We start from the raw sequence: 455792 nt of genomic DNA on the forward strand, positions 1-455792 counted from the left end.
TCCGCAACGTCTACCTGGGCGAGTACACCCGTCCGGACGGCAGCAAGGTGACCGGCCCAAGCCTGTCGTCGCTGGTAGCCAAGGTCGACCCGGCCGCCGACGCCACCCTCAAGGCCGACCTGGAAGCCACCGAAGCCAAGATCCAGGTGATCGTCGACCACGCCCTCAAAGGCGAGCACTACGACCAGCTGATCGCTGCCGACAACACCGCCGGCAATCAGATCGTGCGTGATGCCATCGCTTCGCTGGTCAAGCAGACCGGCGCGATCGAGCAGGCCGCAGGCAAGCTGGGCATTTCCAACCTGAACCCGGATACTGCGGATCACGAATTCTGATCGTGCGGTAGCGGTTCATGAAAGAGGCGGCCTTCGGGTCGCCTTTTTGGCTTCTGGCCAACTGACACCGATTTCATCCAGCAATTGCAAATTGCTCTTATTCAAACTTCCCCACCCTGCTAAGCTTGCACGCCGGTTTTTCGCTCACGCCCAGGATTTTCGATGTCCTTGTCGCTGTCCCGACTCCCCCTGCTGCTGCTGGCCCTCGCCCTCGCCGCCTGTGACGACGCCCCGCGTTTTACCCAGGCCGAGCCCGGCGAAGCGTTGTCAGGCGGCAAGGCGACCGTGCAGCGCAGCGACCGCAACGCCTATTCCCTGCCTTCGGCCAACCTCTCGCCCGAGCGGCGCCTGGATTTTGCCGTGGGCAACAGCTTTTTCCGCAACCCCTGGGTGATCGCCCCATCGACCACGACCGCGCGTGACGGCCTGGGTCCGCTGTTCAACACCAACGCCTGCCAGAACTGCCACGTGCGCGACGGCCGTGGCCACCCGCCCGAACTGGATGACAACAACGCCGTGGGCATGCTGGTACGCCTGTCGATCCCCGATCAGCCCTACCTGGCCAAGGTGATCGAGCGCCTTGGCGTGGTGCCGGAGCCAGTGTACGGCACCCAGCTGCAGGACATGGCCATTCCCGGGGTGGCGCCAGAAGGCAAGGTACGGGTGAGCTACAGCAGCCAGACTGTTTCGTTCAAGGATGGCCACCAGGTCGAGCTGCGCAAGCCGACCCTGCAGATCACCCAGCTTGGCTACGGCGTGATGCACCCCGACACGCGCTTTTCAGCGAGGGTGGCGCCGCCGATGATCGGCCTGGGCCTGCTCGAAGCCATCCCCGAAGCCGACCTGCTGGCCAACGAAGACCCGGACGACCGCAACCGCGACGGTATCCGCGGGCGGGCCAACCGGGTGTGGGATGATGCCCAGGGCAAGACCGTGATCGGCCGCTTCGGCTGGAAAGCCGGGCAGCCCAATGTCAACCAGCAGAACGTGCACGCCTTTGCCGGCGACATGGGCCTGACCACCACCCTGCAGCCTGGCGACGACTGCACCGCGGCGCAGGCCGACTGCCTGGCCGCGCCCAACGGCGACGGCGCCAACGGCGAAAAGGAAGTCAGCGACAACATCCTGCGCCTGGTCACTTTCTACACCCGCAACCTGGCCGTACCGGCGCGCCGCGACGTAGGGTCGACGCAGGTACTGGCCGGCAAGAACCTGTTCTACCAGGCCGGCTGCCAGGGTTGCCACACACCGCAATTCACCACCGCCGCCGATGCGGCCGAGCCCGAACTGGCCAACCAGGTCATCGGCCCCTACAGCGACCTGTTGCTGCATGACATGGGCCCGGGCCTGGCTGACGAGCGTACCGAATTCGCCGCCAACGGCCAGGACTGGCGTACCGCGCCACTATGGGGCGTCGGCCTGAGCGAAACCGTCAGTGGCCACAGCCAGTTCCTGCACGACGGCCGCGCCCGCAACCTGCTGGAAGCCGTGCTCTGGCATGGTGGCGAAGCCGAGGCGGCACGCAACTTCGTGCTCACATTCGATGCCGAGCAACGCGCCGCGTTGCTGGCGTTCCTGAACTCACTTTAAACGCGCTAAGGAGCCGGGCATGTTCCGACCCAAACTGTTGTTCACCAGCCTCGCCGCACTTGCTCTCGGTGCCTGCTCGCCGCAGGACCCGCAAGCAGTCACCTCGGCGGCCATCGCCAAGCAGGTGATCCTGCCAACCTACAGCCGCTGGGTCGAAGCCGACCGTGCGCTGGCTGCCAGCGCCCTGGCCTACTGCGAAGGCAAGGAAAGCCTGGACAAGGCCCGCGCCGACTTCCTCAATGCGCAAAAGGCCTGGGCTGAACTGCAACCGCTGCTGGTCGGCCCGCTGGCCGAAGGCAACCGCGCGTGGCAGGTACAGTTCTGGCCCGACAAGAAGAACCTGGTGGGCCGCCAGGTCGAGCAACTGGTCAACGGCGACAAGCCGGTAGACGCTGCCGCCCTGGGCAAGGCCAGCGTGGTGGTACGTGGCCTGTCGGCGTACGAGTACATCCTGTTCGACAGCAAGCCGGACATCGCCACAGCCGAGCAGAAAGCCCGCTACTGCCCGCTGCTGGTGGCCATTGGCGAACACCAGAAGGCGCTGGCCGAAGAGATCCTCAAGGGCTGGAACAGCACCGACGGCATGCTCTCGCAGATGACCAAGTTCCCCAACCAGCGCTACGCCGACTCGCACGAGGCAATCGCCGACCTGCTGCGCTCGCAGGTCACTGCACTGGACAGCCTGAAGAAAAAACTGGGCGCGCCGATGGGCCGTCAGAGCAAGGGCATTCCACAGCCGCTGCAGGCAGAAGCCTGGCGCAGCCATTCTTCCATGAAAAGCCTGGAAGCCACCCTCAAGGCGGCGCAGGCCGTGTGGGTCGGGGTCGACAACCAGGGCATGCGCGGCCTGCTGCCCAGCGATCAGAAAGCGCTGGCCGGCAAGATCGACGACGCCTACGCTACCTCGCTCAAGCTGCTGGCCGACAACCAGAAGACCCTGGGCGAGCTGCTGGCCGACGAGGCTGGCCAGCAAACCCTCAACCAGATCTACGACAGCCTCAACGTCGTCCACCGCCTGCACGAAGGCGAGCTGGCCAAGGCGTTGAACATCCAGCTGGGCTTCAATGCCAACGACGGTGACTGATCATGCTGCGACGCCAGGCCCTCAAACTCGGTAGCGTATTGCTCAGCGCCCTGACCCTGGGCGGCTGGAGCCTGTTCCGCAACAAAGGCAGCGAACCCCTGCTGCTCTCGGCGCGTGACGATGGCGACGGCAAGCACTATGCCGTCGGTTTCCGCCTGGACGGCACCCAGGTGTTCAGCACCCAGGTCGCCCAGCGTTGCCACGCTATCATCCACCACCCCGAACAGCCGATCGCCCTGTTCGTCGCCCGTCGCCCCGGTACCGAAAGCTACTTGGTCGACCTGCGCGACGGGCGCCTGTTGCAGACGATCACCTCGCAGCCGAACCGGCATTTCTACGGCCACGCCGTGGTGCACAAAGGCGGCGAATGGTTGTATGCCACCGAGAACGACACCACCGATCCCGGCCGTGGCCTGCTCGGTGTGTACCGCTTCGAGGGTGAGCGCCTGGTGCATACCGGTGAAATCCCGACCCACGGCATCGGCCCGCACGAAGTGGCCTGGCTGCCGGACGGCGAAACGCTGATCGTGGCCAACGGCGGCATCCGCACCGAAGCCGAAAGCCGGGTGGAGATGAACCTCGACGCCATGCAGCCCAGCCTGGTGCTGATGCAGCGCGACGGCACCCTGCTGAGCAAGGAAACCCTGGCCCAGCAGATGAACAGCGTGAGGCACCTGGCGGTGGGCAGCGATGGCACCATCGCCGCCTGCCAGCAGTTCATGGGCGATGCCGACGAAACAGCCGAACTGCTGGCGATCAAACGCCCGGGCGAGCCGTTCAAGGCCTTCCCGGTGCCAGAGCGGCAGTTGCAGGCGATGGCCCAGTACACCGCCAGCGTGGCCATCCACAGCGAGTTGCGCCTGGTGGCGTTGACCGCGCCACGGGCCAACCGCCTGTTTGTCTGGGACCTGGACAGCGGCGCAGTGCGGCTGGATGCGCCGATGCCCGATTGCGCCGGGGTGGGGGCCGTGAAGGACGGCTTTGTCGTCACCTCCGGGCAGGGGCGTTGCCGGTTCTATGACTGCCGCAAGGCCGAACTGGTCGGGCAGCCGATGAACCTGCCCTCCGGGTTCTGGGATAACCACCTGCATCTGGTCTGAATTTTCTGCTGTAGGTGCCGGCCCTTTCGCGGCTGAAGCCGCTCCCACAGGGACCGCGTAACCCTATGATTACGTGGTCCCTGTGGGAGCGGCTTCAGCCGCGAAAGGGCCCTTGCAGGCATTTCACACCCTTTCTACAAAAAACAGTCAATACTTCCCCCATCCACACGTGGGCAGGATCGCCCGTTGTCGTGTCCAAACGAATAACAACCGTATCCAAGGAACCGGACCTATGCTGCGCCGGCGCATGCTCATCATGTTGGCCGTGGTTCTGCTGATCGTGCTGGCCCTCGCTGGCTACAAGGCGTTTTCGATCTACCAGCAGATCCAGATGTTCACTGCCCCCAAGCCGCCCATCACCGTCGCGGCCGCCTTGGCCGAACAGCGCCAGTGGCAAGAGCGCCTGCCCGCCGTCGGCAGCCTCAAGGCGCTGCAGGGCGTGGAGCTGAGCCTGGAGGTAGAAGGCATCGTCAAAACCCTGTACTTCGACTCCGGGCAAAAAGTGAAGGCCGGGCAGCCGCTGCTGCGCCTCAACGACGACCAGGAAACGGCCCTGCTCGGCACTGCCGAGGCCGACCTGGGCCTGGCCAAAGTCGACTTTGGCCGCGGCAGGCAGCTGGTTGGTGATTCGGCGATCTCGCGCGGCGAGTTCGACCGCCTCAATGCGCAGTACCTGCGCAACCAGGCGGTAGTGGAGCAACTCAGGGCATCCAAGACCAAAAAAAGCATCAGTGCCCCCTTCAGCGGCACCATCGGCATCCGCCAGGTGGACGTCGGCGATTACCTTGCCGCCGGCACGGTGATCGCCACGTTGCAGGACACCTCCAGCCTGTACGTCGACTTCAACGTGCCGGAACAGACCCTGCCTCACCTGAGCCTGGGCCAGCAGGTGCTGGTGCAGGTGGCCGCCTACCCCGGCCAGACCTTCCCCGCCAGCCTCAGCGCCATCAACCCCAAGGTCGATGAAGCCACGCGTAACCTGCTGGTCCGCGCGACCATGGGCAACCCGGACGGCAAACTGCTGCCGGGCATGTTCGCCAGCCTGCTGATCCTGCTGCCCGACCCGCAGCCGCGCGTGGTGGTGCCGGAAAGCGCCATTACCTACACCTTGTATGGCAACTCGGTGTATGTCGCCGCGCCGAAGAAGGACAAGGATGGCAAGCCGGAAAACGACGACAAGGGTCAGCCCCAGCTGGTCGCAGAACAACGCACGGTGCACACCGGCGAACGCCGTGACGGGCTGGTGGTGGTAAGCAAGGGCCTGCAGGCTGGAGAGCAGGTGGTTACTGCCGGCCAGCTAAAGCTCACCCCCGGCGCCGCCATCCGTATCGGCCAGGACAACGCCCTCAAGCCCGACCCGGGCGCAGCGGGCATGGACTGACAGGAGGCTGGCCATGGCGTTCACCGACCCGTTCATCCGCCGCCCGGTGCTGGCCAGCGTGGTCAGCCTGCTGATCCTGCTGCTGGGCTTCCAGGCCTGGAACAAGCTGCAGATCCGCCAGTACCCGCAAATGGAAAACGCCCTGATCACGGTGACCACGGCCTACCCCGGGGCCAACGCCGAAACCATCCAGGGCTACATCACCCAACCGCTGCAGCAAAGCCTGGCCAGTGCCGAAGGCATCGACTACATGACCTCGGTGAGCCGGCAGAACTTCTCGATCATTTCCATCTACGCGCGCATCGGGGCCGACAGCGACCGGCTGTTCACCGAGCTGCTGGCCAAGGCCAACGAGGTGCGCAACAAGCTGCCCCAGGACTCCGAAGACCCGGTGCTGAGCAAGGAGGCCGCCGATGCTTCGGCGCTGATGTATGTCAGCTTCTACAGCAAGGAAATGAGCAACCCACAGATCACCGACTACCTGTCGCGGGTGATCCAGCCCAAGCTGGCCACCCTGCCAGGCATGGCCGAGGCGGAGATCCTCGGCAACCAGGTGTTCGCCATGCGCCTCTGGCTGGACCCGGTGAAGCTGGCCGGCTTCGGCCTGTCGGCCACCGACGTGACCAATGCCGTGCGCCGCTACAACTTCCTCTCCGCCGCTGGCGAGGTCAAGGGCGAATACGTGGTCACCAGCATCAATGCCAGCACCGAGCTGAAGTCGGCCGAGGCGTTCGCGGCGCTGCCACTGAAAACCAGCGGGGACAGCCGCGTGCTGCTGGGCGATGTCGCGCGGGTCGAGATGGGCGCCGAAAACTACGACACGGTCAGCTCGTTCGACGGCACGCCGTCGGTGTACATCGGCATCAAGGCTACTCCCGCCGCCAACCCGCTGGACGTCATCAAGGAAGTGCGGCGGATCATGCCCGAGCTGGAAAGCCAGCTGCCCTCGGCGCTGAAAGTGTCGATAGCCTACGACGCGACGCTGTTCATCCAGGCCTCCATCGCCGAGGTCATCAAGACCCTCGGCGAAGCAGTGCTGATTGTCATCGTGGTGGTGTTCCTGTTCCTCGGCGCGCTGCGTTCGGTGCTGATACCCGTAGTGACCATTCCGCTGTCGATGATTGGCGTGCTGTTCTTCATGCAGATGATGGGCTACTCGCTGAATCTGCTGACCTTGCTGGCCATGGTGCTGGCCATCGGCCTGGTGGTGGACGACGCGATCGTCGTGGTGGAAAACATTCACCGGCACATGGAGGAAGGCAAGTCGCCCTTCGACGCAGCACTGGAGGGCGCCCGTGAAATCGCCATGCCGGTGGTATCGATGACCATCACCCTGGCTGCGGTGTACGCGCCGATCGGCTTTCTTACCGGGCTGACGGGCGCCTTGTTCAAGGAGTTTGCCCTGACCCTGGCCGGTGCGGTGATCATCTCGGGCATCGTGGCCCTCACCCTGTCGCCTATGATGTGCGCCCTGCTGCTGCGCCATGAGCAGAACCCCAGCGGCCTGGCGCATCGCCTGGACCTGCTGTTCGAACGCCTGAAAGCGCGTTATCAGCGCCTGCTGCACGCCACGCTCGACAGCCGGCCGGTGGTGCTGGTGTTTGCCGTGATCATCCTGTGCCTGATCCCGGTATTGCTCAAGTTCACCCAGAACGAACTGGCGCCCAACGAGGACCAGGGGGTGATCTTCATGATGAGCAGCTCGCCGCAACCGGCCAACCTCGACTACCTCAACGCCTACACCGACCAGTTCACCCCACTGTTCAAGGGCTTTCCCGAGTACTACTCGTCGTTCCAGATCAACGGTTTCAACGGCGTGCAAACCGGTATTGGCGGCTTTTTGCTCAAGCCCTGGAACGAGCGCGAGCGTACCCAGATGGAGCTGCTGCCACTGGTGCAGGCCAAGCTCGAGGAAATCGCCGGGCTGCAGATCTTCGGCTTCAACCTGCCGTCGTTGCCGGGCACCGGCGAAGGCCTGCCGTTCCAGTTCGTGATCAACACCGCTGGCGACTATCCGGCATTGCTGGAGGTGGCCCAGCGCATCAAGGCGCGCGCCCAGGAATCGGGCAAGTTCGCCTTCCTCGACGTCGACCTGGCGTTCGACAAACCCGAGGTGGTGGTGGATATCGACCGCGCCAAGGCGGCGCAGATGGGGGTTTCGATGGACACCCTGGGCGGTACCCTGGCGACCCTGCTGGGCGAGGGGGAAATCAACCGGTTTACCCTCGAAGGCCGCAGCTACAAGGTGATTGCCCAGGTGGAGCGAGCGTACCGCGCCAACCCCGGCTGGCTTAACAGCTACTACGTGAAGAACGACCAAGGCCAGTTGCTGCCACTGTCGACCCTGATCACCCTCAGCGACCGCGCCCGCCCGCGCCAGCTCAACCAGTTCCAGCAGTTGAACGCTGCAATCATCCAGGGCGTGCCCATGGTCAGCCTGGGTGAAGCGCTGCAGACCGTACAGGACATCGCCCGTGAAGAGGCCCCCGAGGGCTTCGCCTTCGACTACGCCGGCGTGGCCCGCCAGTATGTGCAGGAAGGCAGCGCGCTGTGGGTCACCTTCGGTCTGGCCTTGGCGATCATCTTCCTGGTACTGGCAGCGCAGTTCGAAAGCTTCCGCGACCCGTTGGTGATTCTGGTGACGGTTCCGCTGTCGATCTGCGGCGCGTTGCTGCCGTTGTTTCTGGGTATATCGAGCATGAACATCTATACCCAGGTCGGGCTGGTGACCTTGATCGGGCTGATCAGCAAGCACGGCATCCTGATCGTCGAATTCGCCAACCAACTGCGTGAAGAGCGCGGCCTGAGCGTGCGCGAGGCGATTGAGGAGGCGGCGGCCATTCGCCTGCGGCCGGTGCTGATGACTACAGCGGCGATGGTGTTCGGCATGGTGCCGCTGATTCTGGCAAGCGGAGCGGGGGCAGTCAGCCGCTTCGACATCGGCACGGTGATTGCCACCGGGATGTCGATTGGCACGCTGTTTACCTTGTTTGTGCTGCCTTGTATCTACACTTTGCTGGCGCACAAATCGGTGGCCAAAGAAACTGCTGTGGCCTGATCGGGCCCTATCGCCGGCAAGCCAGCTCCCACAGGTATGGCGCCAGCTTCAGAAGCGGCGCCGTACCTGTGGGAGCGGGTTCGCCCGCGAAGAGGCCGGCAAAGCACATGCAAAAATGCCAGAGGCCCCGCAGTTGCGAGGCCTCTGGCACTGCTACCTGGCACAGGGTTCAACCGAACGGCCGCAACCCCTGGCGCATGCCGAACAGGAACAGCAACAAGTCCTGATCCGGCTCGGCCTTGGCCTGTTGCTGCACTTTGCCGTCCCGTGGCAACGGACACTGGTCGGCCATCTCGGCCTTGCTGAACACCGTCGGCCTCGGCTCTTCCCAGGCAGCCACAGCGACGGTGGTCACCGCGAGGCCAGCTATCAGGAACAAAGCTCGAGCGATTTCTAGTTTCATTACTCTAACCCTTTGACAGCGCTGCCAAACGCCATCTTGTAAAAGTAGAGCAGCGTCTGCCATTCCGCGTCGTTGAGCGACGAGTGGCGACGCAGCTGGCGCAGGTCGTTACCCGCCGCGCGCTGACAGCTGATGCGGCGCCGGCATTTCTCAAGATCCAGCAGCGCCACTTCGACCCGGGCCTGTTCGCCCTGGCCGATCACCTTGATGAATACGTGCTTGCCATACAGGCAGCCGTGCTGCCAATGCCCCAGGTGCATGCGCGCCAGGTTGTCCGCCAGGTCCTTGAGCATGCGCTCGTGCACCACCTGCGGATACCGCTCGCGGGCACCTTCGGCGTGCCAGGTGTCGAGCTCGACGAAGCCGTCCAGCGCCTCACTGACCAGCAGCGCGCGCCACTGATGCTCGGCATCGCGTTCGGCCCCACAGAAGACAATACGCGGCACCCGCACACCAAGCTGCTCGAAGCTGGTCAGTGCATCCAGTTCGCGTAATACGGTCGGCCGGCCAAAAGGGTGCAGCAGGCTGCGGTAGATGTGCCCGACCTGGCGTTTGGCATACAGCATCTTGCCACTGGCATCATTGAGCCGTTGCACGCCACTTTCGCCACCACGCCGCTGGTTGGGTTCCTCGACCCATTCGCCCTGCTGGCGCCAGTAAAAATCGAACCGCGACTCCCCTTTCTGGGCTACAGCCATCAAACACTACCCCTTGCGCAAAACATAGACTCGCCACATGGCATAGAGCGGCAGGAAGTCCAGACGTTCCTGGATCCTGAAGCCCGCAGCCTTGAATTCTTCTTCAACCGTGTCCGCCGGTAACACGAAACGGTTCTGATAATGGTCCTGTTCCGCCCTGGTGCTGCGGCGCCGCTCCAGTTGTTTACGGCGCCAGGCCTTGAAGTTGCCATCCACCCACAACGACAGGATCACACTATCACGGCTAACCCTTTGAAATTCCGAAAGAATTGTCTTTCTGTGGGCGGCTTCGCCGATGTGGTGGAACAAGCGCATGCAGAAGATGCTGTCCACCGAATTGTCCGGCAGATCGATCGCAAAAGCGGATGTCTGCAAGGGCCGTACCCGTGCCACCACCTCTGGCGGTTGTGCGGCACAGGCTGTCTCGATCATCGCCTCGGAATTGTCGGCGCCGATGATGACGCGGTTGGGCTTTTCGGCCAGCAGCGGCCAGAAGCGCCCGGCGCCGCACGGCAGGTCCAGTACCAGGCCGGGCTCGCCGGCCAACGCCAGGGCGCGCCGCGCCAGCTGCTCATCTCGCTTGTGGGAAAGGCGTCGCGCCAGGCCGTCCTGGTGCTTGAGAAAGTACTCACGCGCGTGGTCTTTGTCGTACTTCTCGGAAAATTCAAGCTTGATGGGGCTACGCATTGGGCATCTCCTGACTCCATTGCGCCCACATTAGGCAGGCAAGCGTTGGAATCAGGTCATGCCGATGTGAAAAATATGTCGAGCGCGTGGCAAGCTGTTACAACAGATTACCCGACCAGCACCTCACCGCCATCCTTGGCGACGGTATTGCTCAGGTCTACATGGAACCGGCAGCCGTGGGGCAAGACCGAGGTCAATGTCACCCGCCAGCCCTGGTCGTCACAAATACGCTGCACCAGCGATAGCCCCAACCCCAGGCCCTCGCCGCGCCGCTCATCGCCACGCACGAACGGCTTGAACATCGCTTCACGTTGCTCTACGGGAATGCCCACGCCACTGTCCTCGACGCTGAAGCCGGTTGCCTCGAGGCTCAGGCGGATGTAGCCGCTGTCGGTGTAATGCGCGGCATTGCGCAACAAGTTGCCCATCACCGATTGCAGGAAGGTGGCGTTGTACAGCACCGGGCTGGCGCTGACCCGGCCATCGAAGTACAGGGTCAGGCCCTTTTGCTCGATGGTGTCGCGCCACACGCCGATAAGCTCCTCGGCCACCTCGCGCAGCGTCGCGCGCGACGCCACGGCACCCTCATCGCGCTGTGCGCGGGCCAGCATCAGGAAAGTCTTGACCAGCTCACGCATTTCTTCCGTGGCCCGCGCCACGCGCTCCACCTGGCTGCGCGAGCGGGTGTCCAGCGTCGGGTTCTCCATCAGCAGCTCGCATGAGGTTGCCAGCACCATCAACGGCGTGCGCAATTCGTGGCTGACGTCGCTGGTGAACAACCGTTCGCGGGTCAGCGCATCGCGCAGGCGGCCCAGGGTATCGTCGAAAGCCACCGCCAGCTGGCCGACTTCGTCCGCGGCATAATCCGGCGCCAGTGGCGGGGCCAGGCCCAGCAACTGGTCGCGGTGGCGCACCTGGCGTGCCAAGCGGATCACCGGCGCCATTACCCGACGCGCGACCAACCAACCGAGGATCACCGCCAGCACCAGGCTAAGCACGAAGCCCACCACCACCACGGCGAACAGCACCCGCTCGCGTTCTTCGAAATCACTCTGATCCTGCAACAACACGTAACGACGGCCATCGACGACCTCGACCATGGCGTGGTACGACAGCTGGTCACGGAACACCTCGTGGAAGCCCCGGTCGAGGTGACGCAAGTCTTTGGGCAGCTCGAAGTCGTCGCGCCCGCCACTGAAGTAGAACAGCTGATCGGGCCGCGGCCGGTGGCTCCAGTCACTGACGCTGTCCATGCGCAGGAGGCGCTGCAGGTCACCACCCAGCACCGAGGAAATCAGCCGTTCTTCGACCAGGTGCACAGTGGCGACGATGCCGAAGGCAAAGGCCCCGGCCACCAGCGCGCTCATCAGCGCAAAAGCGATGATGATGCGCTGGGCAAGGCTTTGCTTAAACTCCATCGCGGCCCTCGGCGAGGCGATAGCCGACGCCATGGACGGTATGCAGCAACGGTTTTTCAAACGGTTTGTCGATTACCTGGCGCAGCTGGTGCACGTGGCTGCGCAGGCTGTCACTGTCAGGGCAGTCATCGCCCCACAGGGCTTCTTCCAGCACTTCGCGACGCAGTACGTGCGGGCTTTTCTGCATCAGTACCGCCAGCAGCTTGAGGCCTACCGGGTTGAGCTTGAGCAGGCGGCCCTGGCGCGTTACCTCAAGGGTGTCGAGGTCGTAGCTCAGGTCGGCCACCTGGAGGGTGCGGCGCCCGCCGCCCTGGGCACGGCGCAGCACCGCTTCGATACGCGCCGCCAGCTCCGACAGGGCAAACGGCTTGAGCAGGTAATCGTCGGCGCCAGAGCGGAAACCTTGCAGGCGGTCATCCAACTGGTCACGGGCGGTCAGCATGATCACCGGCGTGTCACGGCGGGCGTCCTCGCGCAGGCGCTTGCACAGGGTGTAACCATCGATGCCGGGCAGCATGATGTCGAGCACGATCAGGTCGTAGTGCTCGGTGGCCGCCAGGTGCAGGCCCGACAGGCCATCCTGGGCACAGTCGACGGTGTAGCCCTTCATGCCAAGGTAATCGGCCAGGTTGGCCAGGATATCGCGGTTGTCTTCAACCAAAAGAATGCGCATCGGTTTCTCCTGTGCGGCGCTTCTCGCTGTGGTGCGCGGCAGGCGCAGCTTAAGGCCTATGCCTGCACGGTGCCAGCCCCAGGGAAAATTCACCGTACTTGACGGTTTTTTCACTGATCCTTCACGGACAGAGGATAGCGGGCGACTGACAATGCCCGATCCTTTTCGCGCCCTGGAGCCGTCATGCAGCTACAAAACCGCCCTCGCCCGATCAATCTGTGGCTGTACCTGGGCATTCCCCTGGCGACTGCAGTGGCGTTGATCCTGCTGGAGCTCACTTCGGTCGACATGGACGTAGCCAAGCTGTTCTTCGACCCTGCTGCCGGGCAGTTCATTGGCCGCCACAGTTACTGGCTGGAAAACATCCTGCACGACCGGGTCAAGCAGGGGGTGATCTTGCTGGGGGTATTGTCGCTGCTGGCCTTTGCCGCGAGCTTTTTTTTCAAGCCTCTGTTTGGCTGGCGCCGCGAACTGGGCTGCCTGGTGCTGGCGTTGGGCGTGTCCACGGCATTTGTCACGCCGCTGAAGAAAGTCACCCAGGTGCAGTGCCCATGGAGCCTGACCCAGTTTGGCGGCACGGAAACCTACAGCAAGCTGCTGGAGCCACGGCCGGCAACCGACAAGCCCGGGCTGTGCTGGCCTGGCGGGCATGCCGCGACCGGTTTCTGTCTGTTCGGCCTGTTCTTCATGTTGCGTGATCGCAAACCGCGATTGGCGCGGGTGGCGTTTGTGGTGGCCCTGCTGGCTGGGTCGGTGTTGGGGGTGGGGCGGATGATGCAGGGGGCGCACTTTCTGTCGCACAACGTGTGGACGGGGGTGTTCTGCTGGTTGATCGGGCTGGGGTCGTATTACCTGGTGCTGTATCGCCGGAGTATGGCTGAGGCGCCAGCGGCCGAACGTAGCGCAGCCTGAGCCAGGGGCCGCTTTGCGGCCCCCTAGGCCCGCACAGGAAAACGAAAAAGCCCCGGTTCTCGCGAACCGGGGCTTTTTCATGGTGCTAGGGGTAAGGCTGGCTTACATCATGCCGCCCATGCCACCCATGCCGCCCATGTCTGGCATGCCGCCGCCAGCTGGAGCTTCGCTTGGAGCATCAGCAATCATGGCTTCGGTGGTGATCATCAGACCGCCGATCGAAGCAGCAGCTTGCAGCGCCGAACGGGTGACTTTGGCTGGGTCCAGGATGCCCATCTCGATCATGTCGCCGTATTCGCCGGTAGCAGCGTTGTAGCCGAAGTTGCCCGAACCTTGCTTGACCTTGTCAGCAACAACGCTTGGCTCGTCGCCGGCGTTGGCAGTGATCTGGCGCAGCGGCGATTCGACAGCGCGACGCAGCAGGGCGATACCGACGTTCTGGTCTTCGTTGTCGCCTTTCAGGTCAACGATGGCCGACAGGGCGCGCACCAGGGCAACACCACCGCCAGGTACCACGCCTTCTTCAACGGCTGCACGGGTAGCGTGCAGGGCGTCTTCAACGCGGGCTTTCTTCTCTTTCATTTCAACTTCGGTGCCGGCACCGACCTTGATCACGGCAACACCGCCAGCCAGCTTGGCCAGGCGCTCTTGCAGCTTCTCACGGTCGTAGTCCGAGGAAGTTTCTTCGATCTGGGCACGGATCTGCTTGACGCGAGCCTGGATGTCATCTTCAGCGCCAGCGCCGTCGATGATGATGGTGTTTTCCTTGGACAGGGTGACGCGCTTGGCGTTGCCCAGGTGCTCCAGGGTAGCGGTTTCCAGGGACAGGCCGATTTCTTCGGAGATGACCTGGCCGCCGGTCAGGACAGCGATGTCCTGCAGCATGGCCTTGCGGCGGTCGCCGAAGCCCGGTGCCTTGACCGCTGCAACCTTGACGATGCCGCGCATGTTGTTGACTACCAGGGTAGCCAGCGCTTCGCCTTCAACGTCTTCGGCAACGATCAGCAGTGGGCGGCCGGCCTTGGCAACGGCTTCCAGAACTGGCAGCAGCTCACGGATGTTGGAGATTTTCTTGTCGACCAGCAGCAGCAGCGGGCCTTCCAGCTCGGCAACCATGGTGTCCGGCTTGTTGACGAAGTATGGCGACAGGTAGCCACGGTCGAACTGCATGCCCTCTACGACGGACAGTTCATTTTCCAGGCCCGAGCCTTCTTCAACGGTGATCACGCCTTCTTTACCGACCTTTTCCATGGCTTCGGCGATGATTTCACCGATGGAGCTGTCGGAGTTGGCGGAGATGGTGCCTACCTGGGCGATGGCCTTGGAGTCGGCGCATGGCTTGGACAGGTTTTTCAGCTCGGCGACAACGGCAGCGGTGGCCTTGTCGATGCCGCGCTTCAGGTCCATCGGGTTCATGCCGGCAGCGACGGCTTTCAGGCCTTCGTTGACGATGGACTGAGCCAGGACGGTAGCGGTGGTGGTGCCGTCACCGGCAGCGTCGTTGGCCTTGGAAGCAACTTCCTTGACCAGCTGGGCGCCCATGTTTTCGAAGGCGTCTTTCAGCTCGATTTCTTTGGCGACGGAAACGCCGTCTTTGGTGATGGTTGGCGCGCCGAAGCTCTTCGCCAGTACCACGTTACGGCCTTTCGGGCCCAGGGTCGCTTTTACCGCGTCAGCCAGAACGTTGACACCAACGAGCATTTTCTTACGAGCGGAATCGCCGAATTTTACGTCTTTAGCAGCCATGATCGTTTAATCCTTGGAATTCTTTGGAGTAACAGGAAGTCGGGTAAATCAGCCTTCGACAACGGCGAGAATTTCGTTCTCAGCCATTACCAGCAGGTCTTCGCCATCGACTTTCACGGTGTTGCTGCCCGAGTAAGGGCCGAAAACCACTTTGTCACCCACTTTCACGGCCAGCGCGCGAACTTCGCCGTTGTCCAGGATGCGACCGGTGCCGACGGCAACAACTTCGCCGCGGTTTGGTTTTTCAGCGGCCGAACCTGGCAGGACGATACCGCCAGCGGTTTTCGATTCTTCTTCGCTGCGACGGATAACGACGCGGTCATGCAGAGGACGAAGCTTCATTGTCGATCTCTCCCAAATTATGGTTTTCATCGGCCGGTATCGACACCGGCGGGTTGATGCTGTCCGGCGGAGCCGGAAGGTGGCCCGCAAAGGGCGAACCACCTGTGTAATGTCTGGCGTTGCCACCAGAAACCTTGCGGTGACCACATACATGAGGCCGGCATATTCAATTACAAGGCTTGAGATACAAAATTTTTCATCGGGCTACAAAAGACCGGGGCCGCTTGCGCGGCCCCGGTGGTGTTACTTGTCGCGGCGCTCGTACTCGCCTTCGATCACGTTCGGGCGATGCCCGTCATCCCGCGGCTGCGCCTGGAACGGGGCGTCCTGGAACGCACGCTGGCGCATGGCCTGGGCCTCGGCACGCTCACGCATCTTGCGCGCGGCCAGACGGCGGGTGAACGGCAGCAGACACAGCAGGCCCAGCACATCGCTGATGAAGCCCGGCAGCAACAGCAGGCCACCACCGACGGCCAGCATCATGCCCTGGAACATGTCTTCGGCGGGCAGTACGCCACGCTGCAGGCTTTCACGGGCGCGCAGGGCGGTGGCCAGCCCGGCCACCCGCATTACCAGCACACCCAGGGCGGAGCCTGCGATGATCAGCAGCAGCGCCGGAAAGAAACCGATGGCCGCGCTGACCTTGACGAAGACGAACAGCTCCAGCACAGGAAAAATCAGAAACAGCAGTAGAAAAGCACGCATCAAAGATTCCTCAGCGGAAGAGACCTTCCAATAAGACCTCAGATGGATGCGCGCGCTCCGGATTTCAACCCTCGACTTCAGTCGCAACCGGCCACTGGTCGGCGCGCGCCAGCAAAACCAAGGCTTCGCGGACTTGTGTCGGCGTGTTGCAAGTACTTGGGAAAGGCAGCCAGTGCACCCCCTGGCCGATACGCAGGTGCATGCCCTCGCTGTCCACTCCGGCCATCTGCGCCGGCACATGGCGCGGCAGATCGGTCAGCGCCACGTAGTGGGCGATGGCGTCGGCGTGGTCGCTGTTCATGTGCTCGACCATGCTCGCCTCGGCCTTGCCCGCGAACGGGTTGGCCAACGTCACCTGGTCAAGCCAGTGGATCGCGCCGAAACCGCCAATGTAGCGATGGCGCACCGGCTGCAGCACCCAGAAATCGAAGTCATGGGCCTTGTGGTAGTTGGCAGCGTCCGGGAAGTAGCGGTAATAGCGCTGGGCAGCAGCTTCGACAGTGGCCTCGTCGACCAGCTTGTGCGCCTCGGCCATTACCGTCAGGCGCCCCACCGCCTGCACATCCTCGGCCTCGCGCTCACCCACCAGCAGCGAGCACTTGGGGTCTTTCTGCAGGTTGTGGGTGTGCTGGGCGATGCGGCTGATGAGGATCAGCGGGTTGCCGTGGGCGTCCAGGCAGTACGGCACGACCGAGCCGAAAGGATAGCCGGGCATCGACTTGGAATGGGTCGACAGCACGCCGCGGTATTCCCTGAGCAGCAGTTCCCGGGCGGGGCGGATGGCGTTGGTACTCACTTGGGGACGACTCCTGGCTGTGGACTGGACAACAGACAAGATAATCATTATCAGATCCAGTGCCAATGGGGCTGCTGGGCAGCCCGCAATCTACCAGGTGACGCCGAACCCAGCGGTATAGCGAGTCTTGTCCAGGTCACTCTCACGGGTGCCGGTGATGATGTCCTTCTCCGCCTTCAGGTTCAGCGAAGCCCACTCGGTGACCTTGTAGCGCAGGCCAACCTCGGCATCCAGGGAATAGTCGGCCACGCCGCCCAGCGGCTTGGCGAACTCGCCGTTGGTGAACAACTGCACATTCTTGCCGATCAGGTAGCGGGTGTAGTCCCACTTCACGGCTGCCGAATAGAAGTTGTCCTTGCCGCCGTCCTGGTACTCGAAGTCGGTGCGGTTGATCAGCGATCCCAACGAGAACGCGCCCAGTTCATCGTCCCAGAACTGGTAACCCGGGCCGGTACCCACCGTACGCTGGCGGGCCAGATCCTCGATGCGGTCGCGCTTGTACTCCGCACGCCCCTGCCAGAACCATTTCTCGGTGATGAAGCGGTCCAGGGCGTACTCGGCACTCCAGTTGTCGGTGGTAGTGACCTCGTCCTTGGTCTCGCGGTTGTATTCGCCCTCGGCGTTATGCCGCCAGCGGCCGTGGCGGGCCGTGGTCTTGAAGCCGACATCATAGTCGTCGGTGTCGTTCTCGGCGCGCTTGTAGTCCAGCGCGACGTCGACGTTGCCTTTCCACACGAAGTCTTCGACCAATGGCTTGGGCTTCATGATCTGCTCGATGCTGGCCAGCTCCACGGTCTTCGGCGCCTCGCCGTTGGCCAGGATCACCTTGCCAGCCTCCGCGGCCTTCAGTGACTTGGCTTTCTCACCGCTGTAGGCGTCCTGCTTGACCAGCAGCTCCTGGTCGCTTTCCAGGGTCTGGACCTGTTTCCAGTCCAGCGCGATGGAGCCGCCATAAGGGGTTTCCAGTAGCAGCTTGCCGCCGTCGAAGACTTTGATCTTGCCGCTTAGCCGGTCACCGTTCTTCATCCACACGGTGTCGGCGAACACCGGGGAGGCGCACAGGGAGGCAGCAAGGAGGCACAACAGGGATCTAGAATTCATAAACGGACTTTGGATTGCGGACGATGGGTTCGGTTTGACGAAAAAGCCGGGCATTATCCAGATACCGACAACCAGAGCAAGCACTGACCGGCAGCCTGCCGTTGAGTTCAAATCTCATTTACCGGACCACCGGTCCGGTTTCACCTGCAGCCCAGGGGGGGCGTGATGTCTGATGGTTACGAGCACGCTCTGGATTCGGCCGAGGGCCGACGAACGGCGCTGTATTCGGTACTGGGCCAAGTGCCAGTCGGCAAGGTTGTGAGCTATGGCCAGCTGGCCGAACTGGCCGGGCTGGGGCGCGCGGCACGCTGGGTCGGGCGTACCCTCGGGCAGTTGCCGGCGGATACCCGCTTGCCGTGGCACCGGGTGCTCGGCGCAGGTGGCCGGTTGAGCCTGGCACTGGGCACCCCGTCGGGTGATGAACAACGGGCGCGGTTGCGCGCGGAGGGGATCAATGTAGCCAATAATCGTGTGGATATGACGCGCCATGGCTGGCGCCCAATGGAGCACAGCGGTTAGAGTGCGCGCTTTGTTTTCTGAAACTTGAGGCAGATGTTGGCCCATGCCCCGTAAAACCTGGCGCGCTGCGCTCGCTGCCTATGCCAGCCCGTCAACCCTGGTACTTTTACTGCTCGGTTTCGCCGCCGGCCTGCCCTACATGCTGGTGTTCTCGACCCTGTCGGTGTGGTTGCGCGAAGCGGGCGTGGCCCGCGAGACCATCGGTTACGCCAGCCTGATCGGCCTGGCCTACGCCTTCAAATGGGTGTGGTCGCCGCTGCTCGACCAATGGCGCCTGCCGCTGCTCGGCGGCCTGGGGCGCCGCCGTTCATGGTTGCTGCTTTCGCAGTCGCTGGTGGTGGTCGGGCTGGTCGGCATGAGCCTGTGCGACCCGCAGCAGCACCTGTCCTGGCTGATTGCCATGGCCGTGCTGGTGGCATTTGCCTCGGCCACCCAGGACATCGCCGTCGACGCATACCGCCTGGAAATCGCCGACGACCAGCGTCAGGCCGCACTCGCCGCCAGCTACATGGCCGGCTACCGGGTCGCTGCCCTGCTCGCCACGGCTGGCGCCCTGTTCTTCGCCGAGTGGTTCGGCTCCACCGGCTACAGCTACCTGCACAAGGCGTGGGCCGGCACCTACGTGATGTTCGGGGTGATGATGCTGCCTGCCCTGTTCACTACCCTGGTCATGCGTGAGCCGCCGGTACCCATGCGCACCCAGCTTTCGGCTGCGCGCTACGGCCTGGTGCATCAGCTGGCTTCGGTGTTCGTGCTGATCATCCTGCTGGTGTCGGTGCCGGCCAGCTTCACCCAGATGTTCAATACCGGCTGGTCCAGCGTCATCGCCGGTGATGCCACCCCCCTCGACCTGCTGCTGGAGGACCGCGCCTTCCTGCGCCTGATCCTCTACGTACTGCTGAGCTGGGCGTGCCTGTCGAGCCTTGGCCGCCGCGGCTTGGCCCCGGTACTGACGCCGGTCAACGATTTCATCGCCCGCTACCGCTGGCAGGCCCTGCTGCTGCTCGGCCTCATCGCTACCTATCGCATGTCGGATACGGTGATGGGCGTGATGGCCAACGTGTTTTACATCGACATGGGCTTCACCAAGGACCAGATTGCCAGCGTCAGCAAGATCTTCGGCCTGATCATGACCCTGGTCGGCGCCGGTGTCGGCGGCCTGCTGATCGTGCGCTTCGGCATCATGCCGATCCTGTTCATCGGAGGGGTGGCTTCGGCGGGTACCAATATCCTGTTCCTGATGCTGGCCGACATGGGCCCCAACCTGGAAATGCTGGTGGTGACCATCTCGCTGGACAACTTCAGCTCGGGCATGGCCACCTCGGCCTTCGTCGCCTACCTGTCGAGCCTGACCAACCTGAAATTCTCGGCGACCCAGTACGCGTTGCTGAGCTCGATCATGCTGCTGTTGCCGCGACTGATCGGCGGCTATTCGGGAGTGATAGTGGAGAAGTTCGGCTATCACGACTTCTTCCTGATCACCGCGCTGCTAGGCGTACCGACGCTGATCCTGATTGCCCTGCAGTGGCGCCAGGAAGCTGGGCGGGGTACGCCGGTGGCGGAGGGCAGCTCAGCGGCCGAGCGGCCGTGAGAGGTTTGCATCGCCTGCACCGGCCTCTTCGCGGCGGTTCGACGCCTCGATGAGACCGGTACAGGCAATAAAAGCTTACTGAGTAACAGCCCCTTCCCCAGGCCGCCCACCCACTACGAACCACAGCGGCCACAGCGCCAGAGCCCCCGCCACCCCCGCCGCCAGGGCAAAGTGCAGCAAGCTGGCACCGGCACCGATCATCGCCAACAGCGCCCCGCCCAGCCCCAGCAAGGCGATGGTGATCATCCCCAGCATGGCCGACACCAGGCCCTTGCTCTGTTCGCTGGAAAACAGCGTCATGCGGTACAGCACCGCGTTGGCCACGCCCAGGCCCAGCGCGTACAGCGACATGCCTGCCACTACGCTGGTCACGCTCGGCCAGTACCAGGTGGCCAGCACCATCAGACAAAGGCCGGCGAGGTACGGCCACAACGCGCCGCGCACCAGGGCCGGCAGCGGATAGCGGTCGGCAATGCGGTTGATGATCAGGTTGCCGAGTATCAGCCCGGCAAACACGGGAAGCTGCCACAAGGCGTATTCCAGGGTGCTGAGCCCCTCGTCGTGAATCAGCAGCACCGGCGACAGGCCGATCCAGCCAATCAGCGGCAGACCGACCAGGCCCAGGGCCGCGCTGCCAGCGACAAAGCGGCGGTTGGCCAGCAACTGGCCATAGCCCGCCAGCAGCGGCAGCAGGTGAATCGGCGTGAACGCCAGGCGCGTGCCGTCCCGGCGTTCCACCCCCAGGGTTTCCGGCATCAGGCGGTACAGCAGTACCCAGACCAGTACCGCCCCCGTGGCGAAGGCCACGAACAGCCAGCGCCAGTCCAGCCACTGCAGCAGCAAGGTGCCCAGCAGTGGCCCGAGCAGGGGCGACAACAAGGCGATGTTGGCCAACAAGGCCATCATGCGCACTGCATCTGCCTCGCTGAAGGCTTCGTTCAGGGCCGGGTAGCTGACCGTGACCACAAAGCCCAGGCCAATGCCCTGCAGCAGGCGCAACAAGTTGAACAGGCCGATGTCATGCACCCAGAAGGTAGCCAGGCAGGCCACCCCGAAGAACGTGCAACCGATCAGCAGCAACGGGCGCCGGCCGTAGCGGTCGGCCAGCGGGCCGATCAGCCATTGCAGGACCACGCCACCCAGCAGATACAGGTTGAGGGCATGGGGGATGTATTCAGGGCTGGCGTCGAGGTCGCCAACCACCACCGGCATGGCCGGCATGACGGCGTCGCTGGCCAGGTAGGTCAGCAGCTCGAACAGTGCCAGGGTCAGGCCGAACAGCAAGGCGCGCAGCGGGGTGATGTACAGCAATGGCTTCATGATGGCGTATCGGGTGTGGCAGGAGGGGTCAGCCTATATGCCAGATATGCCGGGAAATTGCTGTGAACAAGTGTAAAAACGGGGCCGTTTGGGCCCCGGTTTCACTACGGTGTTACTGCGTTGCAGTCTCCTGCACCACGCGAATCACCCGTTGCGGAAACGGGATATCGATCCCTTCCGCCTTCAACCGGTCACGGGCATGCTCGTTGAGCATGAACATCACGTCCCAATAATCCGAAGTCTTGGTCCAGATGCGCAGCGACACGGTTATCGAGCTGTCACCCAGCGTCGAGATCACCGCCTGCGGTGCCGGGTCTGCCAGCACGCGTGGATCCTGCGCCAGCTCCAGCAACACGTTGCGGGCCTTCTGCAGGTCGGCCTCGTAGTCCACACCCACGTCGAACACCACCTTGCGCGTAGGCTGGCGGTTGGTGTTGGTGATGATACCGTTGGACAGGCTGCCGTTGGGCATGATCACCGTCTTGTTGTCACCGGTACGCAGCACGGTGTGGAAGATCTGGATGCTGTCGACGGTGCCGGCCACGCCCTGCGCCTCGATCCAGTCACCGATGCGGAACGGGCGGAACATCAGGATCAGCACGCCACCGGCGAAGTTCGCCAGGCTGCCTTGCAGCGCCAGGCCGATGGCCAGGCCTGCAGCACCGATGGCCGCGACAAAGGAGGTTGTCTCGATGCCGATCATGGAGGCGACGCTGACCATCAGCAGCACCTTCAGCACGATATTGGCCAAGGTGCTGATAAAGCCCTGCAATGCCAGGTCGGCATTGCGCAGGCCAACCAGCTTGCCCAGGCGCGCGCTGACCTTGTTGATGATCCACCAGCCGACCGCCAGGGTCAGCAGCGCAAGCAGCACACGGCTGCCGTATTCCATGATCAAGGGGACCCACGTCTGGGATTGGCGGACCAGCTGATCGACTTCAGCGTTCAAATCCATACTCATCTCCTGATGCCGAGCGGCAAGTACACGGTAAAACAGGCCGCGCCTGTTTGCGCAGCCCCGGCCCCCATGGACATCATCAGGCCATCAGGGTTCCGGGTAGCACCTGCATCAGTCGCGGAAGTTGTTGAACTGCAGCGGCATGTCGAATTCCTTGGCGCGCAGGGCTGCAATCGCCTCTTGCAGGTCGTCACGCTTCTTGCCGGTGACACGCACCTGCTCGCCCTGAATGGCGGCCTGCACCTTCAGCTTGGCGTCCTTGATGTGCGCGACGATCTTCTTCGCCAGCTCTTTGTCGATGCCCTCACGGAACTTGGCTTCCTGCTTCATTTCCTTGCCGGAGGCATAGGCGTCCTGGGTTTCCAGGCATTTTACGTCGATCTTGCGTTTGACCAGTGCTCCGCGCAGGATCTCGATCATGGCCTCGAGCTGGAACTCGGCCTCGGCGGTCAGCAGGACGGTCTGGTCCTTGTCCTTGAACTCGAAGCTGCCCTTGCCTTTGAGGTCATAGCGGCGATCCAGCTCCTTGATGGCATTGTCGACAGCGTTTTGCACTTCGTGCTTGTCCAGTTCCGATACCACGTCGAACGAAGGCATGGTGATTCTCCAAAAATGAAAGCGCGCTCAGTCTGAAGATGGAGCGCGTCAGGGTTAGGCGGTTAAAATGCGGACTCATTATAACGGGTTGCGAAACGCATATGAGCAGCACCTGGCATATTCTCGGCGCCGGTAGCCTGGGCAGCCTGTGGGCCTGCCGCCTGGCACGCGCGGGCAAAGCGGTACGGCTGATCGTGCGAGACCAGCAGCGCCTGCGCGGCTACCAACAAGCGGGCGGGCTGACGCTGATCGAAAACGAGCAGCCCCGGCATTACGCCATCCCCGCCGAAACCGCACCGGCACACGGGCCGATCCACCGCCTGCTGGTGGCCTGCAAGGCCTATGACGCAGCGCCGGCCATCGCCAGCGTGGCCCCACGGTTGGCTGAAGGTGCCGAAGTGCTGCTGTTGCAGAACGGCATGGGTAGCCAGGACGAAGCCGCCGAGCTGGTGCCGCACGCGCGTTGCGTGTTCGTGTCCAGTACCGAAGGGGCGTTCCGCGAAGGTGACTGGCAGGTGCGTTTTGCCGGCCACGGTTTCAACTGGCTGGGCGACCCACGCAACCCCACCATCCCGGCGTGGTTCGATGACCTGCACGAGGCCGGTATCCCTGCCGAATGGACGGTGGATATCCTCACCCGGCTATGGCGCAAGCTGGCGCTCAATTGCGCCATCAACCCGTTGACCGTGCTGTACGACTGCCAGAACGGCGGGCTGCTGGGCCACCTGGACGAGGTCGAGGCGCTGTGCGCCGAACTGGCCGGGTTGCTGCGCCGGTGCGGCCAGCCCGAAGCGGCGCACGGGCTGGATGAAGAGGTGCAACGGGTGATCCTTGCTACCGCAGCCAACTACTCTTCCATGTACCAGGACGTGCGTGCTGGCCGGCGTACCGAGGTGCATTATCTGCTCGGCCACGCCTGCCGCGCCGCTGCTCGTCATGGCCTGCAGCTGCCGCAGCTGGAACACTTGCTGCAGCGTCTGGTCGAAAACCTGCGCCTGCGTGGCTTGCCCTGCGACTGACGCGGCCCCAACAACCGGATACGGACATTGCCTAGCCCATGACCTTGCGCCAACGCCTGGAAAACCTCCCGGTCGGGCAGAAGCTGCTGGCCGCCCTGCTGGTGTTGCTGGTGACCATCCTGCTGGTGGCCAACCTCACGTTCATCAGCGCCGCCTACTGGATCACCCAGGAAAGCATGGCGCCGCAGGCGCTGCAGACCATCGGCCGGCTGGTGGCCAACCCACAATTGGCGGCCCGCGCGGGCGATACCCCGGAAACCGCCAGCGCCCTGCTCAAGGAACTGGACAGCTACACCCCGCTACGCGCTGCCGCCGTCTACGGCGGCGATGGCCGGATGCTGGCGCAACTGCAGCATGGTGACCCGCTGGCCCTGCCCAAGCGTTTTCGCAACATCGACGGCTGGCGCCTGATGGAGTTTCGCAGCACCCAGCTGATCCGCATCCCGCGCGAGGCCAACCCGCCGGCGCACCTGCTGCTGGTGGCCAGCAGCGAACTGCCCACCGCCTTCTACACCGGTACCCTCAGCGCCAGCCTGGGCATTCTGGTGTTCAGCATCCTGCTGTGGATCGTGATCGCCCGGCAGATCAAACGCCTGATCACCCAGCCGATCAACCAGCTGGAGGAGCTCAGCCGCCAGGTTACCCGCGAAGAGAGCTACGCACTGCGCGCCCAGCGTGGCAACGATGACGAAATCGGCAGCCTGGCAGAAGCCTTCAACACCATGCTCTCGCGCATCGAAGCCCGCGAACACCAGCTCAAGCGCACCCGCGATGAATTTCAGGACGCCTATGATCAGGCCCAGGGCCTGGCCGAGGAAACCCGCCATACCAACCGCAAGCTGGAGCTGGAAGTCCAGGTGCGCAGCAAGATCGAGAAAAAGCTCACCGGTTTCCAGAACTACCTCAACAGCATCATCGACTCCATGCCCTCGGCGCTGATCGCCCTCGATGAACAGCTCTACGTGACCCAGTGGAACCACGAAGCCACGGTACTTTCAGGCACACCACTGGACGAAGCGCTGAACCAACCGATCTTCATCGCCTTCGAGCCGTTGAAGCCGTTTTTGCCACAGCTGAAGGAAACCGTGGAAAAGCACCGGGTGGCGAAGATCGAGCGGGTGACCTGGCCCAAGGGCGATGACCTGCGCCACTACGCCCTGACCTTCTACCCGCTGACCGGCGGGGGCGGCCGTGGCGTGGTCATCCGCATCGATGACATCACCCAGCGCCTGTCGCTGGAAGAGATGATGGTGCAGTCCGAGAAAATGCTCTCGGTCGGCGGCCTGGCTGCCGGCATGGCCCATGAGATCAACAACCCGCTGGGTGCCATCCTGCATAACGTGCAGAACATCCGTCGGCGCCTGTCGCCCGACCTGCCGCGCAACCTGGAGCAGGCCCAAGAGCTTGGCATCGACCTGTCCACCGTCAACCGCTACCTGCAAAGCCGCGAAGTGCCGCAGCTGCTCGATGGTATCCAGCAGGCCGGTGCCCGCGCGGCCAAGATCGTCACCCACATGCTCAGCTTCAGCCGCCGCAGCAACCGCCAGCTGGCACCATGCGACCTGCCGGCACTGATCGACCAGGCGGTGGACATTGCCGGCAACGACTTCGACCTGGCGATCGGCTTCGACTTCAAGGGCCAGGCCATCGTGCGCCAGTTCGACCCGGCGCTGGGGCCGGTACCGTGCACCGCCAACGAACTTGAGCAGGTGCTGCTCAACCTGCTGAAAAACGCCGCCCAGGCCATTCACCTGAGGCCGCAGCCGAGCGAGCCCGGGCGTATTACCCTGCGCACCCGGCTGAACCCGCCGTGGGCGGAAATCCAGGTCGAGGACAATGGCGTGGGCATGCCCGAGGCGGTGCGCAAACGCACCTTCGAGCCGTTCTTCACCACCAAGGAAATCGGCCAGGGCACCGGGCTGGGCCTGTCGGTCTCGTACTTCATCATCACCAACAACCACAAGGGGCAGATGGAGGTGCAGTCCACGCCGGGCCAAGGCACCTGCTTCACCTTGCGCCTGCCCCTGGGCCAGCCGGCAACGACGGCGCCGGCCAACACGGAGAAATGACATGGGCTACCGCCTGTCGAAGATTTACACCCGCACCGGAGACAAGGGCGAAACCGGCCTGGGCGACGGACGCCGAGTGCCCAAGGACCACCCGCGGATCGAGGCGATTGGCGAGGTGGACAGCTTGAACAGCCAGTTGGGCGTACTGTTGGCGTGCTTGGCCGAGGCCGGTCTGGATGAGGTGAGTACAGTGCTGGCGCCCTGTCAGCACCGCTTGTTCGACCTGGGCGGGGAACTGGCGATGCCCAGCTACCAGGCGTTGAACCAGACAGAGGTGGAGCGCCTGGAGGCGGCCATCGATGTGTGGAACGAAGAGCTGGGGCCGTTGAAGAACTTCATCCTGCCCAGCGGCTCGATGCTGGTGGCGCAGGCACATGTGTGCCGCAGCCTGGCGCGCAGTGCCGAGCGGCGGTGTCAGCAGTTGAATACCGTTGAAACGCTGGAAGGGGTTGGGTTGGCGTATATCAACCGGCTTTCGGACCTGCTGTTTGTGGCCGCGCGGATCATAGGGCGGCGGCAGGGGGTGGCCGAGGTTTTGTGGCAGCCGGCGGTAAAGCCTGAAGGCTGATATTTTTTGGGGCTGCTGCGCAGCCCATCGCCGGCAAGCCAGCTCCCACAGAGACGGCACAGACTTCAAACCCTGTGCAGGCTCAGTGGGAGCTGGCACAGACTTCAAGCCCTGCGCGGGCTCTGTGGGAGCTGGCTGGCCGGCGATGGGCCGCATGGCGGCCCCAATTACTCAGGCGTCAGGCCAGAACGCCCGGATCCCGGCCACACCCTGTGCCCCGATATTCCAGGCCTGCTCACGCTCATCGGGCCCTACCCCACCCAGCAGATAAACCGGCTTGCTGAACCCGGCGATCAGGCGCTGCGCCTCGTCCCAGCCCAATGGCACGGCCTCGGGATGGGTCTGGGTGGCCTGCACCGGCGACAAGGTGACGAAATCCACGTCCATCTGCTCGGCCAGCGCCAGCTCCTCGGCACTGTGGCAGGACGCCGCCAGCCAGCGCTCCTTGGGGAACGGCCGGCCCTTGGCCGCGTATTTGCGCAACTGCGCTGCCGTCAGGTGCCAACCGGCAGCCGGGAAGTCACCCAGCCATTCCAACGGCCCTTTCAGCATCAGTTGCGCCTTGCCTGCACACAGCCCGACCGCATCCACCGCCACGTCGCGGTACTTGGGGTCGTACATGTCCGGGGCCCGCAACTGGATTAGGCGGATGCCACTGGCAACCGCCTTCTGGATGCCCTTGAGCATCCGCGGCACCTCCAGCCCCTCCGGGGTGATGAGGTACTGATCAGGCAGGTGCGCGGCAGCAACGATTGGTTTGTTGGCCTCGGGAAATTCGTACTGAGCCAGATCGCGCGGGGCAACCCACTCCAGCGGTTGCCCCTCGGCGCCGTGCGGCTCGCCCGTGAACGCCTCGACTTCGCGAACATCCAGCAGCACCTGCTTGTCCGGGTAGTCATGGCTGACCTTGATCAAGGCCCGCGAACGGCTCACCTCGATACCCAACTCCTCGCGCAGCTCACGGGCCAGCGCCGCCTCGACGCCCTCGCCGTCCTCTACCTTGCCGCCAGGAAACTCCCACAGGCCGCCCTGATGCTGAGTGTCGGCACGGCGTGCGATCAGAATGCGGCCATCGCTGCCGCGAATCACAGCGGCTACTACATGAATACGTTTCACCCTGCACGCTCCGCCAGGCCAGCCTGCTGCCAGGCCTTGAACGCTGGCCACTGATAAATGGTCTCGATGTAGGTTGCCGCCTCTGCGGGTACCTCCACCCGGTAGGTACGCAGCCGCACAGCCACCGGGGCGAAGAAGGCATCGGCCAGGCTCGGCTTGCCGAACAGGAACGGGCCGCTGTCCTTGGCCACCACCCGACATTCGGACCACAGCGCAACCATACGATCGATGTCGATCTGCACGTCCAGCGGCACGCTGTCCAGTGCCTGATCGCGCGACAGATCGAACGGCATGGCCCCGCGCAGGGCGAAGAAGCCGCTGTGCATCTGCGCGCACGCCGACCGCGCCTGGGCGCGGGCAGCCACGTCGGCAGGCCACAGTTGGGCCTCGGGGTGGCGTTCGTTGAGGTATTCGGCAATCGCCAGCGAGTCGGCGATCACTCCGTGCTCGGTCTTGAGCAACGGCACCTTGCCGGTAGCCGAGTACGCGAGCAGGCGCTGACGGGTGTCAGGCTGATTGAGTTTGATCAAGGATTCTTCGTATGGCACGCCGGCCAGCTCAAGGGCCAGGGCGCCACGCAGCGACCAGGAGGAGTACAGCTTGTCGCCGATGATCAGGTGATAGCTCATGGTTCGGCTCCATCATTTGGAAAAATCGGGGCCGCGTTGCGGCCCCGATCACATCAGGTACGGTACTCGGCGTTGATCTTCACGTATTCGTGCGACAGGTCGGTGGTCCAGATGGTTTCGCTGCACTGGCCACGGCCCAGCTCGATGCGGATGGTGATCTCTTCCTGGGCCATTACTGCCGAACCCTGCGCTTCGGTGTAGCTCGGGCTGCGGCCGCCCTGGCTGGCGATGCAGACGCTGTCCAGGTACACGTCGATCAGGCTGACATCCAGCTCTGGCACGCCGGCACGGCCGACTGCTGCCAGGATACGACCCCAGTTGGGGTCAGAGGCGAACAAGGCGGTCTTGATCAGCGGCGAGTGGGCCACGGCGTAGCCCACGTCCAGGCATTCCTGGTGGTTGCCACCACCGTTAACCTGCACGGTGACGAACTTGGTGGCACCTTCGCCGTCACGGACGATGGCCTGGGCGACTTCCATGCACACTTCGAACACCGCCTTTTTCAGCGCTTCAAACAACGCACCGCCGGCTTCGGTCACTTCCGGCAGGTTGGCCTTGCCGGTGGCGATCAGCATGCAGCAGTCGTTGGTCGAGGTGTCGCCATCGATGGTGATGCGGTTGAACGACTTGTTGGCGCCGTCGAGCATCAGGTCCTTGAGCACCGCTGGCGACACCTTGGCGTCGGTAGCGATGTAGCCGAGCATGGTGGCCATGTTCGGGCGGATCATGCCTGCACCTTTGCTGATGCCGGTGACGGTAACGGTCACGCCATCATGTTGAAACTGACGGCTGGCGCCCTTGGGCAAGGTGTCGGTGGTCATGATGCCGGTGGCGGCTTCCGCCCAGTGGTTTTCCGACAGGTTGTCGAGGGCGGCCTGCAGCGCACCTTCGATCTTCTCGACCGGCAGCGGCTCGCCGATCACGCCGGTGGAAAATGGCAGTACCGCTTCGGCGGGCACACCAGCCAGCTCGGCCAGCTTGGCGCAGGTACGCTCGGCAGCGGCCAGGCCTGGGGCGCCGGTACCGGCGTTGGCGTTACCGGTGTTGGTCAGCAGATAGCGCACGGTGCCCTGTACACGTTGCTTGGAGAGGATCACCGGCGCGGCACAAAAGGCGTTGAGGGTGAACACGCCGGCCACGCTGGAGCCTTCGGCGCAGCGCATGACCACTACATCCTTGCGCCCCGGGCGCTTGATGCCGGCAGAAGCGATGCCGAGTTCAAAACCCGGAACCGGGTGCAGGGTAGGCAAAGGACCAAGACCAACAGCCATTAGAGCGCTCCTAGAAATTACGGTTGATAGCGAAAAACGGGGCCGCTTCGCGCCCCATCGCGACACAAGGCCGCTCCTACAGGGTTGTCGCGATTCCTGTGGGAGCGGCCTTGTGTCGCGATGGGCCGCACAGCGGCCCCCGGATGGTTCAGGTTACAACAACCGGATCAGATCACTCGATCTGCCCGTGGCAATGCTTGAACTTCTTGCCCGAGCCACACCAGCACGGCTCGTTGCGGCCCAGCTTCTGGTCATTGCGCACTGGCGCGGCAGCGACCGCCACTTCAGCGCCCTCCTCGCTCAGTTGCTCGCTTTCCAGGCCAGGGGCCGGGGCATGCTGGAACTGCATGCGGCTGGCCAGCTCCTCGGCCTCGCGGCGCAGGCGGGCTTCCTCTTCGACCGGGTCTTCGCGGCGAACCTGGACGTGCGACAGCACACGGATGGTATCGCGCTTGATCGACTCGAGCAGTTCCTGGAACAGGCTGAACGACTCGCGCTTGTACTCCTGCTTCGGGTTCTTCTGCGCATAACCACGCAGGTGGATACCGTGACGCAGGTGGTCCATGGTCGACAGGTGGTCTTTCCACAGATCGTCCAGCACACGCAGCAGGATCTGCTTCTCGAAGGTGCGCAGGGCGTCGATACCGGCCTGGTCTTCCTTCTCGGTGTAGGCCGTGGTGATTTCGCTGAGCAGCCGCTCGCGCAGGGTCTCTTCGTAGAGGTGATCGTCCTCGTCGAGCCACTGCTGGATCGGCAGCTTCATGGCGAAATCGCTGGCCAGCGCAGCTTCCAGGCCGGCCACGTCCCACTGCTCGGGCAGCGACTGCGGCGGAATGTGCTGGCTGATGGTAGCGTCCAGCACTTCCTTGCGGAATTCGACGATGGTGTCGCCGATGTTCTCGGCGGCCAGCAGGCTGTTGCGCATGTGGTAGATCACCTTGCGCTGCTCGTTGGCCACGTCGTCGTATTCGAGCAATTGCTTACGGATGTCGAAGTTGCGGCCTTCGACCTTGCGCTGGGCCTTCTCGATGGCGTTGGTGACCATGCGGTGCTCGATGGCCTCGCCCGACTGCATCCCCAGCGCCTTCATGAAGTTCTTCACCCGGTCAGAGGCGAAGATGCGCATCAGGCTGTCTTCCAGCGACAGGTAGAAGCGGCTGGAACCCGGGTCACCCTGACGGCCGGAACGGCCACGCAGCTGGTTGTCGATACGGCGCGATTCATGGCGCTCGGAAGCGATCACATGCAGGCCACCCGACTCGATCACCTGCTGGTGACGCTTCTGCCAGTCGGCCTTGATCTGGGCAATCTGCTCGGCCGTAGGGCTTTCCAGCGCGGCCACTTCGGCTTCCCAGTTACCGCCCAGCAGGATGTCGGTACCACGACCAGCCATGTTGGTGGCGATGGTCAGGGCACCCGGCGCGCCTGCTTGTGCGATGATCTCGGCTTCTTTTTCGTGATACTTGGCGTTGAGCACCTTGTGCTCGATGCCTTCCTGCTGCAGCAGGTTGGACATGTGCTCGGAGGTTTCGATGGTCGCCGTACCTACCAGCACCGGGCGGCCAAGGGTCATGCTTTCCTTGATGTCGGCAATGATCGCAGCGTATTTCTCGTCGGCGGTCAGGTACACCAGGTCGTTGAAGTCCTTGCGCGCCAGCGGCTTGTTCGGCGGGATGACCATCACGTTGAGCCCGTAGATGGACTGGAACTCGAACGCTTCGGTGTCGGCGGTGCCGGTCATGCCGGACAGCTTGGTGTACAGGCGGAAGTAGTTCTGGAAGGTGGTCGAAGCCAGGGTCTGGCTTTCGGCCTGGATGTTCAGGTTTTCTTTCGCTTCGATGGCCTGGTGCAGGCCCTCGGACAGGCGACGACCGGGCATGGTACGGCCGGTGTGCTCGTCGATCAGCAGCACCTGGCCGTCCTGGACGATGTACTCGACATTGCGATGGAACAGCTTGTGCGCGCGCAGGCCGGCATAGACGTGGGTCAGCAGGCCCAGGTTGTGCGACGAATACAGGCTCTCGCCCTCGGCCAGCAGGCCGGCCTGGGTGAGCATGTCTTCAATGTACTGGTGACCCGCTTCGTTGAGCTCGACCTGCCGGCTCTTCTCGTCGATGGTGAAGTGGCCTTCCTGGGTAACCTGGCCTTCCACTTCCTCGATGTGCTGCTTCAGGCGCGGGATCAGGCGGTTGATCTCGATGTACAGCTTGGAGCTGTCTTCGGCCTGGCCAGAGATGATCAGCGGGGTACGCGCTTCATCGATGAGGATGGAGTCGACTTCGTCGATGACCGAGAAGTTGAGTTCACGCTGGAACTTCTCTTCCTGGCTGAACGCCATGTTGTCGCGCAGGTAGTCGAAACCGAATTCGTTGTTGGTGCCGTAGGTGATGTCGGACGCGTACGCGGCGCGCTTTTCTTCCGGCGGCTGGAATGCCGAGACGATGCCGACCGACAGGCCGAGGAACTCGTACAGCGGGCGCATCCAGTTGGCGTCGCGGCGGGCCAGGTAATCGTTGACGGTGACCACGTGCACGCCTTTGCCCGACAGTGCGTTGAGGTACACGGCCAGGGTACCGACCAAGGTCTTGCCTTCACCGGTGCGCATTTCTGCGATCATACCCTCGTGCAGGGTCATGCCGCCGATCAGCTGCACGTCGAAGTGACGCATGCCCATCACGCGCTTGCCGGCCTCGCGCGCGACAGCGAAGGCTTCGGGCAGCAATTGGTCCAGTGTCTCGCCTTTGGCCAGGCGCTCCTTGAACTCTGCGGTCTTGCCCCGCAGTTGTTCGTCGGAGAGGGCCACCATCTTCTCTTCGAAGGCATTGACGATAGCTACCGTCTTGAGCATGCGTTTCACTTCACGCTCGTTCTTGCTTCCAAAAAGTTTTTTTAACAAAGGCGCAAACATATTGGCAGGATCTTCCACACGTAGGGATGGAGGGCGGCCCCATGAGTCGCCCGTGCAGCCCTAAGGCCGCATGCGAACGAGCATTCTACCCGGAAACGATGGTGAAGAAAGTGGTGGATTTCCACGATACTTTTACCGCGTTTTGGCAGGGGCTTGTCTTAGATAGGGGCATTGTCCCTGAGTTCAAGGCCTGGCTACATGAAAGGTATCGAGAATTAGTCTTATCTCGTCTTGCCTGTGTCGCCTCTTCTTGGCGGTTCGACGCGAAGAGGCCGGCACGGGCAGCTGAGGTGGTAGACTGCCGTTCTTGTAACCACATGCGTACCCCATGGCCTACAAACCCTCCCCCGCCCAGCCACCGTCCGCCCTGCTGCGCCAGGTGCGCCCGCTGCGCCTGCTGTTGAACCAGGCCGAGCGTCTGGAACACTTGCAGCGCCTGCTGGAAAGCCAGCTGCAACCCGCTGCCCGCGAGCATTGCCACGTGGCGTCGTGGCGCGATGGCACGTTGTTGCTGGTGGTAACCGACGGCCATTGGGCGACACGCCTGCGCTATCAGCAGAAGCGGTTGCTGGCGGCGTTGCAGGGCATGGAGGCATTCGGCAATCTCAGGCGAATTCTGTTCAAGGTCCAGCCCCCGCTGGTGCCGGCCAAGCGCGGTGGGCACATTGCTGAGCTGTCGAGCAGTGCTGCCGAAAGCTTGCGCGATACGGCGGAAGGTATCACCGACCCTAAATTGCGCGCGGCACTGGAACGCCTGGCATCTCACGCCTCGTTAAAGCCCTGACGCTCGATATCCGCCCTCCCGCAACTGATAGTTTTGCCAGTTTACGCAGCCTGCCGATGCGCCCGACTATTTGAACCCCGACACATGAGGTTCAATGCCATGAGCTACTTCTTTGATCACACCACTTTTGAGTCTGATGCCTGGAACGACTGGAGCGTCAATCCGACCTACAAGCATCTGGTCATTATCATCAAGGAAGAACACACAGACAACCACTGCCTGAGCTTCGCCCAGCACCTGCTGGGCACTACCATTTCGAAAACTTTCAGCGGGCTCACAAGTGGCACTGAGTATGTAATATCCGCGCGCGTGAAGCGTCTGGAAGGAAGCGACTTTGATCCAGAGCTCCGATGGACATTTGACGGCCATGATTCGGACACCGCCGAACGATTGACCAGTCAAGATTGGCACACCTACCGGGCGCGCTTTACCGCCTCAGGGGGCGAGCAGCGAGTAGCGCTGACCGTACGCAGCCTCCCGCCAATCCCAGATTCAGCACCGTCACCAGCCCATTTTCTACTAGATGAAATCTGGATTCATCCAAGCCAATGCGAAGAACTTTTTGACGGTTCCCCGCAACAGCTCATTCGCGAAGGCGCGAAGATTGATCGAGAAGTCATGACGATCCACTTCGTGTCGGGCGAAGGACAAGCAGGCATCCACAGATACACTTATCAGACCCCCGGAAAGCTGGAGAAAGAAGCCTTGGCGATGGGCATGGATGACAAGAAGCAGGAACTCAAGCTGGATCTGAACGGAGCGTTTTCCCAGGTCGATTTTCAACTGACCTGGCTTCAGGCTGATGCAAAAATCCAGTTTTTCAGCCCCTCGCACAAACCCTTGCATACGCTGGACTTGAAAAAAGTGGATGGCCTTGATCATTCGATAAATTATCGCTGCGGCGATGCAGAAACTATCGCCAGCATCGTGATCGAGGCTCAGGATCACATCTACATGGACTTCTTCAAATTCACCACACCGCTATAACTCAGGCCCTGGAACAGAATCCCCAATAAAAAAGGCCACCTCGCGGTGGCCTCAATGAACTAGAGAGTGTTCGAACTTACACCGCCGCAACAGGGCGCATGTAGGAGATCGGTGCCGTGCTGGCATCTTCGAACGTAACCACTTCCCAGGCATCGGTTTCAGCAATGAGCTTGCGCAGCAGCTGGTTGTTCAGCGCGTGGCCGGACTTGAAGCCCTTGAACTCGCCGATCAGGCTGTTGCCCAGCAGGTACAGGTCGCCAATGGCGTCGAGGATCTTGTGCTTGACGAATTCGTCTTCGTAACGAAGGCCGTCTTCATTGAGCACACCGTCCTCATCGACCACGATGGCGTTCTCGACACTGCCACCCAGCGCAAGGTTGTGCTTGCGCAGGTACTCGATATCACGCATGAAGCCGAAGGTACGGGCGCGGCTGACTTCCTTCACGAACGAGGTGCTGGAGAAGTCGACGCTGGCGCTCTGGGTCCGGTTGCGAAGCACCGGGTGATCGAAGTCGATCTCGAAGCTCACCTTGAACCCTTCGAAAGGCAGGAACGTGGCGCGCTTGTCGCCCTCTTCCACAGTTACCTCACGCAGGATGCGGATGAACTTCTTGGCTGCGTCCTGTTCTTCCAGGCCGGCAGACTGAATCAGGAATACAAAGGGTCCGGCGCTGCCATCCATGATCGGCACTTCCGAGGCGGAGAGCTCGACGTAGGCGTTATCGATGCCCAGGCCCGCCATGGCAGAGAGCAGGTGCTCGACCGTGTCGACCTTGACGTCACCGTTGACCAGCGTCGTCGACATGGTTGTCTCGCCGACGTTGGCCGCACGCGCAGGGATCTCGACCACAGGGTCGAGGTCGGCGCGGCGGAAGACGATGCCGGTGTCCACAGGTGCAGGCTTGAGGGTCAGGTAGACCTTCTCACCGGAGTGCAGGCCGATACCTGTGGCACGGATGGTATTCTTCAGGGTGCGTTGTTTAATCATGGCATTGGCCGCTTCAGCGCAAATTGCGAACAGGTATCAACAAAGGCTGAGGATGATAACAGACCCAACCTTTGATGAATACCAATCACCTTTATACCCCTGATAAATTCCATTAATCAGCCTGGCGACGCAGGAAAGCCGGGATATCAAGGTAGTCCAGGTCATCCTGAGGGTTCAGTTTAGCGGCTGCGGCAGCACCTGCATGGGCCTGATTGCGCATCACGGTCGGGCGCTCCAGGTCTCGGTAGTTGACTGCAGGCTGCTCCTGGCGAACCGGTGCCGGGTTGGACGCTTCGTACGCCTGCTGCGCGGTCTGCAGGGTGTTGTCGACCACCTTCACAGGCTTCTCGATGCGCGCACCCAGGCCAGTGGCCACAACGGTCACGTGCAGCTCGTCGCGCATGTCCGGGTCGATCACGGTGCCGACCTTGACCATCGCGTGGTCGGAGGCGAAGGCTTCGATGATGCTACCCACATCGGAGTATTCACCCAGCGACAGGTCCGGGCCGGCGGTGATGTTCACCAGGATGCCGCGGGCGCCCTGCAGGTTGACGTCTTCCAGCAGCGGGTTGCGAATGGCCGCTTCGGTCGCTTCACGCGCACGGTTCGGGCCGCTGGCGCAGCCAGTACCCATCATGGCCATGCCCATCTCGCCCATCACGGTGCGCACGTCGGCAAAGTCGACGTTGATCATGCCCGGGCGCTTGATGATGTCGGAGATACCGCGCACGGCACCGGCCAGCACATCGTCAGCCTTGGCGAAGGCGGACAGCAGGCTGGCATCCTTGCCCAGGATGGTCAGCAGTTTCTCGTTGGGGATGGTGATCAACGAGTCGACGCTTTCAGCCAGCATGCGGATGCCTTCATCGGCGATCTGCATGCGCTTGCGGCCTTCGAACGGGAACGGACGGGTCACCACCGCAACGGTGAGGATGCCCATTTCCTTGGCCACTTCGGCAATGATCGGCGCTGCACCGGTACCGGTACCGCCGCCCATGCCGGTGGTGATGAACACCATGTTGGTGCCCTGCAGCACTTCGGCGATGCGCTCACGGTCTTCCAGTGCGGCCTGACGGCCGACTTCCGGATTGGCACCGGCACCCAGGCCCTTGGTCACGCCAGTGCCCAGTTGCAGGATGGTACGCGCGCCAATGCTTTTCAGCGCCTGGGCATCGGTGTTGGCGCAGATGAATTCCACACCTTCGATGCTGCTTTTGACCATGTGGTTGACGGCGTTGCCGCCACCACCACCAACGCCGATCACCTTGATGACCGGGCTTTGCGGGACGTTGTCTACGAGCTCGAACATTTTCCCTCTCCTTACAGTTCTCTAGTTGTTGCGCCTACCACTACTGCTTTGAAACTTAGAAGTTGCCCTGGACCCACTTCTTGAAGCGCTCAAGCACTGGGGCCTTCGGTTCATCGCCATAGCTGTTGTTGCTGCTGTTGGTGTTACCGGTCAGGATCAAGTCCTCGGACTGCTTCAGCAGGCCGTAGGTGAGCAAGCCCACGCCGGTGGAATAGATCGGGTTGCGAACCACGTCGCTCAGCCCCCGAACGCTGTGCGGTACGCCCAGGCGTACCGGCATGTGGAAGATTTCCTCGGCCAGTTCCACGGCGCCTTCCATTTTCGCGGTGCCGCCGGTGAGGACGATGCCAGCGGGCACCAGGTCCTCGTAGCCACTGCGGCGCAGCTCGGCCTGGATCAGGGTGAAGAGCTCGTCGTAACGCGGCTCCACCACCTCGGCCAGGGCCTGGCGCGACAGCTCACGCGGTGGGCGGTCACCCACGCTTGGCACCTTGATGGTCTCGCCGGCGCCGGCCAGTTTGGCCAGGGCGCAGGCGTAGCGGATCTTGATTTCTTCGGCGTACTGGGTGGGGGTACGCAGGGCCATGGCGATATCGTTGGTGACCTGGTCGCCGGCAATCGGGATCACCGCAGTGTGACGGATCGCGCCCTCGGTGAAGATCGCGATGTCGGTGGTGCCACCACCGATGTCTACCAGGCACACGCCCAGTTCTTTCTCGTCGTCGGTCAGCACCGAGTAGGCCGAGGCCAGCTGCTCGAGGATGATGTCGTCGATTTCCAGGCCGCAGCGGCGTACGCACTTCTCGATGTTCTGCGCCGCGTTGACCGCACAGGTGACCACGTGGACCTTGGCTTCCAGGCGCACGCCCGACATGCCCAGTGGCTCACGTACGCCTTCCTGGTTGTCGATCACGTAGTCCTGCGGCAGGGTGTGCAGCACGCGCTGGTCAGCCGGAATCGCCACGGCCTGGGCCGCGTCGAGCACGCGTTCGAGGTCGGCCAGGCTGACCTCGCGGTCGCGGATGGCGACGATGCCGTGCGAGTTCAGGCTGCGGATGTGGTTGCCGGCCACGCCGACGAACGCCGAGTGGATGCGGCAGCCAGCCATCAGCTGCGCTTCTTCCACGGCGCGCTGGATCGACTGCACGGTGGACTCGATATTCACCACCACACCTTTTTTCAGGCCGCGGGACGGATGGGTGCCGATCCCGACGATCTCCAGGGTGCCGTCTTCGCCCACTTCGCCCACCAGCGCCACCACCTTGGAGGTGCCAATGTCCAGCCCGACGATCATTTTGCCGCTATGCGCGTTTGCCATGGTCCTGCCTCTCTCTAATTCTTCGCAACGGCGGGTTGGGCCGTCGTCGGTGCAATCGGTTCCCGCCAACCAACGGCAAGTCCGTTGGAATAACGCAGATCAATGCGGGCGATAGTGGTGATCTGGTCTTTGAGTGTCTTGTCGTAAATGGCAATGAAACGGCGCATCTTCTCCACCAGATGGTCGCGCCCCAGCAGCAGCTCGACGCCCGGCCCGGCGCTGCTCGCGCCCGTAGTCAGGAACCAGCTGCCTCGCTCGCGCAGCTCCAGGCGAGCGATGGAAAAGCCCAGGGGGCGCAGCATCTGGCTCAATACCTGATACTGCTGCATGACTTGCTGTTGAGCACGCTGCGGCCCGGCCAGCTGCGGCAGGTGCTCGTAGTTGGCCAGTTCGCGCGGGGTAAAGGCCTGGCCCTGGTTGTTGAGCAAAGCCTCCTCACCCCAGCGCGCCACCGGCAGCTGTTCTTCCAGGCGGATCACCACCTCGTCCGGCCACACCCGACGCACTTCGGCGTGGGCAATCCATGGCATCTGCTCGAGCTCTGCGCGCATCGCCGGCAGGTCGACACTGAAGAAACTCGCCGCCACGTATGGCGCGATACGCTGCTGCACCGACTGCTGGCTGATGTAGCTGAGGTCGCCCTGCACATCGATCTTGGTGATCGGCCGGTCGGCATACGGCATCAGCCGGATGGCGCCCTCATAGGCAGCAAAACCGGCCGCCACCAGCAGCACCGGCCACAGCAGGCGCTTGAGGCCGCCCAGGCTGGGCCGCGGCAGGCGCGCCGATACGGGCTCGTCGGCCACCAGCCGGCTGGCACCACGCGGCACCGGCTTGCTACGGCCGGTAACGGGTTGCTGCTGACGTATCATTGCGCCTTGCATGTTGATTAACCTCGCGTCGTCACGCTTTCGGCCAGGATTGCCAGCACCAGTTGCTGGAAGTCCAGGCCGGCCGCGCGAGCCGCCATGGGCACCAGGCTATGATCAGTCATGCCAGGTGCGGTGTTGACTTCGAGCAGCCAGAACCGGCCCTGCTCGTCCTGCATTACGTCCAGCCGCCCCCACCCTTCGATGCCGATGGCATCGCAGGCGCGTGCGGTCAGGTCGATCAGTTCCTGTTCCTTGACGCTGTCCAGGCCGCACGGGATGCGGTACTGGGTGTCATTGGCGATGTACTTGGCGTCGTAGTCGTAGAACACGTGCGGAGTGCCCAGGGCGATCGGCGGCAGCACCTGACCACGCAGCACCGCGATGGTGAACTCCGGGCCGCGGATCCATTGCTCGACCAGAACCTGGGAATCGTATTTGGCGGCAGCCTGCCAGGCAGCGGTCAGTTCTTCGACGCTGTTCACCTTGGCCATGCCGATGCTAGAGCCTTCATGGGCAGGTTTGACGATAAGCGGGAAGCCCAGTTCCGTGCCGGCTGCAACACAATCATTTTCGCTGCTCAACACGGCATGGCGCGGGGTCGGAATACCCAGGCTCTGCCACACCTGCTTGGTGCGAAGTTTGTCCATGGCCAAGGCCGAGGAGAGGATGCCGCTGCCGGTGTAGGGAATGCCCAGGCACTCCAGCAGGCCTTGCATGCTGCCGTCCTCACCGCCACGGCCGTGGAGGATGATGAAGGCACGGTCGATCTTCTCGCTTTGCAGGCGGTCGAGCAGGTCGTCACCAACGTCGATGGCGACCACGTCGACACCGGCAGAGGTCAGCGCTTCGATCACCGCAGCACCGGACTTGAGCGACACTTCACGCTCGGCGCTCTTGCCACCGTAAAGCACCGCGACGCGGCCGAACGCCTTGACGTCCAGGGTCGAGTGCAGCTTGTCGTAGGCGCTGGTCATTTCGACTTCTCCTGCTTGGCGCCAGCGAACAGCGGGCTTTTCATCAGTTGCGGGGCCAGGCCGCCGACATCACCGGCACCTTGGCAGATCAGGATGTCGCCAGCACGCAGCAGTGGCTTGACCAGCGGCGCCAGTTCGGCACCACGTTCGATGTAGATCGGGTCCAGCTTGCCGCGCTGGCGGATGCTGTGGCACAGCTGGCGGCTGTCGGCACCGGGGATCGGCTCTTCGCCGGCCGGGTAGACCTCCATCAGCAACAACACGTTGGCATCGCCCAGCACCTGGACGAAATCGTCGTACAGGTCGCGGGTACGGCTGTAGCGGTGCGGCTGGTAGACGATCACCAGGCGGCGGCTTGGCCAGCCACCGCGCACGGCCTTGATCACTGCGGCCACTTCGGTCGGGTGGTGGCCGTAGTCGTCGACCAGCATCACACTGCCGCCGTCGACCGGCAGCTCGCCGTACACCTGGAAGCGTCGGCCGACACCCTGGAAGCCGGACAGGCCCTGAATGATGGCCTCGTCGGTGATGCCTTCGTCAGTGGCGATGGCGATGGTAGCCAGGGCATTGAGCACGTTGTGGTTGCCGGGCATGTTCACCGATACCTCCAGCGGCTCGCAGTCGCGGCGCAGCACGGTGAAGTGGGTCTGCATGCCCTGCTGGCGAACATTGATGGCGCGGATGTCGGCCTCTTCGCTGAAGCCATAGGTTACGGTCGGGCGTTTCACCTGCGGCAGGATCTCGCGTACCACCGGGTCGTCCAGGCACATCACTGCCAGGCCATAGAACGGCAGGTTGTGCAGGAACTCGACGAAGGTTTTCTTCAGTTTGTTGAAGTCACCCTCGTAGGTCGCCATGTGGTCGGCGTCGATGTTGGTAACCACGGCCACCATCGGCTGCAGGTGCAGGAAGCTGGCGTCGCTCTCGTCGGCTTCGGCGATCAGGTAGCGGCTGGTGCCCAGCTGGGCATTGGTGCCGGCAGCGGTCAGGCGGCCACCGATGACAAAGGTCGGGTCCAGGCCGCCGGCGGCGAACACCGAAGCCAGCAGGCTGGTGGTGGTGGTCTTGCCGTGGGTGCCGGCAACGGCCACGCCATGGCGGTAGCGCATCAGCTCGGCGAGCATTTCCGCGCGCGGCACCACCGGGATTCGCCGCTCGAGGGCGGTGGCGACTTCCGGGTTGGCCGGGTTGATCGCGCTGGACACCACCAGCACATCGGCAGTGGCGGCGTTCTCGGCGCGGTGGCCGACGAAGATTTCGGCGCCAAACGACTCCAGGCGCTCGGTGACCGGCGAAGCCTTGAGGTCGGAACCGGACACTTCATAGCCCAGGTTCAGCAGCACTTCGGCAATGCCGCACATGCCTACGCCGCCGATACCGACGAAGTGGATGCGACGAATACGGCCCATCTTCGGCTGGGGCATGGCTTTCTGGCTCTCAACCATGGGCCACCTCCAGGCAGATATCGACCACGGTGCTGGTTGCGGCAGGTTTGGCCAGGCGCCGTGCGGTGCCTGCCATGACGTTGAGTTTCTCGGGTTGCATCAGCACCTCGTTCAGGCGTTCAGCGAGCTGCGCTGCGCCAGTTGTCGCTTGTGGCATCAGGAAGGCAGCGCCTTCGCGGGCCAGATATTGGGCGTTGTGGGTCTGGTGGTCGTCGATGGCGTGGGGCAAGGGCACCAGCATCGAGGGCAGGCCCGCTGCCGCCAGTTCGCTGACGGTCAGGGCACCGGCCCGGCACACCACCATGTCGGCCCAACCATAGGCTTGAGCCATGTCCTTGATGAAAGGCTCTACCTGAGCCGCGACGCCCACCTCGTGATAACGCTCGGCGGTGATCGGCGCGTGTTGCTTGCCGGCCTGGTGGAACACCTCTGGCCGCACGGCGGCGGGCACTTCGGACAGGGCCTTAGGCAACAATTTGTTCAATGGTTCCGCACCCAGGCTGCCGCCCAGCACCAACAGGCGTGCACGGCGTTCGGCAAGGGGCGCGCGTTGAGCGTCCATGAACAGCTCCGGGCGCACCGGGTTGCCAGTGGTGCGACGTTTGTCGCTGGCCTCGAAGGTGTTCGGGAAAGCTTCGCAGACCCGCGCCGAGAGCGGCACCAGCAACCGATTGGCGGTTCCGGCCCGGGCGTTCTGTTCGTGAATCACCAGCGGTACGCCGCACAGCCGCGCGGCCACGCCGCCGGGGCCGGTCACGTAGCCGCCAAAGCCCAGTACGCATACCGGCTTGAGCTGGCGAATGATGCGTCGCGCCTGCAGCACGGCCTTGACCAGGGTGAAGGGCGCCTTGAGCAACGACAGCTTGCCCTTGCCGCGCAGGCCGCTGACCTGGATCAGGTGCAATGGCAGGCCAGCCTGGGGCACCAGCTCGTTCTCGATGCCACGCGGGGTGCCCAGCCAGTGCACGCTGTAGCCACGCGCCTGGAACTCACGGGCGCAGGCCAGGGCCGGGAACACGTGGCCCCCGGTGCCGCCCGCCATGATCAGTACGTTCTTGCCGTCAGCGGCCATGATTGGTCTCCTCGGCAAAATCGCTTTCGCTGAATTCGTGTTCCTCGCTGCCCAGGTGCGTGCGGCTTTCCCACTCGATGCGCAACAACAGCCCCACACAGGCGCAGCAGATCACCAGCGAGCTGCCCCCGTAGCTGAGGAACGGCAGGGTCAGGCCCTTGGTCGGCAGCAGGCCGACGTTCACGCCGATGTTGATCAGGAACTGGCCGATCCACAGGAAAGCCAGGCCGAATGCCATGTAGGCGGCAAAGAACTGCTTGGCCTTCTCGGCCCACAGGCCGATGTACAGCGCGCGCACGGTGACGAACACGAACAGCGCGATGGTCACCAGCGAGCCGACCACGCCAAGCTCCTCGGCCAGTACCGAGAACACGAAGTCGGTGTGCGCTTCGGGCAGGTAGAACTGCTTCTGCACGCTGTTGCCCAGGCCAACGCCCAGCCACTCGCCACGGCCGAACGCGATCAGTGCCTGGGTCAGCTGGTAGCCCGAACCGAACTGGTCGGACCAGGGGTCGGTAAAGGTGATAAGCCGCGCCATCCGGTAGGGCTGTGCCTGGACCAGCACGAATACCGCCACCACGGCCAGCACCACCATCAGGCTGAAGCGGAACAGCCCCACCCCGCCAAGGAACAGCATGGCCGCGGCCGCGCCCATCATCACTACGGTGGCGCCGAAGTCCGGCTCCATCAGCAGCAGGCCGGCCATGGGCAGCAGCACGATGAACGGCTTGAAGAAGCCCATCCAGCTTTCACGCACCTCGGTCTGCCGGCGTACCAGGTAACCCGCCAGGTAGATGACCACGAACACCTTGGCAATTTCCGAAGGCTGCACGTTGAAGAAGCTGAAGCCGATCCAGCGCATGGAGCCGTTCACTTCACGGCCGATACCCGGCACCAGCACCAGCACCAGCAGGCCGAAGGCGCCCAGCAGCATCATGAAGCCCATGCGCTGCCAGGTGGCGATCGGCACCAGCATGGTCGCGCCACAGGCGACCAGGCCGATGGCCACGTACACCAGGTGGCGGAACATGTGGTAAAGCGGGTTGCCCGACTGCACCGCAGCCACTTCCGATGACGCCGAGGTGATCATCACCAGGCCCAGGCCCAGCAACGCCAGGCAGCCGGCGAGCATGGCGAAGTCCAGGTCGATGCCACGGCCGCTGATCAGCGGCGACGGATAAGGCTTGAGGATGCCGAAGATCATGCAAGACCTCCCGCTGCCTGGGCGAACAGGCGCCCGCGTTCCTCGAAGTTCTTGAACATGTCGAGGCTGGCGCACGCTGGCGACAGCAGCACGGCATCGCCTGGCTGGGCCAGCGCGGCGCATTGCTGCACGGCATCGTCCAGGGTCTTGACGCGAACCAGTGGCACACCCTCGCCAAGCGCCTCGGCCAGGCGCTCGGCATCGCGGCCGAGCAACACCACGGCGCGGCAGAAGCGCTGCACCGGCCCGCGCAGGGCGGCAAAGTCGGCGCCCTTGCCATCACCGCCGGCGATCAGCACCAGCTTGCCTTCGATGTCGGCACCCAGGCCCTCGATGGCGGCCAAGGCAGCACCCACGTTGGTGGCCTTGGAATCGTCGTACCAATTGACGCTGTTGCGCTCGCGCACCCACTGGCAGCGGTGGGCCAGGCCACCGAACTCGCGCAGGGCTTCGAGCATGGGTTCGAACGGCAGGCCGGCCGCGTGACCCAAGGCCAGCGCCGCCAGGGCGTTGCTCTGGTTGTGGGCACCGCGAACCTTCAGCTCGCGCGCGGGCATCAGGGCCTGGAACTCGAACGCCAGGTATTTTTCGCCGTCCACTTCACGCAGGCCGAAGGCCTTGAAGTCCGGCTGATTGAGACCGAAGGTCCAGCAGGGGATGCCTTCTACCGGCAGTGGCCGGCTGAGGGCGTCCTGGCGGTTGACCACGACCTGGCGGGCGCCGCGGAAAATCCGGTGCTTGGCCAGGTGATAGGCTGGCAGGCCGCTGTAGCGGTCCATGTGGTCTTCGCTGATGTTCAGCACGGTGGCCACTTCGGCGTTGAGCTGGTCGGTGGTTTCCAGCTGGAAGCTGGACAGTTCCATCACGTACAACTCGACGTCATCGGCCAGCAGGTCCAGCGCCGGGGTGCCGAGGTTGCCCCCCACCGCCACACGCTTGCCAGCCTTGGCGGCCATTTCGCCGACCAGGGTGGTGACGGTGCTCTTGGCATTGGAACCGCTGATGGCAATGATCGGCGCCTTGGCGTGACGGGCGAACAGCTCGATATCGCCAGACAGCTTCACGCCACGCGCCGCCGCCTGCTGCAGGGCCGGGGTGGCCAGGGCCAGGCCGGGGCTCACGTACAGCTCGTTGGCGCGGCAAAGGAAGTCGACGTCCAGCTCGCCACAGCGCACTTCCACCTGCGGGTAGTCACGGCGCAGGGTGTCCAGTTCCGGCGGTTGCTCGCGGGTGTCGGCGACCGCAAAGGCAATGCCCCGGCTCGCCAGGAAGCGAACCAGGGACATGCCGCTCTTGCCGAGGCCGACAACGATGCGGAATTGGTCGGAAGCGATCAAAGACACGCTCATCTACCTCAGTTTCAGGGTTGCAAGGCCAACCAGCACCAGGATCACGGTGATGATCCAGAAGCGGACGATCACCCGTGGCTCTGGCCAGCCCTTGAGTTCAAAGTGGTGGTGGATCGGCGCCATGCGGAACACGCGCTTGCCGGTCAGCTTGAAGGAGGCGACCTGGATAACCACCGACAGGGTTTCCACCACGAAGATGCCGCCCATGATGAACAGCACGATTTCCTGGCGAACGATCACGGCAATGGTGCCCAGCGCTGCGCCCAGCGCCAGCGCGCCGACGTCACCCATGAACACTTGCGCCGGATAGGTGTTGAACCACAGAAAGCCCAGGCCGGCGCCGATCAGCGCACCACAGAACACGATCAGCTCGCCCGAGCCCGGTACGTAGGGAATCAGCAGGTATTCGGCGAACTTCACGTTACCCGACAGGTAGCAGAAGATGCCCAGGGCGCCGCCGACCATCACCGTTGGCATGATTGCCAGGCCGTCGAGGCCATCGGTGAGGTTGACCGCGTTGCTGGAGCCGACGATGACGAAGTACGTCAGCACCACGAAGCCCACGCCCAGCGGAATGGTCACGTCCTTGATGAACGGCAGGATCAGCGTGGTTTCGACGCTGGTCGGCGCGGTCTTGTACAGGAACACGGCCGCAGCCAGGCCAAATACCGACTGCCAGAAGTATTTCCAGCGACTCGGCAAGCCACGGGAGTTCTTCTCGATCACCTTGCGGTAGTCGTCGACCCAGCCGATGGCGCCGAACGCCAGGGTGACGATCAGCACCACCCACACATAGCGATTGGACAGGTCGGCCCACAGCAAGGTGCTGATGGCGATGGCGGACAGGATCAGCGCACCACCCATGGTCGGGGTGCCGGACTTGGACAAGTGCGATTGCGGGCCGTCGTTACGCACGGCCTGGCCGATCTGGCGAATTTGCAGGGTACGGATCATCCACGGCCCCAGCCACAGCGCCAGGGACAACGCGGTCAGTACACCAAGGATCCCGCGCAGGGACAGGTACTGGAAGACCGCGAAGCCTTTGTGGAACTGTTGCAGATACTCGGCCAACAGCAGCAGCATTAATGTTTCTCCCCGCTGGCACCGCACAATGCCGCCACGACGTTTTCCATCGCAGCGCTGCGCGAGCCCTTGATCAAGATAGTGGTATCGCTGGCATTTTCGGCGCTAACCGCGTCGATAAGCTCAGCTTGAGTAGCGAAATGGCGGCCATTGGCGCCAAACGCCTGGACCGCATGTGTCATGTTGGAACCCACTGCGTACAGGGCGTCTACCTTGCCACGCGCGTAGTCACCCACCTGACGGTGGCCTTCTTCCGCCCATTGCCCCAGTTCGCCGATATCCCCAAGCACCAGGACGGTGCGTCCGGAAAAGCCGGCGAGTATATCAATGGCTGCGCACATCGAGGTGGGATTTGCGTTGTAACTGTCGTCGATCACGCGCACGCCGTTTGCCGCAATCTGCGCCACGGTGCGGCCCTTGACCGGTTGCACGGCCGCCAGGCCGGCGGCGATGCCGCTCAGGCTCAGACCAACGGCGTGGGCAGCTGCAGCCGCCGCCAGGGCGTTGCTGACGTTGTGCTCACCCAGCACATTCAGTTGCACATCGACCGTTTCACCGGCGCCGTGCAGCGTGAACGATGGGCAACCACGGGCATCGCGACCGATGCGTGTGGCGTAGAAATCGGCCCGCTCGTTGCTGCGAGCAAAAGTGATGACCTGGTGCGACCCGGCACGGGCCTTCCAGGTGGCAAAAGCCTTGTCGTCCAGATTGAGCACGGCGATACCGCCCTCGCCCAGGCCTTCGAGGATCTCGCCCTTGGCCTCGACGATCTTCTCCGGGCCACCGAACTCGCCTACGTGGGCAGTACCGGCGTTGTTGATGATGACAACCTGAGGCTTGGTCAGGCCGACGGTGTAACGGATTTCGCCAATGCGCGAAGCGCCCAGCTCGATCACCGCGGCGCTGTGCTCCGGAGCGATTTCCAGCAGGGTAAGCGGCGCGCCAAGATCGTTGTTGAGGTTGCCGCGGGTGGCGTGCACAAGGCCCCGGGTACGCAGGATGCTGGCGAGCATCTCCTTGACCGTGGTCTTGCCACTGGAACCGGTAATGGCCACCACCGGCTTGTCGAAACCGGCGCGGTTCAGGGCGCCCAGCTGACCCAGTGCCAACCGGCAATCCTTGACCAGCAATTGCGGCAGGTCGACGTCGGCTACTTCACGCTCGACCAGGGCAGCTACTGCACCTTTGGCTTTGACATCAGCCAGGTAGTCATGGCCATCGAAACGCGGGCCGGCCAAGGCGACAAACAGTTGCCCGGTGCGGACGCTGCGGCTGTCGATGCTGACACCGGTGAATGTGGCATCGGCACCGATTTGCTGAGCATCCAGTGCTGCGGTCAGCTGGCTGAGCGACATCGGCTTAAGCATGTGGAGCCTCCCAGGCGGCAAGTGCCTTCTCGGCTTCGGTCAGGTCGGAAAAATCATGGCGCTCGCCATTGATCTCCTGGTAATCCTCGTGTCCCTTGCCGGCCAGCACGATCACATCATTGGCGCCAGCAGAAGCAATCAGGTGTGCAATGGCGTCGCCACGGCCGGCGACGAACTCGACGTCGTCAGGCTTGGTGAAACCGGGGCGTATGTCGTCGAAGATGCGCAGCGGGTCTTCGCTGCGCGGGTTGTCATCGGTGACCAGCACGCGGTCGGCCAGGCGCTCGGCCACCTCGGCCATCAGCGGGCGCTTGCCGCGGTCACGGTCGCCGCCGCAGCCGAACAGGCACAGCAGCTTGCCGTGGGCGTGCGGGCGCAGGGCTTCGAGCACTTTCTCGAGCGCGTCAGGGGTGTGCGCGTAGTCGACCACCACCAACGGCTTGTCACCGCCACCCAGGCGCTGCATGCGACCCACCGGCCCCTGCAGTTGCGGGATCACCTTGAGGATCTCGTCCAGCGCATAATCCAGCGCCAGCAGGGTCGCCACGGCAGCCAGTACGTTGCTGAGATTGAAGCGGCCCAGCAGCTGGCTGCGCAGGGTCCGCTCGCCCTGGCCGGTGACCAGTGTGGCGCACACGCCACCGTCACTGAACTTCGCCGTGTGGCAGTACAACGAGGCGTCCGGGTTTTCCAGGCTATAGCTGAGCAGCCGGGTCTCGATATGATCGGTACTCGGGCGACGGGCAAAAGCTTGTGCCAGGCGACGGCCAAAATCGTCATCCAGGTTCACCACCTGGCAACGCAGGCTGCGCCAGGCGAACAGCTTGGCCTTGGCAGCCTCGTAGGCCTGCATGCTGCCGTGGTAGTCCAGATGATCACGCGACAGGTTGGTCATCACCGCGATGTCGAATTCCAGCGCCGCCACCCGGCCCTGCTCCAGGGCATGCGACGACACCTCCATCGCCACGGCCTTGGCGCCGGCTTTTCTCAGGTCGTACAGGGTCGACTGCACCGCGATCGGGTCCGGCGTGGTCAGGCGACCGCTTTGCAGCTCGCCGTAAAAGCCGGTGCCCAGGGTGCCGATCAGGCCGCAACGCTGGCCCAGCAGGTCCAGCGCCTGGGCCACCAGCTGGGTGACGCTGGTCTTGCCGTTGGTGCCGGTGACGCCGATCAGGTTCAGCTGGCGGCTCGGTTCGCCATAGAAACGCCCGGCGATATCCGAAAGCTGGGCGATCAGGCCCTTGACCGGGATCAACGCCACATCGGTCAGCGGCAGCACGTTGGCGCCCTGCTCTTCGTAGGCCACGGCGGCAGCGCCACGGGCCAGGGCATCGGCAATGTGCTCGCGGCCATCGACCTTGGCACCCGGCACGGCCAGGAACAGGTCACCCGGGCGCACATTGCGGCTGTCCAGGGTGAGTTCACGGATCAGCGGGTCGCGGCTGGCGTGGGCGAAAAGTTTGCTTAATGGCATTGTCATCATCCACGCCCTCCCTTGGCGGCTGCTGCATTGACTTGCGGTTGTTCGGTTGGTGGCGGCAGGTTGTCTGGCGGCACGTTCATCAGGCGCAGGGTGCCGGACATGACCTTGCTGAACACCGGTGCCGAAACCAGGCCACCGAAGTAGCCGCCCTTGCCTGGCTCGTCGATCACCACGACGATGGCGTAGCGCGGGTCGCTCATCGGCCCGAACCCGGCGAACAGCGAGCGGTAGGCGTTTTCGGTGTAGCCCTTGGAGCCCACCGTGGCCTTGCGCGCAGTACCGGACTTGCCGGCCACGTGATAGAACGGCACCTGGGCGCGGAACACGCCGCGCGGCGCTTCGATCACCTGCTGCAGCATGCCCTGGACGGTTTCGGCGGTTTCCTTCGGGATCGCCTGCACGGCTTCCGGGGCCTTGTCGACCTTGAGGATCGACAGCGGCACCATCTTGCCGTCGTTGGCCAGTGCCGCGTAGGCATGCACCAGCTGCAGGGCGGTTACCGACAGACCGTAGCCATAGGACAGGGTGGCGGTCTCGGCCTTGCGCCACTCACGGTGGTTGGGCAGGTTGCCGACACGCTCACCCGGGAAGCCCAGGCCGGTGTACTGGCCCAGGCCAACCTGGGACATCACCCGGTAAATGGCCTCGCCGCCAATGTCAAAGGCGATCTTGCTCATGCCGACGTTACTGGAGTTGATCAGGATGCCGGTCAGGTCGAGGATCGGGCCCTCGCTGCGCGACACGTCCTTGATGGTGTAGCGGCCGATCTGCAGGCTGCCCGGGTAAACCTCGACCTTGTCGGTGGTTTTCCAGCGGCCACTCTGCAGCGCCGCGCTCATGGAGATCGGCTTGACCGTGGAGCCCGGCTCGAACACGTCGATGATCGCCCGGTTGCGCATCGCCGCCGGGAACATGCTGCGGCGGTTGTTGGGGTTGTAGGTGGGCTGGTTGACCATCGCCAGCACTTCACCGGTCTTGACGTCCATGATCACCAGGCTGCCGGCCTTGGCGTCCTGTTCGGCAATGGCGTTGCGCAGCTCGCGGGTGGCCAGGTACTGCAGGCGCAGGTCTATCGACAACGCCAAGGTCTTGCCGGCCTTGGCGTTCTTGGTGACCTGGATGTCCTTGATCAGCCGGCCGCGCCGGTCCTTGATCACCTGCCGCTTGCCGGGCACGCCGGCCAGCCATTCGTCATAGGCCAGTTCCACCCCTTCGCGACCGTGGTCGTCGAGGTCGGTGAAGCCGACCATGTGCGCGGTGACATCACCGGCCGGGTAGAAACGGCGGAATTCTTCCAGGCCATACACGCCCGGCACTTTCAGGTCGAGCACGTGCTGGCCCTGCTCCGGGGTCAGGCCACGCACCAGGTAGATGAACTCTTTACTGGCCTGCTGGGTCAGGCGCTCGGTCAGCTGCTGCGGGTTCTGCCCCAGCGCGGCGGCCAACTGCGGCCAGCGTTCGCGGGACGCCTGCATTTCCTTGGGGTTGGCCCACAAGGTGGTGACCGGGGTACTCACGGCCAGTGGCTCACCGTTGCGGTCGGTGATCAGGCCACGGTGTGCCGGGATGGGGATATGCCGCAAGCTGCGCGCATCGCCCTGGCCCTTGAGGAAGGCACGGTCGACCACTTGCAGGTCGATGATGCGCCAGCAGATGGCACCGACCATGATCGCCAGCAGGCCGATCACCACGCGGAAGCGCCACGGGTAGAGTGCGCCTTCGAGTTTCATCATGGCGCCACCATCCGTACTTCGTCAGCCGAAGGCACGCGCATCTTCAGTTGCTCGGAAGCCAGGCTCTCGATGCGGCTGGCGGCGGTCCAGGTGCTTTGCTCCAGGATCAACCGGCCCCATTCGGCCTGGGCCTTGTCACGCTCGCTCAATTCACCATACAGGGTATTGAGCAGCTGGCGGTTCCAGTGCGCGCTGTAGGACACCGCGATGGCCGAAACCAGCACGCCGACGAACAGCAGGAGCATCAGGAAGCTTCCGCCTGGCAACGGTTTGGCAAAGAGCCTGCTCACCGCAGCTTCTCCGCCACACGCATGACGGCGCTACGCGACCGCGGGTTGGCCTTGAGCTCGGCTTCGGAGGCGAACTGGGCTTTGCCGATGAGCTTTACTTTCGGTTCGAAGGCCTTGTGCTGAACCGGCAGGTTGCGCGGCAGGTTGTCGGCCTCGCCCTTCACCAGCTTGCGCATGAACAGTTTGACGATGCGGTCTTCCAGCGAGTGGAAGCTGATCACTGCCAGGCGGCCGCCAATCTCGAGCGCATCCAGGGCGGCCTCAAGACCGGCCTCGAGGTCGCCCAACTCGTTGTTGACGTGGATGCGCAGGCCCTGGAAGGCGCGGGTAGCCGGGTTCTTGCCTTTCTCCCAGGCAGGGTTGGCGACCTTGAGCACTTCCGCCAGGTCGGCGGTACGGGTGAACGGCTGCTTTTCGCGGCGCTCGACCACGGCACGCGCCATGCGGCCGGCAAAGCGCTCTTCACCGTACTCCTTGAACACGCGAGCGATTTCCTCGACCGGCGCAGTGGCAATGAACTCGGCGGCACTGATGCCCTGCCCCGGGTTCATGCGCATGTCCAGCGGGCCATCATTGAGGAAGCTGAAGCCGCGCTCGGGGTCATCCAGCTGCGGCGAAGACACGCCCAGGTCCAGCAATACGCCGCTGACCTTGCCGTGCAAGCCACGCTCGGCCACTTCCGCGCCCAGCTCGGCAAAGCTGCGCTGCACAATGACAAAGCGGCCGTCTTCGGCCGCCAGCGCTTGCCCTGTGGCAATCGCCTGTGGATCTTTGTCGAAGCCCAGCAGCCGCCCTTGCGGCCCGAGCTTGCTGAGGATCAGCCGGCTGTGTCCGCCACGGCCAAAGGTGCCGTCCAGATAGCAACCGTCGGCGCGCAGGGCCAATGCCTCGACAGCTTCGTCGAGCAGGACGGTGATGTGGTTGAAGCCGCTATCTATGGTCACAGGATCAGGTCACGCAATTCGTCGGGCATGGCGCCCGGTTGTTGGATAGCTGCAAGATCGGCTGCCGAAACCGCGTTCCAGGCATCTTCGTCCCACAGCTGGAATTTGTTCAGTTGCCCCACAAGCATCGCCTTCTTGTCGAGCTTGGCGTACTCCCGCAAACGGGGCGGTACCAGGAAACGCCCACTGCCATCGAGCTCCAGGTCAACCGCATTACCGATCAGCAAACGCTGCAGGCGGCGGTTTTCCTCACGCAACGATGGCAAGGCACGCAACTTGGCTTCTATCTGTTCCCACTCGTCGAGGGGATAAACACACAAGCAGGGATCCACAGCATCAATGGTCACGATCAGCTGGCCATTGCAACGCGAATCGAGCTCGTCACGGTACCGGCTCGGCATGGCGAGACGGCCCTTGGCATCGAGGCTGACGGCGTTGGCTCCGCGGAACACGGCTGCGATTCCCCACAATGGTAGCTTTTTTGTGTCAGAAAACCCACTTCATCCCACTTTCTGCCACTTGCGCACACTATAGGAATCCGCCCGCAGCACCGTCAAGGCACGTTCATGAGGAAAAGTCTTACAGGACCGAGATTTAGCGCGATAAAGGAATGTGGAAGGAATACCAATGGGAAAAAAACGCGATAAAAATCAAACCCACGCAAGCAGATGGAGTTCGAAGTTAAAGTGATTTATCAAGAGTAAGATTTTTTCGGTCTTACCAGAGGGCGCTGCTGACGATTACAGCAGGGAAGGAAAGGTGGAGAGTCGATCTGTAAGCCGGGTTTTGTCGAGGACAGTCATTCCTCTACGACGGCCATCACTGGACGCCTCTAGCAACCTACCCGGTTCCGACGCGGGCCACGCCTGATGGAACCCTATTTGGTCTTGCTCCGAGTGGGGTTTACCTAGCCACGAACTGTTGCCAGCCGTGCGGTGCGCTCTTACCGCACCTTTTCACCCTTACCGGCACCGAAGTGCTTAGGCGGTTATTTTCTGTGGCACTTTCCGTAGGCTCGCGCCTCCCAGGCGTTACCTGGCACTCTGCCCTATGGAGCCCGGACTTTCCTCCCCCGCCTTTTGCGGAACAAAAGACGGCAGCGACTGTCCGATCGACTCTCCGCCGACAAGGTTAACGGCACACGCGCCCAAGAACAAGTGATACCGGCATTTATATCAAACTGCCACTATTCGGCTTTCTGTTTTTCCAGGGCAAGTTGATACAACAGATTCTTCCTTACCCCGGTAATTTCAGCGGCAAGCGCCGCCGCGCGCTTGAGCGGCAACTCGGCCAGAAGCAAATCGAGCACCCGCTGCGCTTCGACGCTGATGGCCTGTTCGCCTTCAGGTGCACTCCAGCCACCCACCAGCACCACGCACTCACCGCGCTGCTGATTGCTGTCACCGGCAACGAAGGCACGCAGCTCAGCCAGGGGCAGACCCTTGAGGGTCTCGAATGTCTTGGTCAGTTCGCGCGCGAGCAAGGCCGGGCGATCACCGCCAAAGACGGCCTCCATGTCTTGAAGGCATTCCAGGATGCGGTGCGGCGCCTCATAGAAGATCAGCGTGCGCGGCTCTTCCTTTACCTGCTCCAGACGCGCCCGGCGCCCCGCAGTCTTGGCCGGCAGGAAGCCTTCGAAAATGAAGCGGTCCGACGGCAGGCCGGCGGCCGACAGCGCGGCGATCAAGGCGCAGGCACCCGGCACCGGCACCACGCTCACCCCTGCGGCCCGCGCCTGGCGTACCAGGTGGTAGCCGGGGTCGGAGATCAGCGGCGTGCCGGCATCGGAGACCAGCGCCACATTCTCGCCGGCCAGCAGTTTGGTAAGAAAACGCCCGCCCTCGTCACGCTCGTTGTGCTCATGGCACGCTGCCAGCGGCGTGTCGATACCGAAGTACTGCAGCAGGCGGACCGAATGACGGGTGTCTTCGGCGGCGATCAGCGCCACGTCCGCCAGCACCTTCAGCGCCCGGGCGCTCATGTCGTCAAGGTTGCCGATGGGGGTTGCCACCACATACAGCGTCCCCACCGCGGATTTCGAAGCCCCTGCCACATCAGTCACTGCGCACACCTGTCATTCGGATCAAAGGCGCCATTGTAGCCCGAGCGCCCGTAACAGGGCGCAAAGAACTTCGCCAGCGATCGGCGCCAGGCCACCTATAGTGAAGGATCGACACAGCAACATCGCGCCCCGGCCAGTGCTTGGGTACAATTGCCGGCCAACTTGATCGAGTAACAGGACCTTTACATGATCGCTTGCCTGCGGCTGCTTACAGCCCTCTGCCTCGCTGCCTTGCTGGCGGCCTGCGCCAGCTCGCCCTCATCCAGCCTGGGCGAACTGCCGCGCACCCCGGACGCCAGCATCGAGCAGTTGCTGGAAAAGGCTGCTTCCAGCAAGTCTGCAGAAGACGCTGCGCTGCTGCGCCTGAGCGCGGCCGACCTGGCCTACAAGCAGAAGGACTTCCCGCGCGCCGCGCGCATCCTCGAGCAGGTCCCGATGGACACGCTCAAGCCGGCCCAGCAAGTGTTCGCCAGCACCCTGGCGGCCGAGCTGGCCATGAGCCGCAACCAGCCCAAGGCAGCCTTGACTGCCCTGGCCCACCCCAGCCTGCAGCGCGTTGCCGAGCTGCCTGAAGCGCAGCAAGTGCGTACCTACAGCGTGCACGCCGCCGCCCTCGAAGCCGACGGCCAGGCGCTGCCTGCCGCGCAACAGCGCATGCTGCTGGGCCCGCTGCTCAGCGGCCAGGCCGCCAGCGCCAACAACGACGCCATCTGGGCCCTGGTCGCCTCGCTGCCGGCAGAGCAACTGCAGCAACCTGGCAACGACCAGACCCTGGCTGGCTGGACCAGCCTGGCCTTCGCCGTGAAAAGTGCCGGCACCCTGGAACAGCAGCAGGCGGCTATCGAGGACTGGGTGAAACAGCACCCGGACCACCCTGCCGCCAAGCAACTGCCGACAGCCCTGACCAAGCTCAAGGAACTGGCCAGCCAGCCGCTGACCAAAATCGCCCTGCTACTGCCTCAGGAAGGCCCGCTGGCCGGGGTTGCCCGCGCCTTGCGTGACGGCTTCATGGCCGCCCACTTCCAGGCCCAGCAAGCCGGCCAGGCAGCACCTGCGGTGCAGTTGTTCGACAGCTCGCGCATCGGCTCGCTCGACGACTTCTATCGCCAGGCCCAGGCCGCTGGCGTGCAACTGGTCATTGGCCCACTGGAAAAACCACTGGTGAAGCAACTGGCCGCCAAACCGCAACTGCCGATCACCACCCTGGCACTGAACTACGCTGACGCTGGGCAGAAAGCCCCGCCGCAGCTGTTCCAGTTCGGCCTGGCTGCCGAAGACGAGGCCCGCGAGGTATCCCGCCGCGCCCGCGCCGACGGCATGGTTCGCGCGGTAGCCCTGGTGCCGAGCGGCGAATGGGGTGACCGCGTGCTGGCCGCCTTCCGCCAGGACTGGGAAGGTAATGGCGGCACCCTGCTCGCCGCCCAGCGCATCGCCCAACCCGTTGCCCTGGCCCAGCAGATCGCCGATCTGTTCCAGCTGCGCCAGAGCGAAGGCCGAGCCAAAAGCCTGCAAAGCACGGTCGGCGGCAGCATTTCCGCACAACCATCGCGCCGCCAGGATATCGACTTCATCTTCCTCGCCTCGACCCCGCAACAGGCGCAGCAGATCAAGCCGACCTTGAACTTCCAGTACGCCGGTGACGTGCCGGTCTACGCCACCTCGAACCTGTACAGCGCCAGCGGTGACGTGAACCAGTACAACGACATGAACGGTATCCGCTTCTGCGAAACGCCGTGGCTGCTCGACACCAGCAACAGCCTGCGCCAGCAGGTCGTGCAGCAGTGGCCACAGGCCGCCGGCAGCCTGGGCCGCCTGTACGCCATGGGTGTCGATGCCTACAGCCTGGCGCCACGCCTGGGCCAGCTGAAAGCACTGCCGGACAACCGCATTTTGGGCCTGTCGGGCAGCTTGAGCATCAACCCCAACCAGCGCGTCGAGCGCCAGCTGCCCTGGGCCGAGTTCGCCGGCGGCCAGGTCAAGCGCCTGCCTGACACCCCGCGCTGATGGCAGCAGCATCGCCGACCAGCGCCGGGCAGGCAGCAGAGACCCAGGCCCTTGAGTACCTTCAGGGGCACGGCCTGCAGCTGCTGGCACGCAACTGGCGATGCAAAGGCGGTGAGCTTGATCTGGTCATGCTCGACGCCGATACAGTAGTATTTGTCGAAGTCCGCTACCGGTTGCACGCGGCCTTCGGTGGCGCCCTCGACAGTATCGACGGGCGCAAGCAGAAAAGGCTGGTGCTCGCCGCCAGCCTTTTCCTGCAGAAGGAGCCCCATTGGGGCAACCACCCCTGCCGCTTCGACGTAGTCGCCTTGCAGGGCAGCCACCATGCAGGCAGACCGCTTCAATGGCTGAAAAACGCCTTCGAATGCTGAACCCACTTCGTTTTTTTTGCTCTATGTATCGCGGGCTGGTCGTTGTTGCGCGCCGCACCGGCCACCGCCCCCTTTAAGGTCACCAGATGGACATGCAATCCCGAATCCGCCGGCTGTTCCAGGCCAGCATCGATACCAAGCAACAGGCAATGGACATCCTGGCACCGCACATCGAGCAGGCCAGCCTGGTCATGGTCAATGCGCTGCTCAACGAGGGCAAGATGCTCGCCTGCGGCAACGGCGGCTCGGCCGGCGATGCGCAGCACTTTTCGTCGGAGCTGCTCAACCGCTTCGAGCGCGAACGCCCGAGCCTGCCGGCCATCGCGCTGACCACAGACAGCTCGACCCTGACCTCGATCGCCAACGACTACAGCTACAACGAAGTCTTTTCCAAGCAGATTCGCGCGCTGGGCCAACCCGGCGACGTACTGCTGGCGATCTCCACCAGCGGCAACTCGGCCAACGTGATCCAGGCGATCCAGGCCGCACATGACCGCGAAATGATTGTCGTAGCATTGACGGGTCGCGACGGCGGCGGCATGGCTTCGCTACTGCTGCCCGAGGACGTGGAAATCCGCGTGCCTTCGACCGTTACCGCGCGCATCCAGGAAGTCCACCTGCTGGCGATCCACTGCCTGTGCGATCTGATCGACAGCCAACTGTTCGGGAGTGAAGAATGACCCCTATGCGCCTCGGCCTGATGGCCTTGACCCTTTGCCTGAGCGTCACCGGTTGCAGCTCGGTACTCACCTCTACCCGCAATTCGCCGATCGACGATGATCGCGGTACGCGCACCATCGGCAGCAAGATCGACGATTCGCTGATCGAGACCAAGGCTGCGGTCAACATCGCCAAGGCCAACCCCGACCTGGACAAGGGCTCGCACATCGTCGTCAGCAGCTACAACGGTATCGTGCTGCTGGCCGGGCAAACCCCTCGCGCCGAGCTCAAGAGCCTCGCCGAGCAGACCGCCGGCCAGGTACAACGGGTCAAGAAAGTGCACAACGAGCTGCAGGTGATGCAGCCCTCCTCCATCCTGGCACGCAACAACGACGCCTGGCTGACCACCAAGATCAAGACCCAGATGCTGACCGACAATGCCGTGCCCAGCTCGCGCATCAAGGTGATCACCGAGAACGGTATCGTCTACCTGCTCGGCCTGGTGACCCAGCAAGAGGCCAACTCGGCCACCGCCGTGGTGCAGGGTGTGTCGGGCGTGCAGAAGATCGTCAAGCTGTTCGAGTACATCGACTGATTGCTCAGCCTCTCTTTTCAGAAATCCAGGAAACACCGCATGAGAAAGCTTCTGCTGCCTGCCCTGCTGTCTGGCGCCTTCGCCACACTGGCCGGCTGCTCCACCCCAAGCCTGATCATTCTCAACGATGGGCGTGAAATCCAGGCTGTCGACGCCCCTAAGTACGAGCGTGCCACCGGCTTCTACGAGTTCCAGCAACTCGACGGCAAGCGCACCCGCATCAACAAGGACCAGGTACGCACCATCAGCGACCTGTAACCCTGAACGTGCAGCAAAGAAAAAGGCGATCCGGTTGGATCGCCTTTTTTTGTTACTTGACCACCTTCAGGCTTGGCCGGCCACTCGGGCGCGGCGGCTGACCGCCACCTTCTGGCGGGCCATCGTCATCTGGCTGAACAGCATCGTCTTCCAGGTCATCGTCACCTTCCATCAGCGACGGCTCGAGCTCGAAGACCATGCCTTGGCCATTCTCGCGGGCATAAATACCCAGAATCGCGGACACCGGCACGAACAGCGAGTGAGCCACGCCACCGAAGCGGCCCTCGAAGCTGACGGCGTCGTTGTCCATGTGCAGGCTGCGCACGGCGCTGGGCGAGATATTCAGGACGATCTGGCCATCACTGGCGAAACCGTCCGGCACCTGCACCTTGGGGTATTCGGCATTGACCAGCATATGGGGCGTGCAATCGTTGTCGACGATCCACTCGTACAGTGCTTTAACCAGATAGGGGCGACTGGAGTTCATCAACGGGCTCCTTAAAGCTTGCGCATTTCACGTTCTACGGAGGACAGGCTGGCCTCGAAAGGCTCGCGGGCAAACTGCCGCTCCATGTAATCCAGCAGCGGCTTGGCCGGCCGCGGCAATTCGATAGCCATTACCGGCAAACGCCAGAGGATGGGCAGTAGACAACAATCGACCAGGCTTTGCTCGTCGCTCATGAAGCAGGCGAACTCATTGAACAGCGGCGAGACCCCGGTAAGGCTCTCGCGCAAGGCCTTGCGTGCCTCGGCACGCGCGGGCTCGCTGCTGCGAGGGTCGAGCACGGTATCTGCCAAGGCACACCAGTCGCGCTGGATGCGGTGCATCAGCAAACGCGTATTGCCCCGCGCCACGGGGTAAACAGGCATCAGCGGCGGGTGCGGGTAACGCTCGTCGAGGTACTCCATCACCACGGTCGACTCATACAACGCCAGGTCGCGATCGACCAAGGTCGGAACGCTGCCATAAGGGTTCACTTCAGCCAGCTTGGGCGGCATGCGCGCAGGGTCGACATCGATGACCTGCACACTGACACCTTTCTCGGCCAGAACGAGGCGTACCCGATGAGAATAATGATCAGCGGGATCGGAATAGCAGGCTAACCGGTTGGTCGCGCCCATGTAACGCCTCCTCGCACGGGATGCTCGTGAAACTGTAAATGAAAACGCGCCCGCGGGGCCCTGGCAGTTTTGCCAGGGCCCCGCGGGCGCGTTCAACAACCAGAAACTACTGCGTGATCAGTGCACGTCCTTCCAGTATTCCCGCTTGAGCAAATAGGCGAATACGAAGAAGAAAGCCAGGTACAGCAACACGTAGGTACCAATGCGCTGGCTTTCCAGTTTTACCGGGTTGGCCGAATAGGCCAGGAAGGTCACCAGGTTCTTGACCTTCTCGTCGAACTGCTCGGTCGTCAGAGTACCGGAATTCGGCGTGATGGTCAGCTGGTCGCAGGCCTCATGGGTCAATGGGCTGCCGGTCAGTGGGTCGAATTGCTTCTTGCCATCGACCACGGTCTGCACCTGCTTGCAGCCAACCACCTGGTTACCCTGCAGGCCGACCAGCACGTTGGGCATGCCGACGTTAGGGAACACCTTGTTGTTCACCCCATAAGGCCGCGACGGGTCCGCGTAGAAGCTGCGCAGGTATGTGTACAGCCAGTCGGTACCGCGCACCCGTGCCACCAGGGTCAGGTCAGGTGGCGCAGCACCAAACCAGGTCTTGGCGTCGCTGGGCTTCATGCCGATCTGCATGTGATCACCAATCTTGGCACCGGTGAACACCAGTTTCTCGAGCATCAGCTCGTGAGGGATCCCCAGGTCATCGGCCACCCGCTCGTAGCGCTGGAACTTGGCACTGTGGCAACCCATGCAATAGTTGGCAAAGGTACGCGCACCGTCCTGCATGGCGGCCTTGTCGGTCAGGTCGATATCGGCCTTGTCCAGCTCCAGGCCATGTTCGGCAGCAAAGGAAAAGGCAGGCATCACTGCCAGCAAAAATACTGCAATCAACTTTTTCATCAGCCAGTCACCCTTTCCGGAACCGGTTTGGTCTTCTCGAGCCTTGTGTAGAACGGCATCAACAGGAAGTAGGCGAAGTACAACACCGTGCACACCTGCGACAGCAAGGTGCGCCCAGGTGTCGGCGCCAGTACGCCCAGCACGCCGAGGATGACGAAGGCCACACAGAACACCAGCAGGAAGGTCTTGCTGATCCAGCCCTTGTAACGCATGGAGCGCACCGGGCTGCGGTCGAGCCAGGGCAAAACGAACAGTACGGCGATGGCCGCACCCATGGCGATAACGCCCATCAACTTGTCAGGCACAGCACGCAGGATCGCGTAGAACGGCGTGAAGTACCACACAGGCGCGATGTGCTCCGGTGTCTTGAAGGCGTTGGCTTGCTCGAAGTTCGGTTTTTCCAGGAAATAGCCGCCCATTTCCGGGAAGAAGAACACCACGGCGCAGAACACGAACAGGAACACCACCACACCGACAATGTCCTTGACCGTGTAATACGGGTGGAACGGAATACCGTCCAGAGGGATGCCGTTTTCGTCCTTTTTCTTCTTGATGTCCACACCATCGGGGTTGTTCGAGCCCACTTCGTGCAGCGCGAGGATGTGCAGCACCACCAGACCGAGAATCACGATTGGCAGGGCAACCACATGCAGGGCGAAGAAGCGGTTAAGGGTGATGCCCGAGATCAGGTAGTCGCCGCGAATCCACTGGGTCAGGTCATCACCGATCACCGGAATGGCACCGAACAGCGAGATGATCACCTGGGCACCCCAGTAAGACATCTGCCCCCACGGCAGCAGATAGCCCATGAATGCCTCGGCCATCAGTGCCAGGTAGATCAGCATACCGAACAGCCAGACCAGCTCGCGTGGCTTCTGGTAGGAGCCGTACAGCAGGCCGCGGAACATGTGCAGGTAGACCACGATGAAGAACGCCGACGCCCCCGTGGAGTGCAGGTAGCGCAGGATCCAGCCGTACTCGACGTCCCGCATGATGTACTCGACCGAGGCGAACGCCTCCTCCGCCGAGGGCGTGAAACTCATGGTCAGCCACACCCCGGTGACGATCTGGTTGACCAGCACCAGCAGCGCCAGGGAGCCAAAGAAGTACAGGAAGTTGAAGTTCTTGGGCGCGTAATACTTGCTCAGATGGTCTTCCCACATCTTGGTGGCGGGGAAGCGAGCATCAATCCAGTCCATGAACTTGCTCATCATGCGTTCTCCTGATCGACGCCGATGACGATGACATCGTCCGACTCGTAAGAGTGCGGTGGCACTGGCAGGTTGAGAGGCGCTGGCTGCGACTTGTAGACACGCCCAGCCAGGTCATAGTGGGAACCGTGGCACGGGCAGAAGTAGCCCCCCACCCACTTCGGTCCAAGGTCGGCAGGCGCGACTTCCGGGCGGAAGGTGGGCGAGCAGCCCAAATGCGTGCACAGGCCGACGAGAATGAGGATTTCCGGCTTGATCGAGCGAACCTCCGGGTCGACATAGGTCGGCTGCACCGAAGCCTTGGACTCGGGATCAGAAAGTTCGCCGGTGATTTTCTTGAGGTTGCCGAGGATTTCCTCCGTTCGCCGTACGATGAACACGGGCTGGCCACGCCACTCGGCCACCATCTGCTGCCCGGCCTCGACCTTGGCAATATTGACCTTCACCGGTGCACCTGCGGCTTTCGCCTTGGCACTGGGAAACCATGACCCCACGAACGGTACCGCAGCCCCCACTGCTCCCGCTGCCCCGACCACGGATGTCGCGGCTACGAGGAAGCGGCGCCGGCCTGCGTTGACGCCGTCATTGCTCATTCAGTCCTCTCCCATCAGCTTGCTTGGCCTGTTGCACCAGACCTGTACTTAGGTTGTGTCAGTGGCGCTAAATTTTGGTCGTCATGGTAAGAAACAAAACCACACACTGACAAGGTGAATACCCCGGCGAGGGCCCCTACCAGCGCTTTGCTTGATCTGCGTCTATGCGACAAACGGTCACCGACATGCTGACAGGTTAGTTCAAGGCAAAAAAAAAGCCCGGTTCCAAGGAACCGGGCTTTTCTCGACTGCCGAAGCGATATTAACGCTTGGAGTACTGAGGACGCTTACGCGCTTTACGCAGACCCACTTTCTTACGCTCGACTTCACGAGCGTCGCGGGTGACGTAGCCAGCACGACGCAGAGCGCCACGCAGGGTTTCGTCGTATTCCATCAGAGCGCGGGTGATACCGTGACGGATCGCACCGGCTTGACCGCTGACACCACCACCGGAAACGGTGACGTAGATGTCGAACTTCTCAACGGTTTCGGTCAGCTCGAGCGGCTGACGAACAACCATGCGAGCGGTTTCGCGACCGAAGAACACGTCCAGAGAACGGTTGTTGATGGAAATGTTACCAGTACCCGGACGCAGGAATACGCGAGCGGTTGCGGTCTTGCGACGGCCAGTGCCGTAATTTTGAGTCGCCGACATAATGAACTTTCCCGTTAGATCTTCAGTTCTTGAGGCTGCTGAGCAGTGTGTGGGTGAGCTGCACCCGCGTACACTTTCAGCTTACGGTACATGTCGCGACCCAGCGGGTTCTTCGGCAGCATGCCTTTGACCGCGGTTTCGATAACACGCTCAGGGGCCTTGGCGATCAACTTCTCGAAGTTGATTTCCTTGATGCCACCTGGGAAACCGGAGTGGGAGTAGTACATTTTGTCGGAAGACTTGGCACCAGTCACACGAACCTGCTCGGCGTTGATGACGACGATGTAGTCGCCGGTGTCAACGTGAGGAGTGTATTCTGGTTTGTGTTTGCCACGCAGACGGCTAGCGATTTCGGTAGCCAGACGACCCAGGGTCTGGCCAGCGGCGTCGACTACGAACCACTCGCGCTTTACTGTTTCCGGTTTAGCAGTAAAAGTTTTCATTCTCTAAAGCCTCAGAGGCCGCCCAGCGAAAAATAGACGGCGAATCTTACTGGATAGTGCACAGCTTGCCAAGGGCAAGCGCGCAGCCGAACACAGACGCTTTTGGGGGCTCGGGTCGGGCACGCCAATGTTCGACGGGGTTCTTCCTGCGCGGTGGTGCATCACTTCCGCCACGCGGAGAGGGGGTGGATTATCCAGATTGCGCGAAAAATTTCAACCTGCTTTGATGAGCTTCCATTGCCAAGGAGTGTCCAACCGATGGAATACCGCCAGCTCGGCCGTACCGACCTCACCGTCAGCGCCCTGTGCCTGGGCACCATGACCTGGGGCGAGCAGAACGTCCAGGCCGATGCCTTCACGCAGATTGCCCGGGCCAAGGCCGCCGGGGTCAACTTCATCGACACCGCAGAGATGTACCCGGTGCCGCCCCGCCCGGAAACCTATGCAGCCACCGAACGCATCATCGGCAACTGGTTCCGCGAAAACCGTGACCGCGACGACTGGGTGCTGGCCAGCAAGGTCGCCGGCCCCGGCAACGGCATCAGCCACATCCGCGACGGCCAGCTCAAGCACAACCGCCAGCACATCGTCGCGGCGCTGGATGCCAGCCTGGAGCGCCTGCAGACCGACCGCATCGACCTGTACCAGCTGCACTGGCCGGAACGCAACACCAACTTCTTCGGCAAGCTGGGCTACCAGCACCTGCCACAGGACCATTTCACCCCACTGGAAGAAACCCTCGAAGTGCTCGACGAGCAGGTGCGCGCGGGCAAGATCCGCCACATCGGCCTGTCCAACGAAACGCCGTGGGGCACCATGAAGTTCCTGCAGCTGGCCGAGAGCCGTGGCTGGCCGCGGGCGGTGTCGATCCAGAACCCGTACAACCTGCTCAACCGCAGCTTCGAGGTGGGCCTGGCAGAAGTGGCCATCCGCGAGCAGTGCGGCCTGCTGGCCTATTCCCCGCTGGCCTTCGGCATGCTGTCGGGCAAGTACGAGAATGGCGCACGGCCTGAGCACGCACGCCTGACCCTGTTCAGCCGCTTTGCCCGCTATTCCAACCCGCAGACCGTGGCAGCCTGCAGCCGCTACGTGCAGCTGGCCCGCGAGCACGGCCTGGACCCTGCGCAGATGGCTTTGGCGTTCGTCACCCGGCAGCCGTTCGTGACCAGCAACATCATTGGAGCGACCAGCCTGGAGCAGCTGGAGAGCAACCTGGCCAGCGCTGAGCTGAACCTGAGCGACGAGCTGCTGGCGGCGATCGAGGCGATTCATCAGGAGCAGCCGAACCCTGCGCCTTGAGCGTAAAGGGGCCGCTTTGAGGCCCGATCGCCGGCAAGCCAGCTCCCGCAGGATGGCATCGAACCTGAGGCCTGCGCTGTACCTGTGGGAGCTGGCTTGCCGGCGATGGGCTGCACAGCAGCCCCTCTGTTGCTTGGGCTAGACACAATCGCCAAAAAATAAGACGATCCAGCCGGTGATTGACCACTCTACCCTATAAGAACAATGACAATGATGTTTACCCAACCCCCCGCGTCGCTGCGGCGCGTCAGCATCCTGGCCATTGACAAGGTGTTCGCTTCGACCTTGATGCAGGCCAAGGACTTCTTCCACCTCGCCAGCCTGCGCTACAGCAAACAGCTGGGCCTGGGCCTCGACCCCATGTTCGAGATCCGCCTGGTGAGCCCCGACGGCCAGCCCGTGGACAGTTTCAGCAATGTCCAGCTACCGGTTGACGGCGGCCTGGACGACGCCGATGTGATCATCCTCCCGGCCTACTGGGACGACTTCGACAACCTGCTGCAACGTTATCCACAGGTGCTGCCCTGGTTGCGCCAGCAGCATGCGCGTGGCGCGGTGCTGTGCGCCGAAGCCAGTGGCGTGTTCTGGCTGGCCGAATCGGGCCTGCTGGACGGCAAGGAGGCGACCACCTACTGGCGCTTTTTCACCACCTTTGCCGAACGGTTTCCGAAGATCCGGCTGAATCAGGACAAGCACCTGACCGACGCTGACAATATCTATTGTGCCGGTGGCGCCACCTCGGCCTGCGACCTGTACATCTACCTGATCGAACGGTTCTGTGGCGCCAACGTGGCCCGCGCGGTGTCCCGCGACATCCTCTACGAAGTGCAGCGCAACTACACCCCGGGGCGCATGGGCTTTGGTGGCCAGAAGTTGCACCAGGACCTGATCATCCTGCAGATCCAGCACTGGCTGGAAGAGCACTTCGCCGACAAGTTCCGCTTCGAGGACGTGGCCCGCAACCACGGCATGAGCATCCGCAACTTCATGCGTCGCTTCCAGGGGGCAACCGGTGACAAGCCGCTGCACTACCTGCAGCGGCTGCGGATCGAGACGGCCAAGGGGTTGTTGTCGAGCACGCGCAAGAGCATCAAGACCATCAGCTATGAGGTCGGCTATGACGATGCGAGTTTCTTTGCACGGCTGTTCCGCCAGCATACCGAGCTGTCACCGAACCAGTATCGGCAGCAGTTCATGCAAGAGGCTTGAGGACCTCGGGGCTGCTTCGCAGCCCATCGCCGGCAAGCGCGGCTCCCACAAGCGATGGGCCGCAGAGCGGCCCCGGCTTTCTTACGGTTTGTGAGCGCGCGACAGGAATTCGTGCGACTGCATCTCCAGCAACCGGCTCAGGGTCCGCTGGAATTCGAAGCTCAGGCGGCCACCGGTATACAGGTCCTTCAGCTCGACCTCGGCCGAGATGATCAGCTTGACGTTGCGGTCGTAGAACTCGTCCACCATGTTGATGAACCGGCGGGCGATGTCGTCGGTGGCCACGCCCATCTGCTCCACATTGCTCAGCAGCACGGCATGGAAGATCTTGCCCAGCTCGATGTAGTCGTTCTGGCTGCGCGGGCCGTCGCACAGGGCGCGGAAGTCGAACCAGGCGACATCGTCGCAGGTACGCAGGGCATTGATCGGGCGGTTCTCGATCATCAGCACATCGTTCTCGACCGCCTGGGTGCACTCAGGGGTCAGCGCCTTGAAGCTGGCGCGCATGCTCTGGTGCGCCGCGTCGTTGAGCGGGTAGTGGAACAGTTCGGCCTGCTCCAGGTGACGCAGGCGGTAGTCGACGCCGCTGTCCACGTTCACCACGTCGGTGTACTGCTTGATCATGGCAATGGCCGGCAGGAAGCGCGCACGCTGCAGGCCGTCCTTGTACAGACCGTCCGGCACGATGTTGGAGGTGGCCACCAGCGATACGCCGTTCTTGAACAGCTCTTCCATCAAGGTGCCGAGGATCATCGCGTCGGTAATGTCCGAGACGAAGAATTCGTCGAAGCAGATCACCCTGGCTTCATCGCTGAAGCGCTTGGCGATGATGGTCAGCGGGTTCTTCTCGCCCTTGAGGGTTTTCATTTCCTCGTGCACACGCTTCATGAAGCGGTGGAAGTGCGTGCGCATCTTCTGCTTGAACGGCAGCGCCTCGTAGAAGGTATCGACCAGGTAGGTCTTGCCTCGCCCTACCCCACCCCAGAAGTACAGGCCCTTGACCGGGGTCTGCTCCTTCTTGCCGAACAGCTTGCCGAACATGCCCGGCTTGTTGTTCTGCGCGTGTACCAGGTCGTCGTACAGGCGCTGCAGGTGACGCACCGCAGTTTCCTGCGCCGCGTCATGGAAGAAGTCGGGACGTTTCAGATCTGCTTGATAGCGTTCTAAGGGAGTCATAATTCGTTAGCGAGGCAACAAAAAACGGGCCGTCACTGTAGCGACAGGCCCGCCTAATGGCAATGCGACTTGCGGCGAAATGCCTCAGTCTTGTTGTGGCTGAAGCGCTACACGCAGGCTTTCGATAGCCGAATCGCGGGCTTCAGCGCTGTCGAACTGCGGCCCGTCGGCAACCTGCTCGCCATTCAGCCACAGGCCGAAGCCCAGGCCTTCGACGCGTACATCGGCCTCGCCACCCTGCTGCAGCTGCTTGCTGACAGCGCCGGCGCTCTTGCCGTCGGCGAAGCTGCGCGACAGCAGCAATTGCTCGCCATCAGCGGCCAGCAGGCGGAAGCGGAAGCTGCCGTCCTCGTCACGGAAGCTGACGAAACGCGCGCTCTTGGCGGCTTTTTTCTTCACTTCGGTGCTGGCCTGCACGCTGCTGCGGAACGAACGCAGGCCAACGGCCTCGCGCAGTTGCTCGAGGAACGGGGTGGCGATCTTCCGGGCCTTGGCCGCGCCAGCCAGCAGGATGTCTTCCAGGTCGGCCGGGCGGGCGATCAGCTGGTGGTAATACTCGCGCTTTTCAGCCAACTGGCCGTCCAGCAGCTGGAACAGGCGCTGCTTGGCATCGCCCCAGCCCAGGCCCTGCAGCAGCTCGTCGCGGAACTCGGCGCATTGCACCGGCGTCGAGAACGCCTGGAACAGGGTGAACAGGTGCGAGTTGTCCGGGTCTTTCGCCTCGCCTGGCGCCCGCGAGTCGGTGACGATGCGCGAGATGGCGTCTTTCATGTCCTTGGCGCTGGTGAACAGCGGGATGGTGTTGTCGTAGCTCTTGGACATCTTGCGACCGTCCAGGCCCGGCAGAGTCGCCACGCTTTCCTCGATGACCGCCTCCGGCAGGGCGAAGAAGTCGCTGCCCTGGCCGAACAGGTGGTTGAAGCGCTGACCGATGTCGCGGGCCATTTCCACGTGCTGGATCTGGTCACGGCCGACCGGCACCTGGTTGGCGTTGAACATCAGGATGTCTGCAGCCATCAGCACCGGGTAGCTGAACAGGCCCATGGTCACGCCGGCATCGGCGTCTTCGCCCGCTTCGACGTTCTTGTCCACCGAGGCCTTGTAGGCATGCGCACGGTTGAGCAGGCCTTTAGCCGCCACGCAGGTCAGCAGCCAGGTCAGCTCGGGGATTTCCGGGATGTCGGACTGACGGTAGAAGGTCACCTTGTCCGGGTCGAGGCCACCGGCCAGCCAGGTGGCGGCGATTTCCAGGCGCGAGCGCTGGATACGCAGCGGGTCGTCGCACTTGATCAGGGCGTGGTAGTCGGCCAGGAAGTAGAACGAATCGACACCGGGCTGCTGGCTGGCACGAATCGCCGGGCGGATGGCGCCGGCGTAGTTGCCCAGGTGCGGAGTGCCGGTGGTGGTGATACCGGTAAGAATGCGCGTGGTCATGGGTGTTCGCTTATTCAGGCTTGGCTCAGTTCGAAAGGCGCGGCAGCAGCAGATCCTTCAGATCGGTCAGCTTGCCATGGAAGAAGTGTCCGCATTCTGCCACTTTCAGCAGCTCATGGGGGCGCGACAGGCTGTCGGACCACTGGTAAACCAGCTGCGGATCGACGACTTCGTCGGCGTCCGGCTGCACCACGGTGATCGGGCAGCGCTGCGGCAGCGGGAATTGCGCGGTCAGGCGCATCACCGCCGGGGCGATCATGAACAGCCGCTGCAGCGTCACGCCGTCGGTTTCCAGGCGGCCGGCCAGGCTGGTGGCGACAAAACCGCCGAACGAGAAGCCCATCAGCACCAGTGGCAGGTGCGGATGCTGTTCACGCAGCCAGGCTGCCGCAGCCTCGGCATCGGCCACCTCACCCGCGCCCATGTCATGGCTGCCAGCGCTCTGGCCGACGCCACGGTAGTTGAAGCGCAAGGTGACATAGCCGGCATCGCGGGCGGTGCGTTGCAGGGTCGAGACCACCTTGTTGAGCATGGTGCCGCCCTGGACCGGGTTGGGATGGCAGATCAGCACCGCGCCGCGGGCTTCGGGCACGTCCAGGTACAAGGCTTCCAGCTGGCCGCAGGGGCCATCGATGAACAAGGGGGTTTCGCGGACAAGCAAGGCACTACTCCGTGACCTGGTGAAGGGTCGATTCGTCTAGGTGAGGAATTCTGTTCTGATTTGCGATCGCTCGCGGTATACAGCGCAGGTCTGAGCCGTTAACGTAAAGCAAAGCCGTTTATAGAGGAAGGACTCGTGGAACTCTCGCTCCTTGTTTGGTTGTTGCCGACCTTGGCCCTGGTCATTGGTGTGGTGGTTGGTTTCGTCGTGGCCCGCCTGCTGCCCAATGCCGCGCCAAGCAGCACTCAGCGTCAGCTGGATGAAATGCAGAAGCGCTTCGACAGCTACCAGAACGAAGTGGTTACCCACTTCAACAGCACCGCCATGCTGGTCAAGAAACTGACCCAGAGCTACCAGGATGTCCAGGATCACCTGGCCGAAGGCGCCAACAGCCTGGCCCTCGATGACGTCACTCGCCAGCGCCTGCTGGCCGCACTGCACTCCGAAGGCGCGCAAGGCCCGCGTGATCGCCTGACGCCGCCGAAGGACACTGCCGAAGTGCCGCGCGACTATGCACCAAAAGCGCCGAACTCGCCGGGCATGCTCGACGAGAGCTACGGGCTCAAACGCTAATCCGCCAAACATGAAAAGGCCTCGCGAGAGGCCTTTTTTGTAGGTTTACTGTGCCGGCCCAGGCAACCTATTTGCAGGCTTGCAACGCCTGCTCGACATCCGCCAGCAAGTCCTCGACATCCTCCAGCCCCACCGACAACCGCACCAGCCCTTCCGAAATGCCATGCTGCGCCCGCTCCTCGGCGGTGTAGCTGGAATGGGTCATGCTCGCCGGGTGCTGCGCCAGTGACTCCGCGTCCCCCAGGCTCACCGCCCGGGCAAACAGTTGCAGGGCATTCATGAAGCGTCGCCCCGCCTCTATACCCCCCTTGAGCTCGAAGGCAATCATCCCGCCGGGCAAGCGCATCTGCCGCTGGGCCAACAAGTACTGCGGGAACGACGTCAACCCTGGGTAATGGATCAGCTCAACCTGTGGCTGCCGGGCCAGGAACTGCGCGACCTGCATGGCATTTTCGCAATGCCGGTCCATGCGCAGGGCCAGGGTCTTCATCCCGCGCATCAGCAGCGCCGCGTCGTGCGGTGACAGCACCGCGCCGGTCATGTCCTTCAGTCCTTCCAGGCGAATCCGGTCAACCAGGTCCTTGCGCCCCACCACCAGGCCCGCAGTGATATCGCCGTGGCCGCTCAGATATTTCGTGGCCGAGTGCACCACCAGGTCAGCACCCAGTTCCAATGGCCGCTGCAGGTAAGGCGTGCAATAGGTGTTGTCGACGACCACAGACAAGTCATGCCCTCGCGCGGCGTCGGCAACCGCCGCGATATCCACCATCTGCATGTTGGGATTGGCGGGTGTTTCGAAGTAGATCATCCGCGTCTTGCCGTTGATGGCCGCTTTCAAGGCCTGCGCATCGTTAAGGTCGACATGGCGAATCTTCACCCCGAACTCACCGATGCCATGGTGCAGGAACGCGAAGGTGCAGCCATACAACGTCAGGCCGACAATCAACTCGTCGCCCGGCCGCAACAGCGTCCAGATCGTCGAAGTAATGGCCCCCATGCCCGACGCCAGCGCCAGGCCCGCTTCCCCGCCCTCCAGCGAGGCCATGCGCTGCTCCAGCAAGGCCAGGGTAGGGTTGGATATGCGGCTGTAGAAATGCCCCGCCTGCTCCCCGGCAAAGCAGGCGGCGCCGTATTCAACGCTGGGAAAGGCATAGGTAGCCGTCTGGTATACCGGCGGGACCAGGGCGCCACCGTGAGACAGGGGATCGTAACCGTGGTGAATGGCGCGTGTAGAAAAACCGGTTTTATTGTGGGAGTCGCGCATGGCAACAGCCTCTTGTGGTTTGCTATAAGCTTATGCCACTGGCCTGCCCGTTTTTTTCCAAATTGGCCCATGCGTTCGGGTAGATGCTGGAACAAAAACAACAAAAACCAAACCTGGAGGGCAAGACATGCCTTCGACTCTCGACCGCACCGACCGCGCGCTGCTTGCCGCGCTGCAGGACAACGCCCGCCTTACCGTCGCCGAGCTGGCCGACCAGGTGGCGCTGACCACCTCGCCCTGCTGGCGGCGGGTCAAGCTGCTGGAAGACAACGGCTACATCACTGGCTACCAGGCCATCCTCTCGCCCAAATCGCTGGGGTTTGGCGTGACCGCTTTCGTCAGCATCATGATGGATTCGCACACCAAGGACATGGCGTTGGCGTTCGAGCAACGGCTGATGGAAATTCCCGAGATCGTGGCCTGCCACAACATCTCGGGGCGCTATGATTTTCTGCTGGAAATTCTTGCGCGCGACCTGGAGTCGTTCGGGGAATTCACCCGCGAGGTGCTGCAACGCTTGCCGGGGGTGAAGGAGATTTATTCGAGTTTTTCCTACAAGGCGGTGAAGGAGCGGCGCGTAATTCCAGTGTCTGAAAAACATATCTGAACGGCACCCGCGGTCCCGTGGAAACGAGAATCGAGTAGGAGGCGGGCTCACACCCGCCGTCCTCTCACACCACCGTGCGTACGGTTCCGTACACGGCGGTTCAAGCTATGCGGCTAAGCCGGTTGATCGTATCCAGTATCGAGACCAGTCCGAGTCGATCCCATAGCTTCTTCGGCAGCGCCTGATTCATATGTGGCGCCCCCGAGTTCCACCACGGGCCTCGGCCGTTACAGACCGATTTACAGGCACGCTCTTCGCTCAAGCCCAGACGCATCAGGTTGCGCGCCCTCGTAGAGGGCTGCTTCCATTGGCGCCAGATGGCACAGCGGAGTTTGTGCCTGATCCAGCCATCCCGTTCCTCAAGTGGCCGTTTGCTCTGGCTAAGCTTGAAGTAACCCGCCCAGCCTCGCAGGACAGGGTTTATCCGCTCGATGGTATTCGTCATCTTGCGACCCCGTGCACCGCGTAGCAGCTCTGCGAGCCGGTCGCGCAGGCGACCCAGGCTCGTCGTTGCCACCCGCAGCCTTGGCTGCTGATGCCAGCTCATCCCATAGCCCAAGTAGTCACACTTCCAGGCTCTCGCGACTCGACTCTTCTTCTGATTCACCGTCAGTTTCAAACGTTGATTCAGGAAGCGTTCGACACTGGCCAGTACCCGTTCGCCAGCCCGAGGGCTGCGTACATAAAATGTTCGCGTCATCGGCATAGCGCACGAAGCGGTGACCCCGCCGTTCCAGTTCGCGGTCAAGTTCGTCGAGCAGGATATTCGACAGCAGCGGCGAGAGCGGGCCGCCTTGCGGCGTCCCCTCCTGCCGTGGGCTGACGACACCGCCTGACATGACTCCCGCTTCAAGGTAGCGGCGGATAAGCCTGAGTACGCACTTATCTTTGACCCGGCGCTCGATACAGGCCATCAGGATGTCGTGGTTGACTCGATCGAAGAACTTCTCCAGATCGATTTCCACGCACCAGCGGTGTCCCGCTGTCACATGAGCACGAGCCATCTCGATGGCTTGATGCGTACTTCTGCCCGGACGAAAACCATAGCTGTAGTCCGAGAACAGTGGGTCGAAGATAAGTGTGAGCTGCTGCTGCAGTGCTTGCTGGATCAGGCGATCCACGACGGTGGGGATTCCCAGTTGCCGTGTGCCGCCCTGCGGCTTGGGAATTTCAACCGCTCGCACTGCATGGGGATGGTATTCACCGGCCAGCAACCTGGCCTTGAGGGTTGGCCAATACTGTTTCACGTAGCCCGCCAAGTCAGCGACCGTCATGCCATCAGCACCCGGAGCCCCCTTGTTGCTAACCACGCGTTGATACGCACGCCTGAGGTTGGCCGGTGCAAGCACCCGCTCCATCAGCGTGTCCGGCTCTGCGTTCGTCCACGTCGCTGACGCCGCCGGCACCTTTGCACTGTCAGGCATCACCCTCGGCTTCTGGCCGGGATTCGGAGTGACAGATTCCGTTGTAGGAAATTTCTGCATTACGGCTACCAACGAGACAGTGACGCCTACTGGCGGCATAACCTGTTCGGCCCTTGGTGACGCGGTTAACCGCCACTTACTACGGCTTCGGCTGACTTCTGCACGCTCATCCCGTCGCCTCTCGACGCTCGGTAGCACTATGGCAAGCGTACAGATCTCCCAGGGTAATTCGCGCGACCTTCCTGCTTATGCCTGTCGGATTTACGTCACAGCGCTCCGTGCAAGTATTGGGCTTTGGCGATTGTTGCCGCCTGACCCCGCTGTGCCGCCTGATCCGCTTCCTGTTCGTCAGGCCAGCATTTTGCCTCGGGCTTCCTTCAGATTCGCAGTCGCCCGCGACACCCTTGCCTCCGGCTAACACTTCCCCTTGCCGGGTGTGTAGAGGACTTTCACCTCCAAGTCACCCGCTCGGCCACCACAGCCAAGCAGGTTGCGCTTACGCGCAACGCGCCATGCCTGGCGCACAACAAAAAAAACCCGCCGAAGCGGGTTTTTTAATTGCGGGCCAGCGCTTAGATCGCGCCACGCTGACGCAGCACGTCCAGCACCTGCTTCACGCCTTCGTCCACGCTGGTGGACTGGGTGTCGATCACCAGGTCCGCATCCAGCGGCACATCGAACGGGAAGCTTTCGCCCGGGATGTTGTCGCCAGCGGCAGCGTACAGGCCTTGCGGGTCACGCTCGCGGCAGGCCAGCGGCGAGGCCTGGACGTAAACGGTCACCAGGCGCTCCTTGCCGATCAGTGCCTTGGCCTGCTCGCGGCCTTCGGCATCCGGGGCCACGAATGCGGCCAGGGTCAGCAGGCCGGCTTCGTTGAACTGGCGCGCCACATGGGCGGCGCGGCGCCAGTTCTCGGTACGGCCGGCGCGGTCCTGTGGCAGGCCCTTGTTCAGGTCGTGCCGCAGGTTCTGACCATCGAGCACGTACACCGCACGGCCCATGTCGAACAGCTTGCGCTCCACGGCATAGGCCAGGGTGCTCTTGCCAGCGCCGGACAGGCCGCTGAACAGCACGGTGGCTGGCTGCTGGCCGAAGCGCAAGGCGCGCTCTTCGGTGGACACGTGGGCCTGCTTGCCATGCTGCCCGGTGCTGCCATGCGGCAGGACGGGCTGGGCGATGATCATGCCGGCGCCGACGGTGCCGTTGGTCAGGCGGTCGATGACGATGAACGCGCCGGTGGTGCGGTTGCTGTCGTAACCGTCCAGGGCGATGGCGCTATCCAGGGACACCTTGACGCGGCCGATCTCGTTCAGTTGCAGGGCGCTGGCAGCGTCCTTCTCCAGGGTGTTCACATCCACCTTGTGGGTGATGCTGGCAATCGAGCCCGGCACGTAGCTGGTAGCACGCTTGATGTCGTACTTCTTGCCAGGCAGCATCGGCTCTTCGGCCATCCACACCAGCATGGCGTCGAACTGGTCGGTCACCGGCGGTACGTTGTCGGCATGCACCAGCAGGTCGCCACGGGAGATGTCGATCTCGTCTTCCATGGTCAGTGTCACGGCCTGGCCGGGGCCGGCGTTCTCCAGCTCACCTTCGTAGGTGACGATGGATTTGACACGGCTGCTCTTGCCCGATGGCAGCACGACGATTTCGTCGCCCTTGTGCACCACGCCGCTGGCCAGGGTGCCGGCGAAGCCGCGGAAGTTCAGGTTCGGGCGGTTGACATACTGCACCGGGAAACGCAGGTCGGTGAAGTTGCGGTCGGCCGACACTTCGACGGTTTCGAGGATTTCCATCAGCGTCGGGCCGGTATACCACGGCGAACGCTCGCTGTGGTTGACCACGTTGTCGCCCTTGAGCGCCGACATCGGCACGAACTGCAGGCTGCTCGGGGTCAGGTTGATGGCTTCGGCGAACTGCAGGTAGTCGGCCTTGATCGACTCGAAGACTTCCTGGTCGAAGCCCTTGAGGTCCATCTTGTTGACCGCGACCACGATGTGCTTGATGCCCAGCAACGAGGCGATGTAGCTGTGGCGACGGGTCTGGGTCTGCACGCCGTAGCGGGCGTCGACCAGGATGATCGCCAGGTCGCAGGTGGAGGCACCGGTGGCCATGTTGCGGGTGTACTGCTCGTGGCCCGGGGTGTCGGCGATGATGAACTTGCGCTTGGCGGTGGAGAAGTAGCGGTAGGCGACATCGATGGTGATGCCCTGCTCACGCTCGGCCTGCAGGCCATCTACCAGCAGCGCCAGGTCGACTTCTTCGCCGGTGGTACCGGACTTTTTCGAATCACGGGTGATGGCCTCGAGGTGGTCCTCGTAGATCATCTTCGAGTCGTGCAGCAGCCGCCCGATCAGGGTGCTCTTGCCATCGTCGACGTTGCCGCAGGTCAGGAAGCGCAGCAGTTCCTTGCGCTCATGCTGGGCCAGGTAGGCGAGGATATCCTCGCTGATCAGATCAGATTGGTGCGACATGGAGTAACCCTGAAATTAGAAGTAGCCTTGGCGTTTCTTGTCTTCCATGGAACCGGCGCCATCGTGGTCGATGACACGGCCCTGGCGTTCGGACGTACGGGTCAGGAGCATTTCCTGAATGATGTCCGTCAGGGTCTCGGCTTCCGACTCGACCGCACCCGTCAACGGGTAGCAGCCCAGGGTACGGAAACGCACCTTCTTCTTGACGATGCGCGCTTTCTCTTCGTCGCTGAGATGCTCGAGGATGCGCTCGTCGTCGATCATGATCAGGGTGCCGTTCTTCTCGATGACTTCACGCTCGGCGGCGAAGTACAGCGGCACGATCGGGATGCCTTCGAGGTAGATGTACTGCCAGATATCCAGCTCGGTCCAGTTCGACAGCGGGAACACGCGGATCGACTCGCCCTTGTTGACCTTGCCGTTGTACACGTTCCACAGCTCGGGGCGCTGGTTTTTCGGGTCCCAGCGATGCTTGCTGTCACGGAACGAATACACGCGCTCCTTGGCCCGCGACTTCTCTTCGTCACGGCGCGCGCCACCGAAGGCGGCGTCGAACCCATGCTTGTCCAGCGCCTGCTTCAGGCCCTGGGTCTTCATGATGTCGGTGTGCTTGGAGCTGCCATGGGTGAACGGGTTGATGCCCTGCGCCACACCTTCCGGGTTGACGTGGGTAATCAGCTCCAGGCCCATTTCCTCGACCATCTTGTCGCGGAAGCTGTACATCTCCTGGAATTTCCACTGGGTGTCGACGTGCATCACCGGGAACGGCAGTTTGCCCGGGAAGAAGGCCTTGCGCGCCAGGTGCAGCATCACGGCGGAATCCTTGCCGATCGAGTACAGCATCACCGGGTTGTCGAACTCGGCGGCCACCTCGCGGATGATGTGGATGCTTTCCGCCTCCAGCTGTTTCAAGTGCGTCAGTTTGTCGACCATGGCTACTCACGAAAAACGATCTTATGGACGGCCTGCGGGCCGTGTTCGAGCGAGCCACTTTATCACAGCGGTAGCTTCTATTTAGGAGGCGGGCTAGATCGAAAAAGTCTAACGATATGACTGGGGGTTTGGGCTTGCAGGCCCGGCCTCTTCGCGGGCATGCCCGCTCCCACAGGTACGGTGGAGTCCTTGTGGGAGCGGGCGCGCCCGCGAAGAAGGCAACGCCGATCTCAGATCGGATTCGGGCAATCGATGAACAGGTGCTCCACGGCAAACCGCCGTGCCAGGTAATCACCCAGCGCCTGCACGCCGTAGCGTTCGGTGGCATGGTGCCCGGCAGCAATGAAGCTGACGCCGTTCTCGCGCGCACTGTGATAGGTCTGCTCGGACGCTTCGCCCGTCAGGTACAAATCCACCCCGGCCGCGATCGCGGTGTCGATGTAGCCCTGCCCGCCCCCGGTGCACCAGCCGACCCGGCGGATCATCTGATCACCCTCGACCAGCAACGGCTCACGCCCCAGCACTTCCTGCACCCGCCGGGCAAAATCACGCGCGGTGATCGGCTCGGCGAGCGAACCGACCAGCCCGACCACTTTGGGGTTCGCTGGGTCCAGCGGCCCTTCGACGGTAATGTCCAGTTGCCGCGCCAGCTGCACGTTGTTGCCGACCTCCGGGTGCACGTCCAGTGGCAGATGGAACGCCAGCAGGCTGATATCGTTGCTCAGCAAGGTCTTCAGGCGGCGCTGGCGGATGCCGGTGACGCACGGGTTTTCGCCTTTCCAGAAATACCCATGGTGTACCAGCACCAGGTCGGCCCCCGCCTCCACCGCGGCATCCAGCAACGCCTGGCTGGCGGTGACGCCGCTGACAATCCGGCTGACCTGCGGCCGGCCCTCGACCTGCAGGCCGTTGGGGCAATAGTCCTGGATCTTCGCGCTGCCCAGGTAACGCTCGGCTTCCTCGACCAGGGTGTTTAGAGCGACGGCCATGCAAATCTCCTCGAAAACTGCGCTTTTCTCGGGCACAACGCCTATGGAACGCCCGTATAATGCCGGCCATTATGGGCCGTCGCCGGCACTGGGGGAACCGGTGTATCATCGCGCGCGCTCATGCCCCACCGCGCGGCCACCGGCCTTCGCTCTTTCCAGGATTCGTTCATGTTCAAGGCTTTGCGTTACTTTGGCTGGCCCCTGCTTACCGGCATACTGATCGCCATGCTGATCATCCAGCGCTTCCCGCAATGGGTCGGCCTGCCCAGCCAGGACGTCAACCTGCAACAAGCCCCGCAGACTACGCGGATCATGCAGGGCCCGGTGTCCTACGCCGATGCCGTGACCCTGGCCGCCCCGGCGGTGGTCAACCTGTACACCACCAAGGTGGTGAACAAGAGCGCCCACCCGCTGTTCGAAGACCCGCAGTTCCGGCGTTTCTTCGGCGACAACCTGCCCAAGCAGCGGCGCTGGGAGTCGAGCCTGGGCTCGGCGGTGATCATGAGCCCCGAGGGTTACCTGCTGACCAACAACCACGTCACCAGCGGCGCCGACCAGATCGTCGTGGCCCTGAAAGACGGCCGCGAGACCCTGGCCCGGGTAATTGGCAGCGACCCGGAAACCGACCTGGCGGTGCTGAAGATCGACCTGAAGAAGCTGCCTGCCATCACCATCGGCCGCTCCGACACCATTCACATCGGCGACGTGTCGCTGGCCATCGGCAACCCGTTCGGGGTCGGCCAGACCGTGACCATGGGCATCATCAGCGCCACCGGCCGCAACCAGCTGGGCCTTAACAACTATGAAGACTTCATCCAGACCGACGCGGCGATCAACCCGGGCAACTCCGGCGGTGCGCTGGTGGATGCCAGCGGCAACCTGGTCGGCATCAATACGGCGATCTTCTCCAAGTCGGGTGGCTCACAGGGCATCGGCTTCGCCATTCCGGTAAAACTGGCGCTGGAGGTGATGAAGTCGATCATCGAGCACGGCCAGGTGATCCGTGGCTGGCTGGGTATCGAAGTGCAGCCGCTGAGCCAGGAGCTGGCTGAGTCGTTCGGCATGAAAGACCGCCCGGGCATCGTGGTGGCGGGCATCTTCCGCGAAGGGCCGGCGGCCAAGGCCGGGCTGCAGCTGGGTGATGTGATCATGAGCATCAACGGCGAGCCCGCCGGTGACGGGCGCAAGTCGATGAATCAGGTGGCGCGGATCAAGCCCAACGAGAAGATCACCATCGAGGTGATGCGCAATGGGCAACAGTTGAAGCTGATTGCCGAGGTGGGGCTACGGCCGCCACCGGCACCAGCAGTGACCACAGAAGAGAAGTAATAAACGGGGCCGCTTTGCGGCCCATCGCCGGCAAGCCAGCTCCCACAGGGATAGCACCGGCCTCAAGCCCTGTGCAGTACCTGTGGGAGCTGGCTTGCCGGCGATGGGCTGCAAAGCAGCCCCAACAGTATCAATGCAGAATCTGGCTCAGGAACAACCGCGTCCGGTCACTGCGCGGCCGGTCGAAGAAATCATCCGGCGCCGCCTGCTCCACGATCTCCCCCTTGTCCATGAAGATCACCCGGTTCGCCACGGTGCGGGCAAAGCCCATTTCATGGGTGACGCAGAGCATGGTCATGCCATCCTCGGCCAGGCCCACCATGGTATCGAGCACTTCCTTGACCATTTCCGGGTCCAGCGCCGACGTCGGTTCGTCGAACAGCATGATCTTCGGTTTCATGCACAGCGCACGGGCAATCGCCACACGCTGCTGCTGGCCACCGGACAACTGCCCCGGGTACTTGTGCGCCTGTTCCGGAATACGCACCCGTTCCAGGTAGTGCATGGCAATTTCCTCGGCCTTGCGCCGGGGCATCTTGCGCACCCACATCGGCGCCAGGGTGCAGTTCTCCAGAATGCTCAGGTGCGGGAACAGGTTGAAGTGCTGGAACACCATGCCCACTTCGCGGCGGATGGCCTCGATCTGCTTCAGGTCGTTGGTCAGCTCCACGCCATCGACCACGATGCGCCCTTGCTGGTGCTCTTCCAGGCGGTTGAGGCAACGGATGGTGGTGGACTTGCCCGAACCGGACGGCCCGCACAGCACGATACGCTCGCCCTGGCGCACGTTCAGGTTGATGTCCTTGAGCACATGGAACTGGCCGTACCACTTGTTCACACCCTGCATCTGGATGATGCCCTCGGGGCCGGCAGGCTGCTTGATCGCTTCACTCATGTCGAAACTCCTAACGCTTGTGGCCAGTGTCCAGCTTGCGCTCCAGGTGCATGGAGTAGCGGGACATACCGAAACAGAAAATCCAGAACACCAGGGCGGCGAACACGTAGCCCTCGGTGGCCATGCCCAGCCAGGCCGGGTCGGCGGCGGCTTGCTTGACGCTGTTGAGCAGGTCGAACAGGCCGATGATGATCACCAGGCTGGTGTCCTTGAACAGGGCTATGAAGGTGTTGACGATGCCGGGGATCACCAGCTTGAGCGCCTGCGGCAGGATCACCAGGCCCATCGCCCGCCAGTATCCCAGGCCCATCGCCGCAGCGGCTTCGTACTGGCCCTTGGGGATGGCCTGCAGGCCGCCGCGTACCACCTCGGCGATATAGGCTGACTGGAACAGGATCACCCCGATCATCGCCCGCAGCAGCTTGTCGAAGCTCATGCCCTCGGGCAGGAACAACGGCAGCATCACCGACGACATGAACAGCACGGTAATCAGCGGCACGCCGCGCCAGAACTCGATGAAGGTCACGCACACCACCTTCACCGCCGGCATCTTCGAACGCCGTCCCAGGGCCAGCAGAATACCCAGCGGCAAGGCGCCGACGATGCCCACGGTGGCGATCACCAGGGTCAGCATCAGCCCGCCCCACTGGCTGGTCGGGACGCTTTGCAGGCCCAGGTAGCCACCGTGCAGCAAGGTGTAGGCCAGCACCGGGTACAGCACCAGGAAGCCCAGGCCGTAGAAAGCCTTGCGTGGGAACTGCCTGATGAACAGCGGCGCGGCGCCGAGCACGGCAAGCCAAACGGTCAGGTCCACGCGCCAGCGCAGCTCCGTCGGGTAGTAGCCGTACATGAACTGGCCGAAGCGCTGCTGCACGAACACCCAGCAGGCGCCTTCCTTGGTGCAGTCGGCGCGGGTGGTGCCAACCCAGTTGGCATCGATCAGCGCCCACTGCAGCAACGGCGGCACGATCAGCCACACCAGGTAGATGGCGAACAGGGTCAGCAGCGTGTTGAGCCAGCTGGAGAACAGATTGGCACGCATCCATGCGAGCACGCCGACGGTTTTCACCGGGGGCGGCATATCAGGTTTGAAAACATGGGCATTCACGGGCGTATCCTCACCGCTCGATCAGCGCAATGCGCTTGTTGTACCAGTTCATCAGCAGCGAAATGCTGATGCTGATGGCGAGATAGACACTCATGGTGATGGCGATCACCTCGATGGCCTGGCCGGTCTGGTTGAGCACGGTACCGGCGAACAGCGAGACCATCTCCGGGTAGCCGATACCGGCCGCCAGCGACGAGTTCTTCGCCAGGTTCAGGTACTGGCTGGTCAGCGGCGGAATGATCACCCGCAGTGCCTGGGGGATGATCACCTTGCGCAGTGTCGGGCCCTCACGCAGGCCCAGCGAGCGCGCGGCTTCGGTCTGGCCATGGCTGACCGAGCGGATACCGGAACGCACGATTTCGGCGATGAACGCTGCGGTGTAGATGGTCAGTGCCAGGGTCAGCGCCAGCAACTCGGGGATCAGCACCCAGCCACCGACGAAGTTGAAGCCCTTCAACTGCGGCATTTCCCAGGTAACCGGGCTGCCGAACAGCAGCACGCAGGCCCCGGGGATGGCAACCAGCAACCCCAGCCCCACCCAGAACTTGTGGAACGGTACGCCGGTTTCGTTGAAGCGCTTGTTGGCGTAGCGCACCATCGCCACGGTCGCCAGCAGCGCCAGGGCCAAGGCAATGGCGAACGGCCAGAAACCATCGGTCATGGCAGCACCGGGCATGTTCAGGCCGCGGTTGCTGATGAAGAACATATCGTCGATGTTGATGCTGCCCCGCGGCCCCGGCAGGGTCAGGAACACGGCGAAGTACCAGAACAGGATCTGCAACAACGGCGGGATGTTGCGGAAGGTTTCCACATACACGGTCGCCAGCTTGTTGATCATCCAGTTCGGCGACAGCCGCGCCACGCCGATGATGAAGCCGAGAATGGTCGCCAGCACCACGCCAATGAGGGTCACCAGCAGGGTGTTGAGCAGGCCGATGACGAACACCCGCGCATAGCTGTCGGATTCCACATAGGGGATCAGGTGCTGGGCAATGCCGAAGCCGGCACTGCGCTCGAGGAAGTCGAAGCCCGAGGTGATGCCCCGGTGTTGCAGGTTGGTTTGCGTGTTGTGGAACAGGTACCAGCCCAGGCCGACCACGAACACGATCGTGAGGACCTGGAACAGCCACGCGCGCACACGTGGATCACTCAGGGACAAGCCCTTTTGTGCGCCGATTCGATTTTGCATGAGGTGCCCCGGAAAGTAGGGTTCCGAACAACCTGCGGCGGCGGGATGCCGCCGCAGGATGCAGCCATCAGCGCACAGGTGGCGCGTACTGGATGCCGCCGTTGTTCCACAGGGCGTTCATGCCACGGTCGATCTTCAGGTCGGTGCTCTGGCCCAGGTTCTTCTCGAACACTTCGCCGTAGTTGCCGACTTGCTTGACGATCTGCACTACCCAGTCTTTGGGCAGCTTGAGGTCCTTGCCATACTCGCCGTCAGCGCCAAGCAGCCGGGCGTTGTCGGGGTTCTTGGTAGACTTGGCTTCGGCCTCGACGGTTTTGGAGGTGATGCCTGCTTCTTCGGCATTCAGCATCGCGAACAAGGTCCACTTGACGATGCTGAACCACTCTTCGTCGCCCTTGCGCACCACCGGGCCCAGCGGCTCCTTGGAGATGGTTTCCGGCAGCACTACATAGTCGGTCGGCGCGGCCAGCTTGGAACGCTGGGCAAACAGCTGCGATTTGTCCGAAGTCAGCACGTCGCAACGGCCGGACTCCAGCGACTTGGCGCTCTCGTCGGAAGTGTCGAAGGTGATCGGGGTGTACTTCAGGCCATTGGCGCGGAAGTAGTCCGACACGTTCAGCTCGGTAGTGGTACCGGCCTGGATGCAGATGGTGGCGCCGTCGAGCTCCTTGGCGCTGGAAACACCGAGCTTCTTGTTGACCAGGAAGCCGACGCCGTCATAGTAGGTGACACCGGCGAACACCAGACCCATGCCGGCATCGCGCGAGCTGGTCCAGGTGGTGTTGCGCGACAGCACGTCGACTTCCCCCGACTGCAGGGCGGTGAAGCGTTCCTTGGCGTTGAGCTGGCTGAACTTGACCTTGCTGGCGTCGCCGAACACGGCGGCGGCCACGGCGCGGCAGACATCGGCGTCGATGCCGACGATCTTGCCCTGCGCATCAGGTACCGAGAAGCCTGGAAGACCGTCGCTCACGCCACACTGGACGAAGCCCTTTTTCTTCACCGCATCGAGGGTGGCGCCGGCCTGGGCAGTGCTCACGGCGCCCAGTGCGGCGGCAGCGGTCAGGACTGCCAGGGTGGTTTTCAACATCTTCATTCACAACCTCCAAATCGCTCTTGTTGTATCGAGCCGGAATTGCACCGCACCCTTTTGAGGCGTATCCGACCCGTGTTGGCTTGTTATTGGGTCAATTGGCGCAATGGACTGTTCTGTGACAGCCTTCGCTTACAAAGGGTGTTACCGTCTCGGCCTGCCCTTTGCATCGCAGGTTCAATTGCAAAGCGCGTACCAGAACTCCTGGCTGTAGCGTTTAAGCGCACGTCAAGTAGGGAAAGTTGTATCGTTGCGACATTCTTTTTCCGACAATCATTTCCCGCGCCTTCATTTCACGCACGCCATAACAAGATCCGCACACTTTCGGAGCAGTCATGACCAACCCACTGATCCTCGAACCGCAGAAAACCGCAGACGCTTGTGTGATCTGGTTGCACGGTTTGGGGGCCGACCGTTACGACTTCCTACCCGTCGCCGAATTCATGCAGGAACGCCTGCTCACCACGCGGTTCATCATGCCGCAGGCGCCGACCCGCCCGGTGACCATCAATGGCGGCTACGCCATGCCCAGCTGGTATGACATCAAGGCGATGACCCCGGCCCGCGCCATCGATGAAGCGCAGCTGGAGGAATCGGCCGAGCAGGTGATCGCCCTGATCAAGGCCGAGCAGGCCAAAGGCATCAACCTGGCGCGAATCTTCCTGGCCGGTTTCTCCCAGGGCGGCGCGGTGGTGCTGCACACTGCCTATATAAAGTGGCAAGAGGCACTGGGCGGGGTCATCGCCCTGTCCACCTACGCCCCTACCTTCAACGAACAGCACCAGCTGAGTGCGTGCCAGCAACGCACCCCGGCCCTGTGCCTGCATGGCGTGCACGACCCGGTGGTGATCCCGTCCATGGGCCGCACCGCCTTCGAGTACCTGAACACCTGGGGCGTCGCCGCCCGCTGGCAGGAATACCCGATGGAGCACGAAGTGGTGGTCGAGGAGTTGAACGACGTCCACGAGTGGCTGGCCATGCAACTGCAATAAGCAGAAGCCGCCTGTAGTTGTAGGGCTATTCCACTACGCCGAGCCTGATTCTTGCTTTACACTGCCCGGCGTACATTCCTTAATCAGTTGATGAGACGATCGTGCTCAAGGCACTCAAGAAAATATTCGGCAAGGGAGACGCCGCGCCACAGGCCGTCGCTCCTGCTGCCAGTGCAACGCCGCCTGCGCCCGCGCCCACCGAGGCGCGGCCTGCGCCTACCCCGGCCGCACCGCGCGCCAATCCCACCCCTGCGGCTGAACAGCCTGCCGCTGTGACACCTGCGGTCGAAAAGCCGGTCAATGCCAAACCGCGCCGCGAGCGCAAACCCAAGCCGCAGGCCAGCCTGTGGAAGCTGGAAGACTTCGTGGTCGAGCCGCAGGAAGGCAAGACCCGCTTCCACGACTTCAAGCTGTCCAACGAGGTGATGCACGCCATCCACGACCTGGGCTTCCCGTACTGCACGCCGATCCAGGCCCAGGTGCTGGGCTACACCCTGCGTGGCCAGGACGCCATCGGCCGGGCCCAGACCGGTACTGGCAAGACTGCGGCATTCCTGATTTCGATCATTTCCCAGCTGCAGCAGACGCCACCACCCAAAGAACGCTACATGGGCGAGCCGCGTGCGCTGATCATCGCCCCCACCCGCGAGCTGGTGGTGCAGATCGCCAAGGACGCCGCAGCGCTGACCAAGTACACCGGCCTGAACGTGATGAGCTTTGTCGGCGGCATGGAATTCGACAAACAGCTCAAGGCCCTGGAAGCGCGCCACTGCGACATCCTGGTCGCCACCCCTGGCCGCCTGCTGGACTTCAACCAGCGCGGCGAGGTGCACCTGGACATGGTCGAGGTGATGGTGCTGGACGAGGCCGACCGCATGCTCGACATGGGCTTCATCCCGCAGGTGCGCCAGATCATTCGCCAGACGCCGCCAAAAAGCGAGCGCCAGACCCTGCTGTTCTCGGCCACCTTCACCGAAGACGTGATGAACCTGGCCAAGCAATGGACCACCAACCCGGCCATCGTCGAGATCGAGCCGGAGAACGTGGCCAGCGAAACGGTCGAGCAGCACGTGTATGCGGTGGCCGGCAGCGACAAGTACAAGCTGCTGTACAACCTGGTGACCCAGAACAAGTGGGAACGGGTGATGGTGTTTGCCAACCGCAAGGACGAAGTGCGGCGCATCGAGGAAAAGCTGGTGCGCGACGGCATCAATGCCGCCCAGTTGTCGGGCGACGTGCCGCAGCACAAGCGTATTCGAACCCTGGAAAACTTCCGCGAAGGTCGGGTCACGGTGCTGGTGGCCACTGACGTGGCAGGGCGTGGCATTCATATCGATGGCATCAGCCACGTGATCAACTTCACCCTGCCCGAGGATCCGGACGACTACGTGCACCGTATCGGCCGTACCGGACGCGCGGGGGCTGATGGCGTGTCGATCAGCTTTGCCGGTGAGGATGATTCGTATCAGTTGCCGGGGATCGAGGAGCTGCTGGGGCGCAAGATCAAGTGCGAGATGCCGCCGGATGAGCTACTCAAGCCGGTGCCGCGCAAGCATCACTGATTGCCTGAATGCCAACGCCGCCCTTGTAGGAGCGGCCTTGTGTCGCGAAAGGGCCGCACAGCGGCCCCAGCAATTCATGCATTAATGCTGACATCCTGGGGCCGCTGCGCGGCCCTTTCGCGACACAAGGCCGCTCCTACATGGGATCGGCGCAGCCTTGACTACCAGCGCCCGGCAGCGTCCTGGTCACTCTGCCTGCCTTCCACCCACCTCGGCCCTTCCTGGGTAGTTTCCTTCTTCCAGAACGGCGCGCGGGTCTTCAGGTAGTCCATGATGAAATCGCAGGCCTCGAATGCGGCCTGCCGATGGGCACTGGCGACACCGACGAACACGATCGGCTCGCCCGGCTCCAGCGCCCCGATGCGATGCAGCACCTCCACCTTCAGCAGCGGCCAGCGCTGCTCGGCCTCGACCACGATCTTGGCCAGGGCCTTCTCGGTCATGCCCGGGTAGTGCTCGAGGAACATCCCCGCCACATCGCGCCCATCATTGAAGTCCCGCACATAGCCGACAAACCCGACCACCGCGCCCACACCCACGTTGGCCGCATGCATGGCATTCACCTCGGCCCCAGGGTCGAACGCGCCTTCCTGCACTCGCACTGCCATGTTCAGCCTCCGGTCACCGGTGGGAAGAACGCCACTTCATCGCCGTCTTCCAAGGGCTCATCGAGCTTGCACAGCTCTTCATTGCGCGCGCACATCAGGTTCTGCTCGGCCAGTACCGCGTAACGCTCGCCCTTGGCCACCAGCGCCTGGCGCACATCGTCGAGCACCTGGAACGCGCCCTCCACCTGTTCGGCATCCACGTCCAGCTGCTCACGGTAACGGGCGAAGTACATCACCTTGACCTTCATCACGCCTCCACCTTGTAGTGGCCGCTCTTGCCGCCGAGCTTTTCCAGCAGGCGCACCTGCTCGATGACCATGCCCTTGTCCACCGCCTTGCACATGTCATAGATCGTCAGCGCGGCGACACTGGCGGCGGTCAGCGCTTCCATCTCGACGCCGGTCTGCCCGGCCAGCTTGCAGCGGGCGACGATGCGCACGGCGTCCTCGCCCTCGGCGCTGAGCTCGACCTTGACGCTGGTCAGCATCAGCGGGTGGCACAGCGGGATCAGGTCGCTGGTCTTCTTCGCCGCCTGGATCCCGGCAATGCGCGCCACGGCGAACACGTCGCCCTTGGGGTGCTCACCGTCGACGATCATCTGCAAGGTCTGCGGCAGCATGCGCACCCGCGCTTCGGCAATGGCCTCACGCTCGGTCACCGCCTTTTCAGTGACGTCGACCATGTTGGCCCGGCCCTGGGAATCAAGATGTGTCAGCACTGCTCTGCTCCTGTGAGGGGAACTCGCAGTGTAAACCTGTGGGTCAGGTTTGAGCAGAGGTATGTGTCGGCAGGCCCGGCCTCTTCGCGGGCACGCCCGCTCCCACAGGGTCCTCACCGCCTTGAATCAAGTGGAGATCCTGTGGAAGCGGGCGTGCCCGCGAAAAGGCCGGGCAGTGATCTGCCCGGCTGCATGGTTTTACAGATGCGACTCGGCGTACTCGGCCAGCACCGAGCGTGGCACCCCTTGCAGGGTCAGGTGCACGCCGTGGGGGAAGTCCTTGAAGCGCTCGGTCAGGTAAGTCAGGCCCGAGCTGGTCGCGGACAGGTAAGGGGTATCGATCTGCGCCAGGTTGCCAAGGCAGACCACCTTGGACCCGGAGCCGGCACGGGTGATGATGGTCTTGATCTGGTGCGGCGTAAGGTTCTGGCACTCGTCGATCAGGATCAGGCTCTGCTGGAAGCTGCGACCGCGAATGTAGTTGAGCGACTTGAACTGCAACGGTACCCGCTCGAGGATGTACTCGACACTGCCATGCGTGCTTTCGTCATCCATGTGCAAGGCTTCGAGGTTGTCGGTGATCGCGCCCAGCCAAGGCTCCATCTTCTCCGCTTCGGTGCCCGGCAGGAAGCCGATTTCCTGGTCCAGCCCCTGCACGCTGCGGGTGGCAATGATGCGCCGGTAGCGCTTGCTGACCATGGTCTGCTCGATGGCTGCGGCCAGCGCCAGAATGGTCTTGCCCGAGCCGGCAGGGCCGGTCAGGTTGACCAGGTGAATATCCGGGTCAAGCAGGGCGAAGAGTGCCAGGCTCTGATGGATGTCGCGTGGCTTCAGGCCCCAGGCTTCCTGGTGCAACAGGGGCTCCTGATGCAGGTCGAGCAACAGCAGCTCATCGTTGCGGATGCCCTTGATCCAGCCGACGAAGCCTTGCTCATCGATGATGAATTCGTTGATGTGGACGGCCGGCAGGTTGTCGATCATCTGCACCCGATGCCAGGTACGCCCCCGCTCCTGACGGGTATCGACCTTGCTCACCCGGTCCCAGAACGAGCCAGTGACCGAGTGGTAGCCCTTGGACAGCAAGGACACGTCATCGACCAGCTGGTCGGTGCTGTAATCCTCGGCCGCAATCCCGCAAGCGCGCGCCTTCAGGCGCATGTTGATGTCTTTGGTGACCAGCACCACGTCCAGGTCGCTGCGCCGAGCCCGTACTTCAAGCAGCTGGTTGATGATGATGTTGTCGTTGAGGTTTTCCGGCAGCAGCCTGTTCGGCTCGTTGCGCGGCGTCATCAGGATGGACAGGAAGCCCTTGGGCCCGCTCTTGCCACGCTGAATCGGCACGCCCTGCTCGACATCGCTGGGCGAGGCGTCGCCCAGGGTCTGGTCGATCAGGCGGATGGCTTGGCGGCATTCAGCGGCGATGGTCTGTTTGCCCGTCTTGAGCTTGTCGAGTTCCTCCAGCACCGTCATCGGCAGGGCGACGTGGTGCTCCTCGAAGTTGAGCAATGCGTTGGGGTCGTGAATCAGGACGTTGGTATCGAGCACATAGAGGATTGGCTTGCTGGAGGAAGGGTTGCGTCCTTGGTCATCCATACTCGGTCACCTTATGTCGAAGCCACACGGCGTGGTCTGTTACGCCGCAAAGTGACTACCGTCTCCCCGTATCCGCGTTGTTACGGGCGGGAAGCGAACCTGCCTAGGTGGGCCTGGATGACGCCACCTGTGCTGCAGGAATCGGCTGTCTGGTTTCTTCATACCGCAAAAGCCATGACCGGAAAAAGCATTTTTACGAGATTTTGAAGTTTATTTTTCCGATTGACGATGAGGCCTTGGCGCGGACGCCAGAGGGGACTACATTCAAAAGTCATACCCTCTATTCGGCATATCCATATTCCCGGCAATCCTGCCAGCCGATACCGCTCTGCGCGGTGCTGCGCAGCAACCATTCCACTGCCGGCTGGGCCTTGGGCAGGCTGTCATGGAACTGGATCACGCCCTTGCGCCACAGCAACATCAAGGTCAACACCCGCTGCGCAGAGGCCTGGGCACTCAACGCGCCATCATCCTGGGCATCGATATCCCACAATGACACGCGCAACTGCTGGCTGGCCATGAACGACTCGCCGTCAGCCCGGCGCTGGCCATAGGGCGGCCGGAACAACGGCACATACTGCGCTGGCAGGTCGGCTTGCACCCGCGCCTGACTACGCCGCAGCGAATCCTGCCAGTCCGTCCACTGCGCGTGGGAGCGGTATTCCCAGCCCTGGATACCCACACACTGACCGTCGTAGAGCTGGCGCAAGGCATTGGCCGGCCCCGCGTCACGCCGTTGCTGCAGGCGGTTGCCGAGCACAAAGAAGGTACCTTGGAGTTTCTGTCTGCGCAGGTAGTCGGTGAGCAGGTCAGTGCTGCCACTGTCCGGCCCGGGGCCACCGACGAAAGTCAGCAGGAACATGCGGTCATTCAGTTCATCACCATTACGCTCACGGGGGGACAGCCGCTCCACCTCGCTGCTGGTCTGCGGCAGCAACGCCGCCTTGCGCAGTTGTTCATCCAGGTAACGAACATGGAACTGATGGCTAGGCTCGACCCATCCTGCATAGAACGTGCCTACATCTGCGGCGAAAGTAGCTGCTTGCGTGCGCAAATCAGCCATCGAAGCTACCGGGTAGCAGAACGACGCATCCTGCTCGCAACTGCGCTGCGCCTGCTGATAGCCCTGCCACAATCGCTGCCACAGCCGCGCCCGAACCAGGCGTACCTTTTGCAGGTTGATCTGCCGTAGCCCCAGCCGCGCCGCCAGTGCCGCGTCGTCGAGCAGCTCGCTTTCGTGCAGCACCTGGGCGAACGACAGGATCTCGGCGCGCGAAGCCACGTCAAACAGTGCCGGGCTGTCCAGCTGCTCGGGCCACAGGCTGCGGTCGAGGCTGACCTGGGTGGAAGGGGCGGCTTGCACAGTCAGGCTCAGCAGCGCGACCAGCAAGGCAGAGGCAATGCGCACGGTGGAAGGCTCCGCAGCGGCAAAACGCGAACTATAGCGCCTGCTTCGGCCATGGTCTGTGACTATCGTCGCCATAGTTTGGACTTGCACCGCCCAACCCGTAGAATCTGCGGTCAAAGATGCCAGGAGCCGACCCGATGCTGACGGTGATTTCCCCCGCCAAGACCCTCGACTACGACACCAAGCCTGTGACCGAGCGTTTCACCCTGCCCCAGTACCTGGACGATTCCCAGGAACTGATCCAGCAACTGCGCGACCTGTCGCCAGCGCAGATCAGCGAGCTGATGCACCTGTCCGACAAGCTTGCCGGTCTGAATGCCGCGCGCTTCGGCAGCTGGACGCCAGACTTCACCCCGGCCAATGCCAAGCAGGCGCTGCTGGCGTTCAAGGGTGACGTGTACACCGGCCTCGACGCCGAAAGCCTGGGCGAGGACGATTTCAGCTACGCGCAAGACCACCTGCGCATGCTCTCGGGCCTTTACGGCCTGCTGCGTCCGCTGGACCTCATGCAGCCCTACCGCCTGGAGATGGGCACCAAGCTGGCCAACGCCCGCGGCAAGGACCTGTACGCCTTCTGGGGCACGCGCATCAGCGAATGGCTGAACCAGGCGCTGGCCGAACAGGGCGATGACGTGCTGTTGAACCTGGCCAGCAACGAGTATTTCAGTGCAGTGAAACGTAGCGCGCTGAACGCTCGGGTGATCAATGTCGATTTCAAGGACTGGAAAAACGGCCAGTACAAGATCATCAGCTTCTACGCCAAGAAAGCCCGCGGCATGATGAGCCGCTTTGTGATCCAGCAGCGCATCAGCGATCCCGAACAGCTCAAGCGGTTCGATGTGCAGGGGTACTACTACAGCGCCGAGCAGTCCAAGGCGGATCATCTGGTGTTTTTGCGCGATCAGCCTGCTGAGTAAGCCCGCTATGCCCTCTTCGTGGGTCAATCGGATCGCCTTCAGGGGGGGGCATCCAGGCTGACAGGGGCTCGCCGCAAGAGATGCAGCGCCTGTCAGCCCTGATGCGGGCCCTGTGCGAGCGGCGGTGCGGCGACCGGTTAACCCGCAAAGAGGCCAGCCGCCCTGTAGCCGGCCATGGCGCAAACTGCCACTACGCCACAAATCCGGCGTCAATAATCCACCACCCCTCCCTTTATCGCCAACCGTCATAAGACCGTTCATACCTTTTCTGACGAATCTCGAAAAATATTTTCCGATACTGGCATAAAAACATCTCGTAACAGTCTCACCCTTGATACACGGGGGTAAAACACCTGCGTGCTATCAAATTGAAACTGCGCCCAACTGAATAAATATTTAGAAATCTTTCATCCCGGCAGAATCCACACAGGAACTTCTCCTGCAACCCATCGCTCATAGTGCCGTAACGATTTTCCTGCCTACGGGTTGTGAGAGATGACTTACAGATGACAATGGCAGGTATCCGCTACCTGCCGCGATAACTTAGACAGGCAGGCGGGTATCTCCCGCAGCCCCTGTCCATGCAGGAGACAAGCGTCCCTTACAACTCGTCCTAGTGGTTGATTTCAAAGGATTTATCCCACTTGAAAAAACAAGCACAGCAAAGCGCCAAGTAGCACTTTGCAATTAAGACGGCTGCATTTCAGGGCACGTTTTTAATTAATGGCTATTTAATGCCTATTTGAGTGCATAACTTTTTGCGCTCCGGATTTATTTTGCCTGCGCTCGGTGAAGTGTGCATTCGCCATGGACCCGTGCGCCTTGAAACTGTTGTTAATCCATCCAGCACGGCACTTTCCGCAGTGGCCGGCGTGATAAACACATGAGGTGATAGCGATGCGTATCAGCATCTTTGGTTTGGGTTATGTGGGTGCAGTCTGTGCAGGCTGCCTGACGGCGCGTGGCCATGAAGTGATCGGTGTGGACGTGTCCAGCACCAAGATCGACCTGATCAACCAGGGCAAGTCGCCCATCGTCGAACCTGGCCTGGAAGCACTGCTGCAACAGGGCATCGCCAATGGCCGCCTGCGCGGCACCACCGACTTCGCCGAAGCCATCCGTGCCAGCGACGTGTCGATGATCTGCGTGGGTACGCCCAGCAAGAAGAACGGCGACCTGGGCCTGGAATACATCGAGTCGGTGTGCCGCGAAATCGGTTACGTACTGCGTGACACCACCCGCCGTCACACCATCGTGGTGCGCAGCACCGTGCTGCCAGGCACCGTCAAGAACGTGGTCATCCCGATTCTCGAAGACTGCTCGGGCAAGAAGGCCGGGGTCGACTTCGGTGTCGCGGTCAACCCCGAGTTCCTGCGTGAGAGCACCGCGATCAAGGACTACGACCAGCCGCCAATGACCGTCATCGGCGAACTGGACAGTGCCAGCGGCGACATCCTCCAGGCACTGTACGAAGAGCTCGACGCCCCGGTCATCCGCAAGCCGATCGAAGTGGCCGAGATGATCAAGTACACCTGCAACGTCTGGCACGCCACCAAGGTCACCTTTGCCAACGAAATCGGCAACATCGCCAAGGCGGTAGGCGTCGATGGCCGCGAGGTGATGGAAGTGGTCTGCCAGGACAAGGTCCTGAACCTGTCCCAGTACTACATGCGCCCAGGCTTCGCCTTCGGCGGCTCGTGCCTGCCCAAGGACGTGCGCGCCCTCACCTACCGCGCCGCCAGCCTCGATGTCCGCGCACCGCTGCTCGACTCGCTGATGCGCAGCAACGAATCGCAGGTGCAGAACGCCTTCGAGCTGATCGAAAGCCACGACAAGCGCAAGGTCGCCCTGCTCGGCCTGAGCTTCAAGGCCGGCACCGACGACCTGCGCGAAAGCCCGCTGGTGGAACTGGCCGAGCGCCTGATCGGCAAGGGCTACCAGCTGGACATCTACGACGAGAACGTCGAGTACGCCCGTGTCCACGGCGCCAACAAGGACTACATCGAATCGAAGATCCCGCACGTGTCGTCGCTGCTCAACGCCGATTTCCAGAAGGTCATCGACAACGCCGACATCATCGTCCTCGGCAACCGTGACGAGCAGTTCCGTGCGCTGGCCCAGCAAGCGCCGGCCGGCAAGCAGGTGATCGACCTGGTCGGGTTCATGAACAACCCGACCAGCACCACCAGCCGCACCGAAGGCATCTGCTGGTAAGTGCCCGGCCAGGCGGCACAAGGGTTCTGTACAGAGCCGTTGTGCCGCCCACCCTTTCCCGAATTCTCCACGGATGCTGAACATGCAAAGGCTCCAGACAGTGCTGTTGCAGTGCGCCGGTTGGCTGCTCTACATGAGCCTGCTCATGCTGATCGCCCTGGCCCTGCCAGCCGATATCTTCGACTCGCAGTCGAAGCACTTCATCTTCCTGGTCGGCGCAGTCGGCATCTGGCGCTATTCCATGGGCGCCACCCATTTCATCCGCGGCATGATATTTCTCTACGGCGTGTACCCGTACCTGCGCCGCAAGGTACAGAAAATGGGCGACGCGACCAACCCGTCGCATGTGTACCTGATGGTGACCAGCTTCCGTATCGAAGCGCTGACCACCGCCCAGGTGTACAGCTCGGTGATCCGCGAAGCGATCAACTGCGGTTTCCCCACCACCGTGGTCTGCTCGCTGGTGGAGATGTCGGACGAACTGCTGGTGAAAAGCCTGTGGGCCAAGTACAACCCGCCGGCCCACGTAAAGCTGGACATCGTGCGCATCGCCGGTACCGGCAAGCGCGATGGCCTGGCCTACGGCTTCCGCGCCATCTCGCGCATGCTGCCGGACGAGAACGCGGTGGTGGCGGTGATCGACGGTGACACCGTGCTGGCCGATGGCGTGGTGCGCAAGACCGTGCCGTGGTTCAAGCTGTTCGCCAATGTCGGCGGCCTGACCACCAACGAATTCTGCGAAGTGCGTGGCGGCTACATCATGAGCGAATGGCACAAGCTGCGCTTCGCCCAGCGCCACATCAACATGTGCTCGATGGCCCTGTCCAAGCGCGTGCTGACCATGACCGGGCGCATGTCGATGTTCCGCGCCAGCGTGGTGACCAACCCCGAGTTCATCGCCGACGTCGAAAGCGACTCGCTGATGCACTGGCGCCTGGGCCGCTTCAAGTTCCTCACCGGTGACGACAAGTCCAGCTGGTTCAGCCTGATGCGCCTTGGCTACGACACCTTCTACGTGCCGGACGCCGCCATCAACACGGTCGAGCACCCGCCGGAGAAGAGCTTTTTCAAGGCCAGCCGCAAGCTGATGTACCGCTGGTACGGCAACAACCTGCGGCAGAACTCCCGTGCCCTTGGCCTGGGCATGCGCCGCCTGGGGCTGTTCACCAGCATCGTGCTGTTCGACCAGCGCGTGTCGATGTGGACCAGCCTGCTGGGCCTGACCGTGGCGGTCATCGCCAGCCTCAAGTTCGGCCTTGCCTTCCTGCTGGTGTACCTGCTGTGGATCGGCATCACCCGGCTGATCCTCACCGTGATGCTGCTGTGCTCCGGCCACAAGGTCGGCCCGGCCTACCCGCTGATTCTCTATTACAACCAGATCATCGGCGCGCTGATGAAGATCTACGTGTTCTTCCGCCTCGACAAGCAGTCGTGGACGCGTCAGCCCACTGCCCTCAAGCGTGACCTCGCCAGCTTTCAACAATGGTTCAACACCTGGTCCTCGCGGACCATGACCTTCTCGGCCGCCAGCATCTTCGTTGCTGTGCTGTTCATGGTCGTGTGAGCCCAACCCGGATCGGATCTAACAGGAACAAACCACCATGAATACCGCCGTGAACGTCAATGTCGTGCATGAGTCCGAAGCCCAGCGCCAACACGCCCGGGTGCGCATTCCTGCCAAGCTGCGCTTTCTGGATGCCCAGCGCCAGACCCACGAAGTGAAGGTCGATGACCTGTCCGCCGGTGGCCTGAGCTTCCACACCAAGCAGCCGCTGTCGGTGGGCGATGTGCTGCGCGGGCGCCTGCAGTTCGTGGTCGACAACCTGGGCCTGTCGATCGACATCGAGTTCCAGGTGCGCTCGTACAACCCGAGCAGCGGCCGTACCGGTGCGCAGTTCCAGAACCTCGAACCGCGCGACATCGCCACGCTGCGGCACATCATCACCAGCCACCTGTCCGGCGAGCTGATCAGCATCGGCGACGTGCTCAGCACCCTGCAGCGCGACAACTTCACCAAGGCCCGCAAGCAGAAGGACGGCGGCAGTGGCCTGAGCGCCTTCGGCCGCCTCAAAGCGGTTACCGTCACCCTCGGCGTGTTCGTGGTCGGCGTCGCCGCCTTCGGCTTCGTCGCCAAGTCACTGTACGGCATGTACTTCGTCAGCCATGCCGAAGCCGGCGTGGTCGCGGTGCCTACCACCAACATCACCATGCCGCGCGACGGTACCGTGAACAGCCTGGTGCAAAGCGGTGGGCAGGTCGCCAAGGGCGCGCCACTGGCCAGCTTCACCACCAGCATGCTGGACATGCTCAAGGGCAACCTGGACGACGCGCAGCTGGACCCGGCAAAAATCGAGGAACTGTTCGGCAAACAGCTGTCCGGCACCCTCACCAGCCCCTGCGATTGCGTGGTCGCCCGCCAGCTGGTGGACGACGGCCAGTACGCCGCCAAGGGCCAGCCGATCTTCCAGCTGATCCCGCGTACCACCACGCCGATGGTCGAGGCGCGCTTCAGCTACCGCCAGTTCGACGAGGTCAAGCCAGGTACCCGGGTCAACTTCCAGGTCGCTGGCGAAGACGACGTGCGCACTGGCCAGATCGTCAGCAGCAGCAGCCTGGACAGTGAAAACCTCGCCTCGGACATCCGTGTGCAGATCAAGCCCGATGACGGCATGCCAGCCGAACTGGCCGGCCGCCCGGCTTCGGTCAACAGCGACCGTGGCCCGTCGTTCAACTGGCTGATCGACAAAGCCATGGCCCGTGGGCTGTAAGAGGATCACCACATGATTCCCTACAAGAAAAGCGCCAGCCTGGGCCTGTGTGCCCTGGCTGCAGCCATCGCCTTGGCCGGTTGCGCCGGTCTGCCCGACCAGCGCCTGGCCAACGAAGCCATGAAGCGCGGCGACACAGCGCTGGCCGAGCGCAACTACAAGGCCCTGGCCGACCTGGGCTACAGCGAAGCGCAAGTGGGCCTGGCCGACATCAAGGTCGCCAGCCGCGACCCGTCGCAAATCAAGGAAGCCGAGGCCACCTACCGCGCCGCTGCCGCCACGTCGCCACGTGCTCAGGCACGCCTCGGGCGCCTGCTGGTGGCCAAGCCCGACAGCACCCAGGCCGAACGCGAAGAAGCCGAAACCCTGCTCAAGCAAGCGGCCCGCCAAGGCGAAAGCAACACCCTGATCCCGTTGGCGATGCTCTACCTCAGCTACCCACAGAGCTTCCCCGCGGTCAACGCGCAGCAGCAGATCGACCAGTGGCGCGCCGCCGGCAACCCGGAAGCGGGCCTGGCCCAGGTGCTGCTGTACCGCACCCAGGGCACCTACGACCAGCACCTGGGCGAGGTCGAGAACATCTGCAAGGCGGCGCTGAACAGCACCGACATCTGTTACGTAGAACTGGCCACCGTGTACCAGAAGCGTGCCCAGGCCGACCAGCAAGCCGCCCTGCTCGGCCAGCTGAAATCCGCCTACGCCCGCGGCGCCGTGCCGGCCACCCGGGTCGACAGCGTCGCCCGGGTGCTGGCCGACCGCAGCCTCGGCCAGACCGACGAGAACACCGCCAAGGCCCTGCTCGAGCAGGTGGCACCGGCCAACCCGGCATCCTGGGTCAGCCTGGCGCAGCTGGTATACGACTTCCCCGAACTGGGCGACACCGACCAGTTGCTGGCCTACATCGACAAGGGCCGCGAAGCCGAACAGCCACGTGCCGAACTGCTGCTGGGCCGCCTGTACTACGAAGGCAAGACCCTGCCGGCTGACGCCAGCAAAGCCGAACAGCACCTGCAGGCAGCTGCCGATGCCGGCGAGATCAGTGCCCATTACTACCTCGGCCAGCTGTACCGCCGCGGCTACCTGGGCAATGTCGAACCGCAAAAAGCCGTCGACAACCTGCTGACTGCTGCCCGTGGCGGGCAGAACAGCGCCGACTACGCCCTGGCCCAGCTATTCAGCGAAGGCCACGGCATTCGCCCGCAACCGGGTGACGCGTGGGTATTTGCGCAGCTGGCCCAGGCCAACCCGACGCCGCAGTCCGCCGAACTGCTGCAGCAGCTCGATCAGCAACTGACGCCTGAGCAGCGCAACCAGGCCCGGCAACTGCTGGCGCAAGAGCAGCAGGCACGCGGCAGCATGAGTCAGGGCGCCAACAGCACCCTGGCCATCGAAGCCCTGCAAGACGACGAAAAAGAAGTAGACGGTGAGGACTCGCTATGACGCTCAATCCCTTCGTGAAAGCCGGCATCGGCCTGAGCTTCGCCCTGCTGTGGTCCTGCCCGACCCTGGCGGAAATGACCGCTGAAAAAAACTTTGGCCTGGATGTGAAAATCACCGGCCAGTCAGAAGACGACCGTGACCTGGGCACCCGCTCGGGCGGCGACGTCAACGGCCTGGGCCTGGACCTGCGCCCCTGGGTCTACGGCGAACGCGGCAACTGGAGCGCCTACGCCATGGGCCAGGCCGTCGCAGCCACCGACACCATCGAAACCGACACCCTGCGCCAGAATGACGACGGCACCAGCACCGACACTGGCGACGACAGCCGCCAGCCTGACAAAAGCTACCTGGCCATGCGCGAGTTCTGGGTCGGCTACAGCGGCCTCACCGCCTACCCGGGCGAGCAGTTGCGCCTGGGCCGCCAACGCCTGCGCAGCGACGACGGCATGTGGCGAGACACCAACATCGAGGCGCTGAACTGGACCTTCGACACCACCCTGCTCAAGGCCGACCTGGGCGTGGCCCAGCGCTTCAGCGAATACCGCACCGACCTCACCGAGCTGGCCCCGGAAGACAAGGACCGCACGCACATCTACGGCAACGTCGCCACGCAGTGGACCCCAGGTCACTGGGTCGGCGTGCGCGCCCACCACAGCCATGACAGCGGCAGCCTTAACAGCCCCGGCGAAACCGTCGACGCACTGGACAAGACCCGCACCGGCGACCTCACCTGGCTGGGCCTGGAGGCCAACAGCGACGCCTACAACTGGCGCAATGACCACACCGTCAACTACTGGGGCAGCGTCACCTGGCTGACCGGTGACCGCGACACCCTCAGCAGCCAGGCTGTCGGCAACGACCAAGTGGCTACCGGCAAGCAGAGCGGCGACGTCAACGCCTGGGCCACCGACCTGGGCATCCGCCTGCGCCTGGACCCGCAGTGGCAGGTCGGTGCGGCGTACGCTCGCGGCAGCGGCGGCGGTGGCGACGACGGCTCGAACAATTTCGAGCAGACCGGCCTTGAGAGCAACCGCTCCAACTTCACCGGCACCCGTTCGCGCGTGCACCGCTTCGGTGAAGCCTTCCGCGGCGAGCTGGGCAACTTGCAGGCCGCCACCCTGTTCGCCTCCTGGCAGTTGCGCGACGACTACGACGCCAGCCTCATCTATCACAAGTTCTGGCGTGTCGATGGCAACCAGAACATCGGCTCCAGCGGCATCAACGCGGTGGTCAACGACAACGGCGTCAACCGCCCCCTGGTCGACGGCGAAAAAGACCTTGGCCAGGAAATGGACGTGGTCGTGACCAAGTACTTCAAGCAAGGCCTGCTGCCCGCTTCGATGAGCCAGGCCATCGACGAACCGTCCGCCCTGGTACGCCTGCGTGCCGGCGTGTTCAAGCCGGGCGACGCCTATGGCAAGGAAGCGGACTCGTACATGCACCGCGCCTTCGTCGACGTCATCTGGCGCTTCTGAGGCCGAGGACCAGCCATGAACCTTCACCCGCACTTACGCCACAGCCTGTTGGCCAGCGCCTTGCTGCTGGCCAGCGGCCTGGTCGCTGCCGCAGAGCCCCAGGTGATCGCCAAGGAACTGCAGCAGGCCAAGACCTACACGATCTCCAGCGCGCCGATCGAGCCGCTGCAGATGGACCCGCCAAAGCTGCCCGACCTCACCGGTTTCACGGCCGAAGCGGTACAGAAGAAAATCGACCGCAGCCACAAAGGCAAGGTCAGCCTGCGCCGCATGTTCCAGGAGGACAGCCTCAAGGAGTTTATCGGCGGCGACAACAAGGCGGCCGAATGGGTACAGCGCCAGCACGGCATCCCGCAGGCGATCTTCGTCGATGACGGCCATGTCGACCTGGTCGAACTGAGCAAGAAGGTGCCCAGGCAGTACTTCAGCGAAGTCGAGCCTGGCGTGTACCTGGCGCGCCTGCCGATCGTGGTCGGGCAGAAGGGCATTCTCGAGATCGACGGCAAGGTCAAGCAACTGCGCCTGTCGCAGGAAGGCGGTTCGTTCCTGGTCAACGACGGCAAGCTGTTTGTCAGCGACACCCAGGTGACCGGCTGGCGTGAAAAGGACAACGGCCCGGCCACCTTCCGCTCGCCCAAGGAATTCCGCCCGTTCCTGCTGTCGTGGGGCGGCACCGAGACCTACATCGTCAACAGCAAAATGGCCAGCTTCGGCTACGCCAAGTCCAAGTCGTATGGCGTGAGCATTTCGCAGTACACGCCGAACATGGCCAAGCGCATGGGCCGCCCGGAGCCCACCGGCTGGATCATCGGCTCGGAGTTCAGCGACATGTGGTACGGCTTCTACTGCTACGAGACCCAGGATTTCGTGGTCAAGGACAGCACCTACCGCGACAACATCGTCTATGGCATCGACCCGCACGACCGCTCGCACCGCCTGATCATCGCCGGCAACACCGTGTACGGCACCAAGAAGAAGCACGGCATCATCGTTTCGCGTGAGGTGAACGACAGCTGGATCATCAACAACAAGAGCTACGACAACAAGCTCTCGGGCGTGGTGATCGACCGTAACAGCGTCAACAATCTGATCGCCTACAACGAGATCTACCGCAACCACACCGACGGCATCACCTTGTACGAAAGCGGCGACAACCTGATCTGGGGCAACAAGCTGATCAACAACCGTCGCCACGGCATCCGCGTGCGTAACAGCGTGAACATCCGCCTGTACGAGAACGTGGCCATGGCCAACGGCCTGGTGGGCGTGTATGGCCACATCAAGGACCTGTCCGACACCGACCGCGACATCGCCCTCGACCCGTTCGACACCAAGGTCTCGCTGATCGTGGTGGGTGGCGAGCTGGTGGCCAACGGCTCCGGCCCGCTGTCGATCGACTCGCCGCTGTCGGTCGAGCTGTACAAGGTCGCCATGCTCGCCCCGCGCAAGGCCAGCGGCATCAGCCTCAACGGCGTGCTGGGCGAGCGCCAGGACGAAATCCTCGACCTGCTGGTTCGCCAGCAGAAGGCTGTGCTGATCGACCCGGTCGAACGCCAGACCGAAATGATCGATTAAGGAAGCCCAGACCATGACTCCACACCTGATGAAACTGCTGGGCCTGTCCGCCGCCCTCCTGGCGATCAGCCAGGGCGTGCGCGCCGAAGAGGTCAAGGCCCCTTCCTTCAGCGCCGAGCCTTGCTGCCAGCTGTGCCCTGAAGCGCATGATGCCAGCCGCTATACCACCCGCTACCAACAGAACTTCACCACGCTGGTGCAGGCCAAGGGCGACTGGCTGTTCCGTACCCGCGAAGACCTGCGCACCGAGTTCAACACCACCCCGGCCGGCTACAAGCGGCTGCAGCAAGTGCACGACGCCTTCAAGAAGCGCGGCGTGGAACTGGTGGTGGTGTACCAGCCAACCCGTGGCCTGGTGAACCGCAACATGCTCAACCCGGCCGAAAAAGCCGCGTTCGACTACCAGAAGGCCCTGGGCAACTACCAAGCCATGCTCAAACGCTTCGCCAGCATGGGCTACAACGTCCCCGATCTGTCGCCGCTGACCAACGAGCAGCTGGCTGCCGCCGACCAGGGCAAGGACTTCTACTTCCGTGGCGACCAGCACTGGACCCCTTACGGTGCCCAGCGTGCGGCCAGGATCGTGGCCGATACCGTGCACCACATGCCGGCCTTCGAAGGCGTGCCGCGCAAGGAATTCGAGACTACCAAGTCCGGGCGCATGGGCAAGACCGGCACCCTGCACAACGTTGCCGGCCAGCTGTGCAACACCAGCTACGCCGTCCAGTACATGGACCAGTTTGCCACCGAGCCGAAAGGCTCCACCGGCGGCGGCGACGACCTGTTCGGTGACAGCGGCAACGCGCAGATCACCCTGGTCGGCACCAGCCACAGCGGCAAGAACTACAACTTCTCGGGTTTCCTCGAACAATACATCGGCGCCGACGTGCTCAATGTCGCCTTCCCTGGCGGTGGCCTGGAAGGCTCGATGATCCAGTACCTGGGCAGCGAGGAGTTCCAGAAAAACCCGCCGAAGATCCTGATCTGGGAATTCTCCCCGTTGTACCGCCTGGACCAGGAAACCATCTGGCGGCAAATCCTTGGCCTGCTCGACGACGGCTGCGACGACCGCCCGGCGCTGATGAGCGCCAGCGCCACCCTCAAGCCGGGCAAGAACGAGCTGATGGTCAACGGCAAGGGCGGCGTGATCAAGGACCTGATCAACCGCAACCTGCAGATGGACGTCAAGTTCGACGATCCGTCGGTGAAGGTGCTGCAGGCCACCCTGTGGTACCTCAACGGCCGCCACGAAGACATCAAGCTGGAAAAACCCGAGACCTCCGATACCGACGGCCGTTTCGTCTTCCAGATGCGCGAAGACGAGGACTGGGCCAGCCAGAGCCTGCTGGCGTTCGAAGTACAAGGGCCGGAAAACGGTACCCAGAAGGTCGAGGCCAAGCTCTGCAAACGCAACAACTTCGCCGTGCCTGCGCAAACCGCGCAGGCCGGCCAGTGAGGCGAACATGACTGTATCCAAGCGAATCTTCCGCCCTGCCCTGCTGGCCCTGGCGCTGTGCGCAGGCGCCGCGCAGGCTGCGCTGGTGCCCCCGCAGGGGTATTACGAGGGCATTGAAAAGCTCAAGACCGGCGACGGCAACTTCCGCTGCGAAGCCGCACCAAAGCCGTACACCGGCGCGCTGCAGTTCCGGAGCAAGTACGAGGGTTCGGACAAGGCCCGGGCGACGCTGAATGTCGCCTCGGAGAAGGCCTTTCGCGATTCCACTGCCGACATCACCACGCTGGAGAAAGGCGTCAGCAAGATGGTCGGCCAGTACATGCGTGACGGCCGCCCGGCGCAGCTCGATTGCACCCTGGCCTGGCTGGGCAACTGGGCACGCGCCGGTGCGCTGCTGTCCACCGACTACAACCACACCGGCAAGTCCATGCGCAAATGGGCGCTGGGCAGCATGAGCGGTTCGTGGTTGCGCCTGAAGTTCTCCAACTCGCAGCCACTGGCCGCGCACCAGGCCGAGGCCGAGCTGATCGAGAAGTGGCTCGCCCGCCTGGCCGAACAGACCGTGCGCGACTGGAGCGACCTGCCGCTGCAGAAGATCAACAACCACAGCTACTGGGCCGCCTGGTCGGTGATGGCCACCGCCGTGGCCACCGACCGTCGCGACCTGTTCGACTGGGCCGTGAAGGAATTCAAGGTGGGTGCCAACCAGGTCGACGAGCAAGGTTTCCTGCCCAACGAAATCAAGCGCAAGCAGCGTGCCCTGGCCTACCACAACTATGCCCTGCCGCCGCTGGCGATGATCGCCAGCTTCGCCCAGGCCAATGGCGTGGACCTGCGCAGCGAAAACAACTTCGCCCTGCAGCGCCTGGGCGAAGGCGTGCTGGCGGGCGCCCGCGACCCAAGCCATTTCAAGGCGCGGGCCGGTGAGAAACAGGACATGAAAGACCTCAAGGTCGACAGCAAGTACGCCTGGCTCGAGCCGTGGTGCGCGCTGTACCACTGCGTGGGCGACACGCTGGAGCGCAAGCATGAGATGCAGCCGTTCAACAGTTTCAGGCTCGGCGGCGATTTGACCCGGGTCTACGACCCGAGCGCAGAAAGCAAGAAGTAGCACACCCCAATGCGGGGGTGAAATCTGTGGGCGCTGGCTTGCCGGCGAGGGGCCGCGAAACGGCCCCTGACTACCGATGGGCAAGGCTTCGCCTTGCATCGCCGGCAAGCCAGCTCCCACAGAGGTACTAAGTTGCCTTCCGGTCTTGCGCTGGGGGGTTTGGGGGGCGCTTTGCCCTGGATGCTGTGAACAAATTAGGAGAACCGGGATGGTCTTCTCGTCCAACGTGTTCCTGTTCCTGTTCTTGCCGATATTCCTCGGCCTGTACTACTTGAGCGGGCAACGCTATCGCAACCTGCTGCTGCTGATCGCCAGCTACGTCTTCTATGCCTGGTGGCGGGTGGACTTCCTGGCCCTGTTCGCCGGGGTCACCCTGTGGAACTACTGGATCGGCCTGAAAGTCGGTGCCGCTGGGGTGCGCACCAAGCCGGCGCAGCGCTGGCTACTGCTGGGCGTGGGTGTCGACCTGGCGATCCTCGGCTACTTCAAGTACGCCAACTTCGGCGTCGACAGCCTCAACGCGATCATCAGCTCGTTTGGCCTGGAGCCGTTCATCCTCACCCATGTGCTGCTGCCGATCGGTATCTCGTTCTACATCTTCGAGTCGATCAGCTACATCATCGATGTGTACCGCGGCGACACCCCGGCCACCCGCAACCTGATCGACTTCGCGGCGTTCGTGGCGATCTTCCCGCACCTGATCGCAGGCCCGGTGCTGCGCTTCAAGGACCTGGTGGACCAGTTCAACAACCGCACCCACACCCTGGACAAGTTCTCCGAAGGCTGCACCCGCTTCATGCAGGGCTTCATCAAGAAAGTGTTCATCGCCGACACCCTGGCGGTGGTCGCCGACCATTGCTTCGCCCTGCAAAACCCCACCACCGGCGATGCCTGGCTGGGCGCCCTGGCCTACACCGCGCAGCTGTACTTCGACTTCAGCGGCTACAGCGACATGGCCATCGGCCTTGGGCTGATGATGGGCTTCCGCTTCATGGAAAACTTCAAGCAGCCGTACATCAGCCAGTCGATCACCGAGTTCTGGCGGCGCTGGCACATCAGCCTGTCGACCTGGCTGCGCGACTACCTGTACATCACCCTGGGCGGTAACCGCAAAGGCACCTTCAACACCTACCGCAACCTGTTCCTGACCATGCTGCTGGGCGGCCTGTGGCACGGTGCCAACTTCACCTACATCATCTGGGGCGCCTGGCATGGCATGTGGCTGGCGATCGAGCGGGCGCTGGGCCTGGACACCAACCCGCAGCGCTTCAACCCGGTCAAGTGGGCCTTCACCTTCCTGCTGGTGGTGGTCGGCTGGGTGATCTTCCGCGCCGAGAACCTGCACGTGGCCGCCCGCATGTACGGCGCCATGTTCAGCTTCGGCGACTGGCAGCTGTCGGAACTCAACCGCGCGCAGCTCACCGGCCTGCAGGTGGCCACCCTGGTGATCGCCTACCTCACCCTGGCGTTCTTCGGCCTGCGCGACTTCTACCGCAACGCCCGGCCGACGCCAACGGCCACCCCGGTGCAAATCAACAGCGACGGCTCGCTCGGCCTGGACTGGACCCGGGTAATGACCCGCGCCCTCGTCTTGCTGCTGTTCGTGGCCTCGATCCTCAAGCTCTCGGCGCAGAGCTACTCGCCGTTCCTGTACTTCCAGTTCTGAGGTGGATGACATGACCCGGACATTACGCATCACCTATTCGCTGTCGTTCCTCGGCCTGCTGGTGGGCATGGGCGCCTGGTCCACCGGTGGCCTGCAGAGCTTCCAGCGCACCGAGCAGATGACCCTGCTCAACGGCAAGCTGGCCAAGGCAGCCGAGACCCACTACGACGAAGAATTCCCGATCAAGCGCCTGGGCACCAACCTGTGGGCGGCGATGGACTTCAAGCTGTTCAACGAAGGCCGCCCCGGTGTGGTGCTGGGCCGCGACCAGTGGCTGTTCAGCGACGAAGAGTTCAAGCCCACCGCCGGTGCCGAGCAACTGATGCAGGAAAACCTGGCACTGATCCGCGGCGTGCGCGACACCCTGCAGCAGCACGGCAGCCAGCTGGTGCTGGCGATCGTGCCGGCCAAGGCGCGGGTCTATTCCGAGTATGTCGGTAAAGAAGCACCTGCCAGCCTGCATGACGACCTGTACAACCAGTTCCACGCCCAGGCACGCCAGGCCAACGTGTTCGCCCCGGACCTGATGGCACCGCTGGAGCAGGCCAAGGCCCGCGGCCAGGTATTCCTGCGCACCGACACCCACTGGACGCCAATGGGCGCCGAAGTCGTGGCCCAGGCCCTGGCCGAAGCGGTGGCGCGGCAAAGCCTGCTCGACGGCGAACCGCAGACCTTCATCACCGAAGCCGGCAATACCGCACCGTACAAGGGCGACCTGACCAACTTCCTGCCGCTTGACCCGCTGTTCAGCAACCTGCTGCCGGCGCCGGACACCCTGCAGCAACGCACCACCCGGCCTGCCGAGGCCGAGGGCGAAGGCGGCGATGCGCTGTTTGCCGACACGCAGATTCCGGTGGCGCTGGTAGGCACCAGCTACAGCGCCAACCCGCACTGGAACTTCCTCGGTGCGCTGCAACAGGCCTTGCGCAGCGACGTGGCCAACTACGCCGAAGACGGCCACGGCCCGCTGCTGCCAATGCTCAAGTACCTGCAAAGCGACGCCTTCAAGAACGCCGCGCCACAAGTGGTGGTGTGGGAATTCCCCGAACGTTACCTGCCTATGAAGAACGACCTGAGCAGCTTCGATCCGCAGTGGATCGCGCAGCTCAAGAACGCCCGTAAATCCGAAGAAAACCTGGCCTTGTCGTCCGCCCGGACGAACCATTGATAGAGAGGAAATGCACATGACTACCAAGACTTCCATTGCCAAAGCCCTCACCCTTGCGGCCGGCCTTTCCCTTGCGTCCATGCACGCCTTCGCCGGCGCCGACGCTGCGCTGTATGGCCCGACTGCACCCAAAGGCTCCACCTTCGTGCGCCTGTTCAACGCCGCCAGCGCACCGGCTGCTGCCAGCGTCGGCAACACCCAGATCAAGCAGGTTGGCGCCCAGGCCAGCAGCGACTTCAGCTTCCTGCCGGGCGGTGACTACACCGCCCAGGTCGGCGGCAAGAGCGTGCCGGTGAAGCTGGCCGCGGACAAGTACTACACCCTGGTCAACAGCAGCGGCGGCAACCCGAAGTTGATCGAAGAGCCACCGTTCAAGAACAAGCAGAAAGCCCTGGTTCGCGTGCAGAACCTGAGCGACCAGCAACTGACCCTGAAAACTGCCGACGGCAAGACCGAAGTGGTCAAGCCGGTGGCCGCCAACGGCCGTGGCGAGCGCGAGATCAACCCGGTCAAGGTCAGCCTGGCGCTGTACCAGGGCGACAAGAAAGTCGGTGACGTGAAACCCGTCGCTCTGGAGCGCGGCGAAGCTGCCGTGCTGTACGTAACAGGTTCCGGCAACAGCTTGTCGCCGGTGTGGGTAACTCGCCCCGTGGCTAGCAACTGATCCCCTGCCTCTAAACGACTATTGGAGAAACATGATGATCCCGGTAATTCTTTCTGGTGGTAGCGGTTCGCGTCTGTGGCCTCTGTCGCGCAAGCAGTTCCCCAAGCAGTTCCTGGCCCTGACCGGTGAACACACCCTGTTCCAGCAAACCATCGAGCGCCTGGTGTTCGAAGGCATGGACGCGCCGATCGTGGTCTGCAACAAGGACCACAAGTTCATCGTCCAGGAGCAGCTGAGCGCACTGAAGCTGGAAACCCAGGGCATCCTGATGGAACCGTTCGGCCGCAACACCGCGCCGGCCGTGGCCATGACTGCCATGAAACTGGTCAATGAAGGCCGCGACGAGCTGATGCTGGTGCTGCCCGCCGACCATGTGATCGATGATCAGAAAGCCCTGCAACGTGCCCTGGCCCTGGCCACCGTGGCCGCCGAGCGTGGTGAGATGGTGCTGTTCGGCGTGCCGGCAACCCGGCCGGAAACCGGCTACGGCTACATCCGTTCCAGCCAGGACGCGTTGCTGCCCGAAGGCGTGGCACGCGTTGCGCAGTTCGTCGAGAAGCCCGACGAAAAACGCGCCGCCGAATTTGTCCAGGCCGGTGGCTACTTCTGGAACAGCGGCATGTTCCTGTTCCGTGCCAGCCGCTTCCTCGAAGAGCTGAAAAAGCACGACGGCGACATTTACGACACCTGCGTGCTGGCCCTGGAGCGCAGCGAAGAAGACGGCGATGTGCTGAGCATCGACGAGGCAACGTTTGCCTGCTGCCCGGACAATTCCATCGACTACGCGGTGATGGAAAAAACCCAGCGTGCCTGTGTAGTACCGATGTCGGCTGGCTGGAGCGACGTGGGCTGCTGGTCGTCGCTGTGGGAAGTGCACGAGAAAGACCACAATGGCAACGTTACCAAGGGCGATGTGGTGGTGCAGGACAGCCACAACTGCATGATCCACGGCAACGGCAAGCTGGTGTCGGTGATCGGCCTGGAGAACATCGTGGTGGTGGAGACCAAGGACGCCATGATGATTGCCCACAAGGACAAGGTCCAGGGCGTCAAGCAAATGGTCAAGACCCTGGACGAGCAGGGCCGCAGCGAAACCCAGAACCACCTGGAAGTGTATCGCCCGTGGGGCTCGTACGATTCGGTGGACATGGGCGGCCGCTTCCAGGTCAAGCACATCACCGTCAAACCGGGCGCCAGCCTGTCGCTGCAGATGCACCACCACCGTGCCGAGCACTGGATCGTGGTGTCCGGCACGGCCGAGGTCACCTGCGACGAGAACGTGTTCCTGCTGACCGAGAACCAGTCGACCTACATTCCGATCGCCTCGGTGCACCGCCTGCGCAACCCGGGCAAGATCCCGCTGGAGATCATCGAGGTGCAGTCCGGCAGCTACCTGGGCGAGGATGATATCGAGCGCTTCGAGGATGTGTATGGGCGAACCTCCACGCCGGTCGAGCGTGGGGTTTCGGTGAAGACCATCGCGCAGTAAAGCGCAGTCGATAAATGCACAAACCCGCTGCGGGCTTTACCGTAGCGGGTCTGTCCAAGGGCATCACGCCCGAAAGAAAAAATTAAAAGTTTACGCAGTAATGCCCTTGTGACATTTCATACGTTACCTCCCCGACTGCAAAGCTCAGACGATAGTTGAAGCTGAGTTGTTGGCCCGGTTGCCATTTCATGTTTTCCACAACCAGGTTTCTCGCGTTATACAAACCCGCACCCAAATTACCAAATGCCCGATAGATAATAAATTCTCCATCGCGATCTATGCCGGCGCGGAAGAAGACGCCCAGTTTCCCGTTGTTCAGATTTTCATACGCCCGCAAGATCATACCGCCCTCAGAAGCCTCCGAAATCTCAGGCGACTCGGTATAGTAACTGTTGTGACCGAGGTAAGCCGGAGAGAGCGCCGCAGTGCTCTTGCCTTTAAGCGCTTTCCACTGTGCGGTCATCATTTCCGGTTCAAATTCCACGCCCTGTTTTTCCTGAATGTTCATCATGTTCTGTTCACTCGCACGTTGTTGATAAATTCAAATGACATTAACTGGGCCTTAGTGCCCTGAAGACCCACGCCCGAAAATGTTTTATTTTCAGTGGCGAGAAAAAATTTATGAGAATTTGCGCTCTGCTGCTACTCACAGTGTTGGGAGTTACAGATAGCATCGCAATGTGATTGCGCTGACTTTCGAGCGCATGCGCTGCACGTGGCGTAGCGCATGCCAACTGCAAGGCAGCCTCCCGCTTTTGAGCACATGCCATTTCAGGCTACGATAGTCGAACCCCTCGCAACCAAGGTCTGCAAGCCCCATGATCATCGGTGCCTTGCTCATACTCACCTGGCTGGTGCTGCTGTTGCGCTACCCGGCCAAGGCCCTGCCGATTTCCCTGGCTGCCGTGTGCGGCCTGGGCCTGGTGGCCCTGTTCGTCATCTGGCAGGACAACCGCGAAGCCTCGCAACTGGCCCGCCTGGACCTGCGCCTGAGTTATGCCCCCGAGCAATGCCCGGCGGACCGTGCCCTGCAGGTACACATGAAGAACGGCAACAAGGCGCCGCTCACAGAGCTGCGCTGGCGCGTGGCGGCGTATGCCCCGGGCGACACCGTGAACCTGGCCGAGAACACCTACAATGCCCCGCGTTACCGTGGGCCAGGTGACCTGCAGCCGGGGGCCGAGTGGAAGGACTGCCTGCCATTGCCGCCATTGCGCTCCGGGTATCGTCCGCAAACCCTGGAGTTTCGTGCCGAGCACCTGCAGGGTACATTTGCCAATTGACTTATCACATGTGCAGACCTCTTCGCGGGTGAACCCGCTCCCACAGGGACAACGCAGGTCTTGAATACTGTGGGGTACCTGTGGAGCGGGTTCACCCGCGAAAGGGCCCATGCAGGAAAATCATCTCCCTGAGAACAGGCCTCCACCTATGCCCACCGTCCTCATCACCGGTTGTTCCAGCGGCATCGGCCGCGCCCTGGCCGACGCCTTTCGCGATGCCGGCCACCATGTCTGGGCCACCGCGCGCAAGCCAGAAGATGTCGAGCAACTGAGCGCCGCCGGCTTCAGCGCCCGGCAGCTGGACGTGAATGACAGCGACGCCCTGGCCCGCCTGGCCGACGAACTCGAAACCCTCGACATCCTGATCAACAACGCAGGCTACGGCGCCATGGGCCCGTTGCTCGACGGCGGCGTGGACGCCCTGCGCCAGCAATTCGAGACCAACGTGTTTGCCGTGGTCGGTGTCACCCGGGCACTGTTCCCGCTACTGCGCCGCTCACGCGGGGTGGTGGTGAACATCGGCAGCGTCTCAGGGGTGCTGGTCACTCCCTTCGCTGGCGCCTACTGCGCTTCCAAGGCAGCCGTGCATGCGCTCAGCGATGCCTTGCGCCTGGAGCTGGCGCCTTTCGGCGTGCAAGTGATGGAAGTGCAGCCGGGGGCGATCGCCTCGCAGTTCGCCAGCAACGCCCAACGCCAGGCGGAGCAGGTACTTGTGGCAGGGTCGCCGTGGTGGCCGTTGCGCGAGCATGTGCAGGCACGGGCGCGGGCTTCGCAGGACAAGCCGACTTCGGCGGCGGTGTTTGCCAGAGGGGTGTTGACGGCGGTAAGCAAGTCGCCGGTGCCGGCGCTGGTGCGGTTGGGTAACGGCAGTACAGCGTTGCCGGTGATGGCCCGATTGCTGCCACGGCGGTTGCTGGACTGGGCTTTGCGCAAGCGTTTTGGGCTGCTGCGACCGCTCTGAGGGCGTGGTTGCCTATGCCGCCCTCTTCGCGGGTAAACCCGCTCCCACAGAGCTGTGTCATCCCTGTGGGAGCGGGTTTACCCGCGAAGAGGGCGGCACAGACAACAAAGAATCAGGCGATGGAGCGTAACACTCCACCATCCACCCGCAAGGCAGCCCCGGTGGTAGCACTGGCCTGCATCGAAGCCAGGTACACCACCATATTGGCCACCTCTTCCACCGTCGCCAGGCGCTTGAGCAGCGAGGTCGGCCGGTGCTCGGCGAGGAAGTTCGCTTCCAGTTGCTCAGTCGACACACCCTGCTCCCCGGCCAGCTTGGCAAAGAAGTCGCCGACACCTTCCGAGCGGGTAGGCCCAGGCAATACCGCGTTCACCGTCACCCCGCTACCGGCCAAGGTCTCGGCCAGGCCACGCGACACCGCCAGCAGCGCGGTCTTGCTCATGCCGTAATGAATCATCTCGGTCGGGATCTGCAGCGCCGACTCACTGGACAGGAACACCACCCGACCCCACTTGCGCTCGGCCATGCCCTGGGCGTAGTGGCGAGACAGGCGCACCGCGCTGAGCACGTTGACATCGAAGAACCGCTGCCACTCCTCGTCCTCGATCTCGAAGAACGGCTTGGGCTCGAAGATGCCGAGGTTGTTGATCAGGATGTCGCTGTGCGGCACTTGGCCGAACAGTTTTCGCGCACCGTCGCGGGTACTCAGGTCGGCGGCGATACCGATGATGCGCGCCTGTGGCAGGCGTTCGCGGATGGCGTTGAGGGCTTCATCGACCCGGGCTTGAGTGCGGCCGTTGACCACCACTTCGGCCCCCGCCTCGGCCAGGCCGATGGCGATGGCCAGGCCAATGCCGGCGGTGGAGCCGCTGACAATGGCGCGCTTGCCGTTCAAGGAAATCTGCATCTGTGCCTCCTCAATTGTCTGGGGAATCGCCAGGGCTGCTTTGCGGCCCCGGCTTTTACGCTTTCTTCACCGGCTGCTCGTCGAATGCCTGCCAGCCACCACCCAACGCTTTGTACAGCCCCACCAACGCCTGCGACACCGCCGCCGAGCTGTCGATCCACTGCTCTTCGCTGGCCAGCAACGCCCCTTGCACCGTCAGCACATTGAGAAAGTCCACCGCGCCTTCCACATACTGGCGCTGGGCGGTTTCCAGGGCGATGCGGTTCTGTCGCACCGCCTCGGCCAAATGATCCCGACGCAACTGGCTGGCGTTGTAAAGGCGTAGCACATCGTCAATTTCATGCCAGGCGCCAAGCACTACCTTGCGGTAGTTCAGCGCCGCCTCCTGCTGCTGGGCTTCCCGCAATTCCAGCGTGCCCTTGAGCCGGCCACCCTCGAAGATCGGCAGCGAAAGCTGCGGCCCGAAGGCGAAACGGCGCGAGTCCCAGCCAGCAAAATCGGACAACTGCATGGCCTGGAAACCGACACTGCCCGACAGGCGGATACTGGGGTAGAAGTCGGCCTTGGCCACGCCAATGCTGGCGGTGGCGGCATGCAGGCGCGCCTCGGCCTGGCGGATATCCGGGCGCCGCTCGGCCAGCTCGGACGGCAAACCGATGGCGAACTTCTGCTGCGGCGCAGGCAGCTCGCCAGCCGGCAGCAACTCGGCCTGCAAACTGCGCGGCGGTTCGGCCGCGAGCAGGCTGAGGGCGTTGATCAAGTCATCGCGCCGCGCTTCCAGGCTTGGCAGGCGCGACTCGATCGAGGCCACCTGGGCACTGGCCTGGGCCACGTCGAGGCGAGTGGCGACACCTTCCGCCTGGCGATTTTCCGACAGCGTCAGGCTGTGCCGGGCGACCTTGAGGTTGTCGCGAGTCACATCAAGGGTGTGCTGCACGGCACGCAACTGGATGTAGTTGCCGGCGGTTTCCGACAGCAGCGCCAGCAACACCCCGCGCCGATCGTTCTCGGCCACTTCGACCGTGGCATCGGCGGCCTCGACCTGACGCCGCACGCGGCCCCACAGGTCCAGCTCCCAGCCGGCTACCAGGTCACCCTGCCAAAGGTTGAAGGCTTGCTTGCCTGCCTTGCCCGACGGGTCGCTCAGGCCCTCGGCGCTGTTGCGGGCGCGGCTGTAGCCGGCGTTCACGTCTACCGACGGCACTTCATCGGCGGCCACAGTGCTGCGTAAGGCACGGCTTTGCAGCAGGCGGGCACTGGCCATCTGCAGGTCGAGGTTGCGCTCGGATACGCGCTGGATCAGTGCACTCAGGCGAGCGTCGTGGAAGGTTTCCCACCAGCGCAGTTCCAGTGGCTCGGCCTGCGGCTGGCTGGCCGCTGCCTCGCCTTGCAACGGCGCCCACTGTTGCGGCGCCTGGCTGTCGGGGCGCAGGAAGTCCGGGCCCATGGTGCAGCCGGCCATCAGCACGGCCAGCAACAACGGGCTCAAGCGTAATGCCGGTTTCATCGTGCGCTTACCTCTTTGCCGTCCAGCTTGTCGCCACGGGTATCGATGGTCGCTTCCACCGACATGCCCACACGCAGGCGCGCGAGCAGCGGCTGGCCGTCATCGAAAACGATCTTCACCGGGATACGCTGCACCACCTTGGTGAAGTTGCCGGTGGCGTTGTCCGGCTTGACGGCGGCGAAGGTGACGCCGGTGGCCGGGGCGATGCTTTCTACATGCCCCTGCAGTTTTTCGCCGGAGAACGTGTCGACGCTGATGCTCACCGGCTGGCCCGGCTGCACGTGGGTCAACTGGGTTTCCTGGAAGTTGCCGACCACATAGGCCTGCTGCAAGGGCACCACCGACAGCAGGCGGGCACCTGGATTGACGTACGCACCGACACGCAGGGCGCGCTCGCCGACCATGCCGTCCACCGGCGCGCTGATGCGGGTATAGGACAGGTCGAGCCGGGCCTTTTCAACGCCCGCTTCAGCCCGCTTCAACTGGCCATCGGCGCTGGCCACCTGGGCGGTAAGGATGTCCACCTGCTTGCGTGCTGCCACCAATGCCGCCTGGGTATTGGCCAGCCGCGCGCGAGCCTGGTCGACGCCGCTGCGCGCCTGCTGGGCGTTCTGCACGGTACCGGCACCCTGCTCGGCCAGGCGGCTGTAGCGGTTGACTTCATGATCGGCGAACGCCGCTTCGGCCTGCGCCGCTTTCACCGCCGCCTCGGCCTGGGCGATCAGCGCCGCCTGGCGCTCGAGGGTGGCACGGGCATCGGCGCTTTGCGCCTTGGCCACCAGCAACTGCGCCTGCGCGGCATCCAGCGCGGCCTGGTAGTCACGGGCATCGATGGTCGCCAGCAACTGGCCAGCCCTGACTTGCTGGTTATCTTCTACCAGCACTTCCTTGATGAACCCGGCAACCTTCGGTGCGACCACGGTGTAGTCGGCGATCACATAGGCGTCATTGGTGCTCTGGCGGTGGTCGCTGCCAAACATCCAGGGGCCGATGATGCCGGCCAGGACAGCGACGGCAAGCACCGCGCCGATGAACAGGGTTTTGCGGTTGTTGGTCATTTCAGCGGTTCTCGAATTCATCCAGGGTTCAGGCCACCGCACGCGGCGGATAGACCCGGGTAGGCACGAAAGGAATCAGGCAGATCAGGGCCACTGCAATGCAGGCCATGACCAGGTAGAGGTCGGCGGAGGTCAGCACCAGCGCCTGGTCGTGGATACGCTTGGCCAGGCCTGCGCTGTTGTCATCGACCAGCGGGGCGTTGCCCAGGCTGTCCACCAGGTGGTTGGAATGGAAGTGCCGGCGCAGCGTACCAACGGCGTCCAGCAGGCCACCGGCGACCACTGCAGCCAGGCCTTTGACGGTGTTGAACCAGCTGGAGGCGAACGGGCCTTCCTGCGGGGTCATCCCGTTGGTGGACAGCATCAGCAGCGGCAGTACCGCCATCGGCTGGCCGAACACCTGCAGCAGGTAGAACGGATAGAAGTCGCCACGGATCCACTGCGACGTCAGCAGGCTGCTGCCGACACAGGACACCGCCAGCATCGCCAGGCCGATGCCCAGCACCCAGCGGCAGTCCACCGCGCGGATATTGCACAGGGCGGCGGTCAGCGGCAGGGCGATCAGCTGCGGCATGGCCACCAGCATCATCAACGGGCTGGTCTGCACCGGCCGGTAGCCCTGGATCTGCGCCAGGTAGGCCGACGGGATGCTACCTACACCAGACAACACGATCAGCACGCCGGCCAGGGTCACCAGGGCAAAACTGAGGTTGCGTCGCGAGAGCATGCGTAACTGGAAAAACGGCAGCGGCTCGGACCACTCGTTGTACATGAACAGCACCAGCAACAGCAGGCCGCCACCCAGCAGCCAGCAGATCAGTGGCGAATCGAACCAGCCCCAGCGGTCGCCTAGCGACAGGCCCAGCACGATGCAGCTGATGGCGGGCAGGCCGAGCAGCACGCCGCGCCAATCGAACTGCTTGAAACGTTCCAGGCGCAGCGGGTCCTGCGGCAAGCCCCAGCCCACGCAGAACATGGCCAGCGCCGACGGCACGATGATCTGCCAGAACGCCCACTGCCAACCGACGTACTCGGTCCAGAGGCCAGCCAGTGGCGTGCCGAGGTTAGGGCCGAAAGTGGCGGTAAGGGCATAGCAGGCCAGGCCGTACACCTTGATACCCGGCGGCAAGAAGCGCAGGGCCACGCTCATCAGCATCGGCGGCAAGGCGCCAGAGGCAAAACCTTGCAGCACGCGCAGCAGCATCAGGCTGTGCAGGTTGGGGGCGAACGGTTGCAGCAGACCCAGCACGGCGAACACGCCGATGGCGCTCATGGTGAAGCGCCGTAGCGAGAAGGTAGTGGCCAGCCACGGCGCGAAAGCCATGGCCGAGACCGAGGCGGCGCTGTACACCGCCAGCAGCCAGGCGCCTTCGTCGGCACCAATGCCCATGGCGCCGCGAATATCGGCCAGGGAAATCTTCGTCACCGACTCATTGAGGCCCGCGCACAGCACGGCCAGCAGTACACCGAACAGCCCAACCACGACCTGCAGGCCGAACGCCGTCTGCGCAGGCGCGGCCGGCGCGGGGGCGGCAGCGCCAATCGCGGCAGAGGGGGCGGACAGGGAACTCATGGACAGACATCTCCAGCAACAAAATCACGACTGGAGCAAGTCTAAGAACGTCGAATGCTGACGAAAACTGAATTCTCGGTAGGTTTATGTTGCGTCAAACGCAATCGGGACATCATAGCGGGCATGAAAGGCCCTGATCATGGGTCCATGCTACCGCACGCCTTCAGCGTCTGGCGCAGCCACCGATGCGCCGGATCGTTGTCGAATCGCGGGTGCCACGCCTGTTTCACATTCACCTTTTCCAGCGGCACGGGTATTTCGAAAGACCGCAATGGCAGCTTCAGACGGTTCACGCTGTTGAGGATATTGGCGGGTATCGGCAGGATCAGGTCGGAGTCCGGCAGCGAGAACATCGCCGAGTGGAAACTGGTGGTGATCAGCGCCACCCGCCGCTCCACCTTGTGGTTGGCCAGCGCCACGTCGATCGGCCCATTGGCCCGACCGCGCCGTGACACACTGATCTGCGGATACGCGGCAAAGCGCTGCGGTGTGATCGGCGCCTCGAAAATAGGGTGTCCCTCGCGCGCCAAGCCGACGAAATAGGTATTGAACAAACTCTGCACTTTCATCTCCGGGCCCAGTTCAATGGCCGAGCTGATGATCAGGTCGATGTGACCGTTGCGCAGTACCGCGTCATCGTCGCCACTGCCTTCCGGTACAAAGCGCAACACCGTGCGCGGCGCCTGGGCCAGCATCATGCGCAGCAACTGGGCGCCGTACAGGGCGATGAACAGGTCGTTGGTGCGAATGTTGAAGGCCCGGTCCAGGTTTGCCAGGTCGACCGCGTCGCGGCTGCGGAACACCTGCCCGGCTTGCTCCACCAGCCCATGCACCTGCTCGCGCAGGGCCAGCGCCCGTGGGGTCGGCACCAGGCCACGACCGGCACGTACCAGGATCGGGTCGCCCAGGGCATCGCGGATCCGTCCCAAGGTCCGGCTCATCGCCGCCGGGCTCAGGTTCATGCGCTGCGCCGCGCCGACCACACTGCCTTCGTCGAGCAGGGCATCGAGGGCGACGAGCAGGTTCATGTCCGGGAGTTGCATGGCGGTTATCCGTTACTGCGCTGGGAAGGGCGATGGTAGCAGGTTGCAGGATTGCACCAGACGCAATGCGCCCGTGCGCCGTGGGGCATTTATCCCGTAAGTCGATCTGGCCAAGAATGACCTTTGGCAGGTTCGGCCCTTTCGCGGGTAAACCCGCTCCCACAGGTACACCACAATATTTGAAAGCGGTGTGGTCTTGGGTTTACCCGCGAAAGGGCCCGAACAGGCAATCACTCCGCCAGCCTTTACAAGGATCCCCAATGCCCAACCCCGTCCTGATCGCCATCGACGCCTCCCCCGCCGCCACTGCCCTGCTCGCCCTGGCCCGTCGCTACTGCCGCCCAGGCGAGCACGAACTGCACGTGCTGCTGGCCATCGATTCCACCTTCGCCGTGCACGACAGACCCGCGCCCTACACCGCCGAGGAGCTGGAGGAATACCCCGCTGCCTGCGAGGAACAGCAACACGCCGACCACGCCGTGGCCGAGGCAGTACGCGAATTGCAACAGGCCGGTTTCGCCAGCCAGGGCTGCATGGTGGCCGGGCAGCCGGTCGACGCCATCATCGCCAAGGCACAGGAGCTGAACTGCGAGCTGGTCATCATGGGTCACCGGCACCTGTCGCGGCTGGGGCGGCTGCTCGATCCGTCGATCAGCGCAAAGGTGATCGACCGCATTGAAATGCCGGTTTTGGTAGGGCCCGCCTGACCGGCCATCACCCGGAAACGCAATTGCATTGACCAGGTAATGCAATCGCATTACCTTGGAGTACTGCTGCAACACAAAGGACAGTGCCCATGGCTACCACCTTCGAAGTCGAGTCCACGCTGACTGATCGCTACCAAACCACCGTTCCCGAAACCGTACGGCGCGCCCTGGGTTTGAAAAAGCGTGACAAGATCCATTACTCGATTCGCCCTGACGGTGGGGTGATACTCACCCGCGCAGAGGCAACCGAGGACGATCCGGTGCTGGGCCAGTTCCTGGATTTCCTGGCGCACGACATCGCTACCAATCCTCAACGGCTGCAGGTTGTCGATGCAGGCCTCATCGCTCGTCTCGACAAGCTTGTCGGCGACGCGGAGGTCGACCTTGATCAACCTCTGTCGGCGGATGATGAATGAGTGATGCGAACAGGAAGCCTTTTGTTATTCATGGATGGACTGTATTTGCCCACCCACTGTTCCTGGCCAAGCTGGACGCGCTGAGCGCCCAGGTTCAGGCTCAGATGCAGAAAGACCCAGCTGGTTACGCCAAGAAGAATGCTTATAAGCGGCTGGCGGCAATCAAACGCTTGGCATTCGATGTGATCCCCCAGGACCCGACCAAAGTTGAGTACAGGCAGGGCGCACCGTTGGGCGGTGACCACAAGCACTGGTTCAGAGCGAAGTTCTTCCAGCAATACCGCTTGTTCTTTCGCTATCACACCGCCAGTCGGATCATCGTGCTGGCTTGGGTCAATGATGAATCGAGCAAGCGGGCCTACGACAGCAGCGATGACGCTTACAAAGTCTTTCAGAAGATGCTGCTAACTGGCCATCCACCAGATGACTGGGATCAATTGCTGCGAGAGTGCGGGTCTGTGCATGTCAGGCCCGAATAGCAGAATTCACCCCTCGCTCGGTTTCACCACCACCGTACACGTCGTCCCCGCCGCCAGCAAAAAACCTTCCGGCACTTCATCGATGTGGATACGCACCGGCACCCGCTGCGCCAACCGCACCCAGTTGAACGTCGGGTTGACGTCGGCAATCAGCTCGCGGCTCTGGGGGTTGTCGCGGTCGTAGATGCCACGGGCGATGCTCTCCACATGCCCCTTGATGCGCTCGCCGCTCATCATCTGCAATTCGGCCGGGTCACCCACCTTCACGTGCGGCAGCTTGGTCTCCTCGAAGAAGCCGTACACCCAGAACGAGTTTTCATCGACCACCGCCATCACCGCTTCACCGGTGCGCGCGTAGTCGCCTCTGTGGATATTCAGGTTGGTCACGTAGCCGTCCACCGTGGCGACGATATGCGTGCGCTTGAGGTTCAGCTGGGCCGCCGCCAGCTCGGCCAGGGCTTGCTGGTAATCGGCTTGAGCCGAGTTGGCGATGTTGCTGGCGTCGTCGCGGTTTTCCCGGGAGATCACCAGGTTGTCCATGTCGGCTCGGCGCTTGGCGTTGACCTTGCGCATGTCCCAGGTGGCCTTGCGCGAGGCGACCAGCGCCTTGGCCTGGTCAACCGCCAACTGGTAGTGCTCGGGGTCGATCTGGATCAGCAGGTCGCCTTTTTTCACCCGCTGGTTGTCCTTGACCGGCACGTCCACCACATACCCGGGCACGTCGGCGGCAACGTTGATGATGTCGGCGCGCACGCGGCCGTCACGGGTCCACGGCGTGGTCATGTAGTGCAGCCACAACTGGCGACCGATCACCACGGCAGCGGTCAGCACCAGCAGGGTGGCGATCAGGCTGAAGAACTTTTTCATCGAAGGATTCTCACCAGTAGAGCGACAGCGCCAGGGCGCCGAACAGGCAGACGAACAGGCTCAGGCGCAGCAGCGCCGGGTGCCAGAAGAAGCGGTAGCCATCATGGCTGGCGATGAACCGGTCCAGGCCCCAGGCCAGGCCCAGGGCAAACAGGAACATCAAGGTCATGGTGGGCATGTACACGCCATGGAAGGCGATCTCACGGGGCATCTTGCAGTCCTTTCGCCGGTGCCAGTGGCGACTGTGGGTCGAGCAGGGAAGAACGGATGAAGTGCAGGTAGCTTTGCGCACGGCGCAGCACCGAAGTGTCGAAGTGCCGGGCAAAGGGCTCGTCGGTCGCCTGTACCCGGGCGATGGCGTGGTCCACCGCCACCAGGGCACGTTCGTGGTTGCTGGCGCTGGGCTGCAGGAACAGCCGGGCCAGGGCGCGGCCCATGACGCGAATGGCCTGGCGCCAGGGCTGCGACTCGGCGTAGGCCGGGTGCACCGGCGCGCGGGCCTGCTCTTTGCGCAGCTCGATGATGGCGTGGCCGATTTCCAGCACGGTGAACATCCAGCCCATCAACTGGCTTTGCACCTGCGGCTTGCCGGCCGCCAGGCCGTAGGCCTGGTGCAGCAGGTCGCGGGTGCGGCTTTCAAAGGCCGAGCCCAAGCCGCGCAGGCGGCCGCTGATGGCAAACAGCACTTGCTCGCGCAGTTCCTGCTCCAGGCGGCTCCACAGCCAACGGCTGTTGGGCGGCAGGATGATTGCCCCGGCGGCGGCGCAGACGAACATGCCGATGACCATGCCGATGTAGTCGTTGATGAAGGTGTACGGGTCATACACGGTGAGGTTGTTCGGCACCGAGCCGATGGCGAAGAACACCAGCAGGCCGATGCCGTAGCCGGCATAGGCCGGCCGCGAGGAAAGAAACGCGCCCAGCACGAACACCGGCGCCAGCACCATGCACAGCAGCGGGAAACCGTCGATCCAGGGGAACACGAAGAAGGTTTCGAAGAAGCCGACGAAGGCGCCGATGGCCGTGCCGCAGGCCATCTGGAACGACATGCGCTTGGGGTTCGGCGAAGCCGCCGACAGGCCCACGGTGACCGTGGCGATCAGGGTCATCATCGCGCCGCTGGGCCAGTCACTGAGCAGCCAGTAACTGCCCAGCAGCAACAGCACTGCCGAAGCGCGCACGCCTGCAGCAAGCGATACCAGCCAGCTGGTCTGGGCCACGTAGGGCTCGTCCCACTGCTCGCGCTGGTGTCTGTGCGCGGCCAGCGAGGCATGGGTTTCGGCGTAGCTGTACATCTCGTCGACGAAGCGGTACAGCAGCTCGAACGCGGTGTGGAAGTCGAGCAGGTCGGCATCGCTGGGCGCGGTCGCCAGGTACTCGGCGCGCAGGCCACGCACCTGGGCTTGCAGGCCTTCCTTGTAGGCGGCCAGCTCCAGGGTCAGGCGCAGCGCGTCGGCGTCGGTCAGCGCCCGGCCCACGTACGGCTGCAGCAGTTCTACCAGGGTGTTCAGGCCCGGCTCGATGGCGCTCACGATCTGCAGCGGGCCACGGTTGCGCAGGCGCTCCAGCAAGCGATGCAGGGCATTGAAACGCGTGGTGATGGCCATGAACTCGCTGTTCATGCGCACCAGGCGGCCACTGCGGCGGCGCATGTGCGGGTCTTCGAAGGCGGTGACGTTGCGCAGGCTTTCAAGGCCCACGGCCTCGGCGACGAAGCGCACGTTGCTGGTTTCGAAACGATCGCGCTGGCTGTCACCGCGCAAGGCCTCGACCACCACCCCGGCGAACACCCCAAAGCGCTGGTACAGGGCGTTGCGCATGGCGGCACTGGCCGACTGCGGCAGGATCGCGGCGCTGACGAAGGTCGATACGAGAATGCCCAGGGCAATTTCCAGCACCCGCCACACCGCAGCCATGAACGCCTGGTCGGGGTGCTGCAGAACCGGCAGGCCGATCATCGCCGCCGTGTAGCCCGCCAGCACAAACCCATAGGCACGGAATGTGCGGTAGCGCATGGCACCGGCCGAGCACAAGCCCACCCACAGTGCCAGGCTGGGCAGGAACAGCTCGGTGTTCTGCGGGAAGATGGCAATCAGTGCCACCATCATCGCCGAGCCGGCCAAGGTGCCGAGCACCCGGTAAAAGCTCTTGGCGAACACGTGGCCGCTTTGCGGCTGCATGACGATGAACACGGTGATCATCGCCGTGCGCGGTTGCGGCAGCTCCAGGCGCATGGCCAGCCACAGGGTGATGAACGCCGCCGCCAGGACCTTGAAGATGTAAACCCAGGTAACACCGTCGGTGCGCGCCCAGGCAAAGAAACCCCGGCGCCACTCCAGGCTGTGCAGCCAGCGCACGGGCAGGCTGGAAGTGCTCATTCGGCGTTGTCCGGCTGCTTGTCGAAAATGGCCAGGCTGGCCGGGGTTTTCGGCGCCGCCTGGCGGTCTTCATCAGGTACGTCCTGGCCGGCCTGCAGGCCACCGCCCAGCGCGGTCACCAGCTCGGCATGGGCGATCAGGCGGGCGGCCTGCACCTGCTGCTGTATCTGCTGCTGACGGAACAGCAAGGTCTGCGCGTTGAGCACATTGAGGTAATCGGTAAGGCCACGCTGGAAGGCAACCATGGCGATGTCGTAGGTTTTCTGCGCGGCGGCGACGGACTCGGCGGCGAAGTGCGACTGCTCTTGCATCGACTCGCGGCGGATCAGCTGGTCAGAGATGTTCTTCAGCGCACCGACCACGGTCTGGTTGTAGCGCGCCACGGCCACGTCGTAGCCAGCCGATGCCACGCCCAACTGCGAACGCAGACGGCCACCATCGAACACCGGCAGGCTGATGGCCGGGCCGACGTTGTAGTTGAACTTGCGCCCGGTCAGGAACTCCAGCGGGCCGCCGCCGGTGGCCATGAAGCCCAGGCTGCCGACCAGGTCGACATTAGGGAAGAAGCCGGCGTGGGCGACGTCGATGCCACGCGCCTGGGCAGCCACCTGCCAGCGGCTGGCGACCACGTCGGGGCGCTGACCAACCAGTTCGGCAGGCAGGTTCGAGGGCAGCTTCAGCGGCGCAGCCAGGGTCAGGCTCGGGCGCTGTAGCTGCGCGCCCTGCCCTGGGCCCTTGCCGGCCAGGGCGGCCAGCTGGTTACGGGTGAGCGCGATTTCTTCGTTGAGGCTGTCGAGCTGGCGGTGGGTTTCCGGCAGCGGCGCTTCGGCCTGGCTGACCTCGAAGTGGGTGCCGATGCCGGCATCCAGGCGGCGCTTGGCCAGGGCCAGGATCTGCTCCTGCTGCGCAAGCTCGGCCTTGACGATATCGCGCTGGGCAAAGTGCAGGCTCAGCTGGATATAGGCCCGTACCACGTTGTTCTGCAGTTCCAGCTGCGCCTGGCGGGCTTCGGCTACGCTCATGTGCGCCTGGTCCACGGCCTGCTCGCTGGCATTGCGCTCACGGCCCCAGAGGTCGAGGGCGTAGCTGAAGCCGATGGCGGCATTGTTGTCCCAGGTGTTGGCGCCCGACAACGCGCCAGGGCCGTAGAACTGGTCTTCCGGCCAGTTATGGCGCTTGAGCGTGGCCTGGCCGTTGGCCTGGAGCTGCTCCGCCGACTCGACCACGCCGGCCATGGCCTTGGCTTCGCGCACCCGCGCCGCAGCCATGGCCAGGCTTGGGCTGCCGGCTACGGCCAAGGCAATCCAGCGGTCCAGCTGTGGGTCGCCATAGGCGTGCCACCACTGCTGGTCGGGCCAGTGGGCGTCGGTTGCGGCTTCACGCATGGCCGCATCAGGGGTCAGGGTATTGGCTTGCAGCGTCTTGCTTTGCGGGGCAATGCCCCAGGTTCCGATACAGCCGCTCAAGGTGAGGGCAAGGGCACAGGCACTGAACGCGTTGAGCGTTCTGATGATGCGACGCGGCACAGCTGCGATTTCCCGAGGAAGTGAAGAGGGGCCGGGCAATTCTAGGGGGCGGCAGCACTGGCGATAAGCGCAGATTCCTGCGAATCTTTGTTACCAAAACAGCGATAATCCGCCTTTGGTCGAAGACAACTTTTCATAACTTCGACGTTACTTCGTGACACACTTTTGTCCTCTATATCGAGAGTGACCCATGGACACCCTGCAAAACATGCGTGCTTTCAGTTGCGTCGCCCAGCTCGGCAGCTTCACTGCCGCTGCCGCGCAACTGGACACGACCACCGCGAACGTGTCGCGGGCGGTCTCCAACCTGGAAGCCCATCTGCAAACCAGGCTGCTCAACCGTACCACCCGGCGCATTGCGCTGACCGAAGCCGGCAAGCGCTACCTGATGCGTTGCGAACAGATTCTTACCTACGTGGAAGAAGCCGAGGCCGAAGCCAGCGACGCCCATGCGCGCCCGGCCGGGCAGTTGAAGGTGCACTCGATGACCGGGGTCGGCCAGCACTTCGTGGTCGACGCCATCGCCCGCTACCGCGAATCGCACCCCGACGTGACCTTCGACCTGACCATGGCCAACCGCGTGCCGGACCTGCTCGACGAGGGTTATGACGTGTCCATCGTGCTGGCCACCGAACTGCCCGATTCGGGGTTCGTATCGCAGCGCCTGGGCATCACCTACAGCATCGTCTGCGCCTCGCCCGGCTACATCGCCCGCCACGGCGTGGCGCAAAAGCCTGTCGACCTGCTCAAGCACGCCTGCCTGCGCATGGTCAGCCCGGTGATCCCGCTGGAAAAATGGCTGTTCGACGGCCCGGAAGGCCAGGAAATGGTCAACATCACCAGCTCGCCGTTCATGGTCAACACCGCCGACGCCATGAAAACCGCGATCCGCAGTGGCATGGGCGTAGGTGTGCTGCCGATCTACTCAGCCATCGAAGGGTTGCGTGACGGCAGCCTGGTGCGGGTACTGCCCGAATACCGGCTGCAGGAACTGAACCTGTATGCCATCTACCCATCGCGCCAGTACCTGGACGCCAAGATCAAGACCTGGGTCGAGTACCTGCGCAATTCACTGCCAGAGATTCTGGCGGCGCATGAGGCAGACCTGAAAACTCACCAGGTGCAGATTGCCAACTAAGAAACATGCTGCATTGCGGTGGTGGACAATGGTAGGTTGCTAACCATCGCCGGCCTCTTCGCGGGTAAACCCGCTCCCACAGGGATCGACCATGCCTGAGGGCTGCACTGTACCTGTGGGAGCGGGTTCACCCGCGAAGAAGCCACCATTGCCCCCGCCTTGCAGAGAAGTTGCCCGATGAAAAAAACCGTCCTGGCCTTCAGCCGTATTACCCCGGCCATGGCCGAGCGCCTGCAGCAAGACTTCAACGTGATCCTGCCGAACCCCAAGCTCGGCGACATCAATGCCCAGTTCAACGAAGCCCTGCCCGAGGCTCACGGCCTGATCGGGGTTGGCCGCAAGCTCGGCCGCGCGCAACTCGAAGGTGCGGCCAGGCTCGAGGTGGTGTCCAGCGTTTCGGTCGGCTACGACAACTACGACCTGGACTACTTCAACGAACGCGGCATCGCCCTGACCAACACCCCCGACGTGCTGACCGAGAGCACGGCCGACCTGGGCTTCTCGCTGATCATGGGTTGCGCCCGCCGCACCGCCGAGCTGGATGCCTGGACCAAGGCCGGCAACTGGCAGGCCACGGTGGGCCCGGCCCACTTCGGCAGCGATGTGCATGGCAAGACCCTGGGTATCGTCGGCATGGGCAATATCGGCGCAGCGCTGGCGCGCCGTGGCCGCTTCGGTTTCAACATGCCGATCCTGTACAGCGGCAACAGCCGCAAGCCCGCGCTGGAGCAAGAGCTGGGCGCGCAGTTCCGCAGCCTTGAGCAGTTGCTGGCCGAAGCGGACTTCGTGTGCATCGTGGTGCCGCTGTCCGATGCCACCCGCAAGCTGATCAGCACCCGCGAGCTGAAGCTGATGAAGCCAAGCGCCTTCCTGATCAACATCGCCCGTGGGCCGGTGGTGGACGAGGCGGCACTGATCGAAGCGTTGCAGAACGGTACCCTTCGCGGTGCCGGCCTGGATGTGTACGAAAAAGAGCCGTTGAGCGATTCGCCATTGTTCAAGCTGCCCAATGCGCTGACCTTGCCGCATATCGGTTCGGCCACAGCCGAAACCCGTGAGGCCATGGCCAACCGGGCGATGGACAACCTGCGTGCGGCGCTGCTGGGTGAACGCCCGCGGGACCTGGTGAACCCGCAGGTGTGGAAGGACTGATAGTTCGCTACTGCCTGCACCGGCCGCTTCGCGGGCATGCCCGCGAAGAGGCCGGTGCAGGCAATGCACCACCTATTTAGCCATCACGACAGGCTCAGCCACCCTGGCCTTGGACTTGCGAAACACCAGCACATTCCCCGCCATCACCGCCACCAGCCCAAGCAACGCTGGCGGCGTCCACTGGTACCCCTCGACCACCGCCGACACATTCAACGCCACCAGCGGGAACAGCACCGTGCAATAAGCCGCCCGTTCCGGCCCCATGCGGCCAACCAGGGTCAGGTAGGCGGTGAAGCCGATCACCGACCCCGGTATCACCAGGTACATCAACGAGCCGATATAGCGCGTGTTCCATTCCATGGTGAAAGGCACGCCGCTGACAACGCAATACACGGCCAGCATCGTCGCGCCATAGACCATGCCCCAGGCATTGGTGGTCATCGGCTTGAGCCCGGCCTTCTGCTGCATACTCGAAAGCAGGTTGCCCGCTGAAAAGCACAGCGTGCCGAGCAACGCCAGGCCAAGGCCATACAAGGTCTCGCGGCTGGCCGCGTGGTGGGCCAGCTCCGGCCAGAACAGCAAGCCCAGGCCAAGCAGCCCCAGGGCGCCGCCGCCGAGTACATTGCTGGCGATCTTCTGGCCGAAGAACACCCGCGCGTTCAGCGCGTTCCACAGGGTGGCAGTGGAGAACACCACGGCGATCAGGCCGCTGGCGATCCATTGGCTGGCGGTGAGAAAGCACATGAAGTTGACACAGAACAGGCACAGGCCCTGGACCAGGCAGATGAGGTGGCCACGACGGTTCATCGGCTGCAGGCGGCGGGTGAGCAGCAGCAAGGCGAACAGGATCAGGCCGGCCAAGGCAAAGCGGTAGACGATCGAGACCGGGATGGCGACCACGCCCAGTTGCAGTTTCAGGGCGATCCAGGTGGTGCCCCAGATCAGTACGGTGAGCAGGTAGAGCGACAGGTTCATCGGTGGGGCTCCTAAAGCGAACGACCAGACATCCCGGGGCCGCTGTGCGGCCCATCGCCGGTGAGCCAGCTCCCACAGGAACAGCATCAAGCTCAAGCCGGGCGCTGTCCCTGTGGGAGCTGGCTTGCCGGCGATCGAGGGCGCAGCACTCGCGGCGGCATTCCAGTGTTCCCCCGGCGAGCCCCCAGCGCTTGCACAAACTTGCGCATTTGTCCCGCCGATGGCTGTAAGCCGGCCCAAGCCGCAGTACGATGGCTGGCAAGAGGAGCCCGCCCATGACCCCACTCACCCAACTGCAAGTGTTCACCGCCATGCAAGCCTCGCCCCACGCCTGCCTGGAGTTGAGCGCGCACCTGGGCGACGGGCTGGCGGCGGCGTTGTGGAGCAACCGCGACGATGCCCGCGACTATCAGGCGCCAAGCCATCACACCCTGTCGTGCTACATCGCCGACGGCACCGGCACCTTCCGCCGCCAGCGCCCGGCCGACAAGGGCGCACCGGGCAAGCTGTGCATCATGCCGGCCGGCCATGAGTCGAACTGGGTGGTGAACGGCGGCATTCGCCTGGCGCACCTGTACGTCAGCGAGGCGCAGTTCGCCCTGGGCTGCGTGCGCCTGCTCGACCGCGAGCCACGCGAACTGCAGTTGCAGGAAGCGACCTTTCTCGACGACCCGCAACAGGCCGTACGCTTTCGCCAGTTGATCGGACTGGCCTGGGACGAGCCTGGCGAGCGCTTGCTGGCCAGCAGCCTGGCGCACGCAATCGTCGACCATGCGCTGCTCAGCCAGGTCGGGCTGCGCCATGGCCTGCGGTTGAAAGGCGGCCTGGCGCCGAACCTGCGCCGGCAGTTGGTCGACTACATCGAAGCGCACCTGGACCAGCCCATCACGCTCGGCGAACTGGCTTTGCGCTGCAACCTGTCCGAATACCACTTTGCGCGCATGTTCCGCAGCAGTTTCGGGCTGCCGCCGCACCAGTACCTGCTCGCGCGGCGGTTGCACCAGGCGTGCCAGTTGCTGCGCCTGGGGGTGATGCCATTGGGCGAGATCGCCCTGATGTGCGGGTTTGCCAGCGCCAGCCATTTCAGCAACCGGTTCCGCCAGGCTTTCGCTGCAACACCGGGTGAATATCGTGCGGCCATTCGCGGCTAAAGCCACCTGCCTGGCTGGTTTCACTCCGTGAGCATACGCATGACCTGTAGGAGCAGCCTTGTGCTGCGAAGAGGCCACTTTTGCCTTACCGGCCGCTTCGCAGCGCAAGGCTGCTCCTACAACCGCGAACAGGGCGGCTCAGAACTCGAAGGTGCTGGACAAACTGACCTGTCGCGCATCGCCGATAGCCACAAAGTACTGGTTCACCGCCGAGCTGTAGTAAACCTTGTCGAACAGGTTCTTCACGTTCAGCTGCAACAACACCTTGTGCTCGTCGAACCGGGTCTCGTAGCTGGCAAAGGCATCGGCCACGGTATAGGACGGCAAGTCGAAGGTGTTGGTCGAGTTGCCGCTACGTTCACCTACATAGCGCGCCCCTGCCCCTACCCGCAGCCGGTCGCCGCCAAACAGTTGGCCCCAGTCGTACACCGCCGACAGCGAACCGCTGTGCCTGGCCACGTTCTGCAGGCGGTTGCCTTGCAGGGCCGGGTCCTTGGTCACCTTGGCGTCAGTGAAGGCATAGCTGCCGATCAGGCTCCAGCGGTCGCTGAGCTGGCCACTGAGGTCAAGCTCGACCCCCCGTGAGCTGACTTCACCCGCGTTGCTGTAGACCGTTTCACCGGTGCCCGTATCGAAATTGGCCACCAGCACGTTGCGCTTGGTGATATCAAACAGTGCCAATGTCCCGGTGAGGCTGCCGGGGATATCCAGCTTGGCCCCGATTTCCCACGCCTTGCCCTCCTCCGGCGCGACGGAGGAATCCAGCACCACGCCCCCGGTCAACGGCGCAATGCTGGAGTTGGGCTTGAACGATTCGCTGTAGCTGCCATAAAACGACAACTGCTCGTCGACCTTGTACACCACCCCCGCATGCGGCACCCAGGCCTGACCACTGTTGTCGGTGTTGGCCGTGAACGGGCGCCCCCGGCCGGCATACTGGTCAAACTGCTGGAAGCGGGCACCGGCGACCAGGATCCAGTGCTCGTCGAGGTGCAGTGAATCCTGCAGGAACAGCGCATCGGTACGCAGCTTGTCGGTCTGGTCGCTGTCACTGGCACGCACGCTGGTGCCCTCCACTTCCTGGCCGTATACCGGGTTGGTGTAGCTGAAGGTGGACTGCGCAGTCTGGCGGATCAGATCGCCACGGAAGACCTTGCGGTCTTCATGATCGATGCCGAACGACAGGTCATTCTGCAGGCCTGCCAGTTCGACGTTGCCGTTGAGGCTCAAGGTAGCGAACTGGTCGCGACTCATGGCGTTATGGGTGCCGTCGATGCTGCGGGTCAAGGTGCCCTTGGCTTCATTCACTCCGGTGACCCGCACCTGGCTTGCGTCGTAAGTCTCGCGGTTGAAGCTGTAGCCAAAATGCAGCTTCCAGTCATCCGCCAGCTGGCGGTCGACTTCCAGCCGGTACAGATCGGAGCGCCCTTCCATGTCGTTGAACGGCTCGTCCAGGCGCCGCGTAGCCGGGATGTCGAGCGGGTGGCCGTTGCTGCCGAACGCCGTGCCGCGGTCGAACGGGTAAAGGAATTCGCGGTGCTCGTAGGCCAGCACCACTTGCGTGTCTTCGCCCAGCCAGGCCAGCGAGGGTGCCAGCAGCGACTCGCGGTGCACGCCGTAGTTGCGCCAGTAATCCTCGTCTTCGTGGTCGACGATCAGGCGGTAGGCAAAGTTGCTGTCGCCCAGCGCGCCGGTGCTGTCGAGCCCACCGCCGCTGCCGTTCTTGCCACTGCCGTAAGTCGAGCCGCGCACGGTCAGGGCGTTGTACTGTTCAAGCTGCGGGCGCTTGCTGACCACGTTGATCACCCCACCCGGGTCCTGGATGCCGTACAGCAGCGAGGCCGGGCCCTTGAGCACTTCGACCCGCTCGGTGCTGGCGTTCAGGCTACGACCCTGCACGATGGGCATGCCATCGCGCATGATCGAACCGTCACGGTTATCGCCAAAGCCGCGCTTCATCACCGTGTCCGAGGTGCCACCAAAATTGTTGCCCTGGGTGATACCGCTGACGTTGGCCAGGGCGTCATCGAGGTTGCGCGGGGCCTGGTCGCGAATGACCTGGGCCGGCACCACGTTGATTGCCTGGGGGATGTCCTGGTTCGGCCCCTGCCCGCGCATGATCGAGGCACTGGCCGGGGGCTGGTAGCTGAAGCTGTCCAGCTGCGAGGTTACGGTGGTGGCCTGCAGGTTGAGAGCGCCCGAGGTGTCCAGCGCTTCCAGGGTCAGGGTGCGCCCATCGATACGGCGCCAGGCCAGGCCGGAGCTGCCCAGCAGCAGTTGCAGCGCCTGCTCGGCAGGGTAACTGCCATGCAGGGCCGGCGCTTGCACGCCTGGCAATTCCAGGGTGTAGACAACGCTCTGGCCAGTCGTGCGGCTGAACGCGTTGAGTGCCTGGGACAAGGGCTGCGCCGGCTGGGCGAAGGCGAATACCTGCTGCTCGGCGGCGCAGGCCAGGGGCGCGACAGTCATGGCCGGGAACGCAGCAAGGCCGAGCCAGAGGGGAACGCAACACGGGGTGAACTTCATGGACGCTGACCTGTGAGAGGGATATTACTGCGAATGAATCGCACTTCCACTCATTACACGGATGCCACGTCCTGTTACCTCACCCGCTGCCTGAAAATATTTTTTGTTGGTGCAGGCGACTAGCGGATCAGGGTCAACCGCCCCAGCACTGTCTGCTGCGAAAACCCCATTACCTTGCCCAGCGAACCCAGCGCTTGCAGCGGCTCGGCTACCGGAAAACTGCCGCTGACCTTGCGCTGCCCCAGTTCTTCGTTGAGCAACAGGATGCGCCCTGGGTGATAGCGCCCCAGCTCTTCAATCACCTGCGCCAGCGGGGCCTGATAGTAATTAAGCCAGCCCTGGCGCCAGGCCAGGCGGTTGTCGCTGTCCACTGCCAGGGGGGCGCCCGCCCGACCTGCGGCGTAGGCCACTTGTTGGTTGGCCGTCAGCTCACGCGCTGCGGCGCCCTGTGCCGGGCTAACCGCCACGCGCCCGCTGCGCACGGTGACCTGGGCACCCTCGCCCTGCTCACGTACCTCGAATTGCGTACCGAGCACCCGGACTTCGCCACCGGCAGCCTCCACCAGAAAAGGCTCGCCAGTATGCGTGACCTGGAAGAATGCGGCACCGTGCAGCAAGCGCACACGGCGCTCCCCCTTCACGAAATCGACCGCAATCGCGCTGCCCGCATCCAGCGTCACCTGCGACTGGTCTGCCAAAGTCACCTGGCGGATTTGCCCGGTACTGCTGTAGTCGGCCTGCAGGTCCTGTAGCCAGTACCCCGGGTGCCAGCCACCGGCGACACCCACTGCCATCACCAGGCAGGCCGCCATTGCCAGCGCTGCGCCCCGCTGCCACCAGCGGCCCATGGCCGGCGGTGTTGCCATGGCGTCCAGGTAGCGTTGCAGGCTTTCATGCTCTTCCTCGGCCAGACGCGCTGCCGGGGCAGCGCTTTTCTGCCACAGCGCCTGGGCTTGGGCATAGGCGGCACGGTGGCCAGGGTCGGCCAGCAACCAGCGCTTGAACGCCGCCCCTTCGGCTTGCCCGGGCTGCTCGTTGATACGCCTCAGCCACTGCAGGGCAGCCTGGGATTGCGCCTCGGTGATCGGGGGTAAACGGCTCATCGACGGGCGCTCCCTGGCCGGCGTGGGGTGGACGCGGGCTCGGCAATACTCGCCTTGCACGCTTCGAGGGCGCGCATCATATGCTTTTCCACGGCGCTCCGGGACAGCTGCATGGCGTTGGCGATCTCGCCGTACTTGCAGCCATGGATGCGGTTCAGCAGGAATATCTGCCGGGTGCGTTCGGGCAAAGCGCGCAAGGCGGCCTCGATGCGCTGCAGGTCGTGATCGACTGCCACGGCCTGCTCCGGCGCCCGGGCCATGCTCGCTTCATCCATCGACCAGGCGGCTTCGGCCACGCGTTCGCGGCTGCCCTCGCTGCGCAGGTGGTCGATGGCCAGGTTGCCAGCGCAACGCAGCAGGTAGGTGTCCAGCGCCTCGACCTTGAGCTCCGGGCGGCGCCAGAAGCGCAGGAACAGCTCCTGGACCAGGTCCGATGCCGTGGCCCGACAACCCACCCGGCGGCTGACCATCGCCTCCATGCGTGCGCGCTGGGCCTGGAACACCTGGACGAAGCGGGCCCGCCCGCCGGCGCTGTCGGCGCCCGCCTCGTTGCTATCGCGCTGCTCGCTCATCGGGTCACACGGCAAACACGGCCAGCAGCGGGCCCAGCACCACGCTGGCCGCGGCCAGCCCCAGCAGCAGGCGCGGCTGGTAGGGCAGGCCAAACACCCACAGGGTCGCACCGGCCATGATCACCGCCGTCCACTCCACCAGGCCATGGCCCCAGCCGCGCAGCTGCACGCTGAGGATCAGCGACAGCATCAGCAGCAGCCAACCGGCAACGCGCAACAGGCGCAGCTGGCCGGGGCGTGGCTTGCGCCCGAGCAGGTCGTTGAAGTGCTTTTCCATGGCCAGGCACAGGGCGACGAACCCTGCGAAGGCGATCAATGCGTTACCCAGCATCAGCTCGCCTCCGCTGTTTCAGTGCCCGGCGTCTTGGCCGCACGCGGGGCCCGCTTGGCCGAAGATCTGGGGCTGCGCAGCATCTTGCCGGCCAGCCAGGCCAGGAACAGGCCAGTGCCCAGTGCCGTCAGGTCGAAGCCGGCCATGGCCCAGTCCCCCGCCTGCAGCGAGTGGTTCAGGCCGCGCTCGGTAGTCAGGCCGTTGAGCAGCGGCAGCAAGGCAAAGGCCAGCGCGCCCAGCGCCAATTGCTCAGCCCAGGCCCGGCGCCCGCTGCGCAGCACGGCATGCACCAGTGACAGGCCCCAGCCGATGAAGAAGGCATTTACCTCCCAGTCGGCGCGACCGTCGACGCCCATCGGGATCAGCCGGTTGGCCCAGAAGAACCCCGCCACGGCCAGCAGCAGGCCGCTCATGCTGGCGATATTGAGCACCTCGACCAGGCGCAGCTCGCCCGGCACGTGTGCGCCTTTGGCATGCTTGAGCTGCCGCTTGCCCAGCCACATCACCAGCCCGGTGCCGATCACCGCGGTGCCCGCCACGCCGAAGAAGAAGTACAGCCAGCGCAGCCAGGGCCCGGCGAAGTTGCCCATGTGCAGGCCGGCGAAACTGAAGGCGGTCATCATCGCCCCGCTCTCCGGCTTGCCCTGGCTCAACAAGGCGCCACTGGCGCCATCGAAGGTCCAGTTGGCGCTGCGCCGGTAGGCCACGTGGTCGGCAGCGGACTGGGTAAAGGTGACGCGGGCATTGCTGTCGCCCGGGTTCTGCACCTGGATATTGCCGATACGCGCGCCCGGCTGCAGTTCCTGCACCTTGGCGTACAGGCTGGGCAGCGCTACCAGGGGCGTGGCCAGCTGGGCGGCCTTGGGCGCGTCGTTGCGGCCGAACAGGTCGTTGAAATACTTGTCGGTGTTGTTGCCATAACTGGCCATGATGCCCGCCGGCATGACCATGTACATGAACAGCACCAGGCTGCTGTAGCTGATCATCAGGTGGAACGGCAGCACCAGCACGCCAATGGCGTTGTGCCCGTCCAGCCAGGAGCGCTGGCCCTTTCCGGGGCGGAAGGTGAAGAATTCCTTGAAGATCTTCTTGTGGGTGATGATGCCGGTGACCAGCCCCAACAGCATGATGAAGGCGCAGAAGGTCGACAGCCAACGGCCGAACGGGTACGGCATCTGCAGCTGGAAATGAAAGCGGTAGAAGAACTCGCCACCCCGGCTGTCGCGTGCCTCCACCGGCTGGCCGGTCTGGGTATCGAGGGTTTTGCGGGCGAAGCCGCGCGGCCCGCCGTTGGGGTCGCGGTACCCCACGCTCAAGGCCGCCTCGCGTGCGTTGGGCATGCGGATGAACCAGCTGGCCGAATGCCCGGCGTTGTCCTGCAGGTACCGCTGGGCCACCTCCAGGCTGCGTGTCGGGTCCAGTGCATGGCTGCGCACCTCGGGCTGTGCCCAGTGGGTGATTTCTTCCTTGAAATACGACAGCGTGCCGGTGAGGAAGATGGCGAACAACAGCCAGCCGAAGATCAGGCCGGTCCAGGTGTGCAGCCAGGCCATGGCCTGGCGGAAGCCTTCTTTCATGGGTTTTTCATCCAGTAGGCGACGCCGCTGATCATCCCCAGCAGCAGGCTTGGCGCCAGTACCCCCAGCCAGGCACGCCAGGCGCTGCGGCAGGCGAAGCACCAGATGAACGCCAGCACGTAGAAGACGAACGACAGCAGCAGCCCGGTGAGCGTGGCATCGACCGTTGGCAGCGGCGCCACCAGGGCAATGCAGGCGCTGGCCATGGACGCCAGCAGGTAGCCGCCCAGCAATGCGGCCAGGCTGCGGGAGGTCACGGCCAGGCGATAGCTGAGCGACAGGCCAGCGGTTTTGCGCGTCATGGCGAGAGTCCAGACGTTTTCGGGGGTGCAATAATAATGATTTCAATTCTCATAAGCAAAGCCCCATGACGGGCAGTAGGTGGCTGAGCCACGAACCTTGTATGTGCAGAACCCGCTGGCGTTCTGACCGAATGAATAGGGCCATGACCGATTGGATGGCGCGGCTGTACGGCCCATTTGCAACAAGAAATTTATTTTCACCAAGGGGTTGAAATCGTTGCACGGTTGCCTGACCTTAGAGTCAAGAGGCGCAGAAATTCCAAGGGTCTCAAGGGCCTGGACGCGCCTCCATGCGAGCAAGCTGAATAAGGATTGAATCATGCAAATCCAGGTCAACAGCAGCAACCATTTCGAAGGCAACGCCCGGCTCGACCAGTGGGTCCGCAGCACGCTGCAGAACTCGCTGGAACGTTACGAAGACGACCTCACCCGCATCGAGGTGCACCTGCGCGACGAGAACGGCGTCAAGCCCGGACCGCATGACAAACGCTGCCAGATGGAGGCTCGCCCCAAAGGCCACCAACCGATTTCCGTGACCCATACCGCCACCTCGCTGGACCAGGCGGTGGATGGTGCCGCGACCAAGCTGAATCACGCACTGGAACACTTCTACGGCAAGCTGCGCAGCAAGCGCGGCGTCCTCGAACTGAGCGACCCAGACGCCTGATCAACGTTGCAGAAAACGCCCGGCCATGTGCCGGGCGTTTTCATTGGTACCGATCAAAGGTGCTGAACCAATAGGCAATTTTCCCGGTCAACCCCTGCAGTCATTCACTGCAGAAGCAAGACCATGATCAATCCATTTGCCCGCATCAGTGCCGCCTTCGCCCCCGAATACCGGGTCAACCTGAGCATCGCAGACCTCGACGGCAGCATCATGCTGACGCTGTCCGACGACGCCGGGGTGGTCGCCAAGCGCCTCATCACCCAGGCCCAGCGCAACGACCCGGTGCGCCTGCAACGGGTCATCGACAGCATCCGCCTGGGCCTGGCCATCGAACTGGGCCAGAACCCCATGCAGGTGCTGGCCGCGCTGACCCGCGATGCGGGTCATGAGCCGCGCCATTTCATCGCCAACTGAGGGCTACTTGCCCTCCTCCACTTCCTTGCCGTGGGCATCCAGCACCTTGGTCGAGGGGTAGCGGTACGAGGCGTAGCGCACTACCAGGATCGCGAACGCCAGCAGCAGAATCCCGCCGCACACGTACAACAGGCCCACATCCGGCGCCTTGTGGTGCGAGACATCGCCGATCAGCAGGCGGGTCAGCGCGGTGATCGCCACATATAGCAGGAAGCGGATCGGCATGTGGTTGGTCTTGAAGTAGATACCGACCATTGCCCCCAGCTCCAGGTAGATGAACAGCAGCAGGATGTCATCGACGCTCACTCCTCCTTTGCCGAGCATGTCCAGAAAGGTCACCACCGCCGCATAGGCCGTGATCGCGCCAATGCCGAACAGCGCCAGGTAGTGGAAGGCCTCGACACACAGGTTGCCCAGCGAGTCTGCCGAACCGTGCAGGCCCTTGCGCAGCTTTTCTGCCCATTTGATGTCCACGATGTTCCATTCCCCGATACGTCTTGAAGGATGATGCGTCAGCGGTGTGACGCTTGTGCCATGCAGTTAAAGGGCCAGGCCCCTTCGTTGGAAGGCGACCGATTGCCGCAAGGCACCTGTGCAGCAGGCTTTTGCCGGAAGAATCAGGTTGCGCAGCGGTGGCAAATGCCATTACTGTATATGGATACAGTAAAAGCAACACAACCAGCAAAAAGGCATAGAGGTGATGAATGGCCGTCGAAGTGGTGTACCGCAGCAGCCGCGACCCGGAGCGCTTGTTCATGGATAAGGCCGAAGCAGACCGTCACGACAAGATGCTCGAACTGGCCGAGCGCCTGGCCGAGGTGCTGCACAAGGCAGTGCCCTCGCTGACCGAGCAGCAGGTCGAGGAAGCCGGTATCTACATGGCCAAGAACCGCGATGTGTTCGCCCGGGCTTTCAAGAGCCAGCCGGACGCGTTGGCCGAATTGCTCGAAGGTGGTGCAGCCGAGTGATATCGGCGGCGCAGATCTCAAAGCATGCACAGGATCTGTAGGAGCAGCCTTGTGCTGCGAAGGGGCCAGCAGGGCAACAGGTTTGTGTAGGCAGTAATGCCCTCTTCGCAGCACAAGGCTGCTCCTGCAGGTAATGCGTTAGAAGCGGGTTCACTCGCGAAGAGGCCAGCCAAGCCGGTATCAACCCTCAGCCGTACAACAACCGCTCTGCCAGCATCTGCGCCACCCGCGCCGGCGAGCGCTTCTCGGCCTGCGCATGGCCAAACACCTCGGTGAGCCGTGAAGGTATCCCCGCAAGGTGCGCGGTGATGGTGCCCAAGTCCTCGCCACGGTGGGTAAGCGCCACATAGATCAGCCCACCGGCATTGATCACATAGTCAGGTGCATACAGTATCCCGCGCGACTCCAGCTGGTCGGCCACCTGCAAGGTGGTCAACTGGTTGTTCGCCGCCCCCGCCACTGCCGCACAACGCAGCTGCATCACGCTCTGCCCGTTCAGTACCGGCCCTACACCGCACGGGGCGAAGATGTCGCATGGGGTACTGATCAACGCATCGTTGCTTACAGGCTTGGCATCGAACTGCTCCATAGCCAGCCGTACCCGCCCTGGATCCAGGTCGCTGACCAGCAGCTCCGCGCCAACCGCATGCAGTTGCTCGGCCAACGCATACCCCACATTGCCCAACCCTTGCACCGCCACCCGCAGGCCCCTCAGGTCATCACTGCCCAGCCGGAACGAAGTGGTTGCACGGATGCCGGCAAATACCCCCATCGCCGCGTGCGGCGAGGGGTCGCCCGAGGCGGTGGTGCTGGTCACATGGGGCGTGCTCTGGGCGATGCAGTCCATGTCCAGGGTCGAGGTTCCGCTGTCCACGGCGATGATGAAGCGTCCCTGCAAGGTATCGATGAAACGGCCAAAGGCCTCGAACAGCGCAGCGCGGTTTTCCACATGGGGGTTGCGCATGATTACCGCCTTGCCGCCGCCCAGTTGCAGGCCGGCCAGCGCCGCCTTGTAGCTCATGCCCTGGGCCAGGCGAATGGCATCGGTCATGGCGCTTTCGTCATCGGCGTAAGGCAGGTAGCGGCACCCCCCCATGGCTGGGCCCAGCTGCTCGCTGTGAATCACCACCACGGCCTTGAGGCCCGTGGGCGGGTCGGTGAACAAATGCAGCGACTGGGTACGGGTGCTTTGCATCAGTGCGAACATCGACAGGCTCCCCCACGAGGTGCTCCTACCAGTATAGGCATGCCGCCGGCGCCGGCACTGCCGCCGGACCACTGGACGAAACCGCGCGCCACGGCTAATACTCAAGCGTGTGTGGAGAAGCCCCATGAAGCCACGTCAAGCCTGCCTGGCCTGCCTGGAACGCGAGCCTGTCGCCCTGCTGGAAGCCGCATTGTGGATTGCCGCCGAGCACGACCGTAACGTCGAGCCTGCGGCCAGCCTTGTCATGCTGCATGCCCTGCAGCGCGAAGTCAGCGCCAACCTGCCGATGCTGCCCCTGTGCGAACTGGCCCAGCCGCTGCTGCGCCAGCTCAATGCGCTGGGTTTCCAGCAGGATGAGTATCACCCACTGCGCCCACATGCCGCGATGATGGACAAGGTGCTGCAGCGGCGTCGTGGCCAGCCGCTGACCCTGGCCATCCTCGCCCTCGAGCTGGCCCGGCGCCTGTCCATACCGCTGGAAGGCGTCGGCTTCCCCGGCCACTTTCTGCTGCGCGTGCCGGGTGCCGACCACCTGCTCGACCCCTGCGGCGGTCGGCGCCTGTACCCCAGCGATTGCCGCGAACTGCTGGCGCGGCAGTTCGGCCCGCACGTGGCGCTCACCGCCGAGCACCTGTGCAGTGCCAGCCCGCTGCAGATGCTGCAACGCCTGTCACGCAACCTGCGCCAGTTGCACATCAGCAACGACAACCACCTGGCGGCGTTGATCGATGCCGAGCGGGTCATGCAGCTGGGCCCGGTGCAAGTCAGCGACTACATGACCCGCGCTTCGCTCTACCAGCACCTGGATTGCCCACAGGCCGAGCGCTTCGACCTGGAGCATGCCTTGTTGCTCAGCGAAGACCCGGTCCAGCGCCTGAAGCTGTCCGAGCGTATCGGCAAGCTGCCGGCGGCGAACCGTTCACTTCACTGAGCCGGGCTGTCCGGCTGCTGGGCGGGGTGAGCCTTGGCGAACGCCGGGTGCCCGGCAGCCAACGCGGCAACCCGCAGGATGCGTGGGAAGCTGTCAAGGTCGATGTTGAAGCGTTCGGCCGCGTACAGCTGCGGGACCAGGTAGATATCCGCCAGCCCTGGCGTATCGCCAAAGCAGAAGCCCTCATCGCCAATCAGTTGTTCCACTGCTGTCAGCCCCTGGCTGATCCACTGGCCAATCCACTGGTTGACCTGGCCCTCGTCCTGGCCAGCGTGGCGCAAGCGGTTGAGCACACTGACATTGTGCAGCGGGTGAATGTCGCAACCGATGATTGCCGCCACCCCACGCACCTTGGCGCGCGCCTCGGCCGTGGCCGGCAACAATGCAGGCTGTGGATAAACCTCTTCCAGGTACTCGATGATCGCCGGCGACTGCACCAGCAGCTCACCGCCATCGGTGCGCAATGCCGGTACACGGCCTTGCGGGTTGATGGCCAGATAATCCTCGCCGCGCTGCTCACCCTGCAGCAGGTTGACCGGCAGGGACTGGCAGGCCAGCCCCTTCAGTGCCAGGGCAATGCGCACCCGGTAGGACGAGGTGGAACGGTAATAGGTGTACAGCTCCATGCCCCTGCCTCCTCAGTTGGCTGCGATGACCGTGCCGCGGCATTCGCCGAAGCCGATGCTGGCCACACCCTCGCGGGTGCAACGGGCACGCAGGATGATCTCGTCGCCATCCTCGAGGAACTTGCGCACCTCGCCGCTGGCCAGCTCCACCGGGAGCTTGCCGCCTTCGGTGATCTCCAGCAGGCTGCCGAACGAACCTGGCGTGGCCCCCGACAGCGTGCCCGAACCGAACAGGTCGCCTGGCTGCAGCTGGCAGCCGTTGACACTGTGGTGCGCAACCAGCTGCGCCACGGTCCAGTACATGCTGCGGGTGTTGCTGAGGGTCAGGCGGTGGGGGGCAACGCCCTGTTCACGCATGCGCTCGGTCAGCAGCAGTACCTCGAGTTCGATATCGAATGCACCGGCGGCCTGGTCGCGCTTGTCCAGCAGGTACGACAGTGGCTGCGGGTCGCCTTCAGGGCGTGCCGGCTGGGCACAGCGGAACGGTTCCAGCGCCTCGGCGGTGACCACCCAGGGGGAAACGGTAGTAATGAAGCTCTTGGACAGGAACGGGCCCAGTGGCTGGTATTCCCAGGCCTGGATATCGCGCGCCGACCAGTCGTTGAGCAGGCACAGGCCGGCCACGTGCTCAGCGGCATCGCCCACCGGGATTGCCTGGCCCATGTCATTGCCCTGGCCAATCCAGATACCCAGCTCCAGCTCATAGTCCAGGCGCGCACAAGGGCCGAAGCTCGGCTCGGTGTGCCCGGCAGGCAAGGTCTGGCCCTTGGGCCGGCGCACGTCGGTGCCGGACGGGCGAATGGTCGAGGCGCGGCCGTGATAACCGATCGGCACATGCTTGTAGTTGGGCAGCAGCGGGTTGTCGGGGCGGAACAGCTTGCCAACGTTCTTGGCGTGCTCGATGCCGACGTAGAAATCGGTGTAATCGCCGATCTGCGCAGGTACATGCAGCTGGCATTCGCTGGCCGGATACAGCGCAGCCTTCAGCTCCGCCTGGTGTTCGCTGTGCTCGCCAAGCAGCGCTTGCAGGCGCTCGCGCAGGGCGACGCGGGCACCGCGGCCAAGGGCGAAGAATGCGTTCAGCGCGCCGCCACAGGTGGCTTCGACAGCGGCTTTGGCCTCACCGTCGAAAAGGCCTGCGGCCAGCACCGCTTGCAGGTCGAGAACGGCATCGCCGATGGCCACGCCACAGCGTCTGGCCTCCCCAGGCCGGCTGAATATGCCCAGCGGCAGGTTCTGCAGCGGGAAGTCACTGTGCCCGTTGGCGTGCTCGACCCAGCTACGGGCATTGGCAGTGTGGTTCATGGGTTATCTCCGGTTCGGGGTGAAGGTGCTCGGCAAGGTGGCCCAGCAACTATCGTAGTCGGCCTGCAGTTGCGGGCATTCGAGGGCTTGCAGGCTCGGGCGCAGCACCTGGCTGGTCTCGAACATGAAGGCCATGGTGTTGTCGATCTTGTGCGGCGCCAGGTCGGCGGCAATGGCCTTTTCGCAGGTTTCGGCGTCGGGGCCGTGGGCGCTCATCACCCCGTGCAGCGAGGCACCGCCCGGCAGGAAGCCTTCGGCCTTGGCATCGTAGGCACCATTGATCAGGCCCATGAACTCGTTCATCAGGTTGCGGTGGAACCAAGGTGGACGGAAGGTGTTCTCGGCCACCATCCAGCGTGGCGGGAAGATCACGAAGTCCATGTTGGCCAGGCCATGCACGCTGGTCGGCGAGGTCAGCACGGTGAAGATGGACGGGTCCGGGTGGTCGAAACTGACCGTGCCAATGGTATTGAAGCGGCGCAGGTCGTACTTGTACGGCACGTTGCTGCCGTGCCAGGCAACCACGTCCAGCGGCGAGTGCTGCAGCTGGCAGGCCCAGTGTTCGCCGAGATACTTCTGCACCAGTTGTACCGGTCCCTCGGCCTCTTCGTAATGCGCCACCGGGGTGAGAAAATCACGCGGGTTGGCCAGGCCATTGCTGCCAATCGGGCCAAGGTCCGGGAGGCGCAGTGGGGCGCCGTGGTTTTCGGCGATATAGCCACGGGCCTGGCCGTCCAGCAGTTCGACGCGGAACTTCATGCCGCGCGGGATCACCGCGATCTCCAGCGGCTCGACCTGCATCACGCCCAGTTCGGTGGCGATACGCAGGCGGCCATGCTCCGGCACCACCAGCAGTTCACCGTCGGCGTTGAAGAACACACGCTCCATGGAGCGGTTGGCGCGGTAGATGTAAATGCTCACGCCGGTCGGCTTTTGCGCCGCTGCGTTGGCCACCATGGGCAGCCAGCCTTCGATGAAGTCGGTCGGCTCGGCAGGGATTGGCTGGGGGCTCCAGCGCAGGCGGTTGGGGTTGATGTCACCCAGCGGCCCGCTCAGCGGCTGGCACGCCAGGCGCTCGAAACGCGGGTGCAATGCAGACGGGCGAATGCGATACAGCCAGGTGCGGCGCAGCTCGCTGCGGGCCATGGTGAACGCCGTACCCGAGAGCAACTCGGTATACAGCCCATAGGGCGCCCTCTGCGGCGAGTTCTGCCCGACCGGCAAGGCCCCCGGCAGCGCTTCGCTGGCAAACTCGTTGCCGAAGCCGCTGAGGTAGTGAAGGTCGGGTGACATATCGCGATTCATCGATGCCTCCGGGCTCTGGCCGAGCCGTTGCTGGCAGCTGGCTGCTGGCCCGTGACGGGGTGGCAGCGCGTCTGCATTGTTTTTATCGTAATCAGATTACGAATAACGTAATTTGCTACGCGACTGGCGTCAAGCTATAAAGGCCCACTTGAAGAATCCGGAAGAAGATGTCCATGGCCAAAGCCAGCTCCCCCACCGACAACGGCAAGCAGAAAGTTCGCTCGGCGGAGGTCGGCACCGACATCCTCAAGGCCCTTGCCGAGCTGTCCCCCTCCACCTCGCTGTCACGCCTGGCCGAACATGTGCAGATGCCTGCAAGCAAGGTGCACCGCTACCTGCAGGCACTGATCGCCAGCGGCTTTGCCGAACAGGATGCAGCCACCAACCATTACGGCCTTGGACGCGAAGCGTTGCGCGTGGGGCTGGCGGCACTGGGCAGCATCGATGTACTGAAGGTTGCCGCGCTGCCGCTGTCGCAATTGCGCGACGAGTTGAACGAGAGCTGCTTCATTGCGGTGTGGGGCAACCAGGGCGCGACGGTGGTCACTATCGAGCCGGCAGTACGCGCGGTTACCGTGGTGACGCAGATGGGCTCGGTGCTGCCGCTGCTCACATCATCGACCGGGCTGGTGTTCGCCGCTTACCTGCCCGAGCGTGAAACCGTGGAGCTACGTGATCGCGAGCTGGCCGCCCTGCAGCATGGCGCCGATGACTACCAGCCGGTGCTGGCAGGCATTCGCGCGCGTGGCCTGCACCATGTGCATGGCCTGCTGATGCCAGGTGTCGATGCCCTCTCGGCCCCGGTATTCAATGCCATGGGGCAGATCGCTGCGGTGATGACGGTGGTCGGGCCGACGTCGATATTCCATGCCGACGAGCATGGCCCGGCGGCGCAACGGCTGCTGGCGGCAGCGCGTGAAACCAGCTGGCGCATGGGCTACTCACCCGCCGCCTGAGCGCCAGCGTCACTATTGCCCGATACGTAAAGGTGAATGTCATAAGCGGCTATTTTTCCCACAGGATCAACCGCTTATTCTTAACTCACTGGCCGGCATGAAGGGCTTCTCCCCCCCCGCCCTTCAGGCCTGCGAGGTTCACCGACGTAGATTTTGAAGCTCCTTGATCTGACGTCTCGATTGGCCGCTGCGGTTTGCAGCGGCCTTTTTTATTTGCCTTGAAATCAGGCAGTACAAATCTCAGCCCAACGGATACTTCTGCAGGTTATCCATCATCTGCTGCAGCGCCTGCAAACTGTCCTGCGGGTGCACCGCCCCTGCAAAATCACCGATCTGTGCCCACTGCTCCGCCACCTGCTCCGGGGTAAACCCTTCGCGCGGGTCAAAGCCCACGCCCAGGCTGCGCTCCCACCGGACCTTCCCCACCCACCCGCCACCGACCTCGAACAGTTCACCCGTACCCTGGCACTGCTCGCTACCCAGGTACACCACCAGCGGGCTTACCAGCTCCGGCTTGAGCCGCTCGAATATCTGCGGCGGGATCAGCCCTTCGGTCATGCGCGTGCCACCGGTGGGGGCGATGGCGTTTACCAGGATCCCGTGCTTGCGCCCTTCGATCGCCAGGGTGCGGGTGAGCCCGTACAGCCCCAGCTTGGCCATGCCGTAGTTGGCCTGGCCGAAGTTGCCGTATATGCCGGAGGTGGACGCAGTGAAGATCACTCGTCCCCAGTTCTGCTCGCGCAGGTGTGGCCAGGCAGCGCGGGTGACCTTGAAGGCGCCTTCGACATGCACCTGGTAGACCTGCTCCCAGTCACTGTCGTCCATCTTGTGGAACGTCCTGTCCCGCAGGATGCCGGCATTGTTCACCAGCACATCGACACGGCCGAAGCTGTCCAGGGCCTGCTCGACAATGCGTGCGCCGTGGCTGACCGAGTCATGGTTGGCGATGGCGCTGCCACCGGCGGCGCGGATCTGCTCCACCACCCGGTCAGCGGCAGAAGCGCTGGCACCTTCCCCGTGGGTGGAGCCACCGAGGTCGTTGACCACAACCCTGGCGCCGCGCGCGGCGAACAACAGCGCATGGGCACGGCCCAGGCCGCCACCGGCCCCGGTGACGATCACCACGCGATCTTGCAGATGGACAGGCTCGCTCATGCGCACGGCTCCAGGCTGGTTCAGGTCAGCCGAGTGTCCGCCGCCAGCGACAGGGGGGCAATCAAGCTCACCCAGGCTGAATGCCCGGCAATAACCCAGGGCGATGAGGCCGGGTCAGGACCAGGCCACCTTCTGCTGGAAGCAGCCAGGCGCCTGTTCCCGAAAGGCCAGGTAGTGGCGCAGCACCTGTACTGGCGCTTCGGTGTGCGGGTAATGGCCGATGCCCTGCAACTGCACGGTGTCCGGCTGCGGCACCAGTTGCTGGTAACGCTCGAGCATGTGCGCGCCGGACAGCGGGTCGACCACGCCATTGATCAAGCGCAGTGGCACGCTCGTGCGCTGCATCGCCCCGACCCAGCGTTCGCGGTACACACTGCGCTCGGACATGTACCCCACCAGCTTGTGCAGGATGCGCGTGCCCCGGTTGGCGACGATCAGGCTCCAGAAATCATCCAGCGCACTTTCACTGGGGTGAGTGCACGGGCCGTAGATCTGGGTCACGTTGCGCACCAGGTCGTCACGCCCGAACGAGCGCCCTACCAGCCAGCCAAACCGGCTGAGCAGCAGCTTCTGAATCAGCAGCGTGCGGCAACTTTCGGGGAACAACCCGCTATTGAGAAACACGCAACTGGCTACGTCGGCGCGCTGTTCATGGTGGCGCGCCAGCAGCTCCTGAGCCACGCTGCCGCCGTAGTCGTGGGCCAGCAGATGCACAGGCTGGTCGACCTGCAGGTGACCGAGCAGGGCCTGCTGCAAGTCTGCCTGCTCGATCAGGCTGTAGGTATGATCGACCGGTTTGGCCGAATCGCCAAAGCCGAGCATGTCACAGGCGATAACCCGGAAGCGTTGGGTCAAGGGCCCCCACAGGTAGTGCCAGTCCCAGCTGGCGGTGGGGAAGCCGTGTAGAAGCAGCAGGGGCTCTCCTTGCCCCGCGGTCCAGTAGCGGATGCTCTGGCCCCGGAAGATGAAACTCTGTCCCCGGGTACGCCAGACGCACAATGGAATCTCGGCCATGGGCATCAGAGCGGTCCCGGTGAAGTGGTGTTGACGGAATAGGGCAAGGCTGCGGTCATTGCATGTCACCTCGGCACTTACATGTGCTCTCTATGTCGAGGCTGAGTCTAGCCAGCAGCCCGCGGGCTGGAACTTGCGTTGCCAGCCAGCTTGATGACTTGGCGAGTCAGTGGCACGAACGGTCACCGCAGCATGCGCGTGAAGCTTCGAATCAGGCCTGCAACGCTTGAGCAAGCTCAGCCAGCCAAGGCTCGGCATCGGTCTCCGGGGTGACCGTCTCGCTGGCATCCAGGCGCAGCATGGGTTGCACTTCGTTCACGCCCAACTCGGCAAACAGCTCGCGCATCTGCTCACCGCCACCGCAATAGGTATCGCCATAGCTGGAATCGCCCAGCGCGATCACCGCGCCCGGCAAACCACGCCAGGCCGCAGGCAGGGTGTCACGAATGCTGCTGTACAACGGCATGAGGTTGTCCGGCAGTTCACCCATGCCGGTGGTCGAGGTCACGGCCAGCAAGGCTTGCGGGGCAAACCCCTCAAGGTCCTGCAGGGTGGCACGCGCAGCATGCCAGGCCTCCAGGCCCGCAGCCTTGAGCAGCGATTCGGCATGGCGGGCGACTTCTTCGGCGGTGCCATAGACCGATCCGGAAATAATGGCGACTTTCATCGGGTAGAGGATTCCGAAACTGAGTGAAAACGTAGGATACTAGCATCCAGCAATGGCAAAAGGCCGCCTCTACCAAAGTCGCCATCTCCGCCCTTCTTCGCACCCTCATTGCTCAGGGCCAGAACATGATCAACGCGCAGTTGCTGCAATCCATGGTCAATGCGTCCAATGACGGTATCGTGGTCGCCGAACAGGAAGGCGACGACACCATCCTCATCTACGTGAACGCCGCGTTTGAACGCCTGACCGGCTACAGCCGTGACGAGATCCTCTATCAGGATTGCCGTTTCCTGCAGGCCGACGACCGCGATCAGCTTGGCCGTGCGCGTATCCGCAAGGCCCTGGCCGAAGGCCGCCCCTGCCGCGAGGTGCTGCGCAATTATCGCAAGGACGGCAGCGCCTTCTGGAATGAGCTGTCGATCACCCCGGTGCGCAATGACGCCGACCAGCGAACCTACTTCATCGGCATTCAGAAAGACGTCAGCCGGCAGATCGAGCTGGAACGGGAACTGGCGGAGCTGCGCGCTCGTCTACAATCCGACGAGCGTGTCTGAACCAAACGCCCCATTCACGGTCAACCCAGTTGAAGAAATCGCCACCACCGAGTTCGATCATGCAAGCAGACCCGCTCCTGACCCAGGACGAGCTGGACTTCATTCAGAACATGCAGCATTCGCCGCAGTTGAACCTGGCCGACTCCATGTCGAGCCTGCTGGTCAATGGCGACCGCAAAATCCAGAGCTTGCTCACCCGCCTGGTGGCCAACGAGCAGGTGACCTTGCAGGCCCAGTTCAACAACCAGCAGATCAGTTTCCCACTGCAACTGGTGGAGGACGAGTTCCACGCGCTGCACCTGCAACTGGGCTCACCGGAAATCTACGAAGACGGCCCCATGATGCGCCCTTGGCGCCTGTCGATGGACCAGCCGAGCGCGCTGCTCGATGCCCATGACCAGGCAAGCGGCCTGTGGGTGCGTGATATTTCGTTCAAAGGTGTGCTGCTGGAAGTGCGTGACCTGTCAACGGCACCCGCCCGTTTCGAACTGCGCTTCGCCCCGGGCGACATCCCTCCTATCGAACTGCACGGCACTTTGGGCCGACGTATTGGCCCGGACCTGGCGGCCTACGACCTCAGCCAAGGCCCAGCCGAAGAAATCGAGCGCCTGCGCGACTATATTCTCCAGGCCCATCGCCGGGCACACCCCGAACTGCACAATCAGGTATCGAGCTGACCGGCCAGGAACTGCCGCAAACGCTGACGCATCACGCTACTTTGCGCACCCAGGCAGGCGACCGGGCTGCCCGCCAAGCTGTCCTGTGCCGCTTCCGCCGCTTCACCGGCCAGTAACAACGGGCACTCCAGCACCGCCGCCAGGCGCGTCAGGCGCCGGGTGATTTCGCTTGTGGGTGACTGATGGGAAAACAGCACCAAGGCGTCCGGTTTCAGGCGTTCGCATACCAGCGCCAGCTCCTGCAGCGGCTGCCCGCTCGCGAGCGGCGCCACACCAATTTCTTCGCAGCCCAGGGTCAGGCTGGTCACCAGCAATTCCAGTTCGTGGCATTGACCCGGCAAAGGTGCCAGCAGCACCGTGCGGCTGCGCGGCACATGGGCAAGCTGCAGGCGGGCAAACACCCGGCAACGCAGGAACTGGTCGAGGAACAGCCACTCGCTGGCCTGCCCGTAGCCGCGCTGGTCGACCACCAGGTCTTGCCATACCGGCATGAACACCTCGGCAAACACCTGATCCAGCGTACTCGCGGCGAACACCTCATCGAACAGGCGGTGCAGGCGCGCCTGATCGAAACGTTGCACCGCCTGGCGAGCCTGGTGCTGCCAGTGCAGCCAAGTGTCTGTCGCACGGCCTACCTGCCCGGCCAGGGCATGGCCGCGGGCGAGGATACTGCCCACTTTGCTCACCGCCACACCGCGCTCCAGCCAGCCAAGAATACGGCGGATGTCGTCGATATCGGCTTGGGAGTACAGACGGTGACCACTGTCGGTACGGGTTGGTTGAATCAGGCCATAGCGGCGCTCCCACGCGCGCAGGGTCACAGCGTTGACGCCTGTCAGGCGAGAAACTTCACGGATCGGAAACAGCTCCTGCTGCTCCATGGCCATCTCGATCAGCGGATCACGTCCCTGTTCGTTCATCTGCTCGGGCACCCTGGGTGGGTAAGTTGAACAACTAGTCTACTACGACAGCAACGGCCACAGGACACAGCCATCAGCCTGCTGAACCGAGCCGCCGAGGGCAGGCCACCCATGCGCCAAACAGTTCGGGTATGCTGGGCAGCAACCAACGGACAGACAAGTTGACCAGCCCGAACATGAACAGCCCCATTCTCGTAACCGGAGCCAGCCAGCGCGTCGGGCTGGCCCTGGCCCTTGAACTGGCACAGGCCGGCCATACGGTGGTCAGTGCCAGCCGCAGCACCCAGCCAGCAGCAGCGCATCCGAACATCGTGCAGTTCCAGGCCGACCTGTGCCAGGCGGCCGACCGCCTGGCGCTGATCGACCACCTGCACAACCATTACGACGGCCTGCGCGCCATCATCCACAACGCCTCGCTGTGGCTCGATGACGGCCTGGACAACCTCGAGACCATGTTCCGCCTGCACGTCGAAGCGCCCTACCACCTCAACCTGGCCCTGGGCGAGCTGCTGACCAAGGTGGACAAGGCCGATATCATCCATATCTGCGACGAGACTTCTTCGCGCGGCAGCAAAAGCCACATTGGCTACGCCGCGACCAAGGCCGCGCTGCAGAACATGGTGCTGTCGTTCGCCGAAAAATATGCGCCCAAGGTGCATGTGAACGGTATCCTCCCCGGGCTGCTGATCCTCAAGGAAGGGGGTGACGAAGCCTACCGCCAGCAGACCCTGAACAAGGCCCTGCTGCAGTTCGAACCCGGTGCCGGCCCGCTGATCGAGACGGTCAAGTACCTGCTCGCCAGCCAGTACAGCACCGGCAGCCAGGTGGTCATCAACGGTGGCCGCCACCTGAAGAACCGCATGACCTGAGAGAAACCCCATGACCCCACAACAACAGCTCGAACTCGAGGCCGCCGCGTTCCGGCGCCTGGTCGAACACCTGCAGAAACGCACCGACGTGCAGAACATCGACCTGATGAACCTGTCCGGTTTCTGCCGTAACTGCCTGTCCAAGTGGTACAAGGCCGCGGCTGACGAGCGTCAGCTCGACCTGAGCCTGGATGACGCCCGCGAAGCGGTGTACGGCATGCCTTACGCCGAGTGGAAAGCCCAACACCAGAAAGAAGCCAGCGCCGAGCAACACGCGGCGTTTGAAAAAGGAAAACCTCGTGACTGATCTGAACTCCCTGCGCGCCAGCCTGGCCGGCGGCCAACACCTGTTTGCCGACACCCTGGCATTCATTGCCGAGCACTACAGTTACCAGCCGCAGGCCTTCAACAATGGCGGCGTGGAGAACGCTGCAGGGCAAAACGAAGGGTCGTGCAAGACCCTGGGCCTGGCCGTGCTGGAAGGCCTGAGCGACCAGGAAGCGCTGTTGGCCTTTGGCGAGCATTACCGTGATGTGCTGGCCACGCCTGAGGGTAGCGACCATGGAAATATCCGTGCGCTGATCACGCATGGGCTGGCGGGCGTCAAGTTTGCAGCGCAGCCGCTGTCGCGCAAGGCTTGAGATTGCCGGGGCTGCTTTGCAGCCCATCGCCGGCAAGCCAGCTCCCACAGGAATCGCGCCAGCCAGTCTATGTTGGGCAACACAGAGCTCCAATGGGCATCTCACTGACCTCAGGCTGAGGCAAGCCCTGTGGAAGCTGGCTTGCCGGCGATGAGGCCAGAGCCAGCAGCATCAGCTCATGATCCTTCCTGGCACCCCACCTTCCAACCCTCCAGCCTGCAACCACTGCAACGCCACCGGCCACAAACTTTCGCGAAACCGGTCATGGAAAAACGCGAAATGGCCGATGTCCTTCACCGAGATATCCACAGGGGCGATGCGCAGGTGCCGGCGTTCGGCATGCTGCAGATAGCCCAGCAACCGCTCGGTCGCCGCCACCGTGCCGAACGGGTCATCAGTCAAGCTGATAGCCAGCGTCGCCGCCCGCACCTGGGCGAACGGTAGCGCAGCCAGGCCACGCCCGCTGGGGCGTTGCTCATAGCGCGGGGTACGGGTGGTCCAGTCCTGCACCACGCCGGATGGCGTATCCTCCAGCCAACCCAGGCGTTTGCCGGGAAAATAGCCGAACACCCGGGTCAGCAGCGGCATCACCACATGCCACTTGCCCAACAGCTGCCAGCGCTGGCCCGCTGCGTAATCGCGCCAGTAGGCGAACTGCGCCCCCACCATCACCACCCGCCGTATCTGCCCCGCCGACGGCGCCAGGCCCACCGCACAACCACCGAAACTGTGCCCAACCACGTCCACCGGCTGGCCGGGGAAATGGGCGGCTGCATGCGCCAGCATGGCTTCGAAATCCAGCTGGCCCCAGTCGCTCCAGGTCGCCTGAAAGCCACGCAACGAAGCTGGGCGGGATTCACCGATGCCACGGTAATCGTAGGTCAGCACATCGCAGCCCTGGGCGAACAGGTAGTCGGCAAAACGGGAGTAATAGCGGCAGCGTACCGAAGTGGCAGCGTTGATGATCACCAGCGGGCGCTGGGGGTCAGGTTTGGCGTGGCGCCAGCGGAACCCGCCGAGGTTATAGCCGTCGGCTGTGGCCTGGCGAAACGGGGTGGCGGGTTGGGTGTGGCTACTCATGGCGCATTCCCTGTTGTTGTGCGCCAAAACTAGCAAAAATCATACAGCCTGTACCGGCCATTTCGCGGCGGTTCGACGCCTCGATGAACCCGCTCCCACATGGGATTGTTGGCCGGTACAGGCTGAAAGGATTACAGCTCGATGCAGTCGAACTTCACATCGGTGGCCACGTCTTCGTCGTAGTTGACGTCAGCGCGCTCGAAGCCGAACAGGTTGAGGAACTGCTTCTTGTAGCCGGCATAGTCGGTCAGCTGGAACAGGTTCTCGGTTGTCACCTGCGGCCACAGGGCCTTGCAGTCGTTCTGTACGTCGTCGCGCAGCTCCCAGTCGTCCAGACGCAGGCGGCCCTTTTCGTCGACTTCGGCCGGCGCACCATCGGCGCGATACAGACGGTCGCGATACATGCGGTCCAGTTGGTCCTGGGTGCCTTCGTGAACACCTTTCTCCTGCATGATCTTGAACACCATCGACAGGTACAGCGGCATCACCGGAATGGCCGAGCTGGCCTGGGTGACCACAGACTTCAGTACGGCCACGTTGGCACCGCCTTTCACTTCGCCGGCCAGCTTCTGGTTCAGGCGCAGGGCGGTGTCGTCCAGGTCCTGCTTGGCCTGGCCCAGCGCACCGTGCCAGTAGATCGGCCAGGTGATGTCACTGCCGATGTAGCTGAAGGCCACGGTACGGGCACCTTCGGCCAGCACGTCGGCGCCGGCCAGGGCGTCGATCCACAGCTGCCAGTCCTGGCCGCCCATGACGGTAACGGTGTCGGCAATTTCCTGTTCGGTGGCCGGCTCGATGCTGGCCTCGATGATGGTGTCCTTGTTGGTGTCGATGGCGGTCGACTTGTACGGCTGGCCGATCGGCTTGAGCGCGGAGCGGATCACTTCACCGCTCTGCGGCAGCTTGCGCACTGGCGAGGCCAGCGAGTAGATGACCAGGTCGACCTTGCCGCCCATTTCGTTCTTGATCAGCTCGATGACCTTGGCACGGGCTTCGTCGGAGAACGCGTCACCGTTGATCGATTTGCTGTACAGGCCTTCGGCCTTGGCAAACTTGTCGAAGGCGGCGGAGTTGTACCAGCCAGCGGTGCCGGCCTTGGTCTCGGTGCCTGGCTTTTCGAAGAACACGCCCAGGGTGTCGGCCTTGAAGCCGAAGGCTGCGGTGATGCGGGCTGCCAGGCCGTAGCCGCTGGAAGCACCGATGACCAGGACCTTCTTCGGGCCATCCTCGCGCACGCCCAGCTTGCGGGTGGCTTCGATCTGGTCACGGACGTTGAGCTCGCAGCCCTTCGGGTGAGTCGTGGTGCAGATGAAACCGCGAACCTTAGGATGAATGATGGCCAATGTCTGTACCTCGTCAGGTTTATGCAGGGAAGCGCCACCTTGGGCGATTCCGATTGATCAGAGGGTGAGACTACCCCCGCAGGTTATCCGACACATATTACGGGGTGATCCGAGGGATGCAAAACAGTGGTTTACCTGCACCGGCCCCATCGCCGGCAAGCCAGCTCCCACAAAGACGGCGCAGACCTTCAGCACCGCTGGGTACTTGTGGGAGCTGGCTTGCCGGCGATGGGGCCCGTGCAGGCAAACTCACGCTTAGGCCAAAGCCCCCCTCAACCAATCCAGAAACTGCCTGGCCAACAGGTCATCCTGACTATCCCGGTGCACCAGGCAGGCCCACGCCGGCCCGCGCACCCGCTGCACCGACAACGCCTGCAACCGCCCCTCCTCCACCGCCCGCCGCGCCAGCAGCTGGCTGACCAGAGCCACCCCCAACCCTTCGCTGGCGGCATCCAGCAACAGCCCGGGGTCGGAGAAATTCAGCCCCTTGCCCTGCTGCCCCACATCCTCCCCGCCTTCCAGCTGCCAGTGGCTCCAGTCCATTTCCCGCTCGCCGTGCAAGGTGGTGCGCGCGCTTGCCGCCAGCAGCGAAGGGTGACAGGCCGGGTACAGCAGGTCCTGGTGCAACACGCTGAAGCTGCATTCGGCCTGGGCGCTGAGGTCGTCGCGGATGGCCAGGTCGATGGTCTCGGTGGCCATGTCCGGCACCTCGAAACTGGTGAACAGCCACAGGTCGACCTGCGGGCAACGCTGGTGAAAGTCGGCCAGGCGCGGCAGCAGCCAGTGCCTGGCAAACGCCGGGCTGGTATTGACGACCAGCTGGTTGGGCTTGCGGTACTGGTCCAGCCGGCGAATGCCCACGGCCAGGTGCTGCAACAACGACTGCGTGGTGCTGAGCAGGTCGTGCCCGGCATCGGTCAGGCTCACGCTACGCCCGCTGCGATGGAACAACGGCTGCTCAAGGTAGGTTTCCAGGCTGCGGATCTGCTGACTGATGGCCGACTGGGTCAGGTTCAGCGCCTCGGCAGCCTTGTGAAAACTGCCCAGCCGCGCTGCGGCCTCGAAACCGCGCAGGGCATTCAGGGGTGGCCAGTGTTTAAGCATTATTGATAAGCCCTGCTGATCAGATATGCGCTAAATCTATCGTTTGTCGCCAAGCAATCCTAGCCATAGCATGGACATCAACACCCGCGACGGCGGGCTTCGTTGATGAAAATCCTTAATAGATTGGAGTTCACTATGCACCTGTCCCCCGACAGCGGCTGGCGCATGCCCGCCGAATGGACCCGCCACGCTGCAACCTGGATGGTCTGGCCGCACAACCGAGGGCTGTGGGAAGCCGGTTGGCGGGTGACCCTGGCCGACGTCCAGCGTGACTATGCACGGGTCGCAGCCGCCATCGCCCGCTTCGAACCGGTAAAAATGGTGGTCGACCCATCGGCCCTGGAAAGCGCGCGTGCCCTGTGCAGCGCCAATATCGAACTGATCGAACTGGCCGTGGACGACAGCTGGTGCCGTGACAGCGGCCCAAGCTTCATCTGGCACCCGCAGCATGGCCTGGCCGGGCTGAGCTGGCGTTTCAATGCCTGGGGCGGCAAGTCGCAACATGGCCATGACCGCAGCCTGGGTCGGCGCATCCTTGACCAGCTGGGTCTGGACGGCTTCAGCACGCCGCTGTGCAACGAGGGCGGTGCAATTCATGTTGATGGCGAAGGCACGCTGATCACCACCGAGTCGGTGCTGCTCAACCCCAACCGCAACCCAGGCGTGAGCAAGGCTGAGTTCGAGGCCTGCTTCGCCCGGTACCTGGGTATCAGCAAGACCATCTGGCTGCCGGGTGACCCGCAATACGTCACCGGCGACATGACCGACGGCCATGTCGACGGCGTCTGCGCATTCGCCCGCCCAGGCGTGTTGCTGGTCGACGCTACCCATGACGCGCATTCGGTGTACGCCGAAGTGGTGCGCGAAAACCGCCGCGCCCTTGAGCTCGCCACCGATGCCCGGGGCCGCCATTTCGAACTGCTCGACCTGTACGAGGCCAGCGATGCTGTCGATCCGGGCGCCGAGGTGTTCTGTGCCTCCTACACCAACTTCTACATCGCCAATGGCGCGATCATCATGCCCGCCTACGGTATCGCCGCCGACCAGGAGGCCGCTGCGCAACTGGCCCACGCCTTCCCTGGCCGCGAGATCGTGCCCGTGCGTATCGACCACATCGCCCACGGCGGTGGTGGCATCCATTGCATCACCCAGCAACAGCCGCAGGTGCAGCCATGAGCCTGTTGCGCGTGGCCACCACGCAAATGCCATGCAGCTGGAACCTGCCCGACAACCTCGAGCGCGCCGAGCAACTGGTACGCCAGGCCGCCGCCAAAGGTGCCCAGGTGATCCTGCTGCAAGAGCTGTTCGCCACCCCGTACTTCTGCATCGAACAAAACCACCAGCACCAGGCCCTGGCGCAGCCTTACCCCGACAGCCCGATCCTGCAGCGCTTCGCGGCGCTGGCCGGCGAGCTGGGCGTGGTACTGCCGCTGAGCTGGTACGAGTGCGCCGGCAATGCCTTCTTCAACTCGCTGAGCGTGGCCGACGCTGACGGTCGCCTGCTCGGCGTTTACCGCAAGACCCACATCCCCAATGCCATCGGCTACCAGGAAAAGGAGTACTTCAGCCCCGGTGACACCGGCTTCAAAGTCTGGGACACCGCCTTCGGCCGCCTGGGCATTGGTATCTGCTGGGACCAGTGGTTTCCCGAGACGGCCCGCTGCCTGGCACTGATGGGCGCCGAAGTGCTGCTGTTCCCCACCGCCATCGGCTCCGAGCCCGGCTGCGCCGAACTGGACTCACGCGACCATTGGCAGGTGGCCATGCGCGGCCACGCCGCCGCCAACCTGCTACCGGTGGTCGCGGCCAACCGCGTTGGCGAGGAAGTCGCAGCCAGCGACACATCGCTGGCCATGCGCTTTTATGGCTCGTCGTTCATCTGCGACCACAAGGGCGCCATGCTTGCCGAGGCCGACCGCGACAGCAGTGGCATCTGGCTGCACGACCTGGACCTGCAGCGCATGCGCGAGGACCGCCTGAGCTGGGGCATCTACCGTGATCGCCGCCCAGAAATGTACGCCCCGCTGCTGACCCTGGATGGCACGCACCCACACACCCTGAGGGCCTGAGCATGAAACGCCACGTTCTAGCCGCATTGGCGCTGGTCGCCTGCACCAGCCAGGCCCAGGCCGAGCAGCCCGTGCTGCGCCTGTACAACTGGGCAGACTATTTTGCCGAGGACACCCTCAAGCAGTTCACAGCCGAAACCGGTATTCAGGTGATCTACGACGTCATGGACGGCAGCGAGGTGCTCGAAGCCAAGCTGATGTCGGGGCGCAGCGGCTACGACCTGGTGTTCCCCGGTGATACCGTGGCCGAGCGCCTGATGCGCGCCGGCAGCCTGCAGCCGCTGGACCACAGCCGCCTGGAAGCGCTGGACGACATCGAGCCCGGCCTGCGCAAACTGCATGCCCAGTACCCCAAGGCCAGCCAGGCCACCGTCCCTTACACCTGGGGCACCATCGGCCTGACGGTGAATGCCGACAAAGTACGCGAGCGCATGCCCGATGCGCCGCTGGACAACCTCGACCTGCTGTTCAAGCCCGAGCTGGCTGCCAAGTTCGCCGATTGCGGCATCTCGGTGATCGACTCGCCCGACGAGGTGCTGGCCGTGGTCCTCAACTACCTGGGCCGCGAGCCACGCAGTGCCAAGCGTGAGGACCTGGCTGCCGCCAGCGAACTGCTCAAGGCCATCCGCCCGTACGTGCGCAAGTTCCAGTCGCAACCGGTGACCGAACTGGTCAACGAGAACCTGTGCCTGTCGCTGGGCTACAGCGGCGATGTGATCCAGGCGCAGCGCACCGCCGAGGGCGCCGGCAAGCACCTCGACTTCCAGTACCGCGTGCCCCGCCAGGGCACCACGGTATGGATGGATACCATGGCGATCCCTGCCGATGCCAGGCACCCGGAATACGCCTATCGTTTCATCAACTTCGTCATGCGCCCGGCAAACATGGCTGCCATCAGCAATTTCACCGGCTACCCCACTGCCAGCGCCAAGGCGCGCCAGGCCGTGGACCCGCGGATGCGTGACAACCCCGACATCTACCTCGACCAAGCCACCTATGCCCGGCTGATCCCGGGCCGCGATATCCCACAGGCCGACATGCGTGCACGCATGCGCGTGTGGACGCGCTTCAAGACTGCACAGGACTGAGCCATGCCAACCCGTAGAACCGTACTGCAACTGTCGCTGGCTGCCGGCCTTGGCGCCGGCCTTGGCCTGCCGCTGGCCCTGGCCCGCGCTGAACAACCGGGGCGCTGGTTCATGCCGGACGAAGGCGAGCCACAGCAGCGAGCCTTCATCGCCTTTGGTGCCCAGGATGCCATCTGGGAGGACTTCACCGCCGACGTGCAAGCCACCCTCGGTCGGATTGCCCAAGCCATCGCCCGCTATCAGCCGGTGACGGTGTTCTGCCGGGCCAGCCAACGCAAGCTGGCCGAGCAGCACTGCGCCAGCCACCGCACAAGCTTTGTCGAGTGCGAGCTGGATGACATATGGATGCGCGATAGCGGCGCCAACTTCGTCGTCGATGATGACGGCGCCCTGGCGGCGGTGGATTTCAACTTCAACGGCTGGGGCAACAAGCAGCGCCACCGCAACGATGCCCGACTGGCCAAGCGCGTTGCCGCCCTGGCTGGCGCTCGCTACCAGCGCAGCGAACTGGTGGGTGAAGGTGGCGCCATTGAAGTGGATGGGCACGGGACCGGCATCATGACCGAGAGCAGCTGGGTCAGTGCCAACCGTAACCCAGGCTGGAGCAAGGCCGAGGTCGAGGCCGAGCTCAAGGCGCGCCTGGGCCTGGGCAAAGTCATCTGGTTGCCGGGCATCGCCGGGCAAGACATCACCGATGGACATGTGGATTTTTATGCCCGCTTCGTGCGGCCAGGGGTAGTGATTGCCAACGTGGACAACGATCCGGATTCATATGACTACGCCGTGACGCGCAAGCACCTGGCGATTCTGCAACGGGCTACCGATGCCGAAGGTCGCAAACTGCAGGTACACGTGGTGTCGCCGCCGCAGCGCGGTCGACGCAACAGGTTCAGCAAAGGCAATGATGACTTTGCGGCGGGGTACATCAATTATTTCGTGATCAACGGCGCTGTCATTGCGCCGCAGTTTGGCGATGCGCCGGCGGATGAGAAAGCACGGGCGCTGCTGGCGGCGTTGTATCCGGGGCGGGATATCGTACAGCTGGACATTGATGCCATTGCTGCCGGGGGTGGCGGGATTCACTGTGTTACCCATCAATGCCCGGCTGTCTAGCACAGTCAATCGCGGTGCCGTCGGCGCCCGGTGATCATCGACAACGGGAGGTTCTCGCGCAGACGCACGCTCTCGTAGATGGCCGCCGACACATGCACGCAGACCAGCGCCAGCACGGCGTTGGCCAGCCAGCTGTGTACATCGTTGGGCCAGTCGGCGCCCCACAGCGCATCCACCTCCTGCGATGCCCAGCCGGTCAGGCCAAGCCCGGCAATGCCGGCCAGCATCAGCAGCATCACCAGTGCGCCGATCGGCGAATGCCCCAGGCGGTGGCAAGGCTCCCCACGCAGCAGCGCCCGGGCATGCCATGCCAACCGCGCCGGGGTAGGCCAGAAATCGACCCAGCGCGCACTGCGCGGCCCGACGAAACCCCAGACCAGGCGCAGGAGCACACAGGCCAACGCGTAGTAGCCCAGCCACTGATGCCAGTCGTCGCCCTCTTCGTTGAAAAAGTAGTTGGCAAAGAACACGGCCGCGATCGACAGGTGGCACAGCCGCAGGAGCGGGTCCCACAGCTGCACCGTGCCAGCGCTGTTCAATCGTGGTACTCGGTCTTCACTGCCTTGCCGCTCACCGGATCATGGTAGATCTCGACCTTGCGGCCATCCTTGTCGAAACCATAGATCTCGTAGCAGTTGCCTTTGGTGACCTTGAACTTGTTGATCTTGTAACCCTGCTCCTTGAGCTGCTGCTGAAACTTGCCCTGGTCTTGCCAGGTGCTCTTTTCAGCGGTGGTGCACTGGGTGGCGGCGAATGCTGTGCTGCTGCCGATCAGGAGGGTCAGAGCGATCAGTATGCGCATGGGCATATGCTCCATTCAGTTGGGTTGAAACAGCACATCCATTAGCGTAGATGGGGTGGCCATATTGCGCCCATTCATTTGTTTTTCACATCAATCGCAAAGAAAAACAAACTTAACAAATAAGCCAAAGCCGCCGATGCTTGGAGCATTACGCCCATCGCACGGAGAACAACAACATGAACGACGTGGTCATCGTCGCCGCAACCCGTACCGCCATCGGCAGCTTCCAGGGCGCCCTGGCCACTGTGCCTGCGGTAGACCTCGGCGCCGCCGTGATCAGGCGCCTGCTGGAGCAGACCGGGCTGGACCCGGCACAGGTCGACGAAGTGATCCTCGGCCAGGTGCTCACCGCCGGCGCCGGGCAGAACCCTGCACGCCAGGCCGCGATCAAGGCCGGCCTGCCCTTCAGCGTGCCGGCCCTGACCCTTAACAAGGTCTGCGGCTCGGGCCTCAAGGCCCTGCACCTGGCGGCCCAGGCCATCCGTTGCGGTGACGCCGAGGTGGTGATTGCCGGTGGCCAGGAGAACATGAGCCTGGCCCCTTACGTGATGCCCTCGGCCCGTACCGGTCAGCGCATGGGCCATGGCCAGCTGATCGACAGCATGATCACCGATGGCCTGTGGGATGCGTTCAACGACTACCACATGGGCATCACCGCCGAAAACCTGGTGGCCAAGTACGGCCTCAGCCGTGAACAGCAGGATGCCTTCGCCGCCGAATCGCAGCTCAAAGCGGTGGCGGCTATCGAGGCTGGCCGTTTCGATGACGAAATCACCCCAATCGTGCTACCGCAGAAAAAGGGCGACCCAAAGGTGTTTGCCCGTGACGAACAACCACGCACGGACACCACCGCCGAATCCCTGGGCAAACTGCGCCCGGCGTTCAAGAAGGATGGCAGCGTCACCGCAGGCAATGCTTCCAGCCTGAATGACGGCGCCGCCGCCGTGCTGCTGATGAGTGCCAGCAAAGCCAAGGCGTTGGGCTTGCCGGTGCTGGCCAGGGTGGCAGCGTATGCAAGCGCCGGTGTAGACCCGGCGATCATGGGTATCGGCCCGGTTTCGGCCACCCAGCGCTGCCTGGACAAAGCCGGCTGGCAGTTGGCCGATCTGGACCTGATCGAAGCCAACGAAGCCTTTGCCGCGCAAGCGCTGGCCGTGGGCAAGGCACTGGAGTGGGATGCTTCGCGGGTCAACGTGAATGGCGGGGCGATTGCCCTCGGCCACCCGATTGGGGCGTCCGGGTGCCGGGTACTGGTGACCTTGCTGCACGAGATGATCAAGCGCGATGCCAGGAAAGGCCTGGCTACCCTGTGCATTGGCGGTGGCCAAGGGGTGGCTCTGGCGATCGAGCGTTGATCCCGGATTGATTTGAGCCGGCATTACAAGGGTTTTACGTAGCCTGCCCTGGCCACCCATGATCAAGCCGCGATGCGGTTCTGCTGCAGCTCCGCCGCCAGCGCCGCCACTTGCTGGCATTTCTGCACGGCCAACTCCACCGGGCTGCGCAGCAGCGAGCAGGAGGGCGCCAGCCACAGCCGCTCACCCAGGCGCTCGTGAGCATCACGCAGCAGGTTCAGGGTCGTTTGCCGGTCGCAAGGTGCGGCATCGGCGCCGTCGATCAGGCCCAGCGACAACACCTTGTAGGTCGGCAGGCGATCAAGGATGGTCGGGTACTGCTCAGGGGCCTGGACCAGGTCGATATGCAGGCCATCGACCGGCAGGTTGGCGGCCAGGCCGAGGTTGCCATCCAGGCCACCGGAGTAAGTGGCGATCAGCTTTTTCAGCGGAGCGCGCTGAAGAATGTTGTAGACGCGCTCGTAGGCGTTTTTCCAGTCCTGTGGCAGCGCCTGGGCGAGGATCGGCTCATCGATCTGCACCCATTCGACGCCCAGGGCAGCCAGGCGGTTGAGGGCCTGGTCATACACTGGCAGCAGGCGATCGAGCAGCTCCAGCTTGTCGCAGTCGCCGCCGTGGGTCTTGCCCAGCCACAGGTAGGTCAAAGGGCCGATCAGCACCGGCTTGACCGTATGACCAAGCGCCTTGGCTTGCTCCACTTCTTCGAAGAGATGCTCCCAGTTCACGGCAAACGGCTGATCCCCAGTGGCCAGCGCGTGATCGCCCCATGCCGTGTTGCCGAGTGACAGCAGCTCGATGCCGGCGTCTTTCTGCATCTGCCAGTGGCGCGCACGCAGCTCGAGGTCACCTTCGATATGTGGAAAGCCCAGGTTGTGTGCCAGTGCCATGTGTTGTCCCTTAGCCTGCATAAATGAATAAGAGAATTTTCCGGCGGATGGCCTTTTGAAACAAACTCATTAAATTTGAGATGAACTCAAGAATTTCTCATGATCATGTTTCAGGACCGGTACGGGCCTGTGTGTCTCATTCAGAGCACCACCCTGCGCATCCGGACATGACCTGACCCGTCTTCTGCCGCACAATGCCACCCTGACCAACCCAGGTGCCCGGCCCCATGAGCCTGCTGAAAACCGCGCTGCGCGAACAACACTTCGTCTGCGTCATGGAGTTCGTCCCCAAGCCTTCCGCAGAACGCTTCGCCGCCATGGAGGCGATCATGGCCCGTGCGCACCTGTGCGGCTGGCCGATGACCGTGGCCATTGGCGACCGTGTCGGCAGCCCGCTGGACATGTCGCCGCTCGACGCCCACGCCTCGTTCAGCAAGCCACTGCCGGTGCTGCCGCACTTTTCCGGCAAGGACCGCGAGCGCCAGCACCTGCTCGCGCAATTGCAACGCATGGACGCTGCCGGCCTTGACCAGCTATTGCTGCTCACGGGCGACCGCCTGCCCGGCCACCAGCCAGGCCAGCGGCCGGTACGCTATCTGGAGTCGGTCGCCGCACTGCAGATCGCCCGTCAGGCTTGCCCACACTGGTTGCTTGGCGCCGCGCTCAACCCGTTCAAGTACTGCGAAGAAGAAGGCGGCGCCCAGTATTTCAAGGCCGAGAAAAAACTGGCGGCGGGTGCCGACTTTCTCACCCTGCAACTGGGCTTCGATGCCGACAAGCATCAGGAAGCCATGCACTGGATGAACCGCCAGGCCTCGCCCAAGCCAATGCTCGCCTGCCTGATGAGCCTGACCCATGGGCGTGCGGCCATGCTCGACCACGTGGCGGGCGTGACCGTGTCGCCGTCCATGCGTGACATGCTCGAAGCCGAAGCGGCACAGTCCAAGGCGTTTACCCAGGCGCGCAGCGTCGACCGCCTGGCCTTGCAGATCATCGGTGTGAAGCTGATGGGCTACGCCGGGGTGCACTTGTCGGGAATTCATGAGCTCAAGCAATTGCTGGCCCTGGAGGCCCGCATCGAGCACTGGCAAACGCAGGTCCACACGCTGGAGCAGTGGGCACCCGCCTGGCACGAAAGCTGGCAGCTGCCCGGTCTGCCGGCAGTCAGTTTCCATCCGCCGCAGGCCGCATGGCGCGCGGGCGAGTCGCGGATCGATGCCTCATTCAAGGAGAAAGCGCGCTATCACCTCATGCATGGCATGCATTCACTGCTGTTCAGCCGCGGCAACGCCTTGAGCAAGGCTTTTGGTTGGGCGGTGAGCCAGCCACTATGGGCAACGCGCCTGGGCGCACAAGTGCTGCACAGTGTGGAGCGCAGCGTGAAGCGGCCGCTGCTGGGTTGTGACACCTGCGGCACCTGCCGCCTGGAAGATACCTTGTATATCTGTCCGGAATCCTGCCCCAAGGGCCTGGCCAACGGCCCCTGCGGGGGGACCGCGCTGAACCGCTGCGAGTTCGGCGACCGCGAGTGCATACACAGCATCAAGTACCGCACTGCCAAGGCGGTGCGGCAAACCGCCGTACTGACCGAGCGCCTGATCCCGTGCATCGAGGTCCAAACCCGCCACCGCAGCTCATGGCCGCAGTGGTTCGCAGCGCAGACGCCGCGCCGGATCAGCCCGCAGCCAACGCCTCGAACCCAGCCCGAATCATAGCTTCGGGCAGTTCGTCGGCAATGAATACCATGACGCTTTCGCGTGTTTCCCCTTCGGCCCATTCGGCGTCCCAGTCGAAGCCGTAGAGCTTGAGCACCCCCTGGAACACCAGCTTGCGGTCTTCGCCGGCAATATTCAGCACGCCTTTGTAGCGCAACAGCTGTTTGCCGTGGGTTTCCAGCAGCTCGTTCATGAACGCGCTGAGGCGGTCGATATCCAGCGCGGTTTCTGTGCGCAGCACCAGGGTAGAGATGCGGTCCGGGGTGGCAGGCTTGAGTACTGGGCGTAACGTGGGTTTCAGGTTCGCGCCCAGGTCGGGGTTGAGGTTGAAACCCCGCACATCCAGCAGCTCGGCCAGGTCGACGCGGCCGTGGTCGACGGTGCGAATAGCGGCCCTGCCATTGATACGCACCAGGCGCTCGCTCAGAGCTTCGACCGCAGCGGGCTCGACCAGGTCGGTCTTGCTAAGCAGCAAGCGATCGGCAAAGCCGACCTGGGCCTGGGCAATGGCCTGGGTCAGGTGCACCTCGGCATGAGCGGCATCGACCAGGGTGATGATACCGTCGAGGATATAGCGCTCACGCAGTTCCTCATCAATGAAAAAAGTCTGTGCCACCGGCGCCGGGTCGGCCAGGCCGGTGCATTCGATCACCAGGCGGTCGAAGGCGATTTCGCCGGCGTCCAGGCGTTCGAGCAGCAGGTACAAGGCGCGGGTCAGGTCGCCATGGATGCTGCAGCAGACGCAGCCGTTGGCCAGGGTCATCACCTGCACCGGCTCGTCGCCCAGCAGCTGGCTGTCGATGCCGGCCTCGCTGAATTCGTTTTCGATCACCGCGATCTTCAGGCCGTGCTCGGCCTTGAGCATGTGCTTGAGCAGGGTGGTCTTGCCGGCACCCAGGAAGCCGGTGAGTACGGTTACGGGAATAGGCGTCTGCACGCAGAACATCTCCTGTGCAGTGGGAATTTGGAAGGTGGCGCGATCCCTGTAGGAGCGGCCTTGTGTCGCGAAAGGGCCGCAAAGCGGCCCCGGCGATATTTGCTGCAAAGCTGGAAACCTGGGGCCGCTCCGCGGCCCTTTCGCGACACAAGGCCGCTCCTACAGGACCGCGCCAGCCCCCAGGTTCAGCAGCACTTGGGCCCGGACTTGCCACCGTATCGCGCTTCCTGACGTTCGCGGAAAAATTCCTCGTACGTCATGACCGGCTTGTCCGGGTGCGTCTTCTGCATGTGCTCGACGTAGTTGTCGTAGTCGGGCATGCCGACCATCAGGCGGGCTGCCTGCCCCAGGTATTTACCCAGTCGACCCAGGTCGTTGAACATAACTGCAGTCCTCTCGATTACGCGTCAGGCAACGCCTGGAACGGCGTTTCCTTGTCGGTACGCTCCTTGCGACCCCAGGCGGCGTAGCCAACCTTGAGGGCGAAGAACAGGATGCTGAAGACCACCAGCAAGAACAGGATGGTGAGGCCAGCGTTGGTGTAGGCGTTGAAAATCACGTGTTGCATCTGGCCGATGTCCTTGGCCGGGGCCAGCACCTGCCCGGCATCCAGCGCGGTGCTGTACTTGTTGGCCAGGGCCAGGAAACCAACTGCCGGGTTCGGGTCGAACAGCTTGATCAGGCCTGCGGCGGTGGTGCAGATCAGCAGCCAGACGGCCGGCAGCAGTGTGACCCAGATGTAGCGTTGACGCTTCATCTTGATCAGCACAACGGTGCCGAGCATCAAGGCGATACCCGCCAGCATCTGGTTGGAGATACCGAACAGCGGCCACAGGGTATTGATGCCGCCCAACGGGTCGATCACCCCTTGATACAACAGGTAGCCCCACATGGCCACGCAGCCAGCAGTGGCGAGCAGGTTTGCCCCCCACGATTCGGTGCGCTTGAGTGCAGGTACGAAGCTGCCCAGCAGGTCCTGCAGCATGAAGCGCCCGGCACGGGTCCCGGCGTCTACTGCGGTAAGGATGAACAGCGCCTCGAACAGGATCGCGAAGTGGTACCAGAAGGCCATGGTGTTTTCACCCGGCAGCACCTGGTGCAGGATTTGCGCGATACCCACCGCCAGGGTCGGCGCACCGCCGGCGCGAGCCAGCACGGTGTGCTCGCCGATATCGCGGGCAACCGCCTCCAGTTGCTCCGGCGTGATCAGGAAGCCCCAGCTGCTGACCGTCTGCGCCACCGACACGACATCGGCACCGACCACTGCAGCCGGGCTGTTCATGGCGAAGTACACACCCGGCTCGATCACCGAGGCGGCGACCATGGCCATGATGGCGACGAACGACTCCATCAACATGCCGCCGTAGCCGATGTAGCGGGCGTTGGTTTCGTTATCCAGCAGCTTGGGCGTGGTGCCCGAGGAGATCAGCGCGTGGAAACCGGACACCGCACCGCAAGCGATGGTGATGAACAGGAACGGGAACAAGGTGCCCTTCCACACCGGGCCGGTGCCGTCGGTGAACTGGGTCAGCGCCGGCATTTTCAGCTCGGGCGCGATGATCAGGATACCGATGGCCAGGCCGACGATGGTGCCGATTTTGAGGAAGGTCGACAGGTAGTCACGCGGTGCCAGCACCAGCCAGACCGGCAGCACAGCGGCGACGAAACCGTAACCCACCAGCATCCAGGTGATCTGCACCCCGGTGAAGGTGAACGCCGGGCCCCAGGTCGGATCCGCGGCAATCTGGCCCCCCAGCCAGATCGAGGTCAGCAGCAGGACAACACCGATAACCGAGATTTCGCCGATGCGGCCCGGGCGGATGTAGCGCATGTAGATGCCCATGAACATCGCGATCGGGATGGTCGCCATCACCGTGAACATGCCCCATGGGCTTTCGGCCAGGGCCTTGACCACGATCAGCGCCAGCACCGCGAGGATGATGATCATGATCAGGAAGCAGCCGAACAAGGCGATGGTGCCGGGAATGCGGCCCATCTCCTCGCGCACCATGTCGCCCAGCGAGCGGCCATTGCGGCGGGTAGACAGGAACAGGACCATGAAGTCCTGCACCGCACCGGCCAGTACCACGCCGGCAATCAGCCACAACGTGCCGGGCAGGTAGCCCATTTGCGCGGCAAGCACCGGGCCGACCAGCGGGCCGGCGCCAGCGATGGCGGCGAAGTGGTGACCGAAGAGGATGTGCTTGTTGGTCGGAACGTAGTCCAGGCCATCGTTGTTGAGCACCGCTGGGGTGGCTCGGCGAGGGTCGAGTTGCATCACCTTGGTGGCGATGAACAGGCTGTAGTAACGGTAGGCGACCAGGTAGATGGCCACCGAAGCGACCACGATCCACAAGGCATTGATCGCTTCACCACGACGCAGGGCGACAACACCCAGCGCGCAGGCTCCTATGACCGCCAGCGCCAGCCACGGGATGTGGCGTAGCAGGCTGTTATTGTTGTTCATGGCATGCTTCCAGCTAAGTGGTTGGAATAGACAGCTCCTTGAGTCTAGGGCCTGCTTGGCTGCTTTACCATATCGAATTGGCACTCACCCCCGGCCAGCGGCGCGCTCTAGAACGCTGCCGCCCGCATTCCCCGCGTTGTGCGGTTCCGACCATCTCCACCAACTACCTGACATTTCTGCCAGTTGTGAATGGCGGCGCGCACGCATTCAATGACCAGGGCTTCGGGTTGCCATCTGAGAAGTACCGCTTGCGAACAAGCACACAACCAATGTCCAGCAGTTTTCTGGGACTCGCTAAAGGGAAAGATCATGACGATTCGGAAACCGGCATCAGCCCCCATTACCCCCGCGCATGGATCAATAACCACGCCCAAGAGTCGAGCCACGTTCGCCGAGGAACGGGGCCAGATCGAAGGAAACCTTCACAATGGCATCGAAAGTGGCAAGTTTTTCCCCGAAACGAGCGGGGGAATAACCGACCCATACGCCAAAGACGATGTACCCAATATGGCGCCACCCGCCGATGGCAAAATTGCCAGCGGCGAAAGACCGGCTGCCGCATATCTGGACAAGACCGATATCGACTGGGACAAGCATGATGTGATCAGTGGCACGCCCCTTGAGTTTGTCTGGCAATTCAGTGCACGCCACAAATACCGTCGTTTCAACTATTTCATCACCAAAGACGGCTGGGATCACAGACAGCCGCTGGCCCGTGAACAGTTCGAATCCAAACCATTCAAGTCTTATCTCAATGAACGACAACCCTATTGGGGTTTCACGGACAATGAAATGTGGCCCGAGCAACCGACTGTTCACAAACTGCTCCTGCCTGAGCGCAAGGGTTATCACGTGCTGCTGGGTGTATGGGAAATTGCCGAAACCGACAAAGCCTTTTACCAAGTGGTGGATCTGAATTTCGTCGACAGGTGAAATCGAATGGGGCGGCTATTTTCATCAATGCTGCTTGCCGCTCATCATTCGTCAAACAAGGCCATGGCTGGTCTATAGTCAGTGCAACTGACGAGGGGCCCGCCATGACCACTTCCGCCGACGACCGCCGCCGTTTCCAGCGTATTGCCTTCGACGCCCCTACCGAGCTGCGCCAGGGCGATCGCCGCTGGCCGGTGAAACTGCTGGACCTTTCACTCAAAGGCTTGCTGGTCGAGCGACCCGCCCATTGGGACGCCGACCTGACTCAGGATTTCGACGCAGTCATCCACCTCGCCCTCGACACCCGCGTGCAGATGCAGGTGGAACTGCGCCATGAAGAAGCCACGCGTCTGGGCTTCATCTGCCTCTACATCGACATCGAATCGCTGACCCACCTGCACCGTCTTGTGGAATTGAACGTGGCTGACAGCACCGAAATGATGCGTGAGCTGCGCGAACTGATCGAATAATGAAATCTCTTAGCTAGCTAATAGCCTCCCCGCCTTGTGTTTCCTGTCTACCCAGACAGCTTTAAGCCTGGGTAGCAATGCTTTGTACACACCCCTCTAGTACAGCATTTGATGAGTTGGTACGCCTTCTGCATTGGGTTCTCGCACGTCTGGAGCGCCGCCTTGTGCGCGCTCCGATCAAAATATTGTATACAATTCTTGTGGCAATCATTTGTAGGAAGTGTCTACAGTAGCAACACAAAAATAAACAGAGAGCCTGCTCCATGACTACGTCCCCTAGCACGTCTCCCGCCCCGCGCCCCGAGGATGAAAACCTCGGCCTTGGAGCCAACCTGGCCTATGGTCTGCAGCATGTGCTGACCATGTATGGCGGGATCGTCGCGGTGCCCCTGATCCTGGGGCAGGCCGCAGGCCTGAATGGCGCCGAAATCGGCATGCTGATCGCCGCTTCGCTGTTTGCCGGTGGCCTGGCCACCCTGCTGCAAACCCTCGGCTTGCCGTTCTTCGGCTGTCAATTGCCGCTGGTGCAGGGCGTGTCCTTCGCCGGTGTGGCGACCATGGGCGCAATCCTCAGCAGCGAAGGCGGTGGTGGTCTGCCGGGCGTGCTCGGTGCGGTCATGGCAGCCTCGCTGATCGGCTTTCTGATCACCCCGGTGTTCTCACGCATCACCAAGTTCTTTCCGCCGCTGGTGACCGGTATCGTCATCACCATCATCGGCCTGACCCTGATGCCGGTTGCCGCGCGCTGGGTGATGGGTGGCAACAGCGCCTCGCCGGAGTTCGGCAGCATGGCCAACATCGGCCTGGCGGCGCTGACCTTCGCCATCGTGCTGCTGCTGAGCAAGCTGGGCAGCGCGACCATCTCGCGCCTGTCGATCCTGCTGGCCATGGTGGTCGGCACCTTGATCGCCTGGGCGCTGGGCATGACCGACTTCAGCAAGGTCGCCGAAGGGCCGATGTTCGCCTTCCCCACGCCGTTCCACTTCGGCATGCCGGAATTCCACATTGCCGCGATCCTGTCGATGTGCATCGTGATCATGGTGACCCTGGTGGAAACCTCGGCCGATATACTCGCCGTGGGTGAGATCATCGACACCAAGGTCGACTCCAAGCGCCTGGGCAACGGCCTGCGCGCCGACATGGCGTCGAGCATCCTGGCGCCGATCTTCGGTTCGTTCACCCAGAGCGCATTCGCCCAGAACGTTGGCCTGGTCGCCGTAACCGGGGTCAAGAGCCGCTACGTGGTAGCCACCGGTGGCGTGATCCTGGTGGTGCTCGGCCTGCTGCCAGTCATGGGCCGGGTCATCGCCGCCGTCCCTACCCCGGTACTGGGCGGCGCCGGCATCGTGCTGTTCGGCACCGTGGCGGCCAGTGGTATTCGCACCCTGTCCAAGGTCAGCTACAAGAACAACGTCAACCTGATCATCGTCGCGGCCTCGCTGGGCTTCGGCATGATCCCGATTGCCGCACCCAACTTCTATCACCACTTCCCGAACTGGTTCGAGACCATCTTCCACTCGGGCATCAGCTCGGCGGCGATCATGGCCATCCTGCTGAACCTGATCTTCAACCACTTCACCACCGGCAACTCGGAAAACCAGTCGGTGTTCGCTGCAGCCTACGAGCGCACCATCCAGTATTCGGACATTTCCGCGCTGCGTGACGGGGACTACTTCAAGGATGGCAAGCTGTTCGATGCCGAAGGCAATGAAGTGCCGATGCTGGAAATGGACGAGCATGGCAACGAGACAGTCAGGCGTGCGGCGGTTGCCGAACATTGACCGCTGACTGAGCGGTGAAGTGGAGGGGCCGACGCGCATCGTCGGCCCCTTTTTCGTTTGCCTGTCAGGCCCTATCGCCGACAAGCCAGCTCCCACAAGAACGCCACAGGTTCCGAATCCTGTGCAGTACCTGTGGGAGCTGGCTTGCCGGCGATAGGGCCCTGACAGGCCAAGGATCACTCGAACAATGCATCCAGCGCCTGTTCCAGCCGGGTCACGGCAATAACCTGCAACCCTGCCGGCGGATCTTTCGGCGCATTACCCTTGGGCACGATGGCCCGCTTGAAACCATGCTTGGCCGCCTCTTTAAGCCGCTCCTGGCCACTGGGCACCGGCCGCACCTCGCCCGACAGGCCGATCTCGCCAAACACCAGCAGGCCATGGGCCAATGGCCGATTGCGCAAGCTGGACATCACCGCCGCCAGCAGCGCCAGGTCCGAGGCCGTTTCCAGCACCTTCACCCCGCCCACCACGTTGAGGAACACGTCCTGGTCATGGGTGGGAATACCACCGTGACGGTGCAAAACCGCCAGCAACATGGCCAGGCGATTCTGGTCCAGGCCCAGGGTTACCCGACGCGGGTTGGCCAGGTGGCTGTCATCGACCAGCGCCTGCACCTCCACCAGCATCGGCCGGGTGCCCTCCCAGGTTGCCATCACCACACTGCCTGGCACTTCTTCCTGGGCCCGGTTGAGGAAGATCGCCGACGGGTTGGAGACCTCTTTCAGGCCCCGGTCGGTCATGCCGAACACGCCCAGCTCGTTGACTGCGCCAAAGCGGTTCTTCACCGCGCGCAACAGGCGCAGGCGGCCATCGGACTCACCTTCGAAATACAGCACGGTGTCGACCATGTGCTCAAGTACCCGCGGGCCGGCCAGCGAGCCTTCCTTGGTGACGTGACCGACCAGGAAAATCGCGGTACCGCTCTGCTTGGCGTAGCGCACCAGCAACGCCGTGCTCTCGCGCACCTGGGCCACACCGCCGGGGGCTGATTGCAACTGTTCGGTGAAAATGGTCTGGATCGAGTCGATCACCATCACCCGCGGCTTTTCCTGGCGGGCGGTGGCAATGATGGTTTCGATGCAGGTTTCGGTCATCACCTTGAGCTGGTCCTGGGGCAGGCCCAGGCGCCGCGAGCGCATGGCCACCTGCTGTTGCGACTCCTCACCGGTGACGTACAGCGCCGGCATGCCCACGGCGATGTTGCACAATGTCTGCAGCAGGATGGTCGACTTGCCGATACCGGGGTCGCCCCCAATCAGCACCACCGAGCCATCCACCAGGCCGCCACCCAGCACGCGATCCAGCTCGGTACTGCTGGTGGAGAAGCGCGGGATTTCCTCGACACTGACCTCGGCCAGGGTCTTGATCTGCGCCTGTTGCCCGGTCCAGCCGGCACGGCCGCTACTGGGCGCAGCGGCACCACCGCTTTCGATCATGGTCTCGACCAGGGTATTCCAGGCCCCGCATTCGCCGCACTGGCCGGCCCATTTGGGGAAGGTCGCGCCGCACTCGGTGCAGCCATACAAGCGCTTGGCCTTGGCCATGGGTGGGGTCTCCTGGAAAAAACCGCCATCATAGCCGAGCCGAGCGTGTCTCGAACGCCTCGGGATGCGACAAAACTATTCGTTGCAACCGCAGTCAGTAGCCCTGAACACCGCATGAAGCGTTTTAGTGGCTTACACTGCGTTAACCTTACCTTTTGTTACAAGGAACCCAACATGGGCATGATCAGTGAGTTCAAGGCCTTCGCGGTCAAAGGCAATGTCGTCGACATGGCGGTCGGTATCATCATCGGCGCGGCCTTCGGCAAGATCGTCTCGTCCTTCGTCGGTGATGTGGTCATGCCGCCACTGGGCCTGCTGATCGGTGGCGTGGACTTCAGCGACCTGGCCATTACCCTGAAGGCTGCCGAAGGCGACATCCCGGCGGTGGTGCTGGCTTATGGCAAGTTCATCCAGACCGTGATCGACTTCGTCATCGTGGCCTTTGCCATTTTCATGGGGGTCAAGGCAATCAACAGGCTCAAGCGTGAAGAGGCCGTGGCACCGAGTGCGCCGCCTGTGCCCTCCGCTGAAGAAACCTTGCTGACCGAAATTCGCGATTTGCTCAAGACGCAAAACCAGAACCGGTTGCCTTGAGACCGCTGGGGGGCGCTGAGCGCCCCCCATTATCACCAGTAGTTTTCCACCGCCACCTGGCCCGGCCGCTTGCTCAGGCTCAACTGCAGGTCACGCGCCTTCAACACCTTGCGCGTCTCGTCGATCATCTCCGGGTTGCCGCACAGCATCACCCGAGAATGCTCCGGCGAAAGCGCCAGCCCCGCCGCCTTCTCCAGCTCGCCATTCTCGATCAGTGTGGTAATACGCTGATTCAATGCCCCCGGGTGCTGTTCACGGGTCACCACCGGAATGAACTGCAACTTGCCGGCAAACTCGGCCAAGTAGTCGCGCTGCTCCAACCCGGCAATTTCAGCCACATAAGCCAGCTCTTTCGCTTCACGCACCGAGTACACCAGCTTGATGCTGTCAAAGCGCTCCCAGGCCTCGAAGTCCTGCAGGATCGACATAAATGGCGCAATGCCAGTACCGGTCGCCAGCAACCACAGGTCGCGGCCACCGACGAAGCGGTCGAGGGTAAGGAAGCCGAACGCCTGGCGATCGATCAACAAGGTGTCCCCTGCCCCCAGCCGGCTCAACTCACTGGTGAACTCCCCCCCTGGCACCACGATGGAGAAAAAGTCCAGGTGCTCGTCATGCGGCGCACTGACCATGGAATAGGCACGCCACACCACGCTGCCATCGGCCTTGGTCACGCCCAGCCGGGCAAACTGGCCGGAACGGAAGCGGAACCCGGCATCGCGCGTAACCCGCAGGCTGAAGAGGTTCGGCGTCAGGGGCTGAACATCGAGCAGGGTCTGCCGGGTGAATTTTTCGGCGCTGGCGGTCATAACGGGCTCCAAAGTTGACATGCGCACAGTGTCGCCCAAAGCGGCCTGGATAAAAACCATTGCTTTGTAGGGCCTCCGCCAGGGCGATCCTGCCGAAGTCGCAGAAAAACCTGATCGCTATAACAAAAAAAACCCAGCGATATGGTAGGTAGTTTCCTACAATCATGCGGGTACCCAAACGGATTGGGCCCAGCAACCTCCAGGAGTTTTACAGATGCTGCACTGGAAACCCGAGCATCTTCATGCGTTTGTAAGCGAACGCAGCCCCCGAAGGCTGTTCGATATCGCGGTGCATCTGGCGCAGGACCTTGGCATGGATTACCTGGGGCTGAACATTCGCATTCAGATCGCCACGCAAACCCCTCGGGTCTACCTTTACAGCAACTACCCGGACGAGTGGATACAGCGCTATCAGCGCGATGAGTTCTACAAGCAAGACGCGGCCGCCAACGTGAGCCACAGTTCTACCCTGCCGGTACTGTGGACCGACGAGCTCTATAGTGAGGCCCCGCATTATCGCGAGGCAGCCTGCAAGCATGGCCTGCGCCATGGCTGGACGCAGTCCTTGCACGATCTGCAGCACAACGAAAGCCAGATCAGCGTGGCCAGGCCCGCCGTCAATATCGACATCAATGAGCTCTATGACAAAGCCGGCAGTGTGCAGTGGCTTTGCCATACCCTGCATGCGGTGCTTGGCGAACACCACCTCAATGCCCTGTGCCCGCCACAACCTAAAATGAGCGAGCGCGAGCTGGAAGTACTGAGATGGTCGGCCGCCGGCAAGACCGCCGCCGACGTGGCCTGCATCCTGTCGCTGTCGCAGAGCACGGTCAACTTCCACATCCGCAGTGTTATCACCAAGACCAACGCCGCCAACAAGGCTGGCGCCATCGCCATCGCCGCCCTGCGCGGCTGGATCTGACCGGCAATCCTGCGACCTTGGGCAAAGCCCTGTAGAATCGCCCGGCAAAGCCCGGGGCGAACCGCAACGGGCAGTTTCGTACCCGAGCCAGACGCCATGCCCCTGTTGACCACCCCCTACGCCGCACTCGACCTGATCCGCCAGCCGGAGCAGGCCAACGACCCGCTACAGGCCTTCGATGCCGCCGACGAGTACCTGCTTGCGCAGTTGCACGCGCAGAAGCCTGCGGCTGACTGCCGGGTGCTGGTGCTCAATGACAGCTTTGGCGCCGTGGCTGCCAGCCTGGCGGGGCATATGCAGGTAGTTGGCAGCGGCGACTCGCACCTGGCGCACCTGGCGCTGGAAAAGAACCTGGTACGCAATGGCCTGGCGTTCGACAGCGTGCCGTTCGTGCCGGCCAGCGAGCAATGGCAAGGCCCGTTCGACCGGGTGCTGGTGCGCGTGCCCAAGACTCTGGCGCTGCTGGAAGAACAGCTGATCCGCCTGCAGGGCCACCTGGCCCCCGGCGCACAGGTAATTGCCGGAGCAATGATCAAGCACCTGCCACGCGCCGCTGGCGACCTGATGGAGAAGTACATCGGCCCGGTACAGGCTTCACTGGCCGAGAAAAAGGCCCGCTTGCTGACCGCGACAGTAGCCGAACGGCCCGTCGCACGCTCTCCCTACCCTAGCCGCTACCGCCTTGACGTGCCGGCGCTGGAGCTGGAGCTGGAGCTGCTCAATCACGCCAACGTGTTCTGCCGTGAAGGCCTTGATATCGGCACTCGGGCATTCCTGCCGCACCTGCCTCGCGACCTCGGCCGTGCGCGGGTGGCGGACCTGGGTTGTGGCAACGGCGTGCTGGCGATTGCCAGTGCCCTGGCCAACCCGGACGCCCAGTACACCCTGGTCGACGAGTCTTACATGGCAGTGCAATCGGCGCGCGAGAACTGGCAAGCCGCGCTGGGCGAGCGCCCGGCAAGCTTCGAGGCAGCCGATGGGTTGGCAGGGGTGGAAAAACAGTCGCTGGACGTGGTGCTGTGCAACCCGCCGTTCCACCAGCAGCAGGTGGTGGGCGATTTTCTCGCCTGGCGCATGTTCCAGCAGGCGCGCGAAGCGCTGGTGGTGGGTGGGGCGCTGTATATCGTCGGCAACCGGCACCTGGGCTATCACAGCAAGCTGGCGCGGTTGTTCCGAGGGGTGGAGCAGGTTGCCGCCACGCCCAAGTTCGTGATCCTCAAGGCCCGCAAGTAAACGTCAGGGGGCGCACAGCGCCCCCCCGCCTTTCAATGGGTGGTCAACCCCGCAGCCCCCATGAACAGGCGCATCACCCAGGCCGCCACACCTAGCGCCGCCACGCTCAACGCCCAGATCAGCACCAGCCAGCCCAGCCGCTGCCACAGCGGTTTTTTCTCTTCAAGACCATGCTTGCCCGTCATCATGAGGAACTCCTAGTGATAACCGTCTTCATGGGTGACCTTGCCGCGGAACACGTAGTAGCTCCAGAACGTGTAGCCCAGGATGAACGGCAGGATGAACAGCGTACCCACCAGCATGAAGCCCTGGCTTTGCGGTGGCGCCGCGGCCTCCCAGATCGAGATCGACGGCGGGATGATGTTCGGCCACAGGCTGATGCCCAGCCCGCTGTAGCCAAGGAAAATCAGCACCAGGGTGAGCAGGAACGGCGTGTAGTGCGCATTGCGCGCCACCGCCTTGAGCAAGCCGTAGAAGGTCACCAGCACCAGCAGCGGCACCGGCATGAACCAAAGCAGGTTAGGCATGCTGAACCAGCGGTCGGCGATCTGCGGATAAGCGATCGGCGTCCACAGGCTGACGATGCCGATCACCACCAGCAGCACCAGCGCCAGCGGCCGGGCAATGTCATGCATCTTGCGCTGCAATGGCCCTTCGGTCTTCATGATCAGCCAGGTGCACCCCAACAGGGTGTAGGCAACGATCAGCCCCAACCCGCTGAACAGGCTGAACGGCGTGAGCCAGTCGAGGGTACCACCGGCGAAATGCCGGTCGACCACCTTGAAGCCCTCCAGGAAGGCGCCCAGGGCCACACCCTGGAAAAAGGTGGCGACCAGCGAGCCGCCGATGAACGCCTTGTCCCATAGATGCCGCTTGTCAGCCTTGGCCTTGAAGCGGAACTCGAAGGCCACACCGCGGAAGATCAGGCCGATAAGCATCAGGATCAGCGGCAGATACAACGCTTCGAGCACCACCGAGTAGGCCATGGGGAAGGCACCGAACAGGCCGGCACCGCCTAGCACCAGCCAGGTTTCGTTGCCGTCCCACACGGGGGCGACGGTGTTCATCATCACATCGCGGTCATGCTCGTCCTTGACGAACGGGAAGAGCATGCCGATGCCCAGGTCGAAACCGTCCATCACCACGTACATCATGACGCCGAAGATGATGATCACGGCCCAGATCAGCGGAAGGTCGATACCCATGGCTCAGTTCCCCTTGCTCAGGCTGGCGGAGTTGGCCTCACGGCCATCATCGGCGGCGGACAGCGGCCGCGCCGGCGTGCGTTTCTGGCCAGGGCCACCGGGGTTCGGCTCATCGCCCTCGCCGGTCTGCGGCCCTTTGCGCACCAGCCGCATCATGTAGCCAAGGCCGGTACCGAACAGGGCGAAGTAGACCACCACGAAGGCCACCAGGGTGAAGCCAAGCTGGGCGTAGCTGTGGTTGGACACACCGTCTGCAGTGCGCATCAGGCCATAGACCACCCAGGGCTGGCGGCCGATTTCGGTGGTGAACCACCCGGCCAGCAACGCGATCAGCCCGGAAGGCCCCATCCACAGCGCCACATGCAGGAAAGGGCGCGAGGTGTAGAGCGTGCCGCGCTTGCGCAGCCACAGGCTCCACAGGCCAACGAAGATCATCAGGAAACCGAGCCCGACCATGATCCGGAACGACCAGAACACAATGGTCGAGTTGGGCCGGTCCTCGGGCGGGAATTCCTTCATGGCCGGGACCTGCTGGTCCAGGCTGTGGGTCAGGATCAGGCTGCCGAGCGCCGGGATCTCGACCTTGAAGCGCGTGGTTTCGGCCTTCATGTCGGGGATGCCGAACAGGATCAGCGGGGTCGGTTCACCGGGCACGTTCTCCCAGTGGCCTTCGATCGCGGCAATTTTTACCGGTTGGTGCTTGAGCGTGTTGAGGCCGTGGAAATCGCCGATCACCGCCTGGACAGGGGCGACCACCAACGCCATCCACATGGCCATCGACAGCATCTTGCGCACGGCCGGGTTATCACGCCCGCGCAGCAGGTGCCAGGCCGCCGAGGCACCGACGAAGAACGCGGTGGAGACGAATGCGGCAGTGGCCATGTGCATCAGACGGTAGGGGAACGAGGGGTTGAAGATCACCGCCAGCCAGTCCACCGGCACCACACGGCCATCGATGATCTCGTGGCCTTGCGGGGTCTGCATCCAGCTGTTGGAGGCCAGGATCCAGAAGGTCGAAACCAAGGTGCCAAGCGCCACCATCAGCGTGGAGAAGAAGTGCAGGCCACGGCCGACGCGGTTCCAGCCAAACAGCATGACACCGAGGAAACCAGCCTCCAGGAAGAAGGCAGTCAGGACTTCGTAGGTGAGCAGCGGGCCGGTGACAGCACCGGCGAAGTCGGAAAACCGGCTCCAGTTGGTACCGAACTGGTAGGCCATGACCAGCCCGGAGACCACGCCCATGCCGAAGTTGACGGCGAAGATCTTCGACCAGAAATGATAGAGGTCACGGTAGACCTGGTTGTGGGTCCGCAGCCATAGGCCTTCGAGGACCGCCAGGTAGCTCGCCAGGCCGATGGTGATGGCCGGGAACAGGATGTGGAACGACACGGTAAAGGCAAACTGCATTCGGGCGAGCTCTAAGGCCTCTATTCCGAACATGGTGCTTCCTCTTCAGATAATCCGGCGTTCGGGCTTGTGGCCCGGTCGCCCACTGCCCCCACGGTAGTCGAGTGTGGCGCGTTGGAATTGTTCTGTTCGATCGCAGGGATTCCGGCCCGAAGGCCAATTCGTCAACAGAACGTTGCAAAAGCAACGGTTGATGCAGATCAACGAATGCTAGGAAGCATAGTCCCGAATGGCCTGACGGGCGGTGTGGTTGTTTGCCGCGTGACCGGTTGTCCCACCCCCTTCCGAAGCGCGTCAAAAGGTGCCGACTCAGGCAAACAGTAACTGTTTGTTACAAACAGATGATACGCTGCGCACCCCCTCTACTGCGCCGAGGCCCATGGTTTCCGATGTCCGATCCCGCACCGCAGTTGTTGCGCCACCACCGTCCTTTCCTGGCCTTCTGGCTGGCCCGCGTGTTCACCGCCAGCGGCTTCCAGATGCTCACCGTGGCCATTGGCTGGCACCTCTACCAGCTGACCGGCAGCGTGCTGGACCTGGGCCTGGTCGGCCTGGTCGAGTTTGCGCCCCGAGTGCTGTTCATGCTGCACACCGGGCATGTCGCCGACCGCTATGACCGGCGCAAGATCGCTGCCCTGTGCCAGAGCCTGCAGGGGCTGATAGCCCTGGCGCTGGCCGTGGGCAGCGCCACCGACAACGTCAGCCGCGAGCTGATCTTTGCCCTGGCCTTCCTGCTGGGCGCCACGCGCTCGTTCGAAATGCCGGCTACCCAGGCGCTATTGCCCAACGTGGTGCCGCCCGGGCTGTTCCCGCGGGCCGTGGCGGCTTCGGCGTCGGCCACCCAGTCGGCAACCATCGTGGCGCCGGCGGTGGGCGGCTTTCTGTATGCCTTTGGCAGCATCTGGGTGTATGGCCCCACGGTGGCCCTGTACGCCATCGCCTGCGTGCTCACCCTGAGCCTGCAGGCCCGCGGCCAGGTCATGCAGCGCGGGCGGGCCAGCATCGAGTCACTGCTGGCCGGCATCCGCTTCATCCGCAGCCGGCCCGACATTCTCGGCGCCATTTCCCTGGACCTGTTCGCCGTACTGCTGGGTGGGGCCACTGCGCTGCTTCCGGTGTTTGCCAAGGACATCCTGCTGACCGGCCCGCTGGGCCTAGGCCTGTTGCGCTCGGCGCCAGCGGTAGGCGCGTTGCTGATGTCGGTGTGGCTGGCGCGCTTCCCGTTCGAACGGAATGTGGGGCGGACCATGTTCACTGCGGTCGGAATATTCGGCGTGGCGACTATTGCCTTTGGCCTGTCGACCTCGTTCTGGTTTTCGCTCGCGGTGCTGGTGGTGCTGGGCGCGGCAGACATGATCAGCATGGTCATCCGCAGTTCCTTCGTGCAGTTGGAAACACCGGATGAAATGCGCGGGCGGGTGAGCGCGGTCAATGGTTTGTTCATCGGTGCCTCGAACCAGCTCGGCGAGTTCGAATCGGGCGTTACCGCGCACTGGTTTGGCACAGTGCCGGCGGTGGTGATGGGGGGCGTGGGCACCCTGGTGGTGACCGGGGTGTGGATAAAGTTGTTCCCCACACTGGCGGGACGCGACCAATTGCACAGCAGGCCAGCGGGATAAGCGCCGGGGCGCTTGGCGCAGCCAGGGTGTGAGGCTACAGCATGAGGGTCAGCTGGCGCTCATACCCGGTCCTGGCACGGTAGCCGTTACCGCTGTCCAGCCAGCCTGTGGCGCGATACAGCGCGAGGGCGGCGAGGTTGTCCGGGTGCACCGACAACTGCAGGCGGTCGACATCCGGCCACAAGGCGCGAACGTGTCCGGGGAGTGCGCGCATGCATGCACTGCCCAGGCCAAGCCCCTGAAAACGCTGGTCCACCTGCAGCGCGTTGACAATTGCGGCACCTGGCTGGGCCCACGCGGGGAGAAACGCACCACGCTGAAGCAGTAGAAACACGCGAGGCATCTCGTCCAGCAATAGCACCAGCCCGCGGGTGTCGTCGCTGCGCGCATTCAGCAGGCTATACAACGCGGTTGCAATATCCCCTGCGTAATACTGCTGATCGAGGGGTAACTGCAAGGTGTCGAGGCAATCGCGCTGTCGCTCGCTCAACTGCTCATAGTCCACTAACTGCATGACCACTTCCTTCAAATGCTGCCCAGCTTGTCAGTGAATCGCTACCGCCATTAACGCCTGGCAATCATGCTGGTATGATGCGCGGCTTTTTCCGCCCCAGATTAAACCACGGCAACCGGTACGGTCTGTGCTTTGCTGATGGGGTCGATATATTCATGGCGCCCGGGGGCGCCTTGGGAGCGGGCATGCTGGAAAGGCTGTTTCAACTAAGAGCACACAACACCAATGTGCGCACCGAGATTCTCGCGGGCGTCACCACCTTCCTGGCCATGGCCTATATCTTGTTCGTCAACCCGAGCATTCTCGGCGAGACCGGCATGGACAAAGGCGCGATCTTCGTCGCCACCTGCCTGGCAGCGGCCATTGGCTCCACCACCATGGGCCTGATCGCCAACTACCCGATCGCCCTGGCGCCGGGCATGGGCCTGAACGCGTTCTTCACCTACACCGTGGTGCTGCACATGGGCCACACCTGGCAGGTAGCGCTGGGCGCGGTATTCCTGTCGGCGGTGATGTTCTTCCTGCTGTCGATCTTCCGCATCCGCGAATGGATCGTGAACAGCATCCCGCTACCGCTGCGCTCGGCGATCGCTGCCGGCATCGGCCTGTTCCTGGCGCTGATCGCGCTGCACAATGCCGGTATCGTCGTCGATAACCCGGCTACCCTGGTGGGCCTGGGCGACCTCAAGCAGCCAGCGCCTATCCTCGCCACCCTGGGCTTCTTCCTGATCGTCGGCCTGGAGTCGCTGAAAGTGCGTGGCGCGGTGCTGATCGGCATCCTGGCGGTGACCATCGCCTCGATCGTGATGGGCGTGACGCCGTTCGCCGGTGTTGTCTCCATGCCGCCATCGCTGGCCCCCACCTTCCTGCAACTGGATATTGCCGGCGCGCTGGACGTGGGCCTGGTCAGCGTGATCTTCGCCTTCCTGTTCGTCGACCTGTTCGACAACTCCGGTACCCTGATCGGCGTGGCCAAGCGCGCCGGCCTGATGGGCAAGGACGGCCACATGCCGAAGATGGGCCGCGCCCTGATTGCCGACAGCACCGCAGCCATGGCCGGCTCGTTGCTGGGCACCTCGACCACCACCAGCTACATTGAGTCTGCGGCAGGCGTGAGCGCCGGTGGCCGCACCGGCCTCACTGCCATCGTGGTGGCGGTATTGTTCCTGCTGGCACTGTTCTTCGCCCCGCTGGCCGGTAGCGTGCCGGCCTTCGCCACCGCCCCGGCGCTGCTGTTCGTCGCAGTGCTGATGGCTTCGGGCCTGGCGGAAATAAACTGGGACGACGTCACCGAAGCCGCGCCGGTGGTGGTAACCGCCCTGGCCATGCCGCTGACCTACTCGATCGCCAACGGCATCGCTTTCGGCTTCATTTCCTGGACCGCCGTCAAGCTGATCTCGGGCCGCCACCGCGACCTGAACCCGGCGCTGGTGATCCTTTCCATCCTGTTCGTCATCAAGCTGGGCTGGTTCAACGCATGAGTGCTGCTTTCGACCCCTCCTCCTACGCCACCCAGCTGGATGCCAAGGTAGCCCGGCTGCGCGAGCTGCTGGCGCCGTTCGGCGCACCGGAGCCGGCTGTTTTCGACTCGCCGCGCGAACATTACCGCCTGCGCGCCGAGTTCCGCCTGTGGCGCGAAGACGGCCAGCGCCATTACGCCATGTTCGCCCCGGGCGATAAACACAAGGCGATCCTGATCGACGACTTCCCCATCGCCAGCCAGCGCATCAACCAGTTGATGCCGCGCCTGAAGGCGGCCTGGCAGGCCAGCGAAGAACTGGGCAATCGCCTGTTCCAGGTGGAGTTCCTGACGACCCTGGCTGGCGATGCCATGGTCACCCTGTGCTACCACCGCCCGCTGGACGAAGCCTGGGAAGTGGCGGCACGGCAGTTGGCCGAGGCGCTGGGGGTGAGTGTCATCGGGCGCTCCAAGGGCAAACGCCTGGTGATCGGCCGCGACTACGCGGTGGAGAAACTCGACGTGGCCGGCCGTGTGTTCAGCTACCGCCAGCCGGAGGGCGCGTTCACCCAGCCCAACGGCGCAGTGAACCAGAAGATGCTGAGCTGGGCCTTCGAGGCCATTGGCGAGCGTGAGGACGACCTGCTGGAGCTGTACTGCGGCAACGGCAACTTCACCCTGCCGCTGGCGACCCGCGTGCGCCAGGTGCTGGCTACCGAGATCAGCAAGACCTCGGTCAATGCCGCGCTGAGCAACCTCGACGAGAACGCTGTGGATAACGTACGGCTGGTACGGTTGTCGGCAGAGGAACTGACCCAGGCGCTGAATGAGGTGCGGCCGTTCCGTCGCCTGGAAGGCATCGACCTGAAAAGCTATGAGTTCGGCACGGTGTTCGTCGACCCGCCTCGGGCCGGGATGGACCCGGACACTTGCGAGCTGACCCGCCGGTTCGAGCGCATTTTGTACATCTCGTGCAACCCGGAGACGCTGGCGGCGAACATTGCCCAGTTGCAGGACACGCACCGCATCGAGCGTTGTGCGGTGTTTGACCAGTTCCCCTATACCCATCATATGGAAAGCGGGGTCCTGCTGGTTCGGCGCTGACCGATGCATCGCCGGCAAGCCAGCTCCCACAGATACTGCACAGGCCTTGAGGGCGGCGCGGTCGGTGGAGGAGCTGGCTTGCCGGCGATGGGCCGCAAAGCGGCCCCAAACATTGACTCAGAAGTCGAAGAACACCGTCTCCCCTTCCCCCTGAATGCGGATATCGAAGCGATACGCCGTCTTCCCGTCCACCTCGCAACGCTTCGCGATCAACGTCTCACGCCGCTGCGGCTGCTCGATCAGGTTCAACACCGGGCATTTGGCATTGGCCGCCGCCTCGTCATCGAAATACAGGCGCGTGTGCAGGTGAATGTTGATGCCCCGGGCAAACAGGCTGATGTTGATGTGCGGCGCCATGGGTACGCCGGCAGCATTGTTCACCACACCCGGCTTGACCGTTTGCATGGTCCACTCGCCAGCATCGAAGGTGGTAGCCGTGCGGCCGAAGCTGTTGAAGGCGTTTTCCAGGTTGTACGCGTCCTGGTAGTCGCCGTTGGCGTCGGCCTGCCACACTTCCAGGAACGAGTCGCGTACCAGGTGGCCATTACCGTCGTACACATGCCCGATCAGCAGGATGTGCTCGCCTGGTGCCTCTGGTTTGGCCAGGCGGTTCCAGATTTCCTGATCACGGGTCGGGTTGCCGGCCGCTTCCAGGGCCAGGCCGATGTGCACGTAGGGGCCGGCGGTCTGCGAAGGGGTTTCCGGCAGCAGTTCGATTGGCATGACGGTTTCCTCAGCAGTTTTCGAAGTGGGTCTTGCGCTGGCCGCGCAGCACGATGTCGAAGCGGTAGGCCAGGCAGTCCATCGGGTTGGCATTGCTCATGTCGAGCTTGGCGATCAACTGCTGCACGGCTTGCGGGTTGGCGATCGACTTGACGATCGGGCACATCGGGATCAGCGGGTCACCCTCGAAGTACAGCTGGGTGATCAGCTTGGTGGCAATCGACGGGCCGCTGATGCCGAAGTGGATGTGCGCCGGGCGCCAGTCGTTCGGGCCGTTGCGCCATGGGTACGGGCCGGGCTTGATGGTGCGGAAGCTGTAGTAGCCGTCCTGGTCGGTCAGGCAACGGCCAACACCGCCGAAGTTCGGGTCCAGCGGTGCCAGGTAGCGGTCGTTCTTGTGGCGATAGCGGCCGCCGGCGTTGGCCTGCCACATTTCCACCAGGGTGTTCGGCACAGGCTTGCCGTACTGGTCGACGACGCGGCCGGCGACGATGATGCGCTCGCCGATCGGCAGGCCACCGTTGTCAAAGTTCAGCAGCAGGTCATGGTCGTGGGCGCCAAAGCGCAGATGGGAAAAGTCCGGGCCAGTGGTTTCACTGATCGACTGCGGAATACTGACCAGTGCCTGGCGCGGTGAACGGGCAATGGACGTCTTGTAATCAGGCGTCAGGGCTTTCGGGTGCCAGTTGCGATCACGGATCACGAAGCGGCTGTTGTCCTGGGCAGGCATGCCGGTTTCCTCTCTTGGAATTATGTAAACGCCTGGGCGTGGCAGGCGGACTTGCAGTTTCGGACAAGTCGCGCGCGATGAATATTGAAATCAGGCATTCAAAACATAACCAGATGGTTATGGATTAACACCTTTGCCTGACACCTGTCGCCGTAGTGAACTAATCTTTGTCTTCTTGTTTCACGCTCGGGAGAGCACTCATGGAATGGCGAAAAGGCCGACGCAGCGACAACGTGGTCGATGCCCGGGGCGAAGGCGGCGGTGGCGGCGGCATGCGTTTTGGCGGCGGCAAGGGCCTGGGGCTGGGGGCGATTCTGCTGATTGTCGGCATCGGCTGGCTTACCGGGCAGGACCCGTTGCAGATCCTCGGCCAGCTCACCGGCCAGATGGAACAGCAGCAACAGCAGACGGCACCCAGCGGTGCGGGCGGCAAGGCGCCACCGGCCAATGACCAGCAGGCCGAATTTGTCGCCTCTGTGCTGGGCGACACCGAAGACACCTGGAAGGCCTTGTTCGCCGAAGCCGGCAAACAGTACCGTGACCCCAAGCTGGTGCTGTTCAGCGGCCAGGTCAATTCGGCCTGTGGGTTTGCCTCGGCGGCGGTCGGGCCGTTCTACTGCCCGGCGGACCAGCGTGTATACCTGGACATGTCGTTCTTCCGCGAAATGGAAACCCGCTTCGCCGCTGCTGGCGACTTCGCCCAGGCCTATGTGATCGCCCACGAAATCGGCCACCACGTGCAGACCCTGCTGGGTGTTTCGGCCAAGGTGGACGCCGCACGCCGCAACGGCCAGCGTATGGAAGGCGACAATGGCCTGTTGGTACGCCAGGAGCTGCAGGCCGACTGCCTGGCCGGGGTGTGGGCCTATCAGGCGCAGAAGCGGCTGAACTGGCTGGAGCCGGGTGACGTCGAGGAAGCGCTGAACGCCGCCAATGCCATCGGCGATGACCGCCTGCAGCAGCAAGGCCGCGGGCGCGTGGTACCGGACTCCTTTACCCATGGCACCTCGGCGCAGCGCGTGCGCTGGTTCAAGGCCGGGTTCGCCCAGGGTGAGGTGAACAGCTGCGATACCTTCAGTGCGCGCAACCTTTGACCTGCATAGGGGCCGCTCTGCGGCCTCAATGCATCCAGTTACAAATCAGCTGAAAAAGCGTTTCAGCTTCCCCCTTCACTGCCGATAACCCCCGCACGAGTCAGCGGGCATCCAGAACAACAACGCCTGGCGATCGAAGATCAAGCGAGCGAAAACAACTTCTGGAGAGCGTGCATGAACAGCTGGTTCGCCAACATCAGCGTCAACCTCAAACTCGGCCTGGGCTTCGGCCTGGTACTGATCCTTACCGGCCTGCTGGCCCTGACCGGCTGGACCAGCCTGGGCAGCCTGATCGACCGCAGCAACTGGATGGGCGACATCGGCCAGCTCAACAAGGACCTCACCGACCTGCGCATTGCGCGCCTGCAGTACATGATCGCCAACGGCGACGACAGCGCAGCAGCCAATACCCAGGCCAAGCTGGACGCCTTTGGCAAGCAGCAGGCGTACCTGGCCAGCACCTTCAAAAGTGCCGAGAACATCAAGCTGCTGGGTGAACTGGGCGAGACCATCAGCGCCTACAAACTGTCGCTGAACAAGATGCGCCAGGGCTACGACGCCACCCGTGCTGCGCGCGTTGCCATGGACAGTTCGGCCACCCGCGCCGACCAGGCCATGGATACCCTCAGCCAGGAGGTCATGGCACGCCCCGAGGCCGACAGCGTACGCCTGGCCCAGTACCAGCTGATCAGCAAGGCCCGCCAGCAACTGCTGCAGGTGCGTATCGATGTGCGCGGCTATATTGCCGACAACAGCGCCGCCAACGAGCAGGCGGCCCTGCGCCAGCTGGACGCAGCGCTGGTGGACATCGACAACCTCAAGCGCCAGCTGCCTGCCGAAGACGCACGCCTGCAACAGTTCGAACGCTCGGTGATGACCTACCGTGACGCGGTTCGCCAGTTCCGCGACGCGGTCGCCACTATCACCACCGCTCGCGCCGAAATGACCGTGCAGGGTGCCGACATCGTCAAGCGCAGTGACGCGCTGTACCAGATCCAGCTGCAGCGCCGCGATATCGAAAGCACCCAGGCGCGCAGCCTGCAAGCCATCGCCACGTTGCTGGCACTGCTGGTCGGCGTACTGGCAGCGGTGCTGATTACCCGCCAGATCACCCGCCCGCTGCATGACACCCTGATCGCGGTGGAAAAGATCGCCAGCGGCGACCTCACCCAGCAGTTGCGCGTCACCCGTCGCGATGAACTGGGGGTACTGCAGCAGGGCATCGGCCGCATGGGCACGACCCTGCGCGAGCTGATCAGCGGCATCCGCGACGGCGTCACCCAGATCGCCAGCGCCGCCGAGGAGCTGTCGGCGGTTACCGAACAGACCAGCGCCGGCGCCAACAGCCAGAAAGTCGAGACCGACCAGGTGGCCACCGCCATGCATGAAATGGCGGCCACCGTTCAGGAAGTGGCACGTAATGCCGAACAGGCCTCGCATGCCGCCACCGGTGCCGACGATGAAGCCCGCGCCGGCGACCGCGTGGTGGGCGAGGCGATCGGCCAGATCGAGCGCCTGGCCGCAGACATGCACCGCTCCACCGAGGCCATGAACCTGCTGCAGGAGGAAAGCCAGAAGATCGGCAGCGTAATGGACGTGATCAAGTCGGTAGCCGAGCAGACCAACCTGCTGGCGCTGAACGCCGCGATCGAAGCGGCACGCGCCGGGGAAGCCGGGCGTGGCTTTGCCGTGGTGGCAGATGAAGTCCGCGGGCTGGCCCAGCGTACGCAAAAGTCCACCGAGGAGATCGAAGCGCTGATCGCCAGCCTGCAGCACGGCACCCAACAAGTGGCGAATGCCATGCAAGGCAGCCGCGCCCTGACCGACAACAGTGTCGAGCTGGCGCGCAAAGCCGGCGCCTCGCTGGAGAGCATCACTGGCACGGTGTCGAGCATCCAGTCGATGAACCAGCAGATTGCCGCGGCGGCAGAGCAGCAGAGTGCGGTGGCTGAAGAGATCAGCCGCAGCATCCTGAATGTGCGTGATGTGTCCGAGCAGACGGCGGCGGCCAGTGACGAAACGGCTGCGTCGAGTGTGGAACTGGCGCGCCTTGGCGGGCAGTTGCAGACCTTGGTCAGCCAGTTCCGCGTCTGACCTTCAAATCCTGGGGCCGCTTTGCGGCCCATCGCCGGCAAGCCAGGCTCCCACAGGATCTGCACAGGCCTTGAGGGCAGTGCCGTAACTGTGGGAGCTGGCGAGCCTCCCCCAAGGACCTGCACAGGCCTTGAGGGCAGTGCCGTAACTGTGGGAGCTGGCGAGCCTCCCCCGAGGACCTGCACAGGCCTTGAGGGCAGTGCCGTACCCGTGGGAGCTGGCTTGCCGGCGATGAGGCCGGCACTGGCGAGCGCTTATTTGACGATCATCCCCACTCCGCGCCCACGCGGATCGGTAGCGGTCTCAAGCTTGGCACCATCCACGCGGATCGCCTGGATATCGCCCATCTCCCAGCCCTGATCCTCCAGCACATAACCCATCTTCTTCAGGTCATCAGCCACATCCCCGGTCAGCGGTGCATAACTGTCGAAATAGATGGTGTCCTTGGGCAGCAACTGATGGTGCACGCGCTGTGCCGCCACTGCCTTGTCCAACGGCATGCCGTAGTCGTACAGGTTGTTCATCACCTGGAAGATAGAGGTGAAGATCCGCGAACCACCTGGCGTACCGATGACCAGCTCGACCTTGCCATCACGGGTCATCAGGCTTGGGCTCATGGAAGACAGCATGCGCTTGCCCGGCTCGATGGCATTGGCATCGCCGCCGACCACGCCAAAGGCATTCGCCGCCCCCGGCTTGGCGCTGAAATCGTCCATTTCGTCGTTCAGCAGGAAGCCCGCGCCTTTCACCACCACGCCACTGCCGTAGTCAAGGTTGAGGGTGTAGGTGTTGCTGACCGCATTACCCTGTTTGTCGACGATCGAGAAGTGCGTGGTCTGATGCGGCTCCAGGCCCGGCTTGACCTTGTCGGTGTCGGAAATCGCCTTCGGGTTGACCTGCGCGGCGCGCTTGGCCAGGTAATCCTTGGCCACCAGCTGGTCCACCGGCACCTTGGTGAAGGCCGGATCGCCAAGGTAGTCGGCGCGGTCGGCGAACACGCGCTTCTCGATCTCCGCCAGCAGGTGGATGTACTGCGCCGAGTTGTGCGCCACCCCCTTGAAGTCGGCCGCACGGTCTTCCTTGATGCCCAGCAGCTGGGCCAGGGCGACGCCGCCGGAGCTCGGCGGCGGCGCGGTGTACACCACGTTGCCACGCCAGCTAACGGCCATCGGCTCACGCCACACGGCTTTGTAATCCTTCAGGTCTTGCTTGGTGATCAGGCCATTGTCGGCTTGCATCTGCGCCACCAGCAGGTCGGCGGTCTTGCCCTGGTAGAACTCGCTGACGCCTTTGTCGGCGATGCGCTCCAGGGTTTGGGCCATTTCCGGCTGCTTGAACAACTCGCCGACCTTCATGTTGCCGAAGTAGTCGTTGAAGTTGGTCGCGGTCTTGAACATGCCCTGGGCATCGTTGCGGTACTGGTACTGCTTTTCCGCCACCTTGAAGCCGTTTTTCGCATAGCCGATGGCCGGCGTCAGCAGCTCGCTCCAGGGCAGCTTGCCGAACTTTTGGTGTGCTTCCCACAGGCCCATCACCGTACCGGGCACACCCGCGGCACGTACACCGACCAGGCTGAGGTTCTCGATGACCTCGCCCTTGTCATCCAGGTACATGTTGCGCGTGGCGGCCTTTGGCGCGACTTCACGGTAGTCGAGGAAGTAAGGCTTGCCGTCGACGAACAGGGTCATGAAGCCGCCACCGCCGATGTTACCGGCCTCCGGGTAGGTCACCGCCAGGGTGAAGGCGGTGGCGACTGCCGCGTCCACCGCATTGCCGCCCTTTTTCAGGATATCGGCGGCCACCTGTGCACCATATTGATCAGGCGCGGCTACCGCGCCGCCTTCCAGGTTGGCGGCATAAACCGAAGAACAGCTCAGGATCGCGGCTGCGAGAGCCAGGTACTGGAACGGGACAATGCGCATGACACTTCCTTGGTGTTGTTTTTGTTGAGCAGTCAGTAAGGCCGAAGCGTTTCAACTGCGCAATCATCCGTAGGAAGTTTCGCCGCCGATGGACAGGATGTGTCGCGTTCAGGCAAATCAGCAGGCGTACATCGCCAGCTTGCGCTGGATGAAATCGAGGAAGCACTGGATGCGCAGCGCCAGCTGGGTATTGCGGTAATACACCGCATGAATCGGTTGGCGATAACCGTTGTTGGCCTCGCCCAGCAGTACCTGCAAGCGCCCGGCGCGGATGTCTTCGTGGGTCATGAAGTGCGACAGGCTGACGATGCCCTCGCCAGCCAGGGCCAGCTGGCGCAGGGTCTCGCCGCTGGAGGCGATCAGCGCCGGGCGGATGCTCCAGCGGTCGCCCTGGGCGTGGCGCAATGGCCACTGGTTGAGCGACTCGGGCTGGCTGAAACCCAGCAGGCAATGGTTGCTCAGGTCCTCTACCCGCTGCGGGGTACCGTGCTGCTCCAGGTAAGCCGGGCTGGCCAGCACCTGCACCGGGCTGCAACCCAGGTTGCGCGCGTGCAGGCTGGAGTCGGCCAGTTCGCCGATGCGGATCGCCACATCAGTGCTCTGCTCCAGCAGGTCGATGATCAGATCGTCGGTGTTCAGCTCCAGTTCGATACCCGGGTACTGGCGCCGAAACTCGCCGATCCACGGCAGGATGGCGTGCAGCATGAACGGTGCGGCCGCATTGATGCGCAAGCGCCCGGTGGGGGTCTGGCGGTTCATCGACAGGCGCTCTTCCATCTCGTCCATCTGCTGCAGGATCAGCCGCGAGCGCTCGAGGAAGAACCGGCCCTCTTCGGTCAGGTCCATGCGCCGGGTGGTGCGGTTGACCAGCGTGGTACCCAGCTTGGCTTCCAGGCGCGACAAGGTGCGGCTGACGGCCGACGGGGTCTGGCCCATCTGCTCGGCGGCAGCGGAGATCGAACCGCAGTCGATGACAGCGACGAATACCTGGAGTTCTTCGGATCGGGTTTTCACGTCTGGGCCTGTAGTGGATCTTTGCAGAGATTAGATAGCCGCTTGTGCAGGCCAAGTCCAGCGGTGGGTGAACCCGCTCCCGCAGGAACCCCATTGACCTTGAAATCGGTGCAATACCTGTGGGAGCGGGTTCACCCGCGAAGAGGCCGGTGCACACAAACCTCAATCAGCCTTGCCAAACACCTGGTCCAGGTGCGCCTCATAGGCTGCCAAGGCTGCTGGCACATCCGGCCGTTTCATCACGTCAGTCGCCAGAAAGGTCGGCAGCCCGGTCATGCCGAGGAACTGGTTGGCCTTGTGGAACGGGAAGTACACCGCGTCCACGCCCTTGCCCTCGAAGAAATCGCTGGCGTCGTCAAAGGCCTGCTGCGGCGCGTTCCAGGTCAGCGACAACATGTACTGCTTGCCGTGGACCAGGCCACCGCTGCCGTACTTCTGCGAGTGGTCCGAGCGGGTACGGCCGTCGTTGGCATACAAGCTGCCGTGACCTGCAGTGAACACATCATCGACGTATTTCTTTACCGTCCACGGCGCCCCCATCCACCAGCCTGGCATCTGGTAGATCACTACATCGGCCCAGAGGAATTTCTGCACTTCTTCCTCGGCGTCGTAGCCGCCGTCGATAAAGGTCTCGCGTACATCGAAACCGGCCCGGTCCAGGTGAGCGATTGCAGCTTCGTGCAAGGTGGTGTTGAGGCGACCGTCAGAATGTGCGAACTGTTTACCGCCGTTGAGCAAAAGGATCTTTTTCATGCTGGCCTCCAGGGCCGGATTCAGAAATCAGGCCGGCAGGTTAGAGGCTCGCGAGCGTGGAATACAGCAACGACGGGGCAAAATACAATTGATCTGAAGTCACGAATGGCAAACACATTATTGCCGTAGAATCGGTTCATCATCCTCCATCGAGTGTCATCCCAATGAGTGAGCAACACGCCTTCATCCTCAAAGCCAAGACCCGCCCGGAAATGGCTGATGCGTTCGAAACCCTGTTCCGCGCCTACGTCGAACCCAGCCGCCAGGAACCGGGCTGCATCGAGTACCACATGCTGCGCGACCAGCAGGACCCAAGCCTGTTCGTGTTCTTCGAGGTGTGGGCCGACAAGGCCGCGCTCGACGTGCATTCGGCACTGCCGCACATGACTGCGTTCTTTGAAAAACGCATGGATTACCTGGAGCGTGAGTTCGATATCCAGATGATCGACATGCTCAGCGCGTCATCGGCTAGCCGTTGATCAGCAGATGGCCGCCGAGTACGGCCAGGCCGATGAAAAAGCAGCGCTTGAACAGCGCTGCACTGATGCGCTGACGCAGCCACTGCCCGGCGAGCATGCCCAGCAGGGCCGGCGCCAGCATCAGCAGTGACGCGCCCAACGCCTGGCCACCCAGGGCGTCCTGCCCGGCCAGGCCGCAGGCCAATGCCAGGGTCGAGACCGTGAATGCCAGGCCCAGGGCCTGGATCAGCTCATCGCGGCGCATGCCCAGGCTCTGCAGGTAAGGCACTGCCGGCATCACGAACACCCCTGTGGCGGCGGTGACCACGCCAGTCACAAAGCCGCAGACCGGCCCCAGCCACCCTTCCCAGACAGGCACCACGCGCAAGGCCGGCCCCACCAGCCCGTATAGTGCGTAGATCACCAGCGCCGCCCCCAATGCATGCACCGCCCACGGCCCGCTGTTGATGCCCAGCCATGCACTGCCGAGCAATGTCCCGACGAAAATCATCGCCAATAGCGGCCCAAGCCGGCGCAGCAATGCCGGCAGATGCCCGCCGACCGCCAGTTGCCAGAGGTTGGTCAGCGTCGAAGGCACGATCAGCAGGGCTGCAGCCTGCGCCGGTGACATAGCCAGCCCCAGCAGGCCCATGGCGATGGTCGGCAGACCGAGGCCAATCACCCCTTTAACCGCGCCGGCCAGCAGAAAGGTCAATACAACCAGCACTGACAGGGCTGGGCCAATGTTGTGGTAGAACGCGAGAAGGGTATTCATGGACCGATGATGGCCGACGCCTGGCGTGTTGAAAATCTGCCATATACTCAGCCAGGCTCTTGCCAGGACAGAGCCAGGACATCTTCAGGATAAAGATCCATGCGTTTCGACCTGACCGATCTCAAGCTGTTCCAGCACACGCTGGAATGCGGCAACATCACCGCTGGTGCCAGCCGCAGCCACCTGTCGCTGCCAGCCGCAAGTGCGCGCATCCGGGCCATGGAAGCGTCGCTGGGCGTGCCTTTGCTGGAACGCAACCGCCGCGGCGTGCAGCCGACCCCCGCCGGCCAGGCACTGCTGCAGCATGCCCGGTTGATAGCGCAGCAAGTCGAGCGCCTGCAGTTCGACCTGGGCCAGTTCGCGCAGGGGCAGCAGGGCCAGGTGCGCTTGCTGTGCAACACGGCGGCGCTCACCGAGTATCTGCCCGAATTGCTGGCCGGCTACCTGGCCAGAAACCCCGGCGTAAACGTGGATGTCCAGGAACTGCCGAGCCTGCGCATCGTGCAGTCGATTACCCAGGGCATGGCCGACCTGGGCATCATCTCGACCGCGGCGCCCAGCGAGCACCTGCAAACCGTGCCATTTCGCGACGATCCGCTGGTACTGGTGACGCCGCCGGACCACCCGCTGGCCAGCGCCGCCGCGCCCACCTTCATCGACAGCCTGGCCCACGGCCATATCGGCCTTGGGGCCAGCAGTGCACTGGCGTTGTACCTGGAGGAGCAGGCGCTGCGCGAAGGGCGGCGCATGCAAGTTCGGGTGCGGGCAGAGGGGTTCGACGGGGTGATCCGCATGGTCGCGGGCGGGGCTGGGGTCGGAGTGGTGCCACTGGCTGCCGTGAAGCGTTGGCAGGGGCTATTGCCGTTGCACTGGGCGGCGCTGCGGGAACCTTGGGCCAACCGCCGGTTACTAATTTGCGCGCGGGATTTTTCGACGCTGCCAGGCTATGCCGCAGGGCTGGTAACCACCTTGACCGGCTGAAACACGCCTGCAAAAAGCAGCGCCAGTCTGCAGATAATCATCAAACCTGTGAGCGCGGGTTTACCCGCGAACAAGGCTCACACACAATTAACGCCCTGAGGCACCACGAAAAAGGATTTTCCAGTGGCATCGATCTACCAGCTCAAACCGCGTTTCCAGGCCTTGCTGCGCCCCACCGTGCAGCGCCTTTACGACCGTGGCGTCACCGCCAACCAGGTCACCGTCGCCGCCGCCGTCGTGTCGATCCTGCTTGGCCTGCTGCTGGCCGGCCTGCCCCACGTCACCTCGCTGTTCATCCTGGTGCCGGTGTGGATGCTGCTGCGCATGGCGCTGAATGCCGTCGACGGCATGCTGGCCCGGGAATTCGGCCAGCAATCCACCCTCGGCGCCTACCTCAACGAACTCAGTGACGTGGTCGCCGACGCCGCCCTGTACCTGCCCTTCGCCCTGCTGGCCGGTGTCTCGCCGGCCTTGGTGGTATTGGTAGTGCTGAGCGCCACCTTCAGCGAATACGCAGGGGTCATGGGCCCGCTGGCCGGTGCCTCGCGGCGCTACGACGGGCCCATGGGCAAAAGCGACCGGGCCTTCGCCTTCGGCGTGGTAGGCACCGGCGTCGCCTTCGGCCTGCTCGATGGCATGTGGGTCAACGGCCTGATGCTGGTGATCCTCGCGCTCTCCCTCTATACCCTCTACAACCGGGTTCGCCATGGGCTGGCCGAAACCCGCTGAGCCGTCTGCCGTCGCAAAAGGACTTATCATCATGCGTCAAGCGCAAGCGCTGCACTTCTCCACCCATGACGGTGTCGAGTTGCATTACCGTCATTGGCCTGCCACCCGCAACGAACACCAGCCACGCCGAGCCGTGGTGATGTTCCACCGCGGCCACGAACACGGAGGGCGCATGGCCCATCTGGCCGATGAGCTGGACATGCCGGGGTACGACTTCTTCGCCTGGGATGCCCGCGGCCATGGCCGGTCGCCAGGCGCGCGGGGCGACAGCCCGGGGTTCGCCACCAGCGTGCGCGACGTGCAAACCTTCATCGAGCACATCCACACCCACCACGGCATCGCCGAGCAGGACCTGGTGGTGCTGGCACAGAGCGTCGGCGCGGTGTTGATCGCCACCTGGGCCCACGACTACGCGCCCAAGGTGCGCTGCCTGGTACTGGCCTCGCCGGCCTTCAAGGTCAAGCTGTACGTGCCGTTCGCCCGCCCCGGCCTGAAACTGCTGAAGGCCGTGCGCGGCAATTTCTTCGTCAACAGCTACGTCAAGCCACGCCTGCTTACACACGACCCTGAGCGGATTGCGTCTTATGTCGCCGACCCGCTGATCAGCCGGCCGATTTCGGTGACCATGCTGCTGGGCCTGTATGAAGCTGCTGACCGCGTGGTAGCGGACGCCCAGGCCATCCAGGTGTCCACGCAACTGCTGGTGTCCGGTGCCGACTTCGTGGTCGAGCGCCAACCGCAGGAGCGCTTCTTCGAACGCCTGGGCAGCGCGCGCAAGGAAATGCACATCCTGCCGGGGTTTTTCCATGACACCCTCGGCGAGCGCGACCGAGCCCATGCGTTGCGGCGCATCGAGCGGTTTGTCGAACACTGCTTCAGCAGCCCCGCCACCGTGCCGTCGCTGCTGGATGCCGACAAGACTGGCGCCAGCTGCGCCGAGGCCGAAAGCCTGGCGGCGCCGCTGCCGCGCAACTCGCCCCGGGACCTGTACTGGCGGGCAACCCGGGCCAGCATGCGCATGGGCAAGAGCTTGTCCGAGGGCGTCAAGCTGGGCTTCGACACCGGTTTTGATTCCGGCAGCACCCTGGACTACGTGTACCGCAATCAGCCCACGGGCAAAGGCAAGCTGGGTCGCCTGGTTGACCAGAACTACCTCGACGCCATCGGCTGGCGCGGCATTCGCCAGCGCAAGCTGCACGTGGAAGAACTGCTGCGCCAGGCCATCGCCCGCCTGCGCGAACAACAAAAGCCGGTGCACATAGTCGACATCGCCGCCGGCCATGGCCGCTACATCCTCGAAGCACTGCAAGAGCTCGAGCAACTGCCGGATTCGATCCTGCTGCGCGACTACAGCGAGCTCAACGTGCAGCAAGGCAGCGCGCTGATCGCCGAGAAGGGCCTGGCCGATATCGCCCGCTTTGTCCAGGGCGATGCCTTCGACCGCCAGAGCCTGGCCACACTGCAACAGCCCCCTACCCTGGCAGTGGTTTCCGGGCTGTACGAACTGTTCCCCAGCAACCAGCTGGTGGGCAACTCGCTGGCCGGCCTGGCGGACGCTGTGGAAGAAGGCGGCTATCTGGTCTACACCGGCCAGCCATGGCACCCGCAACTGGAGATGATCGCCCGCGCCCTGACCAGCCACCGCGGCGGCGAGGCCTGGGTGATGCGCCGCCGCAGCCAGGCGGAAATGGACCAGCTGGTCGAAGCTGCAGGTTTCCGCAAGCTGGCCCAGCGCATCGATGAATGGGGCATCTTCAGCGTCAGCCTGGCACAACGGGTACGCTGAATGAACCCTTCTCGTGAGCCCGGGCTGATCCGCCGGGGCGTGTGCTGGCTGCTGTTGCTGGGGCCATTGTTTTTCCTCAGCTACGGGCTGGCAAACAACCATACGGCCGGGCGCACGGATGTCGGCAGCCTGGTGTTCGGCTGGGAGCGCGGCATGCCGCTGTGGCCCTGGACGATCATCCCCTACTGGTCGATCGACCTGCTGTACGGGCTGTCTTTCCTGCTGCCACGCACGCGCCAGGAAATGGACCGCCATGCCCTGGCGCTGCTCAGTGCACAGGTGGTCAGCGTCGCCTGCTTCCTGCTCTGGCCGCTGCGCTTCACCTTCGAGCGGCCAGAACTGGGCGGGCTGTTCGGCTGGCTGTTCGACGTGCTGATGGGCTTCGACAAGCCTTTCAACCAGGCACCTTCGCTGCACATAGCCCTGCTGGTGGTGATCTGGACGATGTTTGCCCGACATGTGCGGCGCCAGCCCTGGCGTTGGTTGATGCATGGCTGGATGGGGCTGATCGGGGTGTCGGTGCTGACCACCTGGCAACACCACTTCGTCGACGTGCCTACCGGCGCATTGGCGGGATTTGCCTGTGTGTGGCTGTGGCCGCACAAGGGACGGCTGCCTTGGCAGCAGGCTCGCCTTGCGCAGGATGCCAAGCGCTGGCTGTTGGCGCTTTGCTATGCCGCGGGCGCGCTCATGTGTGCAATGTTTGCCCGGGTATTGGGCGGCGCCTGGCTTTGGTTGGCCTGGCCGGCGGTGTCGCTGGGGTTGGTGGCGCTGAACTATGCCGTGCTGGGTGCAGGCGGGTTTCAAAAGGGCAGCGATGGCCGATTGTCCAGCGCCGCCTGCTGGTTGCTGGCGCCGTACCTGTTGGCAGCGTGGGCCAATTCGAGGTTGTGGACCAGGCGTCACCCGCAGCCAGACGAAGTCTGTGATGGCGTTTACCTGGGGAGAATTCCGGGACGTCCCGCCGATGCCCGCTTTCCGGCAGTTGTCGACTTGTGCGCCGAACTATCCTGTGCCGCGCCAGCGGGTGCTTATCAGGGTTTTCCGACCCTGGACCTGATAGCACCGGACATCACCCTCCTGCAGCAGGCCGCCAACGCCATCGAACGCCTGCGTGCCAAAGGCCCGGTACTGGTCTGCTGTGCGCTGGGCCATTCGCGCAGCGCCAGCGCCGTGGCAGCCTGGTTGGTGCTCAGCGGCCGCTGCAGCAATGCGCAACAGGCCGAGGCAGTGATCCGTAAAGCCCGCCCTGGCATCGTCCTGCATCACGCGCACCGCCAGGTCCTGCATCAACTCGGAGCGCAACCATGAACCTGATCGTGGTGGCCGGCCTGCTGGGCCGCGGCAAGCAACTGGAGCGCCTTTCCGACGGCATCACCCTGCTGGCCCTGGCCTACGGCCTGGCGCCGTTGCTGGGTGCCCCGCTACAACCGCTGGCAAGCCTGCTGAGCATTACCCTGCTGGTGCTCGGCGTGCTGCACAAATACTGGGCCATCCGCGTGGCGCTGGACGCCGAGCTGTTTGCCCACCTGGCCGCCAGCCGCGACCTGACGGCAGATACCCAGACTCTGGACCAGGCCCTGTTCGAGCTGAAGCTCAAGCCACAGCCCCTGGATTCCCGCGCCTGGCCCGCTCGCAGCCAGGCCGCACTCAACCTGCTCCGTCGCCAGGCCCTGTGCCTGGGCCTGCAACTGTCACTGGCCTTGGCTATCTTGCTGACACTGCCTTTGAAAGGATAACCAACATTCCATGCTCGCCAACCTGACCGCCTACCTCATCACCTCCGCCGCCCGCCTGATCACCGGCGCCCGGGCCCTGTGGCTGGGCTGCACGCCGCTGCCGGTGCAGCGGCTGTACTTCGCCAACCACAGCAGCCACGGTGACTTCGTGTTGCTGTGGGCCTCACTGCCCCAGCCACTGCGCAAGCGCACCCGACCGGTAGCCGGCGCCGACTATTGGGCCAAACCCGGCATTCGCGATTTTCTCATCCGCAAGGTATTCAATGGCGTGCTGATCGACCGCCAGCGCAGCGAAGGCCAGGGCAGCCCATTGCAGCCGATCCTTGATGCGGTGGCCCAGGGCGACTCGCTGATCTTCTTCCCGGAAGGCACGCGAAACCTCGGCGACGAGGCATTGATGCCATTCAGAAGCGGGTTGTACCACCTGGCGGCTGCCAACCCTGAGGTTGAACTGGTACCGGTGTGGATCGCCAACCTCAACCGGGTGATGCCCAAGGGCCGTGCCCTGCCGCTGCCACTGCTGTGCACCCTGAGCTTTGGCGAACCGCTGCACCTGCAAGCTGATGAAAGCAAGCAGGCCTTTCTCGAGCGGGCCAGCCACGCCCTGCTGAACCTGGCCCCGAAGGATGCCTGACATGGACGATAACACCCTTTCCCTGTTCGCCGGCATCGGCGCCCTGCTACTGCTCGCCAGCGTGATCGGCCGCCTGCTCAAGTGGCGCGCCGGCCCGGCACCGCACGCCGTGATCGACAACCTCAACGCCCGTATCAACGCCTGGTGGGTGATGGTGCTGGTAATCGGCATCGCCTTCCTGTTCGGCAAGTACGGCGTCATCGTGCTGTTCTACGGCGTGTCGTTTTACGCCCTGCGCGAGTTCATGACCCTTACCCCAACCCGGCGCAGCGACTACCCGGCGCTGGTGGCGGCGTTCTATGTGGCGCTGCCTGTGCAGTACGTGCTGATCGCCATGGACTGGTACGGCCTGTTCAGCATTTTCATTCCGGTGTACCTGTTCCTGCTGCTGCCGATCCTGGCCAGTTTTGGCGGCGATACCACACGTTTTCTCGAGCGTGCCTCGAAAGTGCAGTGGGGCCTGATGATCGCGGTGTACTGCGTGTCGTCGGTGCCCGCGCTGATGACCCTGGACATCCCGGGCTATGAGGGGCGCAACCTGCTGCTGATCGCCTGGCTGATTCTGGTGGTGCAGATCAGCGACGTGCTGCAGTACGTGTGCGGCAAGCTGTTCGGCAAGCGCAAGGTGGCGCCCAACCTGTCGCCCTCCAAAACCCTCGAAGGGCTGGCCGGCGGCGTGGCGCTGGCGACCCTGATCGGCGCCCTGCTGTGCTGGATCACCCCGTTCACCTTCTGGCAGGCCGCGCTGATGGCGCTGGCGGTGAACGCCATGGGCTTCTTCGGCGGGCTGGTGATGTCGGCGATCAAACGCGACCGCGGGGTCAAAGACTGGGGGCACATGATCGAAGGCCACGGCGGCATGCTCGACCGCATGGACTCGGTATGCTTTGCGGCGCCAGTGTTCTTCCACTTCGTGCGGTACTGGTGGGCATAGGCGGAGCGCAAGCACCATTGATCAGTGGGTAAGCGCCAGCTCTCGCAGTGCAGCAGAAGCAAGAAAGCCGGAGCGCGATGCGTACCGATGATCACGCTTCACCTTTTCATCGATCCGCTGCAGCAGGTTTTCCGGCAGGGTCGCATTGAAGCGAACCGCCTTGCCCAAGTACGGCGTGACATCAAAATCCACCACGGCCCAGACCCCGCCTTCATAGTCGGGGTTCGCCACGTGGACATCAACTTCCCGAGGCTGCGGAAGTGCCTCCCTATCAGCGACCAACCCCTCGAAATGAAGCGCCAGCGCCTCATGGACATTGTCCAGTGCCTGAGCAACGGTAGCACCGGCGGAGAAGCAGCCCGGCACATCGGGAACGGTCACGCCGTAATCCGAACCGGCATCCTTGTGCAATACGACCGGAAATTTCATTGGTTGTCTCCTCTGACGCCCAGGTTGGGACCGCCACGAGCCGGGTTTACACCGGCCTGTTTCAAAATGCTGTGTACTGTGCCTTTGGGCAAGTCAATTTTGGGATGAGGAACTTTAACTCTCCCCTTCTTGCTGGGGTGCCTGAACTGGTGATGACTCCCTTTTATCTCCACCAGATAGATCCGATAGCCAAGTAGGAAAATACTTGTCGCAACATAGGAAATCCGCCAGAGCCATCGCGATAAGCGTGCAGGACCGACAAGCGCACATCACCGTCGAGGCCAACGACTGGCATAGCGCGTCCAGACAGCTGGACGTCGAGCCCAGGCAACTGCGCCTGCGCCAATGGCCCTATGGTGACGGGTCAATCAGCCAGTCACCAGGAGTTGTGCCATGTCCGATTTCATCACCGTCCTGCGCGAAACCTGCCCGACGCCGGTCGTGGACGCCACCAAGTGGAAACGCATCGGCGGCGATCCGCACACCGTCAACCTCAATGCCTACCTGTCGGCTGACGGCAGCAAGATCATGGGCACCTGGATCTGCACCCCGGGCAAGTTCGAGGTCAACTACGACAAATGGGAGTTCTGCCACTTCCTCGATGGCTACTGCATCATCACCCCGGAAGGCGAAGAGCCGAAGCACCTGAAGGCGGGTGATGTGTTCGTGATCGAACCGGGGATGAAAGGGACCTGGGAAGTGGTCGAGACCGTGCGCAAGTATTTCGTCTTCGCCTGATTTGTGATCATTACCGGCGACAGGGCCGGTACAGGCAAAAAAAATCGCGGAACAGGCGCCCTGCCCTCTGGTGCGCAGTTACAGAGGTAAGGCCGCCTGGCCCGCGATGAAGCCCACCTTTTGCGTCAATCCTTCTTGCGATAACCCTCGACGATGGCCGAGAAGTCCTTGCCGCCTTCGCCGCGCAGGCTCATGGCCTGATACAGCTGCTGGGCCAGCGCCCCCAGGATCACCGGCTGGTGCGCCTGGCGAGCGGCTTCGGTCGCCAGCCCGAGGTCCTTGAGCATCAGCTCGGCGCCAAAGCCACCGGTGTAACCACGTGATGCCGGCGCTGTTTCGATGATGCCCGGCCATGGGTTGTAGGTGTCCGAGCTCCAGCAACGCCCAGTCGAACTGTTGATGATGCCGGCCAGCACCTTGGTGTCGATGCCCAGCGCGTTGCCCAGGGCCATGGCTTCGGACACGCCGATCATCGAAATACCCAGCAACAGGTTGTTGCAGATCTTGGCGATCTGCCCGGTGCCGACCTCACCGCAGTGCACGATATTGCGGCCCATCTGCTCCAGCACCGGCTTGAGGGTGGCGAACAGCTCGGCGCTGGCGCCGACCATGAAGGTCAGGGTGCCCGCTGCCGCGCCGCCCGTGCCACCGGACACCGGCGCATCGCCCATGTCCACGCCCTTGGCCGCTGCTGCCTTGGACACCTCACGCGCGGTCTGCGGGTCGATGGTGCTGCAGTCCAGCGTTGGCGTACCGGGGCGAATGCCGGCCAGCACGCCATCTTCGTTCAGGTAGACGCTGCGCACATGGGCCGCAGCCGGCAGCATGGTGATCACCAGCTCGCTGCTGGCCGCCGCGTCCTTGGGTGATGGGCTGATCTGCCCGCCCAGTTCGGCAAGCTCGGCCAACACGGCCTTGTTCAGGTCGAACAGGTTCAGCTGGTGCCCGGCCTTGATCAGGTTGCGGGCCATGGGCGCGCCCATGTTGCCCAGGCCGATGAATGCGATACGCATGAGGTGCTCCTTAGCGCAGGCTGATGGTGGTGTTCACACCGTCGTTGACGCTGTCATCATCGAACCAGCGAGCGGTGACGGTCTTGGTCTGAGTGTAGAACTGCACCACTTGCTTGCCGTACGGGCCCAGGTCGCCGAGCTTGGAGCCACGAGAGCCGGTGAAGCTGAAGAACGGTACCGGCACCGGGATCGGGATGTTGATACCGACCTGGCCGATGTCGATTTCGCTCTGGAACTTGCGCGCGGCCGCGCCGCTCTGGGTGAACAGGCCGGTGCCGTTGCCGAACGGGTTGGCGTTGACCAGGGCGATGGCCTCGTCGAGGGTTTCGACCTCGAGGGTTACCAGCACCGGGCCGAAGATTTCCTGGGTGTACACCTGCATGTCGGTCTTCACCCCCGAGAACAGGGTCGGGCCGACAAAGTTGCCTTGTTCGTAGCCCGGCACGCTGACGTCACGGCCGTCGAGTTCCAGCTTGGCGCCTTCCTGGATGCCGCTTTCGATCAGGCCCAGCACACGCTCCTTGGCACGCCTGGAAACCACCGGCCCGACATCGGTGCCCGGCTCGCAGCCGGCATTGACCTTGAGCTTGCTGGCGGCGTCCTTGATATCCGGCAGCCATTCGCGGGCCTTGCCCACCAGCACCGCCACCGAGGTGGCCATGCAGCGCTGGCCCGCCGCGCCGAAGGCGGCACCGACCAGGGCGTTGACGGTTTGCGTGCGATTGGCATCAGGCAGCACCACGGCGTGGTTCTTTGCGCCCACCATCGACTGCACGCGCTTGCCGTGCTGGCTGCCCAGGTTATACACGTGGGTGCCCACTTCGGTGGAACCGACGAAGGAAATGGCCTTGATGTCCTGGTGGGTGCAAATGGCGTCCACCACCTGCTTGCCGCCGTGCACAACGTTGAGCACCCCGGCCGGTACGCCGGCTTCCAGCGCCAGCTCGACCAGCAGCATGGTCGAAAGCGGGTCCTGCTCGGACGGTTTGAGCACGAAGGTGTTGCCGCAGACGATAGCCATGGGGAACATCCACAGCGGGATCATCGCCGGGAAGTTGAACGGGGTGATGCCGGCACACACGCCGATCGGCTGGCGCAGGGTATAGGTATCGACACCGCCGGCAACGTTTTCGGCGAACTCGCCCATTTGCAGGGTGCCGATGGAGGCTGCGTGCTCGACCACTTCCAGGCCGCGGAAGATATCGCCTTCGGCGTCGGCCAGAGTCTTGCCCTGCTCGGCACTGAGCACCTGGGCAATACGCTTGGTGTGTTCGCGGATCAGCGCCTGCAGCTTGAGCATGATGCGCATGCGTGCGCCGATCGGGGTGTTGCGCCAGGTCTGGAAGGCGCGGTGGGCAGCCGCCACGGCAGCGTCGACTTCCTCGGCGGTGGCAAATGGCACGCGCGCCAGCACCTCCTGGGTGGCCGGGTTGACGATGTCGCGCCATTCGCTGGTAGTGGATTCGACCCATTGGCCATCGATCAGCAGCTTGACCTGCTCGACTTTGGTCTGGTCAGGGGATTGCGGTGCGTTCATCTGCGTTCTCCTTGGAATTATTGTCGGGACGAGATCGCCAGCGCCGGGCAAACGCGAGGTGGCGTCCTGAGGCATGTTTCGAGTATAGATGTGCAAACATCCAACAAGAACGCACAAAAAAACCGGATCATCATGCAAAAAGACCTCACATCCCTGAGCGCGCTCAACTGGGACGACCTGAAGTTCTTCCTCGAAGTCGCCCGCACCCGCAAGGCCAGCAGTGCCGCCAAACGCCTGAGCGTCGACTACACCACGGTGTCGCGGCGCATCACTTCGCTGGAGGGTGCGCTGGGCACCTTGCTGTTCGAAAAATCCCGGACCAACGGCTTTGTCCTTACCGCCGAGGGGCAACGCCTGCTGGGCTATGCCGAGTCGATCGAGAGCACCCTGCACATGGCGTGCGAGCAGGTTTCGGGGTCGGGCGTGGCGTTGTCGGGGCATGTGCGCATGGGCTGCACCGAAGGCTTCGGCAGCTTCTTCATCACCCCGCAACTAAGCCACTTCGTCGATGCCTACCCGGCTATTTCGGTGGATATCCTGCCGCTGCCGCACTTCATCAGCCTGTCCAAGCGCGAGGCGGATATCGTCATTGCCCTGGAGCGGCCGGAGCACGGGCCTTACGTGTGCTGCAAGCTGTGCGACTACCGCTTGCGGCTGTATGCGACCCAGGATTACCTGAACAGCCATACGCCGATCCGCCAGGTGTCGGACCTGGCCCGGCACCCGTTCATCAGCTATGTGGATGACCTGGCGTTCAGTTCCGAGCTGCTGTACCTGGCCAACCTGATCCCCAACGCCAATGCACACTTGCGCAGTACCAGCGTGATCGCCCAGTACACGGCGGCGTTGCAGGGCCGTGGGCTGGCGATCTTGCCGTGCTTTCTGGCGGCGCAGGATCCCCGGCTGGTCACGGTGCTGCCTGGTGAGATCGAGGTGACGCGGCAATTCTGGATGTACTGCCGGGAGGATTTGCGCAAGTTGAAGCGCATTACCTTGTTGTGGGATTACATCCGTGGGGTGACCGAGGCGAATGCGCCGTTGTTGATGGGTGAGACGCGGGAGATGCGCTTTGCTCAAGAATGAAGGGGCTGCTACGCAGCCCATCGCCGGCAAGCCGGCTCCCACAGGTACAGTGTGATCTCGAAGCCAACACAGTACCTGTGGGAGCGGGGTTACCCGCGAACACCGGCGCAGCCGGTGCCAGGCCTGTGGGTCAATGATCAGTAGGACGCCACCACGATGGACACTCGCCGGTTCTCGGTACGCCCGGCGCTGGTGCGGTTGTCCGCCACGGGCTGTGTGCTGCCCAGGCCACGGCTGTGGATGTTCTGCGCCTGCATGCCGACCCCGACCAGCGCCTTGGTCACGCTCTGCGCGCGGCGCGCAGACAGCTGCTGGTTATAGGCCGCCTTGCCCGAGGCATCGGCATGCCCATCCACCCGCACACCCTGGATACCAACGCCGAGCAGCGCCTTGCCGATGCGCTCGACAATCGCCTGGCTCTGCCCGTTGAGGCTGTCCAGATCGCTGCCGAACAGCACCTTGCCGGACAGGTCGTAAGCCCAGCCTTCGTCAGTCGGGGTAAAGCCCTCGCGCTTGAGCACGGCAATCTGTTCGGCGGTAAGGCCCTTTGGCGGGGTGTTCTGGCAGCCGGTTAGCGCCAGAACAGCGAGCAGCATGGCCAAAAAGGGGAATCGTAAAGCCTGCATCACGGGTTCAACTCCTGTTGTCGATTTCATTGGCGGACCGTTCCGTCTGCGCCACTTGCCATTGGCCAGGGCGTTTGCGCTTGGCCTGGTACATCGCCGCATCGGCGGCATTGAGAAGACTGGCGGGGTCAGCGCCGTCATCCGGGTAGAAGGCGATGCCGACGCTCAGTGAGGTGGCGATACTGCGGCCGCTGTCCAGCTGCACCGGCAGCTTCATGCTGGACACGATCTTTTCGGCGATGTGCTCGGCGTCCGGACGCGAATGCAAAGGCGTCAGCAGCACAGCGAACTCGTCGCCACCCAGCCGCGCCACCAGGTCGTGCTCGCGCAGCTGGGCACGTATACGGTCGGCTACGCTGATCAGCACTTCATCGCCCACGGCATGGCCGAGGGTGTCGTTGATCTGCTTGAAGTGGTCGCTGTCGAGGAACAGCAAGGCCAGGTGATCCTGCTGACGCGCCGCATTGCGCAGGCTGCGGGTCAGACGGCCCTCGAAAAACGCCCGGTTGGGCAGGCCGGTCAGGCTGTCGTGGCTGGCCTGGTGGGCCAGGGTCTGGTTTTCGCTCTGCAGGTGGCTGTGCCACACCTCAAGCTCATCCAGCAAGGCATTGAAGTCGTTGCCCAGCTCGTTGAGCTCGGCAATCGGCGCTTCCGGCACGCGGCGGTCGAAGCTGCGCTCGCGGCGGGCAGCGTGGGCGACACTGGCCAGGCCACGCAACGGGCGGACGATATCGCCGAGCAGGCGCCGTGACAAATATTGCGCAGCCAAGGCACTGAGTACCGTGCAAAACACGATACCGGCCAAGCCGCTGAGCAGGAACAGCAGCAAGCTACGGCCCTGGCCGACCAGCTCGATGTGCCCGACCTGCTGCTGCTGGTGCATGATCGGCAGGTTGACCGGCTCATCCAGCAGGGCGGTTGCAACCTGCACTTCCAGCTGCGCGAACATGCCGGTATCGCCGCGTTGCCAGTGCGCCAGCTGCACCCCCTCGTTGTTGAAGACCTTGGCCTCGGCCACTTCCTCGGTGCTGGCGATCAGCGCCAGCGATTCATTGGCAGCCGCGCTGTCGTCGAACACCACTGCCGCTTCCACGGTGTAGGTGATCGAACGGGCGATCAGGTGCAGGTTCTGGTTGGCGTAGACGCGCAGCGCAAGCACGCCCAGCAGGGTCAGGGAAATCCCGGCCAGGCCGACGGCGAGCAAGGCCACGCTGAGGTGGCCACGGCCCAGCACCGAGCGCAAGGTTGGCCGCAGGCCTGGCTTGCGTGTCGGCTTCATGGCTGCACCGCCCGACGCCGCGACAGTTGCAGCACACTGGGGTGAATACGCACCCCGGAACGTGCCACCGAGTCGAGGTTGACCTCAAAAGCCACCTGCTGGTCGCTGACCCGCAGGCAGAACAGGCTGCCGACCGTGCACGGGTCACCCGCTTCGCTGATACTCAATACCGGGTGGCCGTTGACACGCTGGAACAGGCGGTCTCGCTGGCCTTGGTCGAGTTTGCCGATGTAGACGGCGTCACACGCCTGGGCGACCTGGGTATCTTCTGCCAGCAGGCGCCGCACCTGCAGCGGGCGGCCCGACTCCTGCACATGGCCCTTGATCAGGTCATCGGCGTATTCGGTCGGGCCGACCAGGCAAAGTCGCAAGGGTGAGGGGTCGACGGGCCAGCGGGCGTAGCTGAAGATGCCCAGTACTACCTGGGTGACCGCTTTGGCGCGTTGCTGCGCCTGGGCGGCGGTCGTGGCTGTTTCTGCCTGGGCAAGGCCTGCGATAAGAAACAGGGCGGCCAGCAATAGCGAAAGCGCACAGCTTGTCACTCGCCTCCCGGCCACGTTCATGTGGGAAATCTCTTATGTCCCTTCCGATATCGGCGCAACGATAGCACATGGCCGCATCACTGTAGGAGGGATGGACGCAAGCCCGCTGCTGCAGGATCAGACCTGTTCAAGCATCAAGCCGGATATACGCCGCACCTTGCGCGCCACTGCTTCTTCGAAAATCCCCTGGCGTGGTTCGATCAGGCTGAAGCAGTGCTTGGCGCGGGTGATACCGGTGTACACAAGTTCCTTGGTCAGTACCGGGTTCAGTGCATCCGGCAGCACCAGCGCGGTATGGCTGAATTCCGAGCCCTGGGACTTGTGCACGGTCATGGCGAATACCGTTTCCACTTCGTTCAGCCGGCTGGGCAGGACAAAGCGTACGCCTCCACTGCCATCGTTACGCGGGAAGGCCACCCGCAGCAGCGGTTCGCCGCGCTCATCCGGCAGGCGCAGGGCGATGCCGATGTCGCCGTTCATCAGCCCCAGGCCGTAGTCGTTACGGGTTACCAATACAGGCCGACCTTCGTACCAGGGCTGCTGGCTGTCGATCAGCCCGGCTTGGTGCAGCACCCGCGCCACCCGCTCGTTGAGGCCTTCGACACCCCAGGCCCCCCGACGCACCGCGCACAGCAACTGGAAATCCTCGAAACCGTGCAGCACCTTGGCCGCCCACTGCTCCCACGCAGGGTCGTCAAACGCGCTATCGAGTGCCGGCCGATAGCGCCCCAGGGTGCGCAGGTAGCTGCTATAACCCTGCGGGCCTTCGCTACCCCGATTGAGGCCATCGAGCAGCAGGCGGTCGAAGGCGCGATCCTGCTCGTGCTTGAGCGCCACGCTGTGCACGTCGGGCGGGGGCATTGCCAGCAGGTTGCGCGCCGCGGAGGCGTCCTGGCGGTTGACCAGCCGGGCTAGCTGGCCAATGCCGCTGCCTTCGCCGAAACGTCGGGAAAAACGCAGCATCACCACCTGCTGTGCCAGCGGGTTGCGTTGTTCATCGCCAGACTTGAGGCCACTGCCTGCCAAGGACTCGCCGCCGATATGCTCCAGCCACGCTTCGGTCGCAGGCGAATAACAGCCCTCTTCGGCATCCCGGCACAAGTCACCCAGCACCGCGCCGGCCTCGACCGAGGCCAGCTGGTCCTTGTCGCCCAACAGCACCAGGCGCGCCCGGGGCGGCAGGGCATCGAGCAGGTTGGCCATCATTTCCAGGTCGATCATCGAGGCTTCGTCGACCACCAGCACGTCCAGCGGCAGCGGGTTGCCAGCATGGTGGCGGAAATGCCGCGAGCCTGGTCGGCTGCCGAGCAGGCGGTGCACGGTACTGACTTCGGTGGGGATGTGGCTGCGTACCTCACTGCTGACCTGCAGGCGCTCGACCTGCTGGCCAATGGATTCGGTCAGGCGCGCCGCCGCCTTGCCGGTCGGCGCCGCCAGACGAATGCGCAGCGGCCTGCCCTGCTCCACCGCTGGCGCTTGCAACAAAGCCAACAGGCGCACAACGGTAGTGGTCTTGCCGGTGCCGGGGCCGCCGGTGATGATGCTGAAGCCGGCGCGGGTGGCGAGCGCACAGGCGAGTTTCTGCCAGTCCACCTGGCCTGCTGGGGCACCACCTTCGAACAACTGTGCCAGGCGGCCCGGCAGGTCGGCGAGCGGCGCTTCGGCCTGGGTCAGACGCTGGCGCAGGGTATGGTCGATGCGCCGCTCGTAGCTCCAGTACCGGCGCAGGTACAGGCGCTCGCCGCTAAGCACCAAGGGCCGGGCCTGCTGGCCAGGGCTGTCGCCGGTGGCTACCAGCGGGCTGGTGCCGATGCGCTTGCGCCAGGCGTTCAGGTCCAGATTGGCCAGCAATTGCGATGGCAGCAGCAAAGGCCCGGTCAGAGCATCGCCTTCGGGCGGCAATGACAGGGCGAAGTCAGGCTCGGCCAGGGTTTGCTGCAGGTCCAGGCAGACATGGCCGTGCCCCAGTTGGTGGCTGGCCAGTGCCGCCGCCAGCAGCAGCAAGGGGTCACTGCCGGGGGCCCGCTCTTCCAGGAAGGATACGAACGCCCGGTCCAGGGCCCGCAGCCAGCCTCGCTCCACCCAGCGGTCGAGCAGTTGCAGGAGGTCACCGCTGTCATGCTGTGGTTTAAGCGCAAGCAGGTGCTCGGCGTTCAAGGGAGTGGGCAACAGGTCGACAAGGCTACGGCTCATGGCGTGACTCCGGCAAACAGGTCCTGCTGCGTGGGCGGGTGCTCGCCACGGAACAGCGCATCAAGGGTTTCGATCAGCTCGCGCGGTGGCTTGGCGTGATACACACCGTGACCACTGCTGCTGGCACCGCGCAGGAAGATGAACAGGGCGCCGCCGACATCGCGGTCGTAGTCGTAATCCGGCAGGCGCGCGCGCAACTGGCGGTGAAGCGCCAGCAGGTAGAGCACATACTGCAGGTCGTAACGATGCTCGAGGATGGCCTTTTCCATGGCCATGGCATCGTAGGCCTGGATGTCCGGGCCCAGCCAGTTGGACTTGTAGTCGGTCACGTAGTAGCGCCCGTTCAGCTCGAACGCCAGGTCGATGAACCCTTTGAACATGCCGTTCAGCACCGTCGGCAGCGCGGCAGGGCGCGCCAGGCCGGGGTGAGTGTGACGGGCGACCAGGCGGTCGAGTTGTTCGGCGTCGACCTGGTGGCTGGCGAACCAAAACTCCATTTCGATCTGGTAATGACGCAACTGCCCGAGGGTTACGCACGGGTTGTCGCCCGGCAACGGCAGCGCCTCGCCCAGCAAGCGTTGCATCCACTCGGTCAAGGTGGGAATCCAGCCGGCCCAGTCACGGCGGTTGCAGCGCTGGCCAACGGTTCGCTCGATCAACTGCGCATTGCCGCTGACCTCGCTGAACCCTTCGCGGCCGGCCCATTCCAGCAAGCCATGCAGGAAGGTGCCGGGGTTTGGTCCACGCGGGAAGCGGTGGATATCGCCGCTGTCGGCGGGGACCTCGCGCAGCACCTGGGCATCGACCACTTCGTCATCTAGCAACTGCTGTGCCTGCGAGCTATCGGCACCGAGGGCCTGATCGCCGACGCGCAGGGCACTGTACGAAGCGATCCACCAGTGCTCGGCTGCGGCGCGCCGCGGTTTGCGGGCCGGCAGCAGTTCACGCTCGGCGTGTGGCATGCGATACAGCTGTTCATCGGCCTGCGGCAGGCCTGGGCAAGTGATGTACGGGCAGGACGCCGCCAATGCTTGCAACCAGTCCTTGAGTTGTTGCGAGCCGGTCAGCGCAAGGCCCCCACCGAGCAGGTAGCCGAACGCCGAGCGGTGCAGTTGCGAGCTTTTCTGATTACCCCGCTTGAGGTCGGCAACGCCCAGCCAGCAGGCATGCTGGGCACGGGTCAGGGCGACGTAAAGAAGCCGCAGGTCTTCGGCCAGGCGCTCGTCATCCGCGCGCTCGATCTGTTGCTGATTCGGGGTGAGTGTCAGGTGGGCGTTGCCTTCGCTGTCGTGCCAGGCCAGCGGCAAGCGGCTGCCGTCCACCGGTTTACTGGTGCAGATGAACGGCAGGTAGACCAGGGGGTATTCCAGACCCTTGGATTTGTGGATGGTGACCACCTTCACCAACTGCTCGTCGCTTTCCAGGCGCAGGATCTGCTCTTCGCCAGCCTGTCCGGAACTGGCCAGGTGCTCGGCCAGGTGGCGGATGAGTGCCTGCTCCCCGTCCAGCTCACCAGCAGCCTGTTGCAGCAGCTCGGCCAGGTGCAGCAGGTTGGTCAGCACCCGCTCGCCATCACTGCGGCGGATCAGTGTGCGTGGCAGCTCGAAGTCATGCAGCAGGTGCCGCAGCATCGGCAACACACCTTGGCGCTGCCAGGTGTCACGGTAGTGGCGAAAACGCATGACCCAGCCTTCCCAGACACGCTCGTCCTGGTTCAGCCGGTCCAGCGCCGCCAGCGACAAGCCTAGCGTAAGGCTGGCCAGGGCGGCCTTGAGCAGGCGCTCCGAGTCGGGCTCGGCGCACGCCTTGAGCCACGCCAGCAGGTCGTGAGCTTCCTGGGCGGCGAACACCGAGTCCTTGTCGGACAGGTACACACTGCGCACGTCACGGGCCGCCAGCTCAGCACGGACCATCTGCGCTTCGTGGCCATCGCGCACCAGGATGGCGATGTCCGAGGGCAGGCACGGGCGCAGTTCACCCTCGCCATTCTGGAAGCCTGCCGTGCCTTGCTGGCCGCCGTTGAGCAGGGCGACGATATGGCTGGCACAACTGGCGGCCAGTTTCTGTCGGTAGACGGTGCTGGAGACCGGCTCTTCGCTTTCCAGCTGCCAGCATTGCAGCGCTGCACTGGCCACACCGTCGATCAGCAGATGCTCGCCACGGCCTTTGGCGCGCACCTCGATGAACGGCAGCGGGTTGTCATCCGTTTCGCGGAACAGGAACGCACCCCGCCCAGCTTCACGCGCCTCGGCCTGCAGGAACACCTGGTTGACTGCCGCGACCATGGCCTTGCTGGAACGGTAGTTGGTGTCCAGGCTGTGCAAACGGCCGCTGGTGGCGCGCCGCGCGGCGAGGTAGGTGTAGATGTCGGCACCGCGGAATGCGTAGATCGCCTGCTTGGGGTCGCCGATCATGAACAGGCCGGTTTGCGCACGGTTTTCACTGATCTGGTAGATGCGTTCGAAAATGCCGTACTGCACCGGGTCGGTGTCCTGGAATTCGTCGATCAGCGCGACCGGGAACTGCTCGCGAATCAGGCTGGCCAGGCGCTCGCCGGCGTCACTTGCCAGGGCGTGCTGCAGGCGCACGAGCATGTCGTCGAAACCCATTTCCGCACGCCGACGTTTCTCCACTTCAAAGCGTGCCGATACCCAGTTGGCAGCATGCTCCAGCAGGGGGGCATCCGGGCTGTCCAGGGCCTGCAATTGTTGCTGCAAGGTCTGCATGGCGTCGAGGGCCGGGTGCTCGGGTGGCGTGCCCTTCCAGGCTTCGGCCATGCCCGCAGGGGTCAGGCGGGTGAAGCCGGTGCCCAGGTCGAGTTCAGCGACTTGCTCATCGCCGGCCCAGGCGCAAAGTTTATCGAACCAGGGCTCGAAGTAACGGGCCTGCATCTTGCGGCCATCCACCTGCTTGGCGGCCAGCGCATCGCGGCAGATCTGCCGCAGCTCTTCTGCCCACAGCGCCCAGGGCGCCTTCAGCCGGGCCAGCTGCTCACCACGCTGCTGCAGCGATGCCTGAATCAGGGCGGCGGGCTCGGGCCCATCCTGCCCACTGCGTACCCGGCCGAACAGTGGGCGGATCCGCGGCAGCAAGGCATCGGGGCTACCCCAGTGGCCACGCACCCAGGCCAGTGCATCGCCTTGCATGCCGTAGCAGAAGCGCCGCCAGTAATCACGCATGACCTGGCCCAGCAGCTCGCTGTGATCGGTCTCCAAGGTCTGGGTGAACAGGCTGCCGCTGTCGAAGGCGTGTTCGCGCAGCATGCGCTGGCACCATCCGTGAATGGTCGATACCGCTGCTTCGTCCATCCACTGCACCGCGACCTCCAGGCGGCCAGCACAGCGCGGCCAGGATTCGTGCGGGTAATCGTCACGCAGCTGGTGCAGCAGCGGATCGGCGATTTCCAGCTCGCCCCGGAAGAAGCGCGCGGCCTCGGCCAGGCGGGCACGAATGCGCTCGCGCAGCTCTTTGGTGGCGGCGTCGGTGAAGGTCACGACAAGGATCTGCGGTGGCAGCAGCTCACGCTCGAAGCCTTGCTCGCCGCCGTGGCCGAGGATCAGACGCAGGTACAGTGCCGAAATGGTGAAGGTCTTGCCTGTGCCTGCGCTGGCCTCGATCAGCTGGCTGCCATGCAGGGGGAAACTGAGTGCCAGGGGACGGTCCTGGGTCATGCGCCTTTCTCCGGGTTGCCCAGGGTCTGCCAGGGGGCGTTGAACAACGGGCGGTACAGGGTTTCACACCAGCCTTCGAAGGTTTCGTCGGCGGTGAGCGCAGCGAAGTCGGGGTATTGGCGCGCCAGGGCGATGCTCTCGCTGCGCTCGCCGAAGCTGGTGCGCTCGTCCCCCTCGTAGGCGCGGGCTGCTGCGGCCAGGGCTTTGTCGGCATCGTCCTGGGCCAGCCAGGCAAAGGCAGTCTTGACGGCGACGGGCAACGGCGCGTTCATCGCCGCCTGACGCGCCACAAGCAAATCGCCCAGCAGTTGCGCCGCCTGCTCTTGCGCCACCGGCGCAAGCAGCAGGGTAAGGTCACTGGCCACCAGCGCGCTGTTGTAGCGGTAGCCAGCTGCGCAGGCCGCCAGGTGCGTGACCCAGGGCGCGATCAGGCGGTGCCACTTGAGGTTGTTGCGCCCCGCGCTGATGGTATTGGGTACTGTGGTAATGCTGAGCAGGCTCTGGTCATCGGCCTGGAACACCCGGCCCAGCCAGCCTTCGAGGCGGTGCTGAGCGTGCGCGAAATGCACCGGCAATGCGCCCTCCACCAGCTGTGGCCAGCGTTGCAGCAGCTGCTGATGACGTTGCAGCAGGTCGGGCAAGGGTTCGATCAGCTCGCGCTGCAGCAGTTCGCCGAAACCGGCCAGGGGCAGCAAACCACAGGCCTGCAGGCGCCTGGCCTGGGCCTGCAGGGCTTGCTCGGCCTGGTCAGGCTCGGCCAAGGCTGCCACCAGCAGGCTTTCGCTGGCGCCGTAGCGTTGCAGGGTGTCGAGTACGAAAGGTTCTTCGTCCGGGGTCGGTGCCGCCAATGCTTCGAAGTATACCTTCAGGCGCTGACTGAAGAAGTGCCGCACCGGGTGGCGCAAAAAGTCATTCAGCTGGGTCAGGCTCAAGGCTTCATCGTCGTGATAAGGCGGCAGGCCGGGTTCGCCCTGCTGCTCCTCGCCTTGCCGGTGCAATACCTGCCATTCGTGGGCAAAGCTGAATAGCGGGCTGCCCTTCTGGAAATACCGAGGGCTGAACGGCTGCAGCGGGTGTTCCTGAGTCAGGGCGTGCAACAGCTGCTCGCCCTGCTCTACTGGCTGCCCCTGTTCTGTACCCGCGAGGTACCAGCCAGCAGCGATGTGATCGCGCAACTGACCGATCAATACCGACGCCGGGCGTTCGCTGTTGTCGCGGATACTGCGCCCGACCCAGCTGACGTACAACTGGTCACGTGCGGACAGCAGCGCTTCAAGCAGCAGGTAGCGGTCATCCTCGCGGCGCGAGCGGTCACCTGGGCGGTAATCGCTGGCCATGAGGTCGAAGTCCAGCGGTTGTTGGGCACGGGGGTAGTCGCCATCGTTCATGCCCAACAGGCAGACCACCCGGAACGGAATGGCGCGCATCGGCATGAGGGTGCAGAAGTTGACCGAGCCTGCGAGGAAACGCTGGGACAACTTGCCTTGGTCAAGACCCGACAGCCAGGCTTCGCGCACGACGGTCAGTGGCAGTGGATCTTGCAGGCCGACGGTCTCGCACACTTCAAGCCAGCTGTCGCGCAGATCCTGCAACTGCATCAACAGAAACTCGTCGCGCTCGCCCTCGGCCAGGAAGAATACCTGCAGCAAGGCATGCAAGCGCTCACCCCACTGGCTTACGGTCGCGGGCTCGGACAACGCCTGGCAAGCCACTTCGAGGGCGTCGAGCAGCGCGACCAGTGGGCCGATCAGTGCCGCATCAAGGCCACCGATCTCATCATAGGGTTCGATGCCATCACAGGCTTCGCCGACACCTACGGCGTAACCCAGCAACATTCGCCGCAGGCCGAACCGCCAGCTGTTCTGCTCGAGCCCGCCAGGCAGGCCCAGGCTGGCCCGCTGCTCGGCGTTGAGCCCCCAGCGAATGCCCGCGCCCTCGATCCATCGATGCAGCGTGGGCAGGTCGCTTTCACGAATGCCGAAACGAGCGCGTACTGCGGGCACGTCCAGCAGGTCTAGCACTTCGCTGACCGCGAAGCGGCTGTCTGGCAGCTTGAGCAGGTGCTCCAGAGCAATCAACAAAGGCTCGCGGCCGCGCTGGCCCTGGTCGGTCAGGGTGAACGGGATGTAGCGCGGGTCGTTGCGCTGCAACTGCCCGAACACCGCGCGAATATGCGGTGCATAGGTGTCGATGGCCGGCAGCATGACGATTACGTCACGCGGGCGCAGCGTGGGGTCGGCACTGAAGCGGGCGAGCAACTGGTCGTGGAGGATTTCCACTTCGCGCTGCGGGCTGTGAGCGATGTGAAAGCGCACCGAGCGGTCTTGCTTGGTATCCACTGGCGGCCACAGCTCGCGGGTCTCGGCAAGCGGGCGCAGTTCGAGGATGTCGTCCTGCAACTGGTTGAGCAGAGTAGTGGGCGAACCGTCGCTGAACAGGTCGATACGGCCATCGCTGAACACGCCCTGGTAACTACCGGGGTCGTCGTAGCTGTCGAGCAGGTTGATGTAGTCGCGGCCTTGCTTGCCCCAGGCGGCCAGCAACGGGTGAGCATGCTGGTGCAGCGACTGGTCATCCAGCTGCAGCGGCATGCCCTGCTTGCGTTGCTGGCGTTTGTACTGGTGCCGCAGCAGGTCCTTGTCTGCAACGATATCGGCCCAGTGGTGGCGGCAGGGGTTATGCACGCACAGCAGTACCTGGCTGAACCGAGCCAGCCCCGCCAGTGCTTCCAGGGCCTGGGCTGGCAGCGAGGAAATGCCGAACACTATCACCCGCGATGGCAGCCCTGCAGGCGCCTGCTCCAGGCTGTTGATACGTTCGATGAAGCGCTGGTGCACCCCGGCGCGGCTCTGGGCCATGCCCTGCTCACCGACGTCGTCCAGCAAGGCCCGCCACAGTTCGGCCTGCCAGCGGTTCCCCGGTGGCAGCGGTTTGCGCTCGCCACGAGCGGTGTTGAGGAAGTGCTGGCCAGCGGCCCAGTCCTTTAGCCAATCGGCGCGGTAGACCTGATACTGGTCGAACAGGTCTGCCAGGCGCTCACTGAGCTGGTAACGCTTGCGCAGGTCGCTGTCGTCGGTGAGGAAACGCCGCAGCGGCTCGAAATGCGGGCGTTCGATCAAGGCCGGCAGCAGACGCATCAGGCGCCAGGTGAGGGGAGCTTTGTCGAGCAGGGATACCTCGGGGATTTCCTCCCGGCCCAGCACGCCACGATACAGCTGCCACATGAAGCTGCCCGGCAGTTGTACATCGATCGCAGCAGCAATCCCGCAGCCACCCAGGTCACCTTCCAGCGGGTCTTCGGCCAATGCCAGCTTGAGCCATTGGGCGATGCCGTTGCTCTGCACCAGGGCGATCTCATTTTCCAGCGGCGCCAGCGGGTAGCGACGCATCCAGCTCACCACCAGGCTGCGCAGGTCATCCAGGCGGTTGCCGTGGACGATCATGAAGCCGGGGTGGAGGTTGGTAGTGGCCATTGAGCATTCCCTGGAAGGCGGTGGATTCTGATGCGGAACCATATCACGGGGCATCGCTGGGGCCATGGCACGCATGTAGACAAAACTTTTCCAGCGGAAAAGACAAAACCCCTACCTGCATACGCAGATAGGGGTTTTGCGAAATGAATCTTGACGATGACCTACTCTCACATGGGGAGACCCCACACTACCATCGGCGATGCATCGTTTCACTACTGAGTTCGGGATGGGATCAGGTGGTTCCAATGCTCTATGGTCGTCAAGAAATTCTGTAGCCAGAATGTCCAGATGGACAGCCCAGCAAATTCGGATATGTGATGTTTGTGATGCTTTTGTGAACAGTGCGAACTTTCGGTTCGTGTCATCTTCACCACCGCAATCTGCATGAGCAAATTGCTTGGGTGTTATATGGTCAAGCCTCACGGGCAATTAGTATTGGTTAGCTCAACGCCTCACAGCGCTTACACACCCAACCTATCAACGTCGTAGTCTTCGACGGCCCTTCAGGGGATTCTAGATCCCAGTGAGATCTCATCTTGAGGCAAGTTTCCCGCTTAGATGCTTTCAGCGGTTATCTCTTCCGAACATAGCTACCCGGCAATGCCACTGGCGTGACAACCGGAACACCAGAGGTTCGTCCACTCCGGTCCTCTCGTACTAGGAGCAGCCCCTCTCAAATCTCAAACGTCCACGGCAGATAGGGACCGAACTGTCTCACGACGTTCTAAACCCAGCTCGCGTACCACTTTAAATGGCGAACAGCCATACCCTTGGGACCGGCTTCAGCCCCAGGATGTGATGAGCCGACATCGAGGTGCCAAACACCGCCGTCGATATGAACTCTTGGGCGGTATCAGCCTGTTATCCCCGGAGTACCTTTTATCCGTTGAGCGATGGCCCTTCCATACAGAACCACCGGATCACTAAGACCTACTTTCGTACCTGCTCGACGTGTGTGTCTCGCAGTCAAGCGCGCTTTTGCCTTTATACTCTACGACCGATTTCCGACCGGTCTGAGCGCACCTTCGTACTCCTCCGTTACTCTTTGGGAGGAGACCGCCCCAGTCAAACTACCCACCATACACTGTCCTCGATCCGGATAACGGACCTGAGTTAGAACCTCAAAGTTGCCAGGGTGGTATTTCAAGGATGGCTCCATGAGAACTGGCGTCCCCACTTCAAAGCCTCCCACCTATCCTACACAAGCAAATTCAAAGTCCAGTGCAAAGCTATAGTAAAGGTTCACGGGGTCTTTCCGTCTAGCCGCGGATACACTGCATCTTCACAGCGATTTCAATTTCACTGAGTCTCGGGTGGAGACAGCGCCGCCATCGTTACGCCATTCGTGCAGGTCGGAACTTACCCGACAAGGAATTTCGCTACCTTAGGACCGTTATAGTTACGGCCGCCGTTTACCGGGGCTTCGATCAAGAGCTTCGCTTGCGCTAACCCCATCAATTAACCTTCCGGCACCGGGCAGGCGTCACACCCTATACGTCCACTTTCGTGTTTGCAGAGTGCTGTGTTTTTAATAAACAGTCGCAGCGGCCTGGTATCTTCGACCGGCATGGGCTTACGGAGCAAGTCCTTGACCCTCGCCGGCGCACCTTCTCCCGAAGTTACGGTGCCATTTTGCCTAGTTCCTTCACCCGAGTTCTCTCAAGCGCCTTGGTATTCTCTACCTAACCACCTGTGTCGGTTTGGGGTACGGTTCCCAGTTATCTGAAGCTTAGGAGCTTTTCTTGGAAGCATGGTATCAACCACTTCGTCGCCTAAAGGCAACTCGTCATCAGCTCTCGGCCTTGAAATCCCGGATTTGCCTAAGATTTCAGCCTACCACCTTAAACCTGGACAACCAACGCCAGGCTGGCCTAACCTTCTCCGTCCCTCCATCGCAATAACTGGAAGTACAGGAATATTAACCTGTTTTCCATCGACTACGCTTTTCAGCCTCGCCTTAGGGACCGACTAACCCTGCGTCGATTAACGTTGCGCAGGAAACCTTGGTCTTTCGGCGTGCGAGTTTTTCACTCGCATTGTCGTTACTCATGTCAGCATTCGCACTTCTGATACCTCCAGCAAGCTTCTCAACTCACCTTCACAGGCTTACAGAACGCTCCTCTACCGCATCATCATAAGATGATACCCGTAGCTTCGGTGCATGGTTTGAGCCCCGTTACATCTTCCGCGCAGGCCGACTCGACTAGTGAGCTATTACGCTTTCTTTAAAGGGTGGCTGCTTCTAAGCCAACCTCCTAGCTGTCTAAGCCTTCCCACATCGTTTCCCACTTAACCATGACTTTGGGACCTTAGCTGACGGTCTGGGTTGTTTCCCTTTTCACGACGGACGTTAGCACCCGCCGTGTGTCTCCCATGCTCGGCACTTGTAGGTATTCGGAGTTTGCATCGGTTTGGTAAGTCGGGATGACCCCCTAGCCGAAACAGTGCTCTACCCCCTACAGTGATACATGAGGCGCTACCTAAATAGCTTTCGAGGAGAACCAGCTATCTCCGAGCTTGATTAGCCTTTCACTCCGATCCACAGGTCATCCGCTAACTTTTCAACGGTAGTCGGTTCGGTCCTCCAGTCAGTGTTACCTAACCTTCAACCTGCCCATGGATAGATCGCCCGGTTTCGGGTCTATACCCAGCGACTAAACGCCCTATTAAGACTCGCTTTCGCTACGCCTCCCCTATTCGGTTAAGCTCGCCACTGAATATAAGTCGCTGACCCATTATACAAAAGGTACGCAGTCACCTAACAAAGTAGGCTCCCACTGCTTGTACGCATACGGTTTCAGGATCTATTTCACTCCCCTCTCCGGGGTTCTTTTCGCCTTTCCCTCACGGTACTGGTTCACTATCGGTCAGTCAGTAGTATTTAGCCTTGGAGGATGGTCCCCCCATATTCAGACAAAGTTTCTCGTGCTCCGTCCTACTCGATTTCATTGATAAGAGATTTTCGTGTACGGGGCTATCACCCACTATGGCCGCACTTTCCAGAGCGTTCCACTAATCTCAAACCAACTTAAGGGCTGGTCCCCGTTCGCTCGCCACTACTAAGGGAATCTCGGTTGATTTCTATTCCTCAGGGTACTTAGATGTTTCAGTTCCCCTGGTTCGCCTCTTGCACCTATGTATTCAGTACAAGATACTCAGCTTGTGCTGAGTGGGTTCCCCCATTCAGAGATCTCTGGATCACAGTCTGTTTGCCGACTCCCCAAAGCTTATCGCAGGCTACCACGTCTTTCATCGCCTCTGACTGCCAAGGCATCCACCGTATGCGCTTCTTCACTTGACCATATAACCCCAAGCAATCTGGTTATACTGTGAAGACGACATTCGCCGAAAATTCGCACGTCGCTCTTTCGAGCAGAACTCACAAATTTTACCTTAGCCTGATCCACCAGCAGTGAAACTGGTGTTCAGTCTATTTCTATCACATATCCGAATTTTTAAAGAACGATCTGACAAAAGTCAGAAATCAGCATTCAGTCACGAATGTTCATTTCTGAGTTCTGATCAGGAACAACGAGAGACCGGCAAGGGCCTCGATCGCCTTCGACAATGAATCAAGCAATTCGTGTGGGTGCTCATCAGCAGGCTGATGTCGTCGATTAAGGAGGTGATCCAGCCGCAGGTTCCCCTACGGCTACCTTGTTACGACTTCACCCCAGTCATGAATCACACCGTGGTAACCGTCCTCCCGAAGGTTAGACTAGCTACTTCTGGTGCAACCCACTCCCATGGTGTGACGGGCGGTGTGTACAAGGCCCGGGAACGTATTCACCGCGACATTCTGATTCGCGATTACTAGCGATTCCGACTTCACGCAGTCGAGTTGCAGACTGCGATCCGGACTACGATCGGTTTTGTGAGATTAGCTCCACCTCGCGGCTTGGCAACCCTCTGTACCGACCATTGTAGCACGTGTGTAGCCCAGGCCGTAAGGGCCATGATGACTTGACGTCATCCCCACCTTCCTCCGGTTTGTCACCGGCAGTCTCCTTAGAGTGCCCACCATAACGTGCTGGTAACTAAGGACAAGGGTTGCGCTCGTTACGGGACTTAACCCAACATCTCACGACACGAGCTGACGACAGCCATGCAGCACCTGTGTCAGAGTTCCCGAAGGCACCAATCCATCTCTGGAAAGTTCTCTGCATGTCAAGGCCTGGTAAGGTTCTTCGCGTTGCTTCGAATTAAACCACATGCTCCACCGCTTGTGCGGGCCCCCGTCAATTCATTTGAGTTTTAACCTTGCGGCCGTACTCCCCAGGCGGTCAACTTAATGCGTTAGCTGCGCCACTAAAATCTCAAGGATTCCAACGGCTAGTTGACATCGTTTACGGCGTGGACTACCAGGGTATCTAATCCTGTTTGCTCCCCACGCTTTCGCACCTCAGTGTCAGTATCAGTCCAGGTGGTCGCCTTCGCCACTGGTGTTCCTTCCTATATCTACGCATTTCACCGCTACACAGGAAATTCCACCACCCTCTACCGTACTCTAGCTTGCCAGTTTTGGATGCAGTTCCCAGGTTGAGCCCGGGGCTTTCACATCCAACTTAACAAACCACCTACGCGCGCTTTACGCCCAGTAATTCCGATTAACGCTTGCACCCTCTGTATTACCGCGGCTGCTGGCACAGAGTTAGCCGGTGCTTATTCTGTCGGTAACGTCAAAACAGCAAGGTATTCGCTTACTGCCCTTCCTCCCAACTTAAAGTGCTTTACAATCCGAAGACCTTCTTCACACACGCGGCATGGCTGGATCAGGCTTTCGCCCATTGTCCAATATTCCCCACTGCTGCCTCCCGTAGGAGTCTGGACCGTGTCTCAGTTCCAGTGTGACTGATCATCCTCTCAGACCAGTTACGGATCGTCGCCTTGGTGAGCCATTACCCCACCAACTAGCTAATCCGACCTAGGCTCATCTGATAGCGCAAGGCCCGAAGGTCCCCTGCTTTCTCCCGTAGGACGTATGCGGTATTAGCGTTCCTTTCGAAACGTTGTCCCCCACTACCAGGCAGATTCCTAGGCATTACTCACCCGTCCGCCGCTGAATCCAGGAGCAAGCTCCCGTCATCCGCTCGACTTGCATGTGTTAGGCCTGCCGCCAGCGTTCAATCTGAGCCATGATCAAACTCTTCAGTTCAATACTGCTTGGGTTTTTAAGAAACCCTAAACTTGGCTCAGCAATCTCAAATGACTATGTGATTTCTCGCATGGTCACTTGTGATGCTGATAATCTTTTTGACTATCAGTCCGTACTCACAAGCACCCACACGAATTGCTTGATTCAATTTGTTAAAGAGCGTTAGGTTAAGAGCTTTTCGTCTCAACCGAGGCGCGCATTCTACGCTTTCCTCAGAGCCTGTCAAGCGTTTATTTTGAAGTTTTTTCCGAGAAACTCGTTTAGCTTCAAACACTTGGCTCGCTGCGATCTCTCGTAGCGGGAGGCGAATAATACAGCGTTTAAATCCGCTGTCAACTGCCTCTATCACCGCTGCCGATCTTTCGATCGAAGCCCTTACAGCATCGCCTGAACCACCTAACTCGTTGAATCTCAAGGAGTTTGTCGTTCCGTTGTCGCTGGAAGTGGGGCGCATTATAAGGGGATTCGAAAGGGCGTCAACCTTTAATTTCAAGAAAGTGAAATATAAGGGGAAAAGACCGCATCAGGGCTAACAGGTGCTCGCCACAACCCCTTCAGCGCTCGATCTGATAGGCGCCAAAGAAACAAAGGCGAGCACCTTTCAAACCCAACTCGATCCCAAGACAGGCACCCCGCAACCTACCCCATCATCAAACCGCCCTACCCTGCTTCCTGACCAACCTTGCCAACCCCCGCGAAACCGCTGGAATCCTCAACCCCATCAACACCACCCCAATAAACGCATAAATCGCCCACTCCCGCAGATCCGAACGAACAATCCACAAAAAATGCAGTAACCCCAACCCCAACACCGCATACACCAGCCTGTGCAGCTTCTTCCACCGCGCCCCCAAACGCCGCTGGCTATACCGGTTGGAGGTAACCGCCAACGCCAGCAACCCAAGGAACCCCAGCGCCCCCACTATTATGTAAGGCCGCTTGCGCAACTCCACCGCCAACTGCCCCCAGTCCAGCCCGAGAATAAAGAACAGGTAGGCCAGGATATGCAGCACGATATAGGCAAACACCCACAGCCCCAGCTGCCGACGCACCACGACCCAGCCCGACCATCCCGTCAGCTTCTGCAGCGGGGTCATGCTCAGGGTAATCAAAAGAAAGGTAAGCGCCCCAAGCCCAAGACGGTCCATGATGATCTTCCCAGGATCCGGCCCGAGCAGATTCATCGCAGCCTCATATAACCACCACGCCGGGAACAGGCACCCCACAACAAAGATGGCCAGGCGAAACCAGGGATAGCGCATCAGTAGTTCTTCCGCAGATCAAGCCCGGCATACAGCGACGCCACCTCATCGGCGTAGCCATTGAACATCTGTGTCTCACGCACATTCGGGCTGAACAACCCGCTGGGCAGCCGACGCTCACGCGCCTGGCTCCAGCGAGGGTGATCGACTGTCGGGTTCACGTTGGCATAAAAACCATATTCATCCGGCGCCAACCCTTCCCAGGTAGTACCAGGCTGTTCGGCAACCAGGCTGATGCGCACGATAGACTTGATGCTCTTGAAGCCATATTTCCACGGCACCACCAGCCGCAATGGGGCGCCATTCTGATTGGCCAGCTCCCGGCCATACATGCCCACTGCCAGGATGGCCAAGGGATGCATCGCCTCGTCCAGGCGCAACCCCTCTCTATAAGGCCAGTCGATCAGGGCGAACCCCGAACGCTGCCCAGGCATATGCTCTGGGTCCTTCAAGGTCTCGAACCGCACATAGCGCGCATTGGAGGTGGGCTCAACCTGCTTGAGCACCTGCGCCAAGGGAATACCCAGCCAGGGAATGACCATCGACCAGGCTTCGACACAGCGCAGTCGGTAGATGCGTTCTTCAAGCTGGTAGGGTTTGACGAAGTCCTCAAGCGCATAGCGCCCAGGCTTGCCGACTTCTCCATCCACCACCACCGACCAGGGCTCGGTCTTGAGGCTGCCGCCATTGGCCGCCGGATCGCCCTTGTCAGGCCCGAACTCATAGAAGTTGTTGTAGTGGGTAGCATCCTTGAACGGCGTGATCGCTTCGTCCTTCACTGTTACCGCTTGCCAGCGCGTGGCTGCAAGTTTGTCGGTGAACCAGCTTGGCGGAGTACCGGCCTGTACATCGGCATAGCGGGAGGCTTCGGCTGCACTCACCCTGCCTGGCAGTGAACCCAGGGCAAGGCCAGCCATGGCGCCACCCAGCAAGGTGCGACGGGAAAGGTAAATGCCTTCGGGGGTGATCTCCGACGCCTTGCACTCGGAAGACCTGGGAAGCTTGATGAGCATGGTCGGCTCCATAGCACTGGTAAAGGGTATACCAGTAAGACTATGGAGCCGGAGGGTTATTCCAGCATTAAATGTTTGTCACCCTTTACGCCGGCGGGCCTTGAGCAGGAACTGGACAGGGCCCGACGCTGCATAGGCGAGGAAGATCAGCAGCAGGATACGCGGCGGATCGCTGAACACCACCGCAAACACCAGCACCACGGCAAGGATCGCCACGAACGGCACACGGCCCTTCAGGTCAAGCTCCTTGAAGCTGTTGTACTTGATGTTGCTGACCATCAGCATGCCGGCAGCAGCCACCAGCAACGCCACCAGGAACGACAGCTTGGAGCCCTGGATGCCGTAGTCACTGAACGCCCATACGGTACCGGCCACCACACCCGCAGCAGCCGGGCTGGCCAGGCCGATGAAGTAGCGCTTGTCGGCGGTGCCGACCTGGGTATTGAACCGGGCCAGGCGCAGTGCCGCACCGGCTACATAGATGAAGGCGACCATCCAGCCGACCTTGCCCATGTCACCCAGTGCCCAGCCAAATGCCAGTAACGCCGGGGCCACGCCAAAGGCGACCATATCCGACAGCGAGTCGTACTCGGCGCCGAAGGCACTCTGGGTATTGGTCATCCGCGCAACGCGGCCATCCAGGCCGTCGAGCACCATGGCCACGAAGATGGCGATGGCGGCAAAGGCGAAGTACTTGCTCGCCTCGCGCGGGTCACCCGCACTCAGGGCGCTCTGCGCGCTCATGGAGTTGATGATGGAATAAAAGCCGGCAAACAGGTTGGCGGTGGTGAACAGGTTGGGCAGCAGGTAGATGCCGCGGTGGCGCACCTTGCGACCTTCCGCGTCATGCCCTTCTTCAACGTGCTCATCGACAGGTAGCAGGCTTTCGGCGTCGGAGGGCTTGTTCGGCTCTTCGGGACGTTCGCTCATGGAGGGTACCTTGCAACAGGATGGAAAATGTTCGACACGGGCCGGCGAAACAGGTTCTGACAGCAGGCCACTGGTCTGCTTTATACCAGAAGCTGACTGCCAGAACGAAAAAACGCGGCCGAAGCCGCGTTTTTCATGATGCGATAAAACTTAGTTCTTGGCTTTGTCGACGATTTTGTTCGCCGAGATCCAAGGCATCATCGAGCGCAGTTGCTCGCCGATGATCTCGATGCCGTGCGAAGCGTTGTTGCGGCGCTTGGCAGTCATCGATGGGTAGTTGGTAGCACCTTCGGAGATGAACATCTTCGCGTACTCGCCGTCCTGGATGCGCTTCAGAGCGTTGCGCATGGCCTTGCGGGATTCTTCGTTGATGACTTCCGGACCGGTAACGTACTCACCGTACTCGGCATTGTTGGAGATCGAGTAGTTCATGTTGGCGATGCCGCCTTCGTACATGAGGTCAACGATCAGCTTCAGCTCGTGCAGGCACTCGAAGTAGGCCATTTCCGGCGCGTAGCCAGCTTCAACCAGGGTTTCGAAACCGGCTTTGACCAGCTCGACGGTACCGCCACACAGAACAGCCTGCTCACCGAACAGGTCGGTTTCGGTCTCGTCCTTGAAGGTGGTTTCGATGATGCCGGTACGGCCGCCACCGACGCCAGCGGCGTAGGACAGGGCGACGTTCTTGGCGTTGCCCGAGGCGTCCTGGTAGATGGCGATCAGGTCAGGGATGCCGCCGCCTTTGACGAACTCGGAGCGAACAGTGTGGCCCGGGGCTTTCGGCGCGATCATGATCACGTCGAGGTCGGCACGCGGAACAACCTGGTTGTAGTGGATCGAGAAGCCGTGGGAGAAGGCCAGGGTAGCGCCCTTCTTGATGTTCGGTTCGATCTCGTTCTTGTACAGAGCGCCCTGGAACTCGTCCGGGGTCAGGATCATGACCAGGTCGGCGGCAGCGACGGCGGAGGCAACGTCGGCAACTTTCAGGCCGTGGGCTTCAGCCTTGGCAACAGTAGCCGAACCTTTACGCAGACCGACAGTAACGTCTACACCGGAGTCTTTCAGGTTGCACGCCTGAGCGTGGCCCTGGGAGCCGTAACCGATGATGGCGACTTTCTTACCCTGGATGATGGAAAGGTCGCAGTCTTTATCGTAGAAAACTTTCATGAAAATACCCCTGGTTATATCTCGGCCCCTGCGGAGCCATCGCTAATTTTTGAATTTAGATGCTGAGCACTTTGTCGCCACGGGCAATGCCGGTAACGCCGCTGCGCACGGTTTCGAGAATCGATGCAGTGCCGATCGCCTGGATGAAGCTGTCCAGTTTGTCGCTGGTACCACTCAGCTGCACGGTGTACACGCTGGCGGTAACGTCGACGATCTGGCCACGGAAGATGTCCGTGGTGCGCTTGATCTCGGCACGCTGGGCACCGGTGGCCTTGACCTTGACCAACATCAGTTCACGCTCGATGTGAGCGCTCTCCGACAGGTCGACAAGCTTGACCACTTCAACCAGCTTGTTCAGGTTCTTGGTGATCTGTTCGATCACCTCGTCATGGCCAACTGTGGTCAGCGTCAGACGCGACAGGGTCGGGTCTTCGGTCGGCGCCACGGTCAGGCTTTCAATGTTGTAGTTGCGCTGGGAGAACAGGCCGACCACACGGGACAACGCACCAGGTTCGTTTTCCAGCAGCAGGGAAATGATGTGCCGCATATCAGGTACGCTCCGTCTTGCTCAGCCACATGTCACGCATCGAGCCATCCTTGATCTGCATCGGATAGACATGCTCACTGCGGTCAACCGCGATGTCGATGAACACCAGGCGGTCCTTCATCGCAAATGCTTCTTCCAGCTTCGGCTTGAGGTCCTTCAGGCTGGTGATGCGGATACCCACATGGCCATAGGCCTCGGCCAGCTTGATGAAGTCAGGCAGCGACTCGACGTACGAGTGCGAGTGACGACCGTTGTAGGCCATGTCCTGCCACTGGCGGACCATACCCAACACACCGTTGTTCAGGTTGACGATTTTCACCGGCAGGCCGTACTGCATGCAGGTGGACAGTTCCTGGATGTTCATCTGGATACTGCCTTCGCCGGTCACGCAGGCCACGTCCTGGTCGGGGAAGCTGAGCTTTACGCCCATCGCCGCCGGGAAGCCGAAGCCCATGGTGCCCAGGCCACCGGAGTTGATCCAGCGGTTCGGCTTGTTGAAGCGGTAGTACTGCGCCGCGAACATCTGGTGCTGGCCCACGTCGGAGGTGACAAAAGCATCGCCATGAGTCACTTCGCACAGGGTTTCGATGACTTTCTGCGGCTTGATGACGTTGCCGTCGCCCTTGTCGTAAGGGAACATCTCGCCATCGCCACGCCATTCGTCGATCTGCTTCCACCAGGCATCCAGCGCCGCCTTTTCAGGCTGCTCGCCGATTTCCTTGAGGATGCCGAGCATTTCGCCGAGCACGCTGTCGACCGGACCTACGATTGGCACGTCGGCCTTGATCATCTTGGAGATCGACGCCGGGTCGATGTCGATGTGGATGATTTTGGCGTTCGGGCAGAACTTGGCCGGGCCATTGACTACGCGGTCGTCGAAACGCGCACCGACGGCGAGGATCACGTCGGCATTGTGCATGGCCATGTTGGCGGTGAAGCTGCCGTGCATGCCGAGCATGCCCAGGAACTGGCGATCGGTACCCGGGAAGCCACCCAGCCCCATCAGGGTGTTGGTGACTGGCAGGTTGAGCGACTTGGCGATTTCGGTGAGGGACTCGGAGCCACCGCCCAGGATCACACCACCACCGGAATATACGATCGGGCGCTTGGCAGCCAGCAGCATCTCGGCGGCCTTGCGGATCTGGCCGGAGTGGCCGCGGACCGCAGGGCTGTAGGAGCGCAGCTTGACCTTTTTCGGGTAGACGTATTCGAACTTCTCGGCCGGGTTGGTCATATCTTTTGGAATGTCGACCACGACCGGACCTGGGCGACCGGATTGCGCCAGGTAGAAAGCTTTTTTCAGAACTTCAGGGATCTCGGTCGGGTTCTTGATCATGAAGCTGTGCTTCACGATCGGCCGCGAGATACCGATCATGTCGGTTTCCTGGAAGGCATCGGTACCCACCATGGTGCTAGGCACCTGGCCGGACAGAATGACCATCGGAATCGAGTCCATATAGGCAGTGGCAATGCCGGTAATGGCATTGGTCGCACCCGGGCCGGAGGTTACCAGCACCACACCGGCCTTGCCGGTGGCGCGGGCGTAGCCGTCCGCCATATGGGTTGCCGCCTGCTCGTGACGAACCAGGATGTGTTCCACTTCCGGTTCTTTGAACAGTGCGTCGTAAACATGCAGGAGAGCACCACCAGGGTACCCATAGATATGCTTGACGCCTTCGTCACGCAAGAAGCGGACGATCATCTCACCGCCGGATAAAAGCTCCACGTTGTTCACCTCTAAAACGCCAGAATACCGTCCCTAGTGGACGGGTCTTAATAGGTTTACTGCCAAGCAGAGCACGAGCGAACGTCAGCACTGACTGAGCAAGTATTGGGAGCGCCCCAGAGTGTTGCGGGGTTTTCCCACCCAGCGCGAGGTAACGCGTTGCGGGGTGTTACAGGTCGGCGCGGGTGTGCGCCTCATGATCTGCTTAGCGGGTCTGCTTCTGGCAGTCCCTCTACAGCGGAAGTTGGATTCTTGTGATTTGCGGCGTACAAGTCAAGAAAAATTATTGCCAATTTTTCCTCAAGATGAACCACTGCCACCACTAAAAATCGCTTCAGCAGCAGAATAAATAAGATTTCCACAAAAAAGGGCCACAATCTGCGGCCCTTGAACGAAAAACGGAAGAAATCAGGCGGAAGCAGCTATCAATTGATCAAAAGCTGCCAACAGGCGGCGCAGCTCGCGACTTTGTTCTGGTCGGTCGGTAAACACGGTTTCTGCCATGACCAGAATGCCGGAGGCGTTGGGTAGCTGCTGGCCCAGCTCAATGATGATCTTCATGCGCGGCAGGAAGATCCATTGCAGCCACTGTTCGAAGCTCAGCGTATCAACGGCAAACGGCACCGTGCTGTCCAGCGCCTCGTCGCTTGGTGGTTCGTCATCCCACCAGCCCTGCACCTGAAGCTCACGCTCGATCAGCAGCAGGTTGTCGGCAATATCCAGAATGCGTTGCTCGATCATCACGAATTGACCTGGGCTTTTTGACGGGCCAATGCCGCACCTGCGCTGTCACCCTGCTTTTCACGGGCCTGGGCAATGGTGTTCCACAGCGCAGCCTGCAGGCTTGGGCGACCGTTGGCATACGTGAGGGCCCGACGCGCCAGCTGCTCGGCTTGCGCTGCATCACCCTGCGACAGCCGCACCTGGGCCAGGCGATACAGCACCTGCGGCTCGCGCGGGGCAATGCGCTGGGCGCGCTCGAGGCTCGACGCGGCACCGTTGAAATCACCGCTGCCCTGCTGGGTTTTCGCGGTGGTCAGCAGCGCCAGCACCGGGCCGTCCAGCTGTTCATCGGCCGACAGGCCACCGGCAGCGGTGTTGCTGCGCGGAATGCCGGTTGGCGCGCTGGTGCTCGCCGGAGCGCTATTCATCGAGGCGATATCGAACGGTTCATCGGCGATCGGGTTGGGGTTGGTGGTCATCGGCGCCGAACTGACCGGGCCTGGGGTAATTGGCCCCGGGGTGATCGGCGAGGTGCTGATGGGCGCCGCGCCATTGGCCGCCGGGAACGTCTGGATGCCTGAAGCGCCAGCACCCTGCGGGATCATCACGGTGACGCCAGAGTCTTCTGGCAGCGTCTGCGCTTGCGCAGTGCCCGCATTGTAGCCACCCGCCGAGCGGTTGGCCGTTACACGTTCGCTGTTGGACACGCGGGTGCTCGAGTCGACCACCGGAATATTGCCGCGCTGGACACTGGAGCAGCCCTGGAGCACAACCAGCGCCGTCACGGCAGGAAACAGCCACTTGTTCACGTAACACCTCATCAATGCAGCCTGCGCTTAATTCATCCAGCCTTTGACCCAGTCCATGACTGATTCTGCCGGATTCTGTTCGCCGCCACAGGTCGCGCCGGCGGGCGGTTCACTCCCGCGAATATACGGCATCTGCACGGCTCCCGGACAGCTGCCATCAGACCCATGGCCACTGTAGGGGTCGATCCAGGCCTGCACCACGTTGTCCGGCTGCGGCATGTCCAGCGGCAGGGGGTCGGCTTTCTTCATGAAGCTGGTCCACACCTGCAGGGCACCGGTGGCGCCGGTAAACGGTGTTTTACCGTTATCGTCACGGCCCATCCAGACCACCGCCAAAAGGTCCTGGCTGAAGCCGGAGAACCAGCTGTCGCGCGAATCGTTACTGGTACCGGTCTTGCCAGCCAGGGTCAGCGAACGCGGCAAGGTGTTGTACACCGAGCGCCCGGTGCCTTCGCGCATGACCCGCTGCATGGCGTTCTGCACCAGGTAGATGGCCCCCGGATCGAAGGTTTGCTGGATCTGGAACGGATAGCGCTTGAGCGGCTCGCCCTCGGCGGTAAGCACGCTGCGGATACCGCGCATCGGCGTATTGAAGCCGCCGTTGGCGATGGTCTGGTACATGGTCGCGACCTGCATCGGCGACATGCCACCGGCGCCCAGCAGCATTGCCGGGAACGCCGGCCAGTCGACATTCACGCCCAGCCGGCCAATGGTCTTGATCACGTTGGGCACGCCGACTTCCAGGCCAAGCTTGGCAGTCGACAGGTTGTAGGAGTTGGCCAGCCCCTGATACAGGTAGATGGTGCCATGTGGGCGACGATCATAGTTTTGCGGGCGCCAGACCTGGCCGTCGGCACCTTTGACCGAGAACGGTTCATCCTGTACCCAACTGGTCAGGGTGTACTTGCTCGGCTGTTCCAGCGCGGTCAGGTACACCGACGGCTTGACCAGCGAGCCGATAGGCCGGACGGCGTCGATGGCGCGGTTGAAACCAGCGTAGCCTGCCTGGCGGCTACCGATCAGCGCCTGCACTTCACCGGTTTCCGGATTGGTCACGACCATCGCCGACTCCACCTCGTCAGCGCCCTTGCGCCCCGCCAGGCGTTTGAAGGTCTCGCTCATCGAGGTTTCGGCCTTCATCTGCAAAATCGGGTCGAAGCTGGTGAAGATGCGCAGGCCTTCTTCGGTCAAGTCTTCGTCACGGTAGTCCTGGCGCAGCTGGCGCTTGACCAGGTCGAGGAAGGCCGGGAACGAGCTGTCGGCCAGGCTGCCTCGCTTGGTCACGCCCAACGGCATCTTCTTCGCCGCATCGACTTCGGCCTGGCTGGCCACGCCCTGCTCGGCCACCAGGTCAAGTACAAGGTTACGCCGGGCCAGGGCACGATCAGGGTAACGCCGCGGGTTGTAATAGGACGGCCCCTTGACCATGCCCACCAGCAAGGCGATCTGGTGCAGCTTCAGCTCGGACAGCGGCTGGCTGAAGAAGAACTGGCTGGCCAGGCCAAAGCCGTGCACGGCCCGCTGGCCATCCTGACCGACAAACACCTCGTTGAGGTAGGCCTCGAGGATTTCACGCTTGTCGTAGTGCAGCTCCAGCAGCATGGCCATCATCGCCTCGGTCAGCTTGCGGCTGAGGCTGCGCTCGCTGCTGAGGTAGAAGTTCTTCACCAGCTGCTGGGTCAAGGTACTACCGCCCTGGCGCATCGAGCCGGACGAGGTATTGACCCACATCGCCCGGGCAATGGACTTCGGTGATACACCGAAGTGGTTGTAGAAATCGCGGTCTTCGGTCGCTACCAGGGTCTCGAGCAGGTATTTGGGCACCTGGTCGATCTTGATCAGGATGCGGTCTTCGAGGTTTTTCGGGTAGATACCGCCGATCATCAGCGGCTCCAGGCGCACCACGTCAAGCGACTTGCCGTTGGCGCCGGAGAGGCCAGCCACATAATCGCCGGAGAAGCGCACGCGCACGAACTGCGCAGGTTCCATGCCCTCGTAGAACTGGAAGCCACGGGTGTTCAGGTCGACGGTATTGCCGTTGACTGCCGCTGCACCCGGGCCGTTGGCCGCGCTTTCACGCCGGTAGCCGAGCGCATCGAGCTCGGTGAGGAAGTCGGCCTTGCTGAGTTTCTGGCCGGTGAACATCTCCAGCGGCCGGGCATACACCTTGGCCGGGATGGTCCAGCGTTTGCCGGAAAACTTTTCCTGGACAACGGCATCGAGGTAAACCGCGAAGCCGGCGACGATCACCAGGCCTACCAGGCTGAGCTTCAAAGCCCAGCCCAGCCAGGCGCGGGAGCGGCCAGTCGGGCGTTTCTGAGGGGTGCGGGAATTTCGGGTTCGGGTCATGGCGGCGGATTATACGCACTTTATAAAGGCTGGGCAGACGGCCCGGCGGTAGGCAGGGACGGCACCATTGACCATAATGGCGCATTCGAATTCCCTGCCCCCGGAAGGTTTTCCTGTGAGCCAAGCCCTTATCACTGCGTTGCAGAACCCAGCCCTGTACCCTCACCCTGTGGATGGGTTCCAGCTCATCGAGACGCATATCTCCTGGGTGCTGCTCACCGGCGAGTACGCCTACAAGGTCAAGAAGCCGATGAACTTCGGCTTTCTCGACTTCACTGGCCTGGACCAGCGCCAGCATTTCTGTAACGAAGAATTGCGCCTGAACCAGCGCCTTACCGAAGGCCTGTACCTGGAAGTGTTGCCGATTACCGGCAGCGCCGAAGCACCGCAGATCGGTGGCGAAGGCGAGGCTATCGAATATGCGCTGAAGATGCGCCAGTTCCCCCAGGGCCAGATGCTCAGTACCCTGCAGGCCAATGGCGAACTGAATGCCGCGCACATCGACCAGATGGCCCGGCAGATTGCCGAATTCCACCTGCAGACCCCGAAGGTGCCTGCCGAGCAGCCCTACGGCTCGCCTGAAAGCGTGATGGCCCCGGTGGTGCAGAACTTCGAGCAGATCCGCCCATTCCTCAGCGATAAGGCCGATCTGCTGCAACTGGATAACCTGCAGGCCTGGGCGCGGAGCAGTTTCGAGCGGCTGCAAGGCCTGTTCGCCTCGCGCAAGGCCAACGGCTTCACCCGCGAGTGCCATGGCGACATCCACTTGGGCAACGCCACCCTGATCAACGACCAGGTAGTCATCTTCGACTGCATCGAGTTCAACGAACCCTTCCGCATGACCGATGTCTGGGCCGACACCGGCTTTCTCGCCATGGACCTGGAAGACCGCGGCCTCAAGTGCCTGGCACGACGCTTCATCAGTCAGTACCTGGAGCTGACCGGCGATTATGAAGGCTTGGAAGTGCTCAACTTCTACAAAGCCTATCGCGCAATGGTGCGGGCCAAGGTGGCGCTGTTCAGCATGCCGGCCAATGCTGATGGCGTGCAACGGGCCACCACCCTGCGCACCTACCGCAACTACGCCAACCTGGCGGAAAGCTACAGCGCCATCCCTTCTCGGCTGCTGGCCATCACCCATGGTGTCTCGGCTGTGGGCAAAAGCCACGTGGCAATGCGCCTGGTCGAGGCCTTGGGGGCCATTCGCGTGCGCTCCGATATCGAGCGCAAGCGGATGTTTGGCGAACAGCCACAAGACAATGCCGGCCAACTGACTGCCGGTATTTATGACAAGGATGCCAGTGCCGCCACTTACCAACGTCTGCACGACGTCGCAGCGACCGTTTTGCGCGCCGGCTTCCCGGTGGTACTGGATGCTACATACCTCAAGCATGAACAGCGCCAGGCTGCAGCGGACGTTGCAAGCCAGACCGGCGTACCGTTCCTGATCCTCGACTGCAACGCACCGGACGCGGTGATCGCCAGCTGGCTGGAACAGCGCCAGGCAGAAAACACCGACCCGTCGGATGCCACCCTGGAAGTGGTCAAGGCCCAGCAGGCCAGCCGTGAACCGCTGGATGCCCACGAGCTGGAACAAAGCACCCGGGTCGATACCCAGGATGCCAGCAGCATGAACCAGGTCATCGAACAGATTCGTCAGCGCCTGCCGGGCCTTTAACCTCATCACTCTCCTGCTCTGACCTCTTCGCGGGCAAGCCCGCGAAGAGGCCGGTACAGAACAGCTCATCGACCCCGATGGCAAAAAGCCGCGTATTCCCCAACCCCCGCTACACTCCTCTCTGACCTGCTCGCGATTTATCCCCCAAGACCCGTTCAGCCATCGCAAGGAGGCTAGATGAACGATGAATTGCAGCATCTGAAGAACCTTGGCAAGACCTCTGCGCAGTGGCTGCATGCAGCCGGCATCCACAGTGCATCGGATTTGCGCCGCCTGGGCGCGGTGGGTGCCTACCAGGCCGTGAAGACACGAGGGTTCCGCGCATCGAAGGTGCTGTTGTATGCCATTGAAGGCGCCCTGCTGGACATGCACTGGAACGACTTGCCGCTCGAACGCAAAGAAGCACTCAACCAGCAACTGGATGCGAAAGGCCCGGCACAAAAAAATCCAAAATAATCGTGAAAATGGATTGACGTGAAAATGAGAATCGTTATGATTATCGCAACTGGTCGCGAGACTGGTTGGATAAGCTAAGAGCCCCTGGTTCGGACTCTCAGATTATCTCCTCATCAGGCTAATCACGGTTATTGACCCGGCTTTTTGCCGGGTCTTTTTTTGCCTGAATTCCACCCGGTCCTATCGTCGCAGCTGAGCGCAGTAATCCTGCTGCGGCATCGCCGGCGTGTACCACACATAGTCAGCCTCGGCTGCCTCGACCTTTTCGCCAACCTCGGCCAGCAGCAGCACCTTGCTTTCCCCCTGTGCGCCCAGGTCGGCCAGGTGCAATGGCACACCCAGGTCCTTGCGCACGTGATAGGCCCCGGCGAACAGCATTGCCGGCTGCGGCGCGGCCAGCAGGCGCTCGGCCATGCGCCGGTCGCGCTGCTGTTGCACGGCCAGCATCGCCGGCAACTGGCTTTCCGGCAGCATCCCGCAATGCCCCGCGCGCACCTCTTCCAACAGGGCGGCTTTCACCGCTGGCGTATTGGACTGCTCGCCCGCCAACGCGGCCGGCTGGCGGTAGGCCTGGCGCATTTCGGCGGGAGAAAGGTTGGCCGCCAGCAACGGCACACCGCGTTTTTGCAAGGCTTCAGTAACGATCGGGCCGTAAAACTGCCAATCCCAGCCCTCCCGCCAGTCCAGGGCCTTAGGCAGGTCTGCCGGCAACGGCTGCCCGGCAGCCTTGTCCACCCGAGCCTGCTGCTCGGGCTGCAACATCTCCAGCAGCAGGCTGCCCTGCGTACGCCGAGCCTGCAGGGCCCGCAGCAACCAGAGTTGCAAGGCGTGATGGTCAGGGTTGTCATGTTTCTCGCCGACCAGAACCCGGGGGGCGACCGCCAGACGCTGCAGCAACTGCTCAGGGCTGATCAGCTGGCCACTGGCAAGATCGATTATCTGTCCCAGCTGCGGATCGCTGCGCCCCTCACTGCTTTGCCAGGCGGGCAATGGCGGCAGGCTGGCCTGGCAGCCACCCAGCACCAGCACCATGCACAGCCACAAGCCGGACAAAAGCGCAAAGCGCATCGGCAATGCCTCCTAACGCGTGATGATCAACGGATGCCCGCGCTCCGGGTGCGCCTGTACCAGCACATCGATCCCGTATACCGCTTTCAACGACCCGGGCGTCAGCACGGCTTCGGGCGAGGCGAACGCATGGCAGCGGCCCTGTTCCAGCAGCAGGATACGGTCACAATAGCGCGCCGCCAGGTTCAGGTCATGCAGAATCACCAGCACCGCGGCACCACGGTCGGCGAAGCGGCGCACGGCTTCCAGGGTGGTGTGCTGGTGCAGCGGATCGAGCATCGAGGTCGGCTCGTCGAGCAGCAGCGTGGTGCCCGCCTCCCCCGGCCACAGTTGCGCCAGTACCCTGGCCAGATGAACACGCTGCCGTTCGCCGCCGGACAGCGCCAGGTAACTACGGCCCACCAGGTGCCAGGCATCTGCCGCGCGCAACGCCGCCTCGATGATTTCTGCATCGCGGCGCTGCCCGGTGCCATGGGGCATGCGCCCCATGCTCACCACTTCCTCGACCCGAAACGAGAAGCCCAAACTGGAGATTTGCGGCAGCACCGCCAGGCGCCGGGCGCGTTCCTGGCCGGCCCAGTCGGCCAGCGGCCGGCCCAGTAGCGTGACATGCCCGCGGTCGGGCGCCAGCTCGCCGCACAGCACGCCCAACAGGCTACTCTTGCCCGCACCGTTGGGGCCAAGTACACCCACTACCTGCCCCGGGCTCAGCTGTACGCTGATGTCATGCAGCACCTCATTGCTGCCCCGACGCAGGTGCAGGCCCTCGACTTGCAACATCAGCTGCGCCCTCGTATCAGCAATAACAGGAAAAACGGCGCACCGATGAATGCCGTTACAATACCGATTGGCAGCTCGGCAGGCGCCAGCAACAGCCGCGCCGCCAGGTCGGCGAACAGCATCAGCACGCCCCCTGCCAGTAACGAGGCGGGCAGTACCACGCGGTGATCCGGCCCGGCCAGCAGGCGTACAAGGTGCGGAACCACCAGGCCGATAAAGCCGATCAGGCCGGCAGCGGCCACTGCAGCGCCCACGCCCAGCGCCGTGCAGAACACCAGCTCGCGCTTGAGCCGCTCCACATCAACCCCCAGGTGCCGCGCCTCGGACTCCCCCAACAGCAGGGCATTCAGCGCCTTGGCCCGACGCGGAAGCCACAGTGCAACACCCGCCGCCACCAGCAGCAGCGGCCACAGCCGCTGGTAACTGGCGCCATTGAGACTGCCCAGGTTCCAGAACGTCAGCGTGCGCAGGGTGGCGTCGTCGGCCAGGTAAGAGAACAGCCCCACGGCCGCGCCCCCCAGCGCGGTCATCGCCACACCGGCCAGCAGCATCGTGGCGACGTTGGTCTGGCCATCGCGCCGGCCTAGCCGGTAGACCAGCGCGGTTACCCCAAGCCCGCCAACAAAAGCGCAGAACGACAGCAGATAGGGCGCGAAGGCATCCGGCATGCCGCCAAACCAGGCGCCGCCAACGATGGCAACCGCTGCCCCCATCGCCGCGCCGGCAGACACCCCCACCAACCCGGGGTCGGCCAGCGGGTTGCGGAACAGCCCCTGCATGGCCACGCCAGACAACGCCAGCACTGCGCCCACCGCCAGCCCCAGCAAGGTACGCGGCAAGCGAATCTGCCCCAGGATCATCTCGGCCTGTTGCAAACCGTCAGCGCTAATGGGCAACCCTAGCAGGCGCAGGCCGGCGCGCAGGGTATCGAACAGCGGCAGGCTGACCGGCCCCAAGGCCAGCGACAACCACACCGCCAACAGGCACAGCAGGCTCAGGCAAACGAACAGCGTACGTGGCTGGACCCGCTGTTTCATTGTGCGAAGCTGGCCTGGGCTGCCGGGTAGAAGGTGCCAGCCAAAGACTGCAAGGTCGCCGGCAGGCGTGGCCCCAGCCCGCCGACCAGCAGGGTCGGGTCAAGCGACACCAGGCGCTTCTCGCGTACGGCGCGCGAGGCCGCCAACGCCGGGTTTTCTTTCAGCAGTGCTTGCAAGGCCTGATCATCAGCCAGCGCCCGGTCGGAGACCACCACGACATCGGCGTCCAGCGCGGCCAGTGCTTCATTGGAAACGTTCTTGTAACCCTGGTGCTCTGCCAGGTTACGCCCGCCAGCCTGGCGCAAAAGCCAGTCACCGGCGGTGCCCTGCCCGGCGATCAGCGGCTTGGCACCGGCATGCCCGACCAGCAACAACACCCCCGGCGCCTTCTGCCCGGCCTGGGCCTGCCTGACCTTGCCCTGCAAGGCGTCAAGTTGCTGGTGATAATCCGCCGACAACGCCGAAGCTTGCGCTTCTGCGCCAAGCAACTGCCCGAGGCGCTTGAGGTTTGCATCCACCGCAGCCAGTTCGGCCTTGCTGGAGAACTGCTCGACCTGCACGCCGGCTGTGCGAATTTGCGCCAGCACCGGCGGCGGCCCCATTTCGTCGGTGCCCACCAGCACATCCGGTCGCAGGCTCAGGATGCCTTCGGCCGACAGCTGCCGCTGATAACCCACACTGGGCAGTGACTTCAACGATGCCGGGTGCTGGCTGGTGGTGTCGACGCCGACCAGCCGCGCTTCACCACCCAGCGCGGTTATCCACTCGCTCAGTGCACCGCCGGCGCTGACCCAACGCTGCGGCAGTTGGGCCGCCAGGGCCTGGGTGGAGAGCACAAGGCTTGCGAACAAGCCGAGCACGGCGACAGGACGGCGCATCATCGGGTTTCCTTCTTAAGGCGGGCCGCGCGCCTTGTGGCGGGCGGCAGAACTGCGCACCATAGACAGCCGGACGCAGCGAATGCGGGCAATTTGATAATTATTCGCATTGAAGCGTCAAGCCATCATCTGTTTCACGAGTCGTCCCTGCCATGCACTTCCTTTGTACCTCCGACGGCCTGATCGAAGGCCAAGGCCGCGCCTTCAGCGTAGACGGCACCGAACTGTTCGGTGTGCGTCGCCAGGGCCTGGTGTACCTGTACCGCAACCGCTGCCCGCATCGGGGTATCCCGCTGAATTGGGCAGGGGATGCGTTTCTCGATGAAAGTGCCAGCCTGATCCACTGCGCCCATCATGGCGCGCTGTTCCTGATCGACAGCGGCGAATGTGTCGCCGGCCCCTGCGAAGGTGAGCAACTGCAGGCCCTGGGCTGCCATGAAGACAGCCTGGGCATCTGGCTCAAGGGGTAAGCAGCACTGGCAAACCGCGGTCGATGACGATTCCTTCAGGATCCAGGCGGGTGCCATAGGCCAGCACCTCCACGCCATCCGCCACGGCGGCGCGCAGGGCCTGGGCATAGGCCGCGTCGATTTCTTCGGCCGGGCGCACGGCGTCGATGCCGGTCAGGTTCACGCAATACAACTGCACCGCCCGTACCCCCTGCCTGGCCAGTTTAGCCAGCTCGCGCAGGTGTTTGGCACCACGCTGGGTGACCGCATCGGGGAAGGCCGCCACCGTGCTGTCGGGGAAGCCCAGGGTCACGCTCTTGACCTCGACGTAGGCCGGGGCGCCGTCGAACTCCAGGCGAAAGTCGATGCGGCTGCCTTCCTCGCCGTAGGCCACTTCACGCCTGAGGGCGGTAAAACCGGCCAGTTCGGCGATGCTGCCGGCGCGCAGGGCCTCTTCTACCAGCGCATTGGCCCGCCCGGTGTTCACGCAGGCCAGTCGCCCCTGCGGGGTTTCGCTGATTTCCCAGGTGCCGGGCAGCTTGCGCTTGGGGTCGTTGGAGCGGCTGAACCACACCTGCCCGCCTTCACGCATGCAATTGAGCATGGAGCCGGTGTTCGGGCAGTGGATGGTCATCTGCTCGCCGCCGGCCAGCTCGATGTCCGCGAGAAAACGCTTGTAGCGGCGCAGCAGGCGGCCCTGTTCGAGTGAAGGAGAAAACCGCATCAGCCTTGCCAGCTCCGCAGGCCACGGGCGATACGCTGCACCGCTTGCTCCAGGCGTGGCAGGCTCTGGGTGTAGGCAAAGCGCACATGGTGCCCGGCCAGGTGGCGGCCGAAGTCCAGCCCCGGGGTGAAGGCCAGGTGCTCGGTTTCCAGAAAGTGCCTGCAGAAGGCGAATGCATCACCGCCAAAGGCACTGATATCGGCATACAGGTAGAACGCCCCCTGCGGCTCGACGGCAATCCGGAAGCCCAGTTCGCGCAGGGCAGGCAACAGATAGTCGCGGCGGCGGGCGAATTCGGCGCGGCGTTCTTCGAGCATGGCCAGGGTTTCCGGCTGGAAGCAGGCCAGCGCGGCATGCTGGGCCATGCTTGGTGCACTGATGTACAGGTTCTGCGCCAGCTTCTCCAGATCGGCCACTGCGCCAGGGGGGGCGACCAGCCAGCCCAGGCGCCAGCCGGTCATGCCGAAATACTTGGAAAAACTATTCAGGACAAACGCCGAGTCATCGACTTCCAGCACGCTGGGTGCATCCATGCCATAGGTCAGGCCGTGGTAGATCTCGTCGACCACCAGGTGACCATGGCGCTGATGAACGGCCTTTGCCAGGCTGGACAGCTCGTCACGGCCCAGCACGGTGCCGGTCGGGTTGGCCGGCGAGGCAACCAGCGCGCCGACCGAATCCTTGTCCCAGTAACGGTCGACCAGATCGGCGGTGAGCTGGTAGTTCACCTCGGGCCCTACCGGCACCAGTTGCGCACCGCCTTCGACCAGGCGCAGGAAGTGGCGATTGCAGGGGTAACCGGGGTCGGCCAGCAGCCAGTGCTTGCCCGGGTCGACCAGCAAGCTGCTGGCCAGCAGCAGCGCGCCGGAGCCACCGGGGGTAATCAGGATGCGCTCGGGGTCGATACTCAGGCCATAACGCTGCTCGTAAAAGCCGGCAATGGCCTGGCGCAGCGCCGGCAACCCGCGTGCGGCGGTGTAACGCGTGTGCCCGTCGGCCAGTGCAGCCTGGCCAGCGGCAACGATCGGTGCAGCCGTGGTGAAGTCCGGTTCGCCGATTTCCAGGTGGATCACGTCGTGCCCGGCGGCTTGCAGCTCATTGGCCCGGGCCAGCAGCGCCATGACGTGGAAGGGTTCGATGGCGCGGCTGCGCGCACTGTAGGGGTGGGCCATGACCTTCTCTCAATAGGGTCTAAACTAGAGATTCTACCTCTGCACGCCACCGAACGTACGGCTCGCGCTGCGGTCAATTGCCAGGATCGGGCGGGGTAGCGCACCCCCGATCTATCTGGTAAGTTCGGCGGCTCGCAGTCGCAGGGCCGGCGGTCGCCGGAGATGGAGCATCCTGCGCATTGGATCAGATGAGTGAGAGGCGGTCTATTCATGTCCACCCTAGAAAAGCAAAAAGCCAACCAGAATCTTTATGGGGTCGCGCCTTATCAGGAGACCAAGGGTGAGGAGTACATGGGTGAGCCCATGCGCAAGCACTTCACCAAAATTCTCACTGGCTGGAAGCAAGAGTTGATGGTCGGCGTCGACAAGACCGTAGACCATATGAAGGAAGAAGCAGCCAACTTTGCAGACCCGGCAGACCGAGCGTCTCAAGAAGAGGAGTTTGCCCTCGAGCTGCGCAACCGCGACCGCGAGCGCAAGCTGATCAAGAAAATCGACAAGACCCTGCAAAAGATCCAGGACGAAGAATACGGCTGGTGCGAATCCTGCGGCATCGAGATCGGCCTGCGCCGGCTGGAAGCACGCCCGACTGCCGACCTGTGCTTCGATTGCAAGGAAATTGCGGAGAAAAAGGAAAAGACAGTCGGCAAAGGCTGATTTTTCTCCAATCCGGACGGGGCGCATCAGGCGCCCCGTTTCATTTTCAGAAACCCCAAAGCCATGAATGACTCCCGCTACATCGGGCGCTTCGCCCCCACCCCCAGCGGCTTCCTGCACTTCGGCTCGCTGGTCGCCGCCCTCGCCTCCTGGCTTGATGCCCGTGCCGTCAACGGCCGCTGGCTGCTGCGCATGGAGGACACTGACCCGCCCCGGGAAATGCCCGGCGCCCGCGATGCGATCCTGCAGACGCTGGAGCGCTACGGCCTGGAGTGGGATGGCGAGGTGGTGTTCCAGAGCCAGCGGCACGATGCCTATGCCGCAGTGGTCGACCGCCTGTTCAACCTGGGCCTGGCCTATGCCTGCACCTGCTCGCGCAAACAGCTGGAAGGTTACAACGGGATCTACCCGGGCTTTTGCCGCAACGCCGGGCATGCCCGTGAAGGCGCGGCGATCCGCTTGCGGGTACCGGAGCTGATCTACCGCTTTACCGACCGGGTGCAGGGCGAGTACCAGCAGCACCTGGGCCGTGAGGTGGGCGATTTCGTCATCCAGCGCCGCGACGGGCTGTATGCATACCAGTTGGCAGTCGTACTGGACGATGCCTGGCAAGGTGTTACCGACATCGTGCGTGGCGCCGACCTGCTCGACAACACTCCGCGCCAGCTGTACCTGCAGGAACTGCTGGGCTTTTCGCAGCCGCGCTACCTGCATATCCCGCTGATCGTGCAGCCGGACGGGCACAAGCTGGGCAAGTCATACCGTTCGCCGCCGTTGCAGGTTGAGCATGCGACACCGTTGCTGTTGCGGGCATTGCGGGCGCTGGGGCAGAAGGCCGACCCCGAGCTGCTGCTGGCGACGCCGGCTGAAGTGTTGGCGGTGGCGCGGAAGCAGTGGCAGCCTGAGCGGATTGCACAGCGCACCACGGTGCCAGAGGCTGATTTGCGCTAACGCAGGCTCGGCCCTTTCGCGGGTAAACCCGCTCCCACAGGGTTGCCCCGGGCAACCCGTATCTGAAAATCAAAAGCCCAACAAATTCAAAACCTTGGCGAAGACCATGGATTCCCGCTAGCATCCCCCCCGCCATTTGCGCCAATAATAAGTCCAAGCCCGCAGCGCCCAACCATCGAGGCCAGCATGTACATCTATCGTTTGGTCCTGCTTCTGGTCGTGGGGATCTACCTGTTCTCCCCGGCCATCATGGACTGGTGGATCGAGCCGACCGGAGCCTGGTACCGCCCTTACCTGCTCTGGCTCATCCTGATCGTCGTCACCTTCATCCTGCAGAGCCAACGAGATGCCGATGAGCTTTAGCCTGACCCAGATGATCCTGATCAGCGCCGGGTACCTCATGGTGCTGTTCGGCGTGGCCTGGATCAGCGAACGCGGGCTGATCCCGCGCTCGATCATTCGCCACCCGCTTACCTACACATTGTCGCTGGGCGTATACGCCAGTGCCTGGGCCTTCTATGGCTCGGTGGGCCTGGCCTACCAGTACGGCTACGGCTTTCTCGCCTGTTACCTGGGGGTATCCGGTGCATTCCTGCTGGCGCCGGTGCTGCTGTACCCGATCCTGAAGATCACCCGCACCTACCAGCTGTCATCGCTGGCCGACCTGTTGGCGTTTCGCTTTCGCAGCACCTGGGCCGGCGCCCTGACCACCATCATCATGCTGATCGGGGTATTGCCGTTGCTGGCCCTGCAGATCCAGGCGGTGGCCGACTCGATCAGCATCCTCACCGGCGAGCCAGTCAAGGCCCGGGTGGCTTTTGCGTTCTGCGCACTGATCATTCTGTTCACCATCTTTTTCGGTTCGCGCCACATTGCCACTCGTGAAAAGCATGAAGGGCTGGTGTTCGCCATCGCCTTCGAGTCGGTGATCAAGCTGCTGGCCCTGGGCGGGGTCGGCCTGTACGCCCTGTACGGGGTGTTCGGCGGGCCTCACGAACTGGAGGTCTGGCTGCTGCAGAACCAGACCGCCCTGGCGGCGCTGCATACTCCGCTGCAGGAAGGCCCATGGCGTACCCTGCTGCTGGTGTTCTTCGCCTCGGCCATCGTCATGCCGCACATGTACCACATGGCCTTCACCGAAAACCTCAACCCGCGCTCGCTGGTCAGCGCCAGCTGGGGCCTGCCGCTGTTCCTGCTGCTGATGAGCCTGGCCGTACCCCTGGTGCTGTGGGCCGGCCTGCGCCTGGGCGCCAGCACCAACCCCGAGTACTTCACCCTGGGCCTGGGGATTGCCGCCAACAACAAGGCACTGGCACTGTTGGCCTACGTCGGCGGCTTGGCATCTGCCAGTGGCTTGATCATCGTCACTACACTGGCGCTGTCAGGCATGGCCCTCAACCATTTGGTGCTGCCCCTGTACCAACCACCGGCAGAGGGCAATATCTATCGCTGGCTGAAGTGGACCCGCCGCGCGCTGATCGTCGCCATCATCACCGCCGGTTTCATGTTCTACCTGACCCAGAACAACCACCAGAGCCTGGCCAACCTGGGCATCGTCGCCTTCGTCGCCACCTTGCAGTTCCTGCCAGGGGTGCTGTCGGTGCTGTACTGGCCCACCGCCAACCGCCGCGGCTTCATCGCCGGGCTGCTGGCCGGCACCCTGGTGTGGATGGTGACCATGTTGCTGCCGCTGCTGGGCAACCTGCAGGGCTTCTATATCCCGCTGCTGGACATGATCTATGTGCTGGACGACACCAGCTGGCACATGGCGGCCATCGCTTCGCTGGCAGCCAACGTGCTGCTGTTCACCCTGATCTCGTTGTTCACCAACGCCAGCAACGAAGAGGTCAGCGCGGCAGAAGCCTGCGCCGTGGACAACGTGCGCCGCCCCCAGCGCCGCGAACTGCACGCCGCCTCGCCGCAGGAGTTCGCTACCCAGCTGGCCAAACCGCTCGGCGCCAAGGCGGCGCAAAAAGAAGTGGAGCAAGCCCTGCGTGACCTCTACCTGCCGTTCGACGAGCGACGCCCCTATGCCCTGCGCCGCCTGCGCGATCGCATCGAGGCCAACCTGTCCGGCCTGATGGGGCCGAGTGTGGCTCAGGACATGGTCGAGAGCTTCCTGCCGTACAAGTCCGGTAACGAGAACTACGTGACCGAGGACATCCACTTCATCGAAAGCCGCCTTGAGGACTACCACTCGCGCCTGACCGGCCTGGCCGCCGAACTCGATGCCCTGCGCCGTTACCACCGCCAGACCCTGCAGGAATTGCCCATGGGTGTCTGCTCGCTGGCCAAGGACCAGGAAATCCTCATGTGGAACAAGGCCATGGAAGAGCTGACCGGTATTGCCGCCAAGCACGTGGTCGGCTCACGCCTGGTCACCATCGACGAACCCTGGCGTGGCTTGCTGCAGGGCTTCATCAACGTGCCGGACGAGCATTTGCACAAGCAGCGCCTGGCGCTGGACGGCCAGCCGCGCTGGCTGAACCTGCACAAGGCGGCCATCGACGAACCGCTGGCACCGGGTAACAGTGGCCTGGTACTGCTGATGGAAGACCTCACCGAAACCCAGGCGCTGGAAGACAAGCTGGTGCACTCCGAACGCCTGGCCAGCATTGGCCGACTGGCGGCAGGCGTGGCCCACGAGATCGGCAACCCGATCACCGGCATCGCCTGCCTGGCCCAGAACCTGCGCGAGGAGCGCGAGGGCGACGGTGAAATCACCGAGCTGTCCAGCCAGATCCTCGAGCAGACCAAGCGGGTGTCGCGCATCGTCCAGTCGCTGATGAGCTTTGCCCATGCCGGCGGCAGCCACCAGAACAGCGAAGAGCCGGTGTGCCTGGCCGAAGTGGCGCAGGACGCCATCGGCCTGCTGGCATTGAACCGGCGCAATTTCGAAGTGCAGTTCTTCAACCTCTGCGACCCCGACCACTGGGCCGAAGGGGACCCGCAGCGCCTGGCCCAGGTGCTGATCAACCTGCTCTCCAACGCCCGCGACGCCTCGCCGGCAGGCAGTGCCGTGCGCGTGCGCAGCGAAATCAGCGAGCACACGGTAGACCTTATCGTCGAGGACGAGGGCAGCGGGATTCCGAAGAGCATCATGGACCGCCTGTTCGAGCCCTTTTTCACCACCAAGGACCCGGGCGAAGGCACCGGACTGGGGCTCGCTCTGGTCTATTCCATCGTGGAAGAGCATTATGGGCAAATCACCATCGACAGCCCTGCCGATATCGAACGGCAACGTGGCACCCGGATCCGCGTGACCCTGCCCCGGCATGTCGTAGCGACGTCCCCTGAAATTCGAGACCGTCGAGAGAATTGAATCAATGCCGCATATTCTGATCGTCGAAGACGAAACCATCATCCGCTCGGCCCTGCGTCGCCTGCTCGAGCGGAACCAGTACCAGGTCAGCGAGGCCGGCTCGGTGCAGGAAGCCCAGGAACGCTTCAGCATTGCCACCTTCGATCTGATCGTCAGCGACCTGCGTCTGCCAGGTGCGCCCGGTACCGAGCTGATCAAGCTCGGCCAGGGTACGCCGGTGCTGATCATGACCAGCTACGCCAGCCTGCGCTCGGCGGTGGACTCGATGAAAATGGGCGCGGTGGATTACATCGCCAAGCCCTTCGACCACGACGAGATGCTGCAGGCAGTGGCACGCATCCTCCGCGACCGGCAGAACGCCCCCGCGGCGGCACCGGCTGCCGAGCCACGCGCCAGCAATGGCAAGGCCGCAGCGGCCGACAAAGGCACCGCGGCAGCAGCCAATGGCGAAATCGGCATCATTGGCTCGTGCCCGCCCATGCAGGACATGTACAGCAAGATCCGCAAGGTCGCGCCCACCGACTCCAATGTGCTGATCCAGGGCGAATCGGGCACCGGTAAAGAGCTGGTGGCCCGCGCCCTGCACAACCTTTCGCGGCGGGCCAAGGCACCGATGATCTCGGTGAACTGTGCGGCCATCCCCGAGACACTGATTGAATCCGAACTGTTCGGCCACGAGAAAGGCGCGTTCACCGGCGCCAGCGCAGGCCGTGCCGGCCTGGTCGAAGCCGCTGACGGCGGTACCCTGTTCCTCGATGAAATCGGCGAACTGCCACTGGAAGCCCAGGCCCGCCTGCTGCGCGTGCTGCAGGAAGGGGAGATTCGCCGGGTGGGTTCGGTGCAGTCGCAAAAGGTCGACGTACGCCTTATCGCCGCGACCCACCGCGACCTGAAGAACCTGGCCAAGGCCGGCCAGTTCCGTGAGGACTTGTATTACCGCCTGCACGTGATTGCCCTGAAACTGCCGGCCCTGCGTGAACGCGGCAGCGACGTCAATGAAATCGCCAGCGCCTTCCTGGCTCGCCAGCGCGCGCGCATCGGCCGTGACGACCTGCACTTCTCGGCCGAAGCCGAGCAGGCCATTCGTCACTACAGCTGGCCTGGCAACGTACGAGAGCTGGAAAACGCTGTGGAGCGTGCGGTGATCCTCAGCGAAAGCGCAGAAATTTCCGCAGAGCTGCTGGGCATCGACATCGAGCTGAGCGACCTGGAAGAGGACGAGATCCTCAACAACGCCCTGGTCGCAGCCAGTGCCAGCAATGCCAGCCACGAGCCGACCGAGGACCTGTCGCTGGAGGACTACTTCCAGCATTTCGTCCTCGAGCACCAGGACCACATGACCGAGACCGAGCTGGCACGCAAGCTCGGGGTCAGCCGTAAGTGCCTGTGGGAACGGCGCCAGCGACTGGGGATTCCACGGCGCAAGAGTAACGCTACCAGCGAGTGATACGCCCGCAGCATTTGCGGCGCCTGGGAGATCGAGCGCCGCGCGGGCGGCGCTCGATCTCCCAGGCGCTGGACGGGGTGTGGCGAACACACCTGAGCTGGAAACACCCCAGGTAACACATCAGCCCACACAAAAATCTGTTACCCACCCTTTCCGCCGTAACAGTTCCCGAGGCATACGGTAACGAAATTTCGACATTTCCAGCCTCCGAGATTTTGTCAAAACTGTCCAAGCCCTTGATTTTACTGGGTTTTTAAAAGTTGGCACGGCACCTGCTATATGTTTGGTACAAGAACAATAACAAGCACTGCAACTCAGAATAAGAACAAGACGAAACGGCTCACGCACAATAAAAACAAGACGGCGGAGGCGCAGCTAACTGATTCTTTTGGAGAGGATGCGTGTTTGGGGCTTGCCCCACGACCAGGCAGAGAACAACAAAAACTGCACTAAAAAGCAGCGCCTGAACTGGTTGGATCGACAGATCAACGTGACATCAGCGGCCAAAGCAATCCGTTTGCTCTTTACCCCTGAATTGGGGGTCGTCCACAAGCTTCGAGATTTGTGGACAGGGCACTCAACAAAAACAAGAAGCCCAATAAAAAAACAATAAGAGCACGCAACGACTTCTTGGGGAGCTTAGGCTCCCCTTGTCGTTTCTACCCTTCCGGCAGACACTCTGCTACCCGCCTACACCATTCCCTGAGTAAATGCTAGAATCCCCGCCCATCATGCGGCCATTCTCCTATTCTTGGCCGAACATTCCTTCAAACAGTGCATCCCATGCTGAAGAAGCTGTTCCAGTCGTTCCGCCCGCCCGTACCGGGCCAGCACCACAGGCGCACTACGCCTGAGGTGATCAACAAGAGCCAGCACTCGCTGCAGCGCCACCAGTTCAGCCGCCATGCGGTAAACATCGTGGAGCGCCTGCAAAGCGCCGGCTATCAGGCTTACCTGGTCGGTGGCTGTGTCCGCGACCTGATGCTGGGCATCACGCCGAAAGATTTCGACGTGGCTACCAGCGCCACCCCCGAACAGGTCCGTGCCGAGTTCCGCAATGCGCGCATCATCGGTCGCCGCTTCAAGCTGGTTCACGTCCATTTCGGCCGTGACATCATCGAAGTCGCCACCTTCCGCGCCCACCATTCGGAGGACGACGAGGGCGACAGCCACCGTTCGTCGCACAATGCCAGTGGCCGCATCCTGCGTGACAACGTGTACGGCACCCTGGAAGAAGACGCGCAACGCCGCGACTTCACCATCAACGCCCTCTACTACGACCCGGTCAGCGAGCGCATTCTCGATTACGCCAACGGTGTGCACGACGTGCGCAATCGCCTGCTGCGCCTGATCGGTGACCCTACTCACCGCTACCAGGAAGACCCGGTGCGCATGCTGCGCGCAGTGCGTTTCGCGGCCAAGCTGGACTTCGGCATCGAGAAGCACACGTTCAAGCCTATCCGCGAACTGGCCCCGATGCTGCGCGAAATTCCGCCAGCGCGCCTGTTCGAAGAGTGCCTCAAGCTGTTCCTTTCCGGCCAGGGGGCCATGGCCTTCGAAATGCTGGTCGACCTGGACCTGTTCGAGCCGCTGTTCCCGGCCAGTGCACACGCCCTGGAAGAGCGCCCTACCTACACCCACACGCTGATCAGCCAGGCACTGCAGAATACCGACCTGCGTGTGAAGCAGGGCAAACCGGTAACGCCAGCGTTCCTGTTCGCCGCGCTGCTGTGGCCAGCCCTGCCGGCCCGTGTGCTGCACCTGCAGAACCAGGGTGTGCCGCCGATCCCGGCCATGAACGGTGCAGCCCACGACCTGATCGCCGAACAGTGCGCACGCATCGCCATCCCCAAGCGCTTCACCTTGCCGATCCGCGAAATCTGGGACATGCAGGAGCGCCTGCCACGTCGCAGCGGCAAACGCGCCGACATGCTGCTGGACAACCCTCGCTTCCGCGCCGGTTACGACTTCCTGCTACTGCGTGAAAGCGCCGGCGAGGAAACCGACGATCTCGGCCAGTGGTGGACCGACTACCAGGATGCCAACGACAGCGAACGCCGCGAGATGATTCGCGAGCTGGGCAGCCGTGACGAAGGCACCGGTGCCGGCCCGCGCAAACGCAAGCGCAGCGGCAGCAAACGCAAGCGCAGCGGCGACGAGGCGTTCGAGTGACTACCCGCGCCTATATCGGCCTGGGCAGCAACCTGGACGCACCTGCCGAGCAGCTGCGCAGCGCCTTGCAGGCGCTTGACCAGGTTGACGGCACGCGCCTGGTGGCGGCTTCGGCCCTGTATACCAGTGACTCGCTGTTGCCGGGCCAGCCGCGCTACACCAACGCTGTCGCCGCCCTGGATACCAGCCTGGCGCCATTGGCCCTGCTCGATGCGCTGCAGGCCATCGAAAACGCCCAGGGCCGGGTGCGCAAGGAGCGCTGGGGCCCGCGCACGCTGGACCTCGACGTGCTGCTGTTCGGCGACCAGGTGCTCGACGAGCCACGCCTGAAAGTGCCGCATTACCACATGCACGCCCGCCCTTTCGTGCTGTACCCGCTGGCCGAACTGGTGCCGGAGGATTTTTGCCTGGCCGATGGCCGTGCCCTTGCGCAATTGCTTGACGACTGCCCGTTGGTCGGCCTGGAACGCCTGTAAACCGGGCACTCCAGGCATCCGGTCTGGCACGGTAACGCCAGTAACACCCTGATCGTAACAATGCGGTAACAGGGTGATTGACTTCCCCCACCTCGCTCACGACTATAGGCGTCCCGTGTGGCACCAATGTGCCGCATACCCGTATTTAGGCCCGGACGGACCTGTACCCGAACATCACACGCGATGATGTGCCGCTCCGGAAGATGACTACACGCGTTGATTGCAGTCGTTTTTTACAGCGCCTGAACGAGGAATTTCCTACATGCCCGAAGTAACCCTGACCACCCTCAATGGCCTCAAGGCCAAGGGTGAAAAAATCACCATGCTGACCTGCTACGACGCGACCTTCGCCAAGGCCGCCAGCCAGGCCGGTGTCGAAGTGTTGCTGGTGGGCGACTCGCTGGGGATGGTCCTGCAGGGCCACGACAGCACCTTGCCAGTCACCACGGTGGACATGGCCTACCACACCGCCAGCGTCAAACGCGGCAACGACGGCGCGCTGATCCTCGCCGACCTGCCGTTCATGGCGCACGCCACTGCCGAACTGGCCTTTGCCAACAGCGCGACGCTGATGCAGGCTGGCGCCCATATGGTCAAGATCGAAGGCGCTGCGTGGCTGGCCGAAACCATTCGCCTGCTGGCCGAGCGTGGTGTGCCGGTGTGCGCGCACATGGGCCTCACCCCGCAAACCGTCAACGTGCTGGGCGGCTACAAGGTACAAGGTCGCCAGGAAGCCCAGGCGCGGCAAATGCGCGCCGACGCCATCGCCCTGGAACAAGCAGGCGCGGCGATGCTGCTGCTTGAATGCGTGCCCAGCGAACTGGCGGCAGAAATTACCAATGCCGTGGGCATCCCGGTGATCGGCATTGGCGCCGGTAGCGCCACAGATGGCCAGGTGCTGGTGCTGCACGACATGCTTGGCCTGTCGCTGAGCGGCCGGGTACCCAAGTTCGTGAAGAACTTCATGCAAGGCCAGCCGGATATCCACAGCGCCCTCGTCGCCTACGTCGAGGCGGTCAAGCAGGTCAGCTTCCCAGGTAGCGAACACGGGTTCAGCGCATGAATACAGTCAAGACCGTCCGCGAACTGCGCGCAGCGGTAGCCCGCGCCCGCGGTGAAGGCAAGCGCATCGGCTTCGTGCCGACAATGGGCAACCTGCACAGCGGCCACGCTGCGCTGGTGACCAAGGCCGCGCAGCGCGCCGATTTCGTGGTCGCCAGCATCTTCGTCAACCCTTTGCAATTTGGCGCCAACGAAGACCTCGACACCTACCCGCGCACCCTGGCCGCGGATCAGGAGCGCCTGCTGCAGGCAGGCTGCAACCTGCTGTTTGCGCCGACCGTGGAAGAGATGTACCCCGACGGCATGAGCGTGCAAACCCGGGTCAGTGTGCCCCACCTTTCCCAAGGCCTGTGCGGTGCCAGCCGGCCGGGGCATTTCGAAGGCGTGGCCACCGTGGTCAGCAAGCTGTTCAACATGGTCCAGCCAGACCTTGCGGTGTTCGGCGAAAAGGATTTCCAGCAGCTGGCGGTGATCCGCGCCATGGTCCGCGACTTGAACATGCCGATCCAGATCATCGGCGAGCCTACCGTGCGGGCAGAAGATGGCCTGGCGCTTTCGTCGCGCAATGGCTACCTCACACCGGAGCAGCGTATGGCAGCACCAGCACTGTATCGCACCCTGCAGCAGATCGCGGCAGGCATCGTTCGGGGCCAACGAGACTTTGCCGCGCTGGTTGCGCAAGGCCAGGCACAGCTGAGCGCTGCCGGGTTCCGTTCCGACTACCTGGAAGTACGCCATGCACTGACCTTGCGTCCGGCGGCTATAGATGACCGGGACCTGGTGGTAATTGCTGCGGCGTACCTGGGTAACACACGATTGATCGACAACCTGTACCTGCATCTGGAAGAAAAGACCGCTTGACGGCCTGGGGCTGCTTCGCAGCCCATTCGCAGCACAAGGCTGCTCCTACAGGAGATCGCGTTCGTAGGAGCAGCCCCTCCAAAATCCCCCAGCGCTACCCATTCCCAGCGCCAACCCTTTGCCTATAATGATGCCAGCCTGAACCCGGCAATGAGTGCCTTGTCCAAGGCATCACCACGCACCAAGGGAACCCCGCGCAATGGCGTATTACCGTACACCCCACGATGTGACGGCCCTGCCCGCCTGGCAGGCGCTTCAGCAACACCGCGACGCCATGCAAGGCTTCAGCATGCGCGAAGCCTTCGCCGCCGATGCCCAACGCTTCGACCAGTTCTCCCTGAGCTGCTGCGGCCTGTTCCTCGATTACTCGAAAAACCTCATCACCGAACAAAGCCGCGACCTGCTGGTAAACCTGGCCAACGAGGTGGGCCTGCAGGACGCCATCAAGGCGATGTTCAGCGGCGAAATCATCAACGCCTCCGAAGGCCGCCCGGTACTGCACACCGCCCTGCGCAGGCCCGTGGGTGACAAGCTCAGCGTCAACGGCGTGAACGTGATGCCGGAAGTGCACAAGGTGCTGAACCAGATCACCGAACTGGTCGGCCGCATTCACGACGGCCTGTGGCGTGGCTACAGCGAAAAACCCATCACCGACGTGGTCAACATCGGCATTGGCGGCTCGTTCCTTGGCCCCGAGCTGGTATCCGAGGCGCTGCTGCCCTACGCCCAGCGCGGCGTGCGCTGCCACTACCTGGCGAACATCGACGGCAGCGAGTTCCACGAACTGTCGGCCAACCTGCGCGCCGAAACCACCCTGTTCATCGTCTCGTCAAAGTCGTTCAACACCCTCGAGACCCTGAAAAACGCCATGGCCGCACGCACCTGGTACCTGGCCCAGGGCGGCTCGGAAGCCGAGCTGTACCGCCACTTCATCGCCGTTTCCAGCAACAAGGCCGCCGCCGTGGCCTTTGGTATCCGCGAGGAGAACATCTTCCCGATGTGGGACTGGGTGGGCGGGCGCTACTCGCTGTGGTCGGCCATCGGCTTGCCGATTGCCCTGGCCATCGGCACGGCCAACTTCAAAGAGCTGCTGTCGGGTGCGCACACCATGGACCAGCACTTCCAGACCGCGCCGTTCGACAAGAACATGCCGGTGCTGCTGGCCCTGCTGGGCGTGTGGTATGGCAACTTCTGGGGCGCGAACAGCCACGCGATCCTGCCGTACGACCACTACCTGCGCAACATCACCAAGCACTTGCAGCAGCTGGACATGGAGTCCAACGGCAAGAGCGTGCTGCAGGACGGGAGCCCGGTGAAGACTGACACCGGCCCGGTTATCTGGGGCGGCGTCGGCTGTAACGGCCAGCATGCCTACCACCAGTTGCTGCACCAGGGTACCCAGCTGATTCCGGCCGACTTCATTGTGCCGGTAGTGAGTTTCAACCCGGTGGCCGACCATCACCAGTGGCTGTACGCCAATTGCCTGTCGCAGAGCCAGGCGCTGATGCAGGGCAAGACCCGCGAAGAAGCCGAAGCCGAACTGCGCGGCAAAGGGCTGAACGAAGCGGACATCGAAAAGCTGGCCCCGCACAAGGTGATCCCGGGCAACCGCCCGAGCAACACCTTGGTGGTCGAGCGCATCAGCCCGCGCCGCCTGGGCGCGCTGGTGGCGATGTACGAGCACAAGGTGTTCGTGCAGAGCGTGATCTGGGGTATCAATGCCTTCGACCAGTGGGGCGTGGAGCTGGGCAAGGAGCTGGGCAAGGGCGTGTACCAGCGCTTGGTCGGCAGCCTTGAAGACAGCGCCGAAGATGGCTCCACCCAAGGCCTGATCAACTACTTCCGCAGCCGTCACCGCGGGTGATCCAAAGCCTGTACCGGCCTCTTTGCGGTTAACCCCGTGAAGAGGCCGGTATGGGTTGAACACCCCTCCCAGCTACACTGTCCTATCGAATAGCCGTTGCAGTCCCTCGCCCCTCACAAGAGCAGGACCACCCGCCATGTTCGATATCCGCAACTATCCCCAGGCGCTGGCCGTCAGCCAGTCCGCCATCCTCACCCTCGACGAATACCACCGCCTGTACCGCCAGTCGGTCGACGACCCCGACACCTTCTGGGCCGAGCAAGCCAAGCGCCTGGACTGGATCAAACCCTGGTCGAGCGTGCAGCAATGTGACCTGCACACTGGCCAGGCGCGCTGGTTCGACGGGGCCCAGCTCAACGTCAGCTACAACTGCATCGACCGCCACCTGGCCCAGCGCGGCGAACAGACCGCCCTGCTGTGGGAAGGCGACGACCCCAACGACTCCAAGGCCATTACTTACCGCGAGCTGCATCGCCAGGTCTGCCGCCTGGCCAACGCCCTGAAAGCACGCGGGGTTAAAAAAGGCGACCGGGTATGCATCTACATGCCCATGATCCCCGAAGCCGCCTTCGCCATGCTCGCTTGCACCCGCATCGGCGCCATCCACTCGGTGGTGTTCGGCGGTTTCTCCCCTGACGCCCTGCGTGACCGCATCCTCGATGCAGACTGCCGCACAGTGATCACCGCAGATGAAGGCGTGCGCGGCGGCAAGCGCGTCCCGCTGAAACAGAACGTCGACCAGGCCCTGGCCAGTTGCCCTGCTGTCAGCAGCGTATTCGTGGTGCGCCGCACCGGTGGTGAAGTTGCCTGGGCCGAAGGCCGCGACCTCTGGTATGACCAGGCGACGGCAAACGCCGGCGATGACTGCGAGCCAGAGCCGATGGAGGCTGAAGACCCACTGTTCATTCTTTATACCTCCGGCAGCACCGGCAAACCCAAAGGCGTCCTGCACACCACCGGCGGCTACCTGCTGCAGGCGACGATGACCTTCAAGGTGGTGTTCGATTACCGCGAAGGCGAAGTGTTCTGGTGCACGGCCGACGTCGGCTGGGTCACCGGCCACAGCTACATCGTCTATGGCCCGCTGGCCAATGGCGCAATCTCGCTGATGTTCGAAGGCGTACCCAACTACCCGGATACCTCGCGGTTCTGGCAGGTCGTGGACAAGCACCAGGTGAACATCTTCTATACCGCCCCGACTGCGCTGCGGGCGCTGATGCGCGAAGGTTCCGGGCCGCTGCAAAGTACCTCGCGCAAAAGCCTGCGCTTGCTGGGCAGTGTTGGCGAACCGATCAACCCCGAAGCCTGGGAGTGGTACTTCGAGGAAGTCGGGCAGCAGCGTTGCCCCATCGTCGATACCTGGTGGCAGACCGAAACCGGCGGCATCATGCTTACGCCATTGCCAGGTACGCAGACGCTGAAGCCCGGCTGCGCCACACAGCCGATGTTTGGCGTGCAGCCGGTTCTTCTGGACGAAAAAGGCCAGCTGATCGAAGGCCCCGGCGCAGGCCTGCTGGCAATCAAGGCCAGCTGGCCCGGGCAGATCCGTAGCGTCTATGGCGACCACCAGCGCATGGTCGATACCTACTTCAAGCCGATGCCCGGCTATTACTTCACCGGTGACGGGGCCCGCCGCGATGCCGATGGCGACTATTGGATCACTGGACGGGTCGACGATGTGATCAACGTTTCCGGTCACCGGATAGGCACTGCTGAAGTCGAAAGCGCGCTGGTGCTGCATGACAGCGTCGCCGAAGCAGCGGTGGTCGGTTACCCCCACGACCTCAAGGGCCAGGGCGTGTACGCCTTCGTCACACCGATGAACGGAGTAACCCCCGACGACGGGCTCAAGGCCGAACTGCTAGCCCTGGTCAGCAAGGAAATCGGCAGTTTCGCCAAGCCCGAGCTGATCCAGTGGGCGCCGGCGTTACCCAAGACACGCTCAGGCAAGATCATGCGGCGTATACTGCGCAAAATCGCCTGCAACGAGCTGGACAACCTGGGCGATACCTCGACCCTGGCCGACCCCAGCGTGGTGCAGGGCCTGATCGACAAACGCCTCAACCAGTAACCGGCGGCCGCAGTCCCTGGCCGCCCTGCACGACAGGTCGCCATGGAAGCCCTCCGCCGCCGCATCGAAACCCAGGTCATGAGCCTCACCGGGCTGGCCCTAGGCCAGCTCGACCTGGAATCGCCCAAGGGCGACCCAGGCCTGTTCGGCCCGCACAGCATCAGCTGGCGCGTGCACGGGGACTTCCCGAGCATGCTGGTCGGCGGCATCAGCGCGCTGATGCTGCAGTTGCTGCATCCGCTGGCCCTGGCTGGCGTGTGGGACCACTCCAATTTCCGTCAGGACTTGCTCGGCCGGCTGCGCCGTACCAGCCAGTTCATCTCCGGCACCACCTTCGGCGCCACTGGCGATGCCGAATGGCTGATCGACAAGGTGCGCACGATTCACCTCCAGGTCACCGGCACCGCGCCGGATGGCCGTCCCTATGCAGCCAGCGACCCAGATTTGCTCACCTGGGTGCATGTGGCGGAGGTCAGCAGCTTTCTCGCTGCCCACCTGCGTTACCGCAACCCGCACCTTTCGCGTGCCGAGCAGGATGCCTATTACAACGAAATTGCATTGATCGCCGAGCGCCTTGGCGCCCGTGACGTGCCGCGTTCGTGCCAGCAGGTCGAAGATTACCTGCAACGCATGCGCCCGCAGCTGCACTGCGATGCGCGCAGCCACGAGGTAATGCAGATTCTGCTTGATGCCCCTGCCCCCAGCCGCCTGGCGCAACCGGTGGGCAAGCTGATGCTGCACGCCGGCATCGACCTGCTGCCGGGCTGGGGCCAGGCGATGCTCGGCCTGCAGCACGGCCCCTTGCAGCGGCGCCTGATCCGCCTGGGCCTGCAACGCACCGCGCCAGTGCTGCGCTGGGCCATGCGCGACGGCTCGGCGCATCGGGCCAAGCGGCGCATGGGTATCGAATGACACCAGCTACCGTCCCAGCGGAACTGATTTAACCTGCCATACTCCAAGCACTCCTGCTTAGACAGACGAAGCGACACATGTACAAAGGATTGACTCGCGCCGCTGGCGCAATCGTGGCCCTCGTAGCCCTCTACAGCCTGCTCGGCTTTCTCATTCTTCCTGGTGTCGCGCTGCGTATTGCCAACCAGCAGTTGGCCCAGTACGCGACCGTGCCGGCGCATCTCGAACGCATCGAGTTCAACCCCTTCAGCCTCGAGCTGACGCTGTGGGGCCTGCAGCTCGGCGAGCCAGGCAAGGAACAGGTCGCCTTCGAGCGCCTGTACGCCAACCTCTCGCTCGACAGCCTGTGGACCCGCGCCCTGCACCTGGAAGCGGTCGAACTCGACAAACCCCGCACCGAAGTGCTGTTCGCCAAGGACGGGGCCCTGAACCTGACAGGGCTGTTCAAGCTGCCGGCCAACCAAGCCAAAGCTGACGAGCCGCCCAGCGACCCGTTTCCGCTGCGCATCGGCAGCATCAAGCTCAGTGAGGGTTACCTGCACTTCGCCGACCAGCGCCCGAGCGAGCCGATCGAGTTCCTGTACGACAACATGAACCTGGAGCTGAAAAACCTCAGCACCTTGCCCGACGACAATGCCGACATGACCCTCGTAGCCAACGGCCCTAACGGCGGTCGCATTGACTGGAACGGCACCTTGAGCCTGTCGCCGATCGCCTCCGAGGGCACCTTGAAGGTCACCGACGCCAAGATGAAGGCGTTCTGGCCCTACGTGCGCGATGCCGTGCCGCTGGTGCTGGAAGAAGGCATTGTCAGCCTCGATACGCATTACAAGCTCAACCTCGCCAAACAGACCGAGTTGCTGCTGGACAATGCCTCCGTGCGCATTGCGCCGTTCGCCATCAAGGCACCGGATGGCCGCCCGCTGGCCCGCCTGGCCAGCCTGGAGGTCAGCGAGACCTCCGTCGACCTGGTCAAGCAGCGGGTGACCGTGGGCAAGATCCGCAGCGAAAAACTCGAAACCTGGGCCGCGCTGGAAAAAGACGGCCAGCTCGACTGGCAGAAGCTGTTTGCCAGCCAGCCGGCCAAGGCCACGCCGAAGGAAAAGGCCGAGCCGGCTGCCGCCGAGCCCACGCCTGAACAGAAAGCTGCCAAAGAGCCCAGCAAACCTTGGCAGGTGCTGCTCAAGGACGTACAGCTGCGTAACTACATGGTGCACCTGGCCGACCGTTCGCAAAAAGAGCCGGTTGCCCTCGACGTCGGCCCGCTCAACGCGGACCTGCAAGGTTTCGACAGTCTCAACCAGTCGCCCTTCACCCTCAAGCTCGACAGCGGCGTAGGTAAACAGGGCAAGCTGCAGGCAGCCGGCCAGGTCAACCTGGCACCGGTATGGGCCAAGCTGGATGTCAGCACCCGCGACATCGACCTGCGGGTAGCCCAGCCCTACATCAGTCCGTTCATTCTGCTGGAACTGCGCAGCGGCATGCTCGCCAGCGACCTCAAGGTCGACCTGAAGAACACCGCCCCGCTTGCCTTCACTGTCACCGGCAAGGCACAGGTCAACCAGCTGCATACCCTCGACACCATCAAGAGCCGCGACTTCGTCAAATGGCAGCAGGTCAATGTCGACGGCCTGGCCTATGTACACGGCGATGCGCTGTCGATCGACAAGGTGACCCTGCTGCAGCCTTATGCGCGCTTCATCATCAATGAAGACCGCACCACCAACGTCAATGACCTGCTGATCCCGCAGCCGGCAGGCGCCCCGGCGAGCAGTCAGGCCAAGCCGGCTGCTGCTGGCAGCAGCAAGCCATTGGGCATCCACATTGGCCAGATAGACATCAACGACGGTTCGGCCAACTTCGCCGATCTGTCACTCACACCCAACTTCGCCACGGCCGTGCAGCAGCTCAACGGCCAGATCGGCACCATCGACAACCGCAAGGCAGTACCGGCCAAGGTCGACATCAAGGGCAAGGTCGACCGCTATGCACCCGTGACCATCAAGGGTGCCCTGAACCCGTTCAACCCGCTGGCCAGCCTGGACATCGCCACCAGCTTCAAGCGCGTCGAGCTGACCACGCTGACGCCCTACTCCGGCAAGTTCGCAGGCTTCCGCATCCGCAAGGGGCGGCTCAACCTCGACCTGCACTACCTGATCACCAACGGCCAGCTCAAGGCCGAGAACAAGGTGGTGGTAGAGCAGCTGCAACTGGGCGAGAAGGTCGACAGCCCGGACGCGGTCGACCTGCCGATCCGCCTGGCCGTGGCGCTGCTGAAGGATACCGAGGGCAAGATCTCGATCGAACTGCCGGTAACCGGTGACCTCAACAACCCGCAGTTCAGCGTGATGCCGATTGTCTGGCAAACTTTGCGCAACCTGGTGCTGCGCGCGGCGCAGGCGCCGTTCAAGTTCATTGGCGGGCTGATTACCGGCGGTGGCTCGGAAGACCTCGGCAGCGTGGCGTTCGCCCCGGGCTCCAGCGAGCTCGGCGGCGACGCCCAGGCGTCCCTCGACAAGCTGGCGGCGGCGCTGAAGGAGCGCCCGGCGCTGCGCCTGGAAATCGAAGGCACCAGCGCACAGGCCAGCGATGGCCCGCTGATCGCCGAGCAGCGGCTGGAGCGTGAATATCAGGCTACCTGGTACAAGATCCTGCAGCGCCGGGGCGACAAGGTGCCGGCCAATGCCTCGCTGCTGGTGGTCGACGACAGCGACAAGCCGGCAATGCTCGAAGGCATCTACCGCACCCGCCTGAAGCAGCAACCGCCGGCTGACTGGGAACAACTGGGCCGTGACGAGCGTACGGCCAAGCTGCGCGAAGCGGTGATCAAGTCCTGGGCCGAAAGTACCGCGCTGCTACGCACCCTTGGCCAGGAGCGGGCCAGCAGCATCAAGGATTACCTGGTGGACAAAGGCAAGCTGGAAGATGACCGGGTGTATTTCATCGATACCAGCCTGGGGCAGCCTGAAAGCGATGGGCGGGTGGTAACGCCGATGCATCTGGATGCCGAGTAATCAGCAAGCCTGTGGCAGCGGCTGAATCCAGGCTTCAGACCAGCCGCTGCCCGGACACCGCCGGATGATACAGCGGCTGTACCTTGTTCCCCGCCGGGTCCAGCAGGTGGAAGCTGCGCGCCCCGTCACCATGGTTGAACGGCCGATCCAGCAAGGTCACGCCCAGGGCCTTGAAGTACGCATACCAGGCCTCCAGCTCCTCCACGCTATCCACGATGAAACCATAGTGGTCCAGGGTCTGCAGCCCATTGGCTGCCCCTGCCCCACGCCCCAGCGACAGGTTGTCGTTACCGCAGGTGAGGTACACCAGGTCCTCGTTGGCGCGGTTGAGCACTTCCATTCCCAGCACATCGACGTAGAAACGCTCACACTCCTCAAGGTTGGGGACCAGCAGGGCAATATGGCGCAGGCCATTCAGGCGACCGGGGCGTGCAGGCAATTCGGACATCAGCGAAGCTCCATTTTTGTATACAATTCATTCCTGAATTTAAAACATAAGGAGCGACTTGTGTATAGCCTGTTTATCAAGACCCGTATAAAGCCAGGTTGCGTCGAGGATTTTCTGACCGCGATCAAGGTCAATGCCGCTGCCTCTGTCGCCACCGAGCCTGGATGCCTGGTGTTCGACGTGTCGCAGGATCGCGTCGACCCGCAGGTCATCTACCTGTACGAAATCTACCGCGATGATGCGGCCTATGAGGCGCATACCCAGACCGCGCATTACCGGGATAGCCGCCCGCTGGTGGAGCCGCTCATCGTCAGCCAGGAGTGCATCGAGAGCGACGTCGTAGCGCGCAACCCGGTGTACTGAAAACGAAGAAGGGGCCGCAATGCGGCCCCTTCCAGGGATGGTGGCCAAATCCATTTGGCCGTCGGGACAATCCTTATTCGGACTTCAGGCCATCAGCCGATACGGCTTGTACGCCTTTGATCTTCTTGGTGATGGCAACTGCCATCTCTTTCTGGGCCTCAGTCACTTTCATGTCGGACGACAGCGACACGACACCTTTATTCGTTTCCACTTTGATGTCGCTGCCAGGCACACCTTTCTCGGTCATCAGGTCGGCTTTGACCTTGGTGGTGATCCAAGTGTCAGAGGTCGCTTCCTTGGCTTGGGTCACCTCACCGGCGGCCAGCGTCATCGGGGCCTGGGTGGTTTGCTGGGCGAATGCCGCGTTAGCCATGGTCAGGGTCAGAGCGGTGGCAGTAGCAGCAGCAATGGCGAACTTCTTCATGTGTGTCACTCCTGTTTTTCGAAAGGTCTGCGCCGTATGTCCTGGCGGCAGGTATGAAGGTAGTTGCATGGGCTGTGCCAGCTTTTACTCTTTGATTATTTACTTATAAATCAATGAGTTAGCTGATCGCCGAGGTTCAAGGTGTCGTGCATTTTGCAACCTGCGCGGTAAACCTGCATGCAAGATGCAAGTCCGCAAAAGGTTCCCTGTCGCGCATAAAAAAAGGGCTCCGAAGAGCCCTTTTCCTGTTGCCTGGCAGTCGCTTAGACGCCCGATGCCTTGGCAGCGGCGACGTCCTTGATCGACAGCTTGATACGGCCGCGGTTGTCCACGTCCAGTACCAGTACTTCAACTTCCTGGCCTTCTTTCAGGATGTCGGTCACTTTCTCGACGCGAGCATCGCTCAGCATGGAGATGTGCACCAGGCCATCTTTACCCGGCAGGATGTTGACGAAGGCGCCGAAGTCGACAATGCGCTCGACCTTGCCGACGTAGATCTTGCCGATCTCGGCCTCGGCGGTGATACCCAGGATGCGCTGCTTGGCAGCCTCCGCCGCTTCCTTGGTTTCGCCGAAGATCTTGATCGAGCCGTCGTCTTCGATATCGATCGAAGCCTTGGTCTCTTCACAGATGGCGCGAATGGTGGCGCCGCCTTTGCCGATGACGTCACGGATCTTGTCGGTGTCGATCTTCATCGCGATCATGGTCGGGGCGTTGGCCGACAACTCGGTACGCGACTGGCCAATGATCTGGTTCATCTGGCCGAGGATGTTCAGGCGCGCTTCCAGGGCTTGGCCCAGGGCGATTTCCATGATCTCTTCGGTGATGCCGTTGATCTTGATGTCCATCTGCAGCGCAGTAACACCTTTGGCGGTACCGGCAACTTTGAAGTCCATGTCGCCCAGGTGGTCTTCGTCACCCAGGATGTCGGTGAGGACTGCGAACTTCTCGCCTTCCTTGACCAGGCCCATGGCGATACCGGCAACCGGTGCCTTCATCGGCACGCCCGCATCCATCAGCGCCAGGGAAGCACCACAGACCGAAGCCATGGAGCTGGAACCGTTGGATTCGGTGATTTCCGACACCACACGGATGGTGTACGGGAACACGTCGGCCGCAGGCAGCATGGCCTGTACCGAACGGCGAGCCAGGCGGCCGTGACCGATTTCGCGACGGCCAGCACCGCCCATGCGGCCACACTCACCTACCGAGAACGGCGGGAAGTTGTAGTGCAGCATGAAGGGGTCTTTCTTCTCGCCTTCGAGGGTGTCCAGCAGCTGGGCATCACGCGCAGTACCCAGGGTCGCGACGACCAGGGCCTGGGTTTCGCCACGGGTGAACAGCGCCGAACCGTGGGTTTTCGGCAGAACGCCGACTTCGATGTTCAGAGGGCGAACGGTCTTGGTGTCGCGGCCGTCGATACGTGGCTTGCCGTTGACGATGTTTTCGCGAACGGTGCGGTATTCGATTTCGCCGAAGATTTCTTTCACTTCGGAAGCCGAAGGCTGGCCTTCTTCACCCGAGAACTTGGCGATGGCCTGATCACGCAGCTCGCCCAGGCGCGCATAGCGGTCAGCCTTGACGGTGATGGTGTAGCCCTGCGAAACGCCTTCGCCGAACTCGGCGCGGATGGCGTTGAACAGTTCGGTGTTGGCGACGGCAGGCTTCCAGTCCCAGGTAGGCTTGGCAGCTTCTGCAGCCAGCTCCTTGACGGCCTGGATAACAGCCTGGAATTCGTCGTGGGCGAACAGTACGGCGCCCAGCATCTGGTCTTCGGTCAGCTCTTGAGCTTCCGACTCAACCATCAGCACAGCGTCGGAAGTACCGGCAACGACCATGTCCAGGCTCGAGGCAGCCAGTTGCTCGTAGGTCGGGTTCAGCAGGTAGCCGGTGCTCTCGTGGAAAGCAACACGGGCGGCGCCGATCGGGCCTTCGAACGGAATACCGGAGATGGCCAGCGCAGCCGAGGTACCGATCATCGCAGCGATGTCCGGGTCGGTCTTCTTGCTGGTGGAAACCACGGTGCAGACAACCTGCACTTCGTTCATGAAGCCTTCTGGGAACAGCGGACGGATCGGACGGTCGATCAGGCGCGAGGTCAGCGTCTCTTTCTCGGAAGGACGGCCTTCACGCTTGAAGAAGCCACCCGGGATCTTGCCGGCGGCGTAGGTCTTTTCCTGGTAGTGAACCGACAGCGGGAAGAAACCCTTGCCTGGATCAGCCTGTTTGGCGCCTACCACAGTCACCAGCACGGTGACGTCGTTGTCGACGGTAACCAGCACGGCGCCGGTTGCCTGACGGGCGATACGGCCCGTTTCGAGAGTAACGGTCGATTGACCGAACTGGAAAGTCTTGATTACCGGGTTCACGGTTTCCTACCTTTTTTCAGTGGCTCTGGGGGAACTGGTTTCTTGCGAATTCTTGGGCAGAACGGGGAATCGGCCCCATTGACCGTCCAGATACAACACGAGGCCGGGAGCCTGGCTGCCGAGCGGTAGAACCGCTCGACATCACCAGGCTGCCAGCCTCGCAGATACGCATGGCGTGCTCAAAGACAACGCTGCAAGGCAACGTTGCCAATGCATGAGACACGCCATGCACACCACTGACCAGGCCGCTATTAGCGACGCAGGCCCAGGCGACCGATCAGGGCGCTGTAACGAGTGGTGTCTTTGCCCTTCAGGTAGTCCAGCAGCTTACGACGCTGGTTAACCATGCGGATCAGGCCACGACGCGAGTGGTGGTCTTTACCGTTGGCCTTGAAGTGGCCTTGCAGTTTGTTGATGTTCGCGGTCAGCAGAGCAACCTGAACTTCCGGGCTACCAGTGTCGCCAGCAGCTTGCTGGTAGTCGGTAACGATTTGAGCTTTTTCTTCAACGCTGAGGGCCATGAGGCAACTCCAATTACACGGATCCCGCAAGCGGGGTCCAATAGGCCAGGGACGAACCCTGTATTAATAAATGAGGTGTGACCGTGCCTACTGACAGCCATCCTCGGTTCCGCCCGGACCGGCTCGAGCCGCCCCGGGTGGTATCGGTCATTCCGACCGAATCAGTCGACGCGGCGCAATGCGCCCGTCTTCGCTCACTTCACCGATACCGATGAAGCGTGCGTTGTGATCCTGTACCCGGACCATGCCGAATTGTGGCGCGTCCGGTGCGCGTACCGCCTGGCCATGCAGCCAGTAGAACGCACTGTGCTCGGACAGGCTGACCATTGGCCAATCCTGCAACCCGCTGTCCGATGGCATGAGGAAGCGATCAAGCGCTTCGTTGCCGCCGTCGGCATGGGCCTGCTCGAGTTCTTCGAGGGTGACGGTTTGCGCCAGCGCGAAGGGCCCGGCCTGGGTCCTGCGCAGCTCGGCTACATAGGCGCCGCAGCCAAGAGCCTCGCCAATATCCTCCACCAGGGTGCGGATATAGGTGCCTTTGCTGCATCCTACGGTCAACCGTGCACGGGTGCCTTCGCACTCGAGCAACTCCAGCCGGTTAATAGTAACAGAACGCGCCTCGCGCTCCACTACCTCTCCTGCACGTGCCAGCTTGTACAGCGGCTGGCCGTCGCGCTTGAGCGCCGAGTACATCGGCGGTATCTGGCTGATCGGGCCGCGAAAACGTGGCAGCAGCGCTTCGATGTCGGCGCGACCAACGGTCACGTCGCGGGTCTGCAGCACTTCACCTTCGGCATCGCCGGTGTTGGTAGTCTGGCCCATCTGCATGACGGTTTCGTAGCCCTTGTCGGAATCGAGCAAGTACTGCGAAAACTTGGTCGCTTCGCCGAAGCACAGCGGCAGCACACCGGTTGCCAGCGGGTCGAGGCTACCGGTGTGGCCGGCCTTTTCCGCGTTCAGCAGCCAGCGCACTTTTTGCAGCGCGGCGTTGGAGGTGAAGCCCAGCGGCTTGTCCAGCAGGATGATGCCGCTGACGTTGCGGCGGATACGTTTGACCTGGGCCACCGCTTACTCCTTGGTGTCCGGCTCGTCGGTACCTTGGTGCAGGCGGTCTTCGGCCACTGCACGCTCGATCAGCGCCGACAGGTGCACGCCACGGCTGACACTTTCATCGAAGTGGAAGTGCAGCTGCGGCACGCTGCGCAGTTGCATCGAGCGGCCCAGGTGCAGGCGCAGGAAGCTGGCAGCGCTGTTCAGTGCCTTCAGCGACTGCTGCACGGCGTCCGGGGTTTCCTCGCCCATGACGGTGATGAACACCTTGGCATGGCCCAGGTCACGGCTGACGTCCACGGCAGTGATGGTCACCAGGCCGACACGTGGGTCCTTGACTTCGCGACGGATCAGCTCGGCCAGCTCGCGCTGCATCTGATCGCCAATACGTTGGGTACGGCTATATTCTTTGGCCATTCTTGCTACCTGTAACTTAAAGCGGCAAACGCCCGGTCAAGCTGATGCCTGACCGGGCGCTACCTGTAAAGGTGCCGCCAACCGCCGTAGGGCGGGGTTTGGCGGCAAGCTCGCCCTTAAAGGGTACGAGCCACCTGGACTTTCTCGAAGACTTCGATCTTGTCGCCGACCTTGACGTCGTTGTAGCTCTTGACGCCAATACCGCACTCCATGCCATTACGCACTTCGGCAGCATCGTCCTTGAAGCGACGCAGCGATTCCAGCTCGCCTTCGAAGATCACAACGTCCTCGCGCAGTACGCGGATCGGACGGTTGCGGTACACGGTACCCTCGATGACCATACAGCCAGCGATGGCGCCGAACTTCGGCGAACGGAACACGTCACGCACTTCCGCGACACCCAGGATGTTCTCGCGAACATCGCTGCCCAGCATGCCGGTCAGGGCCTTCTTGACGTCTTCGATGATGTCGTAGATCACGTTGTAGTAACGCATATCCAGACCTTCCTGCTCGACGATCTTGCGCGCGCCGGCATCGGCACGCACGTTGAAGCCGAACAGTACTGCATTCGAAGCCAGCGCCAGGTTGGCGTCGCTCTCGGTGATACCACCAACGCCACCACCGATCACGCGCACCTGGACTTCATCGTTGCCCAGGCTGCCGAGCGAGCCGTTCAACGCTTCCAGGGAACCACGTACATCGGTCTTGAGGACGATGTTGAGGGTCTTCTTCTCTTCCTGACCCATGGTCTCGAAGATGTTTTCCAGCTTGCCGGCGTGAGCACGGGCCAGCTTGACCTCGCGGTATTTGCCTTGACGGAACAGGGCAACTTCACGGGCTTTCTTCTCGTCGGCAACCACGGACAGCTCGTCACCGGCTTCCGGGGTACCGTCCAGGCCGAGAATCTCGACCGGGATCGACGGGCCGGCTTCCTTCACAGGTTTGCCGTTCTCGTCGAGCATGGCACGTACGCGGCCATAGTTGGAGCCGCACAGGACCATGTCGCCCTGACGCAGGGTACCGTCCTGAACCAGGATGGTAGCCACCGGGCCACGGCCCTTGTCCAGGCGCGATTCGACGACGACACCACGACCAGGAGCGGTCGGAGTGGCGGTCAGCTCAAGCACTTCGGCCTGCAGCAGGACGGCTTCAAGCAGCTCGTCGACACCGGTACCCATCTTCGCCGAAACCTTGACGAACGGCGTGTCACCACCCCATTCCTCGGAGGTCACGCCTTCAACCGACAGTTCGTTACGGATGCGATCGAGGTCGGCACCCGGCTTGTCGATCTTGTTCACTGCTACAACCAGTGGGACGCCAGCTGCCTTGGCATGCTGTACGGCTTCACGGGTCTGCGGCATCACGCCGTCGTCCGCCGCCACCACCAGGATGACGATGTCGGTAGCCTTGGCACCACGGGCACGCATCTGGGTAAACGCAGCGTGACCTGGGGTATCGAGGAAGGTGACCATGCCGCGGTCGGTTTCCACGTGGTAGGCACCGATGTGCTGGGTGATACCACCGGCTTCGCCAGCGGCAACCTTGGCACGACGGATGTAGTCGAGCAGCGAGGTCTTGCCGTGGTCAACGTGACCCATGACGGTAACGACCGGGGCGCGCGACTCGGTCTGGCCTTCGAACTTCAGCGATTCGGCCAGGGAATCTTCCAGGGCGGTATCGCTGACCAGGGTGACCTTGTGACCCAGCTCTTCTGCGATCAGCTGAGCGGTTTCCTGGTCGAGCACCTGGTTGATGGTGACCGGAGTACCCATCTTGAACATGAACTTGACCACTTCGGCGCCCTTGACGGACATCTGGTTGGCCAGTTCGGAGACCGTGATGGTCTCGCCGATGGTCACGTCACGAATGACCGGACCAGTCGGGTTCTGGAAGCCGTGCTGGTTGCGCTTCTTCAGCTTGCCCTTGCCACCACGACCACGACGAGCGCCATCGCTCTCTTCGTCGGTGGTGCGCGGAGCGGCACGTGGAGTCGGCGCTTTTTCCTTCTCCTTGACCTTGACCTTGATCGACACACGCGGAGCCTCGCCGCGACGACGGTCGTCATCGCGAGTACGGCTTTCGTTGCGACGGGTCTCGTCCTTCTTGCGCTCGGCAGCACGGGCTGCAGCGTCTTCGGACGCCGGTGCGTCAGCGACTACCGGGGCCGGAGCCGCGGCTGCAGCTGGCTTGGCGGCGGCTGCCGGGGCAGCAGCAGGGGCTTCTGCTGCCTGACGGCGAGCCTGCTCTTCGTTGCGCTGGCGAACGTCGGCGTCAACCTTGTCGCGAGCGGCGTTTTCAGCCGCGCGGCGCTCGTCCTGCTCTCGCTTCTGCTCAGCCTGGATTTCTTCCGGGCTGCGCTGCACGAATACTTTCTTCTTGCGTACTTCTACGCTGATGCTCTTGCTACCGGCGACACGCAGGGTGCTGGTGGTTTTGCGCTGCAAGGTAATCTTGCGCGGCTCTTCCGCCTTGCTCTTGTGGCTGCTCTTCAAATGAGTCAGCAGGGTCTGCTTCTCATTGTCGGTCACTACCTGACCGGCGTCGGTGTGCGGCAGACCTGCCTCACGCATCTGCTGCAGCAGGCGCTCTACCGGTGCCTCGACCTCTTGGGCCAGTTCTTTCACCGTGACTTGCGTCATGCACTTCTCTCCTCAGGCCGCGCCTAATTACTCGAACCAATGGGCTCGGGCGGCCATGATCAACTTGCCGGCACGCTCTTCGTCGATGCCGTCGATGTCGAGCAGATCGTCGATCGACTGCTCGGCCAGGTCTTCGCGGTTAACCACGCCGCGCACCGCCAGTTCAGCCGCCAGGTCCTTGTCCATGCCCTCAAGGGAGAGCAGGTCTTCGGCCGGGTGGGCGTCTGCCAGTTTTTCTTCGGTAGCGATGGCCTTGGTCAACAAACGGTCCTTGGCTCGAGCGCGGAGCTCATTGACGATATCTTCGTCAAAGCCATCGATGTTGAGCATTTCTTCCAACGGTACGTAGGCAATTTCTTCGAGGCTGGTGAAGCCTTCGTCGACCAGCACTTGGGCCAGCTCCTCGTCGACTTCCAGTTCATCAATGAAATTGCGCAGGATGTCACCGGTTTCGGCCTGCTGCTTGGCCTGGATGTCCTTCTCGGTCATCACGTTCAGGGTCCAGCCAGTCAACTGACTGGCCAGGCGAACGTTCTGACCGCCACGGCCAATGGCCTGGGCCAGGTTGTCTTCGGCGACGGCGATGTCCATGGCATGGGCATCTTCATCAACGATGATCGCCGCGACTTCAGCCGGCGACATGGCGTTGATGACGAACTGCGCCGGGTTATCGTCCCACAGGACGATATCCACACGCTCACCACCCAGCTCCCCGGATACGGCCTGGACGCGCGAACCACGCATGCCGATACAGGCACCTTGCGGGTCGATGCGCTTGTCCTTGGAGCGGACGGCGATCTTGGCTCGCGATCCCGGATCACGGGAGGCGGCCATGACTTCAATGAGGCCCTCGGCAATTTCCGGCACTTCAATGCGGAAAAGCTCGATCAGCATCTGTGGCGCAGTGCGCGACAGGATCAGCTGTGGACCACGGTTTTCCGTGCGAATTTCCTTGAGCAGTGCACGCAGGCGCACGCCGACCCGGAAGGTTTCACGCGGAATGATATCTTCGCGAGCCAGCAAGGCCTCGGCGTTGTTGCCCAGGTCAACGATGACGTTGTCGCGGGTAACCTTTTTGACGGTACCGGAGATGATCTCGCCTACGCGCTCGCGGTAGGCGTCGACCACCTGGGCGCGCTCGGCCTCGCGGACCTTCTGCACGATGACCTGCTTGGCGGTCTGGGCGGCGATACGACCGAATTCGATGGACTCGATCTTCTCTTCGATCACGTCACCGATCTTGGCTTCCGGGTGAGTGTCCTTGATCTTGTCGAGCCAGGTCTCGATTGCCGGATCATCAAGATCGGCCTCGTCGACCACGGTCCAGCGACGGAAGGTCTCGTAGCTACCGGTGTGGCGGTTGATTTCCACACGCAGGTCGACTTCGTCTTCAAAACGTTTTTTGGTTGCAGTGGCCAGGGCCACTTCCAGCGCTTCGAAAATGACGCCGGGCGGTACACCTTTTTCGTTGGATACCGATTCAACAACCAGCAGTACTTCTTTGCTCATCGTACGCCTCGCCTTGCGCAAGCCATTGGGCCCGGATAGTCCACCGGGCCCGGCACGTCTCAGTCAAAACTGGGAATAATATTGGCCTTGTCGATCGAGTCGATCGGTAACAGGAACTCCTGGTCGTCCACCTGGACCACCACATCCTGATCCTCCACACCGCGGAGAAGGCCCTGGAAGTTACGACGACCCTCGAAGGGTGAGCGCAGCTTGATCTTCACTTGTTCGCCGGCATGCGAGGCAAACTGTTCAAGCGTGAACAGCGGGCGTTCCATGCCAGGAGAAGAAACCTCTAGGGTATATTCAGAGCTGATCGGATCTTCCACATCAAGAACGCTGCTGACCTGGCGACTGACTTCTGCGCAGTCGTCCACCAGAATCCCGCCTTCCTTGTCGATGTAGACACGTAGTACCGAATGCTTGCCCTGGGAGACGAATTCAATCCCCCAGCATTCGAAGCCCAACCCCGTGACCACCGGGGCCAACAAGGCCTGCAACTGTTCTAGCTTGCTCGACACCTGAACCCCCTCGTGCATGCTGTGCAAATAAAAAATGGGCGAAGCGCCCATCCCTGAAAGCGCCGTTGGACAACGACGCCGAAAACTGTTCGGTTAGCAAAAAGCCCCTGAAAAGGGGCTCCGCTGAAGCTGGTTGCGGGGGCTGGATTTGAACCAACGACCTTCGGGTTATGAGCCCGACGAGCTACCAAGCTGCTCCACCCCGCGACAAAGCTGGGGCGAAAGTATAAGACCGAACCCCGTTGAGGGTCAAATCCAAACGATCACCTACAAGAAAGCCCGCTAAAGCGGGCTCTCAAGCTTTAATTGGTACCGAGAAGGGGACTCGAACCCCTACACCCTATGGGCACAACCACCTCAAGGTTGCGTGTCTACCAATTCCACCACCTCGGCAATACTACTACTTGAAACCCGTTACTTCTGCTCTTCTGCCGGAGGAGGTACATCACCAGTATTAGGGGTGACTTCACTCTTCTGCTGTTGGAGCACCGGTACATCATCATTAACTGCCGGCTTTTGCTGCTCTTTCACTTCTAGCACTGCTGGATCTGGAAGACCTGCTTGGCTAAGCTGGTGAGCTTGTTGCTTCGCGAAGTATCCTAACCCAAGTGCTGTCAAAAAGAAAGTGGCAGCGAGTATAGCAGTGAATTTACTTAGGAACGTTGCAGAGCCCTGACTCCCGAACACGGTGTTTGAGGCACCCGCGCCGAAAGATGCACCTGCTTCAGCACCTTTACCCTGTTGCAACAGAACCAGCACTACAAGCGACAGCGCTGCCAACAGATGAAAAACGACGATGACTGTTTCCAGCATTTGTTCAGTTTCCTGCGGCGCGACAAATTGCACCGAATTCGTCTGCGTTCAGGGACGCTCCACCAATGAGCCCCCCATCGATATCCGGCATGCCGAACAGTTCGGCCGCATTGGCCGCCTTCACGCTGCCGCCGTAGAGCAGCTGCACCTTCGCAGCCACTTCAGCATCTTCTGCCGCCAGCTGGCCGCGGATGGCGGCGTGCACATCCTGGGCCTGCTGTGGCGAGGCCGTAAGGCCCGTACCGATGGCCCATACAGGCTCATAGGCAATTACTGCATTGGCAAAAGCCTTAACACCGAAAGCTTCGATGATACTGCTTAGTTGACGCCCGACAACTTCTAGCGTCTTGCCCGCCTCGCGCTCTTCAAGGGTCTCCCCTATGCAAAGCACTGGCTTCAAACCTTTGGCCTGGGCCGCTGCAAACTTGCGATTGAGCACATCGTCGGTTTCGCCAATGATCTGGCGACGCTCCGAGTGACCCACCAACACCAACTTGCAACCTGCTTCAGCCAGCTGCTCCGGAGCAACTTCCCCGGTCAGCGCACCCTGTTCGGGTTGTACAGCAGAATTCTGTGCGCCGACAGTAATTTCTTTGCCTGCCAGGCCATCGATCACTTGATTGATGAACAAGGCGGGTGGAAATACCGCGACTTCCACTTCGCTCGGCAAGGCAAGATTGCTCAAGCCTTCGGTCAGCTCAGCGACGCTAGCGCGGGTACCGTGCATCTTCCAGTTACCAGCTACCATAGGGCGACGCATGCTTTACCTCGTCGGTCAAAGTGGGCGCAGATCTTACCCAACCAGATCTGCGCTGGCAAGCGCCTTCAGACACAAACTTCGCCGACCAGTTTGGCCAACGCTTCGGCGTGCGTGCGCACCTGGCTTTCGTCTTCGCCCTCGACCATGACCCGCACCAACGGCTCGGTCCCGGACTTGCGCAGCAGCACACGGCCACGACCGGCCAACGCTTCGGTCACCTTGGCACTGGCTTCCTTGACCGCCGGGTGCTCCAGCGGGTCGACCTTGCTCGCCCCAAAGCGCACGTTGATCAGTACCTGCGGGCACTTGCGCAGGGCCTGGCGGGCCTGTGCGAGGCTTTCACCACGACGCTTGAGCGCCATCAGAACCTGCAGCGCGGCAATGATCGCGTCACCGGTGGTGGTGTGGTTGCAGCACACCACGTGGCCGGAGTTTTCACCACCGACCAGCCACTCACGTTCCAGCAGCTCGGCCATCACGTACCGGTCGCCGACCTTGGCCCGCACGAACGGGATATCCAGGTCCTTCAGTGCAAGCTCCAGGCCCAGGTTGCTCATGAGCGTACCGACCACTCCGCCCTGCAGCTTGCCACGGCTGTGCAAGTCGCGAGCGATGATGAACAGCAGCTCGTCACCGTCGATGATCGCGCCAGTGTGGTCGACCATCAGCACGCGGTCGCCGTCGCCGTCGAAGGCGATACCGAGGTCGGCATGCCCCACCAGCACGGCCGCCTGCAGCGACTCGATATGGGTCGAGCCGCAGCCTTCGTTGATGTTCAGGCCGTCCGGCTGGGCGTGCAGCACGGTCACGTCGGCACCCAGCTCGCGGAATACGCTTGGCGCGACCTTGTAGGTGGCGCCGTGGGCGCAATCGACCACCAGCTTGAGGCCTTCGAAACTGGTGCTGCTCGGCACGCTGCTCTTGCAGAATTCGATGTAGCGGCCGGCGGCGTCATTGATGCGCGAAACCTTGCCCAGCTTACCCGACTCGACAACGGTCATCGGCTGGTCGAGCAGCTCCTCGATCATCAGCTCGACTTCGTCCGGCAACTTGGTGCCCTGGCCCGAGAAGAACTTGATGCCGTTGTCATCATGCGGATTGTGCGAGGCACTGATGACGATACCGGCCTCTGCGTGGAAAGTGCGCGTCAGGTAGGCGATGGCCGGCGTCGGCATCGGTCCGAGCAGCAGCACATCGGCACCTGCTGCAGACAGGCCGGCCTCGAGCGCCGACTCGAACATGTAGCCGGAGATCCGCGTGTCCTTGCCCACCAGCACCCGGCAGTGGCCCGCCTTGCGGAAGGCCATGCCGGCCGCCCAGCCGAGCTTCAGCATGAAGTCCGGCGTGATCGGGTATACGCCGACGCGGCCACGAATGCCGTCGGTACCAAAATATTTTCTGCTCATAGGGACTCCAATGTTCTTATTCGGCGTTTTGCACCGCAGCAATCATGCGCACTACATCGACAGTTTCGGCCACGTCATGGACACGCAGGATGCTTGCCCCCTTGGTCACGGCCAACGCCGCCAGCGCCAGGCTGCCGTACAACCGCTCGCCGACCGGACGTTCCAGCGTCAGGCCGATCATGCTCTTGCGCGAAACGCCCACCAGCAGTGGGCGCCCAAGGCAATAGAGCGCTTCCATGTGCTTGAACAGGCTCAGGTTGTGCGCCAGTGTCTTGGCGAAACCAAAGCCCGGGTCAAGAATGATTCTGTTCGCGTCGATACCCGCTGCCGCGCAGGCGGCCATACGCTGTTCAAGATAGCGCGTAACGTCGGCGGTCACATCCTGGTAATGCGGGTCATCCTGCATGTTGCCCGGCTCGCCACGCATGTGCATGAGGCACACCGGCAGCCCGGTATCCGCAGCCGCGTCGAGGGCGCCATCGCGCTCCAGCGCACGCACGTCGTTGATCAACCCGGCACCGAGCCGCGCCGACTCACGCATGACCGCGGGCGTGGAAGTATCGACCGATATGACCACGTCGAGGCGGCTGTTGATCGCCTCGACCATCGGCGCCACCCGTTCCAGCTCCTCGGTCACCGACACCGCACGCGCACCAGGGCGCGTGGATTCGCCGCCAATATCGATCAGCGTGGCACCGGCGGCAACCATCGCTTCGGCATGGCGCAAGGCCTCGTCGCGCTGGTTGAAGCGCCCGCCATCGGAGAAGGAATCGGGGGTGATATTGAGAATACCCATGACATGGGTACGTGACAAATCAAGAACCCGGTTGCCGCAAGGCAACCGGGTCGGGTACTGCACTGAGCTCATAGATGCCCTTAGTGTTGAGCTGCCGGGCCGCCGATTGGCGATTCTGGACGATCATCCTGGGCCGCTGGCGTGCCCGAGTTCTTGTCATCGTCCCAGTCACGCGGTTCGCGTGGGGTGCGCCCGGCCATGATGTCGTCAATCTGATCGGCATCGATGGTTTCATACTTCATCAGCGCTTCGGTCATCGCCTCGAGCTTGTCGCGGTTTTCGATGAGCAACTGCTTGGCAGTGGCGTAGCACTGATCGATGATGCTGCGCACCTCGGAGTCGATCAGCTTGGCGGTCTCGCCGGAGACGCTGGCATGCTGGCTGCCGGCGCTACGACCGAGGAACACTTCGCCCTCTTCCTCGGCGTACATCAGCGGGCCGAGCTTCTCGGACAAGCCCCACTTGGTGACCATGTTGCGAGCGATCTGGCTGGCACGCATGATGTCGTTGGACGCACCGGTGGTGACGCCATCGAAGCCCAGGGTCATTTCTTCGGCGATACGGCCACCGTACAGCGAACAGATCTGGCTGATCAGCGCGCGCTTGGACAGGCTGTAGCGGTCCTCTTCCGGCAGGAACATGGTCACACCCAGGGCGCGACCGCGCGGGATGATCGAAACCTTGTAGACCGGGTCGTGCTCAGGCACCAGTCGACCGACAATGGCGTGGCCAGCCTCGTGGTAAGCGGTGTTGCGCTTTTCTTTTTCCGACATGACCATGGTCTTGCGCTCGGCGCCCATCATGATCTTGTCCTTGGCCAGCTCGAACTCTTTCATTTCGACCAGGCGCTTGTTGGAGCGTGCGGCAAACAGCGAAGCCTCGTTGACCAGGTTGGCCAGGTCGGCACCGGAGAAGCCTGGAGTACCACGGGCAATCACCGCCGGGTTGACGTTATCGCCGACCGGCACCTTGCGCATGTGCACCTTGAGGATCTGTTCGCGACCGCGGATGTCCGGCAGCCCAACCACTACCTGACGGTCGAAGCGACCAGGACGCAGCAGCGCCGGGTCGAGCACGTCCGGACGGTTGGTAGCCGCGATGACGATGATGCCGTCGTTCATCTCGAAGCCGTCCATCTCTACCAGCAACTGGTTGAGGGTTTGCTCGCGCTCGTCGTGACCGCCGCCCATGCCGGCACCACGGTGGCGACCAACGGCGTCGATTTCGTCGATGAAGATGATGCACGGGGCGTGCTTCTTGGCCTGCTCGAACATGTCGCGCACACGGCTGGCACCGACACCGACGAACATTTCCACGAAGTCCGAACCGGAAATGGTGAAGAACGGCACTTTCGCCTCGCCAGCGATGGCCTTGGCCAGCAGGGTCTTACCTGTACCGGGTGGGCCGACCATCAACACACCGCGCGGGATACGGCCACCCAGGCGCTGGAACTTGCCCGGATCACGCAGGAACTCGACCAGCTCGCCAACCTCTTCCTTGGCCTCGTCGCAGCCCGCAACGTCGGCCAGGGTAGTCTTGACCTGGTCTTCGGAAAGCAGGCGTGCCTTGCTCTTGCCGAAGCTCATCGGCCCGCCCTTGCCGCCTGCACCGCCCTGCATCTGGCGCATGAAGAACATGAACACGGCAATGATGACCAGGATCGGGAAGCTGGCAACCAGCAACTGGGTCCAGATGCTCTGCTGTTCAGGCTGCTTGCCTTCAACGACCACGTGGTTGTCGACCAGGTCGCCGATCAGGCCGTTGTCGGTAATGGCCGGGCGCACGGTCTTGAAGTTGTCGCCGTCGGCGCGCTTGCCGGTAATGATGTAGCCGTCGACAGTCACACGCTCGACCTTGCCATCCTTGACCTGCTGGATGAAGTCGGAATAGTTGAGGGTCTGCGGCTCGTTAGGGCTGGAGAAGTTGTTCATCACTGTCACCAGGACAGCTGCGATGATCAACCACAGGATCAGATTCTTTGCCATGTCGTTCAATTCGCTACCCTCTGAGGCCGGCGCACGACGCAGCCGTGCCTCGCATGATATTCATCGCCCTAACTTACTACATTACCTACGCAGCCGCAGGCACCGTCTGTAACCCTTTGTGAAAGCTAGACTACACGAAGTTCGGACGATCCAGACGGGAGGGCCGATTGGAAATAACTATCGGCCACCCGTAGCACGCCTTTTCAAACGCCTTTGAAACCCTTGCCCAGCAAGTACTGCTCGCGAGAACGGTCGCGCGAAGAAGACGGCTTGCGCATCTGCACCTTGTCGAACTTGGTGCGCACGTCCTTCAGGTACATGTCGAAGCCTTCGCCCTGGAAAATCTTGATCAGGAAATCACCGCCGGGCTTGAGCACGCGGGTTGCCAGATCCAGGGCCAGCTCGCAGAGGAACATGGCACGCGGCATGTCCACTTCGGGCGTACCACTCATATTGGGGGCCATGTCGGAAATCACAAGGTCTACATGCGTATCACCGACCGCCTCGAGAATCTGCTGCAGCACTGAATCATGGGTGAAGTCGCCCTGGATGAAGGTCACATCGGGGATCGAGTCCATTTCCAGGATGTCGGAGGCGATCAGACGGCCCTGGCCACCAATCAGACGACTGGTTACCTGCGACCAGCCACCCGGGGCGGCGCCGAGGTCGATCACGCTCATGCCGGGGCGGATCAGACGGTCCTTTTCCTGGATCTCCAGCAGTTTGTAGCTCGCACGCGAGCGGTAGCCATCCTTCTGTGCCTGTTTAACAAAAGGGTCGTTGAAATGCTCTCGCAGCCAGTTTGCGCTGCTTTTGGAACGTTGTACCACGGGGCACCTCGATGATATGCGTCGTGATTGACTGGGCGGAGCCGGTGGCCCTCGGGTAAAATGCCGGTCAATTTTACAGAATCAGACAGAAAGGGTCAGATTATGCCGCTCAATAACGAGCAGAAGAAGCAATACAAGTCCATTGGTCATGACCTGAAGCCGGTCCTGATCGTTGCTGGCAACGGTTTGAATGAAGGCGTCATCGCCGAACTGGAACGCGCCCTGGCCGACCATGAGCTGATCAAGGTCGAGATTCGCTCGGAAGATCGCGAAGAACGGGCCGAAACCATTGCCCAATTGTGCAAGGCCGGCCGTGCCGAGCTGGTGCAGACCATCGGCAAGAAAGCCCTGATCTACCGCAAGAACCCACAGCCGAACAAGCAGCTGTCCAACATCCACCGCTACAAGTAACGGTGGCTCCGCTCAGCGGCGCGTCAACCGCGCCCTGACCGGGACTGGCTGGGCTACCAGCACGATGCCGGAAAAGCCCAGCACCAGGAAGCAGAACATCTGCCAGCGCTCGCCTACGGAAATACCGTAGCGCAAGGTGTAGTACCCCACGCAGGCAGCGAAGCCGAGCAGCAGCATCTGGCCCCGGAACTGCCGCCACCAGGCCGCCAGGCCGTCAACCCTCGCCAGCACCGCCAGCTGGGTCAATAACCCCAACAACGCCACGCCGATCAACCAGCGGTCGATCTGCCCGGCGATGTCCTGCACCAGCAACGGCGCCAGGCCACTGACCTTGAGCGCGGGCACCAGCCCCACGTGAAACACCCACAGGCCACCGACCCAGAAAACCTGGGCCAGCTGCCAGAGGATCCCCTCGAGGGATGGCGCCCGCAGGCGCCGGTCAGATGTGCTGGACTTCGACAATCTCGTACTCGACCGTGCCGCTTGGCGTCTTGATGACGACGACGTCGCCTTCTTCCTTGCCGATGATGGCACGGGCGATAGGCGCGCTGCTCGACAGCTTGCCTTTCTTCACGTCAGCTTCATCTTCGCCGACGATCTGATACTTCACACGCTCGTCGGTTTCAGTGTTGGCCAGCTCCACGGTGGTACCGAAAATGACCTTGCCGGTATGGGCAATGGTGGTCACGTCGATCACTACCGAGTTTTGCAGGCGGCCTTCGATATCACGGATACGGGCCTCGACCATACCCTGCTCTTCGCGGGCAGCATGGTATTCGGCGTTTTCCTTGAGGTCACCCAGCTCGCGGGCTTCACCGATCGCCTGGCTCAGGCGCGGGCGCTCGGTCTTGCTCAGGAACAGGTGCTCCTCTTCCAGGGCGCGAGCGCCCTGAACGGTCATCGGGTATTTCGTAATGCTCATGCTTCGAGTCCTGCATGCAGATCTTGCAAGCGACGAACGGTCTTCTCGGGACCGAATTTCAGCGCTTCGCAGATGGCTTCACCGGCCGCAATGGTAGTGGTGCAGTAAATCTTGTGCTGCAGCGCATTGCGACGAATCGAGTACGAATCGGCGATCGACTGGCGGCCTTCGGTGGTGTTGATGATCAGCGACACTTCGTCGTTCTTGATCATGTCGACCACGTGCGGGCGACCTTCGGTCACCTTGTTCACACGGCGCACTTTCAGGCCAGCCGCCTCGATGACCTTGGCGGTGCCAGCAGTAGCAACCACTTCGAAGCCCAGGGCAATCAGGTCGCGGGCAACGCCAGCCACTTGTGGCTTGTCGTCATCGCGCACGCTGATGAACGCGGTACCGCCAGTCGGCAGCACTTCGCTGGCGCCCATCTGGGCCTTGGCAAAGGCTTCGCCGAAGCTGTCGCCGACGCCCATGACTTCACCGGTCGATTTCATCTCAGGGCCGAGGATCGGGTCAACCCCCGGGAACTTGGCGAACGGGAACACGGCTTCCTTGACGCTGTAGAAGTTCGGGATGATTTCCTGGGTGAAGCCAAGCTCTTTCAGGGTTTTGCCAGCCATGACGCGGGCCGCGATCATCGCCAGGGAGGTGCCGATGCATTTGGACACGAACGGCACGGTACGCGAAGCACGCGGGTTGACTTCGATCACGTAGATCTTGTCGCCCTGCAGGGCCAGCTGCACGTTCATCAGGCCGACCACGCCCAGCTCCAGGGCCATTTTCTTGACCTGTTCGCGGACTTCGTCCTGCACTTCCTTGCTCAGCGAGTAAGGTGGCAGCGAGCATGCCGAGTCACCGGAGTGAACGCCGGCCTGCTCGATGTGCTGCATGATGGCGCCGATCACCACGTCGGTGCCGTCGCACACCGCATCCACGTCCATCTCGATGGCGCAGTTGAGGAAGTGGTCGAGCAGTACCGGGCTGTCGTTGGAAACTTGTACCGCTTCGCGCAGGTAGCGCTTGAGCTCGTCCAGTTCGTAGACGATCTCCATCGCGCGGCCGCCGAGTACGTAGGACGGGCGCACCACCAGCGGGTAGCCGATGCTGCCCGCTGCGCGGATGGCTTCCTCTTCGCTGCGCACGGTGGCGTTTGGCGGCTGCAGCAGGTTCAGACGCTGCACCATTTGCTGGAAGCGCTCACGGTCTTCGGCACGGTCGATGGCATCCGGGCTGGTGCCGATGATCGGTACGCCGGCTTCTTCCAGGGCACGGGCCAGTTTCAGCGGGGTCTGGCCGCCGTAGTGGACGATGACGCCTTTCGGCTTCTCGACGCGGCACACTTCCAGCACGTCTTCCAGGGTCAACGGCTCGAAGTACAGGCGGTCGGAGGTGTCGTAGTCGGTGGAGACGGTTTCCGGGTTGCAGTTGACCATGATGGTCTCGTAACCGTCTTCGCGCAGCGCCAGGGCCGCGTGTACGCAGCAGTAGTCGAACTCGATCCCTTGGCCGATACGGTTAGGGCCGCCACCGAGGATCATGATCTTGTCGCGGGTCGACGGATTGGCCTCGCACTCTTCCTCGTAAGTGGAGTACAGGTAGGCGGTGTCGGTGGCGAATTCGGCGGCGCAGGTGTCGACGCGCTTGTAGACCGGGAACACTTCCAGCTTGTGGCGGTGACGGCGCAGGTTCTTGTCGGTGATACCGAGCAGAACAGCCAGTCGCTGGTCCGAGAAACCTTTGCGCTTGAGGCGCAGCATCATCGCCTTGTCGATGGCCGACAGGGCCAGGGTCTTGACCTTCTCTTCTTCCTTGATCAGATCTTCCATCTGCACCAGGAACCACATGTCGATGCCGGTCAGGGCGAAGATCTCTTCGCAGGTCATGCCCGAACGCATGGCGTCGGCGACGTACCAGATACGCTCGGCGCCCGGCACGGTCAGCTCGCGCTTGAGAATGCTGGCGGCTTCAGGGCTGGCCAGGTCGACTTTCGGGTCGAGGCCGCAGGCGCCGACTTCCAGACCGCGCAGGGCTTTCTGCAGGGATTCCTGGAAGGTCCGGCCGATGGCCATGACTTCACCCACGGATTTCATCTGGGTGGTCAGGCGGGCGTCGGCTTTCGGGAATTTTTCGAAGGCAAAGCGCGGCAACTTGGTGACAACGTAGTCGATCGACGGCTCGAACGAAGCCGGGGTGCGGCCGCCGGTGATGTCGTTCTGCAGTTCGTCGAGGGTGTAACCAATGGCCAGCTTGGCGGCAATCTTGGCGATCGGGAAGCCGGTGGCCTTGGACGCCAGGGCGGACGAACGCGATACGCGCGGGTTCATCTCGATGACGACCATCCGGCCGGTGTCTGGGCAGATACCGAACTGCACGTTGGAACCGCCGGTTTCGACACCGATTTCACGCAGCACCGCCAGCGAGGCGTTGCGCATGATCTGGTATTCCTTGTCGGTCAGGGTCTGTGCCGGGGCAACGGTGATCGAGTCACCGGTGTGCACACCCATCGGGTCGAAGTTCTCGATCGAGCAGACGATGATGCAGTTGTCCTTTTTGTCGCGGACCACTTCCATCTCGTATTCTTTCCAGCCGATCAGCGATTCGTCGATCAGCAGCTCTTTGGTCGGCGACAGGTCCAGACCACGGGTGCAGATTTCTTCGAACTCTTCACGGTTGTAGGCAATACCACCGCCGGTGCCACCCATGGTGAACGACGGGCGGATGATGCACGGGAAGCCGAGCTTTTCGAGGACCGCATTGGCCTCTTCCATGCTGTGGGCGATACCGGAGCGCGGGCACTCCAGGCCGATGGCCTTCATCGCCTTGTCGAAGCGCGAACGATCTTCAGCCTTGTCGATGGTGTCAGCGTTGGCGCCGATCATTTCTACGCCGAACTTTTCCAGAACGCCGTGGCGCTCCAGGTCCAGGGCGCAGTTAAGTGCGGTCTGGCCACCCATGGTCGGCAAAACGGCGTCCGGGCGCTCTTTCTCGATGATCTTGGCCACAGTCTGCCATTTGATCGGCTCGATGTAGGTGGCGTCGGCCATGGCCGGGTCGGTCATGATGGTGGCTGGGTTGGAGTTCACCAGGATGACGCGGAAACCTTCCTCGCGCAGGGCTTTACAGGCCTGGGCGCCGGAGTAGTCGAATTCGCAGGCCTGGCCGATCACGATCGGGCCGGCACCGAGAATCAGGATGCTTTTGATGTCTGTACGTTTTGGCATGGTGGTCACTCAAATCCGGGGTCAGTCGGCAAGCCGCTTTGAACAATCTGGGTCAGGCGCGTCCGGGCGCGGCAGGTGCCGGCCCGGGGCCTTGAAGCAGGATGCTCAGCGGCGCTTGGCCATGGCATCGGTGAAACGATCGAACAGTGGCGCGACGTCGGTCGGGCCTGGGCTCGCCTCAGGGTGACCCTGGAAGCTGAACGCGCTCTTGTCGGTGCGCTCGAGACCCTGCAGGGTGCCGTCGAACAGCGACTTGTGGATGGCGCGGACGTTAGCCGGCAGGGTCGCCTCGTCAACGGCAAAGCCGTGGTTCTGACTGGTGATCATGACCACGCCGGTGTCCAGGTCCTGGACCGGGTGGTTGGCACCGTGGTGGCCGTGGCCCATTTTCACGGTCTTGGCACCGGAAGCCAGGGCCAGCAACTGGTGGCCGAGGCAGATGCCGAATACCGGGATCTCGGTCTCGAGGATTTCCTTGATCGCCTGGATGGCGTAGTCGCACGGCTCCGGGTCACCCGGGCCGTTGGACAGGAACACGCCGTCCGGGTTGAGTGCCAGTACTTCGCTGGCCGGGGTCTGGGCCGGCACCACGGTCACGCGGCAGCCACGGGCGACCAGCATGCGCAGGATGTTCAGCTTGACGCCGTAGTCGAAGGCAACCACGTGGTACGGCAGGTCGGCGGCGTCGATGGTCGGGTGGCTGTCGGTCTTCAGCTCCCACACGCTGGAGCGCCACTCGTAACGCTCGGTGGTGGAGACGACCTTGGCCAGGTCCATGCCTTTGAGGCCTGGGAAGCCGCGGGCGGCAGCAATGGCGGCCTCTTCGCTGATGTTGTCACCGGCGAGGATGCAACCGTTCTGGGCGCCCTTTTCGCGCAGGATTCGGGTCAGGCGACGGGTGTCGATGCCGGCAATGGCAACCACATTGTTGGCCTTGAGGTACTCAGGCAGCGACTGGGTGTTACGCCAGTTGCTGGCCAGCAGCGGCAGGTCACGGATGACCAGGCCAGCGGACCAGACACGGTTCGACTCGGCGTCTTCCGGCGTGGTGCCGGTGTTGCCAATGTGCGGGTAGGTCAGGGTAACGATTTGCTGCGCATAGGAAGGGTCTGTAAGGATTTCCTGGTAGCCGGTCATAGCGGTGTTGAATACCACCTCACCAACGGTCTGACCGTCGGCACCAATGGCTTCACCGCGAAAAATACTGCCGTCGGCAAGGGCGAGTATGGCTGGCTTTGTCAAGAAGACCTCCCGTAAATCAAGCATGAAAGGGCGATCGCAGGTTGCAAAAAAGCGGAGTGACGTATGGACACGTCACCCCGCTTTCATGTGCTGAATTCAATTCGCTGCGCGCTTTTAGTGGACACACTAAAGCTGTAGCTTACAGAAAAGTGCGTTTTCGGTCTACCGTATATGTGTCTCTAAAACACATGAATGCGACAGACTGACACCGGCGGTGGCTTCTTCGCGGGTAAACCCGCCCCCACAGGGACCGCACAAAGTCTGCGCCCGGTACAAATCCTGCGGGAGCGGGCAAGCCCGCGAAGAAACCAACAGCGCTCCAACGGCTTAACGCAGTTCGAGCACATCCTGCATATCGTACAGGCCAGCATCGCGCCCATCCAGCCACAGCGCCGCACGCACCGCGCCCTTGGCGAAGGTCATGCGGCTGGAAGCCTTGTGGGTGATTTCCAGGCGCTCGCCTTCGGCGGCGAACAGCACGGTATGGTCACCGACCACATCACCGGCACGCACGGTAGCGAAGCCGATGGTCTTGCGGTCACGCGCACCGGTCTGGCCTTCACGGCCGTAAACCGCCACTTCCTGCAGGTCACGGCCCAGCGCATTGGCAACCACTTCACCCATGCGCAGCGCAGTACCCGACGGCGCATCGACCTTGTGCCGGTGGTGCGCCTCGATGATTTCGATGTCGACATCATCCCCCAGCACCCGCGCCGCCATGTCCAGCAACTTGAGGCTAAGGTTCACCCCAACGCTGAAGTTGGCGGCAAAGACGATGGGAATGTCCTTGCCCGCCTCGGCCAGCAACTGCTTTTCCTCGACGCTGAAACCGGTGGTGCCGATGATCATCGCCTTGCCGTGCTTACGGCAGAACGCCAGGTTCTTCAGGGTCACCGAAGGGTGCGTGAAATCGATCAGCACGTCGAACTCGTCAGCCACCTTGGCCACGTCGTCGGACAGCAGCACGCCGATACGGCCCAGGGCCGCCAGCTCACCGGCGTCCGCACCGACCAGCGAGCTGTCCGGGCGATCGATCGCCGCCGTCAGCCCTGCACCCGGGTGTTGCTGCACGGCTTCGATCAGGGTCTTGCCCATTCGCCCTGCCGCACCCATTACTGCAATACGTCGCATAGCCATTTCCTTGTCAGAGGTCGCCGAAGAAGCGCTTCACGCCATCGAACCAGCCACTGGCCTTGGGCGAGTGGGAGCTGTCCCCTTCCAGCGAGTCACGCAGCTCTTCGAGCAATTCACGCTGGCGGCGGCTGAGGTTGACCGGGGTTTCCACCGCGACACGGCACAGCAGGTCACCGGCACCACCACCACGCACTGGCGCCACACCCTTGCCACGCAGGCGGAACTGCTTGCCGGTCTGGGTGCCTTCCGGAATCTTCAGCTTCACGCGACCGTCGAGGGTCGGCACTTCCAGCTCGCCACCCAGGGCAGCATCGGTGTAGCTGATCGGCACTTCGCAGTACAGGTGCTTGCCGTCGCGCTGGAAGATCTCGTGCTCACGCACGCTGATCACTACATACAGGTCGCCAGTCGGGCCACCATGGGTACCCGCCTCGCCCTCACCCGACAGGCGAATGCGGTCACCGGTATCGACACCTGCCGGCACCTTGACCGACAGCGTCTTGTATTCCTCGACGCGGCCTTCGCCGTGGCACGAGCCACACGGATCGGTAATGATCTTGCCTTGGCCATGGCAGCGCGGGCAGGTCTGCTGCACCGAGAAGAAGCCCTGCTGCATGCGCACCTGGCCGATGCCGCCGCAGGTCGGGCAGGTCGACGGGGTCGAACCCTTCTTGGCACCGGAACCGTCGCAAGGCTGGCAGTTGACCAGCGTAGGCACGCGAATGCTGACCGTGGTGCCACGCACCGCTTCTTCCAGGTTCAGCTCCAGCGTGTAGCGCAGGTCGCTGCCGCGCTGGGCACCGCCGCGGCCGCCACCGCGCCCCCCACCACCACCGAAGAAGTCACTGAACACATCGCCGAAGATGTCGGAGAAGTTGGCGCCACCGAAGCCGGCACCGCCAGCCCCCATGCTTGGGTCGACGCCGGCATGACCGTACTGGTCGAAGGCCGCGCGCTTGCTGGCATCAGACAGCACTTCGTAGGCCTCGTTGGCCTCCTTGAACATGTCTTCCGACTCTTTGTCGCCCGGGTTGCGGTCTGGGTGATACTTCATCGCCAGACGGCGGTAGGCCTTCTTGAGGTCAGATTCGCTGGCGCCGCGCTCGACACCCAGAACCTCATAATAATCACGCTTGGACATAGGTCATTTGCACCTTGTTGGGCGTCTGGCATCTGCGCCGCGCCATCAGCACCTGCCGCCTGCCCGCCTGGGGCGTCGACAAATGCTGTAAAAATTCTCGAATTCCAGATACGCCAACGCGGGAGCAAGCCCCCGCGCGGCGACATCCTACCAGCTCACCGCCAAACGGCGGTGAGCTGGCCGACAACATGCAACGATTACTTCTTGTCGTCGCCTTTTACTTCTTCGAACTCGGCGTCAACCACGTCATCGTGCTTGGCTTCCGGCTCGGCCTGCTGCGCGCCGCCCTGAGGCTGTTCGGCCGACTGCTCGGCGTACATCTTCTGGGCAACCGGGGCAGAGACCTTGGACAGCTCTTCGACCTTGGCGTCGATCGCAGCCTTGTCGTCGCCTTTGACAGCGGCTTCCAGGGCAACCACAGCGGCCTCGATGGCGGTTTTCTCTTCAGCGGTGACCTTGTCACCTGCGTCAGCGACCATCTTGCGGGTCGAGTGAACCAGTGCATCACCCTGGTTACGGGCAGCGGCCAGTTCTTCGAACTTGCGGTCTTCCTCGGCATTGGCCTCGGCGTCACGCACCATTTTCTCGATTTCTTCGTCGGACAGGCCGGAGTTGGCCTTGATCACGATCGACTGGGTCTTGCCGGTGGCCTTGTCTTTGGCGCCGACGTGCAGGATGCCGTTGGCGTCAATGTCGAAGGTCACTTCGATCTGCGGAACACCCCGCGGTGCTGGCGGGATGTCAGCCAGGTCGAACTTGCCCAGCGACTTGTTGCTGGCGGCTTGCTTGCGCTCGCCCTGCAGCACGTGAATGGTCACGGCGCCCTGGTTGTCGTCGGCAGTCGAGAACACCTGCGACTTCTTGGTCGGGATGGTGGTGTTCTTCTCGATCAGCGGGGTCATCACGCCACCCATGGTTTCGATACCCAGGGTCAGCGGGCTGACGTCCAGCAGCAGCACGTCTTTCACGTCACCGGCCAGAACAGCACCCTGGATGGCAGCACCCATGGCCACAGCTTCGTCCGGGTTGACGTCCTTGCGGGCTTCTTTACCGAAGAAGTCGGCAACGGTTTTCTGCACCAGCGGCATACGGGTCTGGCCACCGACCAGGATCACGTCGTCGATCTTGCTGGCATCGATGCCGGCATCTTTCAGGGCGATGCGGCAAGGCTCGATGGTGCGCTGCACCAGCTCTTCAACCAGCGACTCCAGCTTGGCGCGGGAGATTTTCACGTTCAGGTGCTTAGGACCGGTAGCGTCTGCAGTGATGTACGGCAGGTTCACGTCGGTCGACTGAGCGGACGACAGCTCGATCTTGGCCTTCTCGGCAGCTTCCTTCAGGCGCTGCATGGCCAGCGGATCGCCTTTCAGGTTCATGCCCGACTCTTTCTTGAACTCTTCGACCAGGTAGTCGATCAGCAGCATGTCGAAGTCTTCGCCACCCAGGAAGGTGTCGCCGTTGGTGGCCAGTACTTCAAACTGGTGCTCACCGTCGACTTCGGCGATTTCGATGACCGAAACGTCGAAGGTACCGCCACCCAGGTCATAAACGATGACAGTGTGGTCGCCCTTGGCCTTGTCCATGCCGTAGGCCAGCGCAGCAGCGGTCGGTTCGTTGATGATGCGTTTTACGTCCAGACCTGCAATGCGGCCGGCGTCCTTGGTCGCCTGGCGCTGGCTGTCATTGAAGTAGGCCGGCACGGTGATGACCGCTTCGGTCACTGGCTCGCCGAGGTAGTCTTCGGCGGTTTTCTTCATCTTTTTCAGCACTTCGGCGCTGATTTGCGGCGGCGCCATTTTCTGGCCGTTCACTTCGACCCAGGCGTCACCGTTGTCGGCCTTGGCGATTTTGTACGGAACCAGCTGGATGTCTTTCTGCACCACCTGCTCTTCGAAGCGGCGGCCAATCAGGCGCTTTACCGCGAACAGGGTGTTGTGCGGATTGGTAACAGCCTGGCGCTTGGCCGACTGACCTACCAGGATTTCGCCATCGTTGGCGTAGGCCACGATCGAAGGGGTAGTGCGCGCACCTTCGGCGTTTTCGATGACCTTGACGTTACCGTTTTCCAGAATGGAGACGCACGAGTTGGTGGTCCCCAGGTCGATACCGATGATTTTGCCCATGTTAACTCTCCCGAAACTTGAATTTGTTAGCAGCGACTACTTTGGCCAACTGCGGTAATACTTGAAGGCTTGACACCTAGATGGGGTTGCCCCGACGGATTTCAAGCCTTTTCATTGATCGAGGGTTGCGCCGCGCTCGGCGCCTTGCTGACCACCACCATGGCGGGGCGCAGCAGGCGGCCGTTCAGCAGGTAACCCTTCTGGAACACGTTCAGCACGCTGTTGGGCTCTACTTCAGCATTCTCCTGCATGGCCATCGCCTGGTGGTGCTCAGGGTTGAACGGCTGGCCGTGCGGGTCGACAGCTTCGAGGTTGTAGCGCTTCAGGGTGTCCTGGAACATCTTCAGGGTCAGCTCGACGCCTTCGCGGATCTGCTTGACGTGCTCATCGTCGGCACTGGAGTGGGCCAGGGCCAGTTCCAGGCTGTCGATCACCGGCAGCAGGTCGCTGGAGAATTTCTCCAGGGCGAACTTGTGGGCTTTCTCCACGTCCTGCTCGGCCCGACGGCGGGCATTCTGCACGTCGGCGACGGCGCGCAGCGCTTGGTCCTTGGCTGTTGCCAGCTGCTCCTCGAGCTCCAGAACACGGGCCTCGGCAGCGTTGCCTGCAGCGGCTTCTTCGACGTTAAGGTTGTTCTCGTTCAGCTGTTCATCAGCCATGGGGTCTCTCCTGCGCAATTTTGTGGACTGCGAGCCAGGCTCGCCTGTGATGTCGGCTATATGGGGCCGGAAAAACCAGCTTCAAGGGGCACGATGGATTTCCCGGCCGCAACAGAATCTGCCAAGGGGCATTGGCAGGCCTGAAAAAAGTACTGTATAAATAACCAGACAAGACTCTCGGGAGCCGCCCCTCATGCTGGTGCACCTGTCCATTCACAACTATGCCATCGTCGAGCACCTCGACCTCGAAATTGCCCGCGGCATGTCCGTCATCACGGGCGAGACCGGTGCCGGCAAATCGATCATGCTCGACGCCCTAGGTCTGGCCCTGGGCGACCGGGCCGACAGCGGCGTGGTGCGCCCAGGCACCGACAAGGCCGACATCCTCGCCACCTTCGACCTGGTGGACATCCCCGAGGCCCATACCTGGCTGGCCGAGCGCGACCTGGCCAACGAAGGCCTGTGCATCCTGCGCCGGGTGATCACTGCCGAAGGCCGCAGCCGTGGCTACATCAATGGCACGCCCTGCCCACTCGGCGACCTCAAGGCGCTGGGGGAGCTGCTGATCGATATCCACAGCCAGCACGAGCACCAGTCGCTGCTCAAGGCCGACACCCACCGTCGCCTGCTCGACGAGTATGCCGGCGCCGTCGACCTGTCGCGTCAGGTGCAACTGGCCGCCAAGCGCTGGAACCAGACCCGCCTGGAGCTCGAGCGCCTGTCCAATTCCGGCGACGAGCAGCGCGCGCGTCATCAGCTGCTCAGCTACCAGCTGGAGGAGCTGGACAACCTCGGCCTGGGCGAGCACGAACTGGAGCAACTGGAGCAGGAACACAAGAACCTGACCAGCGCCGAAGCCCTGTTTGGCATCTGCCGCCAGGTGATCGACCAGTGCAGCGAGAGCGATTCGGGCAATGTGCTCAGCGCCCTCACCTCAAGCCTCAACCGCCTGGGTGCAGCGACCCACTCGCCGAAAGCACTCGGTGAGGCGGCCAACCTGATCGCCAGTGCCCAGATCCAGGTAGAGGAAGCCGTTGGCGAGCTCAATCGCTTCCTCGACAACTTCGATGCCGACCCCATGCGCCTGCAGGCGCTGGAAGAGCGCCTCGACACCATCTACACCCTGGCGCGTAAACACCGCGTTCACCCGACCGAACTGCCCCACCTGCAACAGCAGCTGATGGAAGAACTGGAAGGCCTGAACGCCAGTGACGAATCGATCGAGCGGCTAGGCGAAGAACTGACCGCATTTGCCCAGCACTATAAAGAGAAAGCGCGCGAACTCAGTGGCCTGCGCCAGCAGGCTGCGCAGCAGCTGTCAGGGGCGGTAGAACAGGAAATCCAGCGCCTTGGCATGCCCGGCGGGCGCTTCCGCATCGAGCTTACCGCCAACGACGCGGCAGACTTGTCGCCCCACGGGCTGGAGCAGATCGAGCTGCTGGTCAGCGCCAACCCCGGCCAACCGCTCAAGGGCCTGGCCAAGGTGGCATCGGGTGGCGAGCTTTCACGCATCAGCCTGGCCATCCAGGTCATTACCGCGCAAACCTCGCGCATTCCGACCCTGGTATTCGACGAAGTCGACGTAGGCATCGGTGGGCCTACCGCTGAAATCGTCGGCCAGCTGCTCCGCCGCCTGGGCGAGCGTGGCCAGGTGCTGACCGTAACCCACCTGCCGCAGGTGGCAGCGCAAGGACACCAGCACCTGTTCGTGCACAAGGTGCGCAACAGCGACACCACACACACCGCCGTCGCCAGCCTGGGCAAGCGGGAGCGGGTCGAAGAGGTGGCGCGAATGCTGGGCGGCATCGACCTGACCAAGGAATCCCTGGCGCATGCGCGCAAGATGGTGGTTTCCGGCAAGGCCTGATCCTTCCTGCACTGGCCCAATCGCCGGCAAGCCAGCCCCCACAGGGACAGCGCCTGGCCTGAGCCCAATGCGATCGAGGTAGGAGCTGGCTTGCCGGCGATAGGGCCAGTGCAGGCCACCAAATTCATCTGCCCAAAGCAGAAAGCACAAAGGCGACCCGAGGGTCGCCTTTGTTATTTATAACGATAAAAAACGTTACTTTTTCTTACGCACGTACAGGACCAGATTGTGGTCCACCAGCTCGAAACCGTGCTCTTCCACAATCTCACGCTGACGCTTTTCAATCGCGGCATCCATGAATTCGATAACTTCGCTGGTATCCACGTCAACCATATGGTCGTGGTGACCGCCATCGGCCAGCTCGAACACTGCATGGCCGCCGTCGAAGTTGTGGCGAACAACCAGCCCCGCCGCTTCGAACTGGGTCAGCACGCGATAGACAGTGGCCAGGCCGACGTCTTCACCTGCTTCCATCAGCGCTTTGTAGACGTCCTCGGCACTCATGTGACGCTGCTCGGTGGAATCGAGCATCTGAAGGATCTTCACTCGAGGCAGGGTCACCTTGAGACCGGCTTTGCGTAATTCGCTATTTTCAACCATGGTCAGCTTTCTCGCCGATGCTGCTTCGCAGCTTCTCTTAATACGGGTATGATCGGGGTTTACGTTGTCCAGCCAAGATAGTGGAAGTCGCCCACCGATGCAAAACACCAAGCTCTTGCTAACCAGCCTCACCCTAGTGGGACTGCTCGCACTCGCCGGTTGCTCGTTTCCCGGGGTTTACAAAATCGACATCCAGCAGGGCAATGTCGTCACGCAGGACATGATAGACCAATTACGCCCCGGAATGACCCGACGGCAAGTAAGGTTTATCATGGGCAACCCGCTCATTCAGGATACGTTCAACACCAATCGGTGGGACTACCTGTACAGCTTGCAGCCTGGTGGCGGTAAACGTCAGCAAGAACGCATGAGCATTTTCTTCAATGAAAGCGACCAGCTGGTCAGCCTGTCGGGTGACTTCATGCCGGGCGTCAGCCGCGACCAGGAAATCCTCGGTGGCAGCAGCGACACCACGGTAAGCCCGGCCAGCCAGACCGAGCAGCCAGCACAACCTGCTACGCAGCCTGAAGAAAAACCGGCCAAGCCAGGCTCGGTAGAAGAGTCCATCCAGCGCGAAATCGACACCATCGAAACTACGCCAGTGCCGACCCCGGCACCGCTGGAAACCCGGTAACCGGGACAGCAGATGCAAAAAAGCCCGGACATGATCCGGGCTTTTTGTTGCCGCTCTATGCGTCAGGCATTCAGTTGCTTGGCGCGCTGGCAGAAGGCGTCCACCAGGGTGTTGGCGGCCTGGTTGAAAAGAGGCCCCAAGGTAGCGCGCACGATTGACCCGGCATAATCGAACGACAGGTCCAGGCTGATCTTGCAGGCTTTTTCACCCAACGGCTTGAACACCCACAGGCCATGCAACTGGGTGAACGGCCCCTCTTCCAGGTTCATCTCGATGGACTGCCCAGGCACCAGCACGTTACGCGTGACGAAGTGCTGGCTCATGCCACCCTTGGCCACTTCGAGCTTGGCACGCATGTGCGTGTCGCTGCACTCGAGCACCGTCGAAGCCGAGCACCACGGCAGGAACTCTGGGTAGCTGGCCACATCGTTGACCAGATCGTAGAGCGCCTGGGCAGGGTATGGCAGCAGGGCGGAGCGTTGAATATGGGTAGTCATCCAGGCATCACTTCCAAGGCTGGGTGGCGGCGCTTCGCAGCGTGCCGAAAACAGGTTCTGTCGACAAGACAGGGGCTGTATTGTCCGGTATTCATTGCAGTGGCTCAAGCACACCGAAATCCCATAGCGGACGACGCGCGGACTTGCCTATAATGCCGCCCCTATGGCTAAGCAAAAAAAACATCCGACCGGGACCATCGCGCAGAACAAGAAAGCGCGACACGATTACTTCATCGAACACAAGTTCGAGGCCGGGCTGGTCCTGTCCGGCTGGGAAGTAAAAAGCCTGCGGGCCGGCAAGGCGCACCTCGTTGACAGCTACGTGCTGCTCAAGGACGGCGAAGCCTGGCTGTTCGGCAGCCACATCACCCCGCTGACCACGGCCAGCACGCATGTCATCGCCGACCCGATGCGCACGCGCAAGCTGCTGCTGAACAAGCGCGAGCTCGAGCGCCTGGAAGCGGCGGTGGCGCAAAAGGGTTACACCTGCGTCGCCATGTCGCTGTACTGGAGCAAGCACCTGATCAAGTGTGAAATCGCACTGGGCAAGGGCAAGAAGGAATTCGACAAGCGCGACACGGTGCGCGAACGCGATTCCAACCGCGAGCTGCAGCGGGCTGTGCGCAACAAGGGCAAGGAAGACTAGATCTTTCGGTTAGCCTGTTCTGGCCTCATCGCCGGCAAGCCAGCTCCCACAGGTACTGCATAGGGCTCACAGCCAATGCAACACCTGTGGGAGACCAGATCTTTCGGTTAGCCTGTTCTGGCCTCATCGCCGGCAAGCCAGCTTCCACAGGTACTGCACACGGCTCACAGCCAATGCAACACCTGTGGGAGCTGGCTTGCCGGCGATGAGACCAGCGAAGGTCAGCGACCGCTGCGCCGCTCTGCCCGCGCCACCCGCTGCGCCTCTTGCTGCGCCTCTGCCAGCACTTCCTGCACATACAGAATGTGCCGGCTGGATATTTCTCGCGCATCCTCCGCCCTGCCCTCGACAATCGCCAGGTAAAGCTCCCGATGCTGACTGATCAGCATGTCCCGGGTTTCGGTGCGCTGCTGGTACATGCCACCGATGTTGGTCACCACGTTGCGCTTGAGCAGGTCGAACAAGCCACGGATGGTGTGTAGCAACACCGCGTTATGGCTGGCCTCGGCAATCGCCAGGTGGAAGCGCGCATCCGCCGCGCCCTCTTCTGCCCGGGTCACTTCGTCGACCCTGGAATAGCAGTCCTGAAGCACATCGAAGGCTGCCTTCAGCCGCGCCCGGTCTGGCTCGGTGGCGCGCTGGGCTGCGTAATACGCACAGGACGCTTCCAGGGTATGGCGGAATTCGAGCAGATCGCGCTGCGCCTCTGCACTGTGCTCAAGCAATTGCAGCAACGGGTCGCTGAACGTGGAGCCCAGGGATTCGGCTACAAAATTGCCCCCTCCCTGGCGGCTGACCAGCAGCCCCTTGGCCACCAGCTTCTGGATCGCCTCACGCAGTGACGGGCGAGACACGCCGAACTGCTCGGCGAGGACGCGCTCGGCCGGCAGCCGCTGCCCCGAGGTCAGCGTGCCTTCCAGAATCATCCCTTCCAACCGATCGACAATATCGTCGGACAGGCGCCGTTGGCGGACCTGATCAAAAACCATCACATGCTCTCCACAAACCCCGGCAGATTTCAGGGGGCGCCTATTCTCGCCGATCCAGGCCGCGCAAACACCCATCAAGCCACGATTTTCCCAGCGCACCAGGCGCCCGTTCATCGGTACCCGACCAAAGTTTTGCACAGGACAAATTGACACACCCACGACAGCGCTTTTAACCTAGCGTCCAGTCATTGTAAATTGGTCTTACCAATTATCCAATGCCAGTGCTGACCAACAACAATTAGGGGCCACCCCATATGCAAACCTGGCAACAACTCTATAGCCCGCTTGGTAGTCTTGGCTTGTCCGCACTGGCGGCGGTCATTCCCATTGTGTTCTTCTTCCTTGCCCTCGCCGTGTTCCGCCTCAAGGGCCACGTGGCGGGCAGCATCACCCTCGCGCTGTCGATCCTGGTGGCGATCTTCGCCTTCCAGATGCCTGTCGACATGGCTTTCGCCGCCGCGGGTTATGGCTTCCTCTACGGCCTCTGGCCCATTGCCTGGATCATCGTTGCCGCGGTGTTCCTGTACAAACTCACGGTCAAGAGCGGCCAGTTCGAAGTGATCCGCAGCTCGGTGCTGTCGATCACCGACGACCAGCGCCTGCAAGTGCTGCTGATCGGCTTCTGCTTCGGTGCCTTCCTGGAAGGCGCGGCGGGCTTTGGTGCACCGGTGGCAATTACCGCAGCGCTGCTGGTAGGCCTGGGCTTCAACCCACTGTACGCCGCCGGCCTGTGCCTGATCGCCAACACCGCACCGGTGGCCTTCGGCGCCCTGGGCATCCCGATCATCGTGGCCGGCCAGGTCACCGGTATCGACGCCTTCCACATCGGCGCCATGACCGGCCGCCAGCTGCCGCTGCTGTCGTTGTTCGTACCGTTCTGGCTGGTGTTCATGATGGACGGGCTGCGCGGCGTGAAGGAAACCTGGCCTGCCGCCCTGGTCGCCGGCCTGAGCTTCGCCGTGACCCAGTACTTCACCTCGAACTTCATCGGCCCCGAGCTGCCGGACATCACCTCGGCGCTGGCCAGCCTGATCTGCCTGACCCTGTTCCTGAAAGTCTGGCAGCCCAAGCGCTCGTTCAGCGAAGCCAAAGGCAGCGTTGGCGCCGCCGTGGTGCAGCCGACCGGCAGCCAGCCGACGCCCTACAGCTTTGGCGAAATTTTCAAGGCCTGGTCGCCGTTCCTGATCCTTACCGTGCTGGTCACCATCTGGACCCTGAAGCCGTTCAAGGCAGCCTTCGCCCCAGGCGGCGCGATGTACAACTTCGTGTTCAATTTCGCCATCCCGCACCTCGACCAGCTGGTGATCAAGACCGCGCCGATCGTCGCCGCGCCGACCGCCATGCCGGCGGTGTTCAAGCTCGACCCGATCTCTGCCACCGGCACCGCGATCTTCCTGTCGGCGCTGATCTCCATGGCCGTGCTGAAGATCAACTTCAAAACTGGTCTGACCACTTTCAAGGAGACCTTCTGGGAACTGCGCTGGCCAATCCTGTCGATCGGCATGGTGCTGGCCTTTGCCTTCGTCACCAACTACTCGGGCATGTCCTCGACCATGGCTCTGGTGCTGGCCGGCACTGGCGCTGCCTTCCCGTTCTTCTCGCCGTTCCTCGGCTGGCTGGGCGTGTTCCTGACGGGCTCGGACACTTCGTCCAACGCCCTGTTCAGCTCGCTGCAGGCCACCACCGCGCACCAGATCGGGGTCAACGACACCCTGCTGGTGGCCGCCAACACCAGCGGCGGCGTAACCGGCAAGATGATTTCGCCGCAGTCGATCGCCGTGGCTTGCGCCGCTACCGGCCTGGTCGGCAAGGAATCCGATCTGTTCCGCTTCACCGTCAAGCACAGCCTGTTCTTCGCCACCATCGTCGGCCTGATCACCCTGGTCCAGGCCTACTGGCTGACCGGCATGCTGGTTCATCACTAAAGTGAAAGGGGCCGGGCGCCAGCTGCGCCCGGCACTCCCCACAAGCAACGCTGCGAGAATCCATGATTATTTCTGCCTCTACCGACTATCGCGCCGCGGCCCAACGCAAGCTGCCTCCCTTCCTGTTCCACTATGCCGACGGCGGCGCCTACGCCGAGCACACCCTGCGCCACAACGTGTCGGACCTGGCCAGCATCGCCCTGCGCCAGCGCGTGCTGAAGAACATGTCCGAACTCAGCCTGGAAACCAGGCTGTTCGACGAAACCCTGAGCATGCCGGTGGCCCTTGCCCCGGTCGGCCTTACCGGCATGTACGCCCGCCGTGGCGAAGTGCAGGCCGCGCGCGCAGCGGCAGCCCATGGCATCCCGTTCACCATGTCCACGGTGTCGGTGTGCCCGATCGAAGAGGTGGCGCCTGCCATCAACCGGCCGATGTGGTTCCAGCTGTATGTACTCAAGGACCGCGGCTTCATGCGCAACGCGCTGGAGCGCGCCAAGGCAGCCGGGGTTAAAACCCTGGTATTCACCGTCGACATGCCGACCCCCGGCGCCCGCTACCGTGACGCTCACTCAGGCATGAGCGGCAAGAACGGCCCGCTGCGCCGCGTTCTGCAAGCCATGACCCACCCCGAATGGGCGTGGGATGTCGGGGTGATGGGGCGCCCACACGACTTGGGCAACATCTCCACCTACCGTGGCAACCCCACGGGCCTTGCCGACTACATTGGCTGGCTGGCCAACAACTTCGACCCTTCCATTTCCTGGAAAGACCTGGAGTGGATCCGCGAGTTCTGGGATGGCCCGATGATCATCAAGGGCATTCTCGATGCCGATGATGCCCGCGATGCGGTCCGCTTCGGTGCCGACGGCATCGTCGTCTCCAACCACGGCGGCCGCCAGCTCGACGGCGTGCTGTCCAGCGCCCGCGCCCTGCCCGCCATCGCTGACGCAGTCAAAGGTGACATCAAGATTCTTGCCGACTCGGGCATCCGCAGCGGTCTCGACGTAGTGCGCATGATCGCCATGGGCGCCGACACCGTACTGATCGGCCGCGCGTTCCTCTGGGCATTGGCCGTGCACGGCCAGGCCGGGGTGAAAAACCTGCTGGAGCTGTTCGAGAAGGAAATGCGCGTAGCCATGGTGCTGACCGGTGCCAAGTCGATCAGCGAAATCACCCGCGACTCGCTGGTACGCGAACTGGGCGCCTGACGCCTGCACCCACCACTGCCTGAATGACCGGGGCACACCGCGCGCCAGACGCCGTGGCCCCGCGAGGAGACTGCATGAGCCTGCCCGCCGCGTTTCTGCGTGATGCCGAGCGCCTGATCCCCGCCGAACGCCGGTTCGACGACCCCACCTCTACCTTGGCCTTCGGCACCGACGCCAGCTTCTACCGGCTGATCCCCAAGCTGGTGGTACGCGTCGAGTCCGAGGACGAAGTGGTCGGCCTGATCAAGCTGGCTCAGCGCGAGCGGGTGCCGGTTACCTTCCGCGCCGCCGGCACCAGCCTGTCTGGCCAGGCCATCAGCGATTCGGTGCTGATTGTGCTCGGCGACAACTGGAACGGTCGCGAGATTCGTGGCCAGGGCGAGCAGATTCGCCTGCAGCCGGGCGTGATCGGTGCCCAGGCCAACGCTTGGCTGGCCCCTTTCGGGCGCAAGATCGGCCCCGACCCGGCCTCGATCAACGCCTGCAAAATCGGCGGCATCGTCGCCAACAACGCCAGCGGCATGTGCTGCGGTACCGCGCAGAACACCTACCACACCCTGGCCGGCCTGCGCCTGGTGCTGGCCGACGGCACCCGCCTGGACAGCGAAGACCCGGCCAGCGTAGAAGCCTTTGCAAGCAGCCACGCTGACTTGCTGGAATCACTGGCCCGCCTGGGCCGTGAAACCCGTGCCAACACCGCACTGGCCGAGCGCATCCGGCACAAGTACCGACTGAAGAACACCACCGGTCTGTCACTGAACGCGCTGGTGGACTACGACCAGCCGCTGGATATCCTGCAACATCTGCTGGTCGGTTCCGAAGGCACGCTGGGCTTTATCAGCGCCGTCACCTACGACACCGTGCCCGACCACCCGCACAAGGCCAGCGCCTTGCTGGTGTTCCCCAGCGTCGAAAGCTGCTGTCGCGCCGTGCCCCTGCTCAAGCGCCAGCCGGTGTCCGCCGTGGAGCTGCTCGACCGCCGCAGCCTGCGCTCGGTGCAGAACATGCCGGGCATGCCGCTGTGGGTCAAAGGCCTGTCGGACAACGCCTGCGCCCTGCTGATCGAATCACGCGCCGCCAGCCAGAGCCTGCTGCACGAACAGTTGCAACAGATAATGGTCTCCATCGCCGATTTCCCGCTGGAACAACAGGTCGACTTCAGCGAAGACCCGGCGGTGTACAACCAGCTGTGGAAAATCCGCAAGGACACCTTCCCCGCCGTCGGCGCCGTGCGCCAGACCGGCACCACGGTCATCATCGAAGACGTGACCTTCCCCGTCGAGCAACTGGCCGAAGGGGTCAACCGGCTGATTCAGCTGTTCGACAAGCACCGCTACGACGAAGCGATCATTTTCGGTCATGCCCTGGAAGGCAACCTGCACTTCGTCTTCACCCAAGGCTTCAACAGCGCCGCAGAAGTGGCCCGCTACCAGGCATTCATGGATGACGTGGCGCAACTGGTGGCGGTGGAATTCGGCGGTTCGCTGAAAGCCGAGCACGGCACCGGGCGCAACATGGCGCCGTTCGTGGAGCTGGAATGGGGCCAGGATGCCTACCAGCTGATGTGGAAGCTCAAGCGCCTGCTCGACCCCAATGGCATCTTCAACCCCGACGTGGTGCTGAGCGAAGACCCGGATATACACCTGAAAAACCTCAAGCCGCTGCCCGCTGCCGACGAGATCGTCGACAAGTGCATCGAATGCGGTTTCTGCGAGCCGGTCTGCCCGTCCAAGGGGCTGACCCTCAGCCCGCGCCAGCGCATCGTCATGTGGCGCGACATCCAGGCCAGGCAACGCGCCGGTATCGACACCGGCGACCTGATGAAGACCTTCCAGTACCAAGGCATCGACACCTGTGCCGCCACCGGGCTGTGCGCGCAACGCTGCCCGGTCGGAATCAACACCGGCGAACTGGTCAAGAAGCTACGCAGCCAGGCTGCCGGTCACCCAAAAACAGCCGACTGGCTCGCCGAGCATTTCAACACAGCACTGGGCGGCGCGCGCCTGACCCTGACCGCCGCCAACACTGCACGCAAGCTGCTCGGCGCGCCCCGCCTGGCCCGCCTGAGCGCATCCATGAGCAAAGCCAGCAACGGCCGCCTGCCGCAGTGGACCGCGGCCATGCCACAACCGCTGCGCCCGCTGCAGTTCAGCGCGGCCAGCAACGACGCCCGCCCGCGCGTGGTGTACCTGGCCGCCTGCGTGTCGCGCGTCATGGGCCCGGCGTACGCCGACCGCGAACAGAGCTCGCTGCTGGACAAGACCCGCGCCCTGCTGGAAAAGGCCGGCTACCAGGTGGTGTTCCCCGAAAACGCCGACAGCCTGTGCTGCGGCCAGCCGTTCGCCTCCAAGGGTTACCCCGAGCAGGCCGAACACAAGCGCCAGGAGCTGATCAACGCACTGCTGCACGCCAGCCGTGGCGGCCTTGACCCGATCTACTGCGACACCAGCCCCTGCACCCTGCGCCTGGTGCAAGACCTGGGTGAAACCCGGCTGGACCTCTACGACCCGGTGCGCTTCATCCGCACCCACCTGCTCGACCGCCTGGAGTTCACCCCCCAGGACGAGCCGGTGGCCGTGCACGTGACCTGCAGCACCCAGCACCTGGGCGAAAGCCAGGCGCTGATCGACCTGGCGCGGCGTTGCAGCAAGCAAGTGGTAATACCGGAAGGCATTCACTGTTGCGGCTTCGCTGGCGACAAGGGCTTCACCACTCCCGAGCTTAATGCCCATTCGCTGCGCAGCCTGAAGGATGCGGTGCAGTATTGCGGCGAAGGCATTTCCACCAGCCGTACCTGCGAGATCGGCTTGAGCAGCCACAGCGGCATCGACTACCACGGGCTGGTCTACCTGGTCGACCGCGTGACCCGCCCACGCAGTCTGTGACCGACTAACGCGTCCTCTGTAGGAGCGGCCCTGTGTCGCGATGGGCCGCGAAGCGGCCCCGATCTATGCACAAACGTTGAAATCCTGGGGCTGCTTCGCAACCCTTTCGCGACGCAAGGCCGCTCCTACAGGTTGCAGCGCACGTGGTCTCCACACTCACCATCCTCGCGACCACCATCCCGATTGAACCCCCGCCAATACCCCGCAGTCCACCTTACAGGCCCACCTTCCCGAGGCCCCAGAGGAGACTCCCATGAAAGGTACCGCGCTTTCGGCCCTGTTCGCGGCCGCAACCCTGCTGGCTTCGCCGGCGTTCGCCGCCGAAGACCTCTGCACCATCAACCTGCAAAAGATCGATGACAGCATGGCCACCGCCGGCGCCACCTCCGAAGGCATGGACAAGGCCGTGACCGAACACGTCGACAAAGCCAAGGCCGCCCAGGCCTCAGGCGACACCAAGGAATGCATCGCGATCACCAGCAAGGTGCTGGAGCGTCTGGAAAAAACCGAGAAAGGCAGCGGTTCGGCCGGTGGTAGCGGTACTTGATGTCTCGTTGCGGGCGACCGGACCGGCTGTCGACGTCGCCCGCGCAATGGCGTATACTCCACCCCACGTGCCGTAAGGTGCGTTAGCGTAACGCTAGTGTGGGGCCGATTAGGATTCGACGCCGGTAGCGAAACTCTAGGTGCATGCCGAGTTGGTAACAGAACTCGTAAATCCACTGTTGCAACTTTTATAGTTGCCAATGACGAAAACTACGGCGCGGAGTTCAAGCTGGCTGCGTAAGCGGCCCTCTTGACCCGTTGCTTCTGGTAGCTTCGGCTCCAGCAATCATTAGGGGATGCCTGTAAACCCGAACTGATTGTCATACAGAACAGGATCGTCGCGTAGCACGTTGTGGGCGAAGTGACTAAAACTTACACAACTCATCCAAAGCACCCTGCCCGTCGGGCGGCTGCGGATTAAATCAGTAGACACGGCTAAGCATGTAGTACCGACAGCGGAGTACTGGCGGACGGGGGTTCAAATCCCCCCGGCTCCACCAAATCCTAGAAAGAAGACGCCCTCGGGCGTCTTTTTTTGTGCCTGGATTTTGCGATCTGCGGGTCAAAAAGTCGGATTTAACCCCTTCCTTGTAGGGCGTTTCCCAAAGATACTCCCAGCGTCTGTTTTCCGTTGCACACGGTAAATGTGGTCTCTAGTCTCGACGCGTCGTTGGCATTCAACGACCGGGTTTAGCCGCCCGATTTCGTCAGACAACACAGCCGTGCAATTCCGAGCAATCGGCATTGGCGCTTTATGGCGGCTGTGCGTGGGGCACCTTCGGGTGCGCCGGGTGCCTGACGTCCCGGTCGGCTAACCCGCGTACAGCTGCCACCTTACTGTTTAGCCGCGGTGAGTGGTTGCTTCACTACGACAGGAGCCATGCCATGCTGAAGATAGTCCCCGACCCACCCCACCACCTCCCTGAATCCGATGCATTGAATCGCAGGCCAAGCGAAAACCTGTGGGAGCCCGGCTTGCCGGCGATAGGGCCCGCCCAGACAACAACAAGACCAGGGAGATAGACCAATGACCACCGAAGACACGAACTGCACCGTCGGTAAAACCATCTTCTTTCAAGGCGAAAACCAGACCCACCCCCTGTTCCGCATCGAAGCTGGCATCCCTTGCCAGAACGCCCGCGAGCAGGCTTCCGAGCTAATGGGCTACGCACGGGACCTGACCATCGACGGGCTGATGGAAGATAAACCGCAGCTGATCTGGGCCGCGCACTACCTGTGCGCCTTGGGCAAAGCACTGCTGGACGATGCCGAACTGGGCATGATGCGCTAGCCCCTGAATAACGCGCATGAACCTGCCGGCTCGCCCGCTCAGTGTGTGACGCGGTGGATGGCACCGGCTGCGCCGGTGTTCGCGGCTGAAGCCGCTCCCACAGAGGTCTTTACAGACTCTGGATCTTGTCGCAGCTCGTGCCATCGCTAGACGCTTACCAGTTGTAACTCACCTTGGCCGTAACCTCACGCCCCGGATTGTAGTAGTTCGCCGTACCCGACCCCACCACATGCTGCTCGTCAAACAGGTTGCTGACATTCAGCGCAAGGTCTGTGCCCTTGGCAATCTTGTAGTTCAACGCCGCGTCAAACAGCGTGGTGCCGTCGCTTTTCTTGGTGTTGGCTGCATCCATGTAGTAACCGCCCACATAGCGTGCACCCAGGCCAACGCTCACGTCAGTGTCGGGAATGTCGTAGTAGCTCCACAGCGAGGCGGTATGCTTCGGCGCGACGGTAAACTCCTTGCCCTTTAGCGAAGAACCGTCATACAACGCCCCGCGCAGCACCTCGGTCTCCATGTAGGAATAAGCACCGATCAGGCTGAGGTTCTGGGTGATTTGCGCCTTGCCTTCCAGGTCCAGGCCGCGCGCGCGTGACTCGCCAACGGTTTGCTGCTCGATGATGCCGCTGGGCAGCACCACGGCAATGGTGACGTTTTCCTGGGTCAGGTCGTAAACGGCGGCGGAGAACAATGCGTCCATGCCCACAGGCGAGTACTTCACGCCCACTTCGTACTGCCGACCGGTCTGCGGGGTTACGCCAACCTGGGGTGGCGACACCGATTCCACCATGCTTACGTAGGTGGAGACTTCATCATTGACGATGTAAGTCAGTGCGCCGCGGTATGAGGTCTCGGAGAAGTTGTCGCTTTGCTTCTGTGCCCCGCCCACGTACTCCTTGCTGGACAGGTCCATCGAGTCATTGCGCACACCCGCCGTGGCGATCAGACGGTCGTAGAACGACAGGTTCTGCTGCAGGAACACCGCCTTGGTGGTGGCGTCATTTTGCTTGCGGGTATAAGGCGTGACGCCCCCCGAAACGCCGGTGAACACCGGGTTGGCGATGTCGATGGAAGGCGCCAGGCTGTAAACCGAACTCTGTTTGGTCGTCGAATCAAGGTACTCCACACCCACCAGGGTGCTGCTGTCGATGTGCTCGAACCGGGCGTCGTACTGCAGCATCAGGTTGCCGTTGAGCTGATCGGCTTCGCTGTCGGTGCCAAACACGTAGCGGGGGATGGTGGTGCCCACACGTGCGGCGCTGTCGCTCAGGTAGACATAGCCAAAGTCATCGCTCAGCTCGCTATAGCGCAGGTTGCTGCGCAGCACAAAGCCGTTGTCGAAGTCGTGGGTGATGTTGCCGCTGAGGCTGGTGCGCTCCACATCATGAAAGTTGTAGCTGGGCTCACCAAAGAAGTCGCTGCGGTCGTATTCCTTGTCCAGCGGGTAGCCACCGCTGTTCGGCGAGCTGTTGGTCTTCAGGTAGTCCAGGATCACGGTGGCCGAGGTGAAATCGGTTGGCGCCCAGGTCAGGCCGCCCATGATGAACCGGTTGTCGTCCTGCGAGTGGTCGTACTCGCGGTCGCTGTTCTGCATCTTGGCAGTGAAGCGGCCGGCCAGGGTCTGGTCGTCGTTCAGGGCATCGCCCACGTCAATGCCGGTCTCTGCATGGTCATACGAGCCATAGGTCACGTAGCCTTGGCCAAACTGCTCGAAGCGCGGCTGCTTGGTCACGAAGTTCACCGAGCCGCCTGGGTCTGCCGGGCCAAACAAGGTGGAGTTGGCGCCGCGCAGAATCTCGATGCGCTCGTAGGCATAAGGGTCTTCACGCACACCGCGCATCGAACTCAAGGTCAGGCCGTCACGGTAAGTGGTGGCCTGAAAGCCGCGGATCTGAAAGTAGTCGTTGCGATCATCCGAGCCATAGAAGTCACTGACTACGCCCGGGGTGTACTGCAGGGCCTCTTCCGTGGTGCTGACACTGCGCTGCTCCATTTCCTTGCGGGTCACCACAGACACGGATGCAGGCGTGTTGCGGATGCTGGTCGCCACCTTGCCGCCTACCCAAAGTTCCTGGGCGACCACCGAGTTCAGGTCATCATCGGCACTGGCCTTGACCTTGGCATTGATGATCAGCGGCGCCAGGCGATAATCCTCGGTAGCGCCAATTTCCAGCGGGCCGGCTGGCTTTGGTTGTGGTTTTATCAGGTAAGCACTCGGGCCTTGCTGCTCCGCCTGAAGCTCGGTCCCCTGCAACAACGACGAGAGTGCAGCCGAGGTGCCCAGCGTACCCTGCACGCCCGCCGTGTCGCGGTTGGCTACGCTCTTTGCGTCGAAGGACAAGCTGATCCCCGCCTGGCGCGCAAAGTGGTCAAGCGCCGGGGCCAGTGGGCCACCGGGAATGTTCCATTGCTGCACCGGGTTGTTTTGCTCAGCGTTTGCAGCGTGCGCAAGCGCAGGCAGCGCACAGCTGCTGACAACCAGGCCAAGGAAAGCAGCGTGCACAGCACGGCTCAATGGATGGCGCTGTGGAACCGGGGTAAAACTCATTTTCTCGCTCCGTAGAGGGTCGGCAGACGGGCCTGTATTCCGGCCTTTTCTACAAGCCGAACGAGAATGAGAAAACACCTCATTTATTTTCAGGGAGTTTTACAGTGCTAGACTGGTTGCGCGTTGCCACTACTGACAAGGACTTCCCGCATGACCCAACCCCCAGACGGCCTGCCAATCTACCGCGTATTGACCGGCCCCGACGATGCGAACTTCTGCCGCCGGGTCAGCGCCGCCCTGGAACTGGGCTACCAGCTGCACGGCTCGCCCGCGCTCACCTTCAACGGTGAAACCGTGATTGTGGCGCAGGCACTGCTCTGGCCGGAGGCCAAATAGGCAAGTTGCTAAAGCAGGGGGCTCAAGCGCTGAACACGGGCCGCGTCAACGCAGCGGCGCTGAACCCGCATCGGCAGTGGCATCATTCAGCTGCAGAATGTGTGCCTTGATGGCGTTGCCAGCCATTTCGAACAGCTCGCAGCAAAAGGCGTCGCCCTGCTCCTGCAAGGGTGAGTCTTGCAACGCGTCGGCCGCAGCTTCCATCGCTACACCCTCGGCCGTTTCTGCAAAACCAGCGATATTGCGTGCGCGGAGTGCTGGGTCAGCCAATGGCTGCAGGTAATAGAAGGCAATCAAACAGGCAATACCGTTCTTTTCGAAACTTTTGCTCAACTGAGCTTTCAACGCCCCCACGCTATCGTCAATCTGGCTGTTTTCGATATTGTGATGTTGCAGAAATGCTGCGATCGGACTTAGTACAGCCGCCAGTAAATCGTCGAGGGTATAACCTGCCATCGGAGGCAACACGTTCGGGGTAAGTTCGAACGGCGCGCTTACGTAATCCGAGTATTCGTCACGCACCAGTTCCGCCTTCTTCCCCATCAGCTCTTCAGGGTTGGTTAGCGTTTGGTCATTCAGCCTGACGATATGATCATGTATGCCCCACGCCGCCTTGTCGGTAAACGCTCGCACAAGATCATCGCCCTCGTTCATCAGCGGCGAGCCCTGCAACGATTCGAACGCCGACTGCGCGGCAAAGCTGCCCAGCTGCAGCGCCATGCTGCTGATATTGCGCGCGCGGGTTTCCGGGTGTTGATACGGCGTCTGGTACCAGGTCGAAATCTGGTACTCGATGCCCATCCGTTGCAAGTCGGCCCACAAGTGGGTGACCAGCGCGATGCTGGTTTCCCGAATGAACCCGGGGTCGGCTTGCAGCGCCTCAAGGAAGGCCACAACAGGCGTGTTTACCACTTCGAGCAGGTTTTCGTTGGTATACCCAGGCATCGGCGGGAAGACGCCATTCGGTAATTCGATATCTTGCTGGGCTGGTTTGGCCGGGTCTTGCATCCGAAACTCCATTTTCTTGAAGAACACTAATTGCCATTAAATTGGCATCACTTATGATGCCATTTGAATGTCGCCCGGAAATATTATCGACCCGGGTAATCAAGTGCAAAGCATGGCTTTGTCATCAGCCCTTGCGTACCGCCTGGCGGACTTTCCCAAGCAACTCTGCCAATTGAAAAGGTTTCAACAGCATATCCATGCCAACCCCTAGAAACGCCTGGCGGTCGAGTGCCGCATCCGCATAGCCGGTCATGAACAACACCGGCAGATCCGGCCGGTAGCCCCGTGCCAGGTCAGCCAGTTCGCGGCCGCTCAACGTCGGCAAGCCGACGTCGGTCAGCATCAGGTCCAGGTTGGAGTCGCCGCCCAATAACGCCAGCGCTTCGTCGGTGGTCGAGGCCAGGCTGCAGCGATACCCCGCATCGGTCAGCGCCTCGGCCACCGACAGGCGCACGGAGGCCATGTCCTCTACCACCAGCACGTGCTCGCCGTTGCCTTGCAGGTCCAGACCGCTGTCGCGCTCGACGTGTACAGCGGCCTCGGCACTGGCGGGCAGCATCAGCGTCACTTCGGTGCCCTGCCCGACCACACTGCTCAATACCACATGCCCACCCGATTGGCGGGCGAAGCCATAGATGGTCGACAAGCCCAGGCCAGTGCCCTGCCCCACGGGTTTGGTGGTGAAGAACGGGTCGAAGACTTTCTCCAGCAGTTCGGGCTGGATACCGCTGCCATCGTCGCGCACGCTCACCGCAATGTACGGGCCATCCAGCAGGTTGGGGTTGCCGTGGGACCAGGTCGCGGCAGTGTTGACCCATATCTGGCCGTTCTTGCACAGCGCATCGCGGGCGTTGATGACCAGATTGAGCACGGCGCTTTCCAGCTGCACCGGATCGACCAGGGCAATGGCTGGCTGGGGCGACAATTCCAGGGTCAGCATCACTCGCTCGCCAATGGTGCGCGTCAGCAGCTCTTCCAGCGAACGCACGTGCCGGTTGACATCGATCGGGCGGGTGTCCAGCGGCTGCTGGCGGGCGAAGGCCAGCAGGCGGTGGGTGAGCGACGCGGCGCTGGTGGCCGAACTCAGCGCGGCCTCGGCGTATTTGGGCACCATCTCGACACGGTTTTGCGCCACCCGTTTGCGGATCAGTTCCAGGCTGGTGATGATGCCGGTAAGCAGGTTGTTGAAGTCGTGGGCGATGCCGCCGGTCAGGCTGCCCAGGGCGTCCATTTTCTGCAGCTGCAGCAGCTGCGCCTCGGTGCGCTCGCGTTCGGCCACCTCCCGCGCCAGCTGGCTGGTGGCAACGTCCAGGCGGGCCAGGTGCGAGCGCTCGCGGTGACGGTGCTCGGTGACGTCTTCGACGAACACCAGGCACAGCCCCGTCGCCTGGTAGGGTGACAGCTGCCACTCGGTCTCGCGCAAGTGCCCCCGCACTTGCATGCTCAGGGTGCCTTTCCATCGCTCGCCGGCCAACAGGTGCTGGCGCAGGGCATCCAGGGCTGCCGCCTGGCCCTCGGCGAAGCACTCCCGAAGCTGCGCAGCATCACGGTTGTCCTGGGTAAGGTGGCTGAACGCCTGATTGCATTCATGCACCTTCAGTTCTGCATCGAGCACGGCGATGGGGGCCGACACGCTGCTGAAAATCTCCCGGAAGCGCGCCTCGCTCTCACGCAGCGCACGCTCGGCATCACGTACACGCAGCAGGGTGCGCAGGGTGGCGACCAGTACCTCAGGGTCCACCGGGTGGACCAGGTAGGCATCGGCGCCGGCGTTCAGGCCAGTGATGATATCGCCGCTCAGTATCGACGCCGCCGACACGTGGATGACCGGCAGCAGTGCGGTGCGCGCGTCCTCGCGCAGCAACCTGACGATATCGAAACCGCTCATGTCCGGCAGGTTCACATCCAGGATCAGTGCGTCCATCTGCTGGTCGCGGATCATCGCCAGCCCTTCACCGCCCGTGCCCGCCTCCATCACTTCGTAGCCGTGCACCGCCAGGCGCCGGCGCAGGGCGTAGCGGGTGGCGACGTTGTCGTCGACGATCAGCAGGCGCACATCAGGTTTCATCGACGTTCTCCTGGGCCAGGGCCAGAGGAATGATCACGAAGAAGCATGAGCCGACCCCTGGCTCGCTGTGCACACCCACTTCGCCACCCAGCAGCATGGCGAAGCGTTTGCACAACGACAGGCCCAGACCCGTGCCGCGCAGGCGCTTCTGCAGCGGCGAGTCGACCTGGGCAAAGTCCTCGAACAAGGTCCCCAGCAGCTCCTGGGCAATGCCGATGCCGGTATCGTTGACCGCAAAGCGGATCATGTCGTTGCCCAGCAACTCGGCAGACACGCGTACTTCACCGCGGGTGGTGAACTTCAGTGCATTGGAGATGAAGTTGCGCAGGATTTGCGCAAGTTTCTTGTCGTCGGTGTAAAGCCGTGGCAACCCCACCGGCTCTTCGAAAATCAGGTCGACCGCCGTGACATCGACAATCGGCCGGAACATCCCGCGCAAGGCTGCGAACAGGTCGAGCATATCGAACCAGGCGGGCGAAATGGTGATGCGCCCGGCTTCGATCTTGGCCAGGTCGAGCAGGTCGTCGACCATGTCGGACAGCTCGCGGGTGGCGGTGCTGATGAACGTCACCTGGCGGTGCTGCTCTTGCGACAAGGGCCCGTCCAGTTCATCGGTCAGCAGGCCGGTGATGCTCAGGATTGAGCCCAGCGGCGTGCGGAACTCGTGGCTCATGTAGGACAGGAAGCGGCTTTTCAGGTCCGACGCCTGGCGCAGTTGCTCGGCCTGGATGTCCAGCTCGGCGTACAACGCCAGCACGCCCTGGTTGGTTTCCTCCAGTTCGGCGCGCAAGGCGTCGTTCTCGGCCTGCAGCCGGGCTATCAGTTGTGCATCAGACATGCGCGGCCTCCAAATCGACGGCCAGCACCGTCACATCATCGCGGCCTCGGCAGAAATCGCGGTGCAGCACGGCGGTGATCACGGCCGGGTGACGGTGCACCAGGCCAGGGTAGTCCTTCAGGTTCCAACGGGACTGCAGGCCGTCGCTGTACATGATCAACAGGTTTCCATTCAGCTCAGCGTAGTCGAACACCTGGGCTTTCCTGAACTGCCCACCCACGATGCCCGGCAGCGAAGCCAGGCCGCGCACTTGTGCCCCGGCCACCAGGCTTGCACCGATGTTACCGATGCCGGTGAAGCTAAGGCGGTCATGGGCACGGTCATATTGCGCCACCGCCGTAGCCCCACCCCGGGTGCCGGACATGGCCTGGTGCATGGCCTGCAACAGTTGCAACGAGTCGCCATACGGCGCTTCGGCAAATGCGGCGGCGCCCGCCTTGGCCGCCACTTCGGCATCAGGGCCATGCCCCAGGCCATCGATCACCAGTGCACTGATGCATTGTCCATCGATAGCCAGGTGCCAGGTATCCCCGCAGGCGGGGTCGTTGTGCAGGGCATGCTGGCTGACGCCCCAGCGCAGGTCTGCGCCGCGGTCAAGCGTCCTGTGCAGGCGCGCCAGCACCACGGCTCCGCGAGCATCTGCGTACATGTCGAACACCTGGGCCTGACGCACCATGGCCCCCATGCCGATACCCTGGGTGCCCGCCGTCGAATAGCCATCGGCCAGGCAACTGTGGGCATCGAAGCCCTGGGCCCGGTCCACGGTGAGCAGCTCGATGGCGAAGGCGCCTTGCTTACGGGGCAGCACGCGCATGTGCAGCTCGCCATGGCGGGCATGCTTGAGGACATTGCTGCACAGCTCGGTGGCCACCAGGGCCACACGCCCTGCCTCTTCCGGCTCAAAGCCATGTCGCTCGGCCAGCTTTTGTGCAGTACGTCGGGCATGGCCGACGTCGCTGGGGTCGTCCAGGCGCAGTACTTGAGTCGCGGTAGCGTGAATATTCATGCCCATCGGGTGATCGTCACACGCGTGCCCAGGCCGGGGGCCGTGTCCAGCTCGAACTCGTCGACCAGCCGTCGGGCGCCGGTCAGGCCCAGGCCAAGGCCACTGCCCGAGGTCCAGCCATCGGTCAGCGCCAGCTTGACATCGGGAATGCCCGGGCCCTCATCGCGAAACAGCAAGCGCAGCCCTGCACGCCCGGCATCCTCCAGCACCTGCCAGTCCATGTCGCCGCCGCCGCCGTAGACCACCGTGTTACGAGCCAGCTCGCTGACGGCGGTCACGAGCTTGGTCAGGTCCACCAGGCGCATGCCGCATTCACCGGCCAACTTGCGCGCCAATTGGCGCGCCAACACTACATCCTGCTCTATGCGCACAGGATGGCTGCCGCTTTCGCGAACATTCATTTTCGGCTCACACGTTGACGCAGCACTTGCATGCCGCGCTCCACATTCAGTGCCGTACTGACGCCCGGCAGGGTAAGGCCGAGTTCGACCAAGGTAATGGCCACGGCCGGCTGCATGCCGACCACCATGGTTTCGGCATCCATGATGCGCGACAGGCCGGAAATGCTGGCGATCATCCGGCCTATGAAGGAGTCGACCATGTCGAGTGCGGAAATATCGATCAGCACACCTTGGGCCGATGTATGGCTGATGCGGTCGGTCAGGTCTTCCTGCAGCGTCAGCGCCAGCTGGTCGTGCATGTCCACCTGAATGGTCACCAGCAGGAATTCGCCCATCTGCAGGATCGGAATGCGCTCCATAGGCTTATACCTGCTTGCCGATGTCGCCGCCCAGGCGCGCAAGGGCGAGTTTGAGGGCATCCGCAAGGTTGGACTTGGTGGTCAGGGTGCCCAGGTCCAGGCCAAGATGGACGATGGTTTGCGCGATCTGCGGGCGCACCCCGCTGATGATGCAATCGGCGCCCATCAGGCGGATCGCGGTCACGGTCTTGAGCAGGTGTTGCGCCACCAGCGTATCGACGGTCGGAACGCCGGTGATATCGATGATGGCGATTTCCGAGCCGGTATCGACGATGCGCTGCAGCAGCGACTCCATGACGGTCTGGCTGCGTTGCGAGTCCAGGGTGCCAATCAGCGGCAGGGCGAGTACCCCGTCCCACAGCTTGACCACGGGGGTGGACAGTTCCAGCAGCTCTTCCTGCTGGCGCTTGATCACGTCTTCGCGGGTTTTCTGGAAGGTGCGGATGGTGTGCATGCCCATGCCGTCGATCAGCTCGGAGATCGCCCACAGCTGCTCGGCCAGGCGCGCCGGTTCATCACTGAAGTGCGATTGCAACAGGCCGAACAGTGGCCCCTTCAGGGCAAAGATGAAGTACACGGCCTGGTGCGAGTCATGCCCCAGCTGCGCGCGCGAGACGGACAGTTTTTCCAGAAAACGGCGCACCCCTTCCCAGCCCGTTGCAGCCAGGTTGCTGCCGCCTTCGCTTAGCAGGCCCTCGACCAGCAATTGCAGGAATTCGCGGGTTTCCTGTGCGAGTACCTGTTCCTTGATATTACGCGTGGCGCCGTTGGTTTCCAGGCCAGAAAGCCATTCTTTCTGCAATTGCGCCTGGTTGTTCTTGATCGCTTCCGATGTGCTGCCGTGCAGTGCTGCCATGTACCTTAGCTCCTGGGCTGAAAGGCCGGCTTCCCCATAAATTGGCCGGCCTGCTGTGAATGACATTTGCCGGATGAAATAGTTGTGCGCGGGGGACAGTTAATTGCAATGCGCCATCTGAGGGTAGCCTATGCAGCGTCCTGGCCCACCTGCCTGGTATCCGTTGCAAGCGGGATTGGCGGGCGAGACAGCAACAGGCCGACCAGCACTGCGAAGACCAGTGCGGCAATACCTGCGGTGTGCAGCACGGCCTCGAAACCACCGATGAATGCCTGCCGGGCCAGGGGCGCCACGGCCTCGCGCTGGGCGGGTTCGAGCAGCGCCAGGGCGGCCTGCAGGTCGCCTGCGGCAACCCGTGTCGCCATTGCCGCAACCTGGCCCGAGTGCGCGGGTGCCACGGCGGCGATGGCCTCGTGCAACAGCTGCCCGCTACGGCCGGCCAGCACGCCGCCAAGTACACCAATGGCCAGCACGATTGCCCCGAACCGCGTGGTGGTACTCAGCCCCGAGGCCATGCCGGTGCGCTCACGCGGCACGCAAGCCATGATGTTTTTCTGCGTGTCGCCATTGAGCAACCCGGCGCCAGCGCCCAGCACCAGGCTGGCCAGGGCGAACGCGCCATAGCCGCCCTGGCGCGTGGCCCAGGCACACAGCAGGTTGCCCATGCCAACCAGCACCAGGCCCAGCGCAAACACCTGCGCCGGGCTCAGGTGCGCGGCCAAGCGCATGCCAACGCGCGGGGTCAGCAGCATGGCGACGGCAAATGGCAGCATGCCGGCGCCTGCGGCCAGCGCCGACAGCTGCAGGCCGTTTTGCAGGTACAGCGGCAGCAGGGTCATCATCACCTGGGCGCAGGCAGCGTAGGCGAACATGCCCAGCAAGGCGCCGACGAAACGCCCGCTGCGCATCAGCTGCAGGTCGATCATCGGGCGCTGCTGGCTGCGCTCGACCATGACGAACAGGCCGAACAGGAAAGCGCTGATCACCAGACGGCCAAGGGTTTGCGCGCTGCCCCAACCCACCTGGTTGGCATCGATCATCGCCCAGATCAGGTAGCCGAGGCTGCCGGCGAAGGTCAGGCTGCCCCACGGGTCGAGCCGCGCCGCTGCGCTGTCACGCGACTCCTCGACACTGTGCAGCACCATCAGCGCCAACAGCACCACCAGGGGCAGGTTGATATAGAAGATCCAGCGCCAGCCCAAGGTGCTGGCGATCACCCCGCCCAGCAGTGGCGCAAAGGTGATGGTGGCGCCCATGCATGCGCCCCAGAAGGCCCAGGCGCGCATGCGCTCTTGCGGCTCGTGGAAGCGGTTGCCGATCGCCGCCAGGGCCGAGGTCAACAGCAACGCGGCGCCCACACCTTTGGCTGCCCTGGCCAGGTCGAGAAACAACAGCGTGGGCGCGGCACCACAGGCCAGCGAGGCTATGCCGAACAGCACCAGGCCGAGCAGCAGCATGCGCCGCCGGCCAAAGCGGTCGGCCAGGCTGCCGGCCGGCAGCAGGCAGGCGGCGAACGCCAGCAGGTAGGCGCTGACCACCCATTCGATATCGGCGAACGAGCCGGACAGGTCGCGGGCGATGCTGGGCAGGCTGACTGCGACGATATTGGTGTCGAGGATGATCAGGGCGCAGACCAGGGAGGCAGTGAGCAGGGTAAAACGCGCAGAAGGCATGGCAGGGCTCCGGGGGGTGGGCTGGTTCGCCTGAAAGGCGGTTTGCCTGCAGGATCGCCTGGGGCGCAAAGCGGCCCCGCCAATCTCCCAGGTAATCTTTGCCCCCAGGCCACCAGGCTTGTAGTGTTGGCCTCACCATAACGCTGCCAACCCAACGCCTTGTTAGCCTCGGCGGCCCCCGTCATTACCCTGCAGGTAACACCCATGGAAATCCGCCATTTCCGCTATTTCCTCTGCGTTGCCCGCCATGGCCATTTCACCCGTGCCGCCGAGCAACTGGGCATCGCCCCGCCCACCCTCAGCCGGCAGATCCAGGACATGGAGCGCGAACTGGGCGTTCGCCTGTTCGAGCGCAACCAGCGCGAGGTCAACCTGACCGCCGCCGGCCAGGCCCTGTTCATCGAAGCCGAACAGACCGTGCGTCAGTTCGACGCGGCGCAACTGGGGGCACAACGCGCCGCCCGTGGCGAAAGCGGGCGTATCGAACTGGGCTACGTGGCTTCGGCCGCCTACTCGGGCATGCTCCAGCAGCAAGTGCTTCGCTTCAGCGAAGCCTGCCCCGAGGTACGCCTGAGCATGCGCGAACTGCCCATGGCCGAACTGCCCGCCAGGGTTCGTGATGGCCTGCTTGACCTTGCGTATGTGCGCTCGCCGATGGAACTGCCGGAAGAGCTGGAAGCCATTGCGCTGCACCAGGAGGGCTTCGTCCTTGCCCTGCCCGCCCATTCACGGATCAATGAAGTGCCTCAGATCCCGGCATCGCGCCTGGCCAATGAAACCTTCATCCTGCCCGAGCAGATATCCGGCACGCTGGAGGTCGCCGCGCAAGGTGGCTTCGTCCCGCAGCTTGGCCCGCAGCCCGGCAGCCTGGTGGCGGTGATTACCCTGGTGTCTCTCGGCCAGGGCATCGCCGTGGTGCCGGAATCGGTGGTGCAGCGCATCTGCCTGCCGCAGGTGAACTACCGGCGGATCGTCGACTGCCACGCCAGTTCATGGCTCAGCCTGATTCACCGGCGCTTCGATAAAGCGCCGGCGGTGATGCGTTATGTGCAGAGCGTGAAAGGCGGTGCCTGATCAGTGATCGCCTGCAGCACCCAAGGCGTAGAATTCATGCAGCTTGGCCTGCAGCAAGGCCTTGTCCGGCAAGCGTGTCTGGTACTCCGCAATCAGTGCTGGCGACAAACTGCGATTAAGTGCGTACTCGACCACCTCATCGTCCCTGCTGGCGCACAGCAACACGCCAATCGCAGGGTTTTCATGCGGCTTGCGCTCGTTTCGGTCAAGCGCTTCCAGGTAGAAATCGAGTTTGCCCAGGTACTCGGGCTCGAAGCGGCCGACCTTCAGCTCTATCGCTACCAGGCAGTTGAGGCCGCGGTGAAAGAACAGCAAATCCAGTGCGAAGTCGCGGCCACCGACCTGAAGCGGGTACTGAGAGCCGACGAAGCAGAAGTCGCGGCCCAGTTCGATGAGGAACTGTTTGAGCCGATTCATCAGCGCGCCATGTAGGTCTGCTTCTGCATGATCCCCCGTTAGCCCGAGAAACTCCACCATGTAGGCATCCCGAAAAACCTCCATGGCTGCCGGATAATCTTGACGCAATACTGCCGAAGCCCTGGCCGGGTTTGCGACACTGCGTTCAAAAAGCGAGGCCTTGAGTTGCCTTTCCAATTCTCGGCTTGACCACCTTTCCTGAATCGCCATGCGCAGGTAGAACTCGCGCTCCTGAGTGAGCTTGCTCTGGCTGAGAATCATCATGTTGTGGGTCCATGGCAATTGTCTCAGCAGTGCCGAGACTCTTTCGTCATGGCGATAGGCTTCATAAAATTGGCGCATCCGAAACAGGTTAGGTCTCGTAAAACCTCGTAGCCCAGGCTGCGTTTGGGCAAGATGAGCAGCCAGCTGACTGACCACCGAATCGCCCCATTCCGCCCGCTCCAGCTTGTGGCTGATGTAGGCCCCAACCTGCCAGTACAGGTCGATCAATTGCGTATTGACCGCCTGCACCGCACGCTGCCTGGCATCCTGAATCAACCTGAGCACTTCCTCGAAACGGTCATCCTTTACCGAAGGAAGGGCCACCGGCGCTTGTGGTTCTTGTTGTTCAGCGCTCATGCATCGACTCCCTTTTGAATTCGCCAGGAAGTCTACCCCCGGTGAGCCGTCACCCCGCCACCGGCAGCACCTCTGATTTGTTTCAAAAAGCAAAGGGCACCCATCCACTGGTGCCCTTCGCCCTACCGTAAGGTGAACCCGATCACCCCATCGACCGCGCCCCTACAGGTTGCGCATGGCCCCGCGATGTCACGATCCCCAGGAAGGAAATGACGATTGCCAGGCCCAGCGTCGAACTCACTTCTACCCGGTGCTCCGGGGTGTACATCATCACCGCCAGCGCCCCGGCAATGAAGATGATCACCGCCCAGGTGAGGTAAGGGAACAGCCACATGCGGAACTTCAGCTCGGTGTTCTCGCGCTCCAGGCGGCGGCGCATGCGCAGCTGCGAGATGGCGATGACCATGTACACCAGCAAGGCGATGGCGCCGGAACTGGCCAGCAGGAACTCGAACACGCCTTTCGGTGCGAAGTAGTTGAGGATGGCAATCGCCGCGCCGATCAAGGTACTGCCAAAGACCGCAGAGCGCGGTACGCCTACCCTGGAGGTCTTGTTGAGGAAGGCCGGGGCGTCACCGCGCTTGGCCAGCGAGTACATCATGCGCGAGGCGATGTAGATCGACGAGTTCATGCAGCTGGTCACGGCCACCAGCACCACCAGGTCGACCATGAACGCGGCGTTGGGGATGTTCATGATTTCCAGCGCACGCTGGTAGGAACCCACCACCGCCAACTGCGGGTCGTTCCATGGCACCACCGAGATGATCACGAAGATCGACAGGATGTAGAAGGTGCTGATGCGCCAGATCACCGAACGCGTCGCCTTGGCGATGTTGCGCGACGGGTCGCTGGACTCGGAGGCAGCGATGGTCACCGCCTCGGTGCCGATAAAGCTGAACATCACGGTAATGAACGCACCGATCACCGCCGACCAGCCGTTCGGGGCGAAGCCGCCGTGCTCGGCGATCAACCCGCTCAGGCCGCTGACCTCGCGGTTGGGCAGCCAGCCCATCAGGGCAGCGAAACCAAGGCCGATGAAGCCCAGGATCGCCGTGACCTTGAGGATGGCGAACCAGAACTCGAATTCACCGTACTTGGCCACGCTGAACAGGTTGGTGCAGGCCAGCAACAGTACCGAGGCCAGGGCAAAGATCCAGCTGTCCACCTGAGGGAACCAGGCGTTCAGCACATGCCCGGCGGCCAGTGCTTCGATCGGGATCACCAGTACCCAGAACCACCAGTACAGCCAGCCGATGGTATAGCCGGCCCAGCGGCCGATGGCCTGGTCGGCGTAGGTGGAAAACGATCCGGTATCGGGGTGTGCCACGGCCATTTCGCCGAGCATGCGCATGACCAGGACTACCAGGGTCCCGGCCACGAAATAGGAAATTATGGTTGCGGGCCCGGCCGCCGCAATGGCGTGCCCAGAGCCTACGAAAAGTCCGGCGCCGATGATGCCGGCGATGGACAGCATCGTTACATGACGTGGCTTGAAACCTTGTGCAAGGTTGCCATCAGATCCCACGGTGTTCATTGATGTTGTTCTCTTTTTGCTGACACAAGGATGGGGGCAGGCGTAGGCGAAAATATCTCCTTTGAAATCAATAAGTCGACAGGTTGCTCGGGTTCTGTTGATGTTCTTTGGTGTGCGTCACAGAGCAACGTGCCAGTGCGGTTCGGGGTTCATTTAAGCTCCGCAGGGCTGTGGGAAATTACACGAGAACGCCCCGGAACTGTTCGATCACGACAGGGCCTTTCCATTCACGCCAGATGTCGCGAATGGCATGTCCGATTGCGCCACCGGGTCATCTGGCGCTTTTGTTTTTCATTTGAATGTGTGTTGCCTGCCCTGGCCCTATCGCCGGCAAGCCAGCTCCACCTCGACCGCATCGATTTGATGCCATGCGCACTCTTGGTCGGATACAAAAAAGCCCCGGTCTCCCAGGGCCTCCTTGCAACACCTCGATGCTGGCTCACCTGACCATGCAAGGCCGCTTGTTGTCGAAACTCCACCCCGAAATCAGGAACTGCATCGCCACACTGTCATCCCGCGCTCCCAGGCCCATATTGCGGTAGCACTCATGGGCCTTGGCCAGCTGGTCTTCATCCAGCTCCACCCCCAACCCCGGCCGCGCCGGCACCCCCACGTGCCCGTCGACGATGCGCAGTGGCTCCCGGGTCAGGCGCTGGCCGTCCTGCCAGATCCAGTGCGTATCGATCGCGGTGATCTCGCCCGGCGCCGCAGCCGCCACCTGGGTAAACATCGCCAGCGAGATGTCGAAGTGGTTATTCGAGTGCGACCCCCAGGTCAGCCCCCAGTCATTGCACATCTGCGCCACCCGTACCGAGCCCTGCAGGGTCCAGAAATGCGGGTCGGCCAGCGGGATGTCCACCGACTGCAGCTGGATGGCATGGCCCATTTGCCGCCAGTCGGTGGCGATCATGTTGGTAGCCGTGGGCAAACCCGTAGCGCGACGGAATTCGGCCATCACCTCGCGGCCCGAGTAGCCGTTCTCGGCGCCGCACGGGTCTTCGGCATAGGCCAGCACATCGTGTTTGTCGCGGCACAGGGCGATGGCTTCCTTGAGTGACCAGGCACCGTTGGGGTCCAGGGTGATGCGCGCTTCGGGGAAGCGTTCGGCCAGCGCCGTCACCGCTTCCATTTCTTCTTCACCTCGCAGCACGCCGCCCTTGAGCTTGAAGTCGCTGAAGCCATAACGCTGCTTGGCCGCTTCGGCCAGGCGCACAACCGCCTCCGGGGTCAGGGCCTGTTCGTGGCGCAGACGGAACCAGTCGTCATCGGCATCCGCTTCGTTGCGGTAGGCAAGGTCGGTCTGCTGGCGGTCACCGATATAGAACAGGTAGCCGAGCATCTTCACCGCATCCCGTTGCTGCCCCTCACCCAGCAGTGCCGCCATGGGCACATTCAGGTGCTGGCCGAGCAGGTCGAGCAGCGCCGATTCGACAGCCGTCACCGCATGCACGGTGATACGCAGGTCGAAGGTCTGCAGGCCACGCCCGGCGCTGTCGCGGTTGGCGAAGGTCTGGCGCATGGCATTGAGCACGCGCTGGTAATGACCGATCGGCTGGCCGACCACCAGGCTGCGGGCGTCTTCCAGGGTCTGGCGAATGTTCTCGCCACCAGGCACTTCGCCCAGGCCGGTATTGCCGGCGCTGTCGCGCAGCACCACCACATTGCGGGTGAAGTACGGGCCATGGGCGCCACTGAGGTTGAGCAGCATGCTGTCGTGGCCGGCCACGGGGATGACGCGCAGGTCGGTGACCACGGGGGTGCTGGTGTGCAAGGTCTGCATGTTCATGATTGTTGTCTCGCAGTCGTCAGTGGGTCTGGCCCAGGGCCGAAGGGGCCTTGAGTGGATCGGCAGGCACGCCCTTTGGGCGCGTGCGCACAAAGAAGATGGCGATGGCCGCCAGCACCGAGGTCACCGCCAGGCCGTACAGGCCGCCCTGGATCGACCCGGTCTGCTGCTCCAGCAGGCCGAAGGTGGTGGGGGCAACGAAACCGCCAAGGTTGCCGACCGAGTTGATCAGCGCGATTACTGCCGCGGCGATGCGCGCATCCAGGTAGCCCTGCGGGATTGGCCAGAAGAGTGACGACGCCGACTTGAAGCCGATGGCGGCGAAGCACACGGCAACGAAGGCGAACACCGGCCCACCGGTGGTGGACATGAACATGCCAATGGCAGCGATCAGCAGCGCACCCGCGACCCAGGCCTGCTGGAACTTCCAGCGTGCAGACCCTGCGGCGAAGGCATACATGGCCAGGATCGAGATCAGCCACGGGATCGAGTTGAAGAACCCTACCTGCAGGTCGTTGAGGTCGCCCATGCGCTTGATGATGCTGGGCAGCCAGAAGGTCGCGGCGTAGATGGTCAGCTGGATGCAGAAGTAGATCAGGCAGAACAGCACGATCTGGCGGTCCTTGAGCAGGCTCCAGGACGACACCTTTACCGCGCCGACGGCTTCGCGCTCACGCTGCTCGCGGTCGATGGTATCGACCAGCGCGTCCTGCTCGGCCTTGCTCAGCCACTTGGCGTCGTGGGGCTTGGAGTCGAGCCAGAAGAACACGAAGAAGCACAGCGTCACCGAAGCCATGCCTTCGATGAACAACATCCACTGCCAGCCATGCAGGCCCAGGCCCTGGATCTGCATCAGCGCCCCGGCCAGCGGCCCGGAAATCAGCGAGGCCAGTGCCGAACCGCTGAGGAAGATGGCAATCGCCTTGCCCCGCTCGGCCGCCGGCAGCCAGCGGGTGAAGTAGTAGATCACCCCGGGGAAGAAGCCCGCTTCGGCGACACCCAGCAAAAAGCGCAGCACGTAGAACTGGGTTTCGGTCTGCACAAAGGCCATGGCCGTGGCCACCAGCCCCCAGGTGAACATGATGCGGGTCAGCCACAGGCGTGCACCGACCTTTTGCAGCAGCATGTTCGACGGCACTTCGAACAGTGCGTAGCCGATGAAGAACAAGCCGGCGCCAAAGCCGAAGGCAGCGGCGCTGATGCCCAGGTCGCTTTCCAGGTGCGGGCGGACGAAGCCGATGTTGACACGATCGAGGTAGTTGACGATGAACATGATGACGAACAGCGGCAGGACGTGGCGCTTGACCTTGGCCAAGGCACTGGCCAGCGCGTCGCCTTCAGCCCGTGCAGACGGAGCGAGGGTGTCGTTCACTTACGAATCTCCCACTAATTGTTTTTGTGCGGGTCGAGGTTGTCTGACATGACAGTGGGGTGGAGCATATGCGCAGGGAAGTTGTACGACAAGATGGCGATTAGCGCTTAAAACCCAAAATACAAGCTGTCACAATGCTAACTTGCTTCGATCATGCGGTAACAGCTCATGGATCAGCGAAGCCTGATTACCGAAAAACCGACAAAAAATATTTTTATCGATTAACTTGTCGTACAAGCACAACAAGAACGGACCGCCACATGGAAACCACACCCGTCCATAAACGCGGCCACAGCCGCGCCCATGACCTGGTCTCGAGCCTGACTCAACAGATTTTGCTCGGCACCTTCAAGCCTGGTGACAAGCTGCCTTCGGAGAACACCTTGGTGCGCGAGCATGGGGTAAGCCGCACGGTGGTTCGCGAAGCCTTGTCGAAGCTGCAGGCCTCGGGGCTGGTGGAGCCACGCCACGGTATCGGTACCTTCGTGATGGAGCGCCAGCCCCAGGCTGGCCTGCGCATCGCCGCGGAAAGTGCGGCCAATGTGCGCGACCTGCTGGAACTGCGCATTGGCCTGGAAGGCCAGGCCGCCGCCCTGGCTGCGCTGCGCCGTGATGAAGGGCAACTGGCACGCATGCGCCAGGCGCTGGATGACTACCAGGATCTGGCCGCCGCGGGCGACAGTTGCATCGAGGCCGACCGGCGTTTTCACCTGTTGATCGCCGAGGCCACCGGCAATCTGTATTTCACCGAAATGCTGCTGCAACTGGGCAATGGCTTGATCCCGCGCAACCGCATGGCCCAGGCTGAGCGTGCCGGGTCCAGGCTGGCGCGGCAGGCGTACCTGGCCAACCTGGAGCATGAGGCAATCCTCAATGCCATTCGCCGGCAAGACCCGGATGCAGCGCGCGCGGCGGTGTGCCTGCACCTGTCCAACAGCCGCGATCGGCTGCTGCCGGAATAGGCGCCGTCACGCTACCCCGCGTGCACCTGCTGGCGTACCGCATCCTCGGCGAATGGATTGGCTTGCAGGGCGACTGTTACATCCAGCCGCCCGCACTTCACCAGGTCAGGCAGATCTTGCCGAAGTGGCGGTTGCTCTCCTGGTAGCGGAACGCCTCGACGATCTGCTCCAGCTCGAAATGCTTGTCCACCACTGGCCGCAAGCCGTTGGCATCGATCGCCCGCACCATCGCCTGCTGCTGCGCGCGGCTGCCCACCAGCACGCCTTGCAGGCGAATCTGCCGCACCAGCGCCTGCACCAGCGGCAATTGCCCGGCCACACCGGTGAGAATGCCGATCAGCGACACATGCCCGCCAATGCGCGCGGCAATCATCGATTGTTCCAGCGTCGCCGGTCCGCCCACTTCGATGACATGGTCGACACCGCGGTTGTCGGTCAGCTCGCGCACTTTCTCACCCCAGGCCGGGGTGCTCTTGTAATTGATCAGGTGATCGGCACCCAGGGCTTTCAGGCGCTCGAGCTTGGCGTCGCTGGACGAGGTGGCGATGACCGTGGCGCCGGCCAGCTTGGCGAACTGCAGGGCAAAGATCGACACCCCGCCAGTGCCCTGCACCAGTACCGTGTCACCCGGTTTGAGGTGATCGTCGCTCATCAGCGCACGCCAGGCGGTAAGCCCGGCAGTGGTCAGGGTAGCGGCTTCGGCGTGGCTGAAACCCTTGGGCGCCAAAGTGAACGAGGTGGCGCGGGCGGTGACCTGCTCGCGGGCGTAACCATCGAGGCCATCACCGGGCACCCTGGCAAAGCCTTCGACATTGGCCTGGCCGTCCAGCCAGTCGGGGAAGAAGGTGCTGACCACGCTGTCGCCTACCTGGAACTCGGTGACGCCGGCACCCACCGCAAGCACTTCACCGGCGCCATCGGCCATGGGAATGCGCCGCTCGCTCGGGCCCCACATGCCACTGACCACCGCGAAGTCGTGGTAGTTGAGGGAGCTGGCGTGCAGGCGCACGGTGATCTCGCCGGCCTGTGGTGCAGCGGCTTCGCTGGTGCCGACCTCGACCTTGTCGTAGCCGCCGCCGGGTTGTACGTAGATGGCCTTGCTGGTCATGGGTGGGTCTCCGTTTCAGGGAAAAGAATGGGGTTCAGCATAGACAGGGCCCGCATTGCCAACACAAAGATCAGCCCAGCATCACCTTCAATGCCCGGCAATCGGCCGCATGCCAATCCACCAGCTCCGGCCAGGGATTGTCCGGCAGGTTCACCAGTACCGTACGCGCCCCCGCCGCCCGACCGCAGTCCAGGTCGAAGCGGTAATCGCCGACCATCACCAGCTCGCTCGGCGCCACGCCCCAGGCGCTGGCGATCTTCAGCAGCCCATCAGGGCTTGGCTTGGGCGCAGCTTCGTCCCGCCCGAGCACATGCTCGACGGCAAAACAGTCCGCCAGGCCGATCGCCTCCAGCGTCACATGCGCCAGCTCCCGCGCATTGCGGGTGAGGATACCCAGCCGGCAACCGCGCCCGGCCAGCTCGCGCACCAGCTCCACCGCCCCGCTGGCTGCCGTCGAGGTAATGGCCAGGTCGCGCTCGTGCTCCAGCAACCAGGCATGCTTGGCCGCCGCCTCCGCTGCCGGCAACGCCGCCAGGTGGGTCAAAATATCGTCTTCAGGCGGAATCTCCAGTGCCTCGCGGATCGCGGCAAAATCGTGCACTGCCACAGTCAGGGTGCCGTCCATGTCGAACACCCAGTTGCGGATCTCGGCCAGGTTCATGCCCAGTCCTTGCGGTGGCGAATCAGGCCTTCCTGGCACGACGACGCCACCAGTTGCCCGGCCTGGTTGTAAATGCTGCCACGGCAGAAACCGCGAGAGTTGCCGGCCCATGGGCTGTCGGTGGCATACAGCAGCCACTCGTCTGCGCGCAGGTTGCCGTGGAACCACAGCGAATGGTCGAGGCTGGCGATCTGCATGTCGCGCTGCCACACCGACTTGCCATGCGGCAGCAACGCCGTGGTCAGCAGGCCGAAGTCAGAGGCGTAGGCCAGCAGGTATTTATGCAAAGCTGGCACGTCGGGCAGCTTGCCGTCGGCGCGGAACCAGGCGTACTTCACCGGGTCGCCGGGCTTGGGGTTGAACGGGTCACGCTCGGTGACCGGGCGGATCTCGATCGGCTTGGCGCACAGCACCTTGTCGCGAATTCGCTCGGGAAGCTGATCGGCCATGGCGCGGGCCAGCTCCACTTCGGTGGGCAGGTTTTCCGGGCCGACCACATCAGGCATCTGTGCCTGGTGCTCGAAGCCTTCTTCGTCGTACTGGAACGACGCGCTGCAGGTGAAGATGGTATGGCCCTTCTGGATCGCAGTCACCCGCCGGGTGCTGAAGCTGCCGCCATCGCGCACGCGGTCCACCGAATACACCACCGGCAGGCTGGCATCGCCCGGGCGCAGGAAGTAGCCGTGCAACGAATGCACATGGCGTGCGTCTTCGACCGTCTGACTGGCCGCCGACAATGACTGGCCCAGCACCTGCCCACCGTACAACTGGCGGAAGCCCAGGTCCTGGCTGCGTCCGCGGAACAGGTTCTCCTCGATGGACTCGAGGCTCAACAGGTCGACCAGGTCGTCCAACACATGACTCATCGGGGCTTCTCCTAGCAAGGCAACACATCTCTACAGCGCTGTTATGAGGGCAAATGATACAGGGTTTGTCATTCGCGCCGGGCATGGCCGTGTATTCAGGCGCGCAGGGTGCGCTCCCAGTGCGCGCGGTCGATGCGGTACAGCACATGCGGGCGCAGCGGGTGCCCGACGGGCAGGCGGGGGTGCTCGAAACTGCCGTGCACGTCCTGCTGCATGCCAATGGCCTGCATCACCTTTTGCGACGGCAGGTTGCTCTCGCTAGTGAACGACACCACTTCCTCCAGGCGCAATTGGGCGAACGCACAACGCAGGCAGGTCCACGCCGCTTCGCTGGCAAAGCCCTGGCCCCAGTGGCGCCGCGCCAAGCGCCAACCGATCTCCACGGCTGGCGCGAAGCTGGCGTCAAAATTGACGTTGAGCAACCCGGTCATGCCGATGAACGCACCGGTGTCCTGGCGTTCGAGCGCCCACAGGCCAAAACCGTATTCGTTGAAATGCCCGCGCACGCGGCCGATCAGCGCGGCAGCCTCCAGGCGCGTCAGTGGGGCGGGGAAATAACGCATCACCTGCGGGTCGGCACACAGCGCGGCGAACTCGCCCAGGTCGTCGTCGCGCCATTGGCGCAGCACCAGCCGTGCGCTTTGCAGTTCATGAATGGGGGTCATCGGGCCTGCTCCGGTTTTGCCGCCTTGCAGTTTACAGCGTAGGCGCGGGTGCGGGTTTCACCCAGCTGCAGCAACCGAATGCAATTTTCACAAGCCCTTCACCGGTCCCCGACAGCCCGCTCGGCAACATGCTCGCCACCACTGCCGCGCCAGGCGCGGCCATGTCTATGGAGCAACGCATGTTATCGAGCAATACCCTGGGGCACCCTGCCATCCACGCCCGGCGCAAGCGCCGCCTGGGCCGCAAGGCCCTCGGTGCCGCCCTTGGCCTGTGCATGGTCGTGGCGGCGTTGACCACCTGGCTGGCGACGAGGACGCACATCGTGGACCTTGGCAACGATCAACAACTGAGTGACAGCGGATTGCTGCAGGACTGGGTCGAGGGGGCGGTGATCGTGATGATCCGCCACGCCGAACGCTGCGACAGCGCCCCCGGCCCCTGCCTGGACGACCCCACCGGCATCACCGTGGCCGGTAGCCAGGCCGCCGGCCGGGTCGGCCAAGGGCTGCACCAGCTGGGCCTGAACAACGCCGATCTGCTCAGCAGCCCTAAACTGCGCACCCGGCAAACCGCGCACTTCATCCTTGGCCAGGCAGTGGCCAGCGAAGACTGGCTGGAAGGGTGCGACAATCGGTTTGCCAGTGAAGCCCTGGCCCGCAAGCGCCCGGGGCATAACCTGGTACTGGTGACGCATAACGGTTGCATCGATCACTTCGCCCGCCAGCAGAACGTTGCAGGCGGTGAGCGTGAAAGCGGTTACGCCAGCGCATTGTTCGTTTCGGTGGATGGCAATGGCAAGGCACGCATCCTCGGGCGCCTGAACGAACCGGACTGGCAACGAGTATTGGCGAGCGCAGGGCGATAACTGGCAAGATCAGCACTGGCCCTGATTGCGAATGCCCCATGCCGTTGCCGCTGATCTACCACGAAGACTACAGCCCGGAGTTCCCCGCCGAACACCGCTTTCCGATGGACAAGTTCCGCCTGCTTCACGACCACCTGGTCGACAGCGGGCTGACCACCGACCAGGCGCTTTTGCGTCCGGATATCTGCCCCAACGATATCCTCGCCCTGGCCCATGACCGCGGCTACATCGAGCGTTACATGAACGGCGAGCTGTCACGCGAGGACCAGCGCCGCCTGGGCCTGCCCTGGAGCGAGGCCCTGGCCCGGCGTACCGTACGCGCAGTCGGTGGCTCGCTGCTAAGCGCCGAGATGGCACTGCAGCACGGCATCGCTTGCCACCTGGCCGGCGGCACCCACCACGCCCATTACGACCACCCGGCAGGCTTCTGCATCTTCAACGACCTGGCAGTGATCAGCCGCTACCTGCTGGAAGCTGGCCGGGTGCATCGCGTGCTGATCTTCGACTGCGACGTCCACCAGGGCGATGGCACCGCGCGCATCCTGCACGACACACCAGAGGCCATCACCGTATCGCTGCATTGTGAGCAGAACTTCCCGGCGCGCAAGGCGCAAAGCGACTGGGACATCCCGCTGCCCCGTGGCATGGGTGATACCGCCTACCTGAAGGTGGTCGACGACGCGCTCAACTACCTGCTGCCCCTGTATCAACCCGACCTGGTGTTGTATGACGCCGGCGTGGATGTGCACAAGGACGACGCCCTCGGCTACCTGCAATTGACCGACGTCGGTGTTGCCGCGCGGGACGAGGCGGTGCTGCGCCACTGCCTGGGCCGCGACATCCCGGTGGTGGGCGTGATCGGCGGTGGCTACAGCAAAGACCGCGCGGCCTTGGCCAAACGCCACGGCATCCTCCATCACAGCGCAGCACGTGTCATGGGTTGTTCACAATGACTGTGGAACCGCCTGTGGATAACCTGCTGGAAAGCGGCTGTGAGCCATGGCCCGTAAGGCTTGCATAGAACTGATCATTTTTTGACCAGTGCTTCCGTTGGCAGCCCTGCGTTAGAATGCGCATCTTTTCCACAGCCCGCCGCCCGCCATGTCCGATCTGAAGCCCACCTTCCCTCCCCTCGCAGTCGTCATTGGTGGCGGCCCCGCCGGCCTGATGGCCGCTGAAGCCATGGCCCAAGCGGGCCTGGCGGTCGAGGTGTTCGACGCCATGCCTTCGGTGGGGCGCAAGTTCCTGCTGGCCGGGGTCGGTGGCATGAACATCACCCATTCCGAGCCCTACCCGGCATTCGTGTCCCGCTATGCAGAGCGCCAGGGCGAGATCGCTGCGCTGCTGCGCGACTTCGACGCCGACGCTTTGCGCCAGTGGATTCATGGCCTGGGCATTGAAACCTTCGTCGGCAGCTCGGGCCGGGTGTTCCCCACCGACATGAAAGCGGCACCCCTGCTACGCGCCTGGCTCAAGCGGCTGCGCGACAGTGGGGTAGTTATCCACACCCGCCACCGCTGGCTGGGCTGGGACGCCGAGGGCGCCTTGCGAATCGCTTATCCACAGGGTGAGCGGTTACTGAATGCTGCGGTCGTGGTATTGGCGTTGGGCGGCGGCAGCTGGGCGCGCCTGGGCTCTGACGGCAGCTGGCAGCCGCTGCTGGCCGAACGGGCTGTGGATATCTCGGCCTTGCAACCGAGCAACTGCGGCTTCGAAGTCGAAGGCTGGAGCGCGCTGCTCAAGGACAAGTTTGCCGGGGCGCCCTTGAAGAACATCGCCCTTGGGGTAGCGGGCAGCGCGCCGCGCAAAGGTGAGTTCATTCTCACTGCCCAAGGCATCGAGGGCAGCCTGGTGTACGCCTGGTCGGCGCCAGTGCGCGAGGCCATCAACCGCGAAGGCCGTGGGGTGCTGTTGCTCGACCTGCTACCGGACAAGCCTGTGGACAAAGTTGCCCAGGCACTCGCCAGACCGCGAGGCTCGCGCTCCATGGCCAAGCACTTGCACAGCCAGCTGGGCATCGACGGGGTGAAGGCGGCGCTGCTGCGGGAACTGACCGATCAGGCGACGTTTGCCGACCCCGAAGCATTGGCGCGGGCGATCAAGGCGTTGCCGATCACGCTGGTGCGGGCACGACCGCTGGATGAAGCGATCAGTAGCGCGGGCGGGGTGCGTTTCGAGGGGCTGGATGAGGGGTTGATGATAAAGGCCCTGCCGGGGGTGTTCTGCGCCGGCGAAATGCTGGACTGGGAGGCGCCGACTGGCGGGTATCTGCTGACCGCATGTTTTGCCAGTGGGCTGCGCGCCGGGCGAGCGGCAGCGGATTGGGTAATGCGGATTAACTGAAAGATTGCCGGGGCTGCTTTGCAGCCCCAGAATTTTCAAGGCTTACGCTTGCGTGGCCCACCATTGAAGCTAGGCACCTTGCGCACAGCCTTCACCGCCGGCTCCGGCTCGCCACTGTCCATCCAGCGCCCCAACCCGCGCTTGGCGCTGTTTTCCTTTGGCTTCTTGGGCTTCTTCGGCTTCTTGACCACCTGGCCACTGGCGTCGGTCATCGGCACCCGGTGTTCGGGGATGAAATCAGGCTCTTCATGGCGCGCCAGGGTCTGCCGGGTGAGCACTTCGATGGCCGACAGCATCTGCACTTCATCGGCACACACCAGCGATATCGCCTCGCCCTTGTTACCCGCCCGCCCAGTACGCCCGATGCGGTGCACGTAGTCCTCGGCAACAATCGGCAGGTCAAGGTTGACGACCAGCGGCAGGTCGTCGATATCCAGGCCACGGGCCGCCACATCTGTAGCGACCAGCACCTGCACTTCACGGGCCTTGAAGGTGTCCAGGGCGCGCTGGCGGGTGGCCTGAGGGCGGTCGCCGTGGATGCCGTCGGCATTCACCCCTTCTGCCAGCAAGCGCTCCACCAGCTGGTCGACGCCGTTGCGGGTCTTGGCAAACACCAGCACCTGGGTCCAGCGCTGCTTGCGCAGCAGGTGGCAGAACAGGTCGGCCTTGCGCTTTTTATCCACAGGCACCAGCCACTGCTTGACGCTGGCGGCCGCGGCGTTGCGCGGGCTGACTTCGATGCTCAGCGGGTCATTCAGGGCCAGCCCCGCCAGCATGCGGATCTGCTCGGAAAAGGTAGCGGAGAACAGCAGCGTCTGACGCTTGCGTGGCAGTGCGGCGTACACCGACTGCAGCTCTTCGGCAAAGCCCAGGTCGAGCATGCGGTCGGCTTCGTCCAGCACCAGGGTCTGCACCTGGTTGAACTTCACCGCGTTCTGCCGGAACAGGTCGAGCAAGCGACCTGGCGTGGCCACCAGCAGGTCGACGCCGCGGCGCAGGCGCATCATCTGCGGGTTGATGCTGACCCCGCCATACACCGCATAAGTGCTCAGCGGCAGGTTTTCAGCGTACTCGCGCACGTTGTTGTGCACCTGTTCGGCCAGCTCACGGGTGGGCACCAGCACCAGCGCGCGGATCGAGTTGGCGGCCACCTTCTCGCCCTCCAGTGCCAGACGTTGCAGCACAGGCAGGGCAAAACCTGCGGTTTTGCCGGTGCCGGTCTGGGCTGCGGCCATCAGGTCGCGGCCGGCCAGCACGGCGGGGATGGCCTTGGCCTGCACCGGGGTCGGGGTGGTGTAGTCCAGCTGCTGCAGGGTGCGCAGCAGCGGTTCGATCAGGCCGAGTTTGGCGAAATTCATGGCAATACCGTCAGGGGGTTCAGCGAAGGCGGCAAGTTTACCGCATCGCCCCTGCCTACTTGCAGATTTCACCTTTCAACGGTTGCGCCGGCGCAGGTGCCTTGCGCCACTGCGGCAGGCCGATCAGCACCACCGCGCCGATGATCACCGCCATGGCCACGCACTCTTCGGCGCCAATCTGTTCACCGGCAAAGACGATGCCCAGCAACACCGCTACCGCCGGGTTGACGTAGGCATAGCTGGTGGCGGCCGCCGGGCGAACATGCTTGAGCAGGTACATGTAGGCACTGAACGCCAGGATCGAGCCGAACAACACCAGGTACGCCAGCGCTCCCCAGCCGGCGGCTGTCGGCATCTGCGTCATGCGCTCGCCAGACAGCACACTGCCCAGCAACAGCACGGCACCACCGACCAGCATTTCCGCGGCGCTGGCCATCGGGCCCTGCGGCAGTGGCAGCGATTTGCTCCACACCGAACCAAACGCCCAGGAGGCGGCGGCGAAAATGATCAATGCTGCACCAATCGGGCTGGCCTGCAGGTTGGAGCCCAGGTTGAGCATGCCGATGCCCACCAGCCCAAGGGCAATCCCCGCCCACTCCAACCTGGAATTACGGTGCCCGAACAACAGGCCGAACAGCAAGGTGAACAGGGGCACCGTCGCCACCGCCAATGCTGCCACGCCCGAAGCCACGCCGGCATGTTCGGCCACGGTCACACCGCCGTTGCCGCAACTCAGCAGCAGAAAGCCGATCGCCCCCGCCGCTCGCCATTGCGGCCACGTCGGCGCTGGCACCCCGCGCCAGCGCAGGAAGCCATACAGCAGGCCACCGGCAATCAGGAAGCGCACCCCGGCCATCAGCATCGGCGGCCAGCTCTCGACACCAATGCGAATGAACAGGTAGGTGGAGCCCCAAACCAGATACAGGGCAAGAAAGGCACCAATGAGCAATAACGGGAAGCGACGGGAGGCAGGCATGGAAAAACTCGAAATCCGTTTACGGGTGATTCAGTTTAAGGGCCTGCCAAGGCAAAGATAAGTTACAAAATGGCTTGAAATGGGCGGCACACTTTTGCGCCGCTCTAACAATATTTCGCCAACGCCTCGCGAACCTTCGCCGCAGGTGTTTTCTGCAAGCGGCACAGCATATCGTGCGAAAGTTGCTGCACCCCATGGTTCTGGCGCAATACGCCAGCCAGATGCTGCAGCAGGTTGGCCGCCATCTCGGCATCAGCCATGGCACGGTGCGCGGCACCGGTATCCGGCAGCCCGGCCCAGCGGGTCAGAGTGCCCAGCTTGTGGTTCGGCGCCGCCGGCAACAAGCGTCGCGACAACAACAGCGAACAGGCGAATGACTGGCTGCGGCTGCGGCCGATACGGCCAAGTTCGTAGTCCCAGAACTTCTGGTCGAAGGCAGCGTTATGCGCCAGCAGTGGCGTGCCACCGACGAATTCGGCCACTTCGTTCATCACCTTGTCCACCGGTGGCGCACTGCGCAGCATGGCGGTGGTGATGCCAGTCAGCCCGGCGACGAACGCCGGCACCGGCACGCCGGCGTTCATCAGGCTCTGGTAGCGCTCGACGATACGCCCGCGCTCCAGCATCACGACCGCCACCTCGGTGGCGCGGCAGCCGGCGCTGGGGGTGATGCCAGTGGTTTCAAAGTCGATGACAGCAATACGTTCCATGAACAGACCTTAGTGTTTGAGCAACAGCGTACCTTCGATAGGTACATAGCGGGTGGCGGCACGGATCAACGACAGCGCGGTAAGCCCAGGCACGCCATACACCACCGCCTCGGTGCCATGGCGCTGGATCACCCGTTCCAGCAACAGGTCAAAATCGCCGTCCCCCGAGGCCAGCACGACCTGGTCGACCCGGCTTGCCGCGTCAATCACATCCAGGGTGATGCCAACGTCCCAGTCACCTTTGGCCGACCCATCGCTGCGCTGGATGAACGGCTTCAGCCGCACCTCGAACCCGAGGTTGCGCAGAATCTGCTGGAATTGCTGCTGCTTGCTGTCACCGCGATCAATGGCGTAGGCCACGGCCTCGACGATCTGGCCTTCGCGGCTGACATCGGCCCACAGGGCGGTGTAGTTGAAATGGCAACCGTGCGCCTGGCGCACGGTGTAGTAGAGGTTCTGCACATCGGCGAACAGCGCGATCTTTTTCACCTGGGAACCTCATGTCTGGCCTGGGATACCGGGGGCCGCCTGGCAGCCACCGGAAATGCCAGCAGTATGCCAGACCTGTCAGACGTACGAGTCATCGTCCGAGAAGAACCCACCACCATCGCTGCCATAATCGGTGTCGGCGTAACCACCCTGGTCATTGCCCCACCCACTATTGTCAGCCACTTGCTGCTGCCCGCCCTGGTCGTTCCAGCCGCCGCTGTCACTGGCCGGCAGGGGCTCTTCATTGACCACTTCAACCACCTCTTCCGGTTGCGAGTTGTGGTTGAACAGGCTGCTGATGCCCTGCGCCAGCAATACCCCGCCCGCCACACCGGCGGCGGTCTGCATGGCGCCACCCAGGAAGCTGCTGGCACCACCGCGCGCAGGGGCGGCGCCAAACCCCGGCTGCTGCGCCTGTGGCTGGGAAAAACCCGGTGCCGACGGCTCACGCCAACCACCGCCCGACGCCACCGCGGGTGCCGAAGGACGCTGCGGCTGCTGCACAGCCGGGGCAGCGCTACGCCCACCCGAACCAAAGATGCCGGACAGGAAGCCACCACCGCCATTGCTCGGCGCACTATTGGCAGCCTGTGCGGCCTCGGCCTGCGCGCGGGCCCGCTTCAGTTCGGCTTCCAGCTGTTTGTTCTGCTCGTCCAGGCGCTTGAGTGCGGCTTCCTGTACCAGGATCGCCTGGGCCATGTAGTAAGGCGCCGCCGGCTGCTGACGCAGGTGCCCCTCGATGCATGCCTGGGCCTGCGCATCACGCGGCTGCGCTGGGTCTTCGGCTTGCTTGATGCGGCCGAACAGGCCGTCGATCAGGGATTGTTCTTCAGTATTCATGGGGCGACCTCATGGGTAGCGGGACATCGGACAGGCTCAAAGATGGGGCGTGCAGGCGTAGGATTCAATAACCTGTGCCGTGAAACTTTTTTCAGCAAGTGACAGACGCGGGCCCGCTTTGGGCTAAAGTTATGCCCCTGTTTTTACTGCCATGCGATGTTGACCGATGAATCCGCTGAGCGTCCTGCGCGACTCCCTGTACTTCTTCCGCCGCCACCTGCCGAACATTGTCCAGCTGTGCCTGCCGCTGGTGGTGCTGGAGGCCTTGCTCACCCAACTGCTGTACCGGCAGATGGGCGACCAGGCATCGCCGGCCTACGGCATGCTGGTCAGTCTGTTGTTCTACCCGCTGTACAGCGCGGCACTGATCCTTTACCTCGACACCCGCAGCAATGGCCAGGAAATCGGCAAGCGCGACCTGTTCGCCCGGGCCCTGCAACTGTGGCCGCAACTGGCGCTGCTGATACTGATCAGCTCGCTGCTGATCATGGCCGGCCTGGCACTGTTCGTGTTCCCGGGGGTGTGGATCATGATCAACCTGGTGTTCGCCGAGTACCTGCTGGTGCTGCGCGGCCTGCCCGTGGTGCAGGCGATGCGCGAAAGCGCGCGCATGACCACCGGTCACTTCATGCGGATCATGATCTGCGTGGTGAGTGTGCTGGCGCCGATCTGGCTGATCGACGGGTTGTTGCTGATGGCCTTCCCCGAGCCATCGCCGGGCATGGAACTGGCCATGGACAGCCTCAGCGGATTCCTGCAGCTGTTCAGCACCGTGGTGCTGTTTCGCTTGTTCATGCTGCTGGAGGGCGAAACCGCCGGCTGACATGCCGCCAAAGGAAGCCCTTGACCATGCCTGCTGTTCGGAGGGCCCACTATGCTGGGCTCGCCTTTTCGAACCGATGGAGAACAGCAGGTGAACGTACCTACCATCCCCACCACGTGGGCTGACCAACTCGAAGTATTCCTTGGCACCCTGCATACCGTGCCGCCCGCTACCACAACGCCGTCTGCTGATCCCGAAAGAGCCGTTTACCGCAGCTATTTCGAAGACCGTGAGGGCAACGTCCTGGGTGGTCAAAGCGACTGGATCGTTGCGGGCAAGGAAAAGCCTGCCTACACCTTTCGCTTTCTGCTGCATTCAAGAAGCTCGGATCGATTGCACTTCATGATCACCGGAAGTGGGCCGGACCACGAAAAAAAGGTAGGCATCAGCCGCAATGGCTACCTGGGCCTTTATCAGGTCTCAACCGTCAGCGACTTCATCAAGATCGAACCCTTGGAGTGGTCAGAGAACGCAGTGCTGTGCCGCCTGCGCGACCATCTTGGCCACGCCGTCAAGGCGCGACACGATTCTGCAACCGATACCCCTCGATTCTCCTATTTGAACGCCCAGGCAGGTGCTGACACTCTTTTCATCCTGCAGCGTGTTCACAACTGACCCCCAACCAGACCTTGTGGTTTCAGGTCCCGCGAGGCTTGGCCCGTGCCGTAGCCTCGGCAACTAGCGGGTCATCCGGCCAGTAATGCTTCGGATAGCGCCCTTTCAGGTCCTTCTTCACCTCGGCATAGGTCGTGCGCCAGAAGTTGGCCAGGTCCTGGGTCACCTGCACCGGGCGACGCGCCGGCGACAGCAAGTGCAGTTTGACTTGCTGGCGGCCGTTGGCGATGCGCGGTGTGTCGGCAAGGCCGAACAGCTCTTGCAGGCGCACGGCGAGGATCGGCGGGGTTTCGCTGTAATCCAGGCGGATGCTGGAGCCGGACGGCACCGTCAGCTGCGCCGGGGCCTGTTCTTCCAGGCGCTGCGGCAGCGGCCAGGGCAACAGGTTGCGCAGCATCGACGGCAGGTCCAGCGCGGCGAAATGGCTGAGGCGGGACACTTTGCCCAAGTACGGCTGCAGCCAGTCTTCCAGGCTGGCGAGCAGGGCTTCGTCACCCAGATCGGGCCAGTCGCTGTGGCTTTCCTTGGCCAGGTCGAGCTGGCGCAACAGTGCCACTCGTGCCTGCCACTGCCGCAGTTCAGGCGTCCAGCTCAGCACGTTCAAGCCTTTGCGCCGCACCAGACCAAGCAACGCCCGGGCCCGAGCCTGGTCGTCCAGGCCGGGCAGCGGCTCGCGGCTGAGCACCAGCTCGCCAACCTTGATCTGGCGCTCGGCACGCAACACCTGCTCGCGCTCGTCCCAATCCAGAATGTCGACCCGCTCGACTTGCTCGGCCAGCACGCCGTCGAGCAGGGCCGGGTCGAACTCGGCCGCCAGGTAGATCCGCTCCTCACGCTGGCCTTGCCGGCTACCGAGGTCGGCGATCACCAACCACGGGCACTTCATCAAGGCATCGACTTCGGCAAACAGCGCCGCACGGCCGTTGGCCAAGCGATACTCGGCACCGCCCTCGCGGCGCTGCTGGGCGACGCGGTCGGGGTAGGCCAGCGCCAGCAGCGCGCCCAGCCAACGTGGGTGATCCGGGTCAGCGACGGGCGCACCCGTTTTGACCCGCAGCAAGCTGCGGTACTGGCGCGCCAGCTGGCGGGCGCGCTGCACGCCACCCTGGCCGCCACGGGCAGCCTTGCTCTCGCCGCTGACCAGCGCCAGCCGGCTGTGCAGGTCGGCACCGCCGCCGCGCTGGATATCCCGCTCGCCCAACAACGCCGCCACGTCACAAGCCATCTGTGCCAGGCCCAGGTCCTGGCCACGCAATAACAGGTGGGCGATGCGCGGGTGGGCGGGTAGCTCGGCCATGGCCTGGCCATGTTCGCTGAGGTTGTCGCGGCTACCCGCCTTGAAGGCATTCAGCCGCGCCAGCAGGTCCTGGGCCTGGCCGAATGCGGCAACAGGCGGCTGGTCCAGCCAGCGCAACTGCTCGGGCGTAACGCCCCAACGCGCCAGTTGCAGGGCCAGGCCGGCCAGGTCGGCCTGAAGGATTTCGGCGCTGCCATGGGTGGCAAGCTGGTCATGCTGGGCCTCGGACCACAAGCGGTAGCACACACCCGGCTCAAGTCGGCCGGCACGGCCGGCGCGCTGGGTGGCGCTGGCGCGGGAAATGCGCTGGGTGTCGAGGCGGGTCATGCCGCTGCCGGGGTCGAAACGGGGCACCCGCGCCAGGCCTGCGTCGATCACCACGCGCACGCCGTCGATAGTCAGGCTGGTTTCGGCGATGTTGGTGGCCAGCACCACCTTGCGCTGGCCTTTGGGCGCAGGGTCGATGGCAGCGCGCTGGGCATTGAGGTCGAGTTCGCCATGCAGCGGGCACAGCAGAATCCCGGGGCGTTCGCCCAACGCCTCCTGCAGGCTCTGGTGCACACGGCGGATCTCGGCCTGGCCCGGCAGGAACACCAGCACACTGCCGGTCTGGTCAGCCAGCGCCTGGAGCACGCTATCCACCACCCGCGGCTCGATGAATTCCCCGGGCTGGAAGGGCCGGCCCCAGCGAATGTCCACCGGGTGCATGCGCCCTTCACTGCTGACCACCGGGGCATCGTCCAGCAGCCGCGACAGCCGCTCGCCCTCCAGGGTGGCGGACATCAGCAGAATCTTCAGCGGCGGGTCGTCACGCAAAAGCTCGCGCCCATTCAGGCTCAGCGCCAGCGCCAGGTCTGCGTCCAGGCTGCGCTCGTGATATTCGTCAAAAATCAGCAGGCCCACACCTTCCAGTGCCGGGTCGGCCTGCAGGCGACGGGTGAGGATGCCTTCTGTGACCACCTCGATGCGGGTTTTCGGCCCGACCTTGCTGTCCAGGCGGATACGGTAGCCCACGGTTTCGCCCACCTTTTCGCCCAGCTCGCTGGCCAGCCGCTCGGCAGCTGCCCGCGCCGCCAGGCGTCGCGGCTCAAGCATGAGGATGGTCTGCCCGGCCAGCCACGGCTGGTTCAGCAGCGCCAGCGGCACGCGGGTGGTCTTGCCGGCGCCAGGGGGCGCCTCCAGCACGGCTTCGTCGCGGTTTTCCAGGGCCTGGCGCAGGGCCGGCAACACGGCATCGATTGGTAAAGAAATCATGGTGGTCCTCGAACAGTCCGGCGAGTATAACGGCGAACCCAGCCTGCTCTATCATGGTCTTAGCAACAGGCGCAGGCGCTTCGCTTGCCCTGCTGAAGAACTTTTCGGAGATTTACATGCGCATCCCAACCCGCGTCATCGGTGGCGCCCTCATCGCCACCCTGCTGACCCAACTGACCGCCTGCGGCACCCTTTTCTACCCGGACCGTCGCGGCCAGATCGGCGGCAAGATCGACCCAGTGGTTGCCGCCATGGACGCCATCGGCATCCTGTTCTACGTGATCCCGGGCCTGATCGCCTTCGGCATCGACTTCGCCACGGGCGCCATCTACTACCCAGGCGGGCATACCGCACAGGTCGACCCGGGCAAACTGCGCGACGCCGTCGGCCCGGATGGCAAGGTCGACAACCTGAAGCTGCAGGCCATCCTCGAGAGCGAACTTGGCCAGCGCCTGCCGCTGAACGACCCACGGCTGATCCAGCACCGTGGCAGCGTCGAGCAGCTGGCCAGCCTGGGCCTGGCGCCCGCCGCCTGAACCACAAGGGCACTGAGCACAAGGACACTGACCACGGATGAGCACCACCCCGGCTGAACACCAGCGCCTGCTACGCCTGGCCACCCGCGCATCATTGGCGGTGGCCAGCATCCTGGTGCTGAGCAAAGCGCTGGCCTGGTGGCTGAGCGGCTCGGTCAGCCTGCTGGCCGGGCTGACCGACTCGGCACTGGACGCTGTCGCCTCGTTTCTCAACCTGCTCGCCGTGCACTATGCGCTGCGCCCCGCCGACGATGACCACCGTTTTGGCCATGGCAAAGCAGAAGCCCTGGCCGGCATGGCGCAGGCCCTGTTCATCGGTGTCAGTGCGGTGCTGATCGGGGTACAGGCGGTCGAACGCCTGCAGAGCCCGCAACCTTTGGGGGATACCGGTACAGGGATCGCGGTGATGCTGTTGTCGCTGGCGCTCACCCTGGCCCTGCTGGCGCTGCAGCACAAGGTCATCCGGCTGACCGGTTCAACTGCGGTGCGCGCCGACTCCCTGCACTACCGGTCGGACCTGCTGCTTAACAGCAGCATCCTGCTGGCCCTGCTGCTGGCACGCTTTGGCTGGCCGCAACTGGATGCGCTGTTCGGCTTGGGCATCGCGTTCTATATCCTCTGGAGCGCGTTGCAGATTGCCCGCGAAAGCACGGCCATCCTGATGGACAAGGAACTGCCCGGTAATGTCGGCGAGGCCATGGCCGCACTGGTGCTGGCCATCCCCGGGGTGAAAGGCGTGCATGACCTGCGTACGCGGGTGTCGGGCAACCAGTGGTTCGTGCAGTTGCACCTGGAACTGCCGGGGCAGCTGCCGCTGCATCAGGCGCATGAGCTATGCGTCGAGGCCTCAAGGGTAATCCGCCAGCGTTATCCCCAAGCGGATGTGATGGTGCACGCGGATCCTGTGTAAACCTGCAAGGACGCTATCGCCGGCAAGCCAGCTCCCACAGGGACTGCACCGGCCTCGATGCATGCACAATGCCGGTGGGAGCTGGCTTGCCGGCGATAGCGCCTGGGCAGGCCGTACACCTCGATCAGTTGATGCTGTACCCCCGCCCACTGAAGCAGGCGCCCAGCGCGCGCCGATAGTTATCGGCCACATTGACCGGCGGCGCATACGGCGCTGTCGCCGGGTCGAACCCTGACTGGCTGACCGCCCAGCGATGGCACTGGTAGCGGTCCTGGTCCTGCTGCTCCTGGCCCTGGCCGTACATGGGGTAAGCCACCACGTCATAACCACCGCTCGCCGACGCGACCGCCACCGGCGGTGGCGCTACGGCAGGTGGGTTGACCACCACGTACTCGCGGCTGTCGGCCATGTACTGGTAATAGGTATCGGCCACCAGGAAAAACAGCGCCCCGCCCAACCACACTTCACGGGCATAGGACGGCAGGTACTCCACCCTTACTCCATAAGGCGGCGCCACGACGATGTATCGGCCACCGTGCGGACGGTACCAGTAGCCACCGGAATAAAAGTACTCCTGCCCGCGATAAGGCACTTTCCAGTAGCGATCCGCAAAGCGCTCCACAGTCTGCCCCGGACGGTACTGCGGCCCAGGCCCCCAGCCATTGCCATGGCCATCCGGGCGCCCCTGCCAGTCCCCGCCGGGCCGTTGCCCCGGGCCACCTGCCTGCCAGTGGTGGTCATCGCCGTGACGGCGCGGAATGTCCTGGTAATACCCCTGCCGTGGCGGCTGGGTCTGGCGCACCTCGTCGCGCGAGTTCAGCGAACGACCGGGCCCACCCTCCCCTTGCACCTGCTGGCCGTGTTCGCCATGCCCCTCGCCCGGCCCTTCGGCCAGGGCCCCGAGGCTGATGCTCAAACCCAGCAAACCAACACCTGCCAACTGCCAGATGCGCGACTTCATGTTGTGCCTCGCGGTATATGAAACGGCCTGCCGCCAGTCTACCGCGCCTGCATCCCCGGCGAATGAAATCGCAGCCATGAAAAAAGGGAGGCCGCAGGGCCTCCCTTCAGGAATTGTCGTCCGTGCTCGGCGCTTGTGGCGCCGGCTCACCTCACACCGTCTTCTGGAAGGTGTGTAGCCCGGGGGCCTGCAGATCCTGGTTGGATGGCTGGCCGCGACCGCCCGTCTAGAGCGCGTCGCCGTGGACTGATGTCCGGGCAGTGATTCTGTTGATAAAGATACCGGACCCACTGCGACACAGGATTGCGAAGATTGCTGAGATAAATAGCACTTGCGCAATTTTTAACCCTGGATTGATAATTCGCCGCAATCTGAACAGAAAAGGCAAATGCCATGAGCAAACTTGACCGCTACGACCTGAGCATCCTCGCCGAACTGCAGCGCGATGCGCGCATTTCCAACCAGGAACTGGCCGAACGCATCGGCCTGTCGCCTTCGCCGTGCTCACGTCGGGTCAAGCAATTGGAAGACGACGGCTACATCTCGCGTCAGGTAGCCTTGCTCGACCGCAAGAAGCTGGGCCTGAGCCTGACCGCCTACGTGCTGATCGGCATGGACCGCCATACCCCTGAACGCTTCGAAACCTTCGAGGCGGCCATTCGCAACTTGCCGCAGGTGCTCGAATGCAGCCTGGTGACCGGCATGGATGCTGACTACCAGCTGAAAGTGGTGGTGCCGGACATGGACCACTATCAGAAGCTGCTTCTGGGCAGCCTCACCCGTATCGAAGGCGTTACCAGCGTACGGTCGAGCTTCGTGCTCAACCAGGTACTGGCCAGCACCGAGCTGCCATTGACCCACCTGCGCTGATTGCCTGCGCCCGCTGGCGTATAATCGGCTGCTCAGCCTGCCCGGAGAACAACGATGGATCCCGCCGTATTCGAAGAATGGATGATGATCATCCTGGTCACCGTGTTGATCGGTTTCATGGGGTTCATCGTCTGGGACCTGGCGAAAAAGTCCAAGGCGGGCAAGTTCGGGACGCTGATACTGTTCTTCGTGTTGGGCCTTGGGGTGCTGGCCTTTATCATCAAGAGCGTGGTGGTGGGGTTCCTCGAAGGGGTGTAGAGCGCTTGAAGTGCTGGGAGCGCTTTGCGCTCCGTTCGCGACACGAGGCCGCTCCTACAAGGGATCGCACAATGCCGAGCCTGCGCCAAGCGGACCCGGCTCTAACGCTGCAGTTTCGCCGGGACTTCGCGCCAGCAGCCCTGCTCCAGCCCATCCAGCGCCCAGTCGCCAATCCGTACCCGCACCAGGCGCAAGGTGGGCAGCCCTACCGCCGCCGTCATGCGCCGCACCTGGCGATTGCGCCCCTCGCGAATCACCAGTTCCAGCCAGTGGGTCGGCACACTTTTGCGAAAGCGTACCGGCGGGTTGCGCGGCCACAGGTCTGGCTCTTCCAGGCGCCGTGCCTCGGCCGGCAAGGTCGGGCCATCGTTCAGTTCCACACCGTCGCGCAAGCGCTGCAACTGCTCGTCACTCGGCTCGCCCTCTACCTGCACCCAGTATGTCTTGGCCAGCTTGTGTTTGGGGTCGGCAATACGGGCCTGCAGGGCGCCATCGTTGGTCAGCAGCAGCAGGCCCTCACTGTCGCGGTCCAGCCGCCCGGCCGGGTACACGCCCGGGATGTCGATGAAGTCCTTGAGGGTCGCGCGCCCTTCTCCGTCGCTGAACTGGGTGAGCACGTCGAACGGTTTGTTGAACAGTATCAGGCGCGGCTCGGCCGGTGGCGCCTTGGCCTGGCGACGCGGGCCGGCGGCAGGCCGCGCCTGGGGGCGGCGCGGCTTGTTACGGGGTGGCAGTGACATGGATCCTCAGCGGAACGGCGGCTCATCGAAGCTGCGCAGTTTACGCGAGTGCAGCGAGTTGAGCTCGGTGCGCAGCAGGTCGAGGGCAGCAATGCCGATTTTCAGGTGCTGGCTTACCGCTCTGTTGTAGAACGCGTTGGCCGAGCCAGGCAGCTTGATCTCGCTGTGCAACGGCTTGTCGGAAACACACAGCAAGGTGCCGTATGGCACGCGCAAACGGTAACCCTGGGCCGCGATGGTGCCGCTTTCCATGTCCACCGCCACGGCACGGGACAGGTTGATCAGCGGCCGCTCCTGGGCCCAGCGCAGCTCCCAGTTGCGGTCGTCGTAGGTCAGCACGGTACCGGTGCGCAGGCGCTTCTTCAGCTGCTCGCCGCGTTCGCCGGTCACCTGCGCGGCGGCCTCCTGCAAGGCCAGCTGCACTTCGGCCAGGGCCGGGATCGGAATGTTCGGTGGTACTACCCGGTCGAGAATACCGTCGCGGCGCATGTAGGCGTGCGCGAGTACGTAGTCGCCAATGGTCTGCGACTGCCGCAGGCCGCCACAATGACCGATCATCAGCCAGCAGTGGGGACGCAGCACGGCCAGGTGGTCGGTGATGTTCTTGGCGTTGGACGGGCCGACACCGATGTTGACAAGGGTGACGCCATCGCCGTCGGCGGCGATCAGGTGGTAAGCGGGCATCTGGTAGCGGTGCCAGACCACGCTTGCCACCAGCGCCTGGGTTTCGCCGTGATCCATGGCTTTTTCGATCACCACGTTGCCCGGCAGCACCATGCGCACGAAGCGCGGGTCGTCACGCAGCTGTTCAAGGCCGTGGCTGATGAACTGGTCGACATAACGGTGATAGTTGGTCAGCAGGATCCATGGCTGCACATGGCGCCAGTCGCTGCCGGTGTAGTGCACCAGGCGACGCAGCGAGAAGTCGACGCGCGCGGCATCGAACAGCGCCAGCGGCAAGGTATCGGTGCTGTCCCAGTCATACAGGCCATCGGCGATATTGTCGGTGGCGGCAGACAAGTCGGTGCTTGGGAACACCCTGGCCAATTGCGCGGCGGTGATGCCGCTGCCAGCCAGCTCGTCGCCCTGGTCGACCACGTAGGGGTAAGGAATGTTCTGTTCACTGACGCCAACCTCTACCGTGACGGTGTAGTCGTGCATCAGCGGGCGCAGTTGCTCCAGCAGGTAGCCACGAAATGCCGCTGGCTGGGTGACGGTGACGCTGTAGGTGCCGGCCACCTGAACCTTGGCGTAGGCGCGCGTTGTAGCCGCGACTTCGCCGTGGCTGAAGTAGGTCAGGCGCAGCGCCGGGTAGCGGAACAGGTCACGCTCTTCGGCGTCCGGCTCGGTACGGTCCTTCAGGTAACGCTTCAGGGCCTGGCTCAGGGCCCCTGTGGCCTGTTCGTGCAGGGCCGCCAAACGGTCGACGGCCTGTTCGGGAGTATCAACGACTACAAAAGCGTGGCTCACACTGTGCTTCCTGTCTGGACATGCATGTGAAGCATCTTGCCTGCGTTTCGTGGCAAATACATCCCCGGTGGTCAGTCCCGGCCTCATCGCCGGCACGCCAGCTCCCACAGGAACTGCAGAGCATTCGACACCGGTGCACTACTTGTGGGCGCTGGCTTGCCGGCGACAGGGCCCTCACAGCCAACTCAACCTGGCCAGGTGGGTGTTGCCCTGGCCACCAGGGCCTGCACATCAACACCGCGCGGCAACGCCCCGTACACCCGCCCACCACCCGCCAGCCGGCTACCAATGAACGCATCACTGACCAACGCATTGCCCGCCTCCAGCAACAGCTTGGCCTGCAATGCCAAGGCAATATCCTCGGTCAGCTGCCGCGCCCGGTACTGCATGTCGCCCGTATCGGCAAATGCCCCCTTCAGGTTACCGATATGCGCCGCCAACCGAGCATCACCGTGCCCATCGCCCAATTCGGTGAACAAGGCATCGAGCACACCGGGCTCCTTGGACAACGCCCGCAGCACATCCAGGCACTGCACATTGCCCGAGCCCTCCCAGGTCGAGTTGACCGGCGCCTCGCGGTACAACCGGGGCAGGATGCTGTCTTCCACATAACCCGCGCCGCCCAGGCACTCGGCGGCCTCGTTGATCATGGCGGGTGCGCGTTTGCAGATCCAGTACTTGCCCACCGCCGTGACCAGCCGGGCAAAATGCGCCTGCTGCGGGTCGTCCAGTTGCTCAAGCGCCTGTCCCATGCGCAGGCTCATGGCCAGCGCAGCCTCGCTTTCCAGGGCCAGGTCGGCCAGCACGTTCTGCATCAGTGGCTGCTCGCTCAGTGCCCGCCCGCCGACCTTGCGGTGCGCGCAGTGGTGAGTGGCCTGGGTCAGGGCCTGACGCATCAACGCGCTGGAACCCACCATGCAATCGAAGCGGGTCATGGCGACCATTTCGATGATGGTCGGCACCCCACGTCCTTCTTCGCCGATCATCCACGCCAGCGCACCGCGGAACTCCACTTCGCTGGAGGCGTTGGAGCTGTTGCCCAGTTTGTTTTTCAGGCGCTGGATATAGAACTGGTTGCGGCCGTCATCGGGGCGATGGCGCGGCAGCAGAAAGCAGCTGAGGCCTTTCTCGGTCTGCGCCAGGGTCAGGAAGGCATCGCACATGGGCGCCGAGCAGAACCACTTGTGGCCCACCAGTTCGTAGGGCTGACCGGGACCCGCGATGCCCACAGGGTAAGCCCGCGTGGTGTTGGCGCGCACATCGGTGCCGCCCTGCTTCTCGGTCATGGCCATGCCCAGGGTGACCCCGGCCTTGTGCCGGTCGCCGATGTTGCGCGGGTCGTACTCGCAGGCGAGGATTTTCGGCAGCCAGTATTCGGCCAGGTCCGGTTGCAGGCGCAGCGCTGGCACGGCGGCGAAGGTCATGGTCAGCGGGCAGCCGGTGCCGGCTTCGGCCTGGCTGTGCAGGTAGGTCATCGACGCCCGTGCCACATGGGCACCTGGGCGGGGCTCGGCCCAGGGCAAGGACGGCAGGCCGTGTTCGACGGCGGTGCGCATCAGCTCATGGTAGGCCGGGTGGAATTCGACCAGGTCGATGCGGTGGCCGTAGCGGTCGTGGCTGCTGAACTCGGGTTTGTGTGCGTTGGCGAGGAACCCCGCCTGCATCAGCGGGCCACCGGCCAGCGCCCCGTAGGCATCGATCCGCGACTCGGCCCAACCGGCGCCAAAGCGCCGTGACCATTCCTGCAGCGGCAGGTCGAGGCGGTACAGGTTGGCACCGTCGAGGGGTGGCGGCTGGTTGGTAACTTCGTGGGTTTCAGCGTACTGGTGCAGGTTCATCGGGGGCTCCTGGATCCGGGTAGGCTTGAGAGGACCAGTGAAGCACTGCCTGCGGGGTTGGCAAAGTAGCATTCGTGACTAAAGGTGTGGTGGTGGGGGCAGGAGGTTGAGGTGGTGTGGGGGATGGTAGGCGTCTGTCTTGGGCATGTGTCAGGGCTGACAGGTGTTCGCCTTGAACAGGTATCAGGGCTGGCAGGCGTTCGCCACAGCACATTCAGCGCCTGTGAGATCGAGCGCCGCCCGCGCGGCGCATCGCCGGCAAGCCAGCTCCCACAGCTGTTTCGGGCCAGTTATTCCTGCCTCCTCCGCACTCGCGCCCTTGGTGCATGGCTGGGGATTGCAGAAAAGCACAGGCGACACTTTCAATATCAAAGGGAACAAACAAGGCGGGCAGCGATGAATCACAGGAGGGACTGGCCCGAAACAGATGTGGGAGCCGGCTTGCCGGCGATGCGCCGCGCGGGCGGCGCTCGTCAAAGCGAACGCCGCGCCTGCAGAATCGTCGAGCTGACCTGCACCTGCGAAACCGCCATGTTCAAACTCAACTCGAACCGGCTCCCCAGCCCGCGCGTCGATTCATGCGCCAACCGCGCCCCGAGCAGCTCTCCCATCTGCCGGCAAATCGACAACCCGATCCCCAACCCGCCATAGCGCCGGGTCATCGAGCCATCCACCTGGAAGAACCGCTGATACAAGGTCGACTGCTCCAGGTCATCAAAGCCGATGCCACTGTCACTGACGGTAAAGGTCAACGCCAGATCGCCCGGCCCCATCCGGCGACCGCGCACCTGGATCATCACCCCACCCTGATGGGTGAACTTCAGACCGTTATCTACAAGGCACCCCAGGCAGCGCGCCAGCTTCTGCCCATCGCCCATCAGCCCATCCGGCAGATCGGCCGGAATGTCCAGGCTGATATACAAGCCTTTGCCCAAGGCCTGTCCGGCATAACCTGCGCGCAGGCTCTGCAGCATTGTTCGCAAGCTGAACGGCGCCGGCTGCGCGCGCAGGCGGCCGGCTTGCAGCTCGGAGAGCGTAAGAATGGCATCGACCATGTCCATCATGCCCTGCGCCGACCCCACTGCCGTACGATGGTACTGAGCCATCTCGGCCTCCATCGGCAGGGTGTGCATCAGCTCCAGCGAGCCGATCACGCCATTCATCGGGGTGCGCAATTCATGGGTCACGCTGGCCAGGAATTCGTCCTTAAGCCGGTTGCTGCGTGCCAGTTGCAGGTTCAACTGTTCCAGCGTGCGCCCGGTCTCACGCAAGGTCTGCGCCTGCTGCTCACGCAGGCTGTTGATACGGTCGGCCAAGGCCAGCGACAGCAGTGCTACTTCCAGCGCCGAACCCAGCTGGCTGGCATACATGGTGATGAACACGTTCGGCAGATAGCCCAGCACCATCAGGGTGTTGACCAGGCCACCCAGCAGGAACGCCGTCCAGGCGATGATGAACCAGCGCGCCACGCGCAAGCCGCGCCACCAGGCGAACAGCCCGGCGCTGAAGATGCTCACGGTGAACAGCAACGCCAGCAATGTAGCCATCCGCAGGGCAGTGCCGTAGGGCATGCTCACCGCCAGCACCATGACCAGCGCCCCGCCCAGCATCAGCAACTGCAGCAAGCGGTCGAAACCCCGGCTGATGTTGCCCAGTTGCAGAAAGTGCCGCGCGAACTGGCAGCCGAACAGGCCTGCGGCACCGATGAACAAGGGTGTCGAGGCATTCGCCCACCATGGGCTGTCGGGCCAGAAATAGGCAACGCCCGCACCGTTCACCGAGACCTGATAGAACCCGAACGAAGCGATATAGAGGATGTAATAGAGGTAGCTGATATCCCGCACGCTGAGGTAGATGAACAGGTTGTACACCAGCATCACCAGCAGCACGCCATAGATCATGCCCAGCACATACAGGCGTGTGGGTTGATCTTCCAGATAGGCCTCAGGCGACCACAGCGCCAGCGGTGCCTGCACGGAGCCCTGGCTGTGCAGGCGCAGGTAGGCGGTGGTGACCTGGCCAGGCGGCAGCTGCAACTGGAACAGGTAGTTGTTCTGCCGTATCTGCCGGCTGGCGTAAGGCAAGGCATCACCGGTGCGCTGGGCCAGGCGGTAGCCACCCTGGCGATCAGGCAGGTATAACTCGAGGTGATCGAGGGGTGGGTAGGCCAGTTCCAGCAACCACTGGCGCGGGGCGGTGCCGGCCTCGGCGAGGGGACGCAGATCGACCTTGAGCCAGAACACCGAAGTGGAATAACCGGCGTTCAGTACCTCCTGGTGATGGGCGCGAAAGTTCTTGCCGAACCCCGGGGCGCTGACCTGGGCGATGCTGGCACTGCCGTCGAGGTCTTCATAGACCTGCAGCGCCTTGCCCAACGGAAGGTGCCGGGTAGCGTTGTCGAAATCGACCGCTCCGGCCAGCACGGGCAGCAAGCCCAGAAGCACAATCAGCAAATAGCGCATACAGCCCCAGCATGGCCTGTCCGGTCGCGTCGCGGTTGCCTCCCATCCGTTTGAGACGACGTGATCCGGCAGAACCCGTTTGTCGAGTTATCCGAGCACTCTAGCATAGCTTCGCAACCTGGCAATCGACCATATTAAAAAACAATGAAAAGGCTCTAGAACAATACTTTCAGAAGAAAATCAAAAATAAATCTGACCGATTGATCAGCAAAACTCATTTGTAGGACGATCCGTCCAAACAGGTTTGGTGGTAAGCTCGCCGACCATGAATACCTACAGCTCCCGCCCCGTTGTCCTCTGTCTCTCCGGCCACGACCCAAGTGGCGGCGCCGGCCTGCAGGCAGATATCGAAGCCCTGATCGCCCAAGGCTGTCATGCTGCGCCTGCAGTGACCGCCCTGACCGTGCAGGATACCGTCAACGTTTCCGACTTCCGTGTGCTCGACCGCGAGTGGGTGCTGGCCCAGGCCAACGCCGTACTGGCCGACTCCACGGTGGCCGCCGTCAAGCTGGGCATGCTCGGCTCGATCGACATGGTCGACACCGTCGCCGAACTGCTGGCCGCCCACCCGCACCTGCCGCTGGTCTGCGACCCGGTGTTGCGTGCCGGTGGTGGTGGCCGGCTGGGCAAGGACGAAGTGGGCTACGCCCTGCGCGAACGCCTGCTGCCGCTGGCGACCATCGCCACGCCCAACCTGCCAGAAGCGCGCATCCTCGCCGAACTGCCAGACGGCACGGCTGACGAGTGTGCTGAAAAACTCCTGCGGTTCTGTAGACACCTGCTGATTACCGGTGGTCACGGCGAAGAGCACGAAATTCACAACCGCCTGTACACCCAGGACGGCCAGCAGTACACCTGGACCTGCCAGCGCCTGCCTGGCAGCTACCATGGTTCGGGCTGCACCCTGGCCAGCGCCCTGGCCGGCCGCCTGGCACTCGGCGAGCAATTGCAAAGCGCTGTGCGCACTGCCCTGGACTACACCTGGCGCACCCTGCGTGACGCCGAGCAGCTGGGCAAGGGCCAGTTCGTGCCGCGCCGCCTGCCCCTGGATTACTGTTCCTGATTCGAGGCCTTCAATGACGCTACGCGGTCTGTATGCCATCACCGACAGCCAGCTGCTCGCCGGCCGTTTCCTGTCCCATGTCGAGGCGGCCCTGGAAGGCGGCGTGTGCCTGCTGCAGTACCGCGACAAAAGTGACGACGCGGCGCGCCGCCTGCGCGAAGCCGAAGGGCTGATGAAGCTCTGCGAGCGCTATGGCACCCAGCTGCTCATCAACGATGACGCCGAACTGGCCGCGCGCCTGGGCGTCGGCGTGCACCTGGGGCAAACCGACGGCCCGCTGACCCCGGCCCGCGCCCTGCTCGGCCGCCAGGCGATCATCGGCTCCACCTGCCACGCAAGCCTCGACCTGGCCGCCCAGGCCGCCAGCGAAGGCGCCAGCTATGTGGCCTTCGGCCGCTTCTTCAATTCCGTCACCAAGCCGGGCGCCCCTGCTGCCAACGTCGAACTGCTGGAGCAGGCGCGCGCCCAGGTGAAACTGCCGATCGCGGTGATCGGCGGCATCACCCTCGACAACGCCGCCCCGCTGGTCGCCCACGGCGCCGACCTGCTGGCGGTGATCCACGGCCTGTTCGGTGCCGACAGCGCGCAGGAAGTCACCCGCCGCGCCCGCGCCTTCAATGCCTTGTTCGCATCCTGATTCGAGAGAACCTTCCATGTCCCGTTCCGAAGCCCTGTTCGCCCAAGCCCAGAAGCACATCCCCGGTGGCGTCAACTCGCCGGTCCGCGCTTTCAAGAGCGTCGGCGGCACGCCGCTGTTCTTCAAGCATGCCGAAGGCGCCTACGTCGTTGACGAGGACGACAAGCGCTACGTCGACTACGTGGGCTCCTGGGGCCCGATGATCCTCGGCCACGGCCACCCCGAGGTGCTCGATTCGGTACGCAGGCAGCTGGAGCACGGCCTGTCCTACGGCGCGCCGACCGCCATGGAAACCGAAATGGCCGACCTGGTCTGCTCGATCGTGCCTTCAATGGAAATGGTCCGCATGGTCAGCTCGGGCACCGAAGCCACCATGAGCGCCATCCGTCTGGCCCGTGGCTACACGGGCCGCGACGCCATCATCAAGTTCGAAGGTTGCTACCACGGTCACTCCGACAGCCTGTTGGTAAAAGCCGGTTCCGGCCTGCTGACCCAGGGTGTGCCGAGCTCTGCGGGCGTGCCGGCGGACTTCGCCAAGCACACCCTGACCCTGCCGTTCAACGACATCGCTGCAGTCGAGAAGACCCTGGCCGACGTCGGCCAGAGCGTGGCCTGCATCATTGTCGAGCCAGTGGCCGGCAACATGAACTGCGTACCACCGGCGCCAGGCTTCCTTGAGGGGCTGCGCGAACAGTGCGACAAGCATGGCGTGGTGCTGATCTTCGACGAAGTGATGACCGGTTTCCGTGTCTCGCTCGGCGGCGCCCAGGGCCACTACGGCATCAAGCCCGACCTGTCGACCTTCGGCAAGATCGTCGGCGGCGGCATGCCGGTCGGCTGCTTCGGTGGCAAGCGCGAAATCATGGGCTGCATCGCCCCGCTAGGCCCGGTCTACCAGGCGGGCACTTTGTCGGGCAACCCGCTGGCCATGGCCGCAGGCCTCACTACACTCAGGCTGATCAGCCGCCCGGGCTTCCACGCCGAGCTGACCGACTACACCAGCCGCATGCTCGACGGCCTGCAACAGCGCGCCGATGCCGCTGGTGTGCCGTTCGTCACCACCCAGGCGGGCGCCATGTTCGGCCTGTATTTCAGCGGTGCCGACGATATCGTCACCTTCGAAGACGTGATGGCCAGCGATGCCGACCGCTTCAAGCGCTTCTTCCACCTGATGCTTGACGGTGGCGTGTACCTGGCGCCGAGCGCGTTCGAGGCGGGCTTCACTTCCATTGCCCATGGTGACAAAGAGCTGCAGATCACCCTGGATGCGGCGGAAAAGGCTTTTGCTGCCCTGAAGTGATGGTTAGCCTGCACCAGCCTCTTCGCGGGTGAACCCGCTCCCACAGCTTATGTGGTGTAACTTGTGGGAGCGGGTTTACCCGCGAAGAGGCCGGTACAGGCAATAATTATTCATGCACAATCAGCTGACTTCCCCAACCAAGCAGAAATTCGAGTAAAACTTTGTAAGGTTGGCGCTGCTTATCCCATAATGTGCCACCAGAGACATTGGCCGCAGCTTTGCAGAGGTAAGTCGATCCCCATGAACCGCACCGGCCGCGCCCTGACACTGGGCTGCCTGTTGCTTCTTCAGCCCCTGCTGGCCCTGGCGGAGGGCGGTAACTCTTTGCTGATTCCGGCAACGGGCCGCTGCACCTTGAATGTTCAGCCTGAAGACCTGGCAAACGCCCTCAAGGCCTGCGAGCAGACGGCGACGACGGGGGATGCCCAGGCGCAGTTCGAACTGGGCGAGTTCTACTACACGCAAACGCCAAAAAACCTGAACAAGGCGCTGGACTGGTTCCAGAAGGCCTCGCTGCAGGGGCACGCCCAGGCGCAATACCGCCTGGGGGCGATGTTCTTCCACGGCGAAGGGGTCAAGGCCAACAACGTGCAGGCCTACATCCTGCTGAAGATGGCGGCGGTGAACGGCGCCGAAGATGCTCTGGACATGGCCGACGAAGTGACCGAGCAAATGCCCCGCGACGAGCTGGAGCATGCTACCCAGGTGCTCGGCCAGATCTTCCGCAAGTACCTGCTGGAACTGCAGAACGCCGAAGGCCGCACGCCGTTCTCGCCACTCCCCTGAGGGTTATTTTTCCGGCATCGGCATCGGGAACGGCATCACATTGCCGCCGCCCTTGGCCTCGCTGATCTTTGCCGTTCCCAAGCGCTCCACTTCATCGATGCGCACGATCGAGTGCATCGGCACGAAGCTGCGGATCACCCCCTCGAACTGGTTCTTGAGCTTTTCCTCGCTCGGGTCTACCACCAGTTGCGAGCGCTCGCCGAAGACGAACTCCTCGATTTCCAGAAAGCCCCACAGGTCGCTCTGGTAGATCTGCTTGGCATACATCTCGAAGACCTGCCCCTGGTTGAGGAAGATCACTTTATAGATGGCAGGTTCGCGTTTGCTCATGTCTGGCGGGATAACACATGCGTAAGAAAAGGAGCGCATCATAGCAGTGCCGGCCTCTTCGCGGGTGAACCCGCTCCCACAGGTTCTCCACCGGCCTTGAAAACGGCGCAGTACCTGTGGGAGCGGGTTCACCCGCGAAGAGGTCGGAACAGGCAGTACATACCGTTGAACGTTTCAGTGCTTTCGCCACTGCCATTCAAGGGTTATTCTTGAGATCAACTCCATCGCCGTCGAGCGGCTAAAAACGACCTTGAACGCACCCATACAACCCCATCGTTTCATCCTCGAACCTTTCGAGGCCCACCGTTTCGCCAACTTGTGCGGCCAGTTCGACGAGCACCTGCGCCTGATCGAGCAACGCCTGGCCATCGAGATCCGCAACCGCGGCAATCAGTTCGAACTGATCGGCGAACCCAAGACCACCTCCGCAGCCGAACAGCTGCTGCGCCGTCTCTACCGCGAGACCAAGGCCACCGACCTGTCGCCGGAAACGGTCCATCTGTACCTTCAGGAGTCGGCCGTCGAGAACATCGACAACCCGGCCGTCAACGAGGTCAGCGTGTCGCTGCGTACGCGCAAGGGCAATATCCGCCCGCGCGGGCTCAACCAGCAGCGCTACGTGAAGGAAATCCTCGGAAACGACATCAACTTCGGCGTCGGCCCGGCCGGTACCGGCAAGACCTACCTGGCCGTTGCCTGCGCCGTGGATGCGCTGGAGCGCGAGCAAGTGCGCCGTATCCTGCTGGTGCGCCCGGCGGTCGAGGCGGGTGAAAAGCTCGGCTTCCTGCCCGGCGACCTGGCCCAGAAGATCGACCCGTACCTGCGCCCGCTGTACGACGCCCTGTACGAAATGCTCGGCTTCGAGCACGTGGCCAAACTGATCGAACGCCAGGTGATCGAGATTGCCCCGCTGGCCTACATGCGTGGCCGCACCCTGAACAACAGCTTCATCATCCTCGACGAAAGCCAGAACACCACGCTGGAACAGATGAAGATGTTCCTCACCCGGATCGGCTTCGGCTCTACCGCCGTCATTACCGGCGACATCACCCAGGTCGACCTGCCACGTGGTACCAAGTCGGGCCTGGCGCACGTCATCGAAGTGCTGAAGGACGTTCCGGGGATCAGCTTTACCCACTTCCAACCCAAAGATGTGGTTCGTCACCCACTGGTGCAGCGCATTGTCGAGGCCTATGACCGCTTCGAAAGTCGCCAGGCCAACCCCGAGGCGCCCGGCAAAGATGCTTGAACTTGACCTGCAACGAGCCACGGATGCTGCCGCCCCGGATGACACCGCCTTCCGCCGCTGGTGCGAACTGGCCCTGCGCCAGCGCAGCGCCGACTCGGAAATGACCATTCGCCTGGTCGACGAACCCGAGGGCCGCGAGCTGAACCATACCTGGCGGCACAAGGACTACGCGACCAATGTGCTGTCGTTCCCGGCCGACGTGCCCGACGAGCTGCTCGATATCCCGCTGCTGGGCGACCTGGTGATCTGCGTGCCGGTGGTCGAGCGCGAAGCCGCTGAACAAGGCAAGTCACTGGAGGCGCACTGGGCGCACCTGGTCATCCACGGTTGCCTGCACCTGCTTGGCTACGACCACATCGACGATGACGAAGCCGAGGAAATGGAAAGCCTGGAACGGGAATTGCTGGCAGAACTGGGTCACCCTGACCCGTACGCCGACGATGAAACCGACTCACTCACACACTGATACACGAAGGATCACGAGAACCGCCATGAGCGAAGATCGATCGAGCAACGGGCAAAAGTCCTGGCTGGGTAAACTGACCCAGGCTTTTGCCCATGAGCCGAAAAACCGCCAGGAGCTCCTTGAGCTGCTGCGCGAAGCCCATCAGAACAAACTGCTGGACAGCGAAGCGCTGACCATTGTCGAAGGCGCCATACAGGTGGCCGACCTGCAGGTGCGCGACATCATGGTGCCGCGCTCGCAGATGATCAGCATCAAGGCCAGCCAGTCGCCGCGCGAATTCCTGCCGGCAGTGATCGAGGCCGCGCACTCGCGCTACCCGGTCATCGGCGAAAGCCACGACGATGTGCTCGGCATCCTGCTCGCCAAGGACCTGCTGCCGCTGATCCTCAAGGAAAACGGCGACAGCTTCAACATCAAGGACCTGCTGCGCCCGGCCACCTTCGTGCCTGAGTCCAAGCGCCTGAACGTGCTGCTGCGCGAGTTCCGTGCCAACCATAACCACATGGCCATCGTCATCGACGAATATGGCGGTGTGGCCGGCCTGGTCACCATCGAGGACGTGCTCGAGCAGATAGTCGGTGATATCGAGGACGAGCACGACGTCGAGGAAGACAGCTACATCAAGCCGCTGCCAAGCGGTGACTTCCTGGTCAAGGCACTGACCCCGATCGACAACTTCAACGAGTTCTTCGACAGCGAGTTCTCCGATGATGAGTTCGACACGGTCGGCGGCCTGGTGATGAGCGCCTTCGGCCACCTGCCCAAGCGCAACGAAACCACCGAGATCGGTTCGTACAAGTTCCGTATTCTCAACGCCGACAGCCGGCGGATACACTTGCTGCGCCTGACCCCGATTACCCGTTAAGGACAAACATGCGTTGGCTCACCCGCCCCGGCTGGCCCGGTAACCTGCTGGCCCTGGCGGCCGGCGCTTCCACCCTCCTGGCCCTGGCGCCATTCGATATCTGGCCGCTGGCCATCTTGTCGATTGCCATGCTCTACCTTGGCCTGCGCGAGCTCAGCCCGCGCCAGGCCATGTGGCGTGGCTGGTGGTTCGGCTTCGGCCTGTATGGCGCCGGCACCTGGTGGATCTACGTCAGCATGAACACCTACGGCGGCGCCTCGCCGCTGCTGGCAATCCTGCTGCTGCTGGCGTTCTTCGCAGCCCTGGCGTGGTTTTTCGCCCTGCCGACCTGGTTGTGGGCACGCTGGCTGCGGCGCAACGAAGCGCCATTGGCCGATGCCCTGTGCTTCGCCGCCCTGTGGCTGCTGCAAGAGGCGTTCCGCGGCTGGTTCCTGACCGGTTTCCCCTGGCTTTATGCCGGCTACAGCCAGCTGGATGGCCCGCTGGCCGGCCTGGCGCCGCTGGGTGGCGTATGGCTGGTGTCCTTCACCCTGGCCCTCACCGCCGCCCTGCTGTGCAACCTGCATCGCCTGCGCGCCCGCCCGTCGTTTCTGGCTGTCGGCTGCCTGTTGCTGCTGGCGCCTTGGGTACTGGGCCTGGCGCTCAAGGGCCATGCCTGGACCAAGCCGGCTGGCGACCCTCTCAAGGTTGCGGCTATCCAGGGTAACGTCGAGCAGGAAGTCAAATGGGACCCGGCGCACATTGACGCGCAGCTGGCGCTGTACCGTGACCTGAGCTTCAGCTCCAGGCCGGTCGACCTGCTGATCTGGCCGGAAACCGCAGTGCCGGTGCTGAAGGACCAGGCCCAGGGCTACATCGACGTGATGGGCCGGTTCGCCGCCGAGCGGCATTCGGCGCTGATCACCGGCGTGCCGGTGCGTGAAGTGGTGCACCACCAGCGCCGCTACTACAACGGCATTACCGTTACCGGCGAGGGCGATGGTACTTACCTCAAGCAGAAACTGGTGCCGTTTGGCGAATACGTGCCGCTGCAAGACATGCTGCGGGGTGCCATCGAGTTCTTCAACCTGCCCATGTCGGACTTCGCCCGCGGGCCGGAAGACCAGCCGTTGCTGCAGGCCAAGGGCTATCAGATCGCGCCGTATATCTGCTACGAAGTGGTCTACCCCGAATTCGCAGCCGGCCTGGCAGCGCGCAGCGACCTGCTGCTGACCATCAGCAACGACACTTGGTTCGGCACCTCGATCGGCCCGTTGCAGCACCTGCAGATGGCGCAGATGCGCGCCCTTGAAGCCGGCCGCTGGATGATCCGCGCCACCAACAACGGCGTCACCGCGCTGATCGACCCGTTTGGCCGCATTACCACGCAGGTGCCGCAGTTTCAGCAGGCGGTGCTGTATGGCGAGGTGGTGCCGATGCAGCAACTGACGCCGTACTTGCAATGGCGCTCGTGGCCGCTGGCCATCGTTTGTGTGCTGCTGCTGGGGTGGGCGCTGCTGGCCGGGCGTATTGCCAAGACTGTGTGAGTTTTCCTGTACCGGCCTCTTCGCGGGTGAACCCGCTCCCACAGGTACACCGCAGGCCATGGGTTTGTGCGGTCTCTGTGGGAGCGGGTTCACCCGCGAAGAGGCCGGTACAGGCAACACAAGGCTCAATAGAACAACCGGTACCCCACCAGCCCCACCACTTCATTGAACAACTGCCCGCTCTGCCACATCGCCCGGCTCTCGGGCAGCAAGCCGGCGAACGGCCGGGCATGATCGCGTCCAAGGAAACCCACCGGCGCCGGTACCACCTCGAACCCCGCCTGCTCGAAGCTCCAGCGCGAGCGCTGCATGTGCCAGGCCTGGGTCACCACCACCACCCGGCGAATGCCCAACGGCTGCAGTACCTGCGCCGTCAGCCGGGCGTTTTCCCAAGTAGTGCGGCTACCCTCTTCCTGCCACTTCACCGCCACGCCGAAGTCAGCCTGCAACCGGTCAGCCATCAGCCGTGCCTCGCTCGGCGGGGTGCCATAGTGCAACCCGCCACTGGTCAGCACAGGCAAGCCCGAGGCCTTGGCCAGCTGCGCGGCAAAGCGCATGCGCTCCAGGGCGGTGGCCGTGGGCTGGTCGCTGCCGCCCCAGGCCGGGTCGCCGCGCTCACGGCCCGCGCCCAGCACCACAATTGCATCCGCCCGGCTCGCCAGGCCCGCCCAGTCAGCCACCGGCAGCGGCGGCTCGGTTTCCAGCCTGCGAGCGGTTTCCTGCACCACCAGTGGCAGGCTCATCAGCCACAGCCCGCCCAGCCCCACGGTAAAGCACAGCGCCGCCAGCCGGGGCCGCCGCGCGCGCAGCCACCAGGCCGCAAGCAGCAGCAGGAACAGGATGCCCGGCGGCATCAACCATTGTTTGATGAAGAATCGGATTGGCATCGGCTACACCTCCTTGGCAGGCGTGCAGCCTAGAAGGATCGACACCGGTCAACAAGGGTGTGGCCGGTGCCGATCATAAGATGTGTAGTGATGAACAACCGGCGCGATGGCCTGCGCCTGGCGACCTGAACGGCTAACGATGTGGCAGCGTCCTGGATTTCGCCGTGCTGGCGGTGCGTTTCTTGTCCTTTAGCCAGATGATCTTTGCCGATGCCGGCTCCGCTTGTGGGTAACTGCCGACAGGGCCATCGTGGCGCTCAGGAAGGGAATCCAGATACGCCTTGATCACTTCGAACTCCGCGTGGCTCAGGCCACTCAGCTCCAGTTCGGCTGGCTTCTCGTCGCGCAATCGCACCGAGGTCCTGGCCACTTCCAGTGCCAGGCCAAGCCGGTCGATCAGGCGTTCGTAAAGCTCCGGTCTGCTTGCGGTCAGCTGCGTCTCTCCCATCCGTTCACCTCATTGAAGATAAGAATATCTCCCCCCACACCTGAGCTTAGCGTCGCTGCAAAAACCGGCGATGTGCCGCGACCAGCGGGCATTCGCAACGAAGGTTTCCCACGATGCGCAGCGCTGCTGTATGCTACGGCGTTCACTCTAAACGACACCGGAGTGCCGGACGCAGCGAGGTTCCGCTGCCTGGAACAAGGTCTCTTCTCTCTCAGCCAAAAGTAGCCATGCACGAACAATACACGCCCCGTGATATCGAAGCCGCCGCCCAGAACTTCTGGGACGAGCAACAATCGTTCGCTGTTACCGAACAGCCAGGCAAAGACACCTACTATTGCCTATCGATGTTCCCGTACCCGAGCGGCAAGCTACACATGGGCCACGTGCGCAACTACACCATCGGTGACGTGATTGCCCGCTACCAGCGCATGCTGGGCAAGAACGTCCTGCAGCCGATGGGCTGGGACGCTTTCGGCATGCCCGCGGAAAACGCGGCGATGAAAAACAACGTCGCCCCGGCCAAGTGGACCTACGAAAACATCGACTACATGAAGACCCAGCTGCAGAGCCTGGGCCTGGCCATCGACTGGGCACGTGAAGTGACCACCTGCAAGCCCGACTACTACCGTTGGGAGCAGTGGCTGTTCACCCGCCTGTTCGAGAAAGGCATCATCTACCGCAAGAACGGTACCGTGAACTGGGACCCGGCGGACCAGACCGTACTGGCCAACGAACAGGTCATCGACGGCCGTGGCTGGCGTTCGGGCGCGCTGATCGAGAAGCGCGAAATCCCGATGTACTACTTCCGCATCACCGACTACGCCGACGAGCTGCTGGAAAGCCTCGACGAGCTGCCGGGCTGGCCTGAGCAGGTCAAGACCATGCAGCGCAACTGGATCGGCAAGTCGCGCGGCATGGAAGTGCAGTTCCCGTTCGACCAGGCCAGCATCGGCCACGAAGGCACCCTCAAGGTCTTCACTACCCGTCCCGACACGCTGATGGGCGCCACCTACGTCGCCGTCGCCGCCGAACACCCGCTGGCCACCCAGGCCGCGCAGGGCAACCCGGCGTTGCAGGCGTTCATCGACGAGTGCAAGAGCGGCAGCGTCGCCGAAGCCGACATGGCCACCCAGGAGAAGAAGGGCATGGCCACTTCCCTGCTGGTCGAGCACCCGTTGACCGGCGAGAAGCTGCCGGTGTGGGTCGCCAACTACGTGCTGATGCACTACGGTGACGGCGCCGTCATGGCGGTACCCGCCCACGACGAGCGCGACTTCGAGTTCGCCCACAAGTACAACCTGCCGGTCAAGGCAGTGGTACGCACCAGTGCTGGCGATGAAGTGGGCAGCGAATGGCAGGTCGCCTATGGCGAGCACGGCCAGCTTATCAACTCCGCCGAATTCGACGGCCTGGACTTCGCTGGCGCCTTCGACGCCATCGAAGCCGCGCTCATCCGCAAGCAACTGGGCAAGTCGCGCACCCAGTTCCGCCTGCGCGACTGGGGCATCAGCCGCCAGCGCTACTGGGGCTGCCCGATCCCGATCATCCACTGCCCGTCCTGCGGCGACGTACCGGTGCCGGAAGACCAGCTGCCGGTTACCCTGCCAGAAAACGTGGTGCCGGACGGCGCCGGTTCGCCACTGGCGCGCATGCCTGAATTCTACGAATGCAGCTGCCCGAAATGTGGCACCGCGGCCAAGCGCGAAACCGACACCATGGACACCTTCGTCGAGTCGTCCTGGTACTTCGCCCGCTACGCTTCGCCAAACTACGACAAAGGCCTGGTAGACCCGAAAGCCGCCAACCACTGGCTGCCTGTCGACCAGTACATCGGCGGCATCGAACACGCGATCCTACACCTGCTGTACGCGCGCTTCTTCCACAAGCTGATGCGCGACGAAGGCCTGGTCACGTCCAACGAGCCGTTCAAGAACCTGCTGACCCAGGGCATGGTCGTCGCCGAAACCTACTACCGCGTCGCCAGCAACGGCGGCAAGGACTGGTTCAACCCGGCCGACGTCGAACTCGAACGCGATGCCAAGGCCAAGATCATCGGCGCACGGCTGAAGACCGACGGCCTGCCGGTGGAAATCGGCGGCACCGAGAAGATGTCCAAGTCGAAGAACAACGGCGTCGACCCGCAGTCGATGATCGAGGCTTACGGTGCCGACACCTGCCGCCTGTTCATGATGTTCGCTTCGCCGCCCGACATGAGCCTGGAATGGTCCGACTCCGGCGTCGAAGGCGCAAGCCGCTTCCTGCGTCGCGTCTGGCGCCTGGCCCAGGCCCACGTCAACCAGGGCCTGCCGGGCAAACTGGACCTCGCCAGCCTGAGCGACGAGCAGAAGGTCATCCGCCGTGCCATCCACGCGGCGATCAAGCAGGCCAGCACCGATGTGGGTCAGTACCATAAGTTCAACACCGCCATCGCCCAGGTGATGACCGTGATGAACGTGCTGGAAAAGGCCCCGCAAGCCACCGAGCAGGACCGTGCCCTGCTGCACGAAGGCCTGGAGGCCGTGACCCTGCTGCTGGCGCCGATCACCCCGCACATTTCCCACGAGCTGTGGAATGCGCTGGGCCATCAGCAAGCTGTCATCGATGCCACCTGGCCTGCGGTCGACGAAGGCGCCCTGGTACAGGACACCGTCACCCTCGTGGTACAGGTCAACGGCAAGCTGCGTGGCCAGGTCGAAATGCCTGCTGCCGCCAGCCGCGAAGAAATCGAAGCCGCCGCCCGCAGCAACGAGAATGTCCTGCGCTTCATCGATGGCCTGACCATCCGCAAGGTCATCGTCGTGCCGGGCAAACTGGTCAACATCGTCGCCAACTGATGGCAACGCCCACCTGCAGTCGATGCGGGTGGGCGGTATCGGCCCACAAGGGAGCAACAACATGATCAAACGCAATCTGCTGGTGATGGGCCTGGCCATCATGCTCAGCGCCTGCGGTTTCCAGCTGCGCGGTACCGGTACCAACGAGCTGAGCATCAAGGAAATGGACGTCAGCGCGCGCAATGCCTACGGGGATACCGTGACCCAGCTGCGCCAGGTGCTGCAACGTAGTGGCGTCAATGTGCACACCGGCGCGCCCTACCGCCTGGTGCTGACCGACGAGCAGGAGCGCGAGCGTTCGGCAAGCTACAACAGCGGTAACCGCACCGCCGAATACGAACTGACCACAGCCCTCAACTACAGCATCCAGGGCCTGAACAACCTGGAACTGATGAGCGACAAGCTGGAAGTGCGCAAGGTCTACGTACGTGACGGCTCGAACATCACCGGCTCCGAACAGGAAGCCAAGCGCGCCCGCGAGGAAATGCGCCGCGACCTGGTCAACGCCATGGTTGTCCGCCTGCAGCAGCTGACCCCTTCGCAGCTGGACGAACTGCAGCGCAAGGCCGATGAACGTGCGCAGGCCGAGGCCGCCGCGCTGGAGGCTGCTCGCCGCCAGCAGGCCGAAACGCCTCAGCAGTCACCACTGGAACTGCCGGGCAACTAAGCCCGCGCGGGGCACCCCAGGGTGCCCTGCCTTTTTCCCATGAAGCTCGCCCCCGCCCAACTCAACAAGCACCTGCAAGGCGCCCTGGCACCGGTCTACGTGGTCAGCGGCGATGACCCGCTGCTGTGCCAGGAAGCCGCCGACGCCATCCGCAACGCCGCGCGTCGGCAAGGCTTCGACGAACGCCAGGTGTTCAGTGCCGACGCCAACTTCGACTGGGGCACGCTGCTCCAGGCCGGGGCCAGCCTGTCCCTGTTCGCCCAGCGCCGCCTGCTGGAACTGCGCCTGCCCTCGGGCAAGCCCGGTGACAAGGGCGCGGCGGCCCTGATGGAATACTGCGCCAAGCCCGCCGAGGACACGCTGCTGCTCGTCAGCCTGCCCAAACTCGACGGCAGCGCGCAGAAGACCAAATGGGGCAAGGCCCTGATTGAAGGCGCCCAGTGCCAGTTCATCCAGATCTGGCCGGTGGATGCCCAGCAGCTGCCGCAGTGGATCAACCAGCGCCTGCAGCAGGCCGGCCTGACGGCACAGCGTGACGCCGTCGACCTGATCGCCGCACGCGTCGAAGGCAACCTGCTGGCTGCGGCGCAGGAAATCGAAAAGCTCAAACTGCTTGCAGACGGCAACCAGATCACCGTCGAAACCGTGCAGGCCGCCGTCGCCGACAGCGCCCGCTTCGATGTCTTCGGCCTGGTCGACGCCATTCTCAATGGCGAAGCCGCGCATGCCCTGCGCATGCTCGAAGGCTTGCGCGGTGAGGGCGTGGAGCCGCCGGTGATTCTCTGGGCCCTGGCCCGGGAACTGCGCCAGCTGGCCGGCCTGGCCCAGCAATTCAGCCAAGGCGTGCCGCTGGATAAGGCCTTCAGCCAGGCCCGCCCGCCCGTCTGGGACAAACGTCGACCGCTGGTCAGCAAAGCCCTGCAACGCCTGTCCGCACAGCGCTGGGCACAGCTGCTGCAGGACGCCCAGCGTATCGATGCGCAGATCAAGGGGCAGGCCGAAGGCTCGCCCTGGACCGGGCTTTCGCGGCTGTCGCTGTTGATGGCCGGGCAAAGGCTCATGCTTCCTTCGCAATAGCTGGGGCCGCTTCGCGCCCCAGGATTTCAGCCATATACACAATCAATTGGCCCCAACCTGCCTGAAGGCCTAAAGTCCGCCCGAAATCCACCAGCCGGGAACCCGCCATGAGCAAAAAGCCGAAAAAACACGGCCCTAACAAGGCCAAGTCGATCATCGCCCAGCCACTGTTCCGCTGCCGCCAGGAACAACCGGACAAGGGCAAAGGCAGCTACCGCCGCGAAGCCTTCCAATCGAGAGATTGGGAGGCTTCCTACTTTTTGGCGGCATGAAAGCATCGCAAGCGCAGGCATGGTATGGTCGACACCTGACCTGCAATTCTGGATCTGTGCATGCTCTTCCGTCTTCTCCCCCGTTGGGAAACCCGCCAGCTGATCGCGGCCTCCAGCTTCATTCTGCTCGTTGCCTGCGCGGAAAAACCCACCGCAGCAGACGCACTGCCGCTGGCTCCTGCGCAACCCGCGCCAGTGGTAACCGTGCCCGGCGCAACGCCAGACGCCAGTACTGAAATCCAGCCGCTGCAAACCTTCGCCCAATGGCAGGCAGGCTTCCGCCAGCAGGCCCTGCAGGCCGGCATTTCACCCAGCACATTCGACCGCGCCTTCCTAGGCGTCACGCCCGACATGGACGTGATCAAGGCCGACCGCAGCCAGCCTGAGTTCAGCCGCCCGGTATGGGAATACCTGGAAGGCGCCCTGTCGCCCCTGCGCGTGCGCAACGGCAAGAAGCTGCTGGAGCAGAACGCCGAGTTGCTGACGCGCCTCGAGCAGCGCTATGGCGTCGACCGCCAGGTGCTGGTGTCGGTGTGGGGCATGGAGAGCAATTTCGGCCAGTTCCAGGGCAGCAAGTCGGTGATCCGCTCGCTGGCCACCCTGGCCTATGAGGGCCGTCGGCCGCAGTTCGCCCAGGACCAGCTGATTGCCGCCCTGCAGATCATCCAGCACGGCGACATCCAGCCAGAGGCCATGCGTGGGTCGTGGGCCGGTGCCATGGGCCAGACCCAGTTCATTCCGACCACCTACAACACCCATGCCGTCGACTTCGACGGCGATGGCCGCCGCGACATCTGGAACAGCACACCAGATGCCCTGGCCTCTACCGCGCACTACCTGCAGAGCTCGGGCTGGAAACAAGGCCAGCCGTGGGGCTTCGAGGTACAGGTGCCGGCTGGTTTCGACTTCTGGCAGGCCGATGGCGCGTTGCGCAAGCCGGTAAGCGAGTGGCTGGCGATGGGTGTGAAACTGCCTGCAGGCACCCAACTGCCGGCAAACAGCAACCAGCTGTCTGCCGCCCTGCTGCTGCCTGCGGGCGCACGTGGCCCGGCATTCCTGGTGCTGGACAACTTCCGCGCCATCCTCAAGTACAACAACTCGTCATCTTATGCGCTGGCGGTAAGCCTGTTGGGGGATCGCTTCAGCGGCTGGGGGTTCATTGCCGGCAGCTGGCCAAAAGAAGACCTGCCGCTCAGCCGCAGCGAACGCATGGAACTGCAGAACTTGCTGAACAGCAGCGGGCATGAGGCGGGGAATGCAGATGGCATTATCGGGGCGAATACCCGCAAGGCCATTCGTAACGCCCAGCAAGGGTTGGGGTGGCCGGCGGACGGGTATCCGACCCATAAGCTGCTTGAGAGCCTGCGTAGCCAGTGAGATTGCCGGGGGCGCTCTGCGCCCCATCGCCGGCAAGCCAGCCCCCACAGGGATATCATAGGCCTGACAGGCAGCACAGGACCTGTGGGAGCTGGCTTGCCGGCGATGGGCTGCAACGCAGCCCCGACAATCTCAGGCCCTGAACAGGTCCTGCTCCAACACCAAGGTTTGCTGACCACTGTCCAGCCTCACCCGGGCCCCCATCGGCAAGCACACATTCGGGTCACAATGCCCACTGCGCCACCCCGCCAGCACCGGTACACCCAGTGTCCCGAAAGTATCCTCCAGCAAAGGCGTCAGCGCCGCCGTGGTGATCCCGGCAAAATCCCCCACCAGCACCCCTCTCAACCCGTCCAGCTTGCCCGCCAGACGCATCTGGGTCAGCAGGCGGTCCACCCGGTACAGCGGCTCGTTGACGTCCTCGATAAACAATATGCAGCCCTGCGTGTCCAGCTCGGCAACCGTCCCCATGGTCGCCCCCAGCATCGACAGGTTTCCCCCCAGCAGCGGCCCACTGGCCGCGCCCGGCAACACGCTGCTCAAGGGGAAGGCGGGCGGGTGCACCACCTGATCACCTGCCCTTAGATGTCCACCCAGTTGCGCCAGCAACGAAGCCTCGGTCGGCTGCAACTTCCCCCCCAGCAGATCGGCGTTGAGCATCCCGCCATGAAAGCTGACAAGCCCGGTGCGCCGGTAGATAGCCATCTGCAGCGCAGTGATGTCGCTGTAACCGATCAGCGGCTTGGGGTGACGACGGATCAACTCATAATCGATTTTGTCCAGCAGCCGCATGCTGCCGTAGCCGCCGCGCATGCACAGGATGGCGTCGATGGCAGGGTCGGCGAAGGCGTCGTGCAAGTCTTGCAGCCGCTGCTGGTCGCTGCCCGCCAGGTAGCCCTGGGCCTGGCTCGCCCCCGGGTAGATACGGCAGCGGTAACCACGGTCGGCAAACCACTCGCCGGCCTTCTGAGTATCCAGGCGCGCCGGCCCCGCCGGCGCGATGACCGCAAAGCAGGCATCCTTGTGGATGGCCCTGGGCAATGGTGCGTGAACGCTATCGACACAATTCATCATGCAGCTCCAGACATCTTGTCGCGTGTAGCTTATGGCTTGCAGCCCACAAACAAAAATGCCGATGTTGCCCTTTCGGCAAACATCGGCATTTTGGCATCAAGCCCGGCTCAGAGCTTGATCTTGGCCTCGTGCGCCTGCTGGTCGGCGTGGTACGAAGAACGCACCAACGGGCCGGAAGCGACGTTCTTGAAGCCCATCTTGTAACCTTCTTCGGCGAACCAGGCGAAGGTGTCCGGGTGCACAAAGCGCTGCACCGGCAAGTGGCTGCGCGACGGCTGCAGGTACTGGCCGAGGGTGAGCATGTCGATGTCATGCTCGCGCATGCGGTGCATCACTTCGATCACTTCTTCGTCGGTTTCGCCCAGGCCGAGCATCAGGCCCGATTTGGTCGGTACGTGCGGCACCATCTGCTTGAACTTCTGCAGCAGGTCCAGCGACCAGTCGTAGTCCGAACCCGGACGCGCGGCCTTGTACAGACGCGGTACGGTCTCGAGGTTGTGGTTGAACACATCCGGCGGCTCTTGCGCAGTGATTTCCAGGGCAACGTCCATGCGGCCGCGGTAGTCCGGCACCAGGGTTTCCAGCTGCACGCCAGGCGACAGCTTGCGGATTTCACGAATGCAGTCGGCAAAGTGCTGGGCACCGCCGTCACGCAGATCGTCGCGGTCCACCGAGGTGATCACCACGTACTTCAGGCGCAGGTCGGCAATCGCTACCGCCAGGTTCATCGGCTCGTCGACGTCCAGTGGTTTCGGTCGGCCGTGGCCAACGTCACAGAACGGGCAACGACGGGTGCAGATGTCACCCATGATCATGAAGGTGGCGGTACCACCCGAGAAGCACTCGCCCAGGTTCGGGCAGGAGGCCTCTTCGCAGACGCTGTGCAGCTTGTGCTTGCGCAGCAGCTGCTTGATGCGGTCTACCTCGGGCGAAACCGGGATGCGCACGCGAATCCAGTCGGGCTTTTTCGGCAGCTCGTCGGTTGGGATGATTTTTACCGGGATGCGCGCGACCTTGTCGGCGCCACGCAGTTTTACCCCAGCTTCCACCTTCTTCGGCGCAGGGCGCGGGGTAGCATCCTGGGTGGGTATCAGGTTCGGCACGGCTTCTTGCACAGTTGTCATATTCAGTCGATTCCGCCCGTGAGGGTCGTCTGCTCAGCGTAGTCGAGGTGCTTGACCAGCTGTCCGCGCAGCCTTGTCCTGACCTCGTCGAGTTCGATCGGACCTGCCAGGTCGCGCAGCTGGGTCATGGCCAGCCCCGCATAGCCGCAGGGGTTGATTCGGCGGAATGGCGCGAGGTCCATGTCCACGTTCAGGGCAAGGCCGTGAAACGAACGGCCGTTGCGAATTCGCAGGCCGAGGGAGGCGATTTTCGCTCCATCGACATAGACGCCCGGAGCATCGGGCTTGGCTGCGGCCTGGACCGCGTAACTGCCGAGCAGGTCGATGAGCGTGAGCTCGATACGGCTGACCAGCTCGCGCACCCCATAGCCCAGCCGGCGCACATCCAGCAGCAGGTAGGCTACCAACTGCCCGGGGCCATGGTAGGTCACCTGGCCGCCGCGGTCGGTCTGCACCACCGGGATATCGCCCGGCACCAGCAGGTGCTCGGCCTTGCCAGCCTGGCCCTGGGTGAAGACTGCGGGGTGCTCGACCAGCCAGACTTCATCCTGGCTGTCCGGAGTGCGCTGCTCGGTGAAGCGACGCATGGCTTCCAGCACCGGTTCGTAGGGCTGCAGGCCAAGCTCGCGAAAACCGAGGCAGGCGGACATCAGAGCACCATTTTCACGATGCCGGTAGCGCGCAAAGCGCTATTGATATCGTGCAGCTGGTCCTCGCTGGTGGCAACGATGTGCAGCTGCACCGTGGTGTACTTGCCTTCCTTGCTCTGACGCTCGGCCAACGTGGTCATGTCGACTTCGGCGTACTTCTTGAGAATCTCGATCACCGTGTCCTTGAAATTGACCACGGTATCGCCGATGACCTTGATCGGGTAATCGGCGCAGGGGAATTCGATCTTGTGCGACTTTACGTCTGGTTCGCTCATGGCGGAAACGGCCTCGTAAGCCGTGGCAACAACAACGCCCCCGCGAAACGCGCGGGGGCATGCAGGTCACGTATCAGTTGAACAACCCGTAGAAGAATAGACGGATGCTATCCCACATACGGCGGAAGAAACCACCTTCCTCGACGCCATCGAGGGCGATCAGGTCGGCGCTGTGAACCACTTGCTCGTCCAGTTTGACTTCCACTTTGCCGATCACGTCACCTTTGGCGATAGGCGCGGTGAGCTGCGGGTTCATGGTCATCGAAGCCTGCAGGCGCTTCAATTGGCCTTTAGGCATGGTCATGGTCAGGTCTTCGGCCAGGCCGGCCTTGACAATGCCGGTCGCGCCCTTCCAGACCGGTGCCTGGGTCAGCTCGGTACCCTTCTGGTAGAAGGTCTGGGTTTCGAAGAAGCGGAAGCCGTAGGTCAGCAGCTTCTGGGTCTCGGCAGCACGCGACTGCTCGCTGTTGGTACCGAACACCACGGCGATCAGGCGCTGGCCGTCACGAACGGCCGAAGCCACCATGCAGTAGCCGGCTTCGTCGGTGTGGCCGGTTTTCAGGCCATCGACGGTCTTGTCGCGCCACAGCAGCAGGTTGCGGTTAGGCTGCTTGATGTTGTTCCAGAAGAACTCTTTCTGCGAGTAGATGGCGTAGTGGGCCGGGTCGACGTTGATGATCGCACGGGCCAGGGTCGCCATATCATGGGCCGACGAGTAGTGCTCCGGGTTCGGCAGGCCGGTCGGGTTCATGAAGTGGCTGTTGCTCATGCCCAGGTCGGCAGCCGTTTTGTTCATCATGTCGGCGAAGGCATCTTCGCTGCCGGCGATGTGCTCGGACAGGGCCACCGAGGCGTCGTTGCCGGACTGGATGATGATGCCGTGCAGCAGGTCGCTGACAGTGACCTGGCTACCGACCTTGATGAACATGCGCGAACCGCCGGTACGCCAGGCGTTTTCGCTGACGGTTACCGGGTCGTTTTCACCGATCTGGCCGCGGCGGATGTCCAGGGTGGCGATGTAGGCGGTCATCAGCTTGGTCAGGCTGGCTGGCGGCAGACGCTCGTCACCGTTGTTCTCGACCAGCACGTTGCCGCTGGACGCGTCCATGAGTACGTAGGACTTGGCTGCCAGTTGCGGTGGCGCCGGCGTCATCTGCTCCGCCGCGAAGGCGGCAGGCGTGATCATCAGCAGTACAGGCAGGCAAAGTCGTTTGGCAAGGTTGGTGATGTTCATCCGTCTCTCGAAAATCGCTAATGGTCTGATGTTCCCTGGGCAAGATCATGTGCCCAGCGCCAGTCAGTCTAGTTTTATGGCCGTAGGCCTGGCCCGCCGCCGTGGTACATCAAGGTGCGGCTTTATGTCGCTGCGGGCAAAAGCGGTCATTGTACATGGCCGCGCCCGGCAATTCATGACAAAACCGACAGTTTGGTGTTGTCTTCTTCGCGGGTAAACCGGCTTCCACAGGGGCATGTGAAACCCTGTGGGAGCGGGTTCACCCGCGAACACCGGCGCAGCCGGTGCCATCCACCGCATCGCCTGCTTCGCGGGCTCGCCCGCTCCCACTGTCAGTCAGCTGTGACCAGCTTGGCCTGCCCAAGGTTCGCCAGGCGAATGCTGTCCTGCGCCTGCTGGATCTCGCCCTGGCTGCCGATCGGCCCCAGGCGCACGCGGTGCAGGGTCTGCTGGTTACGCACAATGGAACTGATGAACACCGGGGCGCTGACCATGGTACTGAGCTTGGAGCGCAGCAGCTCGGCAGCATCCGGGTTGGCGAAGGCGCCGACCTGCAGGAAGCTTCCGGCATTGCCGCCCGGCACATTGTTGCCGCCGACCTGCACCGGCACCACTGGCGCCGCGTGCTGCTGCGGTGGCGGGGTCCATTGCTCGACACGCCCGGTGCTGGCAGGTAGCGCCTGGTTCTGCGCCACTTGCGGTTCCTTGAGCACCATCGGTGGCGTCTGGCCACGCTGGGCCCACCATTGCTGCGGGTCGATGCCCTCGACGCGCACGTGTGCGGTGCCGATTTCGGCGTAACCGAGCTTTTTCGCCGCAGCGTAAGACAAGTCGATGATGCGGTCGGAATAGAACGGGCCACGGTCATTCACCCGCAGCACCACGCTGCGGCCGTTGGCCAGGTTGGTCACCCGCACATAGGCCGGCAGCGGCAGGGTCTTGTGCGCCGCACTCATGCCATACAGGTCATACAGCTCACCATTGGCGGTGTTCTGGCCGTGGAACTTGGTGCCGTACCACGACGCGGTGCCTTCGGCGCGGTAGTTGCGCGACTCCTGCATCGGGTAGTAGGTCTTGCCCAGCACCGTGTACGGGTTGGCCTTGTAGTTGCCAGTGTGCACAGTTGGCGTGGCGTCGGGAATCTTGTTGACGTCCACGTCCCACCACGGCGCGCCGTCCTTGTGCGCGCGGTTGATATCCAGGCCTGGCTGGGTGCGCACGACGTTGCCACTGCTTTGCTGGGCCGGACGATTGGAAGAGCAGCTGGCCAGCACCACGCCAACGGCGAGGCAGGTGAGCAGCTTGAAGGAATTGGCAGAGATGATTGCGCGCATTACTTGACGCCCCGTGCTTGGACCAGCTGTTCGGCAAGCTGATGCACCGCCATGGCATACATCACGCTGCGGTTGTAGCGAGTGATCGCGTAGAAGTTTTTCAGGCCCATCCAGTACTCGGGCCCATTGTCGCCCTCGAGACGGAAGGCGGTAACCGGCAGATCATCGCGCAGCGAATCATGAACCGACCAGCCAAGGCCGCGCAACTCCCCTACCGTCTTGACCGGCTCGATGCCGGTGGTCAGGCCTTGGTCGGCGCGCTCGCCGTCCACCCAGGCGCGGCTGACCACACCTTCGCCGGCTACCCAGCCGTGGCGCTTGAAGTAACTGGCCACGCTGCCGATGGCGTCGTCCGGGTTGTTCCAGATATTGATGTGGCCGTCGCCGTCGAAGTCCACCGCGTAATTGCGAAAGCTGCTGGGCATGAACTGCGGCAGGCCCATGGCGCCGGCGTAGGAGCCTTTGAGCGTCAATGGGTCGAGCTGCTCCTCACGGGCCAGCAGCAGGAACTCGCGCAGCTCCTTGCGGAAGAATTCGGCCCGTGGCGGGTAGTCGAAGCCCAAGGTCGACAAGGCATCGATCACCCGGTAGTTACCGGTATTGCGACCAAAGAAGGTTTCCACGCCAATGATCGCGACGATGTACTGCGCCGGCACGCCGTATTCCTGCTCGGCACGCGCCAGCACGGCTTCATGCTGGCGCCAGAAGTCCACCCCGCGGGCAATGCGCGCATCGGTGAGGAACATCGGCCGGTAGTCCTTCCACGGCTTGACCCGTTCGGCCGGGCGCGAAATGGCGTCGAGGATCGACTGCTTGCGCTGCACTTCACGGAACACGCCCATCAGCTGCTCTGGGGCAAAACCATGGTCGCGGCTCATTTCGCCAACGAACTCGGCCACCTGGGGCGAGCGTTCGTAATCACCGGCATGGGCCAGCTGTACAGCGCCGAACAGGCCCACCGCGCCAAACCATGGCGCACAACGGGCAGCCCAGTTACGCACTGCTTGCATGAAATTCTTCACCTTATTCAAACCTGCGCGATCCATTTGCGGTGCGTATGGATCGACATCAAAACGCCAAACGCTGACAGCAGCGTCACCAACGAAGTTCCGCCATAGCTGATGAAGGGAAGCGGCACGCCCACCACGGGCAGAAGGCCGCTGACCATTCCGATATTGACGAACACGTATACAAAAAAGGTCATGGTCAAGCTGCCCGCCAGCAGCTTGCCGAACAGGGTCTGCGCCTGCGCGGTGATCACCAGGCCGCGACCGATCAGCAGCAGGTAGACGATCAGCAGCAGGCAGATCCCGACCAGGCCGAATTCCTCGCCGAGCACGGCGATGATGAAGTCGGTGTGGCTTTCCGGCAGGAAGTCCAGGTGCGACTGGGTGCCGAGCAGCCAGCCCTTGCCAAACACTCCGCCGGAGCCAATCGCGGCCTTGGACTGGATGATGTTCCAGCCAGTCCCCAAGGGATCGCTTTCCGGGTCGAGGAAGGTCAGCACCCGCTGTTTCTGGTAGTCGTGCATGACGAAGAACCACATCGCCACCGCCACCGGTACCGCAGCTGCCAGCACGCTGAGGATCCAGCGCCAGCGTAGGCCACCCATGAACAGCACGAAGGCGCCGGAGGCGAGAATCAGCAGCGCCGTTCCCAGGTCGGGCTGGCGTACGATGAGGATGAAGGGCACGCCGATCAGCACCAGGCTGATCGCCACGTGCTTCAGATGCGGCGGCAAGGTGCGCTTGGACAGATACCAGGCGATGGTCGCCGGCATGATGATCTTCATGAATTCCGAGGGCTGGAAGCGGATCACCCCGGGTATGTTGATCCAGCGCGTGGCACCCATGGCGTTGTGGCCCATCACGTCCACCACCACCAGCAACAGCACCCCGGCCAGGTAGGCCAGTGGCACCCAGCGGGCCATGAAACGCGGCTCCAGCTGGGCGATCACGAACATCGACACCAGGCCGATGCCGAACGAGGTGGCCTGCTTGAGCAGCAAGTCCCAGTTCTTGCCACTGGCCGAATACAGCACGAACAGGCTGCCGGCCGCGAGGGTCAGCAGAATGACCAGCAAGGGGCCGTCGATATGGATGCGCTGCAGAAAGCTGGCGCGCCGACGCATCACATCCTCACTGGAGAGCATGCGATCGAAATTGTTCATCACAAGGCCGATTCCTGGGTAACGGTGGCAGGCGCGAACTCGGGCTTGAGCCGGCCATTTTCGTCGAGCAACCAGGCGTCCATGATCTGGCGTACCACGGGCGCGGCCACACCAGAGCCGGACTCACCGTTCTCGACCATCACCGAGACCACGATCTTCGGGGCTTCGGCCGGGGCGAAAGCAACGAACAGGGCGTGGTCACGATGGCGCTCCTGGAGCTTGTTGCGGTCGTACTTCTCGCCCTGCTTGATCGCCACCACCTGGGCGGTGCCGCTCTTGCCGGCAATGCGGTACTGCGCGCCGGCCGCAGCCTTGCGCGCGGTACCACGGGCATTGTGCATCACCTGCTCCATGCCATGGGTGACCTTGGCCCAGTCGGACTTGTCACGCAGCACGATGTTGTCCATGGGGTTGTCGTCCACCGGCGGCTGGCCTTCGATGGTCTTGGCCAGGTGCGGGCGGTTCCATACGCCCTTGTTGGCAATCAGCGCAGTGGCCTGGGCCAGCTGCAGCGGCGTTGCCTGCATGTAGCCCTGGCCGATGCCGAGAATCAGGGTTTCGCCGGGGAACCAGGCCTGGCGGCGGGTGGCCCGCTTCCATTCGCGCGATGGCATCAACCCGGCGGATTCTTCGAACATGTCGAGGGAAACCCGCTGGCCGATGCCGAACTTGTTCATGTAGGTGGACAGCCGATCGATGCCCATCTTGTGCGCAAGATCGTAGAAATAGGTATCGTTGGAACGCATGATTGCGGTGTCCAGGTCGACCCAGCCATCACCGGAACGGTTCCAGTTACGGTACTTGTGGTCGTAGTTGGGCAACTGGTAGTAACCCGGGTCGAACACTCGGCTGCCAGCATTGACCACACCACTGTCCAGGCCGGCAATGGCCACCGCCGGCTTGATGGTCGAGCCCGGCGGATACAAGCCACGCAGTACGCGGTTGAACAGCGGCCGGTCGATCGAGTCGCGCAGCTCGGCATAGGCCTTGAAGCTGATACCGGTGACGAACAGGTTGGGGTCGAAGCTCGGCTGGCTGACCATCGCCAGCACCTCGCCGGTACGCGGATCCAGCGCTACGATTGCGCCACGGCGGCCACCGAGGGCAGCCTCGGCGGCCTCCTGCAACTTGATGTCCAGGCTCAGCACAATGTCTTTGCCCGGCTTCGGGTCGGTACGCTTGAGCACCCGAAGCACGCGGCCACGGGCGTTGGTCTCGACTTCTTCGTAGCCTACCTGGCCGTGCAGATCGGGTTCGTAGAAGCGCTCGATGCCGGTCTTGCCGATATGGTGGGTGCCGCTGTAGTTCACCGGGTCGAGGGTTTTCAGCTCTTTCTCGTTGATCCGCCCCACATAACCCACCGAGTGCGCAAAATGCGCGCCCTGCGGATAGTGCCGCACCAGCTGGGCCACCACTTCCACGCCCGGCAGGCGGAACTGGTTGACCGCGACGCGGGCGATCTGTTCTTCGCTGAGCTCGAACAGTATCGGCACCGGCTCGAACGGCCGGCGACCCTGGCGCATGCGCTTCTCGAACAAGGCACGGTCGTCGGCCGTCAGCTCCAGCACTTCGACGATGTTGTCCAGCACTTCCTGCCAGTTACCTGCGCGTTCGCGGGTCATGGACAGGCTGAAGCTGGGCCGGTTGTCGGCCACAATGACGCCGTTGCGGTCAAAGATCAGCCCACGGGTCGGCGGAATCGGCTGCACATGCACCCGGTTGTTCTCCGACAGCGTCGAGTGGTAGTCGTACTGGATGATCTGCAGGTAGTACAGCCGGGCAATCAGCACGCATATAAGCAGCATGACCGCCACTGCGCCGACCACGACGCGGTTGCGCACCAGGCGGGCGTCTTTCTCGTGGTCCTTGAGACGGATCGGCTGCGACATCGGACTGCTTACAGGCTCATTTGTGGTAAGGGTGCCCGGACAACACGGTCCAGGCGCGGTAGATCTGCTCGCCGATGAGTATCCTTACCAACGGGTGCGGCAAGGTCAGCGGCGACAGCGACCAGCGTTGCTCGGCGCGCGCGCAAACCTCAGGCGCCAGGCCTTCCGGGCCGCCCACCATCAAATTCACCGTGCGCGCATCCAGGCGCCAGCGATCCAGCTCGGTCGCCAGCTGCTCGGTGCTCCAGGGCTTGCCATGGACCTCGAGGGTGACAATGCGTTCCCCAGGCTGAACCTTGCTCAGCATGGCTTCGCCCTCCTGACGGATCAGGCGGGCGACGTCGGCATTCTTGCCTCGGGTGTTCAGCGGGATTTCCACCAGCTCCAGCGACAGCTCGGCAGGCAGGCGCTTGGCATATTCATGCCAGCCTTCCTCGACCCACTTCGGCATGCGCGAGCCGACCGCGATCAGGCGCAGACGCACAGCGCTTTCCTTATTCGCGGTCTTTGAGCTTGTCGGAGTACTCGTGGGCATGCTCCGGGTTGTGGTGCTTGCCATCGGCGGCACGGCTTTGCTCGGCACCCTGCCACAGACGCTCCAGGTCGTAGAACTGGCGAGCAGCGGCAGTCATCATGTGCACGATCACATCGTTCAGGTCCAGCAGTACCCAATCGCTGTCGCCCTTGCCTTCTTCACCCAGTGGCTGGGCGCCTTTGGCCTTGACAGCTTCGCGAACCTTTTCGGCCATCGCGTTGATCTGGCGGTTGGAGGTACCGGTAGCAATGATCATGTAATCGGTCAGGCTGTGCTTCTCGCGCACGTCGATGACCTGGATGTCCTGGGCCTTGACGTCTTCCAGCGCGGCCTTGGTCACTGCGACCAGTTCTTCGCCGTAAATTTTCTGCTTGGTCATATAAAACTCGTTCAACTCGTTGGATGAGGCGCCAGAGGCGCCGTCAGTTAGGTGCACGATACAGTTCGTGCGCCTCGATGTAGGCCAGTACGGCGTCCGGCACCAGGAACCTCACCGACTTGCCGCTGGCCAGCAGCTGTCGGATCTGTGTAGCCGACACCGCAAGCGGCGTCTGCCAGACGAACGAAATATTTCCCGCCGGGCCGGACATGGCGGCGGGATCGCTCTCCGAACGCGCAGCCAGCAGGTTGCGCAGCTCGTCAGGGGGTTCTACGTCGGCATCCGGGCGTTGCAGCACCAGGATGTGACAGTGTTGCAGTAATTCTTCCCAGCGATGCCAGCCTGGCAAGCCACAAAAGGCATCCCAGCCCAGCACCAGGAACAGCTGGTCGCTGGCGCCCAGTTCGGCGCGGATCGATTCCAGCGTATCGATGGTGTACGAAGGCTTGTCGCGCTGCAGCTCACGGGCGTCGACGCTCAGGCAAGCAACGCCCTGCACCGCTTCGCGAACCATGGCCAGGCGATGCTCGGCAGCCACCTGCGGGGTGTCGCGATGTGGCGGCCGGGCGTTGGGCAGCAGGCGCAACTCTTCGAGCCCCATGAACTCGGCCACTTCCAGCGCGCTGCGCAGGTGGCCGATGTGCACAGGGTCGAAGGTGCCGCCTAGAATGCCGATGCGCCGGACTGCCTGGGCCTTGCTCAACTCAGCAGGACCCCTGGCCGCGCAGCTGGCCGTCGCCGATCACCACGTACTTTTCGCAGGTCAGGCCTTCGAGGCCGACCGGGCCGCGGGCGTGCAGCTTGTCGGTGGAAATACCGATTTCTGCGCCCAGGCCATACTCGAAGCCATCGGCGAAGCAGGTCGGGGTGTTGAGCATGACCGAGGCAGAATCGACCTCGGCCATGAACTGGCGCGCCTCACCCTGGTGCTCGCTGATGATCGAATCGGTGTGGTGCGAACCGTAATGGTTGATGTGCTCGATGGCCTGATCCAGACCGTCGACCACACGCACCGACAGGATCGCGTCCAGGTACTCGGTGTGCCAGTCGTCCTCGGTCGCCGGCTTGGCGTCGATGATCGCCCGGGTGCGCTCGCAGCCGCGCAACTCCACGCCCTTCTCCAGGAAGCGACGGGCCATTTCGGGCAGGAAGCGTTCGGCCACCTGCTGGTCTACCAGCAGGGTTTCCATCGCGCCACAGATGCCGTACCGGTAGGTCTTGGCGTTGAACGCCACGTTCCAGGCCTTTTCCAGGTCGGCATGCGGGCTGACATAGATGTGGCAGATGCCATCGAGGTGCTTGATCACCGGCACGCGGGCATCACGACTGATGCGCTCGATCAGGCCACGGCCGCCACGCGGCACGATGACATCGACGAACTCGGGCATGCTGATCAGCGCGCCCACGGCTTCGCGGTCGGTGGTCTCCACTACCTGCACCACCGCCGCCGGCAAGCCGGCAGCCGCCAGGCCACGCTGGATGCAGGTGGCGATGGCGCGGTTGGAGTGGATGGCTTCGGAGCCACCACGCAGGATGGTCGCGTTGCCCGACTTCAGGCACAAGCTGGCGGCATCGATGGTCACGTTCGGGCGCGACTCGTAGATGATCCCGATCACCCCCAGCGGCGCGCGCATCTTGCCGACCTGAATACCCGATGGGCGGTAGCTCATGTCGCGGATGGCGCCGACCGGGTCCGGCAAGCTGGCCACCTGGCGCAGGCCGGTGATCATGCCGTCGATGCGCGCAGGGGTCAGCGCCAGGCGGTCGAGCAACGCCGGCTCGAGGCCATTGGCGCGGCCGGCAGCCAGGTCCAGCTCGTTGGCGGCAGCAAGCTCGGCACGCGCGGCATCAAGCGCATCGCCGGCGGCCTGCAGGGCGCGGTTCTTCTGCGCGGTGCTGGCACGGCCGATCACCCGGGAAGCTTCACGGGCAGCGCGACCCAGGCGGGTCATATAGTCAAGAACGGACTCAGTCATGGGTTCGGTGTCTTGGCGAAGGGGAAATCGGCTGATTATAACTGCCGCGCAGGTGTACGCCCAGCGGTGGGTGGCGGATGGTAGAAAATGGCTGTTCGGCCATAGCCTTCCTGCGCCTGGGCCACTGCGACAACGAAACATGCAGATACCAATCACCTCCCTCACCGGTTCAGCCTGGATTAAGCCATTCATTGCTATCATCCCCGCCTTCCCAGCCGCGAAATGCCAGCATGCCAGCCCTGCCCGACAGCTTTTTCGACCGTGACGCCCAAACGCTGGCCAAGGCCCTGCTGGGCAAGGTCATCCGTCATCGCCATGGCAACCTGTGGCTGGCCGCGCGAATCATCGAGACCGAGGCCTACTACCTTACCGACAAAGGCAGCCATGCCTCGCTCGGCTATACCGAAAAGCGCAAGGCACTGTTCCTCGACGGTGGCCACATCTACATGTACTACGCCCGCGGCGGCGACTCACTGAACTTCAGCGCCCACGGGCCGGGCAACGCAGTGCTGATCAAGTCCGCCTATCCTTGGCAGGACGCCCTGTCCGGGCCGAACAGCCTGGCGCAAATGCAACTGAACAACCCCGACGCAGGCGGCAAAATACGCCCGGCGGAGCGCCTGTGCGCCGGCCAGACCCTGCTGTGCCGAGCCCTGGGCCTTAAAGTACCGGCCTGGGATGCTCAGCGCTTCGACCCCGAACGCCTGTACGTGGACGACTGCGGCCTTGCCGTACCGCGGGTAATCCAGGCCGCGCGCCTGGGCATCCCGCATGGCCGCGACGAGCACCTGCCGTACCGCTTCGTCGACGCCGAATACGCCCGCTTCTGCACCCGGAACCCACTGCGCCGGGGCCAAGTCGAAGGGCAAGACTTCATCACTCTCGAACAAGGAAGCTGAACCATGGGCCAATGGCTCGACAGCCTTACCGGCTGGCTAAGCGCCAACCCACAGTGGCTTGGCGTGGCAATTTTCCTGGTGGCCTGCATCGAATGCCTGGCCATCGCCGGCATCGTCGTGCCCGGCACTGTCCTGCTGTTTGCGGTAGCCGTGCTGGCCGGGAGCGGTGCCTTCACCCTCGGTGAAACGCTGCTGCTGGGGTTTCTCGGCGGCTTGCTGGGCGATGCCCTGTCGTACACGGTGGGCAAGTACTTCCACCAGAACATTCGCCGCCTGCCGCTGCTGCGCCACCACCCCGAATGGATCGGTAGCGCCGAAACCTACTTCCAGCGCTATGGTATCGCCAGCCTGCTGGTGGGGCGCTTCATCGGGCCGCTGCGGCCGATGCTGCCGATGGTCGCGGGCATGTTCGACATGCCCCTGCCACGCTTCATCGCCGTCAGCCTGGTGGCCGGCGCTGGCTGGTCGGTAGCCTACCTGCTACCGGGCTGGGCCACTGGCGCGGCCATGCGCCTGCCTCTGCCTGAAGGCTTCTGGCTGGATGCCGGGATCATCGCCGGCACCCTGGCGGTCATCATCGGCCTGAGCCTGAACAGCAGCATTCGCGATCAACGTCACGGCACGCGACTGGTGGCCGGCCTGAGTTTCCTCGCCCTGGCCGGGATTTTCCTCGGCTGGCCGTACCTGCACGAATTCGACCAAGGTGTGATGACGCTGGTGCAGGAGCATCGCAGCCAGGCCATTGACGGCACCGTGGTGCTGGTGACCCGGCTGGGTGACTTCCGCACCCAGTTCTTCCTGGGCGGCCTGCTCACCGGCCTGCTGCTGCTTGCGCGGCAATGGCGGCATGCGTTCTTCGCCGGCGGTGCATTGATGGGCACCGCGATTGCCAACGGCTCGCTGAAATGGCTGTTCGCCCGCGCCCGGCCAGAGGTGCTGAGCGATCCGCTGACCAGCTACAGCATGCCCAGCGGGCACAGCTCGGCGTCGTTTGCGTTCTTTCTGGTAATGGCGGTGCTCGCCGGGCGCGGCCAGCCGCCACGGCTACGCCTGACCTGGGTAATGCTGGGCTGTATTCCGGCACTGGCGATTGCCCTGTCGCGGGTGTACCTGGGTGCGCACTGGCCCACCGACATCATGGCCGGCGCCCTGCTGGCGTGCTGCGTATGTGCACTCAGCCTGACCCTGGTGCAGCATCGCCAGCCCCTGCCGGCGTTGCCGCAACGGGTGTGGTGGCTGGTGCTGCCGGCCTGCGTTGCGTTGCTCGCATTCTTTGCCATGCATGCGTTGCCGCAGGCTTTGCTGCGCTATCAGTATTGAGGCCGGTGCAGGTAACCCAGAATCATCAGGCGAACAGCTCACCCTGAATCCGCTCCAGCAGCTTCTGGATCTCCCCCAGCCGCTGCTGCGGCGAGTCGAGGGTCAACAAGTCCAGCTTGTCCTCTTCCATGAACGGCAGCAGATACGCCAGCTGGTTGGCCAGCGCCTGGCGCCCGTCCACCGGGCGCGGCATGTCCAGCGCTTCGACCATCGGGTGTTCGCCCAGGGCCACCAGCAAGGCCAGCAGGTCGTCGTCCGCTTCTTGCAGCGGGCTGTCCGGATCCTCTGGCAGCCACTGCACCTGCCCCACCAGCAACTGGTCCTTCTGCACCTCGGTGCTCTGCAGGCTGAAGCGCCGCACGCCTTCGACCCGAATGCCCAGCAAGCCGTTGTCCTGCTGCACGAAATCGCGGATCACCGCCTCACAGCCAACCGAAGCGACCACCGGCGGCGCCTTGCCGACCTGGTCGCCTTCGAGGATGCACACCACTCCAAAACCTTCGCCCTGCTTCATGCAGCGCCCGATCATGTCCAGATAGCGCGCCTCGAAAATCTGCAAATCCAGAAAGCAGCCAGGAAAAAGCACGGTATTGAGCGGAAATAGCGGTAGCGTCATTTCAAGTCCTCAAGCCACCAGGCTGACCGCAAGCGGCAGGAACACCGCCGTGGCCACCCCCATCAGGCTCATCGCCAACGCGGCAAAGGCGCCGCACTCGTCACTTTCCTGCAGGGCCACCGAAGTGCCCACCGCATGCGCGGTCACGCCCAGCGACATACCGCGCGCCTCGGGGCTGTGCACACCGAAGCGTGTCAGCAGCGCTGGGCCGAAAATGGCCCCAATCACCCCGGTAATCAGTACGAACACCGCCGCCAGGGCTGCCACGCCACCAATCTGCTCGGCTACCAGCATGGCAATCGGCGAGGTCACCGACTTCGGCGCCATGGTCATCAGGATCATGTGTTCCGCCCCGAACCACCAGCCCAGCAACAGGCAGCACAGCGTGGCGAACAGGCCTCCGATTACCAGCGTAGTAAATGTGGGCCAGAACAGCTGCCGGATACGCCGCAGGTTGAGATACAGCGGCACGGCCAGGGCGACGGTGGCGGGCCCCAGCAGGATATTCATGATTTCGGTGCTTTTGCGGTATTCGCGATAGTCGATGCCGCACAGCAGCAGCACGCCAATCACCAGCAACATCGACACCAGTACCGGCTGGAGGAATATCCAGCGGGTTTTCTCATAGGCCGCCAGCACGACCTGATAGGCTCCCAGCGTGATCCCGATACCGAATAAAGGATGATGAACGACCGCGTCGAGCGTGCCTTGCCAGTCCAGCATCATGGCTGCTCCTCGCGCTTGCCCTGGCGGTGGATGAGCTTTTGCATCAACACGCCGACGAACACCAGGGTGGCCAGGCAGGAAATCAGCAACGCCCCGGCAATGGCCCAGAAATCGGCAGCGATGTCCTTGGCGTATACCATCACCCCCACTGCCGGCGGCACCAGCAACAGCGGCAGGTAGCGCAACAGGCTGCTGGCGGCCTCGTTCAGCGGTTTGCCGACCTCACCGCGCGCCATGAGGAAGAACAACAGCAGCACCAGGCCGATGATCGGCCCAGGCAAAAAAGGCACCAGCAGGTGATTGATCGCCGTTCCCAACAACTGGAACAGCACCAGCCAGGTCAAACCACGCAACAGCATAAGCATCTCCCTCAGGCATTGCGGTCATTATAAGCACGCGCCGCGATAGATCGATATTCGCTGAAAAGCAGGCAACTTGACTGAAACGTTTGGCCGTGCTGATCTTGCACTTTCGTACCAACTGACAACCCGGAGAGTCCGCGATGCCCTATGTACCGGTTACAGAGCTTTCGCAATACGTTGGTAAGGAACTGGGCCGCTCGGCCTGGCTGAAGATCGACCAGCAGCGCATCAACCTGTTCGCCGAAGCGACGGGCGATTTCCAGTTCATCCATGTCGACCCGGAAAAGGCGGCAAAAACCCCGTTTGGCTGCACGATCGCCCATGGTTTCCTGACCTTGTCGCTGATTCCCAAGCTGATCGAAGACATCCTGGTCCTGCCGCAAGGGCTGAAAATGGTGGTGAACTATGGGCTCGACAGCGTGCGCTTCATACAGCCGGTCAAGGTCGACAGCCAGGTGCGGCTGAAGGTGGAACTGGCCGAGGTGGCGGAGAAGAAGCCAGGGCAATGGTTGCTCAAGGCAATTGCCACGCTGGAGATCGAAGGTGATGAGAAGCCTGCTTATATAGCCGAATCGCTGTCGTTGTGTTTCGTCTGAGCCCCGCATGATCGGACTGCACGGCAGCCCGATTCAATCCACAAACCCTGCGCACTCGCGTAAACTGCCAGCCTTCGCGCAGCCTAGGGTTTGTACGAAAAGTCGCCGAGCGGCGATCAAGCAAGGCGAAAACAGGCGAGGAACGGCCGGGGTCGCGCCCGACTTTGCTGGTTGCAAATGAGCATTCCGAGCCTGTTTTCTACGCAGCATGATCGTCGCGCAGGCACTTTTCGTACAAAGCCTAGGGCTGCCCCTGTCGATTTACCAAAGGTGCCCGCCATGCCTTGGCTGCAAGTACGCCTGGCCATCAGCCCGGAACAAGCCGAAACCTACGAAGACGCCCTGCTTGAAGTGGGCGCCGTTTCGGTCACGTTCATGGATGCCGAAGATCAACCGATCTTCGAACCCGACCTCAACACCACCCCGCTGTGGTCGCACACCCACCTGCTGGCCCTGTTCGAGGCCGATGCCGAGCCCGAGCAGGTGTTCTCCCACCTGCGCCTGCTGACCGGCGCCGAGTTGCCCGAGCATCAGGCCGAGGTGATCGAGGACCAGGACTGGGAACGCAGCTGGATGGACAACTTCCAGCCGATGCGCTTCGGCCGCCGCCTGTGGATCGTGCCCAGCTGGCACGAAGCCCCGGACAAGGACGCGGTAAACCTGCTGCTCGACCCGGGCCTGGCTTTCGGCACCGGCACCCACCCTACTACTGCGCTGTGCCTGGAATGGCTCGACGGCCAGCAGATCGAAGGCACCCAGGTGCTGGACTTCGGCTGCGGCTCGGGCATCCTCGCCATCGCAGCGCTGCTGCTGGGCGCGCGGGAAGCAGTCGGTACCGACATCGACGTGCAGGCCATCGAGGCTTCGCGGGACAATGCCCAGCGCAACGGCATTGCCGATGAGAAGCTGGCGCTGTACCTGCCCGAGCACATGCCTGCAATGCAGGCCGATGTGCTGGTCGCCAACATCCTCGCCGGCCCGCTGGTATCGCTGGCACCGCAGTTGTCCGGGCTGGTGCGCCCAGGTGGCCTGCTGGCGCTGTCGGGCATTCTTGCCGAACAAGGTGAGGAAGTTGCCGCGGCCTACGCTGCCGACTTCGAGCTGGACCCGATCGTCGTGCGCGACGGCTGGGTGCGCATCAGTGGTCGCCGCCGTTAAGCAGGCCTAGAATACCTTTCTGCACATCTCCCGGATCGCCGCATGACCGACAGTTTCGTCACCCAGTGCCCGCATTGCCAGACCAGCTTTCGCGTCACCCACCACCAGTTGAGCGTGGCCCGCGGGGTGGTGCGCTGCGGCCACTGCCTGCAGGTGTTCAATGCCGCCAAGCAGTTGCTGGAGCAGACCCGCACCGCTAGCGCCAGCGCACCACTGGTGCCTGCACCGGCACCTGTTGCTGCGGCGCCTGCCGAGCCGGTGGTCGAGCCGGTGGTCGAGCCGGTGATCCCCGCCAAGCCTGCCATCAGCGAGCGCAGTAGCACCCATGACCAGGACTGGGCGCTTACTGCCCAGGCGCTGGACGCGCTCGACCTGGACAAGGAGCTGGAACGCCTTGAGCGTCGCGGCCAACCTGCGCCGGCGCGCTCGTCCAACCTGGACGATGGCTTGCAGGCGCGGCGTGACGAGCTGCAGCCGGACGAACATGCCGACGATTTGTTCGGGACAGCCACCGATGACCGCTTCGAGCCGGCGCACAGCGCAGAACCCACGCCCGTGTTGCTGGAGACGGCGAACGTTGAGCAGGAGCCGGACCTGGGTCCCGCCGCCGGTGAGCGCACCGAACCGACCCTGGGTGCCAGCCTGGACCTGGACATCGACGACGAGCCGCCCGTTCGCCGCGGCGTCGAAATCGACGAACCTGAGGAACCCGGCGAGCCGCTGCGGGACATTGATGAAACGATTCCGGAAAAAGGCCTGAGTGCCCGCGACGATGAGCCGATGGCATTTCACCTGTCCGGGCGTGACGACGACCCCGTCGAAGCGCTGCCGGGCGAGCGCCTGGAACCAGGCCTGACCAGCAAACCTGAGCGGCCATCGCGCAAGGAGCCGCTGGTCGATGTGGTCGACGATCCGCTGCAACTGGGCTGGGAAAAGCCTGCCGCCAACTGGGGCAAGCGCCTGCTGTGGGGCCTGCTGACCTTGCTGGCGGCGGGCCTGCTCGCGTTCCAGTACGTGTGGTTCCACTTCGACGAAATGGCCCGCCAGGACCAGTACCGACCACTCTTCCAGCAGATCTGCCCGATGGTCGGCTGCCAGGTGCCAACGCGCGTCGACATTGCCCGGATCAAGAGCAGCAATCTGGTCGTGCGCAGCCACCCGGACTTCAAGGGTGCGCTGATCGTCGACGCGATCATCTACAACCGCGCGCCGTTTGCCCAGCCGTTTCCGCTGCTGGAACTGCGCTTTGCCGACCTGAATGGGCAGTTGATCGCCAGCCGGCGCTTCAAGCCCAGCGAGTATTTGTCCGGTGAACTGGCCGGGCGCGGCGAAATGCCCAGCCAGACCCCGATCCATATCGCCCTGGACATCCTCGACCCGGGCCCCAAGGCCGTCAACTACAGCCTGAGCTTCCGCTCCCCGGAATAAAGGCAGGCCTGCAGGGGCTGCTTTTCAGCCCCGGGCGCTCGTTCGTACCAAATGTCATAAGCCGACAACTGTTCAGATTTTATCCAAATCCATCTTTATCCGGTCACCGAGAGCGGGTATCATGCCAACCCTTTTTCGAACTCCAAGATTCGGCCCCACAACAGGGATCACCTATGTCGGCGGTACGCATCGGCCCATACACACTACGTAACAACCTGATCCTCGCGCCAATGGCCGGGGTCACGGACCAGCCTTTCCGTACACTTTGCAAGCGCCTGGGCGCGGGCATGGTGGTGTCGGAGATGGTCTCCAGCGACATGAGCCTGTGGAACAGCCGCAAGTCGAGCCTGCGCCGCATCCATGAAGGTGATCCCGAGCCACGCTCGGTCCAGATCGCCGGCGGTGATGCGCAGATGATGGCAGCGGCGGCAAGGGCCAACGTCGAAGCAGGTGCCCAGATCATCGATATCAACATGGGCTGCCCGGCAAAAAAAGTCTGCAACAAAGCCGCAGGCTCTGCTTTATTGAGAGATGAAGCCTTGGTCAGCGAAATCCTCCACGCCGTAGTCGGCGCCGTGGATGTACCGGTGACCCTGAAGATCCGCACCGGTTGGGACCGGGCGAACAAGAACGGCCTGAACGTGGCGCAAATCGCCGAGCAGGCTGGCATCCAGGCGCTGGCGGTGCATGGCCGCACACGCGCCGACCTGTACACGGGCGAAGCCGAATACGACACCATCGCTGCCATCAAGCAGGCGGTGTCGATCCCGGTTTTTGCCAACGGCGATATCACCTCGCCAGAAAAGGCCCGGGCGGTGCTGGACGCCACCGGGGTCGATGGCCTGCTGATTGGCCGGGCCGCCCAAGGGCGGCCATGGATCTTTCGCGAGATCGAGCATTACCTGCGCACTGGCGAACACCTGCCAGCGCCGCAACTGGACGAAGTGGAACGCATCCTGCTGGAGCACCTGGCCGCGCTGCATGCCTTCTATGGCGATGTGATGGGCGTTCGTATCGCCCGCAAGCACGTTGGTTGGTACCTGGCGACACGACCCGGCGGCAAGGAGTTTCGCTCCCGGTTCAACGCTTTGGAAGACACACAAGCGCAGTGCGCCAACGTTCGCGCGTTTTTCGCCGAACGTCGACAGAGCCTTGAGACAGAGGACGGACAAGGGGTGGCCGCATGACGATGATGACCGAGAATTTTGTGAGTGGAACAACGCCCGTGAGCGACAACGCCAACCTGAAACAGCACCTCAACACGCCGAGCGAAGAGGGCCAGACCCTTCGCGACAGCGTCGAGAAGGCGCTGCACAACTACTTCGCCCACCTGGAAGGCGCGACCGTGACGGACGTGTACAACCTGGTGCTCTCCGAAGTCGAGGCGCCCCTGCTCGAAAGTGTGATGAACTACGTGAAGGGCAACCAGACCAAGGCCAGCGAGATGCTCGGGCTGAACCGAGGCACCCTGCGCAAGAAGCTCAAGCAGTACGACTTGTTGTAAGCCAGAATCCCAACCAGAAAAGGCGGCTCCCTGAACAGAGGCGCCTTTTTTGCTGAATCCACCGCGTTATTGGAACCCGAAATGACCGACCAGACTACCCGCCTGCCAGTCCGCCGCGCCCTGATCAGCGTCTCCGACAAGACCGGTATCCTCGAATTCGCCCGTGAGCTGCAGCAGCTCGGTGTCGAGATCCTGTCCACCGGCGGCACCTACAAGCTGCTCAAGGACAACGGCGTCAACGCGGTGGAAGTGGCCGACTACACCGGCTTTGCCGAAATGATGGATGGCCGGGTCAAGACCCTGCACCCGAAGATCCACGGCGGCATCCTTGGCCGTCGCGGCACCGACGACGCCATCATGACCGAGCACGGTATCAAGCCGATCGACCTGGTTGCGGTCAACCTGTACCCGTTCGAAGCCACCATTTCCAAGCCTGGCTGTGACCTGCCGACCGCCATCGAGAACATCGACATCGGCGGCCCGACCATGGTCCGTTCGGCTGCCAAGAACCACAAGGACGTGGCCATCGTGGTCAACGCCAGCGACTACGCCGGCATCGTCGAAGGCCTCAAGGCCGGCGGCCTGACCTACGCCCAGCGCTTCGACCTGATGCTCAAGGCGTTCGAGCACACTGCCGCCTACGACGGCATGATCGCCAACTACATGGGCACCATCGACCAGGCCAAGGACACCCTGAGCACTGAAGCGCGCAGCCAGTTCCCGCGCACCTTCAACAGCCAGTTCGTCAAGGCCCAGGAAATGCGCTACGGCGAGAACCCGCACCAGAGCGCGGCGTTCTACGTGGAGGCCAAGAAAGGCGAAGCCAGCATTTCCAGCGCCATCCAGCTGCAAGGCAAGGAACTGTCGTTCAACAACGTGGCCGACACCGACGCCGCGCTGGAGTGCGTGAAGAGCTTCGTCAAGCCAGCCTGCGTCATCGTCAAGCACGCCAACCCGTGCGGCGTGGCCGTGGTACCGGAAGACGAAGGCGGCATCCGCAAGGCCTATGACCTGGCCTACGCCACCGACACCGAGTCGGCGTTCGGCGGCATCATCGCCTTCAACCGCGAGCTGGACGGCGAAACGGCCAAGGCCATTGTCGAGCGCCAGTTCGTCGAAGTGATCATCGCCCCGAAAATTTCCCAGGCTGCCCGCGACGTAGTGGCTGCCAAGCAGAACGTTCGCCTGCTGGAATGCGGCGAGTGGCCTGCCGAGCGCGCTGCCGGTTGGGACTTCAAGCGCGTCAACGGTGGCCTGCTGGTGCAGAGCCGCGATATCGGCATGATCACCGCCGATGACCTCAAAATCGTTACCAAGCGTGCACCGACCGAGCAAGAGATCCACGACCTGGTATTCGCCTGGAAGGTGGCCAAGTTCGTCAAGTCCAACGCCATCGTCTACGCCAAGCAGCGCCAGACCATCGGCGTCGGCGCCGGCCAGATGAGCCGCGTCAACTCCGCACGCATTGCTGCAATCAAGGCCGAGCATGCTGGCCTGCAGGTGCAGGGCGCGGTCATGGCGTCGGATGCGTTCTTCCCGTTCCGTGACGGCATCGACAATGCGGCGAAAGTGGGTATCAGCGCCGTGATCCAGCCGGGTGGCTCGATGCGTGATGCCGAGGTGATTGCCGCCGCTGACGAAGCCGGCATCGCTATGGTATTCACCGGCATGCGCCACTTCCGCCACTAATCAAGATGGCCGGCCGGTCCCAGGTCCCTGTGGGAGCGGGTTCACCCGCGAATGCGATGCTGGATTCACCGCCGCATTCTCGGGTGAACCCGCTCCCACAGGGGCCGGTACTGCCGCCAAACATGAGGTTTTGACATGAAAGTTTTGATCATTGGCAGCGGCGGCCGTGAGCACGCCCTGGCCTGGAAAGTCGCCCAGGACCCACGCGTCGAGAAAGTCTTCGTTGCCCCTGGCAACGCTGGCACCGCCATTGAAGCCAAGTGCGAGAACGTTGCCATCGACGTGTGCGCTCTGGAGCAACTGGCCGATTTCGCCGAGAAAAACGTTGACCTGACCATCGTCGGCCCGGAAGCGCCGCTGGTCATCGGCGTGGTCGACCTGTTCCGCAGCCGCGGCCTGGACTGCTTCGGCCCAACCAAGGGCGCGGCCCAGCTGGAAGGCTCCAAGGCCTTCACCAAGGACTTCCTGGCGCGTCACAAGATCCCGACCGCCGACTACCAGAATTTCACCGAAATCGAGCCGGCGCTGGCCTACCTGCAAGAAAAAGGCGCACCGATCGTGATCAAGGCCGACGGCCTGGCCGCGGGCAAGGGCGTTATCGTTGCCATGACCCTCGAAGAAGCCGAAGCCGCCGTGCGTGACATGCTGGCCGGCAACGCCTTCGGTGAGGCAGGCTCGCGCGTGGTGATCGAAGAGTTCCTCGACGGCGAAGAAGCCAGCTTCATCGTCATGGTCGACGGCCATAACGTGCTGCCCATGGCCACCAGCCAGGACCACAAGCGCGTCGGCGACCAGGACACCGGCCCGAACACCGGCGGCATGGGTGCCTACTCCCCTGCCCCGGTGGTCACCGCCGATGTGCACCAGCGGGTGATGGACCAGGTCATCTGGCCGACCGTGCGCGGCATGGCCGAGGAAGGCAACGTCTACACCGGCTTCCTCTACGCCGGCCTGATGATCGACAAGGCAGGCAACCCCAAGGTCATCGAGTTCAACTGCCGTTTCGGCGACCCGGAAACCCAGCCAGTCATGCTGCGCCTGGAGTCGAGCCTGGTGCTGCTGATCGAAGCAGCCTTCGCCAAGGCGCTGGACAAGGTCGAAGCACAATGGGACCCGCGCCCGAGCCTGGGCGTGGTACTGGCAGCTGGCGGTTACCCGGGCGACTACGCCAAGGGCGACGTGATCCACGGCCTGGACGCTGCGGCGAAGATCGAAGGCAAGGTGTTCCATGCCGGTACTTCGCTCAAGGATGGCCAAGTGACCAGCAACGGCGGGCGCGTGCTGTGTGCCACCGCCATGGGCAGCACTGTTGCCGATGCCCAGCAGCAGGCGTACCGCCTGGCCAGGGAAGTAAGCTGGAACGGCAGCTTCTACCGCACCGACATCGGCTATCGGGCCATCGCCCGCGAGCGCGGTGAACACCAGCAGTAAACACTGGCGGAACGCCGTAGCGCTTTCAGCCTACGGCATCCGGCTCGTCGACAGGGCCCGGCATGGGCCTTGCCTTCGGCTCGGCGCGCCGCGCATAGTGAGTACCCGGCACATCGGCTAAGAAGGGATTTCGTAGTGCGTCGGCTTCGGATTGCCTCAGCTCTGATCGTCAGCTTGCTGACCCTGCTCTGCATGTTCCCGGCTGCGGCCGATCATGACGGAGGCTGGACCGTTCTGCTCGACGAACAGGCCAACCTGCAACTTAGCGACGTGCGTTCCGAGCGCTACCGCAACCAGTTCAGCCCGCTGCTGCTTGCCGACCTGGATGCCGCGCCTGCGGAACAGGCACTGTGGCTGCACTATCGCCTGGCGCCCGGCGACCAGGAACAACTGCTGCGGGTATTTGCCCCCGACCTTTCCGGCCTGGACCTCTACGCCCTAGAGGGCGACCAGCTTCTGCGTCAGCTGCACCACGGGCGCCAGCCCGGCAATGCCAGCCCGACCCTGCGCGGCAGCGACCATGTATTGCCCCTGCCCAACAGCAAACAACCGCTGGACATCTACCTGCGCCTGGTCTCCGAGCACCAGCTGCGCCCGGCCATCAGCCTGGAACCCGCAGCCGAAGCTGCGTCGGACCAGCACCAACCACTGTTGTTCGGCATGCTGTTCGGCGGGTTGATCATGCTGATCATGCACAACCTGATCCGCTTCCTTTACAGCCGCTCCAGCACCACCCTGATCCTGGCGCTGTACCACGGCCTGATGCTGCTCAGTGGTCTGATCCTGCTGAACCTCAGCGGCCCGTGGTGGCACGTGTGGCACAGCGCGCAAACACCTGCCGCCTACCTGACGCTGGTACTGGCCGGTCTGGCGGGGCTGTATTTCACCCAGCATTTCTTTTCGCCGTGCAAATCGCCACGGCTGAACCGGCTGCTGCAGGGCGAAATGCTGGTTGTCGGGGTCAGCGGCCTGGTACTGCTGTTCGTCGATACCCTGCCGCTCAACCTGATGACCTACGCCCTGATGGCCCTGGGCAGCGTCAGTATGCTGCTGGTGAGCAGCTACCACTGGTACAAAGGTTACCCACCCGGCCGCCTGTTCAGCCTGGCGATGGTGGTGTTCAACCTCGGTGGCCTGGTGCTGCTGCCGGCGCTGCTGGGCCTGACGCGCACCTCGACGCCCTGGCTGCTGTGCGTCCTGCTGGGACTGACCGTGGTCAGCGGCCTGCTGCTGAACCTGGCGGTGAGCGAGCGCCTGCGCAGGATCAGCGAGGAACGGTTCAGCGCCAGCCGTGCGCTGGCCGCCAGCGACGCCGAAATCAACGCCAAAGCCGAGTTCCTGGCCAAGATCAGCCACGAAATCCGCACCCCCATGAACGGGGTGCTGGGCATGACCGAGCTGCTGCTGGGTACACCGCTGTCGGTGAAGCAGCGCGACTACGTGCAGACGATTCACAGCGCCGGCAACGAGCTGCTAACCCTGATCAACGAAATTCTCGACATTTCCAAGCTGGAGTCCCGGCAGATCGAACTGGATGACGTGCAGTTCGATCTTAATGCACTGATCGAGGACTGCCTGAACATCTTCCGTGCCAAGGCCGAACAGCAGAACATCGAGCTGATCAGCTTCACCCAGCCACAAGTGCCGCGAGTGATCAGCGGCGACCCGACGCGGCTGCGCCAGGCCTTGTCGAGCCTGCTGGAAAACGCCCTGAAAAACACCACCCAGGGCGAGATCCTGCTGGTGGTGGCCCTGGACCAACGGGGCGAGGTACCGCGCCTGCGCATCGCCGTGCAGGACAGCGGCGAACCGCTGCCGGCCGCTGATCGCGAGGCCTTGCTGCAAGCCGAATTGCACAGCCACCATTTCCTGTCCAGCAACAAGCTGGGCGGGCACCTCGGTTTGATCATTGCCAAACAGCTGATCGGCCTGATGCAGGGCGAATTCGGCATCAAGAGCAGTACCGGAATGGGCAATACCTTGTGGCTGACCTTGCCGCTGGACCCCTCGCGCCTGGAGCAACCTCCCGCCGACCTCGACAGCCCGCTGCGCGATGCCCGGGTGCTGGTGGTGGACGACAACGACACGTGCCGCAAGGTGCTGGTACAACAGTGCAGCGCCTGGGGCATGAACGTCAGCGCGGTGCCGTCGGGCAAAGAAGCGCTGGCATTGCTGCGTACCAAGGCCCATCTGCGCGACTACTTCGACGCCGTGCTGCTGGACCAGAACATGCCTGGCATGACCGGCATGCAGCTGGCGGCGAAAATCAAGGAAGACCCCAGCCTGAACCACGATATCCTGGTGGTGATGCTTACCGGCATCAGCAACGCGCCGAGCAAGGTCATCGCGCGCAACGCGGGGGTCAAGCGGATACTTGCCAAACCGGTCGCCGGCTACACACTCAAGACCACCCTGGCCGAGGAGCTGGCCCAACGCGGGCGCGAGCAGGCCGTGCCGGCCAGCCTGCCAGGTATCCCGCAGGCGCTGGACTTGCCCGGTGATTTCCGCGTACTGGTGGCCGAAGACAACAGTATTTCGACCAAGGTGATCCGCGGCATGCTCGGCAAGCTCAATCTTGAGCCCGACACCGCCTGCAATGGCGAAGAGGCCTTGCAGGCGATGAAGGCGCAACGCTATGACCTGGTGTTGATGGACTGCGAGATGCCGATCCTGGACGGTTTCTCGGCCACCCAACAGCTGCGTGTGTGGGAGGCCGACAACCAGCGCCACCGCACCCCGGTGGTGGCACTGACCGCGCACATTCTTGCCGAACACAAGGAACGCGCGCGGCTGGCGGGCATGGACGGGCACATGGCCAAACCTGTGGAGCTGTCGCAGTTGCGTGAACTTATCCAGTACTGGGCCAACCACCGCGAAACCGAGGTGGACCCGGCGCACAGTTCCTGACTGTCAGCGCCTACACCAATCCATCATGCCAAGGACCAGCGCTCATGCTCCATGAGTTATTCAGCGTCTACCTGAAAATGCTCGTGCTCTACAGCCCGTTCTTCGTGCTGTCGTGCTTCATCAGCCTGACCCGCGGCCACTCCAGCAAGGAACGCAAGCAACTGGCCTGGAAGGTGGCCTTTGCGGTGGTCATCGCCAGCATCCTGCTGTACCTGTTCGGGCGGGCGATCTTCGGCATCTTCGGCATCACTGCCGACGCCTTCCGCATCGGTGCCGGCAGCGTGCTGTTCATCTCGGCGCTGGGCATGGCCCAGGGCAAATCGGCGGTTCAGGCCGATAACGTGCAGCAGGATGTCACCATCGTGCCGCTGACCATACCGCTCACTGTCGGGCCGGGTACCATCGGTGCCTTGCTGGTGATGGGCGTAAGCCAGCCGCATTGGGATGACAAGCTGCTGGCTATTGTGGGTATCGTGCTGGCCAGCTTCACCGTCGGCCTGGTGCTGTACCTTTCGCACCGCATCGAGCGAATCCTGGGCGACCAGGGCTTGCAGATCGTCAGCCGGCTGATGGGGCTGTTTGTCTGCGCCCTGGCGGCGCAGATCATTTTCACCGGCATCAAAGGCTACCTGGCCCCCTAGAGCAGAAGGTCGCGTATCGCTCGCTGGCTACTGCGCGCCACGCTCGCTTCAGCCCGCTTGCGATAGTCTTCGCGGAACCCTTGCAGATTGAAGTGGATCACTTCCACGCGCATATCAACGACCTGCACTTCCTGTTTCGACTCCAGGTACAGAAACCCGCTGGTCGAATGCCTGAGTGACATTTCCATGTGCAGTATCACCAGGTCGATGAACCCGTTCGGCTGCTGGGCGCAGGGCAGCAACTGGAAACGCGCCTTGTCCTTCGCAAGTGCGCGGGACTCGAAGGCAGACAGTGACTGCCTGTCATTGCGCAGTGCCTGCAAGGACTGTTCGGCCACCGCACCGTGCGCAGGTGAGCCTAGCTGCTCGACCTGCGCCACGGCGCGCTCGGCGAGGGTTTGCCGGTCAGGGCCGAACTTTCGGCTTGCGGGTGCCAGCTTGCCATCAAACCCTAGCGCAGCCAGGTTTCGCCAGTAGTTCCTGAACCAGTCAGGCTCTAGCCCCTCGTCCAGATCGCCCCAGGCGACCTGCTGGGCAAACGCGTTGGCCAGCAGGAGGTCATCACGCGCTTGAGGGCTGACCCCCGGCAAGAATGACATCAGGCTGCTGTGGACAACACTGGCACTGGCAGCCGGTTGATTGAACTTACTCATGGACAGGCTCCTGTGCCACTGGCGGTTGTACCTGGCCGCGATACTGCGCTTTCTTGGTGCCAATGGCGGCTTGCAGGCCGCAGCTCACCCGGTCGACAAGCTTGGCGCTGGTCTGGTAACGGCAGTCGAGTTGCTGGGGGGGCTCGTCGCACGCGGGCTCCAGAACTTGCCAGAGCCATAGCGCATCAGGCGGCGAAGCAGTGCTGAATCTGAGTTCGGTGCTGACGATGGAACCGTCTGGCAATACCAATCGCAGTTCCACATGAGCATGGCTGTCACCCCCGGCATCCGGCGGCCGTATGCATTCTGCCCACAACGCCTGCTGCAGGGCTGGGTCAGGGCTTGCCTTGAACATGTCCAGGCAACGCCCTGCCTCTGCATGCGATTCAGCGGCCAGAGCAGCCAGCAGGTTGGCCCGAAGGATGGCCCACGGCTCGAAACATGCGGCCTGCGGCGCGGAAACCGGGCGGGCCTGCACAGTGACCGGAGTACAACCGAAGCTGCCTTGCACCCGCAGGTATTCCCGGTGCCAGCCGTCATGGCGCAAGTTACGTGGGTGACGCTTGCTGGCCGCCAGATAGGCGGCCAGCTGAATATTGAGCAGATCGTCTACCCTTGATTGGCTGACGGCAGCATGAACCCATACCAGGCTGTTACCGTTTAGCCACAAAGCATAATTGGCTTGCATGATTTCGCCCTCCAGCCTCGCCGACACCGTGATGCCGGCGGGCCGACTCAGTGATCAGATTTCAAGGGCCAGCAATACCTGCAAGGCATTGTCATCGAGCTTGGTTTCAACCAGCGAGCGGACCTTGTCGTACTGACGCGGGTCGAAGTTCAACACCGCACCACAGGCAAAGTTCCGGGTGCCGCTGCTTTCCCACTTGAGCAGCAGGTAGTTGGCTGATTTATCAGGTTTGGCATCGGTCTGGATCGCGCTGACCAGCATGGCTACCTGGCCGGCTGAGGTCTGCTCGCATTTGGCAAGGCTCAACCCGGTGCGGTCATCTTCGAACGTCTTGCGGTTCAACATCTCGACGTTTTTAGTGCTGGCGGCAAGTGCGGCAATGACGGTCTTGCCCAGGCCTTCGAGCGCAGTTGCCACCTCTCCGGTGAAGATCCCGTAGGCGGCCTGCAAGCCTTTACCCACCAGGTTGCTGATTTCCAGTTGCCTGTCGCTCTGGGTTACTTCCTGCACGTCGACATTGGTCGGGGCCCAACCCATCTTGGACATCAGGAAAACGTACTGCCTGAACCACTCCCGAGTCTCCTTGATAGGGTCGTGCTGCTTGTTGGCACCTTGAGTTGCCAAGGCATGGCATGCCTTGGCAGCGTCACGGTTCATGTCGGACATAGCGTCCGGGAACACGAACAGGTTCTTGTCCGGTAGTACCTGAAGTTCCAGTTTCTCGCTTTTCACGGCCATCGCTTTGGGTCTCCATTGGATATTTACGGTTGGAGCCCTCTGGCTCCAGCCACAAACCTAACGGCAACGCAAAACTCAACCCGCCCTGCAGCACTTCCTTAGCCGTCGGCATGCCCTTGTTCAGGGGTGGTTGTGGTACCAGCGCGGGGTATACACCCACAGCCCGCCATCGGCGCGGTCGAAGGTGCATGTCGTCGACGAACCGACCAGCACCATGGTGCGCATATCGACCATTTCCGGCAGCAATTCGGCCAAGGTGACTACTTTCAGCGTCTGCCCCGGCCTACCGATATCACGGCCAAGGACTACAGGCGTGGTCCCCTCCCGATGTCGGCGCACGACTTCAAGCGCCACGCCAAGCTGGTGCGGCCTGGATTTCGAGATCGGGTTGTAGAACGCCAGCACCAGGTCGGCCTGTGCCGCAAGGTCGAGGCGCTTTTCGATGATCGACCAAGGCTTGAGGTTGTCCGAAAGCGACATCACGCAGAAATCATGCCCCAGCGGTGCGCCCGCCTGGGCCGCCGTTGCGAGCGAGGCCGACACCCCCGGCAGGATCTCGAGGTCAACGCAATGCCAGGCAGGGTCGCTGGACTCATGCAAGGCTTCGAGCACTGCGGCCGCCATGGCAAACACGCCCGGGTCGCCCGACGACACCACCACCACCGAACGGCCTTGGGCCGCCAGCTCGAAGGCGTGCCGAGCGCGCTGCATCTCTTCACGGTTGTCGGTGCAGTGCTGCACCTGATCGTCGCGGAACGGGCCCGCCATGCGCACATAGGTTTCGTAGCCGAGTACATCCTGCGCACGCGCCAGCTCTGCCTTGACCGCTGGCACCATCAGCTCGGCAGCTCCCGGGCCCAGGCCGATTACCGCCAGGCGACCGCGGCGGCGGCCGATCTGCGCCACCTCGACTGGTGCAGGCGACACTGCAATCACCACCTCTGCCTGCTCGATCAACCGAGCTTCGGGCAACGCCGTGGCAACCATGCTGGCGACATCGTGTGGCGTGGCGGCGAAGCGCAAGGCAACACCCAAGGCCGCTGCGGCTTCGCGCAGGGCGCTATCGGCCATGGCTTGCTCGTCGGCCAGCACGCACGCCAGTGCGGGCTCGGCGATGCCAGCCTGCTGCAATGCAGCACGAATGGCGTGCAGATTGCCGCCGGCGACACCGACGACTACCGAACGCGGATGGATCAGCAGTTCGTCGCGGCTGGCCGGGCGCGCCTGATGCCCCACATGGATGGTGCGCCGGGCCGCTTCACTGGCAGGCAACTGCGCCTGCAGCAACCACGGTGCGTCACCTTCAATGCGTACCGACTCGCCAGCCAGCAGGTCGGAGACAAAGCGCTTGCCTTGCTCGATATCCGCCAGGGCATAGCCCTGCGGCGGGTTGAGCAGGCAGGTGCCGAAGCGCAACTCGCCACTGGTGGTAATGGCGGCGGCTACGCCCAGCGCCTCAGCAATTTCGCGCGCCATGACGTTCACGCCGCCCAACCCACCGAGCAACGGCACGACGGCGCTACCATCCTCGGCCACGGCCAGCACCGGCGGCTCTGTGCCTTTCTCGTCGAGCAGGCTGGCCAGGCTGCGGATGACGATGCCCGCAGCGCACAGGGCAATGATCGGCGTATCCCGCTGATACAGCTCGCGCAGGGTGTCGCCGAACGCACTGTAGTAGCTGTCGACACCCTCGACCCGGCCTTCCAGGCCATGGATCGACGCCTGTGGATAACACTGCTGGATACGCTGCGCCGTGGCCAGGCTGCCTGGGCCGAGGATGACGATCGCCGGTGCCTTGTGCATGTTCAGCCCTGCCATTTTTCACCCGGCACGATGATCAGCGAAAAGTAGGGCGACGACTGCGGGTCGACCTGGTCCAGCGGCACGATCTTCTGGTTGGCCATGGTCGCCCGTTCCACATACAGCGCGCGCCCGTCCAGGCCAAGTTCGGCCAGCACTTCGCGCACTTTCGGGAAGTTGCGCCCAAGCTTCATGATCACCGCCGCATCGGCGTCGGCCAGGCGGCGCTTGAGGTCTTCGGCCGGCAGTACGCCAGACAGCACCGACAGGCTCTGGTTGCGGTACACCAGCGGCGCGCCCAGTACCGAAGCACCACCGAGCATCGAGCAGACGCCGGGGATTACCTCGGCCTCGTAGCGCTGCGCCAGGCGATCATGCAGGTACATGTAGGAACCATAGAAAAATGGGTCACCCTCGCAGATCACCGCCACATCGCGACCGGCATCCAGGTGCTCGGCCACCTGCACGCTGGCCTCGTCGTAGAAGTCGCTGATCACCTGCTCGTAGGACAGCGGCGCTGGCAAGGCTTCGGTGGTGACCGGGTAGACCAGCGGCAGCAGGGCCTGCTCGGGCTGCAGGTGTGCCTCGATGATGCCGAAGGCATTGCCGCGCTTGCCCTTGGCCACGAAATAGCCGACTACAGGGGCCTCGCGCAGCAGGCGCAGGGCCTTGAGGGTAATCAGTTCAGGGTCGCCAGGGCCCACGCCCAGGCCCAGCAGACGTCCACGCGGCGCCATCATTCCACCTCCGTGGCCAGGGCGTTGACTGCCGCAGCAGCCATCGCGCTGCCGCCCAGGCGGCCTTGCATGATCACGAACGGCACGCCACGGCTGTCGGCAGCGAGCATCGCCTTGGATTCGGCTGCACCGACGAAGCCGACCGGGAAGCCGAGGATCAACGCGGGCTTCGGGGCACCAGCATCGAGCATTTCCAGCAAGTAGAACAGCGCAGTGGGTGCGTTGCCGATCACCACCACGCTGCCTTCCAGATGGGGGCGCCACAGCTCCAGGGCCACGGCAGAACGGGTGTTGCCAGCGTCCTTGGCCAGGCCAGGCACGCTCGGATCACGCAAGGTACAGATGACCTTGTTGTCCGCTGGCAGGCGGGCCCGGGTGATGCCTTCGGCGACCATGTGCGCATCGCACAGAATCGGCGCGCCGTTCAACAGTGCCTCGCGCCCGGCACGGCCGGCGCCTGCGGAGAATTGCAGGCCATCGATGGCGTCGACCATGCCACACGCGTGGATCACCCGCACGGCAAGCTTTTCCAGGTCTGCGGGGATCCGCTCGAGCCGGGCCTCCTCGCGGATGATCCGGAAGGAATTGCGATAGATCTCCTGACCATCGCGGATGTAGTCAATCATCAAAGTGCTCCGTCGGCAGGTCGAGCATGGCGCCTGCTTCATTCAAGGTAAGTTCGGTGGCGCGCAGGGCACCGAAGCCAGGCTGGCGCGCATCACGCAGGTACAGGTCGTAACGGCCCGGCGAACGGGCCAGCAGGGTGGCCGGGGCAACATGGGCCATGGCGCAGGATCGGGGGCAACCGGACAAGTGCACGCTGGCTGGCGCACCCGGGCCCAGCAGCGTGGCCAGGGTCAGCGCGTCGGCCTTGGTTTCGCCCAGGGCCTTCGCGCAGCCGCTGGCGCCGGTGCAGGCGCTGATGCGCGCCAGAGGTTCATGGTCGTTGCAGAGCAGGCCCAGTGCGGCTAAATCGGCCTGGGCCTGGTCGATGTGTTGCGCTTGCAGGTTGGGCAGCACCAGGCTTTGCCAGGGGCTCAAGCGCAAGCTGCCATCGCCCAGTTGACGGGCAATGCGCGCGGCACCACGCAGCATGGTGGGGGTCAGCCGGCCCTGCGGCGGGGCAACGCCAAGCGCCAGGCCTTGGGCCTGGGGTAGCACGCCCAGCCAAGAAGCGTTGTGGGGTTCACGTCGCCATGCGAGCACGGCTGGGTCGCGGCGAATGGCCAGACCAAGCCCGTCGATGAAATCGGTTACCGAACAGGCTTCGAGCAACTGGCGCATGCGCGACTGCACCGGGGTTGCCAGGTCGAGGAAGCGCTCCAGCACAGCGCGCACCAATTGCAGGCCTTGCTCCAGCGGCACGGCGCCCAGCACCTGGCCTTCAGCCGGGCATCCCGCCAGGCCAAACGCAAGCCAGGTCTGCTGCTCCAGGCGCAGGGCCGAGAGCCACAGGTCATGGGGGTGTTCGAGCATCGCCAGGCTTTCGCCGGCATCCAGTTGCACGGCGAACTTGGCCGACAACTGATGAAAACGCGGTGTGCCTTCCAGCAGCTCGAGAATTCGTCCAGCCAACGGCCGGGCATCCAGCAGCATCGTCGGATCCTGCCCGGCCAGCGGGCTGAGCATCAGGTTGCGCACATCGTCACCCGCCGCGTCACGCGGGCCCAGGCCGGCAGCGAGCAGTGTCTCGACCAACTCGCGGTGGTGGCTGCCGATACCGCGTATCTGCAAATTGCCGCGGTTGGTGGCCTCGATCACGCCGCCTGCGAAACGCTCGGCCGCTGCAACCACCGCATCGGCCTGGTCGGCAAACAGCAGGCCACCGGGCAGCTTGATCCGGCAGATCCCGCCGTCGCGGGCACTGACAATGCGCCACAACCCCGGGCAGGCCGAGGGGCGGGGCGATACGTGGGGGGCATTGGCCTGCTTCAAAGAGGTGTCCGGCAATCTGTGAAAATGCGCTTGAGTGGAGAAGGCGCGGTATTATGCCTGCTTTGTCCGGCGGCATGAAAAGCCGGTGGTCGAGCATCCTCGGCGTTTGAGTAGAAATTCACGACCGCGTCGCCCTCTTCGCGGGTAAACCCGCTCCCACAGGATCATCGTTGCCCCACATCCTGTAGGAGCGGGTTCACCCGCGAAGGGGCGCAAAGCGCCCCAAAAATGGCGGATTGAAACACATGACCCCCTGGCTGACAGTAATAGGCATCGGCGAAGACGGCTTCACTGGCCTGGGCAAACAGCCCCGGCGCGCGCTGCTGGCCGCTGCAAAGATCTTCGGCAGCCCCCGCCAGCTGGCCTTGCTCCCTCGCTGCGTGTCCGGCACACGGCTGGGCTGGCCAAGCCCGTTCTCCCTGGCCCCGGTGCTGGCCCTGCGCGGCGAGCCGGTGTGCGTTCTGGCCAGCGGCGACCCGATGTTCTATGGCGTCGGTGCCAGCCTGGCCCGCCAGGTACCTGCAGCAGAAATGCGCGTGCTGTCGATGCCCTCTTCCTGTGCCCTGGCGGCCGCCCGCCTGGGCTGGCCGCTGCAGGACGTGCAAGTGCTGTCGCTGGTCGCACGGCCCCTGACGGCGCTGAATGCCTGCCTGCACAGCGGCGTGCGCCTGCTGGTGCTGAGCAACGATGGCGACAGCCCCGCAGCGATCGCCGCGTTGCTGCGTGCGCGTGGCTTCGGTCCAAGCCGCCTGCAGGTGCTCGAACACTTGGGCGGCGACGCGGAAAAAACGCTGGCCGGCACTGCGCAGGACTGGCCGCATGCCGATATCGCTGCCCTCAACCTGGTAGCCATCGAATGCCTGGCGGCACCCGATGCGCCGCGCCTGCACAGGCTGGCCGGGTTGCCAGACAGTGCCTTCGAGCACGACGGCCAGCTGACCAAGCGCGATGTCCGCGCCATCACCCTGGCGCGCCTGGCACCGCAGCCCGGTGAATTGCTCTGGGACGTTGGCGCAGGCTGCGGTTCGATCGGCATCGAATGGATGCGCGCCCACCCGGCCTGTCGCGCCCTGGCCATCGAGGCCGATGAAGGCCGCCAGGGTTTCATCGAACATAACCGCGATGCGCTGGGCGTCCCCGGCCTGCAACTGGTACGCGGCAAGGCCCCTATGGCATTGGAAGGTCTGGAGCAACCGGATGCAATCTTCATCGGTGGCGGCGTCACCCGTGAAGGTGTGCTCGACCTGTGCTGGGCAAGCCTGCGCCCCGGCGGCCGGCTGGTGGCCAATGCGGTAACCCTGCAAAGCGAACTGGCCCTGGCGCATTTCCGCGAACGCCACGGTGGCGAACTGACCCGCATCCACGTCGCCCACGCGCAACCCTTGGGCTCGTTCGACACCTGGCGCCAGGCGCTGCCGATCACCCTGCTGGAAGTGGTGAAACCCGTCGATGCGTGAAGAAACCCGCGAACAGCCTGCCGCTCTGCGCAGCGGCCTCACCACCGGCAGCTGCGCCACCGTCACCAGCCTGGCGGCGGCCAGGCTGCTGCTCACCGGGCAGTGTGACGATGCGCTGAGCATCACCCTGCCCAAGGGCAAGGTGGTGCAAATGCGGCTGGAATTCTGCCGTCTCGTTGGCGAACGCGCCGAAGCCGGCACACTCAAGGACGCTGGCGACGATCCGGATGTGACCCACGGTGCCCTGCTCTACAGCCAGGTGCGCCTGCTGGGCGAGCCGGGTTTCCGATTTGTCGCTGGCGCTGGCGTAGGCACCGTGACCCGCCCGGGGCTGGTGCTGGCGGTGGGCGAGCCCGCCATCAACCCGGTGCCGCGGCGCATGATCAGCGAACATCTGCAAAACCTGGCCGACCAGTGCGGCTACCCGGGCGGCTTCGAAGTCACGGTCAACGTGCAGGGCGGCGAGCAACTGGCCCTGAAGACCATGAACCCGCGGCTGGGCATCCTGGGCGGGCTGTCGATCCTCGGCACCAGCGGCATCGTGCGGCCGTTTTCCTGCGCGGCCTACATTGCCTCGATCCACCAGGGCATCGACGTGGCCCACACCAACGGCTACACGCACATCGCCGCATGCACCGGCAACGCCAGCGAGGACACCATGCGCCGGGTCTACGCCCTGCCGGAAATCGCCCTGATCGAAATGGGCGATTTCGTCGGCGCGGTGCTCAAGCACCTGCGCAAGGTGCCCGTGCCACGCCTGACCCTGTGTGGCGGTTTTGGCAAGATCAGCAAGCTGGCAGCCGGGCACATGGACCTGCACAGCCGTCATTCCAGCATCGACCTGCCGCAACTCGCCGGCTGGGCCGCAGCTATCGGCGCGGACGAAGCGCTGCAGGCCGCCATCATCGGCGCCAACACCAGCCAGCAGGCCCTGGCGCTGGCGCATGCAGCCGGCATCGCCCTGGGCGACGCGGTGTGTGCCCACGCCCTGGCCTTTGCCCGCAGCGTGGTGCCGGCACAAGTACAAGTGGAGGTGTTCGCCATCGACCGCCAGGGCGGCATCGTCGGCAAGGCAGGTGTGCAATGACGACTCGCATCTTGCTGCTAGGCGGCATCACCGAAGCCCTGGCCATCGCCCGCCGCCTCGGCCCTCAGCACGTCTACAGCCTGGCCGGTATCGGCCGCGTGCCGCAGGACCTGCAGTGCCAGGTACGCGTCGGCGGCTTCGGTGGCGCCGAGGGCCTGGCCAGTTACCTGCGCGAAGCAGGCATCACGTTGTTGATCGATGCTACCCACCCCTATGCTGCGCAGATAAGCCGCAACGCCGCCAGCGCCGCGCGCAGTGCTGGCATCCCGTGCTGGGCCTTGCGCCGCCCGGCCTGGCAAGCTCAGGCGGGGGACGATTGGCGCGAGGTAGAGGACTGGGCAGGACTGATGGAGGCGCTCAAGCCGTTCCGCAGGCCGTTGTTCACGCTGGGGCGTGAGCCGTTGCAACATCTGGACGAGATTCCGCCGGAGCAGTTCTGGACCTTGCGGGCGCTGGAGGCCTGCACTGGTAACGCGCGCTGTGAGGTGATTGGCGCGCGCGGGCCATTCCATATCCAGGAAGAGCGGACTTTGTTCCAGCGTCGCAACATCGATGTGCTGATCAGCAAAAACAGTGGCAGCGTAGCCACTGAGCCGAAGCTGGAGGTGGCCAGGGACCTGGGCGTGCCCGTACTCATCCTCAAGCGGCCGAAGTTACCAACGGTGGACCTGGAGCTGGCAGGTGCAGATGAACTGCTCGTCAGACTCGCACTGTAAGTGCTCGCCTCGCCCATACGTATATCCCATTGACATATACATCGCCCCACTTAAACTTCAGTCACACATTGCCGCTTTTCAAGGAGGCCAATCATGGAGCAAGGTGCAGTCTTCAGAAGCAACCGCAGCCAGGCCATCCGTTTGCCAAAGTCCGTAGCCCTTCCTGAAGACGTAACCCGTGTGGACATCGTTGCGGTAGGCCGCACGCGCATCATCACACCTGCCGGGGAAGCATGGGACAGCTGGTTCGACGCTGAGGATGCAACGCCGGACTACATGGCTAGCCGTGATCAACCCGCTGACCAGGAACGCGAAGGGTTTTAATGCTCAGGTATCTGCTGGACACCAACATCTGCATTTTCACGATCAAAAACAAACCCCAAGTTGTTCGCGAGGCGTTCAATCGCCACCATGGCCAGCTGGGGATCAGTACCGTGACCTTGATGGAGTTGATCTACGGCGCAGAGAAGTCAGCCAACCCACAACGAAATCTTGCCGTCGTCGAAGGGTTCGCTGCGCGCCTGGAGGTACTTGACTACGATGATCATGCAGCGGAGCACAGCGGCCAACTCCGCGCGGAGCTGGCAAAGGCTGGCACGCCAATCGGGCCTTACGACCAATTGATTGCTGGCCATGCCCGGGCGCTTGGCCTGATTTTGGTCACCAACAACCTCCGTGAATTTCAGCGGGTACCTGGGCTACGGGTAGAAGACTGGCTGGGCTCAGGCTGTTGAAATCTGCTCACCTGTCATCTTTCCTACATTCTCAAGCGCCCTTTCTCACGGCCCAACGCGTGCATCCAAATGCCTTCAAGACTAAAGCTGCATTAAGCTTCAACCCCCTCCCCCGGAAGGTTTCACCCATATGGAAATGCAATGGTGGATCTGGCTGGTCTTCGGCATCGCGCTGATCCTGCTGGAACTGGTCCTGCCAACGTTCTTCATCCTCTGGTTCGGCATCGGTGCCGTGCTGGTCTCGCTCATCTCGCTCGCCGCCCCCGCCCTGCAGCTGGACATGCAAGTGCTGCTGTGGGTGCTGCTGTCATCGGTCACCACGGCGTTGTGGTTCAAGCTGCTCCGGCGCAAGCAGCCGGATGTGCGCTGGACTGCCGACAGCGTGATCGGCGAAGTGGGCCTGCTGACCATTGGCGTGTCGGAGTTCCAGAAAGGCCGGGTGCGCTTCCAGAAGCCGATCCTCGGCAACGAAGAATGGACCTGCATCGCCGACAGCGAGATCGCGGCTGGCGAACGGGTACGCCTGAGTGCCATCGAGGGCAACACCGCCCGCGTCATCCGGGCCTGAATCCGCATTAAAAGGAAGTTAGCATCATGACCAGCCTCATCGTCGTTGCCGCCATCGCCCTGTTTGTCCTGATCACCGTGTTCAAAGGGGTACGCATCGTGCCCCAGGGCGAGGAGTGGATCGTCGAGCGCCTGGGCCGCTACCACAGCACGCTCAAGCCTGGCCTGAACATTCTTATCCCGTACATGGACGTGGTCGCCTACCGCCTGCCGACCAAGGACATCATCCTCGATGTGCAGCAGCAGGAAATCATCACCCGTGACAACGCGGTAATCGTTGCCAACGCCCTGTGCTTCGCCAAGGTTGTCGACCCGCAGAAGGCTTCCTATGGCGTACAGAACTTCTCGTTCGCCGTCACCAGCCTGACCATGACCTCGCTGCGCGCCATCGTCGGCGCCATGGACCTCGACGAGGCGCTGTCCAGCCGCGAGCAGATCAAGGCACGCTTGCGCGAGGCGATGTCCGAACAGACCGAAGACTGGGGCGTGACCGTACGTTCGGTGGAAATCCAGGACATCAAGCCTTCCGAGAACATGCAACTGGCCATGGAGCGCCAGGCGGCGGCCGAACGTGAGCGCAAGGCCGACGTGACCCGCGCCGAAGGTGCCAAGCAGGCAGCGATCCTCGAGGCCGAAGCGCGCCTGCAGGCGGCCCGGCTCGATGCCGAGGCGCAGATCAGCCTGGCCGAGGCCTCGGCCCGGGCGATTTCGCTGGTGAAGGAAGCGGTGGGCAACGAAACCGTGCCGGCGATGTACCTGCTGGGTGAGCGCTATATCGGTGCCATGGAGAACCTGGCCGGCAGCGACAACGCCAAGGTCGTGGTGCTGCCAGCGGACCTGCAAGAAACCGTGCGTGGGCTGATGGGCCGTAACAAGTCCTGAGATTGATTCAACCCTCTTCGCGGGCCTGCTCGCTCCCACTGGTTGCAGCACAGGCCCTGCGACCTGCGCGGTCCCTGTGGGAGATGGCTTGCTGGCGATCGGGTTGCAAAGCAGCCGCCGACAGCCAGCCAACCTGCGTCACTTCACCGCACCCCGCCATTTTTACCTATACTCCGCCTTACAATACCCACCACGATTCCTGACCGGATCTCTCCATGCCCCCACGTCGGCACATTGCCTGGATAGCCTGCCTTGCAGTGCTGTTCAACTTGCTGGCCATGCCGCTGGCCTCAGCCGTGCCCAAGGGCCCGGCCGAGCAGCTGCTGTGGGGGGCTTTCTGTTCCAGCATGGGCAGCAAGGCCAAAGTCGATGTGCAGGCCCTGGCCAAGATCGACCTTGGCCCGCAAAGCGACGACAGCGCCAGCATGATGAACTGCTGGTGCTGTTCCGGCGCCGCACCGCTGCTGGCCCTGCCTGGTTACCCGCCGCAGTTGCACAACCCGCCGACACTGCTGACAGGGCTGCTGCAGCCACCCGCCAAGTACCAACCCACGCCGCGCCAGCTCTGGCCTGCGCTCAACCCCCGTGCCTCTCCGCTGGCCTGAGTTCATCACGCTGACTGCCTGAACCTGAACAGAACGGAGATTCACCATGCTCAAGCACGCCCTCGTCATGGCCGCCCTGCTGCTGCCCGGCGCCTTTGCCAATGCCCACGAATACACCGTGGGCGACCTGCACATCGCCCATCCCTGGTCGCTGCAGTTGCCACCCAACGCACCCAATGTCGCCGCCTATTTCGTGGTGCACAACAACGGCAGCGCCGACGACCGCCTGCTCAGCGTCGACAGCCCCATCAGCGATGATGCGCAACTGCACGAGCATGTCATGAGCGCCGCCGGTGCCATGAAGATGCAGCAGGTACCCAACGTGGTGGTGCCCGCCGGCAAGGACCTCACCTTCGCCCCCAGCGCCTACCATGTGATGCTGATGCAGCCCAAGGACCGCAGCCTTCTCAGCGACGGCAAGCGCTTCCCGTTGACCCTGCACTTCGAAAAGGCAGGCGACATCACTGTCCAGGTAGCCGTACAGAAGCAGGCGCCGACGGACCAGCCGCAAGGCCACGAACACGCGCACTGACCACTGCTCAAAGGCGCTCGCCATGAGCTTGCCGCGCAACAGCTGCCGCCGTACCACCCGCCCTGACCGCAGGCGCGCCGGTGGCGGGTGGCTGAGCCTGTTCGCCATGTGGATGATCTTCATCGGCCCGCTGATTTCCCAGTCAATGCCGATGGACCACCACGCCGGCATGAGCATGCCAATGGACATGCCAATGCCGGCTGCGCATCAGCATGGCGAGGGCGCTCATCACGGCCACAGCGGCGATGGCCAGCTGCATGTCATGTGGGAAAAGTGCGGTTACTGCAGCCTGTTGTTCAACTGCCCCGCCCTGCCCCAGGCCCTCAGCCCGCTTAGTGCCGAGAGCATCGCCCCCACCACTCACCTGCTTGCGCCAACGCACCAGGGCCATGCCCGGCAGGCGGTATTCCCCGGTGCGCGCAGCCGCGCCCCGCCTGCCTCGATCAACGTCTGAATCCTTTTTTTGTGCACGGAGCCAGGAGGCTTCGCGCTGCCCCATGACTGATCGACTGGAATCACTATGTCTGGCTGCACCCCTGTTTTTGCCCTGTCCCTGCGAGGGACCATTGCCGCCGTGTGCGGCTCGCTGCTCGCGCCCGTGGCCCTGGCCGCCGACCCTGGCCATGAAGGCCATGCGCACGATGCACCCGAGCTGAGCCCGACGGTGATTACCGCCGTGGCCCCCAGCTCGCCGCTGACCGTGGTCACCAACCCTAAAGACCCGCGCCAGCCCGTGCCGGCCAGTGACGGCGCCGACTACCTGAAGACCATCCCCGGCTTCTCGGCGATCCGCGCTGGTGGCACCAACGGCGACCCGGTACTGCGCGGCATGTTCGGCTCGCGTTTGAACATCCTCACCAATGGCGGCCTGATGCTGGGCGCTTGCCCCAATCGCATGGACGCGCCCACGTCCTACATTTCGCCGGAAACCTACGACCGTCTCACCGTGATCAAAGGCCCGCAAAGCGTGATCTGGGGCCCGGGCGGCTCGGCAGGCACGATCCTTTTCGAGCGCGAACCAGAGAAGTTCGGCATCCTCGGCAGCCGGGTCAACGCCAGCCTGCTGGCCGGCTCCAACGGCCGCTTCGACAAGGTGCTGGATGCGGCTGCCGGCAACAGCCAGGCCTACGCGCGCTTCGTCGGCAACCAGTCACGCTCGGACGACTACCACGACGGCAACAACGACACCGTGCCCTCCCGCTGGGACAAGTGGAACGGCGATGTCGCCCTCGGCTGGACACCTGACCAGGACACCTTGCTGGAGCTGACTGCCGGCAAGGGTGATGGCGAGGCCCGCTACGCCGGGCGCGGCATGGACGGTTCGCAGTTCAAGCGCGAGAGCCTGGGCCTGCGCTTTGAAAAGTCCAACCTCGGCGAGGTCCTCGACAAGGTCGAAGCGCAGGTCTACTACAACTACGCCGACCACGTGATGGACAACTACAGCCTGCGCACGCCGTCGGGCAGCGGCATGATGGGCATGCCGATGGTCAGCAACGTCGACCGCCGCACCCTGGGCGCGCGCATCAAGGCCACCTGGCGCTGGGCAGACGTGCAACTGATCAGCGGCATCGACGCGCAGACCAATGAGCACCGCCAGCGAGGCGGCATGGGGGTCGACGCGCACAAGGGCCAGGCCTGGACCAAGGACGCCGACTTTCATAACTACGGTGCCTTCGGCGAGCTGACCTGGTACGCCAGCGCCGAAGACCGACTGATCACCGGCGCCCGCCTGGACCGCGCCTCGGCCCGCGATTTCCGCCAGGGCAGCGCCACCGAAGGCGACACCCGCGCCGACACCCTGCCCAGTGCTTTCATCCGCTACGAGCACGACCTGGCTGCCATCCCGGCTACCACCTACATCGGCCTCGGCCACGCCCAGCGCTTCCCCGACTACTGGGAGCTGTTTTCGCCCAAGCTGGCGCCAGCTGGCGCGGCCAATGCCTTCGATGGCATCAAGCCGGAGAAAACCACCCAGCTCGACTTCGGCATCCAGTACCGCACAGAGCGCCTTGAAGCCTGGGCCTCGGGCTATGTCGGGCAAATCCGCGACTACATCCTGTTCGACTACCGCACCGGCATGATGGGCATGAGCACCTCCCAGGCGCAGAACATCGACGCCCGCATCATGGGCGGCGAACTGGGCGCCGCCTACCAGCTCGCTGAGAACTGGAAAGCCGACGCCACGCTCGCCTACGCTTGGGGCAAGAACAGCAGTGATGGCAAAGCGCTACCGCAGATGCCGCCCCTGGAAAGCCGCCTTGGACTGACCTACAGCCGCGATGTGTGGAGCGTCGGCGCCCTGTGGCGGCTGGTGGCGGCGCAGAACCGCATTGCCGAAAACCAGGGCAACGTGGTCGGCAAGGACTACGAGAAAAGCGCCGGCTTTGGTGTGTTCTCGTTCAACGGTGCCTACAAGGTGAACAACAACCTCAAGCTCAGCGCAGGGGTCGACAACCTGTTCGGCAAAACCTACGCCGAGCACTTGAACCTGGCAGGGAACGCCGGGTTCGGCTACCCGGCCAGCGATCCACAGCCGGTCAACGAGCCAGGCAGGACCTTGTGGACCAAGGTCGATTTCAGCTTCTGACAACACAACGGGCGCCACTTCGGTTGCGCCCATCAGCTGGTCAAACAGGAGGTTCCCATGAGAGGAACACGTATCTCTTTCTACAACCTGGCCTGGCGTTGGCACTTTTATGCGGGGCTGTTCGTAGCCCCGTTCATGATCCTGCTGGCAATTACCGGGATCATCTACCTGTTCAAGCCGCAGCTCGACCCGCTGCTGTACCGCGACCTGATGGTGGTCGAAGCCGGCCACCACCGACAGGGCGCCGACCTGATGCTGGCCGAAGTACGCCAGGCCTATCCCAAGGGCCACGTCGGCCAGTACCTGCCGCCGCTGAACGCCGAGCGCAGTGCGCAATTCGTGGTGCACGACGGCGGGCGCGAACTGAACGTATTTGTCGATCCTTACAACGGCAAGATCCTCGGCGAGCAGGACGGCAAGCAGAACCTGCAGGCCATCGCCCGCGCCCTGCATGGCGAATTGATGGTCGGGACGGTCGGTGACCGCCTGGTAGAGCTGGCAGCGGGCTGGGGCATCGTGCTGGTGGTATCGGGCCTTTACCTCTGGTGGCCGCGCGGACGCAGCAGCGCCGGTGTGTTGTGGCCGCGGTTTTCCGCCCGCGGGCGCTTGCTGTGGCGTGACCTGCACGCGGTAACCGGTTTCTGGGGGTCGGCTCTGTTGTTGCTGATGCTGGTCAGCGGCATGACCTGGACCGGCATGTGGGGCAAGCAGTACGCCGACTTGTGGAACCGCTTTCCGGCGGCCATGTGGAACGACGTACCCAAGTCGGACCAGCAGGCGCGCGAACTGAACAGCGCGCACCGCCAGACCGTACCCTGGGCAATGGAAAACACACCGATGCCACAGTCCGGTGCGCACGCCGAGCACGCTGGCCACCACATGATGTCGGACATGCCCGCAGCGCCCCAGGTCAGCGTGCAGCAGGTCGAGGACATTGCCACCTCGCGCCAGGTCGAGCCGGGCTACAGCATCACCCTGCCGACCACGGCAGACGGGGTGTTCACCATCGCCGTGTTCGCCGACGACCCACGCAACGACGCCACCCTGCATGTCGACCAGTACACCGGCAAGGTGCTGGCCGACGTGCGCTGGCAGGACTACAGCCCGGTCGCCCGCGCCACCGAGCTGGGGGTGATGCTGCATGAAGGCAAGATGTTCGGGGCATTCAACCAGATCATCATCCTGCTGGTGTGCCTGATGATCCTGCTGGGTTCGGTGAGCGGGCTGGTGATGTGGTGGAAGCGCAGGCCGGAAGGCGGCCTGGGCGTACCGCCTTTGCGTCATGACTTGCCGCGCTGGAAGGGGGCGGTGGGGGTGATGCTGCTGCTCGGCGTGATGTTCCCGCTGGTGGGCGTGTCGATGGTGGTGATGTGGGTGGTAGATAGCCTGGTGGTGAGGCGCCGCCGGTTGCTGGCCAGCGTCTGATTATTGTACTGCCTGTACCGGCCCTTTCGCGGGTGAACCCGCTCCCACAGGGACATCACAGGCCTGAAAACCTGTGATGATCCTGTGGGAGCGGGTTCACCCGCGAAGAGGCCGGCACAGACAGAACACTGGTACCCAAATGTAGAGTCGATCTGTCGCGCCCCGAACTGGAACGCGCGTGTTAGCCTACCCGGCTACCTCTGACAAGAAGACTGACCTCTACAAGGGAATGCAGCGTATGACGCAAACCTCACCGACCGCGCCAGATGAACAGCATCTGCAGCGCAACCTGACCAACCGCCACATCCAGCTGATCGCCATCGGCGGTGCAATTGGTACCGGGCTGTTCATGGGCTCGGGCAAGACCATCAGTCTGGCCGGGCCGTCGATCATCTTCGTCTACATGATCATCGGCTTCATGCTGTTCTTCGTCATGCGCGCCATGGGTGAACTGCTGCTGTCCAACCTCAACTACAAGTCGTTCATCGACTTCTCCGCCGACCTGCTCGGCCCTTGGGCCGGCTACTTTACCGGCTGGACCTACTGGTTCTGCTGGGTGGTCACCGGTATCGCCGACGTGGTCGCCATCGCCGCCTACACGCAGTTCTGGTTCCCCGACCTGCCGCAGTGGATACCGGCGCTGACCTGCGTGGGGCTGCTGCTGTCGCTGAACCTTGTCACCGTGAAGATGTTCGGTGAAATGGAGTTCTGGTTCGCCCTGGTCAAGATCGTCGCCATCCTCGGCCTGGTCGCTACCGGCCTGTACATGGTCATCACCGGCTTCACCTCGCCCAGCGGCAGCACCGCGCAGCTGGCCAACCTGTGGAATGACGGCGGCATGTTCCCCAATGGCCTGATGGGCTTCTTCGCCGGTTTCCAGATCGCCGTGTTCGCCTTCGTCGGCATCGAGCTGGTGGGTACCACCGCCGCCGAAGCAAAGAACCCGGAGCGCACCCTGCCGCGGGCGATCAACTCGATCCCGATCCGGATCATCGTGTTCTACGTGCTGGCGCTGATCGCGATCATGGCGGTTACGCCATGGCGCGATGTGGTGCCGGGCAAGAGCCCGTTCGTCGAGTTGTTCGTGCTCGCCGGCCTGCCTGCAGCGGCCAGCATCATCAACTTCGTGGTGCTGACCTCGGCGGCCTCGTCGGCCAACAGCGGCGTGTTCTCTACCAGCCGCATGCTCTACGGCCTGAGTCAGGAGGGTGATGCGCCCAAGGCGTTCGAGAAACTGTCGAGCCGCTCGGTACCCGCCAACGGCCTGTATTTCTCCTGCACCTGCCTGCTGCTGGGTGCGGTGCTGATCTACCTGGTGCCGAACGTGGTCGAGGCTTTCACCCTGGTCACCACCGTTTCGGCGGTACTGTTCATGTTCGTCTGGACGCTGATCCTGCTGTCGTACCTGAAGTACCGTCAAAACCGTGCGGCACTGCATCAGGCATCGAAGTACAAAATGCCGGGCGGGCGTTTCATGTGCTACGTGTGCCTGGTGTTCTTTGCCTTCATCCTGGTGCTGCTGAGCCTGGAGGCAGATACCCGCTCGGCCTTGCTGGTGACACCGATCTGGTTCGTGCTGCTGGCGGTGACCTATCAGTTCGTGCGCAGCAAGCGCCAGCCGCGCACGGCCGTACGCCATTCATCGAGCACCTCCGGGCACCGATGACCTGGCCGGGGCCTTGATCAAGCAAGGCCCTTGTTCTACCTCAGTCAGCGAAGCACTGCCAGGCTCACGAGGATGGGTGCTCTCCAGTTCGGATCGCTGTCATTGCGTGCCTCAAGGGTCACCGTACCGTTGTACCAACCCGGTGGTAGCTCGGGATTATCCAGTGCACTGTAACCGATGATCAGCTGCACCGGACCACCATCAAAATCGGGGTGGCATACAAGTGTGCTGTTCATAGTCGTCCGCGGGCAGCCCGAATTCTGCCGCATAGCCCTCAGATTGACAGATCGAGCTACCCCATCTTTCCCCGTCAATTTGGCGGTCAAGGTCGTCACGCCTGGGCCGCCATAGGTCAATGAAGTCGGGCCGACTTCACTGGAAAGTGCCACCACTCCGATTCTGGACCGCCCAGGTATGAAAGCCACGATTGCACTTGACTCTGGCTGGGTAGAAACATAGATAAGTCGGGTGCCTTCGAACGCGGGGCTGTATCCGCTCATCCGTCCCGCCTCCTCACGCCAGAGCCTGGCCATGTCGGCGGTCCTTGCATTTCCCAGAGGCCTGCCTCCATAAGTAACTTGAGGATTTGAGTAGTACGGTATGTTGTTGCCGCACAGCATGGTGTGAGCGCCACCGGAGGTCTGGTAGCCAAAGCGATAATTGTCCGCACCGGTTTCATTGCAGTGGTTACCGCCCACGTTATGGCCGACCTCATGCCGAAAGGCTAACGGATGATGAATGCTATTGACGCTGTCTGAGCCGGGTACATAAGCCATGCCGCCATAGGGTGAATTGTCGAAGTATCCCACATTGATATCGTGCTTATAGACCGGACGCAGCGGTGTCAGCATGTCCCTGACTTTCACCAGGCCAGTCCCGTCGACAGGAAGGTCAGTTTCGGTCACGCGGACACCTGCAAGGCGCAAAGAAACCCCTCCCACCTGTGAGTTTCGTAGCCCGAGGTTGGACGTCTCCAGTTGTGCCAGTGCGAATGCCACAGGATCGGCATTCAGCACCGCCAAGGCCTTCGTCGAAAACAGCATCAGGGCATCGATCTGGCCATCGTTGTCAGGTTTGTCAGCGCCCGGCACCTGCGCAGGCCCTGCGCGCTCCTTCAACGTATCCGCTTTCAGATAATCGTAAGCAGGTTCTTCAACAAAACGCCGCGATCCAGTTTTGTCGACAAAAAGCGCGCCACGCCGCCCAGGCCGGTCAATGATCGCCGTTATCGCCCCATCCTTGTCCGTGACCACCACCAACGAACCGTCGATCCTGCCCTTGAGAGGCTCTGCAAGGTTGCCGCTCTCGATCGCATAGCCTTGGACATTGCGTTGCGAATTGGTGTTGTGGAAGCGGTAGCCGCCCAATTCCTGTGCGACCGTTGCCCCGAGCGGGCTTTTTCCCATTATCGATTCTGCATCCTGCGCGCACCCGGCCAAGAGCAATAGCAGTGATGTCACCCACACAGCGGTCTTTGCCTTCCTGCATCCTGCATTCTTCATTGCCTGCATCTCCAGAAGTGGATTCGGGTCAGCACACGATAGGGATGCCATGCCCTTGCGCCTACTGGCAAAAATGCTAGGTACAGCCTGCTGCTAGTGTTGCGAGCAGCAAAGCTCCAACGCTGTGCACACAAACTCACCAGGCACCAATATGGCCCGGCATAACGCCCCAACGCCCCGCACGCCCCCTCTATTACGCACCTTCCGCCGTTAGGCACACCCCTTGCAAAGCCCCTCCCCGCTTGGCCAACCTATAAAAACCAGCGGAGAGAGCACATGAAGCGTCGCAGTCTGATCAAGGCCTTTACCCTCAGCGCATCGATTGCCGCAATGGGCCTGAGCTGGAGTATCCAGGCGGCCGAGACCATCAAGGTCGGCATCCTGCATTCGCTGTCGGGGACCATGGCCATTTCCGAGACCTCGCTCAAGGACATGGCGCTGATGACCATCGAGCAGATCAACGCCAAGGGCGGTGTGAACGGCAAGCTGCTCGAGCCGGTAGTGGTCGACCCCGCGTCAAACTGGCCGCTGTTTGCCGAAAAAAGCCGCCAGCTGCTGACCCAGGACAAGGTCGCAGTGGTGTTCGGCTGCTGGACCTCGGTATCGCGCAAATCGGTACTGCCGGTGTTCGAAGAGCTCAACGGCCTGCTGTTCTACCCGGTGCAGTACGAGGGTGAAGAGATGTCGCCGAACGTGTTCTACACCGGCGCCGCGCCCAACCAGCAAGCCATCCCCGCCGTGGACTACCTGATGAGCGAAGACGGCGGCAGCGCCAGGCGCTTCTACCTGCTGGGCACCGACTACGTCTACCCGCGCACCACCAACAAGATCCTGCGCGCCTTCCTGCACAGCAAGGGTGTGGCCGACAAGGACATCGAAGAGGTCTACACCCCGTTCGGCCACAGCGATTACCAGACCATCGTCGCCAACATCAAGAAGTTCTCCGCTGGCGGCAAGACCGCCGTCATCTCCACAGTCAACGGCGACTCCAACGTGCCGTTCTACAAGGAACTGGCCAACCAGGGCCTGAAGGCCACCGAGGTGCCGGTGGTGGCGTTCTCGGTAGGTGAAGAAGAGCTGCGCGGCATCGACACCAAGCCACTGGTGGGCCACCTCGCGGCGTGGAACTACTTCGAGTCGGTGGATAACCCGGTCAACCAGCAGTTCGTCGCCGACTGGAAAGCCTACGCCAAGGCCAAAGGCCTGCCCGGCGCCGACAAGGCGGTGACCAACGACCCGATGGAAGCCACCTACGTGGGCATCCACATGTGGGCCCAGGCGGTCGAGAAAGCCAAGTCCACCGACGTCGACAAGGTGCGCGAAGCGCTGGCCGGGCAGAGCTTCAAGGCACCCTCGGGCTTCACCCTGACCATGGACAAGAGCAACCACCACCTGCACAAGCCGGTAATGATCGGCGAGATCCAGGATGACGGGCAGTTCAGCGTGGTCTGGGAAACCGAGCAGCCGCTGCGGGCGCAGCCGTGGAGCCCGTTCATCCCGGGTAATGACAAGCGGCCGGACTATGCAGTGAAAGGTAATTGAGTGCCACTGGGGCTGCTTTGCAGCCCATTCGCCGGCAAGCCAGCTCCCACACGGAAAGCGCACCCTCAAGGCCTGTGAAGGACCTGTGGGAGCTGGCTTGCCGGCGATGAGGCCAACATCGATTTCCAGGATTACCCGCATGCTCAGACTGCTGCTCACCCTGCTCTTGCTGATCCCCCTGGCCACCCACGCCAGCGAGGGTGAATTCTTTCTCGCCGCCAAGCCCGCCGAGCAAGCCCGCCTGCTCGAAGGCTGGGCGGCACAACCCGATGCCGCGCGCCTGCCACTGCTGGAAAACCTGCGCCAAGGCCGAATTGCCACTGACGACACCCGCAAGCTGCGCCTGAACAACCGCCTGCGCGGCCTTATCGACAACGCCCTGGCCAGCCATCAACTGCTCAGCGACAACAGCGACACGCGCCTGGCCGCCGCGCAGCAACTGCAAAAGAGCGCACAGCCGGCACAAATGGCCTTTCTCGACCGGCGCTTCGCTGCCGAGCCGGACACTGCCGTGCACGCGGCCCTGGGCCTGGCCCTGGCCAACCTGCAACTGGGCGCCAGCGAACCTGCGGTACGCCTGGCCGCCGTGCGCCTGCTGGGTGAAACCGGCGACCCGCTGGCCCGCACCCGCCTCGAAGCCTTGCTGCAAGCCGATGCCGAAAGCGACCCGGGCGTGCGCACCGCCGCCGAAACCAGCCTGGCCCAGGTCAAGCGCAAGCTGCTGGTCGGCGAGCTGCTCGGCCAGGCGTTCAGCGGCCTGTCACTGGGCTCGATCCTGCTGCTGGCTGCACTGGGCCTGGCGATCACCTTCGGCCTGCTCGGGGTGATCAACATGGCCCACGGCGAAATGCTGATGCTTGGCGCCTACAGCACCTACATGGTCCAGGTGCTACTGCAGCGCCATGCCCCAGGGGCCATCGAGTTCTATCCGCTGATTGCCCTGCCGGTGGCCTTCGCCGTCAGTGCCGGGGTAGGCATGCTGCTGGAGCGCACGGTCATTCGCCACCTGTACGGCCGGCCGCTGGAAACCCTGCTGGCAACCTGGGGCATCAGCCTGATCCTGATTCAGGCCATCCGCCTGCTGTTCGGCGCGCAGAACGTCGAAGTCAGCAACCCGGCGTGGCTGTCGGGGGGCATCCAGCTGCTACCCAACCTGGTGCTGCCGTACAACCGACTGGTCATCATCGGCTTCGCCCTGGCCGTGGTACTGCTCACCTGGCTGTTGCTCAACCGCACGCGGCTGGGCCTGAACGTGCGGGCGGTCACCCAGAACCGCAACATGGCTGCCTGCTGCGGCGTGTCCACCGGGCGCGTCGACATGCTCGCCTTTGGCCTGGGCTCGGGCATCGCCGGGCTCGGCGGCGTGGCCTTGAGCCAGGTCGGCAACGTCGGCCCGGACCTGGGCCAGAGCTACATCATCGATTCGTTCCTGGTGGTGGTGCTTGGCGGTGTCGGGCAACTGGCCGGCAGCCTGTGGGCGGCCTTCGGCCTTGGCATCGCCAATAAACTGCTGGAGCCGCAGATCGGTGCCGTGCTCGGCAAGATCCTCATCCTTGCGCTGATCATTCTGTTCATCCAGAAACGCCCGCAAGGCTTGTTCGCCCTCAAGGGACGGGTAATCGACTGATGAACCAGCCACTGCTTGTCACCGCTACGCAAAAGGCCGGGCCACGGCTGTCGCTGGCCATCGGCACTGTCGTCGTCCTGCTGTTGCTGGCCCTGCCGCTGCTGTCGCTGCTGCCGGCCGAGCATGCCCTGCAGGTATCGGCCTACACCCTGACCCTGGTCGGCAAGATCCTCTGCTATGCCATCGTCGCCCTGGCCCTGGACCTGGTCTGGGGTTACGCCGGGCTGTTGTCGCTGGGGCACGGGCTGTTCTTCGCCCTGGGTGGCTACGCCATGGGCATGTACCTGATGCGCCAGGCCGCCGGCGACAGCCTGCCGGGGTTCATGACCTTTCTGTCGTGGACCGAGCTGCCGTGGTACTGGGCCGGCACCCAGCACTTCGCCTGGGCGCTGTGCCTGGTGGTCCTTGCACCCGGGCTGCTGGCGCTGGTGTTCGGCTGGTTCGCCTTCCGCTCACGCATCAAGGGCGTGTACTTCTCGATCATGACCCAGGCCCTGACCTTCGCCGGCATGCTGCTGTTCTTCCGCAACGAGACTGGCTTTGGCGGCAACAACGGCTTCACCAGCTTTCGTACCATCCTTGGCTTCGAGATTGCTGCGCAAGGCACCCGCGCGGCGCTGTTCCTGCTCACCGTCGGCCTGCTGCTGGCCAGCCTGTACCTGTGCTGGTGCCTGACCCGCAGCAAGTTCGGCCGCCTGCTTACCGCCGTGCGCGATGGCGAAAACCGCCTGATGTTCTGCGGCTACGACCCGCGTGGCTTCAAGCTGCTGGTGTGGGTACTCAGCGCCGTGCTGTGCGGCCTGGCCGGCGCGTTGTACGTCCCGCAGGTGGGCATCATCAACCCCAGCGAGATGTCACCGACCAACTCCATCGAAGCCGCCGTGTGGGTCGCCCTTGGCGGGCGCGGCACGTTGATCGGCCCGCTGCTGGGTGCGGGGCTGGTCAATGGCATGAAGAGCTGGTTCACCGTGGCCTTCCCGGAATTCTGGCTGTTCTTCCTCGGCGCGCTGTTCATCCTCGTTACCCTGTACCTGCCCAAGGGCGTAGTCGGCCTGTTGAAGAAAAGGAACCAGCCATGAGAGGCGTGCCCCCGGTACACCCCGAATTCATGCTCGAGCCGGTGTTCGACAACCTCGGCAGCGGCCGTGAGGCGATAGGCCTGGGCCAGCGCCGCAAGGCCGGCCTCGACACCCGCCACGGCACGGTGCTGAGCCTGGAAGACATCAGCGTCAGCTTCGATGGGTTCAAGGCGCTCAACGCGCTCAACCTGTACATCGGCGTGGGTGAACTGCGCTGCATCATCGGCCCCAATGGCGCCGGCAAGACCACGATGATGGACGTGATCACCGGCAAGACCCGCCCCGACAGTGGCACGGCCTACTTCGGCGACACCCTCGACCTGACCGGCATGAGCGAGTATCAGATCGCGCAGGCCGGCATTGGCCGCAAGTTCCAGAAGCCGACGGTATTCGAAGCACTGACGCTGTTCGAGAACCTGGAGCTGGCGCTGAAGGCCAATAAATCGGTGTGGGCGAGCCTGGCGGCCCGTTTGAGCGCTGAACAGCGCCAGCGCATCGACGAAGTGCTGACCACCCTGCGCCTGCTGCCCTTGGCCCAGCGCCAGGCAGGCCTGTTGTCGCATGGGCAAAAGCAGTTTCTGGAGATCGGCATGCTGCTGGTGCAGGAGCCGCAATTGCTGTTGCTGGACGAACCGGTGGCCGGCATGACCGACGCCGAAACCGAATTTACCGCCGAGCTGTTCAAGGGCCTGGCTGGCAAGCATTCGCTGATGGTAGTGGAACATGACATGGGCTTTGTCGGCAGCATTGCCGACCATGTGACCGTGTTGCACCAGGGCAGTGTGCTGGCCGAGGGTTCGCTGGAGCAGGTGCAGGCGGATGAGCGGGTGGTCGAGGTGTATCTGGGCCGCTAGATCTTCAAAGCTGTGCCGGCTCTATCGCCGGCAAGCCAGCTCCCACAGAACCCCCACAGGCCTCGGAGCTTGTGCTTTACCTGTAAGAGCTGGCTTGCCAGCGATAGGGCCGGCACAGGCACAGCAAACCTTTCAGGAACACCGACATGCTCAAGATCGACACCCTGCACCAGTACTACGGCGGCAGCCACATCCTGCGCGGCCTGTCCTTCGAAGCCAAGGTCGGTGAAGTCACCTGCCTGCTCGGCCGCAACGGCGTCGGCAAGACCACCCTGCTGCGCTGCCTGATGGGCCTGGTGCCCACCCGCGACGGCAGCATCGAATGGGAAGGCCAGCCGATCACCACGCTCAAACCCCAGCAACGAGTTCATGCCGGTATCGCTTATGTGCCACAGGGCCGCGAGATATTCCCGCGGCTGACGGTGGAAGAAAACCTGCTGATGGGCCTGTCGCGTTTTTCTGCACGTGAAGCGCGGGAGGTGCCAGCCTTCATCTACGAACTGTTCCCGGTGCTGGAGCAGATGAAGCAGCGCCGTGGCGGCGACCTGTCTGGCGGCCAGCAGCAACAACTGGCCATCGGCCGCGCCCTGGCCAGTCGCCCGCGCCTGCTGATCCTCGACGAGCCCACCGAAGGCATCCAGCCCTCGGTGATCAAGGAAATCGGTGCGGTCATCCGCCGCCTGGCCGAACGCGGCGACATGGCTATCCTGCTGGTGGAGCAGTTCTACGACTTTGCCGAAGCGCTGGCCGACCAGTACCTGGTCATGGCCCGGGGCGAGATCGTGCAGCGCGGCCGCGGTGAAAACATGCAGGCCGAAGGTGTGCGTGGGCTGGTAACCATTTAATCTGCACACAACGACCCTGCGAGATGCTGTGATGAGTGACCGAATCCGCGATGCCCTGCCCGCCGACCTGCCGGGCATCCTCGAGATCTACAACGATGCCGTACGCCATACCACGGCGATCTGGAACGAGACCCCGGTGGACCTGGCCAACCGCCAGGCCTGGTTCGAGGCGCGGGCGCAGCAGGGCTATCCGATCCTGGTGGCGGTAGATGACAGCGGCGTGCTGGGTTATGCGTCGTTTGGCGACTGGCGGCCTTTCGAAGGTTTTCGCCAGACCGTGGAGCACTCGGTGTATGTCCGTGATGACCAGCGTGGCAAAGGGCTGGGCCCGCTGTTGATGGCGGCGCTGATAGAACGGGCGCGCAGCTGCGGCAAGCATGTGATGGTGGCGGCCATCGAAAGCGGCAATGCGGGCTCGATGCGCCTGCATGAGCGGCTGGGATTTGTGGTGACCGGGCAGATGCCACAGGTGGGGGTGAAGTTTGGCCGGTGGCTGGATTTGATCTTCATGCAGTTGGTGTTGAACCCGGGGGCTGAACCGAGCTGAGTTTGATGCTTGCAGGCCTGGCCTCTTCGCGGGTAAACCCGCTCCCACAGGGACCGCACATTTCCCGAAACCTGTGCTGCACCTGTGGGAGCGGGTTTACCCGCGAAGAGGCCAGGCCTGCAACCGTTACAGCTGGGTAAACCTGCCCAACCGTTGCTTCAGCATGCTGTTCTCACTGCGCAACTGCTGCACTTCCTGCAGCAGCTCCAGCGCCAGCGCCACCCCTTCCCACTCCAGCTCCAGCTCCTGATGCAGCTTCACCGCGCGCTTGGCCACCAGCGGCGCCTGATCGTCAAACAGCCAGTCATCCGGCGTTCGCCCGGAAGGCTCGACAATGCCGTGCTCGACGATTTCGATCACGTAGTCAGCCGTGACATCGGCTTCCTGACACAGGGTATGCATGTCCAGTTGAACGATCAGGGTGCTGCTCATGATCACTTACTCCATTGTGTCCTCGGGTCGAACGCAGCCTTCTCGGAAAGCTTGCTCCACAGTTCGCGGGCAGCCTCGTCGGAGGCAGGCGGCATGACCACTTTCAGCTGCGCATAAAGGTTCCCGCGCTCGCCGTTCTTGTTCGCCAGGCCCATGCCCGGCACGCGCAGGCGCTGGCCGCTCTGGCTGTCGGGGCGAATGGTCAGGTTGATCCTGCCGGTCAGGGTCGGCACCGCGACCTTGGTCCCCAGGGCAGCCTCCCACGGTGCCAGTGGCACGGTGATGATCAGGTCATGACCTTCGACATCGAACAGCGGGTGCGGTGCCATGCGGATGGTCAGGAACAGATCGCCATTGGCGCCGCCACCACTGCCCGGCGCGCCCTGGCCTTTCAGGCGGATGCGTTCGCCGTCGGTTACCCCAGCCGGAATCTTCACGTTCAGGGTCTTGGTGGTAAAACCGGTGCGCTGGCCCATGGCATTGGTTTGCGGCACCTGGAAGCTGATCTGCTTGGATTCCTTGCTCAGGGTTTCCTCGAGGAACACCGCCAGTTCAAGCTCCACATCCTGCCCTCGTCTGCCGGCACTGCGTTGTTGTTGCCGGCCACCGCCGCCACCGCCGAACGGGCTGCCGCCGCGTGCGCCAAAAATCGAGCTGAAGAAGTCGGAAAAATCACCGCCCTCGAAGCCACCTGCGCCGGCACCGCCGCGGTTTTCCCAACCAGGTGGTGCCTGGAACGGCCGGCCATGCTGGCCGCCATATTTGCGAATTTCGTCGAACTCGGCACGTTTCTGCGCGTCACCGAGCACTTCGTAGGCCTCGTTGGCCTCCTTGAACTTGTCCTCGGCGTCGCGCTCCTTGCTGACATCGGGGTGATACTTGCGCGCCAGCTTGCGGTACGCGGCCTTGATCGCCTTGTCGTCCGCCGTGGGCTCTACGCCGAGTATCTTGTAATAGTCTTTGAAGTCCATCTGTGGATCACCAATGTGAATGTGCGTGTTGCAACAGAAGATGCAACTGTAGATTGGGGTCAAGCATAGCCTTTCAAGACCGCCTTGGGGTTGCGCCATGGCAGACGACTGGTCTTGATTCTGTAGCCAAGTGGCATAAACTGCGCGGCCGTTTTGCCTCCGGAAGCTTATTTCCCATGTCTGACGTATCCCCGGCCCGCGCCCTGGGCATCGACTTTGGCACCTCAAACTCCACGGTCGGCTGGCACCGCCCTGGCGTGGAGTCGCTGATTGCCCTGGAAGACGGCAAGATCACCTTGCCCTCGGTGGTGTTCTTCAACATCGAAGAGCGTCGCCCGGTGTATGGCCGCCTGGCGCTGCACGAGTACCTGGAGGGCTACGAAGGCCGCCTGATGCGCTCGCTGAAAAGCCTGCTGGGCTCCAAGCTGATCAAGCACGACACCAGCGTGCTGGGCAGCGCGTTGCCGTTCAAGGACCTGCTGGGCATGTTTATCGGCGAGCTGAAAAAGCGCGCCGAAGCCGCCGCAGGTCGCGAATTCGACCAGGTGGTGCTGGGGCGCCCGGTGTTCTTCGTCGACGAAGACACCGCCGCCGACCAGGAGGCCGAAGACACCCTGGCCGACGTAGCCCGCAAGATCGGCTTCAAGGACGTGTCGTTCCAGTACGAGCCGATTGCCGCGGCCTTCGACTATGAGTCGAGCATCAGCCGCGAAGAGCTGGTGGTGATCGTCGACATCGGCGGTGGTACCTCCGACTTCACCCTGATCCGCCTGTCGCCCGAGCGCCATCTGGTAGCCGAACGTCAGGACGATATCCTCGCCACCGGCGGCGTGCACATTGGCGGTACCGACTTCGACAAGCAACTGAGCCTGCAGGGCGTCATGCCGTTGTTCGGCTACGGCAGCCGCATGAAGAGCGGCGCGCTGATGCCTACCAGCTACCACCTCAACCTGGCCACCTGGCACACCATCAACGCCCTGTACTCGCAGAAGTCGCAGCTGGCGCTGGGCAGCATGCGCTACGACATCGAGGACAGCTTCGGCATCGACCGACTGTTCAAGCTGATCGAGCAGCGTGCGGGGCACTGGCTGGCGATGGAAGTGGAAGCCAGCAAGATCGAGCTGACCGAGCATGACAGCCGCATCATCGACCTGCGCCGTGTCGAGCCTGAGTTGAAGGCGGAACTGACCCGTGTGCTGTTCGAAGAGGCCATCGAAAGCCTGCTGGAACGCGTGCGCGGTAGCGTGAGCGAACTGCTGGCCAAGGCCGGCGTCAGCGAAGCCCAGGTCGACACGGTGTTCTTCACCGGTGGCTCCAGCGGCATTCCGGCACTGCGCAACAGCGTGGCAGCGATGTTGCCGAATGCGCGACATGTGGAAGGCAATATCTTTGGCAGCATCGGTAGCGGGCTGGCCATCGAGGCGCGCAAGCGTTACGGCGTGGCCTGAGCCATTTTGGGGCTGCTTTGCAGCCCATCGCGACACAAGGCCGCTCCTACAGGAAACCGCGCATTCATTGGATGGACGCGGTCGCCTGTAGGAGCGGCCTTGTGTCGCGATGGGCCGCAAAGCGGCCCCCAGCAATCTGTCAGACCAGCTCCGCCCGCCGCAACTCGCTTTTCAGGTAGGCATAGTAGACCGGCCCTGCCACCACCCCCGGCAGCCCGAACGCCGCCTCGAACACCAGCATCGCCAGCAACAGCTCCCAGGCCTTGGCACTGATCTGCCCGCCGACGATCCGCGCGTTGAGGAAGTACTCGACCTTGTGGATGACGATCAGGTAACCCAGTGCCGCCGCCGCGACCCAGATCGACAGCGACAGACCGACGATGGTGATCAGGGTATTGGACATCAGGTTGCCGATCACCGGCAGCAGCCCCAGCAGGAAGGTCAGCACGATCAGCGTCTTGGTCAGCGGCAGGTGCACGCCGAACAGCGGCAATACCACGGCCAGGAAAATACCGGTGAACGCGGTATTGAGCAGCGAGATCTTGATTTGCGCGAAGACGATGTTGCGAAACGCCCGCACCAGCAGGGCGAGGCGCTCGAACAGCGCTGCCGCTAGGGGCTTGCGCCGGGAGATATCGGGTATGCGCTGCAGGGCGACTATGGCCCCGAGGATCATGCCGATCAGCAGGGTGACGAACATGTGCGCCATGCCCTTGCCCACCAGCTGCAGGTCGCTCAGGTGGCTCTTGAGCCAGTCGCCGATGGCCACCTTGAACTCCGCCGCGCTGGCCGGCAGGTAACCCTCGATGAACGGCGGCAACTGCCCGCGGGCACGCTCCACCAAGGCCATGAACTTGTCCAGCGAAGCCCCTGGGTTTTCCGCTTCGTGCAGCAAAAAGCTGAAAGCACCGGCAATCAGCAGCGACAGGGTCAACACCACCAGCGTGCCCAGCAATGCCACCGCCAGCCAACGCGCGCGTTGCCCGGCGATCAGCGGCTGCAGCCGCGGGGTGAGCATGTTGACCAGCTCGAACACCAACAGGCCAGCCAGCAGGCTCGGCAGCAATTTCAGGGGCAACGCCAGCAGCAGGCCGGCAAACACGATGATCCAGCTGGCCAGGGTGACCTGGCGGGGGGTGAAGGTCATACAGCCTCAACGGCAGACAACGGGAAAGACCCGCAGTCTGCCAGCCTTGAGGCTGCAGGCATAGGCGCAGGTCATTTCTTCTTCAGGCAGTCACTCATGTATGCCTTGCGCTCGTCACCCTTGAGCGCCTTGGTGGTGGCGTCGGCGTTGCAGGTTTTCATTTTGTCTTGCTGGGTCTGCGGCACGCTCTTCTTCAGGCAGGTGCTCATGAAGGCTTTGCGCTCGTCACCTTTGAGTTCCTTGGCGGTGGCGTCGGCATTACAGGTTTTCATCTTTTCCTGCTGTGCAGTATTGGCGGCGAAGCCTTGGGCGCTGAACAACACCGCCAGCGCCAGCAATGGAATGTGCAGCAATCTCATGGAGTGGTCTCCTTGGCTCCGCGCCCGATGCACGGGGGTCGAGCTGAGTGTAGCCAAGAATTGTCAGCGCCCTGCCCGCGCCTGCCGGCGGTACTGCTCGGGGGTGCACCGGGCCTGGCGCTGGAACATGGCGATGAACGCCGAAGCGCTGCTGTAGCCAAGGTCGAAGGCAATCGCCTGAATCGGCAGGCCTGCCTCCAGCGCTTCGATGGCGCGCAGAAAACGCAGGCGCAAGCGCCACTCGCCAAAGCTGATGCCCAACTCGCGCAGGAACTGCCGGGCCAGGGTGCGCTCGCTGACATGCACGCGGGCCGCCCAGTCGGCCAGCGGACGGTTGTCACCCGGCTCGGCGCTGAGCGCGTCGAGCACCTGGCGCAGGCCATCGCTCTGGGCAAATGGCAGGTAGCAAGCCTGGGTGGGCGCCAGCAACAGCTGGTCCAGCAGTACTTGAGCCAGGCGTTGGTCGCGCTCGTCTGCGGCTACCTGCAGGTCGCGGCGAGCGAAGTCGGCCAGGATGGCCTTGAGGATGTCACTGATCATCAGGCTGCATGGCTGCTGCGGCAGAGCTGCACACAGGCGGCGGTCCAGGTAGACCGAGCGGTAGACGATGGCCTGGGGGTTGTAGCAGCCATGCACAGTATCGGGGGGGACCCACACGGCGTAGTGCGGCGGTGATAGAAAGCGCTGGCCGGCGACCTCCAGGTGCATCACGCCATGGGCGGTGTAGTTGAGCTGGCCCCAGGCGTGCTGGTGCAGGGCGCTGTGGGTGTCGGCGCCGAACTCGTCGTGGCGGAAGTACACCGGGGCCGGGAGCTGGGCGAACTGGGGGATATCGAGGTATTTGCGCTGCATGTCAGTTTAGCAGGGTGGGTTGTCCGGTTAAGAGTATAGGCTTTTAGACAGACAATCGATAATACAGGCCTATCGAGGGCCTGCTCTGCAGCCCCAATCAGGCCGAAACGAGTAATCCGCTCAATGAACTACCTCTTCCCCCTCACCGCCATCCTTATCTGGGCCGGCAACACCGTGGTCACCAAGATGTCCGCCGGGGCCATCCACCCTGCCGAGATCGGCTTCTATCGCTGGCTGTTGGCCGGCCTGCTGTTCACCCCATTCCTGCTGCCCGCCGTGTGGCGCAACCGCGCGGCCATCCGCCCGCACCTGGCCAAGGTAGGCCTCCTCGGCGTACTGGGCATGGCGATGTACCAGAGCCTGGCCTACTTCGCCGCCAGCATCACCAGCGCCACCAACATGGGCATCATCCTCTCGCTGATGCCGCTGATGTCGCTGGCTCTGTCCATCGCCTGGCTGGGTCAACGCCTGAGCTACGGTGCATTGCTGGGCGCAGTGGTGTCGTTTGTCGGCGTGCTCGAAGTGGTCAGCGCCGGCCACCCGGCCAGCCTGCTTGATCAAGGCCTGAACAGCGGCGACCTGCTGATGCTGGTGGCCACCCTGGCCTACGCGTTATACAGCTTCCTGCTGAAGAAATGGCAGCTGCGCCTACCGCCGCTGCAGCTGCTGTACCTGCAAGTGCTGGTGGCGATCATCGTGCTGTTGCCGCTGTTTCTGCTGTCGGACAAAACCGGGCTGAACAGCCGCAACGTCGGTCTGGTGCTGTACGCCTGTGTGCTGGCGTCGATGATCGCGCCACTGCTGTGGATGCAGGCCGTGCACCGCCTGGGGCCAACCCGCACCACGCTGTTCTTCAACCTGCTGCCGCTGGTCACTGCACTGATCGCTGCAGTGGTACTCGACGAGCAACTGGCCAGCTACCACCTGGCCGGCGGCCTGATGACCCTGGCAGGGGTGGTGCTGGCCGAGCGCTGGACCACGCCGATTCGCCGCTAGAGCCCCGCAGCCTTGAGCCGAGCCGCATGTTCGGTAAACAGCCGCACTGGCTCGGCGCCTTTGCCCACTGCGCCGAGTGACTGGTTGACGATGTCCAGGTGGTCGAGCGGGTAATCGTCGCCGATCACCTGCCCCAGGTGCGAGCTGAAGCGCCCGACCATGCCGTCGCACTGGCCTTTTTCCTTGACGAAACTGCGGGCGAACAGGCGACAGAAGCGGTTGCTGCCGTCAAAACGGTTGCGGCCCTGGTCGGTCAGGCCAGGCTGCAAGGTGCCCGACCAGGAGTAATAGCGCACGCCATTCACCTCGTAGGCCCCCTCCCCGCCCCAGGCCTGCGGCAGCCCCTGTGGATAAGCCTGGTTGAACAGTGCTACCCCGGCGCTGGTCAGCGACTGATGCGAGGCATGCACATCCACCGGCAGCGGGTCCCGGCGCCAACCGGTCTCCAGCCACACCAGCAGTACGGCAAGACCATGCAACACGGCCTTGAGGATCCGCCCTTGGGGTGAATCGCCCGGTGCCGTGCGTTCAAGGTGATCCGCCAGCTCGGAGCCGTGGTTGGGCCCCGCCACCGAGGTGACCGAGGCTACCCGAGCAGGCCGCTTGGCCGCCGCATAACGCGCGTCCAGGGCACCCTGGCTGTGGCCGATGAGGTTGACCTTGTCGGCACCTGTGCGCTGGCAGATGTCTTCGATGATCATCAACAACTGCTCACCGCGCACTTCACTGCAATGCAGCGGTGAAACCTGCACCGCAAACACCTGCGCCCCACCTTTGCGCAGCGCTGGCACGATGCCGAACCAGTAGGGGTAAAGCACCGCCCGGACAAACCCGAGCATGCCCGGCACCAGCACCAGCGGGTATCGCGTGGCCAATTCCTGCTGCATTGCCCTGCCCCTTTCCGTGGACGACCGGCCAACACTACAGCGCCGATCATGACCATCGCAATCGAACTCCCGGCGCGCGTTGCGGTTCCAAACCACACAGACCCTTTGCAAGGAGCGGGACCATGTACAAGCAGACCCTGGCAATCCTTCTGGCAAGCGCCACCCTGGCCGCCTGCGGCAGCCGCCCGGAAAACCCGGTGGACTACGTCACCTACCGTGATGAACCGCTGGTCAAGCAGGTGGAGCATGGCATGACCATGCAGAAGGTGATCGCCATCGGCGGCAGCCCGTCGAACGTGATCGACCTGCCGCACGGGGGTACCTGCAACGACTACATCCTCAACCGCGACGGCAAGCAGCAGCCCTACTACGTGCGCTTCGACGCCACCGGTCATGTCGATGCCAAGGGCTTCAAGACCTGCAAACAACGCGAAGAAGACAGCGAAGCCGTCCCCGGCGCGTAAGTCTTTCAGAACATGCCCATGACCACCCTGATGCTTTCGGAGATGAACATGAATGCGACTGAACTGACCGATGTTAAAACCCTGCGTGAACGTGCCCGCCAGCATGTCGAGCAAGGCGCGGTGACCGAGGGTTACCACGCTGACCGCCAGGAGATCCTGCGCCTGCTCAACGAGTCGCTGGCCACCGAGCTGGTGTGCGTCTTGCGCTACAAGCGGCACTACTTCATGGCCAGCGGTATCAAGGCCAGCGTGGCTGCCAGCGAGTTCCTGGAGCACGCCAATCAGGAAGCCGAGCACGCTGACAAACTTGCCGAGCGGATCGTGCAATTGGGGGGCGAGCCGGATTTCAACCCGGACAACCTGACCAAGAATTCCCACGCCCAGTATGTGGCGGGCAATTCGTTGAAGGAGATGGTGCTGGAGGATCTGGTAGCGGAGCGGATTGCCATCGACAGCTACCGCGAGATCATTCAGTACATTGGGGATAAGGACCCGACTACGCGGCGTATCTTCGAGGACATCCTGGCGCAGGAAGAAGAGCACGCGGACGACATGTCCGACCTGCTGCAAGGGCTGTAATCGCAAGGGGCTGCTTTGCAGCCCATTCGCAGGCAAGCCAGCGCCCACAAGTACCGCGCAAAGCCCAGGCTTTCGCAATACCTGTGGGCGCTGGCTTGCCTGCGAATGGGCCGCAAAGCGGCCCTCTGCTATTTCCGCCCCTTCACCGCCGCCGGTGCTTTCCCGGCTTTCATCTGCTGCAACAACGGTGTGCACTGGTTGGGATCATCGCCGCTGCTAGGTGCAATCAGCGCCAGCAACCCTGCCGCCGGCCCGGCCACCACACCCAAGGCCACCATCCCCGCCCCACGCAACGCCAGCGGCACTGCCTGCACCCCGGCACTCGGCTTGGCGAACGGCCCGCGTACATACAGCGGCGAACGCAGCGAGAACAGCCTCAACCCTTTCGATTCCGGCGTGACTTTCAGGTCCAGCTGCTCACTGGCGAAATTGGCCGTGCCGTTGATGTAGATGATCGCGTTCTCGGTATCGAAGATAAACAGCCGCGTACTCGCAAGACCGTCCTTGATACCCACATCGGCGGCCGCGCAGTTGATTTTCACGTCCTCGTCGCCAAACAGCTTGCCGACCACATAGTTACCCACGTTCAACCCGGCGATCTCCATCAGGCTGCGGCTGATGGCGCCATCGTTGATCAGCATGCGCAGATCCCCGTTCGCGGTGCCCAGCAGGGCCGCCACCGAATTGCCCCGGCCGCTGATGTCGGCATCACCGTTGAGCTCGCCAAAGCTGGTTTGCATCGGCGCGAAGGTAGGGAACAGTTGCTTGAGCTTGAAGCCACGTGCCGTCAGCCGGGCGCGGCCTTGCAGCGGCACGTTGCGGCCATCCAGGCGCACCTTGGCCGCCAGATTGCCGCCAGCCACCCCGAAGCGCAGCGGCTCCAGGCGCAGCAGGCCGTCGTCCAGGATCACATGGGCCGACAGATCGGTGAACGGCAGTTGTGCGCTGTGTACGATGCGTTTACCGGCAAAAGTGACGTCGGCGTCCATGGCGCGCCAGCGCTCGGTGCGGAACTCTTCCACCGGCAGCACCTTGCCGCTCGGCTGCTTGCTGGCACCGCCGCGGGCCTTCTGCTCGGCGTTGGAGTCGGCGCCGATCAGCGGCGCCAGGTCCTTGAACAGCAACTGGTTGGACACCAGGTTGCCCGACAGCTTTGGCCGTGGCTGGCTGGCGACGAAGGCCAGATCACCGTGAATGTCGCTGTCGCCGATCTTGCCGTTGAAGCCCTGGTAATTGAACGTCGCCCCTTGCGGCGCATGCAGGTTGGCGTTCAGGTGGCCGTCGGTGGAATAAGCCGGGGTGTCGGGCAACGTCACCCCGGTCAACGGGTAGAGGTTGCCCAGGCTGGCACCGGACAGGCGCAGGCGCAGGTCGAGAGCCCCGAGGTTGCGTGGGTCGGTCAGGGTACCGGCGAGCACCACATGGGTGTCGGCAATGCGCACGTCGGCCTGCAGCGGGAACGGCTGGCTGGCGTCCTGCAGGGCCAGCAGGCCGCCGATCTTGCCGGTACCGGCAACCGGCTGGCCTTTGTAACGGCCCTGGGCCTTGAGGCCGAAGGCGTAATCCTGCGCACCGCCGGCTTTGTCGGCGCTGGCCTTGCCGACAATGTCGCTGAACGGGATCGGCTTGCCCAGCGGGTCGATCTGCACCTTCATGCTGGTTTTCAGGGTCTGGTCGTCGAAGCTGACATTGCCTTGGTCGAACCCGATGGCACCGATATCCAGCTGCCACTTGGAGGGTTCTGCGTTTTCATCCTTGGGGCCAAAGTCGAAGGTCCAGTTGGCCCGGCCATCGGCCAGGCGGGTAAGGCTGGCGGTGGGCCTGGTCAGGTCGATGCGCGGGATGCTGATCTGCTGGAACAGCAACGGCAACGGTGCCAGGCGGAACTCGACACGCTCCAGACCGACCATCTTCGGCTCCTTGAGCCATTCGGGGTTGCCCAGGGTCAGGTCTTCGGCAATGAAGTGCGGCCACGGCACCCAGGCCCGCCAACCACCTTCTTCAGGCTCGGTACGCCAATGCACGGCGAGGTTGCCATTGATGGCGAAGGGCCGGTGCAAGGCTTCGGAGACCTTCTCGTTCAGCAGCGGTTTGACGCGGTTCCAGTCAAAGGTGGCGATGACCACCACCAGGATCGCCAAGAGGGTCAGGAGGGTGGCGAGGGTCCAGACGAGGATTCTGGCGGGACGCGTCATTGCGTGATTCTCCTTGCGATATGACACAAAACAGGCGCTGCGATGGCGTTCACTAGTTCGGACTGATGAAAACCCGTGGGGTTTTATCGGTGGCGCCATGATAGCGAAGTTTTTCCGGGCCTTTTGCTCGGCAATGGATCGCGCCAGGCCGCGCGTGTTACCCGAGTACCGCACAGCGGGCTGCCGCCCCTTGAGCTGAAAAGCGCTACCTAGACGCGTTGCGAACCTCTATCAATACGGTCGATTGTTACCATTACCCGTATGAACTTCTCTCTGGCGTTACCCGGCGTAGCATTGGCTTCGTACCCACTTTCCAGCCCCCGAGAGGAGCACCGAGTCATGAAACGCCATCTTCTGAGCCTGACCCTGTCCCTTCTGGCTGCCAATGCCTTTGCCCTGCCAGCCAGCGAGCAACACCTGACCGCCGAATCACACTCCAGCGCTGTCGAAATCGCCCAGCCGCTGAAAACCGTTGCCGAAGGTGGTTCAGATCGCCTGATCGAGCGCACTGGCCGCGTTGCCGAAGGTGGCTCGGATCGCCTGATCGAACGCACTGGCCGCGTTGCCGAAGGTGGCTCGGATCGCCTGATCGAACGCACTGGCCGCGTTGCCGAAGGTGGCTCGGATCGCCTGATCGAACGCACTGGCCGCGTTGCCGAAGGTGGCTCGGATCGCCTGATCGAACGCACTGGCCGCGTTGCCGAAGGTGGCTCGGATCGCCTGATCGAACGTACTGGCCGGCTTGCCGAAGGTGGCTCGGATCGCCTGGTTGAAATCAGCCGTGTGAGCTGATCGCCATGGCCGAAAAGAACAACCTCTGTCACAACGCTTGCTCCCCTCCAGGCCCGGTCCATTGACCGGGCTTTGTTTTTTTATCTAGAGTGCCCAGCCTTACCGTCATAGAAGCCCGCAACATGCTGCCGCGCGCCGAACAGAAACTACAGACCCGCCAGGCCCTGCTCGATGCCGCCTGCCTGCTGATGGAGAGTGGCCGTGGTTTCGGCAGTATCAGCCTGCGTGAAGTGGCGAAGACAGCCGGCATCGTGCCCACCGGTTTCTACCGACACTTTACCGACATGGACGCCCTGGGCCTGGCCCTGGTGGCCGAGATCGACACTACCTTCCGCCAGACCATCCGCCTGGTGCGGCAAAACGAATTCGAACTGGGCGGCATTACCGATGCATCGGTGCGCATCTTCCTCGATGTCGTGGCCGCCCACCGTGCACAGTTCCTGTTTCTGGCCCGTGAGCAGTACGGCGGATCACATGCCGTGCGCCAGGCTATCGCGCGCCTGCGCCAGGACATCAGCGACGACCTGGCCACTGACCTGGCACGCATGAAGCGCTGGCAGCATCTTGACAACGCAGCGCTGGCGGTGATGGCCGACCTGGTGGTGAAGACAGTGTTTGCTACCCTGCCGGAGCTTATCGACAGCCCCGATGCGGGTTATCCACAGGCGCTGACGCCGCAGGAAAAGATCACCCAGCAGCTGCGCTTCATCTTTGTCGGGGCGCGGCATTGGCAGGGGCTTGGCAACCGGAGCTGATCGCTAACCTGTGGCAGCTGGCTTGCCGGCCACAGGCTACCGAAAACCGCAGTTCTGCTACCATGGCGCCCTGCCCGACAGCGACGAGCGCCGAAATGTCCGACCCCCGCCCTACTCTCCCCGAACTGGCCCGCTTCACCCAGCACTTCGCCGAATGCATCGTGCCAATGTGGCAAGGCCCGGGCTGGAATGCCGACATGGCCCTGCCCTATGAAGCCCTGGACGCCCAGCATCTGCCCTTGCCGGTGCAGCGCTACCGGGCCATGGCCTGCGCGCGCCAGCTGTACCTGTTCAGCAGCCGCATCGGGCAACCCGGCGCGGCAGAACGTGCGGCAGCCTTGTTCCGTTCGCTGCAAAAACACTTCCACGACGCCGAACACGGTGGCTGGTTCTATAGCATCGATGCCCAGGGCAAACCGCTGGACCGGCGCAAGGACCTGTACACCCACGCCTTTATCGTCTTCGCCTGCGCGCATTACTGGGGCAAGGTGCGTGAGCACCTGGTCGAGTCCACCCTGGATGCCGCGCTGGACATCATCAACCAGCAGTTCGCCCGCGACGATGGTCTTTTTGAGGCCAGCCTGGGTGAAGACTGGGGCAACCTGGGCAGCGGTGCGCTGCAAAATCCGCAGATGCACCTGGCCGAGGCCTTCTTGCAGGTGCTGGCCGTACGTGACGACGAACATGCCAGACAGTCGCTGCTACAGCTCTGCGAAGCGCTTGAGGCAAACTTCATCGAACCGGTCCACGGCGTGATGCTGGAAAAGCCACTCGGCGCTGTGGATAACTGGTTCGAACCCGGGCACCAGTTCGAGTGGTTCTATTTGCTGCACACCTCGGCGCTGCTGCGTGACACGCCGCTGCATGCGTCCATCGACCGGGCTTTCGGGTTTGCCGAACAGCAGGGGGTCAAGCAGGGCGCGGTGCTGGCGATGCTGGATGTGGATGGCAAGGTGCTTGATGCCACCCAGCGCGTCTGGGCACAGGCGGAATACCTGCGGGCGCTGGTGTTGCGGGCTGGGGGCGAGGCAAGGTTGCCGCGGCAGTTGCAGGTGCTGGAGGCCAGGTTCCTGCGGGACGCGGGCTGGTACGAGTGCCGCGATGGTGACGGGGCGGTAAGCCGGCATGATATGCCTTCCACAACCCCCTACCATTTGGCGACCTGCCTGGAAGGGTTGCAGCGCTTGGGCTGACGGAATCGCCGGCAAGCCAGGCTCCCACAGGTACTGCACAGCTCTGAAAATCTGTGGTGTACCTGTGGGGGCCTGGCTTGCCGACGATTGGCCCTCGGATCAGCCCTTGACCGACCGGTCGATCGACAGCCCTGCCCAATCCTGGCTCACCGGCATCAGCTCCAGGCTGTTGATGTTGATATGCGCCGGCTGGTTGAGAATCCAGAAAATGGTCTCGGCAATGTCCTGCGGCTGGATCGGTTCGGCGCCAGCATAAGTAGCGTCGTACTTGGCCTGATCCCCGCCGAAGCGCACCAGCGAGAACTCGCTTTCACACAGGCCCGGTTCGATATTGCTCACGCGCACACCCGTGCCTCGCAGGTCGCAGCGCAGGCTCAACGAGAACTGGCCGACAAAGGCCTTGGTACCGCCATACACGTTGCTGCCTGGGTACGGGTAGTTGCCCGCCACCGAACCGACGTTGAGAATCGACGCCCCGCGGCCATGGGCGATCAGCCGTGGGAGCAGCAGGCGTGTGGTGTACATCAGGCCCTTGATGTTGGTGTCGACCATGGTTTCCCAGTCGTCCAGGCTGCAGTTCTGCGCGGCATCCACACCCAGCGCGAGGCCGGCATTGTTGACCAGGCCACGAATTTTCTCGAAACCGGCCGGCAGGTTGCCGATGGCTTGCTCCATGGCTTTGCGGTCACGTACGTCGAGCACCAGGCCATGCAGTTCGGTCTTGGCTGACAGTTCGGCACACAGGGCATCCAGGCGTTCCTTGCGACGGCCGGTTAGTACCAGCTTCCAGCCCGCTTCGGCAAAGCGCCGCGCGGTGGCCTCGCCAAAACCTGAAGTGGCGCCAGTGATGAATACGGTGGACGTCATGCTCTGTTCCTCACGGTGGGTTGTGGTCGGCAGTTTTGCAGCATGCCCGCGCCGGACGCCGACAGCAAGTTATCCAGGCCGCTGGTCATTTTTTGTTCATATCCGGCAAAGCCTTGCAGTAGAAGGCTCGCAGCCAGCTATGCGCATGTTATCCACAAGCCTTTCCCCACGGATTGGGGGCAACTTGTCCACCGCGCGGAACCCTTTCAGCTAATGATGGTCGGTGGATATCTTCTAGATGATGGCGCAAGGCTTTCAAGCATGCCGCCTGCAGCCGTCTGTCCAAGGTTTTTGCACAGAGTTGTCCACAGGATTTGGCCGTCACTCACGGCGCTTGCAGGGCATTGATAATCCTGGGAATTCATCCACAGGGGGGCATCTGATCAAAAAATGATCACAGCCCTACAAGCCTTGCCATCAAAGGGATTCAGCGAGGTGCTACCATGTTTTCCACAGGCGGTTCCACATTTACCGTGGACAACATCTGGCCTGTGGAAACAACGGCTTGCGGTAGGATGAATGCGGGGAGGATGAGAGGCCTTCGACAAGTTGTCCACATTGAGAATGGGGCTGCGTTGCAGCCCCGATACAACTCAATGCCCGCCAAGGTATGCGTTGCGCACTTCCTCGTTGACCAGCAGCTCCTGCCCCGTCCCGGTCATGCGGATCTGCCCGTTGACCATCACATAAGCCCGGTCCGACAACTTCAGCGCATGGTTGGCGTTCTGCTCCACCAGGAAGATGGTCATGCCGGTCTTGGCCAGCTCGCGCAAGGTCGAGAAGATCTGCTTGACCACGATCGGCGCCAGCCCCAGCGATGGCTCATCCAGCAGCAGCAACTTCGGCCGGCTCATCAGCGCCCGGGCAATCGCCAGCATCTGCTGCTCGCCGCCCGACATGGTCATGGCCCGCTGACTACGCCGCTCCTTCAAGCGCGGAAACAGCTCGTACATGCGCTGCATGTCTTCAGCGGCATGCTTGTCGCCGATGGGGATGGTACCCATCATCAGGTTTTCCTCGACGCTCATGTCGGGGAACACCCGGCGCCCTTCCGGCGACTGGGCAATGCCGTTGGAGGCGATGTAGTGCGACGACTTGCGGGTGATGTCGGTGCCGCGGTACACGATATGCCCGGAAGCCGCGCGCGGCTGGCCAAAAATCGACATCAGCAGGGTCGACTTGCCCGCCCCGTTAGCGCCAATCAGGCTTACCGTCTCGCCTTCGTTGATGTGCATGGAGACTTTTTTCAGCGCCTGGATCGGCCCGTAGAACACGTCCAGGTCCTTCAGCTCGAGAATGGGTGCACTCATACCAGTTCCTCTTCGTCGGCACCCAGGTAGGCGGCGATCACCGTCGGGTTGTGGCGGATGTCCAGCGGCGCGCCTTCGGCAATCACGTTGCCATGGTCCAGCACCACGATGTGGTCCGAAATGCTCATGACCATGCCCATATCGTGTTCGATCAGCACCACGGTGATGTCGTGCTCGTCACGCAGCACCCGGATCATGCGGCTGAGGGCCTCGGTTTCCTGTGGGTTCAGCCCGGCTGCCGGTTCGTCCAGGCAAATGATCTTCGGCCGCGTGCACATGGCCCGGGCAATTTCCAGGCGGCGCTGCTGCCCGTACGACAGTTCGCCGGCCAGGCGGTTGGCGCAGTCGACCAGGTCGACCACTTCCAGCCAGTAGAACGCGTGGTCCAGTGCGTCGCTTTCAGCCTTGCGGTAGGCCTTGGTGTTGAACACCCCGGCCAGCAGGTTGCGGTTGACCCACATGTGCTGGGCGACCAGCAGGTTTTCCACCACCGACATTTCCTTGAACAGGCGAATGTTCTGGAAGGTGCGCGCCAGGCCGGCGCGGTTGACCAGGTGGGTACCGCCAAACATCTTGTAGTACATGCGGTTGGCAAAGCGCGCCGGCGAAACGAAGTCGGCGGCCTGGAAACGCTCGCCAAGCAGCTGGATGACGTTGGTCCGGCTGCCGCGCACGTTCAACTCGATACGCCCGCCGCTGGCCTTGTAAAAGCCGGTCAGGCAGTTGAACACCGTGGTCTTGCCGGCGCCGTTGGGGCCGATCAGGGCGAAGATCTGGTTGCGCCGGACCTTCAGGCTGACGTCGCTGAGCGCCTTGATGCCGCCGAACTGCATCATCAGGTTGTCGACCGATAGAATGATATCGTCGCTCATGGCGCCACTCCTTTACGCGGGGTCACACCGGTACGGCTGATGCGGATCAGCCCACGCGGTCGCCAGATCATCATCAGCACCATCAGCACGCCGAACAGCAGCACCCGGTACTCGGAGAAGCTGCGCAGCAGCTCGGGCGCCACGGTCAGCACGAACGCCGCGATGACCACGCCCACGGTCGAGCCCATGCCACCCAGCACCACGATGGCAAGGATCAGCGCGGATTCGAAGAAGGTGAACGATGACGGGTTGACGAAGCCTTGGTAGGTGGCGAAAAACACCCCGGCAAGGCCGGCTGTGGAGGCACCCAGGGTAAAGGCCGAAAGCTTGACCAGTACGTGGTTGAGGCCCATCGAACGGCAGGCGATCTCGTCTTCACGCAGTGCTTCCCAGGCCCGGCCGACCGGCATGCGGGTCAGACGGTGCTTGATGTACAGAACGGCCAGCACCACCATGAACAGCACCGCGTAGATGAACACGAACTTCAGGTTGGCGTTGTAATCGAAGCCGAAGAACTCATGGATCGGCACCCCGCCATCCTTGGCCCGGCGGCCGAATTCCAGGCCGAAGAAAGTCGGCGACGGCGCTGGCATGCCGTTGGGCCCACCGGTGAACGACAGCCAGTTGTTCAGCACCAGGCGGATGATCTCGCCAAAGCCCAGGGTCACGATGGCCAGGTAGTCACCGTGCATGCGTAACACCGGGAAGCCCAGTATGCACCCCGCTAGCGCAGCAGCGATGGCCGCCAGCGGCAGCACGCTCCAGAAGCCCAGGCCAAGGTACTGGTAGCCCAGCGCCAGGCCGTAGGCACCAATGGCGTAGAACGCCACGTAACCCAGGTCCAGCAGGCCGGCCAGGCCTACCACGATGTTCAGGCCAAGGCCCAGCAACACGTAGATCAGGCCGAGGATGACCACGGTCAGCAGGTACTTGTTGGCAAAGATCGGGAAGACGATGGCGATCACGATCAGTGCCGGGATGATGTAGCGCAGTCGCGACTTGTAGTCCGGCGCGTTCACATGCACTCCCGAGCCGCCACTATCGAAGCCCTGGAGCATGCGGCGGCCGGCGCCCGTCTGCAAATACAGGCTGAGCAGGAAGCGGCCGAGCATCACCCCACCCACCAGCCATGCCACGCGGCGGGGTTCGGCATTGAAGGTGTAGCCGTCGAGCACCACGCCGACGACCGGGCCAAAGACAATGAGCGCCAGCAGGCCGGCGACGATGGTCTCCAGCAGGCTGCGTTTGAGATCGAAACCGCTGGTTTCGGAAACAGGGGCAGTTTTGGCAGTGGACATGTTCACACCTTAGCCACGAGCGGGCGACCCAGCAGGCCTTGTGGGCGGAAGATAAGGATCATCACCAGCAGCGAGAAGCTGAACACGTCCTTGTAGTCGGAGTTGATCAGGCCGGAGAACAGCGACTCGGAAATCCCCAGGATGATCCCGCCAAGCATGGCGCCAGGCAGCGAGCCGATGCCGCCGAGCACCGCAGCGGTGAACGCCTTGATGCCGATGATGAAGCCGGCGTAGAAGTCGAAGGTGCCGTAGTTCATGGTGATCAGCACGCCAGCCAGGGCGGCCATCACTGCACCGATGACGAACACATAGGAAATCACCCGGTCGGTGTTGATGCCCAGGATCGAGGCCATCTTGCGGTCTTGCTGGGTGGCGCGGCACATGCGGCCGAGCTTGGTGTACTTGATCACATAGGTAAGCAGGCCCATGCCCAGGAACGCTGCCACCAGGATGAAGATCTTGGTGTAGGTCAGTTGCACGAAGCCGGTGCCGACTTCGACACGCATTGCGCCTTCAAGCAGGGTTGGCACGCCTTGCTGGCGGGCGCCCTGGCTGATCTGCGCGTAGTTCTGCAGGATCAGTGAAATGCCGATGGCGCTGATCAGCGGGGCCAGGCGGGTGGAGTTGCGCAGGGGTTTGTAGGCGATGCGCTCGATGGTGAAGCCGTATACACCGGTGACGACGATGGTGAACAACAGGGTGCCGAGCATCAGCAGGGGGAACGATTCGACACCGAAGTAAGCCAGCAATGCCAGGCTGATTGCCGCGAGGTACGCGGAAATCATATACACCTCGCCGTGCGCGAAGTTGATCATGCCGATAATGCCATAGACCATTGTGTAGCCGATGGCGATCAGGCCATAGACCGACCCGAGGGTCAGGCCGTTGACCAGTTGCTGCAGGAAAATACCATCCATAACGCAATCTCACCTGATTGAGACTGCACGGGCGCCGGCCACGGATGAGGCGGCCTCATACGGCGCAGAACCGTGCAGATCTCCGAATAAGGACAGGTACCGCGGGGCTGCGGCCCGGCGCGAGGCGCCCGGGCCGTTGGCCGTTGTTATTTTTGTTTTTCCAGCTGGTGGTACTTGCCGTCCTTGTCCCACTGGTAGACCACGTAGTCGGACACAGTCAGGTCGCCCTTGCTGTCCCACTTTTTCTCACCCATCACAGTCTTCACCGGGTTGGCCTTGAGCCACTTGGCCGCGTCCTCGCCCTTGTTCGACTTCGAGCCATTGAAGGCAGCAGCCAAGGCCTGCAGCGAGGCATAGGCGTACAGGGTGTAGCCTTCAGGCTCGGTACCGGCCTTGCGGAACTCCTCGACCACGGCCTTGCTGTCGGGCAGCATGCGCGGGTCGGCACCGAAGGTCATGTAGACGCCATCAACGTACTGCGCACCACCGGCGGTGGACACCAGTTCGTCGGTGACGATGCCGTCGTCGGACATGAACTTGACGTCCTTCAGGCCCTGCTCGCGCAGCTGGCGGACCAGCGGGCCGGCTTCCGGGTGCAGGCCGCCGAAGTACACCACGTCGGCACCGGTGGAGCGGATCTTGGTGACCACGGCGCTGAAGTCTTTCTCGCCGCGGGTCAGGCCTTCATACAGCACCGGCGTGACTCCGCGTTTGGTCAACTGCGCCTTGGTCGCATCGGCCAGGCCTTGGCCATAAGTGTCCTTGTCGTGCAGCACCGCGACTTTCTTGCCCTTGAGCACATCGACAATGTAGTCACCGGCGACGATGCCCTGCTGATCGTCACGGCCGCACATCCGGAACATGGCGCTAAGCCCACGCTCGGTGACCTGCGGGTTGGTAGAGCCCGGGGTAATGGCGATTACGCCAGCTTCGTCATACACCTCGGAGGCCGGGATGGTATTGGAGGAGCAGAAATGCCCTACCACGCCGATGACCTTGTCCTGGTCGACCAGGCGGTTGGCCACAGCCACGGCCTGCTTCGGTTCGCAGGCGTCATCGCCTTTGACCAGGACGATTTTCTCGCCGTTGACGCCACCGGCGGCGTTGATTTTGTCGGCCGCTGCCTGCGCACCTTTCATGTACTGCTCGCCAAACGCTGCGTTTGCCCCGGTCATGGGGCCCGCTACGCCGATCTTGACGTCGGCCTGAACATACGAAGAAACACCCAGTGCCGTAGCCACGGCCAGTGCCAGGAAACCTTTCTTGTAAAACGTCTGCGACATGAGGTGGTGCTCCTAGAGTTTTTTTTGGTTGGCACTACAACTTCTCAGCCCTGTGCTCAGAGCAAGGGCCGTGCCATAGGTTTTGTCTTCCGGGAAAACACACTGCGCGGGTCGCCTGCAGGCGACCGACGGCCTTTTCTTTACTGAGCGTGCAACCGTCTGCCACGCGACAGGCGCTACCACCCGTACAGACAAGGAGCAACCGTCGAGTGCCATCATTGCAACCCTGACAAGTGTTTACGTGCAACCGCCCTGTAACAGCAGACGTCACCGAAGTGCACACCACTGGTGCGCGACTGCTACAGGCGGCACCGTTTGAAGGCTAGCCGGTGCACGGAAAAACACCTCTGTTTTGGCCGGTCCACGGCCTCTGTGGGAGCGGGTTCACCCGCGAAGAGGCCAGCACAGGCACTACCAGCCCAAAAAGGCTGGCACAATGTCCGCCATTCGCCGCTTCCGGAGCCCCCTTGATGAGCGAAAGCGCATTTGCCGAGCGCATCGTGCACAACCTGCTCGACACCGACTTCTACAAACTCACCATGATGCAGGGCGTGCTGCACAACTACCCGGACGCTGACGTCGAATGGGAGTTCCGCTGCCGCAACGGCGAGGACCTGCGCCCCTACCTCGGCGAGATCCGCAACCAGCTCGAACTGCTCAGCGACCTCACCCTCGATGATGGCCAGCTGGGCTTTCTCGAACGCATCAGCTTCCTCAAGCCGGACTTCCTGCGTTTTCTGCGCCTGTTCCGCTTCAACCTTCGTTACGTGCGCATCGGCATTGAAAACGACCAGCTGCTCCTGCGCCTGAAAGGCCCGTGGCTGCATGTGATCCTGTTCGAAGTGCCGCTGCTGGCAATCATCAGCGAAGTACGCAACCGCCATCTGCACCCGCGCCTGCGCCTGGCCGAGGCCCGCGACCAGCTCTACCGCAAGTTCGACTGGCTGCGCGCGCACGCCAGCGACGACGAGCTGGCCGAACTGCAGGTGGCCGACTTCGGCACCCGCCGGCGCTTTTCCAGCCGTGTGCAGGAAGAAGTGGTACGCGTGCTGCGCGACGATTTCCCGGGCCGCTTTGTCGGTACCAGCAACGTCGATCTGGCATGGAAACTGGACATCAAGCCGCTGGGCACCATGGCCCACGAGTGGATCATGGCCCATCAGCAGCTCGGCCCACGGCTGATCGACAGCCAGATCGCCGCCCTGGACTGCTGGGTCCGCGAGTACCGCGGCCTGCTCGGTATCGCCCTGACCGACTGCATCACCATGGATGCATTCCTCAGCGACTTCGACCTGTACTTCGCCAAGCTGTTCGACGGCCTGCGCCACGACTCGGGCGAGCCAGTGGCATGGGCCGAAAAGGCCATAGCGCACTATCAGAAGCTGGGTATCGACCCGATGACCAAGACCCTGGTGTTCTCCGACGGGCTCAACCTTACCCGGGCCCTCGAGATCTTCCGTGCCCTGCGCGGTCGCATCAATGTCAGCTTTGGCATCGGCACCAACCTGACCTGCGACATTCCAGGTGTGGCACCGATGAGCATCGTGCTTAAAATGACCGACTGCAACGGTGCACCGGTGGCCAAGATTTCCGATGAGGCCGCCAAGACCCAGTGCCGCGACGAGAACTTCGTCGCCTACCTGCGCCATGTATTCAAAGTCCCCAGCAAGGAGTAACCCATGCAAGCGGTTCAGCTAGAGATTGCCCAGGCGCTGAAGGTCCAGCCGCCATTCGCCGACGCCGCCGCGCTCGAGGCCGAAGTCGCCCGCCGCGTGGCGTTCATCAAGGACTGCCTGGCCAATGCCCGGCTCAAGACCCTGGTGCTGGGCATCAGCGGCGGCGTCGACTCGCTGACCGCCGCCCTGCTCGCCCAGCGCGCCATCAACGAACTGCGCGCCGAAACCGGGGACAAGGCCTACACCTTCATTGCCGTACGCCTGCCGTATCAAGTGCAGCACGACGAGCATGACGCCCAGGCGTGCCTGGAAGTGATCAATGCCGATGAACTGCACACCGTGGACATCGCCCCGGCAGTGCGGGCGCTGGCGAATGAAGTTGAAGCACTGAAGAACGGCTCGCCAACCTTGGTCGACTTCGTGGTCGGCAACGTCAAGGCGCGCACGCGCATGGTCGCCCAGTACACCATCGCCGGCGCCCGCGCAGGCCTGGTGATCGGCACCGACCACGCCGCCGAGGCGGTGATGGGCTTCTTTACCAAGTTTGGTGACGGTGCCTGCGACCTGGCGCCGCTGAGCGGGCTGGTGAAAAATCAGGTACGGGCCATTGCGCGCAGCTTTGGTGCGCCGGAATCACTGGTGGAGAAGGTGCCGACTGCGGACCTGGAAGACCTGGAGCCGGGCAAGCCGGACGAAGCGTCGCATGGCGTGACCTACCAGCAGATCGACGCGTTCCTGCATGGGCAACCGGTTGACCAGGCAGCATTCGACATCATCGTCGCCACCTACCGCAAGACCCAGCACAAGCGCGAACTGCCTTTCGCCCCTTGATCAATGTAGAAAGGCCTGTGGGTGAACTGTGGGAGCGGGTAAACCCGCTCCCACAAAGTCGGGCGTCAGGCCTTGATTACTTGACTACAACCTTGCCCTTCATCATCGAGATGTGGCCCGGGAAGGTGCAGAAGAAGCTGTAGTCACCACCGGCTTCCAGCTTGGAAGTGTCGAATTTGACTTCGGTTTCTTTTTCCGGCGCACCGATCATCGCGGTGTGGGCAATGATGTTGGCGTTATCTTCTTTCAGATAACCCTTCTCGATGCCCTGGGTCATGCCTTCGGTGGCAATGCCCTGCATGTCGGCAGTCTTGCTGATCACCAGGTTATGGCCCATGACGTTCTTCGGCAGGTTGCCGGAGTGGGTCAGTTTGACGGTGAATTCCTTGCAGCTCTTGTCGACGGTGAATTCTTTGGTGGTGTACGACATCTGGTCGGTCGACTCGACCGTTACCGAGCACTCGGCGGCGAAGACAGAGGCGCTGGCGAGGGTCAGCAGGGATACCGCTACAGCTTTCGCAAACATCATGAATCTCCTTGGCAGGGTTTTATCAATTGCGAGACTGCCTGAAACCGTTCCTCCCCTCGCTGATATGGGTCAAGGGGGTGTCAAGTGGTCAGTCAGTAGAATTGTTCAATGGATTGTATACAACCAATCTAAGGGCACATCATGCCCTTTTAATAGACGATGGGACAACCTCTCATTTAGGAGCAATACCAAATGCCCATCTCCGCATTTATCAACAGCCTGCTCGCCGCCTATGCCCACGGGGCTACGGGCGCCATCTGCGAATTCTCCCGCCCGGAATGAATGCTACCTTGGAAGCAGCGTGCGTGCGCCGTACCCTGTCCACCTGAGTGACAGGAGATGAGCAATGCCCGTACGTTCCGTTTGTGTATTCTGCGGCGCCAGCATCGGCGCCAACCCTGCCTACCGTGAAGCAGCCGTCGCGCTTGGCCAGGCCATTGCGCGTCGGGGTCTGACCTTGGTCTACGGCGGTGGGGCAGTCGGCCTGATGGGGGTGGTTGCCGACGCAGCGATGGCTGCGGGTGGTGACGTGGTCGGGATCATCCCGCAAAGCCTGCTGGATGCCGAGGTCGGCCATAAAGGCCTGACCCGCCTGGAAGTAGTCGACGGCATGCATGCACGCAAGGCACGCATGGCCGAGCTGAGCGATGCCTTCATCGCCCTGCCGGGTGGGCTGGGTACGCTGGAAGAATTGTTTGAAGTCTGGACCTGGGGGCAACTGGGCTATCACGCCAAGCCGCTGGGCCTGCTGGATGTGAACGGCTTCTACGAGAAGCTGGGCGGGTTCCTCGATCACGTTGTCGAAGAAGGCTTCGTGCGCCCGCAGCACCGGGCGATGTTGCTGCTGGGGCAGCTGCCGGATGAGCTGCTGGACGGCATGGACAGCTTTGTCGCGCCGGTGGCGCCGAAGTGGGTCGACAAAAGGCCCGACTAAAGCTGATACAGGGGCTGCTTTGCAGCCCAATCGCCAGCAAGCCAGCTCCCACAGGGATTGCACGAAGGCCAAGGCTGGCGCTGTGCCGGGGAGCCAACTCCCTCAGCCAATGCACAAAAGCCAAGGCTTGCGCTGTACCTGTGGGAGCTGGCTTGCCGGCGATTGGGCCGCAAGGCGGCCCCAGAAATCAACGCGGGATGACAGGCTGGCGCGGTTTCTTGCCGCTGCCCTTACCACCCTTGGCTGCTTCCTTGCGCTCCTTGGCCGCCTGCTGGTTGCGGGCAAACGCGTCGGCCTTGGCCTGCTCGCGCTTGTCCCACGGCTTGCTGCCATCGCTGCCACGCGGCGGCAGGCCAGTGTGCTGGGTAAGGATCTTCTGTTCCTTGCCCACCTTGTGGCTGCCAGCCGGGGTCGAGTTCTTGCGACGCGCGCTCTGGTAGGTGTCACTCTGCGGCTGGTGCAGCGGGATCAGTTGGTGCTTGCCCGGACCGATCAGGTCGGCCCGGCCCATGCGCTCCAGCGCTTCACGCAGCATCGGCCAACCTTTCGGGTCGTGGTAACGCAGGAACGCCTTGTGCAGGCGGCGCTGCTCGTCGCTCTTGACGATTTCCACGCCTTCGCTCTTGTAGGTCACCTTGCGCAGCGGGTTCTTGCCCGAATGGTACATGGCCGTGGCCGAGGCCATTGGCGACGGGTAAAACGCCTGCACCTGGTCGGCGCGGAAGCCGTTGCCCTTGAGCCACAGGGCCAGGTTCATCATGTCTTCGTCGGTGGTGCCCGGGTGCGCCGCGATGAAGTACGGAATCAGGTACTGCTCCTTGCCCGCTTCTTTCGAGTACTTCTCGAACATGCGCTTGAAGCGGTCGTAGGTGCCGATGCCCGGCTTCATCATCTTGTCCAGCGGGCCACGCTCGGTGTGCTCCGGGGCAATCTTCAGGTAACCGCCCACGTGGTGGGTCACCAGCTCCTTGACGTATTCCGGCGATTCCACGGCCAGGTCGTAGCGCAGGCCCGAGGCAATCAGGATCTTCTTCACACCCGGCAGGGCACGGGCCTTGCGGTACAGCTCGATCAGCGAGCTGTGGTCGGTGTTGAGGTTTTCACAGATGCCAGGGAACACGCACGACGGCTTGCGGCAGTGCTTCTCGATTTCGTGGCTTTTGCAGGCGATGCGGTACATGTTGGCGGTCGGGCCGCCAAGGTCAGAGACCACGCCGGTGAAGCCCGGCACCTTGTCGCGCATCTCCTCGATCTCGTGCAGGATCGACTCGTGCGAGCGGTTCTGGATGATGCGGCCTTCGTGCTCGGTGATCGAGCAGAAGGTGCAGCCACCGAAGCAGCCACGCATGATGTTCACCGAGAAACGGATCATCTCGTAGGCCGGAATGCGCTCTTTGCCATACGCCGGGTGCGGAATACGCGCGTAGGGCATGCCGAACACGTAGTCCATTTCTTCAGTGGTCATGGGGATGGGTGGCGGGTTGAACCACACGTCCACTTCGCCATGCTTCTGTACCAGCGCACGAGCGTTGCCCGGGTTGGTTTCCAGGTGCAGCACGCGGTTGGCGTGGGCGTAGAGCACCGGGTCGTTACGCACCTTTTCAAATGAAGGCAGACGGATCACCGACTTGTCGCGGGTCATACGCGGGCTGTCGAGAATCTGCACCACCTTGGCTTCGTTCGGGTCTTCCTGGTCGCCTTTGGCCTGCTCGATGGCACAGGCCTGGGTGTCCTGGGTGTTCACGTACGGGTTGATGATCTTGTCGACGCGGCCCGGCCGGTCGATGCGGGTGGAGTCGATCTCGAACCAGTCCGCAGGCGTGTCACGGCGAATGAATGCGGTGCCACGCACATCGGTGATGTGCTCGATCTTTTCGCCCTGGGACATGCGCTGGGCAACCTCGACGATGGCCCGCTCGGCGTTGCCGTACAGCAGGATATCGGCACTGGCGTCGACCAGGATCGAATGACGGACCTTGTCCTGCCAGTAATCGTAATGGGCGATGCGCCGCAGCGAAGCCTCGATGCCACCCAGCACGATCGGCACGTGCTTGTAGGCTTCCTTGCACCGCTGGCTGTACACCAGGCTGGCACGGTCCGGACGCTTGCCGGCCAGGCCACCAGGGGTGTAGGCGTCGTCGGAACGGATCTTCTTGTCCGCCGTATAGCGGTTGATCATCGAGTCCATGTTGCCCGCAGCCACGCCGAAGAACAGGTTCGGCTCGCCGAGCTTCATGAAGTCGTCTTTCGACTGCCAGTTCGGCTGGGCAATGATGCCCACGCGGAAGCCCTGGGCTTCCAGCAGGCGGCCGATGATGGCCATGCCGAACGACGCGTGGTCGACGTAGGCATCACCGGTCACGATGATGATATCGCAGGAGTCCCAGCCGAGCAGATCCATCTCCTCCCTGCTCATCGGCAGGAAAGGTGCTGGCCCGAAGCATTCGGCCCAGTACTTGGGATAGTCGTAGAGTGGTTTGGCTGCTTGCATGTCAGTGACCGGTTCTGTTGTGCAGGGAAATCGCGGGCGCGGAATATAGCACAAATTTTGACCAAATCCGACTGTCTTCGTGGGGATTGGTGGGTTGGGCGACGGTTGGGGGGTGGGCGCGCCGGGTGTTCGCCGCTGCAGTTTCGGCGCCTAGGAGACCGAGCGCCGCGCGGGCGGCGCTCGGTCTTCTAGGCGCTGAAATTGTTGTGGCGAACACATGGCTGCCTTCATGCAACCTGAAGCCGCCCCCTCACCTCTTCATCCCCAACTCTGCATCATCCATCAGCGCCTTGGCCATCGCACTCAGGTAATGGGCCGCCCAGATCATCATCGGTTTCTCATCCATCAACCCGATGATGGTCAATTCGCGCACATAGCCCATCAATTCCGAAGACTGCTCGCGTGCGTCCCTGCACGGTATGCCCGCCTCGATGCGAAACAGCGGATGGGCGCCGTTTTCGCCTTGGTAGAAAGTTGTCTTGCCGACAGTGAACTGGGTGTCGTCTGTTGTCATTGTTCAATCCCCCTGAAAATTCTCGACTGCCTCGGCCGGCCTCTTCGCGGGTAAACCCGCTCCCATAGGTACGGCACAAGCCTTGAAATCCTGGGAGACCCTGTGGGAGCGGGTTCACCCGCGAAAGGGCCGGACCAGGCGACATATCAACGAAGCCTTACAGCAGGCCTCTGCCGCTGCATCGGGGGGTCTTCAACAAAAGGGGGATCGTGGGGTGGATCGGGGACAATTTTCAGCATGCTTTAGCTCTCTGTAGGTTCACAAGAGCCGCACTCATTGACTTGCAGTGTGATGGGTGGCGGCCACGTACGGGTCTGCAAGACCGGACAGAGAACGAAAACCGGCAGGTTCGAAAACCTCCCGCACGCAGCCACCATCAAGCGGGCCAATGGCGTGCCATTGGCTTACGGTGAACAACATTCGTTTCCTGATCAGGCTTGCAGGCCCGGTCGCTGCTTTGGCAACGACAAAGCCAGACTAGGCCGCCCAGAAAACCACCGCAATGGCGCAAAGGCGGTTGAAAGCTATTTCAGAAACGGCCTACACGCAACGGGAAAAATCTGATTATTTTTTGGCAATCAGGTCAAGATCGTAGCGTGCCCTGTGACGGTTTCGCCTTAATACCAACCAATGGCCGACGGGTATATGACGACAGTTTAGTTTCCCCCTATGAGATCCAGGCAGGCCTCAAAAGCAAGGAAGATTACCCACAGGAAAACCTGAACTTGCTTGGGCTCACGATGACCGCGCTGCCCCCTGCTGAGCGATCGCAATCCCTTCAGGTTTTTACTGAATGTTTAGCCTATCCAGCCCTCAGAAAATGCTAACCGGCTAATTATTAGTGCTTTTTTCTTTATCTCTTAATAACTGCAGGAATCGCCCCTCAAAACTTAGTAAAAAATCCTACGTCAACTTTCCTCAAGAAATCACGAGCAGCTCTTGGACCAAGAAAAAAACAAGTGATACAACAGTGACGCGCTGAAAGGCGCACTCAAATCAACTTTATAGGAGCAATAGCCATGGGACGTCGTCGTTCTGAAATCAACATGCCTCAGATCTCTCGCGTGATGAACTACACATTTACCGAGTCCGAGGTTGACTTCCTCAACATGCTGTAAGCACTAAGCCAGAAGGGGCTTTGCCCCTTCTGGCCTGACCTAGGAGCTAAAGATGATCACCGAACGCGAGTTGACCACAGAAGAAGCCTACAATCGCCTCACAAGGCTACATCAGCATCTGGGCTTTCACTCGAAAACAAAGCTATCAAAAAATAATAACTTGGTCGCCACATGCCACTTATACGACAGGACCTACAAGGAAGTCTCTTGCGGAGCAGGAAAGGGGGAGCATTGTGAACTAGGAGCCCTTGCCGAAAGCCTAGAGCATTACTTCGTCGACAAGGCCACTCCAAACATCATCGAAAGTGACAAAATCTTACAATCCATAGCCCCTTTCGACGACCGGCTACTAAAGTCCATCCCGCCTAGCTGCAAAATACCTTATTTTGCAATTCAAGCATTGGACAGCTACGATGAAATAAAAATACCAGCGATATTGATAGCTCCCTCCTCCAGCAACCTTGAAGCAATTGAGAAAACTGCAGCAGGATTTCTTGCCAAATATGCGAGCAACTCTGGAACAGCGATTGGCTGCACCGAGAGCGAAGCCCTCTTACATGCCATGAATGAAACGATCGAACGTCACGCCCTGTCAATGTACTATCTATCGCTTTGCAATCTGAGCTCGCCCCCAGAAATCTATCGACCCTCCGATTCTTTTCTGGAAGAGACCTTTGCACATGACACCAAGCTTCTCTGCCATGCGAAAAAGCTAGATATATACTTAACCCACGACTTCTATGACGTTCCATTTTGCATTGCTATTTCTCGCAGCAAAAAAGAAGGTTCTCTCAGCGGCGTCGGCTCGGGAAGCTCCATAAATCCATCCATTGCAATGTACCGCGCTGTAACTGAACAGATTCAGTGCGAACAGCTTTATGGGTCGAAAGAAAAACAAGAAGATCTCACCACGGAAAAAGTGCTCATATACTCGGCAAAGCTATCCTCACTTCTGCACCCACGCCCTAAGTACAACGTGCCTGAATATCATCCACCTCGCCTAGAGCTAAGCGTACGCGGACAGATCAAGCGCACGCTGATCAACCTGGGCAAGGATAATAAAACTGTATTCTACCGCACACTATATGAGCACCCCAGCCTCGCCTCAGTCGTACAAGTTTTCATACCCGGACTGGAGCGCTTTCATTTAATAAGGTCCGGAATTCCAGTCGCGCCGCAGAGCGCATTCAAAGGCATAAGGCAATGATATGCATATTTACCGAGGCCTCTTCGCCGCCCTGAGCGCGACCTTAGTTCTCAAAGTTGCGACCGTCGTACCTGCCCTGATCCTGGCCGACATTATCGACAACCTGTCTACCTCGGCCACGTCTTCTCTCGTTCTGCTCGGTGCCTTCATATGCCTTGTCGCACTACAAGCCTCGTTGACCCCTTTACAAGCCTGGTGCCTTGCGCGGCTCTGCCAAGAGCGCGTGAAGCAGCTTTCTATGCGCTGGTGCCGAGGGTTGCTGGACAAACGTTTCGAGGCTTATGGACAACTCCATGGCGGAACCTTGGTAAAGGTACTGGATAGAGGAATAACGGCCCAGGAGCGGTGGCTAGGCTTTCTGATTGGCTCGGCGTGGCCGGTCTTGGCCGAAGCAGTGGTGCTGGTCGCGCTGTTTGCGTACCTCGGGGCTACCTCGGTATTGATCGGCCTCATCCCCTTGAGCTTGGCGTATCTGTGGACAAACGATCGACTGGTGCGCTGGCGTCGCCCCCGTATCGAAGCAGTCAACTCGCGAGAAGACGAACTGGCGGAACAATGGGTTGACACCTTCGCCAGCGCGTCAACGGTCAAGCTGGAGAAGGCCGAGGATGCTGCAATGATTCCGGTCAACCAGACACTGTCGGGCTATGCCGACTCGGCGATAGGGGTTGCCTACAGTGGCGGATGGCTACAGGGCCTGCGCACCCTGTTCATTGGGCTGGGCAGTGGTGGTTTACTGTTGTGGGGTATCCATGATCAATCCCAGGCAACACCGCATCTGAGCCTGGGCGAGCTTGTTGCCCTCTTTACTCTGGTGAGTGGGTTGCTCGCCGGCGTTGCACAACTGGCGGAAGCCTGGCGATTGCTCGATCAGTTCCGGCTCGACAAACGCAAGCTCGAACACTGGCTGCAACTTCCGGTGTTCGGCCCGACAGAATCCATAAAGGCAGAGCCCTCAGATGAAAACGCAGGGCTTTGCATTACCCCCTGTCAACTCAGCGCTCGAAACGCGCTGCAACTGCTGATCGATGAGCCCTTGATAATTCGTGCAGGAGAACGGGTTGCGCTGATTGGGCCCAGCGGGTGCGGCAAGTCCACACTTCTGCATGCGCTGGCAGGAACAGTATTCCAGTTGCGCAAGCATGTTCACCTGTACGGCAGATGTCTGGCAGCACTTGATGCTTGTGAGCAGTTCAGTCGTTTACGACTCTGCCCTCAGGATGCGCACTTCATACCCGGCCCACTGCCCCGCTCAGTGCTGTTAGAGCAAGCTCATGATCGCGGTCAAATCGAACGATGGCTTGAACGACTGAGCCTGAGTAAAGACTGGTACGAACTTGATCTGGATGCACGCGCAGAATCCATTTCGGGTGGAGAAGCACGCAGGCTGACGTTGCTACGCTTGCTTAACCGGCCCGGCGAATTCAATTTCTTTGACGAGCCCACAGCTGGGCTTGATGCCGGATCGGCAGAGCGCACCTGGGACCTGTTATTCGAAACATTCCAAGGGAAAGGGTTGATCTGCGTCACGCATGATCAGAGCGCATTGTCGCGGTTTGACCGGGTTATCACCCTGAGCGAGGGGCGCATCATCAGTAAAGCAAGAACGAAGATCGCTCAGCACACTGAGCCAGCAGGCGCACCGCACACCCTGTGGGAGCGGCATTAGCCGCGAACACCGGCATAGCCGGTGCCATCCTCCGCGATGGATTCTTCGCGGCTGAAGCCGCTCCCACAGAGTTCCTGTTAAGCCGGTAGATATTCGCAGCCTAATTAAACCGCGCTTTATTCATCATCATCGAAGTTGTACATGCCCGGCGCAAGGTTCTCGAAGCGGGTGTACTTGCCGATAAACGCCAGCCGCACAAAGCCGATGGGGCCGTTACGCTGCTTGCCGATGATGATTTCAGCGATGCCCTTATGCTCGGTTTCGGGGTGATACACCTCGTCCCGGTACACGAACATGATGACGTCGGCGTCCTGCTCGATTGCACCCGACTCACGCAAGTCGGAGTTGATTGGGCGCTTGTTCGGCCGCTGTTCAAGGGAGCGGTTCAGCTGCGACAGTGCAACCACCGGGCAGTTGAACTCCTTGGCCAACGCTTTCAAGGAGCGGGAGATTTCGGAAATTTCGTTGGTACGGTTATCACCGCCGGAACCTGGAATCTGCATGAGCTGCAGGTAGTCGACCATGATCAGGCCGATTTCGCCATGCTCCCGCGCCAGGCGGCGAGTACGTGAACGCATCTCAGAGGGGCTGATGCCGGCCGTATCGTCGATGAACAGCTTGCGGTCATTGAGCAGGTTGACGGCCGAAGTCAGGCGCGGCCAGTCGTCATCATCCAGCTGGCCGGAACGCACCTTGGTCTGATCGATGCGGCCCAGGGACGAGAGCATACGCATGATCAGCGACTCACCTGGCATTTCAAGCGAGAAGACCAGCACCGCCTTGTCGCTGCGCAGCACCGCGTTCTCCACCAGGTTCATGGCGAAGGTGGTCTTGCCCATCGAAGGACGACCCGCAACGATGATCAGGTCAGCTGCCTGCAAACCGCTGGTCTTCTCGTCCAGGTCGGTATAACCGGTGGAAACGCCGGTGATCTCGCTGTCGGAGTTGAACAGCGTGTCGATCCGGTCGATGGCCTTGGTCAACAGTTCGTTGACGCCTACCGGCCCGCCAGTTTTCGGCCGCGCTTCGGCGATCTGGAAAATCTGCCGCTCGGCGTCGTCGAGGATTTCCTCGGCGTTTCGACCTTGGGGGTTGAACGCGTTATCGGCGATGTCGGTGCTGATGCTGATCAGCTGGCGCAGCGTGGCACGCTCGCGAATGATCGCGGCGTACGCCTTGATGTTGGCTACCGACGGGGTGTTCTTGGCCAGCTCGGCCAGGTACGCCAGGCCGCCGATCTGCGAGGACACGCCTTCCTTGTCCAACTGCTCATGCAGCGTGACCACGTCGAACGGGTGGTTAAGGTCCACCAGCTTGTGGATGGCCCGGTAGATCAGGCGGTGGTCATGCCGATAGAAATCGCCATCGGACACCTGGTCCAGCACCCGCTCCCAGGCGTTGTTGTCCAGCATCAGGCCACCGAGCACGGCCTGTTCGGCCTCGATGGAATGCGGCGGCACCTTCAGGGCGGCGGTTTGCAGGTCAAGCTGTTCGGAGGTGGTGATCTCGTTCATGGCCACGAAAGAATTCTGGAGGACGAAAAAGACAAAGGGCACGGCCTGTATAAAACAGGACCGTGCCCGATGTTAACCGCCTGGCTCACCAGGAGCCAGCCAGTCAGCGCAGCTTAGGCAGCTACGACGACCACACGTACGGTGGCTTCAACGTCGCTGTGCAGGTGCACGGCTACGTCGTATTCGCCAACCTGACGGATGGTGCCGTTCGGCAGACGAACTTCAGCTTTGGCCACTTCAACGCCGGAGGCGGTCAGGGCGTCAGCGATGTCGTGAGTGCCGATCGAACCGAACAGCTTGCCTTCGTCGCCAGCGGTGGCAGTGATGGTCACTTCCAGCTCGGCCAGTTGGGCAGCACGGCTTTCAGCCGAAGTTTTCTTGTCGGCAGCTGCTTTTTCCAGCTCGGCACGACGTTCTTCGAACGCAGCCAGGTTGGCGGCGTTGGCAACGGTGGCCTTGCCGAATGGCAGCAGGAAGTTACGGCCGTAACCAGCCTTAACTTTTACTTTGTCGCCCAGGTTGCCCAGGTTAGCGACTTTTTCCAGCAGGATCAGTTCCATTTGGTAAAACCTCTTAACTTTTAACCTTCACCGTTCGCGGAGTCATTCCCCTTGGGGGACTTGCGACCGCGAAAATCAATCAGGCTGTCGACAATGGCCAAGACCATCAGCAACGGATAAATCAGCTGCATGATCAGCGGCAGCGTCACGTACATGCCCACCAGCCAGAAACCAGCCAGTCGGCCCTGTGCCACCAGCCCGTGCATCAAGGCGATGCCGGCCAGTACCAGTACCAGGCTCGAGGCCGATGCCAGAATGATGAACTGCGACCCGATAAACGGAGCCACCACCATCACTGCCACCAACACCGCCATGGTCTGTTTTGGCAGCTTCAGGGCGCGAAACTCGCGACCGAAGCCTCCAGGGTTGTACAACGCTGCCTGCCAGTAGCGCGCCAGCACCAAGGCCAGCACACTGAACAATTGCACCGTCACTGCTGTGGAAGCGACCAGCACAGGGCGGATCAGCTCACCGGAGAGCACCGGTTGCCCTTCGATTTGCGGCATGGCCTCGGCAAAAGCCTTGACCAGCATATCGAAAGTCGGTGCCAGCGCCAGATCGAGCACGAGGCTGAAAGCCACGGCGAACACGGCGCTGACCACCAACACGCGGCTCCAGGGTTGCTCGGCACGCAACATGGCGGCCATGGCCAGGGCACCCGCAATCACCATGAAGGTGATGGGATCGCCCATGAACCACACGGCCAACCCGGCCAGCAGGCCGCCGGCGATGACCGTTGTAGCATCCTTGAACCCGCGCCGCAGCAGCACAAGGCTGCCGGCAGCGGCACTCAACCAGAACAGCAGCGGCAGTACCGCGCTGATGACCACCACCAGGGTGGCCTGCACACGACCGCGCATGATGAAGCTTGCTAACGCTCGCATGCTAATCCCTTACTGCTTGTCGACGACCCGGTCTCAGCGGCCGTGGCTGTCGGTGTAGGGCAGCAGGGCCAGGAAGCGGGCGCGCTTGATAGCGGTAGCCAGCTGACGCTGATAACGAGCTTTGGTACCGGTGATGCGGCTTGGAACGATCTTGCCGGTTTCGGATACGTAAGCTTTCAGGGTGTTGAGATCTTTGAAGTCGATCTCTTTCACGTCTTCAGCAGTGAAGCGGCAGAATTTACGACGACGGAAGAAACGTGCCATTTAATAGGCTCCTCTAAAGGTCCGTGGATTACTCGTCAGCGTTATCGCTGGAGTCGCTGTCATTGCTGTCGTCGCCTTCGGCGGAGTCAGCATGCTCAGGACGCTCGCGACGCTCACGGCGCTCGCTGCGGTTTTCTTCAGCCTTCAGCATCTCGGACTGACCGGTAACGGCTTCGTCACGACGGATGACCAGGTTACGGATAACGGCATCGTTGTAGCGGAAGTTGTCTTCCAGCTCGGCCAGGGCCTTGCCGGTGCACTCAACGTTCAGCATCACGTAGTGAGCCTTGTGAACATTGTTGATTGCGTAGGCCAGTTGGCGACGGCCCCAGTCTTCCAGGCGGTGGATCTTGCCACCATCTTCTTCGATCAGCTTGGTGTAACGCTCAACCATGCCGCCGACTTGCTCGCTCTGGTCCGGGTGAACCAGGAAGATGATTTCGTAATGACGCATGAATGCTCCTTACGGGTTAGTAGTCTGCCAGCGAATCTGGTCAGACAAGGAGTGAATGACACTGTATGTCTTGCACAGAGGGGAGGCGCATGCGCACCTGCCAGCTCGGCAAGGGGCGCAATTGTAGAGAAGCCGTGGCACACAAGCAAGGTGATTGGCGATTATTTGAACAGCCCGAAACACTTTATGTCTGTACTGGCCCTATCGCCGGCAAGCCAGCTCCCACAGGATCGCCACAGGACCTGAACCTTGTGGCGTGCCTGTGGGGGCTGGCTTGCCGGCGATAGGGCCGGTACAGGCTGAAGATCAGCGCTTGGCCTGTCGCTGACGCACGGCCTCGAACAGGCACACGCCCGTCGCTACCGAAACGTTCAGGCTGCTGACACTCCCGCTCATCGGCAATTTCACCAGGAAATCGCAATGCTCGCGCGTCAGCCGGCGCATGCCCTTGCCTTCCGCGCCCATGATCATCACCAGCGGCCCGGTCAGGTCCTGCTGGTAGATCTCCTGCTCGGCCTCGCCCGCGGTACCCACCACCCACAAGCCACGCTGCTGGAGTTTTTCCAGGGTGCGGGAAAGGTTGGTCACGGCCACCAGCGGAATCACTTCCGCAGCGCCGCAGGCCACCTTGCGCACAACCGGGGTCAGGGTCGCCGACTTGTCCTTGGGCACCACCACTGCCGTGGCACCGGCCGCATCGGCAGTACGCAGGCAGGCGCCGAGGTTGTGCGGGTCGGTAACACCATCGAGTACCAGAATCAGCGGTGGGGTTTCAGTGCGCTCGAGCAATTCCTCGAGCATCAGCTCACCCCACACCTGGCTCGGGCTGACTTCGGCAACCACGCCCTGGTGCACACCCTCAACCCAGGCATCCATCTCACGGCGCTCGGCCTGGCCGACCGCCACGCGGTTCTCGGCGGCCAGCGCCAGCAGCGCCTGGATGCGCGGCTCGCTGCGCCCTTCCGATAGCCAGATCTGCTTGACCCGCTTCGGATGGTGCTGCAACAACGCCTGCACGGCGTGCACGCCGTAGATCTTTTCCAGCTGACTCATGACTTGCTCTTGCTCTTGCGGGGCGCGCCGGACTTCGGCGGGCCTTTACGGTGCTTGGTCGGCTTGCCGGCAGCCTTGCTGCTGCCTTTGTCCGACTTGCTGCTCGAATGGCCACCGGAACGCGCTTCGGTCATCAGCGCCTTCTTCATTTCGCGGCTCTTGCGCACTTCGGCGTTGCGCTGCACGGCGTCTTTCGGGAAGTACGCCTCGGACGCTTCGCTCTTGCGGCTACGCGGCTTCGGCGTAGCCTTGGCCTCGGTCACCGGCGGCTGCTCGCCCTTTTCGGCGACCGGTGCGGCACCGCGCCCTTTGCGTCCGATCGGCGCCTTGAGCTGCTGCTCGGACACCTCGAAGTCGATCTTGCGTTCGTCGAGATCGACGCGCATGACCTTGACTTCGATGGTGTCGCCCAGGCGGAAGCTGCGCCCGGTACGCTCACCGGACAGTCGATGGTGCACAGGGTCGAAGTGATAGTAGTCACCCGGCAGCGCGCTGACGTGCACCAGGCCCTCGACGTAGATATCGGTCAGCTCGACGAACAGGCCGAAGCCGGTCACCGCAGTGATCACGCCCGGGAAGGTTTCGCCCACGCGGTCCTTCATGAACTCGCACTTGAGCCAGTTGACCACGTCGCGGGTGGCCTCGTCGGCACGCCGCTCGGTCATCGAGCACTGCTCGCCCAGCTGATCGAGGGTATTCACGTCGTACGGGTAGATACGCGCCTTGGGGATGCTCATGGCGCCGGCACGCTTGACGTGCGGGGTATCGACCTTGGAGCGGATTACGCTACGGATGGCGCGATGCACCAGCAGGTCCGGGTAACGACGGATCGGCGAGGTGAAGTGGGTGTACGCCTCGTAGTTCAAACCGAAGTGGCCGTTGTTGTCGGTGCTGTACACCGCCTGGCTCAGCGAGCGCAGCATCACCGTCTGGATCAGGTGGAAGTCCGGGCGCCCAGCAATGCTCGCCAGCAAGGCCTGGTAGTCCTTCGGCGACGGGTCCTTGCCCTTGTGCAGGGAAAGGCCGAGCTCGCCCAGGAAGGCGCGGAGTTTTTCCAGGCGCTCTGGCGGCGGGCCGTCGTGCACCCGGTACAGGGCAGGCACTTCATGCTTTTGCAGGAACTCGGCGGTGGCCACGTTGGCCGCCAGCATGCATTCCTCGATCAGCTTGTGGGCTTCGTTGCGCACGGTCGGGCGGATTTCCGCGATCTTGCGCTGGTCACCGAAGATGATCCGGGTTTCCTGGGTTTCGAAATCGATGGCGCCACGCGTGTGGCGGGCCTCGACCAGCACCTTGTACAGGTTGTACAGGTGCTTCAGGTCCGGCAGGACTTCCTTGTACTCCTCGCGCAGCGCCTTGCCCTCGCGGGTACGGGAGTGCTCGAGCATGCTGCTGACCTTGTTATAGGTCAGACGGGCATGTGAATGGATCACGGCTTCGTAGAACTGGTAGTCGACCATCTGGCCGGCTTTGTTCATGGTCATTTCACAGACCATGGCCAGGCGATCGACATGCGGGTTCAGCGAGCACAGGCCGTTGGACAGCTCTTCAGGGAGCATCGGCACCACGCGCTCGGGGAAGTACACCGAGTTACCGCGCTGCTGGGCCTCGACGTCCAGGGCCGAACCCAGGCGCACGTAGCTGGACACGTCGGCGATGGCCACATACAGGCGCCAGCCGCCAGAGAACATGCGCAGCTTGCCCAGCGGTTCGCAATAGACGGCGTCGTCGAAGTCGCGGGCGTCCTCGCCGTCGATGGTGACGAACGGCAGGTGACGCAGGTCGATGCGCTTCTCCTTGTCCTTGTCTTCGACTTCGGAGCGGAACTTGCGCGCTTCCTTGACCACGTCCTGGGGCCAGACGTGGGGGATATCGTAGCTGCGCAGGGCAACGTCGATTTCCATGCCCGGCGCCATGTAGTTGCCGATGACCTCGACCACGTCGCCTTGCGGCTGGAAGCGCGGGGTTGGCCAGTGGGTGATCTTGATCTCGACAAACTGGCCGATCTTCGCGCCACCGTTACGCCCGGCGGTCACCAGCACTTCCTGCTGGATCTTCGGGTTGTCCGGGGTCACGTAGCCGATGCCGCCCTCTTCAAAGTAACGGCCGACCACGCTTTCGTGGGCACGGGAGATGACTTCGACCAGCACGCCTTCGCGGCGGCCGCGGCGGTCTACGCCAGAGACGCGGGCCAGGCCACGGTCGCCGTCGAATACCAGGCGCATCTGCGACGGGCTGAGGAACAGGTCTTCGCTGCCGTCATCAGGGATAAGGAAGCCGAAGCCATCGCGGTGGCCCGAGACGCGGCCGCAGATCAGGTCCAGCTTGTCTACCGGGGCATAAGTGCCGCGCCGTGTATAGATAAGCTGGCCGTCGCGCTCCATGGCACGCAGGCGACGACGCAAGGCTTCGATCTGGTCTTCTTCATACAGACCAAACTCTTTCGCCAGCTCCTCGCGCGCAGCGGGTTCGCCACGGTCGGCAAGGCGCTGCAGGATCAGCTCACGGCTGGGAATGGGGTTGTCGTATTTTTCCGCTTCGCGAGCGGCCTCGGGATCGAGGGATTGCCAATCGGCCATCAGAAGGGGTTCACCTTGGGGTATATAGATATGAATTCTGGCATAGGCCTATTGAAACCGGAAATGTAAGCGTTGGACAGCCCCAACGGCACCTCTGGTGAGCGGCAATAGACCTGTGGAATCAACAAGTTGAATTTTTTGAAATTTTTTTTGATTGGGGGCTTTACAGCCCTCCAGAGCGTCCGTATAGTGCGCACCACAACGACGGACAACCCCGAAGTTGTAGTAGAGATGAGCGGCGCTGTAAAGCATCAAGTAATCTCGAATGTGTGCCCAGGTGGCGGAATTGGTAGACGCGCTGGTTTCAGGTATCAGTGACCGCAAGGTCGTGGAAGTTCGAGTCTTCTCCTGGGCACCAAGTATTTCAAGTAACAGATGACCAAGGATCTGTTACTACTGTGTGAAGCGAACGATAGTCGCCTTCACCAGATGATGTAAAGCTTTGCCCAGGTGGCGGAATTGGTAGACGCGCTGGTTTCAGGTATCAGTGACCGCAAGGTCGTGGAAGTTCGAGTCTTCTCCTGGGCACCATACAAAAAACCCACTAGCTTGCTAGTGGGTTTTTTCTTGCCTGCGTTTTTTGTAGGCCCCTCCTCCGCGACAGGCGTCACGTGCGCATGCCTTGTGTGGCACTGACCATGGTCTGAGCATGAATTTCTCGTCACCCGGCCACTTGAGAAACGATTTCGTTTACCATTGTTTCCAAATATGTAGCCGTAAGCGAGGAAGTACCCGCATGACGATCCGCCCGCAACCGCTGATGCGTACCCTGGCCGCCGCCGTGCTGAGCCTGGTCATCGGCGCTCCGGCCGCCATGGCAGACGCCCCGGTCGCCCTGACCATGTACAACGGTCAGCACAAGGAAATCGGCGAGGCCATCGCCAAGGCCTATGAGGCCAAGACCGGCATCCACATCAATATCCGCAAAGGCAGCAGCAACCAGCTGGCCAGCCAGATCATCGAGGAAGGCGAGCGCTCGCCCGCCGACATCATCTATACCGAAGAATCTCCACCGCTGAACAACCTGGGCGAGCTGGGCCTGTTGGCGAAGATCGACGACGCCACGCTGAACATGCTGCCCAAGGAATACGTAGGCGCCAACGGCACCTGGATGGGCGTCACCGCACGTACCCGGGTGGTGGTCTACAACCCGAAGAAGATCGACGAAAAAGACCTGCCGACCACGGTCATGGATTTTTCCGACCCTGAATGGGACGGCCGCGTCGGCTACGTTCCGACCAGCGGCGCATTCCAGGAACAGGCCGTGGCCATCCTGAAAATGCATGGTCGCGAAGCCACTGAAGAATGGCTGACCGGCCTGAAAGCCTTCGGCAAGACCTACACCAACAACATGGTCGCCCTGAAGGCCGTAGAAAAAGGCGAAGTCGCTGCCGTCCTGGTGAACAACTACTATTGGTACGCCCTGGAGCGCGAGCGCGGCAAGCTCGACTCCAAGCTTTACTACCTGGCTGATGGCGATGCCGGCAACCTGGTGACCATTTCCGGCGCTGCCGCTGTGAAGGCCAGCAAGCACCCCAAGGAAGCCCAGGCCCTGCTCAACTGGATGGCCAGTGAAGAAGGCCAGCGCGTGATCACCCAGACCACCGCCGAATACCCGCTGCACAAAGGCATGGTCTCTGACCGTGGCCTGAAACCGTTCGAAGAGCTGCGCCCGCCGAAGATCTCGCCGGCTGACCTTGGCAATGCCGAAGAAGCCATCGAACTCGAACGCGAGGTCGGCCTGCTCTGATGACCGCCGCCCTGTCCCAGCCGGCGCCGGTACGCTTCGTACCGCGCCGCAAGCGCCCTTCCATCTGGGTGGTACTACCTGTGCTGTTCCTGGTGGCGATGAGCTTGCTGCCACTGCTGTATGTCGCCATCAAAGCCTGGGAAGCCGGCTGGCGCGAAGCCTTGCACCTGCTGTGGCGTCCCTTCGTCTGGGGGCTGATGCGCAACACCCTGCTGCTGATGTTCGGGGTGACACTGACCTGCATGATGGTGGGCCTGGCCCTGGCCTGGCTGCTGGAGCGCAGCAACCTGGCCGGCCGCCGGCTGTGGGGCGTGGTGCTGTGCCTGCCGTTTGCCGTGCCGTCGTTCGTCAGCAGCTTCACCTGGGTATCGCTGAGCTCGGATTTCGAAGGGTTGGGCGGGGCGATCATGGTCATGGCCTTGTCCAAGTACCCGCTGGTGTTCCTGCCGGTGGCCGCCACCCTGCGCAACCTCGACACTTCGCTTGAAGAGTCGGCACGCACGCTGGGTTGCAGCCGTTGGGGGGTATTCGTCAAGGTCACCCTGCCCCTCTTGTGGCCGTCGATGCTGGGCGGCGCACTACTGATTGCCCTGCACATGCTGGTGGAGTTCGGCGCACTGTCGATTCTCGGCCTGCAAACCTTCACCACCGCCATCTACCAGCAGTTCGAACTGGAGTTCAGCAATGCCAACGCGGCGATGCTGTCCGCCGTGCTGCTGGCGATGTGCCTGGTGATGCTGTGGCTGGAGCTGCGGGTGCGCGGCAAGGCTCGCCATGTGCGCATCGGCCAAGGCGTGGCGCGCCGCGCACAGCCGGTAAGGCTGCGTGGCTGGGCGGTGCTGGCGCAGCTTCTTTGTGTGGCCCTGGCGGTGCTTGGCAGTGGCATTCCGCTGGCGATGCTTGGCTACTGGCTGAGCGTTGGTTCGTCGGCGGCATTCCCGGTGGCAGCCATCTCCAAGGCGTTGTTCACCTCGTTGTCGGTATCGCTGGGTGGTGCCGGTTTCTGCGTGCTGCTGGCGCTGCCGATCAGCTTCCTGGTGGTGCGCTACAAAGGCCGCCTGGCGATCTGGGCCGAGCGCCTGCCTTACCTGCTGCACGCCCTGCCCGGCCTGGTGATTGCCCTGACCCTGGTATTCTTCGCCCTGCACTACGTGCCGGCGCTGTACCAGACCACGGCCTTGCTGCTGCTGGCCTATGCGCTGCTGTTCTTGCCGCTGGCGCAATCGCCGGTGCGCACCGCGCTGAACAAGGCTTCGCCGACGCTGGAAGAAGCCGCCCGCACCCTGGGCGCGAGCAGCTTTGCCGCGTTCTGCCGGGTGACCTTGCCGATCATCTTCCCGGCGATGGCAGCAGCTTTCGCGCTGGTGTTCCTGGATGCCATGAAGGAACTGACGGCGACCTTGCTGCTCAGCCCGACCGGCATGACCACCCTGGCTACCGAAGTGTGGGCGCATACGGCCAACGTCGAGTTTGCGGCGGCGGCGCCTTATGCGGCGCTGTTGATTGTGGTGTCGGGGTTGCCGGTGTACTTGCTGACTACGCGGATGTATCTGAATAAGGCTTGAGAACGAATCCAGGCTGGCGAGCAGCCTGGATTTTTGAGGGTGTCAGAAATTTTGTGTTCGGGCATAACATGAGTAAGAGGTGCATGTATGCCAACCAAAAAAAAACCGCTCCGAGAGTTACCAAAGGTTCCGCAAGAGCTGCTGAAACAGTTTTCCGCTGTTCCGCTGATGACCGCAGAAGCCATCGAAGAAGCCTCTGCGGCATTCAAGAAGGCGCTGATAGAGCGAGCCTTGAATGCCGAACTGGGTCATCACCTGGGCTATCCACCGGGCGCGCAGCGCCCGGAGGATGAAACCAACCAGCGAAATGGGAAGAGCGGCAAAACGGTACTCACTGGTGATGGCCCGCTAAGGCTGGATATCCCTCGTGACCGGGATGGCAGCTTTTCGCCCATTTTGATCCCCAAACATGAGCGCCGTTACACCGGTTTTGACGACAAGATCATCGCCATGTATGCCCGCGGTATGACGGTCAGAGAGATCCGTGCCTTTCTCTCCGAGCAGTATGGAACAGAGGTCTCGCCCGACTTCATCAGTTCCGTGACCGACGAGGTCATGGAGGAGATTGGCGCGTGGCAACAGCGGCCTCTGGAGCCGATGTATCCGGTCATTTTCTTTGATGCTCTGCGGGTCAAAATTCGCGAAGAAGGAAAGCATCGAAAGCCATGCTTACCTCTCCTTGGTAAAGATTGGGCTGATAACGACGGCTTGCAGACATCGCCATTTTAAGGCTGCTCCCAAAGGCAAACGGCGGGTTACGCTGCGCGCCTCCTAGTACGAAAGACACTAGTTCCCTGCGCCTGGTGCTGCAATAGAACGTGGACGAATAGGGCGATTTTGGGAAATTGCCTACAAGTTTGACGATGAAGGTGACTCAGTCCTGGTAAGGCGATTATCGGTATGGGGGCGGAAATGCCATCATGGCGGCAGAGCAGCTCACCCTGGCGGGCTATCGAGCTGATATGAGCAATCCCTTCGCCGTAGACCGCCACCATCCTCAAGCCCTGAACTGCCCCAGGCTCGCCCTCAGTTGTGCGGCCAGGTCATCCAGCACCTTGCTGCTGGCCGTGGTCTGCATCACCACCTCCGCCGAGCGCTCGGCCTGGGCATGAATGGTCTCTACCCGCCCGCGCACCGCCTGCGCACCATTTGCCTGCTGCTCGGCCGCTCGGGTGGCCAGGCCGATGGCCGCATGTACCTGCTCCACCGCAGCCTGCACCGACTGCTGGCGGCGTTCATTGTCACGCAACACCAGCAGCCCTTCGCTGGCCTTGAGCCCGGCCTGGCTGATGGTGGCCACGGCCTCTTTGGCACCCTTCTGCAGCGCGGCGATATGCGCCTGAATATCCCCGGTGGAGCTTTGCGTCTTGCTCGCCAGCGCCCGCACCTCATCCGCCACCACAGCAAAGCCACGCCCGGTTTCACCGGCACGGGCCGCCTCGATGGCAGCGTTCAAGGCCAGCAGGTTTGTTTGCTCGGCAATGCCGTGGATCACCGTCAGCACCACTTCGATCTGCTCGCTCTGCTTGGCCAGGCGCTCTATCACCTGAGAACCGGCGTCCACCTGCCCGGCGAGGTTCTCGATCAGGCCCGCCAGCTGAGTCGAGGTACGGCTGTTTTCGTCGGTTGCCTGGCGGATATCCACCACTTGCTGCAATGCCGCCTGCATCGCATGGCTTTCGGCCTGAGCCTCATCGGCCATGCTCGACAGATCACGCAGGCTGGCCGCCACTTCATCCCGTTGCAGCGCGGCTGCGGCATCGGCACCTGCATTGCGCTGAGCCATTGCGCCAATCTCCACGCCAGTGCGCTGCGCCACCTCGCCCGCCTCGCGAACGATTGGCTGCAGCTTGTCGACAAAGCGATTCACTGCCGAGGCCATGTCGCCAATTTCGTCGCGGCTGTCGAGCCGCACACGCTTGGTCAGGTCGCCTTCCCCTGCTGCCAGGTCATCGAGTGCAGCAATCAACAGCCGCAGCTTGCTAAGCACCCGACGGCCAAGGACCACGGCGACCACCAGCAGCACACCAAGCCCGACCAGCGCCAGACCCAGACCGATGCGCCAGCGTAGCTCCGCGGCAGCGTCACGCACAGTCTGCGCGGTATTGGCCTGCATTGCAGCAGCACTGCCTTGCGCCTTCTCCAGGCGTTCGCGCAGGGTCTTGCCACTGTCGGCGGCGGCACCGACCAGGCTGTCGCCGACCAGTTGCTCACCGCTGGCGATCAGGGCCGAGAAACGCTGGTCGAGGGCCTTGAGCTGCTGATCAATACCGGCCGTGGAGACGCCCATCACCACCTTGCCGATTTCAGCGCCATTGGGGTTGATCGGGGACTCGACGAAGTACACCGCCGGGTCCCGTCGGGCCGCATCGATCACCTTGTCCAGCGCCCGCTCACCCTGGCCCTTTTCCATCAACGCTTGGTTGATGGGGTTTTGCCGGTTCAGGTAGCGGGTCAGATGCTGGCCCTGAGCGTCGTCGTAGACCACGAACAGCACATTGGGGTTGCGCTGTGCGCGGCGGGCGAAGTCGGAAAGCACCGGCACGTCGTTGTCCCAGATGGCCCGCGGGGCCACCGAGGCCAACAGCTCGGCCATGTCATTGGCGGACTCCTTGAGGTTTTGTTCCAGCGTGCTGCGCAGTTGCTGCTGTTCGCTCTGCAGGCGTGCAGACAAGCCTGCGCTGAGGCGCTGGCGGGTGCTGCTGGACAGGCTGTCGAGGCCTGAGCGCACGTCCTGCCCGGCTTGCTCCAGGTCGCTGGCCAGCTGACGGCTGTCATTGCCCAGGCGCTCGCCAAGATCAGCCTCCAGGGCAGTGACCGTGCTACGCGTGAGTGCAACGGCAACCAGCACCTGCACCAGAAGCGCGATACCCAAGGCAACAAACACAGGCCGCAATAGGCGGCTTCGTAACAGTGAGAGGATGGCAGACACGGTGTAACCCTCGTGTTTTCTGGCGCCACTATTTTGATGGCATCGTCAGAAACTTCTTACAGCAAGGGTTGTGCCGGGGGCAGCAGGGATAAACGCCAAGGTTCAGCAATGGGTTATCCATGAATGAAAACGCCGCGGCCCCTTTCAGGGCCGCGGCGTCAGATCAGCCTGGAGGGCAGATCAGGCGAACGGGTGACGCAGAACGATGGTTTCGTTGCGGTCCGGGCCGGTGGAGATGATGTCGATCGGCGCGCCGGTCAGCTCCTCGATGCGCTTGATGTAAGCGCGGGCAGCTTCTGGCAGCTCTTCCAGGGTCTTGGCACCCAGGGTCGATTGGCTCCAGCCTGGCATCTCTTCGTACACCGGCTCCAGGCCGATGTAGCTGTCGGCATCGGAAGGGGCGTCGATGACGGCACCGTTCTCGTTCTTGTAGCCAACGCAGATGTTGATGGTTTCCAGGCCGTCCAGCACGTCCAGCTTGGTCAGGCAGATGCCCGAGATGCTGTTGACGTCAATGGCGCGACGCAGGATCACGGCATCGAACCAGCCGCAACGACGGGCACGGCCGGTGGTGGAACCGAACTCGTGGCCACGCTTGGCCAGGGTAGCGCCGGTCTCGTCGAACAGTTCGGTCGGGAACGGGCCCGAACCTACGCGAGTGGTGTACGCCTTGGTGATACCCAGGATGTAGTCCAGGTACATTGGGCCAACGCCGGAACCGGTGGAGATACCGCCAGCGGTGGTGTTGGAGCTGGTGACGTACGGGTAGGTACCGTGGTCGATGTCCAGCAGCGAGCCCTGGGCGCCTTCGAACATGATGTCCTTGCCGGCACGACGCAGGTTGTGCAGCTCGGCGGTGACGTCGAGCATCATCGGCTTGAGCTGTTCGGCGTAGGCCATGCACTCGTCCAGGGTTTGCTGGAAGTCGATGGCCGGCTCTTTGTAGTAGTTCACCAGCTGGAAGTTGTGGTAGTCCAGCAGCTCACCCAGCTTGGCGGCGAAACGCTCACGGTGGAACAGGTCGCCAACGCGCAGGCCGCGGCGCGCGACCTTGTCTTCGTAGGCTGGGCCGATACCACGGCCGGTGGTGCCGATCTTGGCTTCGCCACGGGCTTTTTCACGGGCCTGGTCGAGGGCCACGTGGTACGACAGGATCAGCGGCGCAGCCGGGGAGATGCGCAGGCGCTCGCGCACCGGTACGCCCTTCTCTTCCAGCTTGGTGATTTCGCGCATCAGGGCATCCGGGGCAACGACCACGCCGTTGCCGATCAGGCACTGTACGCCTTCACGCAGGATGCCGGACGGAATCAGGTGCAGCACGGTTTTTTCACCGTTGATCACCAGGGTGTGGCCCGCATTGTGGCCACCTTGGTAGCGCACTACGGCGGCAGCATGTTCGGTCAGCAGATCGACGATCTTGCCTTTGCCCTCATCACCCCATTGGGTGCCCAGGACGACGACATTCTTACCCATTACATTGGTCCTCATTCACGCAAACTTGGTTGCCGGCCTGTTGCCGACGCAGAAACTCACTGGGCCAGCGGCAGAACCTGCCAGCGCCCGTCTTGCTGAATCAATTGCCGATCACAATCCGCCTCGAGAGCAGCACTCAACGGCTGACCAGGCAGAGCCTGGACCACACGCTGGCCCTCGTTGCGCAACTGGCAGACTTGCTGCCAGAGGGCCGCGTCGCCACTGTCCGGCATCCAGATGCCGCCAGTTGGCAATACGACCTCCGCTCGCCCCAGTGTGACCAGGGTCTTCAAATCCGTGGAGAAACCGGTTGCCG

At 62.8% G+C, this 455792-nt stretch carries 415 protein-coding genes, 4 tRNA genes, 3 rRNA genes, 2 other RNA genes and 2 pseudogenes (2 of these 426 only partly in view); 183 read left to right on the top strand and 243 right to left on the bottom strand.

Going from position 1 to position 455792, the window contains the following annotated elements:
* The 6 genes from AC5O5R_RS22435 to AC5O5R_RS22460 form a co-directional block, all read left to right on the top strand.
* Positions 1–335: the 3' end of an imelysin family protein gene (locus AC5O5R_RS22435; RefSeq protein ID WP_172221093.1), read on the top strand. The gene continues 1000 nt to the left of window position 1, outside the view; 335 of the gene's 1335 nt are visible here — the last part of the coding sequence; the start codon falls outside the window, past its left edge; its stop codon occupies positions 333–335.
* Positions 336–497: 162 nt separating this feature from the next.
* Positions 498–1925 (top strand): di-heme oxidoreductase family protein, encoded by a 1428-nt coding sequence (locus AC5O5R_RS22440; RefSeq protein ID WP_172221090.1) that lies wholly within the window; start codon positions 498–500, stop codon positions 1923–1925.
* 19 nt (positions 1926–1944) lie between these two features.
* Positions 1945–3009, top strand: coding sequence for an imelysin family protein (locus tag AC5O5R_RS22445; protein WP_172221087.1), 1065 nt, complete (start codon positions 1945–1947; stop codon positions 3007–3009).
* A 2-nt stretch (positions 3010–3011) separates the two neighbouring features.
* Positions 3012–4109, top strand: a complete 1098-nt coding sequence (locus AC5O5R_RS22450) for a DUF1513 domain-containing protein (protein WP_172221084.1) — start codon at positions 3012–3014, stop codon at positions 4107–4109.
* A 232-nt stretch (positions 4110–4341) separates the two neighbouring features.
* Positions 4342–5490 (top strand): efflux RND transporter periplasmic adaptor subunit, encoded by a 1149-nt coding sequence (locus AC5O5R_RS22455; RefSeq protein WP_172221081.1) that lies wholly within the window; start codon positions 4342–4344, stop codon positions 5488–5490.
* 13 nt (positions 5491–5503) lie between these two features.
* Positions 5504–8548: a multidrug efflux RND transporter permease subunit gene (locus AC5O5R_RS22460; RefSeq protein ID WP_172221078.1), complete on the top strand. Its 3045-nt coding sequence runs from the start codon at positions 5504–5506 to the stop codon at positions 8546–8548.
* A gap of 169 nt (positions 8549–8717) precedes the next feature.
* Here the strand turns inward: AC5O5R_RS22460 and AC5O5R_RS22465 are convergent, their stop codons facing one another.
* The 5 genes from AC5O5R_RS22465 to colR all read right to left on the bottom strand — a co-directional run bounded on the left by AC5O5R_RS22465 (position 8718) and on the right by colR (position 12427).
* Positions 8718–8951 (bottom strand): hypothetical protein, encoded by a 234-nt coding sequence (locus AC5O5R_RS22465; protein ID WP_172221076.1) that lies wholly within the window; start codon positions 8949–8951, stop codon positions 8718–8720.
* Positions 8951–9649, bottom strand: coding sequence for a lipopolysaccharide kinase InaA family protein (locus tag AC5O5R_RS22470; protein WP_172221074.1), 699 nt, complete (start codon positions 9647–9649; stop codon positions 8951–8953). The genes AC5O5R_RS22465 and AC5O5R_RS22470 overlap by 1 nt, the downstream gene beginning before the upstream one ends.
* A 6-nt stretch (positions 9650–9655) precedes the next feature.
* Positions 9656–10336 carry a class I SAM-dependent methyltransferase gene (locus AC5O5R_RS22475; protein WP_172221071.1) on the bottom strand — a complete coding sequence of 227 codons (681 nt, stop codon included), beginning with the start codon at positions 10334–10336 and terminating at the stop codon, positions 9656–9658.
* 107 nt (positions 10337–10443) lie between these two features.
* Positions 10444–11754: a sensor histidine kinase gene (locus AC5O5R_RS22480; protein ID WP_172221069.1), complete on the bottom strand. Its 1311-nt coding sequence runs from the start codon at positions 11752–11754 to the stop codon at positions 10444–10446.
* Complete coding sequence (colR, locus tag AC5O5R_RS22485) at positions 11744–12427, bottom strand: two-component system response regulator ColR (protein WP_003255215.1); 684 nt, start codon at positions 12425–12427, stop codon at positions 11744–11746. Before colR ends, AC5O5R_RS22480 begins: the two co-directional genes overlap by 11 nt.
* Before the next feature lie 183 nt (positions 12428–12610).
* Here colR and AC5O5R_RS22490 point away from each other — a divergent pair, with 183 nt between their 5' ends.
* Positions 12611–13339, top strand: a complete 729-nt coding sequence (locus tag AC5O5R_RS22490) for a phosphatase PAP2 family protein (protein ID WP_172221066.1) — start codon at positions 12611–12613, stop codon at positions 13337–13339.
* Between the two features lie 102 nt (positions 13340–13441).
* Here AC5O5R_RS22490 and groL read toward each other — a convergent pair whose 3' ends face one another.
* From groL to AC5O5R_RS22515, 5 genes are all read right to left on the bottom strand, one after another.
* Positions 13442–15085 (bottom strand): chaperonin GroEL, encoded by a 1644-nt coding sequence (gene groL, locus AC5O5R_RS22495; RefSeq protein ID WP_172221063.1) that lies wholly within the window; start codon positions 15083–15085, stop codon positions 13442–13444.
* 48 nt (positions 15086–15133) lie between these two features.
* Complete coding sequence (locus tag AC5O5R_RS22500) at positions 15134–15427, bottom strand: co-chaperone GroES (RefSeq protein WP_016488938.1); 294 nt, start codon at positions 15425–15427, stop codon at positions 15134–15136.
* 243 nt (positions 15428–15670) lie between these two features.
* The gene (locus AC5O5R_RS22505; protein WP_172221060.1) at positions 15671–16132 is read right to left on the bottom strand and encodes an FxsA family protein; all 462 of its coding nucleotides are present in this window, start codon (positions 16130–16132) and stop codon (positions 15671–15673) included.
* Between the two features lie 64 nt (positions 16133–16196).
* Positions 16197–16928 carry a HugZ family pyridoxamine 5'-phosphate oxidase gene (locus tag AC5O5R_RS22510; RefSeq protein WP_172221057.1) on the bottom strand — a complete coding sequence of 244 codons (732 nt, stop codon included), beginning with the start codon at positions 16926–16928 and terminating at the stop codon, positions 16197–16199.
* Between the two features lie 90 nt (positions 16929–17018).
* Entirely contained in the window at positions 17019–18029 is a 1011-nt protein-coding gene (locus tag AC5O5R_RS22515) for a DUF481 domain-containing protein (protein ID WP_172221054.1), read from the bottom strand.
* A gap of 165 nt (positions 18030–18194) precedes the next feature.
* On the opposite strand from AC5O5R_RS22515, the gene AC5O5R_RS22520 reads away from it, so the two are divergent.
* Positions 18195–18548 carry an MGMT family protein gene (locus AC5O5R_RS22520; RefSeq protein WP_172221051.1) on the top strand — a complete coding sequence of 118 codons (354 nt, stop codon included), beginning with the start codon at positions 18195–18197 and terminating at the stop codon, positions 18546–18548.
* Positions 18549–18591: 43 nt separating this feature from the next.
* Positions 18592–20139, top strand: coding sequence for an AmpG family muropeptide MFS transporter (locus AC5O5R_RS22525; protein WP_172221048.1), 1548 nt, complete (start codon positions 18592–18594; stop codon positions 20137–20139).
* Between the two features lie 75 nt (positions 20140–20214).
* Here the strand turns inward: AC5O5R_RS22525 and AC5O5R_RS22530 are convergent, their stop codons facing one another.
* From AC5O5R_RS22530 to AC5O5R_RS22540, 3 genes are all read right to left on the bottom strand, one after another.
* The gene (locus AC5O5R_RS22530; RefSeq protein WP_172221045.1) at positions 20215–21459 is read right to left on the bottom strand and encodes an MFS transporter; all 1245 of its coding nucleotides are present in this window, start codon (positions 21457–21459) and stop codon (positions 20215–20217) included.
* A gap of 112 nt (positions 21460–21571) precedes the next feature.
* Positions 21572–22414 (bottom strand): mechanosensitive ion channel family protein, encoded by an 843-nt coding sequence (locus tag AC5O5R_RS22535; protein WP_172221042.1) that lies wholly within the window; start codon positions 22412–22414, stop codon positions 21572–21574.
* A 114-nt stretch (positions 22415–22528) separates the two neighbouring features.
* A complete protein-coding gene (locus tag AC5O5R_RS22540) occupies positions 22529–23014 on the bottom strand; it encodes a YajQ family cyclic di-GMP-binding protein (RefSeq protein WP_172221039.1) in 486 nt (161 codons plus the stop codon).
* Positions 23015–23115: 101 nt separating this feature from the next.
* Between AC5O5R_RS22540 and AC5O5R_RS22545 the strand changes: the two genes are divergently transcribed.
* Genes AC5O5R_RS22545 through AC5O5R_RS22555 form a run of 3 tightly spaced genes read left to right on the top strand, consistent with a single transcriptional unit; the run spans position 23116 to position 26670 of the window.
* Positions 23116–24033, top strand: coding sequence for a putative 2-dehydropantoate 2-reductase (locus AC5O5R_RS22545; RefSeq protein WP_172221036.1), 918 nt, complete (start codon positions 23116–23118; stop codon positions 24031–24033).
* A gap of 38 nt (positions 24034–24071) precedes the next feature.
* A complete protein-coding gene (locus AC5O5R_RS22550; protein ID WP_172221033.1) occupies positions 24072–26102 on the top strand; it encodes a sensor histidine kinase in 2031 nt (676 codons plus the stop codon).
* A gap of 1 nt (position 26103) precedes the next feature.
* Positions 26104–26670 (top strand): cob(I)yrinic acid a,c-diamide adenosyltransferase, encoded by a 567-nt coding sequence (locus AC5O5R_RS22555; RefSeq protein ID WP_172221015.1) that lies wholly within the window; start codon positions 26104–26106, stop codon positions 26668–26670.
* Between the two features lie 171 nt (positions 26671–26841).
* On the opposite strand, the gene AC5O5R_RS22560 is transcribed toward AC5O5R_RS22555, so the two are convergent.
* From AC5O5R_RS22560 to secA, 4 genes are all read right to left on the bottom strand, one after another.
* On the bottom strand, positions 26842–27786 hold the full coding sequence (locus tag AC5O5R_RS22560; protein WP_172221012.1) for a Nudix family hydrolase: 945 nt from the start codon (positions 27784–27786) through the stop codon (positions 26842–26844).
* On the bottom strand, positions 27783–28415 hold the full coding sequence (locus AC5O5R_RS22565; RefSeq protein ID WP_172233064.1) for a glutathione S-transferase family protein: 633 nt from the start codon (positions 28413–28415) through the stop codon (positions 27783–27785). Before AC5O5R_RS22565 ends, AC5O5R_RS22560 begins: the two co-directional genes overlap by 4 nt.
* Positions 28416–28468: 53 nt before the next feature.
* Positions 28469–29686, bottom strand: a complete 1218-nt coding sequence (gene argJ / locus AC5O5R_RS22570; protein ID WP_172233061.1) for a bifunctional glutamate N-acetyltransferase/amino-acid acetyltransferase ArgJ — start codon at positions 29684–29686, stop codon at positions 28469–28471.
* A gap of 172 nt (positions 29687–29858) precedes the next feature.
* Positions 29859–32594, bottom strand: a complete 2736-nt coding sequence (gene secA / locus AC5O5R_RS22575; RefSeq protein ID WP_172287273.1) for a preprotein translocase subunit SecA — start codon at positions 32592–32594, stop codon at positions 29859–29861.
* Positions 32595–32922: 328 nt separating this feature from the next.
* On the opposite strand from secA, the gene AC5O5R_RS22580 reads away from it, so the two are divergent.
* Both AC5O5R_RS22580 and AC5O5R_RS22585 read left to right on the top strand, forming a co-directional pair.
* Positions 32923–33378, top strand: coding sequence for a DUF721 domain-containing protein (locus AC5O5R_RS22580; protein ID WP_172230923.1), 456 nt, complete (start codon positions 32923–32925; stop codon positions 33376–33378).
* 99 nt (positions 33379–33477) lie between these two features.
* Positions 33478–34365, top strand: coding sequence for a hypothetical protein (locus AC5O5R_RS22585; protein ID WP_172230927.1), 888 nt, complete (start codon positions 33478–33480; stop codon positions 34363–34365).
* 76 nt (positions 34366–34441) lie between these two features.
* Here the strand turns inward: AC5O5R_RS22585 and lpxC are convergent, their stop codons facing one another.
* The 18 genes from lpxC to rsmI all read right to left on the bottom strand — a co-directional run bounded on the left by lpxC (position 34442) and on the right by rsmI (position 53858).
* Positions 34442–35353, bottom strand: a complete 912-nt coding sequence (gene lpxC / locus AC5O5R_RS22590; RefSeq protein ID WP_016488957.1) for a UDP-3-O-acyl-N-acetylglucosamine deacetylase — start codon at positions 35351–35353, stop codon at positions 34442–34444.
* A gap of 112 nt (positions 35354–35465) precedes the next feature.
* A complete protein-coding gene (gene ftsZ, locus AC5O5R_RS22595; protein ID WP_016488958.1) occupies positions 35466–36662 on the bottom strand; it encodes a cell division protein FtsZ in 1197 nt (398 codons plus the stop codon).
* 55 nt (positions 36663–36717) lie between these two features.
* Entirely contained in the window at positions 36718–37980 is a 1263-nt protein-coding gene (gene ftsA / locus AC5O5R_RS22600) for a cell division protein FtsA (RefSeq protein WP_016488959.1), read from the bottom strand.
* 14 nt (positions 37981–37994) lie between these two features.
* Positions 37995–38864 carry a cell division protein FtsQ/DivIB gene (locus AC5O5R_RS22605; protein ID WP_172230783.1) on the bottom strand — a complete coding sequence of 290 codons (870 nt, stop codon included), beginning with the start codon at positions 38862–38864 and terminating at the stop codon, positions 37995–37997.
* Between the two features lie 5 nt (positions 38865–38869).
* Positions 38870–39826, bottom strand: a complete 957-nt coding sequence (locus tag AC5O5R_RS22610; RefSeq protein WP_172230780.1) for a D-alanine--D-alanine ligase — start codon at positions 39824–39826, stop codon at positions 38870–38872.
* Positions 39823–41271: a UDP-N-acetylmuramate--L-alanine ligase gene (murC, locus tag AC5O5R_RS22615; protein ID WP_172230777.1), complete on the bottom strand. Its 1449-nt coding sequence runs from the start codon at positions 41269–41271 to the stop codon at positions 39823–39825. Before murC ends, AC5O5R_RS22610 begins: the two co-directional genes overlap by 4 nt.
* Positions 41264–42343, bottom strand: a complete 1080-nt coding sequence (gene murG / locus AC5O5R_RS22620; protein WP_494511645.1) for an undecaprenyldiphospho-muramoylpentapeptide beta-N-acetylglucosaminyltransferase — start codon at positions 42341–42343, stop codon at positions 41264–41266. Before murG ends, murC begins: the two co-directional genes overlap by 8 nt.
* The gene (gene ftsW, locus AC5O5R_RS22625) at positions 42333–43547 is read right to left on the bottom strand and encodes a putative lipid II flippase FtsW (protein ID WP_218584640.1); all 1215 of its coding nucleotides are present in this window, start codon (positions 43545–43547) and stop codon (positions 42333–42335) included. Before ftsW ends, murG begins: the two co-directional genes overlap by 11 nt.
* On the bottom strand, positions 43544–44890 hold the full coding sequence (murD, locus tag AC5O5R_RS22630) for a UDP-N-acetylmuramoyl-L-alanine--D-glutamate ligase (protein ID WP_172287536.1): 1347 nt from the start codon (positions 44888–44890) through the stop codon (positions 43544–43546). Before murD ends, ftsW begins: the two co-directional genes overlap by 4 nt.
* A gap of 6 nt (positions 44891–44896) precedes the next feature.
* Positions 44897–45979, bottom strand: a complete 1083-nt coding sequence (gene mraY, locus AC5O5R_RS22635) for a phospho-N-acetylmuramoyl-pentapeptide-transferase (protein ID WP_043198036.1) — start codon at positions 45977–45979, stop codon at positions 44897–44899.
* Positions 45979–47346, bottom strand: coding sequence for a UDP-N-acetylmuramoyl-tripeptide--D-alanyl-D-alanine ligase (locus tag AC5O5R_RS22640; protein ID WP_172230017.1), 1368 nt, complete (start codon positions 47344–47346; stop codon positions 45979–45981). The genes mraY and AC5O5R_RS22640 overlap by 1 nt, the downstream gene beginning before the upstream one ends.
* On the bottom strand, positions 47339–48829 hold the full coding sequence (locus AC5O5R_RS22645; protein ID WP_172230014.1) for a UDP-N-acetylmuramoyl-L-alanyl-D-glutamate--2,6-diaminopimelate ligase: 1491 nt from the start codon (positions 48827–48829) through the stop codon (positions 47339–47341). Before AC5O5R_RS22645 ends, AC5O5R_RS22640 begins: the two co-directional genes overlap by 8 nt.
* Positions 48826–50559, bottom strand: a complete 1734-nt coding sequence (locus AC5O5R_RS22650) for a peptidoglycan D,D-transpeptidase FtsI family protein (protein ID WP_172230020.1) — start codon at positions 50557–50559, stop codon at positions 48826–48828. The genes AC5O5R_RS22645 and AC5O5R_RS22650 overlap by 4 nt, the downstream gene beginning before the upstream one ends.
* A complete protein-coding gene (gene ftsL / locus AC5O5R_RS22655; protein WP_172230011.1) occupies positions 50559–50852 on the bottom strand; it encodes a cell division protein FtsL in 294 nt (97 codons plus the stop codon). The genes AC5O5R_RS22650 and ftsL overlap by 1 nt, the downstream gene beginning before the upstream one ends.
* Complete coding sequence (rsmH, locus tag AC5O5R_RS22660; RefSeq protein WP_372242904.1) at positions 50849–51796, bottom strand: 16S rRNA (cytosine(1402)-N(4))-methyltransferase RsmH; 948 nt, start codon at positions 51794–51796, stop codon at positions 50849–50851. Before rsmH ends, ftsL begins: the two co-directional genes overlap by 4 nt.
* The gene (mraZ, locus tag AC5O5R_RS22665) at positions 51793–52248 is read right to left on the bottom strand and encodes a division/cell wall cluster transcriptional repressor MraZ (protein ID WP_004575120.1); all 456 of its coding nucleotides are present in this window, start codon (positions 52246–52248) and stop codon (positions 51793–51795) included. The genes rsmH and mraZ overlap by 4 nt, the downstream gene beginning before the upstream one ends.
* Positions 52249–52555: 307 nt before the next feature.
* Positions 52556–52915, bottom strand: an RNA gene (gene rnpB, locus AC5O5R_RS22670) — RNase P RNA component class A.
* 67 nt (positions 52916–52982) lie between these two features.
* Entirely contained in the window at positions 52983–53858 is an 876-nt protein-coding gene (gene rsmI, locus AC5O5R_RS22675; protein ID WP_172231911.1) for a 16S rRNA (cytidine(1402)-2'-O)-methyltransferase, read from the bottom strand.
* Between the two features lie 186 nt (positions 53859–54044).
* Between rsmI and AC5O5R_RS22680 the strand changes: the two genes are divergently transcribed.
* The 5 genes from AC5O5R_RS22680 (at position 54045) to AC5O5R_RS22700 (ending at position 57746) form a co-directional block, all read left to right on the top strand.
* Positions 54045–55862 (top strand): penicillin-binding protein activator, encoded by a 1818-nt coding sequence (locus AC5O5R_RS22680; protein WP_172287069.1) that lies wholly within the window; start codon positions 54045–54047, stop codon positions 55860–55862.
* A complete protein-coding gene (locus AC5O5R_RS22685; protein WP_172230753.1) occupies positions 55862–56233 on the top strand; it encodes a YraN family protein in 372 nt (123 codons plus the stop codon). The genes AC5O5R_RS22680 and AC5O5R_RS22685 overlap by 1 nt, the downstream gene beginning before the upstream one ends.
* 86 nt (positions 56234–56319) lie before the next feature.
* The gene (locus AC5O5R_RS22690; RefSeq protein WP_012274070.1) at positions 56320–56913 is read left to right on the top strand and encodes a phosphoheptose isomerase; all 594 of its coding nucleotides are present in this window, start codon (positions 56320–56322) and stop codon (positions 56911–56913) included.
* Complete coding sequence (locus AC5O5R_RS22695) at positions 56910–57488, top strand: BON domain-containing protein (protein WP_172230756.1); 579 nt, start codon at positions 56910–56912, stop codon at positions 57486–57488. Before AC5O5R_RS22690 ends, AC5O5R_RS22695 begins: the two co-directional genes overlap by 4 nt.
* Positions 57489–57527: 39 nt before the next feature.
* Positions 57528–57746: a YgdI/YgdR family lipoprotein gene (locus AC5O5R_RS22700; RefSeq protein ID WP_172230759.1), complete on the top strand. Its 219-nt coding sequence runs from the start codon at positions 57528–57530 to the stop codon at positions 57744–57746.
* Positions 57747–57798: 52 nt separating this feature from the next.
* Here AC5O5R_RS22700 and AC5O5R_RS22705 read toward each other — a convergent pair whose 3' ends face one another.
* The 7 genes from AC5O5R_RS22705 to rplM form a co-directional block, all read right to left on the bottom strand.
* On the bottom strand, positions 57799–58233 hold the full coding sequence (locus AC5O5R_RS22705; RefSeq protein ID WP_172230762.1) for a ClpXP protease specificity-enhancing factor: 435 nt from the start codon (positions 58231–58233) through the stop codon (positions 57799–57801).
* A gap of 11 nt (positions 58234–58244) precedes the next feature.
* Complete coding sequence (locus AC5O5R_RS22710) at positions 58245–58868, bottom strand: glutathione S-transferase N-terminal domain-containing protein (RefSeq protein ID WP_172230765.1); 624 nt, start codon at positions 58866–58868, stop codon at positions 58245–58247.
* Between the two features lie 117 nt (positions 58869–58985).
* Positions 58986–59765 (bottom strand): cytochrome c1, encoded by a 780-nt coding sequence (locus tag AC5O5R_RS22715; RefSeq protein WP_172230768.1) that lies wholly within the window; start codon positions 59763–59765, stop codon positions 58986–58988.
* The gene (locus AC5O5R_RS22720) at positions 59765–60976 is read right to left on the bottom strand and encodes a cytochrome b (protein ID WP_172230771.1); all 1212 of its coding nucleotides are present in this window, start codon (positions 60974–60976) and stop codon (positions 59765–59767) included. Before AC5O5R_RS22720 ends, AC5O5R_RS22715 begins: the two co-directional genes overlap by 1 nt.
* Positions 60976–61569: a ubiquinol-cytochrome c reductase iron-sulfur subunit gene (gene petA, locus AC5O5R_RS22725; protein ID WP_172287389.1), complete on the bottom strand. Its 594-nt coding sequence runs from the start codon at positions 61567–61569 to the stop codon at positions 60976–60978. Before petA ends, AC5O5R_RS22720 begins: the two co-directional genes overlap by 1 nt.
* 262 nt (positions 61570–61831) lie before the next feature.
* The gene (rpsI, locus tag AC5O5R_RS22730) at positions 61832–62224 is read right to left on the bottom strand and encodes a 30S ribosomal protein S9 (protein ID WP_003260797.1); all 393 of its coding nucleotides are present in this window, start codon (positions 62222–62224) and stop codon (positions 61832–61834) included.
* Between the two features lie 14 nt (positions 62225–62238).
* Positions 62239–62667 (bottom strand): 50S ribosomal protein L13, encoded by a 429-nt coding sequence (gene rplM / locus AC5O5R_RS22735; protein ID WP_003260798.1) that lies wholly within the window; start codon positions 62665–62667, stop codon positions 62239–62241.
* 258 nt (positions 62668–62925) lie between these two features.
* On the opposite strand from rplM, the gene AC5O5R_RS22740 reads away from it, so the two are divergent.
* Together AC5O5R_RS22740 and AC5O5R_RS22745 are read left to right on the top strand one after the other, a co-directional pair.
* Positions 62926–63966 (top strand): NADP(H)-dependent aldo-keto reductase, encoded by a 1041-nt coding sequence (locus tag AC5O5R_RS22740; RefSeq protein ID WP_172229053.1) that lies wholly within the window; start codon positions 62926–62928, stop codon positions 63964–63966.
* Positions 63967–64254: 288 nt separating this feature from the next.
* On the top strand, positions 64255–65175 hold the full coding sequence (locus AC5O5R_RS22745; protein ID WP_172229065.1) for a GlxA family transcriptional regulator: 921 nt from the start codon (positions 64255–64257) through the stop codon (positions 65173–65175).
* A gap of 81 nt (positions 65176–65256) precedes the next feature.
* Here AC5O5R_RS22745 and zapE read toward each other — a convergent pair whose 3' ends face one another.
* The 3 genes from zapE to AC5O5R_RS22760 form a co-directional block, all read right to left on the bottom strand.
* Complete coding sequence (gene zapE, locus AC5O5R_RS22750) at positions 65257–66351, bottom strand: cell division protein ZapE (RefSeq protein WP_172229055.1); 1095 nt, start codon at positions 66349–66351, stop codon at positions 65257–65259.
* An 84-nt stretch (positions 66352–66435) separates the two neighbouring features.
* Positions 66436–67785: a tryptophan--tRNA ligase gene (locus AC5O5R_RS22755; RefSeq protein WP_172229057.1), complete on the bottom strand. Its 1350-nt coding sequence runs from the start codon at positions 67783–67785 to the stop codon at positions 66436–66438.
* Positions 67786–67810: 25 nt separating this feature from the next.
* Positions 67811–68446 (bottom strand): alpha/beta hydrolase, encoded by a 636-nt coding sequence (locus tag AC5O5R_RS22760; RefSeq protein WP_172229059.1) that lies wholly within the window; start codon positions 68444–68446, stop codon positions 67811–67813.
* Positions 68447–68581: 135 nt separating this feature from the next.
* Between AC5O5R_RS22760 and AC5O5R_RS22765 the strand changes: the two genes are divergently transcribed.
* Positions 68582–69019, top strand: a complete 438-nt coding sequence (locus tag AC5O5R_RS22765; protein ID WP_172229061.1) for a Z-ring associated ZapG family protein — start codon at positions 68582–68584, stop codon at positions 69017–69019.
* Positions 69020–69086: 67 nt separating this feature from the next.
* Here AC5O5R_RS22765 and AC5O5R_RS22770 read toward each other — a convergent pair whose 3' ends face one another.
* The gene (locus AC5O5R_RS22770) at positions 69087–70283 is read right to left on the bottom strand and encodes a methionine gamma-lyase (RefSeq protein ID WP_172229063.1); all 1197 of its coding nucleotides are present in this window, start codon (positions 70281–70283) and stop codon (positions 69087–69089) included.
* Positions 70284–70410: 127 nt separating this feature from the next.
* On the opposite strand from AC5O5R_RS22770, the gene AC5O5R_RS22775 reads away from it, so the two are divergent.
* Entirely contained in the window at positions 70411–70890 is a 480-nt protein-coding gene (locus AC5O5R_RS22775; protein WP_025340567.1) for an Lrp/AsnC family transcriptional regulator, read from the top strand.
* 100 nt (positions 70891–70990) lie between these two features.
* Here AC5O5R_RS22775 and ltrA read toward each other — a convergent pair.
* The 4 genes and pseudogenes from ltrA to AC5O5R_RS22795 form a co-directional block, all read right to left on the bottom strand.
* Positions 70991–72413: pseudogene (gene ltrA, locus AC5O5R_RS22780) on the bottom strand (group II intron reverse transcriptase/maturase).
* Between the two features lie 473 nt (positions 72414–72886).
* Positions 72887–74788, bottom strand: a complete 1902-nt coding sequence (gene cysN / locus AC5O5R_RS22785) for a sulfate adenylyltransferase subunit CysN (RefSeq protein ID WP_172229710.1) — start codon at positions 74786–74788, stop codon at positions 72887–72889.
* Between the two features lie 15 nt (positions 74789–74803).
* The gene (gene cysD / locus AC5O5R_RS22790) at positions 74804–75721 is read right to left on the bottom strand and encodes a sulfate adenylyltransferase subunit CysD (protein WP_056801777.1); all 918 of its coding nucleotides are present in this window, start codon (positions 75719–75721) and stop codon (positions 74804–74806) included.
* A gap of 230 nt (positions 75722–75951) precedes the next feature.
* Entirely contained in the window at positions 75952–76710 is a 759-nt protein-coding gene (locus tag AC5O5R_RS22795) for a Nif3-like dinuclear metal center hexameric protein (RefSeq protein ID WP_172229707.1), read from the bottom strand.
* Positions 76711–76878: 168 nt separating this feature from the next.
* Between AC5O5R_RS22795 and algW the strand changes: the two genes are divergently transcribed.
* A complete protein-coding gene (algW, locus tag AC5O5R_RS22800) occupies positions 76879–78039 on the top strand; it encodes a Do family serine endopeptidase AlgW (RefSeq protein WP_172229686.1) in 1161 nt (386 codons plus the stop codon).
* A 130-nt stretch (positions 78040–78169) separates the two neighbouring features.
* Here algW and AC5O5R_RS22805 read toward each other — a convergent pair whose 3' ends face one another.
* The 4 genes from AC5O5R_RS22805 to AC5O5R_RS22820 form a co-directional block, all read right to left on the bottom strand.
* A complete protein-coding gene (locus tag AC5O5R_RS22805; RefSeq protein WP_016498022.1) occupies positions 78170–78934 on the bottom strand; it encodes an amino acid ABC transporter ATP-binding protein in 765 nt (254 codons plus the stop codon).
* Positions 78935–78944: 10 nt separating this feature from the next.
* Positions 78945–80042, bottom strand: a complete 1098-nt coding sequence (locus AC5O5R_RS22810; protein ID WP_172229683.1) for an amino acid ABC transporter permease — start codon at positions 80040–80042, stop codon at positions 78945–78947.
* Between the two features lie 10 nt (positions 80043–80052).
* Positions 80053–81231 carry an amino acid ABC transporter permease gene (locus AC5O5R_RS22815; RefSeq protein WP_172285679.1) on the bottom strand — a complete coding sequence of 393 codons (1179 nt, stop codon included), beginning with the start codon at positions 81229–81231 and terminating at the stop codon, positions 80053–80055.
* A gap of 67 nt (positions 81232–81298) precedes the next feature.
* Entirely contained in the window at positions 81299–82327 is a 1029-nt protein-coding gene (locus tag AC5O5R_RS22820) for an amino acid ABC transporter substrate-binding protein (protein ID WP_172232636.1), read from the bottom strand.
* Positions 82328–82659: 332 nt separating this feature from the next.
* Here AC5O5R_RS22820 and AC5O5R_RS22825 point away from each other — a divergent pair, with 332 nt between their 5' ends.
* A complete protein-coding gene (locus AC5O5R_RS22825; protein WP_172285680.1) occupies positions 82660–83316 on the top strand; it encodes an alpha/beta hydrolase in 657 nt (218 codons plus the stop codon).
* Between the two features lie 101 nt (positions 83317–83417).
* Entirely contained in the window at positions 83418–84878 is a 1461-nt protein-coding gene (gene rhlB / locus AC5O5R_RS22830) for an ATP-dependent RNA helicase RhlB (protein ID WP_172227150.1), read from the top strand.
* A 161-nt stretch (positions 84879–85039) separates the two neighbouring features.
* On the opposite strand, the gene moaE is transcribed toward rhlB, so the two are convergent.
* The 5 genes from moaE to AC5O5R_RS22855 all read right to left on the bottom strand — a co-directional run bounded on the left by moaE (position 85040) and on the right by AC5O5R_RS22855 (position 89205).
* On the bottom strand, positions 85040–85486 hold the full coding sequence (gene moaE, locus AC5O5R_RS22835) for a molybdopterin synthase catalytic subunit MoaE (protein WP_172227152.1): 447 nt from the start codon (positions 85484–85486) through the stop codon (positions 85040–85042).
* A 2-nt stretch (positions 85487–85488) separates the two neighbouring features.
* Positions 85489–85734 (bottom strand): molybdopterin converting factor subunit 1, encoded by a 246-nt coding sequence (gene moaD / locus AC5O5R_RS22840; RefSeq protein WP_172227173.1) that lies wholly within the window; start codon positions 85732–85734, stop codon positions 85489–85491.
* Positions 85734–86204, bottom strand: a complete 471-nt coding sequence (gene moaC / locus AC5O5R_RS22845) for a cyclic pyranopterin monophosphate synthase MoaC (RefSeq protein ID WP_172227154.1) — start codon at positions 86202–86204, stop codon at positions 85734–85736. The genes moaD and moaC overlap by 1 nt, the downstream gene beginning before the upstream one ends.
* A gap of 198 nt (positions 86205–86402) precedes the next feature.
* Entirely contained in the window at positions 86403–87797 is a 1395-nt protein-coding gene (locus AC5O5R_RS22850) for a PhoH family protein (protein WP_172227156.1), read from the bottom strand.
* Positions 87798–88077: 280 nt separating this feature from the next.
* Positions 88078–89205, bottom strand: a complete 1128-nt coding sequence (locus AC5O5R_RS22855; protein ID WP_172227158.1) for a polysaccharide deacetylase family protein — start codon at positions 89203–89205, stop codon at positions 88078–88080.
* A gap of 137 nt (positions 89206–89342) precedes the next feature.
* On the opposite strand from AC5O5R_RS22855, the gene yaaA reads away from it, so the two are divergent.
* The 13 genes from yaaA to AC5O5R_RS22920 all read left to right on the top strand — a co-directional run bounded on the left by yaaA (position 89343) and on the right by AC5O5R_RS22920 (position 107148).
* Positions 89343–90122, top strand: coding sequence for a peroxide stress protein YaaA (gene yaaA / locus AC5O5R_RS22860; RefSeq protein ID WP_172227160.1), 780 nt, complete (start codon positions 89343–89345; stop codon positions 90120–90122).
* Positions 90123–91019: 897 nt separating this feature from the next.
* Positions 91020–92336, top strand: a complete 1317-nt coding sequence (locus tag AC5O5R_RS22865; protein WP_172227162.1) for a nucleotide sugar dehydrogenase — start codon at positions 91020–91022, stop codon at positions 92334–92336.
* 82 nt (positions 92337–92418) lie between these two features.
* Positions 92419–93900, top strand: coding sequence for a glycosyltransferase family 2 protein (locus AC5O5R_RS22870; RefSeq protein WP_172227164.1), 1482 nt, complete (start codon positions 92419–92421; stop codon positions 93898–93900).
* 37 nt (positions 93901–93937) lie between these two features.
* Entirely contained in the window at positions 93938–95104 is a 1167-nt protein-coding gene (locus AC5O5R_RS22875) for a PilZ domain-containing protein (RefSeq protein WP_172227166.1), read from the top strand.
* 12 nt (positions 95105–95116) lie between these two features.
* Positions 95117–96544, top strand: a complete 1428-nt coding sequence (gene algK / locus AC5O5R_RS22880; RefSeq protein WP_172227169.1) for an alginate biosynthesis TPR repeat lipoprotein AlgK — start codon at positions 95117–95119, stop codon at positions 96542–96544.
* Positions 96541–98019 (top strand): alginate export family protein, encoded by a 1479-nt coding sequence (locus tag AC5O5R_RS22885; RefSeq protein WP_494514755.1) that lies wholly within the window; start codon positions 96541–96543, stop codon positions 98017–98019. The genes algK and AC5O5R_RS22885 overlap by 4 nt, the downstream gene beginning before the upstream one ends.
* A gap of 15 nt (positions 98020–98034) precedes the next feature.
* A complete protein-coding gene (gene algG / locus AC5O5R_RS22890) occupies positions 98035–99594 on the top strand; it encodes a mannuronan 5-epimerase AlgG (protein WP_172230684.1) in 1560 nt (519 codons plus the stop codon).
* 13 nt (positions 99595–99607) lie between these two features.
* Positions 99608–101050, top strand: a complete 1443-nt coding sequence (locus tag AC5O5R_RS22895) for an alginate O-acetyltransferase (protein WP_172230687.1) — start codon at positions 99608–99610, stop codon at positions 101048–101050.
* Between the two features lie 7 nt (positions 101051–101057).
* Positions 101058–102161: a mannuronate-specific alginate lyase gene (locus tag AC5O5R_RS22900; protein WP_172230690.1), complete on the top strand. Its 1104-nt coding sequence runs from the start codon at positions 101058–101060 to the stop codon at positions 102159–102161.
* A gap of 208 nt (positions 102162–102369) precedes the next feature.
* A complete protein-coding gene (locus tag AC5O5R_RS22905) occupies positions 102370–103827 on the top strand; it encodes an MBOAT family O-acyltransferase (protein WP_172285686.1) in 1458 nt (485 codons plus the stop codon).
* A 10-nt stretch (positions 103828–103837) separates the two neighbouring features.
* Positions 103838–104995 carry an alginate O-acetyltransferase gene (locus AC5O5R_RS22910; protein ID WP_172220749.1) on the top strand — a complete coding sequence of 386 codons (1158 nt, stop codon included), beginning with the start codon at positions 103838–103840 and terminating at the stop codon, positions 104993–104995.
* A gap of 16 nt (positions 104996–105011) precedes the next feature.
* A complete protein-coding gene (locus tag AC5O5R_RS22915) occupies positions 105012–105659 on the top strand; it encodes an alginate O-acetyltransferase AlgF (RefSeq protein ID WP_172220752.1) in 648 nt (215 codons plus the stop codon).
* A 34-nt stretch (positions 105660–105693) separates the two neighbouring features.
* Complete coding sequence (locus AC5O5R_RS22920) at positions 105694–107148, top strand: mannose-1-phosphate guanylyltransferase/mannose-6-phosphate isomerase (RefSeq protein WP_172220833.1); 1455 nt, start codon at positions 105694–105696, stop codon at positions 107146–107148.
* A gap of 82 nt (positions 107149–107230) precedes the next feature.
* On the opposite strand, the gene AC5O5R_RS22925 is transcribed toward AC5O5R_RS22920, so the two are convergent.
* On the bottom strand, positions 107231–107659 hold the full coding sequence (locus AC5O5R_RS22925) for a hypothetical protein (protein WP_172220755.1): 429 nt from the start codon (positions 107657–107659) through the stop codon (positions 107231–107233).
* Between the two features lie 307 nt (positions 107660–107966).
* On the opposite strand from AC5O5R_RS22925, the gene AC5O5R_RS22930 reads away from it, so the two are divergent.
* Together AC5O5R_RS22930 and AC5O5R_RS22935 are read left to right on the top strand one after the other, a co-directional pair.
* Entirely contained in the window at positions 107967–108431 is a 465-nt protein-coding gene (locus tag AC5O5R_RS22930) for a multidrug transporter (protein ID WP_172220758.1), read from the top strand.
* A gap of 148 nt (positions 108432–108579) precedes the next feature.
* A complete protein-coding gene (locus tag AC5O5R_RS22935; RefSeq protein WP_172220761.1) occupies positions 108580–109392 on the top strand; it encodes an SDR family oxidoreductase in 813 nt (270 codons plus the stop codon).
* 112 nt (positions 109393–109504) lie between these two features.
* Here AC5O5R_RS22935 and AC5O5R_RS22940 read toward each other — a convergent pair whose 3' ends face one another.
* The 5 genes from AC5O5R_RS22940 to AC5O5R_RS22960 all read right to left on the bottom strand — a co-directional run bounded on the left by AC5O5R_RS22940 (position 109505) and on the right by AC5O5R_RS22960 (position 115480).
* A complete protein-coding gene (locus tag AC5O5R_RS22940) occupies positions 109505–110299 on the bottom strand; it encodes an SDR family NAD(P)-dependent oxidoreductase (RefSeq protein WP_172220764.1) in 795 nt (264 codons plus the stop codon).
* Positions 110300–110354: 55 nt separating this feature from the next.
* Positions 110355–111806 carry an efflux transporter outer membrane subunit gene (locus AC5O5R_RS22945; RefSeq protein ID WP_172220767.1) on the bottom strand — a complete coding sequence of 484 codons (1452 nt, stop codon included), beginning with the start codon at positions 111804–111806 and terminating at the stop codon, positions 110355–110357.
* Entirely contained in the window at positions 111803–112864 is a 1062-nt protein-coding gene (locus AC5O5R_RS22950; protein ID WP_172220770.1) for an HlyD family secretion protein, read from the bottom strand. The genes AC5O5R_RS22945 and AC5O5R_RS22950 overlap by 4 nt, the downstream gene beginning before the upstream one ends.
* Before the next feature lie 28 nt (positions 112865–112892).
* Positions 112893–114437: an MFS transporter gene (locus AC5O5R_RS22955; protein WP_172220773.1), complete on the bottom strand. Its 1545-nt coding sequence runs from the start codon at positions 114435–114437 to the stop codon at positions 112893–112895.
* A gap of 137 nt (positions 114438–114574) precedes the next feature.
* Positions 114575–115480, bottom strand: a complete 906-nt coding sequence (locus tag AC5O5R_RS22960) for a LysR family transcriptional regulator (RefSeq protein WP_172220776.1) — start codon at positions 115478–115480, stop codon at positions 114575–114577.
* Positions 115481–115740: 260 nt separating this feature from the next.
* Between AC5O5R_RS22960 and AC5O5R_RS22965 the strand changes: the two genes are divergently transcribed.
* From AC5O5R_RS22965 to AC5O5R_RS22975, 3 genes are all read left to right on the top strand, one after another.
* Complete coding sequence (locus AC5O5R_RS22965) at positions 115741–116187, top strand: universal stress protein (protein ID WP_172220779.1); 447 nt, start codon at positions 115741–115743, stop codon at positions 116185–116187.
* Positions 116188–116276: 89 nt separating this feature from the next.
* Positions 116277–116603, top strand: coding sequence for a type II toxin-antitoxin system PrlF family antitoxin (locus AC5O5R_RS22970; protein ID WP_172220782.1), 327 nt, complete (start codon positions 116277–116279; stop codon positions 116601–116603).
* Positions 116600–117082: a type II toxin-antitoxin system YhaV family toxin gene (locus AC5O5R_RS22975; protein WP_172220785.1), complete on the top strand. Its 483-nt coding sequence runs from the start codon at positions 116600–116602 to the stop codon at positions 117080–117082. Before AC5O5R_RS22970 ends, AC5O5R_RS22975 begins: the two co-directional genes overlap by 4 nt.
* A gap of 6 nt (positions 117083–117088) precedes the next feature.
* On the opposite strand, the gene AC5O5R_RS22980 is transcribed toward AC5O5R_RS22975, so the two are convergent.
* Genes AC5O5R_RS22980 through AC5O5R_RS22995 form a run of 4 tightly spaced genes read right to left on the bottom strand, consistent with a single transcriptional unit; the run spans position 117089 to position 121853 of the window.
* Positions 117089–117949: an efflux RND transporter periplasmic adaptor subunit gene (locus AC5O5R_RS22980; protein ID WP_172220788.1), complete on the bottom strand. Its 861-nt coding sequence runs from the start codon at positions 117947–117949 to the stop codon at positions 117089–117091.
* Between the two features lie 10 nt (positions 117950–117959).
* A complete protein-coding gene (locus AC5O5R_RS22985) occupies positions 117960–118160 on the bottom strand; it encodes a DUF1656 domain-containing protein (RefSeq protein ID WP_008097766.1) in 201 nt (66 codons plus the stop codon).
* Positions 118150–120327, bottom strand: a complete 2178-nt coding sequence (locus tag AC5O5R_RS22990) for an FUSC family protein (protein WP_172220791.1) — start codon at positions 120325–120327, stop codon at positions 118150–118152. The genes AC5O5R_RS22985 and AC5O5R_RS22990 overlap by 11 nt, the downstream gene beginning before the upstream one ends.
* Positions 120324–121853, bottom strand: a complete 1530-nt coding sequence (locus AC5O5R_RS22995) for an efflux transporter outer membrane subunit (RefSeq protein WP_172220794.1) — start codon at positions 121851–121853, stop codon at positions 120324–120326. The genes AC5O5R_RS22990 and AC5O5R_RS22995 overlap by 4 nt, the downstream gene beginning before the upstream one ends.
* 190 nt (positions 121854–122043) lie before the next feature.
* Between AC5O5R_RS22995 and AC5O5R_RS23000 the strand changes: the two genes are divergently transcribed.
* Together AC5O5R_RS23000 and AC5O5R_RS23005 are read left to right on the top strand one after the other, a co-directional pair.
* Positions 122044–122991: a LysR family transcriptional regulator gene (locus tag AC5O5R_RS23000; protein WP_172220797.1), complete on the top strand. Its 948-nt coding sequence runs from the start codon at positions 122044–122046 to the stop codon at positions 122989–122991.
* 177 nt (positions 122992–123168) lie between these two features.
* A complete protein-coding gene (locus AC5O5R_RS23005; RefSeq protein WP_172220800.1) occupies positions 123169–124143 on the top strand; it encodes a 2-hydroxyacid dehydrogenase in 975 nt (324 codons plus the stop codon).
* 72 nt (positions 124144–124215) lie between these two features.
* On the opposite strand, the gene AC5O5R_RS23010 is transcribed toward AC5O5R_RS23005, so the two are convergent.
* Positions 124216–125118, bottom strand: coding sequence for a DMT family transporter (locus AC5O5R_RS23010; protein WP_172220802.1), 903 nt, complete (start codon positions 125116–125118; stop codon positions 124216–124218).
* 275 nt (positions 125119–125393) lie between these two features.
* Between AC5O5R_RS23010 and AC5O5R_RS23015 the strand changes: the two genes are divergently transcribed.
* The gene (locus AC5O5R_RS23015) at positions 125394–126269 is read left to right on the top strand and encodes a helix-turn-helix transcriptional regulator (protein ID WP_172220805.1); all 876 of its coding nucleotides are present in this window, start codon (positions 125394–125396) and stop codon (positions 126267–126269) included.
* Positions 126270–126407: 138 nt separating this feature from the next.
* Here the strand turns inward: AC5O5R_RS23015 and AC5O5R_RS23020 are convergent, their stop codons facing one another.
* The 6 genes from AC5O5R_RS23020 to AC5O5R_RS23045 form a co-directional block, all read right to left on the bottom strand.
* A complete protein-coding gene (locus AC5O5R_RS23020) occupies positions 126408–128795 on the bottom strand; it encodes a TonB-dependent siderophore receptor (protein ID WP_494514756.1) in 2388 nt (795 codons plus the stop codon).
* Between the two features lie 119 nt (positions 128796–128914).
* A complete protein-coding gene (locus AC5O5R_RS23025; protein WP_494514757.1) occupies positions 128915–129898 on the bottom strand; it encodes a FecR family protein in 984 nt (327 codons plus the stop codon).
* Complete coding sequence (locus tag AC5O5R_RS23030; protein ID WP_172220814.1) at positions 129895–130470, bottom strand: RNA polymerase sigma factor; 576 nt, start codon at positions 130468–130470, stop codon at positions 129895–129897. Before AC5O5R_RS23030 ends, AC5O5R_RS23025 begins: the two co-directional genes overlap by 4 nt.
* 4 nt (positions 130471–130474) lie before the next feature.
* Positions 130475–130801, bottom strand: a complete 327-nt coding sequence (locus AC5O5R_RS23035; RefSeq protein ID WP_172220816.1) for a DUF3325 domain-containing protein — start codon at positions 130799–130801, stop codon at positions 130475–130477.
* Complete coding sequence (locus AC5O5R_RS23040) at positions 130801–132378, bottom strand: PepSY-associated TM helix domain-containing protein (protein ID WP_172220818.1); 1578 nt, start codon at positions 132376–132378, stop codon at positions 130801–130803. Before AC5O5R_RS23040 ends, AC5O5R_RS23035 begins: the two co-directional genes overlap by 1 nt.
* Positions 132375–132680 carry a DUF3649 domain-containing protein gene (locus AC5O5R_RS23045; RefSeq protein WP_172220821.1) on the bottom strand — a complete coding sequence of 102 codons (306 nt, stop codon included), beginning with the start codon at positions 132678–132680 and terminating at the stop codon, positions 132375–132377. The genes AC5O5R_RS23040 and AC5O5R_RS23045 overlap by 4 nt, the downstream gene beginning before the upstream one ends.
* Positions 132681–132999: 319 nt before the next feature.
* Here AC5O5R_RS23045 and AC5O5R_RS23050 point away from each other — a divergent pair, with 319 nt between their 5' ends.
* Together AC5O5R_RS23050 and AC5O5R_RS23055 are read left to right on the top strand one after the other, a co-directional pair.
* On the top strand, positions 133000–133347 hold the full coding sequence (locus AC5O5R_RS23050) for an HPF/RaiA family ribosome-associated protein (protein WP_172220824.1): 348 nt from the start codon (positions 133000–133002) through the stop codon (positions 133345–133347).
* A 123-nt stretch (positions 133348–133470) separates the two neighbouring features.
* Positions 133471–133761 carry a DUF3509 domain-containing protein gene (locus AC5O5R_RS23055; RefSeq protein ID WP_172220827.1) on the top strand — a complete coding sequence of 97 codons (291 nt, stop codon included), beginning with the start codon at positions 133471–133473 and terminating at the stop codon, positions 133759–133761.
* Positions 133762–133764: 3 nt separating this feature from the next.
* Here the strand turns inward: AC5O5R_RS23055 and AC5O5R_RS23060 are convergent, their stop codons facing one another.
* Positions 133765–134235, bottom strand: coding sequence for a phosphate-starvation-inducible protein PsiE (locus AC5O5R_RS23060; protein ID WP_172220830.1), 471 nt, complete (start codon positions 134233–134235; stop codon positions 133765–133767).
* 230 nt (positions 134236–134465) lie between these two features.
* Between AC5O5R_RS23060 and AC5O5R_RS23065 the strand changes: the two genes are divergently transcribed.
* On the top strand, positions 134466–134729 hold the full coding sequence (locus AC5O5R_RS23065) for a YebG family protein (protein WP_016489064.1): 264 nt from the start codon (positions 134466–134468) through the stop codon (positions 134727–134729).
* Positions 134730–134916: 187 nt separating this feature from the next.
* Here the strand turns inward: AC5O5R_RS23065 and AC5O5R_RS23070 are convergent, their stop codons facing one another.
* Positions 134917–135936: a Leu/Phe/Val dehydrogenase gene (locus tag AC5O5R_RS23070; protein WP_172221774.1), complete on the bottom strand. Its 1020-nt coding sequence runs from the start codon at positions 135934–135936 to the stop codon at positions 134917–134919.
* Positions 135937–136060: 124 nt separating this feature from the next.
* Here AC5O5R_RS23070 and AC5O5R_RS23075 point away from each other — a divergent pair, with 124 nt between their 5' ends.
* On the top strand, positions 136061–136867 hold the full coding sequence (locus AC5O5R_RS23075) for a SirB1 family protein (RefSeq protein ID WP_172221771.1): 807 nt from the start codon (positions 136061–136063) through the stop codon (positions 136865–136867).
* On the opposite strand, the gene maiA is transcribed toward AC5O5R_RS23075, so the two are convergent.
* The 3 genes from maiA to hmgA are packed head-to-tail and all read right to left on the bottom strand — an operon-like array spanning position 136861 to position 140103.
* Positions 136861–137493: a maleylacetoacetate isomerase gene (maiA, locus tag AC5O5R_RS23080; protein WP_172221768.1), complete on the bottom strand. Its 633-nt coding sequence runs from the start codon at positions 137491–137493 to the stop codon at positions 136861–136863. The two genes, AC5O5R_RS23075 and maiA, sit on opposite strands and share 7 nt — an antisense overlap.
* 12 nt (positions 137494–137505) lie before the next feature.
* The gene (gene fahA / locus AC5O5R_RS23085; RefSeq protein WP_172221765.1) at positions 137506–138798 is read right to left on the bottom strand and encodes a fumarylacetoacetase; all 1293 of its coding nucleotides are present in this window, start codon (positions 138796–138798) and stop codon (positions 137506–137508) included.
* A 3-nt stretch (positions 138799–138801) separates the two neighbouring features.
* On the bottom strand, positions 138802–140103 hold the full coding sequence (gene hmgA / locus AC5O5R_RS23090) for a homogentisate 1,2-dioxygenase (protein ID WP_172221762.1): 1302 nt from the start codon (positions 140101–140103) through the stop codon (positions 138802–138804).
* Between the two features lie 173 nt (positions 140104–140276).
* Between hmgA and AC5O5R_RS23095 the strand changes: the two genes are divergently transcribed.
* The gene (locus AC5O5R_RS23095; RefSeq protein WP_494511668.1) at positions 140277–141059 is read left to right on the top strand and encodes an IclR family transcriptional regulator; all 783 of its coding nucleotides are present in this window, start codon (positions 140277–140279) and stop codon (positions 141057–141059) included.
* Positions 141060–141299: 240 nt separating this feature from the next.
* Here the strand turns inward: AC5O5R_RS23095 and AC5O5R_RS23100 are convergent, their stop codons facing one another.
* The 3 genes from AC5O5R_RS23100 to AC5O5R_RS23110 all read right to left on the bottom strand — a co-directional run bounded on the left by AC5O5R_RS23100 (position 141300) and on the right by AC5O5R_RS23110 (position 143895).
* Positions 141300–142214, bottom strand: coding sequence for an SDR family oxidoreductase (locus AC5O5R_RS23100; protein ID WP_494514758.1), 915 nt, complete (start codon positions 142212–142214; stop codon positions 141300–141302).
* 114 nt (positions 142215–142328) lie between these two features.
* Positions 142329–143234 carry an alpha/beta fold hydrolase gene (locus AC5O5R_RS23105; protein WP_172228486.1) on the bottom strand — a complete coding sequence of 302 codons (906 nt, stop codon included), beginning with the start codon at positions 143232–143234 and terminating at the stop codon, positions 142329–142331.
* A gap of 205 nt (positions 143235–143439) precedes the next feature.
* Complete coding sequence (locus tag AC5O5R_RS23110) at positions 143440–143895, bottom strand: flavodoxin (protein WP_172228484.1); 456 nt, start codon at positions 143893–143895, stop codon at positions 143440–143442.
* Positions 143896–144020: 125 nt separating this feature from the next.
* On the opposite strand from AC5O5R_RS23110, the gene AC5O5R_RS23115 reads away from it, so the two are divergent.
* Positions 144021–144449 carry a PAS domain S-box protein gene (locus AC5O5R_RS23115; RefSeq protein WP_172228482.1) on the top strand — a complete coding sequence of 143 codons (429 nt, stop codon included), beginning with the start codon at positions 144021–144023 and terminating at the stop codon, positions 144447–144449.
* Positions 144450–144508: 59 nt separating this feature from the next.
* On the top strand, positions 144509–145126 hold the full coding sequence (locus tag AC5O5R_RS23120; RefSeq protein WP_172228480.1) for a hypothetical protein: 618 nt from the start codon (positions 144509–144511) through the stop codon (positions 145124–145126).
* On the opposite strand, the gene AC5O5R_RS23125 is transcribed toward AC5O5R_RS23120, so the two are convergent.
* Positions 145111–146046 carry a MerR family transcriptional regulator gene (locus AC5O5R_RS23125; protein ID WP_172228478.1) on the bottom strand — a complete coding sequence of 312 codons (936 nt, stop codon included), beginning with the start codon at positions 146044–146046 and terminating at the stop codon, positions 145111–145113. The two genes, AC5O5R_RS23120 and AC5O5R_RS23125, sit on opposite strands and share 16 nt — an antisense overlap.
* Positions 146047–146177: 131 nt before the next feature.
* On the opposite strand from AC5O5R_RS23125, the gene folM reads away from it, so the two are divergent.
* Genes folM through AC5O5R_RS23140 form a run of 3 tightly spaced genes read left to right on the top strand, consistent with a single transcriptional unit; the run spans position 146178 to position 147556 of the window.
* Positions 146178–146915 carry a dihydromonapterin reductase gene (gene folM / locus AC5O5R_RS23130; RefSeq protein WP_172228476.1) on the top strand — a complete coding sequence of 246 codons (738 nt, stop codon included), beginning with the start codon at positions 146178–146180 and terminating at the stop codon, positions 146913–146915.
* A gap of 10 nt (positions 146916–146925) precedes the next feature.
* Complete coding sequence (locus AC5O5R_RS23135; RefSeq protein WP_172228474.1) at positions 146926–147222, top strand: DUF1244 domain-containing protein; 297 nt, start codon at positions 146926–146928, stop codon at positions 147220–147222.
* A complete protein-coding gene (locus tag AC5O5R_RS23140) occupies positions 147215–147556 on the top strand; it encodes a HopJ type III effector protein (RefSeq protein WP_172228472.1) in 342 nt (113 codons plus the stop codon). Before AC5O5R_RS23135 ends, AC5O5R_RS23140 begins: the two co-directional genes overlap by 8 nt.
* 171 nt (positions 147557–147727) lie before the next feature.
* Here the strand turns inward: AC5O5R_RS23140 and AC5O5R_RS23145 are convergent, their stop codons facing one another.
* The 3 genes from AC5O5R_RS23145 to AC5O5R_RS23155 all read right to left on the bottom strand — a co-directional run bounded on the left by AC5O5R_RS23145 (position 147728) and on the right by AC5O5R_RS23155 (position 151083).
* Positions 147728–148636 carry an alpha/beta hydrolase family protein gene (locus AC5O5R_RS23145; protein ID WP_172228470.1) on the bottom strand — a complete coding sequence of 303 codons (909 nt, stop codon included), beginning with the start codon at positions 148634–148636 and terminating at the stop codon, positions 147728–147730.
* A gap of 131 nt (positions 148637–148767) precedes the next feature.
* Positions 148768–149979 carry an enoyl-ACP reductase FabV gene (gene fabV, locus AC5O5R_RS23150; protein ID WP_172228468.1) on the bottom strand — a complete coding sequence of 404 codons (1212 nt, stop codon included), beginning with the start codon at positions 149977–149979 and terminating at the stop codon, positions 148768–148770.
* A gap of 255 nt (positions 149980–150234) precedes the next feature.
* The gene (locus tag AC5O5R_RS23155) at positions 150235–151083 is read right to left on the bottom strand and encodes a LysR substrate-binding domain-containing protein (protein WP_172228466.1); all 849 of its coding nucleotides are present in this window, start codon (positions 151081–151083) and stop codon (positions 150235–150237) included.
* Between the two features lie 135 nt (positions 151084–151218).
* Between AC5O5R_RS23155 and AC5O5R_RS23160 the strand changes: the two genes are divergently transcribed.
* The 4 genes from AC5O5R_RS23160 to AC5O5R_RS23175 are packed head-to-tail and all read left to right on the top strand — an operon-like array spanning position 151219 to position 155353.
* Positions 151219–152259: an agmatine deiminase family protein gene (locus tag AC5O5R_RS23160; RefSeq protein ID WP_494511673.1), complete on the top strand. Its 1041-nt coding sequence runs from the start codon at positions 151219–151221 to the stop codon at positions 152257–152259.
* Positions 152256–153152, top strand: a complete 897-nt coding sequence (gene aguB / locus AC5O5R_RS23165) for an N-carbamoylputrescine amidase (RefSeq protein WP_494511674.1) — start codon at positions 152256–152258, stop codon at positions 153150–153152. The genes AC5O5R_RS23160 and aguB overlap by 4 nt, the downstream gene beginning before the upstream one ends.
* A gap of 2 nt (positions 153153–153154) precedes the next feature.
* The gene (locus AC5O5R_RS23170) at positions 153155–154240 is read left to right on the top strand and encodes an extracellular solute-binding protein (protein ID WP_494511675.1); all 1086 of its coding nucleotides are present in this window, start codon (positions 153155–153157) and stop codon (positions 154238–154240) included.
* Between the two features lie 3 nt (positions 154241–154243).
* Positions 154244–155353, top strand: a complete 1110-nt coding sequence (locus tag AC5O5R_RS23175) for an agmatine deiminase family protein (protein ID WP_172232667.1) — start codon at positions 154244–154246, stop codon at positions 155351–155353.
* Between the two features lie 5 nt (positions 155354–155358).
* On the opposite strand, the gene AC5O5R_RS23180 is transcribed toward AC5O5R_RS23175, so the two are convergent.
* Together AC5O5R_RS23180 and AC5O5R_RS23185 are read right to left on the bottom strand one after the other, a co-directional pair.
* The gene (locus AC5O5R_RS23180) at positions 155359–155892 is read right to left on the bottom strand and encodes a cytochrome b/b6 domain-containing protein (RefSeq protein WP_172232664.1); all 534 of its coding nucleotides are present in this window, start codon (positions 155890–155892) and stop codon (positions 155359–155361) included.
* A complete protein-coding gene (locus AC5O5R_RS23185) occupies positions 155889–156155 on the bottom strand; it encodes a PepSY domain-containing protein (RefSeq protein ID WP_172232661.1) in 267 nt (88 codons plus the stop codon). The genes AC5O5R_RS23180 and AC5O5R_RS23185 overlap by 4 nt, the downstream gene beginning before the upstream one ends.
* Positions 156156–156331: 176 nt before the next feature.
* On the opposite strand from AC5O5R_RS23185, the gene AC5O5R_RS23190 reads away from it, so the two are divergent.
* Positions 156332–157510, top strand: a complete 1179-nt coding sequence (locus AC5O5R_RS23190; RefSeq protein ID WP_494514759.1) for an acetyl-CoA C-acetyltransferase — start codon at positions 156332–156334, stop codon at positions 157508–157510.
* A gap of 62 nt (positions 157511–157572) precedes the next feature.
* Here AC5O5R_RS23190 and AC5O5R_RS23195 read toward each other — a convergent pair whose 3' ends face one another.
* Positions 157573–158397, bottom strand: coding sequence for a 5-methyltetrahydropteroyltriglutamate--homocysteine methyltransferase (locus AC5O5R_RS23195; protein ID WP_172224031.1), 825 nt, complete (start codon positions 158395–158397; stop codon positions 157573–157575).
* A 227-nt stretch (positions 158398–158624) separates the two neighbouring features.
* Here AC5O5R_RS23195 and AC5O5R_RS23200 point away from each other — a divergent pair, with 227 nt between their 5' ends.
* A complete protein-coding gene (locus AC5O5R_RS23200) occupies positions 158625–160112 on the top strand; it encodes a methylenetetrahydrofolate reductase C-terminal domain-containing protein (protein WP_172224026.1) in 1488 nt (495 codons plus the stop codon).
* Here AC5O5R_RS23200 and yjiA read toward each other — a convergent pair.
* From yjiA to AC5O5R_RS23215, 3 genes are all read right to left on the bottom strand, one after another.
* Positions 160072–161049, bottom strand: a complete 978-nt coding sequence (gene yjiA / locus AC5O5R_RS23205; RefSeq protein ID WP_172224022.1) for a GTPase — start codon at positions 161047–161049, stop codon at positions 160072–160074. The genes AC5O5R_RS23200 and yjiA overlap by 41 nt on opposite strands.
* A 185-nt stretch (positions 161050–161234) precedes the next feature.
* Positions 161235–161432, bottom strand: coding sequence for a YbdD/YjiX family protein (locus AC5O5R_RS23210; protein WP_016713459.1), 198 nt, complete (start codon positions 161430–161432; stop codon positions 161235–161237).
* 17 nt (positions 161433–161449) lie between these two features.
* Entirely contained in the window at positions 161450–163516 is a 2067-nt protein-coding gene (locus AC5O5R_RS23215; RefSeq protein ID WP_172224019.1) for a carbon starvation CstA family protein, read from the bottom strand.
* Positions 163517–163825: 309 nt separating this feature from the next.
* On the opposite strand from AC5O5R_RS23215, the gene AC5O5R_RS23220 reads away from it, so the two are divergent.
* From AC5O5R_RS23220 to AC5O5R_RS23230, 3 genes are all read left to right on the top strand, one after another.
* Entirely contained in the window at positions 163826–164449 is a 624-nt protein-coding gene (locus AC5O5R_RS23220) for a lytic polysaccharide monooxygenase auxiliary activity family 9 protein (protein WP_172224014.1), read from the top strand.
* A 104-nt stretch (positions 164450–164553) separates the two neighbouring features.
* A complete protein-coding gene (locus AC5O5R_RS23225) occupies positions 164554–164919 on the top strand; it encodes a PilZ domain-containing protein (RefSeq protein ID WP_172224009.1) in 366 nt (121 codons plus the stop codon).
* 263 nt (positions 164920–165182) lie between these two features.
* Positions 165183–166700 (top strand): nucleobase:cation symporter-2 family protein, encoded by a 1518-nt coding sequence (locus AC5O5R_RS23230; RefSeq protein WP_172223992.1) that lies wholly within the window; start codon positions 165183–165185, stop codon positions 166698–166700.
* 176 nt (positions 166701–166876) lie between these two features.
* On the opposite strand, the gene radA is transcribed toward AC5O5R_RS23230, so the two are convergent.
* A complete protein-coding gene (radA, locus tag AC5O5R_RS23235) occupies positions 166877–168247 on the bottom strand; it encodes a DNA repair protein RadA (protein ID WP_172223987.1) in 1371 nt (456 codons plus the stop codon).
* Positions 168248–168421: 174 nt separating this feature from the next.
* On the opposite strand from radA, the gene mscL reads away from it, so the two are divergent.
* Positions 168422–168841 (top strand): large-conductance mechanosensitive channel protein MscL, encoded by a 420-nt coding sequence (gene mscL / locus AC5O5R_RS23240; protein ID WP_027595230.1) that lies wholly within the window; start codon positions 168422–168424, stop codon positions 168839–168841.
* Positions 168842–168873: 32 nt separating this feature from the next.
* Here the strand turns inward: mscL and AC5O5R_RS23245 are convergent, their stop codons facing one another.
* On the bottom strand, positions 168874–169650 hold the full coding sequence (locus AC5O5R_RS23245; RefSeq protein WP_172223984.1) for a ferredoxin--NADP reductase: 777 nt from the start codon (positions 169648–169650) through the stop codon (positions 168874–168876).
* A 214-nt stretch (positions 169651–169864) separates the two neighbouring features.
* Between AC5O5R_RS23245 and AC5O5R_RS23250 the strand changes: the two genes are divergently transcribed.
* Both AC5O5R_RS23250 and AC5O5R_RS23255 read left to right on the top strand, forming a co-directional pair.
* Positions 169865–170572, top strand: a complete 708-nt coding sequence (locus tag AC5O5R_RS23250) for an autoinducer binding domain-containing protein (RefSeq protein WP_172223979.1) — start codon at positions 169865–169867, stop codon at positions 170570–170572.
* A gap of 96 nt (positions 170573–170668) precedes the next feature.
* The gene (locus AC5O5R_RS23255; RefSeq protein WP_172223975.1) at positions 170669–171805 is read left to right on the top strand and encodes a methyltransferase; all 1137 of its coding nucleotides are present in this window, start codon (positions 170669–170671) and stop codon (positions 171803–171805) included.
* 32 nt (positions 171806–171837) lie between these two features.
* Here the strand turns inward: AC5O5R_RS23255 and AC5O5R_RS23260 are convergent, their stop codons facing one another.
* From AC5O5R_RS23260 to AC5O5R_RS23270, 3 genes are read right to left on the bottom strand one after another with little or no spacing between them, the layout of a single operon-like run.
* A complete protein-coding gene (locus tag AC5O5R_RS23260) occupies positions 171838–171993 on the bottom strand; it encodes a DUF2474 domain-containing protein (RefSeq protein ID WP_009682264.1) in 156 nt (51 codons plus the stop codon).
* A 9-nt stretch (positions 171994–172002) separates the two neighbouring features.
* Positions 172003–173010 carry a cytochrome d ubiquinol oxidase subunit II gene (gene cydB, locus AC5O5R_RS23265; RefSeq protein WP_172223972.1) on the bottom strand — a complete coding sequence of 336 codons (1008 nt, stop codon included), beginning with the start codon at positions 173008–173010 and terminating at the stop codon, positions 172003–172005.
* Between the two features lie 3 nt (positions 173011–173013).
* Positions 173014–174450, bottom strand: coding sequence for a cytochrome ubiquinol oxidase subunit I (locus AC5O5R_RS23270; RefSeq protein WP_172223969.1), 1437 nt, complete (start codon positions 174448–174450; stop codon positions 173014–173016).
* 356 nt (positions 174451–174806) lie between these two features.
* Here AC5O5R_RS23270 and AC5O5R_RS23275 point away from each other — a divergent pair, with 356 nt between their 5' ends.
* Positions 174807–176036, top strand: a complete 1230-nt coding sequence (locus tag AC5O5R_RS23275; protein ID WP_172223966.1) for an MFS transporter — start codon at positions 174807–174809, stop codon at positions 176034–176036.
* A gap of 34 nt (positions 176037–176070) precedes the next feature.
* Here AC5O5R_RS23275 and AC5O5R_RS23280 read toward each other — a convergent pair whose 3' ends face one another.
* A complete protein-coding gene (locus AC5O5R_RS23280) occupies positions 176071–176550 on the bottom strand; it encodes a GNAT family N-acetyltransferase (protein ID WP_172223964.1) in 480 nt (159 codons plus the stop codon).
* 185 nt (positions 176551–176735) lie between these two features.
* Here AC5O5R_RS23280 and AC5O5R_RS23285 point away from each other — a divergent pair, with 185 nt between their 5' ends.
* Both AC5O5R_RS23285 and trmA read left to right on the top strand, forming a co-directional pair.
* Entirely contained in the window at positions 176736–178031 is a 1296-nt protein-coding gene (locus AC5O5R_RS23285) for an NCS2 family permease (protein WP_172286661.1), read from the top strand.
* Complete coding sequence (gene trmA / locus AC5O5R_RS23290) at positions 178028–179113, top strand: tRNA (uridine(54)-C5)-methyltransferase TrmA (RefSeq protein ID WP_172232350.1); 1086 nt, start codon at positions 178028–178030, stop codon at positions 179111–179113. Before AC5O5R_RS23285 ends, trmA begins: the two co-directional genes overlap by 4 nt.
* A 117-nt stretch (positions 179114–179230) precedes the next feature.
* On the opposite strand, the gene pcaG is transcribed toward trmA, so the two are convergent.
* Together pcaG and pcaH are read right to left on the bottom strand one after the other, a co-directional pair.
* Complete coding sequence (gene pcaG / locus AC5O5R_RS23295; protein WP_172232348.1) at positions 179231–179836, bottom strand: protocatechuate 3,4-dioxygenase subunit alpha; 606 nt, start codon at positions 179834–179836, stop codon at positions 179231–179233.
* A 10-nt stretch (positions 179837–179846) separates the two neighbouring features.
* Positions 179847–180566, bottom strand: coding sequence for a protocatechuate 3,4-dioxygenase subunit beta (gene pcaH, locus AC5O5R_RS23300; RefSeq protein WP_172232345.1), 720 nt, complete (start codon positions 180564–180566; stop codon positions 179847–179849).
* Between the two features lie 200 nt (positions 180567–180766).
* Here pcaH and ypfJ point away from each other — a divergent pair, with 200 nt between their 5' ends.
* Positions 180767–181660 (top strand): KPN_02809 family neutral zinc metallopeptidase, encoded by an 894-nt coding sequence (ypfJ, locus tag AC5O5R_RS23305; protein ID WP_172286662.1) that lies wholly within the window; start codon positions 180767–180769, stop codon positions 181658–181660.
* 174 nt (positions 181661–181834) lie between these two features.
* Positions 181835–183754, top strand: coding sequence for a HAMP domain-containing methyl-accepting chemotaxis protein (locus AC5O5R_RS23310; protein ID WP_172232271.1), 1920 nt, complete (start codon positions 181835–181837; stop codon positions 183752–183754).
* Positions 183755–184008: 254 nt separating this feature from the next.
* Here AC5O5R_RS23310 and ggt read toward each other — a convergent pair whose 3' ends face one another.
* The 3 genes from ggt to mdaB all read right to left on the bottom strand — a co-directional run bounded on the left by ggt (position 184009) and on the right by mdaB (position 187443).
* Positions 184009–185676, bottom strand: coding sequence for a gamma-glutamyltransferase (gene ggt, locus AC5O5R_RS23315; RefSeq protein WP_494511687.1), 1668 nt, complete (start codon positions 185674–185676; stop codon positions 184009–184011).
* Positions 185677–185793: 117 nt separating this feature from the next.
* Positions 185794–186690 (bottom strand): LysR family transcriptional regulator, encoded by an 897-nt coding sequence (locus AC5O5R_RS23320; RefSeq protein ID WP_172231862.1) that lies wholly within the window; start codon positions 186688–186690, stop codon positions 185794–185796.
* Positions 186691–186852: 162 nt separating this feature from the next.
* Entirely contained in the window at positions 186853–187443 is a 591-nt protein-coding gene (gene mdaB / locus AC5O5R_RS23325; protein WP_172231865.1) for an NADPH:quinone oxidoreductase MdaB, read from the bottom strand.
* A 164-nt stretch (positions 187444–187607) separates the two neighbouring features.
* Between mdaB and AC5O5R_RS23330 the strand changes: the two genes are divergently transcribed.
* The gene (locus AC5O5R_RS23330; RefSeq protein WP_172231868.1) at positions 187608–187922 is read left to right on the top strand and encodes a putative quinol monooxygenase; all 315 of its coding nucleotides are present in this window, start codon (positions 187608–187610) and stop codon (positions 187920–187922) included.
* Here AC5O5R_RS23330 and AC5O5R_RS23335 read toward each other — a convergent pair.
* The gene (locus AC5O5R_RS23335; protein ID WP_494514760.1) at positions 187912–188676 is read right to left on the bottom strand and encodes a sulfite exporter TauE/SafE family protein; all 765 of its coding nucleotides are present in this window, start codon (positions 188674–188676) and stop codon (positions 187912–187914) included. The genes AC5O5R_RS23330 and AC5O5R_RS23335 overlap by 11 nt on opposite strands.
* Before the next feature lie 99 nt (positions 188677–188775).
* On the opposite strand from AC5O5R_RS23335, the gene AC5O5R_RS23340 reads away from it, so the two are divergent.
* The 7 genes from AC5O5R_RS23340 to AC5O5R_RS23370 all read left to right on the top strand — a co-directional run bounded on the left by AC5O5R_RS23340 (position 188776) and on the right by AC5O5R_RS23370 (position 195479).
* Positions 188776–189657 carry a LysR substrate-binding domain-containing protein gene (locus tag AC5O5R_RS23340; protein WP_172232212.1) on the top strand — a complete coding sequence of 294 codons (882 nt, stop codon included), beginning with the start codon at positions 188776–188778 and terminating at the stop codon, positions 189655–189657.
* Between the two features lie 123 nt (positions 189658–189780).
* Complete coding sequence (locus AC5O5R_RS23345) at positions 189781–190386, top strand: CDP-alcohol phosphatidyltransferase family protein (protein WP_172232215.1); 606 nt, start codon at positions 189781–189783, stop codon at positions 190384–190386.
* Between the two features lie 31 nt (positions 190387–190417).
* Complete coding sequence (locus AC5O5R_RS23350; protein WP_494514761.1) at positions 190418–192172, top strand: bifunctional alpha/beta hydrolase/class I SAM-dependent methyltransferase; 1755 nt, start codon at positions 190418–190420, stop codon at positions 192170–192172.
* On the top strand, positions 192173–193483 hold the full coding sequence (locus AC5O5R_RS23355) for a phosphatase PAP2/dual specificity phosphatase family protein (RefSeq protein WP_172232000.1): 1311 nt from the start codon (positions 192173–192175) through the stop codon (positions 193481–193483). It begins immediately after the preceding gene.
* Positions 193480–193911 carry a hypothetical protein gene (locus tag AC5O5R_RS23360; RefSeq protein WP_172232003.1) on the top strand — a complete coding sequence of 144 codons (432 nt, stop codon included), beginning with the start codon at positions 193480–193482 and terminating at the stop codon, positions 193909–193911. Before AC5O5R_RS23355 ends, AC5O5R_RS23360 begins: the two co-directional genes overlap by 4 nt.
* 10 nt (positions 193912–193921) lie before the next feature.
* A complete protein-coding gene (locus AC5O5R_RS23365) occupies positions 193922–194545 on the top strand; it encodes a lysophospholipid acyltransferase family protein (protein ID WP_172232006.1) in 624 nt (207 codons plus the stop codon).
* Between the two features lies 1 nt (position 194546).
* Positions 194547–195479 carry a phosphatidate cytidylyltransferase gene (locus AC5O5R_RS23370; RefSeq protein ID WP_172232009.1) on the top strand — a complete coding sequence of 311 codons (933 nt, stop codon included), beginning with the start codon at positions 194547–194549 and terminating at the stop codon, positions 195477–195479.
* A 21-nt stretch (positions 195480–195500) separates the two neighbouring features.
* Here the strand turns inward: AC5O5R_RS23370 and AC5O5R_RS23375 are convergent, their stop codons facing one another.
* Positions 195501–195908, bottom strand: coding sequence for a type II toxin-antitoxin system HicB family antitoxin (locus AC5O5R_RS23375; RefSeq protein ID WP_494511693.1), 408 nt, complete (start codon positions 195906–195908; stop codon positions 195501–195503).
* A complete protein-coding gene (locus tag AC5O5R_RS23380) occupies positions 195905–196132 on the bottom strand; it encodes a type II toxin-antitoxin system HicA family toxin (protein ID WP_172225766.1) in 228 nt (75 codons plus the stop codon). Before AC5O5R_RS23380 ends, AC5O5R_RS23375 begins: the two co-directional genes overlap by 4 nt.
* Before the next feature lie 169 nt (positions 196133–196301).
* On the opposite strand from AC5O5R_RS23380, the gene AC5O5R_RS23385 reads away from it, so the two are divergent.
* Complete coding sequence (locus AC5O5R_RS23385; RefSeq protein WP_003251579.1) at positions 196302–196646, top strand: cupin domain-containing protein; 345 nt, start codon at positions 196302–196304, stop codon at positions 196644–196646.
* A gap of 125 nt (positions 196647–196771) precedes the next feature.
* On the opposite strand, the gene mmsB is transcribed toward AC5O5R_RS23385, so the two are convergent.
* Positions 196772–197659, bottom strand: coding sequence for a 3-hydroxyisobutyrate dehydrogenase (mmsB, locus tag AC5O5R_RS23390; protein ID WP_172285829.1), 888 nt, complete (start codon positions 197657–197659; stop codon positions 196772–196774).
* A 10-nt stretch (positions 197660–197669) separates the two neighbouring features.
* The gene (locus tag AC5O5R_RS23395; protein WP_494514762.1) at positions 197670–199196 is read right to left on the bottom strand and encodes a CoA-acylating methylmalonate-semialdehyde dehydrogenase; all 1527 of its coding nucleotides are present in this window, start codon (positions 199194–199196) and stop codon (positions 197670–197672) included.
* A 132-nt stretch (positions 199197–199328) separates the two neighbouring features.
* On the opposite strand from AC5O5R_RS23395, the gene AC5O5R_RS23400 reads away from it, so the two are divergent.
* Positions 199329–200279 carry a LysR family transcriptional regulator gene (locus AC5O5R_RS23400; protein WP_172225730.1) on the top strand — a complete coding sequence of 317 codons (951 nt, stop codon included), beginning with the start codon at positions 199329–199331 and terminating at the stop codon, positions 200277–200279.
* Between the two features lie 137 nt (positions 200280–200416).
* Here the strand turns inward: AC5O5R_RS23400 and yfiB are convergent, their stop codons facing one another.
* From yfiB to mrcB, 18 genes are all read right to left on the bottom strand, one after another.
* Entirely contained in the window at positions 200417–200908 is a 492-nt protein-coding gene (gene yfiB / locus AC5O5R_RS23405; RefSeq protein WP_172225733.1) for an outer membrane lipoprotein YfiB, read from the bottom strand.
* A 4-nt stretch (positions 200909–200912) separates the two neighbouring features.
* The gene (dgcN, locus tag AC5O5R_RS23410) at positions 200913–202184 is read right to left on the bottom strand and encodes a diguanylate cyclase DgcN/YfiN (RefSeq protein ID WP_172225751.1); all 1272 of its coding nucleotides are present in this window, start codon (positions 202182–202184) and stop codon (positions 200913–200915) included.
* Positions 202181–202747: a regulatory sequestration protein YfiR gene (yfiR, locus tag AC5O5R_RS23415; protein WP_172225754.1), complete on the bottom strand. Its 567-nt coding sequence runs from the start codon at positions 202745–202747 to the stop codon at positions 202181–202183. The genes dgcN and yfiR overlap by 4 nt, the downstream gene beginning before the upstream one ends.
* 96 nt (positions 202748–202843) lie before the next feature.
* A complete protein-coding gene (gene recD / locus AC5O5R_RS23420) occupies positions 202844–204919 on the bottom strand; it encodes an exodeoxyribonuclease V subunit alpha (protein WP_172225757.1) in 2076 nt (691 codons plus the stop codon).
* The gene (gene recB, locus AC5O5R_RS23425) at positions 204916–208590 is read right to left on the bottom strand and encodes an exodeoxyribonuclease V subunit beta (RefSeq protein ID WP_172225760.1); all 3675 of its coding nucleotides are present in this window, start codon (positions 208588–208590) and stop codon (positions 204916–204918) included. The genes recD and recB overlap by 4 nt, the downstream gene beginning before the upstream one ends.
* The gene (recC, locus tag AC5O5R_RS23430; protein ID WP_172225763.1) at positions 208587–212063 is read right to left on the bottom strand and encodes an exodeoxyribonuclease V subunit gamma; all 3477 of its coding nucleotides are present in this window, start codon (positions 212061–212063) and stop codon (positions 208587–208589) included. Before recC ends, recB begins: the two co-directional genes overlap by 4 nt.
* 148 nt (positions 212064–212211) lie before the next feature.
* Positions 212212–212327 (bottom strand): 5S ribosomal RNA (rrf, locus tag AC5O5R_RS23435).
* Positions 212328–212471: 144 nt separating this feature from the next.
* Positions 212472–215364 (bottom strand): 23S ribosomal RNA (locus AC5O5R_RS23440).
* A 317-nt stretch (positions 215365–215681) separates the two neighbouring features.
* Positions 215682–217218, bottom strand: a 16S ribosomal RNA gene (locus AC5O5R_RS23445).
* The 16S, 23S and 5S rRNA genes sit together here, the layout of an rRNA operon.
* A 650-nt stretch (positions 217219–217868) precedes the next feature.
* On the bottom strand, positions 217869–218480 hold the full coding sequence (gene msrQ, locus AC5O5R_RS23450; protein ID WP_172230908.1) for a protein-methionine-sulfoxide reductase heme-binding subunit MsrQ: 612 nt from the start codon (positions 218478–218480) through the stop codon (positions 217869–217871).
* Positions 218480–219493, bottom strand: a complete 1014-nt coding sequence (gene msrP / locus AC5O5R_RS23455) for a protein-methionine-sulfoxide reductase catalytic subunit MsrP (RefSeq protein WP_172230911.1) — start codon at positions 219491–219493, stop codon at positions 218480–218482. Before msrP ends, msrQ begins: the two co-directional genes overlap by 1 nt.
* Positions 219494–219571: 78 nt before the next feature.
* Positions 219572–220423 carry a CDP-diacylglycerol--serine O-phosphatidyltransferase gene (gene pssA, locus AC5O5R_RS23460; protein ID WP_172230914.1) on the bottom strand — a complete coding sequence of 284 codons (852 nt, stop codon included), beginning with the start codon at positions 220421–220423 and terminating at the stop codon, positions 219572–219574.
* Between the two features lie 150 nt (positions 220424–220573).
* Positions 220574–221590: a ketol-acid reductoisomerase gene (gene ilvC, locus AC5O5R_RS23465; protein ID WP_172230917.1), complete on the bottom strand. Its 1017-nt coding sequence runs from the start codon at positions 221588–221590 to the stop codon at positions 220574–220576.
* Between the two features lie 55 nt (positions 221591–221645).
* On the bottom strand, positions 221646–222137 hold the full coding sequence (gene ilvN, locus AC5O5R_RS23470) for an acetolactate synthase small subunit (protein WP_003250040.1): 492 nt from the start codon (positions 222135–222137) through the stop codon (positions 221646–221648).
* 1 nt (position 222138) lies between these two features.
* Complete coding sequence (locus tag AC5O5R_RS23475) at positions 222139–223863, bottom strand: acetolactate synthase 3 large subunit (RefSeq protein WP_172288354.1); 1725 nt, start codon at positions 223861–223863, stop codon at positions 222139–222141.
* Positions 223864–224271: 408 nt separating this feature from the next.
* The gene (locus AC5O5R_RS23480) at positions 224272–224604 is read right to left on the bottom strand and encodes a YqcC family protein (RefSeq protein ID WP_172232067.1); all 333 of its coding nucleotides are present in this window, start codon (positions 224602–224604) and stop codon (positions 224272–224274) included.
* Positions 224604–225407, bottom strand: coding sequence for a tetratricopeptide repeat protein (locus AC5O5R_RS23485; protein ID WP_172232065.1), 804 nt, complete (start codon positions 225405–225407; stop codon positions 224604–224606). The genes AC5O5R_RS23480 and AC5O5R_RS23485 overlap by 1 nt, the downstream gene beginning before the upstream one ends.
* A gap of 15 nt (positions 225408–225422) precedes the next feature.
* Entirely contained in the window at positions 225423–227744 is a 2322-nt protein-coding gene (gene mrcB / locus AC5O5R_RS23490; protein WP_172287415.1) for a penicillin-binding protein 1B, read from the bottom strand.
* 115 nt (positions 227745–227859) lie between these two features.
* Between mrcB and AC5O5R_RS23495 the strand changes: the two genes are divergently transcribed.
* Together AC5O5R_RS23495 and AC5O5R_RS23500 are read left to right on the top strand one after the other, a co-directional pair.
* A complete protein-coding gene (locus tag AC5O5R_RS23495) occupies positions 227860–229422 on the top strand; it encodes a bifunctional aminoglycoside phosphotransferase/ATP-binding protein (protein WP_172227609.1) in 1563 nt (520 codons plus the stop codon).
* A 177-nt stretch (positions 229423–229599) separates the two neighbouring features.
* Positions 229600–229878: a TfoX/Sxy family protein gene (locus AC5O5R_RS23500; RefSeq protein ID WP_172227607.1), complete on the top strand. Its 279-nt coding sequence runs from the start codon at positions 229600–229602 to the stop codon at positions 229876–229878.
* 180 nt (positions 229879–230058) lie between these two features.
* Here AC5O5R_RS23500 and AC5O5R_RS23505 read toward each other — a convergent pair whose 3' ends face one another.
* Genes AC5O5R_RS23505 through AC5O5R_RS23520 form a run of 4 tightly spaced genes read right to left on the bottom strand, consistent with a single transcriptional unit; the run spans position 230059 to position 233644 of the window.
* Positions 230059–230946: a ChaN family lipoprotein gene (locus AC5O5R_RS23505; RefSeq protein WP_172227605.1), complete on the bottom strand. Its 888-nt coding sequence runs from the start codon at positions 230944–230946 to the stop codon at positions 230059–230061.
* A 12-nt stretch (positions 230947–230958) separates the two neighbouring features.
* A complete protein-coding gene (locus AC5O5R_RS23510; RefSeq protein WP_172227603.1) occupies positions 230959–231726 on the bottom strand; it encodes a heme ABC transporter ATP-binding protein in 768 nt (255 codons plus the stop codon).
* Positions 231726–232709 (bottom strand): FecCD family ABC transporter permease, encoded by a 984-nt coding sequence (locus tag AC5O5R_RS23515; protein WP_172227613.1) that lies wholly within the window; start codon positions 232707–232709, stop codon positions 231726–231728. The genes AC5O5R_RS23510 and AC5O5R_RS23515 overlap by 1 nt, the downstream gene beginning before the upstream one ends.
* A gap of 50 nt (positions 232710–232759) precedes the next feature.
* Positions 232760–233644 carry a heme/hemin ABC transporter substrate-binding protein gene (locus AC5O5R_RS23520; protein ID WP_172227601.1) on the bottom strand — a complete coding sequence of 295 codons (885 nt, stop codon included), beginning with the start codon at positions 233642–233644 and terminating at the stop codon, positions 232760–232762.
* Positions 233645–233793: 149 nt separating this feature from the next.
* On the opposite strand from AC5O5R_RS23520, the gene AC5O5R_RS23525 reads away from it, so the two are divergent.
* Positions 233794–234111 (top strand): Rieske (2Fe-2S) protein, encoded by a 318-nt coding sequence (locus AC5O5R_RS23525; RefSeq protein WP_172227599.1) that lies wholly within the window; start codon positions 233794–233796, stop codon positions 234109–234111.
* On the opposite strand, the gene sfsA is transcribed toward AC5O5R_RS23525, so the two are convergent.
* Positions 234101–234814 carry a DNA/RNA nuclease SfsA gene (gene sfsA / locus AC5O5R_RS23530; RefSeq protein ID WP_172227597.1) on the bottom strand — a complete coding sequence of 238 codons (714 nt, stop codon included), beginning with the start codon at positions 234812–234814 and terminating at the stop codon, positions 234101–234103. The two genes, AC5O5R_RS23525 and sfsA, sit on opposite strands and share 11 nt — an antisense overlap.
* Complete coding sequence (locus AC5O5R_RS23535; protein WP_172227595.1) at positions 234814–235986, bottom strand: pyridoxal phosphate-dependent aminotransferase; 1173 nt, start codon at positions 235984–235986, stop codon at positions 234814–234816. The genes sfsA and AC5O5R_RS23535 overlap by 1 nt, the downstream gene beginning before the upstream one ends.
* Before the next feature lie 210 nt (positions 235987–236196).
* On the opposite strand from AC5O5R_RS23535, the gene dksA reads away from it, so the two are divergent.
* The 13 genes from dksA to AC5O5R_RS23600 all read left to right on the top strand — a co-directional run bounded on the left by dksA (position 236197) and on the right by AC5O5R_RS23600 (position 254795).
* A complete protein-coding gene (gene dksA / locus AC5O5R_RS23540) occupies positions 236197–236643 on the top strand; it encodes an RNA polymerase-binding protein DksA (RefSeq protein ID WP_003250009.1) in 447 nt (148 codons plus the stop codon).
* A gap of 63 nt (positions 236644–236706) precedes the next feature.
* Positions 236707–237594 (top strand): tRNA glutamyl-Q(34) synthetase GluQRS, encoded by an 888-nt coding sequence (gene gluQRS, locus AC5O5R_RS23545; protein WP_172227593.1) that lies wholly within the window; start codon positions 236707–236709, stop codon positions 237592–237594.
* Positions 237595–237780: 186 nt separating this feature from the next.
* Positions 237781–237957: a hypothetical protein gene (locus AC5O5R_RS23550; protein WP_003250005.1), complete on the top strand. Its 177-nt coding sequence runs from the start codon at positions 237781–237783 to the stop codon at positions 237955–237957.
* Positions 237941–240916, top strand: a complete 2976-nt coding sequence (locus tag AC5O5R_RS23555) for a sensor histidine kinase (protein ID WP_494514763.1) — start codon at positions 237941–237943, stop codon at positions 240914–240916. Before AC5O5R_RS23550 ends, AC5O5R_RS23555 begins: the two co-directional genes overlap by 17 nt.
* Positions 240917–240920: 4 nt before the next feature.
* Positions 240921–242363 carry a sigma-54-dependent transcriptional regulator gene (locus tag AC5O5R_RS23560; RefSeq protein ID WP_172231920.1) on the top strand — a complete coding sequence of 481 codons (1443 nt, stop codon included), beginning with the start codon at positions 240921–240923 and terminating at the stop codon, positions 242361–242363.
* A 783-nt stretch (positions 242364–243146) separates the two neighbouring features.
* A complete protein-coding gene (locus AC5O5R_RS23565; RefSeq protein ID WP_172221578.1) occupies positions 243147–244535 on the top strand; it encodes a polynucleotide adenylyltransferase PcnB in 1389 nt (462 codons plus the stop codon).
* Entirely contained in the window at positions 244532–245011 is a 480-nt protein-coding gene (gene folK, locus AC5O5R_RS23570) for a 2-amino-4-hydroxy-6-hydroxymethyldihydropteridine diphosphokinase (RefSeq protein WP_172221581.1), read from the top strand. The genes AC5O5R_RS23565 and folK overlap by 4 nt, the downstream gene beginning before the upstream one ends.
* A gap of 262 nt (positions 245012–245273) precedes the next feature.
* Complete coding sequence (panB, locus tag AC5O5R_RS23575; protein WP_172221584.1) at positions 245274–246074, top strand: 3-methyl-2-oxobutanoate hydroxymethyltransferase; 801 nt, start codon at positions 245274–245276, stop codon at positions 246072–246074.
* On the top strand, positions 246071–246934 hold the full coding sequence (gene panC, locus AC5O5R_RS23580; RefSeq protein WP_172221587.1) for a pantoate--beta-alanine ligase: 864 nt from the start codon (positions 246071–246073) through the stop codon (positions 246932–246934). The genes panB and panC overlap by 4 nt, the downstream gene beginning before the upstream one ends.
* A gap of 199 nt (positions 246935–247133) precedes the next feature.
* The gene (gene pgi, locus AC5O5R_RS23585; RefSeq protein WP_172286430.1) at positions 247134–248798 is read left to right on the top strand and encodes a glucose-6-phosphate isomerase; all 1665 of its coding nucleotides are present in this window, start codon (positions 247134–247136) and stop codon (positions 248796–248798) included.
* Positions 248799–248934: 136 nt separating this feature from the next.
* Entirely contained in the window at positions 248935–250869 is a 1935-nt protein-coding gene (gene acs / locus AC5O5R_RS23590; protein WP_172221593.1) for an acetate--CoA ligase, read from the top strand.
* Positions 250870–250911: 42 nt separating this feature from the next.
* Entirely contained in the window at positions 250912–251781 is an 870-nt protein-coding gene (locus tag AC5O5R_RS23595; protein WP_172221596.1) for an oxygenase MpaB family protein, read from the top strand.
* Positions 251782–251858: 77 nt separating this feature from the next.
* Complete coding sequence (locus AC5O5R_RS23600; RefSeq protein ID WP_494514764.1) at positions 251859–254795, top strand: DUF748 domain-containing protein; 2937 nt, start codon at positions 251859–251861, stop codon at positions 254793–254795.
* Between the two features lie 34 nt (positions 254796–254829).
* Here the strand turns inward: AC5O5R_RS23600 and AC5O5R_RS23605 are convergent, their stop codons facing one another.
* Entirely contained in the window at positions 254830–255243 is a 414-nt protein-coding gene (locus AC5O5R_RS23605; protein ID WP_172221602.1) for a VOC family protein, read from the bottom strand.
* Between the two features lie 60 nt (positions 255244–255303).
* On the opposite strand from AC5O5R_RS23605, the gene AC5O5R_RS23610 reads away from it, so the two are divergent.
* Positions 255304–255606, top strand: a complete 303-nt coding sequence (locus tag AC5O5R_RS23610; protein WP_172221604.1) for a heme-binding protein — start codon at positions 255304–255306, stop codon at positions 255604–255606.
* Positions 255607–255679: 73 nt separating this feature from the next.
* Here the strand turns inward: AC5O5R_RS23610 and AC5O5R_RS23615 are convergent, their stop codons facing one another.
* The 16 genes from AC5O5R_RS23615 to rlmE form a co-directional block, all read right to left on the bottom strand.
* Positions 255680–256030, bottom strand: a complete 351-nt coding sequence (locus AC5O5R_RS23615) for a BON domain-containing protein (protein ID WP_172221607.1) — start codon at positions 256028–256030, stop codon at positions 255680–255682.
* Between the two features lie 263 nt (positions 256031–256293).
* Positions 256294–258399: a polyribonucleotide nucleotidyltransferase gene (pnp, locus tag AC5O5R_RS23620; RefSeq protein WP_043202562.1), complete on the bottom strand. Its 2106-nt coding sequence runs from the start codon at positions 258397–258399 to the stop codon at positions 256294–256296.
* A 251-nt stretch (positions 258400–258650) separates the two neighbouring features.
* Positions 258651–258920 (bottom strand): 30S ribosomal protein S15, encoded by a 270-nt coding sequence (rpsO, locus tag AC5O5R_RS23625; RefSeq protein WP_016489163.1) that lies wholly within the window; start codon positions 258918–258920, stop codon positions 258651–258653.
* Between the two features lie 147 nt (positions 258921–259067).
* Entirely contained in the window at positions 259068–259985 is a 918-nt protein-coding gene (gene truB / locus AC5O5R_RS23630; RefSeq protein WP_172221610.1) for a tRNA pseudouridine(55) synthase TruB, read from the bottom strand.
* Positions 259986–259988: 3 nt separating this feature from the next.
* On the bottom strand, positions 259989–260387 hold the full coding sequence (rbfA, locus tag AC5O5R_RS23635) for a 30S ribosome-binding factor RbfA (RefSeq protein ID WP_172221613.1): 399 nt from the start codon (positions 260385–260387) through the stop codon (positions 259989–259991).
* A gap of 116 nt (positions 260388–260503) precedes the next feature.
* Positions 260504–263026 (bottom strand): translation initiation factor IF-2, encoded by a 2523-nt coding sequence (infB, locus tag AC5O5R_RS23640; protein WP_172221616.1) that lies wholly within the window; start codon positions 263024–263026, stop codon positions 260504–260506.
* 27 nt (positions 263027–263053) lie between these two features.
* On the bottom strand, positions 263054–264535 hold the full coding sequence (gene nusA, locus AC5O5R_RS23645; protein ID WP_016489167.1) for a transcription termination factor NusA: 1482 nt from the start codon (positions 264533–264535) through the stop codon (positions 263054–263056).
* Between the two features lie 59 nt (positions 264536–264594).
* A complete protein-coding gene (gene rimP / locus AC5O5R_RS23650) occupies positions 264595–265053 on the bottom strand; it encodes a ribosome maturation factor RimP (RefSeq protein ID WP_172221631.1) in 459 nt (152 codons plus the stop codon).
* 130 nt (positions 265054–265183) lie between these two features.
* Positions 265184–265260 (bottom strand) — tRNA-Met (locus AC5O5R_RS23655).
* 100 nt (positions 265261–265360) lie between these two features.
* Positions 265361–265446 (bottom strand) — tRNA-Leu (locus tag AC5O5R_RS23660).
* A 21-nt stretch (positions 265447–265467) separates the two neighbouring features.
* Positions 265468–265866, bottom strand: a complete 399-nt coding sequence (secG, locus tag AC5O5R_RS23665; protein WP_172221619.1) for a preprotein translocase subunit SecG — start codon at positions 265864–265866, stop codon at positions 265468–265470.
* A gap of 4 nt (positions 265867–265870) precedes the next feature.
* The gene (gene tpiA / locus AC5O5R_RS23670) at positions 265871–266626 is read right to left on the bottom strand and encodes a triose-phosphate isomerase (RefSeq protein WP_172221622.1); all 756 of its coding nucleotides are present in this window, start codon (positions 266624–266626) and stop codon (positions 265871–265873) included.
* Positions 266627–266691: 65 nt separating this feature from the next.
* Positions 266692–268032 (bottom strand): phosphoglucosamine mutase, encoded by a 1341-nt coding sequence (gene glmM, locus AC5O5R_RS23675; RefSeq protein ID WP_172221625.1) that lies wholly within the window; start codon positions 268030–268032, stop codon positions 266692–266694.
* Between the two features lie 16 nt (positions 268033–268048).
* Positions 268049–268900, bottom strand: a complete 852-nt coding sequence (gene folP, locus AC5O5R_RS23680; protein ID WP_172221628.1) for a dihydropteroate synthase — start codon at positions 268898–268900, stop codon at positions 268049–268051.
* An 8-nt stretch (positions 268901–268908) separates the two neighbouring features.
* A complete protein-coding gene (gene ftsH / locus AC5O5R_RS23685) occupies positions 268909–270813 on the bottom strand; it encodes an ATP-dependent zinc metalloprotease FtsH (protein ID WP_494511712.1) in 1905 nt (634 codons plus the stop codon).
* A 203-nt stretch (positions 270814–271016) separates the two neighbouring features.
* Positions 271017–271643, bottom strand: a complete 627-nt coding sequence (rlmE, locus tag AC5O5R_RS23690; RefSeq protein WP_172230865.1) for a 23S rRNA (uridine(2552)-2'-O)-methyltransferase RlmE — start codon at positions 271641–271643, stop codon at positions 271017–271019.
* A 102-nt stretch (positions 271644–271745) separates the two neighbouring features.
* Between rlmE and yhbY the strand changes: the two genes are divergently transcribed.
* Entirely contained in the window at positions 271746–272054 is a 309-nt protein-coding gene (gene yhbY, locus AC5O5R_RS23695; RefSeq protein ID WP_172230868.1) for a ribosome assembly RNA-binding protein YhbY, read from the top strand.
* Positions 272055–272066: 12 nt separating this feature from the next.
* On the opposite strand, the gene AC5O5R_RS23700 is transcribed toward yhbY, so the two are convergent.
* The 8 genes from AC5O5R_RS23700 to grpE all read right to left on the bottom strand — a co-directional run bounded on the left by AC5O5R_RS23700 (position 272067) and on the right by grpE (position 282493).
* On the bottom strand, positions 272067–272516 hold the full coding sequence (locus tag AC5O5R_RS23700) for an MFS transporter (protein WP_172230871.1): 450 nt from the start codon (positions 272514–272516) through the stop codon (positions 272067–272069).
* Entirely contained in the window at positions 272494–272976 is a 483-nt protein-coding gene (gene greA, locus AC5O5R_RS23705; RefSeq protein WP_172230874.1) for a transcription elongation factor GreA, read from the bottom strand. Before greA ends, AC5O5R_RS23700 begins: the two co-directional genes overlap by 23 nt.
* Entirely contained in the window at positions 272973–276194 is a 3222-nt protein-coding gene (carB, locus tag AC5O5R_RS23710; protein ID WP_172287665.1) for a carbamoyl-phosphate synthase large subunit, read from the bottom strand. The genes greA and carB overlap by 4 nt, the downstream gene beginning before the upstream one ends.
* A gap of 105 nt (positions 276195–276299) precedes the next feature.
* Entirely contained in the window at positions 276300–277436 is a 1137-nt protein-coding gene (carA, locus tag AC5O5R_RS23715; RefSeq protein WP_172222511.1) for a glutamine-hydrolyzing carbamoyl-phosphate synthase small subunit, read from the bottom strand.
* Between the two features lie 327 nt (positions 277437–277763).
* Positions 277764–278567: a 4-hydroxy-tetrahydrodipicolinate reductase gene (gene dapB, locus AC5O5R_RS23720; protein ID WP_172222505.1), complete on the bottom strand. Its 804-nt coding sequence runs from the start codon at positions 278565–278567 to the stop codon at positions 277764–277766.
* Between the two features lie 13 nt (positions 278568–278580).
* Positions 278581–279711 (bottom strand): molecular chaperone DnaJ, encoded by a 1131-nt coding sequence (gene dnaJ / locus AC5O5R_RS23725; RefSeq protein WP_172222504.1) that lies wholly within the window; start codon positions 279709–279711, stop codon positions 278581–278583.
* 197 nt (positions 279712–279908) lie between these two features.
* Entirely contained in the window at positions 279909–281834 is a 1926-nt protein-coding gene (gene dnaK / locus AC5O5R_RS23730; protein ID WP_172222503.1) for a molecular chaperone DnaK, read from the bottom strand.
* Positions 281835–281935: 101 nt separating this feature from the next.
* Positions 281936–282493 carry a nucleotide exchange factor GrpE gene (grpE, locus tag AC5O5R_RS23735; protein WP_172222502.1) on the bottom strand — a complete coding sequence of 186 codons (558 nt, stop codon included), beginning with the start codon at positions 282491–282493 and terminating at the stop codon, positions 281936–281938.
* Between the two features lie 193 nt (positions 282494–282686).
* Between grpE and recN the strand changes: the two genes are divergently transcribed.
* Positions 282687–284360 carry a DNA repair protein RecN gene (gene recN / locus AC5O5R_RS23740; protein ID WP_172222499.1) on the top strand — a complete coding sequence of 558 codons (1674 nt, stop codon included), beginning with the start codon at positions 282687–282689 and terminating at the stop codon, positions 284358–284360.
* 195 nt (positions 284361–284555) lie between these two features.
* On the opposite strand, the gene fur is transcribed toward recN, so the two are convergent.
* On the bottom strand, positions 284556–284960 hold the full coding sequence (fur, locus tag AC5O5R_RS23745; protein WP_172222494.1) for a ferric iron uptake transcriptional regulator: 405 nt from the start codon (positions 284958–284960) through the stop codon (positions 284556–284558).
* Between the two features lie 97 nt (positions 284961–285057).
* Between fur and AC5O5R_RS23750 the strand changes: the two genes are divergently transcribed.
* On the top strand, positions 285058–285594 hold the full coding sequence (locus AC5O5R_RS23750) for an outer membrane protein assembly factor BamE (protein WP_172222490.1): 537 nt from the start codon (positions 285058–285060) through the stop codon (positions 285592–285594).
* A gap of 62 nt (positions 285595–285656) precedes the next feature.
* Here the strand turns inward: AC5O5R_RS23750 and AC5O5R_RS23755 are convergent, their stop codons facing one another.
* Positions 285657–286091 carry a type II toxin-antitoxin system RatA family toxin gene (locus AC5O5R_RS23755; protein ID WP_172222485.1) on the bottom strand — a complete coding sequence of 145 codons (435 nt, stop codon included), beginning with the start codon at positions 286089–286091 and terminating at the stop codon, positions 285657–285659.
* A 163-nt stretch (positions 286092–286254) separates the two neighbouring features.
* On the opposite strand from AC5O5R_RS23755, the gene smpB reads away from it, so the two are divergent.
* Positions 286255–286737 carry an SsrA-binding protein SmpB gene (smpB, locus tag AC5O5R_RS23760; protein ID WP_172222482.1) on the top strand — a complete coding sequence of 161 codons (483 nt, stop codon included), beginning with the start codon at positions 286255–286257 and terminating at the stop codon, positions 286735–286737.
* Positions 286738–286958: 221 nt separating this feature from the next.
* On the opposite strand, the gene AC5O5R_RS23765 is transcribed toward smpB, so the two are convergent.
* The gene (locus tag AC5O5R_RS23765) at positions 286959–287726 is read right to left on the bottom strand and encodes an FCD domain-containing protein (protein WP_172222465.1); all 768 of its coding nucleotides are present in this window, start codon (positions 287724–287726) and stop codon (positions 286959–286961) included.
* A 254-nt stretch (positions 287727–287980) separates the two neighbouring features.
* Here AC5O5R_RS23765 and AC5O5R_RS23770 point away from each other — a divergent pair, with 254 nt between their 5' ends.
* The 6 genes from AC5O5R_RS23770 to AC5O5R_RS23795 all read left to right on the top strand — a co-directional run bounded on the left by AC5O5R_RS23770 (position 287981) and on the right by AC5O5R_RS23795 (position 295581).
* A complete protein-coding gene (locus AC5O5R_RS23770; RefSeq protein ID WP_172222462.1) occupies positions 287981–289651 on the top strand; it encodes a lactate permease LctP family transporter in 1671 nt (556 codons plus the stop codon).
* Positions 289652–289713: 62 nt separating this feature from the next.
* On the top strand, positions 289714–290859 hold the full coding sequence (lldD, locus tag AC5O5R_RS23775; protein ID WP_172222458.1) for an FMN-dependent L-lactate dehydrogenase LldD: 1146 nt from the start codon (positions 289714–289716) through the stop codon (positions 290857–290859).
* A gap of 74 nt (positions 290860–290933) precedes the next feature.
* Positions 290934–293744: an FAD-binding and (Fe-S)-binding domain-containing protein gene (locus tag AC5O5R_RS23780; RefSeq protein WP_172222439.1), complete on the top strand. Its 2811-nt coding sequence runs from the start codon at positions 290934–290936 to the stop codon at positions 293742–293744.
* A 253-nt stretch (positions 293745–293997) separates the two neighbouring features.
* Positions 293998–294291 carry a PA2433 domain-containing protein gene (locus tag AC5O5R_RS23785; RefSeq protein ID WP_172222436.1) on the top strand — a complete coding sequence of 98 codons (294 nt, stop codon included), beginning with the start codon at positions 293998–294000 and terminating at the stop codon, positions 294289–294291.
* Positions 294292–294391: 100 nt separating this feature from the next.
* Positions 294392–294790: a transfer-messenger RNA gene (gene ssrA / locus AC5O5R_RS23790) on the top strand.
* A gap of 527 nt (positions 294791–295317) precedes the next feature.
* Positions 295318–295581 carry a DUF3077 domain-containing protein gene (locus AC5O5R_RS23795; RefSeq protein ID WP_172222431.1) on the top strand — a complete coding sequence of 88 codons (264 nt, stop codon included), beginning with the start codon at positions 295318–295320 and terminating at the stop codon, positions 295579–295581.
* Positions 295582–295735: 154 nt separating this feature from the next.
* On the opposite strand, the gene AC5O5R_RS23800 is transcribed toward AC5O5R_RS23795, so the two are convergent.
* On the bottom strand, positions 295736–298129 hold the full coding sequence (locus AC5O5R_RS23800) for a TonB-dependent siderophore receptor (protein ID WP_172222426.1): 2394 nt from the start codon (positions 298127–298129) through the stop codon (positions 295736–295738).
* 150 nt (positions 298130–298279) lie between these two features.
* On the opposite strand from AC5O5R_RS23800, the gene AC5O5R_RS23805 reads away from it, so the two are divergent.
* A complete protein-coding gene (locus AC5O5R_RS23805) occupies positions 298280–298465 on the top strand; it encodes a DUF1737 domain-containing protein (RefSeq protein ID WP_172222421.1) in 186 nt (61 codons plus the stop codon).
* Positions 298466–298510: 45 nt separating this feature from the next.
* Here the strand turns inward: AC5O5R_RS23805 and AC5O5R_RS23810 are convergent, their stop codons facing one another.
* The 8 genes from AC5O5R_RS23810 to AC5O5R_RS23845 form a co-directional block, all read right to left on the bottom strand.
* The gene (locus AC5O5R_RS23810) at positions 298511–299473 is read right to left on the bottom strand and encodes a hypothetical protein (protein WP_494514765.1); all 963 of its coding nucleotides are present in this window, start codon (positions 299471–299473) and stop codon (positions 298511–298513) included.
* A 124-nt stretch (positions 299474–299597) separates the two neighbouring features.
* Positions 299598–301541 carry a PAS domain-containing hybrid sensor histidine kinase/response regulator gene (locus AC5O5R_RS23815; protein WP_494514766.1) on the bottom strand — a complete coding sequence of 648 codons (1944 nt, stop codon included), beginning with the start codon at positions 301539–301541 and terminating at the stop codon, positions 299598–299600.
* A complete protein-coding gene (locus AC5O5R_RS23820) occupies positions 301531–302379 on the bottom strand; it encodes a sensor histidine kinase (RefSeq protein WP_172219837.1) in 849 nt (282 codons plus the stop codon). The genes AC5O5R_RS23815 and AC5O5R_RS23820 overlap by 11 nt, the downstream gene beginning before the upstream one ends.
* Entirely contained in the window at positions 302372–303385 is a 1014-nt protein-coding gene (locus tag AC5O5R_RS23825; RefSeq protein WP_494514767.1) for an ATP-binding protein, read from the bottom strand. Before AC5O5R_RS23825 ends, AC5O5R_RS23820 begins: the two co-directional genes overlap by 8 nt.
* Positions 303382–303786: an anti-sigma regulatory factor gene (locus AC5O5R_RS23830; RefSeq protein WP_172219843.1), complete on the bottom strand. Its 405-nt coding sequence runs from the start codon at positions 303784–303786 to the stop codon at positions 303382–303384. Before AC5O5R_RS23830 ends, AC5O5R_RS23825 begins: the two co-directional genes overlap by 4 nt.
* Entirely contained in the window at positions 303783–304145 is a 363-nt protein-coding gene (locus AC5O5R_RS23835; RefSeq protein WP_172219846.1) for an STAS domain-containing protein, read from the bottom strand. The genes AC5O5R_RS23830 and AC5O5R_RS23835 overlap by 4 nt, the downstream gene beginning before the upstream one ends.
* 4 nt (positions 304146–304149) lie before the next feature.
* Positions 304150–305001: an STAS domain-containing protein gene (locus AC5O5R_RS23840; RefSeq protein ID WP_172219849.1), complete on the bottom strand. Its 852-nt coding sequence runs from the start codon at positions 304999–305001 to the stop codon at positions 304150–304152.
* Between the two features lie 128 nt (positions 305002–305129).
* Positions 305130–306674: an MFS transporter gene (locus AC5O5R_RS23845; RefSeq protein ID WP_172219852.1), complete on the bottom strand. Its 1545-nt coding sequence runs from the start codon at positions 306672–306674 to the stop codon at positions 305130–305132.
* A gap of 204 nt (positions 306675–306878) precedes the next feature.
* Between AC5O5R_RS23845 and AC5O5R_RS23850 the strand changes: the two genes are divergently transcribed.
* On the top strand, positions 306879–307748 hold the full coding sequence (locus AC5O5R_RS23850; protein WP_172219855.1) for a LysR family transcriptional regulator: 870 nt from the start codon (positions 306879–306881) through the stop codon (positions 307746–307748).
* Here AC5O5R_RS23850 and AC5O5R_RS23855 read toward each other — a convergent pair whose 3' ends face one another.
* The 4 genes from AC5O5R_RS23855 to AC5O5R_RS23870 form a co-directional block, all read right to left on the bottom strand.
* The gene (locus AC5O5R_RS23855) at positions 307749–308786 is read right to left on the bottom strand and encodes a PDDEXK nuclease domain-containing protein (RefSeq protein ID WP_172219857.1); all 1038 of its coding nucleotides are present in this window, start codon (positions 308784–308786) and stop codon (positions 307749–307751) included. It lies immediately after the preceding gene.
* Positions 308787–308928: 142 nt separating this feature from the next.
* A complete protein-coding gene (gene gabP, locus AC5O5R_RS23860) occupies positions 308929–310320 on the bottom strand; it encodes a GABA permease (protein ID WP_172219860.1) in 1392 nt (463 codons plus the stop codon).
* Positions 310321–310759: 439 nt separating this feature from the next.
* The gene (gene gudD, locus AC5O5R_RS23865; RefSeq protein ID WP_172219863.1) at positions 310760–312106 is read right to left on the bottom strand and encodes a glucarate dehydratase; all 1347 of its coding nucleotides are present in this window, start codon (positions 312104–312106) and stop codon (positions 310760–310762) included.
* Positions 312107–312125: 19 nt separating this feature from the next.
* Positions 312126–313478, bottom strand: a complete 1353-nt coding sequence (locus tag AC5O5R_RS23870; RefSeq protein ID WP_494514768.1) for an MFS transporter — start codon at positions 313476–313478, stop codon at positions 312126–312128.
* Between the two features lie 260 nt (positions 313479–313738).
* Here AC5O5R_RS23870 and AC5O5R_RS23875 point away from each other — a divergent pair, with 260 nt between their 5' ends.
* Positions 313739–314440 carry a FadR/GntR family transcriptional regulator gene (locus AC5O5R_RS23875; protein ID WP_172219869.1) on the top strand — a complete coding sequence of 234 codons (702 nt, stop codon included), beginning with the start codon at positions 313739–313741 and terminating at the stop codon, positions 314438–314440.
* A 97-nt stretch (positions 314441–314537) separates the two neighbouring features.
* Here the strand turns inward: AC5O5R_RS23875 and AC5O5R_RS23880 are convergent, their stop codons facing one another.
* From AC5O5R_RS23880 to AC5O5R_RS23895, 4 genes are all read right to left on the bottom strand, one after another.
* Positions 314538–315548, bottom strand: coding sequence for a zinc-dependent alcohol dehydrogenase family protein (locus AC5O5R_RS23880; RefSeq protein ID WP_172219872.1), 1011 nt, complete (start codon positions 315546–315548; stop codon positions 314538–314540).
* Between the two features lie 70 nt (positions 315549–315618).
* On the bottom strand, positions 315619–316209 hold the full coding sequence (locus AC5O5R_RS23885; RefSeq protein WP_172219875.1) for an HAD family hydrolase: 591 nt from the start codon (positions 316207–316209) through the stop codon (positions 315619–315621).
* Positions 316206–317075, bottom strand: a complete 870-nt coding sequence (gene tesB, locus AC5O5R_RS23890) for an acyl-CoA thioesterase II (protein WP_172219878.1) — start codon at positions 317073–317075, stop codon at positions 316206–316208. Before tesB ends, AC5O5R_RS23885 begins: the two co-directional genes overlap by 4 nt.
* Before the next feature lie 95 nt (positions 317076–317170).
* A complete protein-coding gene (locus tag AC5O5R_RS23895) occupies positions 317171–317740 on the bottom strand; it encodes a GNAT family N-acetyltransferase (RefSeq protein ID WP_172219881.1) in 570 nt (189 codons plus the stop codon).
* 179 nt (positions 317741–317919) lie between these two features.
* Between AC5O5R_RS23895 and pmrG the strand changes: the two genes are divergently transcribed.
* The 3 genes from pmrG to AC5O5R_RS23910 all read left to right on the top strand — a co-directional run bounded on the left by pmrG (position 317920) and on the right by AC5O5R_RS23910 (position 320949).
* Positions 317920–318606, top strand: a complete 687-nt coding sequence (gene pmrG, locus AC5O5R_RS23900; protein ID WP_172219884.1) for a lipopolysaccharide core heptose(II)-phosphate phosphatase PmrG — start codon at positions 317920–317922, stop codon at positions 318604–318606.
* 38 nt (positions 318607–318644) lie between these two features.
* The gene (locus AC5O5R_RS23905) at positions 318645–319559 is read left to right on the top strand and encodes a histone deacetylase family protein (protein WP_172219887.1); all 915 of its coding nucleotides are present in this window, start codon (positions 318645–318647) and stop codon (positions 319557–319559) included.
* A gap of 148 nt (positions 319560–319707) precedes the next feature.
* Positions 319708–320949 carry a TIGR03862 family flavoprotein gene (locus AC5O5R_RS23910; RefSeq protein WP_172219890.1) on the top strand — a complete coding sequence of 414 codons (1242 nt, stop codon included), beginning with the start codon at positions 319708–319710 and terminating at the stop codon, positions 320947–320949.
* A 35-nt stretch (positions 320950–320984) separates the two neighbouring features.
* Here AC5O5R_RS23910 and rhlE1 read toward each other — a convergent pair whose 3' ends face one another.
* The 5 genes from rhlE1 to AC5O5R_RS23935 form a co-directional block, all read right to left on the bottom strand.
* Positions 320985–322307, bottom strand: a complete 1323-nt coding sequence (gene rhlE1 / locus AC5O5R_RS23915) for an RNA helicase RhlE1 (protein WP_172219893.1) — start codon at positions 322305–322307, stop codon at positions 320985–320987.
* Between the two features lie 55 nt (positions 322308–322362).
* Positions 322363–323283, bottom strand: a complete 921-nt coding sequence (gene yedA / locus AC5O5R_RS23920) for a drug/metabolite exporter YedA (RefSeq protein WP_172219896.1) — start codon at positions 323281–323283, stop codon at positions 322363–322365.
* A gap of 104 nt (positions 323284–323387) precedes the next feature.
* Positions 323388–323993, bottom strand: coding sequence for a 3'-5' exonuclease (locus tag AC5O5R_RS23925; protein WP_172285970.1), 606 nt, complete (start codon positions 323991–323993; stop codon positions 323388–323390).
* 9 nt (positions 323994–324002) lie between these two features.
* Positions 324003–324482, bottom strand: a complete 480-nt coding sequence (locus AC5O5R_RS23930) for a LabA-like NYN domain-containing protein (protein ID WP_172219902.1) — start codon at positions 324480–324482, stop codon at positions 324003–324005.
* 78 nt (positions 324483–324560) lie between these two features.
* Complete coding sequence (locus tag AC5O5R_RS23935) at positions 324561–325322, bottom strand: DUF2076 domain-containing protein (protein WP_172219905.1); 762 nt, start codon at positions 325320–325322, stop codon at positions 324561–324563.
* A gap of 166 nt (positions 325323–325488) precedes the next feature.
* Here AC5O5R_RS23935 and AC5O5R_RS23940 point away from each other — a divergent pair, with 166 nt between their 5' ends.
* Positions 325489–326145, top strand: a complete 657-nt coding sequence (locus AC5O5R_RS23940; protein ID WP_172219908.1) for a YciC family protein — start codon at positions 325489–325491, stop codon at positions 326143–326145.
* A 90-nt stretch (positions 326146–326235) separates the two neighbouring features.
* Positions 326236–326760: a hypothetical protein gene (locus AC5O5R_RS23945; RefSeq protein ID WP_372242408.1), complete on the top strand. Its 525-nt coding sequence runs from the start codon at positions 326236–326238 to the stop codon at positions 326758–326760.
* A 22-nt stretch (positions 326761–326782) separates the two neighbouring features.
* On the opposite strand, the gene hrpB is transcribed toward AC5O5R_RS23945, so the two are convergent.
* Positions 326783–329311: an ATP-dependent helicase HrpB gene (gene hrpB / locus AC5O5R_RS23950; protein ID WP_172219911.1), complete on the bottom strand. Its 2529-nt coding sequence runs from the start codon at positions 329309–329311 to the stop codon at positions 326783–326785.
* A gap of 116 nt (positions 329312–329427) precedes the next feature.
* Here hrpB and pmcY point away from each other — a divergent pair, with 116 nt between their 5' ends.
* Together pmcY and AC5O5R_RS23960 are read left to right on the top strand one after the other, a co-directional pair.
* A complete protein-coding gene (gene pmcY, locus AC5O5R_RS23955; RefSeq protein WP_172219914.1) occupies positions 329428–329847 on the top strand; it encodes a periplasmic Zn2+ metallochaperone PmcY in 420 nt (139 codons plus the stop codon).
* A 37-nt stretch (positions 329848–329884) separates the two neighbouring features.
* A complete protein-coding gene (locus AC5O5R_RS23960) occupies positions 329885–330757 on the top strand; it encodes a cation diffusion facilitator family transporter (RefSeq protein ID WP_172219917.1) in 873 nt (290 codons plus the stop codon).
* 124 nt (positions 330758–330881) lie between these two features.
* Here the strand turns inward: AC5O5R_RS23960 and AC5O5R_RS23965 are convergent, their stop codons facing one another.
* Positions 330882–331718 (bottom strand): DUF6515 family protein, encoded by an 837-nt coding sequence (locus tag AC5O5R_RS23965; protein WP_172219919.1) that lies wholly within the window; start codon positions 331716–331718, stop codon positions 330882–330884.
* 393 nt (positions 331719–332111) lie between these two features.
* Between AC5O5R_RS23965 and AC5O5R_RS23970 the strand changes: the two genes are divergently transcribed.
* Positions 332112–332588, top strand: a complete 477-nt coding sequence (locus tag AC5O5R_RS23970) for an Lrp/AsnC family transcriptional regulator (protein WP_003249795.1) — start codon at positions 332112–332114, stop codon at positions 332586–332588.
* 54 nt (positions 332589–332642) lie between these two features.
* Positions 332643–332846, top strand: a complete 204-nt coding sequence (locus AC5O5R_RS23975; protein ID WP_003249787.1) for a DUF2788 domain-containing protein — start codon at positions 332643–332645, stop codon at positions 332844–332846.
* A 101-nt stretch (positions 332847–332947) separates the two neighbouring features.
* On the opposite strand, the gene AC5O5R_RS23980 is transcribed toward AC5O5R_RS23975, so the two are convergent.
* The 4 genes from AC5O5R_RS23980 to AC5O5R_RS23995 form a co-directional block, all read right to left on the bottom strand.
* Entirely contained in the window at positions 332948–333586 is a 639-nt protein-coding gene (locus AC5O5R_RS23980; protein ID WP_256678422.1) for a pseudouridine synthase, read from the bottom strand.
* 6 nt (positions 333587–333592) lie between these two features.
* A complete protein-coding gene (gene amn / locus AC5O5R_RS23985; protein ID WP_172219922.1) occupies positions 333593–335056 on the bottom strand; it encodes an AMP nucleosidase in 1464 nt (487 codons plus the stop codon).
* Positions 335057–335241: 185 nt separating this feature from the next.
* Entirely contained in the window at positions 335242–336894 is a 1653-nt protein-coding gene (locus AC5O5R_RS23990) for an acyl-CoA dehydrogenase family protein (RefSeq protein ID WP_494514769.1), read from the bottom strand.
* A 473-nt stretch (positions 336895–337367) separates the two neighbouring features.
* Entirely contained in the window at positions 337368–339356 is a 1989-nt protein-coding gene (locus tag AC5O5R_RS23995) for a sensor histidine kinase (protein WP_494514770.1), read from the bottom strand.
* Between the two features lie 265 nt (positions 339357–339621).
* Between AC5O5R_RS23995 and AC5O5R_RS24000 the strand changes: the two genes are divergently transcribed.
* The 4 genes from AC5O5R_RS24000 (at position 339622) to AC5O5R_RS24015 (ending at position 343142) form a co-directional block, all read left to right on the top strand.
* The gene (locus AC5O5R_RS24000; RefSeq protein WP_172228170.1) at positions 339622–340419 is read left to right on the top strand and encodes a hydroxymethylpyrimidine/phosphomethylpyrimidine kinase; all 798 of its coding nucleotides are present in this window, start codon (positions 339622–339624) and stop codon (positions 340417–340419) included.
* 13 nt (positions 340420–340432) lie between these two features.
* Complete coding sequence (gene thiE / locus AC5O5R_RS24005; RefSeq protein ID WP_172228172.1) at positions 340433–341056, top strand: thiamine phosphate synthase; 624 nt, start codon at positions 340433–340435, stop codon at positions 341054–341056.
* 16 nt (positions 341057–341072) lie between these two features.
* Complete coding sequence (gene hemL / locus AC5O5R_RS24010; protein WP_172228174.1) at positions 341073–342356, top strand: glutamate-1-semialdehyde 2,1-aminomutase; 1284 nt, start codon at positions 341073–341075, stop codon at positions 342354–342356.
* Positions 342357–342596: 240 nt separating this feature from the next.
* On the top strand, positions 342597–343142 hold the full coding sequence (locus AC5O5R_RS24015; RefSeq protein WP_172228176.1) for a tetratricopeptide repeat protein: 546 nt from the start codon (positions 342597–342599) through the stop codon (positions 343140–343142).
* 3 nt (positions 343143–343145) lie between these two features.
* On the opposite strand, the gene AC5O5R_RS24020 is transcribed toward AC5O5R_RS24015, so the two are convergent.
* Positions 343146–343472: a DUF1820 family protein gene (locus AC5O5R_RS24020; protein WP_041167902.1), complete on the bottom strand. Its 327-nt coding sequence runs from the start codon at positions 343470–343472 to the stop codon at positions 343146–343148.
* Between the two features lie 250 nt (positions 343473–343722).
* Between AC5O5R_RS24020 and AC5O5R_RS24025 the strand changes: the two genes are divergently transcribed.
* The 4 genes from AC5O5R_RS24025 to lnt are packed head-to-tail and all read left to right on the top strand — an operon-like array spanning position 343723 to position 347578.
* Positions 343723–344721, top strand: coding sequence for a PhoH family protein (locus tag AC5O5R_RS24025; RefSeq protein ID WP_172228178.1), 999 nt, complete (start codon positions 343723–343725; stop codon positions 344719–344721).
* The gene (gene ybeY / locus AC5O5R_RS24030) at positions 344714–345187 is read left to right on the top strand and encodes an rRNA maturation RNase YbeY (RefSeq protein WP_172287932.1); all 474 of its coding nucleotides are present in this window, start codon (positions 344714–344716) and stop codon (positions 345185–345187) included. The genes AC5O5R_RS24025 and ybeY overlap by 8 nt, the downstream gene beginning before the upstream one ends.
* A gap of 25 nt (positions 345188–345212) precedes the next feature.
* Positions 345213–346052: a CorC family transporter gene (locus AC5O5R_RS24035; RefSeq protein WP_172228182.1), complete on the top strand. Its 840-nt coding sequence runs from the start codon at positions 345213–345215 to the stop codon at positions 346050–346052.
* Between the two features lie 8 nt (positions 346053–346060).
* Positions 346061–347578, top strand: a complete 1518-nt coding sequence (lnt, locus tag AC5O5R_RS24040; RefSeq protein WP_172287929.1) for an apolipoprotein N-acyltransferase — start codon at positions 346061–346063, stop codon at positions 347576–347578.
* A 125-nt stretch (positions 347579–347703) separates the two neighbouring features.
* Here lnt and AC5O5R_RS24045 read toward each other — a convergent pair whose 3' ends face one another.
* Both AC5O5R_RS24045 and AC5O5R_RS24050 read right to left on the bottom strand, forming a co-directional pair.
* Positions 347704–348465 carry a YdcF family protein gene (locus AC5O5R_RS24045; RefSeq protein ID WP_494514771.1) on the bottom strand — a complete coding sequence of 254 codons (762 nt, stop codon included), beginning with the start codon at positions 348463–348465 and terminating at the stop codon, positions 347704–347706.
* Between the two features lie 133 nt (positions 348466–348598).
* Positions 348599–348913, bottom strand: a complete 315-nt coding sequence (locus AC5O5R_RS24050) for a hypothetical protein (protein ID WP_172223871.1) — start codon at positions 348911–348913, stop codon at positions 348599–348601.
* Positions 348914–349140: 227 nt separating this feature from the next.
* Here AC5O5R_RS24050 and leuS point away from each other — a divergent pair, with 227 nt between their 5' ends.
* From leuS to AC5O5R_RS24075, 5 genes are all read left to right on the top strand, one after another.
* Entirely contained in the window at positions 349141–351747 is a 2607-nt protein-coding gene (gene leuS / locus AC5O5R_RS24055; RefSeq protein ID WP_172223867.1) for a leucine--tRNA ligase, read from the top strand.
* 61 nt (positions 351748–351808) lie between these two features.
* Positions 351809–352414 carry an LPS-assembly lipoprotein LptE gene (locus AC5O5R_RS24060; protein WP_172286691.1) on the top strand — a complete coding sequence of 202 codons (606 nt, stop codon included), beginning with the start codon at positions 351809–351811 and terminating at the stop codon, positions 352412–352414.
* Between the two features lie 39 nt (positions 352415–352453).
* The gene (gene holA, locus AC5O5R_RS24065) at positions 352454–353491 is read left to right on the top strand and encodes a DNA polymerase III subunit delta (protein WP_494514772.1); all 1038 of its coding nucleotides are present in this window, start codon (positions 352454–352456) and stop codon (positions 353489–353491) included.
* Between the two features lie 107 nt (positions 353492–353598).
* The gene (gene arfA / locus AC5O5R_RS24070) at positions 353599–353763 is read left to right on the top strand and encodes an alternative ribosome rescue factor ArfA (RefSeq protein ID WP_012274368.1); all 165 of its coding nucleotides are present in this window, start codon (positions 353599–353601) and stop codon (positions 353761–353763) included.
* A gap of 60 nt (positions 353764–353823) precedes the next feature.
* On the top strand, positions 353824–355140 hold the full coding sequence (locus AC5O5R_RS24075; RefSeq protein ID WP_172223854.1) for a lytic murein transglycosylase: 1317 nt from the start codon (positions 353824–353826) through the stop codon (positions 355138–355140).
* A gap of 132 nt (positions 355141–355272) precedes the next feature.
* Here AC5O5R_RS24075 and AC5O5R_RS24080 read toward each other — a convergent pair whose 3' ends face one another.
* The 13 genes from AC5O5R_RS24080 to AC5O5R_RS24140 form a co-directional block, all read right to left on the bottom strand.
* Entirely contained in the window at positions 355273–356211 is a 939-nt protein-coding gene (locus AC5O5R_RS24080; protein ID WP_494514773.1) for a S66 peptidase family protein, read from the bottom strand.
* A gap of 110 nt (positions 356212–356321) precedes the next feature.
* Entirely contained in the window at positions 356322–357338 is a 1017-nt protein-coding gene (lipA, locus tag AC5O5R_RS24085; protein WP_256676344.1) for a lipoyl synthase, read from the bottom strand.
* Between the two features lie 2 nt (positions 357339–357340).
* Entirely contained in the window at positions 357341–357988 is a 648-nt protein-coding gene (gene lipB / locus AC5O5R_RS24090; protein WP_172223847.1) for a lipoyl(octanoyl) transferase LipB, read from the bottom strand.
* Positions 357988–358263, bottom strand: a complete 276-nt coding sequence (locus AC5O5R_RS24095) for a DUF493 domain-containing protein (RefSeq protein ID WP_172223844.1) — start codon at positions 358261–358263, stop codon at positions 357988–357990. Before AC5O5R_RS24095 ends, lipB begins: the two co-directional genes overlap by 1 nt.
* 73 nt (positions 358264–358336) lie before the next feature.
* On the bottom strand, positions 358337–359497 hold the full coding sequence (locus AC5O5R_RS24100) for a D-alanyl-D-alanine carboxypeptidase family protein (protein ID WP_172223839.1): 1161 nt from the start codon (positions 359495–359497) through the stop codon (positions 358337–358339).
* A 332-nt stretch (positions 359498–359829) separates the two neighbouring features.
* A complete protein-coding gene (locus AC5O5R_RS24105; protein ID WP_172223835.1) occupies positions 359830–360831 on the bottom strand; it encodes a septal ring lytic transglycosylase RlpA family protein in 1002 nt (333 codons plus the stop codon).
* Entirely contained in the window at positions 360831–361841 is a 1011-nt protein-coding gene (gene mltB, locus AC5O5R_RS24110) for a lytic murein transglycosylase B (RefSeq protein ID WP_172223832.1), read from the bottom strand. Before mltB ends, AC5O5R_RS24105 begins: the two co-directional genes overlap by 1 nt.
* Before the next feature lie 17 nt (positions 361842–361858).
* Complete coding sequence (rodA, locus tag AC5O5R_RS24115) at positions 361859–362962, bottom strand: rod shape-determining protein RodA (RefSeq protein ID WP_056796665.1); 1104 nt, start codon at positions 362960–362962, stop codon at positions 361859–361861.
* A 38-nt stretch (positions 362963–363000) separates the two neighbouring features.
* Positions 363001–364890, bottom strand: coding sequence for a penicillin-binding protein 2 (mrdA, locus tag AC5O5R_RS24120; protein ID WP_172223828.1), 1890 nt, complete (start codon positions 364888–364890; stop codon positions 363001–363003).
* Between the two features lie 16 nt (positions 364891–364906).
* Positions 364907–365374 carry a 23S rRNA (pseudouridine(1915)-N(3))-methyltransferase RlmH gene (rlmH, locus tag AC5O5R_RS24125; RefSeq protein ID WP_003249722.1) on the bottom strand — a complete coding sequence of 156 codons (468 nt, stop codon included), beginning with the start codon at positions 365372–365374 and terminating at the stop codon, positions 364907–364909.
* Positions 365375–365384: 10 nt separating this feature from the next.
* Complete coding sequence (gene rsfS / locus AC5O5R_RS24130; RefSeq protein ID WP_172223824.1) at positions 365385–365804, bottom strand: ribosome silencing factor; 420 nt, start codon at positions 365802–365804, stop codon at positions 365385–365387.
* A 43-nt stretch (positions 365805–365847) separates the two neighbouring features.
* Positions 365848–366507: a nicotinate-nucleotide adenylyltransferase gene (gene nadD, locus AC5O5R_RS24135; RefSeq protein WP_494514774.1), complete on the bottom strand. Its 660-nt coding sequence runs from the start codon at positions 366505–366507 to the stop codon at positions 365848–365850.
* A 1-nt stretch (position 366508) separates the two neighbouring features.
* Entirely contained in the window at positions 366509–367780 is a 1272-nt protein-coding gene (locus AC5O5R_RS24140; RefSeq protein WP_172286805.1) for a glutamate-5-semialdehyde dehydrogenase, read from the bottom strand.
* Positions 367781–368010: 230 nt separating this feature from the next.
* On the opposite strand from AC5O5R_RS24140, the gene AC5O5R_RS24145 reads away from it, so the two are divergent.
* Positions 368011–368679, top strand: coding sequence for a DNA-3-methyladenine glycosylase (locus AC5O5R_RS24145; protein WP_172286804.1), 669 nt, complete (start codon positions 368011–368013; stop codon positions 368677–368679).
* 3 nt (positions 368680–368682) lie between these two features.
* On the top strand, positions 368683–369999 hold the full coding sequence (locus tag AC5O5R_RS24150; protein WP_172227617.1) for a bifunctional DedA family/phosphatase PAP2 family protein: 1317 nt from the start codon (positions 368683–368685) through the stop codon (positions 369997–369999).
* Positions 370000–370024: 25 nt separating this feature from the next.
* On the opposite strand, the gene AC5O5R_RS24155 is transcribed toward AC5O5R_RS24150, so the two are convergent.
* Genes AC5O5R_RS24155 through AC5O5R_RS24165 form a run of 3 tightly spaced genes read right to left on the bottom strand, consistent with a single transcriptional unit; the run spans position 370025 to position 371700 of the window.
* Positions 370025–370615 carry an LON peptidase substrate-binding domain-containing protein gene (locus AC5O5R_RS24155; protein WP_172286803.1) on the bottom strand — a complete coding sequence of 197 codons (591 nt, stop codon included), beginning with the start codon at positions 370613–370615 and terminating at the stop codon, positions 370025–370027.
* Between the two features lie 9 nt (positions 370616–370624).
* Positions 370625–371341: an LrgB family protein gene (locus tag AC5O5R_RS24160; protein ID WP_172227621.1), complete on the bottom strand. Its 717-nt coding sequence runs from the start codon at positions 371339–371341 to the stop codon at positions 370625–370627.
* Entirely contained in the window at positions 371338–371700 is a 363-nt protein-coding gene (locus tag AC5O5R_RS24165) for a CidA/LrgA family protein (RefSeq protein WP_172227623.1), read from the bottom strand. The genes AC5O5R_RS24160 and AC5O5R_RS24165 overlap by 4 nt, the downstream gene beginning before the upstream one ends.
* Positions 371701–371843: 143 nt before the next feature.
* Between AC5O5R_RS24165 and AC5O5R_RS24170 the strand changes: the two genes are divergently transcribed.
* From AC5O5R_RS24170 to AC5O5R_RS24210, 9 genes are all read left to right on the top strand, one after another.
* On the top strand, positions 371844–372299 hold the full coding sequence (locus AC5O5R_RS24170; RefSeq protein WP_172227625.1) for a MaoC family dehydratase: 456 nt from the start codon (positions 371844–371846) through the stop codon (positions 372297–372299).
* Positions 372300–372578: 279 nt separating this feature from the next.
* Positions 372579–373457: a 50S ribosomal protein L11 methyltransferase gene (gene prmA, locus AC5O5R_RS24175; protein ID WP_172227627.1), complete on the top strand. Its 879-nt coding sequence runs from the start codon at positions 372579–372581 to the stop codon at positions 373455–373457.
* A gap of 42 nt (positions 373458–373499) precedes the next feature.
* Positions 373500–374885: a DUF3426 domain-containing protein gene (locus tag AC5O5R_RS24180; RefSeq protein ID WP_494514775.1), complete on the top strand. Its 1386-nt coding sequence runs from the start codon at positions 373500–373502 to the stop codon at positions 374883–374885.
* 173 nt (positions 374886–375058) lie between these two features.
* Positions 375059–376072: a tRNA dihydrouridine synthase DusB gene (dusB, locus tag AC5O5R_RS24185; protein ID WP_172227631.1), complete on the top strand. Its 1014-nt coding sequence runs from the start codon at positions 375059–375061 to the stop codon at positions 376070–376072.
* A complete protein-coding gene (fis, locus tag AC5O5R_RS24190) occupies positions 376069–376389 on the top strand; it encodes a DNA-binding transcriptional regulator Fis (RefSeq protein WP_003249693.1) in 321 nt (106 codons plus the stop codon). The genes dusB and fis overlap by 4 nt, the downstream gene beginning before the upstream one ends.
* Before the next feature lie 81 nt (positions 376390–376470).
* Positions 376471–378078: a bifunctional phosphoribosylaminoimidazolecarboxamide formyltransferase/IMP cyclohydrolase gene (gene purH / locus AC5O5R_RS24195; protein WP_172227633.1), complete on the top strand. Its 1608-nt coding sequence runs from the start codon at positions 376471–376473 to the stop codon at positions 378076–378078.
* A 135-nt stretch (positions 378079–378213) separates the two neighbouring features.
* Positions 378214–379509 carry a phosphoribosylamine--glycine ligase gene (purD, locus tag AC5O5R_RS24200; protein WP_172286801.1) on the top strand — a complete coding sequence of 432 codons (1296 nt, stop codon included), beginning with the start codon at positions 378214–378216 and terminating at the stop codon, positions 379507–379509.
* Positions 379510–379644: 135 nt separating this feature from the next.
* Positions 379645–382416, top strand: coding sequence for a hybrid sensor histidine kinase/response regulator (locus AC5O5R_RS24205; protein WP_172286800.1), 2772 nt, complete (start codon positions 379645–379647; stop codon positions 382414–382416).
* Positions 382417–382460: 44 nt separating this feature from the next.
* A complete protein-coding gene (locus AC5O5R_RS24210; RefSeq protein WP_172228446.1) occupies positions 382461–383057 on the top strand; it encodes a MarC family protein in 597 nt (198 codons plus the stop codon).
* On the opposite strand, the gene AC5O5R_RS24215 is transcribed toward AC5O5R_RS24210, so the two are convergent.
* The 7 genes from AC5O5R_RS24215 to cobG form a co-directional block, all read right to left on the bottom strand.
* On the bottom strand, positions 383054–383710 hold the full coding sequence (locus AC5O5R_RS24215; protein ID WP_172228448.1) for a hypothetical protein: 657 nt from the start codon (positions 383708–383710) through the stop codon (positions 383054–383056). The genes AC5O5R_RS24210 and AC5O5R_RS24215 overlap by 4 nt on opposite strands.
* Positions 383703–384398, bottom strand: a complete 696-nt coding sequence (locus AC5O5R_RS24220) for a hypothetical protein (RefSeq protein WP_172228450.1) — start codon at positions 384396–384398, stop codon at positions 383703–383705. Before AC5O5R_RS24220 ends, AC5O5R_RS24215 begins: the two co-directional genes overlap by 8 nt.
* A 54-nt stretch (positions 384399–384452) precedes the next feature.
* On the bottom strand, positions 384453–385136 hold the full coding sequence (locus AC5O5R_RS24225; protein WP_172288147.1) for a hypothetical protein: 684 nt from the start codon (positions 385134–385136) through the stop codon (positions 384453–384455).
* 120 nt (positions 385137–385256) lie between these two features.
* Positions 385257–386954, bottom strand: coding sequence for a precorrin-3B C(17)-methyltransferase (cobJ, locus tag AC5O5R_RS24230; RefSeq protein ID WP_494514776.1), 1698 nt, complete (start codon positions 386952–386954; stop codon positions 385257–385259).
* The gene (locus tag AC5O5R_RS24235) at positions 386942–387676 is read right to left on the bottom strand and encodes a precorrin-2 C(20)-methyltransferase (RefSeq protein WP_172228456.1); all 735 of its coding nucleotides are present in this window, start codon (positions 387674–387676) and stop codon (positions 386942–386944) included. The genes cobJ and AC5O5R_RS24235 overlap by 13 nt, the downstream gene beginning before the upstream one ends.
* The gene (locus AC5O5R_RS24240) at positions 387673–388299 is read right to left on the bottom strand and encodes a precorrin-8X methylmutase (protein ID WP_494514777.1); all 627 of its coding nucleotides are present in this window, start codon (positions 388297–388299) and stop codon (positions 387673–387675) included. The genes AC5O5R_RS24235 and AC5O5R_RS24240 overlap by 4 nt, the downstream gene beginning before the upstream one ends.
* Entirely contained in the window at positions 388292–389623 is a 1332-nt protein-coding gene (gene cobG / locus AC5O5R_RS24245; RefSeq protein WP_494514778.1) for a precorrin-3B synthase, read from the bottom strand. Before cobG ends, AC5O5R_RS24240 begins: the two co-directional genes overlap by 8 nt.
* A gap of 230 nt (positions 389624–389853) precedes the next feature.
* Between cobG and cbiE the strand changes: the two genes are divergently transcribed.
* The 13 genes from cbiE (at position 389854) to cycA (ending at position 401866) form a co-directional block, all read left to right on the top strand.
* Positions 389854–391065 carry a precorrin-6y C5,15-methyltransferase (decarboxylating) subunit CbiE gene (gene cbiE, locus AC5O5R_RS24250; protein ID WP_172228462.1) on the top strand — a complete coding sequence of 404 codons (1212 nt, stop codon included), beginning with the start codon at positions 389854–389856 and terminating at the stop codon, positions 391063–391065.
* The gene (locus AC5O5R_RS24255; RefSeq protein WP_172227286.1) at positions 391058–392152 is read left to right on the top strand and encodes a cobalt-precorrin-5B (C(1))-methyltransferase; all 1095 of its coding nucleotides are present in this window, start codon (positions 391058–391060) and stop codon (positions 392150–392152) included. The genes cbiE and AC5O5R_RS24255 overlap by 8 nt, the downstream gene beginning before the upstream one ends.
* On the top strand, positions 392149–392868 hold the full coding sequence (locus AC5O5R_RS24260) for a cobalt-precorrin-6A reductase (RefSeq protein WP_494514779.1): 720 nt from the start codon (positions 392149–392151) through the stop codon (positions 392866–392868). The genes AC5O5R_RS24255 and AC5O5R_RS24260 overlap by 4 nt, the downstream gene beginning before the upstream one ends.
* 93 nt (positions 392869–392961) lie before the next feature.
* Positions 392962–393192 carry a type II toxin-antitoxin system VapB family antitoxin gene (vapB, locus tag AC5O5R_RS24265; protein ID WP_172227290.1) on the top strand — a complete coding sequence of 77 codons (231 nt, stop codon included), beginning with the start codon at positions 392962–392964 and terminating at the stop codon, positions 393190–393192.
* A complete protein-coding gene (vapC, locus tag AC5O5R_RS24270) occupies positions 393192–393602 on the top strand; it encodes a type II toxin-antitoxin system tRNA(fMet)-specific endonuclease VapC (protein ID WP_172227292.1) in 411 nt (136 codons plus the stop codon). Before vapB ends, vapC begins: the two co-directional genes overlap by 1 nt.
* 130 nt (positions 393603–393732) lie before the next feature.
* On the top strand, positions 393733–394170 hold the full coding sequence (locus tag AC5O5R_RS24275) for an NfeD family protein (protein ID WP_172287385.1): 438 nt from the start codon (positions 393733–393735) through the stop codon (positions 394168–394170).
* Positions 394171–394196: 26 nt separating this feature from the next.
* Entirely contained in the window at positions 394197–395051 is an 855-nt protein-coding gene (locus AC5O5R_RS24280; protein WP_172227296.1) for an SPFH domain-containing protein, read from the top strand.
* Between the two features lie 215 nt (positions 395052–395266).
* Positions 395267–395656 (top strand): DUF2946 domain-containing protein, encoded by a 390-nt coding sequence (locus tag AC5O5R_RS24285; protein ID WP_494514780.1) that lies wholly within the window; start codon positions 395267–395269, stop codon positions 395654–395656.
* Between the two features lie 46 nt (positions 395657–395702).
* Positions 395703–396188 carry a copper chaperone PCu(A)C gene (locus AC5O5R_RS24290; RefSeq protein ID WP_172227300.1) on the top strand — a complete coding sequence of 162 codons (486 nt, stop codon included), beginning with the start codon at positions 395703–395705 and terminating at the stop codon, positions 396186–396188.
* Between the two features lie 22 nt (positions 396189–396210).
* The gene (locus tag AC5O5R_RS24295; RefSeq protein WP_494514781.1) at positions 396211–396642 is read left to right on the top strand and encodes a DUF2946 domain-containing protein; all 432 of its coding nucleotides are present in this window, start codon (positions 396211–396213) and stop codon (positions 396640–396642) included.
* Positions 396643–396708: 66 nt separating this feature from the next.
* Complete coding sequence (locus AC5O5R_RS24300) at positions 396709–398775, top strand: TonB-dependent copper receptor (protein ID WP_494514782.1); 2067 nt, start codon at positions 396709–396711, stop codon at positions 398773–398775.
* 57 nt (positions 398776–398832) lie between these two features.
* Positions 398833–400200, top strand: a complete 1368-nt coding sequence (locus tag AC5O5R_RS24305; RefSeq protein WP_172227306.1) for a PepSY-associated TM helix domain-containing protein — start codon at positions 398833–398835, stop codon at positions 400198–400200.
* 238 nt (positions 400201–400438) lie between these two features.
* Positions 400439–401866 carry a D-serine/D-alanine/glycine transporter gene (gene cycA / locus AC5O5R_RS24310; RefSeq protein WP_494511738.1) on the top strand — a complete coding sequence of 476 codons (1428 nt, stop codon included), beginning with the start codon at positions 400439–400441 and terminating at the stop codon, positions 401864–401866.
* A 44-nt stretch (positions 401867–401910) separates the two neighbouring features.
* Here the strand turns inward: cycA and AC5O5R_RS24315 are convergent, their stop codons facing one another.
* Positions 401911–403368, bottom strand: a complete 1458-nt coding sequence (locus AC5O5R_RS24315) for a hypothetical protein (RefSeq protein ID WP_494511739.1) — start codon at positions 403366–403368, stop codon at positions 401911–401913.
* A 276-nt stretch (positions 403369–403644) separates the two neighbouring features.
* On the opposite strand from AC5O5R_RS24315, the gene urtA reads away from it, so the two are divergent.
* From urtA to AC5O5R_RS24345, 6 genes are all read left to right on the top strand, one after another.
* Complete coding sequence (gene urtA, locus AC5O5R_RS24320) at positions 403645–404910, top strand: urea ABC transporter substrate-binding protein (RefSeq protein WP_172227310.1); 1266 nt, start codon at positions 403645–403647, stop codon at positions 404908–404910.
* 106 nt (positions 404911–405016) lie between these two features.
* Positions 405017–406537: an urea ABC transporter permease subunit UrtB gene (urtB, locus tag AC5O5R_RS24325; protein WP_494514783.1), complete on the top strand. Its 1521-nt coding sequence runs from the start codon at positions 405017–405019 to the stop codon at positions 406535–406537.
* Positions 406537–407616 carry an urea ABC transporter permease subunit UrtC gene (urtC, locus tag AC5O5R_RS24330; RefSeq protein ID WP_494511740.1) on the top strand — a complete coding sequence of 360 codons (1080 nt, stop codon included), beginning with the start codon at positions 406537–406539 and terminating at the stop codon, positions 407614–407616. Before urtB ends, urtC begins: the two co-directional genes overlap by 1 nt.
* On the top strand, positions 407613–408470 hold the full coding sequence (gene urtD, locus AC5O5R_RS24335) for an urea ABC transporter ATP-binding protein UrtD (protein WP_172228596.1): 858 nt from the start codon (positions 407613–407615) through the stop codon (positions 408468–408470). The genes urtC and urtD overlap by 4 nt, the downstream gene beginning before the upstream one ends.
* 146 nt (positions 408471–408616) lie before the next feature.
* Positions 408617–409315 (top strand): urea ABC transporter ATP-binding subunit UrtE, encoded by a 699-nt coding sequence (gene urtE, locus AC5O5R_RS24340; protein WP_172228598.1) that lies wholly within the window; start codon positions 408617–408619, stop codon positions 409313–409315.
* 31 nt (positions 409316–409346) lie between these two features.
* Positions 409347–409862 (top strand): GNAT family N-acetyltransferase, encoded by a 516-nt coding sequence (locus AC5O5R_RS24345; RefSeq protein WP_494511741.1) that lies wholly within the window; start codon positions 409347–409349, stop codon positions 409860–409862.
* Between the two features lie 126 nt (positions 409863–409988).
* Here the strand turns inward: AC5O5R_RS24345 and AC5O5R_RS24350 are convergent, their stop codons facing one another.
* Together AC5O5R_RS24350 and cbpA are read right to left on the bottom strand one after the other, a co-directional pair.
* Positions 409989–410294 (bottom strand): chaperone modulator CbpM, encoded by a 306-nt coding sequence (locus AC5O5R_RS24350; protein WP_494514784.1) that lies wholly within the window; start codon positions 410292–410294, stop codon positions 409989–409991.
* Positions 410295–410296: 2 nt separating this feature from the next.
* Positions 410297–411265, bottom strand: a complete 969-nt coding sequence (gene cbpA / locus AC5O5R_RS24355) for a curved DNA-binding protein (RefSeq protein ID WP_172228604.1) — start codon at positions 411263–411265, stop codon at positions 410297–410299.
* Positions 411266–411441: 176 nt separating this feature from the next.
* On the opposite strand from cbpA, the gene AC5O5R_RS24360 reads away from it, so the two are divergent.
* Complete coding sequence (locus tag AC5O5R_RS24360) at positions 411442–412713, top strand: Hsp70 family protein (protein WP_494514785.1); 1272 nt, start codon at positions 411442–411444, stop codon at positions 412711–412713.
* A gap of 139 nt (positions 412714–412852) precedes the next feature.
* Here the strand turns inward: AC5O5R_RS24360 and AC5O5R_RS24365 are convergent, their stop codons facing one another.
* From AC5O5R_RS24365 to AC5O5R_RS24375, 3 genes are all read right to left on the bottom strand, one after another.
* Complete coding sequence (locus AC5O5R_RS24365; protein ID WP_172228608.1) at positions 412853–413860, bottom strand: AI-2E family transporter; 1008 nt, start codon at positions 413858–413860, stop codon at positions 412853–412855.
* A gap of 71 nt (positions 413861–413931) precedes the next feature.
* A complete protein-coding gene (locus AC5O5R_RS24370; protein ID WP_172288306.1) occupies positions 413932–414219 on the bottom strand; it encodes a PsiF family protein in 288 nt (95 codons plus the stop codon).
* A gap of 63 nt (positions 414220–414282) precedes the next feature.
* Positions 414283–415071, bottom strand: a complete 789-nt coding sequence (locus AC5O5R_RS24375) for an AraC family transcriptional regulator (protein ID WP_172228612.1) — start codon at positions 415069–415071, stop codon at positions 414283–414285.
* Positions 415072–415194: 123 nt separating this feature from the next.
* On the opposite strand from AC5O5R_RS24375, the gene AC5O5R_RS24380 reads away from it, so the two are divergent.
* On the top strand, positions 415195–416067 hold the full coding sequence (locus AC5O5R_RS24380; protein WP_494514786.1) for a DMT family transporter: 873 nt from the start codon (positions 415195–415197) through the stop codon (positions 416065–416067).
* On the opposite strand, the gene AC5O5R_RS24385 is transcribed toward AC5O5R_RS24380, so the two are convergent.
* Complete coding sequence (locus AC5O5R_RS24385) at positions 416064–416954, bottom strand: esterase/lipase family protein (RefSeq protein WP_172288689.1); 891 nt, start codon at positions 416952–416954, stop codon at positions 416064–416066. The two genes, AC5O5R_RS24380 and AC5O5R_RS24385, sit on opposite strands and share 4 nt — an antisense overlap.
* A 122-nt stretch (positions 416955–417076) precedes the next feature.
* On the opposite strand from AC5O5R_RS24385, the gene osmE reads away from it, so the two are divergent.
* Positions 417077–417418: an osmotically-inducible lipoprotein OsmE gene (osmE, locus tag AC5O5R_RS24390; RefSeq protein ID WP_172233139.1), complete on the top strand. Its 342-nt coding sequence runs from the start codon at positions 417077–417079 to the stop codon at positions 417416–417418.
* A 48-nt stretch (positions 417419–417466) separates the two neighbouring features.
* Positions 417467–417997, top strand: coding sequence for a ferritin-like domain-containing protein (locus tag AC5O5R_RS24395; protein WP_172233136.1), 531 nt, complete (start codon positions 417467–417469; stop codon positions 417995–417997).
* A 128-nt stretch (positions 417998–418125) separates the two neighbouring features.
* On the opposite strand, the gene AC5O5R_RS24400 is transcribed toward AC5O5R_RS24395, so the two are convergent.
* Positions 418126–420192 carry an AsmA family protein gene (locus AC5O5R_RS24400; RefSeq protein ID WP_494514787.1) on the bottom strand — a complete coding sequence of 689 codons (2067 nt, stop codon included), beginning with the start codon at positions 420190–420192 and terminating at the stop codon, positions 418126–418128.
* Positions 420193–420531: 339 nt separating this feature from the next.
* Here AC5O5R_RS24400 and AC5O5R_RS24405 point away from each other — a divergent pair, with 339 nt between their 5' ends.
* From AC5O5R_RS24405 to AC5O5R_RS24415, 3 genes are all read left to right on the top strand, one after another.
* Positions 420532–420984 carry a phage infection protein gene (locus AC5O5R_RS24405; RefSeq protein WP_494514788.1) on the top strand — a complete coding sequence of 151 codons (453 nt, stop codon included), beginning with the start codon at positions 420532–420534 and terminating at the stop codon, positions 420982–420984.
* A gap of 122 nt (positions 420985–421106) precedes the next feature.
* Positions 421107–421739, top strand: a complete 633-nt coding sequence (locus AC5O5R_RS24410) for a TetR family transcriptional regulator (protein ID WP_172226789.1) — start codon at positions 421107–421109, stop codon at positions 421737–421739.
* 95 nt (positions 421740–421834) lie between these two features.
* Positions 421835–422932 (top strand): AGE family epimerase/isomerase, encoded by a 1098-nt coding sequence (locus tag AC5O5R_RS24415; protein ID WP_494514789.1) that lies wholly within the window; start codon positions 421835–421837, stop codon positions 422930–422932.
* 99 nt (positions 422933–423031) lie between these two features.
* Here the strand turns inward: AC5O5R_RS24415 and AC5O5R_RS24420 are convergent, their stop codons facing one another.
* From AC5O5R_RS24420 to AC5O5R_RS24445, 6 genes are all read right to left on the bottom strand, one after another.
* Positions 423032–423799, bottom strand: coding sequence for an SDR family oxidoreductase (locus AC5O5R_RS24420; RefSeq protein ID WP_494514790.1), 768 nt, complete (start codon positions 423797–423799; stop codon positions 423032–423034).
* Positions 423800–424392: 593 nt separating this feature from the next.
* Positions 424393–425109: an ABC transporter ATP-binding protein gene (locus tag AC5O5R_RS24425; RefSeq protein WP_494514791.1), complete on the bottom strand. Its 717-nt coding sequence runs from the start codon at positions 425107–425109 to the stop codon at positions 424393–424395.
* Entirely contained in the window at positions 425106–425981 is an 876-nt protein-coding gene (locus AC5O5R_RS24430; protein ID WP_494514792.1) for an ATP-binding cassette domain-containing protein, read from the bottom strand. Before AC5O5R_RS24430 ends, AC5O5R_RS24425 begins: the two co-directional genes overlap by 4 nt.
* Positions 425978–427279 (bottom strand): high-affinity branched-chain amino acid ABC transporter permease LivM, encoded by a 1302-nt coding sequence (gene livM, locus AC5O5R_RS24435; RefSeq protein WP_172286397.1) that lies wholly within the window; start codon positions 427277–427279, stop codon positions 425978–425980. The genes AC5O5R_RS24430 and livM overlap by 4 nt, the downstream gene beginning before the upstream one ends.
* 2 nt (positions 427280–427281) lie before the next feature.
* Complete coding sequence (locus AC5O5R_RS24440; RefSeq protein WP_172226771.1) at positions 427282–428196, bottom strand: ABC transporter permease subunit; 915 nt, start codon at positions 428194–428196, stop codon at positions 427282–427284.
* A gap of 146 nt (positions 428197–428342) precedes the next feature.
* On the bottom strand, positions 428343–429479 hold the full coding sequence (locus tag AC5O5R_RS24445; RefSeq protein WP_172226768.1) for a branched-chain amino acid ABC transporter substrate-binding protein: 1137 nt from the start codon (positions 429477–429479) through the stop codon (positions 428343–428345).
* A 470-nt stretch (positions 429480–429949) separates the two neighbouring features.
* Between AC5O5R_RS24445 and pncB the strand changes: the two genes are divergently transcribed.
* Both pncB and nadE read left to right on the top strand, forming a co-directional pair.
* Entirely contained in the window at positions 429950–431155 is a 1206-nt protein-coding gene (gene pncB, locus AC5O5R_RS24450) for a nicotinate phosphoribosyltransferase (protein ID WP_494514793.1), read from the top strand.
* A gap of 3 nt (positions 431156–431158) precedes the next feature.
* Positions 431159–431986 carry an NAD(+) synthase gene (gene nadE / locus AC5O5R_RS24455; RefSeq protein WP_172226762.1) on the top strand — a complete coding sequence of 276 codons (828 nt, stop codon included), beginning with the start codon at positions 431159–431161 and terminating at the stop codon, positions 431984–431986.
* A 76-nt stretch (positions 431987–432062) separates the two neighbouring features.
* On the opposite strand, the gene azu is transcribed toward nadE, so the two are convergent.
* Complete coding sequence (azu, locus tag AC5O5R_RS24460; protein WP_084966628.1) at positions 432063–432512, bottom strand: azurin; 450 nt, start codon at positions 432510–432512, stop codon at positions 432063–432065.
* Between the two features lie 349 nt (positions 432513–432861).
* Between azu and AC5O5R_RS24465 the strand changes: the two genes are divergently transcribed.
* Entirely contained in the window at positions 432862–433449 is a 588-nt protein-coding gene (locus AC5O5R_RS24465; protein WP_172226741.1) for a cytokinin riboside 5'-monophosphate phosphoribohydrolase, read from the top strand.
* A gap of 187 nt (positions 433450–433636) precedes the next feature.
* Here the strand turns inward: AC5O5R_RS24465 and AC5O5R_RS24470 are convergent, their stop codons facing one another.
* The gene (locus AC5O5R_RS24470; RefSeq protein ID WP_172286400.1) at positions 433637–435940 is read right to left on the bottom strand and encodes a YgiQ family radical SAM protein; all 2304 of its coding nucleotides are present in this window, start codon (positions 435938–435940) and stop codon (positions 433637–433639) included.
* 250 nt (positions 435941–436190) lie between these two features.
* Positions 436191–436454, bottom strand: coding sequence for a DUF3077 domain-containing protein (locus AC5O5R_RS24475; RefSeq protein ID WP_494514794.1), 264 nt, complete (start codon positions 436452–436454; stop codon positions 436191–436193).
* Positions 436455–437624: 1170 nt separating this feature from the next.
* Between AC5O5R_RS24475 and AC5O5R_RS24480 the strand changes: the two genes are divergently transcribed.
* The gene (locus AC5O5R_RS24480) at positions 437625–438779 is read left to right on the top strand and encodes a YcaO-like family protein (RefSeq protein WP_494514795.1); all 1155 of its coding nucleotides are present in this window, start codon (positions 437625–437627) and stop codon (positions 438777–438779) included.
* A 1-nt stretch (position 438780) separates the two neighbouring features.
* Positions 438781–440448 carry an ATP-binding cassette domain-containing protein gene (locus tag AC5O5R_RS24485; RefSeq protein WP_172286403.1) on the top strand — a complete coding sequence of 556 codons (1668 nt, stop codon included), beginning with the start codon at positions 438781–438783 and terminating at the stop codon, positions 440446–440448.
* 116 nt (positions 440449–440564) lie between these two features.
* Here the strand turns inward: AC5O5R_RS24485 and dnaB are convergent, their stop codons facing one another.
* The 7 genes from dnaB to rnr all read right to left on the bottom strand — a co-directional run bounded on the left by dnaB (position 440565) and on the right by rnr (position 447756).
* Positions 440565–441962 carry a replicative DNA helicase gene (gene dnaB, locus AC5O5R_RS24490; protein ID WP_494511748.1) on the bottom strand — a complete coding sequence of 466 codons (1398 nt, stop codon included), beginning with the start codon at positions 441960–441962 and terminating at the stop codon, positions 440565–440567.
* A gap of 113 nt (positions 441963–442075) precedes the next feature.
* Positions 442076–442522, bottom strand: coding sequence for a 50S ribosomal protein L9 (rplI, locus tag AC5O5R_RS24495; RefSeq protein WP_075804740.1), 447 nt, complete (start codon positions 442520–442522; stop codon positions 442076–442078).
* Positions 442523–442542: 20 nt separating this feature from the next.
* The gene (locus AC5O5R_RS24500; protein ID WP_494514796.1) at positions 442543–443406 is read right to left on the bottom strand and encodes a hypothetical protein; all 864 of its coding nucleotides are present in this window, start codon (positions 443404–443406) and stop codon (positions 442543–442545) included.
* A gap of 33 nt (positions 443407–443439) precedes the next feature.
* Positions 443440–443670, bottom strand: coding sequence for a 30S ribosomal protein S18 (rpsR, locus tag AC5O5R_RS24505; protein WP_003249563.1), 231 nt, complete (start codon positions 443668–443670; stop codon positions 443440–443442).
* A 28-nt stretch (positions 443671–443698) separates the two neighbouring features.
* Positions 443699–444124, bottom strand: coding sequence for a 30S ribosomal protein S6 (gene rpsF / locus AC5O5R_RS24510; RefSeq protein ID WP_003249557.1), 426 nt, complete (start codon positions 444122–444124; stop codon positions 443699–443701).
* Positions 444125–444430: 306 nt separating this feature from the next.
* The gene (rlmB, locus tag AC5O5R_RS24515) at positions 444431–445177 is read right to left on the bottom strand and encodes a 23S rRNA (guanosine(2251)-2'-O)-methyltransferase RlmB (protein ID WP_172228654.1); all 747 of its coding nucleotides are present in this window, start codon (positions 445175–445177) and stop codon (positions 444431–444433) included.
* The gene (gene rnr, locus AC5O5R_RS24520; RefSeq protein ID WP_494511751.1) at positions 445174–447756 is read right to left on the bottom strand and encodes a ribonuclease R; all 2583 of its coding nucleotides are present in this window, start codon (positions 447754–447756) and stop codon (positions 445174–445176) included. The genes rlmB and rnr overlap by 4 nt, the downstream gene beginning before the upstream one ends.
* 271 nt (positions 447757–448027) lie before the next feature.
* On the opposite strand from rnr, the gene AC5O5R_RS24525 reads away from it, so the two are divergent.
* From AC5O5R_RS24525 to AC5O5R_RS24545, 5 genes and pseudogenes are all read left to right on the top strand, one after another.
* Positions 448028–448114 (top strand) — tRNA-Leu (locus AC5O5R_RS24525).
* Positions 448115–448200: 86 nt separating this feature from the next.
* Positions 448201–448287: transfer RNA gene (locus tag AC5O5R_RS24530), tRNA-Leu, on the top strand.
* A gap of 205 nt (positions 448288–448492) precedes the next feature.
* Entirely contained in the window at positions 448493–449506 is a 1014-nt protein-coding gene (locus AC5O5R_RS24535) for an extracellular solute-binding protein (protein ID WP_172288216.1), read from the top strand.
* The gene (locus AC5O5R_RS24540; RefSeq protein ID WP_494514797.1) at positions 449506–451071 is read left to right on the top strand and encodes an ABC transporter permease; all 1566 of its coding nucleotides are present in this window, start codon (positions 449506–449508) and stop codon (positions 451069–451071) included. Before AC5O5R_RS24535 ends, AC5O5R_RS24540 begins: the two co-directional genes overlap by 1 nt.
* 87 nt (positions 451072–451158) lie before the next feature.
* A pseudogene (locus tag AC5O5R_RS24545) lies at positions 451159–451749 on the top strand (transposase); the annotation flags it as partial.
* Between the two features lie 319 nt (positions 451750–452068).
* Here AC5O5R_RS24545 and AC5O5R_RS24550 read toward each other — a convergent pair.
* The 3 genes from AC5O5R_RS24550 to AC5O5R_RS24560 form a co-directional block, all read right to left on the bottom strand.
* Positions 452069–454003, bottom strand: coding sequence for a methyl-accepting chemotaxis protein (locus tag AC5O5R_RS24550; RefSeq protein ID WP_172228237.1), 1935 nt, complete (start codon positions 454001–454003; stop codon positions 452069–452071).
* 180 nt (positions 454004–454183) lie between these two features.
* A complete protein-coding gene (locus tag AC5O5R_RS24555) occupies positions 454184–455476 on the bottom strand; it encodes an adenylosuccinate synthase (protein WP_172228235.1) in 1293 nt (430 codons plus the stop codon).
* A 56-nt stretch (positions 455477–455532) separates the two neighbouring features.
* A protein-coding gene (locus AC5O5R_RS24560; RefSeq protein ID WP_172228233.1) for an ATP phosphoribosyltransferase regulatory subunit crosses the window boundary here: on the bottom strand, positions 455533–455792 show its 3' portion. Its footprint extends 928 nt past the window's final position; 260 of the gene's 1188 nt are visible here — the last part of the coding sequence; its start codon lies off the right edge, out of view — the gene reads right to left on this strand; it ends in the stop codon at positions 455533–455535.

This window comes from Pseudomonas sp. 8_5_2 (genome assembly GCF_059295255.1).

Excerpts from the sequence above, each read along its gene's own strand:
- msrQ (WP_172230908.1), bottom strand. The coding sequence starts at position 218,480 with ATGCGCTATCCCTGGTTTCGCCTGGCCATCTTTGTTGTGGGGTGCCTG.
- AC5O5R_RS23135 (WP_172228474.1), top strand. The coding sequence starts at position 146,926 with ATGACCCCACAACAACAGCTCGAACTCGAGGCCGCCGCGTTCCGGCGC.
- AC5O5R_RS24220 (WP_172228450.1), bottom strand. The coding sequence starts at position 384,398 with ATGCAAGCCAATTATGCTTTGTGGCTAAACGGTAACAGCCTGGTATGG.
- secG (WP_172221619.1), bottom strand. The coding sequence starts at position 265,866 with ATGCTGGAAACAGTCATCGTCGTTTTTCATCTGTTGGCAGCGCTGTCG.
- AC5O5R_RS22440 (WP_172221090.1), top strand. The coding sequence starts at position 498 with ATGTCCTTGTCGCTGTCCCGACTCCCCCTGCTGCTGCTGGCCCTCGCC.
- AC5O5R_RS23880 (WP_172219872.1), bottom strand. The coding sequence starts at position 315,548 with ATGACCAGCAAGGCCATCTACGTACAACCCGGCGGCGGCTACGACAAG.
- pmrG (WP_172219884.1), top strand. The coding sequence starts at position 317,920 with ATGTTATCGAGCAATACCCTGGGGCACCCTGCCATCCACGCCCGGCGC.
- AC5O5R_RS23975 (WP_003249787.1), top strand. The coding sequence starts at position 332,643 with ATGGATCCCGCCGTATTCGAAGAATGGATGATGATCATCCTGGTCACC.
- AC5O5R_RS22920 (WP_172220833.1), top strand. The coding sequence starts at position 105,694 with ATGATCCCGGTAATTCTTTCTGGTGGTAGCGGTTCGCGTCTGTGGCCT.
- AC5O5R_RS22900 (WP_172230690.1), top strand. The coding sequence starts at position 101,058 with ATGACTGTATCCAAGCGAATCTTCCGCCCTGCCCTGCTGGCCCTGGCG.
- AC5O5R_RS24540 (WP_494514797.1), top strand. The coding sequence starts at position 449,506 with ATGACCGCCGCCCTGTCCCAGCCGGCGCCGGTACGCTTCGTACCGCGC.
- AC5O5R_RS22645 (WP_172230014.1), bottom strand. The coding sequence starts at position 48,829 with ATGATGACAATGCCATTAAGCAAACTTTTCGCCCACGCCAGCCGCGAC.
- AC5O5R_RS23155 (WP_172228466.1), bottom strand. The coding sequence starts at position 151,083 with ATGCTTAAACACTGGCCACCCCTGAATGCCCTGCGCGGTTTCGAGGCC.
- mdaB (WP_172231865.1), bottom strand. The coding sequence starts at position 187,443 with ATGAAAAAGATCCTTTTGCTCAACGGCGGTAAACAGTTCGCACATTCT.
- dnaJ (WP_172222504.1), bottom strand. The coding sequence starts at position 279,711 with ATGTCCAAGCGTGATTATTATGAGGTTCTGGGTGTCGAGCGCGGCGCC.
- AC5O5R_RS22905 (WP_172285686.1), top strand. The coding sequence starts at position 102,370 with ATGGTCTTCTCGTCCAACGTGTTCCTGTTCCTGTTCTTGCCGATATTC.
- secA (WP_172287273.1), bottom strand. The coding sequence starts at position 32,594 with ATGTTTGCGCCTTTGTTAAAAAAACTTTTTGGAAGCAAGAACGAGCGT.
- nusA (WP_016489167.1), bottom strand. The coding sequence starts at position 264,535 with ATGAGCAAAGAAGTACTGCTGGTTGTTGAATCGGTATCCAACGAAAAA.
- AC5O5R_RS22720 (WP_172230771.1), bottom strand. The coding sequence starts at position 60,976 with ATGAGCAAGTTCATGGACTGGATTGATGCTCGCTTCCCCGCCACCAAG.
- AC5O5R_RS22650 (WP_172230020.1), bottom strand. The coding sequence starts at position 50,559 with ATGAAACTCGAAGGCGCACTCTACCCGTGGCGCTTCCGCGTGGTGATC.
- AC5O5R_RS24290 (WP_172227300.1), top strand. The coding sequence starts at position 395,703 with ATGCTCAAGCACGCCCTCGTCATGGCCGCCCTGCTGCTGCCCGGCGCC.
- AC5O5R_RS23800 (WP_172222426.1), bottom strand. The coding sequence starts at position 298,129 with ATGAGTTTTACCCCGGTTCCACAGCGCCATCCATTGAGCCGTGCTGTG.
- vapB (WP_172227290.1), top strand. The coding sequence starts at position 392,962 with ATGGAGCAAGGTGCAGTCTTCAGAAGCAACCGCAGCCAGGCCATCCGT.
- AC5O5R_RS24475 (WP_494514794.1), bottom strand. The coding sequence starts at position 436,454 with ATGACAACAGACGACACCCAGTTCACTGTCGGCAAGACAACTTTCTAC.
- smpB (WP_172222482.1), top strand. The coding sequence starts at position 286,255 with ATGGCTAAGCAAAAAAAACATCCGACCGGGACCATCGCGCAGAACAAG.
- hmgA (WP_172221762.1), bottom strand. The coding sequence starts at position 140,103 with ATGAATCGCGATATGTCACCCGACCTTCACTACCTCAGCGGCTTCGGC.
- AC5O5R_RS22945 (WP_172220767.1), bottom strand. The coding sequence starts at position 111,806 with ATGAAACCGGCATTACGCTTGAGCCCGTTGTTGCTGGCCGTGCTGATG.
- AC5O5R_RS23505 (WP_172227605.1), bottom strand. The coding sequence starts at position 230,946 with ATGCGCTTTGCGCTTTTGTCCGGCTTGTGGCTGTGCATGGTGCTGGTG.
- AC5O5R_RS23045 (WP_172220821.1), bottom strand. The coding sequence starts at position 132,680 with ATGACGCGCAAAACCGCTGGCCTGTCGCTCAGCTATCGCCTGGCCGTG.
- AC5O5R_RS22775 (WP_025340567.1), top strand. The coding sequence starts at position 70,411 with ATGCCTTCGACTCTCGACCGCACCGACCGCGCGCTGCTTGCCGCGCTG.
- algK (WP_172227169.1), top strand. The coding sequence starts at position 95,117 with ATGATTCCCTACAAGAAAAGCGCCAGCCTGGGCCTGTGTGCCCTGGCT.
- AC5O5R_RS24470 (WP_172286400.1), bottom strand. The coding sequence starts at position 435,940 with ATGCAAGCAGCCAAACCACTCTACGACTATCCCAAGTACTGGGCCGAA.
- AC5O5R_RS24415 (WP_494514789.1), top strand. The coding sequence starts at position 421,835 with ATGTCCGACCCCCGCCCTACTCTCCCCGAACTGGCCCGCTTCACCCAG.
- AC5O5R_RS24400 (WP_494514787.1), bottom strand. The coding sequence starts at position 420,192 with ATGACGCGTCCCGCCAGAATCCTCGTCTGGACCCTCGCCACCCTCCTG.
- AC5O5R_RS22895 (WP_172230687.1), top strand. The coding sequence starts at position 99,608 with ATGACTCCACACCTGATGAAACTGCTGGGCCTGTCCGCCGCCCTCCTG.
- AC5O5R_RS22705 (WP_172230762.1), bottom strand. The coding sequence starts at position 58,233 with ATGAACTCCAGTCGCCCCTATCTGGTTAAAGCACTGTACGAGTGGATC.
- urtC (WP_494511740.1), top strand. The coding sequence starts at position 406,537 with ATGAACCAGCCACTGCTTGTCACCGCTACGCAAAAGGCCGGGCCACGG.
- AC5O5R_RS22940 (WP_172220764.1), bottom strand. The coding sequence starts at position 110,299 with ATGCAGATTTCCTTGAACGGCAAGCGCGCCATTGTCAGCGGCTCCACC.
- vapC (WP_172227292.1), top strand. The coding sequence starts at position 393,192 with ATGCTCAGGTATCTGCTGGACACCAACATCTGCATTTTCACGATCAAA.
- AC5O5R_RS23195 (WP_172224031.1), bottom strand. The coding sequence starts at position 158,397 with ATGGCACTGGCACACAACCTGGGCTTTCCACATATCGAAGGTGACCTC.
- AC5O5R_RS22535 (WP_172221042.1), bottom strand. The coding sequence starts at position 22,414 with ATGGATTTGAACGCTGAAGTCGATCAGCTGGTCCGCCAATCCCAGACG.
- AC5O5R_RS22825 (WP_172285680.1), top strand. The coding sequence starts at position 82,660 with ATGACCAACCCACTGATCCTCGAACCGCAGAAAACCGCAGACGCTTGT.
- AC5O5R_RS22450 (WP_172221084.1), top strand. The coding sequence starts at position 3,012 with ATGCTGCGACGCCAGGCCCTCAAACTCGGTAGCGTATTGCTCAGCGCC.
- AC5O5R_RS23825 (WP_494514767.1), bottom strand. The coding sequence starts at position 303,385 with ATGAATATTCACGCTACCGCGACTCAAGTACTGCGCCTGGACGACCCC.
- lipB (WP_172223847.1), bottom strand. The coding sequence starts at position 357,988 with ATGTCCGCCTGCCTCGGTTTTCGCGAGCTTGGCCTGCAGCCCTACGAA.
- AC5O5R_RS24365 (WP_172228608.1), bottom strand. The coding sequence starts at position 413,860 with ATGACCTTCACCCCCCGCCAGGTCACCCTGGCCAGCTGGATCATCGTG.
- AC5O5R_RS24235 (WP_172228456.1), bottom strand. The coding sequence starts at position 387,676 with ATGATGGCGCCGCGTGGACGTCTGCTGGGCCTGGGCGTGGGCCCTGGC.
- AC5O5R_RS23225 (WP_172224009.1), top strand. The coding sequence starts at position 164,554 with ATGACCACTTCCGCCGACGACCGCCGCCGTTTCCAGCGTATTGCCTTC.
- AC5O5R_RS24445 (WP_172226768.1), bottom strand. The coding sequence starts at position 429,479 with ATGTCGCAGACGTTTTACAAGAAAGGTTTCCTGGCACTGGCCGTGGCT.
- pssA (WP_172230914.1), bottom strand. The coding sequence starts at position 220,423 with ATGAGCGAACGTCCCGAAGAGCCGAACAAGCCCTCCGACGCCGAAAGC.
- yedA (WP_172219896.1), bottom strand. The coding sequence starts at position 323,283 with ATGCCTGCCTCCCGTCGCTTCCCGTTATTGCTCATTGGTGCCTTTCTT.
- AC5O5R_RS22915 (WP_172220752.1), top strand. The coding sequence starts at position 105,012 with ATGACTACCAAGACTTCCATTGCCAAAGCCCTCACCCTTGCGGCCGGC.
- AC5O5R_RS23550 (WP_003250005.1), top strand. The coding sequence starts at position 237,781 with ATGTACATCTATCGTTTGGTCCTGCTTCTGGTCGTGGGGATCTACCTG.
- AC5O5R_RS22540 (WP_172221039.1), bottom strand. The coding sequence starts at position 23,014 with ATGCCTTCGTTCGACGTGGTATCGGAACTGGACAAGCACGAAGTGCAA.
- carB (WP_172287665.1), bottom strand. The coding sequence starts at position 276,194 with ATGCCAAAACGTACAGACATCAAAAGCATCCTGATTCTCGGTGCCGGC.
- AC5O5R_RS24165 (WP_172227623.1), bottom strand. The coding sequence starts at position 371,700 with ATGCTGTTGCGTGGTTTGACCTGGCTGGTGCTGTTCCAGTTGTTGGGA.
- rbfA (WP_172221613.1), bottom strand. The coding sequence starts at position 260,387 with ATGGCCAAAGAATATAGCCGTACCCAACGTATTGGCGATCAGATGCAG.
- urtA (WP_172227310.1), top strand. The coding sequence starts at position 403,645 with ATGAAGCGTCGCAGTCTGATCAAGGCCTTTACCCTCAGCGCATCGATT.
- AC5O5R_RS23030 (WP_172220814.1), bottom strand. The coding sequence starts at position 130,470 with ATGAGCGAGCAGCGCGATAGCAACGAGGCGGGCGCCGACAGCGCCGGC.
- AC5O5R_RS23875 (WP_172219869.1), top strand. The coding sequence starts at position 313,739 with ATGGAAACCACACCCGTCCATAAACGCGGCCACAGCCGCGCCCATGAC.
- recN (WP_172222499.1), top strand. The coding sequence starts at position 282,687 with ATGCTGGTGCACCTGTCCATTCACAACTATGCCATCGTCGAGCACCTC.
- AC5O5R_RS23935 (WP_172219905.1), bottom strand. The coding sequence starts at position 325,322 with ATGAATACTGAAGAACAATCCCTGATCGACGGCCTGTTCGGCCGCATC.
- AC5O5R_RS24170 (WP_172227625.1), top strand. The coding sequence starts at position 371,844 with ATGCCCTATGTACCGGTTACAGAGCTTTCGCAATACGTTGGTAAGGAA.
- AC5O5R_RS24440 (WP_172226771.1), bottom strand. The coding sequence starts at position 428,196 with ATGGATGGTATTTTCCTGCAGCAACTGGTCAACGGCCTGACCCTCGGG.
- ftsH (WP_494511712.1), bottom strand. The coding sequence starts at position 270,813 with ATGGCAAAGAATCTGATCCTGTGGTTGATCATCGCAGCTGTCCTGGTG.
- AC5O5R_RS22740 (WP_172229053.1), top strand. The coding sequence starts at position 62,926 with ATGGAATACCGCCAGCTCGGCCGTACCGACCTCACCGTCAGCGCCCTG.
- AC5O5R_RS23110 (WP_172228484.1), bottom strand. The coding sequence starts at position 143,895 with ATGAAAGTCGCCATTATTTCCGGATCGGTCTATGGCACCGCCGAAGAA.
- ftsA (WP_016488959.1), bottom strand. The coding sequence starts at position 37,980 with ATGGCAAACGCGCATAGCGGCAAAATGATCGTCGGGCTGGACATTGGC.
- greA (WP_172230874.1), bottom strand. The coding sequence starts at position 272,976 with ATGAGCATTACGAAATACCCGATGACCGTTCAGGGCGCTCGCGCCCTG.
- AC5O5R_RS23170 (WP_494511675.1), top strand. The coding sequence starts at position 153,155 with ATGAAACGCCACGTTCTAGCCGCATTGGCGCTGGTCGCCTGCACCAGC.
- AC5O5R_RS23830 (WP_172219843.1), bottom strand. The coding sequence starts at position 303,786 with ATGAATGTTCGCGAAAGCGGCAGCCATCCTGTGCGCATAGAGCAGGAT.
- murG (WP_494511645.1), bottom strand. The coding sequence starts at position 42,343 with ATGGCCGCTGACGGCAAGAACGTACTGATCATGGCGGGCGGCACCGGG.
- AC5O5R_RS24370 (WP_172288306.1), bottom strand. The coding sequence starts at position 414,219 with ATGAGATTGCTGCACATTCCATTGCTGGCGCTGGCGGTGTTGTTCAGC.
- AC5O5R_RS23015 (WP_172220805.1), top strand. The coding sequence starts at position 125,394 with ATGACCCCACTCACCCAACTGCAAGTGTTCACCGCCATGCAAGCCTCG.
- AC5O5R_RS24080 (WP_494514773.1), bottom strand. The coding sequence starts at position 356,211 with ATGAATTGTGTCGATAGCGTTCACGCACCATTGCCCAGGGCCATCCAC.
- yfiR (WP_172225754.1), bottom strand. The coding sequence starts at position 202,747 with ATGAACGTGGCCGGGAGGCGAGTGACAAGCTGTGCGCTTTCGCTATTG.
- AC5O5R_RS22770 (WP_172229063.1), bottom strand. The coding sequence starts at position 70,283 with ATGCGCGACTCCCACAATAAAACCGGTTTTTCTACACGCGCCATTCAC.
- AC5O5R_RS22465 (WP_172221076.1), bottom strand. The coding sequence starts at position 8,951 with ATGAAACTAGAAATCGCTCGAGCTTTGTTCCTGATAGCTGGCCTCGCG.
- nadE (WP_172226762.1), top strand. The coding sequence starts at position 431,159 with ATGCAAGCGGTTCAGCTAGAGATTGCCCAGGCGCTGAAGGTCCAGCCG.
- AC5O5R_RS23600 (WP_494514764.1), top strand. The coding sequence starts at position 251,859 with ATGTACAAAGGATTGACTCGCGCCGCTGGCGCAATCGTGGCCCTCGTA.
- AC5O5R_RS22850 (WP_172227156.1), bottom strand. The coding sequence starts at position 87,797 with ATGGATGACCAAGGACGCAACCCTTCCTCCAGCAAGCCAATCCTCTAT.
- rhlE1 (WP_172219893.1), bottom strand. The coding sequence starts at position 322,307 with ATGAATTTCGCCAAACTCGGCCTGATCGAACCGCTGCTGCGCACCCTG.
- AC5O5R_RS22700 (WP_172230759.1), top strand. The coding sequence starts at position 57,528 with ATGAGAAAGCTTCTGCTGCCTGCCCTGCTGTCTGGCGCCTTCGCCACA.
- AC5O5R_RS22910 (WP_172220749.1), top strand. The coding sequence starts at position 103,838 with ATGACCCGGACATTACGCATCACCTATTCGCTGTCGTTCCTCGGCCTG.
- AC5O5R_RS23250 (WP_172223979.1), top strand. The coding sequence starts at position 169,865 with ATGCTGCACTGGAAACCCGAGCATCTTCATGCGTTTGTAAGCGAACGC.
- lpxC (WP_016488957.1), bottom strand. The coding sequence starts at position 35,353 with ATGATTAAACAACGCACCCTGAAGAATACCATCCGTGCCACAGGTATC.
- AC5O5R_RS22975 (WP_172220785.1), top strand. The coding sequence starts at position 116,600 with ATGAGTGATGCGAACAGGAAGCCTTTTGTTATTCATGGATGGACTGTA.
- AC5O5R_RS23375 (WP_494511693.1), bottom strand. The coding sequence starts at position 195,908 with ATGAAATTTCCGGTCGTATTGCACAAGGATGCCGGTTCGGATTACGGC.
- AC5O5R_RS24555 (WP_172228235.1), bottom strand. The coding sequence starts at position 455,476 with ATGGGTAAGAATGTCGTCGTCCTGGGCACCCAATGGGGTGATGAGGGC.
- cycA (WP_494511738.1), top strand. The coding sequence starts at position 400,439 with ATGACGCAAACCTCACCGACCGCGCCAGATGAACAGCATCTGCAGCGC.
- AC5O5R_RS23075 (WP_172221771.1), top strand. The coding sequence starts at position 136,061 with ATGAAGCCACGTCAAGCCTGCCTGGCCTGCCTGGAACGCGAGCCTGTC.
- cbpA (WP_172228604.1), bottom strand. The coding sequence starts at position 411,265 with ATGGACTTCAAAGACTATTACAAGATACTCGGCGTAGAGCCCACGGCG.
- rsfS (WP_172223824.1), bottom strand. The coding sequence starts at position 365,804 with ATGACCAAGCAGAAAATTTACGGCGAAGAACTGGTCGCAGTGACCAAG.
- AC5O5R_RS22870 (WP_172227164.1), top strand. The coding sequence starts at position 92,419 with ATGCAAAGGCTCCAGACAGTGCTGTTGCAGTGCGCCGGTTGGCTGCTC.
- mmsB (WP_172285829.1), bottom strand. The coding sequence starts at position 197,659 with ATGCGTATCGCATTCATCGGCCTGGGCAACATGGGCGCGCCCATGGCC.
- AC5O5R_RS22545 (WP_172221036.1), top strand. The coding sequence starts at position 23,116 with ATGAGCAGCACCTGGCATATTCTCGGCGCCGGTAGCCTGGGCAGCCTG.
- AC5O5R_RS22960 (WP_172220776.1), bottom strand. The coding sequence starts at position 115,480 with ATGCAACTCCCGGACATGAACCTGCTCGTCGCCCTCGATGCCCTGCTC.
- yhbY (WP_172230868.1), top strand. The coding sequence starts at position 271,746 with ATGCCGCTCAATAACGAGCAGAAGAAGCAATACAAGTCCATTGGTCAT.
- AC5O5R_RS23175 (WP_172232667.1), top strand. The coding sequence starts at position 154,244 with ATGCCAACCCGTAGAACCGTACTGCAACTGTCGCTGGCTGCCGGCCTT.
- leuS (WP_172223867.1), top strand. The coding sequence starts at position 349,141 with ATGCACGAACAATACACGCCCCGTGATATCGAAGCCGCCGCCCAGAAC.
- AC5O5R_RS22990 (WP_172220791.1), bottom strand. The coding sequence starts at position 120,327 with ATGAGCACTTCCAGCCTGCCCGTGCGCTGGCTGCACAGCCTGGAGTGG.
- AC5O5R_RS23925 (WP_172285970.1), bottom strand. The coding sequence starts at position 323,993 with ATGGAACGTATTGCTGTCATCGACTTTGAAACCACTGGCATCACCCCC.
- AC5O5R_RS22820 (WP_172232636.1), bottom strand. The coding sequence starts at position 82,327 with ATGAAGATGTTGAAAACCACCCTGGCAGTCCTGACCGCTGCCGCCGCA.
- AC5O5R_RS23230 (WP_172223992.1), top strand. The coding sequence starts at position 165,183 with ATGACTACGTCCCCTAGCACGTCTCCCGCCCCGCGCCCCGAGGATGAA.
- AC5O5R_RS23910 (WP_172219890.1), top strand. The coding sequence starts at position 319,708 with ATGTCCGATCTGAAGCCCACCTTCCCTCCCCTCGCAGTCGTCATTGGT.
- AC5O5R_RS23120 (WP_172228480.1), top strand. The coding sequence starts at position 144,509 with ATGCAAGCAGACCCGCTCCTGACCCAGGACGAGCTGGACTTCATTCAG.
- AC5O5R_RS23355 (WP_172232000.1), top strand. The coding sequence starts at position 192,173 with ATGAACCCTTCTCGTGAGCCCGGGCTGATCCGCCGGGGCGTGTGCTGG.
- AC5O5R_RS23115 (WP_172228482.1), top strand. The coding sequence starts at position 144,021 with ATGATCAACGCGCAGTTGCTGCAATCCATGGTCAATGCGTCCAATGAC.
- AC5O5R_RS22680 (WP_172287069.1), top strand. The coding sequence starts at position 54,045 with ATGATCGCTTGCCTGCGGCTGCTTACAGCCCTCTGCCTCGCTGCCTTG.
- azu (WP_084966628.1), bottom strand. The coding sequence starts at position 432,512 with ATGTTTGCGAAAGCTGTAGCGGTATCCCTGCTGACCCTCGCCAGCGCC.
- AC5O5R_RS22585 (WP_172230927.1), top strand. The coding sequence starts at position 33,478 with ATGAGCTACTTCTTTGATCACACCACTTTTGAGTCTGATGCCTGGAAC.
- AC5O5R_RS24420 (WP_494514790.1), bottom strand. The coding sequence starts at position 423,799 with ATGACGTCCACCGTATTCATCACTGGCGCCACTTCAGGTTTTGGCGAG.
- AC5O5R_RS23995 (WP_494514770.1), bottom strand. The coding sequence starts at position 339,356 with ATGCGCTATTTGCTGATTGTGCTTCTGGGCTTGCTGCCCGTGCTGGCC.
- ybeY (WP_172287932.1), top strand. The coding sequence starts at position 344,714 with ATGCTTGAACTTGACCTGCAACGAGCCACGGATGCTGCCGCCCCGGAT.
- AC5O5R_RS23185 (WP_172232661.1), bottom strand. The coding sequence starts at position 156,155 with ATGCGCATACTGATCGCTCTGACCCTCCTGATCGGCAGCAGCACAGCA.
- petA (WP_172287389.1), bottom strand. The coding sequence starts at position 61,569 with ATGAGCAATGACGGCGTCAACGCAGGCCGGCGCCGCTTCCTCGTAGCC.
- AC5O5R_RS23215 (WP_172224019.1), bottom strand. The coding sequence starts at position 163,516 with ATGAACAACAATAACAGCCTGCTACGCCACATCCCGTGGCTGGCGCTG.
- cysD (WP_056801777.1), bottom strand. The coding sequence starts at position 75,721 with ATGGTCGACAAACTGACGCACTTGAAACAGCTGGAGGCGGAAAGCATC.
- AC5O5R_RS24360 (WP_494514785.1), top strand. The coding sequence starts at position 411,442 with ATGTCTGACGTATCCCCGGCCCGCGCCCTGGGCATCGACTTTGGCACC.
- AC5O5R_RS24035 (WP_172228182.1), top strand. The coding sequence starts at position 345,213 with ATGAGCGAAGATCGATCGAGCAACGGGCAAAAGTCCTGGCTGGGTAAA.
- AC5O5R_RS23990 (WP_494514769.1), bottom strand. The coding sequence starts at position 336,894 with ATGAACCTGCACCAGTACGCTGAAACCCACGAAGTTACCAACCAGCCG.
- AC5O5R_RS22460 (WP_172221078.1), top strand. The coding sequence starts at position 5,504 with ATGGCGTTCACCGACCCGTTCATCCGCCGCCCGGTGCTGGCCAGCGTG.
- AC5O5R_RS23340 (WP_172232212.1), top strand. The coding sequence starts at position 188,776 with ATGCGTTTCGACCTGACCGATCTCAAGCTGTTCCAGCACACGCTGGAA.
- groL (WP_172221063.1), bottom strand. The coding sequence starts at position 15,085 with ATGGCTGCTAAAGACGTAAAATTCGGCGATTCCGCTCGTAAGAAAATG.
- AC5O5R_RS22610 (WP_172230780.1), bottom strand. The coding sequence starts at position 39,826 with ATGACCAGCGCCTACGACAAGCTGCACTCGACCCTGGACGTCAAGGCG.
- tesB (WP_172219878.1), bottom strand. The coding sequence starts at position 317,075 with ATGAGTCATGTGTTGGACGACCTGGTCGACCTGTTGAGCCTCGAGTCC.
- AC5O5R_RS22580 (WP_172230923.1), top strand. The coding sequence starts at position 32,923 with ATGGCCTACAAACCCTCCCCCGCCCAGCCACCGTCCGCCCTGCTGCGC.
- AC5O5R_RS23005 (WP_172220800.1), top strand. The coding sequence starts at position 123,169 with ATGAAAAAAACCGTCCTGGCCTTCAGCCGTATTACCCCGGCCATGGCC.
- AC5O5R_RS23970 (WP_003249795.1), top strand. The coding sequence starts at position 332,112 with ATGAGCAAACTTGACCGCTACGACCTGAGCATCCTCGCCGAACTGCAG.
- mraY (WP_043198036.1), bottom strand. The coding sequence starts at position 45,979 with ATGCTGCTGCTGTTGGCCGAGTATCTGCAACAGTTCCACAAAGGCTTC.
- AC5O5R_RS24375 (WP_172228612.1), bottom strand. The coding sequence starts at position 415,071 with ATGCAGCGCAAATACCTCGATATCCCCCAGTTCGCCCAGCTCCCGGCC.
- livM (WP_172286397.1), bottom strand. The coding sequence starts at position 427,279 with ATGTCCACTGCCAAAACTGCCCCTGTTTCCGAAACCAGCGGTTTCGAT.
- AC5O5R_RS22935 (WP_172220761.1), top strand. The coding sequence starts at position 108,580 with ATGCCCACCGTCCTCATCACCGGTTGTTCCAGCGGCATCGGCCGCGCC.
- AC5O5R_RS24180 (WP_494514775.1), top strand. The coding sequence starts at position 373,500 with ATGACCGACAGTTTCGTCACCCAGTGCCCGCATTGCCAGACCAGCTTT.
- AC5O5R_RS22755 (WP_172229057.1), bottom strand. The coding sequence starts at position 67,785 with ATGACCACGCGCATTCTTACCGGTATCACCACCACCGGCACTCCGCAC.
- AC5O5R_RS22970 (WP_172220782.1), top strand. The coding sequence starts at position 116,277 with ATGGCTACCACCTTCGAAGTCGAGTCCACGCTGACTGATCGCTACCAA.
- AC5O5R_RS23755 (WP_172222485.1), bottom strand. The coding sequence starts at position 286,091 with ATGACTACCCATATTCAACGCTCCGCCCTGCTGCCATACCCTGCCCAG.
- AC5O5R_RS23960 (WP_172219917.1), top strand. The coding sequence starts at position 329,885 with ATGAGCACCACCCCGGCTGAACACCAGCGCCTGCTACGCCTGGCCACC.
- algW (WP_172229686.1), top strand. The coding sequence starts at position 76,879 with ATGTTCAAGGCTTTGCGTTACTTTGGCTGGCCCCTGCTTACCGGCATA.
- AC5O5R_RS23605 (WP_172221602.1), bottom strand. The coding sequence starts at position 255,243 with ATGTCCGAATTGCCTGCACGCCCCGGTCGCCTGAATGGCCTGCGCCAT.
- AC5O5R_RS22815 (WP_172285679.1), bottom strand. The coding sequence starts at position 81,231 with ATGCAAAATCGAATCGGCGCACAAAAGGGCTTGTCCCTGAGTGATCCA.
- AC5O5R_RS22930 (WP_172220758.1), top strand. The coding sequence starts at position 107,967 with ATGATCATCGGTGCCTTGCTCATACTCACCTGGCTGGTGCTGCTGTTG.
- AC5O5R_RS22965 (WP_172220779.1), top strand. The coding sequence starts at position 115,741 with ATGCCCAACCCCGTCCTGATCGCCATCGACGCCTCCCCCGCCGCCACT.
- AC5O5R_RS24280 (WP_172227296.1), top strand. The coding sequence starts at position 394,197 with ATGACCAGCCTCATCGTCGTTGCCGCCATCGCCCTGTTTGTCCTGATC.
- AC5O5R_RS23395 (WP_494514762.1), bottom strand. The coding sequence starts at position 199,196 with ATGAACGCACCGCAATCCCCTGACCAGACCAAAGTCGAGCAGGTCAAG.
- AC5O5R_RS23065 (WP_016489064.1), top strand. The coding sequence starts at position 134,466 with ATGGCCGTCGAAGTGGTGTACCGCAGCAGCCGCGACCCGGAGCGCTTG.
- mscL (WP_027595230.1), top strand. The coding sequence starts at position 168,422 with ATGGGCATGATCAGTGAGTTCAAGGCCTTCGCGGTCAAAGGCAATGTC.
- AC5O5R_RS24275 (WP_172287385.1), top strand. The coding sequence starts at position 393,733 with ATGGAAATGCAATGGTGGATCTGGCTGGTCTTCGGCATCGCGCTGATC.
- gabP (WP_172219860.1), bottom strand. The coding sequence starts at position 310,320 with ATGAACACCGTGGGATCTGATGGCAACCTTGCACAAGGTTTCAAGCCA.
- algG (WP_172230684.1), top strand. The coding sequence starts at position 98,035 with ATGAACCTTCACCCGCACTTACGCCACAGCCTGTTGGCCAGCGCCTTG.
- AC5O5R_RS23100 (WP_494514758.1), bottom strand. The coding sequence starts at position 142,214 with ATGAGCGAGCCTGTCCATCTGCAAGATCGCGTGGTGATCGTCACCGGG.
- AC5O5R_RS22690 (WP_012274070.1), top strand. The coding sequence starts at position 56,320 with ATGGACATGCAATCCCGAATCCGCCGGCTGTTCCAGGCCAGCATCGAT.
- AC5O5R_RS23815 (WP_494514766.1), bottom strand. The coding sequence starts at position 301,541 with ATGAAACCTGATGTGCGCCTGCTGATCGTCGACGACAACGTCGCCACC.
- AC5O5R_RS24425 (WP_494514791.1), bottom strand. The coding sequence starts at position 425,109 with ATGAGTGCACCCATTCTCGAGCTGAAGGACCTGGACGTGTTCTACGGG.
- purD (WP_172286801.1), top strand. The coding sequence starts at position 378,214 with ATGAAAGTTTTGATCATTGGCAGCGGCGGCCGTGAGCACGCCCTGGCC.
- ftsW (WP_218584640.1), bottom strand. The coding sequence starts at position 43,547 with ATGATCTTCGGCATCCTCAAGCCTTATCCGTCGCCGCTGATCAGCGGC.
- mltB (WP_172223832.1), bottom strand. The coding sequence starts at position 361,841 with ATGCAAGCAGTGCGTAACTGGGCTGCCCGTTGTGCGCCATGGTTTGGC.
- AC5O5R_RS22695 (WP_172230756.1), top strand. The coding sequence starts at position 56,910 with ATGACCCCTATGCGCCTCGGCCTGATGGCCTTGACCCTTTGCCTGAGC.
- AC5O5R_RS23350 (WP_494514761.1), top strand. The coding sequence starts at position 190,418 with ATGCGTCAAGCGCAAGCGCTGCACTTCTCCACCCATGACGGTGTCGAG.
- AC5O5R_RS23095 (WP_494511668.1), top strand. The coding sequence starts at position 140,277 with ATGGCCAAAGCCAGCTCCCCCACCGACAACGGCAAGCAGAAAGTTCGC.
- trmA (WP_172232350.1), top strand. The coding sequence starts at position 178,028 with ATGAGTGCTGCTTTCGACCCCTCCTCCTACGCCACCCAGCTGGATGCC.
- AC5O5R_RS24410 (WP_172226789.1), top strand. The coding sequence starts at position 421,107 with ATGCTGCCGCGCGCCGAACAGAAACTACAGACCCGCCAGGCCCTGCTC.
- rlmB (WP_172228654.1), bottom strand. The coding sequence starts at position 445,177 with ATGAGTCAGCTGGAAAAGATCTACGGCGTGCACGCCGTGCAGGCGTTG.
- dusB (WP_172227631.1), top strand. The coding sequence starts at position 375,059 with ATGTCGGCGGTACGCATCGGCCCATACACACTACGTAACAACCTGATC.
- AC5O5R_RS23365 (WP_172232006.1), top strand. The coding sequence starts at position 193,922 with ATGCTCGCCAACCTGACCGCCTACCTCATCACCTCCGCCGCCCGCCTG.
- colR (WP_003255215.1), bottom strand. The coding sequence starts at position 12,427 with ATGCGCATTCTTTTGGTTGAAGACAACCGCGATATCCTGGCCAACCTG.
- AC5O5R_RS24075 (WP_172223854.1), top strand. The coding sequence starts at position 353,824 with ATGCTCTTCCGTCTTCTCCCCCGTTGGGAAACCCGCCAGCTGATCGCG.
- AC5O5R_RS22530 (WP_172221045.1), bottom strand. The coding sequence starts at position 21,459 with ATGAAGCCATTGCTGTACATCACCCCGCTGCGCGCCTTGCTGTTCGGC.
- recB (WP_172225760.1), bottom strand. The coding sequence starts at position 208,590 with ATGACCCAGGACCGTCCCCTGGCACTCAGTTTCCCCCTGCATGGCAGC.
- mrdA (WP_172223828.1), bottom strand. The coding sequence starts at position 364,890 with ATGTCGCAGCCGATCCGTCTCAAGGACCACGAGAAAGACGCCCGCCTG.
- AC5O5R_RS23280 (WP_172223964.1), bottom strand. The coding sequence starts at position 176,550 with ATGCAGTTAGTGGACTATGAGCAGTTGAGCGAGCGACAGCGCGATTGC.
- AC5O5R_RS23200 (WP_172224026.1), top strand. The coding sequence starts at position 158,625 with ATGAGCCTGCTGAAAACCGCGCTGCGCGAACAACACTTCGTCTGCGTC.
- AC5O5R_RS22985 (WP_008097766.1), bottom strand. The coding sequence starts at position 118,160 with ATGCCCCGTGAGATCGCCTTCCATGGCGTGTACATGCCCACCATGACC.
- AC5O5R_RS24050 (WP_172223871.1), bottom strand. The coding sequence starts at position 348,913 with ATGGGAGAGACGCAGCTGACCGCAAGCAGACCGGAGCTTTACGAACGC.
- cobJ (WP_494514776.1), bottom strand. The coding sequence starts at position 386,954 with ATGGCAGGGCTGAACATGCACAAGGCACCGGCGATCGTCATCCTCGGC.
- ilvC (WP_172230917.1), bottom strand. The coding sequence starts at position 221,590 with ATGAAAGTTTTCTACGATAAAGACTGCGACCTTTCCATCATCCAGGGT.
- AC5O5R_RS23260 (WP_009682264.1), bottom strand. The coding sequence starts at position 171,993 with ATGATGACGGGCAAGCATGGTCTTGAAGAGAAAAAACCGCTGTGGCAG.
- AC5O5R_RS23335 (WP_494514760.1), bottom strand. The coding sequence starts at position 188,676 with ATGAATACCCTTCTCGCGTTCTACCACAACATTGGCCCAGCCCTGTCA.
- dksA (WP_003250009.1), top strand. The coding sequence starts at position 236,197 with ATGTCCACCCTAGAAAAGCAAAAAGCCAACCAGAATCTTTATGGGGTC.
- AC5O5R_RS22480 (WP_172221069.1), bottom strand. The coding sequence starts at position 11,754 with ATGGAGTTTAAGCAAAGCCTTGCCCAGCGCATCATCATCGCTTTTGCG.
- AC5O5R_RS23565 (WP_172221578.1), top strand. The coding sequence starts at position 243,147 with ATGCTGAAGAAGCTGTTCCAGTCGTTCCGCCCGCCCGTACCGGGCCAG.
- AC5O5R_RS22520 (WP_172221051.1), top strand. The coding sequence starts at position 18,195 with ATGTCTGATGGTTACGAGCACGCTCTGGATTCGGCCGAGGGCCGACGA.
- AC5O5R_RS22470 (WP_172221074.1), bottom strand. The coding sequence starts at position 9,649 with ATGGCTGTAGCCCAGAAAGGGGAGTCGCGGTTCGATTTTTACTGGCGC.
- holA (WP_494514772.1), top strand. The coding sequence starts at position 352,454 with ATGAAGCTCGCCCCCGCCCAACTCAACAAGCACCTGCAAGGCGCCCTG.
- AC5O5R_RS22980 (WP_172220788.1), bottom strand. The coding sequence starts at position 117,949 with ATGAAAAAGTTCTTCAGCCTGATCGCCACCCTGCTGGTGCTGACCGCT.
- AC5O5R_RS22515 (WP_172221054.1), bottom strand. The coding sequence starts at position 18,029 with ATGAATTCTAGATCCCTGTTGTGCCTCCTTGCTGCCTCCCTGTGCGCC.
- AC5O5R_RS23615 (WP_172221607.1), bottom strand. The coding sequence starts at position 256,030 with ATGAAGAAGTTCGCCATTGCTGCTGCTACTGCCACCGCTCTGACCCTG.
- AC5O5R_RS23125 (WP_172228478.1), bottom strand. The coding sequence starts at position 146,046 with ATGAACGAACAGGGACGTGATCCGCTGATCGAGATGGCCATGGAGCAG.
- AC5O5R_RS22950 (WP_172220770.1), bottom strand. The coding sequence starts at position 112,864 with ATGACCAACAACCGCAAAACCCTGTTCATCGGCGCGGTGCTTGCCGTC.
- pncB (WP_494514793.1), top strand. The coding sequence starts at position 429,950 with ATGAGCGAAAGCGCATTTGCCGAGCGCATCGTGCACAACCTGCTCGAC.
- AC5O5R_RS23040 (WP_172220818.1), bottom strand. The coding sequence starts at position 132,378 with ATGAAAGAAGGCTTCCGCCAGGCCATGGCCTGGCTGCACACCTGGACC.
- AC5O5R_RS24350 (WP_494514784.1), bottom strand. The coding sequence starts at position 410,294 with ATGAGCAGCACCCTGATCGTTCAACTGGACATGCATACCCTGTGTCAG.
- AC5O5R_RS23160 (WP_494511673.1), top strand. The coding sequence starts at position 151,219 with ATGCACCTGTCCCCCGACAGCGGCTGGCGCATGCCCGCCGAATGGACC.
- AC5O5R_RS23980 (WP_256678422.1), bottom strand. The coding sequence starts at position 333,586 with ATGTCACTGCCACCCCGTAACAAGCCGCGCCGCCCCCAGGCGCGGCCT.
- AC5O5R_RS24000 (WP_172228170.1), top strand. The coding sequence starts at position 339,622 with ATGAATACCTACAGCTCCCGCCCCGTTGTCCTCTGTCTCTCCGGCCAC.
- thiE (WP_172228172.1), top strand. The coding sequence starts at position 340,433 with ATGACGCTACGCGGTCTGTATGCCATCACCGACAGCCAGCTGCTCGCC.
- AC5O5R_RS24485 (WP_172286403.1), top strand. The coding sequence starts at position 438,781 with ATGCATATTTACCGAGGCCTCTTCGCCGCCCTGAGCGCGACCTTAGTT.
- AC5O5R_RS23780 (WP_172222439.1), top strand. The coding sequence starts at position 290,934 with ATGAGCCTGCCCGCCGCGTTTCTGCGTGATGCCGAGCGCCTGATCCCC.
- rpsF (WP_003249557.1), bottom strand. The coding sequence starts at position 444,124 with ATGCGTCATTACGAAATCATCTTCCTGGTTCACCCGGACCAGAGCGAG.
- AC5O5R_RS23220 (WP_172224014.1), top strand. The coding sequence starts at position 163,826 with ATGACGATTCGGAAACCGGCATCAGCCCCCATTACCCCCGCGCATGGA.
- AC5O5R_RS23535 (WP_172227595.1), bottom strand. The coding sequence starts at position 235,986 with ATGGCCCACCCCTACAGTGCGCGCAGCCGCGCCATCGAACCCTTCCAC.
- AC5O5R_RS24145 (WP_172286804.1), top strand. The coding sequence starts at position 368,011 with ATGCCAGCCCTGCCCGACAGCTTTTTCGACCGTGACGCCCAAACGCTG.
- AC5O5R_RS24150 (WP_172227617.1), top strand. The coding sequence starts at position 368,683 with ATGGGCCAATGGCTCGACAGCCTTACCGGCTGGCTAAGCGCCAACCCA.
- dnaK (WP_172222503.1), bottom strand. The coding sequence starts at position 281,834 with ATGGGCAAAATCATCGGTATCGACCTGGGGACCACCAACTCGTGCGTC.
- AC5O5R_RS24095 (WP_172223844.1), bottom strand. The coding sequence starts at position 358,263 with ATGAGCGAACCAGACGTAAAGTCGCACAAGATCGAATTCCCCTGCGCC.
- AC5O5R_RS23820 (WP_172219837.1), bottom strand. The coding sequence starts at position 302,379 with ATGTCTGATGCACAACTGATAGCCCGGCTGCAGGCCGAGAACGACGCC.
- AC5O5R_RS23765 (WP_172222465.1), bottom strand. The coding sequence starts at position 287,726 with ATGGTTTTTGATCAGGTCCGCCAACGGCGCCTGTCCGACGATATTGTC.
- urtB (WP_494514783.1), top strand. The coding sequence starts at position 405,017 with ATGAGGCCAACATCGATTTCCAGGATTACCCGCATGCTCAGACTGCTG.
- AC5O5R_RS23770 (WP_172222462.1), top strand. The coding sequence starts at position 287,981 with ATGCAAACCTGGCAACAACTCTATAGCCCGCTTGGTAGTCTTGGCTTG.
- hemL (WP_172228174.1), top strand. The coding sequence starts at position 341,073 with ATGTCCCGTTCCGAAGCCCTGTTCGCCCAAGCCCAGAAGCACATCCCC.
- AC5O5R_RS24295 (WP_494514781.1), top strand. The coding sequence starts at position 396,211 with ATGAGCTTGCCGCGCAACAGCTGCCGCCGTACCACCCGCCCTGACCGC.
- fahA (WP_172221765.1), bottom strand. The coding sequence starts at position 138,798 with ATGAACCACACTGCCAATGCCCGTAGCTGGGTCGAGCACGCCAACGGG.
- cydB (WP_172223972.1), bottom strand. The coding sequence starts at position 173,010 with ATGGGTATCGACCTTCCGCTGATCTGGGCCGTGATCATCATCTTCGGC.
- AC5O5R_RS23245 (WP_172223984.1), bottom strand. The coding sequence starts at position 169,650 with ATGACCGCCAGCGCCGAAAAATTCACCCGGCAGACCCTGCTCGATGTT.
- AC5O5R_RS24020 (WP_041167902.1), bottom strand. The coding sequence starts at position 343,472 with ATGAGCAAACGCGAACCTGCCATCTATAAAGTGATCTTCCTCAACCAG.
- AC5O5R_RS22885 (WP_494514755.1), top strand. The coding sequence starts at position 96,541 with ATGACGCTCAATCCCTTCGTGAAAGCCGGCATCGGCCTGAGCTTCGCC.
- ftsZ (WP_016488958.1), bottom strand. The coding sequence starts at position 36,662 with ATGTTCGAGCTCGTAGACAACGTCCCGCAAAGCCCGGTCATCAAGGTG.
- AC5O5R_RS23795 (WP_172222431.1), top strand. The coding sequence starts at position 295,318 with ATGACCACCGAAGACACGAACTGCACCGTCGGTAAAACCATCTTCTTT.
- rpsR (WP_003249563.1), bottom strand. The coding sequence starts at position 443,670 with ATGGCACGTTTCTTCCGTCGTCGTAAATTCTGCCGCTTCACTGCTGAA.
- panC (WP_172221587.1), top strand. The coding sequence starts at position 246,071 with ATGAATACAGTCAAGACCGTCCGCGAACTGCGCGCAGCGGTAGCCCGC.
- AC5O5R_RS22565 (WP_172233064.1), bottom strand. The coding sequence starts at position 28,415 with ATGAGCTATCACCTGATCATCGGCGACAAGCTGTACTCCTCCTGGTCG.
- AC5O5R_RS22550 (WP_172221033.1), top strand. The coding sequence starts at position 24,072 with ATGACCTTGCGCCAACGCCTGGAAAACCTCCCGGTCGGGCAGAAGCTG.
- AC5O5R_RS22475 (WP_172221071.1), bottom strand. The coding sequence starts at position 10,336 with ATGCGTAGCCCCATCAAGCTTGAATTTTCCGAGAAGTACGACAAAGAC.
- AC5O5R_RS23270 (WP_172223969.1), bottom strand. The coding sequence starts at position 174,450 with ATGTTCGGAATAGAGGCCTTAGAGCTCGCCCGAATGCAGTTTGCCTTT.
- AC5O5R_RS24160 (WP_172227621.1), bottom strand. The coding sequence starts at position 371,341 with ATGATGCTGGACTGGCAAGGCACGCTCGACGCGGTCGTTCATCATCCT.
- ggt (WP_494511687.1), bottom strand. The coding sequence starts at position 185,676 with ATGCGCATTGTCCCGTTCCAGTACCTGGCTCTCGCAGCCGCGATCCTG.
- AC5O5R_RS23370 (WP_172232009.1), top strand. The coding sequence starts at position 194,547 with ATGGACGATAACACCCTTTCCCTGTTCGCCGGCATCGGCGCCCTGCTA.
- rodA (WP_056796665.1), bottom strand. The coding sequence starts at position 362,962 with ATGCGTCGGCGCGCCAGCTTTCTGCAGCGCATCCATATCGACGGCCCC.
- AC5O5R_RS23845 (WP_172219852.1), bottom strand. The coding sequence starts at position 306,674 with ATGCCTTCTGCGCGTTTTACCCTGCTCACTGCCTCCCTGGTCTGCGCC.
- AC5O5R_RS23485 (WP_172232065.1), bottom strand. The coding sequence starts at position 225,407 with ATGAGGTGTTACGTGAACAAGTGGCTGTTTCCTGCCGTGACGGCGCTG.
- AC5O5R_RS23400 (WP_172225730.1), top strand. The coding sequence starts at position 199,329 with ATGCAAAAAGACCTCACATCCCTGAGCGCGCTCAACTGGGACGACCTG.
- osmE (WP_172233139.1), top strand. The coding sequence starts at position 417,077 with ATGTACAAGCAGACCCTGGCAATCCTTCTGGCAAGCGCCACCCTGGCC.
- AC5O5R_RS22640 (WP_172230017.1), bottom strand. The coding sequence starts at position 47,346 with ATGCTTAAGCCGATGTCGCTCAGCCAGCTGACCGCAGCACTGGATGCT.
- dgcN (WP_172225751.1), bottom strand. The coding sequence starts at position 202,184 with ATGAAGCCGACACGCAAGCCAGGCCTGCGGCCAACCTTGCGCTCGGTG.
- AC5O5R_RS24535 (WP_172288216.1), top strand. The coding sequence starts at position 448,493 with ATGACGATCCGCCCGCAACCGCTGATGCGTACCCTGGCCGCCGCCGTG.
- yaaA (WP_172227160.1), top strand. The coding sequence starts at position 89,343 with ATGCTGACGGTGATTTCCCCCGCCAAGACCCTCGACTACGACACCAAG.
- hrpB (WP_172219911.1), bottom strand. The coding sequence starts at position 329,311 with ATGATTTCTTTACCAATCGATGCCGTGTTGCCGGCCCTGCGCCAGGCC.
- AC5O5R_RS24140 (WP_172286805.1), bottom strand. The coding sequence starts at position 367,780 with ATGACTGAGTCCGTTCTTGACTATATGACCCGCCTGGGTCGCGCTGCC.
- AC5O5R_RS24105 (WP_172223835.1), bottom strand. The coding sequence starts at position 360,831 with ATGCGCGCAATCATCTCTGCCAATTCCTTCAAGCTGCTCACCTGCCTC.
- AC5O5R_RS23905 (WP_172219887.1), top strand. The coding sequence starts at position 318,645 with ATGCCGTTGCCGCTGATCTACCACGAAGACTACAGCCCGGAGTTCCCC.
- AC5O5R_RS22795 (WP_172229707.1), bottom strand. The coding sequence starts at position 76,710 with ATGGCCGTCGCTCTAAACACCCTGGTCGAGGAAGCCGAGCGTTACCTG.
- fis (WP_003249693.1), top strand. The coding sequence starts at position 376,069 with ATGACGATGATGACCGAGAATTTTGTGAGTGGAACAACGCCCGTGAGC.
- mrcB (WP_172287415.1), bottom strand. The coding sequence starts at position 227,744 with ATGACCCGAACCCGAAATTCCCGCACCCCTCAGAAACGCCCGACTGGC.
- AC5O5R_RS23070 (WP_172221774.1), bottom strand. The coding sequence starts at position 135,936 with ATGTTCGCACTGATGCAAAGCACCCGTACCCAGTCGCTGCATTTGTTC.
- AC5O5R_RS23895 (WP_172219881.1), bottom strand. The coding sequence starts at position 317,740 with ATGACCCCCATTCATGAACTGCAAAGCGCACGGCTGGTGCTGCGCCAA.
- folM (WP_172228476.1), top strand. The coding sequence starts at position 146,178 with ATGCTGGGCAGCAACCAACGGACAGACAAGTTGACCAGCCCGAACATG.
- moaD (WP_172227173.1), bottom strand. The coding sequence starts at position 85,734 with ATGAAGGTCAAGGTGATGTACTTCGCCCGTTACCGTGAGCAGCTGGAC.
- lldD (WP_172222458.1), top strand. The coding sequence starts at position 289,714 with ATGATTATTTCTGCCTCTACCGACTATCGCGCCGCGGCCCAACGCAAG.
- AC5O5R_RS23010 (WP_172220802.1), bottom strand. The coding sequence starts at position 125,118 with ATGAACCTGTCGCTCTACCTGCTCACCGTACTGATCTGGGGCACCACC.
- pgi (WP_172286430.1), top strand. The coding sequence starts at position 247,134 with ATGGCGTATTACCGTACACCCCACGATGTGACGGCCCTGCCCGCCTGG.
- AC5O5R_RS24285 (WP_494514780.1), top strand. The coding sequence starts at position 395,267 with ATGCCCCCACGTCGGCACATTGCCTGGATAGCCTGCCTTGCAGTGCTG.
- cbiE (WP_172228462.1), top strand. The coding sequence starts at position 389,854 with ATGACCCCCTGGCTGACAGTAATAGGCATCGGCGAAGACGGCTTCACT.
- tpiA (WP_172221622.1), bottom strand. The coding sequence starts at position 266,626 with ATGCGTCGCCCTATGGTAGCTGGTAACTGGAAGATGCACGGTACCCGC.
- infB (WP_172221616.1), bottom strand. The coding sequence starts at position 263,026 with ATGACGCAAGTCACGGTGAAAGAACTGGCCCAAGAGGTCGAGGCACCG.
- AC5O5R_RS22745 (WP_172229065.1), top strand. The coding sequence starts at position 64,255 with ATGCAGGCCAAGGACTTCTTCCACCTCGCCAGCCTGCGCTACAGCAAA.
- AC5O5R_RS22715 (WP_172230768.1), bottom strand. The coding sequence starts at position 59,765 with ATGAAAAAGTTGATTGCAGTATTTTTGCTGGCAGTGATGCCTGCCTTT.
- AC5O5R_RS23840 (WP_172219849.1), bottom strand. The coding sequence starts at position 305,001 with ATGGCAGCACTGCACGGCAGCACATCGGAAGCGATCAAGAACAACCAG.
- AC5O5R_RS23595 (WP_172221596.1), top strand. The coding sequence starts at position 250,912 with ATGGAAGCCCTCCGCCGCCGCATCGAAACCCAGGTCATGAGCCTCACC.
- AC5O5R_RS24240 (WP_494514777.1), bottom strand. The coding sequence starts at position 388,299 with ATGATTGACTACATCCGCGATGGTCAGGAGATCTATCGCAATTCCTTC.
- AC5O5R_RS23050 (WP_172220824.1), top strand. The coding sequence starts at position 133,000 with ATGCAAATCCAGGTCAACAGCAGCAACCATTTCGAAGGCAACGCCCGG.
- pcaG (WP_172232348.1), bottom strand. The coding sequence starts at position 179,836 with ATGCCAATCGAACTGCTGCCGGAAACCCCTTCGCAGACCGCCGGCCCC.
- AC5O5R_RS23835 (WP_172219846.1), bottom strand. The coding sequence starts at position 304,145 with ATGGAGCGCATTCCGATCCTGCAGATGGGCGAATTCCTGCTGGTGACC.
- arfA (WP_012274368.1), top strand. The coding sequence starts at position 353,599 with ATGAGCAAAAAGCCGAAAAAACACGGCCCTAACAAGGCCAAGTCGATC.
- AC5O5R_RS24405 (WP_494514788.1), top strand. The coding sequence starts at position 420,532 with ATGAAACGCCATCTTCTGAGCCTGACCCTGTCCCTTCTGGCTGCCAAT.
- AC5O5R_RS23255 (WP_172223975.1), top strand. The coding sequence starts at position 170,669 with ATGCCCCTGTTGACCACCCCCTACGCCGCACTCGACCTGATCCGCCAG.
- pmcY (WP_172219914.1), top strand. The coding sequence starts at position 329,428 with ATGCGCATCCCAACCCGCGTCATCGGTGGCGCCCTCATCGCCACCCTG.
- AC5O5R_RS24015 (WP_172228176.1), top strand. The coding sequence starts at position 342,597 with ATGAACCGCACCGGCCGCGCCCTGACACTGGGCTGCCTGTTGCTTCTT.
- AC5O5R_RS23055 (WP_172220827.1), top strand. The coding sequence starts at position 133,471 with ATGATCAATCCATTTGCCCGCATCAGTGCCGCCTTCGCCCCCGAATAC.
- AC5O5R_RS22710 (WP_172230765.1), bottom strand. The coding sequence starts at position 58,868 with ATGGGCGCGACCAACCGGTTAGCCTGCTATTCCGATCCCGCTGATCAT.
- acs (WP_172221593.1), top strand. The coding sequence starts at position 248,935 with ATGTTCGATATCCGCAACTATCCCCAGGCGCTGGCCGTCAGCCAGTCC.
- AC5O5R_RS23525 (WP_172227599.1), top strand. The coding sequence starts at position 233,794 with ATGCACTTCCTTTGTACCTCCGACGGCCTGATCGAAGGCCAAGGCCGC.
- AC5O5R_RS22685 (WP_172230753.1), top strand. The coding sequence starts at position 55,862 with ATGGCAGCAGCATCGCCGACCAGCGCCGGGCAGGCAGCAGAGACCCAG.
- pcaH (WP_172232345.1), bottom strand. The coding sequence starts at position 180,566 with ATGCCTGCCCAGGACAACAGCCGCTTCGTGATCCGTGATCGCAACTGG.
- AC5O5R_RS24045 (WP_494514771.1), bottom strand. The coding sequence starts at position 348,465 with ATGCCAATCCGATTCTTCATCAAACAATGGTTGATGCCGCCGGGCATC.
- AC5O5R_RS22955 (WP_172220773.1), bottom strand. The coding sequence starts at position 114,437 with ATGAGTTCCCTGTCCGCCCCCTCTGCCGCGATTGGCGCTGCCGCCCCC.
- AC5O5R_RS23805 (WP_172222421.1), top strand. The coding sequence starts at position 298,280 with ATGACCCAACCCCCAGACGGCCTGCCAATCTACCGCGTATTGACCGGC.
- maiA (WP_172221768.1), bottom strand. The coding sequence starts at position 137,493 with ATGGAGCTGTACACCTATTACCGTTCCACCTCGTCCTACCGGGTGCGC.
- fur (WP_172222494.1), bottom strand. The coding sequence starts at position 284,960 with ATGGTTGAAAATAGCGAATTACGCAAAGCCGGTCTCAAGGTGACCCTG.
- sfsA (WP_172227597.1), bottom strand. The coding sequence starts at position 234,814 with ATGCGGTTTTCTCCTTCACTCGAACAGGGCCGCCTGCTGCGCCGCTAC.
- AC5O5R_RS24305 (WP_172227306.1), top strand. The coding sequence starts at position 398,833 with ATGAGAGGAACACGTATCTCTTTCTACAACCTGGCCTGGCGTTGGCAC.
- AC5O5R_RS24315 (WP_494511739.1), bottom strand. The coding sequence starts at position 403,368 with ATGAAGAATGCAGGATGCAGGAAGGCAAAGACCGCTGTGTGGGTGACA.
- urtE (WP_172228598.1), top strand. The coding sequence starts at position 408,617 with ATGCTCAAGATCGACACCCTGCACCAGTACTACGGCGGCAGCCACATC.
- AC5O5R_RS23785 (WP_172222436.1), top strand. The coding sequence starts at position 293,998 with ATGAAAGGTACCGCGCTTTCGGCCCTGTTCGCGGCCGCAACCCTGCTG.
- radA (WP_172223987.1), bottom strand. The coding sequence starts at position 168,247 with ATGGCCAAGGCCAAGCGCTTGTATGGCTGCACCGAGTGCGGCGCGACC.
- ilvN (WP_003250040.1), bottom strand. The coding sequence starts at position 222,137 with ATGCGGCACATCATTTCCCTGCTGCTGGAAAACGAACCTGGTGCGTTG.
- AC5O5R_RS22505 (WP_172221060.1), bottom strand. The coding sequence starts at position 16,132 with ATGCGTGCTTTTCTACTGCTGTTTCTGATTTTTCCTGTGCTGGAGCTG.
- folP (WP_172221628.1), bottom strand. The coding sequence starts at position 268,900 with ATGAGCTCAGTGCAGTACCCGACCCGGTTGCCTTGCGGCAACCGGGTT.
- AC5O5R_RS23000 (WP_172220797.1), top strand. The coding sequence starts at position 122,044 with ATGGACACCCTGCAAAACATGCGTGCTTTCAGTTGCGTCGCCCAGCTC.
- AC5O5R_RS23750 (WP_172222490.1), top strand. The coding sequence starts at position 285,058 with ATGCAAAACACCAAGCTCTTGCTAACCAGCCTCACCCTAGTGGGACTG.
- recD (WP_172225757.1), bottom strand. The coding sequence starts at position 204,919 with ATGAGCCGTAGCCTTGTCGACCTGTTGCCCACTCCCTTGAACGCCGAG.
- AC5O5R_RS23025 (WP_494514757.1), bottom strand. The coding sequence starts at position 129,898 with ATGAGCCGTTTACCCCCGATCACCGAGGCGCAATCCCAGGCTGCCCTG.
- gluQRS (WP_172227593.1), top strand. The coding sequence starts at position 236,707 with ATGAATGACTCCCGCTACATCGGGCGCTTCGCCCCCACCCCCAGCGGC.
- AC5O5R_RS24300 (WP_494514782.1), top strand. The coding sequence starts at position 396,709 with ATGTCTGGCTGCACCCCTGTTTTTGCCCTGTCCCTGCGAGGGACCATT.
- AC5O5R_RS22555 (WP_172221015.1), top strand. The coding sequence starts at position 26,104 with ATGGGCTACCGCCTGTCGAAGATTTACACCCGCACCGGAGACAAGGGC.
- rpsI (WP_003260797.1), bottom strand. The coding sequence starts at position 62,224 with ATGTCGGCGACTCAAAATTACGGCACTGGCCGTCGCAAGACCGCAACC.
- murC (WP_172230777.1), bottom strand. The coding sequence starts at position 41,271 with ATGGTTGAGAGCCAGAAAGCCATGCCCCAGCCGAAGATGGGCCGTATT.
- AC5O5R_RS24465 (WP_172226741.1), top strand. The coding sequence starts at position 432,862 with ATGCCCGTACGTTCCGTTTGTGTATTCTGCGGCGCCAGCATCGGCGCC.
- AC5O5R_RS23480 (WP_172232067.1), bottom strand. The coding sequence starts at position 224,604 with ATGATCGAGCAACGCATTCTGGATATTGCCGACAACCTGCTGCTGATC.
- AC5O5R_RS22875 (WP_172227166.1), top strand. The coding sequence starts at position 93,938 with ATGAATACCGCCGTGAACGTCAATGTCGTGCATGAGTCCGAAGCCCAG.
- moaE (WP_172227152.1), bottom strand. The coding sequence starts at position 85,486 with ATGGCAGTGCGAGTGCAGGAAGGCGCGTTCGACCCTGGGGCCGAGGTG.
- AC5O5R_RS24380 (WP_494514786.1), top strand. The coding sequence starts at position 415,195 with ATGAACTACCTCTTCCCCCTCACCGCCATCCTTATCTGGGCCGGCAAC.
- dapB (WP_172222505.1), bottom strand. The coding sequence starts at position 278,567 with ATGCGACGTATTGCAGTAATGGGTGCGGCAGGGCGAATGGGCAAGACC.
- AC5O5R_RS24155 (WP_172286803.1), bottom strand. The coding sequence starts at position 370,615 with ATGACGCTACCGCTATTTCCGCTCAATACCGTGCTTTTTCCTGGCTGC.
- urtD (WP_172228596.1), top strand. The coding sequence starts at position 407,613 with ATGAGAGGCGTGCCCCCGGTACACCCCGAATTCATGCTCGAGCCGGTG.
- AC5O5R_RS23965 (WP_172219919.1), bottom strand. The coding sequence starts at position 331,718 with ATGAAGTCGCGCATCTGGCAGTTGGCAGGTGTTGGTTTGCTGGGTTTG.
- recC (WP_172225763.1), bottom strand. The coding sequence starts at position 212,063 with ATGGCCACTACCAACCTCCACCCCGGCTTCATGATCGTCCACGGCAAC.
- ypfJ (WP_172286662.1), top strand. The coding sequence starts at position 180,767 with ATGGAATGGCGAAAAGGCCGACGCAGCGACAACGTGGTCGATGCCCGG.
- AC5O5R_RS23210 (WP_016713459.1), bottom strand. The coding sequence starts at position 161,432 with ATGTTCAACGACCTGGGTCGACTGGGTAAATACCTGGGGCAGGCAGCC.
- AC5O5R_RS24210 (WP_172228446.1), top strand. The coding sequence starts at position 382,461 with ATGCTCCATGAGTTATTCAGCGTCTACCTGAAAATGCTCGTGCTCTAC.
- rplM (WP_003260798.1), bottom strand. The coding sequence starts at position 62,667 with ATGAAAACTTTTACTGCTAAACCGGAAACAGTAAAGCGCGAGTGGTTC.
- AC5O5R_RS22925 (WP_172220755.1), bottom strand. The coding sequence starts at position 107,659 with ATGATGAACATTCAGGAAAAACAGGGCGTGGAATTTGAACCGGAAATG.
- AC5O5R_RS24345 (WP_494511741.1), top strand. The coding sequence starts at position 409,347 with ATGAGTGACCGAATCCGCGATGCCCTGCCCGCCGACCTGCCGGGCATC.
- AC5O5R_RS22500 (WP_016488938.1), bottom strand. The coding sequence starts at position 15,427 with ATGAAGCTTCGTCCTCTGCATGACCGCGTCGTTATCCGTCGCAGCGAA.
- zapE (WP_172229055.1), bottom strand. The coding sequence starts at position 66,351 with ATGACTCCCTTAGAACGCTATCAAGCAGATCTGAAACGTCCCGACTTC.
- AC5O5R_RS23500 (WP_172227607.1), top strand. The coding sequence starts at position 229,600 with ATGAACGATGAATTGCAGCATCTGAAGAACCTTGGCAAGACCTCTGCG.
- AC5O5R_RS24100 (WP_172223839.1), bottom strand. The coding sequence starts at position 359,497 with ATGAACATCACCAACCTTGCCAAACGACTTTGCCTGCCTGTACTGCTG.
- lipA (WP_256676344.1), bottom strand. The coding sequence starts at position 357,338 with ATGACAACTGTGCAAGAAGCCGTGCCGAACCTGATACCCACCCAGGAT.
- AC5O5R_RS23330 (WP_172231868.1), top strand. The coding sequence starts at position 187,608 with ATGAGTGAGCAACACGCCTTCATCCTCAAAGCCAAGACCCGCCCGGAA.
- gudD (WP_172219863.1), bottom strand. The coding sequence starts at position 312,106 with ATGAACATGCAGACCTTGCACACCAGCACCCCCGTGGTCACCGACCTG.
- AC5O5R_RS24060 (WP_172286691.1), top strand. The coding sequence starts at position 351,809 with ATGATCAAACGCAATCTGCTGGTGATGGGCCTGGCCATCATGCTCAGC.
- purH (WP_172227633.1), top strand. The coding sequence starts at position 376,471 with ATGACCGACCAGACTACCCGCCTGCCAGTCCGCCGCGCCCTGATCAGC.
- AC5O5R_RS22525 (WP_172221048.1), top strand. The coding sequence starts at position 18,592 with ATGCCCCGTAAAACCTGGCGCGCTGCGCTCGCTGCCTATGCCAGCCCG.
- cysN (WP_172229710.1), bottom strand. The coding sequence starts at position 74,788 with ATGTCGCACCAATCTGATCTGATCAGCGAGGATATCCTCGCCTACCTG.
- AC5O5R_RS23285 (WP_172286661.1), top strand. The coding sequence starts at position 176,736 with ATGCTGGAAAGGCTGTTTCAACTAAGAGCACACAACACCAATGTGCGC.
- AC5O5R_RS24430 (WP_494514792.1), bottom strand. The coding sequence starts at position 425,981 with ATGAGCGACGATATCATTCTATCGGTCGACAACCTGATGATGCAGTTC.
- AC5O5R_RS23810 (WP_494514765.1), bottom strand. The coding sequence starts at position 299,473 with ATGCAAGACCCGGCCAAACCAGCCCAGCAAGATATCGAATTACCGAAT.
- rnr (WP_494511751.1), bottom strand. The coding sequence starts at position 447,756 with ATGGCCGATTGGCAATCCCTCGATCCCGAGGCCGCTCGCGAAGCGGAA.
- argJ (WP_172233061.1), bottom strand. The coding sequence starts at position 29,686 with ATGGCTGTTGGTCTTGGTCCTTTGCCTACCCTGCACCCGGTTCCGGGT.
- msrP (WP_172230911.1), bottom strand. The coding sequence starts at position 219,493 with ATGCTCATCAAGCTTCCCAGGTCTTCCGAGTGCAAGGCGTCGGAGATC.
- grpE (WP_172222502.1), bottom strand. The coding sequence starts at position 282,493 with ATGGCTGATGAACAGCTGAACGAGAACAACCTTAACGTCGAAGAAGCC.
- lnt (WP_172287929.1), top strand. The coding sequence starts at position 346,061 with ATGCGTTGGCTCACCCGCCCCGGCTGGCCCGGTAACCTGCTGGCCCTG.
- AC5O5R_RS24260 (WP_494514779.1), top strand. The coding sequence starts at position 392,149 with ATGACGACTCGCATCTTGCTGCTAGGCGGCATCACCGAAGCCCTGGCC.
- AC5O5R_RS23510 (WP_172227603.1), bottom strand. The coding sequence starts at position 231,726 with ATGTTGCAAGTCGAGGGCCTGCACCTGCGTCGGGGCAGCAATGAGGTG.
- AC5O5R_RS24480 (WP_494514795.1), top strand. The coding sequence starts at position 437,625 with ATGATCACCGAACGCGAGTTGACCACAGAAGAAGCCTACAATCGCCTC.
- AC5O5R_RS23020 (WP_494514756.1), bottom strand. The coding sequence starts at position 128,795 with ATGAAGTTCACCCCGTGTTGCGTTCCCCTCTGGCTCGGCCTTGCTGCG.
- AC5O5R_RS23555 (WP_494514763.1), top strand. The coding sequence starts at position 237,941 with ATGCCGATGAGCTTTAGCCTGACCCAGATGATCCTGATCAGCGCCGGG.
- AC5O5R_RS23885 (WP_172219875.1), bottom strand. The coding sequence starts at position 316,209 with ATGAACCTGGCCGAGATCCGCAACTGGGTGTTCGACATGGACGGCACC.
- dnaB (WP_494511748.1), bottom strand. The coding sequence starts at position 441,962 with ATGAACGAGATCACCACCTCCGAACAGCTTGACCTGCAAACCGCCGCC.
- AC5O5R_RS22445 (WP_172221087.1), top strand. The coding sequence starts at position 1,945 with ATGTTCCGACCCAAACTGTTGTTCACCAGCCTCGCCGCACTTGCTCTC.
- AC5O5R_RS23855 (WP_172219857.1), bottom strand. The coding sequence starts at position 308,786 with ATGAGCGCTGAACAACAAGAACCACAAGCGCCGGTGGCCCTTCCTTCG.
- AC5O5R_RS23145 (WP_172228470.1), bottom strand. The coding sequence starts at position 148,636 with ATGAGTAGCCACACCCAACCCGCCACCCCGTTTCGCCAGGCCACAGCC.
- AC5O5R_RS23560 (WP_172231920.1), top strand. The coding sequence starts at position 240,921 with ATGCCGCATATTCTGATCGTCGAAGACGAAACCATCATCCGCTCGGCC.
- rpsO (WP_016489163.1), bottom strand. The coding sequence starts at position 258,920 with ATGGCCCTCAGCGTTGAAGAAAAAGCTCAAATCGTTACCGACTACCAG.
- AC5O5R_RS22455 (WP_172221081.1), top strand. The coding sequence starts at position 4,342 with ATGCTGCGCCGGCGCATGCTCATCATGTTGGCCGTGGTTCTGCTGATC.
- AC5O5R_RS24215 (WP_172228448.1), bottom strand. The coding sequence starts at position 383,710 with ATGAGTAAGTTCAATCAACCGGCTGCCAGTGCCAGTGTTGTCCACAGC.
- AC5O5R_RS23385 (WP_003251579.1), top strand. The coding sequence starts at position 196,302 with ATGTCCGATTTCATCACCGTCCTGCGCGAAACCTGCCCGACGCCGGTC.
- AC5O5R_RS22805 (WP_016498022.1), bottom strand. The coding sequence starts at position 78,934 with ATGAGTGAAGCGATCAAGCAGCCTGCCGGCCCCGAGGGCATCATCCAG.
- AC5O5R_RS22605 (WP_172230783.1), bottom strand. The coding sequence starts at position 38,864 with ATGCAAGGCGCAATGATACGTCAGCAGCAACCCGTTACCGGCCGTAGC.
- AC5O5R_RS24395 (WP_172233136.1), top strand. The coding sequence starts at position 417,467 with ATGAATGCGACTGAACTGACCGATGTTAAAACCCTGCGTGAACGTGCC.
- AC5O5R_RS23035 (WP_172220816.1), bottom strand. The coding sequence starts at position 130,801 with ATGCTGGGTAACGCATTGATCGCCTTCGCAGGGTTCGTCGCCCTGTGC.
- AC5O5R_RS24225 (WP_172288147.1), bottom strand. The coding sequence starts at position 385,136 with ATGGCCGTGAAAAGCGAGAAACTGGAACTTCAGGTACTACCGGACAAG.
- AC5O5R_RS23520 (WP_172227601.1), bottom strand. The coding sequence starts at position 233,644 with ATGATGCGCCGTCCTGTCGCCGTGCTCGGCTTGTTCGCAAGCCTTGTG.
- AC5O5R_RS22865 (WP_172227162.1), top strand. The coding sequence starts at position 91,020 with ATGCGTATCAGCATCTTTGGTTTGGGTTATGTGGGTGCAGTCTGTGCA.
- AC5O5R_RS23940 (WP_172219908.1), top strand. The coding sequence starts at position 325,489 with ATGAATCCGCTGAGCGTCCTGCGCGACTCCCTGTACTTCTTCCGCCGC.
- AC5O5R_RS22490 (WP_172221066.1), top strand. The coding sequence starts at position 12,611 with ATGCAGCTACAAAACCGCCCTCGCCCGATCAATCTGTGGCTGTACCTG.
- glmM (WP_172221625.1), bottom strand. The coding sequence starts at position 268,032 with ATGAGCAGAAAATATTTTGGTACCGACGGCATTCGTGGCCGCGTCGGC.
- AC5O5R_RS23275 (WP_172223966.1), top strand. The coding sequence starts at position 174,807 with ATGTCCGATCCCGCACCGCAGTTGTTGCGCCACCACCGTCCTTTCCTG.
- AC5O5R_RS24500 (WP_494514796.1), bottom strand. The coding sequence starts at position 443,406 with ATGCGAGCGTTAGCAAGCTTCATCATGCGCGGTCGTGTGCAGGCCACC.
- AC5O5R_RS23360 (WP_172232003.1), top strand. The coding sequence starts at position 193,480 with ATGAACCTGATCGTGGTGGCCGGCCTGCTGGGCCGCGGCAAGCAACTG.
- AC5O5R_RS23105 (WP_172228486.1), bottom strand. The coding sequence starts at position 143,234 with ATGCCCATGGCCGAGATTCCATTGTGCGTCTGGCGTACCCGGGGACAG.
- AC5O5R_RS23190 (WP_494514759.1), top strand. The coding sequence starts at position 156,332 with ATGAACGACGTGGTCATCGTCGCCGCAACCCGTACCGCCATCGGCAGC.
- rplI (WP_075804740.1), bottom strand. The coding sequence starts at position 442,522 with ATGGAACTGATCCTGCTGGAAAAAGTCGCTAACCTGGGCAACCTGGGC.
- prmA (WP_172227627.1), top strand. The coding sequence starts at position 372,579 with ATGCCTTGGCTGCAAGTACGCCTGGCCATCAGCCCGGAACAAGCCGAA.
- AC5O5R_RS23850 (WP_172219855.1), top strand. The coding sequence starts at position 306,879 with ATGGAAATCCGCCATTTCCGCTATTTCCTCTGCGTTGCCCGCCATGGC.
- AC5O5R_RS23310 (WP_172232271.1), top strand. The coding sequence starts at position 181,835 with ATGAACAGCTGGTTCGCCAACATCAGCGTCAACCTCAAACTCGGCCTG.
- panB (WP_172221584.1), top strand. The coding sequence starts at position 245,274 with ATGCCCGAAGTAACCCTGACCACCCTCAATGGCCTCAAGGCCAAGGGT.
- aguB (WP_494511674.1), top strand. The coding sequence starts at position 152,256 with ATGAGCCTGTTGCGCGTGGCCACCACGCAAATGCCATGCAGCTGGAAC.
- AC5O5R_RS24385 (WP_172288689.1), bottom strand. The coding sequence starts at position 416,954 with ATGCAGCAGGAATTGGCCACGCGATACCCGCTGGTGCTGGTGCCGGGC.
- AC5O5R_RS24255 (WP_172227286.1), top strand. The coding sequence starts at position 391,058 with ATGCGTGAAGAAACCCGCGAACAGCCTGCCGCTCTGCGCAGCGGCCTC.